Below are 457,531 nucleotides of genomic sequence, written 5' to 3'. Positions count from 1 at the left end.
TCAGCGGCAGTGCCGCCGGGCACAGCCGGGCCGTGCGGCTCTGCCGGGCCGGGCTCAGCCGTGCCGTGCGGCTCTGCCGGGCGGGCTCAGCCGTTGAGAGCGGCGGCGAGCTCGCGGGGTCGGCGCGTCGAGACGAGCCAGTACGGTGTGGGGTCGGCCGCGTCGTCGATGTCGACGCGCACCGCGGTCTTCACCCACGGGCGGGTGACGAGGAAGGCGCGCGCGTCGAGTCCGACGCCGCGGGCGGTGCCGGTCGCGGTCTCGTCGAGCGCCTCGGCGCGAGAGATGAAGATCCGTTCGATGTGGGCTTCACCGACGTAGAGCCTCTGGTCGGTGACGATGATCGTCACGGTCAGCGAACGCAGCCACAGGGCGAGGAGAGCGAAGGTGATCACGGGCAGGACGAAGGCGCCGAGCGCCCACACGGGGAGGACCATGAGCGCCGTCGAGCCCGCGCCGATCGCGGAGAGCACCCACATCGCAGGCGAGGGGCGCACCTTCTCCCGAAAGGCGACGTGCGGTTCGGTATGAGTCTGAGCCATGTCCCCCATTGTCCCACAGCGGACGTTTTTGAAGCGCTCAGCCTGGAGGACTAGAGTGCTTCCTTGTGACAGAAGGCTTGCAGATCGACATCACGCTCGTCGACGAGGGAATGGCCCCGCCGACCTACGCACACGCGTCCGACGCCGGCGCGGATCTGTGCTCGGCGATCGACTTCACCCTCGAACCCTTCGAGCGCAGAGTGGTGCCCACGGGCATCGCGATCGCGCTCCCCGCCGGCCACGCCGGTTTCGTCCATCCCCGCTCGGGACTCTCGAGCCGGCACGGGGTGACCGTGGTCAACGCACCCGGGACGATCGACTCCGGGTACCGCGGTGAGGTGAAGGTGCCGCTCATCAACCTCGACCCGAAGGTGCCGATGCGGATCTCCCGCGGAGACCGCATCGCCCAGCTCATCATCCAAGAGGTCCGGCAGGCCGACTTCCGCGTCGTCGACAGCCTCGACGACAGCGACCGCGGCGCCGGCGGATTCGGCTCCACCGGCGGAGTCGTCACCGGCCTCGGCAATACAGTGGAGTGAAGGATCATGGGACTGTTTTCACGTTTCTCCAAGAAGTCGTCACCGGAGACTGACGAGACCCCGGACACCGAGGTCGTCGACCGGGACGAGACCGACTCAGCCGTGGACTCCGAGACGGAGGTCGCCGAGGCGGACGCCTCCGACGAGTCCACCTCCGACGAATCCACCTCCGACGACGTCGTCGAGACGGAGGCGGAGACCGAGGACCTCGACGAGGATGCGATGCTCGAGAAGTCCGCTCCCTTCGACCGCTCCGAGAAGGGTCCCTTCGACGCGGCCGAGGACTACCCCGAGCTCAACCGCCTCGACCTCGGGGCGCTCAAGGTCCCCGTCGTCGACGGCATGCAGATCCGCCTCGACACCGACGACGAGACCGAGCGCGTGCTCGCCGTCACCCTCATCCACGACGGCGGCGGTGTGCAGCTCCAGGCATTCGCGACCCCGCGCTCCGAAGGCCTGTGGAACACCGTGCGCCGCCAGCTCGCGACGAGCGTCGAAGCGCAGGGCGGCGAGTGCACGGAACTCCACACCGGCCTCGGTCGTGAGCTCGCCGTCGAGGTTCCCGCGAAGTCCGAAGACGGGCGCCCGAGCAGGCGCGCGATGCGCTTCGCCGGCATCGACGGCCCCCGCTGGTTCATCCGCGCCGTGTTCTCCGGCAAGGCCGTCACCGACACCGAGGTGAGGGCCGAGCTCAGCGCCCTCGTCCGCGGCGTCGTCGTCGACCGCGGGCAGGAGGCGATGGCTCCCCGAGAGCTCATCGTGCTCACCGCCCCCGAGGTCGAGGCCGCCGAGGAGGAGACGGACGAGACCGAGGACATCAACCCGTTCGCCCGCGGACCCGAGATCACCGAGGTCCGCTGATCCCATGCGCGGACTCATCTCCCGCCTCAGCCACGGCTTCGGGTCTCGCGACGACGACGCGCGCGAGGACCTGCGGCTAGCCAGCCGGATCCCCGGCGTCTCGTGCATCGACACCGTCCCGTCCCGGTCGACGGTGCGCGTGGCCGGCGTCGTCAGCTCCCTGACCCGGTCGACGAACAGTGACAATCCGCGGCTGACGATCACCGTCTCCGACGGCACCGGCGAAGTCGAGGCACAGTTCCTCGGCCGCCGGGAGATCAGCGGCATCAGGCCCGGTGCGCTCATCGTCCTCGAAGGCCGCTTCTGCGACCGCGACGGTCTCCTGCGCGCCCACAACCCCGTCTACGAGCTCGTCGCCTCCCGCGACGACTGAGCACCCTCCGACGGGTGCTCAGCTCAGCGCTCGCGTCCGCTCACTTCGCTGTGGCCTGGAGCAGGCTGAGCAGCGCCCCCTGCTGATCGGGGGAGGAGAGGAAGAAGAGTTCGTCTCCTGCCTCGATGACGTCGTCCGGGCTCGGCGCGAACGCCCGTGCGTTGCGGATGATCGCGACGAGGACCGTGTCGACGGGGAAGCTGATGTTCCCGATCCTGGAGGCGACGAGTTCCGAGGTCTCGTTGACGGTGAACTCCATGAGCCCCGCCTGCCCCCGTTCGAAGCTCATGAGATGGACGAGGCCGCCGACCTCGACGGCCTCCTCGACGAGCGCGGTCATCAGCCTCGGCGTCGACACGGCGACATCGACGCCCCAGTTGTCGTCGAAGAGCCATTCGTTCTTCGGGTTGTTCACCCGGGACACCGTCCTGGGCACCCCGAACTCCGTCTTCGCAAGCAGGGAGAGGACGAGGTTGGTCTTGTCGTCACCGGTCGCGGCGACGACGACGTCGGCGTCCTCGAGGTGGGCCTCGCCGAGACCGGAGAGCTCGCACGCATCGGAGAGCAGCCATTCGGCGCCGGGGATCTTCTCGTGCCCGAGCGCCTCCTTGCTCTGATCGATGAGGAGGACGGAGTGGTGCTTGTCGAGCAGCTCCCTGGCCACGGAGCGGCCGACGGATCCGGCGCCGGCGATGACGACTCTCATTCTTCTTCCTCCCTGGCGGTCACGGGCTTGTCGAGGATGCGCTCGATCTCGCTGAGGCGACCGACCGGACACATGAGGTGGACGAGGTCGCCGTCCTGGATGAGCAGCTCGTCGGTGGCGACGATGCCCTCGGAGAGTCGGGTGACGTAGGCGACCCGCGCGCCGGTGGCCTCCTCGATCTCCGCGATGGGTCTGGCCACCCACCCGGGGTCGAGGTGGACCTCGGCGAGGACGAGATTGCCAGAGGGCTCCCGGAACTCGGTGATCGAGCCCTGCGGGACGAGCTTGCGCATCACCTGCTCCGCCGTCCAGCGCACCGTGGGAACCGTGGGGATGCCGAGGCGTTCGAAGACCTGCGCGCGGTCGGGGTCGTAGATCCGGGCGGCGACGTTCGGGACGCCGAAGGTCTCCCGGGCGACACGCGCGGCGAGGATGTTGGAATTGTCTCCGCTCGAGACGGCGGCGAAGGCGAACGCGTCGGCGGTGCGGGCCTGAGTGAGGGTCTCCCGGTCGAATCCGAGGCCGGTGATCGTCGCACCCTTGAAGTCGGGTCCGAGCTTGAGGAAGGCGTCGGGGTCACGATCGACGACGGCAACCGAGTGGCCATTCGCATCGAGTGCTTTGGCCAGCGTTGCTCCGACTCGGCCGCAGCCCATGATGACGAAGTGCATGGTATCCCTTCTCGGCACGTGCTCTACCATTGGTGCTCGTGGCCAGCAGTTTTTCTGATGCCGTCAAAAGACTACTCGTTGGACGGCCGTTCCGCAGTGAGGACAGGCGCGCACCCGCGCTCAAGAAGCGCATCGCTATGCCCGTCTTCGCCTCGGACATGCTCTCCTCGGTCGCATACGCCCCCGACGAGATCCTCCTCGCGCTCTCACTGACGACGCTCGTCTCGATCACCGTGGCCCCGTGGATCGGCGTCGCCGTCGGCGCCGTCATCCTCGTCATCGTCGCCTGCTACCGGCTCAACGTCCGCGCCTACCCGTCAGGCGGCGGCGACTACGAGGTCGCGTCGAAGAACCTCGGCCCCAAGGCCGGTCTCATCGTCGCCGCCGCCCTCCTCGTCGACTACGTGCTCACGCTCGCGGTGTCGATGACGGTCTTCGCCGCCTACATCACCACGGCCTTCCCTCTGCTCGCGCCCTACCGGGTGCCGGTGGCGATCGTCGGCATCGTCGTCATCTCCCTCCTCGGCCTCCGCGGATCACGGGCACGGCCCGTGCTGCTCGCGATCCCCACCTACCTCTTCCTCGGCGCCGTCTTCCTCACGATGATCGTCGGCCTGCTCATGGTCGCCCAAGGCGACGTCCCGCAGGCGGAGACGGCGGACTACACGATCGTCCACGACGAGCTGGCCGACCAGGCGAGCCTGGGACTCGCGACGGTCCTCATCGTGCTCCGCGCCTTCTCCTCGGGTTCGGTGGCGCTCGCCGGCGTCCAGACCGTGGCCACCGCGGTTCCCGCGTTCGCGAAGCCGCGCGGGAAGAACGCCGGCAACACCCTCGTCCTCTCCGGGTTCCTCGCCGCGATCATGCTCACGGGGCTGACCTACCTCGCCTCGGTGACCGGGGTGAAGTACGTCGACGATCCGCACCTCTATCTCGTCCGCGCCGACGGCAGTCCCGTCTCGGCCGAGTACGAACAGGAACCGGTCCTCGGTCAGCTCGCGCACACGATCTTCGCCGACACCCCGATCATGTTCTACATCGTCGTCCTCGTCGCCGCGCTCGTCCTCATCGTCGCCGCGAACACCGCCGTCGAGGGCTTCCCCGGACTGGCATCGCGGCTGGCCAGGGACGCCTTCCTGCCCCGCCAGCTCGCGAGCAAGGGCGACCGGCTCACCTTCTCCAACGGCATCCTCCTCCTCGCCGTCGCAGCGATCATCCTCGTGGTGGCGACGAACGCCTCGGCGACGACGCTCATCCAGCTCTACCTCGTCGGCGTGTTCGCGAGCTTCGTCGTCGGGCAGCTCGGCATGGTGCTCCACTGGAACAAGCGCCTGCGCCTGGTCATCGACCCGAAGGCGCGGATGCGGATGCGCATCAACCGGCTCATCAACGGGGTCGGCTGCGTCATCGCCGCCGGCGTGCTCATCGTCGTCATCGTCTCGAAGTTCCTCGCCGGCGCCTGGATCGCCGTGGCCGCGATGGCCGTGCTCTACCTCGTCATGGGCGCCATCCACCGCCACTACTCACGGGTGGCGAGCGAACTCGCCCCCGACGCCGAGGTCGACTCGCGCACGATCCCGTCGAACACGCACGCGATCGTCGTCGTCAACGACATCAACAAGCCCACCCTGCGGGCACTCGCCTACGCCCGGGTGGCCCGGTCGAGCCAGCTCGAGGCCGTCACCGTCGCCGTCGACGAGGAGGCCGCGGAGAGGCTGCAGCGACGGTGGAACGAGATGGAGCTGCCGGTGCCTCTGACGGTGCTCGCCTCGCCCTACCGTGAGCTCGTCCGCCCCCTGCTCGCCCATGTGCTCGCGATCCGCAGGCGCTCCCCGCGCGACCTCGTCATCGTCTACATCCCGCAGTACATCGTCGGCCGCTGGTGGGAGCACATCCTCCACAACCAGGTCGCCCTCAAACTGCGCACGAGACTCCTCCTCGTCCCCAATGTCGTCGTCGTCTCCGTCCCGTGGCGGCTGCGCTCCTATTCGCGTCAGCATCGCGGCGACGGTCCCGACGCCGAACTTCCCCTCTACGGACAGGCCTGAGATCGTGAGCCCCCACACCCCCGCCTCCGCACACCCGAACGGCGAGGACCTCGTCCTGCGCATCGAGGGTCCCGCCGCCGGCGGCTCGTTCGTCGCCCGCGACGACGGCCGCGTCGTCTTCGTCTCCGGGGCCCTGCCCGGCGAGCTCGTCCGCGCCCGCACCGTGCCGGGACCGGGGAAGGTGCTCCGTGCCGAGGTCACCGAGGTCCTCGAGGCCTCCGAGCATCGCGTCCCCGACCGTCGGATCGATTACCTCGCCGAGGCGGCCGGTCCCGACGACCGGGGCGCCGGCGGTCTGTTCGGGGGCATGGAGTTCGCCCACGTCGACCTCGCCCACAGCCGTGACCTCAAAGCGGAGATCGTCACCGACCAGCTGCGGCGCCTCGGGGGACTCGACCGGGAGGTCACCGTGTCCGCCGCACCCGGGGAGACGACGGGCACGGACTGGCGCACCCGTGTCCAACTCGCCGTCGACCGGCACGGCGAGCTCGGCATGGTCAGGTCCCGCAGCCACGACGTCGTCGCCGTGGGTCGCGCACCGCTCGCCGTGACCTCCATCGCCGAGGTGGACCTCGGCACCGTGCGCCTGCCCGGTGCCGAGCGCGTCGAGTTCGCCGCGACGGGGCAGACCGGTGCCGTCATCGTCCGCGGGGCGGTCGAGGACACGGCGCTGCGCGACTTCGCCGAGGCCCTGCCCGAGGACTGGTCGCTGCTCACCGGACCGGCAGCGCCGCCGCGGCAGACGGCACGCCGCGGACACGATCGCCGCGCCCGCGGCCGGCACCGCGGCAGTGCGCACCGCTCCCACGGGGGCTCTGCGGCGGGGGAGCCCACTGGGCCTCTGCAGGTTCACCGGGGCACTGAGACCCTCACGGAGACCGTGGCTGGTCGCGACTTCACGGTCTCCGCCGACGGCTTCTGGCAGGTCCACGAGCAGGCGGCAGCGCTGCTCAGCGACCGCGTCGTCGCAGCCCTGCCCGACGACGCCCGTGAGATCGTCGACCTCTACTGCGGGGTCGGGCTGCTCGGCATCGGCGCGGCCGCGGCCACGGGCGCGCGCCTCTACGGCGTCGAAGGAGTGGGACCGGCGATCGAGCACGCGCGGACCAATGCCGCCGGTCTCGACGCCGAGTTCGTCGCCGGACGGGTCGACACCGCCACACTGCCTGACTCCGACGTCGTCATCCTCGACCCGCCCCGCGCGGGAGCGGGGAAGGCTGTGACCGACCGCCTCGTCGAATCGGGTCCGGACTCGATCGTCTACGTCTCCTGCGATGCGGGCACGCTCGCCCGCGACCTCGCCGCCCTCACCGCCGGCGGCTACGCGATCGAGAGCCTCGAGGGCTTCGACCTCTTCCCACTCACCGCACACATCGAGACGGTCACGGTCCTCCGGCGCTGAGCCGGCACCTCGGCCGGGGACGGGAGCGCCCCCGGACGGTTCGGCAGGACCGGACGGCCGCCTCGGCGAGGGACTGACTCAGTGGACGCCGGACCTGCGGGGGAGGAGGACGAGGACGATGAGGGCGAGGAACGTCGTGAGGAATCCCCACAGGCCCCACCAGCCGCCCGAGCGCCCCTTCTCCTTGGCGACGGTCTGGCAGACGACGGCGAAGATGATGCCGACGAGCAGGGCGCCGAAGCCGAAGCCGGCGCCGAGGGTGAACGGATCCATGGTCTCTCCTCATTCAGGGGTCCGTCGACGGAGCGGACAGTGCTGTGTTCTCGCTCCAGACTAGGACCGGGCGGGCCGCCGGCGCCGTGGTGCGAACCGGACGAGGTGGGGAGGAAAACCCGAGCCTGCCCTGTCCGAATGGCGACTCGCCGAGGTGGTCATCGGCAGGGGAATGCGCTAGAATTTATCTTGACGTCAAGATACTTTTGGAAACAATTGTGTCGCGTAAATCGGTGCGCGCGCAGGGCCTGGCCCGGTTTCTTGGATGAGTGTCGAATGAAACAGGAGAATCACGATGAGCAACGTCGATACGTTCGAATCGAAGAGCACCCTGACCGTGGGCGATACGGACTACGAGATCTATCGCCTCGACGCGGTCCCCGGGGCGGAGAAGCTTCCCTTCAGCCTCAAGGTGCTGCTGGAGAACCTGCTGCGCACCGAAGACGGTGCCAACATCACCGAGGAGCACATCAAGGCCCTCGCGAACTGGGATCCCAGCGCCGACCCGAGCACGGAGATCCAGTTCACCCCGGCCCGTGTGGTCATGCAGGACTTCACCGGCGTGCCCTGCATCGTCGACCTCGCCACGATGCGTGAGAAGGTCGCGGAGCTCGGCGGCGATCCGGACAAGGTCAACCCGCTCGCCCCGGCCGAGCTCGTCATCGACCACTCCGTCCAGATCGACGCCTTCGGCACGGCCGACGCGATCGAGCGCAACATGGACATCGAGTACGAGCGCAACGGCGAGCGCTACCAGTTCCTCCGCTGGGGCCAGACCGCCTTCGACGACTTCAAGGTCGTGCCTCCCGGCATGGGAATCGTCCACCAGGTCAACATCGAATACCTCGCCCGCGTCGTCATGCCGCGTGAGGTCGACGGAGTCCTCCGCGCCTACCCCGACACGCTCGTCGGCACCGACTCGCACACGACGATGGTCAACGGCCTCGGCGTCCTCGGCTGGGGTGTGGGCGGCATCGAGGCCGAGGCCGCGATGCTCGGCCAGCCCGTCTCGATGCTCATCCCGCGCGTCGTCGGCTTCAAGCTCACCGGGGAGATCCCCTCGGGCGTGACCGCCACCGACGTCGTCCTCACGATCACCGACATGCTCCGCCAGCACGGCGTCGTCGGCAAGTTCGTCGAGTTCTACGGTGAGGGCGTGGCCTCGGTGCCGCTGGCCAACCGTGCGACGATCGGCAACATGAGCCCCGAGTTCGGCTCGACCGCAGCGATCTTCCCGATCGACGACGTCACCATCGACTACCTCAAGCTCACGGGCCGCTCACCCGAGCAGATCCAGCTCGTCGAGGACTACGCGAAGACCCAGGGGCTGTGGCACGATCCGGCGAACGAGGTCGCCTACTCCGAGTACCTCGAGCTCGATCTCTCCACCGTCGTGCCCTCGATCTCGGGACCGAAGCGTCCGCAGGACCGCATCGAGCTCTCCGATGCCAAGAGCCAGTTCGCCAAGGACATCCACAACTACGCCGCTCCCGGCGAGGAGTCGAAGTCGGCACCCGTGTCGACCGGTGACGGACGGAACTTCGAGCTGGCCAACGGCGCCGTGGCGATCGCCTCGATCACCTCGTGCACGAACACCTCGAACCCCTCTGTCATGCTCGCGGCAGGTCTGCTCGCCCGCAACGCGCGCAAGCGCGGACTCAACTCGAAGCCGTGGGTGAAGACCTCGATCGCACCGGGGTCGAAGGTCGTCACCGACTACTACACGAAGGCCGGGCTCATCGAGGATCTCGAGGCGCTCAACTTCTTCGTCGTCGGCTACGGCTGCACGACCTGCATCGGCAACTCGGGTCCCCTCGACGCCGAGATCTCCGAGTCCATCCAGGACAACGACCTCGCCGTGACCGCAGTGCTCTCGGGCAACCGCAACTTCGAGGGCCGCATCAGCCCCGATGTGAAGATGAACTACCTCGCCTCGCCTCCGCTGGTCATCGCCTACGCGCTGGCGGGAACGATGGACTTCGACTTCGAGAATCAGCCGCTGGGCAAGGACTCCGAAGGCGTCGACGTCTACCTCAAGGACCTCTGGCCCTCGCCCGAGGAGGTCCAGTCGGTCATCGACTCCTCGATCTCCACCGACATGTTCGACACCGAGTACGGTCGGATCTTCGACGGTGACGAGCGCTGGCAGGCGCTGCAGACCCCCGAAGGCGCGATCTTCGAGTGGGACGAGAACTCGACCTACGTGCGCAAGCCGAACTACTTCGACGGCATGACGCTCGAGACCGTCCCGGTCACCGACATCGAGGGCGCCCGTGTGCTCGCGACGCTCGGCGACTCGGTGACGACCGACCACATCTCGCCCGCAGGCTCCTTCAAGGCCGACACCCCGGCCGGCAAGTACCTCGTCGAGCACGGCGTCGAGCGCAAGGACTTCAACTCCTACGGCTCGCGTCGCGGCAACCACGAGGTGATGATCCGCGGCACGTTCGCGAACATCCGTCTGGCCAATCAGCTCCTCGACGGAGTCCAGGGCGGGTTCACCCGCGACTTCACGCAGGAGGGTGCGCCGCAGACGACGATCTACGACGCGTCCGTGAACTACCAGGCCGTGGGCATCCCGCTCGTCGTCCTCGGCGGCAAGGAGTACGGTTCGGGATCCTCGCGCGACTGGGCGGCCAAGGGCACGAAGCTGCTCGGCGTCCGCGCGGTCATCGCTGAGAGCTTCGAGCGCATCCACCGTTCGAACCTCATCGGCATGGGCGTCCTGCCGCTGCAGTTCCCCGTCGGCGAATCGGCCGAGTCGCTCGGACTCGACGGCACCGAGACCTTCTCGATCACCGGTGTCACCGAGCTCAACGAGGGCACGACCCCGAAGACCGTCAAGGTCTCAGCGACCAAGGACGACGGCACGACCGTCGACTTCGACGCCGTGGTGCGCATCGACACCCCGGGTGAGGCCGACTACTACCGCAACGGCGGCATCCTCCAGTACGTGCTCCGTCAGCTCGCGACTGCCTGATCCGCTCGGACGACGTCCCCCGTTCCGGCCCTCATGGGGTCGGGGCGGGGGACGTTCGCGTTCGGCCGCCTCGGCGGGATGGGGTGCGTGCGTCCGCCTCGGCGGGGACGGCCCGGGTCGACCGCCTCGGCGAGGTGGGGCTCCTGCGCACCCCGCACCCTCAGCTACACACACAACCCGTGCACCGGTTGCTTTTGTCGCTCCGGGTGCGGGATGTGGAGCTTCGCCGAGGTTGTCGTGCCACAGGTGCGTTGTGCGGCTGACGGTGTGGTGTGCAGTGTCGGGTGCGGAGCGCGGCCAAGGGTGTTGGGTGCGGAGTGGGAGACTTCGCCGAGGCGCGGCCAAGGGGTCGGGGCACGGGGAGACGTACCCCGTGGGCGACGTGCCGAGCGTGACCGGCGACACGAATCTTCGAGGCAAGCTGGGTTGCGTGTAGCCGACGCGCTAAAATGTTCCGAGTGGTACCACCTGCACCATCGCGATCGACCGATCGTCGATCGCCGTCCCATCCGAGAAGCGAGGCCGCATGACATTCCTTGAGTCGATCGAGTCGCCTGAGGACCTGCGCGGACTCGACTCGGCCGAGTGCGAAGTGCTCGCGAAGGAGATCCGCGACTACCTCGTCACGACGGTCGCGGGCACGGGCGGGCATCTCGGCCCCAACCTCGGCGTGGTCGAGCTGACGATGGGACTGCACCGGGTCTTCGACTCCCCACACGACACGATCCTCTTCGACGTCGGCCACCAGACCTACGTCCACAAGCTGCTCACCGGGCGGATGGCCGAGTTCGGCACTCTGCGCCAGCGCCACGGCCTCTCCGGCTACCCCAGCCGCGCCGAGAGCGACCATGACGTCATCGAGAACTCCCACGCCTCGGCGTCCCTGTCGTGGGCCGACGGCATCGCCAAGGCCCACCAGCTCAAGGGCGAGAGCGACCGTCATGTCGTCGCCGTCATCGGCGACGGTGCGCTCACCGGCGGCATGGCCTGGGAGGCGCTCAACACCATCGCCGCCGACACCTCGACCCCGCCGCGCAAACTCGTCATCGTCGTCAACGACAACGGCCGCTCCTACGCCCCGACCGTCGGCGGGTTCGCCGCCCACCTCGACGAGCTGCGGACGACCTCCGGCTACGAGAAGCTCCTCTCGTGGGGCAAGTCGACGCTCCGGCAGTCCGGTGCCCCCGGCCGTGCCGCGTACAGCGCGATCCACGGGGTGAAGAAGGGGCTCAAGGACATGGTCAGCGCCGAGCAGACCGGCATGTTCGACGAACTCGGCATCAAATACCTCGGCCCTGTCGACGGCCACGACCTCGAGAGCGTCGAGAAGGCTCTGGCCCGGGCCAAGCAGTACGAGGGCGGACCCGTCATCGTCCACATGATCACCCAGAAGGGGCAGGGCTACGACCCTGCCGTCAACGACGACGCCGACCAGTTCCACTCCGTCGGCGTCATCGACCCGGTCACCGGCCGTTCGACTCCGTCGAAGCAGGCGTCGTGGACCTCGGTCTTCGGCGACGAGGTGCTCGAGATCGCTCGCGACCGCGACGACGTCGTCGCCGTGACCGCAGCGATGCTCCTGCCCGTGGGGCTCGCGAAGTTCGCCGAGGCCTACCCCGAGCGCGTCTTCGACGTCGGCATCGCCGAACAGCACGCCGTCGCCTCAGCCGCCGGCCTCGCCTACGGCGGACTCCATCCGATCGTGTGCATCTACGCGACCTTCCTCAACCGGGCCTTCGACCAGATCCTCATGGACGTCGCCCTCCACGGGCAGGGCGTGACCTTCGTCCTCGACCGCGCCGGCATCACCGGCCCCGACGGGGCCAGCCACCACGGCGTCTGGGACATGGCGATGCTGCGCATCGTCCCCGGCCTCAAGCTCGCCGCCCCCCGCGACGGGGCACGCCTGACCGAGGAGCTGCGCGAAGCCGTCGCGATCTCCGACGCCCCCACCGTCATCCGCTTCCCGCGCGGCAGCGTCGGCGCGGACGTGCCCGCTCTCACGCGCACCGCCGACGGCGTCGACGTCATCCGCGAGATCCCTGCCGGTCAGGCCAAGGACGTCCTCATCGTCTCCGTCGGACCGTTCGCCGCCCGGGCCCAGGACGTCGCCGAGGCGCTGGCCGCGAAAGGTCTGTCTGCGACGATCGTCGACCCCCGGTGGGTGCTGCCGGTGCCCGACAGCGTCATCGAGTTCGCGAGCGAGCACAGCCTCGTCGCCGTCATCGAGGACGGGGTCCGCCTCGGCGGCATCGGTTCGCGCATCCGCAGCGACCTGCGGGCCGCCGACTCCCGCATCGGCGTCGTCGAACTCGGTGCCCCGGACGAGTTCCTCCCGCAGGGCACCCGCGACGAGATCCTCGAGTACATCGGCCTCGACGTGCCGACGATGGTCTCCGAGATCGTCAACGCCCTGCCCGCGGATGTGCGGGGACGGGCCGAACACGGCAGCCGTCGCGCCGTCTGAGCCTCAGACCTCAGCCTCAGACCAGAGCCTCAGGTCTCGGCGAACGCCGTCGGCCACTTCTCGGCGATCCACCCGCTCCAGTCCTCGGCGGCGCGGGCCCCGAAGTCGCCGACCGCCTCGGCGGAATCCGGCTCATCGAGCATCTCCCGCCACTCATCGAGTTCGGCCTGGGTGACGGGCCATTCCGTCTCCGGGGACCGGCGGTGGCGCTCGGCGATCCGTTCGGCCTGCATCTCCCTGCTGATCGGGAGATACTCTGTGCGTGCCACCGCTCCGACTCGGGCGGCGAGCCAGCTCAGGGCGACGCGCTCCTGCTTCCTCCAGAGTCCGAAGTCGAGGATCACCGAGGTGCCGGCGCGGAGGATCTCGAGCGCGGTGGCGATGAGCCTGCCCTCGAGGACCGGGCGCTGACCGTCCGGATCGGGGTCGCCGAAGAGCGGGCGCATCCATTCGTCGGGGGAGAGCCGGACGGCGGGCAGCGAGGCGGCGAGCTCTGCGGCGCGGGTCGACTTCCCGGCGCCGGCGAGGCCGACCATGAGGATGAGCTCGGGTGGGCGGACGAGTCGGGCCGCACTCTGACCGGCTGCACCCGGCCAGTGCGTTCCCTCACCGTGCTCGCTCATGCGCGAGGAAGTTCATCGAGCGCCGCTGAGAGCGGCGGGGCCGTGAGTGCGACCTGCCACGGCCTGGCCCCGTGCTCGGTGAGGAAGGCCTCGACGTCCTCGCGCCCGGAGGCGGCGAGCGACTTGACGAGAGCGGGCTGGAGGAGGACATCGTGGGGGATCGTGTGCTCCTCGGCCACCTCGGCGACTGCGGCCTTGAGCGCGGCGGTGCGCTCCTTGATCTCCGTGTGGCTGAATGGGGACCGGGGGAGTCGGCTCGGCTCACGTTTGGGAGGCAGTTCGTCGGGAGTGAGGCGAGCGGCCCTGCGCAGGGCCCGGAAGAGCCTCGCCGCGTCGGCACGGGAGAGCCGGGACCAGCGTCCGAGCAGGTCATCGCTCGAACGGGCACGCGACCGCGCCATGTCGATGAGCTCACGGTCGCGCAGCACCTTCGAGGGTGCGATGTCGACCTCGGAGGCCATCGCGTCCCTGGTCAGCCACAGTTCGCGGACCTTCGCGAGCTCGGCGCGCGAGGTGAGCTTCGCGAGTCCGCTCGTGCGTCGCCACGGCTCCGCATGGACCTTCGGACGGAAGTCGAGGAGGTGGGCGAACTCCTGCTCCGCGAACTCCCACTTGCCGGCCGCGACGAGCTCTGCGGCAAGGGCGTCGCGGATCGGCAGGAGCACCTCGACGTCGAGGGCGGCGTAGTTGAGCCACTCCTCCGGCAGGGGACGGGTCGACCAGTCGACGGCCGAATGCTCCTTGGCCAGACGGACGCCGAGCGTGCGTTCGGCGACCGCGGCGAGGCCGAACTTCTCCCACCCGAGGAGTCGGGCGGCGAGTTCGGTGTCGAAGAGCGCAGTGGGGACCATGCCGCGATCCTGCAGGCACGGCAGGTCCTGGGTGACGGAGTGGATGACCCACTCGCCGCCGCTGAGGGCTGCGTTGAGCGCCGACAGGTCCCCGAGCTCCTCGGAGTCGAGGAGGACGGTGCCCGCACCGGCGCGGCGCAGCTGGACGAGGAAGGCGCGCTGACCGTAGCGGATGCCCGAGGCGCGTTCGGCGTCGATCGCGATGGGACCGGAGCCTGCGGCGAGACCGGCGCGCACCTCGGCGAAGGCCTCTGAGGTGTCGACGACGGGTGGGACGCCGTGTTCGGGCACGGAGAGAAGCGGTGGTTCGGTAGTCATCGACGTCGCCCGGGCAGGGCTGATACTCCTTCAGGCAGGGGCGGGAGACCCGCGACGGTGCACAGCAGATCGATCCAGGCCTCGAGATGATCGCCGATCATCTCCGGTTCGGTGATGATCGGCGTCCACGAGGCGCGCAGCTCCAAGTCTATCGTCGCCGGTCTCGTCGCCAGCGTCCCGAAGCTCTCCGAGAGCACTCGGGTCGTCGTCCCGCCTGCTGCGACGAGTTCGCAGTCATTGGCCTCGAGGGCATCCTCGAGCCACGACCAGGCGACGTGGCCGAGCATCGTCTCGTTGCCGAGCTCGTGTTCGAGTTCGGCCCGGATGTAGGAGACGATCCGGAACGAGCCCTCCCACTCCTCGGGGGCCTCGGGGTCGAAGAGGACGACGATGCGTCCGGTCGCGAGCTCCTCGATCGACTCACCGCTGGCGGCGATGAAGTTCTCGTCGGCCGTGACCTCGGCGCCGAGGGCATAGGAGTAGGGCGCGAGCTTCGCGGGAGCCGGGATCTCCGAGATCGAGACGTTGTTCGTGTCCCGGGCTTCACGGAGCACCGACGTCACGGCGCTGAACTCCGCCGGTATGCGGTTGAGAGGCGAGGTGTTGACCACACTCGACACGATAGAACAGCGTGCACCGGTGCGGAATCATCCACGCCGAGGCGGCCCGAGAGAATCGCTTCCCACCGACGGAACCTGCCCGCTCAAGGTCCGGGTCCCGCAGCTGATCCGGGCGCAAGACGCAGCGTCTTGAAACCGTGCGCGGTTGGGCGGCGGGGGCTCTGGAATGGGAGGATGGGCTCATGACTTCAACTTTGCTGCCTGCTCTGCGGGGAGAGCCGATCGATCACACCCCCGTGTGGTTCATGAGGCAGGCCGGTCGCTCCCTGCCCGAGTACCGCAGACTGCGCGAGGGCACCTCGATGCTCGACTCCTGCCGGGACCCCGAACTCGTCACCGAGATCACCCTCCAGCCCGTGCGCCGTCACGGAGTCGACGCCGCGATCTTCTTCTCCGACATCGTCGTCCCCCTCCAGGCGGCCGGTGTCGAGGTCGAGATCGTCGCCGGCCGCGGACCGGTGCTTGCCGCACCGATCCGCACCCGCGCCGACGTCGAGGCCCTGCCCGAGCTCGAACCCGACCAGATTCCCGACATCGCCGAATCGATCGGGCGCATCACCGCCGAACTCGGCACCGACACCCCGCTCATCGGCTTCGCCGGGGCCCCGTTCACCCTGGCGAGCTACCTCATCGAAGGCGGACCGAGCAAGAACCACGAGAAGACGAAGTCGCTCATGGTCGCCGACCCCGAGACCTTCTCCCTCCTCCTGTCCAAGCTCGCGCGCATCTCCGCGACGTTCATCGATGTGCAGCTCTCCGCCGGCGCGTCGGCGTTCCAGCTCTTCGACTCGTGGGCCGGCTACCTCAACCGCCGCGACTACGACGACCACGTCCTCGAGCACTCGACCGCGGTCTTCGACGCACTCGCCGGCCATGACGTGCCGAGCATCCACTTCGGCGTCCAGACCGGGGAGCTGCTCGGTTCGATGTCCCGGGCCGGGTCGACCGCGATGGGCGTCGACTTCCGCGTCGCACTCACCGACGCCGCCACCCGCATCCAGCCCGGGCAGGCCCTCCAGGGCAACCTCGACCCGGCGCTGCTCTTCGCCCCGTGGGAGGCGCTGGCCCCGCGCATCGGTGAGATCGTCCGCGCCGGGCTCAGCCACGACGCCGGCTTCGTCTTCAACCTCGGCCACGGTGTCCTGCCCGACACCGACCCCGAGGTGCCGGGCCGCGTCGTCGCTGAGGTCCATCGGGTGTCCGCGGAGATCCTCGGGGAGGCGGCGGCGACCCGATGAGCCGGATCACGATCGTCGGCGGCGGGATCTCCGGTCTTGCCGCCGCTCACCGCCTCGCGTCCGAGCACGAGGTCATCGTGCTCGAGGCTGCCGACCGCCTCGGCGGCTGCCTCGACTCGACGACCCTGTCGGGAACGGTGGCTGAGGGGATCGATCTCGGCGCCGAGGCGAGCCTCCACCGCCGCCCCGAGACGCGCGAGCTCATCGCCGAACTCGGACTCGACCCGGTCCACCCCTCGCGGGAGCACGGTTCGCAGGTGCTCAGTCGAGGAGGGCTGCGGCCGATCCCGCGCGAGACGATCATGGGCGTGCCCGCCGACCCGGACACCGTGGCAGGTCTGCTCGGGCCCGAGGCGACCGCGAGGGTGGCCGCCGAGGAGGTCACGGCCCCGATCGCGGGCACGGACACCTCGGTGGGGGAGTTCCTCGCCGCCCGCCTCGGCGACGACCTCGTCGACACGCTCGTCGACCCCCTCCTCGCCGGCGTCTACGCCGGGCGCTGCCGCGACCTCTCGCTCGCCGCGACCGTCCCGGCCCTCCTCCCCGCCGCCCTGGACGGAACCTCCGTCCTCGACCGGGCGGCCACCCTGCTCGCCGCCCGCGCAGAGACCGCACACACCGATCCCGGCGGAGAACCCGCACCCGTCTTCCTCAGCCTCCCCGGAGGCATCGGAGCCCTCATCCCCGCCCTCGCCGAGGCGATCACTGCAGCCGGAGGAGAGATCCGCACCGGCTCCCCGGTGACCGGCCTGAGCCGGGCCGGGAGCGGCTGGAGCGTCGCGACCCCCGACGGCGCGATCGAGTCCGACGCGGTCATCCTCGCCACCCCCGCCTATGTCACCGCCGATCTCCTCGCCGAGGCGGCCCCGGGTCCCGCGACGACCCTGGCGGCCGTGCCCTACGCCTCGACCGCGCTCGTCCTCGCCCTCGTCGACCTCGGCGACGACGATCTCGAAGGGACCGGGTTCCTCGTCCCACCCACCGCGGACGCCTTCATCAAAGCCTCGACGTTCGCGTCGAACAAATGGCCGTGGATGCGGCGACGGATCCCCGCCGGCACCGCGCTCGTGCGGATGAGCGTGGGACGCTTCGGCGACGCGCCCGGCACCTGGCAGGACCTCGACGACGCCGAGCTCACTGCCCGCGCCTTCGCCGACTGGCAGGCCATCACCGGACGCAGCGGCGACCGGATCCTCACCGCAGAGGTCAGGCGCTGGGACCGGGCGCTGCCGCAGTACGTGCCCGGCCACCTCGACGCCGTCGACGACCTCGATGAGGAGCTCGCGGGCATCGAGGGACTCGAACTCGTCGGATCCGCCTACTCGGGTGTGGGCATCCCCGCCTGCATCGGACGTGCCCACACCGTCGCGGACCGACTGATGACCACTGACAGTCCAGATGAGACGAAGGAGAAGCAATGAGCGACTACACCCAGCCCACCGAGGAGCAGATCGAACGCGCCAACCAGGAGACCCGCTACATCGCGTACTCGGTCTTCGCCGCTGCCGCCGAACTCGGCGACGCTGACCGCGCCGAGCTCGCCACCGAGCTCGACGAGGCGCTCGCCCCGCTGCGGGAGAAGGGTCTCGTCGTCCGCGGCATCTATGACGTCTCCGCCCTGCGCGCCGACGCCGACGTGATGTTCTGGTACCACGCGCCGACGATCGAACTCGTCCAGGCCGCGTACTCCGCGATCCGCAGGACCCTGCTCGGGGGAGTCCTCGAACCCGTGTGGTCGGTCGTCGGCCTCCACCGCCCCGCCGAGTTCAACAAGGCTCACCTGCCTGCGCTGCTCACCGACGACGAGCCCGGCTCCTACATCTGCGTGTACCCGTTCGTCCGCTCCTACGACTGGTACGTCCTTGACCCGGAGGAGCGCTCGACGATGCTGCGCGACCACGGCATCGCCGCCGCCCCGTACAAGGACATCAAGGCGAACACGATCTCCGCGTTCGCACTCGGCGACTACGAATGGCTGCTCGCCTTCGAGGCCGAGGAGCTCCACCGCATCGTCGACCTCATGCGCGATCTGCGCAACACGCAGGCCCGCCTGCACGTGCGCGAGGAGATCCCGTTCTACACGGGCCCGCGCCGCGAGCTCGTCGACATCATCTCCGACTGGCGCTGAGCGCTCCGCCGCCGTGGCATCGACCCACGGCGGCGGACCCGCCGGCCGCCGCCGGCAGAGACGACGAGGGGGCCGACGCCATCATGGCGTCGGCCCCCTTCGGTTCGCTGCTGCGCTTCAGATCAGTACGCTCTCACTCGCCAGGCGATTCGCGCCTGACGACGTAGGAGTGTCCGGCGGCATCCGTGCGCATCTCGAGTCCGAGCGCCTCGAGCTGTTCGGTGCTGCGGTTCGCGTCTTCGAAGTAGCCTCCGGGGCGTGTGCCGTCGACCTGGGCGGGGCCGACGATCCTGCGGAAGAATTGGTTGAGCCACTTCACGCGGCGCTGGGGATCGTGGTTCTCAGTCATGGGGGCAGTCCTCCTCGGGCTCTCCGACCGGGTGGATCCCGGTGTGCACGGACGCTCCGACATTTCAATAGTACACTTAATGTTAGTGCACTAACTAATTGAAGGAACGACACGATGACCGACCATGACCCACTCGATCTCGAAAGCCAGATCTGCTTCGCCCTCGCGGTGGCCTCGCGCAGCGTCATCGGCGCGTACCGCTCGGTGCTCGACCCGCTCCACCTCACCCATCCGCAGTACCTCGTCATGCTCGCGCTCTGGCAGCACGGACGCCTGCCGGTGCGCCGGATCGCGGAGATGCTCCGGCTCGAACCGGCGACCGTGTCGCCGCTCGTCAAACGCCTCGAGGCCCTCGACTACGTCACCCGCACCCGCAGCGCCGCCGACGAGCGCATCGTCGAGGTCGACCTCACGCCGACCGGGGCCGCGCTGCGCACGGAGGCGGAGGCGATCCCCCCGGCGATGATGGAGAAGCTCGGCATGGACGAAGCCGGTCTGCGCGCGCTCCACGCGACGATGACCGACCTCATCGCTGCCGTCGACGCCTCGAACGCCGCCGAGGAGAAGGCCGCCGGGTGACGAACGCTGCCCCGGTGACAGGCGGGGACGCCGACGCGGTCGGACTCACAGCGTCCCGGCGGCATCGCCGACGAGTGCGGAGGCCGGGCGCGACATCGGCGTGTGCTCGATCCCGTCCTCGTCGAAGCGGGGACCGTTGGGGGAGAAGCCGAAACCTGAGTAGAAGCGCTCGAGGTGCGACTGGGCGTTGAGGGTGAGCGGCTCGCCGGGGAAGGCCTCGACGAGGTCGGCGACGAGCCGCCTGCCCCAGCCTCCGCCGCGGACGGCCGGGTCGGTGACGACGCGGCCGATGCTGCGCGCCCCGGGTTCCGCCGCCAGACCGTCGGCGAAGTCGGGTGGGAGCACCCGCGCGTAGGCGAGCGGCATGAGGCTCTTCCCGAGCTCCGCACCGTGCGTATCGGCCATCGTCCGCCCCTGTCCCGGGAAGAACGCATGCAGCGTGCCCTCGAGGGTGTCGACGCCGTCGAGATCGAGGAACACGCAGTCCTGTTCGACGACGAAGACCTGCGAGCGCAGCTGGAGGATGCCGTAGAGCTCGGTCGTCGTCAGCTCCGCGAAGCGCTTGAGCACGAGATCGGACATTCAGGCGTCCTCGTTGAGCCGCAGCGAGATCGAGTTGATGCAGTAGCGCTGGTCGGTCGGGGTGTCGTATCCCTCACCCTCGAAGACGTGGCCGAGGTGCGAGTCGCAGTTCGCGCAGCGGACCTCGATGCGCTCCATGCCCATCGACGTGTCGCGGATGTAGCGGACGCGGTCCTCGGCGAGCGGGGCGTAGAAGGAGGGCCAGCCGCAGTGGGAGGCGAACTTCGTGTCCGAGGGGAAGAGGTCGGCGCCGCACGCCCGACACTGGTACATCCCCGCCGTCGTCGTGTCGACGTACTCGCCGGTGAAGGGCCTCTCCGTGCCGCCCTGTCGGAGGACGGCGAACTCCTCGGGGCTGAGCACGTCCTGCCAGCGGACCTCCTCGCCGTCTGCTGCGGTGCGGGCGTTCGTCTCACTCATTATGACCTCCGGTCTCTCTCGTGCGGGACTGGTCGCATCCATCATCCCAGCCGCAGGGTGGTCCTGACAGACCCTCCCACCAGCTCAACAGCGTTTGGAGAGATCTCATTCCGTGGGAGAGAATGAGATCAGGAGGTTCACATGGTCCGCGACTCACAGTTCCCGACGCGTCTGCTGCTCGCCGCCGTCGGCGTCGGTGCCGGTGTCGGCGCCGTGATCTCGGTGGCGTCGTCGGGACTCGCCGCGTACTTCGCCCGCCGTATCGTCGTTCCCGAGAACGCACCCGAAGAGCTCGACATCCTCCACATCGACGGCTTCTCCCCGAACATGCGCATCCACCTGCCCGCCGATGAGGAGACGACGGTCCCGGGCACGTACGGTCTCTACTTCAGCCAGGGCGCCGGTCATGCCGTCATCGGCGACATCGTCGAATACGACCCCAGGTCCCAGACGGTGTCCCGGGAGATCCTCTCCGTGACCAAGGGCGACATCCGCCGGGCTCGCCACGGTCGGTGGACCGGCGTGGTCTACCCCGACCCGCTGGCAGCGGGCGTGAAGTTCGAGGACATCGAACTCGAATCCGACGCCGGAGTTCTGCCCGCGTGGTACCTGCCCACCGATCACCCCGAGCCCTCGGACACCTGGGCGATCCTCATCCACGGCCGGGCGAGAACCCGCGCCGAGGGCCTGCGTGCCGCCCCCGTCCTCAATACTCTCGGCGTCCCGGCGATCGCCATGTCCTACCGCAACGACGCCGAGGTGCGGGTCGAGTCCTCGTCCCGCTACGGCCTCGGCGACACCGAATGGATCGACGTCGACGCCGCGATCGACTATGCCCTCGCGCACGGCGCGCGCAACGTCGTCCTCTTCGGCTGGTCGATGGGAGGGGCGATCGCCTTCCAGGCCGCTTCCCGCGGACGCAACCGCGAGCACGTCGCCGCCCTCGTCCTCGACGGGCCCGTCGTCGACTGGATCAACGTCCTCGACGGGCAGGCACGGAAGAACATGCTGCCCACCCCGGTCGCGAAGCTCACGCTCGAGATGATCACCCAGCCGTGGGCGCGCCCGATCACCGGGCTCGAGACGCCCCTCGACCTCAGCCGGATGGACTGGGTGACGCGGGCGGCGGAACTCGATGTTCCCGTGCTCCTCATCCACTCCGACGACGACGAGTTCGTCCCCTCCTCACCGTCCCATGCGCTCGCCTCCGTCCGGCGCGACCTCGTGACGATGCCGGCCTATGAGAGAGCCCGACACACGAAGGAATGGAACATCGACCCCGTCCGCTGGGAGGACGATGTCGCGAACTTCCTCGAGACGAAGGTGCTCCCGCACGACTGAGGCGCGACTGCACGACTGAGCCCCGCCTCGGCGCGGGATCACGGATCCACCCGATCACGGTGTGAGGACGAGCGTGTCGACGGTGCTCTCCCGCACGGCCTGCGGCGAATACGCCCACGGGCGGGTCCGATTCGCCGCCCAGTCCTCGGTCTGGTCGGCATAGTTCGGATGGAACGCGTGCCCCGAGGCACCGGTGAGGTTGATCCAGCGGGAGTCGTCGAAATCGGCGAGGTCGATGATCTGGCGCATCGAGGGCACCCAGTTCGTCGCGAAGCCCTCGGAGGCGTCCCAGCCGGTGGCATTGACGACTCCCGAGCCGCCCGAGACCTCGTAGGGTCCGCGGTTGAAGAGCCGCTCGACCGCGGTGATCCCGGATTCGCCGAGGCTCGCGTTGCGGATCGTCAGCTCGTGCAGGGTGCCCCACCGCCATGTCACCGGCTCCGGGCCGAGGAGGTCCTCCGTCCGGTTCCACGCGGAGCCGAGCGCCCGGGCGAGGGCCTCGTCGCGGTTCTCGACCTCGCCCTCCTGCCACCACGGGGAGTCGGGTTGGGTGAGGAGGTTGTCGATGACGAGGTACCAGTGGCTGCCGCCGCTCGGGCGCACCCCTTTGGGCAGCTTCGGGGCGAACACCTCGTCGAGGACGGTGGAGACGACGACGTTGAAGTACGCCGCACCGGCGCTGTTCGCCGCGTCGCGTCCGTCCCACGTCCGCAGCAGCTCCTGACCCGCCTCGATGTCGGCATCCCCCTGGGCGTCGACGGCAAGGAGGCGGGGCAGGAGCGTGTCGGCCATGGGATTGAGGTCGTCGCCCTGGATGCGGGAGAAGTCGTCAGCGGTGACGGGACCGGCGGCGATCGCCTCGGTGAGCAGATCGGTGATCCGCTCGGCCCGGTCGCCTCTGTCGAAGTCGCCGGACAGCCGCACGGACTGCCCGGGAAGCGTGACGGGGTTGTTCGCGGTGACGATCCAGCCGCGTTCGGGGTTGAACAGGGACGGCAGCTCATCGAAGCCGATCCACCCCTGCCAGTCCTGGGCGGACTCCCAGCCCTGGCGGGGCATCATTCCGTCGGCCGTGCCGCGGCGGGGGATCTTCCCGGGCGCCTGGTAGCCGATGTTGCCCTCGGTGTCGGCGTAGACGAGGTTCTGGGAGGGGACGTCGAAGAGCTCGGCGGCGTCACGGAACTCCTCCCAGTTCGTCGCCCTGTTGAGCGCGAAGATCGCCGTGGCCGTGCGCCCGGGCTGCAGGGCCGTCCATTCGAGGGCGAGCCGGTAGCGCACTCCGCCCAATCCCTCCGTGGCGGACTTCTCCCCGGTCGTCGTGTCGAGGACGCGACGGTAGGTCTTGTCGAGGTCGGAGACGATCAGTCCGTGCTTCGTCTCCCACACCGTCATCGTCCGCGGCTCCTCCTTGGCGATCTCGATCGTCTCCTGCCGAGTCTCGACCCTCTCATCGCCTGCGTCGGAGAGGACGTCGGCGTCCCGGATCTTCTCGACGACGAGGTCGGTGACGTCGGGGCCGAGGTTCGTCATCCCCCACGCGATGGACTGGTTGTGGCCGATGACGACCCCGGGCATGCCGGAGAAGGAGAAGCCGGAGACGTCGAAGGGGCATGCGGGGGAGACCGTGCGACAGCGCAGACCCACCTGATACCAGACCGAGGGCATCGCCGGCGACAGGTGCGGGTCGTTGGCCAACAGCGGGGCCCCGGTGGCCGTGAGCTCCCCGGAGACGACCCACGAGTTCGACCCGAGGTCGTGGCTGCTCATCCCCAGCAGCGCCGGTAGCCTGCGGATCTGCTCGTCGAGTTCGGTGAGGTCGCCCGGCAGGGCGTCCTCCGGCCGGGGGTCGGTGACGGTGCCTCCGGCGTTCGGGTCGTCCCCCGCCGAGGCGGTTCCCGATGTCGAGGGGTCCGCCGAGGCGGTTCCTGGTTCCGCCGCCGGCTCGGCCTCCGGGGTGCCCCCGACGATCGTCGGGCGGTCGTCATAGGGGTAGTCGGGGTAGATGTCGGCCATCTGCGACTCGTCAAGGGACCCCGCGGAGATCGCGCGATCGATCTCGTCCTCGAGGTTCGAGCGCAGGTCCCATGCCATCGCCTTGAGCCAGGCGACGCTGTCGGCCGGCGTCCACTCCTCGATCGTCACCGGCCCCGTCTGGAGGCCGAGGATGCCGTACTCGAGGGACACCTCGGTGGGGGAGCGGTCGGCGAGGAAGGCGTTGACCCCGTCGGCGTAGGCCTGGTAGTAGGAGAGCGTCGTCGCGTCGAGGCGGGCGACCTCCTCCTCGGCGACCCTCCGCCAGCCCAGCGTGCGGATGAACGCGTCCGTGCGGTACTGGGAGGCGCCGAAGAGCTCGGAGAGACGGCCTGCGGTGACATGCCGACGGAAGTCCATCTCCCAGAACCGGTCCTGGGCGTGGACGAACCCCTGGGCGAGGAAGAGGTCGCGGGCCGTGTCCGCTTCGATGCGGGGGATGCCGGAGGCATCGCGGGTGACGACGACCTGGGAGTCGAGGCCGGGGATGCTCAGCGTTCCGTCGGTGGTGGGGAAGGAGCGGCGGACGACGCCGATGCCGAGGAGGACGGCGATGAGAAGGAGGACGACGAGGGCCGCGACGACGCGGAGGACGGCCTTCATGCTCAGGGACAGGTGGGTCCCGTCGGGCGGGCGCATGGCGGATTCCAGCGGGCTCGGCACGTCAGCATCCGCGGCAGCCATGGGTCTCCTTCGACGGCGTCACCTCAGAGTATAGGTGCTCACCGGCGGGAACGGGCGGGATCGACGCCGGCCGACGGGTCCTCCGGGGGCCGCGGCGGGTAGACGAAGGTGACGAGGACGACGGAGATCATCATGAGCAGGAACCACGCGACGAGCTTCGTCACGGGCACGAGCTCCCAGCCGCCGGCCTGGGACGGGTAGAGCCAGGCTCCCGCGGCCGTGCCGATGTTCTCCGCGATCCAGATGAAGAAGGCGACGAGGACGAAGGCGAGGAGGATCGGCATGCGCAGGGTGCGGGTGTGGACGCGGAAGTGCATCGTGCAGCGGAAGTAGACGATGACCGTGGCCGCGACGAGGACGAGACGGATGTCGGGCAGCCAATGGTGGGTGAAGAAGTTGAGGTAGATGGCAGCGGCGATGATCGCGGTGATCCACCTCGGCGGGTAATGGCTGAAGCGGAGGTCGAAGAGGCGGTAGACGCGGACGATGTAGGACCCGACGGCGGCGTACATGAATCCCGTGAACAGGGGGACCGCGCCGATGTGGAGGACGCCGCCGGGGGCGTAGTTCCACGACCCGACGGCGGTCTTGAAGATCTCCATCCCCGTGCCGACGATGTGGAAGACGACGATGACGAGGAACTCCCGACCCGTCTCGAGGCGGAAGGCGAGCATGCCGATCTGGATGAGCACGGCGATGATGACGAGAAGGTCGTTGCGGTCGAGCGCCGCCCCGTCGGGATACCACCACGCCGTGGCGACGATGGCCGCGAGCATGAGCGCCCCGAACAGGCACGCCCACGCCTGCTTGATCCCGAAGACGAGGAACTCCCGGACTCCGGTGGGCACCCGGGTCAGCCAGCGGTTGGCGAAGCGATCGAGGAGGAGTTCGAGCCGCGTGAGCTCGCGGTCAGAGGTCATCGGGGTCCTTCGGCGATCGGTCGGAGGCCTCAAGACTACCGTCATCGTTCCAGGCCAGAGGTGCGCCTCGGCGGGACTCCCGGCACAGTGAGGTTCTTCACAAGCTGCTCACAGCTCGGGTAGCATTGCAGATGTCACCGACCTGCGAGGAAGCATCATGCGCACACGAGCGCTGTCACTGACCATCTCCGCCGCCACTGCACTCGCCCTCACCGCCTCCCTCGGCACGACCGCGCTCGCCGCCGAACTCGGCAGCCCCGAGGACACACCGGGAACCTCCGCACCCGCGACGACCCCCGATCCCACCGAGAGCTCCGATCCGACGGATCCACCGGCGACCGATTCCGGCTCTGGTTCAGGCGCCGCCTCGGACCCACCGACGACGAAGGACCTCGGCGACACCGCGATCGCCACGCATTCGGCCCGTGCCGGCGCTGTCACGGGCATCGACCTCGACGCCGACGAGGTGACCATCCTCGGTGCGACGTGGAACGGCGACGACCCGGGCCTCGAGATCCGCTACAAGCAGTCCGGGACATGGTCGGACTGGGAGGAGCTTCGCGTCGAGGACGAAGGCGGGCCGGACGACGGCTCGGCCGAGGCGCAGCAGGCGGCAGCGGTCTCCGGTGAGTCCGAGGCCGTGCCCGTCCTCGACTCCTCGAGAGTCGAGGTGCGCAGCGTCGACGGTTCGGCCGCGACCACGGACCTCGAGATCACGACGGTCTCGACCCCGGTCACCGTTGCGGATGAGGCGATCGACCCGCCGCCGGCCCCGGACCCGACACAGGGACTGTCCCCGCAGATCTACGACCAAGGACTCAAGGCGAACATCGTCACCCGCAAGGAGTGGGGCGCGGATGAGAGCCTCGTGCGCTGCCAGTCGGACCAGACGTCGAGCGCGAAGGGCGTCTTCCTCCACCACACGGCCGGGTCGAATTCGTACACGCAGGCCCAGGCACCGGGCATCATCCGCGGCTACCTCACGTTCCACACGCAGTCCCGGGGCTGGTGCGACATCGGCTACAACTTCCTCGTCGACCGGTTCGGCACGATCTACGAAGGCCGTGCCGGCAGCATCGACAAGGCGATCACCGGGGCACACGCCTCGGGCTTCAACTCGGGGACGATCGGGGTGGCCGTCCTCGGGACGTACAGCGGATCGGCCCCGAGCTCGGCCGCCCAGCGCGCCGTCGAACGGGTCGTCGCGTGGAAGGCGAACATGTTCGCGTTCTCACCGACAGGGTCGATGACGCTCACCTCCGGCGGCGGGAGCACCTCGAAGTATCCGGAGGGGAAGTCGGTCACGCTCAAGACCGTCTCCGGCCACCGGGACACGAGCTATACGGACTGCCCGGGCACGGCGTTCTACAACCGGCTCGGGTCGATCCGCACCGCGGCGGCGAACCTCCAGTCCTCGCTCGGCTACGTCACCAAGGGGGCGATCGGCGTGTACTACCGTGCGCATCGGGCGCAGACCGGGGAGCCGACGGGCACCGAGAGGTCGCTGTCGAATCCCGACGGCGCCTACCAGCACTTCACGAAGGGCACGGTCTACTGGTCGAGCGCGAGCGGGGCGCACCTCAACAAGGGCGGAATCAGGACCGCGTACGGCGCGATCGGCTACGAGAAGGGCAGGCTCGGGTTCCCCACGAGCGACGAAGTGACCTTCAAGTACCGCTCGAACGCGGTCTACCAGAACTTCGCGGGCGGCATCATCACGTACTCGTCGACGACGAAGGGCCAGCCGCTCAGCGGCGGTTTCCTCGGCAAGTGGAAGTCGCTCGGCTGGGAGCGCAGCAGCCTCGGCCTGCCGACGAGCGGCGAGTACACCTCGAACGGCAAGACCCGACAGAACTTCGAGAAGGGATACATGACGTACACGGCGAGCGAGGGCGTCAAGGTCTTCGCCGGGTGAGCATCCTGTCAGAGGCGAGGCAGGGTCCGCCGGGGGAGCCCGCCCCCTAGACTGGGCTGATGCGCATCCTTCTCTTCGGCGCCTCCGGCTGGGTGGGCTCCCGCCTGGCCCGACGCCTGTCCGGCGACCATGACGTCGTCGGCGTCGTCCGCACTCCGCCGACCGCCTCGGCGGACTTCACCCCACTCGTCGTCCCCGACTGGGTCGAGCGACCGCACGCCGTCACGGAGGCGCTCGCCGAGGTGGGACTGAGCATCGACGCGCAGATCGCTGCGGTCGGCGGCTGGTACGTCGACGGGCCGATGCTCGGCCGCGGCATCGACGCCTTCGACGCCGACTTCGACTCGTACCTGCGCGCGCACTTCTCCGCGTGCGCGGTCGCCGCAGACCTCGGGGTGGGCACCCACCTCGCGTTCAACGGCGTCGCGAGCATCGAGGCCTGCGTGGGCTCGGGGGCGATCAGCGTCTTCGGGGCCGCCCAGCAGATGCTCATCCGCGTCGCCGACGCCGAGTCCCCGTCCGTGCGGTTCCGGGAGCTCACCATCCTCGCTCCGCTCCACGGTGATGAGCGCAACGACACCGAGTGCGGGGTCGAGACGATCGGCATCGACGTCGTCGTCGGCGCCGCCGAGCGCATCCTCATTGCAGGCACGGACGAGGTCATCACCCACCTCGCCCCGACCGACGCGCTGCTCACTGAGGAGGGGGCTTCGCCTTCGCATAGCGGATGACGACCTGATCGTCGAGCTGCTCGATCCCACGCACGTGCAGGGGGATGTCGGCCTCGAGCCCCGAGAAGTGGGTGAGACCGTCCCGGAGGTAGCGCGGCGAGATGCTCAGATGCAGCTCCGTGTGCGGATAGTGCTCGAGGATCCGATAGGCGAGGTTGGGCCCGGATTCGCACATGATCTCGTCGCTGTCCGACGCGAGCCCGGCGACCACCTCGGCGAGGGAGTTCGGGGTGAAGCCCACGGCACGGTAGTCGAGTCCCCGATCGGCGAGCTGCCGGGCGAGCTCAGCGGGGTCGGACTCCGTGAGGACGTGGACGGGGGTGTGTTCGAGGGCTTTGCCGGGGGCGTTGATCATCGGCAGCCGGGGGTTGAGCGCGGTACGGCGGTCGATGATGATCGCTCCCGCCCGCCTGCGCAGTCCGACGAAGTAGCGGAAGTCCGTCGGCGTCGAGACCCCCGTCGACCAGCCGTCGTGGGCGTAGGCGCCGTTGATCGTCTGGACGAGGGCGATGGTGATCCGGCGCATCATTCCCTCAGTTCGCTCACGGGACCCATGGCGATGCGCGGGTCCGCCTCCGGGTCGATCGTCCGCATGATCCACAGGAGGTCCTTCTCCTTGAGGGTGACGCACCCGTTCGTGCCCGAGTCGTGGTCGAGGTGGAGCCAGATGCCGCCGCCCTTCTCCTTGCCCAGGGGCCGCGTCCGGTCGGTCGGCGGAGTGCCGCGCTTGCGGTTGTAGTCGATGGCGATGATGTAGTCGAACACGCGGGAGTACTCCTCCCCGTAGGCGACGGTCGCCGAGGCGGGCAGCCCGGCATCGCGCGTGTAGCCCAGCTTCGTTCCCGGGTTCTTCCGGTATCCGCCCGCATCGGTGAGGGTGAAGACACCGCTCGGGGTCGTCTTGTCCCCTTCCCGGCGGTCGGCGAGCCAGCCGTTGGATCCGTTGTGGGTGGGGAAGGTCTTCCGCTTCGTCCACGTCTCGTCCGTGCGCTCGTAGAAGGCGAGCTCACCGCTGTCCGAGGCGGCGTCGGGGCTGCTGACGACGATGACCTGGGTCGTGCCGGCCGGGATCTGCGCCGAGGTCTCAGGGCCGAGCCCCGGGACCGTCGGTCCAGCCGCCGAGGCGGACTCCTGACCGCCGGGGTCGAGCTGGGCGGGGACGGCGAAGTCGCCGGTCCGCATCTGCTGAGCGGGAGCGGCGAGCCCCCGGTCGGTGTCGGGGGATTCCTCGGCGGGCCCGCACGAGGAGAGCACGAACGCGAGCCCGACGACGCCCGCGCACAGGCGGGTGCGAGCACTGACCATGACGCCATCCTCTCACGGGCGCGACCCGGGCGGGGTGCGTGTCTGTGAGAAAATGGCTCCCATGAGCATTCCACCTGTGCCGAACCATCCTCCGCGCCCCGGGCGCCGGAAACCGGCCGAGGAGACTCCGGATTCGATCACCACGCAGCTCTTCATCGGCCAGGACAGGCCCGCCGACGCCGACGGATCGACGCAGGCGCTGTCGGCCGAGGAGATCCAACGGCTGCGGTCGATGGTCTCCGCCGACGGCACTGAGGCCACGGAGGTCCTCAGCCTTGATGAACTCCGTCAGCTCGCCGCCGAGGGCGCAGGATCCGGGGGACCGGAGTCCGAGGAGTCCGGACCGTCCCCGAGGAAGGCGAGTGCATCCGACATCGCCGAGGCGCAGGCCGCCTCGGCGCCCCGGCAGTGGAACCCGCAGGGAACCCCGCACAATGGGGGTGCTGAAGGTCCGGGTCGCGGCGGCGAGGGCTTCGGCGCCGCGGTCCCCGGCATGGCAGCGGCCTCCGGCGCGGCAGCCGCTCCGGGGCGGGCAGGGTACGGGTTGCAGGGTCAGGGCGGCGGCACTCCCGTCCCTCCGGCAGGTGCCGGGTACGCCGCCGGCTACGGCGGTGACGGCTACGGTCCGGGGGGTCCGACGGGTCCCGGTGGCGGGGCCGGCGGCGGCGGCGGTCCGGGGGAACCCTACCGGCGCGAGCCGGACACGAAGCGCGTGCCGGCGTGGCTGTGGGTCCTCGCGGCCATCGCTCTCGTCCTCGCCCTCGGCATTGTCGGCTACATCGTGTGGGACTCGATGCAGAGCAGGGACGACGTCGCCTCTGCGCCGGTGAGTCCGAGCCCCGCCCCGAGTCTCGAACCGACCGAGGGACCTGAGACGTCGAGCCCACCGGTCGCGGTCGAGACCTTCGCCTCGCCGTCGGGCAACATCGAGTGCACGATCGACTCCGAGCGGGCTCGCTGTGTCATCAGCTCCTTCGACTACACGCCTCCGGAGCGGCCCGAGGACTGCCAGATGGAGAACTGGGGCTCGGTCGTCGTCGCCAACGGCGAAGGCGCAGGGTTCTCGTGCGTCGAGGCCCCGGAGAACGCGGGGCCGGCGCGCGTCCTCGGATACGGAGAGTCGATCTCGGCCTCGGGGATGACGTGCACGTCCGCCGAGGACGGCATGACGTGCACATCCGACTCCACCGGCGTCGGCTTCACGGTTCGCCGAGCCTCGGTCGACTTCCTCGGGGACTGAGGGCCGCCCCGGCGGCGTCGCGGACTGAGGGCCGCCCCGGCGGCGTCGCGGACTGCGGTGGTCCCGGGGACCGTCGAGCGCCTCGGCGGCAGGGGACGGTGTCGGATCACGAGCCAAGTGTCTTGAGATGTGGACAGTGCGCTCGCCCCGGCGGGTCGGCGGTCTACCGTGGAGGCGTGGCTCACAGGTTCATCCTCCTTCCGTGCCGCGACGAGTCCTGAACGGACAGCGCCCTCGTCGCGGAGTCCTCCATGCTGATCCGCACGACGAGAGATGACGAGGAATGATGAATCTGCAGCAGCCGACCCCCATGCCGTACCAGAAGTACAAGTCGTTCCAGGACCGGATCGCGCTCGACATGCGCGACCGCACTTGGCCCGACCAGGTCATCCGGAAGGCCCCGCGCTGGCTGAGCACCGACCTGCGCGACGGCAACCAGGCGCTCATCGACCCGATGACCCCCGATCGCAAGCGGAGGATGTTCGATCTCCTCGTCAAACTCGGGTTCAAGGAGATCGAGGTCGGGTTCCCCGCGGCGAGTCAGGTCGACTTCGACTTCGTCCGCTCGATCATCGACGATGATGCGATCCCCGACGACGTGCGGATCTCCGTCCTCACCCAGGCGCGCGAGGACCTCATCGAACGCACCGTCGAATCGCTCGTCGGGGCGAAGATGCCCACCGTCCACCTCTACAACGCGACCGCCCCGGTCTTCCGCAAGGTCGTCTTCGGCTTCGACGGCGACGGCTTCGACCAGACCCGCGACATCGCCCTGCAGGGGACCCAGGCGGTGATGAAGCACGCCGAGACGCTGCTCGGCGACGCGGACTTCGGCTACCAGTACTCGCCGGAGATCTTCGTCGACACCGAACCCGAGTTCGCCCTCGACATCGTCGGCTCCGTCCTCGACATGTGGCAGCCCGCCGCCGGACGCGAGACCGTCGTCAACCTGCCCGCCACCGTCGAACGCGGCACCCCGAACACATACGCCGACCAGATCGAATGGTTCTGCCGGAACATGCCCTACCGCGACGAGGTGGCCGTCTCCCTCCACCCGCACAACGACCGCGGGACCGGGGTCGCTGCGGCCGAGCTCGGCATCATGGCGGGCGCTGATCGGATCGAAGGCTGCCTGTTCGGCAACGGGGAGCGGACCGGCAACCTCGACCTCGTCACCGTCGCGCTCAACCTCTACACGCAGGGCGTCGATCCCGAACTCGACTTCTCCGACATCGACGAGGTCATCCACACGGTCACCGAATGCAACCAGATCGGCGTCCACGAACGTCACCCCTACGGCGGCGACCTCGTCTTCACCTCGTTCTCCGGTTCGCACCAGGATGCGATCAACAAGGCCTTCGCCGACCGTGAGCGCAATGCGAAGGCCGACGGGGTCCCTGTCGACCTCATGGAATGGGACATGCCCTACCTGCCCGTCGACCCGAAGGATCTCGGCCGCTCGTACGAGGCGATCATCCGCGTGAACTCGCAGTCGGGAAAAGGCGGCGTGACCTACCTGCTCAAGAGCGAGTACGGTCTCGATCTGCCGCGCCGCATGCAGGTCGAGTTCTCCAAGGCCGTCCAGCAGCACACTGAGGCCGGAGGCGAGCTCACCGCCGAGGAGATCCGGCGCATCTTCAACCACGAGTACCTGCCCAGCGACAACCCCGACCAGACCTGGGGCCGCTTCCAGATCGTGGGGCTGCGCACCGAGTCCGGGGCTGTCGACGACACGACCTCCTCCGAGCGGATCGAGGTCGACCTCATCGTCGACGGCCAGGAGCGGACGTACGAAGGCCGGGGCAAGGGCCCGATCGACGCGCTCGTGGGCGTGCTCAACGACAACTTCGACCTCGACATGCGCCTCCAGGACTACACGGAGCACGCGATCGGATCAGGAGCGGACACGACGGCTGCGGCCTACGTCGAACTCGCCATCGACGACCGGGTGCGGTGGGGTGCCGGCCTCCACCCGAACATCACGAAGGCCTCCCTCAAGGCGGTCATCTCCGCGGTCAACCGGGCGGTGCGCGACCGCGAGGAGTGAGCCGACCGGCGACACTCACAGGGCGCGGCGGGGCATTCCCTGCCGCGCTCTGCGATAATGGATCGGTGCACAGCTATCGTGATGAAGGCATCGTCCTCGCGGGCCACAAGCTCGGCGAAGCGGACCGCATCGTCACCGTCCTCACCCGCAGCCACGGACTCGTCCGCGCCGTCGCGAAGGGGGTCCGGCGCACGAAGTCGCGGTTCGGCTCCCGCCTCGAGCCGTTCATGCTCGTCGACGTCCAGTGCCACATCGGACGCAACCTCGACATCGTCACCCAGGTCGAGCTCATCGAACCCTTCGCCCGCGGCATCGGCGCGGACTTCGACGCCTATTCGGCTGCCTCGGTGATGGCGGAGACGGCCCGCAGCATCACCGAGGCCGAACCCGTCTCCCGGGCCCAGTTCCTCCTCCTCGTCTCCGCGATCCGCTCCCTGTGCAAGGGCGAGCACCCGCCGAGGCTGGCCCTCGACGCGTACCTGCTGCGGGCGATGTCGGTCGCCGGATGGGCGCCGAGTCTGCTCGACTGCGCCCAATGCGGGGCGCCGGGACCGCACCGGGCGTTCTCGGCCGCGCTCGGCGGCGCCGTGTGCTCGGCATGCCGCCCGAGCGGGGCCGCCCTGCCCGACACCGACGCGCTCGACCACCTCGCCGCCCTCCTCACCGGGGACTGGGAGAGTGCCGAAGCCTCGGACCTCCACGACCAGATCGACGGCTCCAAGCTCGTCTCGGACTGGGTGTCGTGGCACCTCGAACGCAACATCCGATCACTGTCTGTCCTGGAGCGCACGTGACCTATCCTGCCCCTCCCGCCCATCCGAGCGGGGCGAGACCTCCGCGCCTCGACCCGAAGTTCGTGCCCTCCCACGTCGCTGTCGTCATGGACGGCAACGGGCGCTGGGCCAACGAGCGCGGGCTGCCGCGCACTGAGGGCCACAAGGCGGGGGAGGCGTCCCTGCTCGACGTCATCCTCGGGGCGATCGAGATCGGCGTCGACTATCTATCGGCGTACGCGTTCTCGACGGAGAACTGGAAGCGCTCACCCGAGGAGGTCCGCTTCCTCATGGGGTTCAACCGCGACGTCATCCGCCGGCGTCGGGACGAGCTCAACGCGCTCGGGGTGCGCATTGTCTGGGCCGGCAGGCGAGGTCGCCTGTGGCGCTCGGTCATCGATGAACTCGAGACCGCGGCCGAGATGACCAAGCACAACACAGGTCTGACCCTGCAGTTCTGCGTCAACTACGGCGGTCGGTCGGAGATCGTCGACGCCGTCAATGCCATCACCGCCGAGGTGGCGGCGGGAAAGCTCAAGCCCGGGAAGGTGAGCGAGAAGACGATCCGCTCCCGCCTCTACGCGCCGCAGGTTCCCGACGTCGACCTCTTCCTCCGGTCCTCGGGCGAGCAGCGGACCTCGAACTTCCTCCTCTGGCAGTCCGCGTATGCGGAGATGGTCTTCCAGGACGTGCTCTGGCCCGACGTCGACCGGCGCACGCTGTGGGCGGCGATCGAGGAGTACGCGCGCCGCGACCGGCGCTTCGGCGGTGCCGTCGATCGGCCGGGGGAGACCGCGAGCTGAGTCACTTTCCGCCAGGACGATCGTTTTTCCGCCCGAGCGTCGCCGGTGTGAGTCACTTTTCGCCCGATCGGTCGGGGCATGCCCCGACCGATCGGGCGAAAAGTGACTCAGAGTCGAAACGTGGACATCGGGAGAGTGCTCTCTCTGCTGAGGCGGCCCCCGTCCTGGGCGGAACTTCAGCAGAAGAGGCCGTTCCGCACAGCGCGAGGGGCCCACAGCACGAATGCTGCGGGCCCCTTCTGGCTGTGTGCCGGCTCAGTACCGGGCGCCGACCCTGACGCTGAGAACACCGACTCAATACCAGGCGCCGACCGTCAAGCGGAGAGCGCCGGCTACTGACGCGAGATCAGTACCGGTCGCGCGAGCGGTCCCGGTCGCGGCCGCCGAACTTCTTCCCGCCGCCTCGGCGGTCGCCGCGGAAGTTGCGGTTGTCGCCGGGCTGCTTGTCGAAGTTGCGCTTCTTGAACGGGCGTCCCGGACGACCGGAGTCGGGACGGATGTCGATCGGGCGGCCCTGGATCTCCGTGTTCGCAAGCTTCTTGAGCACACCCGGATCGAGATCCGCGGGCAGGTCGACGAGGGTGTGGTTCGAGCGGATGTCGATGTGCCCGATCTGCTTCGAGGTGATGCCGCCCTCGTTCGCAATCGCTCCGACGATCGAACCGGGCTGCACCCGCTCGTTGCGGCCGACGGCCAGACGATAGGTGACCATGCCCTCGCGGCTGCGACCGCCGCGCTCACGGCCGGGCTTGCCGTCACGGTCGCGGCCCTGCTTGCCGCGGGTCGGCTCGGGCATCGGCTCGGCCTTGAGGGAGTTCGACTCGAGGACCATCGACGCCAGTGCCGCGGCGATGTCCGTGGCGGGGACGTTGCGGCTGAGCTCGTACTGCTCGATGACGGTGGCGAGCTCGCTCAGCTCCGTCGTCGCGAGCGCGTCGTCGATGCGCTTGGTGAACTTCTCCACGCGCGTGTTCGTCAGCTCCTCGACGCTGGGCAGAGTGAGCGGTTCGACCTTCTGCTTCGTCGCGCGCTCGATCGAGCCGAGCAGGCGCTGCTCACGCGGGGTGATGAAGAGGATCGCCTCACCGGAGCGTCCCGCGCGACCGGTGCGGCCGATGCGGTGGACGTAGGACTCCGTGTCGTGGGGGATGTCGTAGTTGACGACGAGCGAGATGCGCTCGACGTCGAGACCACGGGCGGCGACGTCGGTGGCGACGAGAATGTCGATCTTGCCCTCGCGCAGCATCTCGACCGTGCGCTCACGGGCCTGCTGCGGGATGTCGCCGTTGATCGCCGAGGCCTTGAAACCGCGCGCCCGAAGCTTCTCCGCGAGCTCCTCGGTCGCCTGCTTGGTGCGGACGAACATGATAATGCCGTCGTACTCCTCGACCTCGAGGATGCGCGTGAGCGCGTCGAGCTTGTGGGAGTGCTGGACCATGAGGTAGCGCTGACGGATGTTCGACCCGGTCTGCGACTTCGCCGCGACCCGGACCTCTTCGGGATCGTTGAGGTACTTGCCGGTCAGGCGGTGGATCGAGGTCGGCATCGTGGCCGAGAACAGAGCGACCTGACGCGAGTCGCCGGTGGCGTTGAAGATCTCCTCGATGTCCTCGGCGAAGCCCATCTTGAGCATCTCATCGGCCTCGTCGAGGACGAGGTGCTGGAGGTTCTCGAGCTTGAGCGAGCCCCGCTTGAGGTGGTCGATGACGCGACCGGGGGTGCCGACGACGACCTGCGCACCGCGCTTGAGGCCGGCGAGCTGCGGACCGTAGGACTGGCCGCCGTAGATCGGGAGCACCGAGAAGTCCTCAAGGTTCGTCGCATACGAGGTGAACGCCTCGGCGACCTGGAGCGCGAGCTCACGGGTGGGGGTGAGCACGAGGGCGAACGGTCCGTCCGATGCCCGTCCCGCCTCGGCGAGGTGGGAGAGGATCGGCAGCGCGAACGCCGCGGTCTTGCCCGTACCCGTCTGCGCGAGTCCGATGACGTCGCGACCGGCGACGAGCGCAGGGATCGTCGCGGCCTGGATCGGGGACGGCGATTCGTAGCCGAGGGCTTCGACGGCGCGCAGGACCTCGGGATGGAGGCCGAGCTCGGCGAACGTCGGCGTGGTCTCTTGAGTGGATTCTTCGGTCATGAGTGGTTCTCTCTCACGTCGGCACACACTTGATCGCAGATGACTGTAGTGGCGATCTACCCTGCGGCCGCTTGTGCGATCATGACTGGCAATCCGGGCCGGAACCGTACGCTTCCTTCCGACTGCGCGCGGGCACAGTCATCGGTACGGAGAAAGGTTTGGGTGTGGGACCAGTCTACCGTGCCGATCCTCGCCGAGGCGGCCCCGACCCTGCGTAAGAGGTGTGAGTTCCATCGCCTGCCGCGCTTCACCTGGAGGCGGCCGTGACCCGATAGGCTGGAGTCTGTGCGCCACGGCAGCCGGCCGTGGCGGCAACGGATACCAAGGAGAGTCAACCGTGGCACAGTCCAAGCTCGATGCCGTCATCGCCCTGGCCAAGCGCAGAGGATTCGTCTTCCAGGCAGGGGAGATCTACGGTGGTTCCCGCTCGGCGTGGGACTACGGCCCGCTCGGCGTCGAACTCAAGGACAACATCAAGTCCCAGTGGTGGCAGACCTTCGTCCGCGGACGCGAGGACGTCGTCGGCCTCGACTCGTCGATCATCCTGCCCAAGCGCGTGTGGGAGGCCTCCGGTCACGTCGAGACCTTCGTCGACCCACTCGTCGAATGCCTCCACTGCCATCACCGTCACCGCGAGGACCACCTCATCGAGGCCTATGAGGCCAAGCACGGAAAGGCTCCGGAGAACGGGATGGCCGACGTCGTGTGCCCCGACTGCGGCACCCGCGGCCAGTGGACCGAGCCGCAGCAGTTCTCGGGACTCGTCAAGACGTTCCTCGGCCCCGTCGAGTCCGAGGCCGGACTGCACTACCTGCGTCCGGAGACCGCGCAGGGCATCTTCGTCAACTTCAACAACGTGCTCACCGCATCAAGGAAGAAGCCGCCGTTCGGAATCGGGCAGATCGGCAAGTCCTTCCGCAACGAGATCACGCCCGGCAACTTCATCTTCCGCACCCGTGAGTTCGAGCAGATGGAGCTCGAGTACTTCGTCCACCCCGACGACGCTCCCGCCCTCTTCGACGAATGGGTCGAGGACTGCTGGAACTGGTTCCTCGGCCTGGGCCTGAGCGAAGAGAACATGCGCCGCTTCGACGTCCCCGAGGACGAGCGCGCCCACTACTCGGCAGGCACCATCGACATCGAGTACCGCTTCGGATTCCAGGGCTCGGAGTGGGGTGAGCTCATGGGGGTGGCCAACCGCACCGACTACGACCTGAGCACCCACACCGAGGCGTCGGGGGCGAAGCTGCAGTACTTCGACCAGGCCAGCGGCGACCGCTACACGCCCTACGTCATCGAGCCCGCGTTCGGCCTCACCCGGTCGATGATGGCCTTCCTCATCGACGCCTACACCGAGGACGAGGCGCCGAACACCAAGGGCGGCACCGACACCCGCATCGTGCTCAAGCTCGATCCGCGCCTCGCCCCGGTCAAGGCGGCCGTGCTTCCGCTCAGCCGCAACGAGAAGCTCACTCCCGAAGCGAAGGCTCTGGCCGCCCGCCTGCGCAGTCGCTGGAACATCGACTTCGACGACGCCGGGGCGATCGGTCGCCGCTACCGCCGCCAGGACGAGATCGGCACCCCGCTGTGCATCACGTACGACTTCGACTCCCTCGACGACGGTGCGGTGACGATCCGCAAGCGCGACGACATGAGCCAGGAGCGCGTGAGCCTCGATCAGGTCGAGTCCTACCTCGCCGACCACCTCGGCGGGGCCTGAGCTCCACGGTCGCACGGCACGGAGGGTCCGCCGCAGCCGTGCGACCGCCTCGGCGGGGCGAGAACCTGACAGCGGCCCTGCCCCGGCACCGACGACGACGGCCTCGCCACCTTTCACAAGGTGCCGAGGCCGTCGTCGTGCGAGTGACGATCAGAACATCGTCCAGGCTTCCTGGAGGACGCCGCGGATGATCTGCTCCATCTCGTCGAACTCCTTCTGACCGACGGTCAGCGGGGGCGAGAGCTGGATGACCGGGTCGCCACGGTCGTCGGCACGGCAGTAGAGGCCGTTCTCGTACATCTTCGCCGAGACGAAGTTCTTGAGGATCCGCTCCGACTCCTCTTCGGTGAAGGACTCCTTCGTGTCCTTGTCCTTGACGAGTTCGATGCCGTAGAAGAAGCCCTCACCGCGGACGTCGCCGACGATCGGGAGGTCCTTGAGCTTCTCGAGCGTGAACTTGAACGCACCGGCGTTCTCGTGCACGTGGTCGTTGAGCTTCTCGTTCTCGAAGACGTCGAAGTTCGCCATCGCAGCGGCACAGGCGACGGGGTGACCGCCGAAGGTGTAGCCGTGGTAGTAGGTCGCGTCGCCGCCGGGACCGAAGGGCTCGAAGAGGCGGTCCGAGGCGATCATCGCACCGAGCGGAGCATAGCCCGAGGTGATGCCCTTGGCGCTGGTAATGATGTCGGGGACGTAGCCGAAGTCGTTGCACGCGAACATGTCGCCGATGCGACCGTAGGCGCAGATCGTCTCATCGGAGACGAGGAGGACATCGTTCTCGTCGCAGATCTCGCGCACGCGCTCGAAGTATCCGGGAGGCGGCGGGAAGCAGCCGCCGGAGTTCTGCACGGGCTCGAGGAAGACGGCGGCGACGGAGTCGGCACCCTCGAATTCGATCGCCTCGGCGATGCGGTCGGCGGCCCAGCGGCCGAAGGCCTTCTCATCGTGCGCGTACGGTTCGGGCGCGCGGTAGAAGTTCGTGTTCGGGACCTTGTGGGCACCGGGGACGAGCGGGGCGAACTGCTCCCGCAGGCCCGGCAGGGAGGTCACGGACAGGGCGCCGTGCGGGGTGCCGTGGTAGGCGGTGGCACGGGAGATGATCTTGTGCTTGCCGGGCTTGCCGGTGAGCTTGAAGTAGTTCTTCGCAAGCTTCATCGCGGACTCGACGGAGTCGCCGCCGCCGGAGGTGAGGAAGACGCGGTTGAGGTCGCCGGGGGCGTAGGAGGCGAGGCGCTCGGAGAGCTCGATGGCCTGCGGGTGGGCGAAGGACCACAGCGGCATGAAGGGCAGCTTCATGGTCTGGTCGTACATCGCCTTCGCGATCTCCTCGCGACCGTGTCCGACCTGGACGGTGAAGAGACCGGCGAGGCCGTCGATGTAGCGCTTGCCCTGATCGTCGAAGATGTAGTGGCCTTCGCCGCGGGTGATGATCGGTGCCTGTCCGCCGTTGAACAGGGCCTGGTGCGGAGCCATATGCATCCACACGTTGTTGCGCACGGCTTCCTGATACGGAGTGCCGGCTCTGGTGACATTGTCTGTCATCGTGTCCCCCAATTGTATTTTTGCTTTTCGAGTGAGAGGTACATGAAGAGCTCTGTGTCGACGACCGCGTCGATCGACCGGAGCTCCCTGTTGACGAAATCGATGAGGTGTCGGTCCGATTCGCAGACGATCTCCACAAGGAGGTCGAACGACCCCGCGGTGACGACGAGGTAGTCGATCTCGTCGTACCCGTGCAGCCTGTCGGCGACCTTCGAGATGTCTCCGCGGACCTTCACTCCCACCATGGCCTGTCGGGCGAAGCCGAGACTGAGCGGGTCGGTCACGGCCACGATCTCCATCACGCCGGAGTCGATGAGCCTCGACACCCTCTGTCGCACGGCCGCCTCGGAGAGTCCGACGGACTTCCCGATGGCAGAGTAGGACTTGCGTCCGTCATGCTGGAGTTCGACGATGATCGCCTTGGACTTCTCGTCGAGGTTGCCCAGGCGGTGACTGCTTCCGCTCGGCAGCGAGTGGGCCATTCTTCACCTCCGTGATGTGAGTCTCAGATCAATCTACCATTGAATCAGTCGGAATGCGTAGTCCGCTGTGCGGATTCAGTTGATTGTGTTGAAATTTCATTCTGTATCCGTCAATGCGTGGCGATCCGAGGTGCAGGCGGTGCCCGTCGACACGCTCGCGGACCGTCATTGACACCGTGTGAGCGCGATCACCACACTGAGGGCATGAATGAAGGCGAGCTGTTCACCGGCGGCGAGGCGGACCGTCCCGACGTCCAGGGAATGCGGCCGGGATCCGAGCAGGGCGGTGCGGGGCAGGCGGTGCGCTCGCGCCCGCAGCCGACGCCGGGGGAGGTCGACACGATCGGGGCGCAGAACCTCGGGTTCTCCCCGGAGGAGTACCTCGCCCGGATCGCCGCGGTGCGCGGACGGATGAGCGATCAGGGACTCTCGGCGCTCATCGTCACCGATCCGGCCAACATCTACTACCTCACCGGCTACAACGCGTGGTCGTTCTACACACCGCAGCTGCTCTTCGTCCCCTCCTCGGGTCCGCTCACGCTCTTCCTGCGCGACATGGACGCCCGCGGGGCCTCCCACACCTCGTGGCTGCCGCCCGAGGACATCGTCGGCTACCCCGAGCGCTACGTTCAGCGCCCGCACATCCACCCCTTCGACTGGGTCGCCTTCGCGCTCCGTCAGCGGTGGGAGGTCGCCCGGGCCTCGTCCTCGCCGGTCGGGGTCGAGATGGATTCGCACTTCTTCTCCCCGCGCGCCTTTCGGGCGCTCGTCAACGGTGTGCCCGAGTGGCGTCTCGTCGACTCGTTCGAGCTCGTCAACTGGATCCGGGCGATCAAGTCCGCTGACGAGCTCGCCCTCATGCACCGGGCCGCCGAAGTGACGAGCGCGGCGATGGACGCAGCCCTCGGCACGGTCGGGCAGGGGGTCGGCCAGCACGAGGTCGCCGCCGCGATCTCCGCCGCGCAGGCGCGGGGGAGCGGGCCGTCGTGGGGTGATTATCCGGCGATCGTCCCGCTCATGCCCACCGGTGAGAGCGCTGACACTCCGCACCTGAGCTGGACGGATCGGACCTTCGCCGCCGATGAGTCGGTGAGCATCGAACTCGCCGGCGTCCACCGCCGCTACCATGTCCCCTTGGCGCGCACTGCCGTGGTGGGGCGTCCGAAGCAGGAGCTCGTCCGCCTCGAGGGGGTCGTCGCCGAGGCGCTCGCGGCCGTGCTCGACGTCGCCGCCCCAGGCGTTCCGACCGCCGAGCTCGCCCGGACGTGGAATCGGGTGCTTGCGCGTGGCGGGCTCGAGAAGCCGAGTCGGCTGGGGTACTCGATCGGCATCGGCTATCCGCCGGACTGGGGTGAGCGGACGATCTCGATCCGGACGGAGGACGACCAGATCCTCGAGGCGGGCATGACCTTCCACCTCATCTGCGGGATGTGGATGAACGGCTACGGCTATGAACTCTCCGAGTCGATCCTCGTCACCGACTCCGGTGTCGACACCTTCACGGACTTCCCGCGCGAACTCATCCGGCTCTGAGCCGGCATGGGACCGGCGAGGGCGACGATCTGTCGAACCACCTCGGCGGGTTGGTGGCGCCGGACGGGACGACCGCCTCGGCGGGGATGCACGCACCCGGCACCCGGAGCGGTATTTCCTACGCGTGCACGGGGAGGTTTCGTCGCTGCGGGGATGACGTGCCGAGCGGAGGGTTGTCTGTGAACCGACGACGATGGGGTGTTGTCACGGGTAGGACGTGCGGTTGCGGGGTGGAGGTGCCGCTTCGGGGAGGACGTGCGCCTGCGGGGGCGAACTGTGACGCGGCGTGATGTCGTCGAAGGAAATCACCCGAGGAACTGCAGCCAGAGGCCGACGGCGAGCGCGTTGATCGCGACGATGAGCGCCGCGCGGCCGAGCACCCACAATCCGTCGCGGGGATCCGCGCCGGTGCCGCCGGAGAGTTGGACGGACATCGCGACGCGCGGGGGCGCGGCCAGGGCGGCGAAGGATCCTGCGACATTTCCGGCGGCGACGACCGTCATCGCCGGGGCCCCTGCCGCGTCGGCCGCCGAGGCGAGGGTGCCCGAGAACATCGCGTTGCTGCCCGTGTTCGACCCGGTGAGGACCGCCCCGACCGTGGTCAGCCACGGAGTGACGAGGAGGAGGCCGGCGGGGACGAGTGCGCCGATCGCGTCGCTCATCCCGCTCGTCGTCATCACCCAGCCCATGACCATGAACGCCGCCGTCGCCGCCCCGATGGGGACCCATGCGCGGACCGCGGACGCCGCGACCGGGCGCAGGGGTTCCTTCGCCGAGGCGACAGCTGGGTCAGGGTCGGTGCCGGAGTCGCCTGCGTCCGCCGTTTCGCCGGCCTCGGCGTCCGTCGGTCCGGGACCCGGGGTGTCCGTCGGTCCGGGACCCGGGGTGTCCGCCGGCCCGGCGCTCGCCCCGCGCGCTCGCCCCCGGCCCCGGGCGACGAGGACGGCGACGAGGCAGGCGACCGCGAGCCAGAACGGGGGAGAGGAGACGATGTCGGTGAGGGGCGACGGGACGAGGGCGTAGAGCTCACGGGCGAGGAGGATGCCCACCGTGAGTGTCGCATACGGCAACACCGCGCGGCCGAGCCTGCGGTCCATCCCGGCGAAGCGGCTGCGGATCGACAGGGGCAGGCCGATGCCGGCGATGACGAGGAGCGAGCCGACGATGCCAGCCGGGGCCATGCCGAGCAGGGCGTTCGAAGCCAGGATGCCGGCCCAGAGCAGCCCGGCGGCAGTTGCCATGCCGAGGGCGCTGAGGGGCTTCGGGCGAGCGAGGACGATGATCGCGACGAGGACGACGGCGATGGGGATCGCATTGATCCAGGCCGTCGTCAGGCCAAGCGCGTCGACGTCGAGGTCGGCGAGCGCGGCAGCGACGGTCGTGCCCGGGCCGAGCGCACCCCAGGGGACGGCGACGAGCCCGAGGAGGCCGAAGAGCGCGGAATGGCGGATCGAGCAGCCGAGGTGGCGCAGCACCGGCACGCCGATCGTCACACCGATGCCGAAGCCGGTGACGGACTCGGCGAAGGGGACGATCCCGAAGACGACGAGGGCGACGCCGATCGATCGACTCGGCACGGTCGCCTCGACCCAGCCGGAGAGTGCGCGCATGGCACCGCTGGCCTCGAGGATCGAGGCGAGCATTATGCCGAAGAGGAGGATGAGGGCGACTTCGACGACGAGCGGGAAGTAGTCCGTGCCGGCGGCGGCGAAGACGGCAAGCGGTGTGGGGAATGCGAGAAGCGCACAGACGATCGACCCGAGGAGTCCTGCCGCCGCCGAGATCCATGTCGGCACCCGGACGGCGAGGAGGACGATCACGAGGGCAAGAGGGGAGAGCGCAAGGACACCGGGCATTTTCGCTCTTCATGGATCGAAATCTACTATCTGAGAATACACTAGGATGGGATCATGGCGAAGTCAGAGGACACGGGAGCGCGGGTGTTCGGCGCGCGGGTGCGGTCCCGCCGGCGGCACAGCAACCTCACGCTCAACGAGCTCGCCGCCCGCGCCGGGATCTCCCGCGCCGCCCTGTCGAAGATCGAGCGCGGCGAACAGGACACCTCCGTCTCGAATGCCATGGGCCTCTCGCGCGCCCTCGGCGTCGACGTCGGCGAACTGCTCGCCGAACCCGAGGTCGTCATCACTCCCAGCGAAGCCATCCTCGCGCTCACGAGCTACGGTCCGGGCACGCACCGCCGCGACCTCCCCTCCCCGATGGAGAACATGGAGGTCATCCACTACACCCTCGATCCGCGCAGCGAGACCTCCGCCATCGCCGCCCACCGCTCCGGATCCCGGGAGACCTTCTACGTGCTCGCCGGGATCGTCGAGATCGTCACGATCGACCGTCGCACCGTGCTCCGCGCCGGCGACTGCGCGCAGGCCCCCGGCGACGTCCCGCACCAGGTCGCCAACCCCAGCGACCGTCCGGCCGAACTCATCCTCATCATCGTCTGAGACCGCCCCCGCCGAGGCGGTCCGCCCTTGACGGGCCCCACCGGACTCAGGCATCCTTGACGGGTCCCATTCCCGTCGGAAGGCAGCCACCCCCAGTGAAGTGACCACTCATTTCCGCACCCGCGGGCGAAACGGCCCCGCACCACACACGTGTGCACGAAATGAGGTCACAGATGACTGCTGCCATCTCCATCTCCGGACTCGGCTACCGCCTCGGCGACGACACCGAGATCCTCGACTCCCTCACCGCGACCATCCCGACCGGACGCGTCGGCCTCGTCGGTGACAACGGGATCGGAAAGTCCACCCTCGCCCGTCTCCTCACCGGCGAACTCACCCCGACGACGGGCACCGTCATCGGCTCCGCTGGCGCCGTCCACATCGACCAGCTGCTCCCGCACACCGATGTCCCCGTCGAGACCGTCCTCGGCATCGGAACCGTCCGCTCCGCCCTCCACCGCACCCTCGCCGGGCACGGGGAGGACGAGGACTTCGCCGTCATCGGCGACGACTGGGACATCGAAGAGCGGGCCCTGTCCGCCCTCGCCGAGGTGGGGCTGCGTCTCGAGTCCCGTGACCTCGACCGCCGGCTGCGGACCTTCTCCGGTGGGGAGGCCATGCGCATCGGCCTCGCCCGTGCGGCTCTCGCCGGATCCGCATGGCTCATCCTCGACGAGCCGAGCAACAACCTCGATGCCGCAGGGCGCAGACTCCTCGGCGAGCTCCTCGACCGGCGGAGCGGACCGAGCCTCATCATCTCCCACGACCGAGACCTGCTCGAGACGATGGACGCGATCGTCGAGATGACTGACGAACTGCGTGTCTACGGCGGCGGCTACAGCGCCTACGAGGAGATGGTCGCCGCCGAGGAGGAGGCCAAGCGGTCTCGGCTCACCGATGCGAAGAAGACGCTGACGATCGAGAAGCGCCAGCGCATCGAGCTCGAGACGACGCTGGCGCGCGCCGACCGGAAGGCGGCCACGGACACGGCGAACAAGCGGCGGCCGAAGATCGTCATGAACGGACTGAGCGACTTCGCCCAGAAGTCGGCAGCCAAACGTCGCGGAGACAAAGCCGCCGACGAAGCCCGAGCCGAAGCGGACGTGCAGAGGGCGAAGGACGCCCTCCGCCGCGACCCGTCGATCACCCTCCACCTGCCCGAGACCGAGGTCCATGCCGGCAAGCGGGTGCTCGAGATCGACAGCGCAGGGCTCGAGCGTCCGTGGACGATCGTCGGAGCGGAGCGGATCCGCCTGACCGGACCCAACGGCGCCGGAAAGTCGAGCCTGCTCGCCGCCCTGCGCGGTGGGTCGGCGAGCGCTCCGGTCGTCGAGCTCTTCCCCGGGCTGAGCACAGCCGTCCACGTGCCCATCGCCCACCTCGACCAGCAGTACCGGCTGCCCGAGCACTCGAGCGTCATGGATGCCGTCCGGGACCCGAACCCGGGACTGGAGAAGCATCGCGTCCACGAGGTGCTCGCGGCGATGGGTCTGCGTGCCGGGCGCACCGAGCAGCTGTGCGGGACGCTCTCGGGAGGGGAGCGCTTCCGCGTCGCGCTCGCCGCCGCCCTGCTCGCCGACCCCGCCCCGCAGCTGCTCCTCCTCGACGAACCCGGCAACAACCTCGACGTCGCCTCCCAGCGGGCGCTCACCTCGGCGCTCGAGGGATTCGGGGGAGCGATGCTGCTCGTCACCCACGACGACCGCCTCGGCGAGGAACTGGGCGCGGTCACCGAATGGGACGTTCGCGAACTGCGGGAGGCACCCGCCGAGGGCGACCGGTCGACGACTGTGAGTAAGGGAACGGACCGGGCGGTGTCCGATTTGCCTGCCTTTGGGATAATGGACGGGTGAGTGTCATGAGCGAATCCACGTCCCCGGCCGTCGCGCCTCTGCGCATCGGCCCCATCGAGCTGTCCTCCCCGGTCGTGCTCGCCCCCATGGCCGGGATCACGAACACCGCGTTCCGCCGGCTCTGCCGCGAATACGGTGCCGGACTCTACGTCACCGAGATGGTCACCTCACGCGCGCTCGTCGAACGCAGCCCCAAGAGCATGCGCATCATCCACCACGAACCGTATGAGACCCCGCGCTCGGTCCAGCTCTACGGCGTCGACCCGGTGACGATCGGGCAGGCCGTGCGCATGCTCGTCGAGGAGGACCGCGCCGACCACATCGACCTCAACTTCGGCTGCCCGGTGCCCAAGGTCACCCGGAAGGGCGGCGGCTCGGCCCTGCCGTGGAAGCAGGACCTCTTCACGGCGATCGTCACCACCGCGGTGCGCGAAGCCGACCGGGGCGGGATCCCGCTGACGGTGAAGATGCGCAAGGGCATCGACGCCGACCATCACACGTACCTCGACGCGGGGGAGACCGCCCGGAACGCGGGCGTCGCGGCGATCGCCCTGCACGGGCGCACGACCGCCGACCTCTATTCCGGGACCGCGGACTGGGAGTCGATCGCCCGGCTCAAGGACCACCTCGGCGACAGCGTCCCGGTGCTCGGCAACGGCGACATCTTCTCCGCCGAGGACGCGCTGGAGATGATGGCGCGCACCGGCTGCGACGGCGTCGTCATCGGCCGCGGCTGTCAGGGACGGCCGTGGCTCTTCGGGGACCTCGCGAACGCACTCAACGGCAGCGATGAGCGCCACCGTCCCGGACTCGCCGAGGTGGCCCGTGCCGTCCGCCTCCACGGCGAATACCTCGTCGACTACTACGGCGAGGAGTTCTACGGAGCCCGCGACCTGCGCAAGCACATCGCGTGGTACTTCAAGGGCTACCCCGTCGGCGGCGATCTGCGCAGCCGACTCGCGATGGTCTCATCCCTGGCCGAACTCGACGCCCTCCTCGCCGAACTCGACGACGCCCCCTACCCGGGGGAGGCCGCCGAGGGCTCGCGCGGACGCACGACCCGCCCCAAGCGCCCCCACCTGCCCGAGGGCTGGCTTGACTCCCGCGTCTTCGATGCCAGCGGCACCGCGCTGCTCGCCGAAGCCGAACTCGACATCTCGGGAGGCTGAGCGTGCCGACCGAGACCTCCGCACGCATCGCCCAGGCCTCCGGGCACGTCGCGGACTACACCGCCCGCGACGAGGAGCGCTGGGTCATCGAACCGGCGAAGAACCCGCGCCGTTCGGCCTTCCAGCGCGACCGCGCCCGCGTGCTCCACTCCTCGGGGCTGCGCCGCCTCGGCGCGAAGACGCAGGTCGTCTCGCCCGGCACCGACGACTTCGTCCGCACCCGGCTCACCCACTCCCTCGAAGTCGCGCAGGTCGGCCGCGAACTCGCCCGCTACCTCGGCTGCGATCCCGACATCGTCGACACCGCATGCCTGAGCCACGACCTCGGGCACCCGCCCTTCGGCCACCACGGGGAGACGATCCTCGACCGGCTGTGCGCCGACATCGGCGGCTTCGAAGGCAACGCGCAGACCCTGCGCCTCGTCACCCGCATCGAACCCAAGGTGCTTGCCCCCGATGGCCGACCCGCCGGGCTCAACCTCACCCGGGCCAGCCTCGACGCCCTGACGAAGTACCCGTGGCCGCGGGCCGAGGCCTCGGCCGGGCGACGCGATTCGGGAGTGCGGAAATTCGGCGTCTACGACGACGACATCGCCGTCTTCGACTTCTACCGGGCCGGTGTCGTCAACGGTCGCCGCTGCCTCGAGGCCCAGGTGATGGATCTCGCCGACGACATCTCTTACTCGGTCCACGACGTCGAGGACGCCGTCGTCGCCGGGCACCTGCGCCTGAGCGAGTTCACCGATGACACCCGACGCGCGGAGCTCTTCGCGATCACCCGGCAGTGGTACCTGCCCGAGACCGACGACGCGGAGATGGACAAGGCGCTCACCCGCCTCCAGGCCGCCGCATACTGGCCGGAGACCGAATTCGACGGCTCCCGCCGCGCCCAGGCCGCCCTCAAGCACATGACAAGCCAGCTCATCGGCCGCTTCGTCGGCGCCGCGGAGGCCGCGACCCGCGAGGAGTACGGGTGGGAGTCGCTCAACCGCTACCAGGCCTCGCTCGTCGTCCCCGAGTCCACGGCCGTGGAGATCGCCGTGCTCAAGGGGATGGCCACACTCACGGTCATGGTCGCCGAGGACCGGCTGCGCCTCCACGACATCCAGGACACCGTCATCACCACGCTCGCCGAATGGTATGACGCGCACCCGAGAGGGCTCGATCCGATGTTCGCCGCCGACCACACCGAAGCCGCCGACGATGCCGCCCGACTGCGCGTCATCGCCGACCAGATCGCGTCCCTGACCGACCATTCGGCGTGGACGCTCTACCACCGGATCCAAGCCGGGGCGGGGGATCGTCTCTAGACCATGGCCGGACTCATCAAGCGCGAGGACATCGACGAGCTGCGCTCGCGCACGCGCCTCGACGAGGTCGTCGGCGAGTTCGTCACGCTCAAGACCGCGGGCATCGGCTCGCTCAAGGGCCTGTGCCCCTTCCACGACGAGAAGACCCCCTCGTTCACCGTCCGCCCGCAGGTCGGGATGTACCACTGCTTCGGCTGCGGGGAGTCCGGAGACGTCTTCACGTTCCTCCAGAAGGTCGAGCAGCTCAGCTTCGTCGAGGCCGTCGAGATGCTCGCCGGGCGGATCGGGATGCACCTGCGTTACGAGGACGGCAAGGGCCCCGACCGGGAGCAGGCGAGCAGACGCCAGCGTCTGCTCGAGATGCACGAGGTCGCCGAGCGCTTCTTCGCCACCGCTCTGGGTGAGGACGCCGGGCAGATCGCCCGCGACTTCCTCGCCGAGAAGGGCTTCCCTCCCGGGGAGAACGCCCACTTCGGCATCGGCTTCGCCCCGAAATCCTGGGATGCGCTCACCTCCCACCTGCGCCGGGCCGGCTTCAGCGATGAGGAGATCCTCGCGGCCGGGCTCGCGAGCGAAGGCAGCCGGGGCATCTACGACCGGTTCCGCGGGCGGGTGATGTGGCCGATCAAGGACATGACGGGTCGGACGATCGGCTTCGGGGCGAGGCGGCTCTTCGACGACGATCAGGGGCCGAAGTACCTCAACACCCCGGAGACCGCGCTCTACCACAAGAACCAGGTCCTCTACGGACTCGACCTCGCCAAGCGCGACATCGCGAAGACCAAGCGCGTCGTCATCGTCGAGGGCTACACCGATGTCATGGCCGCCCACCTCGCCGGCGTCACCCAGGCCGTCGCGACGTGCGGCACGGCCTTCGGCGCCGAACATGTCAAGATCGTCCGCCGCCTCATCGGGGATGATCCGAGCGCGCAGGTCGTCTTCACCTTCGACGGCGACGAGGCGGGACAGAAGGCGGCGCTCAAGGCCTTCGAGTTCGAATCCGAGTTCACCGCGCAGACCTTCGTCGCCGTCGAACCCTCGGGCCTCGACCCCAACGACCTGCGCCTGGAGAAGGGCGATGCCGCGATCCGGGAGCTCATCGAGGGCCGCAGACCCCTCTTCGAGTTCGTCATCACCACCGCGATCGCCCAGTACGACCTCGACACCGTCGAGGGCCGCATCGCCGCCGTCCGGGCCAGCGCCGAGGTGCTCGCCGGCATCCGCGACCGCAACAGCCTCAGCCACTACCACCGTTTCGTCGCCGGTCGCATCGGCGTCGACATCGCCGAGGTGGAGGCTGCCGTCAAGACCGCCCGCCGGCACCCGCGTGCCTCCGCATCGGACCGGGGTCGGCAGTCGGGATCCGAGAACGCTCGGACCGCCGGCCGTCCGGGTCCGAGCAGCGCTTCCGGTGCGAACGGGGGCCGCGGTGCCTCCGGCGGTCCGGGGGATTCCGCGGGCGGCGGTGGTCGGCCGGGGGCGCCGGGCGAGGACGGCATCGAATACGTCTACGACGAGCGCCCCGACGTCTCCAACCTCTCCGCTCCGATCACCCCGACGCGCCTGAAGACGGAGAAGGGCGCGCTCATGGTCGCCCTCCAGCATCCGGAGTTCGTCAACGCGAAGCTCTTCGACTCGCTCTCTGCCCACGCATTCGAGCATCCCGGGTACCGCCGGGTCCAAGCCGTGCTCAGCGCGGCGGGAGGACTGCGCGCGGGAGCCGCCGATCCCGGGCGGTGGGTGGAGACCGTCATGGACGCCAGCGATGAGGACCTCAAGCCCGGCATCGCCCAGCTCCTCGTCACCCCGCTGCCCGTGTCCGAGGGGATGGGCGCCGAGAAGTTCGCCCAGGGCATCGTCGCGAAGCTCTTCGACTACGACCTCGAGAGGATCGCGAAGGAACTCCACTCGCGCCTCCAGCGGCAGTCCGCCACGGACGCCGAGGCGCAGACCGCGCTGCTGCGCCAGCTCCAGGTGCTCGAGCAGCACCGGGTGCGCCTGCGCGAACTCATGGCCTGACTCGGACTCTCTCACCAGGCTCCGACATCCCGCGGAGGACTCCGCAGCGCCGTCACCCGCGATCGCCCGACCCCGCGATCGCTCACTCGAGCAGACCCAGCGCGCGTTCGCGGCCGCCCGCGAACTCCCGAACCCTCGACCCCTGAACGTCCCGTCGGCGTTCGGGCGTGAAATACTGCACAGTTGCAATTTTGCAGTTGATGAAAAGTTGCAGATGGTGCAAAATTAAGGGCATGACTGACCACGAATCGCTGCGGACGAAGAAGGCGCGAGCGACCCGCACCGCGCTCCACGAAGCGGCGATCACCCGTGTCCTCGACGAGGGACTCGACGCGGTGACGGTGGCGATGATCGCCGCCGACGCGGGGGTGTCTCCGCGGACCTTCTTCAACTACTTCCAGACGAAGGAGGACGCGATCGTCGGCCTCGACGTCTCGACCATCGACACCCAGCTGGTGCGCGACTATGTCGAATCCGACACCGGCATCGAGTCCCTGGCCGAGGACACGGCGAACTTCGTGCGCGAAGCGCTCCTCGTCGGCACGGACCCGCGGCTCTCGGTGCGCAGGAGGCAGCTCTTCGCCGCCTATCCGGAGCTCGTGACCAAGCGGTTCGAACAGGTCGAGGCGCTCGAGGAACTCGTCTCCGAGCACGTGCTCGCACGGCTGAAGCACCTCGGCCAGGAGTTCTCGTCCGAGGACTCCGCCTGGCGCAGCGCGCGGATGCTCACCCAACTGTGCATGGTCCCACTCCAGCACGCTGCGCGGGTGGTCAAGCGCACGCCCGACCTCGCCGCGGCCCCCGACGGCACGAAGAACGTCTACGACGACTCCTTGGGGCTCTTCCTCAAGGTGCTCGAGCGACTGAGATGAAAGCTGAGATGAGAAGCAACAACGACCTGAGGACCGGGGACATGACGACCTCACCGGGCAACCACAGCAACGACACGCAGCCGATGACCACCTCGGCGATCATCCTCCTCTTCGTGGGACTGATGATCGCGATGTTCATGTTCTCCCTCAACCAGACCGTGCTCGCCACGGCGCTGCCGACGATCGTCGGCGAACTCGACGGAGTCGACCAGATGCTCTGGGTGTCGACGGCCTTCATGCTCGCCTCGACGATCATGATGCCCATCTACGGCAAGGTCGGCGACCTCTTCGGCCGCAAGCCGCTGTTCATGTTCGCGATCTGCTGCTTCCTCGCCGGATCGGTCTTCGCCCTCGTCGCGAACGAGATGTCGACGCTCATCCTCGGCCGTGTCCTCCAGGGCATCGGCGGCGGCGGAATGATGATCCTCTCGCAGTCGATCATCGCCTCTGTGGTGCCGGCCCGCGAGCGCGGGAAGTACATGGGCATCATGGGCTCCGCGTTCGCCGTCTCCTCGGTCGCCGGCCCCCTCATCGGCGGGTGGCTCACCGAAGGGCCCGGCTGGCGCTGGGCGTTCGCGATCAACTTCCCGCTCGGAGCCGTCGCGCTCATCGCCGCAGCGGTCTTCCTCAAGATCCCCAAGCACACGCACGGCCCCCGCCCGAAGATCGACGTCGGGGGCATGGCCCTGATCTCGATCGTCACCTCCTGCATCGTCCTCGTCTCCGCGTGGGGCGGCCACGACTACGAGTGGGGCTCCTGGCAGATCAACGGACTCATCATCGTCGGTGCCCTCGCGATCGTCGCCTTCGTCATCGTCGAATCCAAGGTGAGCGAGCCGGTCATCCCGCTGAGACTCTTCGTCAACCGCGACTTCCTGCTCTCGACGATCGCCGGCCTCTTCATCGGTGTGAGCATGTTCGGCGTTCTCTCCTACATGCCGACCTACCTGCAGATGGTCCACGGCATCGACGCGACCGTGGCCGGCCTGATGATGGTCCCGATGATGGGAACGATGCTCCTCTCCTCGACCCTCATCGGCTTCGTCGTCGCACGGACCGGGAGGTACAAGCGCTACCCGCTCATCGGCATCCTCCTCATCGGCGCCTCCCTCGTCCTCCTCTCGACGCTCAAGGCCGACAGCCCCGCGTGGGAGCCGATGGTCGGCCTCGCGCTCCTCGGCCTCGGCCTCGGTCTGAGCATGCAGATCCTCGTGCTCGTCGTCCAGAATGCCTTCCCCGTCGAGATGGTCGGCACCGCGACGGCGGCGAACAACTACTTCCGCCAGGTCGGAGCGACCCTGGGCATGGCGTTCATCGGCTCGGTGTTCACCCAGCGTCTGCTTGAGAACATCAAGGCCGGGATGACCGACCTCGCCGCCGCCTCACCGGACGCGCAGCCGCCTCAGGTCTCCTCGACGGGTCTGACCCCGCAGATCGTCTCGCAGATGCCCGAACCCCTGCACACCCTCATCATCACCTCGTACAACGACGCGCTCGTGCCCCTCTTCCTCTGGGTGGCTCCGCTTGCCTTCGCCGGCTTCGTCATCCTCCTCTTCCTGCCGAACACGCCGTTGGCGAAGACGCTGAAGAAGGACACGACGAGCCGTGAGCACGTCCTCGTCCCTGAGGGCGCCGAGGTTGCCGCAGCGACCCCGGCATCGGATAGTCTGAGTCTGCCGACGATCACGAAAGCTTCCGCGGATGACGACACTGACGATTCTCACGACACCCCAGGACGGGGTTCCCGACCGCCTGCGTGACCTCGGGGACCTCGAGGACGTCGAGGTCCGCGTCGCCGCCAGTGCCGATGAGCTCGGCGACGCTCTGCCGGGCACCGATGTGCTCCTTCTCTGGGACTACTTCTCCACGGCGCTGGCCGGACAGTTCCACCGTGCCGATGACCTCGCCTGGGTCCACGTGGCCGCCGCCGGAGTCGACTCGCTGCTCTTCGACGACCTGGTCGACTCCGACGTCGTCGTCACGAACGCCCGCGGCGTCTTCGATCGCCCGATCGCCGAGTTCGTCCTCGGCTTCCTGCTCCTCCACGCGAAGTCGCTGGCGGCCGTCCTCGCCGACCAGCGTCGTCGGGCGTGGAACCGACAGTCGACCTCCGACCTCTCAGGCACCCGGGCGCTCGTGGTCGGGACCGGGGCGATCGGACGCGAGATCGCGCGCGTGCTCCGCGCGCTCGACGTCGAGGTCGTCGGAGCCGGCAGTCACGCGCGAGGCGGTGACCCCGACTTCGGCACGATCATCGGTTCGGACGAGCTCGCCGCCCACGTGTCCGGCTTCGACTGGATCATCGACATCGCCCCGCTCACCGAACGCACCGAGGGTCTCTTCGACGCCTCCGTGTTCGCAGCGATGGATCCCCACGCATTCTTCGTCAACGTCGGCCGCGGCGCGACCGTCGACACCGCCGCCCTCGTCGACGCTCTCGCTGCGGGATCGATCGCCGGCGCCGCCCTCGACGTCGTCGACGTCGAACCGCTGCCGGCCGACCACCCGCTGTGGGAGTGCGAGAACGTCGTCATCAGCCCGCACATGTCCGGAGACACCCACGGGTGGCGCCAGCGGTTGGAGGATCAGTTCCTCGAGCTCTTCGCCCTCCACCGGCAGGGCACTCCGTTTCCCCACACCGTCGACAAGAAGGCAGGGTTCGTCCGATGAGCACGATCGACGGCGACGCCGAACGCAGCTATCTCGCCCGGGTTCTCGCCGAGCTCACGGCGATCAGGCGTGCGCGACTGCTGAGCATGCTCGTCCTCGCCGTCGCCATGCTCGTCGCCGGGCTCGGCGCCGCACTGCAGGCCCAGGGGGAGAGGATCGATGCGGTGCTCCTCTTCTCCGCCTTCAGCCTCATCATGATCGGCATCGTCTGCGCCCTCGGTGCGATCGTCGCGTGGACCAGGCTCGGTCGGGACCCGCTCGATTCGGTGGCGGCGAGTCGACCGGCGACGCCCCGTGTCCCGCGGACCCGCTCCGGCGGCATGGCGATCGCGATCGGCTTCGCCGTCCTCGGCGTGCTCCTCGGGATCCTCCTGTGGCCGCAGACGCCGATCCTCGGTGCCGCCGTCGTCCTCGCCTGCCTGCTCCTCGCCTGCCTCGGCCCGATCTGGGCGCACGAGCTCTCGACTGCCGATGACAGGTTCGCACTCATCCTCGACGGCGACGACGAACTCTCCCGGCGGTTCGCCACGTTCACCCCGATCTGGCTCCACGACGCCCTCGAGCGGGAGCGCCGGGGCGAGGGCAGGGCCTGACCACCTCGGCGGCGGTCAGGCAGATCCGGACAGCCGTCGCCGACGAAGACGACAGAGGCGCCCACGTTCGCAACGTGGGCGCCTCTTCGGAGTCCCGGACTCAGTCCGGACCGACCAAGCGGATCAGACCGGGGCGACCTCGGGCTCGGTCTCGACGACGGCCTCGGCCTGCTCCACGACGGGGAAGGCCGGGGTGTCGACATCGGCCATCTCCGCCACGCAGCGGATGACCTGGCAGCTGTAGCCGAACTCGTTGTCGTACCAGACGTAGACGACGACGCGGTCCTCGTCGACGATGGTGGCGAGACCGTCGACGACACCCGCACGCTTCGAGCCGACGAGGTCGGTCGAGACGAGCTCGGGGGAGGCGACGTAGTCGACCTGGTTGCGCAGCGGCGAGTTCATCGACGTCTCACGGAGGAACGCGTTGAGCTCGTCGACGGTCGTCGGAGTCTCGAGGTTGAGGTTGAGGATCGCCATCGACACGTTCGGGGTGGGCACGCGGATCGCGTTGCCCGAGAGCTTCCCCTTGAGCTCCGGCAGAGCCTTCGCGACAGCCTTCGCCGCACCGGTCTCCGTGAGCACCATGTTGAGGCCGGCGGCACGGCCGCGACGCGAGCCCTTGTGGAAGTTGTCGATGAGGTTCTGGTCGTTCGTGAACGAGTGGACCGTCTCCACGTGGCCGTTGCGCACACCGAAGCGGTCGTTGAGCGCCTTGAGCACCGGGGTGATCGCGTTCGTCGTGCACGACGCGGCGGAGAGGATCGTGTCCGCGTCGGTGATATCGGAGTCGTTGACGCCGAAGACGATGTTCTTGATGTCGCCCTTGCCCGGAGCGGTGAGCAGGACCTTCGATGCGCCCTTGCTCTGCAGGTGCTTCGACAGACCCTCCTCATCGCGCCACTTGCCGGTGTTGTCGACGATGATCGCGTCATTGATGCCGTACGCGGTGTAGTCGACCTGGGAGGGGTCATCGGAGTAGATGACCTGGATGAGGGTGCCGTTGGCGAGGATCGTGTTGTTCTCCTCATCGACGACGATGCTGCCGTCGAACTTCCCGTGCACGGAGTCGCGGCGCAGCAGCGAGGCGCGCTTGACGATGTCGTTCTCCCCGCCACGGCGGACGACGATCGCACGCAGACGCATCCCGGTCCCGCCGGCGCGGTCGATGAGGATGCGGGCGAGCAGGCGCCCGATGCGTCCGAAGCCGTAGAGGACGACGTCGCGGACGCCCTCATCGTCGGAGGACTGCGCACCGATGACCTGGTCGAGCTCAGCGGCGAGGAAATCGGCGGTCGAGGCCGACTGCTCGTTGAGCTTGACGATGAGGCGACCGAGATCGATCCGGGCAGGGCCGAGGTCGAGGTCGGCGAGAGCGCGGACGACCTCGAGCGTGGTCTCGATGTCGAGCTCCTCGCCGAGGAAGTGACGGGCATAGCGGTGAGCCTTGATCATGCCGGTCACGGACTTGCCCTGCAGCGAACGCCCGAAGAGGGTGAGGAGCACGTCGTTGTTGCGGTAGAGGCGGCCGACGAGCGGGATGAGGTCTTCAGCCGCAGTCTGCTTCTTCGCCCACTCGTCGAGACGAGCTGTGGTTGCTTCAGTCAAAGGTCGAGTCCCCTTTATTCAATTGACTAGTTCCCGCTTCATTCTACCGTGTCGCCGATGCGCTCTCCGACCGCCTCTCGTCGAAGCGCTTGAAGCCGAGCAGGGTGAGCGCGACGATCCCGGCACCGGCCATGAGAGCACCGAGAGTCTGCGCCTGGAGCTTCGGTTCGATGAACCCGTGATCAGCGCTGTCGTCCTCCTTCGGCCGCGGAGCCTGCGCGGTGCCGATCCAGGCGGCGACGAAGAGGATGATGCGGGCGAAGATGTTGAGCGTGAGCATGATCGCGATGATCGACCCGAACACACCCGCGGCCTTGCCCGCGGAGAAGAGGTCGACGAGGACGGTGGCGAGGTTGAGGAGGATGACGAAGCAGACCGCTCCGATGAGCGAGCCCCGCACCTTCGCCTGCTTGTCCACCGGATGTTCGGGCAGCATCGTGAAGAGGAACATGAAGATCAGCCACGACGCCCCGAACGTGATGAGCATCGGCACGGCGACGAGAAGCCCGGACATCCAGCCGGAGAGGTTGAAGAGGTCGGTGATGAACGACCGCAGGCCGGTGCCGACGACCGTGAGGGCGACGGTGAGCAGCAGACCGACGATGAGCCCGAGGAGGGTCACGGCGTTGCCGACGAACTTCTTGACGAACGGCTGGTTGACCTCGTCGTCGAAGTCGTCGTGGAGCTGAGCGCGCACTGCCGCTCCGAGGTTGCCGATGAATCCCTGCCCGGTGTAGAGACCCGCGAGGATACCGAAGATGCCGACGGCCTGCCAGTCGTTGAGGAAGCCCTCGAGCTGGTCGGTCATCGCTGAGTTGCCGGGGGAGAAGGCCTCGATCTGCTCGGTGATGACGGGGACGAGGTCGGGCCGGAGGACGTCGAGGACGAAACCGAGACCGGCGAAGGTGAACATCGCGATGGGGACGATGGCGAGGACGAGGAAATAGGTGATCGCCGCCCCGAACTGATTGCCGAGCCGCTGGATGAAGCGCTGCACTGCGCGGATGAGATGTGCGGGCCCGGGCTGGGTGATGGCGTGGTGTCCGGCTTCGGCGACCGGACTGCGTGAGGCCAGGATCTTCGCTGGTGTCACTGAGTGCTCCTTCATGTCACTGAGTGCTCGTTCGGTGCGGTGTCTGCTCCCACACTAACCGCTGGGAGCGCTCTGTGAGCGGCAGACAAGGCCGTTGCCTAGACTGTTGCGCATGTCGCACACCGCCGCTCTCGCCGCGCCCGGACTGCTCATCGACACCGTCGCCTCCGGCGCCGCGGAGAACCTCAGCGGCTTCTCCGCCTGGACAGTGCGCATCATGGAGACCCTCGGTCCCATCGGCGTCGGGTTCCTTGTCTTCCTCGACAACATCTTCCCCCCGATCCCCAGCGAGCTCGTCCTGCCCTTGGCCGGCTTCACCGCCAGTCGCGGTCAGCTCAGCCTGGTCCTGGCGATCGTCTTCGCGACGATCGGCTCGGTCGTCGGGGCCGTCCTGCTCTACGCGATCGGCCGGTGGATCGGTCTCGACCGCATCGTGCGGGTCGCGGTGAAGATGCCGCTCGTCGACGTCGCCGACGTGCACAAGACGGTCTCATGGTTCGACCGTCACGGCGACAAGGCCGTCTTCTTCGGACGGATGATCCCCATCTTCCGTTCGCTCATCTCGATTCCAGCGGGCATGCGTGCGATGCCCATGGTCAAGTTCATTCTCCTCACCGCCGCCGGCAGCACGATCTGGAACACCGTCCTCATCGTCGCGGGCTTCCTCCTCGGCGAGAACTGGTCGATCGTCGAGACCTACGCCGGGTACTTCCAGACACTCGTCATCGCCGTCGTCGTCATCGCCGTCGTCGTCTGGATCGTCCTCAAGGTCCGCAGCCGCCGTCGCCGCAGCCGAGCGGAGACGACGGAGGCCTGAACCCCGCGGGTCCAGGCCTCCATCGGCGATCGCCTCGGCGAGTCACGCCATCAGGGTCTCAGCTCACCCAGGCGGCGGCGGTGTGCTCGACGGGAACCTCCTCGCCGGCGGCCACGGGTCCCGGCGGCGTGCCGTCGCCGAACGGACGGCCACCGAGCTCCTCACGACCATGCGGGGTGAGCCAGCCGGAGAGATCCGGTCCGTCGGGAACGACGCCGGTGGGATTGATGTCCTTGTGGACGATGTAGTAGTGCTGTTTGATCTGCGTGAAGTCGATCGTGTCGCCGAACCCGGGCGTCTGATAGAGGTCGCGGGCGTACCCCCACAGATTGGGGAAGTCGCGCAGCGCCGTGCGGTTGGTCTTGAAGTGCCCGTAGTAGACCGGGTCGAAGCGTGCGAGCGTCGTGAAGAGCCGGACGTCCGCCTCGGTGATCGATTCGCCCATGAGGAACCGGCGGGTCGCCAGCCGCTCCTCGATCGTGTCGAGCGCGGTGAAGAGGCGATCGAAGGCCTTGTCGTAGGCTTCCTGGGACCCGGCGAATCCGCAGCGGTAGACGCCGTTGTTGATCTCCGTGTAGATGAGCTTCATGAGCGACTCCATCTCGTCCCGAGACTCCTCGGGCCAGAGATCGGGCGCACCCTCCCGGTGGTAGGAGCGCCACTGCGTCGCGAAGTCCGCGGTGATCTGAGGGAAGTCGTTCGTCACCACGGCGCCGGTGGGGATGTCAACGATCGCCGGCACGGTGATCCCCCGCGGATAGTCGGGGAACCGGGTGAAGAACGCCTGCTGGAGGCGCTCGATGCCGAGCACCGGATCGACGCCGCCGGGATCGAGGTCGAAGGTCCACGACCGTTGGTCGTGGGTGGGCCCGGGCATGCCGAGCGAGATGACGTCCTCGAGGCCGAGGAGGCGGCGGACGATGACGGTGCGGTTCGCCCACGGACACGCACGGGCGGCGATGAGCCGATAGCGACCGGGTTCGACGGGCCAGCGGGCGTCGGGATCATCGAGGATGCGGTCCTCGATGTAGTTCGTGTCCCGGTTGTACTCCTCGCCGACGTTGACGTAGGCGGCGGTGTCGTTCGACATGGGATCTCCTCTCTGGCGATGGTGGACCCCCTGTTGGCCGCGGTCGCCTGACGGCGTCCCGACGGCCGCGGCCGACACGGTGGTTGAAATCTATACTACTCACTCCGCATAGAGGGCCTCGATCTCGTCGGCGAAGTCCTTGCCGAGCATGTGGCGTTTGACCGACTGCTTGGCCGAGAGGTAGCCGTTGGCCTCGCTGAGCTCGACGGGGACGATGCGGAACTTCTTGATCCCCTCGGCGCGGGAGACCGTGCGGTTGACACGCTCGACGGCCGCCTCGATCGTCTGCCGCACGGTGTCGTCCTCCGCGGCCTCCTCGAGTGTCATCTCGGGAAGGCCGTGGTTCTTCAGCCACGTCGGCAGCATCTCGGGGTCGAGGAAGATGAGCGCGGTGATGAACTTCCGGTTGTCGCCGACGAGCACGGGCTGGCCGATGATCGGGTGGCGGCGCAGGGCGTCCTCGAGCGGAGCCGGCGCGATGTTCTTCCCGCTCGAGGTGACGATGAGCTCCTTCTTGCGTCCGACGATGCTCAGGTAGCCGTCCTCGTCGAGGGAGCCGAGGTCACCGGTGGCGAACCAGCCGTCGTGGAACTCCTTGGCCGTGGCCTCGGGGTTCTTCCAGTACTCGCGGAAGACCGGGACGCCCTTGGCGAGCACCTCGCCGTCGGGGGCGATGGCGACGGTGGCGCCGGGCAGGGGCACGCCGACCGTGCCGATCTTCGACTTCTTGACGATGTTGACCGTGATCGGCGCCGTCGTCTCGGTCAGGCCGTAGCCCTCGAGGACGATGAGGCCGATGCCGCGGTAGAAGTGGCCGAGGCGGGTGCCGAGCGGTCCGCCGCCCGAGACCGCCCATTTGACGTTGTTGCCCATGATCTCGCGCAGCTTGCTGTAGACGAGCTTGTCGAAGAGGGCGTGCTGGAGCTTAAGCGACGCCGGGACCCTGCCGGCGTCCTGGGCCTTCGAATAGGCGACGGCGACCTTCTCCGCACGCCGGAAGATCTTCTCCTTCCCCCCGGCCTGCGCCTTCGCCAGCGCCGAGTTGAAGACCTTCTCGAAGACCCGGGGGACGCCGAGGATGAACGTCGGCTTGAAGCTGCCGAGGGCGTCGGTGAGCTTCGTGAGATCGGACTGATGGGCGAGCAGGGCGCCCGTGGACACGCAGAGGACCTCGATGAACCGGGCGAAGACATGGGCCTGGGGGAGGAAGAGGAGGCAGCGGCCGTCCTCTCCGGTCACCTCGGGGATCTGCTGCTCGGCGGCCTGCGCGGTCTGGACGAAGTTCGCATGGGTGAGCACACAGCCCTTCGGGCGTCCGGTGGTGCCCGAAGTGAAGATGATCGTCGCGATCGACTCGCTGCCGACCTGCGCGCGCCGGGCCTCGAGATCGGCGTCGCTCACGCTCTCGCCGGCGGCGGCGAGGTCGAGGAACGCGCCTTCGTCCCAGATCCACAGGCGCGGGGCGGGCAGACCGGCGATCGCCGCGGCATCGCGGACCCGCTCAGCGTGTTCCCGGGTCGCGACGAGGCCGCTGGTGACCTCGGCGTTCTCGAGCATCCAGGCGAGCTGGTCCTGAGAGGACGTGTCGTAGAAGGGCACGGAGATCGCCCCGGCGAACCACACGGCGTAGTCACTGAGAGTCCAGTCGAAGGAGGTGGGGCCGAAGATCGCGACTTTGTCCTCGAACCCGACGCCCGAGGCGATGAGCCCCTTGGCGGCCGCACTCACCTGAGCGACGAAGTCGGCGGTCGTCACCTCGACCCACTCTCCGTCGGAGAACTTCGCGAGGGCGCCGTGGTCGGGGTGGGACTCCAGGCGGGAGAGGAGGACATCGGTCGTCGAGGACGTCGTGTCCACGTCGAACCCGACGACCGGAGTGGATGACTGGGGCATTGTCGATGGGCTCATGTGTACTCCTTCGGGACATGGGTGACTGCCCAGTAAGCTTAGTGTGCGATCGTTCAGTAGTGAAATCGCTCACCTTTTCCGTCCTGCGAGGTCTCATCTGCAGTCTAGCCACATGAGAGGGCCGAACGCTCAGGCTACGATGGATCAAACGTGAAGTCTGGTGAAGGTTGGTAATGACGACGAACCCTGAGGAGACCGGCTTCCGCTACGACGCGGAGCTGGCGGAGAAGATCGAGTCGACTTGGCAGCGCACATGGGAGCAGGCGGGCACGTTCCACACGCCCAACCCGACCGGTGACCTCAGCCAGGACCTCGACGCCTCCTCAGCGTCCGCGTACGGACCGCCGTCCGACCTCGGCGAGCGGGAATCCCTCTACATCATGGACATGTTCCCCTACCCCTCGGGCGCGGGACTCCACGTCGGACATCCCCTGGGCTACCTCGGCACCGACGTCTACGGTCGCTACCAGCGCATGCGCGGGCGCAATGTCATGCACGCGCTGTCCTACGACGCCTTCGGCCTGCCCGCCGACCTCTACGCGGTGCAGACCGGGCAGCATCCGCGGATCACGACGGACGCGAACATGGCGAACATGAAGGCACAGCTGCGTCGCCTCGGCCTCGCCCACGACGAGCGCCGCAGCTTCGCGACGACCGACGACGACTTCGTCAAGTGGACGCAGTGGATCTTCCTCCAGATCTTCAACTCGTGGTACGACCCCGAGGCGCAGACCCCCGGCGAGGACGGCACGGGTGCAGCCCGGCCGATCTCCACGCTCATCGAGCAGTTCGCCACCGGTCAGCGCCCCACCCCCGACGGCCGTCCGTGGCAGGAGCTCAGCCACGCCGAGCAGGAGACGGTCCTCCAGGACTTCCGGCTCGCCTATGTCTCGGAGTCCCCGGTCAATTGGGCTCCGGGCCTGGGCACCGTGCTCGCGAACGAGGAGGTCACCGCCGACGGGCTGTCCGAACGCGGGAACTTCCCCGTCTACACGCGCACTCTGCGCCAGTGGAATATGCGCATCACCGCCTATGCGGACCGTCTCATCGACGACCTCGACGCCCTCGACTGGCCGAGCGCCGTGCACCGGATGCAGGTCAACTGGATCGGCCGCTCGAAGGGCGCCCTGCTGCGCCTGCCGCTGACCGACTCCGAGTCCTCCGTCGAGGTCTACACGACCCGACCGGACACGCTCTTCGGCGCCACCTACCTCGTGCTCAGCCCCGAGCATCCGCAGGTCGCCGAGCTGACCGCAGCAGAGTGGGATCCGCAGACCCCCGAGCAGTGGCGTGGGGGAGCGGCCACCCCCGCCGAGGCGATCGCCGCCTACCAGCGGGCAGCGGCGGCCAAGACCGACGCCGACCGGCAGCAGAGCCGGGAGAAGACCGGCATCTTCACCGGGTCGTACGCCGAGAACCCGGCCACCGGGCAGCAGATTCCGATCTTCGTCGCCGACTACGTCCTCATGGGCTACGGCACCGGCGCGATCATGGCTGTGCCCGCCGAGGACGCCCGCGACTGGGAGTTCGCGAAGGAGTTCGGTCTGCCCTACGTCCGGACGGTCCAGCCGCCTGCCGACCACGACGAGGACACCCCGTACACGGGCCCCGGAGTGATGATCAACTCCGCCAACGCCGAGGTCGACGTCAACGGGCTCGCCGTCGACGAGGCGAAGGCGAGGGTCACCGCGTGGCTGGCGGAGAAGGGCCTGGCCGAGGAGTCGACCCAGTACCGCCTGCGGGACTGGCTGTTCTCCCGGCAGCGCTACTGGGGTGAGCCGTTCCCCATCGTCTACGACGAGACGGGGACCCCGATCGCCCTGCCCGACGAGATGCTGCCCGTCGAGCTGCCCGAGGTCGACAACTTCGCCCCGCGCACCTTCGCCCCCGACGACGCCGACTCCCAGCCGGAGCCGGCGCTCGGCCGCAACCGCGACTGGGTCGAGGTCGAACTCGACCTCGGCGACGGACCGCGGACGTACTTCCGGGAGACGAACACGATGCCCAACTGGGCCGGCTCCTCGTGGTACCAGTTGCGCTACGCTGACCCGCACAACTCCTCGGCCGTCGTCGACCCCGTCAACGAGGAGTACTGGCTGGGGCCGCGGGGATCGAAGCCGCGCGGCGGCGCCGACCTCTACGTCGGCGGTCAGGAGCATGCCGTGCTCCACCTCCTCTACGCCCGCTTCTGGCACAAGGTCCTCCACGACCTCGGCTACCTCACGTCCTCGGAGCCCTTCCACCGGCTCGTCAACCAGGGCTACATCCAGGCGTATGCCTACACGGACTCCCGCGGCGTCTACGTCCCCGCCGCCGAGGTGGAGGAGCGGGCCGGCGACGACGGCGAGCTGACATTCTGGTACCAGGGGGAGCAGGTCAACCGCGAGTACGGGAAGATCGGCAAGTCGCTGAAGAACTCCGTCATGCCCGACGAGATGTACGACGCCTACGGCGCCGACACGTTCCGCGTCTACGAGATGTCGATGGGTCCCATCGAGCAGGACCGTCCGTGGGAGACCCGCGCCGTCGTCGGCGCCCAGCGCTTCCTCCAGCGGGTGTGGCGCCTCTTCGTCGACGAGACGACCGGAGAGTCCGTGATCGCCGAGGGCACCGCGGACCCCGAGACCCTCAAGGTCGCCCACCAGGTCATCGCCGGAGTCCGCGACGACATGGACCATCTGCGGTTCAACACGGCGATCTCGAAGCTCATCGTGCTCACGAACCACCTGACGAAGCAGGGTGCCGCCACGGCCGACGTCCTCGAGCCGTTGGCGATCATGCTCTCTCCCTTCGCCCCGCACCTGGCCGAAGAGCTGTGGTCGCGGCTCGGCCACGAGTCCTCGATCACCTACGTCGACTTCCCGGAGGCGGACCCCGCCTACCTCGTCGCCGACACCGTCACCGCGGTCGTCCAGGTCAAGGGGAAGGTCCGGGCCCGTCTCGACGTCGCCCCCGACATCTCCGAGGCCGACCTCGAGGCGCTCGCTCTCGAGTCGTCGAACGTCCAGCGGGCGCTCGGCGGAGCCGGCGTGCGCAAGGTCATCGTCAAGGCGCCGAAGCTCGTCAACATCGTCCCCGAGGCCTGATTCCAGGCCTCTGACCAGGAAGGGCTCAGACCTTCATGAGCACACACGACGCCGTCCAGGACGAGATCCGCAGCACCCTCGGCGTGCGCCCGGAGATCGACCCGGCGACCGAAGTGAAGAAGCGGGTCGACTTCCTCGTCGACTACGTGCTGACCACGGGAGTGCGCGGCCTCGTCCTCGGCATCAGCGGAGGCCAGGACTCGACCCTCGCCGGTCGGCTGTGCCAGCTCGCGGTCGAGGACCTGCGCCGGCGCGGTGCCGACGCCGAGTTCTGGGCGGTGCGCCTGCCGTACCGCGTCCAAGCCGATGAGTCCGATGCGCAGGACGCGCTGAGGTTCATCGATGCCGACCACGAGGTCGTCTTCAACATCGGCGCCGCCACCGACGCCGCCGCCGAGGAGTACCGTGCGGCGATGGGGGAGGCGATCTCCGACTTCGGCAAGGGCAACGTCAAGGCGCGGATGCGGATGACGGCTCAGTTCGAGATCGCCGGGGAGAAGCGGCTCCTCGTCGTCGGCACAGATCATGCCGCCGAGGCGGTCACCGGTTTCTTCACGAAGTTCGGCGACGGTGCCGCCGACGTCATCCCGCTCTCCGGGCTGAGCAAACGGCAGGGCCGGGCCCTGCTGCGCCACCTCGGCGCGCCTGAGCACCTGACGACGAAGACCCCGACGGCCGACCTTCTCGACGAGGCGCCGGGTCAGACCGATGAGTCGTCTCTCGGGCTCACCTACGAGCAGATCGACGACTTCCTCGAGGGCCGGGAGGTCGACGATGCGGTCGCGACAACGATCATCGAACGCTACCGCGCGACCGAGCACAAGCGCCGCACCCCGGTCACCCCGACCGACGACTGGTGGATCCGGCACTGAGGGACGGCGATCGTCCCGAGGACCAGTAGTGAGCGAACGACGAGACCCCGACCATCCTGTCGGGGTCTCTGTGCGTCTGCCTTGGGTTCAGGCGACGAGGCCGAGTTCGAGCGCGGTCTGCTTGAACTCCCAGCGGGCGGAGACGAAGCGGTCCCCGAGGCTCTCGCCGCGGCTGCGGGCCTCGGTGTACTCGCGCCAGCCGCCCTCGCGGGTGTCGCCGGGGCGGATCTCGCGCTTCGCGTCGTCGTCGCTGAGCGTCCGCGTCTCCTCGTTGACCCAGATCGACAGCGCCTCGGCGGCGCGGTAGAGGTTCATGAACGCGGTGTGCGAGCGGGGATTGTCGAAGCTCGACTTCGCGAACTCCTCGCGGAACGTGTGCAGGGGGGCCAGCTCGTCGACGGCGAGCGTGCCGAAGGTCGCATCGAGACGCAGGGACTGGACGAGGCCGCCCTCGTCGGGCAGGAGGGCGAGGATCCGCTGCGCCCTCGTCTCGTCGGGGATCTGGGCGACCTCCTCGTCGACGGGGGTGAGCCCCACCGCGTCGAGGCGTCCGCGTTCGGTGCTCAGACTCTGGCGCAGGGCATCGATCTGGGACTGGGCCCTCCGCCATTCGCCGTGGAAGATGAGCAGGGCCGCCGCCGCACCGAGGCAGACGACGATGCCGATCACCCACGCGAAGGGGTGGAGCGGGGGGATGAGGAAGAGGACGAGTCCGACGACGACGATGGCCGCGAGTGCCACCGCTGCCGTCGAATTGGTGAGGAAATCGAGGAAACGCTTCACGAATCCAAGCGTACTGTTTCCGCCTCCAGATATCGTGCAAGCAGGTGACATATAGTGTGCGTGAAATTGCTCGGTTCGAACGGGAGTGTGCGGGTGAAGGTTTCGGTCATCGGTTGTGGGTACCTGGGAGCCGTGCACGCGGCCGCGATGGCGTCGCTGGGCCATGAGGTCGTCGGCGTCGATGTCGACGAGGCCAAGATCAGCGCCCTGCGCGAGGGCAGGCCCCCGTTCTTCGAACCCGGCCTCGCCGACCTCCTGCTGGCCGCCCAGGACAAGGGCAGTCTCGACTTCACCACCGACGTCGCCGATGCCGCCGAGGCGCGCGTGCACTTCGTGTGCGTGGGTACCCCGCAGAAGCCCGGCGAGTTCGCCGCCGACGTCACCTATGTCGATGCGGCTGTGGATGCGCTGCTGCCGCACCTGCAGCCCAGGGCGGTCGTCGTCGGCAAGTCGACGGTGCCTGTGGGCACTGCCGGTCGCCTCGCCGGACTCGTCGAACCCGCCGGGGGAGTGCTCATGTGGAACCCCGAGTTCCTCCGCGAGGGCCATGCCGTCGAGGACACGCTCCACCCGAACCGTCTCGTCTACGGTGTCGCCGACGGGCAGGCCGGGGAGACGGCCACTGAGGCCCTCGACGAGGTCTACGCCTCGATGCTCGAGGCCGACACGCCGCGCCTGGTCGCCGACTTCGCGACCGCCGAGCTCGTCAAGACCGCGGCGAACTCGTTCCTTGCCACGAAGATCTCGTTCATCAACGCCATGGCCGAACTCTGCGAGACCTCCGGTGCCGATGTCACGCTCCTTGCCGATGCGATCGGGATGGATGACCGAATCGGTCGGAAGTTCCTCAACGCGGGTCTCGGCTTCGGCGGCGGGTGCCTGCCCAAGGACATCCGGGCGTTCATGGCCCGGGCCGGTGAGCTCGGCGCCGATCAGGCGGTGGCGTTCCTCAGGGAGATCGACTCGATCAACATGCGTCGGCGGGTGCGGATGGTCGACATCGCCCGCGATGCCCTCGGCGGGTCGTTCATCGGCAAGAGAATCACGATCCTCGGTGCGGCGTTCAAACCCGACAGCGACGATGTCAGGGACTCGCCGGCCCTGGCCGTGGCCCGTCTCATCGGCACGCAGGGCGGTGTCGTCACCGTCACCGATCCCGAGGCTGTCGACAACGCCTCCCGGGCGTTTCCGGAGCTCAACTTCGTCACCGACACCACCGAGGCGCTCACCGGGGCGGACGCGGTGCTCCTGCTCACCGAGTGGAGCGAGTACCGTGACCTCGATCCGGCCCAGGTGGCGGGCCTGGTGGCGAACACGGTCCTCGTCGACGGGCGCAACGTCCTCGATCCGCAGCAGTGGCGGGCGGCGGGGTGGACGTATCGGGCGCTGGGGCGCCCATGAGGATCGGTCTCGTCACCGACTCGACGGCGCAGCTGCGTGAGGACGAGATAGCCCGGCTCGACGAGACCACCGGCGGGCTCTTCCGCATCGTCCCGCTCACCGTGATCATCGGCGGCGAGTCCTTCACCGACGGCGACCTCGACGTCGACGTGCTCTGCCGGGAGATGGACGCCGGCACCGAGGTGAGCACGTCGATGGCCACCCCCGGCCAGTTCTCCGCCGCCTACTCCGACCTCATCGACCATGGCGCCGAGGCGATCGTCGTCGTCACGATGTCCGGCGAGCTCTCGGGCACCCGGGACTCCGCGGTGAGCGCGGCAGCCGACCAGCGGGTGCTCATCGACGTCGTCGACTCCCGCACCACCTCGGCGGGACTGGCCGGGGCCGTCGAGGTCGCAGCGGCAGGGATCGCCCGGGACGAGGACGTCGCCTCGATCGCCGGGACCGTCGCCGACTGGTGCGCCGGCGAGACGACGACGGTCTTCGCCCCGCAGAGCCTCGAGCATCTGCGCCGGGGCGGGCGCATCGGCGCCGCGTCCTCGCTGCTCGGTCGCGCTTTGCAGATCGTTCCCGTACTCGGGCTGACCGGCGGGGTCGTCACCCCCATCGCCCGGGTGCGCACGCGCGCGAAGGCGCTCGAGCGGATGAGCCTCATCGCCGCCGAGGCGGCCGCATCCCTGAGCGAGGACGACCGGCCGCTCGAGATCGAGGTCCAGCAGGCCGACGGACATCCGGAGGCAGCGGACGTCGTCGCCCTCACCGAGAAGCTTGCCGAACGGGGCCTGGCGACGAGCTTCCGCACCCTCTCACCGATCATCACCGCCCACGTCGGTCCCGGGGCGCTCGGCATCACGATCCAGACGACGCCCTGACTCCTCACTCGTGCGCATTTTTCTGTGCACGCTCGCCCCACTCGTGCGCTCACGGCCTGTGGACGCTCAGCCTCCGTCCACAGGCATTGTCGACCTCCTGGTCTCCTGGCGGGTTCGAGCCGTAGCGTGCGCGCATGGCTGTGTCCCCCGACGACCGGTTCGCCGGCCTCCTCACGTCGAGTGCGGAACGCGGCGGCTGGGTGCCCGGCGATGTCGTCACGAGCGACACTGCCGGCGACGAGGAGCCCGTCGAGCCCCGCCGCGTCCGCCTGCCCGTGCTCATCGCGCTGGCCGTGGCGACGCTCGCCGTCCTCGTCCTCGCGTACTGGGTGCTCCGGCCCGCTGACACCGAGCAGGCACCGAGCGCCCCGGCACCTGTTGCCACGGACGCTCCGGCACCAGGGGCGGGCGACGCTGCACCGGGCGGGCAGGGTGCAGCCGGTGAGACGGGTGGTGCGTCACCCGAAGCCGACCCTGCGGCCGAGGTCGTCGTCCACGTCACCGGGGAGGTGGAGAATCCCTCCGTCGTCACCCTGGCCGGCGGTTCGCGCGTCCGCGACGCCGTCGATGCCGCCGGTGGCCTGACGGCCGATGCCGACGCCGAGGCGGTCAACCTCGCCCGTATCGTCGCCGACGGCGAGCAGATCCGGATCCCCGCAGTCGGGGAGGACCCTCCCGCCTCGGCGCCGACGGCTCCCGCTCCTTCGGGCGCAGACGGCTCGGGCTCAGACTCGACGGGCAGCGGGGGAGGCGCCGATGCCTCGGGCAGCGGGACCGGCGCGAAGATCGATCTCAACACGGCGGATTCGACGACCCTGCAGACCCTGCCCGGAGTCGGCCCCGTCACCGCCGAGGCGATCATCGCCCACCGCGAGGCGACGCCGTTCACCAGCGTCGAGGACCTCCTCCTCGTCAAAGGCATCGGTCCGAAGACGTTCGAAAGCCTCAAGGACCTTGTCACGGTCGGGTGAGCCGAGGGCAGGGCTGCGTCGTACCGTCGTCGACTGGACGCGGACCACGGCGACCCTGTGGCCGGGATCGGTGCGCCTCGTCGCCTGCGCGGCGGGGCTGTGGGCACTCGCCCTCCTCGCGCCGGGACCGTGGGTGCTCGGGTTCGCCGTCGTGATCGGCGCGGTCGGCTTCGCGCTCCTGAGACCGCGTCACCACCTCGGCGTCGGACTCATCGTCTTCGCGTGCCTCGCCTCGGTCCAGGTCCTCACGCTCGCCGCTGCGCGCGGCCCCGACGGACCCACGGACACCGAGGGGATCGTCGTCGGTACGACGACGCCCGGCCCGTCCGGATGGTCACGACTGACCCTGCTCACCCCGGCCGGATTCGCCGAAGTCCTCGCCCCAGGCACCCCCGCCGCCGGCTCGCGCGTCGTCATGCGCACCGAACGCCTCGACCGGATCCGCGTCTCCGAAGCGGAGCCGGCCGTCATCCGGGCCCCGAACCGCGTGTGGCGGTGGCGGGCCGAACTGCGGGAACGGTTCCGAGCGGACTCCCTGGCCGTCGGCCACGACGGGGGAGCGCTCCTGCCCGGCCTCGTCGTCGGCGACACGGGCCCGCAGGATGCGCAGATGGTCGAGGACATGCGCATCGTCTCCCTCACGCACCTCTCCGCCGTCTCGGGTACGAACGTGACGATCGTCAGCCTCGGCGCGGGACTCCTCGCCGGCGCCTGCCGTGCGGGACCGCGCACGCGGGTGACCGTCGGGGTGCTCACGTGCCTGGGCTACGTTTTCATCGTCGGCGTCGAACCGAGCGCGATCAGAGCGGCGGGGATGGCGATCGCCGTCGCTGTCGTCTTCCTCCGCGGGGGTGGGATCTCTCCGGTCGCCGTCATCGCCGGCACCGTCAGCCTGCTCCTCACCGGTCTGCCGATGCTCGCGTCCTCGGTGGGCTTCGTCCTCTCTGTGATCTCGACGACCGCGATCATGTTCGCCGTCCCGATCCTGCTCAGACGCCTCAACGTGCGCTGGCCGCGCGCCCCGAGCGTGGTGCTCACCGCCCTCCTCGTCCCGCTCGTCGCGCAGCTGGCCTGCACGCCCGTGCTCGTCGCCATCGACCCGCGCCTCGGGGGATGGGCGGTCGTCGCGAACGCCCTCGCGAGCCCCGCGGTCCTGCCGGCGACCATAGCGGGATTCCTCTCCCTCGTCACCGGCGGCCTCAGCCTCCTCGGCGTTCCGGTCATGGGCTTCGCCACCGGACTCACGGCGTGGCTTGGCTCCCTGTTTGCGTGGTGGATCGTCGCTGTCGCCCGCGTCTGCGCCCGTCTGCCCGGAGCGTCTCTGTCGTGGCCGGAGCCTCCCCTCGGATCGATCGTCGCCCTCGTCCTCCTCGCCGGACTGGGTATCGGCATCGTCCTACTCGTGCGCAGACGCCTGTGGGGAATCCCCGTCATCGTCCTCGTCATCGCCCTCGGAGCGGCCGTCGTCGTCACCGGCAGTCCCCGGGGACCGGCGCGGGATTGGCTCGTGCTCGTCTGCGATGTCGGTCAGGGGTCGGCGACCGTGATCAACCTCGGCGACGGGGCGGGCCTCGTCGTCGACGCAGGTCAGGATCCGGTGCCGATCGATGCCTGCCTCGACGATGCCGGCATCGACCGGCTCGACCTCGCGATCTCGCATTTCGACGCCGACCACAGCGCCGGGTATGCGGGGGCGACGTGGTCGCGTGAGGTGCGTCGGCTCTGGGTCTCGGAGACCGTCGCGAACGGTCCGGAGGTCGCCCGGATCGTCGCGGACACCGGCGCCGAGGTGGTCGGACTCTCCCGGGGGAGTCGAACCGATGTCGGCGGGGTCGGCATCGAGGTCCTCTGGCCGCCGGCCGCGGCGGCGGGCACCACGGCCTCTGCGGACAGCGGTCCTGGGAGGGTACCGGATCCCTCGGCCGTTGCGGACCCGCCCGGCACGGACGCCGAGTCGGGCACTGCGGCGCGCAACGAGGACTCCCTCGTCCTGCGCGTCGACCTCGATGGGTTGAGCGTCATCATCCCCGGCGACATCGGCGAGGAGGAGCAGTTCGTCCTCGCCCAGAGCGTGCGTCCGGTCGATGTGCTCATCGCGCCGCACCACGGGTCAGGGGATCTCTCGGCGGAGTTCTATCGGGCGGCCGGCGCCCGCCTCGGCGCGGTCTCCGTCGGTGAGAACCGCTACGGTCACCCGACCACGGAATCCCTGCGCGCCTTCGGTCCGATTCCGGTGCTGCGCACCGACCGGTGCGGGACGATCGCCCTCTACTCAGGCGGCCGATACAGCACCGCAAGCAGCTGCGACCGCTGAGCCGTGTCGGCGGCGGCCGCTGAACGGTGTCGGCGGCGGACGACAGTGAGCTGTGTCAGCCGCGTCTGTGGCGGACGATAGGCTTGGGAGCATGGCAGCGAAGAAGACCCTCATCCCGTGGAGCTCGGCCAAGCCCGCGCCCGTCGTGATGATCTCCGGCGGAGAATCCGTGCTCATCCGGATGGCCAAGGACCGCATCGTCTCCGCTGCCCGGAAGAAGTCGCCCGAAGAGGTCGAGTTCGATGCCGCCGCATACCAGGGCGGGGAACTCGAGATGGCCGCCTCGCCGTCGCTGTTCTCCAGCGCGAAGCTCATCGTCGTCGACGCCGTCGAGAAGTGCTCGGAGGCGTTCCTCGAGGACGCCCTCGCCTACCTCGACGAACCCAATGACGACGCTGTCGTCCTTCTCCTCCACGGTGGCGGCAACCGCGGTGCGAAACTCGTGAAGAAGCTCGATTCCGCTGGCTTCCCCCGCATCGACGCGGCGGCGCTGAAGAACGAGAGCGACCGCGCGAAGTTCGCTCAGACGAAGCTCAAGGCCGCGAAGCGTCAGATCGACGATGCGGGGATGGCCTCGCTCATGGCCGCCCTCGGCTCCGACCTCGCCGAACTCAACGCCGGTGTCGACCAGCTCATCGAGGACACCGAAGGCACGATCACCGCAGAGATCGTCGACCGCTACTACGGCGGGCGGGTCGAAGCGACCGGGTTCAAGGTCGCCGACGCGGCCGTCTCCGGCGACGCCAAGAGCGCACTCAGCCTCCTCCGGCACGCGCTGTCGACAGGATCGGATCCGGTCCCGCTCGTCGCGGCCGTGGCGATGAAGCTCCGCGGCATGGCGAAGGTGCAGGGCTTCTCCGGATCGAGCGGCGAGCTCGCGGCCGAGCTGAAGATGGCCCCCTGGCAGGTCGATCGCGCTCGGCGCGAGGTCCGGCGCTGGAACGAAGTCGCGCTCGGCCAGTCGCTCATCGCCGCCGCCGAAGCGGACGAAGCCGTCAAGGGCGGAGGCCGAGATCCCGTCTACGCCGTCGAGACTTTCGTCTCCGAGGTCTGCCGCCTCGCCCGCACCCGCTGAGCCGCGCGCCAGCTCGCCCACACGCGCCGGCTGAGTCGTGCGCCAGCTCGCCGCACGCGCTGAGTCGAGCGCGGGAGGTCCGGCGCCGAGTCGCTGCCCTGCGGAAGGGACCTCCCGGCACAGACGAAGGGGCCCGATCCGCAGTGCGGATCGGGCCCCTTCAGGCAAACCTCAGTCAGCGACTCAGAGAGCGTTGATCTGCTTGGCGAGCTTCGACTTGCGGTTCGCAGCGTTATTCTTGTGCAGAACACCCTTCGAGACAGCCTTGTCGAGTTTGCGGGCGGCCACAGCATAAGCCTGCTGTGCCTCGTCCTTGTTGCCGGCAGCGATGCTCTCACGGACGTTGCGGACGAGGCCACGAACCTCGGTACGCACTGCCTTGTTGCGCAGGCGAGCCTTCTCGTTGGTCTTGATCCGCTTCATCTGGGACTTGATATTAGCCAATTTCAACACTCTTCCGTGTTCGTACTACATGGTCGTGAGGGCGCATCCGCGCGACAGCCTTCGTCTCGGCGGGGAAACACTCTGACGAAATCGCATCGGATGGCATCTTCACCCGACCTCGGCGAGACACACGCCATGATGAAGACACAGTTGACAATGATACAGGCTGGCTCCGCCCGGCGGAAATCCCCGACCCGGTCCCCGCGTCAGGAGAATTCGGCTGCGACGAGGTCGAAGACCGACCGGTCCATGACCGCGCCCTCACGCCGGATGCTGCGCGGATCGAGGCGGATGATCCGGTCGAGGCGGACCTCCGAGGGGCGTCCCTGCGAATCCCAGGCGCCGCTGCCGATGTTCATCCACCGGGCGCTGCCATCCGTGCGGACCTCGCCGATCCCGCCGGGAATGTGGTCCTTGCTCGTGAGCATGAGGACGAGGACCCACGCCCCGTCCTTGCCGATGACGAGCGACGGGCGGTCCTTGCCCTTCGTGTGATCCTCCTCGAATGGGATCCACCCCCACACGACCTCGCCGGGATCGGCGTCTCCGTCGAGATCGGGGGAGTAGACGACGGTGACCGATCCCCGGTAGTCACCCGGGTAGCCCGTTCCCGGACGGTCATCCCTCGCCGAGGTGGTCCTCGCGTTCCCGGTCGACCCCTGCCCCTGCGGATGGGGTCCCGGGCGGCGATCGGCCCCCCGGCTGCCGTCGGCGCCGCCCTGCGACCGCCTGCTCTGCGACTGCCTGAGGTACTTCATGCCCTCGCGGACACCGATCTGCACGGCACGGTTGACGATTGATCTCCAGCTCATGCCGCCCAGCCTAGTGGACGATGGGCCGCAGGGACCGCTCAGGCGACGACGTCGTCGGCCCAGCGCAGGGTCGCCTCTACCGGGAAATGGTCGGACGGGTAGGTGCCGTCGACGTTGAACGTGTCGATGCGGGTCGAGACGGCCTCGAGTCCCTTCGTCGTGAGGATCCAGTCGATGCGCGGTTCCCCGGCCTTCGGTCCCTTGTAGCGGTGGAAGGTGCCGATGTTCTCCCCGGGTGCTGCCACTGCGGTGTCGGTGAGGCCGAGCTCGGAGGTGAAGTACTCATACACCGGGGCACCGGTGGCGACGTTGAAGTCACCGGTGATGACACAGGGGACGGCCACCTCGGCGATGGTCTCCGCCATGATCTTCGCCGACTCCAGCCGCGCACGCTCGGACTTGTGGTCGAGGTGGGTGTTGAGCAGGCGCAGCCTGCGTCCGGACTCGAGGTCGGTGAAGTCGACGGTCGTCAGGGTCCGGGCATGGGAGACGCCCCACGATTCGGAGGCGACGGTCTCCGGGGTCTCGGAGAGCCAGCTGATGTCGACGGTCTCGACTTCGAAGCGGGAGGAGTCGCAGATGATCGCGGTGAATTCCCCGGCATTGCCGCCCGAATGCCCCTCGCCGAGCCAGATGTACTCATCGGGCAGCAGCTCGATGAGCTTCTCGAGCTGATCGAGCTCACCCTCCTGCGTGCCGATGAGGTGCGGGTGGGCGGCGGCGATGAGCTCGGCGGCGACCGGCAGACGCTCGGCGACGGGATGCCCGTCCATCGCGGGGTAGCGGAGATTGAAGCTCATAACGGTGAAGTCGCTCATGAGACCATCATCGCGGACCTCGACCGCGATCGCGGGGATATCCGCAGCGATTTCCCCTCGCCGGACCAGCGCGACCGGGCAGGTGAGTGGGGCGACCGCGGATTCCGGCCGGGAGGCCGAGTCGTGGAACAATGGAGGTTCGCACGAATTGAAGAAAGGGCGTTCATGTCACCTCAGGTGTCGCCACAAGCACTCCAGCGGATCACACCGTCCGCGACCTCACCCGAGCTGATCCGCAATTTCTGCATCATCGCCCACATCGACCACGGGAAGTCGACGCTCGCCGACCGGATGCTCCAGATCACCGGCGTCGTCCAGCCGCGCGACATGCGCGCGCAGTACCTCGACCGGATGGACATCGAACGCGAACGCGGCATCACCATCAAATCCCAGGCCGTGCGCATGCCGTGGGAGACCGACGGCACCCCGTACGCACTCAACATGATCGACACCCCCGGCCACGTCGACTTCAGCTACGAGGTCTCCCGGTCACTCGCCGCCTGTGAGGGCGCGCTCCTCCTCGTCGACTCCGCGCAGGGCATCGAGGCCCAGACGCTCGCGAACCTCTACCTCGCGATGGAGAACGAGCTGACGATCATCCCGGTGCTCAACAAGATCGACCTGCCCGCCGCGCAGCCGGACAAGTACGCCGAAGAGCTTGCGAACCTCATCGGCGTCGACCCCGACGACGTCCTGCGGGTCTCCGGCAAGACCGGTGAGGGCGTCGAAGGCGTCCTCGACCGGATCATCACCGACATCCCCGCGCCCGTCGGCGACGCTGATGCGCCGGCGCGGGCGATGATCTTCGACTCCGTCTACGACACCTACCGGGGTGTCGTCACCTACGTCCGCGTCGTCGACGGCGCACTGTCGCCGAGGCAGAAGGTGACGATGATGTCGACGGGCACGACTCACGAACTCCTCGAGATCGGTGTGTCCTCCCCGGAGCCGATCGCGACGAAGGGACTCGGCGTCGGCGAGGTCGGCTACCTCATCACCGGTGTCAAGGACGTCCGCCAGTCGAAGGTCGGCGACACGGTCACCGCGACCGCAGCCCCGGCCGAGGAGCCCCTGGCCGGCTACGAAGAGCCCAAGCCGATGGTCTTCTCCGGGCTCTTCCCCATCGACGGCTCCGACTACCCGGCGCTGCGCGACGCCCTCGACAAGCTCAAGCTCAACGACGCCGCCCTCGTCTACGAACCGGAGAACTCGACGGCGCTCGGCTTCGGCTTCCGGTGTGGGTTCTTGGGCCTCCTCCACCTCGAGATCGTCCGGGAGCGCCTCGAGCGCGAATTCGACCTCGACCTCATCTCGACCGCCCCGAGCGTCATCTACGACGTCACTCTCGAGGACCGGTCCGAGGTCGTCGTGACGAACCCCTCGGAGTTCCCGACCGGCAAGATCCGCGAGGTCCGCGAGCCGATGGTCAAGGCGACGATCCTCACCCCGAGCGACTACATCGGCGCGGTCATGGAACTCTGCCAGGACCGCCGCGGCAAGCTCCAGGGCATGGACTACCTGTCCTCGGACCGCGTCGAGATCCGCTACCGCCTGCCGCTGGCCGAGATCGTCTTCGACTTCTTCGACCAGCTCAAGTCCCGGACGAAAGGCTACGCCTCCCTCGACTACGCCGACGACGGCATGGACGGCGCCGACCTCGTCAAGGTCGACATCCTCCTCCACGGCGATCAGGTCGACGCGTTCTCCGCGATCGTCCACCGCGACAAGGCGTACTCGTACGGGGTGCTCATGGCCGGCAAGCTGCGCGGACTCATCCCGCGCCAGCAGTTCGAGGTCCCCATCCAGGCCGCCATCGGCTCGCGCATCATCGCCCGTGAGACCATCCGCGCGATCCGCAAGGACGTGCTCTCGAAGTGCTACGGCGGCGACATCAGCCGCAAGCGCAAGCTGCTCGAGAAGCAGAAGGAGGGCAAGAAGCGGATGAAGATGGTCGGCAGCGTCGAGGTGCCGCAGGAGGCCTTCATCGCGGCCCTGTCCTCGGACGAACCGGACAAGAAGGACGCCAAGAAGTAGGTGCCGGAACAGCCGATCGGTGAGATCCCACCGCTCGACGGCTCCCTTCCCGCCTCGGCGGGGACCGGGAACGGCGAGCGGCTGAGCCTCTACGTCCACGTACCCTACTGCCGCGTGCGCTGCGGCTACTGCGACTTCAACACCTACACCGCCGACGAACTCGGACCGGGTGCCAACCGCGACGACTACCGGGAGATGATCTCCCGGGAGCTCGATCTCTCGACCCGTGTCCTCGCTGAGGTGGGGGCGGGCAATCGTGAGGTCGGGACGATCTTCTTCGGCGGGGGCACCCCGACGATCCTCCCCACCGAGGTGCTCGCCGGTGTCCTTTCCGACATCCGCTCCCGCTACCGGCTGGCCTCCGATGTCGAGGTGACGACCGAGGCGAACCCGGACACCCTCAGTCCCGCCTATCTCGACACGCTGGCCGCCGCCGGCTTCACCCGCATCTCCGTGGGCATGCAGTCGGCGGTCCCGCACGTGCTCGCAACCCTCGATCGCACGCACGATCCGCTGAAGATCCCGGATGTCGCGCGTTGGGTCAAGGAGGCCGGGCTCGAGCTCAGCCTCGACCTCATCTACGGCACACCGGGGGAGTCGATCGACGACTGGCGTGCCTCCCTCGACTCGGCGCTGGCCAATGACGTCGACCACATCTCCGCTTACTCGCTCATCGTCGAGCCGGGCACGAAGATGGGGGCGATGGTTCGTCGCGGGCAGCTGCCCATGCCCGATGAGGACGACCTCGCCGACAAGTACGAGATCGCCGATGCGGCCATGGCCGCTGCCGGTCTGCGCTGGTACGAGGTGAGCAACTGGTCGAAGAACCCGGACACCCGCTGTGAGCACAACATGGCGTATTGGCGGGGTGCCGACTGGTGGGGCTTCGGCCCGGGTGCGCACTCCCACGTCGGGGGAGTCCGGTTCTGGAACGCCAAGCATCCCCGCGCCTGGTCGGACAGGCTCCTCGCCGGTCACTCCCCGGCGATCGGACGGGAGGTGCTCTCGGAGACGACGCGCGAGATCGAGCGGATCATGCTCGCCGCCCGCATCGACTCCGAGCTGCCCCTCGATTCGCTGGGCCTCGGCAGCGAGGTGGCGATCCGCACCTTCGTCAAGCAGGGACTTCTCGACGCCGAGGCGGTCGCCGACGGCCGGTTCTCCCCGACGCTCCAGGGCCGGCTCATGGCCGACCATATGGTCAGGGTGCTCACCGACTACGTACGGTGACGCCCACCATGACGCCCGACGATGACGTGCGGAAACGGCCTGCGTTCGTCGGCGGGCTCCTGCTAGACTGACTACACCTATCGTGGATGATGTGGTGTACCTTTCGTGGAACCCCGACGGTGCGGAGCAAGCGAGGTGGACGATGTCGAACCCTCAGCCCGAAGATGACCGACACGGCCGACAGGACTCTGCTGTGCCTGGAGCGAATGCGGACCGGGGTTCTGATTCCCGCCCGCCCGGCGTTGATCCGCGTGGAGGCAAGCCGCCTGTTCCGGAGTCGCCAGCACCGCCTCCGTCTTACCTCCCGCCGCAGGCATCCGGGCCGCCTCCGCGCTCGAGACCCCGGCGGCACTCGTCCCGGCGGCCGTCGGGGACGGCAGACCTCAGGCGTCTGGGCAGAGATGCCGTGGGCGCAGCGGCGAGGGCTGCTGAGTCCGTGCAACGGTCCGACCTCTGGAAGCGGGGACGCGCGGCGGCGGGAAGCGCTTCACGGGCGGCAGCAGCGAAAGGACGCGCCGCGGCACACACGACTGCGGCGGCCTCGACGACCGCATGGCGTCACGGCAGGGACATGTATGCGGTCTCGAGTCGACTTCCCGGCGAGGGGCACGGCCGCCCGAGTCGGCCGTGGGAGATCCGCACCGCTGCTGTCCTCGGGCTCATCGCGCCGTTGTTCATCGTCCTCGCGATCATCTCGATGGCAGTCACCGGTGGACGCACACTGAGGTCGTTCGGCTGGATGCTGCGCGGCATCGGGGACACGACCGGCGTCGAACCGGTCAACGCCGCTGCCGACATCTCAACGGGCCTGGCGGACGCCCTCGTCGCCTTCGGCATCATTGTGGGGCTCGTGGTCATCGCGGCGTTCTGCATCTATGCGTGGAGAGTGCTCGTGGGGCGCGGTCACGCCAAATGGGTGGCGCTCATCGCTCTCGTCGCCTCACTCTTCGTCCTCACTCCGTTCAGTCCGGTTCTCACCGCAGGGTTTCAGATCTTCGCGACGGCCAGTCTTGTCTTCGCCTTCCTCCCGCGTTCGTCGGCGTGGTTCGTCCACCGCCGGAACAGGCGATTCTCACGGTGAGCCGAAACAGGACCGCCGCCTGCGCAGATGCGCAGACGGCGGGTCCGAGAGTCGGCGGCTCAATGGCCGCAGCTGATCACTTGATGAAGTTGATCGTCAGCGGGAACTTGTAGCCCTCGCCCTTGTTCGCAGCCACGGCGGCGATGATGTAGATGACCGCGTAGACGAGCGGGATGAGGAACGCGAAGTAGACGATGAGGAATCCGAAGCCCATCGTCACGAACGCGAGGATGGTGCCGATGATGCCGAGGACGATCGAGGCGGCGAACGTGGCGATCATGTTCGTGATCCACGCGTTCGTGCCCTGGCGGGCGTAGTCGCGGACGAAGGGCGACTCGTCCTTCTTCACGAGGAACATGATGAGCGGGAGGAAGCCGACGAAGAGCGACCCGATGTTCGTCCACAGCGCGGTGGTCCGCTCGGAGTCGGTGGCGTTCCAGAAGCGCTCGGAGCCCGGACCGTACGCGGACTCGGGCAGGTTGGCGGAGTCGAACATCGCGGGGTTGGCGTGCATCGCGGGCTGGACGCCGTACTGCTGGCCGCCGTAGTTCTGCTGGCCGCCGTACTGCTGGCCATAGCCCTGCTGCGAGCCGTACTGCTGAGCGCCGTAGTTCTGCTGGGAACCGTGCTGCTGCTGGCCGCCGTAGCTCTGCGGCTGGCTGCCGTACTGGTTCTGCTGGGAGCCATAACCCTGCTGACCGTAGCCCTGCTGCGAACCGGAGTTCTGCTGGGAGTCGTACTGCTGTTGCGAACCGGAGTTCTGCTGCGGCTGCTGGCTGTAGGGCTGCTGGGGTCCGGACGCCTGGGTGTAGTTCGGAGGCATCGGACGCGACTGGTTCGGCTCTCCGTTCGGAGGCTGCGGGGAGTTCGACATGAGGGTCCTTTCGAGAAGCTTCTGCACTTCCACCCTAGACCAGCGGCCCCAGCCGAAGGGTGGGAGCGGCGTTCCAAGTTCGTCACAACTGCCTCGGAGCCGGGCCCTTGCGACTGCCTCGGAGTCGAAACCGCAGCGACCTCAGTCCCCGCAGCGACCTCAGTCCACGCAGCCCCGCAGCGAACTCAGACCCCTCAGTCCACGGTGACGAAGTCGATGAGCTCCTCGACCCGGCCCGAGAGCGTCGGCTCGACATCGGCGATCGTGCTCACGGACCTGAGGATCCGCACCCATCCGGCGGCGACGTCCTTGTGATCGGCGTGCGGCCAGCCGACGCGGCGCAGTATCCCCGTCTTCCAGTCCTCTCCGCGCGGGACGGTCGGCCATGCGGCGATGCCGACGACGTGCGGCTTGACCGCCTGCCAGATGTCGACGTACGGGTGGCCGATGATGTGGACGACGTCGCGGTAGCGCGGATCGGAGCGGACCGCCTCGGCGATCTTCGACTCCTTCGTCCCGGAGACGAGATGGTCGGCGAGGATCCCGACCCGATGCTGCCGGTCGGGGCCGAACTCCGCGAGCTTGTCGGCGACGTCGTCGAGTCCGCCGAGGGGTTCGACGACGACGCCTTCGATCCGCAGGTCGTCGCCCCAGATCTTCTCGACGAGCTCGGCGTCGTGCTTGCCCTCGACCCAGATCCGCGACCCCCTGGCCACCCGCGCCTTCGCGCCGACCACGGCACGTGAGCCCGAGGCTGTACGACCGGGGGCAGCCGGCTTGCGCTTGGGCAGGCGAAGGTCGACAGGCTCGCCCTCGAGGAGGAAGCCGGGTCCGAGCGGAAATGACCGGACCGCGCCGCGGCGGTCCTCGAGTTTGACGACGACGCCGCCCGTCGTCTTCTCGGCACCGACGACGGCGCCGACGAAACCGCTCATTGCGTCTTCGAGCACCATGCCGAGGCCGACCTCGACGGGGCGGGATTTCTTGGGCCGGTGCGAGGACGGCGACGAACCGGAGAGCACGTCCGAACCATAGCGATCAAAGGCATTCACAGCCCACCAGCGTAGTGAATGCGCAGCGCCGATCCGCGCTGACCCGCGGGTGGGGCGGCGGAAAGTGAATTCACCGGAGAAGAGGCGTAGAATTGGCACTCGGACTATTCGAGTGCCAAATTCGGGGAGGAGTCGGATGAACGACAGCAGGCGCGCGCAGGTGCTCCGTGCGATCGTCGAAGACTTCGTGGCCACGAACGAACCCGTGGGGTCGAAGGCGATCGTGCAGCGGCACACCCTCGGGGTGTCGCCCGCGACGATCCGCAACGACATGGCCCAGCTCGAGGCCGAGGGATACATCGCCCAGCCGCACACCTCGGCGGGGCGCATCCCCACCGACCTCGGCTACCGCATGTTCGTCGACCGCATCGACGAGTTCAAACCGCTCAGCGCCGCTGAGCGCCGCGCGATCATCCAGCTCGTCGAAGGCGAATCCGACCTCGACGGGATGCTCGACCGCACGGTCCGCCTCCTCGCCGGGCTCACGCACCAGGTCGCGCTCATCCAGTACCCCATGGTCTCGCAGGCCAGGGTCAAGCACATCGAGGTCGTCGGTCTCGCCGCCGGCCGGATCCTCGTCGTCCTCATCACCGACGCGGGCCAGGTCGAGCAGAAGATCGTCGGCCTCGCCGAGGCGGTCGATGAGGAGGATCTCGCCCGCATCCGTGAGCGGATCAACGCCGAGTTCGCCGGCCGGAAGCTCTCACGCATCGACCTCGGCGAGGCCGCCGGAGCGGCGGAGTCGGATCACGCCCCTGCCGAGGGCATGGCCGAAGTCCCCGGGGGAGAGGCGACGTTCGCCCGCCTCCGCGACGCCGTCATCGACCTTGTCGCCGCGACCCGCGAAGAGCGGATCATCATGGCCGGCACCGCGAACCTCGCCCGCTCGGGCAAGGAGTTCGGTGAGCAGATGGCCCCGATCCTCGAGGCCTTCGAGGAGCAGGTCGTCCTCCTCAAACTGCTCACCTCGATGGCCGAGGACCACGCCGAGATCAGTGTCCGCATCGGCCGTGAGAACACTCACGAGTCCTTCAGCTCGACATCCGTCGTCGCCGCCGAATATGGTCATGTGGCAGGATCCTCGGCCCGCCTCGCCGTGCTCGGTCCGACCCGCATGGACTATCCGACGACGATCTCGGCCGTGCGCGCCGTCGCCAAATACGTGTCCTCCGCCCTCGAACGGGGATAGGCGAGGCCTCACCGGCGGGCGCAGCGCCCGTCGTCCCAGACAGTCCCACCTGACAGACAGTCCCACACACCACGATCACCATCAGGGAGAGAGAAGTTTCAGTGGCCGATCACTACGAAACACTCGGAGTGTCCAAGGACGCTTCGGCGGCTGAGATCAAGAAGTCGTACCTCAAGCTGGCCCGGAAGTACCACCCCGACGTCAACCCCGGCTACGACGAGGAATTCAAGTCGATCTCACTCGCCTACGAGGTCCTCTCCGATCCGCAGAAGCGCCGCAACTACGACATGGGCGGCGGCGAGAACGGTCAGGGCTTCCCGGCCGGCGGCTTCGGCGGCTTCGGCGACATCTTCGAGACCTTCTTCGGCGGCGGGGGCGGCTCCGCCGGCGGTCCGATCCCGCGCACCCAGCGCGGCAAGGACGCCCTCGTCGGCGTCAACATCGATCTGCGCACCGCGGCCTTCGGCGGCACCGTCGACCTCGACGTCACCACTGCGGTCGTGTGCGAGACGTGCAGCGGCGCCGGCACCCAGGACGGCACCTCGATCGAGACGTGCTCGCTGTGCCACGGCTCCGGCAGCATCCAGCGGATGACCCGCACCCTGCTCGGTCAGATGGTGACGAACCAGACGTGCAACCAGTGCCACGGCTTCGGCACCGTCATCCCGCACCCCTGCCTCAACTGCCAGGGCGATGGACGCGTGCGCAAGCAGCGGACGATGAAGATCCGCATCCCCGCCGGAGTCTCCGACGGCACGCGCATCCAGCTCTCCGCCCAGGGCGAGGTCGGGCCTGGCGGCGGTCCCGCCGGTGACCTCTTCGTCGAGGTCATGGTCACCCGCCATGAGGTCTTTCGCCGCGACGGCGACAACCTCCGCGCTGCCGTCTCGGTGCCCATGACGGCGGCGGCGCTCGGCGCCCGCATCCCGTTCGAGACCTTCGACGGCACCCAGGACCTCGACATCGAACCCGGCACTCAGTCGGGCACGGTCGTCAGGCTTCCGGGCCTCGGCGCGACCCGCCTGCGGACCGAGACCCGCGGCGACCTCCTCATCACCGTCGAGGTCACCACGCCCGACAGGCTCGACGACGAACAGCGGGAGCTGCTCGCTCGACTCGCGACGGTCCGCGGCGAGGAGACACCGCGCGCGCAGATCACGACCGAGAACCGCGGCATGTTCTCTCGCATGCGTGAGAAGTTCGCCGGTCGGTGAGCCTCCCGGTCTTCCATTCCCCGCAGGCCGCCGAGGCGGTCGCCGGTTCCGCGCTCACGCTCGGTGAGGACGTCGCCGGGCACGCCGTGCGCGTGCGCCGGATCGGCCCCGGCGAGGAGATCGACGTCGTCGACGGGCACGGGGTCCGCGCCCGCGGAACCGTGAGCACCGCCTCGGCGACCGCACTCGTCCTCGACGTCACCGAGGTCACCCGGACTCCCGCCCACGGACCTCGGCTCGTCCTCGTCCAGGCGCTTGCGAAGGGCGACCGCGACCTCCAGGCGATCGAGGCGGCCACCGAGATCGGCGTCGACGAGGTCATCCCATGGGCGGCCGAACGCTCGATCGCCGATTGGCCGGCGAAGAAGGCCGCGAAGATGGCCGCGAAATGGGAGAACCTCCTCACCGCGGCCTCCCTCCAGTCGCGGCGCTCGCGCTTCCCCGTCCTCGGGGAGCTCGCACGCGGCACGGGATTGGCCCACCGCCTCGGCGAGGGGACCGGGGATTCCGCTGCAGCCGACCCGGGTGGGGATGCGATCTTCGTCCTCCACGAAGCCGCGGCGACCCGCCTGACCGCGCAGCTGCGGGACCTCGATGCGGGCAGCACCGAGCGCATCGTCCTCATCGTCGGACCCGAAGGCGGGATCACCGAGGCCGAGCTCGAGGCCCTGCAGGGGATCGGGGCGCGCACCGTCGTCCTCGGCGACACCGTCCTCCGGTCCTCCTCGGCGGGACCGGCCGGACTCGTCCTCGCGCAGAATTCCCTGGGCCGCTGGTGACGAACCGGACTACGATAGAAGCTGACCTGTCCTCACCTCGGGTGAGCGCGCGACGCTCCGCCTGAGTGACCTACGAACGAAGGACCATTCTGGACACCTCCACCGATTCATCGACCGCAGCGGACTCGGCGTCCTCGGAGACCGTCCGCCTCGTCATCCCGGACTCGATCGACCTCGTCGAGTTCTTCGGCCCCGGAGAGGCGAACCTCCGCACGCTCGAAAGGGTCTTCTCCGGACTCGACCTCCACCTGCGCGGCAACCAGCTCCAGGCCGCCGGCGATCCCGACCAGGTGAGCTCGTTCGTCACCGTCATCGGTGAGCTGAAGAAGCTCCACCAGTCGGGGCACCGCATCGATGAGGAGACGATCGACCGCGTCGCCTCGTTCTCCTCCGAGGGCAAGGCCGCCTCGGCGGTGATGGGCACGAACATCCTCTCGACCCGCGGGAAGTCGATCCGCCCGAAGACGATGGGCCAGCACGACTACGTCAAGGCGATCCGGAACAACACGATCACCTTCGGCATCGGCCCGGCGGGCACAGGCAAGACCTATCTGGCGATGGCCATGGCCGTCAACGCCCTCCAGAACGAGGACGTCTCACGGATCATCCTCACCCGCCCGGCCGTCGAAGCCGGGGAGCGCCTCGGATTCCTTCCGGGCACGCTGGGGGAGAAGATCGACCCGTACGTCCGCCCCCTCTACGACGCCCTCCACGACATGGTCGACCCCGAGTCGATCCCGATGCTCATCGAGACGGGCACGATCGAGGTCGCCCCGCTCGCCTACATGCGCGGGCGCACCCTCAATGACGCCTTCATCGTCCTCGACGAGGCCCAGAACACGACGGGCGAGCAGATGAAGATGTTCCTCACGCGGCTCGGCTTCGGCTCCCGGATGGTCGTCACCGGCGACGTCTCGCAGATCGACCTGCCCGGGAACACGAAGAGCGGACTCAAGGTCGTCCAGAAGATCCTCGCCGACATCGACGACCTCGCCTTCTGCCAGCTCGGCAGCAAGGACGTCGTGCGGCATTCGCTGGTGACGAAGATCGTCGACGCCTACGACCTGTGGGGGAACGCGAAGTGAACACCGAGATCGCCAACGAGACCGAGGACGAGGTCGACCTCGACGAGGTCGTGGCGCTGACCGAATACCTCGGCGAGGCGCTGCACATGCACCCCGGGGCGGAACTGTCGGTGACGATGGTCGACGAGGCGGCGATGTCCGAACTCCACGTCACATGGATGGACCTCGAGGGGCCCACCGACGTCATGTCGTTCCCGATGGACCAGCTCAGCCAGGGTCGCGCCGACGCCCCGACCGAGGGCCAGATGGGCGACATCATCATCTGCCCGGCCGTGGCCGCGAAGCAGGCCGCAGCGGCGGGCCATTCGGCGATGGATGAGATCCTCCTCCTCACCGTCCACGGATTCCTCCACCTCCTCGGCTACGACCACGGGGAGCCGGAGGAGCGGGAGGCGATGTTCGCCCTCCAGCGCCACCTGCTGCTGACGTTCTTCGCCGCCCGCTACGACGGCCGGACGGACATCCCGACGCCGACCGAGGTCTGAGCCGTGCTCTGGTTCTTCCTCGCGGCGCTGCTCTGCCTCATCTTCTCGGCGACGCTGGCGGCCGTCGACGCGGCGCTGCTCAGCGTCTCCCACCACGCGATCCAGGACGCGAAGGACGAGGGCAAGGCCTCGGCGGTGCGGGTCGAGCGGATCCTCGCCGACCTGCCGACGAACATCAACGTCATCATCTTCGTCCGCCTCTTCCTCGAGGCGCTCGCGACCGTGTTCATCGCGCTGGCCTACGACTCGCTCTACTCGGTCGGTCCGCTCATGGTCGTCCTCACCGTGCTCACCTCCTCGATCGCCGTCTTCGTCGTCGCCGGGGTCTCCCCGCGCACGATCGGGCGTCGCCGTTCGCTGGGAGTGAGCCTGGGACTGAGCGGGATCGTCACCTTCCTCCTAGTCGTCCTCCGTCCCCTGACGAAGGTCCTCGTGTGGCTGGGCAACCTGCTCACCCCGGACAAGGTCTACAAGGACGGACCCTTCGTCACCTCGGATCAGCTGCGCGACCTCGTCGAAAGGGCGAGCGAGTCCGACATCATCGAGGACGGCGAACGCGACATGATCCAGTCGGTGTTCATGCTCTCGGAGACCTCGGCGAAGCAGGTCATGGTCCCGCGCACCGACCTCGTCACCGTCACCTCGGGCACTCCGCTCAACAAGGTGATGAACCTCTTCCTCCGCTCCGGGTTCTCCCGGATTCCCATCAGCGGAGAGGACCTCGACGACATCGAAGGTGTCGCCTACCTCAAGGACGTCGCCCGGCGGCTCCATCAGCATCCGGAGGACGCCGAGCGTCCGGTCAACACGCTCGCCCGCAGCGTCCTCTTCGTCCCGGAGACGAAGCCGGCCGACGACCTGCTGCGGCAGATGCAGATCGAGTCGACGCATCTGGCGATCCTCATCGACGAGTACGGCGGCACCGCGGGACTCGTGACGATCGAGGACATCGTCGAGGAGATCGTCGGCGAGATCGACGACGAATACGATGCCGTCGATGAGGACCTCGTCGAGGCCGACGACGGCACTTACCTCGTGAGCACGCGGATGTCGATCACCGACTTCGCCGAGTACTTCGACGTGCGCATCGACGTCGACGACGTCACCAGCGTCGGCGGTCTGCTCACGAAGCTCATCGGGCGCGTGCCCATCGCCGGCTCGAGCGCCGAGATCGCCGGTCTGCGCCTCACCGCGCTCGAAGGCCAGGGCCGCCGCCACCGCATCGCCCACGTCACGGTGACACGGGTCGACACACCTGAGGAAGAGAGCTGAGATGGACTTTCGCACGGACTACCCCGAGGACTTCCGGGCGGGCTTCGCGTGCTTCGTCGGCCGCCCGAACACGGGCAAGTCGACGCTGACGAACGCGCTCGTGGGCGAGAAGGTGGCGATCACCTCGGCGAAGCCCCAGACGACGCGCCACACGATCCGCGGGATCGTCCACAAGGACGACCATCAGCTCATCATCGTCGACACCCCGGGCCTGCATAAGCCCCGGACCCTGCTCGGCTCCCGGCTCAACGACCTCGTCGTCGCGACCCTGAGCGAGGTCGACGTCATCGGCTTCTGCCTGCCCGCCGACGAGCCCATCGGACCCGGCGACCGCTACATCGCCTCCCAGCTCGCCCTCCTCGACGGACGGACCCCGATCGTCGCCCTCGTGACGAAGGTCGACACCGTGAGTCAGGACAAGGTCGCCGAGGCGCTCCTGGCCGTGAGCGAACTCGCCGACTTCGCCGACGTCATCCCCGTCTCCGCCGTCGACGGCTTCCAGGTCGAGACCGTCGATCAGGTGCTCTCGAGCTACCTGCCGGTGTCCCCGCCGCTCTACCCCGAAGGCGAGCTCACCGACGAACCCGAAGAGGTGATGATCGCCGAACTCGTCCGCGAGGCCGCCCTCGAAGGCGTCCGCGATGAGCTGCCGCACTCGCTCGCCGTCCAGGTCGAGGAGATGTACCCTCGGGAGGGCCGCAGCGAGGACAACCCGCTGTGGAACGTCCACGTCAACCTCTACGTCGAACGCCCCAGTCAGAAGGCGATCATCATCGGCAAGGGCGGGAAGCGGCTCAAGGAGATCGGCTCGGAGTCGCGCCGCGGCATCGAGGCGCTGCTCGGCACGAAGGTCTTCCTCGACCTCCACGTCAAGGTCGCCAAGGACTGGCAGCGCGATCCCAAACAGCTCGGACGCCTCGGCTTCGACTTCACCTGAGGCCGGGCGTGCGGGCCGCTTGTCGCTGCCTCGGGCCGTCGCCCGGTGTGTCAGGGGTCATGCCGGCCCGAACGTGCCCTGCAATAGACTAGGGCGGGTGAATGCCGAGCAGACCCTCACCTCGCTGAGCGAGCGCAATCCCACCGTCGCCCCCGACGAACTCATCGCCGGACTCGTCCCGCCCCCGCAGTTCGAGGACGTGTCGTTCGCGAGCTACCGGACCGACCCCAACGAGCCGTCGCAGGCCGAGGCGCGGGCCAAGCTCGAGGAGTTCGTCGCCGATAACCGGTCGAAGGGGTTCTTCGGAAAGCTCTTCTCCAAGGGCAAGGACGGTCCCAAGGGCGTCTACCTCGACGGCGGCTACGGCGTCGGCAAGACCCACCTTCTCGCCTCGGCGTGGCACGCGAACGAGAAGCCGGCGACCTTCGGCACCTTCGTCGAGTACACCAACCTCGTCGGGGCGCTCGGCTTCGTCCGGGCCCGTGACGACCTCAAGCAGATGAAGCTCGTGTGCGTCGATGAGTTCGAACTCGACGATCCCGGCGATACGGTGCTCATGTCCCGGCTCATGCGCGAGCTCACCGACGCCGGGGTGAAGATCATCGCGACGTCGAACACCCTCCCGGGATCGCTCGGGGAGGGACGCTTCGCCGCGCAGGACTTCCTCCGGGAGATCCAGGCCCTGGCCGACCAGTTCGAGGTCTACCGGATCGACGGTCAGGACTACCGGCACCGCGGGCTCACCGCCCCGGCTGAACCGCTGACGCCGGCCGAACTCGATGCGGCTGCCGCCGAGCTGCCCGGAGTGGTCGCCCGCGATGACTTCAGCACTCTGCTCGAGCATCTCGCGACCGTCCATCCTTCGAAGTACGGGAGGATGGTCGACGGCATCGACGCCGCCGTGTGGAAGAACGTCCACACGATCGACAATGAGAGCGTGGCGCTGCGCTTCGTCGCGCTCGTCGACCGCCTCTACGACAGGGATGTGCGCATCATCAACTCCGGTGAGCGCCTTGATCGGGTCTTCACCGAGGAATCCCTGTCCGGCGGGTACCGGAAGAAGTACATGCGCTGCCTCTCGCGCCTCACTGCGCTCTCCTCCCCGGAGTAGGCCCTTCTCCCTTCCCTCACTTCCAGAAGTGGTCGAAGAAACGAGGCATTCTGCCCGAATCGGTCGATTCTCCTCGGTTCTTCGACCACTTCTGGTTGGATTCCGGGCTGGGTGGAGGTCCGAGGGCGGACGCCTCCGGTCGACGACCTCGACCGCCGTGTCTGGATTCCTCCCTCAGCGGAGGTCGAGGGCCTCGAAGACCCCGCCGAAGTGGGGCACCCAGTCGGGGATGCCGATGAGACGCAGCACCAGCCAGACGACGCAGGCGACGAAGGCCGCGGTGAGAGCGCCGACCGCCCAGCGCACCCACAGTGGCTGGCGCATGATCCAGTGCGTCCACGCCTCGACGCGCACGCGGACGAAGTGGAGCAGGTGTCTGGCCCAGTGGAACTCGGTCGAGATGACGAAGAGGCCGATGATGACGATGAGCCACCCGGGGCCGGGCAGGGGGACGAGGATGAGCCCGATGACGACGATGAGCGAGCCGACTCCGCCGACGAGGAACCTGTAGAGCCGAGCCGCGTGCGGGTTCGCGGTCACGCTCATCCGCCAGCGCAGGAACCCCAGACGGAACCGACGCCAGGAGGGCCGGCCGTGCTTGTGATGGCGCGACAGCCAGCCCGCTGGCCGCTTGTCAGGGGGTCGCTCATCCACGTCAGCCATTCAACCCGAGGAGTCTGAAAGCTTGATTCGGATCTGTGACGACGATCACCGCGTTTGGATTTTGCGTCCGTGCCCGGCTGCGTATAGAGTTATATCTCGTTGCCAGGGAAACCGGGCAGCGAAACGCGGATGTGGCTCAGTTGGTAGAGCATCACCTTGCCAAGGTGAGGGTCGCGGGTTCGAGTCCCGTCATCCGCTCGGAGGCGTCATGGCACTGCCTTGGCGGTGGCGTGGCCGAGAGGCGAGGCAGCGGCCTGCAAAGCCGTATACACGGGTTCGAATCCCGTCGCCACCTCGGATTCTCCGACAGCTCGTCTGTCGGTGAGTTAGCGCGATTGGCGCAGCGGTAGCGCGCTTCCTTCACACGGAAGAGGTCACTGGTTCGATCCCAGTATCGCGCACAGGGGCCTTCACGGTTCCGGTGCAACAAATGAATAGAGCGCGATTGGCGCAGCGGTAGCGCGCTTCCCTGACACGGAAGAGGTCACTGGTTCGATCCCAGTATCGCGCACACTAGGAACCCCAGGCTCTGACCTGGGGTTTCGTGCATTCAGGACGTTCCTCAAGCTCGGCTTCTCATCCGCGGCGTGTACCCCACGTGTACCCCCGCCGCCGAATCCGCCCCTGAGAACGGCGGTTCTGACTGGTGTGCAGCCCGGATTGAAGTCCAGAGTTGGACAGGGAGTGAGGCGTTCCACCGCCGGTCACGACGCGCCGACGGAAAAGGCGACATGTGTGGCAGTTCTGCCACGCACAGCGCATGTTGAGGCTACTCTTATGCTTGTACGCTAGTCAGAGCACAGCCCACACAAGGACTCGGAGCACATATGTCTACCCCGCAGAATCCGTACGATCCGAACCGCCGTTCGGACAACGAGAACACCGGCGAGAATTCCGCGAACGATCAGAGCCGTTCAGGAGACGAGAACGGCAGCGAGTACGGTTCGAACAGCCAGGCCCCCCAGTACGGATCGAACGAGCCGACCCGTTCGTACGATTCGGGTGACCGTGCGCCGTCGTACGGGTCCGACCAGCCGACGCAGTCATACGGCTCGGACAACCAGGCACCGAGCTATGGCTCTGGTGACCAGGCGCCGAGCTACGGCTCGGACAACCAGGCTCCGAACTACGGCTCTCAGTCCCAGTACGGTCAGGACGGTCAGTACGGCGGCTCCCAGGGAGGCTACGGCCAGAGTCAGGGCTACGGTCAGAGCTACGACCAGAACGCCCAGGGTTCTCAGGGCGGCTACGACCAGAACTACGGCCAGGGCTATGACCAGAACGCCCAGGGCTACGACCAGAATCAGAACTACGGTCAGAGCTACGACTCCAACCAGTACGGCCAGCAGCCGGCCTACGCTGCAGCCGGCGGCGGGGGAGACCAGTTCACGCCTGCGAACCCGAACGCCTCCTACGGGAACTACTCCTCGGGATCCGGCGGCAGCACCTCGAAGAACATCTGGGGCATCCTCGCCCTCATCGGCGGCATCATCGGCGTCGTCCTCGCCTTCGTCTTCGGCATCGGCCTGATCTTCGGCATCGCCGCCGTCGTCTTCGGCTTCATCGGCCTCTCGGCGATCAAGAAGGGCCTGGCGAGCAACAAGGGTGTGACCATCACCGGTCTCATCCTCGGCTTCGTCTCGATCCTCATCTCGATCATCGTCATCATCGCCACGATCATCGGCATCGGCATGCTCGGCAAGGCCGTCGACGAGATGTCGGAGGCACCCACCTCCTACGGTGCGCCGATCGACCCGACCGATCCCGGTGCCGAGTCGCCGGCGACCGAGGAGACGGCGGAGGCCGCACCGGTCGAGGGCGGAGAAGTCGAGATCGGCACCGACATCACGGCTGCAGTCAGCGTCGCGCCCGGCACGGCGAGCAACACCGCGATCGGCGCGGAGTCGACGAACGGCGAGATCGCCATCGTGACGATGACGATCAAGAACAATTCGAGCTCCGAGATCGACATGTCCCTGACCAGCGTCACGGCCTCCAACGGCTCGGGTGCGACCTACTCGGACGTCTTCGACGGCAACAAGTACCAGGGAATCCTTGCCTTCGCCGAACCCGTCCCCGCCGGCGGTGAGAAGACCTACGAGTTCGCATACGGCGTTCCCGCCGATGAGGTCGATCAGATGGAGCTCCAGCTCCTGCTCTTCGACGACCTCGGCAAGGGCACGACCTTCGACTTCAAGAAGGTCTGACGACCGGGCCGGAGCGAGTCCGAGCGTTCCCCACCGCAGTCGCGCAGGGGCAGTTGGGTGGCAGTCATATGACTGCCACCCAACTGATTTCGCAGACCCGTTTTGGTACTAGACTCTAAGAGCGGCGTGCGCGCAGAAGCCGTCAGCGTGTCGGCGCCGCAACGTGAGACAAGCACAACGATCGGAGAGATTCAGTGGCAGACAGCATCGACTGCGCGGGTGAGAGCATTCCCTGGAGACAGGGTCTGACCGGGACGGAGATCTTCTCCACGGACCGCGCGGTGGTGGCGATGTGGCTGAATGGGGAGCCGGCCGACCTCAGCCGCGGACTCGCCCCGGGCGACAGCATCGCCCCGATCCTCATCGATTCCCCCGAGGGTCTCGACATCCTCCGCCACTCGACCGCGCACGTCACCGCGCAGGCCGTGCAGGAGCTCTTCCCCGATGCCAAGCTCGGCATCGGCCCCTACATCACCGACGGCTACTACTTCGACTTCGATGTCGCCGAGCCCTTCACCCCCGATGACCTCAAGGCCATCCAGAAGAAGGCCGCGCAGATCGTCAAGTCGGGCCAGACCTTCAACCGCGTCGTCGTCACCGAGGACGAGGCCCGCGAGCGCATGGCGAACGAGCCGTACAAGCTCGAACTCATCAGCGACAAGGGCGCCGGCGACGACGAGTCCGCAGCCGTCGAGGTCGGGGCGGGCGAACTCACCGTCTACGAGAACGTCGACCGCAAGGGCGAGGTCGTGTGGCAGGACCTCTGCCGCGGCCCCCACCTGCCGAACACGAAGCTCATCGGCAACGGGTTCGCCGTCACCCGCTCCTCCGCCGCCTACTGGCGCGGCGACCAGGCGAATGCGAGCCTCCAGCGCGTCTACGGCACCGCGTGGGCCTCGAAGGACGACCTCAAGGCCTACCAGGACCGCCTCGCCGAGGCCGAACGCCGTGACCACCGCAAGCTCGGTGCCGAACTCGACCTCTTCTCCTTCCCCGAGGAGCTCGGCTCCGGTCTGCCCGTCTTCCACCCCAAGGGCGGTGTCATCAAGCGCGAGATGGAGGACTACGTCCGCGCCCGCCACATCGAGGAGGGCTTCGAGTACGTCGGGACTCCGCACATCTCGAAGGAGACCCTCTACTACACCTCGGGCCATCTGCCCTATTACGGCGAGAACATGTTCCCGTCGATGCTCGTCGACGAGGTCCGTGACGAGGAGGGAGAGATCGTCAAGGCGGGCACGCCCTACCGCCTCAAGGCGATGAACTGCCCGATGCACAACCTCATCTACCGCTCCCGCGGACGCTCCTACCGGGATCTGCCGCTGCGGCTCTTCGAGTTCGGCACCGTCTACCGCGACGAACCCTCCGGCGTCGTCCACGGTCTCACCCGCGTCCGGGCGCTCACGCAGGACGACTCGCACTCCTACGTCGCGATCGAGGATGCGGCCGCCGAGATCCGCCACCTCCTCGGTTTCGTCTTGAGCCTCCTGCGCGACTTCGGACTCAACGACTTCTACCTCGAACTCTCCACCCGCGACGAGGACGGGAAGAAGAAGGACAAGTTCATCGGCTCCGACGAGCAGTGGGCCGAGGCGACCGCGACCCTCGAGCAGGTCGCTGCCGAGTCCGGACTCGAACTCGTCCCCGATCCCGGCGGAGCCGCGTTCTACGGCCCGAAGATCTCCGTCCAGGCCCGGGACGCGATCGGGCGCACGTGGCAGATGTCGACCGTCCAGCTCGACTTCAACCAGCCAGAGCGCTTCGGACTCGAATACGTCGCCGCCGACGGCAGCCGCAAGCAGCCGGTGATGATCCACTCGGCGAAGTTCGGCTCGATCGAACGCTTCCTCGGTGTCCTCACCGAACACTATGCCGGAGCGTTCCCGGTCTGGCTCTCACCCGTCCAGGTCACCGCCATCCCCGTCGCCGACGAGTTCAACGACTACCTCTATGAGGTCGCCGAGAAGCTGCGCGCCGCAGGCGTGCGCGTCGAGGTCGACGACAGCGACGACCGCTTTCCGAAGAAGATCCGCAACGCCTCGAAGTCGAAGGTGCCCTTCGTCCTCATCGCCGGTGGGGAGGACCGCGACGCCGGTGCGGTCTCCTTCCGCTTCCGCGACGGTGAGCAGGACAACGGAGTGCCCGTCGCCGAGGCGATCGAGCGGATCGTCGAGGCGATCGAGACCAAGGCCCAGGTATGACCACGGAGGACGGTCAGTCCGACCACCTCGGCGAGGAGAAGCGGACCGAACCCGACCTCGACATGGACCTGGCCGACATCGAGTCGGCCTCGGGCTTCCCGGGGGAGCCCGACGGATTCCAGCGGCTGTGGACTCCGCACCGGATGGTCTACATCGGCGGCCAGGACAAGCCGAAGGACTCGGGTGTCGACGAGTGCCCGTTCTGCGCGGCACCGAAGAAGTCCGACGAGGAAGGGCTCATCGTCGCTCGCGGTGAGTCCGTCTACGCCGTGCTCAACCTCTATCCGTACAACCCGGGACATCTCCTCATCTGTCCCTACCGGCACGTCGCCGACTACACGGAGCTCACCGAGGAGGAGACGGTCGAGCTCGCCCATTTCACGCAGAAGGCGATGCGCGTCATCCGGGCGGTCTCCGGGCCCGACGGCTTCAACCTCGGCATGAACCAGGGCGAGGTCGCCGGTGCCGGGATCGCCGCCCACCTCCACCAGCACGTCGTCCCGCGCTGGAGCGGAGACGCGAACTTCCTGCCCGTCGTCGCACAGACGAAAGCCCTGCCGCAGGTGCACGCCGATGCCCGGGCAGCGCTGTCGAGAGAATGGAACCGATGAACCCCGAAGACCTCGATTCGCTCGCCGAATACGCCACGCCCGTCGTCGCCGGTGAGGACACGATCATCGCGATCACCCGCCCCGACCTCGAGTCGAACACCTACCTCACGCAGCTCTTCGCCTTCCGTGGGGAGTCCTCGCAGCGGATCACGCACGGCTGGCGTGACTCGGCCCCGCACATCGGCGAGCACTGGTCCGGATATCTCAGCGCTGAGAAGTCCGAGCGACCGCAGCTCTTCGCCGGCCCCTCGCTCGCGACGGCGCACCGGATCACGGACAACCACCTCGGCGTCACCGAGTTCGACATCGACGACGCCGGCAGTCGCGCCCTCTACGTCGCCCGAGTCGCCGAATCCGGCCGCTACGGCACCGACGAAGACATCCCCGCCGAGGAGGAGGCACCGCGCCGGATCACCTCAGCGGCGTATCACGCCAACGGGCTCGGGTACGTGGGGGATCGCCCCGCCCGGGCCTTCCTCGTCGACCTCATCGAGCCGGGCCTCGGCAAGGCGGGCATCACCGGCAGCGCCGAGGTGCCGCTGTCGACGATGCTTCAGACCCCCGAGTCCGATGTCCACGACCCGCAGTTCTCGCCGAGCGGCGCACGGATGAGCGTCATCGCCGACGTCACTCCTGACCGGGGAGAACCCGACCTGCGCTCGACGGTGTGGCTGCTCGGCTCCGACGGACCGGCGGCACTCGAGCTGCCGCGGATGAGCGTGAGTCTGCACCGTTGGATCGACGACGATCGCGTCCTCCTCGTCGGCGCCGACCTCACGCGCGACGCCCTCGACTTCGTCGGTCAGATGCCCGGCCTCTTCGTCCATGATCTGAGCACGGGCACGACCCGCCGGCTCACCGACCCCGAAACCGTGGCGATCGCCTCCCTGCCTCCCGTCGTCGTCGGGGAGTCGGCGGTCGTCGCCGTCGACACCGACGGTGCGACGCGCCTGGCGAGGATCGATCTGTCCGCCGAGGCGGTCGTCCTCGACGACCTCCGCTTCCTCACCGATGCGCTCAGCGTCGTCACCGGCTTCGCCGTCGACGGGGGAACCGCCGTCGCCACTGCCGTGACCCCGGAGAGTCCCGCCGTGCTCATCCGGGTCGGCCTCGACGGCTCCGGCGCCGACGGGCCGAGCCCGACGGCTGGGGCGACGGAGATCGCGGGCGACAGCTCGATCGAGGGCGGGGTGATGGACGCCAACGCCGTCGCCGACCTCGTCGACGATGAGCACCCCCATGCCGATTCGACGCTCGCCGAGGCGCACGCAGCCGGTGAGGACGACATGTACGACTCCGACGTCGCCGCCGTGTCCTCCGCTGAATCCGGGCTCGCCGTCGCCGGCGTCGCCGATGCGGCGGAGGCAGCCGGGGCCACCGCCTCGGCGGGGGAGACGGGTCCGAGCGTGCTGCGCGCGCACCCGGCACCGGCGAACTCCGTCCTCCCGCGGCTTCTGCGCGTCGATGGCGAGGGCGGGACGATCACCGGATGGCTCGCCAAACCCACAGGTCAGGGACCCTTCCCAGTCGTCCTCAACATCCACGGCGGTCCCTTCGCCCAGTACACGCACGGATGGTTCGACGAGACCCAGGTGCTCACCTCGGCGGGGTATGCGGTCGTGTACGCGAACCCTCGCGGTTCAGGCGGACGCACCCGCACATGGGGCACGGCAGTGCAGGGGAACATGGCGGAGCCGGCGATGGCCGACGTCCTCGCCGTCCTCGAGCATGCGCTCGCGCTCGATTCGGACCTCGACGGGGACCGCCTCGGCGTGCAGGGCGGATCGTACGGCGGATACCTCACCGCGATGACGATCGCCGCCGACCACCGGTTCCGGGCCGCGATCGTCGAACGCGGCTACCTCGACCCGCACAGCTTCGTCGGCACCTCGGACATCGGACGCTTCTTCTCGGAGGAGTACACGAGCCGGGACGCCGCCGCGATCGAACGGCAGTCGCCGCTCGCCCATGCAGCTGAGGTGCGCACCCCGGCACTCGTCATGCATTCCGAACTCGACTTCCGGTGCCCGCTCGAGCAGGCTCAGCAGTACTATGCCGCCCTGCAGCGGGCCGGCGTGGAGACCGAGCTGCTCATCTTCCCCGGCGAGAACCACGAACTCTCCCGGTCGGGGCAGCCGCGCCATCGGCGGCAGCGCTTCGACGCGATCATCGACTGGTGGGACACCCACCTCGGCGGGCGACCGGCGGAGTCGGCGACCGACGACCGTCCACTGACGACCGCGGTGGTTCGCTGACCCGATGCTCAACACCATTGCCCGCGCGGCATTCACCCGACTCTTCCGTCCCCTGGCGAGGCTCCTCCTGCGCCTGGGACTGACACCCGATGCCGTGACGTACATCGGGACGATCGGGGTGTGCGCGGGTGCCCTGGTGTTCTACCCGCTCGGGCAGCTGCTCTGGGGGACGATCGTCATCACGGTCTTCGTCTTCTGCGACATGCTCGACGGGATCATGGCCCGGGAGACCGGGCGCAACAGCCTCTGGGGGGCCTTCCTCGACTCGACGCTCGACCGGATCGCTGATTCCGCGGTCTTCATCGGGCTCGCCCTGTGGTTCTTCCTCGGCGCCTCCGACCCGCTCACCGCGCTGCTCGCCCTCGGCTGTCTCGTCACCGGTTCGCTCGTCTCCTACGTCCGGGCGCGCGCGGAGGGACTCGGCGTCCACGCCGCGGGTGGGATCGCCGAGCGCGCCGATCGGTTGTTGGTCACACTCGTCGTCACCGGCTTGGTCGGAATGGGACTACCCGATATCGTTCTGACGGTCGCCCTGGGCGTCTTGATGATCGCCTGCTGCATCACTATCCTGCAAAGAATTTCGTCTGTCCGCCGTCAACTCCTGGAGAACCATGAAACCTCGTAAAGCTTCGCGGGTCGTACTGCTCAATGAGCGCGACGAGGTTCTCCTCATCAGGGCCCAGGACCTGCTCACTCCGTCCCACCAGTGGTGGATGACGTGCGGCGGCGGTTCGGAGATGGGCGAGACCCCGGCGCAGACGGCGGCGCGGGAGCTCGCCGAGGAGACAGGCATCGAATGCGAGCCCGGCGACCTCATCGGTCCGCTCGCCATCCGCGACGAGGTCTTCCACTTCACGGAGAAGGAGCTGCGGCAGCTCGAGACCTACTTCGCCTATCGGACGACCGAGGACATCGAGCTCGAAGACGCCGTGTGGACGGACATCGAGAAGCGCAGTCTCCTCGAGTTCCGCTGGTGGAGCCGCGAAGAGCTGCTCGAGACGACGGAGACGATCTACCCGAGGAACCTGCTCAGCCTCATGGAGCTCGCCTCCCGGGGAGCCGTCCCCGACGTCCCGCTCGTCATCGACTGATTGTCTGCGGGCGGTCGGCCGGCAGACGCCTCGGCAGCCGGCTCAGCTCGATCGGCGGTTCCGCCGGGATCGGCTCACCGTCGCAGGGGAGAACCGGCGGGGTCGGCTGGGACGACGAACAGCCTCGGCGGGGGAAGGCTGGGACCGACGAACAGCCTCGGCGGGGTGCTCCTCATTCCGTCCTTCGGCGCGCTTTCGGGCGGAGGGGCGCGAGCGTATAGAATCGTAGGGCTGTATCTATAGGAAGGAACACCAGTGTCAGGTCATTCCAAATGGGCAACGACTAAGCACAAGAAAGCTGCCATCGATGCCAAGCGCGGCAAGCTCTTTGCCAAGCTGATCAAGAACATCGAGGTTGCCGCACGCAACGGTGGACCTGATCCCGATGGCAACCCGACCCTCTTCGACGCGATCCAGAAGGCGAAGAAGAACTCCGTCCCGGCCGACAACATCAACCGCGCGGTCAAGCGCGGCGGCGGCCTCGACGGCGAAGCGGTCAACTACGAGACGATCATGTACGAAGGCTACGCGGCCGGCGGCGTGGCGCTGCTCATCGAGTGCCTCACCGACAACCGCAACCGTGCGGCCTCCGAAGTCCGGGTCGCCGTGACCCGCAACGGCGGATCGATGGCCGACCCCGGCTCGGTGTCGTACAACTTCAACCGCAAGGGCGTCATCGTCGTCCCGGCCGAGGGCACCGACGAGGACGCCATCGTCGAAGCGACCCTTGAAGCCGGGGCCGAAGAGGTCAACGACGAGGGCGAGACCTTCGAGGTCATCTCCGAGGCGACCGACCTCGTGGCCGTGCGCACCGCGCTCGTCGACGCGGGCATCGACTACGACTCCGCCGAGGCGTCGTTCGTGCCCGGACTCAAGGTCAGCCTCGACGCTGCGACCGCAGCCAAGGTGTTCAAGCTCATCGATGCCCTCGAGGACAGCGATGAGGTCCAGAACGTCTACTCGAACGCCGACGTCAGCGACGAGGTCCTCGCAGAACTCGACGCCTGATGCGCATCCTCGGCGTGGACCCCGGCCTCACGCGGTGCGGGCTCGGCGTCATCGACACCCTGTCGGCCCGTCGGGTCGCCATGGTCGCCGTCGACGTCGTCCGCACCCCGTCCGCGGATTCCGTGGACCTGAGGCTGGGGAGCCTCGCCGAGGCGTTCGACACCTGGCTCGATGTGCACCGTCCCGATGTGGTGGCCATCGAGCGGGTGTTCGCGCGCAATGACGTCTCGACGATCATGGGCACCGCCCAGGTCTCGGGGCTGACGATGGGGCTCGCCGCGCGCCGCGGGATCCCCGTGGCGATGCACACCCCGTCCGAGGTCAAGGCCTCGATCACCGGCTCCGGCCGAGCCGACAAGAAACAGGTGACGAACATGGTCACCCGCATCCTCGGCCTCGACGCTCCGCCCAAGCCCGCGGATGCCGCCGACGCACTGGCGATCGCCATCTGCCACTCATGGAGAGGGGCGCTGAGCGCGCAGTCGACTCCGGGTGCGAACAAGGACCTCACCGAGCGCAAGGGCGGCGGCCGGCAGGGGAGCGGGCTGACGAAGGCCCAGGAGCAGTGGGCGAGAGCCCTGCGCGACGCGAAGTGAGGGTTCCGGGCGTACTGTTCGGATGACGCCGAATGCCGACGCTGTGTCAGGGCGAATGGACGGCGGGCGATGCCTATTCGCGCTTCAACGTCCTGTTTCCCCGCATTTTTGGGGGTGTGTTCCCCCGCCCTTCGACGGCGGTTCCTTGGGCGGATCAGTGCCGTGTTGCGTCGCTCCCTGCAGGCTGTTTCCCTCGTGCTCGGAAGTCGTTCTATCTCGCGCGCCTCTGTGTTCGGAGCATCGACGTTCGGTTCTCTGCGTGCGTGCATCTTGTTGGTTGCGGAACGTGTGCGCTGGTCAGAGACGTGAATCTACACCGATTAGAACGACGGCGAAACACATAGAAAAAACTCTGAAAAAATCGAACGAAACTGTAGACATGGCGAAATGAACGCGCGTAGAATGTGACCAACCGCACAACGAAGATGTTGATGGACGAATCACTGAGATTATGACGCTGACACCGGATCGCACGCCGAGCCGTCGGAGCAGAGGCTCCGACGGAAAGGGAGGGCGCGCGGCCGGACAGCCGCTCCCGTGGACCCGAGACGAATCGTCGGTCGGCGGCGCGGGTGGACGAGCGGGCGGAAGCCAGCCGCAGTCGCTGTTCGATCAGCTCAGAGACGCCGGTATGGATCTCGGCGGACACGAACTCGCCGATCGCTTCGGTGAGATCGCTCCGGTCGCACCCCAGGATTTCGGCAAGCTCGATGAACCCCGTCCGCAGACAGACGAGGGCCGAGTCGTTTCCGACGATTGCGGGGCTGCTGGGAGTCAGTCGCGCGAAGTGCGGTCTGATGATGCGCGGTCCGATGCGGGGAAACAGTCCTCGAAGCGCGCGGCTGCGAAACGGTCCCTGCGCTCGGATGGATCCCATCGCTCGGACGACGGCGTTCGAGACGATGGCATCGCAGGGGGAGGGACCGGTCGGAGCGGAGAAGACAAGCTGACCGATGTGGGCTCGGATGCAGTGGATCGGCCGTGCGTGTCCGATATCGCGAACCCGTTCCAGACTGCCGTCGACGAGCACCGTGACACCTCGATTCCCGACTCCCCGCACCCGATGCTCAGCAGCGAGCAGTGGGCCGACATGCAGTCGTCGGTGCCGGAGGTCACGGGGAGCCTCACTGCTCTCACCGAGCTCGCCACACAGCTGCAGACCTTCCAACGTCCGATGGGACCCGACGAGGCTGTCACCGTGATGCAGGGCCTCGAAGCACTCAGTCGCATCGTCGACCTGCTCTCGGCCGTCACCCTCTCGGTGTTCGAACGCACCGGCACTCCCAAGGACTACGGCGCGAAGACCACCAAGTCACTTGTGCAGGACAAGCTCAAGCTCAGTGGCAGAGAAGCTCACCGGCGCACGGAACTGGCCAAGAACCTCGGGAACCGAGTCGATGTCACCGGCCAGTCACGACCGCCCAAGTACCCTGTCGTGGCCGAGGGCCTGCGATCCGGCCGGCTCTCCTCGAGTCAGGCAGCGGTCATCGGCGAATGCATGGACGCCGTACCGTTCTGGATCTCCTCCGATGTGCGCAGCAGGGTCGAGGAGAAGCTTGTCTCGCGCGCACCGAGCGTGCGGGTGTCCGACCTCAAGCGGATCTTCACCGAGATGCTTGATCGTCTCGACCCTGACGGTGAGGAGCCCCCGGACTCGCATGATCGCTCGAAGTATCGGGTGAATGTTCGCCAGCGACGAGACGGCGACTGGGATCTGTCCGGACTGCTCGACCCGATCTCGGGCGGCATCCTCCAGGGCTGGCTGACCTCGCGGATCAAAGCCGACGACCCTGCGACCACCGGCAGTGTTGGAGACGGAACTGTCGAGAGCGGCGACGCAGGCAGCGGAGCGGCAGGTGCCGGCGCTGTCGGCGCGGGCGCTGACGGCACCAGCGGCGCTGACGGTACAGGCGCTGACGGCACCAGCGGCGCTGACGGTACAGGCGCTGACGGCACCAGCGGCGCTGAGGTCGTTCGCGCGGGCTCTGAGGGCCTTGTCGGCGGCAGTCCGGCTGGTCGTGCCGGCGATCTCGACCCGATCACCGGGCAGCCGCACAGTGCCGGCGACCAGGAGATCGTCGACCTGTTCTCCAGCGTCCTCTCCGGCGACGTCTCGGATGCGCGTGTCCCCACCGACCTGACTCCGGGCGCGACCGACTGCGGCATCAGCCGGGGTTGGGGCGTGCGAGAAGACGGAGCCTTCGTCGACACCTCTGACGCTCAGGGATCGGTGAAGAACCTCATCTACGAACGGTTCGCCACCATGATCTCCCGGATCGAGATGGACCGAGTGGGCAAGGGCGCACCGTTCGCACTCGTCGTCAACGCGACGGCCGAGCACCTTGCGGAGAAGAAGGGCCGAGCGGCCACCGGAGCCGAAGCGGAGTTTCCCATCGACCTCGCTGTCGACGAGGGACTCAACGGCTCGGTGTTCTTTCACCTCATGAGCGACAAGGCGAAATCCCTGTCTCTGGCCACCGAGAATCGGCATGCGACGGCGAAGCAGCTCGCCATCCTCGCCTCACGCGACCAGGGATGCACGTTCCCCGGGTGCGAGACACCTCCGGGGTGGTGCGATGCGCACCATATCGTCCCCTGGGCGATGGGCGGGAAGACCGAACTCAACAACCTCACCTTGGCATGCGGAATGCATCACCACCTCATCGACAAATCGGACTGGTATGCCTACATGCTCTTTGACGGCAGACCCGCGTGGATTCCGCCCGCCTCGATCGATGTCGAACGCAGACCGATCCTCCACGCCCGCTTCATCGCCCGCGAGGCCGCCGAAACCCTCTTTGACGAACCTCCGGGGACGAGTGGGCCTCCACATGACGGTGAGCCTCCAGGGAGCAGTGGGCCAGCGCCCGGGAGTGAACCCGAAAGCGACGCTGGTGGCTTCGGTGGCGGTGGGTGAACGGCGGACTCCGCCCGGGCATGTCGGATACGTTGGGTTAAGGGTTCCTGTTAACCTGGATTCGTACAAGTGTTCCCACCCGAAAGGCTGTCCGTGATCAGTTTCCTCAGCGGTACGGTTCATCGCATCGCAGCTGACCACCTCGTCGTCCTCACCTATGGAGTCGGACGCAAAGTGCACGTGACACCGGACACCCTCGCGGGGACTCGCCATGGCGCCGAAATCGAGCTCGTCACCACACTCGTCGTCCGCGAGGATTCGATGACCCTCTTCGGGTTCGGCACCGAGGACGAGAACCACACCTTCGAAGTCCTCCTCACCATCTCCGGCATCGGTCCGCGCTTGGCTATGGCCATCCTCTCGGTCATGGGCCCCGACGAGCTTGCCGCCGCCATCTCCGGACAGGACGCGACCGCGCTCACCCGCGTGCCGGGCATCGGGAAGAAGGGCGCCTCGCGCATCATCCTCGAACTCGAGAACAAGCTGCCGAAATTCGCCGCGACGGCCTCCGCGCCCGCGCTGTCCTTCGGGGGAGTCAACCAGCAGGTCGTCGACGCCCTCGTCGGCCTCGGGTGGAAGGAACCCCAGGCCGCCGAGGCGGTGCAGGACGTCGTCAGCGAGCTCGGTCCTGACGCCGGCACCTCGACACTCCTCAAGGCCTCCCTCAAAGTCCTGGGTGCGAGGAAATGACCGGACGAGAATCTCTGTCGCGCGAACCCGACTCCTACGAAATGGACTTCGGCGACCAGCGACTCACCGGGGCCGAGCAGGACCGCCTCGTCTCCGGCACCGCCGAAGCGGCCGAGCGCGACGCCGAAGCCGCGCTCCGTCCCAAGGGACTCCAGGACTTCATCGGACAGCCCCAGGTCCGCGAACAGCTCTCCCTCGTCCTCGACGCCGCCAAGGCGCGCAGCAGGACTCCCGACCACGTCCTGCTCTCCGGACCGCCCGGACTCGGCAAGACGACGCTGGCGATGATCATCGCCCATGAGATGCAGGCGAGCCTGCGGGTGACCTCGGGCCCGGCAGTCCAGCACGCCGGCGACCTCGCCGCCATCCTCTCCTCCCTCGAAGAGGGCGAAGTCCTCTTCATCGACGAGATCCATCGCATGGCCAGGGCCGCCGAGGAGATGCTCTACGTCGCGATGGAGGACTTCCGCGTCGACGTCATCGTCGGCAAGGGGCCCGGTGCCACGGCGATCCCGCTCGACCTTCCGCCCTTCACCCTCGTCGGGGCGACCACGCGCTCGGGCCTCCTCCCCGCACCCCTGCGCGACCGGTTCGGCTTCACCGGCCACCTCGACTTCTACTCGAGCGCAGACCTGCTCACCGTGCTCAAACGCTCGGCCCGCATGCTCGGCATCGATGCTCAGGTGCGTGGTCTCGAGGAGATCTCCACCCGTTCGCGCGGCACCCCGCGCATCGCCAACCGCCTGCTCCGGCGCGTCCGCGACTGGGCGCAGGTCCGCGGCTCCGGCGTCATCGACGAGGCGGCGGCCCTCAATGCGCTCACCGTGTACGAAGTCGACGAACTCGGCCTCGACCGCCTCGACCGGTCCGTGCTCGACGTGCTCTGCCGGCGCTTCGGCGGGGGCCCTGTCGGCCTCGGCACTCTCTCGGTCTCCGTCGGCGAGGAGGCCGACACGGTCGAGACGGTCTCCGAGCCCTACCTCGTGCGGGAGGGACTCATCAGCCGCACTCCGCGCGGACGCGTCGCCACCTCGGCGGCATGGAGGCACTTGGGCCTCCACGTCCCAGCAAACTATGAGTTCTGAACCGGGGCCACCGGTTCGCCTTGAGTGCGCAGTTCGAACTAAGCTAGTGCACTGGTCCGTTCTTATGGAAGGTTGATACCTGTGGATTTGCTCATCCCTCTCGCGCTTGCCGCGCTGCTGATTTTCTTCCTGTTCAACTCTCGGCGTAAGCAGAAGGCGCGAGCGGAGCAGATCAAGGCCGGTCTGGTTCCCGGGGCGAAGGTGATGACGACCTTCGGCGTCTTCGGCACCGTGCTCTCGATCAACGACGAGGATAACCAGGTCACCATCGAATCGGGCCCCGGCACCATCCTCAAGGTCCACCGCCAGGCGATCGGCCAGATCGAGAACCCCGAGACCGACGTCGCGCCCATCGCCGACGGCACCACTGACGACGCCGCTGAGACCCCGGCGATCACCGACGCCGAACTCGACGCGATGAACGAGCGCAAGCGCGCCGAGGGCAATGGGGACGCCGACGCGGCGACGACCGCGCAGGCCGACGACATCGACGCGATCGCCAAGGCCGACGCCGATGCGAACACCGCTGAGGCCCGTCGGGCCGAGGATGCGCGGAAGACCGACACCGCTGACACGATCGATGCCGACACGACCGGCGGCACCACCGACAAGAAGGCCGTCGATGGCCTCGAAGACGACTCGGCCGCAGGGGACTCGTCGAAGAAGCCCGGAAGCACGCCGGACTCCGACGACAAGAAGAACTGACACCCGCACCCGATCGAAAGCTGAATCGTGTCCGATATCGAAGAAAAGCCGCGACCAGGTCTGCGGTTCCTGTGGTTGGCGATCGTCACCCTCGTCCTCGGCGGCGTCCTCGCCGGGGGAGTGATCTGGTCCGACGCGACGACCACACCGAAGCTCGCCCTCGACCTCGAAGGCGGCACCTCGATCATCCTGGAGCCCCAGGTCTCCGAGGACACGACCATCAGCAAGGAGCAGCTCGATCAGGCGGTCGCCATCATCCGCCAGCGAGTCGACTCGACCGGCGTCTCCGAAGCGGAGATCACCACCCAGGGCGACAGGAACATCGTCGTCAACCTGCCCGGCAATCCTGATGAGGAGACCCGCAACCTCGTCCGCTCCTCGGCGCAACTCGTGTTCCGGCGGGTCGCCCTCGTCGGCGACCCCCGCTCCCAGGAGCAGATCAATGAGGAGCAGCAGGGCAGCGAGAACGGCGGCGGCAACAGCGACGACGGACTCTCCGACGAAGAGCGGAAGCGCCTCGAGGAGCTCACCGGCGGCAATCAGGAATCGCCGGCCGGCGGCGGAGCCGTCGTCAACTCCGGCACCGGAACCGGCGCCGGAGCCGACACCGTAAGCGGCACTGAGACCGGCAACGGAACTGAGACCGACCCGAACGCCGGCGGCAGCGTTCCCGGCCCTGCCGGCAAGGACGCCTCGGGCTCCGGCGAGGAGACCCCGGCCGGCGGAGAGACTCCCGCAGGTGGCGAGACCCCGGCCGGCGAAGGTCAGGGCGAGGATACGAAGGTCACCGACTCCACACCGCGTCCCCTCTTCGACCCGGAGAAGGACGCCTCGGAATGGCAGACCGAGGCCATCGTCAAGCGCTACACGGAACTCGACTGCACGGACCCGAAGAACCGGACCGGTGGTGAGCAGCAGCCCGCCGACGAACCCGTAGTCGCATGTGCCCAGGACGGTTCGGCGAAGTATGTGCTCGGACCCGTCGAACTCTCCGGCGACCACCTCAAGGACGCGAGTTTCGGCTATGCGGCCGGCGCCAACGGCGTCCAGACCAACCAGCCCGCCGTCAACCTCGAGTTCGACGACACCGGCCGTGAGATCTTCAAGCAGATCACCTCGGCGATCACGGGCCTGCAGCAGCCGTACAACCAGTTCGCCATCGCCCTCGACGGCCTCGTCCTCTCCGCCCCGACTTCGAACGCCGTCATCTCCGACGGCCGTGCAGAGATCTCCGGCAACTTCACTCTCGACGAGGCGCAGACGCTCGCCAACCAGCTCAAGAACGGCTCCCTGCCGATCAGCTTCCAGGTGCAGAGCGAAGAGCAGATCTCGCCGACCCTCGGCGCGAACTACCTCAACATCGGCCTGCTCACCGGCCTCGTCGGCCTCATCCTCGTCGTCGTGTACTCGCTCCTGCAGTATCGCGTGCTCGGCCTCGTCACGGTCGCAAGCCTCGTCGTCGTCGGTGTGCTCACCTATCTGCTGCTGCTCATCGCCTCCTGGAGATACGGCTACCGCCTCTCCCTGGCCGGTGTCGCCGGTATCATCATCGGCATCGGCATGGCAGCGGACTCCTTCATCGTCTACTTCGAACGCGTGCGGGACGAGCTGCGCAGCGGCCGCAACCTCCTCTCGGCTGTCGAAGTCGGCTGGGACCGCGCCAAGCGCACCATCTGGGCGTCGAAGTCGGTGAACATGCTCGCCGCGGTGATCCTCTACATCCTCGCCGTGGGCTCGGTGCGCGGATTCGCGTTCACCCTCGGACTCACCGTGATCGTCGACATCATCGTCGTCTTCCTCTTCACCCATCCGATGCTCGAAGTGCTCGCGAGAACGAAGTTCTTCGGCCAGGGACACCCGATGTCGGGCATGGACCCGCGTCTGCTCGGCGTCAAACGCGCCGCCTACCGCGGAGCGCTCAACATCGACCTCCCCGAGTCGGAGAAGTCTCCCGAAGCCAAGCGCCGGGAGAAGGCGCGCGCCCGCAAAGCCGGCATCGACAGCGACACGATCGCCGGCCGGCGCGCGAAGGCGAAGAGCGAGTCCGCTGCGAACTCGGGCGGTTCCGATTCCGCGACCAGTGCCGAGGTGACCGCCGAGGAGCACGGCACGACGAAGACCGCCACCCGCACGACGTCGAGCGAAGCCGCCGAGGAGACTGAGGCGGCAGACACAGAAGTGACTGCGGAGTCGAGCACGACCGCCGAGGAGAAGACCTCGAGCGCGCGCTCCGGCAAGCGGCGACGCTCACGGACGGAGCCGAGTGCGGGCGGCGGCACCATCGCCGAACGCAAGGCGGCCGCCAGGCGCGCGGCGCAGCAGTCCGACGACGAGACGGGAGACGAGAAGTGAAACGGTTCTTCGCGTGGGGCAACCGCCTCCACAACGGCGAGTCGTCGATCCCGTTCGTCGGGAAGGCGAAGCTGTGGCTCGGCATCGCCGGCGTCCTCGTCCTCCTCTCCCTCCTCGTCCCGCTCGTCGCCGGCTTCAACTTCGGCATCGCCTTCCGCGGCGGGTCGCAGTTCCAGGTCGACAACGTCACCGACACCTCGGCGGCCAAAGGCGAATCGATCGTCACCGATGTCGTCCCCGACTCCGAACCCCGGCTCACCCCCACCGGGGACACCGGGGTGAGGATCGAGACGAACCAGCTCACCGACCCCCAGATGCAGGAGGTCCGCGACGCCCTGGCCTCCGGCTACTCGGTCAATGCCGAGGACGTCACCTCGACCTTCGTCGGTCCCCAATGGGGCGCTGACGTGACGTCGAAGATGATCAGAGCCCTCGTCATCTTCGTCGCCATCGCGATGATCGTCATGGCCCTCTACTTCCGCACCTGGAAGATGTCCCTGGCAGCGATCATCGGCCTCTTCGTCGTCATGATCATCACCATGGGCATCTACTCGGTCACCGGCTTCGAGGTCACACCCGAGGCGATCATCGGCTTCCTCACCGTCCTGAGCTTCTCGCTCTACGACACGGTCGTCGTCTTCGACAAGATCAGAGAGAACACGACGAGATTCCAGGACAAACGGAACCTCAAGTTCTCCGAGCTCGTCAACCTCGGCGTCAACCAGACGACGGTGCGTTCGATCAACACCTCGGTCGTCTCGGTCCTCCCGATCGCCTCGATCCTCTTCATCGGCGTGTTCCTCCTCGGCGCCGGCACCCTCGTCGACATCTCCCTGTCGCTGTTCATCGGCACGATCGTCGCCGCGGCCTCGACCCTCTTCGTCGCCAGCCCCCTCTACGCGCTTCTGCGAGCGAACGAACCCGCGGTGAAGGAACAGGAAGAAGCCGTGCGAGAATTGCGTTTACGGAATGGATCCGAGGACGTTCCACCGGTGATCCACGCCGAGGTCTGAGACGCTGAGAGGGGGATGTGATGGCATCATCAGCTGAATCGCGCCGTCCGCGCGGCATCTCCCGTCTGGCCTGGTGGGCGGCCAGGGCACAGAACAACGCCGACTACCCCAGGGTGCTCGGACCGATGATCCGTGCCCTGCAGGCGAGCCATCCGAAGGCCGACATCGACCTCGTCGTCCGTGCCTACACGGTCGCCGAGGAGGCCCACCGCGGTCAGACCCGGAAGTCCGGGGACCCCTACATCACCCACCCGGTGGCGGTGGCGACGATCCTCGCCGAGATCGGCATGCTCCCCGTCACCCTGGCGGCGGCTCTGCTCCACGACACCGTCGAGGACACCGACTACTCGCTCGAGCAGCTCACCGAGTCCTTCGGCCCCGAGGTCGCCGCGATGGTCGACGGGGTGACGAAGCTCGACAAGCTCACCTACGGTCAGGCCGCCCAGTCGGAGACCGTGCGGAAGATGATCGTCGCGATGGCCAAGGACATCCGCGTCCTCGTCATCAAACTCGCCGACCGCCTCCACAATGCCCGCACGTGGAAGTTCGTCCCCGCCGCCTCGAGTACGAAGAAGGCCCGCGAGACCCTCGAGATCTACGCCCCGCTGGCGCACCGGCTGGGCATGAACACGATCAAATGGGAGCTCGAAGACCTCTCGTTCCAGGTTCTCCACCCCAAGGTCTACGACGAGGTCGTCCGCCTCGTCGCCGACCGGGCCCCCGAGCGCGAGAAGTACCTTGCGACCGTCTCGTCCGAACTCCAGTCCGAGCTCGCCGAATCCGGCATCGAGGCGGCCATCACCGGCCGCCCGAAGCACTACTACTCGATCTACCAGAAGATGGTCGTGCGCGGTCACGAGTTCGCCGACATCTACGACCTCGTCGGAGTCCGCGTCCTCGTCGAGACCGTCCGCGAATGCTACGCCACCCTCGGCATCGTCCACGCCCGCTGGAACCCGGTTCCCGGCAGGTTCAAGGACTACATCGCAATGCCGAAGTACAACATGTACCAGAGCCTGCACACGACGGTCATCGGCCCGAACGGCAAACCCGTCGAGATCCAGATCCGCACCCACGAGATGGACCGCAGAGCCGAGTTCGGCGTCGCCGCGCACTGGAAGTACAAGGACCGCGGCAACCCGTCGAAGGCGATCACCTCGAACACCGCCCGCTCCGTCAAGGTCTCCGACGACGGCGGCGTCGACGACGCCGCGTGGCTGCGGCAGCTCCTCGACTGGCAGCGTGAGGTCAGCGACCCCGACGAGTTCCTCGACAGCCTCCGCTACGAGGTCAACTCGAAGGAGGTCTACGTCTTCACGCCCAAGGGCGACGTCATGAGCCTGCCCGCCGGGGCGACGCCGGTCGACTTCGCCTACGCCGTGCACACCGAGGTCGGGCACAAGACGATGGGAGCCCGGGTCAACGGCCGCCTCGTCGCCCTCGACACCGAGCTCAAGAACGGCGACTCCGTCGAGGTCTTCACCTCCAAGGACGAGAACGCCGGTCCCAGCCGCGACTGGCTCGGCTTCGTCAAGAGCCCGCGCGCCCGGTCGAAGATCCGCCAGTGGTTCTCCAAGGAGCGCCGCGAAGAGGCGATCGAGAACGGCCGCGAGCAGCTCGCCCGGGCGATGCGCCGCCATTCCCTGTCCGCGAACGCCCTGATGAGCCAGGAGGCGCTTCAGGTCGTCTCGACCGAGCTGCGCCTGCCCGACGTCACCGCGCTGTACGCGGCGATCGGCAACGGGGTGACTTCGGCCGCCCACGTCGTCGACCTGCTCGCGAAGGAGGTCGGCGACGACGAGGAGGCCGCGGTCCTGCCTCCGGCACCGCGCAATCGCACCGGCCAGTCCTCGGGTCATCATTCATCCTCGGGCGGCGTCGTCGTCAAGGGCGTCGACGACGTCCTCGTCAAACTCGCCCGCTGCTGCACCCCGGTGCCCGGGGACGAGATCGTCGGCTTCGTCACCCGCGGCTCGGGAGTCTCCGTCCACCGGGTCGACTGTCCCAATGTCGTCTCCCTCGAACGCGAACCCGAGCGCATGGTCGAGGTCTCCTGGGGGGAGAAGACGAGCGGCGTCTACCTCGTCCAGATCCAGGTCGAAGCCCTCGACCGCTCGGGACTGCTCTCGGACATCACGAAGGTGCTCACCGACACCCACGTCAACATCCTCTCCGCCTCCGTGGCGACCTCGAAGGCCCGCGTCGCTCAGTCGAAGTTCGTCTTCGAGATGAGCGACGCAAGCCACCTCGACACGGTGCTCTCCGCCGTTCGGAAGGTCGAAGGCGTCTTCGACGTCTACCGGATCTCCGGCGGCTGAGGAGCGCGCGGCCAGGGGGTCGACGTGTGTCCGCGCCGATCGACGACCTCCCGCATCTGCGCGGCGTACGGCCGCCGGGAGACCCCGTCGAGGTAGAGCCGAAAACGCGTGCGCATCGCCGGCGGCACCTCGTCGATGATCTCGGCCACCGCCCTGGCCGAACCCGCCTCCGGACGGCGGACGTGCGGCAGGAGCAGATCGTAGAGCGTGCGCATCGGCGTCGTCACCGGCAGACCGGCGATCGTCTCCCAGTCGCCGCGGCCGAGGTTGAGTTCGTGGACGACGGCTCCGTCCTGGTCGAGCACCCGCCTGCGCGGATGCGTCGTGAAGGTCAGCGGGCTCGGCGCCCGACCGAGACCGACATGGACCCACCAGGCAGTCGAGTGCGAGACGACGAGCCGCGCTGGGATCTGCGCCGCCAGCGCACTCATTCGATCCTCTGGTCCGAGCACCGCACCTGATCGCACCCACGTCGTCTCCGTCAGCGGGACGAGCAGACCGTCGAGGGTGAGCTCCGTGAGCTGCTCGTAGCCGTAGTCGCGGAGTCGGAAGATGTCCTCCATGAGGCCACTATCGTCGTCTCACCCTGGGAGGGCAAGACCGAATCGTCGGCCTGTGGACAACCACTGGTTCGGGTCCGCGCCTGTGGACAGAGAAGAATCAGGGCCGGACGGTTCACCGTCCGGCCCTGACTGTGAGCTGGTCTGAGCTAGTCGAGCTGCTGAGCGTCAGTCGAGTTCGGCCGCCGTCTGAGCGAGCTGATCGCGCCACGCACGCCGGGCGTCGAGAGCGGCCTGCGCATCAGCGACGGACTTCTCGTCGCCCGAGGCCTTCGCGGTCTCGAGCGCCGCCTCGAGCTCGGCGATCGACTCGTCGAGCTGGCTCAGCGCCCCCGAGGTGCGGGCCTTGGTCTCGGGGTTGCTCCGCTTCCACGCCGCGTCCTCGGCGTCGGCGAGCGCCCGCTCGACCTCGCGCAGACCGTTCTCCATCAGGGGGACATCGGCGCGGGGCACCTTCCCGGCCTCCTCCCACTCGTCCTGGATGACCCGGAGCTCACGCTTCGCTGCCACCGGATCCGTGATCGGCAGCAGCGCCTGCGCCTTCTTCAGCAGCGCTTCCTTGACCTCGAGGTTGCCCTTGTACTCCTCGTCGAGTGCGGCGTTCTCCGCATCCCTGGCGGCGAAGAAGACGTCCTGGGCGGCACGGAAGCGCGCCCAGAGGGCATCGTCGTCCTTGCGCGAGGCGCGCGGGGCGCGCTTCCACTGGGTCATCAGGTCCTTGTACTTCTGGGACACGGTGCGGAAGTCGGTCGACCCGGACAGCGACTCCGCCTCGGCGACGATCTTCTCCTTGATCCGCTTGCCCTCGGAGTTGTGCTTGTCGAGCTCGGCGAAGAAGTCCTTGCGCTTGCGCTCGAAGGTGTTCCGGGCCTGCGAGAATCGGCCCCACAGCTCCTGATCGACCGACCGCGGCAGGCGCGGTCCGCTGCGCTGCATGTCCTTCCACTGGGCGAAGAGCTCCCGCAGACGGGCACCGGAGACCTTCCACTGGATCTTCTCGGGATCCTTGCCGGCCAGGGTCTCGGCCTCGACGACGATCTCCTCGCGCTTCTGCGCGGCCTCGAGCTTGGCCGCCTCGGCGCGGGCCGCCTGCTTCGACTCCGTCGCCTTGGCATCGGAGAGGAGCGTGTCGAGGGTCGCGGCGAGACCCTTGAGGTCGCCGACGACGTTCGCGTCGGCGAGCGAGTCCCGCAGCGCCGTCGCCGCCGTCGTCACCTCGCGTCCGGGCGCTCCGGCGGAGAGTCGGTTGCGCAGGTGAGCGGCGTGCTCGACGAGCTCGACGTACTTCTTCGCGAAGTACTCGACGGCTTCCTCACCGGTCGCGTCGGGGTACTGGCCGACCTCACGCTCACCGTCGGCGGTGATGACGAACACCGTCCCCTGCTCGTCCGCGCGACCGTGCGTGACCGCGCGCGCCACCTCGGCGTCGTGGTCGACGGTGGTCCCGGTCACCGGCTGAGCCGCCTGCGGGCGGGGCAGCGACGACGGGCGGGGAGTCGGCTTGGGGGTCGGGGTCGACATGTCTCTCACCTGTTTCCTCATCGGTCGAACCGGCGGTCTCGCCGATCACTCGATCATTGCGTGACACCAGCATAACCATCCGCCACCGTCTGGATAGACTCTGCCCATGGATGTCTTGACCACCCGTGCCGAATTCCTCGACGTCAACTGCTACGCCGTGCGCGCCGAGGGGCACAGCGACTGCATCCTCGTCGATGCCGGCTTCGACGCCGCTCCCGGCCTCGCCGAGGTCCTCGCCGAGGAGGGACTGACCCCGGAGGCGATCTTCCTCACCCACGGCCACCCCGACCACATCCTCGGGCTGCCGGGAATGCTCGAGCGCTGGGACGTTCCCGTCCACCTCGGCGCCGATGACCACTACCGGATGGCCGCACCGGGGGAGACCCTGGGGCCGGCGTTCGCACAGATGATCGCTCCGCTGCTCACCGATTGGCAGGCCCCCGCCGAGATGGTCGACCTCACCGACGGCACCGCCGTCACCGTCGCCGGACTCACCGTCACCGCGGTCTCTGCCCCCGGTCACACCGAAGGGTCGACCCTGCTGCGGGTGAGCGCCGACGGTGAGGAGGTCGTCTTCACCGGCGACGTCGTCTTCGCCGGAGCCATCGGGCGCATCGACCTGCCCGGCGGCGACGCCGAGGCGATGGGCAGCACACTGCGGGCCTTTGCGGACCTGCCCGACGTTCCCATCTATCCTGGACACGGTCCGGGTTCGCGAGTGGGTCACGAACTCCGGACGAACCCGTTCCTCTGATCCGATCCACAGCCGCCCGAGGCGCCGCCTCGGCGAGGCACCGGCACTGCCTGCCAGGGCAGCATCCACACGAGCAAGGAGAACCATGGCGAAGTCAGCCCGTCTGTCCGGATTCCCGGAACGGCTTCCGGCGGAGCGCGTCATCGAGAAGCGCATCATCGACATCCTCGAGCACACCTTCGCCCTCCACGGCTTCTCCGCCCTCCACCACCGTGCCGTCGAACCGATCAGCCAGCTCGCCAAGGATGGGGAGATCGACAAGGAGATCTTCGCGGTCTCGCGCCTCCACTCCGAGGGCACCGAGCGCAATCCGCTCGGCCTCCACTTCGACCTCACCGTGCCGCTGGCCCGTTTCGTCACCGAGAACGCGAACGAGCTGAGCTTCCCGTTCCGGGCCGCGCGGATCCAGCCGGTGTGGCGCGGTGAGCGGCCGCAGGCCGGGCGCTACCGCGAGTTCATCCAGGCCGACGTCGACGTCATCGCCGACGCCGAGCTGCCCGGCCACGTCGAGGTCGAGATCCCGCTCATCATCGCCGACGCGTTCGCCCGCCTCGCCCCGCTCGGGGTGCCCCCGGTGCGCATCGTCGTCAACGACCGCCGCCTCCTCGAGGGCTTCGCCCGCGGCATCGGACTCACCGACATCCCCGCAGTGCTCCGGTGCCTGGACAAGTACGACAAGATCGGGCCCGAGGAGGTCGCGAAGCTCCTCGCCGCCGAGGCGGGAGCCGATGAGCGCCAGCAGCAGCTGTGCCTCGCCCTGGCCGCAATCGAATCGGATTCGCCCGACTTCGCCGATGAGGTGCGCGCCCTCGGCGTCGAGCACCCCCTCCTCGACGAGGGCCTCGAGTCCCTGACGAGGATGCTCACCGCCGCCGCCGAACGGGCGCCCGGCGTCCTCGTCGCGCAGCTGAAGATCGCCCGCGGACTCGACTACTACACGGGCGCGGTCTACGAGACGCAGCTCGTCGGACACGAGGAGCTCGGCTCCGTCGCCTCAGGCGGACGCTACGACTCGCTGGCCACGGTGGGGAAGAAGACCTACCCGGGTGTGGGCATGTCGATCGGCGTCTCGCGCCTCATGGCGTTCGTCCTCGGCGAGGACTCCGGCATCACCGCCTCCCGCGGAACCCCGTCGGCCGTCGTCGTCGCCGTCACCGACGAGGAGCGCCGGGCCGAGGCCGACGCGGTCGCCACCGCCCTGCGCGCCCGCGACATCCCGTGCGAGGTCTCACCGAGTGCGGCGAAGTTCGGCCGCCAGATCCGCTACGCCGAGCGCCGGGGGATCCCCTTCGTGTGGTTCACCGACGGTGAGTCCGGTCACGAGGTCAAGGACATCCGCACCGGCGAGCAGACGCCCGCGGACCCGCAGACATGGGAGCCGAGCGCCGAGGACCGCTGGCCGCAGGTGACGCAGGGCTGACGGCTCGGGGTCGCTGCCTCACTCAGGGCTGCTGCCTCACTCAGGGCTGCCGCCTCACTCCGGGTCGGGGGCGAGCGACCCGTCGGGGGCGATGTGGTCGAACATCTCCCGCACCATCGAGACGACGTGCGGGTCGTCGACGGTGTAGAAGATCCTCCGCCCGTCCCGGCGGGAGGAGATGAGCCCGGCGAGACGGAGCTTGGCGAGATGCTGGCTCACGGCGGGCACGGTCGCACCGATCGCCTCGGCGAGGGAGGAGACATCGAGCTCCTGGTGGACCAGGGTCCACACGACGCGCAGTCGGGTGGCCTGGGAGAGCATGCGGAACGTCTCCGCCGCGACCTCGACCTGCGCCGAGGTGGGGGCCGGGTCCGATTCGTGTCCGTCCATGCGTCCTCTCGCTGCCCGCCGGTGCGTGCGGGAATGTCCGTGCGAGCGACTATCATGGTTGACGCACTCCCCGCATGACCATCGTAAAGGAGCCCTCTGTGCTGCGAAGCCACGAATCCGGAAGCCTGCGTGCCGCAAACGCAGGAGAGACCGTCACCCTCGCCGGGTGGGTCGATCGTCGCCGCGATCACGGAGGTGTCGCCTTCATCGATCTGCGGGATGCTTCGGGAATCGTCCAGGTCGTCGTCCGCGAGGACGATGCCCACGCACTGCGCAATGAGACCGTCGTCAAGGTCACCGGCACGGTCTCCGAGCGCCCCGAAGGCAACCAGAACCCCAACCTGCCCACCGGTGAGATCGAGATCGTCGACACGAGCGTGGAGATCCTCGCCGAGGCGGCCCCCCTTCCCCTCCAGGTCTCCGACCATGCGGAGGACTCCGGCACCGTCGGCGAGGAGACCCGTCTGCGCTACCGGTACCTCGACCTGCGCCGTTCGGGTCCCGCGCATGCGATGCGTCTGCGCTCGGCGGTCAACCGGGCCGCCCGCACGGTCCTCGACGAGCACGGCTTCGTCGAGATCGAGACGCCGACGCTGACGAAGTCGACCCCCGAGGGCGCCCGCGACTTCCTCGTCCCCGCACGCCTGCAGCCGGGGTCGTGGTACGCGCTGCCGCAGTCGCCGCAGCTGTTCAAGCAGCTCCTCCAGGTCGCCGGCATGGAGCGCTACTACCAGATCGCCCGCTGCTACCGCGACGAGGACTTCCGCGCCGACCGTCAGCCCGAGTTCACTCAGCTCGACATCGAGGCCTCGTTCGTCGAGCAGGCCGACATCATCGCCCTCGCCGAGGAGATCCTCGTCGCCCTGTGGAAGCTCATCGGCTACGACATCGAGACGCCGATCCCGCACATCACCTATCACGAGGCGATGGAGCGCTTTGGTTCGGACAAGCCCGACCTGCGCTTCGGCCTCGAACTCACCAACCTCACGGAGTTCTTCTCCGAAACCCCGTTCCGCGTCTTCCAGTCCGACTACGTCGGCTCGGTCGTCTACCCCGGCGGCGGATCGCTGCCGAGGCGCCAGCTCGATGCGTGGCAGGACTGGGCGAAGCAGCGCGGAGCCAAGGGGCTCGCCTACGTCCTCGTCGCCGAGGACGGCACCCTCACCGGCCCGGTGGCCAAGAACATCTCCGAGACGGAGAAGGCCGGTCTCGTCGAGGCGGCCGGCGCGAACCCGGGCGACGCGATCTTCTTCGCCGCCGGAGACGCGAACAGCTCCCGCGCACTCCTCGGTGCCGCACGCCGGGAGATCGCCGAGCGCGTGGGCCTGATCAAGGACGGCGACTGGGCCTTCGTCTGGGTCGTCGACGCTCCGCTCTTCGAATCCGCCGCCGATGCGCAGGCCGCCGGCGACGTCGCCGTGGGCGAAGGACAGTGGACGGCCGTCCACCATGCCTTCACCGCCCCGAAGCCCGAGTACCTCGAGACCCTCGAGACCGACCCGGGTGCCGCTCTCGCCTACGCCTACGACATCGTGTGCAACGGCAACGAGATCGGCGGCGGCTCGATCCGCATCCACCAGCGCGCCGTCCAGGAGCGCGTGTTCGAGATCATGGGCATCGGCGAGGACGAGGCCGAGGAGAAGTTCGGCTTCCTCCTCGAGGCGTTCAAGTTCGGTGCGCCCCCGCACGGCGGCATCGCCTTCGGCTGGGACCGCATCGTCTCCCTGCTCGCCGGAGTCGACTCGATCCGCGAGGTCATCGCGTTCCCGAAGTCCGGCGGCGGCTACGATCCGCTCACCCAGGCTCCGGCCCCGATCACCGAAGCCCAGCGCGCCGAGGCGGGAGTCGACTTCGACCCGGACGCCGAGACCGACGACTGATGTCGCGATGACGTCGGTGCCGGCGTGAGGCGGTGGCCGCGGTGACGCAGGGTCCCGACCTCTTCTCCGACCCGGACCGGGAGATCCCCGGCCCGGGTCCGAGTGCGCCCGCAGGCAGGGCACTCGACCCCCTGGCCGTGCGGATGCGTCCGCGCACCATCGACGAGGTGGTCGGCCAGGAGCATCTGACGTTCGCCGGCTCTCCGCTCCACCAGCTCGTCGAGGCGAGCGGGGGAGACCGGGCGGGGGCCTCCTCGGTGATCCTCTGGGGTCCGCCCGGGGTCGGGAAGACGACCCTCGCACACGTCATCTCCCATGCGCCGGGACGCACCTTCGTCGAACTCTCGGCGATCACCGCCGGAGTCAAGGACGTCCGACAGGTGATCGAGAACGCCCGGCGCGAACGCGAGATGTACGGGCGCACGACCGTGCTCTTCCTCGATGAGATCCACCGGTTCTCGAAGGCCCAGCAGGATGCTCTGCTGCCGGCCGTGGAGAACCGCCTCGTCGTCCTCGTCGCGGCGACGACGGAGAACCCGTCGTTCTCCGTCATCTCCCCGCTGCTCTCACGGTCCCTCATGCTCACGCTGCGTCCGCTCGGCGATGACGATATTTCGACCCTGCTCGATCGCGCGATGGTCAGCGAGCGGGGTCTGGCGGGAGAGTTCGAGCTCGATGCCGAGGCGAAGGACTTCATCGTCCGCATCGCCGGGGCCGACGCCCGCCGGTCACTGACGATCCTCGAGGCCGCCGCCGGCATCGCTGCGGCGCAGGCGGGGGAGCGCGGCGACGGCTTGGGCGACGACGTCACCGACGACGCTGAGAGTGCGGATGACGAGGCTGCCAAGGCGGTCAGCACTGAGAGCCGTGGCGGTGACGTTGTCGACGACGAGTCGGCCGACGGCGAAGGAAGCCCGATCCGCATCACCGTCGAGGCCGCCTCCGAGGCGAGCAGCGAAGCGGTGGTGCGCTATGACAAGAACGGCGACCAGCACTACGACGTCGTCTCCGCGTTCATCAAGTCGATCCGCGGTTCCGACGTCGACGCCGCGCTGCACTATCTCGCGCGGATGATCGTCGCCGGGGAGGACCCGCGCTTCATCGCCCGTCGGATCGTCATCTCCGCGGCCGAGGACATCGGCATGGCCGACCCGCAGGCCCTGCCGATCGCCGTGGCCGCCTCGACAGCCGTGCAGAACATCGGCATGCCGGAAGGGCGGATCCCCCTCGCCGAGGCGGTCACCTATCTCGCGATGGCCCCGAAGTCGAACGCGAGCTACAAGGCCCTCGACGCGGCGATCGCCGATGTCAGGAGCGGCCTCGTCGGGGAGGTCCCCGCGCATCTCAGGGACGCCCACTATCCGGGGGCGAAGCAGCTCGGCCACGGCAAGGGCTACAAGTACGCCCACAACTTCCCGCACAGCGTGGCACCACAGGAGCACCTGCCCGAAGCGCTGCGCGGCAAGGAGTACTACACGCCGACGGGCAACGGCATGGAGCGCACGATCGGGGAGCGCCTCGAGACGATCCGCCGTCTCCTGCGCGGGGAGTGAGAGCTGCCCGTCGGCGTTCGGCCCCGGCCCGCGCGTTGCGGGAGACGCGGCGACTGAGCTAAGATGGTCAGCTGTTGTGCCTCATATGTAAAGGCGGTCGGTGCGAGCGGTTCTCGACGCTCAATCCCTCTTTCCCAACCGGGGAAACAACGGTTCCGATCAGGGCGAGGACATCATGCCTGCCGGGACGACCCGCACCCAAGAAAGGTAACCCAGTGCCAGCACCAGCACGTAACCGCCGGATGGCTCGCCTCTCGCGCGCCCTCGGCCTGCCGCTGACCCCGAAGGCTGAGAAGTACTTCGAGCGCCGCCCCTACCCCCCGGGCGAGCACGGCCGCGCCCGTCGCCGCAATGACAGCGACTACTCGGTCCGCCTCAAGGAGAAGCAGCGTCTTCGCGCCCAGTACGGCATCCGCGAGGCCCAGATGCTCAAGACCTACAAGGAGGCCAAGCGCCTCGAAGGTCTGACCGGTGAGAACCTCGTCGAGCTCCTCGAGATGCGTCTCGACGCCCTCGTCCTCCGTGCCGGCTTCGCCCGCACGATCGCCCAGGCGCGCCAGTTCGTCGTCCACCGCCACATCACCGTCGACGGCCAGCGCGTCGACCGTCCGTCCTTCCGCGTCAAGGAAGGCCAGACGATCCAGGTCCACCCGAAGAGCGCCGACATGGATCCGTTCCAGGTCGCCGCCGCCGGCGGACACCGCGACGTCCTCCCGGCAGTTCCGGGCTACCTCGACGTCAACCTTGAGGGCCTGCAGGCCACCCTGCTGCGCCGCCCCAAGCGCGAAGAGGTCCCGATCACCGCTGACGTGCAGCTCGTCGTCGAGTTCTACTCGCGCTGAGCCACCTCTCACGACTGCCCGGAACGTCCCGCGTTCCGGGCAGTCGTGCATTCACCTGCACGCGCCGACGCGCAGGCGACCACCATCTGAACTGGTGAGCAATTAAACTATTCTGGAACGGGCGCGCAGCGCCCACCGCAGACGCACCATCTGAAAGGCCATGGATGAAGACGGCAGAGATCAAACAGCGCTGGCTCGACTACTTCGAGGCGAACGGACACGTGGTCGTGCCCTCGGCGTCGGTCATCAGCTCCGATCCCTCGATCCTCTTCAACATCGCGGGCATGGTCCAGTTCATCCCGTACCTCACCGGTCGCGAGCCTGCGCCGTTCCTCCGCGCCACGAGCGTCCAGAAGTGCGTGCGCACCGCCGACATCGAAGAGGTGGGCAAGACCACCCGTCACGGCACGTTCTTCCAGATGAACGGCAACTTCTCCTTCGGCGACTACTTCAAGCGCGAAGCCGTCCGCTACGCGTGGGGTCTGCTCACCTCCCCGACGGAGGAAGGCGGCCTCGGCTTCGACCCCGACCTGCTCTGGGCCACCGTCCACGAGGACGACCTCGAGACCATCGACCTCTGGCTCGAGGAGACCTCGATCCCGCGTGAGCGGATCCAGCTGCGCGGCAACGAGGACAACTTCTGGCACACCGGTCAGCCCGGACCCGGCGGCTACTGCTCCGAGATCTACTACGACCGCGGTCCCGCCTACGGCGCCGAGGGCGGACCGATCGCCGATGAGGATCGCTACATCGAGATCTGGAACCTCGTCTTCATGGAGTTCGAACTCTCCGAGGTCCGCTCCAAGGTCGACTTCGACATCGCCGGCGAGCTGCCCGCGAAGAACATCGACACCGGCATGGGCCTCGAACGCGTCGCCTTCCTCCTCCAGGACGTCGAGAACATGTACGAGATCGACGAGGTCTTCCCCGTCATCGCCGAGGCGAGTCGCCTCTCGGGCCGTGAGTACGGCGCCGACCACCACTCCGACGTGCAGATGCGCGTCGTCGCCGACCACGTCCGCTCGGCCCTGATGATCATCGGCGACGGCGTGCGCCCCGGCAATGAGGGACGCGGCTACATCCTCCGCCGCCTCATCCGCCGTGCCGTGCGCGCGATGCGCCTCCTCGGCGTCACCACCGAGGTCATGCCCTCGCTGCTGCCCGTGTCGATGAACGCGATGAAGCACTCGTACCCCGAGCTCGAGACCGATTTCGACCGGATCTCGCGCATCGCCTACGCCGAGGAGAAGGCGTTCCTGCGGACCCTCGAATCCGGCACCCAGCTCTTCGAGACCGCGTACGAGAAGCTCGAGGACTCGGACAAGACGATCTCCGGCGACGTCGCCTTCGCCCTCCACGACACCCACGGCTTCCCCATCGACCTCACCCTCGAGATGGCCGCCGAACACGGAGTCAACGTCGATGAGGCCGGATTCCGCGCGCTCATGGCCGAACAGCGCACCCGAGCGAAGGCCGATGCGAAGGCGAAGAAGGGCGGCGGACACACCGACCTCTCCGCCTACTCCGCCCTGCTCGAGGAGGGCCGAAGCGAGTTCGTCGGCTATGACGACCTCGAGGCCGATTCCCGGATCCGCGGCATCGTCGTCGACGGCGAGGCCCGCGAGGTGCTCACCACCGGACAGACCGGCGACCTCGTCCTCGACCTCACCCCGTTCTACGCCGAATCCGGTGGCCAGCGCGCCGATGTCGGCCTCATCAAGGGTGACGGCTTCACCGCCCGCGTCCTCGACGTGCAGAACCCGGTCAAGGGCCTCGCCGCCCACCGCATCGAGGTCATCGACGGCGAGATCCCCGTCGGCGCCGACGTCCTCGCCGAGGTCGACCACGAGCATCGCTTCCAGGGTTCCCAGGCGCATACGGCCACCCACCTCGTCCACGCGGCCCTGCGGGAGATCCTCGGCACCCACGCCGTCCAGGCCGGTTCGCTCAACCAGCCCGGATACATGCGCTTCGACTACTCCTACCCGGAGGCGCCGAGCGCGCAGATGCGCGCCGAGATCGAGGACGTCGCCAACCTCGCCGTGCGCTCGAACTACGAGGTCGGCACCGAGTACATGCCCTTCGAGGACGCGAAGCGCTCGGGCGCGATGGCGCTCTTCGGCGAGAAGTATCCGAACATCGTCCGTGTCGTCGACATCGGCGGACCGTTCTCCCGCGAGCTCTGCGGCGGCACCCACGTCGGCGCCTCCGCGCAGGTCGGTCCGATCTCCGTCCTCTCCGAGGCCTCCGTCGGCTCCGGAGTGCGCCGCATCGAGGCCTCCGTGGGGATGGACGCGTTCCGCTCGCTCGCTGCCCAACGCACGATCGTGTCCTCGCTCTCGGAGATGCTCAAGGTGCCCGGCACGGATGTCACCGACCGGGTCTCCGAGCTCATGGTCAGGCTCAAGGACGCGGAGAAGGAGATCTCCCGCCTCCGGTCCCAGCAGCTGCTCGCCCAGGCCGGACGGTTCCTCGAGACCGCCGAGACCGTCGGGAACACGCTCTTCGTCGTCGCCGACCTCGGCGAGGTCTCCAGCGGCGGGGACGTCCGCACGATCGTCACCGACCTGCGCGCCCGCGTCAGCGACCGGGCCGCCGTCGTCCTCGGCATCGGCGTGAGCGGCGGCAAGCCCGTCGTCGTCATCGCCACCACCGAGGCCGCCCGCGAGTCCGGAGCGCAGGCCGGCAAGCTCGTGTCGACAGCGAGCTCCACCCTCGGCGGCGGAGGAGGCGGCAAGCCCGACCTCGCCCAGGGCGGCGGCAGCGACACCACGCAGATCCCGGCCGCGATCAGCGCGGTCAAGGCGGCCCTCACGTGACACTGCGGCGCGGCCGACGTCTCGGCCTCGACATCGGATCGGTGCGGATCGGGGTCGCGGCGTGCGATCCCGAGGGGATCCTCGCGACCCCGCTCGCCGTCATCCGCCGGGCCGACGAGCCGGCGGCACTGCGGCAGCTGCGGGAGATCATCGCCGAGTACGAACCCATCGAGATCCTCGTCGGCGACCCGAAGTCCCTCGACGGCTCCGCCCGCGCCGCGGCCGCCGCCGCTCTCGACTTCGCCCGCCGGATCGACACCGACGTGCCGATCCGCCTCGTCGACGAGCGCTTCTCCACCGTCGAGGCGCACAGCTCGCTCGCGGCTGCGGGCAAAAGCTCACGGCAGCGCCGCGAGATCGTCGACGCACAGGCGGCCGTCATCATTCTGCAGAACGCGCTCGAGTCCGAACGCAACACGGGCAGGCCCGCCGGTCGGCAGCTGCCCGAACAGGAGAGTGAGCAATGAACCCGTTCCCCGGTGAGTTCTCGGACGACGAAGGGCTCTCACGCGCCGAGATCCGAGCGAAGAAGCGCCGGCGGATGATGCGCAAACGTCGCACCACCGTCATCGTCGCCGTCTGCGTCCTCGTCTTCGGCCTCGGCGGCTTCTTCGGCCTCCGCGCCGCCGGCGGTGTCGTCGACGACCTCTTCGGCGGGGGCGGCGACTACGAGGGCAATGGCACGACCGAGGTCACGCTCGAGATTCCGCCCGGCGCCTCGGCGCGGTCGGTGGCCAACCAGCTCGTCGAGGAGGGCGTCATCAAGGACTCCAAGCCCTTCCTCGAGGAGGTCGAGAGACGCGATCTCACGATCCAGGCGGGACCGGTCATCCTCCGTGAGCAGATGAGTTCGAAGGCCGCCGTCGACGCGTTCATCAACCCGATCAAACCCCCGAAGCTCACGATCGCCGAAGGACGCAAGATCGACCAGATCAAAGCGACGATGATCGAATCGGGGATGAAGGCCGAAGAGGTCGACAAGGCGATCGACGACAGGACTCCGAAGGACTACGGCCTCGACGTCGACGCGCCCAGCTTGGAGGGCTACCTCTATCCCGCGACCTACGACCTCGACAAGGCGAAGACGGCGGAGGACATCGTCTCCGAGATGGTCGCGAAGACGAAGCTCGAGCTCGAGACCGCGGGCATCGAGAACAAGGACGCCAACCGCATCCTCACCCTCGCCAGCCTCGTCGAGATCGAATCCCCGGGGGACGAGGAGACACGGAAGAAGGTCGCCCGGGTCTTCCTCAACCGCATCTCGGAGGACTCGAAGACCGGTCAGCTCCTTCAGTCCGATGCCACGGTCGCCTACATCCACGGCGCCCGCGCGGACCTGACGACGACGAAGGAGGAGCGGAACTCCGACAGCCCGTACAACACGTACAAGCGGAAGGGCCTGCCGCCCGGACCGATCAACTCGCCGAGCGCCGGGGCCGTCGACGCCGCCCTCAACCCGGCGGACGGCAGCTGGCAGTTCTTCGTCGCGACGAATCCGGACACCGGTGAGACGAAGTTCGCCGACACCTACGCCGAGCACCAGAAGAACGTCGAGGAGTACCGGGCATGGCTGCGGGAGCAGGACGGGTGAGCCCGGTCGTCCGCGCCGCCGTGCTCGGGCGTCCGATCGCCCATTCGCTCTCCCCGGTCCTCCACCGTGCGGCGTTCGCGGCTCTCGGACTCGAGGACAGTGAGTACGGTCGCGCCGAGGTCGGAGACGAAGACCTCGCCGCCTTCCTCGACGCCCATCCGGCGGAGACGGGCTTCTCCCTGACGATGCCGCTCAAGGAGCGTCTCGTCGCCCTCGCCCGCGAACGCGGCTGGGACCTCGACGAGACCGCCGAGGCGACCGGTGTGGCCAACACGCTCGTGCGGTTCCCGAACGCGACGACCGTGGCCAACACCGACGTCGACGGCATCGTCGGAGCGATCCGCCTGCGCCCCGGGTCCGGGACCCGGGCGACGATCCTCGGTGCCGGAGCCACAGCGCGCTCGGCGTTGCTCGCCCTCGTGCGCCTCGGCATCACCGAGGTCGACCTCCTCGTCCGCAGCGCCTCCCGTGCCGTCGCCGCAGCCGAGCTCGGCACGCGCCTCGGGCTCGCCGTCGAGATCGGCGGTCTCGAGACGATCCGGTCCTCCGCCGTCGTCGTCTCCACCCTCCCCGCCGAGGCGGCCCCCACCCTGACGTGGGAACCGGGAAGCGGCGTCGCCCTCGACGTCGCCTACGCCGCCGAATCCGCCGTCCTCACCGGGGCCTCCGCCCACGGGTACACCGCCGTGCCGGGCACCGCGATGCTCGTCGAACAGGCCGTCGCCCAGGCCGTGCTCTTCCTCACCGCAGCCGCAGGCACCCCACCGAGCCCGGCTCAGGTCGAGGCGATCGCCGCATCGATGCACGCGGCCCTGCCCGAACGGGACTGAGCCGTGACGGTCGAGAGCGCAGTCCTGCTCGGCCTGAGCATGGCCGTCGCCGCAGGCACCGGACTCCTCCTCGTCGGCACTCCCGCCCGCTGGCTCGCCGACACCGCCGACGCCGAGGCGGTCACCGGCTCGCGCGCCTTCCGTCCGGTCCTCCTCGTCCTCGCCGGCATCGTCATCGCCGGACTGGCCGCGTTCCTCGTCCCGGTGGGTCCCGACTGGACGGCGATCGCTCCCGGCAGCGGCACCGAGTTCGTCCCGCCCTCCCTGAGCACGCTCGACCTCGTGCTCATGGCCCTCGTCCTCGGGACCACCGCCGGTGCCACCCCGGTCCTCGTCGTCGCCGACCTCGTCGTCCGGCGCCTCCCCGACCGGATCATGTACCCGCTCATCGGGGTCTTCGTCCTCGCCTGCGGCCTCGGCATCGGTCTCGGCAGCTCGACGAGCTGGTGGTTCGGGCTCGTCGGAGCCGTGTGCGGGCTCCTCCTCTTCGGCGGACTCCACCTGCTCGGGCGTGCCCTGCACCGTCCGACGATGGGACTCGGCGACGTCAAGCTCGCCGTCGTCGTCGCCGGCGTCTCCGCCCTCATCTCCCCGTGGGCGCCCGCTCTCGTCCTCGTTGTCACCATGCTCGTCGCAGGGGTCTGGGCGATCGTCGCCGGCGTGCGTGCGGGCAGCCTGCACCGGACGACGATCGCGTTCGGTCCCGCGATGCTGACCGGATTGTGGGTCGGGTCGGTCTCGGCGAGGTTCGTTCTATAGAATCGGTGGAATGTTGAGATGGCTGACTGCAGGCGAATCCCACGGCGAAGCACTGATCGGGATCATTGAGGGGCTGCCCGCCCACATCCCGATCACCAGGGACGACATCCGCGTCAATCTCGCCAGGCGCCGACTCGGCTACGGGCGTGGCGCCCGCATGAAGTTCGAGGCCGACGAAGTGCGCATCCTCGGCGGCGTCCGCCATGCGAAGACCCTCGGCTCCCCGGTGGCGATCGAGGTCGGCAACACCGAATGGCCGAAATGGGAGACGGTGATGAGCGCCGACCCCATCGACGAGTCCGAGCTCGAGGGTCAGGCCCGCAGCGCCCCGCTCACCCGACCCCGGCCCGGCCACGCCGACATCGTCGGCATGCAGAAGTACGGCTTCGACGAGGCCCGGCCCGTCCTCGAACGCGCCTCGGCCCGCGAGACGGCGATGCGCGTGGCGCTGGGCACCGTGGCCGCGAAGTTCCTCGGCCAACTCGGCATCACGCTCGTCTCCCACACCGTGGCGATCGGCGGCGTCGAGGACTCCCGGGACGGTGCGCTGCCGCGGGCGAGCGATGTCGACGCCCTCGATGGGGATCCCGTCCGCAGCTTCGACCCCGCCCTCTCCACCCGGATGGTCGCCGAGATCGACGCGGCGAAGAAGGCCGGGGACACCCTCGGCGGCGTCGTCGAAGTCCTCGCCTACGACCTCCCCCCGGGACTCGGCTCCCACGTCCACTGGGACCGCCGCCTCGACTCGCGTCTGGCCGGCGCCCTCATGGGCGTCCAGGCGATCAAGGGCGTCGAGGTCGGCGACGGCTTCCTCACCGCCGCTCGCCCCGGCTCCGCCGCCCATGACGAGATCCTCGTCGCGGGCTCCGGCTACCGTCGCGCCTCCAACCGGGCCGGCGGGACGGAGGGCGGCATGTCCACCGGCGAGCCCCTGCGCGTGCGGGCAGCGATGAAGCCCATCGCCACGGTGCCCCGCGCCCTGTCGACCGTCGACGTCGCCACGGGAGAGCCCGCGAAGGCCAACCACCAGCGCTCCGATGTCTGTGCCGTCCCCGCCGCCGGCGTCGTCGCCGAGGCGATGGTCGCCCTCGTCCTCGCCGAGGCGGTCGTCGAGAAGTTCGGCGGCGACTCCGTGGCCGAGACGAAGCGGAACCTGGAGGGCTACCTCGCCGCCATTCCGGAGAACCTGCGCATCGGGCGATGAACGAGCATCCGCTTCCGAAACCGGTCCCACCCCTGGAGCCGGTCCCCGCCGCGCACTCGCGCATCGTGCTCACCGGACCCCCAGCCGCAGGGAAGTCGACGATCGGCCGCCTGCTCGCCGACCGTCTCGGGCTGCCGCTGACCGACACCGACGCGAACATCGTCGACCGCCACGGGGTCATCGCCGACATCTTCGTCACCCGCGGCGAGGACCACTTCCGAAGACTCGAACGCGAAGTCGTGCGCAAGGCGCTGCGCCGCCTCCTCGACCGCCCCGGAATCGTCTCGCTCGGCGGGGGAGCGATCCTCAACTCCGGGACCCGCGCGCAGCTGCTCCACCCGGCGATCAAGGTCGTCCACATCGACATCGACGTCGACACCGTCGCCCCCCGACTCAACGCCCCGCACCGGCCGCTGCTGCGCGGGTCGGGGTCCGCTGTCGAGAACTGGCTCGCGCTCGTGAGCGAGCGCGAACCCCTCTACGAACAGGTCGCGACCTTCCGCGTCCAGGCCTCGAACTCGCCGCCGTCGACCGTGGTCAACCGGATCGTCGACGTCCTCACCGGCCTGCAGCGCGCCGAGGAGTACGCGAAGTACCAACAGACGAAGGAGAACCCATGAGCGTGACCACCATCGACGTCGACGCAGGAGGCCGGTACCCGGTGCTCGTCGGACACGGACTCCTCGGGCAGCTGCCCGAACTGCTCGGCCCGCAGGCGGAGAAGGTCCTCGTCATCCATCCCCGCGCTCTGCGCACGACGGGCGAGACCGTCCGCGACGACCTCGCCGCCGCCGGACTCGACGCGATCGTCGCGGAGATCCCCGACGCCGAGGAGGCCAAGCACATCCAGGTCGCCGCGTTCTGCTGGCAGGTCCTCGGACAGTCCGACTTCACCCGCACCGATGCCATCGTCACCGTCGGCGGGGGAGCGGTGAGCGACCTCGGCGGGTTCGTCGCCGCCACCTGGCTGCGCGGCATCCGCGTCATCCACATCCCGACCACGGTCCTCGGCATGGTCGACGCGGCCGTGGGAGGCAAGACCGGGATCAACACGGCCGAGGGCAAGAACCTCGTCGGCGCCTTCCACGCCCCCGCCGGTGTCCTCGCCGACCTCGACACCCTGCGCACCCTGCCGGAGAACGAGCTCTTCACCGGCCTCGCCGAGGTGGTCAAGGCAGGCTTCATCGCCGACCCCGCCATCCTCGACCTCATCCGCGACCACACCCGCGAGGAGATCGGCGACGTCGACGGACCCGTCCTCCGGGAGCTCATCGAACGGGCGATCGCCGTCAAGGCCGAAGTCGTCTCCGGTGACTTCACCGAGGCAGGCCGCCGTGAGATCCTCAACTACGGTCACACCCTCGCCCACGCGATCGAGCACAAGGAGCGCTACCAGTGGCGCCACGGGGCGGCCGTGTCCGTGGGCATGGTCTTCGCCGCCGAGGTCGCAGCCATGGTGAGGAACCTGCCCGCCGAGGTCGTCGACGAACACCGCGAGCTGCTCTCGAAGCTCGGTCTGCCCACCGGCTACCGGTCGGATGTCTGGCCGCAGCTGCTCGAGACGATGAGACGGGACAAGAAGACCAGGGGCTCGATGCTGCGGATGGTGCTCCTGTCCGAGATCGGCGCGCCCGCCACCGTCGAGATCCCCGACGTCTCCCTCCTCCACACCGCCTACCAGGAGATCGGAGAGGAGTCCCCGCGGAAGCTCCTCGGCCCGACCCTGTGAGGCCCCGCACGCCCGCGGCTCGCGGTTTCACGAGCCCTGGGCGGGCTTGATAGAATCGTTCATTGGCAAAACTGCCTCACCCGTAGCGACCTCGTCGACGGGGACGATGATGTGAAGAAGGACGGATTAGTGGCGACAACCAACGACCTCAAGAACGGTCTCGTGCTCAACCTCGACAACCAGCTGTGGCAGGTGCTGGAGTTCCAGCACGTCAAGCCCGGCAAGGGTCCGGCCTTCGTCCGCACGAAGCTCAAGCACGTCATCTCCGGCAAGATCATCGACAAGACGTTCAACGCCGGCACCAAGGTCGAGACCGCCAACGTCGACCGCCGCGACATGCAGTACCTCTACCACGACGGATCCGACTACGTCTTCATGGACGCGAAGGACTACGACCAGGTCACCATCCCCTCGAGCCTCGTCGGCGACGCCGCGAACTACATGCTCGAGAACCAGGAGCTGCAGGTCTCCTTCCACGACGGGACGCCGCTGTCGGTCGAACTGCCCGCCTCCGTCGAGCTGACGATCTCCCACACCGAGCCCGGCCTCCAGGGCGACCGCTCGACCGGCGGCTCGAAGCCGGCCACCCTCGAGACCGGATACGAGATCCAGGTCCCCCTCTTCCTCGAAGAGGGCACGAAGATCAAGGTCGACACCCGCACGGGTGACTACCTCGGCCGCGTCAAGTAAGTGTCGGCACGCAGCCGGGCCCGCCGCCGGGCCCTCGAACTCCTGTTCGAAGCCGGGCAGCGGGGACTCGACATCGACGAGGTCGTGGCCATGCGCTCGAACGACCCCGCCTATCCGATGAAGCCCTACGCCGTCGAGATCGTCGACGGCGTCAAAGCGCGCCGGGAGGAGATCGACGAGATCATCTCCACCTATGCGCAGGGGTGGACGATCGATCGCATGCCAGCCGTCGACCGGGCCCTGCTCGAGATCGGCACGTGGGAGATCCTCTTCAACGACGACATCCCCGACGCCGCGGCGATCGACGAGGCCGTCTCCCTGGCCCGTCAGTTCTCCACGGACGACTCGCCCGGCTTCGTCTCGGGGCTGCTCTCGCGCATCCTCGACGTCAAACCGACGCTCACCTAGGTCCCTGGGTCCGGACTCCGGACCCAGCGGATCACCCCACCCGAGTCAGCGGTTAGACTTGGGCTGGACACGCTCCTTTAACCACCGTCCCGAGAGGCGGAGAAGGGCAGACATGACAGAGCGAACAGTGCTCGACGGCGCCGATGTGCGCAGGGCGACGACCCGCATCGCCCACGAGATCATCGAATCGAACAAGGGCACGGACGACCTCGTCCTCCTCGGCATCCCCCGACGGGGAGTGCCCCTGGCGAACCGCCTCGGCGGACTCATCGCCGACATTTCGGGCAGACCGGAGTCCGCCGATCGGCTCGTCGGCAGCCTCGACATCACGATGTACCGCGACGACCTCCGTTCGGGCGCCTACCGCGCCCCGGAGCCGACCCGCATCCCCGATGCGGGCATCGACGGACGCACCGTCGTCCTCGTCGACGATGTGCTCTTCTCCGGGCGGACGATCCGGGCCGCCCTCGACGCACTCTCCGACCTCGGCCGGCCTGCACGGGTCCGGCTCGCCGTCCTCGTCGACCGGGGCCACCGCGACCTGCCGATCCGCGCCGACCACGTCGGCAAGAACCTCCCGACCTCCTCGAGCGAGAGGGTGAATGTCTCGCTGACCGAGGTCGACGGCGAGGACGCAGTGACGATCTCGGGAGGCCGCGGATGAAGCACCTCCTCGACACCTCCTCACTCTCCCGCGCCGACGCGATCGGTCTCCTCGACATCGCCGAGGAGATGACCCAGCTCAGCGCCCGCGAGGTGAAGAAGCTGCCCGTGCTGCGGGGGCGCACCGTCGTCAACCTCTTCTTCGAGGACTCCACCCGCACGCGGCTCTCCTTCGAAGCCGCCGCGAAGCGTCTGTCAGCCGATGTGCTCAACTTCTCCGCGAAGGGCTCATCGGTGTCGAAGGGCGAGAGCCTCCAGGACACCGTGCAGACGATCTCCGCGATGGGTGCGGATGCGATCGTCGTCCGCCACTCGGCTGCCGGAACCGCGCAGCGTCTCGCCGACACCGGCTGGATCGACGTCCCCGTCGTCAACGCCGGGGACGGCACCCACGAACACCCCACCCAGGCCCTCCTCGACGCCTTCACCCTCCGTCGGGCCCTCGCCGGAGTCCCCGCCTCGGGCGCGGTCGCCGACGGCCCCCGCGGGAAGGGCCTCGACGGTGCGAGCGTCGCCATCGTCGGCGACATCCTCCACTCCCGGGTGGCACGGTCGAACGTCCACCTCCTCGACCGCCTCGGCGCCGACGTCCACCTCGTCGCCCCGCCGACCCTGCTCCCGTGGGGTGCGGAGACGTGGCCGGTGACGATCCACTACGACCTCGACTCCGCCATCGGCGCGGTCGACTTCGACGCGGTGATGATGCTCCGCGTCCAGCACGAGCGGATGCACGAGTCGTTCTTCCCCAACGCCCGCGAGTACGCGCGGCTGTGGGGCCTGAGCGAAGCGCGACTGCAGCGCCTCGGCGACACCTTCATCATGCACCCCGGCCCGATGAACCGCGGGTTCGAGATCTCGGCGGCCGCCGCGGACTCGCCCCGTGCCCTCATCCTCGACCAGGTCGAGAACGGGGTGAGCGTGCGCATGGCGGTCCTCCACCGCCTGCTGACCGGTCAGGAGGAGACCATTGACTGACTATCTCATCCGAGGTGCCGACGTCCTCGGCCGCGGAATCGCCGACATCGCGATCTCCGAGGGCACGATCGTCGACCCCGAACTGCTCGGAGACGACCACGAGGTGATCGACGCCACCGGGCTCATCGCCCTGCCCGGGCTCGTCGACATGCACACGCACCTGCGCGAGCCCGGCAAGGAGGACGCGGAGACCGTGCTCACCGGCTCCCGGTCGGCCGCAGCGGGCGGGTTCACGTGCGTGCACGCGATGGCGAACACCGCGCCGGTCGCCGACACCGCCGGCGTCGTCGAGCAGGTCCACCGGCTGGGCCGGACCGCCGGGTACACCGAGGTCGTGCCCGTCGGCGCCGTGACGATCGGGCTGGAGGGCCGCCAGCTCGCCGAGCTCGGCGCCATGGCCCGCTCCGAGGCCAGGGTGCGGATGTTCTCCGACGACGGCATCTGCGTCTCCGACCCCCTCCTCATGCGCCGCGCCCTCGAATACGTCAAGACCTTCGACGGCGTCATCGCCCAGCACGCCCAGGAGCCCCGGCTCACCGAGGGTGCGCAGATGAACGAGGGCGTCGTCTCCGCCGAACTCGGACTGCCCGGCTGGCCCGCGGTCGCCGAGGAGTCGATCATCGCCCGCGACGTCCTCCTCACCGAACATGTCGGCTCCCGCCTCCACGTCTGCCACGTGTCCACGGCCGGCAGCGTCGACATCATCCGCTGGGCGAAGTCGCGCGGGGTCCGGGTCACCGCCGAGGTCACCCCTCACCACCTCATGCTCACCGACGAACTCGTGCGCACCTTCGACCCCGTCTACAAGGTCAACCCGCCGCTGCGCACCGACCGCGACGTCCAGGCCCTGCGCGAGGCCCTGGCCGATGGGACGATCGACGTCGTCGGCACCGACCACGCCCCGCACACCGCCGAGCACAAATGCAGCGAATGGTCCGCGGCGGCCATGGGCATGGTCGGGATGGAGACGGCGCTGGCCGTCGTCGTCGAAGCGATGAAGGACTACGACTTCGACTTCGGCGACGTCGCCCGTGTGATGTCGCAGGCACCGGCGAGGATCACCGGCGCCACCGGCCACGGCAGCCTCGAGACCGGGGCGAGCGCGAACATCGTCCTCATCGACCCCGCCGCACCGCACACGATCACCCCGGCCGAGCACGCGACGAAGGGCCGGAACAACCCCTTCGCCGGGGTCGAGGTGAACACGAAGGTCACCGACACCTTCTTCTACGGCCACCGCGTGCTCGCCGACGGTGCGCTGAGCACACCCCACCCGGGAGGAGCATCATGGACCGAAGCGTGAGCGTCCTCATCATCGCAGGCATCTTCCTCCTCATCCTCCTTGCCCTCACATGGGGGTGGACGCGGCGCAAGCGCAGCCAGGAGGCGCTCACCGCGCCTGCCAAACCCCACCTCGGCATCACCCCGATCGCCGATCCCGTCGAGGGCTCGTACGTCTCGACCACGCACGCGGGACACCCGCTCGAGCGGGTCGCCATCCACGGGCTCGGCATCCGCACCAGCGGTGAGCTCGTCGTCACCGACGGGGGAGTGATCCTCGACCTCGCCGGTCGTGAGGACTTCCTCATCCCGCGCGCCGACATCGTCTCCGTCGACACCACCTCGGGGATGATCGGCAAATTCGTCGAACGCGGCGGCATTGTGCGCATCACGTGGAGGCTCGGCGAGACGCTCGTCGACACCGGCTTCCGCGCCCGCTACTCCGCCGACACCGCGCCCACCGTCAACCGCATCAGAGAGATGATCGTAGAGGCACCATGAGACTGTCCACCACTCCCGCCGTCCTCGTGCTCGAAGACGGCCGCACGTTCACCGGGTCCGCCTACGGAGCCGTCGGGGAGACCGTCGGCGAAGCCGTCTTCGTCACCGCGATGTCCGGCTACCAGGAGACCCTGACCGACCCCTCCTACCACCGGCAGATCGTCATCCAGACGGCTCCGCACATCGGCAACACCGGCATCAACGCAGCCGATGACGAGTCCCGGCAGATCTGGGTGTCCGGCTACGTCGTCCGCGACGCCTCCCGGATCTCGTCGAACTGGCGCTCCGAGGGCGACCTCGAGACCCACCTCGCCGAGGCGGGGGTCGTGGGGATCAAGGACGTCGACACCCGTGCGCTCACCCGGCATCTGCGCGACAAGGGCGCGATGCGCATGGGCATCTTCTCCGGTCCCGCCGCCGAGGCGGACCCAGGGACGATGCTCGAGACCGTGCTCGCGACTCCGCCGATGGCCGGTTCCCAGCTCGCCGACGAGGTGAGCGTGAGCGAGCCCGAACTCGTGCCCGCCGTGGGGGAGGCGAAGTTCTCCGTCGCCGCCGTCGACCTCGGCATCAAGGCGATGACCCCGCAGCGCCTGGCAGAGCGCGGCATCGACGTCCACGTCGTGCCCGCCTCGGTGACGTTCGAGGAGATCCGCGCCCTCGGCGTCGACGGCGTCTTCTTCTCCAACGGACCCGGCGACCCCGCGACCGCCGACGAGCAGGTCGCGCTGCTGCGCGAGGTGCTGGGGGCTCGGATCCCCTTCTTCGGCATCTGCTTCGGCAACCAGCTGCTCGGCCGGGCACTCGGCTTCGGCACGTTCAAGCTGCCCTTCGGCCACCGCGGCATCAACGTCCCCGTCATCGACCGGACGACGGACAAGGTCGAGATCACCGCGCAGAACCACGGCTTCGCCGTCGACGCCCCCCTCGAGGGGGAGACCACTGCGCCTGCCGATCCCGACTTCGGCCGTGTCGTCGTCTCGCACGTGTGCCTCAACGACGATGTCGTCGAGGGACTCCAGTGCCTCGACATCCCCGCCTTCTCCGTCCAATTCCATCCCGAGGCCGCCGCGGGACCCCACGACTCGGACTACCTGTTCGACCGGTTCGTCGACCTCATGTCCTCCCGCGCCTAAGGAGCCGCCCATGCCACTTCGCAACGATCTCGACTCCGTCCTCGTCATCGGCTCCGGTCCCATCGTCATCGGGCAGGCCTGCGAGTTCGACTACTCCGGCACCCAGGCGTGCCGTGTGCTCAGGTCAGAGGGCCTGCGCGTCATCCTCATCAACTCCAACCCCGCGACGATCATGACCGACCCCGACGTCGCCGACGCCACCTACGTCGAGCCCATCGACCCCGACATCATCGAGTCGATCATCGCCAAGGAGCGCCCCGACGCGATCCTGCCGACCCTCGGCGGGCAGACCGCGCTCAACGCCGCGATCGCCCTCCACGAGGCGGGCACGCTGGAGAAGTACGGCGTCGAGCTCATCGGCGCCGACGTCGACGCGATCCAGCGCGGCGAGGACCGGCAGAAGTTCAAGCAGATCGTCGAGGACTGCGGCGCCGAGGTGGCCCGCTCCGTCATCTGCCACACCCTCGACGAGGCGATCGCCGGCGCCGAGGAGCTCGGCTACCCCCTCGTCGTCCGCCCCTCCTTCACGATGGGCGGACTCGGATCGGGCATGGCGTATGACGAGACCGATCTGCGCCGCATCGCCGGTGCCGGCCTCTCCGACTCCATCACCACCGAGGTCCTCCTCGAGGAGTCGATCCTCGGGTGGAAGGAGTACGAGCTCGAGCTCATGCGCGACCACAAGGACAACGTCGTCGTCGTGTGCTCGATCGAGAACGTCGACCCCGTCGGCGTCCACACCGGCGATTCGATCACCGTGGCCCCGTCGCTGACCCTGACCGACCGCGAATACCAGCGGATGCGCGACATCGGCATCGACGTCATCCGCGCAGTCGGCGTCGACACCGGCGGCTGCAACATCCAGTTCGCCGTCGATCCCGTCACCGGGCGCATCGTCGTCATCGAGATGAACCCGCGCGTCTCCCGGTCCTCGGCGCTGGCGTCGAAGGCGACCGGTTTCCCGATCGCGAAGATGGCCGCCAAACTCGCCGTCGGCTACTCCCTCGACGAGATCCCCAACGACATCACGCAGGTCACCCCGGCGAGCTTCGAACCCACCCTCGACTACGTCGTCGTCAAGATCCCGCGCTTCACGTTCGAGAAGTTCCCCGCCGCCGACCCGACCCTGACGACGACCATGAAGTCCGTCGGCGAGGTCATGGCGCTGGGCCGGAACTTCACGACCGCACTGCAGAAGGCGATGCGCTCGATGGAGCAGAAGGGCTCGTCGTTCTCCTGGGCGGACCTGCCGGACATCTCCGACGACGAGGTGCGCGAGGCCCTGCTCGAGGCGATCGGCCACCCCACCGCAGACCGCATCCACGCCGTCCAGCGCGGACTCGCGGCCGGCCTGACGAACGCCGAGGTCCACGAGGCGAGCGGCATCGACCCGTGGTTCCTCGACCAGATCGAACTCATCAACGAGGTCGCCGAGTTCATCGCCGGCGCCGACGAGCTCGACGCCGAGGTGCTGCGGATCGCGAAGAACCACGGCTTCTCCGACGAGCAGATCGCCCACCTGCGCAGCCTGAGCACCGACGTCGTCACCGGGGTCCGCCACGCCCTGCGGATCCGGCCCGTGTTCAAGACCGTCGATACGTGCGCCGGCGAGTTCGAGGCCCACACGCCCTACCACTACTCGAGCTACGACGAGGAGACTGAGGTCGAGCCGCGTGAGCGCCCCGCCGTGCTCATCCTCGGTTCGGGCCCGAACCGGATCGGCCAGGGCATCGAGTTCGACTACTCGTGCGTCCACGCGACGATGGCCATCGGCGAGGCCGGCTTTGAGACCGTCATGGTCAACTGCAACCCCGAGACCGTCTCGACCGACTACGACACCGCCGACCGCCTCTACTTCGAACCGCTGACGTTCGAGGACGTCATGGAGGTCTACCACGCCGAACTCGCCGCCGGTCCCGTCCTCGGCGTCGTCTGCACCCTCGGCGGGCAGACCCCGCTGGGACTGGCCGACCGGCTCAAGGCAGCAGGCGTCCCCGTGCTCGGCACGCAGCCCGAGGCGATCGACCTCGCCGAGGATCGCGGCGAGTTCGGTGCCGTCCTCGCCCGGGCGGGTCTCACCGCCCCCAAGCACGGCACCGCGGTGACCGCCCACGAGGCGGCCGTCATCGCCGAGGAGATCGGCTATCCCGTGCTCGTGCGCCCCTCGTACGTCCTCGGCGGGCGCGGCATGCAGATCGTCTACGACCGCACCCAGCTGCTCGACTACATGGCCACCGCCACCGAGGTCTCCGTCGACCGGCCCGTCCTCGTCGACCGCTTCCTCGAGGACGCGATCGAGATCGACGTCGACGCCCTCTACGACGGTGAGGACATCTTCATCGGCGGCATCATGGAGCACATCGAGGAGGCCGGCATCCACTCGGGCGACTCCGCGTGCGTGCTGCCCTCGCTCACCCTCGGCGAGGACGTCCTCGAACGGGTGCGCACCGCCACCCGGGCGATCGCCGAAGGCGTGAGCGTGCGCGGACTGCTCAACATCCAGTTCGCCATCACCGCCGACGTCCTCTACGTCATCGAAGCCAACCCGCGCGCCTCGCGCACCGTCCCGTTCGTCTCGAAGGCGACGTCGACGCAGCTGGCGAAGGCCGCCGCGCTCATCGCCGTGGGGCGGACGATCGCCGATCTGCGCGGGACCCTGCTGCCGGAGACCGGTGACGGCTCGACGCTGCCGCTCGACCACCCGATCGCCGTCAAGGAGGCCGTGCTGCCGTTCCGTCGGTTCCGCACCGTCGAGGGCAAGGTCGTCGACTCCGTGCTCGGACCCGAGATGCGCTCGACCGGTGAGGTCATGGGCATCGACCACGACTTCCCGACGGCGTTCGCGAAGGGACAGCTCGGGGCCTCGATCAAGCTCCCCACCTCGGGCACCGTCTTCGTCTCCGTCGCCGACCGCGACAAGCGGGCCATGGTGCTGCCGGTCAAGGAGCTCGTCGACATGGGCTTCGACGTCGTCGCCACCACCGGCACCGCCGCGGTCCTCTCCCGCTACGGGATCGCGACCTCCCAGGTGCACAAGCACTTCGAGGCCGACGCCGAGGACCGCACGGTGCTCGACTACCTCGCAGCGGGCACGATCGACATGGTCATCAACGTCCCTGCCGGCCGGCAGGAACGCGCCGACGGCTACGAGATCCGCGCCGCCGCGACCGCGAACTCGGTGCCGCTGATCACGACGATCGCGGAGTTCGCAGCCGCCGTCACCTCGCTCCACGCGGTGCGGGAGAAGACCTTCGGCGTGCGCAGCCTCCAGGACTGGAGCGCATGATGTTCGGCACGAGGCTCTCGGAGGCGATGGCCGCGCACGGACCCGTGTGCGTGGGCATCGACCCCCACGACCACCTCCTCGAGGCGTGGGGGCTGCCCCTGACCGCAGCCGGGGTGAGGGAGTTCGCCCTGCGCACCGTCACCGAGCTCGCCGGCACCGTGGCCGCGGTCAAACCGCAGTCGGCGTTCTTCGAGCGCTTCGGCTCCGCGGGGGTCGCAGCCCTCGAGGAGACGCTGGCCGCGTGCCGTGAGCGGGGGCTCATCACCATCCTCGACGTCAAACGCGGGGACATCGGCTCGACGATGGCCGGCTACGCCCAGGCCCATCTCGCACCCGACTCGCCGCTGTCCGCCGACGCCGTCACGGTCTCCCCGTACCTCGGCGTCGGCGCGCTCGGCGCCGCCTTCGACCTCGCGGCAGCCGACGACCGGGGCCTGTTCGTCCTCGCCCTCACCTCGAATCCCGAAGGCGCGAGCGTCCAGCACGCCCGGACGGGTCACCCGGTCGAGGGCTTCGGCGACTCCGTGGCCGGCAGCGTCGCCGCCGCCGTCGCCCAGGCCAATGCGCAGCTGACGCAGGGGGAGGGGCTGGGTCCCTACGGCCTCGTCGTCGGTGCGACGATCGGACGGGCAGCGTCCGAACTCGGCTTCGACCCGAGCGACTGCGGAGGTCCCATTCTCGCTCCCGGCGTCGGCGCCCAGGGTGCGGGCCGAGGCGAGCTCATCGCCGTCTTCGGGCGGGAGGCGCTGCGCCGTCGCCAGATCGTCGTCGCCGCCTCCCGGGCCGTGCTCGCAGCCGGACCGACAGGTCTGCGCGAGGCGGCGAAGGCGCTCAACGCGTCCCTGACCCTCGACGACTGAGGTTTTTCTTCTCCTCGCTGTGTCGGTCATGCGGGTTTGTGTTTTAGACTGAAGCAACTTCCCTACCTGCCCGTTCATGGTGACAGAGGAGATAATGTGGCACTCGAACCATTGACCCCGCAACAGCGTTCGGCCGCCCTTGACAAGGCATTCAAGGCTCGACAGGTGCGTGCCGAGGTGAAGGCGGCGCTCAAGAGCGGAGAGACGGATCTCGCGGCAGTGCTCCAGAAGGCGGGGAAGGACGAAGCGCTCGCGAAGATGCGCGTGCTCGACCTGCTGCGCTCCCTGCCCGGCGTCGGCGACAGGCGCGCCGAAGCGGCCATGGAGGAGGTCGGCATCGCCTCCTCGCGCCGCATCAAGGGACTCGGAGTGCACCAGAAGAACGCCCTGTTGGAGAAATACTCCTGAGTGTGACAACCTCAGATCTGTGAACACTCGACTCACCGTGCTCGCGGGGCCCACAGCGGTCGGAAAAGGCACCATCAGCAGCTACATCAGACAGCACCACCCCGAGATCTGGTTCTCGGTCTCCGCGACCACACGGCCCCGCCGCCCCGGCGAGATCGACGGTGTCCACTATCACTTCGTCTCCGACGACGAGTTCGACGGACTCATCGCCCGCGACGAGATGCTCGAATACGCCGTCGTCCACGGTCGGCACCGCTACGGCACTCCCGCCGCCCCGGTGCGGAGCAGGCTCGAGGCAGGAGTGCCCTCGCTCCTCGAGATCGACCTGCAGGGCGCCAGGCAGGTCAAGGCGAAGATGCCCGACGCCCTCTTCGTCTTCCTCGCCCCGCCGACATGGGAGGAGCTCGTGTGCCGCCTCACCGGTCGCGGGACCGAGTCCGCCGAGGAGCAGGAGCGGCGCCTGACCACGGCGCGGGCCGAACTCGCCGCCGAATCCGAGTTCGACGTCACCATCGTCAACGACAGCGTTCGCACTGCGGCCGAAGAACTCATACAATTGATGGGTATATCCACACTCGATTAGATGGGACACCCCTTGCCTGCTCAGCCTGAAGGCATCACCAATCCGCCGATCGACGAACTCCTCTCCGTCACCGGCTCGAAGTACGAACTCGTCTCCATCGCGGCCCAGCGAGCGCGTCAGATCAACTCCTACTACGCCCAGCTGCAGGAGGGTCTGCTCGAGAACGTCGGCCCCCTGGTCACCCCCGGCCCGAACGAGAAGCCGCTGTCGATCTCGCTGCGCGAGATCAACGAGGGCAAGATCGTCTCCCGTGAGATCTCCGAATCCGACTTCGCCCCCGTCACGGTCGAGGAGACCGCGGAGACGAGCGTGAGCACCGACGGCGCGATCGACTTCAGCGACCAGTGAGAGTCGTCCTCGGAGTCGCCGGCGGGATCGCCGCGTACAAGGCCGCCCATGTCATCCGGCGCCTCCGAGAGATCGGGCACACCGTCACGGTCGTGCCCACCCCCAGCGCCCTGGAGTTCGTCGGCGCCCCGACCTTCGAGGCGCTCTCGGGCCGGCCGGTGACCACCGATGTCTTCGACTTCGTCGATCAGGTCAACCACGTCCGCATCGGCCAGGACGCCGACCTCGTCATCATCGCCCCGGCGACGGCGAACACGATTGCGAAGATCGCCGCCGGAATGGCCGACGACCTCCTCACCGCGACCGTGCTCACGACGACCGCCCCCGTCGTCGTCGCGCCCGCCATGCACACGGAGATGTGGCTCAACCCGGCGACCGTCGCGAACATCGCCACGCTGCGCTCGCGCGGAGTCCACATCCTCGAGCCCGCCGTCGGTCGGCTCACCGGCCCCGACTCTGGACCCGGGCGTCTGCCCGAACCGGAGGACATCGTCGCCTTCGCCCTCGCCGCGGTCGGATCCGATGAGCCCAGCGCCTCTGCACAGGGGGGAGCCCTGACCGGACGCCGGGTCGTCGTCAGCGCCGGCGGCACCCGGGAGGCCCTCGACCCCGTCCGCTTCCTCGGCAACCGCTCCTCGGGCAAGCAGGGCATCGCCCTGGCCCGCGCCGCGCATGCCGCCGGCGCCAAGGTCGAGCTCGTCGCCGCCCACGTCGACACGGGACTGCTCAGCGACCTTCCCGCCGACATCACCATCACCCCCATCGAGTCGACGCTCGACCTCCAGGACGCCATGGAGACCGCGCAGACCTCCGTCGACGTCATCATCATGGCCGCCGCGGTCGCCGACTACCGTCCCGCCGAGGTGGGGGAGTCGAAGCTGAAGAAGTCCGGCGACGAGGGCATGCGCATCGACCTCGTCCAGAACCCCGACGTCCTCGCCGGGCTCGTCGCCTCCCGCCGACCCGGCCAGTTCATCGTCGGCTTCGCCGCCGAGACCGGGGACGCCACCCACACCGCACACGAGTACGCGGTCGAGAAGTTCCGCCGCAAGGGAGCCGACCTCCTCGTCTTCAACGACGTCTCCGCCGACCGGGCCTTCGGCCACGACGTCACCGAGGTCGTCGTCCTCGCCGCCGACGGGGACGAGGTCGTCGACGCAGCGAGGCTCGCGGGCACGAAGGACGATGTTGCGCAAAAGGTCACAGCCGTCATCGCTGAACGCCTCACCCCAGTAGAATCGACGCCGTGAGTACATCCGAACTGCGCTACTTCTCCTCCGAATCCGTCACCGAAGGCCACCCCGACAAGATCTGCGACCAGATCAGCGACGCCGTCCTCGACGACCTCCTGGGCAAGGATCCCGATGCGAAGGTCGCCGTCGAGACGATGGTGACCACGGGACTCGTCCACGTCGCCGGCGAGGTCAACACCGACGCCTACGCCGACGTCGCCGGGATCGTCCGCAGCCTCATCACCGGCATCGGCTACGACTCCTCGGACACCGGTTTCGACGGACACTCGTGCGGCGTCTCGGTCTCGATCGGCAGCCAGTCGACGGACATCCACTCGGGGGTGACCAACCCGCTCGACTTCCGCGAGGCGCTCGAGACCGACCACGGCTCCTCCCTCGGCGCCGGCGACCAGGGGCTGATGTTCGGCTACGCCGACAACGCCACCGACGTCCTCATGCCGCTGCCCATCCACCTCGCCTCACGGATGGCCGAGAGGCTCAGCGAGGTCCGCAAGTCCGGTGAGCTCGACTACCTCCGCCCAGACGGGAAGACCCAGCTCACTCTCGGCTACGACGGCGACACCGCCGTCTCGCTCGAGAACATCGTCGTCTCCACCCAGCATGCCGCCGGGATCGACCAGGAACAGCTCAAGGCCGACATCCGCGCACTCGTCATCGACCCCATCGCCGATGCCTCGGGACTCGACCGGAGCGGCGAGAACGTCCACATCAACCCCGCCGGGCCCTTCGTCACCGGCGGGCCGATGGGTGATGCGGGACTGACGGGACGTAAGATCATCGTCGACACCTACGGCGGCTTCTCCCGCCACGGCGGCGGCGCGTTCTCCGGCAAGGATCCCTCGAAGGTCGACCGCTCCGCGGCCTACGCGATGCGCTGGGTGGCGAAGAACATCGTCGCCGCAGGACTCGCCGACCGCGCCGAGGTCCAGGTCTCCTACGCGATCGGCCGGGTCGACCCGATGGGCCTCTACGTCGAGACCTTCGGCACCGAGAAGGTCGACCCCGCTGCGATCACCCGGGCCATCCGCGAGGTCTTCGACCTGCGCCCCGCGATGATCATCCAGGAGCTCGACCTCCTCCGCCCGATCTACTCCCAGACCTCGACCTACGGTCACTTCGGCCGCGAGCTGCCCGACTTCACGTGGGAGCGCACGGACCGCGCGGACGACCTGCTCCGGGCCGTCTCGGCGAACTGAGTTCGTGGACGAACCCCTCTTCTCCACCCCCACCACCGCGCTCGGCCAGGTCCCCGTCGCGGAGACCGATCCCGTCGCCCAGGTCCTCATCGACCATCCCGTCCCGCATCTCGCACGGACCTTCGACTACGCGGTGCCCGCCTCCCTCGCCGAGGCGGTCCGCCCCGGGGTGCGGGTGCGGGTGAAGTTCGCCGGGAAGCTGCGCGACGGATTCGTCCTCGCCCGGACGGCGACGAGCGACCACGTCGGACCGCTCGCCGTCATCGAACGGGTGACGAGTCCGATCACGGTGCTCACGCCCGACCTCCTCGAACTCTGCGAAGCCGTGGCCACGCGGTACGCCGGCACCCTGCCCGACGTGCTGCGTCTCGCCATCCCACCCCGGCACGCTCGGGCGGAGAAGGCCGTGCTGCGCGCACTCGAGCACGCCGACGAGGAGGGTCCTGTCGGCGCGGAGGCCGCCGACAAGGCCGCCGCCGGTAAGGATGCCGCCCGCACAGAGACCGACGCTGCCGGCACGGAGACCGCCGACACAGAGACCGCCGACACCGACCCGGAGTCCGGCACCGGCACCGACGGCGTGCTCACCGCCCTCGGCGCGTGGGTCGCCGAGAGCGGCGACGAGGACCACGGCACCGCGTCCGCCGGCTCCGACCGGGCGCGCCTCGCACTCACGCTCACGCCCGGCAGGCTGCCGGGACTCGGCTGGATCACGGCGGGACTCGAAGCGGCCCAGGCGGCGCTCGCGCAGGGCAGGTCCGTGCTCTGGCTCGTCCCCGACCATCGGGAGATCGCCGTGCTGTCTGCGGCCCTGCGCGCCGAGATCGACCGCGGGAGGCTCACCGAGTTCACCGAACTCCACGCCGACCAGTCGCCTGAGCAGCGGTGGACGGCATGGCTGACCGGGCTGCTCGGGGGCACCCGGCTGCTCATCGGCACGCGGGCCGCCGCCTTCGCCCCGATGGTCGACCTCGGCCTCATCATCTGCACCGACGACGCCGACCAGAGCTACCTCGACCAGCACGCTCCTTACCCGCACGCGCGTGAGGTGTGCCTGCTCCGGTCGAACCTCGAGGACACCGGTCTCCTCTTCGTTGCGTTCGATCGCAGCGCCGAGGTCGAACGCCTCGTCGAGATCGGATGGCTGAGCGATGTCAGCCCTGCGGCGAACGCGCGCCGAGCGGGCTCACCGCGCGTCCTCGTCCCCGACGAGGAACGCGACCCCTATGCGTGGCAGCGCATCCCCAGCCGCGCCTGGGAGATCATGCGCCAGGCGCTGCGGCCGCGCGGGGACGAGACCGCGGGACCCGTCCTCGTCCAGGTGCCGCGGGCCGGGTACTACCCGGTCTTCGCGTGCGCCCGCTGCCAGGAGACCGCGCGCTGTCCCGTCTGCGAGTCCCCGCTGTCCACCCAGTCCGAGGTCGGCCCCTTCGCGTGCCGGACGTGCGGCTACCACTCCGAGACGTTCACGTGCGGCCGCTGCCGCTCCCATGAGGTCCGCTCGATCGTGCGCGGCCGCACACGCACCGTCGAGGAGCTGCGCCGGGCGCTGCCGGGTGTCGAGATCGTCGAATCCGGGGGAGAGGACATCCCCATCGCCGTCGACTTCGCCCCCCGCGTCGTCGTCGCCACCACCGGAGCCGAACCCTATGCGATCGGCGGGTATGCGGCCGGGATCCTGCTCGACTCCCTGTGGCCGGGACCGTGGATGCGCGCAAGCGATGAGGGGGTGCGGCGGCGGATGCGGGCGGCGTCGCTGGTGCGCTCACGCACCGATGGGGGAGTCGTCTACCTCGGCGACACCGATGAGGTCATCCGTACGGCACTGACGACGTTCGACCCCGCGGTGACGATGGCGAGGGCCCTGCACGATCGACGCGAGCTCGGCTTCCCGCCGTATAGGCGCATCGTCGAACTCGCCGGGGCCGGCACGGACATCGACGCCGTGCTCGCAGACGTCGACGTCCTTGAGGAGCTCATCCGCGACGATGACGAGGACGGTCAGCGGGTCGTCGCCGCCTACCCCATCGCTGCCGGCCCGGCCGTCGGTGCGCGGCTGGCCGAGATCACCGCCGCACGCTCGGCGAAGAAGCTGCCGCAGGTGCGCGTGCGCATCGACGATCCCCGGTCCTTGTGAGGTGCCGGGCACGGCGTAGAATCGACTTCCGTGGATATCGTCTTCGCCGGCACCCCTGACGTCGCCGTCCCCGCCCTCGAGGCCCTCGTCGACTCCGAGCACACGGTGCGCGCGGTCCTCACCCGACCCGACGCCCCCGTCGGCCGCAAACGCATCCTCACCCCGTCCCCGGTCAAGGCCCGCGCGCTCGAGCTCGGTCTCGACGTCATCGAGGCCGACCGCCTCCGCGGGGAGGTCATCGCACGCCTGCGCTCCCTCGACGTCGATGCCGTCGCCGTCGTCGCCTTCGGGGCGATCGCCGGGCCCGCGGCACTGGCCACAGCCCGCCTCGGCTGGTTCAACCTCCACTTCTCCCTCCTTCCCTCCCACCGCGGGGCCGCGCCCGTCCAGCGCGCCCTCATCGCCGGGGAGGCCGTGAGCGGGGTGAGCGTCTTCCGCATCGACACGGGCATGGACACCGGTGACGTGCTGCGCACCCGCACCCTGCCGCTCGACCAGCCCGACGCCGCATCGGCGCTGGCCGCCTTCGCCGAGGCGGGCGCGCACGAACTCGTCGCGGCCGTCGACGACCTCGCGGCGGGGACTGCGACCTTCACCCCGCAGGCCGAGCTCATCGCCGGCGGGGCGCAGCCGAGCCATGCCGAGAAGATCACCGCCGCCGACGCCCGCCTCGACCTCAGCCGTCCCGTCGCCGAGGTCATCGCCCGCTCCCGCGGGGTCAGCCCCGCCCCCGGCCCGTGGGTCGAGATCGACGGGCGCCGGACGAAGCTCTTCGGCCTCACCCCCGCCCCCGCCGAGACCGCGCCGCCCGAGGCGGGACTGCTCCGCGCGGGGACGACCGGGGCCGTGCTCGGCGCCGGCGACGGCTGGGCAGGCGTGAGCGAGATCCAGCCCTTCGGCAAGGGTCGCATGCCCGCCGCCGACTACCTGCGCGGGCACGGCGAGGTCCGCATCGACACCGAACCCGAGGAGGCCTGAGTGGCCGTCAAGCCCAACCTGCCCCGCCGCCTCGCATGGGAGGTGCTCGTCGACGTCGCGACCGAGGACGCGTATGCGAACCTGCTCCTGCCCGCGAAGCTCGCACGCACGCACGTGAGCGGACAGGACGCCGCCTTCGCGACCGAACTCACGTACGGCACCCTGCGCGGGCAGGAGTTCTACGACGCCGTCATCGAGAAGGCGGCCGGCCGACCCGTGTCCGCGATCGACCCCGAACCGCTCGCCGCGATGCGGATGGGCGCCCACCAGGTGCTCGCGATGCGCGTGCCCGACCACGCAGCGGTCGCCGAGACCGTCGGGGTCGTCAAGCGCTCGGCCCCGCGCACGGCCGGATTCGTCAACGCCGTCCTCCGCCGGATCGCCGAAGCCGACCGTGGCACGTGGCTCGAGCGGGTCTCCGCGGGCCTGTCGGAGACCGGGCGCCGGGCGGTCGAGCACTCCCACCCCGAATGGGTCGTCCGCGCGCTCACCCAGGCGCTCAAGGGCCACGGCCGCGACGCCGCGGAGATCGACACGCTGCTCACCGCCGACAACGCCCCTGCCCAGGTCGCCGTCACCGCCCTGCCCGGACTCCTCGACCGGGCCGAGCTGCCCGGTGTCCCGACCCCGCTCTCACCCGTCGGCGTCCACCTCGACGACACCGTTCCCCGCGACGTGCCCGCGATCGCCGAGGGCCGCGCCCGCGTCCAGGACGAGGGCTCGGCGCTCGTCGCCCTCGCCCTGGCCCACGTCAGCGCCCCGGACGGTCCGTGGGCCGACCTCTGCGCCGGACCCGGTGGCAAGGCCGCTCTGCTCGCCGCGACCGCCCGAGCCGAGGGTGAGGTGCTCGCGGCCTTCGACTCGAGCCCGCACCGCGTCTCCCTCGTCGAGACCTCCACGCAGGCGCTGGAGAACGTCACCGTCGCCGTCGCCGACGCCAGGGACGCGACGGGACCGTACGCGAAGGTCCTCGTCGACGTCCCCTGCACGGGGCTCGGCGCGCTCCGCCGTCGCCCCGAAGCCCGCTATCGGCGCCGCCCCGAGGACGTCAACGCGCTGGCCGGGCTGCAGCGGGAGATCCTCACCGCAGCGCTCGATGCGTGCGCCCCGGGCGGCGTCGTCGCGTACTCGACGTGCTCGCCCCACTACGCCGAGACCGTCCTCGTCGTCGACGACGTTCTGCGTTCGCGCGGTGAGGCGGTCGAGGTCCTCGACGCCCCCGCCGTCCTCGCCGAGGTCACCGGCGCAGAGGCGGAGTCGTTCGCCTCGGTGGGCCGGGGCTCCGGAGGCTTCGCCCAACTCTGGCCCCACGTCCACGACACCGACGGAATGTTCCTGGCCCTGCTGCGAAAGGCACCCCTGTGATCGAGATCAACCCGAGCATCCTCTCCGCCGACTTCTCCGACCTCCGCGGGGAGCTGGAGAGGATCGCGACGGCCGACATGGCGCACATCGACGTCATGGACAACCACTTCGTGCCCAACCTCACGTTCGGCCCTCCCGTCGTCGAGCGGATCCACGAGGTCAGCCCGATCCCGCTCGACGCGCACCTCATGATCGACGACGCCGACCGGAATGCCCCCGTCTATGCGGAGATCGGGTGCGCCTCGGTGACCTTCCACGCCGAGGCGGCCGCCGCCCCCGTGCGCCTGGCCCGGGAGCTGCGCCGCCTCGGAGCGCGGGCGAGCCTCGCGCTCAAACCGGCGACCCCGATCGAACCGTACGTCGACCTCCTCGGCGAGTTCGACCAGATCCTCATCATGACCGTCGAACCCGGCTTCGGGGGGCAGAAGTTCCTCGACGTGTGCCTGCCGAAGATCCGCCGCACCCGGGAGGCGATCTCGGAGGCGAACCTCGAGATCCGCCTCCAGGTCGACGGCGGTGTCTCCGCCTCCACCGTCGAGCGCGTCGTCGACGCCGGGGCCGACGTCCTCGTCGCCGGCTCCGCGGTCTACGGCGCCGAGGACGCCGCGGCCGCGATCGCACAGCTGCGGACGCTCGCCGCCGCCCACGCCCACTAGCGACCGCACCGACGAGAGAACCGAGACGACGATGGAATTCCTCAGCTGGCTCAACACTCCGGCGTTCGAACTGCTCGGCAAGCCGGTGCCGTACTCCGACCTCTTCGGCAACATCTGCGCCCTCGCCACGGTCGTCCTCGCCCTGCGCCGGAACATCCTCTCCTGGCCGGTGCAGATCCTCGGCTCGATCCTCCTCTTCTCCGCCTCGATCTCCGCCGGGCTCGGCGGCAACGCCTCCCGCCAGGTCGTCATCATCGTCGCGGCGATCTGGGGGTGGACGCAGTGGCGGAAGTCACAGGAGAACTCCGGTGAGGTCGTCGTCCGCTGGGCGACGTGGAAGGAGCGGGTCGGGATCATCGCGGCCCTCGTCATCGGCACCGCGGTCTTCGGCTGGATCCTCTCCGTGGGCGGATGGTCGTGGAACCCGTACCCCGACGCCTACATCTTCATCGGCTCCCTCGTCGCGATGTACGCCCAGGGCCGGGCGGTCGTCGAGTTCTGGTTCGTCTGGCTCGCCGTCGACCTCGTCGGCATCCCGCTCGCCGTGGCAGGCGGCCTCGTCTTCTCCGGCGCCGTCTACCTCATCTTCCTCGTCATGGTCATCCTCGGACTCATCGACTGGGCGAAGCGCTCGAAGCAGACGATCTCGGCGCCCCACCTCGGCGCGACCGACGTCACCCGCGGCCCCGAGGAGTCGTCCGGGACCTGAGACCCCGCGAGGGCGGGACGGCGGCTATGGTCTACCCTGGATCGGGTGAAGACCTTCGATTCTCTCTACGCCGAACTCCTCCAGAAGTCCCTCGACCGCCCCGCGGGGTCGAAGACCGTCGCCGAACTCGACGCCGGAGTCCATGCGATCGGCAAGAAGGTCGTCGAGGAGGCCGCCGAGGTGTGGATGGCCGCGGAGTACGAGTCGAAGGACGAACTCGCCGGGGAGATCTCACAGCTGCTCTACCATCTCCAGGTGCTCATGATCGCCAAGGACGTGAGCCTCGACGACGTCAACGCCCACCTGTGACCTCCCGTCCCACCTCCGCAAAGGACGCCATGCTGCGTGTAGCCGTGCCCAACAAGGGCATCCTCTCCGAAGCCGCCACCGACATGCTCAGCGAAGCCGGATACTCGACCCGCCGCGGGTCGAAGACCCTCGTCCACCGCGACGAGACCAACGGGGTCGAGTTCTTCTACCTCCGCCCCCGCGACATCGCCGTCTACGTCGGCTCCGGGATCCTCGACGCCGGCATCACCGGCCGTGACCTGCTCCTCGAGTCCCAGGCCCCCGCCGAGGAGGTCGTCGGCCTCGGCTTCGGCTCCTCCCGCTTCTTCTACGCCGGAGAGGCCGGACGCTTCTCCTCCGTCGACGAACTCGCCGGACTGCGGATCGCCACGAGCTTCCCGCACCTCGTCCAGTCCGACCTGAAGGCCCGCGGGATCGAGGCGACGACCGTGCAGCTCGACGGGGCCATCGAGGTCTCGATCCAACTCGGGGTCGCCGATGCCGTCGCCGACGTCGTCGAGACCGGCTCGACCCTGCGGGCAGCCGGCCTCGAGACCTTCGGCGAACCGCTGCTCGACTCCGAAGCCGTCCTCGTCCAGCGTGACGGAGCCGACTCCTCGGTCGAAGTGCTCCGCCGCCGCCTCGAATCGGTCATGGTCGCCCGGCAGTACGTCCTCGTCGACTACAACATCGAGGAGCGCCTCGTCCCCGAGGCGATCGCGCTCACCCCCGGCCTCGAATCGCCGACGGTCTCCCCGCTGCAGGAGACCGGCTGGGTGGCCGTGCGGGTCATGGTCGAGGCGAAGGACGTCAACAATGTCATGGACCGCCTCTACGCGGTCGGCGCGCGAGCGATTCTGGTGACGAGCATTGGCGCCTGCCGCATCTGAGTTCGCCGTCTTCCGACCACGCCAGGTGAGGGTCATCGGCATCGTCGGGGCGATCGCCCTGTTCGTCGGCTTCGCCGTCCTCTCGGTCGCTCTCTTCGTCGTCGACTGGCGGCCCTGGCACCTCATCGACATGGTGTGGATGAACCTGCTCGGCATCCTCTTCGGCGGAGCGCTGCTGCGCGTCGCCGACATCCAGGCCCGACCCGATCGCACCGGGGTGACGGTGCGCAACATCGTGCGCACGCGGCACGTGAAGTGGTCGGAGATCGTCGGGGTGACCTTCTCCCGCGTCGGCGACGACCCGTGGCCGATCCTCGACCTCGCCGACGGCTCGACGTGCGCGGTGATGGCGATCCAGCATGCCGACGGCCCCCGCGCACACGAGGAGGTCGCCCGACTGCGTATGCTCGTGACCAAGTGGACGAACTTCGAGGAGGACCAGCCATGACCGCGACAGAGACAGGGCCGCTGAGCGGCTGCACCGTCATCGACCTCTCCCGGGCGCTGGCCGGCCCGCATGCCGGGATGATGCTCGGCGACCTCGGCGCGCGCGTGATCAAGGTCGAGAACCCCGGTCGCGGCGACGACTCCCGCTCATGGGGTCCGCCCTTCGTCGGTCCCGACGACGATCCGCAGGCCACCTACTTCCTCTCGTGCAACCGCAACAAGGAGTCGATCGCCCTCGATCTCAAGTCCGAGACCGGAGCGGAGACCCTGCGCGCACTCATCGCCCGCGCAGACGTCCTCATCGAGAACTTCCGCACCGGCGTCCTCGAGCGTCTCGGCTTCTCCCCGGCCCAGTGCCTGGAGATCAACCCGCGGCTGATCATCCTCTCCATCACCGGGTTCGGCCACGACGGTCCCGAAGCCTCCCGCGCCGGATACGACCAGATCGCCCAGGGCGAGGCGGGACTGATGTCCCTGACCGGTTCGGGACCCGAGGACATGCAGCGCGTCGGCGTCCCGATCGCCGACCTCCTCGCCGGGATCTACGGCTCCTACGGTGTGCTCGCAGCCCTGCTCGAGCGCGAACGCACCGGCAGGGGCAAGATCGTGCGCACCTCGCTCATCGCCGGCATGGTCGGCGTCCACGCCTTCCAGGGCACCCGGACCACGGTGGCGGGCGAGACACCGCTGCCCGGCGGCAACCACCACCCCTCGCTTTCGCCGTACGGACTCTTCGCCTCGCGCGACGGCGCCGTGCAGATCTCAGTGGGCAACGAGAGCCTCTGGCAGAAGCTCTGCGCGGCCTTCGACGTCGATCCCGCCACCCCGGGCATGGCCGACAATGCCGCACGGGTGGCCAACCGGCAGGCCGTCATCGACCTCATCGAGTCCCGTTTCTCAGAGTTCGACTCCGCCGACCTCCTCGAGCGGCTCAGCTCCGCCGGCATCCCGGCCGGCACCGTGCGCACCCTGCCCGAGGTCTACGAGTGGGAGCAGGCGTTCAGCCAGGGCCTCAAGGTCTCCGTCGACCACCCCGTCCTCGGCGGCATCGACCTGCCCGGCCCGCCGCTGCGGTTCTTCGACTCCGTCGACGGCACCGAGGTGGAGACGACGAAGACGAGCCACGACGCCCCGCCGCTGCTCGACGAGGATGCCGAGGCGATCGCCGCGTGGCTGACCGGCGACGCACCGGCGGAGCCCGGCACCGACCGGCAGGAGTGAGACCGTGGCACGCCTGAACGCGACCGAGCTCGTCGGCATCGTCCTCGACGAGGGTTCCTTCGTCTCCTGGGACGAGCCACCGGTCACTCCCGCCGGGGGAGTCTCGGCCGACTATGAGGCCGAACTCGCCGCAGCACGCGAGAAGTCCGGGGTCGACGAGGCGATCATCACCGGTGAGGGGACGATCAACGGGCGCCGGGTCGCCGTCGTCGCCGGAGAGTTCCGGTTCCTCGCCGGGTCGATCGGCGTCGCCGCCGCCCAACGGCTCACCGACGCCATCGAACGCGCCACCCTCGAAGGGCTGCCCCTGCTCGCGGGCCCCGCCTCGGGCGGCACCCGCATGCAGGAGGGCACCGTCGCGTTCCTCTCGATGGTCAAGATCACCAACGCCGTGGTCGCCCACCGCCGGGCCGGCCTGCCCTACCTCGTGTACCTCCGGCACCCGACGACCGGGGGAGTCTTCGCCTCGTGGGGGTCGATGGGCCATGTCACCGTCGCCGAACCCGGTTCCCTCATCGGGTTCCTCGGACCGCGCGTGTTCGAGGCCCTCTACGGCGAACCGTTCCCCGAGAACGTCCAGACCGGGGAGAACCTCCACAAGCACGGGATCATCGATGCCGTCATCGGACCCGAACGGATCCACGCCACGGTCTCCCGCGTCCTCGACGTCCTCATGGGCGCCAAAGAGGTCCCGGCCCGCGTCCCCGACCCCGACACCCGCCCGGAGACCGTCGACCCGGACGCCGACGCGTGGCAGGCGATCACCCGCTCGCGCCGAGGCGATCGTCCCGGGGTCCGCGACCTGCTGCGAACCGCGGCGAACACAGTGCTGCCGCTCAACGGCACCGGTCAGGGAGAGAAGGATCCCGGCCTCCTGCTCGCGCTCGCGAAGTTCGGGTCCGCCCCGTGCATCGTCCTCGGCCAGGACCGCTTCCGCCAGGACTCCCGGGCCCCGCTCGGCCCGGCGGCGCTGCGCGAGGCCAGGCGCGGAATGAAGCTCGCCGCCGAACTCGACCTCCCGCTCGTCACCGTCATCGACACCCCCGGTGCCGCGCTCTCCCAGTCCGCCGAGGAGGGCGGCATCGCCGGAGAGATCGCCCGTTCGCTCGCCGACCTCGCCAACCTCGACGCGCCGACGGTCTCCCTCATCCTCGGCGAGGGCTCGGGCGGGGGCGCGCTCGCGCTCATCCCCGCCGACAGAGTGCTCAGCGCCGAGAACGGCTGGCTGTCCCCGCTCCCACCCGAGGGCGCCTCGGCGATCGTCCACCGCACGACCGAGTTCGCCCCGCAGATGGCGCAGAGTCAGGGCGTCCACGCCCCCAAGCTCCTCGAGACCGGCGTCGTCGATCGGATCATCGCCGAGCATCCCGATGCCGGCGACGAACCCCTCGACTTCGTCGCGCGGGTCGGCGACACCCTCGAGTACGAACTCATCGAACTCATGCGCGAACCCGCAGCCCGGAGACGGGCACGGCGGTTGGAGCGCTACCGGACACTGGGGATCTAGGAGAAGACCATGGTTGCCGTGAGAGTCATCCCGTGCCTCGACGTCGACGCCGGACGCGTCGTCAAGGGCGTGCGCTTCGCCGAGCTCCGCGACGCCGGGGACCCCGTCGAACTCGCCCGCGCCTACGGTGAGGCGGGTGCCGACGAACTCACGTTCCTCGACGTCACCGCGAGCAGCGGCGACCGTGAGACCGTCCACGACATCGTCGCCGCGTGCGCCGAGGAGGTCTTCATCCCGCTCACCGTCGGCGGCGGCGTGCGCAGCGTCTCCGACGTCGACCGGCTCCTGCGCGACGGCGCGGACAAGGTCTCCGTCAACACCTCGGCGGTCGCGGACCCGCAGCTCATCAGCGACATCTCCCGTCACTTCGGCAACCAGGTGCTCGTCCTCTCCCTCGATGCCCGGCGGACCCGGGGCGGTGAGACCCCGTCGGGCTTCGAAGTGACCATCCGCGGCGGCCGGGAGGGCACGGGCCGCGATGCGATCGAGTGGATCCGCGAGGCGGCCGAGCGCGGGGTCGGCGAGGTGCTGCTCAACTCGATCGACGCCGACGGCACCCGTGAGGGCTTCGACCTCGAACTCATCTCCGCCGCCCGGGCGGCGGTGAGCGTGCCGCTCATCGCCTCGGGCGGGGCGGGGAGGGTCGAACACTTCGCCCCCGCGGTGCGGGCCGGAGCCGACGCCGTGCTCGCCGCCAGCGTCTTCCACTACGGCACGCTCCACATCGACGAGGTCAAGGCCGCGCTCGCGGCAGAGGGGTTCGAGGTCCGATGAGCGAGAGGCAGATCGACGCGACCCCGGAGAACTGGCGGGAGGTCATCACGCTCGGACCCGACGGGCTCGCCCCCGTCGTCGTTCAGGAGGCGACGACACGGGACGTCCTCATGCTCGCGTGGATGGACCGCACAGCCATCGAACGCACCCTGGCCGAGCGGCGGGCCGTCTACTGGTCGCGCTCACGGCAGGAGCACTGGGTCAAAGGGGAGACCTCCGGGAACACCCAGGCGCTCGTCTCGCTCGCCCTCGACTGCGACGCCGACGCGCTGCTCATGGTCGTCGACCAGACCGGACCCGCATGCCACACCCTCACCGACACCTGCTTCACAGGAAGGACGATCAGTGACGATCCCGACGACTGAGTCCGGCCTCGACATCCGCCCCGACCTCGCCGGCTTCAGGGCCGCCGGGGCGACGGCGCGACTCGTGCCCGTCCACGCGGAGGTGCTCGCCGACGCCGAGACCCCGCTCAGCCTCTACCGGAAGCTCACCGACGGCACCCCCGGGTCGTTCCTCTTCGAATCCGCCGAAGCCGGTGCGTGGGCGCGTTACTCGTTCATCGGCTCCGCGCCCGTGGCCACCCTGGTCTCGACGTCCGAGGGCTTCCGCTGGGAGGGCACCCCTCCCGTCGGAGTGCCCCGCACCGGCAGCGTCCTCGATGCGGTCGCGGCCACCCTCGAGCTGCTCCGGATCGAGTCGAGCGACCTGCCGCCGATGGTCTCGAGCCTCGTCGGCTACTTCGGGTGGGACATCATCCGGGAGGTCGAGAAGCTCGGCCCACCCCAGCCCGATGAGCATCGGCTGCCGACCGTGCAGCTGATGATCCCCGGGGACATCGCCGTCTACGACCACTACTCGGGCACGCTCACCCTCGTCGCCAACGTCGTCAACGTCGACGGGGCGGAGACCGGGATCGACGACGCCTACGCCTCCGGGGTCGCTCGGATCGAGGCGATGCTCGCCCGCATCACCGCCCCCGCCCCCGCCGAGGTGCGTGTGCCGGAAGCGGTGACCCCGCAGGTGCGCACCCGCACCCCGCGTGAGACGTACCTCGACGGTGTGCGCAGGGCCAAGCAGGACATCGTCGACGGTGAGATCTTCCAGGTCGTCCTCGGGCAGCGCTTCGACACGGACTGCGACGCCGAGGCGCTCATGGTCTACCGGATGCTGCGGCGGGCGAACCCTTCGCCGTTCATGTACCTCCTCGACCTCCACGACTCAGACGGACAGCCGGTGAGCATCATCGGCTCCTCGCCCGAGGCGCTCGTCACGGTGCGCCAGGGCACTGTCGTCACCCACCCCATCGCCGGTTCCCGGCCCCGCGGGGCGAACCCGGAGGAGGACGACCGTCTCGCCCGCGAACTCCTCGCCGATGAGAAGGAGCGCGCCGAGCACCTCATGCTCGTCGACCTCGCCCGCAACGACCTCGCGAAGGTCTGTCGGGCCGGCACGATCGACGTGAGCGCGTTCATGGACATCGAACGGTTCAGCCACATCATGCACATCTCCTCGACCGTGCGCGGCGAACTCGAGGACGGGCACGGGGCCGTCGACGTACTCACGGCGACCTTCCCCGCCGGCACGCTGTCCGGGGCCCCGAAGCCGCGCGCCCTGCAGATCATCGACGAACTCGAGGTCGTCGGGCGCGGACTCTACGGGGGAGTCGTCGGGTACCTCTCCTTCACCGGCGACCTCGACCTCGCGATCGCCATCCGCACCGGGGTCCTCCGCGACGGAGTGATGAGCGTCTTCGCCGGCGGCGGCATCGTCGCCGACTCCGTGCCCGAGACCGAATACGAGGAGTCGGAGAACAAGGCGGCCGCAGTCCTCACCGCGGCAGCCGCGGCCGGACGCGCCCACTGGGTGGGCACCTCGGCGGATGCCGCCACGGCCGCGGGAGGTCGACGATGACGAAGTCCCGCGGAGTCCTCCTCATCCTCGTCGTCGCAGCCGCCCTCTGGGCGATCACGCTCGCCACCTGGCAGACCGGGGCGGCGAGCGACACGCTCGGCCCCTCCGGGGTCGCGCTGCCCAACCAGACGGAGACGAGCCAGGCCTCGCCGATCGCCACCGCATGCGTGGCGATCATCGCGGTGTGCGGGCTGCTCTCGGCGATGTTCGGGAAGGTCGGCCGCATCGTCGTCCTCACCTTCGCCCTCCTCGCAGCGCTCGGCTACGGGATGACCGCGATCACCGCGATGGGGGCCGAGGGTGCGACCGCATGGCCGCTCGTCGCCCTCATCGGCGCCGTCCTCACCGTCGTCGTCATCGGTTGGGTCGTCGTGTCCTCGCGCACATGGTCGGGGTCGAACCGCTACGCCCGCACGGCGCAGGCCGAGGACGGTGACTTCGACTCGGCGGCGACGTGGGATGCGCTCTCCCGCGGTGAAGAGGTCGAACGCGGCGACGACGAGGATCCGCCGCGGAGGACGTGAGGGGTGACGGTCGTGACCCGGAGGCGCCGACCCCGATCCCAGGTGCCGGGTCGATGCCAACTCGGGGCGTCGGACATGACCCGGAGGCGCCGACCCCGATCTCAGGTGCCGGGTCGATGCCAGAGCACACCGTCGGACGTGACACAATGAGAGAGTACTTGAGCACGTCAGCGTAAGGAGCGCCATGTCGCAATCCGTCGCCCGTTCGGGCGCCACCGATCTCGATAAGTCCACGATCGACTACGCCGCCATCGCCGACCCCGGCCACGGCAACTCCGTCGCCGGCTGGACCGGTGTCATCATCATGCTCGTGGGACTGTCGATCGGCTGCGTGGGCTTCACGATCCACAACCCGACGATCGTCTACGCAGGCGGCGGGGTCGCCGTGGTCGGCCTCATCGTCGGCATGATCCTGCGCGCCGTCGGACTGGGAACCAAGCCGAAGCGCCGATGACCGTCCTCGATGACATCATCGTCGGCGTCCGCGAGGACCTCGAGGCGCGTCGCCGCGAGGTCCCGCTGTCCGCGGTCGTCGAGTCCGCCCGTGCGGCGGCTCCGGTGCGCACCTTCGACCTCGACGCCGACTTCGGCGTCATCGCCGAGGTCAAGCGCCGCTCACCCTCGCGCGGCGACCTCGCCGACATCCCGGACCCCGGCACTCTCGCCGGCCTCTACGCCGCCGGCGGAGCCCGGGCGATCAGCGTCCTCACCGAGGGCCGTCGCTTCTCCGGCAGCCTCGCCGACCTCGACGCCGTCCGGGCGGCCGTCGACGTGCCGGTGCTGCGCAAGGACTTCATGGTCGACGAGTACCAGTTCCACGAGGCCCGTGCCCACGGGGCCGACCTCGTCCTCCTCATCGTCGCCGCTCTCTCCCCGGCGCAGCTGCGTGACTTCCACGACCTCGCGGCCTCCCTGGGCATGACGGCCCTCGTCGAGACCCACAGCGTCGCTGAGATGGAGACCGCGATCGACATCGGGGCCCGGCTCATCGGCGTCAACACCCGCAACCTCAAGGACCTCAGCGTCGACACGGCCCGGTTCGCGCCGCTCGCCGAGCTCGCCCCTGCCGGGTGCACGCTCGTCGCCGAGTCCGGAGTCGCCGGCGTCGGCGACGTCGACGCCTACGCCCGCGCCGGTGCCGACGCCGTGCTCGTCGGCGAGGCCCTCGTCCGCGACGGCGACCCGCAGGCCGCCGTGGCCTCCTACACCGCAGCGGGCCGCGCGCATCAGCGCGCCTGAGACCCTGACCGCAGGCACACGAACCGAAGGACAGCCATGACTGAGACCACGGAGACCGGACCGTACTTCGGTGCGTTCGGCGGGAGGTTCATTCCCGAAGCCCTCATCCCGGCGCTCGACGAGATCGAGGAGACCTGGCGGAAGTCCCAGGTCGATCCGGAGTTCACCGCAGAGCTCCGTGACCTGCAGCTGCGCTACATCGGTCGGCCCAGCCTGCTCACCGAGGCGACGCGGTTCGCCGCTCACTGCGGGGGAGCCCGCGTCTTCCTCAAGCGCGAAGACCTCAACCACACCGGCAGCCACAAGATCAACAACGCGATCGGGCAGGCGCTGCTCGCGAAGCGGATGGGCAAGTCCCGGCTCATCGCCGAGACCGGCGCCGGTCAGCACGGGGTGGCCACCGCCACGGCCGCAGCACTGCTCGGCATGGAGTGCGAGGTCTACATGGGCGAGGAGGACACCCGCAGGCAGGCCCTCAACGTCGCCCGCATGCGCCTGCTCGGGGCGAAGGTCAACGCCGTCGCCAACGGCACGCGCACCCTCAAGGACGCGATGAACGAGGCGATGCGCGACTGGGTCGCCAATGTCGGCAGCACCCACTACGTCATCGGCACCGTCGCCGGCCCCCACCCGTTCCCCGCCATGGTCCGCGCCTTCCAGCAGGTCATCGGCACCGAGGCGCGCGAACAGCTCCTCGAGACCGTCGGCCGACTGCCCGACGCTGTGTGCGCGTGTGTGGGAGGCGGGTCGAACGCGATGGGCATCTTCGCGGCCTTCCTCCCCGATGAGGACGTGAGCATCTTCGGCTTCGAGGCCGGGGGAGAGGGCATCGAGTCCGGCCGCCACGCCGCCCGGTTCTCCGGCGGTCGGCCCGGGGTCCTCCACGGCTCAGCCACGTACATCCTCCAGGACGAGGACGGTCAGACCCGACCCTCGCATTCGGTCTCCGCGGGCCTCGACTATCCCTCGGTGGGGCCCGAGCACTCGCACCTCCACGACACCGGCCGCGTCGTCTACGAACCGGTCATGGACGACGAGGCGATGACCGCCCTCCAGCTGCTCGCCCGCACCGAGGGCATCATCCCCGCGATCGAATCCGCCCACGCCCTGGCCGGGGCGATGCGGGTGGGTGAGCGGCTCGGACCCGAGGCGATCATCCTCGTCAACCTCTCGGGACGCGGCGACAAGGACATGACCACGGCAGCGACGTGGTTCGACTACTTCGACGAAGGAGCAGTGCAGGTATGACGACGACCGGAGAGACCGTCGACGCGGTCGCCGAGGCGGGGCGCAGTGCCGCCCTCATCGGCTACCTGCCCGTCGGCTTCCCCACCGTCGAGGGATCGATCGAGGCGATGACCGCTCTCGTCGAATCCGGCGTCGACATCGTCGAAGTCGGCCTGCCCTACTCCGACCCCGGCATGGACGGTCCCGTCATCCAACGGGCCGCCGAGGCGGCACTGGAGGGCGGCGTGCGCACGAAGGACGTCTTCACCGCCGTCTCCGCCGTCGCCGAGGCGGGCGGCACCGCCGTCGTCATGAGCTACTGGAACCTCGTCCTCCAATACGGGGTCTCCGCGTTCGCCCGTGATCTCGCCGCCGCCGGGGGAGCGGGGATCATCACCCCCGACCTCATCCCCGACGAGGCCGGAGAGTGGATGGCCGCGGCCGACGACCACGGCCTCGACCGGATCTTCCTCGCCGCGCCGTCGTCGACGCCCGAGCGCATCGCCACGATCGTCGACGCCAGCCGCGGCTTCGTCTACGCGGCCTCGACGATGGGAGTGACCGGGGTCCGCTCGAGCGTCGACGACCATGCCCGCGACCTCGTCGCCCGCCTCCGCGAGGCCGGTGCCCCGCACGTGTGCGTCGGACTCGGCGTCTCGAACCGCGAACAGGCAGCCGAGGTGGCCGCCTACGCCGACGGCGTCATCGTCGGCTCCGCCCTCATCCGCGCCCTCGACGAGGGCGGGGTCCCCGCCCTGCGCACACTTGCCGGCGAACTCCGGGAGGGCTGCGCATGAGCGACGTCGATCTCGTGGCCGAGATCCCCTCCCCGAGCTGGAGCGGCTTCTCGATCGGCCCGCTGACGATCCACGCCTACGCACTCTGCATCCTCGCGGGCATCCTCCTCGCCCTGTGGCTGACCTCGAGGCGCTGGCGCGCCCGCGGCGGCCACGAGGACGACCTGTGGAACATCGCGATCATCACGGTGCCCGCCGGCATCATCGGCGGACGCCTCTACCACATCTTCTCCACCCCCGACCCGTACTTCGGGCCGAACGGGAACCCGCTCGACGCGCTGAAGATCTGGAACGGCGGTCTCGGGATCTGGGGTGCCGTGGCCCTCGGCATGCTCGCCGCGTGGGCGGTCGCCCGATACCAGGGGATCAGGATCCTGCCGTTCCTCGACGCCGCCGCCCCCGGGCTCATCCTCGCCCAGGCCGTGGGCCGGTGGGGCAACTGGTTCAACCAGGAGCTCTTCGGGTCCCCGACGACCCTGCCGTGGGGTCTGCGCATCGACCAGTACGTCGACGGTCAGCTCAATCCCAACTGGCCCGACCCCGCGCTGCCCGCCGACACCCTCTTCCAGCCGACCTTCCTCTACGAATCCCTGTGGAACCTCGCCGGCTGCTTCATCCTCATCGTCGCCGCCCGCAGGCTCCGCCTCGGCCACGGTCAGGTCTTCGCGCTCTACATCTGCTACTACACGCTCGGCCGCGTGTGGATCGAGGCCCTGCGCATCGACGATGCCGAACTCGTCCTCGGGCTGCGGCTCAACATCTGGACGTCGATCCTCGTCTTCGCCGTCGGACTCATCTGGTTCCTCGTCTCCCGCTCCCGGCACAAGGAGCCCGAGACCTCGGTCTACGTTCCCGGCGCCCGAGCGCTTGCGAAGCACGGCCGGCACGAGGACGACGGATCCGACCACCCGAGCGCTCCGACGCCCGGACAGGCCGACGACGCGTCGCCGAGGCGGGCCGACAGCCCGTCGCCGCGGTCCGATCGGAGGCAGAGGACGGGACGCGGTGAGGACGAGAAGCCCGGATTCGGGTTCTTCGGAGCAGTCACCTCGGCGATCTCGATCATCCCCGACGTCCGCTCGCGATCCCGGGGAACGGAGGACGAAAAGTCCGGTCAGTGAGACGTTCTGGTCCACCTTTCGGTCCTTTCACGTTTTCGCCCACGCCGTCACGGGGTGTAGATTGGAAGCTCACACGTGAGAACCACGTCACACCTGTGCCCGAAGGACGACCTTCTGAGGGCGCGATGAAGCCAGTTCGAGACAGCGTCGTCTGCTGGAAGTTGACTAGACCCCGTGAAGGCAGCCGATGTCCCGTGACCCCTCAACGACCCCCGAGTTCCCGCAGCACCGCACCGGACTCTACGATCCCGCGCTCGAGCACGACGCCTGCGGGCTCGCCCTCATCGTCCGGTACCGCGGGGAGGCCGACCACCTCGTCGTCGAACAGGCCCTGAGCGCGCTGCGCAAGCTCGAACACCGCGGAGGCATCGCCTCCGACGAAGGCACCGGCGACGGAGCAGGCATCACGCTGCAGATCCCGCACGACTACTTCGCCGAGGTGCTCGCCGCCGACGGCATCACCCTCCCTGAGGCGGGAGAGTACGCCGTGGGCATCGGCTTCTTCTCCCAGGACTACCGCCGCGACCTCACCGGCGGACCGCTGGTCGAGAGCGACGCGGACTTCCCGACCGCCGGTCATGAGCCGCTCGCCGACGAAGAGGCGCTCGTGCGCCGCATCGCCGCCGAGGAGGGGCTCACCGTCCTCGCGATCCGCGACGTCCCCCGCGACGAATCCGTCCTCGGCGACATCGCACGGGCGACCCAGCCGCACATGCGCCACGTCTTCTTCGGCATCGACCCCCGCTACCCGGCCCGGGATGCCGACGATCTGCGCCGACGGGCCTACATCGTGCGCAAGCGGACCGACCATGCCGGCATCTACTTCCCGTCGCTGTCGCCGGCGACGATCACCTACAAGGGCATGCTCGCGACCGGTCAGCTCGCCCCGTACTACACCGAACTCCACGATGAGCGGGTGACCTCGCGCATCGCACTCGTCCACTCGCGGTTCTCGACGAACACGTTCCCGTCGTGGCAGCTCGCCCAGCCCTTCGGCACGATCGCCCACAACGGCGAGATCAACACCGTGCGCGGCAACCGCAACTGGATGCGCGCCCGTGAATCGCACCTCGCCTCGGACCTGCTCGCCTCCCCGGTGCCCGAGACCGACTCGAGCCTCGAGAGGCTCTTCCCGATCGTCCCGCCCGGGGCGTCGGACTCCGCATCGTTCAACGCCGTGCTCGAGCTCATGGTCGCCGCCGGCCGGCCTCTGCCGCAGGCCATGCTCATGATGATCCCCGAGGCGTGGGAGAACAATCCGGGCATGGGTGAGTCCCGCAAGGCCTTCTACGAGTACCACTCGCTGCTCATGGAGCCGTGGGACGGACCCGCCTGCGTCGGCTTCACCGACGGGCGCATCGCCGGTGCCGTGCTCGACCGCAACGGACTGCGCCCCGCACGCTACGTCATGACCTCGGACACGGTCGTACTCGCCAGCGAGATCGGCGTCGTCGACCTCCCCGAGGACGACATCGTCGGCCGCGGACGGCTCACCCCGGGCCGGATGTTCCTCGTCGACACGGAATCCGAGCGGATCATCTCCGACACGGAGATCAAGAACCAGCTCGCCACCCAGCACCCGTACGCCGACTGGGTCGCGGACTCGTCGAAGCGGCTCGAGGACCTCCCCACCCGCGTCCACGTCAGGCATCCGCAGTCCTCGGTGCGCCGCCGTCAGCGGACCTTCGGCTACACCGAGGAGGAGCTGCGCCTGCTCATCTCCCCGATGGCCGAGACCGGGGTCGAACCGCTGGGCGCGATGGGCACCGACACCGCGATCGCGGGGCTGTCCACCCGGCCCCGACTCCTCTTCGACTACTTCCACCAGAACTTCGCGCAGGTGACGAACCCACCGCTCGACTCGATCCGCGAGCACATCGTCACAAGCATGTCCGCGGGCCTCGGCCGGGAGGGCAACCTGCTCGAGCACTCGCGCCCGGACTCGGCGCACATCATGATCTCGCGTCCCGTCATCGACAACGACGAACTCGCGGCGATCGCCCACGTCCAGGGCGCCCACCTCGGCGTGGACAATCCCCGGCCGACCGTGACGCTCTCGGGCCTCTTCTCCGTCAATGCCGGACCCGACGCGATGGAGCGGCGCATCGAGGAGCTGTGCGCCGAAGCCGATGCCGCCGTCGAGGCCGGAGCCGTGTTCATCATCTTAAGCGACCGCGACTCGACGGCCGACCTCGCCCCGATCCCCTCGCTCCTGCTCACCTCCGCCCTCCACCACCATCTCGTGCGCCAGCGCACCCGCACCCGGGTGAGCATCGTCGTCGAGGCCGGTGACGTCCGCGAGGTCCACCATGTCGCGACCCTCGTGAGCTTCGGAGCCTCGGCGGTCAACCCGTACCTCGTCATGGAGACCGCCGAGGCGCTCGTGCGGGCCGACCGGCTGCGCGGGGTGAGCGAGGAGGCGGCCGTGGCCAACGTCCTCGGGGCGCTGAACAAGGGCCTGCTCAAGATCATGTCGAAGATGGGCATCTCGACCGTGCAGTCCTACCACGGTGCGCAGACCTTCGAGGCGATCGGCCTGTCCGAGGAGTTCATCGACCGGTACTTCACCTCGACCCCGCACCAGCTCGGGGGCAAGGGCATGACGGAGATCGCCGCCGAGGCGAGCGCCCGCCACGCCGACTCCTACCGCGACGACCACCCGCGGCCCTCCCACCGGCCGCTGCGCGTCGGCGGGGAGTACCAGTGGCGGCGTGAGGGTCCCGGGCACCTGTTCAACCCGGAGACGATCTTCAAGCTCCAGCACGCGACGGCGACGAAGCGCTACGACATCTTCGAGGAGTACACGAAGGCCATCGACGACCAGTCGCGGGAGCTCATGACCCTGCGCGGGCTCCTCGACCTCGTCCCCGGCCCCGACGGACCGATCGACATCTCCGAGGTCGAACCCGCCTCGGCGATCATGAAGCGGTTCTCCACCGGAGCGATGAGCTACGGCTCGATCTCGAAGGAGGCCCACGAGACCCTTGCGATCGCGATGAACCGGATCGGGGGCAAGTCGAACACCGGCGAGGGCGGCGAGGACACCGAGAGGCTCCTCGACCCCGAGCGCCGCTCGGCGATCAAGCAGGTCGCCTCGGGCCGGTTCGGGGTGACCAGCCACTACCTCACCGAGGCCGACGACCTGCAGATCAAGATGGCGCAGGGCGCGAAGCCCGGCGAGGGCGGACAGCTGCCCGGCGAGAAGGTCTACCCGTGGATCGCGAAGACCCGCCATGCCACGCCCGGCGTGGGCCTGATCTCCCCACCCCCGCACCACGACATCTACTCGATCGAGGACCTCGCTCAGCTCATCTACGACCTCGGCCGGGCCAACGCCCGCGCCCGGGTCCACGTCAAGCTCGTCTCCGCCGTCGGAGTGGGCACGGTCGCTGCCGGCGTGGCGAAGGCCGGCGCCGACGTCGTCCTCATCTCCGGCCACGACGGGGGGACGGGTGCGAGCCCGCTCAACTCGCTCAAGCATGCCGGGACCCCGTGGGAGCTCGGGCTCGCCGAGGCGCAGCAGACGCTCATCCTCAACGGCCTGCGCGAGAAGGTCGCCGTCCAGGTCGACGGCCAGCTCAAGACCGGGCGCGACGTCATCATCGCCGCTCTGCTCGGGGCCGAGGAGTTCGGCTTCGCGACGACGGCGCTCGTCGTCTCCGGGTGCATCATGATGCGCGTGTGCCACAAGGACACGTGCCCGGTCGGGGTGGCCACCCAGAACCCCGTCCTGCGATCGCGCTACCAGGGGCAGGCCGACCACGTCGTCAACTTCTTCACGTTCATCGCCGAGGAGGTCCGCGGCTACCTCGCCCAGCTCGGCTTCCGGTCCCTCGATGAGGCGATCGGAGCCGTCGAACGGCTGCGCATCGATGAGGAGCGGGCCGAGGCCTCGGGGCTCAACCTCCACCTCGACCAGATCCTCACCGTCCCCGGCGACCTCTCCGGAGACGTGTCGGTCAACCGGAAGAGCACAGGCCAGGTCTTCCGCACCTTCGCAGGCGAAGTCGACCTCACCTTCCTCGAGCAGGCGGAGGACGCCATCGCAACGAAGGCCCCGGTGACGATCAGCGCCTCGGTCGTCAACACCGACCGCAGCGTCGGCACCCTGCTCGGCCACCACGTGACGAAGACGTGGGCGGAGCGGGGACTGCCCGAGGACACGATCCGCCTCGAACTCCACGGCACCGCGGGGCAGTCCCTCGGCGCGTACCTCCCGCAGGGTGTGAGCATCGAGCTCTCCGGCGACGCCAACGACTACGTCGGCAAGGGTCTGTCCGGGGGCACCGTGAGCGTCCACCCGGACCCGGAGAACCGGACGCGGCCCGAGCACAACGTCATCGCCGGCAACGTCATCGGCTACGGCGCGACCGCGGGCAAGCTCTTCATCTCCGGCCAGGTGGGGGAGCGGTTCATGGTCCGCAACTCCGGCGCCGAAGCGGTCGTCGAGGGCATCGGCGACCACGGGCTCGAGTACATGACCGGAGGGATCGCCGTCATCCTCGGCGGCACCGGACGCAACTTCGCCGCCGGCATGTCCGGGGGCACGGCCTACGTCCTCGACTTCAACCCGGCCCGGCTCAACCCCGACGAGCGCGCCGCCGGCGTCTTCCGCTTCACGGGCGTCGGCGTCGACGACATGGAGGTCCTCGAGCGCCTCCTCGGCGAGCACCTCGAATGGACCGGCTCCCCGCTGGCCGGCGAGCTGCTTGCGGGTCTGCGCCGCGGGGAGGACGTCCTCTCGCGGTTCACGAAGATCATCCCCGTCGCCTACCAGGCGGTGCGCGACATCCAATCCGAGCTGCTCGCCGAGGGCGAGCTGCCCGACTCCGAGGCCGCCTGGCACAAGATTCTGGAGGTCACCCATGGCTGATCCGCACGGATTCCTCACCGTTCCCCGCCGCGAGCTGCCCGAGCGCCGCCCGGTGCCCATCCGCCTCCTCGACTACCGCGAGGTCTACGAGGCGGGCGATCCCGACCAGCTGCGCCGGCAGGCCTCGCGCTGCATGGACTGCGGGGTGCCGTTCTGCCATCAGGGCTGCCCGCTGGGCAACCTCATCCCGGAGTTCAACGATGCGATGTACCGCGGGGAGCTGCCGCGCGCCGTCGACCTCCTCCACGCGACGAACAACTTCCCCGAATTCACCGGCCGGGCGTGTCCGGCGCCGTGTGAGAACGCCTGCGTGCTCAGCATCAACCAGCCCGCTGTGACGATCAAGCAGGTCGAGGTGAGCATCGTCGACCAGGGCTTCGCCGCCGGTCTCATCCAGCCCGAGATCCCCGACCGGATCTCCGGGCACACCGTCGCCGTCATCGGCTCGGGCCCGGCGGGACTCGCCGCAGCCCAGCAGCTCACCCGCGCCGGGCACACGGTCGTCGTCTACGAACGCGACGACCGCCTCGGCGGCCTGCTCCGGTACGGGATCCCCGACTTCAAGCTCGAGAAGCAGCACATCGACCGCAGGCTGTCCCAGATGCGTGCCGAGGGCACCCGTTTCGAGACCGGGGTCGAGATCGGCGTCGACCTCACCCTCGAGGAGCTGCGCTCCCGCTTCGACGCGGTCATCGTGTGCACCGGTGCGACCGTGCCCCGGGACATGCCCGTCGAGGGTCGTGAGCTCGACGGCGTCGAGTTCGCGATGGACTACCTCGTGCCCTCGAACCGGGCGCAGGCCGGGGACGAGCCGACCCCGATCGACGCCGAGGGCAAGCACGTCATCATCATCGGCGGCGGCGACACCGGTGCGGACTGCCTCGGCACCGCGCTGCGGCAGAAGGCCGCCTCGGTGACGACGCTGGCGATCGGGGCGAAGCCGCCGGCCGAACGCAGCGAACGGGACCCGTGGCCGACGGTGCCGCGGATCTTCGAGGTCCAGACCTCCCACGAGGAGGGCGGCGAGCGGAAGTACCTCGCGTCGACGACGGGATTCGTCGGCGACGCCGAGGGCCGGGTCAACGGGATCGCGGTCGCTGAGACCCAGTTCGTCGACGGTCGCCGCATCCCGACGCCTGGCACCGAGCACCGTCTCGACGCCGACCTCGTCCTCCTCGCGCTCGGCTTCTCCGGACCCGAAGCCGAGGTGCTCGGGCTCGACGTCGCCGAGACGGGAGCCTTCGCCCGCGACGACTCCTACGCCGCCTCGGCGCCCGGTGTCTTCGTCGCCGGAGACGCCGGCCGCGGGCAGTCGCTCATCGTCTGGGCGATCGCCGAGGGGCGGGCCGCGGCCGCCGAGGTCGACCGGTTCCTCACGGGGTCGACGCGGTTGCCGGAACCGGTCCGTCCCCGCGACACCGGTTTCAAAGGCTAGAACGATCTGTGTCACAGACTGAGAACGAGCACATCGGTGTGCGCGGCCTCCGCGGGCGGAATCGACCGCCCGCGGAGGGTCGATCGTCCATCGCGGTGCAGGTAGGGTGGAATGCATGAGGCGAGCAAAGATAGTCGCAACACTGGGTCCGAATCAGAATTCCTACGAAGACATCCGCACACTCGTCGATGAGGGCGTCGACGTCGCGAGGTTCAACCTCAGCCACGGTCGCCGCGAAGAGCACGAGGAGAAGTTCGCCTGGGTCCGACAGGCCGCCCTCGACACCGGTCGGGCGGTCGCCGTCCTCCTCGATCTCCAGGGTCCCAAGATCCGCGTGGGGACCTTCGAGAACGGCAAGGAGATCCTCGAGGACGGGCAGACGTTCACGATCACCAGCCGCGACGTCCCCGGGACATCCGAGGTCGTGAGCACGACGCTCAAAACCCTGCCCTCCGACGTCTCGGTGGGCGATCCCCTTCTCGTCGACGACGGCCGGCTGCGGCTGCGGGCGACCGCGGTGACCGAGACCGACGTCGTCACCGAGGTCGAGATCGGCGGTCCGATCTCCAACCACAAGGGCATCAACCTCCCCGGCGTCCCGGTCTCCGTTCCGGCGCTGTCGGAGAAGGACATCGAGGACCTCAAGTGGGGTCTCGAGCTCGGCTTCGACTGGGTCGCGCTCTCCTTCGTCCGCAGCCCTGAGGATATCGACGACGTCCACGCCGTCATGGACGAGGTCGGGGTCCGTGCCCCGGTCATCGCGAAGCTCGAGAAGCCGCAGGCCGTCGAGCAGCTCGATGCGGTCATCGACGCCTTCGACGGGATCATGGTCGCCCGCGGCGACCTCGGCGTCGAACTCCCGCTCGAACAGGTCCCCATCGTCCAGAAGCGGGCGGTCGAGATCGCCCGTCAGCAGGCCAAGCCCGTCATCGTCGCCACGCAGATGCTCGAGACGATGATCGAGGCCTCGCGCCCCACCCGCGCCGAGGCGAGCGACTGCGCGAACGCCGTGCTCGACGGTGCCGATGCGCTCATGCTCTCCGGCGAGACCTCGGTGGGTGCGCACTGGGTCGAGGCGATCCGGACGATGAGCCGGATCATCTCCTCGACCGAGGAGCACGGGCTCGATCGGATCCGTCCGCTCGGCACCGTCCCGCACACGAAGGGCGGGGCCGTCACGGCCGCAGCCGTCCGGATCGCTGAGCAGCTCGACATCGATCTCCTCTGCACCTTCTCGCAGACCGGTGACTCGGTGCGGCGGATGTCGCGGCTGCGTCCGCGGTGGCCGATCCTCGGCTTCACCCCCGATGCGCAGGTCCGCCACCAGCTGGCACTCACCTGGGGTGTGCGTCCCTACCTCGTGAAGTCGGTGCGTCACACCGACCAGATGGCCCGTCAGGTCGACGCGGTGCTCCTCGCCGACGGAACCGCCCGCGAGGGCGACCAGTCGATCCTCGTAGCCGGCTCGCCCCCCGGAATCCCGGGCTCGACGAACGCACTGCGGATCCACACGATGGGCGATGCGGCCAAGGGTGTCGCCGCCGCGTACGCGGACGACTCGGACAGCGACGAGGATCCCCTCGCCGGCTACGGGGTCGTCCCGGAGGCGCCGATCACCCGGGACATCCCCATCGTGGGCGGCGACAGGAGCTGAGTCGCCGGCAGCGGGTGAGGGCCCGGTCGGAGGACACTCCGGCCGGGCCCTCTGCGTTGTCTCAGAATGTCATCCATGTCACCTCAGTTTGCGGAATTCGACAGATTGCTCAACAGTTGTGCAAGGAGTCGTACTTCGCCGAGGGCATCCGCGCGCCTCGGCACCGCCGTCGAAAGGAAGCATATGAGACTGCCGGCATGGTCGAAGTCCTTCGGAGTGCAGGTGACGATCGCCCTCGTCGCCGGCGTCGTCCTCGGACTCGTCGCCCGCTCGTGGGGACCGGTGAGCGAGGCGCAGGACAACTGGCTGGGGCAGACTCTCGAGACCATCGGGTCCTCGTACGTCACCCTCCTCAAGGCGGCGGTGGTTCCGCTCATCATCACCGCGATCATTGCGAGCATCGGCAACCTGAGGAAGGTGACCAACGCCGCCCGCCTCGCGGTCTCGACGCTGCTGTGGTTCGCGCTCACCGCCTTCATCGCCGTCGTCATCGGCCTGCTCATCGCCCTCATCATGCAGCCGGGCGTCCACGCCGATGCGAGCTCCCTGCAGGGCCAGGCGCCCGAACACGAGGGCAGCTGGATCGGGTTCCTCACCGGACTCATCCCGGTCAACTTCCTCGGCCTCGAGGTCTCGACGGCACCCGGTGACACCGGGGCGCTCGTCTCCGAGGTCGACTTCAACGTCCTCCAGCTCATCATCGTCTCCGGTGCCCTCGGGATCGCCGCCGTCAAGGTCGGCAAGGCCGCTGAGCCCTTCCTCGAGTTCGCCGAGGCGGCGCTGGCCGTCGTCCAGAAGGTCGTGTGGTGGATCGTGCGGATCGCCCCGATCGGCACGCTCGGCCTCATCGGCAACGCCGTCAACTCCTACGGGTGGTCCACGATGGGCTCGCTGCTGTGGTTCGTCGTCGCCGTCTACATCGGTCTCGCCGTGGTCTTCTTCATCGTCTACCCGACGATCGCGAAGCTCAACGGGCTCTCCGTGCGCCAGTACTTCTCCGGCGTGTGGCCGGCCACCCAGCTCGGCTTCGTCTCCCGGTCGTCGATTGGCACGATGCCCGTGACCCAGAAGGTCGCGACCGACAACTTCGGCGTCCCGCAGGGCTACGCGGCCTTCGCCGTGCCTTTCGGCGCGACGACGAAGATGGACGGCTGCGCGGCCATCTACCCGGCGATCGCCGCGGTCTTCGTCGCGCAGTTCTTCGGCATCGAGCTCGGACCCATCCAGTACCTGCTCATCGTCTTCGTCTCCGTCATCGGCTCCGCCGCGACGGCTGGGACGACGGGTGCGACGGTGATGCTCACGCTCACCCTGTCGACGCTCGGGCTGCCGCTCGAGGGTGTCGGACTGCTGCTCGCGATCGAACCGATCGTCGACATGGGCCGCACCGCGCTCAACGTCTCCGGACAGGCGCTCATCCCCGCGATTGTCGCGAAGCGCCACGGCATTCTCGATCAGCCCCGCTACGACGCCAAGCGCATCGACGGCTACGTGCCGGGAGCTGCCGAGGCGGCGGGCGGCACCGCTGAGGGCCGCGCCGCGGCTGATGCGGTTCCCGCCGACGGCTCCACGGCCCGAGGGCAGTCGGCCCCGGCTCGCGAGAGCATCGGCAGCTGAACCAGCCAGATCAGTGACGGCCGCCGGCATTCGTGCCGGCGGCCGTCTCGCATGACTGTCCGCGTTCGGACTGCGCGGCAGCGGGCGCGGTCACCGCAGTGGGGCGGTCGCCGCATCCCCGGTCGCAGGGGCCTTCCCGATCTCGCCGTCGACGTCGAGGCCCCGGTTGAGCGCCCAGTAGGCGACCCCGGCGACGGACAGTCCGGCGAAGGCCGCGATATCCGCTCCGCCGAGGCCGGCGGCGAGCGGCCCGGTGAAGATCCCCGTCGACATCAGAGGGATCTCGACGAGCAGGCCCAAGAGGTAGGCGAGCACGCCGCTGCGATTCCATCCGCGGTAGACGCCGCTGCGGTCGAACATCCCGGTGAGCGAATACCGTCCCCTGCGGACGAGGAAGTAGTCGACGAGGTTGATCGCGGTCCACGGCGCGAAGAGGTAGAGAAGGAAGGCGAGGTAGACCGACATCGCCTGCATGTAGTCCTCCGGCATGACGACCGTGAGCAGGAGTGCCGCGCAGGCCATGATCACCACCGCGGCGACCCGCAGCCCTGCGGTCAGTCGTACGGAGCGGAACGTGTCGATGACACTGATGAGCGTGAGTCCGCCCCCGTAGGTATTCATCGTCATCACACACACGAGGCCGCCGAGGGAGATGAGGACGGCGATCCGTCCGAACCCGGGGACGAGCGCGTCTCCAGCGGCTGCGACACCGGCGACGGCGTCCTGTGTGCCGAAGCTCGCGGCGAGGAGCGCGCCGAGGGAGGTCAGCCATGCGGAGCTCACCGCCATGCCGAGGTAGGTGCACCAGAACATCGCCTTCGGATCCACTGTGGCCGGAAGGTAGCGGGTGTAGTCGGAGACGTAGATCGCCCAGTTGATCTGGTACCCGGCCGCGATGCCGAACTGAATGAGCAGCGGCGTCCATGAGAACTCCGCCTGCGCCGTCACCGTCTGAGGTGTCTGTGCGGCGACGATGGTGACGATGACGAAGACGATGACGAAAGCGAGTGTCACCCACCGGGTGATGACGTGGATCCAGGTGTAGCCGAAGATCGCGAGAGTCAGGGTGACTCCGATGATGAGGAGAACCGCGGGCACGGTGCCCATGCCGAGCGCGACCCCGAGGCTCTGCGCCGCCAGGACGCAGCAGAAGACATTGAACCCGACATAGTTGATGAGGGCGAGGATGAAGACGAGGGCGGAGCCTGTGTAGCCGAACTGGGGCCGAGACTGGATGAGCTGCGGCAGTCCCAGGTGGGGTCCCTGTGTCGAGTGGAGGGCTGCGAAGATCGCGCCGAACGCCGAGCCGAGCACGGTGGCGGCGATCGTCGGCCACAGATCACCGCCGACGGCGATGCCGAGGAAGCCGACGGCGATGGTGCCCAGGTTCGCGTTGCCCGCGATCCACACGGGCGCGAGGTGCCAGACCCGTCCGTGCCGTTCCGCGACCGGCACGTGGTCGATCGACCGGCTCTCGACGACCGCTCCGGTCGTCGTTGCCTCATTCGGGCGCGTCCCTGACATGAGTTCTCCGTTCGTCACTGTGGCGCAGATCACGCCGGGTGCTCTAATATGTATACAGATCTTTCATCTGTATGTAAATGCTCGGAGGTCGACAGAATGTGCCCAGAGGCGAGGGAATCCGCGCGAGTCGTTCCGCGGCCCCTGTTCACGCCCCCGGAGCAGGCGCGGCAGCTCGCCGTGCGGATGCGCGACGGGGTCCTGCTCGCCACCGACGTCTATCTGCCGCCGGCTGGTCACGGACCCGTTCTTCTCTCGCGGCTGCCCTATGACAAAGCAGGGGACGAGTGCTTCATGCCGGCGGTGGCGCGATGGCTCTGCGCGCGCGGCTACGTCGTCGTGGTCCAGGACGTCCGCGGCAAGGGCCGATCAGGGGGAGAGCTCGCCCCCTTCGTCCACGAGGTCGACGACGGGTACGACACCCTTGAGTGGATCACCGGTCAGGACTGGGCGAGCGGCCCGATCGGCATGTTCGGTGATTCGTACTACGGATACACCCAGTGGGCGGCAGCGGCGAGCGGTCATCCGGCTCTGGCGGCGATGGCGCCACGAGTGACGACACCCGATGCCCCACGGCTGCTCACCGATGGAGTCTTCCGCCTTGAGATGGCTGTCGCGTGGGTGCTCGAGACCTTCCTCGACGAACGACTCTTCGACTGCATCGGCACCATCGACTGGACGGTCCGTCCGCTCGCCGACATCGCCGCCGAGGTGCTCGACGGGATCCGACCCCACCTCCTCGACAGATGGGTCGGGGGAGCGGTCGACGCACCCGAGATCGAGGCTGAGGGGCGGATTCCCACCCTCCACCTCGTCGGCCTCGACGACTTCCTCGCCGGAGCGGGGATCGACGCGTGGCGACGGGCGAGCGAGGGACCCGCGGAGCAGCTCCTCCTCGTCGACGCCCGCGACCACGGGTGGACGGCGCGGGATCCCGGCGGTCCCGGAGGTGCGGCGTCGGCTGACGGTGACCCGAGCCCGGCATTCCTCGAGGAGTACCTGAGTCCGCTGCTGGGGTTCTTCGACCGCCACCTCGGACAGTCACTCGATCTCGACTCCCGACGGCGCAGCGCCACCGAGATCCCACCCGTGCGGTGGCGGATCGGCGACGACCGGTTCCACGCCGCCCGGACGTGGCCGCCGCCGGACGTCGTCAGGCGACGGTGGACGCTCACCGTCGACGGGCTCGAACCTGCGGGCAGCGCGGTCGGCCGCGGACGGTCCGCCGAGGACGACCCGGCGGGGCGCCCTCCGGTGCGGTCGTTCGTCCACGATCCGTCCGATCCGGTTCCGAGTGCGGCCAACCCCTTCCACCCCAATCTCGACCGCGGCGATGACACCGATTCCCTTGACCGCGACGATGTCCTCGTCTTCGCGTCGACGGCGGTGACGCAGCCCCTCGTCCTCCTCGGCTCCGGGACGGTGAGCGTCGACCTCGACATCGACGGTGACTTCGATATCGTCGCGGAGGAGGGAACGCACGTCGTCGGCCACCTCATGGTCGGACTGTTCGACGTCGCCCCGGATGGCAGAGCCGCCCGCATCGCCGAGGCCGCCGTCGCGGTCGTCGACATCGGCCAGCCGACGGCGGTCGACCTTCCTCCTCTGGGGTGGGAGGTGAGCGCCGGACACCGCCTCGCCCTCAGGCTCAGCGCGAGCAGCTATCCCGGGCGCCTGCTCCACCCCGGAAGCGCGGAGGATCCATGGACGGCGACCGCGGGTGCGCGGCGGACCTACCGCGTGCGCCTCGGCGAGAAGAGCCGACTGAGTCTCGATGTGAGAGGAGAGAGCCGATGAGAGGATTCCGGCCCACGAAGCCCGAGCGCACCGACACGCAGTCGACAGCTGCACGCGTCCACGCGGAACTGCGTCGGAGAATCGTCCACGGTGAGCTGGCGGCGGGAGCAGCGCTCAGCGAGAACGGACTCGCTGCCGAGTTCTCCGTCTCCCGCACCCCGGTGCGCGAAGTCCTCCGCGAGCTCATCACCGAAGGCCTGCTCGAGGTCGGCCGGCGACGCCAGAACATCGTCACCGCCCACACCCCCGAGCGGGCGCGCGAACTCTCCCTCATGCTCGGCGCCCTCGGCGACCTCGTCGCCGGAGAGGCGCCGAGGGTCCTCGAACACGGTGACGCCGACATCCTCCACCTCATCCTCATCCGCACCGAGCGAGAGATCACGGCCGGACGCTTCGAAGGCGCCGTCGACGGCTTCGACGACTTCCTCGTCGAGGTCGCCGAACTCGCGAACCTGCCCGTCGTCGCCGACACGATGCGGCGGCTGTGCGCTCACGCGCGGCTTGCCGGACTCGGAGTGCCTGCCTCGCCGGAGGCGCTGAGTGCCCACGTGACGATGCTGCGCACCCTCGCCGAGGCTGTCGAAGCCGGTGACCGGGAGGCCGCCCGTGTGACGATGGGGGCGATCACCTCGGCACGGGGAACTGCCCGCGATGACCGTCCCGGCGCGGCCGATTGACCGAACCGCCGGGTCATGGTGTAGATTCGGTGAGGTACGCCACGCGGGTGTAGTTCATCGGTAGAACGCTACCTTCCCAAGGTCGAGAGGCGGGTTCGACTCCCGTCACCCGCTCTCAGAGCCCCCGGCCCCGGATCACCCGGGGACCAGCGGGGCGACGTCCGGGCAGGCGCCCGTTCTCTTGATTTTTCGCGGTCCCCGGGCGGTCCCCGACCGAATCCACCCCGAGACGCAGAAAGCGCAGCACCACGGGTGCTGCGCTGGGAATGAGTACCGGATGTGGGACTCGAACCCACACGTCTTTCGACAACGCATTTTGAGTGCGCCGCGTCTACCGATTCCGCCAATCCGGCTCGCCGCGACCAGTGGTCGCGACATCGACAACTCTACGACAGCACGCGCGTGAGTGCCCAATCGGTGACACCCCCGGGTCCGAACCCTGGTGGCTCTCCTCACAGCGCAATCCTGCGGTCGGCGGTGCGGGCCTGGTCTAGACTGGTGCCGTGCTTTCCAACAGCGAACAACCCACCTCAGATGAATCCGTGCCCGTCCGCCGCGTCGTCGTGGCCGAAGACGAGGCCGTGATCCGACTCGACATCGTCGAGATGCTGCGCGAAGTCGGCTACGACGTCGTCGGCGAAGCCGCGGACGGCGAATCCGCCATCCGGCTCGCCGAAGAGCTGCGCCCCGACCTCGTCGTCATGGACATCAAGATGCCGATCCTCGACGGCATCGCCGCCGCCGAGCGCATCGCCAAGGCCCGCATCGCCCCCGTCGTCCTCCTCACCGCGTTCTCGCAGAAGGAACTCGTCGAGCGCGCCCGCGACGCCGGTGCCATGGCCTACGTCGTCAAGCCCTTCACCTCCGCCGACCTCATCCCCGCGCTCGAGATCGCACTCTCGCGCCACGCGGAGATCAGCTCGCTCGAATCGGAGATCTCCGACCTCACCGAGCGCTTCGAGACCCGCAAGCTCGTCGAACGCGCCAAGAGCCTCCTCCAGACCTCGATGGGCCTGAGCGAACCCGAGGCCTTCCGCTGGATCCAGAAGACCTCGATGGACCGTCGCCTGACGATGCGCGAGGTCGCGGAGACCGTCCTCAAGCAGATCGGCGCGAAGAAGGACTGAGCGCCCGGCTTGCCACACAGCTGCGTCGAGACCGCGCACGAGAGCCCCGCCCCGGATTCCGGGACGGGGCTCTTCGCATGGGGGAGGACCACCTCGGCGGGGGAGTCATGCCCGCCCCACCGCCTCGGCGAGCCCTGACGCTCAGGTCTGCTGGACGCTCACGCCTTCGACGCGAGGACCATGTTCGTGATCCGCACGATCGAGAGGAGGCGATCCTCCTCATCGGTCATCCGCACCTCGTGGGAGAGGAGGGTGCGGCCGCGGTGGAGCACCTCGGCGCGCCCGGTGACGATCCCACCGCGCGTCGCCCGCAGGTGGGTCGCGTTGAGGTCGACGCCGACGACGTTCTTCCCACCGCTGGTGAGGAAGGAGTGCATCGAGGCCAGGGATTCGGCGAGGACGACGTGACCGCCGCCGTGGAAGAGGCCCATCGGCTGGGTGTTGCCCTCGACGGGCACGGTCGCGGTCATCCAGTCGAAGCCGATGCCGGTGAACTCGATGCCCATCCGGTTCGCCAGGCCGCCCCCGGCGCCGCCTGAGTTGATCTGCTCGAGCATGCCGAGAGCCTCGGCCTCGGTCGTGTCCTCGGTGAGGCTTGCGTGCGGAACCACCATCGATCTCCTTCATGTCCGTGATGAACGCTAGGCTATTGCATGTGAGTCACGCTAACGAATCCCTCCTGCTCATCGACGGTCACTCCCTTGCCTACCGGGCCTTCCACGCCCTCCCGGCGGAGAACTTCGCGACGAGCACCGGCCAGACGACGAACGCGATCTTCGGGTTCATCTCGATGCTCATCAATGTGCTCCGCGACGAGGCGCCGAGCCACGTCGCCGTCGCCTTCGACCTCGGACGCGAGACCTTCCGCCTCGAGGAGTACGCGGAGTACAAGGCCGGGCGGGCGAAGACGCCGCCGGAGTTCCACCCGCAGATCGACCTCATCAAGGACATCGTCAATGCCATGGGCATCCGCGTCGTGACGAAGGAGGGCTATGAGGCCGACGATGCGCTCGCGACGATGGCCCGCCTCGGGCGGGAGGCCGGCGCGAGCGTCGAGGTGATGACCGGGGACAAGGACTCGTTCCAGCTCGCCACCGACACCGTGACGATCCTCTACCCGAAGCGCGGCGTGAGCGACCTCGTGCGGATGACGCCGGAGGCGATCGAGGAGAAGTACGGGGTCACCCCGGCCAACTACCGCGGCCTCGCAGCCCTGGTGGGGGAGAAGGCCGACAACCTCCCCGGCGTCCCCGGGGTCGGGGACAAGACCGCGGCGAAGTGGCTGACCGCCCACGGCGACCTCCCCGGCGTCCTCGAGCACGCCGACGAGATCGGCGGGAAGGTCGGCGAGAAGCTGCGCGACCACCTCGGCGACGTCGAACGCAACTATCGGCTCAACCGCCTCGTCGACGACGTCGACTTAGGCCTCGCCTATGCCGACCTCACCTGGGGCGAGGGCGACCCGGCGGAGCTGAGCAGCCTGTTCGACCAGCTCGAGTTCCAGGCGCTCGGCAAGCGTCTGGCCGCGATCTTCGGGGACGCTGCGACCCCGGCCGGTGCTGAGGTCGCCCCGGCCCGTGAGGTCGAGGTCACGACCGTCGACGTGCCCATCCTGCTTGACTCCATCGCCGAGGCGGATGTCCTCGCCCTCGACTCGGACGCGACGTACGAGCTCGGTCACGGCGACGTCCGCTTCCTCGCTGTCTCCACCGAAGCCGGCACCGCCCAGGTCGTCGACCTCGGGGAGGCGAGCGAGGACGAACTCACGGCGCTGGGGGAGGCGCTGCGCGCTTCGGCGCTCATCTTCCACTCCTCGAAGCTCCAGCTCAAGGCCCTGCGATCGGTGGGCATCGACATCGGGGACGTCGCCGGGGACACGGCGCTTGCCGCGTACCTTCTCGTGCCCGACCAGCGCAGCTACGAGCTGCGCGACATCGCCGCCGAACGCGCCGGCATCGAACTCGCCGCCGCCTCGGCGAAGGACGGCCAGCTCTCCCTCGACCTCGACACCGACGCGACCGCACGCACCCACGGAACCAACGCGGCAGCGCTCATCGAGGTCCATGACGTGCTTGCGACGGCGATCGACGAAGCGAACATGACCCAGGTCTACCGGGACATCGAACTGCCGCTCGTCCCGGTGCTCGCGGGCATGGAGATGGCCGGCATCGCCATCGACGAGGACGGCCTGACCGCGCTCGTCGAGGACTTCACGAAGCAGGCGCAGGCGAGTGCCGAGCTCGCGTACGAGGCGATCGGCCACGAGGTCAACCTCGGGTCCCCGAAGCAGCTGCAGACGGTCCTCTTCGACGAACTCGACATGCCGAAGACGAAGCGGACGAAGACGGGGTACACGACCGACGCCGATGCGCTGGCCGAGCTCTTCGTCAAGACCGAGCACCCGTTCCTCCAGCACCTGCTCGCCCACCGCGATGCGACGAAGCTCAAGCAGACCGTCGTCGGGCTCGGCAAGACCGTCGCCGAGGACGGGCGGATCCATACGACCTATCAGCAGACGGTTGCGGCCACCGGACGTCTGTCCTCGCTCGATCCGAACCTGCAGAACATCCCCGTGCGCACCGAGTCCGGGCGGCGCATCCGCGAGGTCTTCGTCGCCGATCCGTCCGTCGAGGGCGGGCTCCTCCTCACCGCCGACTACTCGCAGATCGAGATGCGCATCATGGCGCACCTCTCCGGCGATGCCGCGCTCATCCAGGCGTTCAAGGACGGCGAGGACCTCCACTCGTACGTCGGGTCGAAGGTCTTCTCCGTCGGCATCGACGAGGTGGACGCGACGATGCGCTCGAAGGTCAAGGCGATGTCGTACGGCCTCGTCTACGGGCTCTCCGCGTACGGGCTCTCCCGGCAGCTCGCGATCGGCGTCGAGGAGGCCCGGGATCTCATGGCCCAGTACTTCGAGCGCTTCGGGGCGGTCAAGGACTACCTCGACGAGATCGTCGAGCAGGCCCGAGACAAGGGCTTCACGGAGACGATCATGGGACGCCGGCGGTACCTGCCCGCACTCCACAGCGACCGAAGGCAGCTCCGCGAGATGGCCGAGCGCGCCGCGCTCAACGCCCCGATCCAGGGCTCGGCCGCCGACATCATGAAGATCGCGATGCTCAAGGTCGCCGACCGGCTCGAGGGCTTCCGCTCCCGCATGCTGCTCCAGGTCCACGACGAGATCATCGTCGACCTCCACCCCGAGGAGGCGGACGAGGTCAAGGCGATCGTCACTGAGGAGATGGGCTCGGCCTTCGAACTCGACGTCCCCCTCGACGTCAACGTCGGCACCGGCATCTCCTGGCACGCCGCCGCCCACTGAGAGCAGCGCGCTCGCTCAAGGCGCCCAGCACTCAGCCAAGGGAGGAACACTTGCAATGTGCGCTCCGGCTTGAGTGAGAACCGGGTCGCGCGCGTCAGGCGTCGGGCAGCGTCGTCGCGAAGATCACAGTCCCGGGCATGAGCGCGCCGCGCAGGGGAGACCAGCCGCCCCACGCGGTCGTGTTCGTCTCCGGCCACTCGGGCTCGGTCACCGAGTCGATCGTGAAGCCGGCGCCCACTAGCAGGCTCACCCAGTCGCCCATCGTCCGGTGGTGCTCGGCGTAGACGGGCTGGCCGTCGGCATCGATCTCGACGTACGGCGTCCGGTCGAAGTACGAGTACTCGACGGTCAGCCCCGATTCGCCCGGCACGTCGGGGAACATCCAGCGCATCGGGTGCGTCGTCGAGAAGACCCACTTTCCGCCGGGGCGGACGACGCGGGCCACCTCGGCCAGCACCACCTCGGCGTCCTTGACGAAGGGCAGGGCACCGTACGCGGAGAACGCGATGTCGAAGCTGTTCGAGGCGAACGGCAGGGAGCGGGCGTCGGCGCGGACGAAGGTCGGGGGAGTGGCATCGGGGCTGAGCGGATTCTCCCGCTGCAGGCGCGAGGCCTGCTCGAGCATGCCCGCGGAGAGGTCGATGCCCGTGGCGATGGCGCCCTCCTCGGCGAGCCAGCGGGAGCACTGCCCGGCCCCGCACCCGACCTCGAGGATCTGCTTCCGGGCGACTGTGCCGAGGAGGTGGACGTCCGATTCGTGAATTCCTTCGGGACACCACATGAAGTCCGAGGCGCCGAGGAAGCTGCCGTGCTCGGCGAGGTACTCCTCGGCGGAATTGTCCCAATAGCTGCGGTTGGCGCGCACCGACGCCTCTTCGTCGATCGGCAGATACCCCCCGCTGATGACCTCGGTCGAATAGCTTCCGTCGCTCATGAGTCCTCCGCGAATCGAGGGGCAGATCCCAGGGTGCATTCATGCCCTGAATGATGCTAGTATTGACAACCGTATGTGCGTATGCATACGAGTCCATAATCGTAATCGAGACCGGATGCGACTCCCACAGGCTGTGCAAGCACCCCAAGGGTATCGGATCCGGGACACAATTCCATCGGAGTCCCTACCTATATGACCACCACCACGCCGGAATCGGTGCAGCCGAAGCAGGTCGCTGTCAATGACATCGGAACCGCTGAGGACTTCCTTGCCGCCGTCGACGAGACGATCAAGTACTTCAACGATGGCGACATCGTCGAAGGCACCGTCGTCAAGGTCGACCGCGACGAGGTCCTCGTCGACATCGGATACAAGACGGAAGGCGTCGTCCTTTCGCGTGAACTGTCCATCAAGCACGATGTCGATCCCGGCGAAGTCGTCGAGGTCGGGGACCCCATCGAGGCACTCGTTCTCCAGAAGGAGGACAAAGAGGGCCGCCTCATGCTGTCGAAGAAGCGTGCGCAGTACGAGCGCGCCTGGGGCGACATCGAGAAGATCAAGGAAGAGGACGGCGTCGTCACCGGCACCGTCATCGAGGTCGTCAAGGGCGGCCTGATCGTCGACATCGGCCTGCGCGGCTTCCTTCCCGCCTCGCTCGTCGAGATGCGTCGCGTCCGCGACCTCGCCCCCTACATCGGGCAGCAGGTCGAGGCGAAGATCATCGAACTCGACAAGAACCGCAACAACGTCGTCCTCTCGCGCCGCGCCTGGCTCGAGCAGACCCAGTCCGAGGTCCGCCACGACTTCCTCCAGACCCTGCAGAAGGGCCAGGTCCGTCCCGGCGTCGTGTCCTCGATCGTCAACTTCGGTGCCTTCGTCGACCTCGGTGGTGTCGACGGACTCGTGCACGTCTCGGAGCTGTCCTGGAAGCACATCGATCACCCGGGTGAGGTCGTCACCGTCGGTGACGAGGTCACCGTCGAGGTCCTCGACGTCGACATGGACCGTGAGCGCGTCTCGCTCTCGCTCAAGGCGACGCAGGAAGATCCGTGGCAGCACTTCGCGCGCACCCACGTCATCGGCCAGATCGTGCCCGGCAAGGTCACCAAGCTCGTTCCGTTCGGCGCGTTCGTCCGCGTCGAGGACGGCATCGAGGGCCTCGTCCACATCTCCGAGCTCGCCGTGCGCCACGTCGACCTGCCCGAGCAGGTCGTCTCCGTCGACGAGACCATCTACGTCAAGGTCATCGACATCGACCTCGAGCGTCGCCGCATCTCGCTCTCGCTCAAGCAGGCGAACGAAGGCGTCGACCCCGAGGCCGAGGAGTTCCTCGACCCGGCTCTCTACGGCATGCCGCAGGAGTACGACGAGGACGGCAACTACAAGTACCCCGAAGGCTTCGACCCCGAGACCAACGAGTGGATCGAGGGCTTCGAGGCGCAGCGCGAGATCTGGGAGCAGCAGTACGCCGCCGCCCAGGCGCGTTGGGAAGAGCACAAGAAGCAGGTCGCGAAGGCCATCGCCGCGGACGCCGAAGCCGGCGCTGCGGACTCGGGCTCCGACGCCGCTCCCGCCACCGGGTCCTTCTCCTCCGAGGAGTCGGGCGACGAGGGCACGCTCGCCAGCGACGAAGCACTCGCAGCTCTGCGTGAGAAGCTTGCAGGCAGCTGACATCAGCGCAGTGAAGGGCTCCCGGTCGACAGGCCGGGAGCCCTTTGCATATGCGCGACTGCGACCATGGGCGTGGTACACGCTCATCCTCATCCTCGCGAGCATCTGCGTGTTCGGCGGTGTCGCCGCCGACCCGGGCGGCCAGGTGTCCGCCGGCAACGACGACTCCTCGCTCTTCATCTGGTGGCTCGGCCACGGCGCCGAGGTGCTCGCCGGGTTCCTCGGCTTCGGTGACGGATCCGTCGCCGCCGGGGAGGGCTTCCTCTTCACCGACGCGATGAATGCGCTCGGCGGGGGAGTCAACGGCGCGTGGAACACCTCCCTGACCGGGATCGCGATCGTGCTGGCGCCGCTCACCTGGGTGGCCGGGCCGATCATCGCCTACAACGTCCTCATCCTCGCCATCCCCGTCCTCAACTCGCTTGCGACGGCAGTGCTCTTCACCCGCTTCCTCCGTCGCGGCCCCGCGTTCGCCGCGGCCGCAGGCGTCGGGTTCTCGAGTTACACGATCGCGCAGCTCTCCGGACACCCCAACCTCGCCTTCGCGATCGCCCCGCCGCTCGTCGCAGCACTCGTCCTCGCCCTCCTCGCCGGACCGCGGCCGGGACCCGGCCAGGACGCGGGCGCCCAGCCGACCGACGCCGCCGGGGTTGAACGGTCCGGGGACGCCCGCGTGCTCGGCTGCCGCACCTGGCTGCTCGGGCTCGGGCTCGGCGCCGTCCTCGGCTTCCAGTTCTACGTCTCCACCGAGGTGCTCGCCGGGACGTTCATCGCCTTCCTCTGCCTCATGCTCGGCCTCGTCCTCTGCGGCCGTTCCCTGCTCACCCGCATCGGCTGGCTGCGCCTGGGAGCCGGCGGCCTCCTCGGCGCCGGGATCGCCCTGATCTGTGCGCTCCCGCTGCTGCTGACGATGGCCGGTCCCAACGCCCCGTCCGGGGCGATCCGCCCGCACGGCGTGTGGAACACCGACCTCCTCGATCCCGTCGTCCCCGCGTCCCCGACGCTCATCGGCGCGGGTGAGTCACCGCTGCCACGGGTCATGGACATCGACGGCGCCGAGATCGGCGCCTACGTCGGCATCCCCGCCCTCCTCGCGGCGGCGATCATCGTCCTCGCCTTCGCCCGCCGCTCGGTTGTCGTGCGCGTCGCCGCGGTCACCGGCCTGCTCGTCTTCGTCCTCTCGCTGGGATCGCCCGTCCTCCTCGGCGGGTCCGTCCTCGTCCCCACGGGTCCCTTCGCCCTCATCGAGTCGATCCCCGTGCTCAACAACGTCCTGCCCATGCGCCTCGTCCTCCATTCGACGATCGCGCTCTTCGCGATCCTCGGCTGGGGTCTCCAATGGGCGCTGACGGCCCGCCGCCGTCCCCGCGGGATCGCGATGCTCGGCCTGCTCGCCGTTGCGGCCATCGTCGTCCTCCCCGGTGTCCAGCCCGCCCGTGAGGTCTACGTCCCCGAGTTCTACCGCAGCTCCATCGCCGAGGTGATCCCTGCCGGATCCGTCGTCAAGACCCTGCCGCGGCCGCTCGCGTGGGCCGAACCGCACGCCGATGAGGCGATGGTGTGGCAGTCCGTTGCCGACTTCCGGTACCGGGAGACCGGCGGGTACTTCATCGGCTCGAGCCCCGACTCCCCGGTCACCTACGCCGCCCCCGAGGACGGACTCGATACGGCCCTGCGCCCGACGATCTTCGCCGGCGCCCCTATGCCCGCAGCCGACGACCCCGCCGTCGCCGCCGGCATCGCCTCCCTGCGGAATGCGGGCGTCGACTTCGTCGTCATCGCTCCCGAGGCTCCGCTGGCGACCGGGGGAACCGGTGAGCTCGAGGCACTGCTTACGGCGCATCTCGGACAGCCCGTGTTCGCCGACGAGGGAGTCGTCGTCTTTCGGGTGAGCGGGTCCGGCTCCTGATCCGCCACAGCGCCCTCGCCGGGGGATAGGCTGGCCCCATGCTGAGGATCGGACTGACCGGAGGGATCGGCGCGGGCAAATCGACGGTGGCCGGGCTGCTCGCCGCCCATGGCGCGGAGATCATCGACGCCGACGTCATCGCCCGCGAGGTCGTCGCCCCCGGGGAACCGCTCGTCGACACCCTCGCCGAGGCGTTCGGCCGTGACATCGTCTCCGCCGACGGCGGACTCGACCGGGCCCGTCTCGCCGCCGTCGCCTTCGCCGATCCCGAGTCGACGGCCCGCCTCGGCGCGCTCATGCACCCGGTCATCCGGGATCGGACCGCGCAGCGCTTCGCCGCATCGACCGCCGAGGTCGTCGTCCACGACGTCCCCCTCCTCGTCGAGAACCACATGGAGACCGGCTACCACCTCACCCTCCTCGTCGACGTCCCCGCCGACGTCCGGCTCGATCGCCTCGTCGCGTCCCGGGGGATGGACCGCGACGATGCGCAGGCGCGCATCGCCCGGCAGGCGAGCGACGAGGAGCGGCGGGCCGCGTGCGACGTCCTCATCGACAACTCCGGCACCCCCACCGCTGCCGAGGCGGTCGTCGACCGTCTCTGGACAGAGCGGTTGGCGCCGTTCGCCGCGAACCTCGCCGCGGGGCGTCCCGCGGCGCGTGAGGCCGGGGTCGTGGCTGAGCGGCGCGAGGGCGATGCCGAACGCCTCGCCGCGAAGCTGCGCCACGGCACGGGCGAGGAGTTCCCGATCGCCGTGACCGGCGACGGCTCGTCGGGGGTGCCGATCGCCCTCGCGCTCGCGGTGCCCGACGCCGGCTCGGCAGAGGCGCTCTCACCGCGGCTGACGACGCTCGGGTTCCCCCCGGCGGCCTCCGACGACGAGCTCCTGCGGGCCAGCGCCGATCCCGGACTGCCCGCCGACCTCGAGGTGCGTCCCGCCGGGTGAGGGCAGCGTCGGCCCGGTCGGGTGGGTCCTGCCCAGTGTCGTGTCAGGGCCGAGGTCTACGCTGGGTCCATGAGCCCATCACGTCCCCTGCCCGCGATCGGGCACCGACCCGACGTCACTCGCACGGTGGCACCGTTCGAGGTCGTCTCCGAATACTCGCCCTCGGGCGACCAGCCCACCGCGATCCGTGAGATCTCCGAGCGCCTCGACTCCGGTGAGCGCGACATCGTCCTCCTCGGCGCCACCGGCACCGGCAAGTCGGCGACGACGGCGTGGCTCATCGAACAGGTGCAGCGGCCCACGCTCATCATGGCGCCGAACAAGACCCTCGCCGCCCAGCTGGCCAACGAGTTCCGCCAGCTCCTGCCCAACAACGCGGTCGAGTACTTCGTCTCCTACTACGACTACTACCAGCCGGAAGCGTACGTCCCGCAGACCGACACCTTCATCGAGAAGGACTCGTCGATCAACGACGAGGTCGAGCGGCTGCGGCACTCGGCGACGAACTCGCTGCTCACCCGCCGCGACGTCGTCGTCGTCTCGACCGTCTCGTGCATCTACGGTCTCGGCACCCCCGAGGAGTACGTCGACCGCATGGTCACCCTCCACAAGGGGCAGGAGTGCGACCGGGACGAACTCCTCAAGCGGTTCGTCTCGATGCAGTACACGCGCAACGACATGGCCTTCACCCGCGGCACGTTCCGGGTCCGGGGCGACACCGTCGAGATCATCCCGCAGTACGAGGAGCTCGCCCTGCGCATCGAGTTCTTCGGCGACGAGATCGAATCGCTGCAGACCCTCCACCCGCTCACCGGGGAGATCATCCGCGACGAGGACACCATCCATGTCTTCCCGGCCTCCCACTACGTCGCCGGTGAGGACAGGATGGGCCGGGCGATCAGCGAGATCGAGGACGAGCTCCAGTCCCGGCTGAGCGAGTTCGAAGCCCAGAACAAGCTCTTGGAGGCGCAGCGGCTGAAGATGCGCACGAGCTACGACCTCGAGATGATGGAGTCGATGGGCTTCACTTCGGGGATCGAGAACTACTCCCGCCACATCGACGGTCGTCCCGCGGGCTCGGCGCCGAACTGCCTGCTCGACTACTTCCCCGAGGACTTCCTCCTCGTCGTCGACGAGTCCCATGTCACCGTGCCCCAGATCGGCGGCATGTATGAAGGCGACATGTCGCGCAAGCGCACACTCGTCGAACACGGCTTCCGGCTGCCGAGCGCGATGGACAACCGACCGCTGAAGTTCGACGAGTTCCGCGAACGCGTGGGGCAGACCGTCTACCTCTCGGCGACCCCGGGCGACTTCGAGCTCGAACGCGCCTCCGGCACCGTCCAGCAGATCATCCGGCCCACCGGCCTCGTCGACCCCGAGGTCGTTGTCAAGCCGACGAAGGGCCAGATCGACGACCTCCTCGACGAGATCCGGACCCGGGTCGAGCGCAACGAGCGGGTGCTCGTGACCACCCTGACGAAGAAGATGGCCGAGGACCTCACCGACTACCTCCTCGACCACGAGGTCCGCGTCCAGTACCTCCACTCGGATGTCGACACGCTGCGCCGCGTCGAGCTGCTCACCGAGCTGCGGGCCGGGGAGTTCGACGTCCTCGTCGGCATCAACCTGCTCCGGGAGGGCCTCGACCTGCCCGAGGTCTCCCTCGTCGCGATCCTCGACGCCGACAAGGAGGGCTTCCTCCGGTCGACGACCTCGCTCATCCAGACGATCGGCCGCGCGGCCCGCAATGTCCACGGCCAGGTCCACATGTACGCCGACTCGATCACCCGCTCGATGCAGGAGGCGATCGACGAGACGAACCGCAGGCGGGAGATCCAGATCGCCTACAACGAGGAGAACGGCATCGATCCGGCGCCGCTGGTGAAGAAGATCGCCGACATCACCGAGCGGCTTCAGCGTGAGGACGCCGACACCCGTGAGCTGCTCACGGAGTTCGACTACGGCAAAGGCAAGCGCGGCTACAATTCGACGCTCAGCGACGAGCAGCGTCAGGCCGCCTCCGGCGGCAGCTCGCTGCGCCCGCCGGCTGCGGACCTCACTGAGCTCATCGAGTCCCTGACGACGCAGATGCACGCCGCCGCCGCCGAACTCCAGTTCGAACTCGCCGCTCGCCTGCGCGATGAGCTCTCGGATCTCAAGAAGGAGCTGCGGGCGATGAAGGAGGTCGGACACGCCTGACCATGAGGCCGTGGGAAGGTGACTATACTGGTGTGGCTGGCGAAAGGGAGTATCCCGTCCATCCGTGCTCGTCACCACGATCCGCCTTCAGGGTCCGGGCGCGGAGCGCACGCCGCCACCTCAGTGTGGTCCTAGCGTGGGAGAGACTTTCGGCACGGGTACACCACTCCGTCATCACGAAAGGCATCCATGGATATCCTGTCCTCCACCCTCGCCGCGGGCGGCAGCACCGCAGCGTCGAGCGGGGCCGTCATCCCGCCGTGGTTCATGATCACTTCGGGGATCATCATCGTCGCGATCCTCATCTTCGACGTGCTCCTCGTCTTCAAGCGCCCGCACGTGCCCTCGATGCGGGAGGCGACCCTGTGGGTCGTCTTCTACGTCTCGCTCGCCCTCCTCTTCGCCGGGTCCCTGTTCTGGATCGGCGATGCCCAACACGGCAGCGAGTTCCTCACCGGCTGGCTGCTCGAGTACTCCCTGAGCATCGACAACCTCTTCGTCTTCATCATCATCATGGGCAGCTTCCAGGTGCCGAGGAAGTACCAGCAGGAAGTCCTCATGGTGGGCATCATCATCGCCATCATCTTCCGCGGGCTCTTCATCCTCGCCGGCGCGGCGATCATCAGCGCCTTCGTCGAGGTCTTCTTCATCTTCGGCATCTTCCTCCTCTTCGTCGCCTACCGGCAGGCGTTCGCGAGCGAGGACGAGGGCGACGGCGAGAACTTCCTCATCCGCTTCCTCCGCAAGCGGATGAACATCATCGACGAGTACCACGGCAACAAGCTGCGCGTCGACATCGACGGGAAGAAGTACTGGACGCCCATGTTCATCGTCTTCCTCGCGATCGGTTCGACGGACGTGATGTTCGCGCTCGACTCGATCCCGGCGATCTTCGGCGTCACCCAGGTCCCGTTCCTCGTCTTCGCCGCCAACGTGTTCGCCCTCATGGGTCTGCGCCAGCTCTACTTCCTCCTCGGCGGGCTCGTCGACAAGCTCGTCTACCTCCACTACGGCATCGCCGCGATCCTCGCGTTCATCGGCGTCAAGCTCTTCATCACCGCCCTCCACGAGACCGACGTCTCGTGGCTGCAGTGGGGCAAGGTCGTGCCCGAGGTGCCGACGTGGCTGTCGCTGACGTTCATCGTCGTGGCCATGGCCGTGGCGACGATCGCCTCGATCATCAAGATGAAGCGGGACGGGAAGTCCTTCCGCGATCAGGGCCCGCAGGAATCCGAGGCCTCCCAGGGCACCGAGAAGTGAACCCGGTCGTACGATCGCTCTGAGACAGTGCGCGGGAGGCTCCGTCGGGAGCCTCCCGCGCACGTCGGTTCGGGGGCGGACTCAGGCCGAAGCCGGCAGCCGCAGCCTGGGCTCACGCCTCGGCGAAGGGCCCGAACACCGGAGTCCACTGCCGGATCGTCACACTGTCGATGACTCCGATCTCCGCATACGGATCATCCCGCAGATGAGCCTCGACCTCGGCGACGTCGGCCGCACTGAGGATGAGCAGCCCACCCGGCACAGGGGAGTCGTCGAGGGGACCCGAGGCGAGGATGGTCCCCGCCTCGTTGAGCGCGGCCTGCCACTGCCGGTGGCGGGGCCTGTGCTCCATCCTCGTCTCCGTGTCGGGGCCGTAGACATAGGTGACGGCGAATACCGGCATCTCACACTCCTGGGGTCGGTGAATAGGATGGACATCAGTCTAGAGCGAAAGGTCTGTGCAGAGTCGTGACGAGGTTGCAGGACATTCCGGCGGAGTTCGCCGATGAGGACACGATCTTCGAGTCCTTCGCCGACTACTGTCGGCAGCTCGGGATCGAACCCTATCCCGCGCAGGAGGATGCGATGCTCGCCGTCCTCACCGGAGACAACACGATCGTCGCGACCCCGACCGGCTCGGGGAAGTCCCTCGTCGCCCTCTTCGCGCTCTACACCGCGTTCACCCGCGGCATCCGGGCCTACTACACCGCCCCGCTCAAGGCGCTCGTGAGCGAGAAGTTCTTCGCCCTCGTCGACGCCTTCGGACCCGAGAACGTCGGCATGATCACCGGGGACACGACCGTCAACGGCGACGCCCCGGTCATCTGCGCGACCGCGGAGATCCTCGCGAACCAGGCGCTGCGCGAAGGCGGCGTCCTCGACGTCGGCATGGTCGTCATGGACGAGTTCCACTACTTCGCCGACCCCACCCGAGGCTGGGCCTGGCAGGTCCCGCTCCTCGAACTGCCGCAGGCACAGTTCGTCCTCATGTCCGCGACCCTCGGCGACACCACCGAGATCCGGCGGACGATGGCGGACACGACCGGGCGCGATACCGCGGTGATCACCTCGGCGACCCGCCCCGTGCCGCTCGACTTCGAATACTCGACGGAACCGCTCTCCGATACGCTGCGGGCCCTCATCCGCCATGACAAGGCCCCCGTCTACGTCGTCTCCTACTCCCAGAACGGGGCCATCGAACTCGCCACCGGACTGCTCTCGGTCGACCTCGCGACGAAGGACCAGAAGGCGCGCATCGCCGAGGAGATCAAGGGGTTCTCCTTCTCCAAGGGCTTCGGTCAGACGCTGCGCCGCCTCCTCCTCCACGGGGTCGGGGTCCACCACGCGGGAATGCTGCCGAAGTACCGCCGCCTCGTCGAACGACTCGCCCTCAAGGGCATCCTCCTCGTCATCTCCGGAACCGACACCCTCGGCGTGGGCATCAACGTCCCCATCCGCACCGTCCTGCTCACGGGCCTGACGAAGTTCGACGGGTCGAAGATGCGGCGCCTGAGCGTGCGCGAGTTCCAGCAGCTCGCCGGTCGCGCCGGACGCGCCGGCTTCGACACCCGCGGATACGTCGTCGCCCAGGCACCCGAGCACGTCATCGAGAATCTCCGCGCCGAGGCCAAGGCGGCGAACGCCGACAAGAAGCGGAAGAAGATCAAGAAGAAGGCCGCCCCGGCCGGGTTCGTCGGCTGGTCCGAGGAGACCCTGACCAAGCTCATCGGATCCGAGCCGGAATCGCTGCGCTCGCGCATGCGCATCGACCATTCGACGATCCTCAACCTCACAGCCCGCCCGGGCTCGGACGTCGCAACGATCAGCCGATTCATCGACTCGACCCACGAGAGCCGTGAACGCCGCCTCGACCTCAAGCTCACGGCGCTGCGCATCGGACGCTCCCTCATCGACGCAGGCCTCATCGAGAAGCGGGGGAGCGAACTCGTCCCGACCGCGGACCTCGGTCCCCAGTTCGCCCTCAACCAGCCGCTGGCCCCATTCGTCCTCGCCGGTCTCGACCTTCTCGATCCGGAGTCGGAGTCCTGGGCGCTCGACGTCGTCTCCCTCGTCGAATCGACGATCCCCGTTCCCTTCACGATCCTCAAGGGCCAGCTCGACCGGATCAAGCGCGAGACCCTGGCCGAACTCAAGGCGGAGGGACTCGACTATCCCGAGCGGATGGCCATCCTCGACGAGGTCGAGGGCCCGAAGCCGCTCGCGGACGTCCTCGAGCCCGCCTTCGAGCACTTCGCGCTCACCCATCCGTGGCTGCGGGCCGGCGACTTCGAACCGAAGTCGATCGTGCGCGACATGCTCGAGCAGGCGATGGGCTTCACCCAGTTCGTCGGCTACTACGGGCTCGCCCGTGCCGAAGGCAGCCTGCTGCGGTACCTCACCGACGTCTACCGGGCGCTCACCCACAACGTTCCCGCCGACCGTCGCGGCGAGGAGCTGCAGGAGATCATCGGCTGGCTGGGGGAGACGGTGGCGCGCACCGACTCCTCGCTCATCGACGAATGGCGCACCCTGCAGGGTCTCAGCCCGACCGAGACCGACTTCGCGGAGCTGCCCGACCTCGAGCGTCGGTTCTCGGAGAACACGAAGGCCTTCACCGCTGAGATCCGCAATGCGCTCTTCCACCGCGTGCTGCTCGCCGAGCGCGCCGACTACGACGAGCTCGGCCGGCTCGACGCGGAGTCCGGGTTCGACAAGCAGGCTTGGGAGGAGGCGATCGAGGACTTCTACGACGAGTACGGAGACCTGCTCATCGACCAGACCGCGCGAGGACGGGAATTTATCGACATCGTTCCCGGTTCGACTGTCTGGGCGGTGCGTCAGATCCTCTCCGATCCCGAGGGCAACCGGGATTGGGCCATCGACGCCTCGGTGGACGTGGCCGCCAGCGACGACAGCGGCGACATCGTCCTGCGGATCGTCGCGGTCGGCGAGATCGCCGACTCCCATGTCGGGACCGGCGGGTAACGTCGGCAACAGTGAGCAGACGTGTGTCAGTGCCGAGTAATACAGTGGACGGGTGATGAAAACGAACAGTGCGACTCAGTCTCCCTCCGGCGTGTCCCATCTCGACACGCTGTGGGTCAAGGGTGCCCGCGCGCACAACCTCAAGAACGTCGAGATCGCGCTCCCGCGCGACTCCATGGTCGTCTTCACCGGACTCTCCGGATCGGGGAAGTCCTCGCTCGCCTTCGACACGATCTTCGCCGAGGGGCAGCGCCGCTACGTCGAGTCCCTGTCCTCGTACGCCCGGATGTTCCTCGGCCAGATGGACAAGCCCGACGTCGACTTCATCGAGGGCCTGTCCCCGGCCGTGTCGATCGACCAGAAGTCGACCTCGCGCAACCCCCGTTCGACGGTGGGCACGATCACCGAGGTCTATGACTTCCTCCGCCTGCTCTGGGCCCGCATCGGGGTGCCGCACTGCCCGATCTGCGGTGAGGTCATCACGAAGCAGACCCCGCAGCAGATCGTCGACCAACTCCTCGAACTGCCGGAGCGGACGAAGTTCCTCGTCCTCGCCCCCGTCGTGCGCCTGCGCAAGGGGGAGTTCGTCGACCTCTTCACCGACCTGCAGACGAAGGGATTCTCCCGCGCGATCGTCGACGGAGAGCAGATCAGTCTGAGCGACCCGCCGACCCTGGACAAGAGGTACAAGCACACGATCTCCGTCGTCGTCGACCGCCTCGTCGCCAAGGACGGGATGCGCCCGCGCCTGACCGACTCCGTCGAGACGGCGCTCGGCCTCGCCGATGGCCGCATCGACGTCGACCTCGTCGACGACGGCGTCACGCGCACGTTCTCCGAGCACATGTCGTGCCCGAACGAGCACCCCCTGACGATCGACGAGATCGAACCCCGCACGTTCTCCTTCAACTCGCCGTTCGGCGCGTGCCCGACCTGCGACGGCATCGGCACCCGCCTCCAGGTCGACGAGAGCCTCGTCGTCCCGGACGAGGACCTCAGCCTCGGCGCGGGCGCGATCGCCCCGTGGTCGGGCGGCAAGCAGGTGACGAAGTACTTCAACCGTCTGCTCACCGGGCTCGGGAACGAACTCGGCTTCACCCTGAAGACTCCGTGGAAGGACCTCACGTCCGCCCAGCGCACCGCGATCCTCACCGGCAAGGACTACGAGGTCCACGTCAAGTACAAGAACCGGTTCGGCCGCGAGCGGACGTACTCGACCGGCTTCGAAGGCGTCTTCCAGTACATCCAGCGCAAGCACGACGAGACCGAATCCGACTGGTCGAGGGAGCGCTACGAGTCGTACATGCGCGAGATCCCGTGCGCGAGCTGCCATGGCACCCGGCTCAAGCCCGAAGCCCTGGCTGTGAAGATCGCGGACCGCTCGATCGCCGAGGTCGCCGAGCTCGCCCTCGACGAAGCGGCCGACTTCCTCTCCGGTCTCGAACTCAGCGGCCGCGACGCCGCCGTGGCCGCGCAGGTGATGAAGGAGATCAACGCCCGCCTCGGCTTCCTCCTCGACGTCGGTCTCGAATACCTCAGCCTCAACCGGGCGGCGGGCACGCTCTCGGGCGGAGAGGCGCAGCGGATCCGGCTCGCCACACAGATCGGGTCCGGGCTCGTCGGCGTCCTCTACGTCCTCGACGAACCCTCGATCGGCCTCCACCAGCGCGACAACCGGCGCCTCATCGACACGCTCATCAAGCTCAAGGACCTCGGCAACACCCTCATCGTCGTCGAACACGATGAGGACACGATCGCCGCCGCCGACTGGATCGTCGACATCGGTCCCGGCGCCGGCGAGCACGGGGGAGAGGTCATCTACTCCGGTCCCGTGCCCGGGCTCAAGGACGCCGAGCGCTCGATCACCGGGGCCTACCTCGACGGACGGAAGGCGATCGCCATCCCGTCGACGCGCCGCCCGGTCGACCCCGAACGGATGGTCACCGTCGAGAAGGCGAGTGAGAACAACCTCCGCGACATCACCGTCTCCGTCCCCCTCGGAGTGCTCACCGCCGTCACCGGCGTCTCCGGGTCCGGCAAGTCGACGCTCGTCAACGAGATCCTCTACACGCAGATGGCCAACGTCCTCAACGGCGCCTCCAGGGTGCCCGGTCGGCACAAGCGGGTGACCGGCCTGGAGAACCTCGACAAGGTCGTCCACGTCGACCAGTCGCCGATCGGGCGCACCCCGCGGTCGAACCCGGCGACGTACACCGGCGTCTTCGACCACATCCGCCGCCTCTTCGCGGAGACCGAGTCGGCGAAGGTCCGCGGCTACCAGCCGGGACGCTTCTCCTTCAACGTCAAGGGCGGACGCTGCGAGAACTGCAGCGGCGACGGGACGATCAAGATCGAGATGAACTTCCTCCCCGACGTCTACGTCCCCTGCGAGGTATGCGGGGGCGCCCGGTACAACCGGGAGACCCTCGAGGTGACGTTCAAGGGCAAGACGATCGCCGAGGTGCTCGACATGCCCATCGAGGAGGCCGCCGAGTTCTTCGCGGCGATCCCCGCGATCTCGCGGCACCTGAAGACCCTCGTCGACGTCGGACTCGGCTACGTCCGCCTCGGTCAGCCGGCGACGACGCTGTCCGGCGGTGAGGCGCAGCGCGTCAAACTCGCCGCGGAGCTCCAGAAGCGCTCGCGCGGACGCACCGTCTACGTGCTCGACGAACCGACGACCGGTCTCCACTTCGAAGACATCTCGAAGCTCCTCCACGTCCTCCAGGGCCTCGTCGAGAAGGGCAACTCGGTCATCGTCATCGAACACAACCTCGACGTCATCGCCAACGCCGACTACGTCATCGACCTCGGACCCGAGGGCGGACGCGGCGGCGGGCAGGTCGTCGCCGAGGGCACCCCGGAGGAGGTCGCTGCGAACCCGAAGAGCCACACCGGGCGCTTCCTGGCAGAGATGCTCGATGGCTGACCCGGCGAGCTATCGTCCGGCCACGGGCAGCATTCCCACCTCGGCCGGGGTCTACAAGTTCCGCGACCCCGACCGGCGAGTCATCTACGTCGGCAAGGCGAAGAACCTGCGCAACCGGCTCAACTCGTACTTCTCCAACCCCGCAGCCCTCCACCCGCGGACGTCGACGATGGTCCACACCGCCGCCTCGGTGGAATGGACCGTCGTCGACACCGAGGTCGAGGCCCTCCAGCTCGAGTGGACGTGGATCAACGAGTTCAACCCGCGGTTCAACGTCATGTTCCGCGACGACAAGTCCTACCCGTACCTCGCGATCACGATGAACGACGAGGTGCCCCGGGCCTTCATCACCCGGGGCAAGCGGCGCAAGGGGGTCCGCTACTTCGGCCCCTTCGGGCAGGTGTGGGCGATCAGGGACACTCTCGACCTCCTCCTCAAGGCCTTCCCGATGCGCACGTGCACTCCCGGCGTCTACCGGCGGGCCGAGCGCAGCGGGCGCCCCTGCCTGCTCGGCTACATCGACAAGTGCGCAGCCCCGTGTGTGGGCAATATCAGCATCGAGGACCACCGTGAGCTCGCCCGCGGCGTCGTCGACTTCATGTCCGGCAGCACCGGACGCTTCATCAGCGAGCGGAAGAAGGAGATGGCCGCTGCCGCAGCCGATCTCGACTACGAACAGGCCGCGCGCCTGCGCGACGAGCTCACGGCCCTGCAGAAGGTCCTCGACAAGTCCGCCGTCGTCCTCTCGGTCTCCGCCGACTGCGACGTCTTCGCCCTCGTCACCGAGGAGCTCGAAGCCTCCGTCCAGGTCTTCCATGTCCGCGGGGGCCGGATCCGCGGCCAGCGGGGGTGGATCATCGAACGCTCCGATGACCACGGCCCGGCCGAGCTCACCACCGACTACCTCCGGCAGGCTTACTCGGGTCTCGACGCGGAGGCGATCCCCAAGGAGATCCTCGTCGACACGATCCCCGCCGACCTCGACTCCCTCGAGAGCTGGCTGAGCCGGCAGCGCGGCTCGAAGGTGAGCGTGCGGGTCCCCGAACGCGGGGAGAAGAAGGCCGTGCTCGAGACCGTGACGAAGAACGCGAAGGAAGCGCTCGTCCAGCACAAGCTCAAACGCTCCTCGGACCTCACCACCCGCAGCGCCGCGCTCAAGGAGATCCAGGACCACCTCGGCCTGCCCGAGGCACCGCTGCGCATCGAATGCATCGACATCTCGCACACACAGGGCTCGAACGTCGTCGCGAGCCTCGTCGTCTTCGAGGACGGCCTGGCGAAGAAGCGCGACTACCGGCACTTCGCGATCCACGGGGAGGCGGCGACCGACGACACGGCCTCGATGTACGACGTCGTCTCCCGCCGGTTCAGCCGGTACCTCGAGCAGATGGCCTCCGACGAGCCCGACGACCGGTTCGGGTACCGGCCGAGCCTCCTCGTCGTCGACGGGGCAGGCCCTCAGGTCGCCGCCGCCACCCGGGCGCTGTCCGACCTCGGCATCGTCGACATCTCCGTCGTCGGACTCGCCAAACGCCTCGAGGAGGTGTGGGTGCCCGACGATCCGTTCCCCGTCATCCTCCCGCGCAACTCCGAGGGACTCTTCCTCATGCAGCGACTCCGCGACGAAGCCCACCGGTTCGCCATCACCTACCACCGCTCGAAGCGGGCGAAGGCGATGACGAGCTCCGTCCTCGACGACATCCCCGGCCTCGGCGAAGCCAAGCGCACGGCGCTGCTGGGGCACTTCGGGTCGGTGAAGAAGGCCCGCGCCGCGAGTGTCGAGGAGCTCTGCGAGGTCAGGGGAATCGGTCCCGCGCTGGCCGAGAAGATCGCCGCGGCGCTGAGCGAGGACTGAGGCCCCCTCTGGGCAGGGACTGAGAGCACCGACCGCAAGCGCGGACCCGCGTGCTCTACAGTAGTGTCGAGTCAGGCCGCGGACACGAGGAGGACGCATGAGCACACACGGCGACGCGAACGGTGCCGAGCATCCCATCGAGGTCGTGCTCGTCACAGGCATGTCCGGGGCCGGCCGGACAACGGTGGCCAACGTCCTTGAGGACCTCGACTGGTACGTCGTCGACAACCTTCCCCCGCAGATGATGCGACCGCTCGTCGAGCTCGTCGCCCGCGCCGACGGTGCGGTGCCGAAGATCGCCATCGTCACCGACTCGAAGGGCCGGGCGAAGTACGCCGAGGTCGAGGACACGATCTCCGACTTCCTCGACCAGGGACTGTCTCTGCGGATCCTCTTCCTCGACGCCGCCGACGAAGTCCTCGTCCGCCGTTTCGAATCGACCCGCAGGCCTCACCCGCTCCAGGGCGAAGGCACCCTGCTCGACGGCATCGAAGCCGAACGCGAAGCCCTCGAATCCCTCAAACACCGTGCCGACATCATCATCGACACCTCCGACCTCAACGTCCACCAGCTCGGCTCCGAGGTGCGCAAGCGCTTCAGCGCCGACGACGCACCGCCGCTGCGTCTGACGGTGATGAGCTTCGGGTTCAAATACGGTCTGCCCAAGGACGCCGACAACGTCGCCGACGTCCGTTTCCTGCCCAACCCGTACTGGATCCCCCACCTGCGCGGGCACAACGGCCTCGACTCCGACGTCGCCGACTTCGTCCTCGGCCAGAACGGCGCCGAGGAGTTCATCGAACGCTACACCGCGACCTTGGACACGATCGCCCAGGGCTACCTCCACGAGGGCCGCGGCTACGCGCTCATCGGCATCGGCTGCACCGGCGGCAAGCACCGGTCGGTGGCGATCAGCGAGCGCATCGCCAAGAGCCTCACCGCGCGCACCGGCATCCCCGTCACCGTGCGTCACCGCGACCTGGGGAGGGAGTGAGATGGAGACCGAGGACCTCCCGCAGATCACCCCGACGGTGATCAACAAGGGACCGAAGATCGTCTCGTTCGGCGGCGGACACGGCCTCTACGCCGCCCTGCGCGCCTTCCGCCTGCTCACGGAGTCGCTCACCGCCGTCGTCACCGTCGCCGACGACGGCGGCTCCTCGGGACGCCTGCGCGACGAGCTCGGGGGTCTGCCGCCCGGCGACCTGCGGATGGCTCTGGCCGCCCTCTGCGACGACGGCAACTGGGGGCGGACCTGGCGCGACGTCATCCAGCACCGCTTCGATTCCGACGGCGAACTCAACGGCCATGCCGTCGGCAACCTCCTCATCGCCGCCCTGTGGCAGATCCACGGCGACCACGTCGCCGGACTCGACTGGATGGCCAAGCTCCTGCGCGCCCACGGCCGGGTGCTGCCGATGTCGTCGGTGCCGCTGACGATCGAGGCCGACGTCCAGTTCCCCGGCTCCTTCCAGATCGTCCGCGGCCAGTCGGTGCTCGCCTCGACCCGCGGCCATGTCGAATCCGTGCGGCTCGACCCCGCGGACCCGCCCGCTCGCTACGAGACCGTCGAGGCCGTCGCCGAGGCCGACGTCCTCAACCTCGGGCCCGGATCGTGGTACACCTCCGTCATGCCGCACCTTCTCGTCCCCTCGCTCTCGGATGCGATCGTGCGCTCCCGAGCGGTGAAATCGCTCACCCTCAACCTCTCGGCCAGCGACGGTGAGACCCGGGACCTCAGCCTCGGCGAGCACCTCGTCTCCCTCCACCGTCACGCCCCGTCGCTCAGGCTCGACTACGTGCTCGTCGACGAAGCGACGATCGGCATCGAACCCGAGCTCGAACAGCGGGCGCGGGACATGTTCGACGCGAAACTCCGAGTGCATCCGCTCAGCTCCCGGCGGGCAGGCCAACATGACAGCCTCAAGCTCGCGGCATGCTACCGTGACATGTTGATCGACGCCGGGATCGGCGTCGAAGAGCAGTGGTAGGACGGATCCGTGCAGGAGGACGAACAATGGCATTGACCGCTCAGGTCAAGGACGAGCTGGCGAGGGTGAAGATCACCCGCACCTCGGCTCGGAAGGCCGAAGTGTCCTCGATCTTCCGCTTCTCCTCCGCTCTCCACCTCGTCAACGGCTCGATCGTGCTCGAGGCAGAGCTCGACACCGCGCAGGCCGCCAAGCGCCTGCGCAGCGAGATCAAGGAGCTCTACGGACAGTTCGCGGACATCGTCGTCATCAACGCCGCGGGACTGCGCCGCTCCAACCGCTATCTGCTGCGGGTGACCCGCGACGGCGGGGCGCTGGCCCGCCAGACCGGCCTCGTCGACAACCGCGGCCGTCCGGTGCGCGGACTGCCCTCGGCGATCGTCAACGGCTCGGTCGCCGACGCCGAAGCCGCGTGGCGGGGGGCCTTCCTCTCCCACGGCTCGCTCACCGAGCCCGGCCGCTCCTCGGCCCTCGAGGTCACCTGCCCCGGACCCGAAGCCGCGCTGGCTCTCGTCGGCGCCGCCCGCCGACTGGGACTGAGCGCGAAGGCCCGCGAGGTGCGCGGAGTCGACCGCGTCGTCATCCGCGACGGCGACGACATCGCCGCCCTGCTCACCCGGATGGGCTCCCACAACGCCGTCCTCGTCTGGGAGGAGCGGCGGATGCGCCGGGAGGTGCGGGCCACGGCCAACCGGCTCGCGAACTTCGACGATGCCAACCTGCGGCGCTCGGCCCGTGCCGCCGTGGCCGCCGGTGCCCGTGTCGAGCGGGCGCTGGAGATCCTCGGCGAGGACGTTCCCGAGCATCTGCGCTATGCCGGACAGCTGCGTGTCACCCACAAGCAGGCCTCCCTCGAGGAGCTCGGTCAGCTCGCCGACCCCCCGATGACGAAGGACGCAGTGGCCGGTCGGATCCGCCGCCTGCTCTCGACGGCCGACAAGCGAGCCGAAGAATTGGGAATTCCTGGGACTGAAGCCAGTCTCACTCCCGACATGCTCGAGGACCGATAGGATCGGGGCATGAGACGAATCGCTATCAACGGCTTCGGCCGTATCGGTCGTGCCCTCTTCCGTCTGTCCCTCGAACCCGATGCCGATTTCGAGGTCGTCGCCATCAACGACCTCACCGACACCGAGACCCTCGCCCACCTGCTGAAGTTCGACTCCGTATGGCCGCGCTTCGACCACACCGTGGAGGCCGAGGAGGACTCTCTCATCGTCGACGGGCGGGAGATCGCCGTCTTCTCGGAGAAGGACCCCGCCGCCATCGACTGGTCGTCGAAGGACGTCGAACTCGTCGTCGAATCCACCGGCATCTTCACCCGTCGTGATCAGGCCGAGGCCCACCTCGGCGGGACGGTGACGACCGTCGTCCTCTCCGCCCCCGGCAAGGACGTCGACGCGACGTTCGTCATGGGCGTCAACGAGGACACCTACGATCCGGAGAAGCACGAAGTCGTCTCCAACGCCTCGTGCACGACGAACTGCATGGCCACCGTCGTCAAGGCCCTCGACGACGCCGTCGGCGTCGAATCCGGACTCCTCAACACCGTCCACGCCTACACCGGCGATCAGAAGCTCGTCGACGGACCCCACCGGGATCTGCGCCGTGCCCGTGCGGCGGCGATGAACATCGTGCCGACGACGACGGGCGCCGCCCGCACCGTCGGCAAGGTCATGCCCCACCTCGAGGGCAAGCTCGACGGCTTCGCGATCCGCGTGCCCGTGCCCGCCGGGTCGATCATCGACTTCACGTTCACCCCGAAGAAGCCGGTGACCCGCGACGAGGTCAACGCGATCCTCGAGAAGGCCGCCGAGGACTCGCCCTACCTCGACTACACCACCGACGCCCTCGTGTCCTCCGACATCGTCGGCACCACCGCCTCGGCGATCGCCGACTCGGAGCTGACGATGGTCCTCGGCGACCAGGTCAAGGTCGTCGCGTGGTACGACAACGAGTGGGGATACTCGAACCGGCTCAAGGACATGGTCAGCTACCTGCTCAGCGAAAGGCCCCAATGAGGACATTCACCGACCCGTCGATCTTCGCGCACCGCACGGTGCTCGTCCGCAGCGATCTCAACGTCCCCATGGACGGGACGACGATCACGGACAGGGGGCGCATCCTCGCGTCCGCCGCGACGATCAGGTCACTCGCCGAGGCGGGAGCCCGAGTGATCGTCATCTCCCACCTCGGGCGCCCCAAGGGCGAACCCGACCCGCACTTCTCGCTCGCCCCGGTCGCCGGTGAGCTCGCCGAGGCGATCGGCCGCGACGTCGCCTTCGCCTCGGACACGGTCGGTGAGGATGCGAAGGCGAAGGTCGCCGAGCTCGGCGACGGCGACGTGCTTCTGCTGGAGAACCTCCGCTTCAACCCGGGGGAGACGTCGAAGGACGAATCCGAGCGGCGCGAGTTCGCCGGGCAGCTCGCCGCCTTCGCCGACGACTTCGTCTCCGACGGCTTCGGCGTCGTCCACCGCAAGCAGGCGTCGGTGTACGAACTCGCCGAGCTCCTCCCGCACTACGCGGGATCGCTCGTCCAGGCCGAGGTCGAGGTGAGCGACCGGCTCCTCAACGATCCGGCGCGCCCCTTCACCGTCGTCCTCGGCGGGTCGAAGGTCTCCGACAAGCTCGGTGTCATCGACAACCTCATCGCCCGCGCGGACAACCTCCTCATCGGCGGCGGCATGGTCTTCACGTTCCTCGCAGCGCTCGGCCACGACATCGGGTCGAGCCTCGTCGAAGAGGAGAAGATCGACGACGTCAAGGGCTACCTCGAGCGCGCCGAAGCCGGCGGGGCACGGATCATGCTGCCCACGGACATCGTCATGGCCGCATCCTTCGCCCCCGAAGCCGAGCACTGGGTCCGCCCCATCGACCGCCTCGTCGACACCCCGGCAGGAGACTCGGGACTCGGACTCGACATCGGACCCGACACCGCGGCCGCGTACGCGAAGGTCATCGCCGAGTCGGAGACCGTGTTCTGGAACGGTCCCATGGGCGTCTTCGAGTTCCCGGCCTTCGCCGAGGGCACGAAGACCGTCGCGGCGGCGCTCACCGCCTCGGCTCCCGGCGCTCCGGCCGACCGGCTCACCGTCGTCGGCGGTGGGGACTCCGCGGCCGCCGTCCGCGCACTCGGCTTCTCCGACAACGAATTCGGCCACATCTCCACCGGCGGCGGGGCCAGCCTCGAATACCTCGAAGGCAAGACCCTGCCCGGCATCGACGCTCTCGCGTGAGGACCGACCACCATGACTGACCGCACCCTGCTGCTCGCCGGCAACTGGAAGATGAACCACGACCACCTCGAGGCGATCTCGACCGTGCAGAAGCTCGCATGGGCTCTCGAGGACGCGAAGCTCGACGACTCGCAGTGCGAAGTCGTCGTCATCCCGCCCTTCACCGACATCCGCTCCGTGCAGACCCTCGTCCAGGGCGACAAGCTGTGGCTGCGCTACGGCGCCCAGGACGTCTCCCGCCACGAGCCGGGCGCCCACACCGGTGAGATCGCCGCGACGTTCCTCAGCCGGCTCGGCTGCACCTACGTCGTCGTCGGCCACAGTGAGCGCCGCGCCGACAACCACGAGACGAACGACGTCGTCGCTGCCAAGGTCAAGGCCGCTCTCGGCCACGACCTCGTGCCCATCCTCTGCGTCGGGGAGTCCCTCGACCAGCGGGAGGACGGCACACACGTCGAGTTCACGCTCGCCCAGCTCGAGGAGTCGCTGGCCGGACTCTCCGCCGAGGACCTGACCGGACTCGTCATCGCCTACGAACCCGTGTGGGCGATCGGGACGGGGAAGACCGCGACCGCCGAGGACGCCGCAGAGATGGCTGCGGCCATCCGGGGGTGGCTGCGGGAGATCTACGGCGACAGCCTCGCCGAATCGACACGGATCCTCTACGGAGGATCCGTGAAGACCGACAACGTCGCCGACATCCTCGTCTCCGACGACGTCGACGGTGCCCTCGTCGGGGGAGCGAGCCTGAGCGGGCCCGACTTCGCCGCTTTGTGCAAGGCCGCCGTCGGCCAGTAGACTGAACCGCAAATCCTCTGACAGAAACACAGGTTGAACTCGACGTGGAAATCCTCACCTTCGTTCTCATCGGCGTGCTCGTCCTCACGAGCATCTTCCTCACCCTGCTCATCCTCATGCACAAGGGCAAGGGCGGCGGCATGTCCGACATGTTCGGCGGCGGCATGTCGTCCTCCCTCGGGTCCTCCGGTGTGGCTGAGCGCAACCTCAACCGCTTCACCGCGCTGATGGCGATCGTCTGGGGCGCCTCGATCATCCTCCTCGGACTCATCACGCGCTTCTCCAGCTGATCAGCAGCGTCACGACGACGGCCCTCACCGTGATCGGTGAGGGCCGTCGTCTGCGTCTCCGCTGGGTCTGCGTCCCCGGTGGGGGAGTTCGGCTCAGTCGACGCCGTAGTGGTGGTGCGGCTCGATCGCTGTGATCGCCTGCCGCACCTGGTCGAGGCCACGGGCCCGGTCCGTGAGGTGGAGCCGGAGGACGGGACGTCCCCGCTCCCGCAGCGCCGCGGCGTCCCCCAGCGCCTGGGCGCGCTGGAGTTCTGCGAAGCCGTAGCCTCGGCCCGGTACCAGCAGCTCCGTCCGCGGGTCGGCTGTGATCTGGAGGAACACCCCGTTCGGGTGCCCGCCCTTGTGGTACTGACCCGTCGAGTGGAGGTAGCGGGGGCCGAAGCCGAACGTCGTCTGCACTCCCGCGTGCCGGGAGACGAGCGGGCGCAGATCGGCGGCCCCGGCGTCGCCGAGACGGTCGAGGTAGGCCTGGACGCCGATGTAGCCGTACTCGTCGACGCTGTCGAAGAGCTCGCGCAGGGCGCCGACGAGGTCGGTCGCCTCGTCGACGTCGCCGTAGACCTCGACATCGCCGTCGGCGAACACGGGGTACTCGTCATTCTGCGCACCCTGGTCGAGGGCCGCGCGGGCGAACGCCTTCGCCGCCTCGACGTCGGGCTGGTCGAACGGGTCGACGCCGATGCTGTACCCGGCGACCGCGGTGGCGAACTCCCAGAAGAGGAACTGCTCACCGAGGTCGCCGTCGACGACGGCGTTGAAACCCGAGGGCGCCCCGAAGTCGGCATCCGAGCCGAGGGTGCAGAGCACCGCGTCGGCACGGGCGTCGGCGAAGCCGATGTCGCCGGGACCGTCGACGACGACGGGGAGGATGCCCTGCCCGTCCTTGCCGAGCGACTCCGCGACAAGCTGTTCGACCCACGCCCCGAGCCCGCGCAGCGCAGGTGAGGTGTCGGCGAGGACGAGCTTCTCCGTCGCCCGCGCGTGGGCGATGCCGAGCCATGTGCCGAAGCGCAGCGCCGGATTGTCCTCGCTGTCGAGGGTGAGGTCGGAGGAGATCGCGGCCGCGGAGGCGACGATCTGCCGGACATCGACGCCGGCGAGACCCGCGGGAACGAGCCCGAAGGGGGAGAGGGCGCTGAAACGGCCCCCGACCGAAGGATCGCCGTGGAACGTCGCGAGGTAACCCTGCTCGGTCGCCAGGGCGTCGAGTTCGGTGCCCGGATCCGTGATCGCGATGAACCGGGAGGCCGGGTCGATGCCGACGGCCTCGAACGCCGCGGCGAAGGCCCGCCGGATCGCGTCGGTCTCGATCGTCGTCCCCGACTTCGAGGCGATGACGAGGACGGTGTGGTCGAGGTCGGTGCCGATCGCCTCGGCGACCTGATTGGGATCGGTCGAATCGACGATCTCGAGGTCGACGCCGGCGGCCGTGGCCATCACCTCGGGGGCCAGCGACGACCCGCCCATGCCGGTGAGGCTGATCGAACGCAGCCCGGCACCGGCGAGGCGCTCCCGCAGCTCCTCGATCTCGGTGAGCAGCTCCTCGGCGCGTGAGGGGAGATCCACCCAGCCGAGGCGGTCACCGGCGACGGCGGCGTCGGTGAACACCGTCCCGTCGCGGTCGGCGATGCGCGAGGGCACGCGATCGGCGAGCAGCCGGGCGATCTCGGCGTCGAACTCCGCGGAGACGGGGACGCTCAGCTCGACTCTCATGTGCGCTCCAATGCCCGCTTCACGGTGTTCTGGAGTTCGCTCCAGCTGACGTCGAACTTCTCCAGCCCCTCGGTCTCGAGCACCCTCATCACGTCGGCGTAGTCGATGCCGAGGCGGGCGAGCTGATCGAAGACCTCGTCGGCGGCGCGGTAGTCCTCGGGGGAGATCGCGGCACCGACCTCGCCATGGTCGTCGAAGGCCCGCAGCGTCGCCTCGGGCATCGTGTTCACGGTGTCCGGCGCGACGAGCCCGGTGACGTACATCGTGTCCGGGTAGTCGGGGTTCTTCACCCCGGTCGAGGCCCAGAGCAGGCGCTGCGGCCTCGCTCCGGCGAGTTCGAGCACGCGGAAGCGCTCCGAGGTGAAGAGCTGGGAGTGGATCTCGTGGGCGAGGATGCAGTTGGCGATGCCCGCCCGGCCCGCGAGCTCCGCGGCGGCGGGATCGTCGAGCTTGCCCAGCCGGGCATCGATCTCCGCATCGACGCGGGAGACGAAGATCGAGGCGACCGACCGGATGGTCGAGAGGTCGTGGCCTGCCGCCCGCGCCTTCTCGAGTCCCTGGAGGTAGGCCTCGACGACGTGCCGGTAGCGGGTGAGCGAGAAGACGAGGGTGACGTTGACGCTGATGCCCGCACCGATGGTGTCGGCGATCGCTGACAGCCCCTCTTCGGTCGCGGGGATCTTGATCATCGCGTTGGGCTCGCCCACGCGCTCCCACATGATCTTCGCCGCCGTCGCCGTGCCCGCGGTGTCACGGGCGAGCGGGGGAGGGACCTCGATCGAGACGCGGCCGTCGGCGCCGTCCGTGGCGTCATAGACGGGGCGGAGCAGACGGGCCGCAGCGGCGACGTCGGAGGTCGTCAGGGACTCGATGGCCTCCTCGGCGTCGGCTCCGGCGGCCGCGAGCTCGCGCAGCGCCCCGTCGTAGGAGTCGGAGCCGGCGATCGCGGTGGCGAAGATCGTCGGGTTCGTCGTCACTCCGACGACGTTCTTCGTCTCGACGAGCTCCTGGAGGTCACCGGTCTCGAGCCGGGTCCGTGACAGGTCGTCGAGCCAGACGGAGACCCCTGATTCGGACAGGCGGGTGAGGTTCTCGCTCATGCTTCTCCCTTCGCTGCGGAGATGGACTCCTCGGCCGCGGTGACGACCGCGTCGGCGGTGATGCCGAACTTCTCGTAGAGCGTCTGGTAGTCCGCCGAGGCTCCGAAGTGCTCGATGGACACGGCGCGGCCGGCATCGCCGAGGTAGCGGTGCCAGCTCATCGCCGAGGCGGCCTCGACGCTCACGCGCGCCTTGAGGGCGCGGGGGAGGACTGCCTCACGGTAGTCCTCGGGCTGGGCGTCGAACCATTCCTGGCTCGGCATCGAGACGACCCTGGTCGCGATGCCTCTGCTCTGCAGCTCCTCGGCCGCGGCGAGGGCGAGCTGGACCTCGGAGCCGGTGGCGATGATCGCGACCTGCGGGTCGTCGGCGGTGTCGTGGAGGACGTAGCCGCCGCGGGCCGCCTCGGAGGCCGGAGCGTACTTCGTCCGGTCGAGGACGGGGACGTTCTGGCGGGTGAGGACGAGACCCGTGGGGCCGTCGGTGCGCTCGAGGATCTTCCGCCACACGACGGAGGTCTCGTTGGCGTCCGCGGGACGGACGACGTCGAGTCCCGGGATCGCGCGCAGGGCCGAGAGGTGCTCGATGGGCTGGTGGGTCGGCCCGTCCTCGCCGAGCCCGATCGAGTCGTGCGTCCAGACGAAGATGTTCGGCAGCTCCTGGAGCGCGGCCAGGCGCACGGCTGGTCGCTGGTAGTCGCTGAAGACGAGGAAGGTGCCGTTGTACGGGCGGGTGCCGCCGTGGAGGGCGATGCCGTTGCCGATGAGCCCGGCGGAGAACTCGCGGACGCCGAAGTGGATGTTGCGTCCGTAGGGGTTGCCGGTGAAGGTGTCGGTCGACCGGTGCTCGGGCAGGAAGCTCGGATCGTCCTTGACGAGGGTGTTGTTCGATCCGGCGAGGTCGGCCGAACCGCCCCAGAGTTCGGGCATCCGTGCGGCGATCGCGTTGAGGACCTTGCCGGAGGCGGCGCGGGTCGCGATCCCCTTCTCGTCGGCGTCGAAGACGGGGAAGTCCGCGTCGAGGCCCTCGGGCAGGCTGCGGGTGGACAGGCGCTCGAAGAGCTGCGCGCGCTCGGCGTTGGCGTTCTTCCACTCTTCGAACTTCTTATTCCAGGCCAGGTGCGCCTCGCGTCCGCGCTCCCGGGCGGCACGCGTGTGCTCGAGCACTTCGGGGGCGATCGCGAACTTCTCATCGGGGTCGAAGCCGAGGACCTCCTTGGTCGCCCGCACCTCGTCCTCGCCGAGGGCAGAGCCATGGGAGGCCCCAGTGTTCTGGGCGTTCGGGGCCGGCCACGCGATGACCGTCGAGAGGCGGATGAAGGACGGGCGAGGATCGGCCTTCGCGGCCTCGACGGCCGCGTGGAGGGCGTCGATGTCCTCGGTGTACTCACCGCCGGCGGTGAAGTCGACGTGCTGGACGTGCCAGCCGTAGGCCTCGTAGCGGGCTGCGGTGTCCTCGCCGAAGGCGATGGCCGTGTCGTCCTCGATGGAGATGCGGTTGTCGTCCCAGATGACGAGGAGGTTCGAGAGCTCCTGGGTGCCGGCCAGCGACGAGGCCTCACCGGAAACGCCCTCCTCCATGTCCCCGTCTGAGGCGAGGACGACGATCTGGTGGTCGAACGGCGAGGTGCCGGGAGCCGCATCGGGGTCGAAGAGTCCGCGTTCGCGACGGGCGGCCATGGCCATGCCCACCGCCGAGGCGACACCGGAGCCGAGCGGTCCCGTGGTGATCTCGACACCCGGGGTGTGCCCGACCTCGGGATGGCCGGGAGTGAGCGAACCCCATGTGCGCAGCGCCTTGAGATCATCGAGTTCGAGGCCGAACCCGGCGAGGTAGAGCTGGACGTACTGGGTGAGCGAGCTGTGTCCCAGGGAGAGGACGAAGCGGTCGCGTCCGGCCCACGACGGATCGGCCGGATCGAGGGTGAGCGCGTGATGGTAGAGGTAGTAGGCGACGGGAGCGAGGCTCATCGCGGTGCCGGGGTGACCGCTGCCGGCCTTCTGCACGGCGTCGGCGGCGAGGAGGCGGGCGGTGTCGACTGCGCGGGAGTCGAGGTCTGTCCAGGACAGGGTTGTCATGTCGTCGAGTGATCCTTCACATCGGGGCGGTGCGTCCACTCAAACTCTACCGCGCACCGGCGCGGTCCTCAGGCCTGCGCCACCCTGTGATATTCCTGGAGGTCACGACATGCGCAGTGCGGCACGAGAGGCACCGCGAGGCGAGAAGGAGACCTCATCCCCACCGACCCCGATACCCGCAGGTCCCGCAGACCCGGGCCCCGCACTGCGCTCGCGGCCCGCATCATCGGCACCGGACTGCCCGTGCTCTTCATGCTCGGGCAGATCGTCGTCGCCGGCTGGTTCATCGCTCCCTTCGGCACCGAGTGGTCCGATGCCGTCGCCGTCTCCGACGCGGTGCTCGGCTGGATCGCCGTCGTCCTGCCGGGGGCGAGTCCCTTCGTCGCCGTCCTCGTCGTCCTCGTCTTCGCCCGACCGGCCGGGCTCATCTGGTGGTCGGGCGTGGTCTTCACGGTGCTCGCCGGTGCGTTCGGCCTCTGGGTCGATGTCGACATGCTCACACTCGACGATCCCCTCGCCGCACTCGGCTTCTTCTTCCTGCCCGCCTACCAGTGGGCCGTTCTCCTCCCCGCCGCGCTGATCATGGGAGTCATCGTCGGCGTGCGCCGTCGTCGACGCGAGCGCGGGGACCTCCGGGACGACAGGGAGACTCGCCGGACCCCAACTGGCAATTCGTTCGACAGAGGGTAGAATCGGGCAAGTGAGTGAACTTCGTCAGACCCCGGACACGCAGAGCGAACGACCCCTGCAGAGGACCATCGACGAAGCTCGACACTCGAAGCGACCCCGCTCGATCATCGGCGCCTACATCGCGCTGACGAAGCCCCGGGTCATCGAACTCCTCCTCGTCACGACCGCGCCGGTGATGTTCCTCGCCGCCCGCGGCATGCCGGATCTCTGGCTCGTGCTCAACACCCTCATCGGCGGGGCCGCAGCGGCCGCCTCGGCGTCGGTGTTCAACTGCTACGTCGACCGCGACATCGACGCGAAGATGGATCGGACGAAGCACCGACCGCTCGTCACCGGGGAGATCTCACCCAGGGCTGCGCTCATCTTCGCCGTCGTCCTCGGCCTCGGCTCGATCTTCTGGCTCGGCGGCTTCACGAACTGGATGGCCGCGGGCCTGACCGCATGTGCGATCCTCCTCTACGCGGTCTTCTACACACTCATCCTCAAGCGCCGGACCACGCAGAACATCGTGTGGGGCGGTGCCGCCGGGTGCATGCCCGTGCTCATCGGCTGGTCCGCGGTCACCGGGGGACTGTCGTGGGAGCCGCTCATCCTCTTCCTCGTCATCTTCTTCTGGACGCCCCCGCACTACTGGCCGCTGGCGATCAAGTACAAAGCGGACTATGACGCCGCCGAGGTGCCGATGCTGCCCTCGAAGGTCCCGCCGACCTCGGTGGGCCGCCAGATGATCCTCTACACGTGGGCGATGGTCCTCACCTCGCTCGCACTCATCCCGGTCGCCCCGATGGGTCCGGTCTACGCCGCGGTCGCCGTCCTCGCCGGAGCCTGGTTCCTCTGGTCGTGCTACGCGCTCGTCTCCCGGGCGAAGAAGGGCCTCTACGGCACCTCACTGCGGGCGATGAAGGTCTTCCACGGCTCGATCACGTACCTCTCGCTGCTCTTCCTCGCCGTGGCCGTCGACCCGTTCGTCACTCCGCTGCTGCCCAGTCTCTGGTGACCGGCCGCGGGCCGCGCTGACCACCCCTGCCTGGGGGTGAGCCTCCGGTGATGGGCCTCAGCCGGCCGCGACGAGGTCGGCGATGACGATCTTCTTCATCCCCATGAGGGCGCGCACCTGTGCGTCGCCGGTCATCAGCTCGTCGAGGTTCTTCGGCACGATCTGCCAGCTGATCCCGTAGCGATCCTTGAGCCAGCCGCACTGCTCGGACTCCGGGACGGCCGAGAGCGCCTGCCAGTAATGGTCGATCTCCGCCTGGTCCGCGCATTCGACGGTGAGCGAGATCGCCTCGTTGAAGGTGAAGGCGGGTCCGCCGTCGAGGCAGATGAAGCGGTTGCCGTCGAGTTCGAAGACCCCCGTGATGACCTTGCCGCGCATCCCGGCGAAGTGCTCGTCGAGGCTCTCGTCCGGGTAGCGTTCGATCGAGACGATGCGGGAGTTCGGGAAGACGGAGCAGTAGAACTCCATCGCCTCCTCGGCGCGGTCAGTGAACCAGAGACACGGAACGATCGGCGTCGGCATGGACTCTCCTCGGGTAGGCGCTGTCGAGCACAGCGACACTGGCTGCGATCGTAGCCGAGAGTCCGATCATATGGAATGCCACGAGGACGATGGGGACGCCGAGGAAGTACTGCGCATAGCCGATGACGCCTTGGGCGATCTCGACGACGAGGAGGACGACGAGCGGGGCGACCATCGGGGCCCACCGTCTGCGCGCATAGAGCAGTGCCGTGATCGTCGCGGCGACGAGCAGCCACACGGGCAGGGCGTGCAGACGCGTGACCCAGACGTTGTCGAGTCCGTTGCGGGTCGAGATCGTCGATCCTGAGTGCGGCCCGGCACCCGTGGTGAGCACGCCGAAGAGGACGATGACCGCGGTGAGGACGAGGATGATCCAGCCGAGCGCCGGAAGCGGGTTCGGCGCCTTCTCACCCGTGCGCACCCCGGTGTCGTACGTGCGACGGACGAAGTAGGCGGCGACGCCGACGGCGATGGCCGAGGGGACGAAGTGGCCGGCGACGACCCACGGGTTGAGCTTCGTCCACACGGTGATCCCGCCCATCACCGCCTGGACCGGGACGATGGCAGTGAGTCCGATGTTGAGCCAGAAGAGGTCCGGGCGGGCCTTGCGGTGCTTCCAGAGGAGGACGAGGATGGCCACGCCGAGGAGGGCGAGAAGAACCGCGAGGGTGCGGTTGCCGAATTCGATGGCGCCGTGGATGCCCATCGCCTTCGTCGCCACGAACGAGTCCGGGGTGCACTTCGGCCAGTCGGTGCAGCCGAGGCCCGAACCGGTGAGGCGGACGATGCCGCCGGTGAAGATGATGCCTGCCTGGGCGATGAGCATGGCCCAGGCGGCGATGCGGATCCTGTTCACTTCTCTCCTCATTCGAAACGGAACCACCTGCGTGCGGCAAGCGCTCCCACGATGCCCCAGACGAGGAGCACGATCAATGCCTTGACATCCCAGCCGCCGCCCACGCTCGCCCGCAGCGCGTCGCCGAGCGCCCCGGAGGGCAGGTAGCCGACGACGGTGCCCCATTCCCCGGTCCCGGGTAGGACGAGCCCGCCGCCGCCGGCCATGAGCACCCACACGAGGTTGGCCGCCCCGAGCGTCGCCTCCGCCCGCAGGGTCCCGGCCATGAGCAGTCCGAGCGCGAGCAGGGTGGCCGTGCCGAGTACGGTGGCGACGATGAGCGGGAGGACGTGGACGGGGCCGGTGAAGCCGAACATGCACGCGATGGCGAAGGCGAGGGCGTACTGGATGAGCACGACGACGATGACGGCTCCGAGCTTGCCGAGGATGAGGCCCGTCGTGCCCAGCGGCGTCGTCGCGAGCTGGGCGAGGACTCCGTAGCGGCGGTCGAAGGCCGTGGCGATGGCCTGCCCGGTGAACGCCGTCGAGGCGAGGCAGAGTCCGAGCGTGCCCGGCAGGGCGATGCTCAGCCGGTCCCCACCCGCGGGGATCGCGCCGAGCGCCTCGAGCAGCGGGGTCGTCGTGAGGAAGACGAGCAGGCCGAGCGGAAGGATGAGGGCGAGGAGGAGCTGTTCGCCGTTGCGCAGCACCGCGACCGTCTCGAAGCGGGCCTGGGAGAGCACACGGCGTGCCCGCATGCCCCGGACGCGGGGGATCTCGAGCGTGCTCATCGCAGGGGCCTCCCGGTGAGTTCGAAGAAGACGTCGGAGAGCGACTGCGACTGCATCGCGATGTCCCCGATCGTCAGTCCCGCCTCGGCGATGACCGCGCACAGGCCGGCGATGCGGGTGCTGTCGAGGCTGCCGGAGGCGATGACGAGGGTGCCCTGGACGGTGGTCGGGGCGACGGCGCTGAGCGACTCGGACAGGTGCCTGCCCGCCTCGGAGAGCGGATCGGGGGCGTCGGGGACGGTGATGACGAGGCGGCGGCCGACGCCCGAGGAGCTGCGCAGCTCCTCAGGGGCGCCGCGGGCGATGATCCGACCGCGGTCGATGACGACGATGTCATCGGCAAGCAGCTCCGCCTCGGCGAGGTCATGGGTGGTGAGTACGACGGCGACACCGGAGGCGGCGAGATCCCTGATGACGTCGTGGACGACCTCCCGGGCCTGCGGGTCGAGACCGGCGCTCGGCTCGTCGAGGAAGACGATGCGGGGACGGCCGATGAGAGCTGCGGCGAGTGCCACCCGCTGCCTCTGCCCTCCCGAGAGGCGGCGGATCGACCGCCCGGCGAACTCCGGGATGCCGAGGACGCCTGCGAGTTCGCTCAGCGGACGCGGATCGGCGTAGAGGGAGGCGAGGTGGCGCAGCACGGCCATCGGCTTCGCGCTCATCGGCAGTCCGCCGTCCTGGAGCATGACGCCGGCGAGCTGGGACGTCTCCTCGTGGCGCCGGTAGGGATCGAGACCGAAGATCTCGACGGTTCCCGCATCGGGCCGCCTCGTGCCCACCGCGAGCGAGATCGTCGTCGACTTGCCCGCACCGTTGGGTCCGAGGACGCCGAGCACCGACCCGACGCTCGCCTCGAGGTCGATGCCGTCGACGACCTGGTGTGCCCCGTACGCATAGCGGAGTCCACGGATGGTGAGAGCCGATTGAACCACCCGTACATTCTACGACCCGTCGAATGGTCCTGCCTAAACGGGCGGGGGAGTTAGGCTGACCTAGTTTTACGAAACAATTTACGCAACAATAGTGTTGTGTTAGTCAAGGAGGTGGAGCATGAGTGCGAACGACGCGGACGACAGCCGGACCCGGCAGAAGGTCTTCCGATCCGTGCTCGACGACGGACCCATCACCGCCTCGGCGCTGGCCAAAGGGCTTGAGCTCACCCCGGCGGCGATCCGTCGTCACCTCGACGCGCTCGAAGCCGAGGGGCTCATCGAAGTCCGCGGCTTCGCCGGAAAGCAGGCAGGTCGGGGACGACCCGCCAGGCACTACGTGGTCACCTCCCGCGGACATGACGAGCTCAGCCGCTCCTACGACGAGCTCGCGGTGAACATCCTCCGGTTCTTCCAGGGCCGGATGGGAGCGGACGCGGTGGGCGCCTTCTCCGACGACTTCGTCGCCAAGCTGCGCGAGCGGCTCGGCGGGGAGCTGGAGAAGCGGGGCGGACGCTCCGTCGCCTCCCGGTCCCGCGCGCTGGCCTCAGCACTGACTCGGGAGGGTTACGCCGCCTCGGCGACGCCGGTGGCCGCCGGAACCCCGCTCGAGGCGATGCAGCTGTGCCAAGGGCACTGTCCGATCCAATCCGTGGCGGCCGAGTTCCCCGAGATCTGCGAAGCAGAGCTCGCGATGTTCTCGGAGTATCTGGGGGTCGACGTCCGCCGTCTCTCATCACTGGCGCACGGCGACCATGTCTGCACCACCCACATCCCGACCTCGGAACTCACCAGGCCACCCATCCACGCAAACGATCGACCTCAAGGAGGTTCACGATGACTGACACCAGCAATCCGATCATCGAAGCGAACCCCGAGCTCAAAGACCTCGGGCAGTACGCGTACGGCTGGCACGACGAGAACGACGCAGGCGCCGCAGCGGAGCGCGGGCTCTCCGAAGCCGTCGTGCGCAACATCTCGACGCTCAAGGGCGAACCGGAATGGATGCTCCAGCGCCGCCTCAAGGCGCTGGGGCTCTTCGAGAAGAAGCCGATGCCGAACTGGGGCGCCGACCTCTCGGGCATCGACTTCGCCGATATCAAGTACTTCGTCCGCTCCACCGAGGGCCAGGCCCAGTCGTGGGAGGACCTGCCCGAGGACATCAAGAACACCTACGACCGCCTCGGCATCCCCGAAGCCGAGAAGCAGCGCCTCGTCGCCGGCGTCGCCGCGCAGTACGAGTCCGAGGTCGTCTACCACAAGATCAACGAGGAGCTCGAGAGCCAGGGCGTGATCTTCCTCGACACCGACACCGGTCTCAAGGAGCACCCGGAGATCTTCGAGGAGTACTTCGGCTCGGTCATCCCGGCCGGCGACAACAAGTTCTCCGCGCTGAATACCGCCGTGTGGTCGGGCGGATCCTTCATCTACGTCCCCAAGGGCGTCCACGTCGAGATCCCGCTGCAGGCCTACTTCCGCATCAACACGGAGAACATGGGCCAGTTCGAGCGCACGCTCATCATCGCCGACGAGGGCTCCTACGTCCACTACGTCGAAGGCTGCACGGCCCCGATCTACAAGACGGACTCCCTCCACTCGGCGGTCGTCGAGATCATCGCGAAGAAGGACGCCCGCGTCCGCTACACGACGATCCAGAACTGGTCGAACAACGTCTACAACCTCGTCACCAAGCGCGCGATCGCCGAAGAGGGCGCGACGATGGAATGGGTCGACGGCAACATCGGCTCGAAGGTGACGATGAAGTACCCCGCGATCTGGCTGACCGGCGAGCACGCCCGCGGCGAGACGCTCTCCGTCGCCTTCGCCGGTGAGGGACAGCATCAGGACACCGGGGCGAAGATGGTCCACGCCGCCCCCCACACGCAGTCCTCGATCGTCTCGAAGTCCGTCGCCCGCGGCGGCGGTCGGGCCGGCTACCGCGGACTCGTCCACGTCTACCCGGGTGCCGAGGGATCGTCGAACAACGTCCTCTGCGACGCCCTGCTCGTGGACAACATCTCCCGTTCGGACACGTACCCCTACATCGACATCCGCGAGGACGACGTCACGCTCGGCCACGAGGCGACCGTGTCGAAGGTGAGCGAGGACCAGCTCTTCTACCTCATGTCCCGCGGCCTCGAGGAGACCGAGGCGATGGCGATGATCGTGCGCGGCTTCGTCGAGCCGATCGCCCGTGAGCTGCCGATGGAGTACGCCCTCGAGCTCAACCGCCTCATCGAACTGCAGATGGAAGGCGCAGTGGGCTGAGCCCGACTGCGACCTGACCTTCAAGGAGAATTTGTGACTGATACGACCAATCCGCTCGGCGTCTCCGAGCACTCGCACGGTGCCGGCGTCCACGTGCCCGACGCGAAGCGCGACGCCCGCACGCGCAGCTTCTCTGTCGCCGACTTCCCGGTCCCGTCCGGCCGCGAGGAGGAGTGGCGGTTCTCGCCTGTGCGCAGGCTGAGCGACTTCTTCGCCGACGCCCCTACCGAGGCGAAGCTCACCGTCACCGGTGACCTGCCGGCCGGCGTGACCGTCGAGGAGATCTCGCTCGACGCCGCCCAGGAGCTCGGCATCCTCGAGCCCGAGGACCGCGCCGCAGCCGTCGCCGCGGAGCGCACGAGCACCGTGACGCACTACTCTGTGCCCGCCGACACCGAACTCGACGAGGCGGTCATCATCCACGCCGACGGCGCGGGCACGGACCTCGTCCACGGCCATGTCGTCGTCTCCGTGGGAGCGAACTCCAAGGCGACGATCGTCGTCGAACACGAGGGACTGACCCGGTACTCCGAGCTCGTCTCCCTCGTCGTCGGCGACGGCGCTGACCTCACCTTCGTCTCCCTGCAGCTGTGGGACGACGGCTCCCAGCACCTGGGCCAGCACGATGCGATCGTCGGCAAGGACGCGAAGCTCAAGCACATCGTCGTCACCCTCGGCGGCGACGTCGTTCGCCTCAACGCCAACGTCCGCTACTCCGCCACCGGCGGGGAGGCCGAGCTCCTCGGCCTCTACTTCGCCGATGCCGGACAGCACCTCGAGCACCGCACGTACATCGACCACAACACCGCGAAGGCGACGTCGAACGTCATGTACAAGGGTGCTCTGCAGGGCAAGGACGCGCGCAGCGTGTGGATCGGCGACGTCCTCATCCGCCCCGAAGCGCTCGGCATCGACACGTACGAACTCAACCGCAACCTCATCCTCACCGATGGGGCGCGCGCGGACTCGGTGCCCAACCTCGAGATCGAGACCGGCGACATCGAGGGTGCGGGCCACGCCTCCTCGACGGGCCGCTTCGACGAGGAGCACCTCTTCTACCTCATGTCGCGCGGGATCCCGGAGGACGTCGCCCGTCAGCTCGTCGTCCGCGGCTTCTTCAACGAGGTGATCCAGAAGATCCAGGTTCCCGAGATCGAGGACGTCCTCAGCGCGCGCATCGAGGACGAACTCGCCCGGAGCGTCCTGTGAGCATGATCGACGTCGCGGCCACCGCCGACGTGGCCGCGGGAGAAGCCGTGCGGGTCGACGTCGTGGGCCGGGAGATCTGCCTGGCCCGCGACTCCGCCGGCGTCATCCACGCCATCGACGATCTCTGCACCCACGGCGAGGTGTCCCTGGCCGAAGGCGACGTCGAGGGCTGCGCCATCGAATGCTGGCTCCACGGCTCGCAGTTCGACCTCAACACCGGCGCCCCGCTGAGCCCCCCGGCCTTCGAACCCGTTGCGGTCTATGCCTGCGAAGAGGTCGCCGGCCGCATCCTCATCGACCCGAACACGACTGTGAACTGAAAAGGATAACCATGTCCAAGCTCAAGATCTCCGACCTGCACGTCAGCGTCAACACCGAGGCCGGCCAGAAGCCGATCCTCAACGGCATCAACCTCGAGATCGACTCGAACCAGACCCACGCGATCATGGGCCCCAACGGCTCGGGCAAGTCGACCCTCGCCTACTCCCTCGCCGGTCACCCGAAATACGAGGTCACCTCCGGATCCGTCACCCTCGACGGTGAGGACGTCCTCGACATGACCGTCGACGAGCGGGCGAAGGCCGGTCTCTTCCTCGCCATGCAGTACCCCGTCGAGGTCCCCGGCGTCACCGTGACGAACTTCCTCCGCTCGGCCAAGACGGCCATCGACGGCGAAGCGCCGAAGCTGCGGAACTGGACGAAGGACCTCAAGTCGGCGATGGAGCAGCTGCGCGTCGACCCCGAGTTCGCGACCCGCAACGTCAACGAGGGCTTCTCCGGCGGTGAGAAGAAGCGCCACGAGATCCTCCAGATGGAGATGCTCAAGCCGAAGTTCGCCGTCCTCGACGAGACCGACTCCGGCCTCGACGTCGATGCCCTGCGCATCGTCTCCGAAGGCGTCAACCGGGTGCGCGAGACCACCGACGTCGGCGTGCTCCTCATCACGCACTACACGCGCATCCTCCGCTACATCAAGCCCGACTTCGTCCACGTCATCGTCAAGGGCAAGGTCGCCGAGGAGGGCGGACCGGAACTGGCCGAGCGCCTCGAGAACGAAGGCTACGACCGCTTCCTCTCCGCCGCGGTCTGATGTTCTCCCGGCTGCGCGGTGACTTCCCGATCCTCGAGACGAGGGTCGGGGAGTCACCACTGACCTACCTCGACTCCGGGGCGACCTCACAGAAGCCCGAATGCGTCATCGACACATTCACGGAGTACTTCACGCAGCGCAACGCCGCCGTCCACCGGGGCGCGCATTCGCTGGCCGTCATGGCCACCGACGCGTTCGAGAACGGGCGCGCGGCCGTGGCCGGGCTCGTCGGGGGTGACCCGGACCAGGTCGTGTGGACGAAGAACGCCACCGAGGCACTCAACATCGTCGCACTCGGCATGGACCGGGCGAGCCACGGCTTCGGCGGCGAGGCCGCCAGCCGTTTCTCCCTTGGCGAGGGCGACTCGATCGTCGTCACCGAGATGGAGCACCACGCGAACCTCGTGCCGTGGCAGCAGCTCGCCGAGGCCACCGGCGCGCAGCTGCGGTGGATCCCGGTGACCGACGCCGGAGAGCTCGACCTGGCCGACCTCGAGACGATCGTCGATGAGACGACGAAGGTGCTCGCGTTCACGCATGTCTCCAACGTCCTCGGCACGATCAACCCCGTCGACCGGCTCGTCGCCCGTGCCCGCGAGGTCGGTGCGTACGTCGTCCTCGACGCGTGCCAGTCCGTGCCGCACATGCCCGTCGACTTCGCTGCTCTCGACGTCGACTTCGCGGCGTTCTCCGCCCACAAGGCGCTCGGGCCCACCGGTCTCGGCGTCCTCTGGGGGAAGTCGGAGCTCCTCGACGCGCTGCCGCCCGTGCTCACCGGCGGGTCGATGATCACGACGGTGACGATGGACTCAGCCGAGTTCATGTCCGCCCCCCAGCGCTTCGAGGCCGGCACCCAGCCGGTCGCCGAGGTCGCGGCCTTCGCCACGGCCATCGGCTACCTCGCCGAGGTGGGCCTCGACAAGGTTCTCGACCATGAGCGGGAGCTCGGTCGCCGCCTCCTCGAGGGGATCCGGGAGATCCCCGGGATCCGCATCCTCGGCGATGCCGAGGAGCGGATCGGGACGGTGGCCTTCGACGTCGACGGCGTCCACGCCCACGACGTCGGACAGTACCTCGACTCCAAGGGTGTGGCCGTGCGGGTGGGACACCACTGCGCGCAGCCGCTCCACCGGCGCTTCGGGGTGACCGCCTCGACGCGGGCGAGCACGTACCTGTACAACAACACCGACGACGTCGACCGCTTCCTCACGGCCCTGGCCGAGGTGCGCCCGTTCTTCGGGCTCACGGAGGAGAGCGCGGGAAGGCAGGCGTCATGACTACGCAGATGGAGCAGCTCTACCAGCAGGTCATCCTCGACCATTCGCGCTCGCGCATCGGCAACTCGGCCCTGCTCGGGGACTCGGCGACCGGACCCCATGGGTACTCCCACCAGGTCAACCCCACGTGCGGGGACGAGATCGAGCTCGAAGCGGAGCTGGGCACCGACGGCACCGTGAGCGTGCGCTGGATGGGCGACGGGTGTTCGATCTCGATGGCCTCGGCGTCCGTGCTCACCGAGCTCGCCGCCTCGGCGACGATTCCCGAACTGCTCGAGATCGAAGCCGCTTTCCACGAGCTCATGCACTCCCGCGGAACCGGGGAGGCCGACGAGGAAATACTCGGCGACGCCGCAGCGTTCCAGGGAGTGTCGAAGTTCCCGGCGCGGATCAAGTGCGCCCTCCTGGCATGGATGGCGTTCAAGGACGCGCTCGGCCAGGCGCAGGCCGGGACAGATGCGACAGCTGACAGCGCTTCAGCAGACAACGAGGAGAAGTGATGCCCGAAGTCATAGACGCACCGCAGAACGCCAGCGTCGAGGAGGTCCGCGAAGCGATGATGGACGTCGTCGACCCCGAGCTCGGCGTCAACATCGTCGACCTCGGACTCGTCTACGGACTCACCGTCGAGGACGACGGCACCGCCGTCATCGAGATGACGCTCACCTCGGCGGCGTGCCCGCTCACCGACGTCATCGAGGACCAGACCGCCCAGTGCCTCGACGGGATCGTGCCCGCCTACCGCATCAACTGGGTGTGGATGCCGCCATGGGGTCCGGAGAAGATCACCGAGGACGGCCGCGAGCAGATGCGGGCGCTCGGCTTCAACATCTGAGGACGCGTCCCCGCGGGGACGTCTGAGACCACCGCCGAGGTGGGACCCCGGAACCGGGCGTCCCACCTCGGCGATGTGCGTGTGGGGGAGCGCACGAGCGGTCCTGTCTGCGCGCACGGAGCGGACATGAAAGAATGGTCCGGGTCCGCCGACCGGCGGGACCGAGACTCTGCTGCCCGGGCTCAGACATCGAGGAGAACTCTGTGACGATCATCGCTGCCGCCGACGGCTCCGCCCTCGGCAACCCCGGACCGGCCGGGTGGGCGTGGTACATCGACGACGAGAGCTGGCGGGCAGGCGGATGGAAGAACGCGACGAACAACCGCGGTGAGCTCATGGCCGTCCTCGACCTCCTCGACGCGACCGCGGACACCGGTGAGGACCTCAAGGTCTTCTGCGACTCCCAGTACGTCATCAACGCGCTGACGAAGTGGATGCCCGGCTGGAAGCGCAAGGGCTGGAAGAAGGCCGACGGCAGGGAGGTCCTCAACCGCGACCTCCTCGAATCCCTCGACGCGGCGCTGACCGGCCGCGAGGTCGAGTTCGAATGGGTCAAAGGCCACAGCAACCATGCGATGAACGAAGCCGCCGACGATCGCGCGCGGGCCGCTGCGACCGCGTTCCAGAGAGGCACCCCGGTCCCGGAAGGCCCGGGATACGTCCCCGCGGGGACGCCGGTGAGCGTCGGTGCCGAGGACGCCGCTGGCGCCGAGGAGGCTGCCTCGGGTGCCACCGCCGAGGCGACGACCGTCGTCTCCACCCGCGTGCCCGCCCACGTCGCCGACGCCCTCGTCTCCCGGGCCCGGGCCCGTGGCATCCACCCACAGAAATACCTGGCCGAGCTCATCGGCCGCAGTTTGGAGAGCGAATGATCCAGGCCTCCGGCCTCGAGGTCGCCGTCGGCGCCCGCACCCTCATGTCCGATGTCTCCTTCCGCGTCGACAAGGGCGATCGGGTGGGACTCGTCGGACGCAACGGCGCAGGGAAGACGACCCTGACGAAGGTGATCATGGGCGGTCACCCCGCCAATGCCGGATCCGTCTCGGTCTCCGGCACCGTCGGGTACCTGCCCCAGGATCCCCGCAGCGGCGACCTGCAGGCCACGGCCAAGGAGCGCATCCTCGGGGCCCGCGACCTCGACGTCCTCGTCAAGCGGCTGCGGAAGGCCGAGAGGCAGATGGCCTCGCCCGATGCGGATGTCGCCGCGAAGGCGATCGACCGCTACCCGCGCATCGAAGCCGAGTTCGTCGCCGCCGGCGGTTATGCCGCCGAATCCGAGGCCTATGCGATCGCCGCGAACCTCGGCCTCGACGAGGACCTCGTCAACCAGGAGATCGGGACGCTCTCCGGCGGTCAGCGCAGGCGGGTCGAACTCGCCCGGATCCTCTTCTCCGCCCCGGACACGATGATCCTCGACGAGCCGACGAACCACCTCGACGCGGAATCCGTGCTCTGGCTGCGCGACTACCTCAAGGCGTACTCGGGCGGACTCATCGTCATCAGCCACGACCTCGACCTCATCGACGAAGTCGTCAACAAGGTCTTCTTCCTCGATGCGATGCGACAGACCATCGACATCTACTCGATGGGCTACCGCCTCTACCTCAAGCAGCGGGAGGACGACGAGCGGCGCCGGCGGCGGGAGCGCGCGAACGCCGAGAAGAAGGCCGCAGCGCTCACCGCCCAGGCGAACAAGATGATGGCCAAGGCGACGAAGACCGTCGCCGCCCAGCAGATGGTCAAACGCGCCGAGCGGATGCTCGCGGGCCTCGAGGACGAACGCAGCGCCGAGAAGGTCGCGAACCTCCGATTCCCGGCCCCCGCCGACTGCGGTCGCGTGCCGCTGACCGCCTCGGGTCTCTCCCGCAGCTACGGGTCAACGGAGGTCTTCACCGGCGTCGACCTCGCAATCGACAAGGGCTCACGCGTGGTCATCCTCGGCTTCAACGGTGCCGGCAAGACGACGCTGCTGCGTCTCCTCGCCGGTCTCGACGAACCCGACTCGGGTGAGGTCGTCCCCGGTCACGGACTCAAGCTCGGCTATTACGCGCAGGAGCACGAGACCCTCGACCTCGAACTCAGCGTGCTCGAGAACATGCGCCGGAACTCCCCGCACCTCGACGACACCGCGGTGCGCAACGTCCTCGGCTCGTTCCTCTTCTCCGGTGACGACGTCCACAAACCGGCCGGGGTCCTCTCCGGCGGGGAGAAGACGCGCCTGGCACTCGCCACGCTCGTCGTCTCGAGTGCCAACGTCCTCCTCCTCGACGAGCCTACGAACAACCTCGATCCGGCATCGCGTGAGGAGATCCTCTCCGCGATCCGCCGGTACGAGGGGGCGATCATCCTCGTCACCCACGATGAGGGAGCGGTCGCGGCCCTCGACCCGGACCGGGTCCTCCTCCTGCCCGACGGCGACGAGGACCTGTGGAACGACAGCTACCTCGACCTCGTCACCCTCACCTGAGCGATCTCACGGGCTGAGCCGGCTCACCGGCTGCGCGGTCTCACCGGCTGCGGAAGCGCTCCTCGAGCAGTTCGTCCTCGTCGGCTTCGTCGCGTCCGCGCGCACTCGGGGTGACGAAGCGGCCGCGACCGTATCGTGACCCGGGCTGGGTCATCTTCGCGCCCGCATCGAGGGCGGCCTTGTCGACGACGACGTACTCGGCCTCCCCGGCATCCGTGCCGAGCGCCTCGGCGGTCGCCCGGCGCTCACGCCTGGCCGAGATCGACACGGCGATGATGATCATGATCCCGAACGCGAACCACTGGAGCATGTAGGAGAGGTGGTTGCCGGGGTTGACGTCGGGTTCGGGCAGGGGAGTGAGCCCCGCGGTCGCGTCGACGTCGGCCTCCTCGGCGTAGACGTTGGCATACGCGTCGTCCATGCCGGGGATCCGGGCGGGATCGATCGCCTTGATCATCCCGGCGGGGTTGGTGTCCTCGGATCCGTCCTGGGCGATCTTGAGCCGAGCGGTGATCGTCTGCTCGCCGCTCGGGGCCTCGGGGACGGACTCGGCCTCGGGCACCCACCCGCGCACGACGGCGATCGTCTCCCCGCTGGTGAGCCGGAAGGGAACGACGACGTAGAAGCCGACCTTGTCGTTCACCGTCCGGTTGCGGGCGAGCACGGTGTCCGCGGTGAGGTACTGCCCGGTGAGGCTGACCGGACGCCATTCGTCGTCGGCATCGAGAGTCGCCGAGGTGGTCGGCAGGATCGCTCCGATGTCGACCGGGGCCGCGGAGTAGTTCGCATTGATCGTGTCGATCTCATGCTGGCGTTCGGCGCGGCGGTCCTTCTGCCAGAGTGCGAGGAACACGCAGGCGACGACGACGACGATCGTCATCGCGATGTACTTGAGCCAGCGGCTGCTGAGCAGGAACGAATAGCGGGACATCAGCCGGCGCCCTCCGGGATCTCGTCGATGGTCACGTCGGTGCGGTAGAAACCGCGCAGGGTGAGGAACTCACGCAGATGGTCGAGGTGCTCGTCGCATGCGAGCCAGACCTTCCGCCGCTCGGGCGTGTGCAGGCTCGGATTGTTCCACAGGATCGCCCGTGCGGCATCGGCTCGGCAGCCTTTGGCCGAGCATCGCAGTGCTTCCGTCATCGGCGCCCACCTGTGGCGTCGCCGGATCCTGGCCTCTCGTCGCGTCCGCGCCCGTCGCCGGTGTCGCGCGCGTCGTCGAGGTCGCCCTCGTCGACGACCTCGCCGGCGATGTCGGCGGTGAAGAGGTGCTCGCGCCCGTCGTCGCCGCGGAAGGGCTGCGACGCCGCTGGACCCGCCTCAGCGTCCCCGGCCGCCGTCGCACCGTCGACGACGGTCTCGCCGTCGATGACGGTCGTCCCGTCCTCGCTGATCGTCTCCCCGCGTCCGGGAGGCAACTGGGTGAGCGGGGCCGAGTCGATGAGCGCCGAGCGGTCGTCGCGGGTGCGCTCACGTCCGGCGTTGGCGAAGATCACAGCAGGGTAGGGCAGAAGGACCGCGCCGGCGACGAAGATCCACATGAGCACGTGCTGCGAGGCTGCGAATGCGAAATAGGCGGCTACGAAGCAGAGGGTGCGGATCGTCATCGTGATCGAGTACTTGATGATCCGCGACTTCATGTCGTCGTCGAGAGCAGTGTCTGCTGTCGTGATCTGCTGCGGGTGCCTGGACATAACCTTCTTCACTCGGGTCTACCTACAAAATCATACGCTTGCTTTGTGTGAGCATGTCGAGGTCGGACCAAACACGATAGGTTGGGTCTGTATCGTCGACCTACAGGAGAGAGTCCCGTGTCAGAACCCCGAGTAGTCCTCGTCACCGGAGGCAACCGCGGAATCGGCCGCACCATCGCCGAGGAGTTCCTCGCCGCCGGAGACACGGTGGCCGTGACCTCGCGCAACGGCGACGCCCCCGACGGCGCACTCGCCGTGGCCGCCGACGTCACCGACGCCGAATCCCTCGACCGCGCCTTCACCGAGGTCGAGGAGAAGCTCGGACCCGTCGAGGTCGTCGTCGCCAACGCCGGCATCACCCGGGACAACCTGCTCATGCGGATGAGCGAGGACGACTTCGACGCCGTCCTCGACACGAACCTCGCCGGGGCCTTCCGCACCGTCAAGCGGGCGATCACGAACATGATCCGGGCGAAGAAGGGACGCATCGTCCTCATCTCCTCGGTCTCCGGCCTCTACGGAGTGCCCGGACAGTCCAACTACTCGGCGTCGAAGGCCGGCCTCGTCGGCCTCGCCCGTTCGATCACCCGTGAGCTCGGCTCCCGCGGCATCACCGCCAACGTCGTCGCTCCCGGCTTCATCCGCACCGACATGACCGATGAACTCGACGAGAAGCAGCGGAAGGAGTACCTGGCGACGATCCCCGCCAAGCGCTTCGCCGAAGCCGACGAGGTCGCCCGCGTCGTCCGCTGGGTCGCCTCCGACGACGCGTCCTACATCTCCGGAGCCGTCATCCCCGTCGACGGCGGCCTCGGCATGGGACACTGACAACCAACCTCCTCTGCGGCGCGACGAATCGCGTTCGCGGAGTACTGAACTGAGAAAGGACCGCAATGGGAATTCTTGAGGGAAAGCGCATCCTCGTCACCGGTGTGCTCACGGAGGCGTCGATCGCCTTCGCCGCCGCGAAGATCGCGCAGGAACAGGGAGCCGAGGTCATCCTCTCGAGCTTCGGCCGGCAGATGAAGATCACCCAGGTCATCGCCGAGCGCCTGCCCGTGACCCCGCGCGTCATCGAACTCGATGCGACGAACGAAGAGGACCTCGCGGCTCTGCCCGAGCGCCTCGAAGGCAACATCGACGGCATCGTCCACGCGATCGCCTTCGCCCCGAAGGACGCCCTCGGCGGCGTCTTCCTCGACACCCCGTGGGAGTCGGTGCAGGCGGCCATCCACGTCTCCGCCTACTCGCTCAAGGCGATCACCGTCGCTGCCCTGCCCGTGCTCAACCCGGGCGCCGGCATCGTCGGCCTCACCTTCGACGCGACGATCTCGTGGCCGGTCTACGACTGGATGGGAGTGGCCAAGGCCGCCTTCGAGTCGACCGCCCGCTACCTCGCGAAGTACGTCGGGGACAAGGGCATCCGCGTCAACCTCGTCTCCGCCGGCCCGCTCAAGACGACCGCTGCGACCTCGATCCCCGGCTTCGAGACGCTCGAGGACATGTGGGGCGATCGCGCACCGCTGGGCTGGGACCAGAAGGACACGTCGGCCGCCGGCAAGGCGATCGTCGCGCTGGTCTCCGACTGGTTCCCCGCCACGACCGGCGAGATGGTCCACGTCGACGGCGGCTTCCACTCCACCGGAGCCTGAGGACCGCGCCATGCCAGTGTTCATCCTCGCCCGCCACGCGAAGGCGGAGGCTGACGGCCCCAGCGACTTCGAGCGGACCCTCAATGCGACGGGACTCGCCCAGGCGGTCGAGGCCGGCGCGGAGATCGCCGAGCGATGGACGCCCGAGGTGGCGATCGCCTCGGCGGCCAAGCGCACCGTCCAGACCGGTCAGGCCGTCGTCGAAGCCGTCAATCGACAGTCGGGGACCGACCTCGAGCTCACCGTCGACGAGTCCCTCTACGGTGGAGGAGTCGAGGACTGGATGGACGCGATCCGGTCGATCCCGGCGGGTGCGCAGTGCGCGTACATCGTCGGCCATCAGCCGACCGTCGCCGAGGTGATCGGCCATCTCTCCGCGGACGCGGGGGTGCCCGATGGGTTCCGTCCCTCCTCGATCGCCGTCTTCGACGTGCCCTCATGGAACGTCGAACCCGGCAGCTTCCCGGTCCCTGAGATCCGCTCGTTCCGAGGGATCTGACTCAGAGGAACCTGAGCACCTCGCGCAGGTCCCGCCGGTCGATGGCGACATCGGCGGCGGCGACGAGCGCGGGCTTGCCGCAGAACGCGACCCCGAGCCCGGCCCGGGTGATCATGGCGATGTCATTGGCACCGTCACCGATCGCCACGGTCCGCTCGGGGTCGCAGTCGTATCGGGAGGTGAGCTCGGCCAGGATCGAGGCCTTCGCACTCGGGTCGACGACCGGGCCCGCGGTCCGCCCGGTCAGGCGGCCCTGATCGACCTCGAGTCCGTTCGCGTGGACCTCGGTGATGCCGAGCGCCTCCGCGCGGGGACCGATGATCGAGGTGAAGCCGCCGGAGACGAGGGCGACGACGCCGCCGGCGTCGTGGACTGAGGCGACGAGCTCGGGTGCCCCCTCGGTGAGCGTGATCCGCTCACGGACCTCGTCGATGACGCTTTCGGGCAGCCCTTTGAGGAGGGCGACGCGCTCGGCCAGGGAGGCGGCGAAGTCGAGCTCACCGGCCATCGCCCGCTCCGTGATGTCGGCGACCCTGTCACCGACCCCGGCGTGGTCGGCGATGAGGTCGATGACCTCCTCGTTGATGAACGTCGAATCGACGTCCATGACGAGCAGCTGGACGGGACCGGGAAGCGCGCGGGAGTCTCTCACCCCTTCATCGTAGCCACAGCCATGACGTAGGCGGCGGCAGCGGGGTGGAGGCGAGACAGGAGGTCGCCGAAGACGGGTGGGTCGACGGTGGCCGGTGCGAGCACGGTGCGCATCCGTTCGTGGATGTCGAGTGCGGCGAAGATCGCGCGGGAGTCCGCGTCGACGGGCAGCAGGGACATGAGCGGATGGTCGTCGGAGAGGTCGGACTGCCAGTCCCGCCACGGGGCAGAACGCCATTCCTCGGGCACCTCGATCGACTCGATGAGGGTGAGCCCCTCCATGACGAGGAGGCGCAGACGGCGCAGCGCCTCGGTGGGGGTGTCGACGCTCACGGGGCGGAAGACCGAGTCCCGGCACGCGATGACCTCGACGTTCTCCTCGGCGCCGATGAGCATGATCCCCGTCTGATGGGCCCCGCGGTGGAGGACGACGGGGGCGGGGTGCCGACCGACCCGGGCACGGTCGGCCTTGTCCACCGGCGGAGTCGTGTGCGGCAGCGAGGGATGCTGAAGGGCGAGCCGGACGTGGGTGATCCCGGCGGCCTGTGCCGCGGCGGCGAAGAGGAGGAGACCGGTGGGGGTGTCGGTGCCGAGGACGGCGTCGGCGACGATGAGGGGAACCTCACGTCCCGCGTCGAGGAACGCTGCGCTCACCTCGTCGGGGGCGAGCGTTCCGGCCAGCCGATGGTTGACCGCCAGGGCGAGCAGGAGTGAGTCGAGTTGTGCGTCCATGTCGGACCAGAATAGACCCACCCCTGAGATAGAGTTGGGAGATATGAGTGATGTCCTGACTGTGGATAATGTGTCCGTGCGCCGGGGGACGAACTTCCTCCTCCGCGACTTCTCCCTCACCGTCTCCGAAGGCCAGCATTGGGTCGTGCTCGGACCCAACGGTGCCGGCAAGACGACGCTGCTCGAACTCGCAGCCGGGCGCATGCATCCCACGACGGGCAAGGTCGGCATCCTCGAGGAGCGCCTCGGACGCGTCGACGTCTTCGAACTGCGCCCGCGCATCGGCTACGCCTCGACGGCGCTGGCCGGACGGATCCCGAACTCGGAGGCCGCGCTCGACACCGTCCTCACCGCGGCCTACGGAGTGACCGGGCGCTGGGTCGAGGAGTACGAGGCGACGGACATCGACCGTGCCAAGGACCTGCTCTCCGCGTTCAACATCATGCACCTGGCGGACCGCACGTTCGGCACGCTCTCCGAGGGCGAGCGCAAGCGCGTCCAGATCGCCCGCGCACTCATGACCGACCCCGAGCTCCTCCTCCTCGACGAACCGGCCTCCGGGCTCGATTTCGGCGGACGGGAGGAGCTGCTCAGCGCACTCACCGAGATCCTCTCCTCGAAGTGGGCGCCGGCGACGATCATGGTCACCCACCACGTCGAGGAGATCCCGGCCGGGATCACCCATGCCCTCCTCCTCGGCGAGGGGACCCCCGTGGCCGCCGGTCCGATCGATGAGACGCTCACGGCGGAGAACCTGTCTGAGACCTTCGGCATCGACGTCAAGCTCAGCCGCGACGGACAGCGCTTCCACGCCCGCTCGCAGTCCTAGGTCCGGCCGCAGCGCATGGAGGCCATGGAACTCTGGCAGATCGCCCTCATCGTCGCAGCCGGGGTGGGGGCCGGCGGGATCAACGCCGTCGTCGGATCGGGCACCCTCATCACCTTCCCCGTGCTCGTCGCCTTCGGGGTGCCGCCGGTGGTGGCGACGATGAGCAACGCCGTGGGCCTCGTCCCCGGCAACATCGCCTCGTCCTTCGGGTACCGGGAGGAGCTGCGGGGCCAGTGGAAGCGGTTCGCCGGGTTCATCCCCGCCTCCCTGGCGGGCTCCCTCATCGGCGCCTACCTGCTCCTCCACCTGCCCGAGGATGCGTTCGAGACGATCGTCCCCATCCTTCTCGTCCTCGCGCTCCTCATGGTCGTCGGCCAGCCCTCCCTCTCCCGCTACCTCAAACGGCGGGCGCTGCGCCGGCACGAGGGTGGCCACGACGACGGAGTCTCCGCCGAGGAGGGAGGCGGGTTGTCTGCCGGGAAGACCGTGCTCGCGTTCGTCATCATCTTCCTCACCGCGATCTACGGAGGCTACTTCGCCGCGGCGCAGGGGATCATCCTCGTTGCGCTCCTCGGCCTTGTCCTCTCCGACGACCTGCAGCGGCTCAACGGGCTGAAGAACGTCCTCGTCCTCGTCGTCAACACGGTCTCGGCGACGACGTACATCATCGTCGGCCACGACCGGATCAACTGGACCGCGGTGGTCTGTGTCGCCGTCGGCTCGCTCATCGGCGGCTACCTCGGCGCGCGGATCGGCCGGAAGTTCTCACCCGGACTGCTGCGCGCCGTCATCGTCGTCCTCGGCCTCGTCGCGATCGTGAGGATCCTCACCCTGTGAATACCCCCGCCAAAGCCCCGCTCACCCGTGAGCAGATCATCGCCCGCGCCGTCGAGCTCGGCATCGCAGCCGATCGCCTCCGCTTCTTCGAACCCGATGACCTCGCCGAGGCGACTGCGAGCGGGGGCGTGCTCGCCGACTACACATCGCTCACCGACGTCGCCCTGCGCAGCGTCCGCGAACCCGCGGAGGGGCTCTTCATCGCCGAGTCCTCGAAGATCATCCGCCGGGCGCATGCCGCCGGGATGACCCCGCGGTCGTATCTGACGAGCCCGAAATGGCTCTTCGACTTAGCCGACCTCATCGCGACGAACGACGCACCCATCCACATCGGCTCTGATGCCGCCGTCGAGGCGCTCACCGGCTTCCACCTCCACCGCGGGGCGCTGGCCGCGATGCACCGGCCCTCGCTGCCGCTCGTCACCGATCTCCTCGCCGAGGCGAAGCGCGTCGTCGTCATCGAGGACGTCGTCGATCACACGAACGTGGGGGCGATCTTCCGGTCGGCCGCCGCGTTCGGCGTCGACGCCGTGCTCGTCACCCCGCGGTGTGCCGATCCGCTCTACCGGCGGGCGATCCGGGTGTCGATGGGCACGGTGTTCCAGGTGCCGTGGACGAGGATCGACCCGTGGCCCGGCGGGGTCGAGACCCTGCGGCAGCTCGGCTTCCACGTCGCGGCCCTCGCCCTCGACGAGGACTCGGTCTCGATCCAGGAGTTCGCGGCCGCGGCGCCTGCGCGCACTGCCGTCGTCTTCGGCACCGAAGGAGACGGACTTGCGCGGGGCACGATCGCGGCGAGCGATTCGACGGTGATGATCCCGATGAGCGGGGGAGTCGACTCCCTCAACGTCGCCGCCGCCTCGGCGGTCACGTGCTTCGCCCTCCAGGGGGCGTGAGCCTCAGGCTTCCCGGACCTGAGCCCGCAGCCAGTCGAGGTCCTGGGCGTCGACGACGACGGAGCGACGCCGGGAGATCTGCGCCCACGCCTCGGCGAGCTCATCCTCGGTGAGTTCGACGGCGAGCTCCATCGGCGATGCTAAGTTCTCGGCCGCAGCTTCCTCACCGTCGAGGTAGACCGCTCTCTCGTCGGCTCTGCCGAGGTTCGCCGATCCGAGGAGCGCCCGCCGACCGACGAAGAGACAGTGGGTACGCAGCCGGTCGACGTGCTGGAGCTGGAGGTCGGCATCGAGGAGGAGCTGGAGGCCGTCGATCGAGAGACTCCCGCGGACGACGGCGACGGGATCGATCGTCGTCACCACCGCCCACGTCCGCGCGGATCCGGCGGCCGCCTCGGCGATGCGCTGACTGAACGCGTGGACGACGTGCGGACTGGCGAGAATGACGTCCTCATCGGGATCGGCGAAGGCACGCTCGATCCAGGCCGCAGGATCGGTGATGAGGCGCATCGTTGAGCTCATGTCCCCAGCGTACGCTCGCTCGTCGTCGATGGGGAGACCTCACATCCTCCCAGCCGAGTGCCGAAACGGCGGAGGCGGGAATGACGGGTGCGTGAACAGGGTGCGAACACTCGTCAGCCGCCGCCGCGCTCAGGCAGTGTGGGGGAGGGCGCAGACCCAGGACTGTATACAGTGGTGGGGAGCCGTCGCCGGGACCGCACCGGCGATGGCGGAGAGACCGGCGCTGTGGCAGCACAGCCGCCCCGAATGAGGAGATCAGTGGACCGCACGACACTTGCCCAGGCCCTGGAGACCGGACGCATCACGGGGGAGGTGGCGACACCGAGGGAGAACAACCTCGAGCACATCCGCCGCTTCCTCGCCGGGGAGAGGCAGTTCGACTTCGGCGTCGAACTCACCCGCGAGTGGGACTACGACTCCGTCTTCGCCCTCATGGTCGACCGTGCCGGACTCCGCCCCGACCCTGCGTTCACCTCGGGTGTCGACACGATCTCCACCAAGGCCTGCATCGACGCCCTCGCCCGGCTCGCCGGCGCCATCGGCGATGTCGCCCGGGCCGGAGGGACCATCCTCTTCGCGACCGGACACCCCGCAGGCCTCCTTCCGGTCCATATGGCCATCGCCGAGGCGGCCGAAGCCCACGGTGCCCGCATCGTCCGCCAGGTGGGGCAGGTCTCCGTGCCCGGGATCGGCGGGGACTGCCGCGAACTCAACCGGGTGTGGCTGTGGCACCTCCACGGGGGCACCCCGCACACCCACCTCGCCGAGCCGATGCACGCCCTCCTCGATGACTTCGACCGTCGCGGTGAACCCCGCCCCGACCTCATCGTCGCCGATCACGGGTGGGCTGGTGCCGCCTCGGCGCGGGGACTGCGGACCGTCGGCTACGCCGACTGCAACGATCCGGCGCTCTTCGTCGCCGAGGACCAGGGCGCGATCGAGACGACCGTGCCCCTCGATGACGACGTCAACCCCTACCTCTACGGACCGCTCATCGAGTTCGTCCTCGAGCAGGCCGGGCTCGACAGTGCGCCCAGCCGGGAAACTGCGGCCTCCGCGCGCTGAGACCCGGTGCGGGCTGAGGCGAGGCTGCCTCGGGTGAGCCGGGGCGTCTCAGCCGATCTCGACGGCGAGACCGTCGATGACCTCGGCGCCGGGCAGGGACGCGAGCGTGGGCCCCGAGAGCAGCAGCTTCGACCCGCGGATGCCGGAGCCGATGATGAGATCATCGGCTGCGGCGACGCGGGAGTCGATGAGGATGCGGTAGTCCTCCGGCAGACCGATCGGACCGATGCCGCCGTACTCCATGCCCGACTCGCCGACCGCGCGGTCCATCGGCAGGAACGAGGCCTTGCGGACGTCGAGGAGCTTCTTCACCCGCTTGTTGACGTCGGCCCGCGTATCGGCGAGGACGAGGCAGGCGGCGATCCGCTCCTCACCGCTGCGGGCACCGGCGACGAGGACGCAGTTCGCCGAGGTCTGCGGCCCCAGGCCCGTGGCTTCGAGGAGTGCCGCGGTGTCGGCGATCTCCGGATCGATCGCGAAGACCTCGACCTCACCCGTGACGGTGGGCAGGGCCGCGGCGGTGGAGGCGGCCATGAGCTCGGGCGCGGAGGCGGCGGGACGGACATCGAACTGGGCGCTCAGACGCGCCCGCGTGGTCGAACCAGTGGTCATGGACAGCAGTCTAGGAGACACCGGTGAGTCGGAGGGCCGGGTCTCGAATCGCTTTGCGTGCCCGCGTCGGTTAGACTGGACTGTCGGTTCGCGTCCGGTTCCTACGGCGTGAAGCGTTTTCAGCAGACGAATTCGGGCACTGGCAGATGGGTCGGACCCATACCAGGCGCCTGAGCGGATTCAGCAAAGGTAAGAATATGAAGAAGGACATCCACCCGGAATACGCGCCGATCGTGTTCAACGACCTCGCCTCCGGAACCAAGTTCCTCACTCGCTCGACTGCGAAGAGCGACAAGACCATCGAATGGGAAGACGGCAACACCTATCCCGTCATCGACGTCGAGATCTCGAGCGCCTCGCACCCGTTCTACACGGGCAAGCAGCGCATTCTCGACTCCGCCGGTCGCGTCGAGAAGTTCAAGGACCGCTACAAGGGCTTCGGCAAGCGCTGATCACCCGCGGTTCCGACCGCACAGCTCTGACAACCGCCCCGCACACCGAAAGGTGTGCGGGGCGGTTGTGTGTTGCCAGGCGTCCCCGCGGGGACGCCTGGCCGACGACCGTGTCTCCGCGTCCCCGCGGGGACGCGTGGATCAGCTGAGAGTGACGACCACCTCGGCGGACGGAGACGTCCGGGCGGCGGGGTGGAACAGGGACGAGACGCCGGTGGCGTTGTCCAGGCTCGCAGCGATCCCATGCGCCACGGTCTCCTTCGCCTTGACCACGGCGTCGGTGATCGACAGGCCCGTGGCGATGCCGGCGGCGATCGACGAGGCGAACGAGCATCCTGCGCCGTTGACGAGCTTGTCGTTGACCTTGCGCGAGCGCAGCGTCGTCACCGTCTCACCGTCGAAGAGGATGTCGATCGCGTCCTCACCGGCCAGGCGCGCACCGCCCTTGACGACGACGTTCTTCGCGCCCTGACCGTGGATGATCCTCGCGGCTTCGATCATGCCCTCGACCGAGTCGATGGGCTCGAGACCTGCGAGGACGGCCGCCTCTTCGAGGTTCGGGGTGATGACCGTGGCCAGAGGCACGAGGTTGTCGACGAAGAGGTCCTTGAGGTCGACCATCGACCCTGAGCCCTTGCACACGAGGACGGGGTCGAAGACGTAGGGGAGCTCGTTGGACTTGAGGTCCTCGGCGAGGACGAGGGCGGACTCGACGGAGCCGAGCATGCCCGACTTGATCGCGTCGAATTCGTGGATGGCGAGCGCCGAGCCGAGCTGACGGTTGACGACCTCGGGCTCGATGAAGTCGATCGCGTGACCGAACTCGTTGTCGGGGTCGAAGGTGACGATGCAGGTGACGACGGCGGTGCCGAAGGCACCGTACTCCTCGAACATCTTCAGGTCGGCTTCGAGTCCGGCACCGCCGGAGACGTCGGAACCGGCGATCGTGAGCAGCTTGGCGGTCATGGTGGTCCTTTCACGGGAGACTTCTCGCGAGAAGTCTACGCGCCCGCGTATCCGTGCTGGCGCCATGCCTCGTAGATCGCGATCGACGCCGAGTTCGCGAGGTTGAGCGAGCGGCGGCCAGGCAGCATCGGGATCCGCACCCGCAGGTCGACATGGTCGTCGTCGACGACCTCGGCGGGCAGACCCGTCGACTCCTGCCCGAAGAGGAGGACATCCCCGTCCTCGTAGGCAACCTCGGCGAAGGAGTCGGTCGTGTGCGTCGTGAACGCGATGACCCGACGTTGACCCAGGGTCTGCCACAGGTGATCGAGGTCCGGGTGGACGGTGACGTGGGCGAGGTCGTGGTAGTCGAGTCCGGCGCGACGCAGCTTCGCGTCCGTGAGGTCGAAGCCGAGGGGTTCGACGACGTGGAGGTGCGCGCCGGTGACGGCGGCGAGCCGGATCGCGTTGCCGGTGTTGCCGGGGATCTCCGGGGTGTGGAAGACGATGTCGATGCTCATATGTCGACCATCATCTCACCTGCGGCAGAGGTCTCCGTCAAGGCTCAGTAGTGATCCTCGCCGAGGCGGTCGCTCGTCTCAAGGCGCACGAGCACGTACCCCTGCGGGGTCGATTCCGGGTAGCGGCCGGCTGTGTCGGGTTCGCGCTCCATCCGGGTGACGAGTGAGAACCCGTGGGCGGTGAGGACAGCGACGACGTCGTCGATGCTGCGGCGGTGGAAGTCGAGGTCGACGTCGTAGCCGGCGAGGTCGGAGAAGTGGTCGACCGAGTCGCCGAGCTGGAACGCCAGCTGGAAGTACCCGCCGGGGCGCAGGACCCGCGCCGCCTCGGCGATGACCCGGTCGAGACGGTCATCGGGGATGTGGATGAGCGAATACCACGCGAGTGCTCCGGAGAAGCTGTTCTCCGGGTAGGGCAGGCACGTCATCGATCCGGTGGTGAAGCTGAGGTCGGAGTAGAGCTGGGAGGCTTGGGCGATCATCTCCGGGGAGAGGTCGAGCCCGGTCGCGTCGAGGCCGAGGCCGGTGAGGAAGGCCGTGATCCGGCCGGGGCCGCACCCGAGGTCGATCGCCTCGGTGTGTCCGGTGGCGAGGACGAGCTCGGCGAAGGCGCCGAGGACGGCGCGGTCGTGGGGTTTGGCGGTGAGTTCGGCGGAGACCCAATCGGTGTAGGCCTGCGCGATCGCATCGTAGGAGTCGCGGGTCGGGGTCTCGTAGTCGGCGGTGCTCATGGGATGAGCCTAGACGGTGCCCGGCTCTCTGTCCCACGATCCGGCCGAAGAACCGTCGGCAACATGCGCGGCGTAGACGTTCGTCTTCCACTCAATGACCTCTCGGCACTCCTCGAGCGCGCGGATCTGAGCGTCGACTCGTTCGCGGTGGTCGTTGAGGATCCGGAGACGGTCGTGTTCGTTGCCCGGTCCCTGGCGGACCAGGGAGGCGAAGCGCTGGAGTTCGGTCAGTGGCATGCCGGATTCGCGGAGGCGGACACAGACCTGCAGCCATTCGAGGTCGGCAGCGGTGTAGATGCGTCGACCGCTCGGCGACCTGTCGACGGGGGCGATGAGAAGATCCATCCGCTCGTAGTACCGCAGGGCGTGCACACTCATTCCCGTTTGCTCGGCCACGTCGCCGATCGTGTACGTCGTCGCTTCGCCGTGGTCACTCATCGTCGTGCTCCCATCCCTTGACTTCGAGTTCACTCTAGCTCGTAGTGTCGTGGCATGACTCACAGTGAACAGACTCCGATCGGAGTGGAATTCGGCGCCTCCTCCACCGCCGACGAGGTGCTTGACGGTATCGATATGGGCGGAACGACTGCGGTGGTCACCGGTGGCTATTCCGGTCTCGGTTTGGAGACGACACGGTCGCTGGCCAGGGCGGGCGCCCGCGTGATCGTCCCTGCACGGCGTATGGACGCAGCCCTATCGGCTGTCGGCGCTCTGAGTGGTGTGACGGTGATCCCCATGGACCTGGCCGACCTCGACAGCGTCCGGAGCGCCGCCGAACGGGTGGCCGCCGAGACCGAGCGGCTGGAGCTGCTCATCACGGCAGCCGGAGTGATGGCGTCGCCGGAACGACGGGTGGGCCCGGGCTGGGAAAGCCAGTTCGCGATCAACCACCTGGGGCATTTCGCGCTCATCAACCGTCTCTTTCCCCTTCTGGCAGACGCCGATGACGCGCGCGTCGTCACCTATTCCTCGGTCGGCCATCACCTCTCTGACATCCGGTGGGACGACATGTACTTTGGGACCGGCTACGACAAGTGGCTCGCCTACGGTCAGGCGAAGACCGCGAACGTGCTCACCGCCGTCCACCTCGATGCTCTCGGTCGCACGAGTGGTGTCCGGGCGTTCTCCCTGCATCCGGGTTCGATCATCACCGGCCTGCAGAGGGACATGACGCGTGCTGAGCAGGTCGAACGCGGATGGATCGATGAGAACGGCACGGTCATCGGCGCGGGATTCAAATCTGCCGCGCAAGGAGCTGCAACCGGGTTGTGGGCGGCGACGTCACCCGCGCTCGAGGGCCGTGGAGGGCTCTACTGCGAAGACTGCGATGTCGCGCCTGTGGCTGCCCCCGGCTCGCCGATCGAGGACGGCGGAGTGCGCGAGTACGCACTCGATGCTCACGCCGCGGAACGTCTGTGGCGTGAGTCGGCGAGACTGACCGGAGTCGATGCTTTCGGCACCGGTGCGCGCTGAACGCGTCTTGACGGGGACGTCAGATCCCCTGATGCGTCCCCGCGGGGACGCGTCGTGATGTGTGGGACCGGGCGAGCGCCTCGGCGAGATCGATAGGATGGTTCGAGGACATCCGCCGAGGTGAAGGGACCCAACCGTCACATGCGCACCGAACAGCAGGCACTCAAGGTCTCCCTCGCAGCGATCCTCCTCGTCTCCGTGCTCGGCATCGGGTTCGGTCTCGTCTCGGGGTCGTTCGCGATCCTCTTCGACGGGGTGTTCTCACTCATGGACGCGGTGATGTCCGTCGTCTCCCTCACCGTCGCAGGCCTCATCTCCCGGTCCGTGGCGAATCGGCTCTCGGTGCGTACCCAGAACGCGTTCACGATGGGCTTCTGGCACTTCGAGCCGATCGTCCTCCTCGTCAATTCCGTGCTCATGATGGGGGTGGCCGCGTACGCGCTCTTCCAGGCGGTCTCGGCGCTGCTGAGCGGGGGACGGGAGGTCGACTTCGGCCCCGCCGTCGTCTACGCCGCGGTCGTCGTCGTCATCACCGTGGTCATGGGTGTCCTCGAACACCGGGCGAACCGGCGCATCGGCTCGGAGTTCGTCGCCATGGACGTCAAAGGCTGGATCATGGCCGGCGGAGTCACCGGCGCCCTGCTCATCGCCTTCGTCATCGGCATGATCATCGACGGCACCGAGGCGGAATGGTTCATGCCCTACGTCGACCCGGCCGTCCTCACCGTCGTCGCCCTCGTCCTCATCCCCGTTCCCTTCTCGACGCTGCGCAAGGCACTGTCCGAAGTCTCGCTCGTCACCCCTCCAGGACTGCGGAAGGACGCCGAGGCGGTCGCTGAGGACGTCAGTGCCGCCGAAGGATTCGACGACTACCGGGTCTATGCCGCGGCACAGGGACGGTCCCGAACGGTCGAGATCGTCTTCTACGTGCCCAAGGGCCTGCCGCCGCGGGCACTTGAGGACTGGGACCGCATCCGCGACACCGTCGAAGGCCGCCTCGGCGGGGACGATCCCCATGCGTGGATCACCGTGTCCTTCACCACGAAGGACGCTCCGGCCGTTTCGCCGTAAGACTGCGGCTGGCGCGTCCCTGCGGGGACGTGCGACCGCGATGCGAAAGCGTACCCGCGGGGACTCCGCGTCTCCTCACCTGCACAAACGAAGATGAATCGAAGAAGTGTCTCCTTCGAGTGCGCTGATCTCTCCGTGATCGGGCTTTCTATGTCAGTGCCGACCTCTACCGTGGATGCATGGTTCGACCGCCATGGGGGCGAATGAACCGCAGCGGCCGAGGGGAAGGTGCCGACATGGACGAGGCGATCGGATTGGTTCAGACGGTGTCGACGGCGGAGTCGACAGCAGCGTCGACGACAGAGCCGAATGCAGGCCGGACGGGGTGGAAGGGAGGCGGGGGAGTCGGTGCGGGGTATCCCGAGGGAGGCCGCGGTCGGAAGCGCAGTGAACCGTATCAACCCGTAGATTCCGTATCTACCGTATTCGGCGGATCGACGTCGCCGGGCAAGCCCGTCATCAACCCCTTCGATCCGCGACCGGTCGCCGACGACGCCGATCCCGCGGAGTCCAACGACGGCCTCCATGCGCTCACAGGCAGTGAGATCGTCTCCGACATCCAGGCCAACATCGCCTGCGTCGCCCACTGCCAGGCGCGGATCATCGCCCTCATCGACGAGGCCGAGCGCAGAGACCTCTGGGCGCAGTGGGTGGGGGTGAAGAGCCTGCCCGGCTGGGTCATGCACATCGCCTCGGTGAGCGCCCACACCGCACGGGAGTATGTCAGGGTGATGTACGCCCTGCGCAGGATGCCGCGCGTCAAGAAGGGTCTGAGCGAGGGAGACCTCAGCTACTCGAAGGTGCGGGAGGTCTCCCGCCTCGTCGACCGGATCCCCGATGAGGATGCCGCGCGCCTGGCGAAGGTCGGCACCGGCGCGCAGGTCAGCGTCGTCTCACGCAACTATCGGAAGCTCAGCGCTGCCGAGGAGTCAGGTGAGCTTCCGCGGTGCCTGCCGCAGGACGACGTTCTCATCTGCACGGCCGGCCCCGGTCGGACCCGCATCGTCATCGACCTCCCCGAAGACGATGCGGCCGAGATCGTCACGATGCTCGCGGCCGCCCGGCGCATCATCGAGCGCAGAGACGCCGAGGCGCAGCGCCGCGCGGACGAGGCCGCTGATGGCGGCGGTGCGCCCCGGCGTCGCGAGCGGATCCCGCAGACCGCGTGCCTCATGGAGATCGTCCGCGCTTTCCCGCACGCGCAGCCCTCGGGTGCCGTCGACCTCGATCGGGCGCGCATGCTCGTCCACACCTCCGCCGAGGTGCTCGTCCGCTCCGGTGCCGCCCTCCTCGCGTCCGAGTCCGACTGTCCTGACAGCGTCCCCGCGGGGACGCCGGATGACGACGACGTCCCCGCGGGGACGTCGGAAGGGTTCGATCCGGACGCTGACGACCCCGGCCGTGCCGACGAGACGTGTCGGATCGACGGGTTCGGCGGCATCACCGCCGCCACGGCCCAGCGTCTGGCCTGCGAAGCACTTGTCAGCGGGATCATCAAGGACGAGTCAGGCGATGTGCTCAGGCTCGGCCGATCGAAGCGGCTCGCGAGCAGACGGCAGCGGATGGCGCTGAGCGCGCGCGACGTCGGCTGCCAGTTCCCCGGCTGCCTCGCCCGGAGAGGCTGCGAGGCCCACCACATCCGGCCGTGGTCGCAGGGCGGGGCGACCGATCTCGACAACCTCATCCTGCTCTGCCGCTCCCACCACATCGCCGTCCATGAGCACGGCCTGAGGATCGTGCGGACGACAGCCTCGTTCTCGGGAGCGCTCGAAGGGGCGCCGGCGTTCGCGTTCCTCCTCCCCGACGGGCACCAGCTCTTCGCGTGCGAGGAGGAGGACCCCTTCCACCGGGTCTTCGATACCGCGCGGCTCGGCGAGGTCGTCGAGGCGGTTGAGAAGGCGACCGAGAATGCCGATCCGAGCACCCTCGGCGGGGGCTACGGTTTTGACCTGGGCAATTGTCTGGCATGGATGTTCGAAGCGGAAGCGCGACACGCCCGAGCGAACGAAAAGGTCGCCTGAATCTTGCCTATTTCGAACACCAGTTCGATAATAGATGTCATGTCCGCAGCACCACTCATCGAACAGCTCAGCCGGGAGATGGGGATCTCCACGGCAACGTCCCTGTTCGACGGCCATCCGCCTCGACCCGTGCATCCTGTGCTCGCGCCGATGTTCCGGCGTGGCGGCCTGCCGCGTGGAGAGATCGTCTCCTTCACCGGCGGACAGTCGCTGACCTGTGCTCTGGCAGCGATCGCCGCGTCGACCCAGGAGCAGAAGTGGTGCGCCGGGATCGGCCTCGGTGAGCCCGCAGTGTCCTCGATCGCCGACCTCGGCATCGACCTCGGCCACTTCGTCAACCTTGCGACCCCGCCTCAGGACTGGCTGCGGGTGGCCTCGATCCTCATCGAGTCCTTCGACATCCTCCTCATCGACCCTGCCTACCTCCCGAGCCCGGGGGAGCGTGCCCGACTGCTCGCGAAGGTGCGCGAGAGGAAGATGAGCGTCATCAGCCTCAGCCCGCTGTCGGGCAGCACCGAGCAGATCGAGATCACCGGTCTGCGCTGGTCGGGCACCGATCACGGTCGCGGACGGCTGCGCTCGTGCCTCGTCGAAGCCCGCTCGCAGACCGGCGTCCACCGCTTCCTCCTGCCCGGTCCCGACGGAACCCCCGCCGAGGTGTCGGAGACGGAGAGGCCGGTGATCCGCAGTGTCGGCTGATCCCACGCGCACCCTCGTCCTCACCGTTCCCGACTGGCCGGCGGTCGCCGCTGCCGTCGAGCACGAACTCAGCCCGGGCACCCCGGTCGCCGTCCTCCACGCGGGCCGGGTCATCGCCGCCAACGCCCCGGCCCGGGCCGCAGGCATCGCCATCGGCAACAACAAGCGGGCCGCGGGATACCGCTGCCCTGAGGCCCGGGTCCTTCCGTGGGACGAAGACGTCGACAACCGTCACTTCTCCGCCGGGGTGGGCGCGCTCGAGGACCTCGTCGCCCGCTTCACACTGCTCAGCCCGGGAACCCTGGCGATTCCCCTCGATGCGCTCCGGCACGGCTACCCCGATGAGGCCGCCGCCGTCGAAGCCCTCGTCTCCGCCCTCGTGCCGGCGACCGGCTGGGAGTTCTTCCCCGGCATCGCCGACACTGTCTTCGCCGCCCGCATCGCCGCCTCCCAGGCGAGCCGGATCGAACCGGGGGAGACCGTCGAGTTCCTCGCCGCCCAGCCGATCACCGCCCTCGAGTCAGCGGACGGGGACTGGGCGGAGCTCATCGACGTCTTCACCCACCTCGGGCTGCGCACTCTGGGGGCGCTCGCAGCACTCGACGCGGTCGACGTACTCTCCCGGTTCGGCCCGCAGGGACGGCGCGCGCACGACCTCGCCTCGGGACGGGACGAAGCACCGCTGCGCGACCACACCCGGACCGAGGACCTGTGCGTCGAGAGCGCACTGGAGACCCCGACGACCCGCAGCGACACACTCGGCTTCCTCGCCCGACAGCTCGCCGCCGACCTGCTCGGCCGCGTCCGCGGCAGCGGACTCGTGTGCACGCAGGTGACGATCGACCTCCTCGCCGCCGGTGGACAGTCCTCGAGCCGGACCTGGCGGATCGAGGACATGAGCGAGAACGCCATCGCCGACCGCCTGCGCTGGCAGGCCGAGGGGTGGCTGGCCAGCGTCGGACGCGGGAATCCCGGACGCGGTGGGGTCGGCAGCACCGCCGGCGGCGGCAGTGCCGTCGGACGCGGGAGCACCGGGGAAGACGCGGACGACCCGGGCCCGGATCCCGAGGACTTCTCCGAGGAGGGGATCACCGCGCTCGGCCTCACCGCCGCCGAGCTGACGACCCCGATCGGGGCGACGCGCAGCCTCTTCGATGAGAACACCGGGCAGATCACGCACACCCTCGAGCGTCTGCAGGGACTCTTCGGACCTGACTCCGTGCTCGTGCCCGGACTCCAGGGCGGGTGGGATCCGGCGGAGACGAACCTCTGGACCCCCTGGCAGCAGACGGCGTGCCCGACCCGCAACCCGCAGGCGCCGTGGCCGGGTTCCCTCGGGGCACCCCGGCCCACCACCGTCGACCATGTCGCCGTCGACGTGTTCTCAGCCGGGGGAGGACCGGTCGACGCCCGTCCGTCCGGGCTCGCGCAGCCTCCCCGCGCGATCCGGTTCCCCACCGGCACCACCGAGGCGATCGTCGACTTCTCCGGATCGTGGCCCATCGAATCCGGGTGGTGGGATCCCCAGCGGGCGACGTACCGGACCCGTCTGCAGGTCGTCACCGAGTCCGGGCGTGCGCTGCTGCTGAGCAAGGAGTCCGGCCAGTGGTATCTCACAGGGGAGTACCGCTGATGGGATTCAACAATCCGCGCACCCCGTGGTCGGAACTCGCCCGCCGCCTCGAGGGCAGAACAGCATCGAAGGGCACGCCTGCGGGCACAGCGCCGGAGGGCACGCCCGAGAGCCCCGCGGCGGACGCCCCCGCCGGGAACCGGGCGGGGACGAACACCCGCCCGGTCGACAGGCACGCCGACGGCTCCGACGCCCCGGCCTTCTCCCGCCCCGACCGCTATCCGGTCTCCGTGGGCCCGCGCGGCCCCGACTCCATCTCCCGCTACCCGGGGTCCCTCGGCAGCGGCACCCCCGGTCCGATCCTCCTGCCCTCGCGCACCCGCCCGTGGGCGGAGCTGCATGTGCACTCCCAGTTCAGCTTCCTCGACGGGGCCTCCGACCCTGAGGACCTCGTGACCGCCGGGGCCGCCGCCGGCCTGAGCGCGATGGCCCTGACCGACCACAACGGCCTCTACGGTGCCGTCCGCTTCGCCCATGCCGCAGCCTCGGTGGGGCTGCCCACCGTCTTCGGCGCCGAACTCTCCCTCGGCCTGACCGAGAAGATCCCCGGACAGACCGACCCCGAGGCGACCCACCTGCTCGTCCTCGCCCGCGGGGTCGAGGGCTACCGCAGCCTCTCGGCCGCGATCACCGAGGCCAACCTGCGCGGGGAGAAGAACCGTCCCGTCTTCGACCTCGAGGACCTCGGGGCCAGGAGTGCGGACTGGATGATCCTCACCGGCTGCCGCAAGGGACCGCTGCGCCGGGCGCTGAGCGACCCCGACGGCGGCCTGAGCGCCCTGCGCCGGCTCATCGGACTCTTCGGCGCCGACTCCCTCGCCGTCGAACTCAGCCGCGACGGCACCCCGGACGACGACGAGAGGCTGCGCCACCTCGGCGAACTGGCATCTCGGACGGGCCTGCCGACGATGGCGAGCAGCAACGTCCACTTCGCGACCCGGGCGCACTGGCGTTCGGCACAGGTGCGCGCCTCCATCCGCTCCCGGCGTCCCCTCGACGACCTCGCCGGCTGGCTGCCGACGACCGCGGAGCACCGCATCCACTCAGGGGAGGAGATGGCCGCACGCTTCCCCGCCGAGTCGCTTGAGACCGCGGCGCGGATCGGCACGGACTGCGCCTTCACCCTCGAGACCGCGCGTCCCGACCTGCCGCGCGCTCCGATGCCCGATGACCGGGAGGCCGAGGAGTACCTGCGCGAACTCGTCACCGACTGCGGTCTGCGCCGCTACGGCACCCGCGCCCAGCACCCCCGGGCCTGGGAGCAGCTCGAGAAGGAGATGGACATGATCGCCCGGCTCGGCTTCTGCGGGTACTTCCTCATCGTCCACGACATCACGAGCTTCTGCCACCGGGAGTCGATCTTCTGCCAGGGCCGGGGTTCGGCGGCGAACTCCGCGGTCTGCTACGTCCTCGACATCACCGCCGTCGACGCCGTCAAGCACAACCTCCTCTTCGACCGGTTCCTCTCCCCGGACCGCAAGGGGTATCCCGACATCGACATCGACATCGAATCGGGCAGGCGCGAAGAGGTCATCCAGTACGTCTACGACCACTTCGGGCGGGACCGGGCGGCCCAGGTCGCCAACGTCATCACCTACCGGGCGAAGTCGGCGATCCGGGACTCCGCCTTCAGCCTCGGCTTCGCCCCCGGCCAGCAGGACGCGTTCTCGAAGTCGAGCAACCGCTGGTCGACCCTGCCCGAGGCCGACGAGTCCCCGGTGCCCGCCCAGGTCCTCGACGTCGCAGGCGACCTGCTCGGCTCACCCCGCCACCTCGGCATCCACTCGGGTGGGATGATCCTCGCCGACCGTCCCATCGGGGAGGTCGTGCCCATCGAGCACGCGACGATGGACCACCGCACCGTCGTCCAATGGGACAAGGACGACTGCGCGGCGATGGACCTCGTCAAGTTCGACCTCCTCGGCCTGGGCATGCTCACCGCCCTCCACGAGATGGTCGACCTCGTCGCCCGGCACACCGGAGAGTGCATCGACCGGGCGCTCATCGACGACGAGGACGAGGAGGTCTACGCGATGCTGCGCCGCGCCGACGCCGTCGGCGTCTTCCAGGTCGAGTCCCGCGCCCAGCTCGCGACCCTGCCGCGGCTGAGACCCGAGAACTTCTACGACCTCGCCGTCCAGGTCGCCCTCATCCGCCCCGGGCCCATCCAGGGTGGATCCGTCCACCCCTACATCCGCAGGCGGCAGGGCCTCGACCCGATCGAATACCTCCACCCGCTGCTCGAGAAGTCCCTGGAGAAGACGTGCGGGGTGCCGCTGTTCCAGGAGCAGCTCATGCAGATGGCCATCGACGTCGGCGGCTTCACCGGAGCCGATGCCGACCGGCTGCGGCAGGCGATGGGCTCACGCCGCTCGGAGAGGAGGATGGCCGAACTCGCGGAGAAGTTCCGCACCGGCGCCCGGGCCAAGGGGGTCGAAGCCGAGACCGCGGAGGCGATCTTCTCGACCATCGCCGCGTTCGCCAACTACGGGTTCCCCGAATCGCATGCGATCAGCTTCGCCAACCTCGTCTACCAGTCGGCGTGGTTCAAGTTCCATCACCATGCGGCGTTCACCGCCGGTCTCCTGCGCGCCCAGCCGATGGGCTTCTACTCCCCGCAGTCGCTCATCGCCGATGCCCGCCGGCACGGCGTGCCGATCCTGCCCGTCGACGTCGCGCGTTCGAACTCCGGCAGCGACTTGGAGCGCACCGAGACGGGGGAGCTGGGGATCCGTCTCGGGCTCACCGAGGTCTCCCACGTCGGCTCCTTCGCCGAGGTGATCGTCGCCGAACGCGCGAACGCTCCCTTCGCCTCGGTGGCCGACCTCGCCGAACGCACCGGGATCGGCAAGCAGGCCCTCGAATCGCTCGCGACCGCCGGCGCCCTGGCCGGCTTCGACCTCGACCGCAGGCAGGCGCTGTGGCTGGCCGGGGGAGTCGCCGGCGCCCACCCGGGAGTGCTGCCGGGCACGGGGACGGTCTCCCAGGCTCCCGCGCTGCCGACGATGGACGCGTTCGAGACGACCCTCGCCGAGCTCTTCTCCACGGGGATCACCGTCGACGGCTACCCCACCGAGATCCTCCGGCAGGCCCTGACCGAGCGCGGCTACGCCTCGACGGCCGATGCGGCGGCGGCCCCCGACGGCAAGCGGCTCACCGTCGCCGCCCTCGTCACCCACCGGCAGCGGCCGGCGACCGCCTCGGGGATCACGTTCATCAATCTCGAGGACGAGTTCGGGATGCTCAACGTCGTCGCCACAGCGGGGTTGATGAAGCGGTTCCGGTCCGTGGCGACGACCCGCAACGCCCTCGTCGTCACCGGCCTCATCCAGCGCGGGGGAGACGTCGTCAGCCTCTACGCGCACAAGCTCGTCCCCCTCGAGGTGCAGCTGCCGACGAAGGCCCGCAACTTCCGGTGACCGGGAGGGGAGCCAGGTGACCGTGACGAAACATGACGGTCGGTGACGGGTTCATGACGAGTTCGCCGAGGCGAGCGCCGGGAGCGGGTGAGAGTGGGATCACCACCCGCTGCGAAGGAGAAGCCATGGCCCAGTCATTCGAAACCCGCCAGATCCACGCCGGACAGGTCCCCGACCCTGCGACGGGCGCGCGCGCCCTGCCCATCCACCAGACCACCTCGTACGTCTTCGCCGACAACGACCAGGCGAAGAACCGGTTCGCCCTCGCTGAGCTCGGACCGATCTACACCCGCATCACCAACCCGACGACCGAGGTCGTCGAGAACCGCATCGCCGATCTCGAAGGCGGCGTCCACGCCGTCCTCACCGCCTCGGGACAGTCCGCGGAGTTCCTCGCCATCGCCAACATCGCCGAATCAGGCGACCACGTCGTGGCTTCGAAGAGCCTCTACGGCGGCACGTACAACCTCCTCGACGTCACCCTGCGCAGGCTCGGCATCGAGACCACCTTCGTCGACGTCGACGACCTCGACGCGTGGCAGGACGCGGTGCAGGAGAACACGAAGCTCTTCTTCGCCGAGGTCGTCTCCAACCCCCGCTCCGACATCCTCGACATCACCGCGGTCGCCGACATCGCCCACACCGCAGGCGTCCCCCTCGTCGTCGACAACACGCTCGCCACCCCGTACCTCGTGCGGCCCATCGAGCACGGCGCCGACGTCGTCGTCCATTCGGCGACGAAGTACCTCGGCGGGCACGGCACCTCGATCGCCGGGGTCGTCGTCGACGGCGGCACCTTCGACTACGGTGCCCATCCGGACCGGTTCCCCGGCTTCACCACCCCGGACGCCTCCTACAACGGGCTCGTCTACGCCCGCGACCTGGGAGCGGACTCGCCGTTCGGGGCGAACGTCTCCTACGGGCTCAAGCTGCGCGTCCAGCTGCTGCGCGACCTCGGTCCGGCGATCAGCCCGTTCAACGCCTTCCTCATCGCCCAGGGCCTGGAGACGCTGAGCCTGCGCATCGAACGCCACGTCGCCAACGCCGAGAAGGTCGCCGCCTACCTCGAGGGACACGACCAGGTCACCCGCGTCGCCTACGCCGGCCTCGAGTCGAGCCCTTGGCACGAGCGCGCACAGACCTACCTGCCCCAGGGTGTGGGCTCGGTCCTCGCCTTCGACATCGCCGGCGGCTTCGATGCCGCGGTCGCCTTCGTCGACGCCCTCGAGCTCCATTCCCTCGTGGCCAACATCGGCGATGTCCGCTCGCTCGTCATCCATCCGGCCTCGACGACCCATTCGCAGCTCGACGAGGCCGTGCAGGCCGCGGCCGGGGTCAACCCCGCGCTTGTGCGCCTGTCCGTGGGCCTCGAGGGCATCGACGACATCATCGCCGACCTCGACGCCGGCTTCGCCGCGGCCGCGGCGACGCAGTCCACCGCCGCCTGAGATGACCATTCGCAGCACCTCCGTCGAGCGGATCCTCGGCTTCACCACCGACTCCGGGCACACGTTCGGCACCGTCGAGATCGCCTATGAGACCTTCGGCACGCTCAACGCCGACCGGTCGAACGCGATCCTCATCGAGCATGCGCTCACCGGCGACACCCGGGCCACCGACTGGTGGTCCGGGGTCGTCGGCCCCGGTCAGGCCGTCGACACGGATGAGTACTTCGTCGTCTGCGCGAACGCCCTCGGCGGCTGTTCGGGCACGACGGGCCCGCAGTCGCCCTTCTCCGACGGCCTGCCCTACGGGTCGAGGTTCCCCACGGTGACGATCAGGGACATGGCCCGCCTCGAGCACAACCTCACCCAGATCCTCGGCATCGAGACCTGGCACGCCGTCATCGGGGGCTCGATGGGAGGGGCCAGGGCCCTCGAGTTCGGTCTCCTCGATCGGCGCAAGACCGCGAAGTGCGCGATCATCGCCGCCCCGGCCTTCGTCGACGCCGACCAGATCGCGTGGGCGATGATGCAGGAGCGGGCGATCGAGCTCGATCCCGACTACTGTTCGGGCGACTACCAGGCGATCGGGCGCTTCCCGGCCGCCGGTCTCGGACTCGCCCGGCAGATCGCCCATCTCACCTATCGCAACGACGCCGACCTCAACGACCGCTTCTCCCGCCGGCTGCGGTCGGCGGACTACTACGAGGTCACCTCCTACCTCGACCATCAGGCGAAGAAGCTCACCGCTCGCTTCGACCCCCACAGCTACATCCTGCTCACCCGAGCCCTGCGCGACCACGATGTGCGCACCGGACGCTCCGCCGACCTCCGGACGGCCCTGGCCGAGGCCTGCACCGACAGCCTCGTCATCTCCGTCTCCTCCGATCGGCTCTTCCCGCCGAGTCAGGTCGCGCAGCTCGCCGCCAACCTGCCCGGAAGGGTCGAGCATCGGACCATCGACTCGGCGGTCGGTCACGATGGGTTCCTCACCGAGGCGGTCGCCGTCTCCGCGGCGCTGCGGGACTTCCTCACCAGCTGAGCCCGCCGCGGCGCAGAAGCGCTGTGCGGCGGGCTCAGTGTGGGCGGACTCAGCGGGACGGGCCAAGCCCGGGGTCCGGGTGCGTCCGGGTTCAGGCGGTGCGGGAACCGGTCTTCCGCAGCTGCTTCTCCGGGACCGGGTAGTCCCGCTGGGCGCGGGCGCGACGGTAGTAGGCGGCGGCCTCGGCCTGACGTTCGGCCTCGATGCCCGTGGCGATCGTCGCGCGTCGGTGATCATCGCCGTAGCCGAAGGCGTCGACGAGGTCGAGGGCGTTGGCCGCGAGCTTCGCGCACAGCCGGTTGAGGGTCTCGCCGACCTGCCGGGCCCGCGACATCGGGAGGCGACCGTACATGAGGTGCCAGCCCATGTGCTTCTCGATGAGGCTGAGGCCGTAGGTGTCGCGGAGGCGACGGAAGATCTTCTCCTGCGCGGGGTCCTTCTGCTCCTTCATCGCCTCGTCGATGGCCTTCCACTTCTCGAGTTCGACATACGCGCGGGCCATCTCGACGAGTTCGTGCTGCTGGGAGTTGAAGAGCTCGGCGGCCTTCTCCGGGGACAGCCTCGCCGCCGGGCGCAGTGCAGCGGCCAGCCCGGAGACCATGACCTCGAGGCGGGATTCGAGGAGGGTGCGCTGGAGACGACCCGAACGGATCCGCCGCTCTGAGAGATTGGGGGTGAAGACGTCGGAGATCGCGAGTCCGGCGTTGGCGAGACCCGTGCGGTAGAGCGTGTGTTCGGCGGCCTGAGTGCCGATGTAGCGGGCGGCGCCGCCGACGTCGATGTGCGCGAACTCCTTCGCGTAGTCGCCGAGGATGCGCTTGGCGACGAGCTGGAGGAGGACGGTGTTGTCGCCCTCGAAGGTGACGTAGACGTCCATGTCCGCCCGGAGGCCGACGAGGCGGTTCTCGGCCATGAAGCCGGCCCCGCCGCAGGCCTCGCGGCACTCCTGGATGACGTCGAGGGCCATCCACGTCGAATCGGCCTTGAAGGCCGCCGCTCGGGTCTCGAGCAGGGCACGGTTCTCCTCGCTGTCGTCGGCCCCGGAGAAGACCTCCTCGAACGAGGTGAGCAGCTTCTCGTGGGCGAGTGCCGAAGCGTAGGTCGCGGCGAGCGCGGGCATGAGTCGGCGCTGGTGCTGCTGGTAGTCGAGCAGGGTCGTCTCGGTGTAGTCGTCGACGGTCGTGAACTGCTTGCGTTCGAGGCCGTAGCGCACGGCGATGTCGAGGGCGAGCTTGCTCGCGACGACCGCGGCGCCGTCGAGGGAGACCCGGCCCTGGACGAGGGTGCCGAGCATCGTGAAGAACCGGCGTCCGGGGGAGTCGATCGGCGAGGTGTAGGCGCCGGTCTCGTCGACAGCGCCGTAGCGGTCGAGGAGGTTCGTGCGCGGGACGCGGACCGCGTCGAAGGCGAAGCGTCCGTTGTCGACGCCTCTGAGTCCGCCCTTGAAGCCGTCGTCGGAGATGCTCACGCCCGGCATCGGCTCTCCGGCCTCGGTGCGCACGGGCACGAAGAGCGCATGCACCCCGTGGTTGACGCCTGCGGTGATGAGCTGGGCGAAGACGACGGCGGCACGGGCGTCGCGCGCGGCGTTGCCGATGTACTCCTTCGTCGCCGCCGTGAAGGGCGTGTCGATGACGAACTCGTCGGTCTCCGGGTCGAAGGTCGCGGTCGTGCCGATCGCCGCGACGTCGGAGCCGTGGCCGATCTCGGTCATCGCGAACGAGCCGAGCAGCTGGCCCTTCTGGGCGGGCACAAGCCACTGCGCGTGCTGGTCGGGGTTGCCGAGGTGAAGAATCGCCCCGCCGAAGAGGCCGAACTGGACGCCGGCCTTGATCTGGAGGCTCGGCGAGGCGGTCACCGTCTCCTCGAACCCGGCGACAGTGCGCGCATGTTCGTTCGTCCCGCCGAGGGCGGCGGGAAGCGCGGCCATGGGGAGTTCGGTGGCGGCCATGAGTCCGACGGCGGTGAGCGTCGTCGCCCGGGTCGTCTCGAGGTCGTCGGCCGGGTCGAGATGGGTGGTCTCATCGAGGGCGAGCTGCCTGCCGAGGTGCCGGGCGTCGGCCCAGTCGCCGTCGAGGATGGTCTGGATGGCTGTCGGATCGAGGTCGAGGGCGAAGTCGTTCATGCGGATGCTCCTGATCTGATGGGTGCGGACGAGTGGATGGGCTGAGGGGGTCAGGGGGCTGGGAGTGCCGCCCCGGCTTCGGGCGGCAGCGAGGCCCAGAGCCACGTGCTCACCGAGGCGGCGAAGGCGTCGGGGGAGCCCGGTGACTTGAGCCAGGTCTCCGTCGCGGCACGGACGAAGCCGATGGCGCCGGCCGCCCAGAGCCTGCCGTCGTCGCCGTCGAACCGAGAGTCGGTGACGTCGAGGTCGAGGCGTTCGGCCAGCAGGTCGGCGACCTCGGAGAAGAAACCGCCCTGCTCGCCGGGATCGAAGCGGCCCACGGCCTGGTCGCAGAACCGGTAGACGTTCGGTGCTCCCGCGGCGAGGCCGACGAAGGCGCGGATCATCGCCTCGAGGGTGTCCCGGCGGTCGACGGGTCGTGCGTCGTCGGAGTCGGCGACGGTGGTGCTGGCTTCGTCGAGGGAGTTCGCGATCACCTGCATCGCCCAGTCGCCCATCGCCTCCTGGAGACCCGCACGATCGGTGAAGTAGCGGTAGAGCACGGCTTTCGTCGTCCCGGAGAACTCCGAGATCTGCTCCATCGAGAGGTCGTCGCCGCGTTCGTCGACGACGTGGCGGACGGTGCGCAGCAGCTCGCGCCGGCGGGAGTCGCGGTGCTCCTGCCACCTCGTCGAGCGGCCGTCTGTGAGCGATTTCATGTTACAGACGGTATCAGGTACTGTCGGTATCAGCTAATTCCACTCAACGGAGGTGCCAATGTCCGCTCCCACCCACCGCGCCGTCATCCTCGGCGGCAACCGCATCCCCTTCGCCCGCTCGAACAAGCAGTACGCGAAGGCGAGCAACCTCGACATGCTCACCTCGACGATCGACGGCCTCGTCGCCCGCTTCGGCCTCGCCGGGGAGACGATGGGCGAAGTCGCCGGCGGTGCCGTGCTCAAGCACTCGAAGGACTTCAACCTCACCCGTGAGGCCGTGCTCGGATCGGCACTGTCCCCGACGACTCCGGCCTTCGACATCGGCCAGGCCTGTGCGACCGGACTCGAGACCGTCGTGAGCCTGACGAACAAGATCAACGCCGGACAGATCGAGTCCGGCATCGCCGCGGGCGTCGACTCCGCCTCCGACGCCCCGATCGTCGTCGGGGACTCGCTGCGCGAGATCCTCCTCGAACTCTCCCGCGCTAAGACGCTCACCCAGCGGATGCGCATCGCCGCCCAGATCCGGCCCGCCTACCTCGCTCCGCAGGCCCCGTCGACCGGTGAGCCGCGGACGGGCCTGAGCATGGGTGAGCACCAGGCGATCACGACCGCCGCCTGGGGGATCAGCCGGGAAGCGCAGGACGAACTCGCGCTGGCCTCCCACCAGGGACTTGCCCGCGCGTGGGACGAGGGCTTCTTCGACGACCTCGTCACCCCCTACCTCGGGGTGAGCCGGGACACGAACCTCCGGGCCGACTCGAGCCTCGAGTCCCTCGCGAAGCTCTCCCCGGTCTTCGGCAAGCGCCTGCCGGAGCCGGCGACGATGACCGCAGGCAACTCGACGCCGCTCACCGACGGCGCAGCCTCCGTCCTGCTCGGCAGCGAGGAGTGGGCCGCCGACCACGGCTTCACCCCGCTGGCCCGGATCGTCGACGCCGAGGCCGCCGCCGTGGACTTCGTCGACGGCGCCGAGGGCCTCCTCATGGCCCCGGCCTACGCGGTGCCCCGCCTGCTCGCGCGCAACGGGCTCACGTTCGAGGACTTCGATGTCTTCGAGATCCACGAGGCCTTCGCCTCGACCGTCCTCTGCCACCTCGCGGCCTGGGAGTCCGAGGAGTTCAGCCGCGAGAAGCTCGGCCTCGACGGACCCTTCGGCACGATCGACAGGACGAAGCTCAACCCGCTCGGCTCGTCGCTCGCCGCCGGGCACCCCTTCGCCGCCACCGGCGGGCGCATCATCGCGACGACGGCGAAGTACCTCAAGCTCACCGGAAAGAAGCGCTCCCTCGTCTCGATCTGCGCCGCAGGCGGACAGGGACTCACCGCGATCGTGGAGGCAGCATGAAGGACACCTACCTCGACCTCATGAGCGGACCGCTCGGCAAGGTCGCCAAGACCCTCGGGCTGCCCCAGCCCGTCGAACTCCAGCGCTTCGACTCCACTCCGGAGTCGTACCGGCGCAAGCCCGTGCTCGTGCTCGGTCCGGGCTCAGGAGCACAGACGATCGCCGACCTGCTCCTCGACAACGGCTTCGAGGTCCGCAGGCACGCGGTAGCGGGCGAATCGCTGCGGGCGATCATCGCCGTCCTCGACGAGGCAGCGACCCCCGAGGGGCTCTCGGAGACCGTCCTCGCCGTCGGCGGCGCGCTGCGTTCGCTGGCGAAGTGCGGCCGGGTCGTCACGATCTCACCGGCCCTCGACCCGGACGAGCAGGACCCGCAGCTCGCCGCGACCGCGCAGGGGCTGACCGGCTTCACCCGGTCGCTCGCCCATGAGATGCGCCGGGGTGCGACGGCCAACGGCATCCTGCTCGGACCCGGCGTCGGCATCGACGCCCCTTCGGTCACCGCCGCCCTGTGGTTCCTCCTCTCGGGCAAGTCCGCGTACGTCGATGGGCAGTTCCTCACCGTCGGATCCGGTGCCGGTACCGCGGCCACCGATGCGCAGTTCCTCGCCACCGGCACGGACGGCCCTCTGGCGGGGCGCACGGCCGTGGTCACCGGTGCCGCCCGCGGCATCGGCGCCGAGGTGGCCCGTGTCCTCGCCCGCGACGGCGCCCACATCATCGGCGTCGACATGCCCCAGGCCGGGCAGGCCCTGGCGCAGGTGATCAACGCCGTCGGCGGGAAGTCCCTGCAGCTCGACATCACCGCAGACGGTGCCGCCGACGCCATCGCCGAGGCGGCCGGGGGTCGCGTCGACATCCTCGTCCACAATGCGGGGATCACCCGGGACAAGCTGCTGGCGAACATGGACGCCTCCCGGTGGGATTCCGTCATCGCCGTCAATATCGCCTCCCAGGCGCGGATCAACGCCCGCCTGCTCGATGAGGGCCGCTTCGCCGAGGGGGCGCAGGTCGTCTCCCTGGCCTCGACCTCGGGGATCGCGGGCAACCGCGGGCAGACGAACTACGCGACGTCGAAGGCCGGGGTCATCGGACTCACGGCCGCCTCGGCGAGGGACTTCGCGGCACTCGGGGGCACGGCCAATGCGGTCGCCCCCGGGTTCATCGAGACCGACATGACTGCGGCGATGCCCGCGCTCACCCGTCAGGTCGCCCGTCGCCTCTCGAGCCTCCAGCAGGGCGGACTGCCCGTCGACGTCGCCGAGACCATCGCGTTCCTCGCCTCGGCCTCGGCGCGCGGGATCAACGGACAGACCCTGCGGGTGTGCGGTCAGAACATGGTGGGTGCGTGATGAGCATGCTTCCCGTCTATGCGAAGGCCCTCGTCAAGGCCCTGCCGTTCGGTCCGCAGCCGGGCGCCTCACTCCCGGACCGGGAGATCGGGCGCAGCGTCGCCCTCGAGGCGACCGCGTACGCCGGGTTCACCCGGGTCGTCGAAGCGCCGCTGACCGACACCGTCCACCCCGGCTACCTCCACATCCTCGCGTTCCCGCTGAGCATGCAGCTCCTCGCCGACCCGGCGGTGCCGCTGCCGCTGGTGGGCATGGTCCATGTGCGCAACCGGATGGACGTCCACCGGCCGGTGCGCATCGGTGACGTCGTCGACCTCAACGTCTCCCTCGCCGGACCCTTCACCCACCCGGCGGGCACGACGATCGACGTCGTCATGCGCGCCTCGGTCGACGGCGAACTCGCCGTGACGGAGACGACGACGTACCTCGCGAAGGGCAAGCACCTCGACGGGGCGAAACCCCAGGAGCAGCCCGAGCGCGAGGACTTCGTCGCTCCGCGGCCGACCGCGCTGTGGCGGCTCGACCCGATCATCGGACAGCGCTACGCGAAGGCCTCCGGGGACTACAACCCGATCCACCTCAACGGGCTCGCCGCCCGCGGCTTCGGGTTCCCCCGCGTCATCGCCCACGGCATGTACACGGCATCCCGGGCACTCGCGGTCGCCGACCCGAGGCTCGATGCCTACCGGTGGGACGTCTCGTTCGCCAAGCCGATCCTCCTGCCCTCGACGGTCGGGTTCGCCTTCACCGCAGGCCACCGGCACGAGAGCGCCCGGTTCGCGGTCTTCGACCCGGCCAAGGGCAAGCCGCACGTCCTCTCCTCCGTCGAGGCGATCGAGGGCTGACCGGCACCGGCGAGCCCGTCGGTGACCGGCACCGGTGAGCCCGCCGGTGAACGCCCCATGACGTGCCCCTGACGACGGCATGAACGCCGTGGTCAGGGGCCTCGTCATGTGGGGTCGCTCACATAGTGCCGATTCGATTTTGCGTCGCCGGAGATGGCGTGTAGAGTAATTCCTGTTGCCAGCGCGGGTGGCGGAATTGGTAGACGCGCTAGCTTGAGGTGCTAGTGTCCAACTTATCGGACGTGGGGGTTCAAGTCCCCCTTCGCGCACAACAGAGAAGGCCCTTCCGGAGAGATCCGGGAGGGCCTTCCGTCATTCACAGGACTGTCGGTCCTCACGCACCCGGTCCTCGGCACCCGGTCCTCGCGTCCGGTCGCGTGTGGGATAACGTGGATCCTGTCCAGCACGCCGCAACGAAGGGGATCGACAGTGTTCGACTTCAGCACCGCCGAGGCCGAGGTGACCTCCCTGTGCCAGCAGCTCATCCGCATCGACACGCAGAACTGGGGCGGGAACAAGGCCAACCCCGAACGGCCGGCCGCCGAGCTCATCGAGTCCTGGTTCGCCGAGGTGGGGCTGGACTCGACGATCGTCGAATCCGCTCCCGGCCGGGCGTCCCTCGTCACGCGCATCCCCGGTGCCGATGCGACCGCTCCCGCGCTCGTCGTCCACGGTCACACCGACGTCGTCCCGGCCGCCGCCGAGGACTGGAGCGTCGACCCCTTCGCCGGCACCATCAAGGACGGGCTCCTCTGGGGCCGCGGCGCCGTGGACATGAAGGACATGGACGCGATGATCATCGCCTCCGTGCGTGACATGGTCCGCCAGGGTCTGACCCCGCGCCGTGACATCATCGTCGCGTTCTTCGCCGACGAGGAGGCCGGCGGTGAGTACGGTGCCCGGTACGTCGTGCGCAACCATCCCGAGTTCTTCCGCGGTGCCACCGAGGCGGTCTCCGAGGTCGGCGGCTACTCCGTCGACATCCGCGGTCAGCGGGTCTACCTCATCCAGACCGCGGAGAAGGGCCTCGCCTGGCTCAACCTCATCGCCCACGGCTCCGCCGGGCACGGGTCGCAGCGCAACGACGACAACCCCGTCACCCGTCTCGCCGCGGCGATCGCGCGCATCGGCGAACACGAGTGGCCGCAGGAGATCCCGATCGCGACCCGGCAGCTGCTCGAAGGCGTCTCCGAGATGACCGGCATCCCCTTCACCGCAGAGACGATCGGTGAACTGCTCGCCGAACTGGGCTCGGTCGAGAAGTTCGTCGCTCCGACCCTGCAGAACACGTCGAACCCGACCTACCTCGACGCCGGCTACAAGCACAACGTCATCCCCGGGACTGCGACCGGCTACGTCGACTGCCGCACGCTGCCCGGTCAGCACGAGGACGTTATGCTCACGATCAAGGAGCTCGCGGGGGAGGGCATCGACATCGAGGTCAACGAGGAGGGTCCCGCTCTCGAAGCCCCGTTCGAGGTTCCCCTCGTCGCGCAGATGCAGGCGAGCCTGCGCAGCGCCGACCCCGAGGCGGCGATCCTGCCGTACACGCTCTCCGGAGGCACCGACAACAAGTCGCTGTCCGAGCTCGGCATCGCCGGCTACGGCTTCGCGCCGCTGCGCCTGACCGGCGACCTCGACTTCCCCGCGATGTTCCACGGGGTCGATGAGCGGGTGCCCGTCGACGCCCTCACGTTCGGGACCCGCGTCCTCGGCGACTTCCTGATGAAGGCGTGATCGTCACCGCGATCCCCGCGAGCACTCCTGCGGCGCTGAGCACCGTCGTCACGCTCACGAGCGAGCCCGGCAGCGGCAGCAGGGCGTCGAGGAGCATCGCCCCGAGCAGGTTGCCGAAGAGCGAGAAGAGGCTGAGCAGGAGCACGCCGAGGCGGGCGACCGTGAGTGAGGTCAGCCCGATGAAGACGACCCCGAATGCCCCGCCGAGGAGCAGCCACCACTGACCCGGTGCGGTGGGGAAGTCCGTCCACCGTGCACCTGCGGCCATGACGAGGGCGGTGGCGAGGACGAGGGCGAGCAGCCCCGTCGCGAAGTTCGTGGCGGTCGCGACGAGCGCCGAGCCGGAGGCGGCTCGGATCCGACCGTTGAATGCCTGCTGGACGGCGGTGAGGGTCCCCGAGGCGAAGGGAAGCAGGGGAGCCCAGAGCGGCACTCCGCCCGCCAGTCGCTCTTCGGTGCCGACGGCGAGGGCGGCCAGGACGATGAGGACGCCGAGGATGCGCAGCAGGGTGGGTCGCTGTCGGCCACCGGGCGGCAGCCTCGTCGCGTCGACGACGAGTCCACCGGTGACCTGCCCCGAGACGAAGGCCATCGTGAACATCGCCACGCCCATGATCGGCACGGTCGTCGCCTGTGCGACGACGACGAGCGCCCCGCTGAGTCCGCCGAGGACCATCCACCACGGAAGCCTGCGGGAGCGCACGAGACGGACGAGGACGACGGTGCCGGTCCGAGCCCGTGGCGAGCAGACGAGCACGGCGCCGACGATGAGGAGACCGGTGGCGAAGGAGACGAGGGCGGCGAAGACCGCGTGACCGAGGACGGGGCCGAGCAGGCCGTTCGCCCGCCCCTGGAGCGACATCGCCGCACCGGCGACGATCGTGACGAACCCCGCTGTGAGCAGCGTGAGGAGGGAGGATGCTCCGGGCCCAGCCGAGCCCGAGGAACCGCAGGCTGCGGTCAACCGGCGGCAGGCAGCGGCATGATCTTGCGCCGCAGCCACACGGTGCGGGTGCCGCCCGCGGTGATCCTGGTCCGCGCAAGCTCCCACTGGCCGTACTCGGCCTGGTCGTTGAGCTCCTGCAGCGTGACGGAGCGCGGGACGTCCTTGGAGAAGGAGACCGACCTGTACTCGTAGGTCATTCTCGGGCGCTGACGTTTCATAGGCCCACTGTAGACGATGTGGGCTAGTCTGGATCGTATGCCCGTCATCGTCCTCCTCAGGCACGGACTCTCGAGCGCGAACACGGCAGGGATACTGGCCGGACGCGCCCCCGGCGTGTCACTGACCGAGGACGGAGTCCGCGCTCTCGAGGACACACTGCGGATGCTTCCGCGCAGCGACTTCTCCCGCCTCCTCCATTCCCCGCTCACGCGGTGCGCGGAGACGGCGGCGATCGCCGCCCGCTTCGCCGGATTCGGAACGACGGAGGTGGCCGAGGACTTCATCGAACTCGACTACGGCGACTGGACGGGGCGCCGCCTCGAGGATCTCGTCACCACCCCCGAGTGGGAGACCGTGGCGCAGCGGGCCTCGCAGATGCGCTTCCCCGGTGGGGAGTCGATCACCGAGGCGGCAGATCGTGCGGTGGCCGGCGTCGCCGGGCTCGTCGCCGAACTCCGTGCTGTCGAGGAGGCGAAGCGCGAGGCCGCGCAGGCGAGCGCCGAAGAGGCTGGGAAGGACGGCGGCGACCTCCGCGAATGGGCGATGGTCGTCTCCCACGGCGACATCATCAAGGCGATCATCGCCGATGCGCTCGGCATGCCCCTCGACGACTTCCAGCGGCTGTCGGTGGCCCCCGGGTCGTTCACCGTCATCGACTACACGGGACGCATGCCGGTGATGACGGCGATGTCGATCACCGCCGCCGGGCTCTCCGTGTCAGGGGTGCCCGGCGGCGGTGGACTCGCGTGAGCCTCAGAGCGGCTGGAGGACGTTCGTGGCGAGCAGGATGTAGATGAGGATGCCGAGCGCCACCCGGTACCACACGAAGATCGCGAACGACCGGGTCTTGATGTAGCCGAGGAACCAGTGGATGACGACGAGGCCGAGCCCGAAGGAGATGACGGTCGCGAGGATCGTCGGTCCCCAGCCGAGGACCATGTCGTTGGCCCCGAGGCTCTTGTAGATCCCGTAGAAGCCCGAACCGAGGACGGCGGGGATCGCGAGGAGGAACGAATAGCGGGCGGCGGCCGGGCGCTCGAAGCCCATGAAGCGACCGGCCATGATCGTCCCGCCGGAGCGGGAGACGCCGGGAATGACGGCGAGTGCCTGCGCGAGACCGTAGACGATGCCCTGCCCCCACGTCATGTCATCGAGGGTGTACTGCTTCTTGCCCACCCAGTCGGCGAAGCCGATGATGAGACCGAAGACGATGAGCATCGTCGCCGTGATCCACAGGCTCCGGAAGGCGCCTTCGATGTAGTCCTGGAAGAGGAGGCCGATGACGACGATGGGGATCGAGCCGATGATGATGAGCCAGCCCAGCCGCACCTCGGGGTCCTTGCGATCGTGTCGGCCGACCAGCGCCTTGCACCACTTGGTGATGATGGAGACGATGTCGTGCCAGAAGTAGACGACGACGGCGGCCTCCGTGCCGATCTGGATGATCGCCGTGAAGAACGCGCCCGGGTCCTGACCCGGGAGCAGCCATTCCCCGACGATGCGCACGTGCGCCGACGACGAGATCGGAAGGAATTCCGTGAGTGCCTGGACGATTCCGAGCACGGCGGCCACGAGCCAGTCGTACATGGGTCTCCTTGAGAAGGGGGTGGGGGAACGTGACCACGGTAGTCGGCGAATCGGGTAACCTCAAGAATCATGAAGCACAACCGCCTCGGCACGACCGGTCTCGACGTCAGCGATGTGGGCCTCGGCACATTCGAATGGGGACACCGGGTCGATGCGGACGGGGCGCAGCGCCTCGTCGACGACTTCGCCGCCGCGGGCGGGAATCTCCTCGAACTCCCCAGCTCCGGCCTCCACGCCGCCGCCGTGCTCGGACAGCTCACCCTGCCCGATGACCTCGTGCTCGCCGGCCGGGTCGGAGTCTCGGTCAGTGAGTCCTCCCACATCGAGCTCGGCCTCGGGCGCGCCCGCATTCTCGACCAGGTGCGCCGGCTGCTCGAGACCACGGGGCGCGACCATCTCGACATCCTCGTCCTCGACGTCTTCGACGAAGAGGTCGACCGCTCCGAGACCGCCTCGGCGATCGACACCCTGCTCACCCTCGGCACCGTCCGCTACGTCGGCGTCTCCCACCACACGGGCTGGCAGCTCGCAGAGATGCGCGGTGCGGGCATCCCGATCGCCTGTGCTCTCACCGAGTACTCGCTGCTCAACCGCGATGCCGACGCCGACCTCGTCCCCGCCGCCGACTACGCGGGAGTGGGGATCATCGCTGGAGCCGGCCTCGGGCGCGGCGTGCTCACGGACAAGTATCAGCGGGCGACCCCGCAGGACTCCCGTCTCGCCGGGGAGCTCTCCGACTACGTCTCCGCCTACCTCGACGACCGGTCGGCGAAGGTGCTTGCCGGGGTGCGTCGGGCGGCGGGGGCGCTCGGCGTGAGCACGACCGACATCGCCCTGGCCTTCAACCGCGACCGCGGGATTGCCTCGACGCTCGTCTCAGCACGCACCCCCGAGCAGCTCGCGCAGATCCTTGACAGCGACGTCGCCCTCGCCCCGGAGATCGCCGAGGTGCTCGAGCAGATCTCCTGAGCGGCTCACCTCCGGGAGTCGACCTCGTCCTCGTCGTCGTCATCGTCGGCGACGCCGAACTCGTCGTAGTCCTCGTCCTCAACGTCGTCGGCCTTCGCATCCTCGACATCGTCGAAGAGCTCGAAGGGGGTGACCTCGTCATACGCGGTGTAGATGGCGTCTTCGTAGATCTCGAAGGCGTCGGCGAGTGCCATGTAGGCGGCTTCGACGCGAGGGTCTTGGTCTCCGTTGCGGTGCGCGGATGCGGCGAAGTGCTCCCTCACCGCTTCGAGGAATGCGTCCAGGGCCTCACGAGGATCTGTGCTCATGACTCAAATGTATCCCAGGCGGGAGAGAGAAGCCTAGGGTTGAGGGAGCAGGACGGCTTTGAATTACCCTAGACGGCATGGCCTCACTCTACGATCACCCCACCCCTGATCGCTTCGTCGTCGGCACGGTCGGTCTGCCGGGGGAGCGGACCTTCCTCCTCCAGGCGAAGTCCGGGTCCGCGCTGACGACCGTGATCGTCGAGAAGGAGCAGGTGGAGATCCTCGCCGACCGCATCACCGAGCTCCTCGACATGGTGATGATCAAGGACCCCGCCGCCCGCGTCCCGCAGACGGCGATCGATGACCGGATCGACAACGCCGGTCTCAACGTCCCCATCGACCCGGAGTTCCGGGTCGGGACGATGAGCCTCGGCTGGGACACCGTCGCCCACGAACTCGTCGTCGAATGCTTCGAACTCACCGAGGAGGACGCGCAGGCGGGAACCTCGGCCGACCCCGACGACGACGCGGTCGAGCGCGACGTCCTGCGCACCGTCCTCGACGCGGCCGGAGCCCGCGAGTTCGCCCGCCGCGCCGAACAGGTCGTCTCCGCCGGGCGCGGCGACTGCCCGTTCTGCTCGCTGCCGCTCGAGCCGGAGGGACACCTCTGCCCGCGCGCCAACGGCGTGGCCCGAGCCTGAAGCGCGGAGGATGACCCGCGACCTCATCGAGACCGCTCTCACCCAGGGCGAGTCGACGCTCATGGGCGACATCCCACGGGCGAGCAATGCCACCTCCCTCGTCGTCGTCGAATCCGGGGAGCACACACTCAAAGCCGTCTACAAGCCGATGTCGGGGGAGCGGCCGCTGCGGGACTTCCCCCGCGGGACGCTCGGGCTGCGGGAGGTCGCGTCCTACCGACTGAGCCGGCATCTCGACCTCGGCGTCGTCCCCCCGACCGTCCTGCGCACCGACCTCCCGGCGGGACCCGGCTCGCTGCAGGCCTACGTCGAGGACGCCGGAGACGACGACCCCGTGGCACTGACCGGGGTGGCCGAGATCCCCGACGGGTACGTGCCGATGTTCGCTCTGCGCACCGAGGAGGGACGCGACCTCGTCCTCTCCCACAGCCTCGGCGCGGGGCTGCGGCGCATCGCCTTCTTCGACCTCCTCGTCGGCAACGCGGACCGCAAGGCCGGACACATCATCACCGGCAGCACCCTGCCCGGCGACCCCGACGCCGAGAGCACCTACGGCATCGACAACGGACTGAGCTTCCACACCGACGAGAAGCTGCGCACCGTCCTCTGGGGCTTCGCGGGCGAAGCGTTCGATGCCGCGGAGACGGCGGCCCTGCAGGCCGTCTCCGCCATGCCCGACGAGCTCGCTGAGAGCCTCGGCGAGTGCCTGGCTCCCGCGGAGATCAGCGCCCTCACTGACCGCGCCGTGGCTCTCACCGAGGCCGGCGCCTTCCCCGAGCCTCCGGGGGATCGCACGGTCATCCCGTGGCCCCCGATCTAGGAAATGCTCGAATCCCGGCCTCTCGGTTAGGCTGGTCTGCGTGAAGTCTTGGTCCGCTCCCGAACTGCCCTCTCTGTCCACCCCCGGCATCCTGCCCACGGTCTTCGACACGGGGGCGCGCAGTCCTCGGAAGCTCACCGGCAAGGACGGGACGGCGACCCTCTACGTCTGCGGGATCACCCCCTACGATGCGACCCACCTCGGGCATGCGGCCACCTACGTCGCCTTCGATCTGCTCGGTCGGGTGTGGCGCGACGCCGGACTCGACGTCGTCTACGTCCAGAACACCACTGACGTCGACGACCCCCTCCTCGAACGCGCGGAAGCCACCGGCGTCGACTGGCGCGAACTCGCCGACTCCCAGATCCAGCTCTTCCGCGACGACATGGAGGCGCTGCGCGTCGTCCCGCCGCAGGACTATGTCGGCGTCGTCGAATCGATCCCGCAGATCGCCGAGGCGGTCGCGGCGCTCATCGAGGCCGGAGCGGCGTACACGCTCGAGACCGGCGACGTCTACTACCGGGTCGCCACCCCGGTCCAGCCGCCCTTCGGCAGCGTCAGCCACGACGACAAGGCGACGATGCTGCGGCTGTCGGCCGAACGCGGCGGAGATCCGGAGACCCCGGGCAAGGAGAACCCGCTCGACCCGCTGCTGTGGCGGGCCGCGCGTGACGGCGAACCGTCCTGGGACGGGGGCAGCCTCGGACCGGGCCGACCCGGCTGGCACATCGAGTGCACGGTCATCGCCGAGGAGAAGGCCGGACTGCCCGTCGACGTCCAGGGCGGGGGCAGCGACCTCGTCTTCCCCCACCACGAGATGGGGGCCGCGCACAGTGCGGCATGGCTCCACCGTCCGCTCGCGAAGACCTACATGCACACGGGCATGGTCGGCTACCAGGGCGAGAAGATGAGCAAGTCGAAGGGCAACCTCGTCCTCGTCTCCCAGCTGCTCGCCGAGGGCGTCGACCCCATGGTCATCCGCACGGTGCTCCTGTCCAACCACTACCGCAGCGACTGGATGTTCACCCCCGAGCTGCTCGAGGCGGCGGAGAAGCGGCTCGCTGCATGGCGACATGCCGCAGACCGCGAGGCCGAATGCCGGGAGGGCCTGCGCGGACACATCATCGCACTGCTGCGCGAAGCCCTCGCCGACGACCTCGACAGCCCGCGGGCGCTCGGGATCCTCGACGAATGGGCCGAGCACTACGCGGACTCGCCGGCAGGGGATGCCGGACCGGTGAGCGGCGACCGCGTCGCCGACGCCGTCGACTCCCTCCTCGGGATCCGCCTGCGCGACTGAGACCGCGTGCTGCCGGTCCCGGCCGCCTACCTGTCCCGGCCGCGTCCGCGCAGGTAGCGTTCGAACTCCGCGGCGATCGCTTCGCCGCTGGCCTCGGGCAGCTCGGTGGCGTCGATGCGCTCCTCGAGCTCCTTGACGAGATCGCTCAGCTGCGGATTCGCGGAGACCACCTCATCGGCGCCGAGCTCCCAGGCCCGGCTCTCCTCCTCGAGGATCGGGATGTCGATCTCGACTCCCGTGGTCCGTTCGACGGCGCGGACGAGAGCGAGTTCCGCCTTCGGCGACGGCGAGTCGCTCAAGTAGTCGGGCACGCCGACCCAGAGGTTGATCGACTTGAGCCCGCGCCATGAGCACGCCACCCCGAGGAGCCCGAGGATGCCGATGGGACCGGAGTAGCTGTTGATCTCGATCCCGAGCTCGGCGGCGAGTTCCGGGTCCTCGGTGTTCGCGACGACAGGGAAGGGACGGGTGTGCGGGACCTCTGCGTGGAGTCCGCCGAGGAGGACGACGGAATCGTCCTCACCGACCTCGGCGAGGATGAGGGAGAGGAACTCCCGCCATTTGAGCCCGGGTTCGTGCCCGTGGATGACGGTCACCGGGGTGCCTGCATGCTCTCCGCGGTGGACCTCGACGCCGGGCCACGCGATGGTCGCCCTGCCCGTCTCGTCGCGTTCGATCTCGGGCTCGGAGAAGCGGAACTCGTAGAAGCCGTCGGTGTCGAGGATCTCGCTGTCGTCGAGCGCCCAGGCGTCGATGAGGTCCTTGACCAGAGAGCTCGCGGCCTCCGAGGCGTCGGCATCCTGTCCCTCGAACGCGATGAAGACGAGCGCACCGTGACCTGATGGGAGAAATGTCATGCGACCAGATTACGCTGGAACCATGACGAACCCTGCCGCAGTCCTCTGGGACATGGACGGAACCCTGGTCGACACCGAGCCCTTCTGGATCGCGGCCGAGACCGAGCTCATGGCCGCCCACGGACTGCCGTGGAGCGAGGAGCAGGGACTCGAGTTCGTCGGCAACGACCTCCTCACCTCGGCATCGATGATGCGAGACGCGGGTCTCGACCTGCCCGCCCCCGTCATCGTCGAGACCCTGCTCGACGGCGTCATCGCGCGCATCCGCCGGAGCGTGCCGTTCCGTCCCGGCGCCCTCGAGCTGCTCGAGGAGCTGCGGGAGGCGGGCATCCCGTGCGTGATGGTGACGATGTCCTACCGCAGCCTCGCCGAGGCGGTCATCGCCGCGTGCCCGCCCGGCAGCTTCGCAGGCCTCGTCGCCGGCGACGACGTGGCCGCCGGCAAACCCGACCCGGAGCCCTACCTCGCAGGCGCCGCCCTGCTCGGGGTCGACCCGTCCGAGTGCGTTGCTCTCGAGGACTCCCGTCCGGGCCTGGCCAGCGCGGAGGCGGCGGGGACGATCGCCGTCGGCATCCCGCACCTCGTCGACCTCGACCCGGCGCCGGGGACGACGCTCTGGCCGAGCCTGGCCGGACGCGGCGTCGACGACCTGCGCACGGTCACATCCCGACTATCCGCGTGATCTCCGGGGTCGGCGGAGCCTCATTGCCCCACGCCGGGCAGAGCGGCTTGAACGAGCACCAGTTGCACAGCGGGGACTTGCGCGGACGCCAACGGTCGGACTCGGCGGAGGCGACGATGTCCTTCCAGATCGCATCGATCTCGAACTCGCTGCCCTCGATGTCGGCCATCGTCGGATGCGACTTGAGGACGCTGCGCGAACCGAGGTACATGAGCTGGAGCGTGTGGACCAGCTCGCCGGTGAGCCGGTACTCGACGAGGGCGTAGAAGCCCATCTGGAACTTCGCCTCCCGTCCGTACTGCGGTTTCGGCTGTCTGCCCGTCTTGTAGTCGACGAGTCGCTTCTCCCCGCCGGGGGCGACGTCGACCCGGTCGATGAACCCGCGCAGCTCGAGCCCAGAGTCGAGCGTCGTCGTCACGTACTTCTCCGTCGACTCCGGTTCGAGGTGTTCGGGGAATTCGAGGGTGAAGTACGCGCCGATGAGGGAACGCGCCGATGTGAGGAACGTCTCCCTCTCGCCCTCGTGGGCGAAGAGTTCGAGGACGTCGGGGTGCTTCTCGATGAGCGCCTCCCAGCTCGGGCGGAGCATCGCCGCAGCCGCCTCCTCGGTCCGGTCGGCGGCGGGCAGGGCGAAGAGCTGCTCGAGCACCGAATGGACGAGCGTGCCCTTGAATGCCGCCTGTGAGGGCGGTTCGGGGAGTCTGTCGATGCTGCGGAATCGGAACTTCAGGGGGCACTGGACGAAGTCGTTCGCGCGGGACGGTGAGAGACTGGTGAGCTCGGCCATGGGACCACTCTAGCCAGGGGGTCTGACATGGGCGCCGAGTTGAGCGGACACGACGCGTCTGACATGGTGAAGCCACCTGTCGCTGTTAGGCTGAGTAGTCCCGACCCCAACCGATCTGAGGATGTCCTGCGATGGCCGTGAAGAACCACCAGACCGGTGCCTCCTCCGGTCTGCGCCTCGGCACCGTCCTCGGTGCCCCGGTGATCCTGGCCTGGTCGTGGTTCCTCGCGGCGATCGTCATCACCATCCTCTTCGCCCCCTGGGTGCTCACCGTCCGCCCCGACCTCGGCATCTGGTCGTGGGCGGTGGCGTTCGCCTACGCCGTTCTCCTCTTCGCCTCGGTGTTCCTCCACGAGCTCGCCCACGGCGTGGCCGGGCAGTTCTACGGGCAGAAGGTCGCAGCGATCGAGCTGAACATCTGGGGCGGGTTCACCCGCTTCGAACCCCAGGTCGACAACCCGCGGGACAAGGCGGCGATGACGAGCTTCGTCATCTCCATCGTCGGCCCCATCGTCAACATCGTCCTCGCCCTGCTCGGCTGGTGGTGCCTGAGCGCGGTCACCCCGTCCTCGGTGCCGTGGCTGCTCCTCATCGCCGTCACCTTCGCCAACGTCGCCCTCGGCGCGATCAATCTGCTGCCGGGCATCCCGCTCGACGGCGGCTGGGCGCTGCAGGCGCTGATGTGGCGGATCACCGGTTCCCAGTACCTCGGCACCATCGTCGCGAGCTGGGTGGGACGGATCATCGCCGCCGGGTTCATCGGCTGGTCGGTCATCACCCCGCTGCTCGCCGGTCAGCGGCCCGATCCGCTCAATGTCGCGTGGATGTCGCTCATCGCGATCATGCTGTGGTTCTCCGCAGGCGATGCCGCCACCCATGCCAAGCGGGCGCGGAAGATGGAGACCTATGACCTCTCCCAGGTCATCCAGCCGGCGATCGCCGCGACGTGGGACGCCGATCTCGCCGACACGCTCGACTACGCGAACACGCTGGGGAACGCGAAGGAGCGCACACTCATCGTCGTCCTCGACCAGAAGGGCCTGCCCTACGGCCTCGTCGACCGCCACGCCGCGGCAGGGCGACTGGCCGAATCCTCGGCGCGGATCCCCGCCGGCGACGTGGCACGTCCCCTTGCCGGATGGATCGGGGTGCCCAAGGACATCACCGCCCCGCACCTCCTCGAGTCCCTCACCCACCGTCCCAAAGCGCAGTTCTGCCTGGTCATGGACGGCAACACGCTCATCGGCGTGATCGATCTGCAGGAGTTCTTCGACGAGCTTCTCGCAGCCTGAACCGGTGTGCGTAAGGCACACCTCACCAGCGTAGAGTAGAAGCATCATGACGCAGCCAGAGACGATCCCCGCCGCAGCCGTGCTCCGGGCGGGGGAGAAGATCCAGCTCACCGATCCCAAGGGCCGGATGCACACCATCGTGCTCGCCGCGGGCGAGGTGTTCCACACGCACAAGGGCCTCATCGGCCACGACGAGATCATCGGCCGTCCCGAGGGCATCGTGGTGACGAACTCGGGCGGAGTCGACTTCCAGGTCTTCCGTCCCTTCTACGAGGACTTCGTCCTCTCGATGCCCCGCGGCGCCGCAGTCGTCTACCCGAAGGATTCGGGTCTCATCGTCACCCTCGGCGACATCCGCCCGGGAGCCACCGTCGTCGAGGCGGGCGTCGGCTCAGGCGCCCTATCGATCGCCCTGCTGCGCGCCGTCGGGCCGGAGGGCCGCGTCCACTCGTTCGAGCTCAGGGAGGAGTTCGCGGAGATCGCGGCGGGCAACATCGCCGACTTCTTCGATGGCCGACCGGAGAACTGGGCGGTGTCCGTCGGCGATCTCGCCGAGCGGCTGCCCGAGGAGTTCGCCCCCGGCACCGTCGACCGCGTCGTCCTCGACATGCTCACCCCGTGGACGGTGCTCGAGTCCGTGAGCACGGCGCTGGCACCGGGCGGCGCTGTCGTCGCCTATGTCGCCACCGTCCCCCAGCTCTCGCGCTTCGTCGAGGCCGTGCGTGCATCGGGGTGCTTCAGCGAGCCCAACGCGATGGAGTCGATGGTCCGCGGCTGGCACGTCGACGGACTCGCCGTGCGCCCAGACCATCGGATGATCGCCCACACCGGATTCCTCGTCATCGCCCGCCGGATGGCCCCGGGCAGTGCGCCACTGGAGAAGAAGAAGCGCCCGCAGGGGGCGCCGGCCTCACCCGCCGACGTCGACGCCTGGACCGGCGGCGAGGTGACGGAGACGGCCATCGGCACCCGGGTGGCCACGGGGAAGAAGCTGCGGCGGGTGATGCGCGAGGCCGGCAGGCGACTGGAGCACAAGGAGGAGGAGCGATGACCGAGACGTCCACCCCTGAGGTGAGGAAGCTGCGCGAGGACACCGCTTCGCTGCGCCAGCAGCTTTACAGTGCGGGCAAGCGCAATGAGGCCCTCTCGACGACCCTGCGCACCGCCAGGGAGGAGCTCGGGAGGATCAAGGAGGAGGCCCGGCGGCTGACCGAGCCGCCGAACAGCTGGGGCACCCTCGTGGCGCTGGCATCCGACGGACTCACCGGCGACGTCATCGTCGGCGGCCGGCGCATGCGCCTGGCCGTCGGACCCGAGGTCGAGGCGAAGCACCTGACCCCCGGCTCCGATGTCCTCCTCTCCGAAGGCCTCGTCATCATCGGCACCGGGGACTTCGCCGCGGTCGGCAGCGTCGTCACCGTCCGTGAGTTCGTCGACGACACCCGCATCCTCGTCGGCGCTCCGGGTGATGACGAGCAGGTCTACGTGCTCACCCAGGAGCTCATCGACTCCGGCCTGCGCCTCGGCGATGCCGTCGTCGTCGACTCCCGCACCCACTACGCGCTCGAGGTCGTCGAGAAGCCCGAGGTCTCCTCGCTCCTGCTCGAAGAGGTCCCGGACATCACGTACTCCGACATCGGCGGTCTCGCCGACCAGATCGGTCAGATCCAGGACGCCGTCGAACTGCCCTTCGAACATCCGCAGCTCTACACCGAGCACGGTCTCAAGCCGCCCAAGGGGATCCTCCTCTACGGTCCTCCCGGCTGCGGCAAGACGCTCATCGCCAAGGCCGTGGCGAACTCGCTGGCGGAGAGGACCACGGCCGCGCAGGCCAGACGGACGTACTTCCTCAACATCAAGGGCCCCGAGCTGCTCGACAAGTACGTCGGTGAGACGGAGCGGCAGCTGCGCCTGATCTTCGCCCGCGCCCGCGAGAAGGCCTCCGCCGGGTTCCCGGTCGTCGTCTTCTTCGACGAGATGGAGTCGCTCTTCCGCACCCGCGGCACGGGCAAGTCCTCCGACGTCGAGACGACGATCGTTCCGCAGCTGCTCACCGAGATCGACGGCGTCGAACAGCTCGACAACGTCATCGTCATCGGCGCCTCCAACCGCGAGGACCTCATCGATCCCGCGATCCTGCGTCCCGGTCGCCTCGATGTGAAGATCCGCATCGAACGTCCGGACGCCGAGGCCGCCCGCGACATCTTCGGGAAGTACCTCACCGCGGAGCTGCCGCTGCATCCCGCGCTCGTCGCCGAACACGGCGGCCCGGAGCCTGCGGTGACCGCGCTCATCGACTTCTGCGTCGAGCGGATGTACGCCGCGACTCCGGAGAACGAGTTCGTCGAGGCGACCTATGCCGACGGGTCCCGAGAGGTCCTCCACTTCTCCGACTTCGCGTCCGGGGCGATGATCCACAACATCGTCGACCGGGCGAAGAAGGGAGCGATCAAATCGCTGCTCGAGACGGGGGAGCGCGGACTCCATCCGGAGCACTTCGCCGAGGCGATCGCCGAGGAGTTCAGCGAGCACGAGGACCTGCCCAACACGACGAACCCCGACGAGTGGGCGCGGATCTCCGGGCGCAAGGGGGAGAGGGTCACGCACCTGCGGATGATGCACCTCGACACCACCCGGGGAGCCCCGGCGCTCGAGTCCGAGATCGCCGAGGCGACGCCGGACTCCGACCTGCTCTGAGCCGCTCGTCTGCTCTGACCGGGTCGCCCGGTCGCTGGCGTCCTGTTCTAGCGGCGGGTGCGGCTTCCCCCGGCGACGGCGGTGGCGATGATCCTCCAGCCGACGAGGGTGATGAGGTTGAGGACGGAGGCGACGACCATGAAGCTCACCGGAACCGACCCGGGATCCCCGCCGGCCCCGGTGAGACCGCGCAGGAGGAGGCCGACGAGGACGGTGATCGCCCAGATGCCGGTGCCCGAGTGGAGCGGGGACAGGGGGCGGTCCCACACGGCGGTGAGCACCCACGCGACGCCGAGACCGGCGAGGAACGGCCACGCGGTCGTGAGCAGCCCCTGGGGATCGAGATTCCCGGAGTGCGTGTAATGACCGATGATGGTGAAGAGGACGACGAGCACGAGGTCGACGACGAGGGCGATGGGGAGATGGGATTTCTTCGCTGCCACGTAGGCGAGTCTAGACGTTTGGAGGAGTGGACATGGTCACCGTGCACCGGGTGATGGGATCGGAGACGGAGTTCGGGCTGAGCCAGCCGGGCAATCCGGGGGCCAATCCGATGCGGGACTCGGCGCGTGTCGTCGACGCCTATGCGGGCCCGCGAGGACTGAAGTCCTCGCAGAGCTTCTGGGACTTCGAGACCGAGTCACCGCTCGCCGACGCCCGCGGGTTCCTCATGAACGTCGCCGATGCCGACGCCTCCCAGCTCACGCACCTGCCCGCCGAGGCGGTCGAAGCCGAATACCTGGCCAACGTCGTCACCGAGAACGGCGCGCGCTACTACGTCGACCACGCCCACCCCGAGTACTCCTCCCCGGAGGTGCTCACCCCGCGCGACCTCGTCACCTACGACCGCGCGGGCGATCTTGTCGCCCTCGACTCGGTGCGCCGGCTCGAGCGCTCGGCCGCTCCGGTCAATCTCTACAAGAACAACACCGACTCGAAGGGCGCGTCGTACGGCACACACGAGAACTACCTCGTCGACCGCGCCGTCGACTTCGACGACCTCGTCGCCGGACTCATCCCGTTCTTCGTCACCCGCCAGATCCTCTGCGGCTCCGGCCGGGTCGGGCTCGGACGCGAAGGGGAGACGCCGGGCTACCAGAATCTCCTCGCGCGCGGACTTCTTCGAAGCCCAGGTCGGGCTCGAGACGACCCTGCGCCGGCCCATCGTCAACACCCGTGACGAACCCCACGCCGACCCGGAGAAGTACCGCCGGCTCCACGTCATCATCGGCGACGCCACGCTGGCCGAACCCGCCACCCTCGTCCGCTTCGGCAGCACCGCGCTCGTCCTCGGCCTCATCGAGCAGGGACTCGCCCCCCGCCTCGAACTCGCCGACCCCCTCCAGTCGCTCTGGGACGTCAGCAGGGACCTCACCCTGAGCGCACGGCTGCCGCTTGCCGACGGGACCAGCCTGAGCGCCCTGGAGATCCAGGAGCTCTACTTCGCCGCGTGCAGCGAGCACGCCGACGACGACCCGGAGACCGCCGAGGTGCTCGCCGAATGGCGCCGCTTCCTCGACGGGCTCGCCGCCGACCCGAAGTCGCTTGCCGACTCGATCGACTGGGTCGCCAAATGGGTCCTCCTCGAGGGCTACCGGCAGCGGGAGGGCCTGGAGTGGGACCATCCGAAGCTCGGCCTCATCGACGTCCAGTACCACGACGTCCGGCCCGAGAAGGGCCTCTTCCACAAACTCGAAAGGGCCGGGCGGATCACGCGGCTGACCACGGACGCCGAGGTCGAAGCCGCCGTCGTCACCCCGCCCGAGGGGACCCGCGCCTACCTCCGCTCGCTCGCGGTCACCCGGTTCTCCGCCTCCCTCGTCGCCGCGAGCTGGGACTCCCTCGTCCTCGACGCTGGCGAATACGGGCTTGTGCGCCTGCCGATGAGTGAACCGCGCAAGGGCACCCGTGCGCTGCTCGAGGAGCGGCTGGCGGGAGTCGACGACGCACCCACCCTGCTCCGTCGTCTCGGAGTGACTAGACTGAGCGCGAAGACGCAAGAGAGAAGGCTGTGATGAGTTCGAACGAGCAGATCAACAAGGACCACTCCGCCGGCGGGGACGAGCCCCCGGAAGATCCGCCGCAGGCCGTGTCCGCGCAGATCAACACCGAGAACGTCGATTCGATCCTCGACGAGATCGACAGCGTCCTCGAATCCAACGCCGAGGAGTTCGTCCGCAACTTCGTCCAGAAGGGCGGGCAATGAGATGGCAGGGTTTCCTCCTGCGTACCTCTCCTCGACGAGCAACTCCCTGACCGACCTCCTGCGTGACCTTGCCCCCGAGGCCCTGCCCCGGTGGAACGGCGCGGACCACGGTGCGGAGGTGCCCGAGGGCACGACGATCATCTGCTTCCGCACCGCATCCGGCATCCTCATGGCCGGTGACCGGAGGGCGACGATCGGCAACCTCATCGCCTCCCATGCGATGGAGAAGGTGCGGCCCGCCGACGACTTCTCGGTCATCGGCATCGCCGGGACCGCCGGTGTCGCCCTCGACCTCATCCGGCTCTTCCAGCTCGAACTCGAACACTACGAGAAGATCGAGGACGCGCGCCTCTCCCTCGGCGGCAAGGCCAACCGGCTCGCCGCGATGCTGCGCGGCAACCTCGGCCTGGCGATGCAGGGACTCTCCGTCGTGCCGATGTTCGCCGGCGTCGACGAGTCCCGGCCCGACGGGCAGATCTTCAGCTTCGACGTCACCGGCGGCAAGTACGAGGAGCACCGCTTCCATGCGATCGGCTCGGGCTCCGGCTTCGCCCGCGGAGCGCTGAAGAAGCTGTGGGAACCGGCGCTCGAGACCGAAGCGGCGATCGCCGTCGCCGTCGAAGCGCTCTTCGACGCCGCCGACGACGACTCGGCGACGGGAGGACCCGACTTCGTCCGGGCCATCGCCCCGACGGTCTTCACCGTCGAACTCGGCACCGGGGTCACGCAGATCCCGGCAGCCCAGGTGCTCGCCACCGCCACCGAGGTGGTCGCCGAGCGGACGCGGAAGGCGCAGTCATGACCCAGGCCCCGTTCTACGTCTCGCCCGAACAGCTGATGAAGGATCGGGCGGACTTCGCCCGCAAGGGCATCGCCCGCGGCCGCTCCGTCGTCGTGCTCCGCTTCGAGACGGGCATCCTCCTCCTCGCCGAGAACCCCTCGCCGACGCTGCACAAGATCGCCGAGATCTATGACCGCATCGGGTTCGCCGCCGTCGGCAAGTACAACGAGTTCGAGACCCTGCGCCAGGCGGGCGTCCGCTACGCCGACCTGCGCGGATACTCCTACGACCGCAGCGACGTCACCGCCAGGGGACTGACGAACGCGTACGCGCAGACGCTCGCCGGCGTCTTCACCACCGAGTCGAAGCCCTTCGAGGTCGAACTCGTCGTCGCCGAACTCGGCCACACCCCGGCCGACGACCAGCTCTATCGGATCACCTATGACGGTTCGGTCATCGACGAGACCGAGCACGTGGCGATCGGCGGGCAGGCCGATGCGATCACCGAGCGGCTGCGGGGAGTGGTCACGAGCCGGAAGCCGCTGCCCGAGGTCCTCGGGCTCGGCATCGACGCGCTGGCCGCAACGACGACGGGACCGCTTGCCGTCGACGACCTCGAAGCCGCCGTCCTCGACCGCGAGGTCGCCGGGCACCGGAAGTTCCGCAGGCTCTCCGACGCCGCGGTCGCCGAGCTCCGGAGCGCCTGATGGCGCGGATCTACGGACTCGAGACCGAGTACGGCCTCGCCCACACGCCGGGGGAGGACCACACGCGCATCGGTCCCGAGGAGATCGCCCGGTACCTCTTCCGCCCCGTCGTCGAATGGGGACGTTCGTCGAACGTCTTCCTGCCCAACGGGTCGCGCCTCTACCTCGACGTCGGCTCCCACCCGGAGTACGCAACGGCCGAATGCGACAGCCTCGGCGATCTCCTCGCCCAGGATCGGGCGGGGGAGGCCCACATGATCGACCTGCTTGAGAAGGCGCAGGCGAGCATGGACACCGACGGCCTGTCCGGGCGGATCCACATGGTCAAGAACAACACGGACGCCGCGGGCAACTCCTACGGCTCCCACGAGAACTTCCTCATCCGCCGCGGGCTCGACTTCAACCGGCTCACCACCGTCCTCCTGCCCTTCCTCGTCACCCGGCAGCTCCTCGTCGGGGCGGGCGCGATCATCCCGCGGACCTCGAGTCTCAGCCCCGATGAGGACGCCGACCGCGGCGAGCTCACCTTCGGCCTCTCCGCTCGCTCCGACGTCATGTGGGAGGGGCTGTCCTCGGCGACGACCCGGTCGCGGCCGATCATCAACGCCCGCGACGAACCCCACGCCGATGCGGAGAAGTACCGCAGGCTCCACGTCATCGTCGGCGACTCCTCGATGTCGACGGCCACCTCGGCGCTCAAACTCGGCTCCGCCGTCCTCATGCTCGACCTCATCGAGCAGGGGGCGCGGATCCCCGACCACGGTCTGCGCCACCCTGTGCGCGACATCCGGGTCATCGCCCGCGACCTCACCGGCCGTTCCCGGCTCGAGCGCACCGACGGGACGGTGACGACGCCCTTGGGACTCCTCGGCGACTATCGTGACCGGGCGGCCCACCTCGTTGAGACCGGGGACCACAGCCTCGGCGACGATGCCCTCGCCGCGTACGTCATCGACCTGTGGACGCGGATGCTCGGCGCCGTCGAGACCCAGGACTTCTCGTCCGTCGACACGGAGATCGACTGGGTGATGAAGAAGGCGCTCATCGACCGGGCGATGGCCCGCGGCGGGATCCGGATCGGCGACGCGCAGATCCAGCGCCTCGACATCGCCTACCACGACATCACCCCGGGCACGGGGCTCTTCCCCAGGCTCGAGGCGGCGGGACTGGCGAAGAGCCTCGTCCCCGCGGAGGCGGTCACGCGGGCGAAGGACGAACCGCCCGAGACGACGCGGGCAGCGGTCCGCGGCGCGTTCATCCGTGCCGCCCACGACGCCCGGCGCGACTACACCGTCGACTGGGTGCATCTGCGGCTCAACGACGAATCCGGGCGCGCGGTCGCCCTCAAGGACCCGTTCTCCGCGACGCATGCCCAGGCCGAGGCACTCATCGCCGGCCTGTAGGATCGACGCTGGAGAAGTTCGAACGAAAGGAACCACGTGCGCACCAGAGTGCTCAGTGCCATCGCCGCAGCCGTGCTGCTGCTCTCGGCCTGCGGGCAGAGCGAACCCGAGGACGGCGGTGCCAGCGCCCCCGCATCGGTGCCCGCGCAGGACGCGAAGTCGACGAGCCTCGACGACATCACCGTCGAGGGCAAGCCCGGGGAGAAGCCGACGGTGAGCTTCGAGGCACCACTCGTCGTCGAGAAGACCGAGTCCAAGGTGCTCAGCGAGGGCGACGGCAAACCCGTCGCCGACGGCGAGCAGGTCACCGCGCAGATGACGCTCGTGTCCGGGACCACCGGAGACGTCGTCGAGTCGAGCTACGACTCGAAGTCCCCGGCGGGCTTCCCGATGGACACGGCCCAGATCTCCGAGGAGCTGTTCAACGCCCTCGAAGGCGTCCCTGTCGGTTCCCGCGTGCTCATGACGCTCAACGGCAGCCCCCAGCAGGGACAGCCGAGCCAGACGCTCGTCTACGTCATCGACGTCGAGGACACGACGAAGCCGCTCACCCGCGCGGAAGGGAAGAAGGCCGACCAGGCGGGCAACCCGCTCACTGTGAGCTGGGAGGACGACGGCACGCCGAAGATCACCCAGCCCGAGGGCGAACCGCCCGCCGAGCTGCAGTCCTTCACGACCATCGAGGGCACCGGCCCCGAGGTGAAGAAGGGGCAGAAGGTCGCCGTGAAGTACTCCGGCTGGCTGTGGGACGACGCCTCCCAGCCCTTCGACTCGAACTGGGGCGGGGGCGGACAGCCGTTCGCCGTCGATCCCGTCGGCGAGGCCAACGTCATCCAAGGCTGGAACGAAGGCCTCGTCGGGGCCAAGGTCGGCAGCCAGATCGTGCTCGTCATCCCGCCGGACAAGGGCTACGGAGAGCAGGGCAGCCCGCCGAAGATCCCCGGCAACGCGACCCTCGTCTTCGTCATCGACATCCTCTCGGCACAGGGCTGAGAGGCCGGCGATCCGATCCCGGATCGCTGACAGGACCACCCAGAAGGAGACACCCATGAGCAAGCAGAAGCCCGTCGTCGACTTCCCCGGCGGCGACGCCCCGACCGAGCTCGTCATCGTCGATGACATCATCGGCGACGGCCCCGAGGCGAAGGCCGGCGACACCGTGAGCGTCAACTACGTCGGCGTCGCCCATTCGACTGGCGAGGAGTTCGACGCCTCGTACAACCGGGGCGCCCCGCTCGAGTTCCGGCTCGGCTCCGGCATGGTCATCGCCGGCTGGGACCAGGGCATCCAGGGGATGAAGGTCGGCGGTCGCCGCACCCTGCAGATCCCGCCGCACCTCGCCTACGGCGACCAGGGCGCCGGCGGCGTCATCAAGCCCGGTGAGAGCCTCATCTTCGTGTGCGACCTCGAAGGCGTGCGCTGAGACCGACGCTGCGCTGAGCGCTCAGCTCAGCCGACCGGCGCGGGCTAGACGAGCCCGGCCGCATACCTGCCCGCCGCGGCGGCAGCGAGGAACGCTGCCGCATCGGCGGGCAGTCTGCGTCCCATCGTCGACAGGCCCACCGGAGAGGCCTGGAGTGCGGGCCACAGACCGGTGAGGTCGACGTCGATGCGCTCGTGGCCGCGAAGCTGCGGCAGCTGCGCGGCGACCGTCTCGGCGATGACCCCGGGCTCAGGGTCCATCTCGGCGCGTTCGGCCTCGGTCAGCGTCGTGAAGTCGGGTACAGGGACGCGGACGCCGGGCCGAGCCACCTCGGCGAGCGAGGTCAGCGTGTGGTGGGAGATCCCGAAGTGCCGGCCGCGGGCGTCGGCGTTCGACATCCGCAGCACCCCGACCGGCACCCCGCCGAGGAGGGCCGCGGCGTTGAGGTGCTCACCGGCGACGAGCCCGGAGAACCCGTACTTCGTCCCGGTGCCGAGGTTGCCCGGTCCCTGGGCGACGACGGCGATGTCGGCGCCGAGGACGTGCTTGGCCGCGAGCAGGCCGGTGTGGACCGTCACTGCCTCGAGGTCGGCTCCCCACGACTGTCCCGTGCTCACGCTGCCGGCGATCCATCCTGCCTCCTTGAGCCCGGCGACGGCCTGCGAGAAGGCCGCAGGCAGCGCGGCGCCGTCGCTGAGGACGTAGGCGACCCTGAGATCCTCATCGACCGCCCGGATGCCCGCGACGATCGCCGGCAGCGCCGAATGGAGGTCGGCGACGAGGACGGGCATGCCTGCCAGCGATTCCGCCGCGGCGAGGACCCCGTGGTGCTCGGACTCCTGATCGTCGACGCCGAGGACCATCGTCTGGAGCGGCGAATAGCGGTCCTTGACGAGGTGGCCGGGCCCCGGCGGGGGATCGGCCGGCAGACGGTCGGGGAGGGCGACGACGAGCCCGAAGCCGCCGGTGCCCAGACGCTTGGCGAGCGCGGAGACGTTGAGAAGGACGGTGTCGCCGACCTCGGGCTCACCGACGGCGTCGGTGTACGCGATCGCCTTGATCTCGGCGATGTCGGTGCCCGGCAGGGGCGTCTCGAGTTCGGCGGTGACCTCGGTGAGGCCGGGACGGGTGGAACGGATGGCTGTGACGGTGCCTGTGCGCCAATGGATCATGCCCCAACCCTATCCCGCGCGGTGCTTCCCGGCCGTGGTTCTGCGTTACGGTGGAGTCTGTGAACACTCAACGACCCAACCGGCAGCGACAGCAGACCGAGCGGCTGATGAACCTGCTCATCGCCCTGCGCGCCGCCCGCGGCTGGGTGTCCCGGAAGACGCTCATGACCGCGATCGACGGCTACGCCGGGCTCGACGACGTCGTCTTCGATCGCAAGTTCTCCCGTGACAAGGAGCTGCTGCGGCACATGGGCATCACGATCGCCACCCGCGCCGAGCACGATGCCTACTCCGATGTCGGGGAGACCGGGTACCGCATCTCGACCGACGACTACGCGATGGGCGACGTCGACCTCACCCCGTCCGAGGCGGCGGCGGTGGCGGTGGCCGCCCGCTTCTGGTCGGACACCGAACTCGGCGCCTCGAGTGCGCAGGCGCTGACGAAGCTGCGGGCGCTCGGCCTCGAGCTCAGCGACGACGTGCCCGGGCTCGGCTTCGGGCCCGGGGCGGCGAGCAAGCTGGGGAATGCGAACTTCGCCACCGCGCTCCACCACATCAACGCCCGCGAGGCGATCGGGTTCAAGTACCACAAGCCCGGACAGAGCGCGCGGAAGGTGCGGCTCGAACCCTACGCCCTGCTCAGCCGCGGCGACCGGGTCTACCTCGTCGGCAACGACCTCGACCGCGGGGCCGAGCGGACATTCCGGCTGACCCGGATCGAGGGGAAGCTTGCCAGACTCGGCGGCCGTGAACCCGGCGACTACTCAATCCCCGCCGACTTCGTGCCCCAGGTCTCGCTCAATGCGAGCATGGAGATGGCCGTCGTCACCGAGGCGGTCCTCGACATCGCCGCCCACCGCGCCGATCCGCTGCGGCGGCGGTCCGTGCGCACCGATGGGGAGCACCATGTCGTCGAGTACTCCGATGCCCAGACCCTGGCCGCGGAGATCGTCGGCTACGGTGACGCCGTGCGTGTCGTCGGGCCCGACGAGCTCGCGCGCGCCGTCGACCGACGACGCGAGGTCATCGCCGAGGCCCTCGATCGGCTGGGAGGTCGCAGTGTCCTCAGCGCGTGAACGCCTCACCCGGCTGCTCAGCCTCGTGCCCTACCTCGACGCCCATCCCGGCGCCGACCTCGAGGAGACGGCCGCCTACTTCGGCATCGACTCGGCGACCCTCATCGACGACCTCGAGCTCCTCTTCGTCACCGGCCGACCCGGGCACATGCCCGACGACCTCATCGATGCGACGTGGGACGGCGGGAAGATCTTCATCTCCAACGCCGAGGAGGTCTCCGTCCCCGTGCGTCTGAGCGCGGAGGAGGCGGGCCTCCTCGTCCTCGCCCTCGAACTCCTCGACGCCCTGCCCGGCCTCGACGCCGAGGCGGTGCGCACGGCGGCGGCGAAGCTGCGTCTCGCCGCGGGGGAGAACCTCCACACCCCCGTCGACGTCAGCCCGGTGCCCGCCGATGCGGAGCTGATGAGCGCGCTCAAGGGCTTCATCGACGCCAGCGCGGCCGTCGAGATCGACTACTACGTCGCCTCCCGCGACGAACTCACGACGCGGACGATCGCCCCGACCCGGCTCGTTCCCGGCGCCGACTGGTACCTCGATGCGTGGTGCTATTCGGCCCAGGCGCCCAGGCGCTTCGCGCTCTCACGGATCCGCCGCTTCGCCGAGACGAGCCACCCGCCGATTGGCACCGGCGCCCCCGCACCGGCCCCGCAGGAGGTGACGATGACGCTGCGCGCCGAGGGAGCGTGGCTCGCCGATGAAATCGACGTGAACGAACGGGTCTACGACGCAGGCGGCGACGGCAGCGTCGCGGTGCGCTTCACCGTCCACTCGCTCGACTGGCTCAGCCGCTTCCTGCTGGGCCACGCCGACGTCATCGCGGACATCGATGCCGCCGATGCGGTCGCCGCAGCGAGGCGCCGACTCGGCTGAGCGCACTGGTGAGTCGGATGAAAGGCTCAGCCGCACAGAGTAGAATCGCCTCGAGCAAACACAAGCCAAGGAGCTCTCATGAACTTAAGCCCCATGCATATCGCCGTGGTGGTCATCGTCATCATCCTCATCTTCGGTGCGCCCAAGCTGCCGATGCTCGCCAGGAGCCTCGGTCAGTCGCTGAAGATCTTCAAGTCCGAGGTCAAGGACCTGCGCGACGACAAGGATGAGAAGACGACCGAACCCGGAGAGCTCGGCCGTGATGCGGGCCAGTCCACCCAGTCGACGCCCCCGTCCGCCCCCGACGCCGCGCAGCCGGCGGCGCACAGGAATCAGGATCCGCAGCCACGCGAGAAGTGAAAGACAGCAGTCAGCGCAGAGGCCGGACCTCACGGAGGAAGAACCCTGAGAAGAGGATGCCCGTCATGGGGCACCTCGTCGAACTGCGCAATCGGTTCGTCATCGCCGCCATCGCCATCGTCCTCGGCGCGGTCGGCGGATGGTTCCTCTACGACCCGGTCCTCGACATCCTCCAGGAGCCCATCCGGACGATCAACGACACGTCGGGCCGGGTGGCGCAGATCAACTTCGCGGGGGTCGCCTCGGCCTTCGACATGAAGATCAAGCTCTCCCTGTTCATCGGCCTCTTCATCTCGTGTCCGGTGTGGCTCTACCAGGTCTGGGCGTACATCGTCCCGGGGCTCACGAGCAAGGAGAAGCGCTACTCGTTCGGGTTCCTCGGCGCGGCCGTTCCGCTCTTCCTCGCCGGTTCGGCGATGGCGTTCTTCGCCCTGCCCAACGCGGTCAAGGCGCTGACGTCGTTCACCCCTGAGGGGGCGACGAACATCATCCCCGCCCAGGACTACCTGACGTTCGTCATGATCATCATCGTCGTCTTCGGCATCGCGTTCGTCCTGCCTGTGCTCATGGTCGGACTCAACATGCTCGGGATCCTCTCGGCGACGCGGATCCGCAAGTCGTGGCGCATCATCGTCATGATCGTCTTCATCTTCGCCGCGATCGCCACTCCGACACCCGATGCGATGTCGATGTTCTTCCTCGTCATCCCCATGATCACGCTGTTCTGCCTGGCGTGGGTGGTGTGCATTCTCAACGACCGGCGCCGCAAGCGCAAGCTCGTCGCCCAGGGCATCTGGGTCGACCCGGACGAGCTCGACGAGGACAGTGGGAAGGGCACAGCATGAGCAGGCGCGGAGACCGCAACGACCATGACACCGCTTCGGCGGGTGCCGAGGCCACCGCAGACGCCGAGGCCAAGAGCCCGGCGCAGGCGTACGCGGAGTTCCGGGGACGGGCCGAACGCGAGCAGACCCCGCTGGGTCGGTTCCTCGCCCGCACCGACTTCGAGCTCGACGACTTCCAGATCGAGGCGTGCCAGGAGCTCCAGGAGGGCAAGGACGTCCTCGTCACCGCGCCGACCGGGGCCGGCAAGACGATCATCGCCGAGTTCGCCGTCGACCTCGCGATGGACGCCGGCACCCGGGTGTTCTACACCACCCCGATCAAGGCGCTGAGCAACCAGAAGTTCGCCGATCTCGTCGCCGTCCACGGCGCCGAGAACGTCGGACTCCTCACCGGGGACACGACGATCCGCCGGGATGCGCCGATCATCGTCATGACCACCGAGGTCCTGCGCAACATGCTCTACAACGACCCGGGCGGCCTCGATGACCTCGGCTTCGTCGTCCTCGACGAGGTCCACTACCTCGCCGACCGGTTCCGCGGTCCCGTGTGGGAGGAGGTGATCATCCACCTGCCCGAACGCGTCCAGGTCGTCTCGCTCTCGGCGACCGTGTCCAACGTCGAGGAGTTCGGAGCGTGGCTGCGCGAGGTCAGGGGGCCGACGACCGTCGTCTCGACCTCCCACCGCCCGGTCCCGCTCGTCAACCACGCCCTCGTCGGCCACCGGATGTACGACCTCTTCACCCATCACGACTCCGAGCGCATCGACCCGGCGCTCGCGCACGCGACCCGCACGTACGGCGGACCCCGGTCGAAGCGCGAGCGCGGCAATCGCGCCCGGTTCCGCCGCCCCAGCCGGACCCAGATCGTCGCCTCCCTCGCCGAGGCGGGGATGCTCCCGGCGATCATGTTCATCTTCTCCCGCAACGGCTGTGATGAGGCCGTCGAGCAGTACATCGCCACGGGCGCCGACCTCAACTCCCGCGAGGACAACGTCATCGTCAACGCGGCTCTCGAGCGGCTGCGCGAGGAGCTGCCGGCGGAGGATCTGGGGATCCTCGGCTACCACACGTTCCGCGAGGGCCTCCTCCGCGGCGTCGCCGCCCACCACGCGGGCATGATCCCGCAGTTCAAGGAGCTCGTCGAGGAGCTCTTCTCCGCCGGGGTCATCAAGGTCGTCTTCGCCACGGAGACGCTGGCGCTGGGCATCAACATGCCCGCCCGCACGGTCGTGCTCGAGAAGCTCGTCAAGTTCAACGGCGAGGCCCACGTCTCGATCACCCCGGGGGAGTACACGCAGCTGACCGGGCGCGCCGGCCGCCGCGGCATCGACCGGATCGGCCACGCCGTCGTCGTCTGGCACCCCACGATGGACATCAGCGAGATCGCCGGCCTCGCCTCCAACCGGTCGTACGCGCTCGGATCCGCGTTCGGACCCACCTACAACATGACGGCGAACCTGCTCTCCCGGATGAGCCCGGCCGATGCCGCGAAGGTCCTCGAGACCTCGTTCGCGCAGTTCCAGGCCGACAAGGCCGTCGTCGGCCTCGCCCGCAAGGTCCGGAAGAACGAGGCGACGATCGCCGCGTACGAGAAGTCGATGCACTGCGACCGGGGCGACTTCGGGGAGTACGCGGCCCTGCGCCGTGAGATCTCCGAGACGGAGAAGCAGGAGACGAGGACGAAGTCGAAGGTCAAGCAGCGCGAGATCGTCGAGTCCCTGTCGGCGCTGAAGATCGGCGACGTCATCACCCTGCCCGCGCGGCGGGTCGAGGGCACTGCGGTGATCATCGCCCCGATGACGAACCGCGACGGCGTCTCCCGGCTCCCGACCGTGCTCACCGAGCAGGGCAAGGTGTGGCATCTGCGTCCCCACGAGGTCACCGAGCCGGTGGCCCCGATGGGACGGATCCGGGTGCCGAAGAAGTTCAACCACCGTCAGGCCTCCGACCGTCGGGCGCTGCTGGGCATCCTCGCCGAGGCGATCGCCGATGGCCGCGTCGATCGGGACGTGCGTTGGGTGCCCCACAGCGCGCCCGGCGGGGTGAGCTCGACGGTCGCCGAGCTCACCGCCAGGATGCGCGCCCACCCCTGCCATGACTGTCCCGACCGGGAGATCCACGCCCGGTGGGCCAACCGCGCGGCGAAGCTCGAGAAGGAGAACGCGTCCCTGATCAAACGCATCGAGGGGAGGACGACGTCGATCGCCCTCGTCTTCGAACGCGTCCAGGAGGTGCTCACGACCCTCGGGTTCGACCCCGAGCACTCGGACATGCTCCGCCGCATCTACGGCGAGCGGGACCTGCTCGTGGCGCTCACCGTGCGCGCCGGCCTGTGGGACGGCCTCACGGAACCCGAACTCGCCGCCTTCGCCTCGTGCTTCGTCTATCAGGCGCGTCGCAGCGAGAGCTTCCACGCCGAGCGTGCGCCCAGCCGCGACCTCAAGGTCGCAGGCGATGCGGCGATCGACCTGTGGCGGGAGCTCTTCCGCCTCGAGGAGCAGCACGCGCTCACCCCGACGCCCGAACCCGACCGGGGACTGTTCACCCCGATGTTCCGGTGGACGGAGGGGAAGAACCTCGCCGAGTCGCTCCGGGGCACGGACATCGCCGCCGGTGACTTCGTCCGCTGGGCGAAGCAGACCCTCGACCTGCTCGGGCAGCTCGCCGAGGTGAGCGCCCCGGAGACCGCGGTGCGCATCCGGCGGACGATCGAGGCCGTCCGCCGGGGAGTCGTCGCCGACTCGTAGGCGCTACCGGCGGATCCGTTTGACGATGTTCTCGATGTCTGAGCCGAACGCGTTCTCCGTCGTGAGATAGGTCCACGTCGACGAGGGGCGCTTGAGCCCGTGCGAGGCGAGGTCGATGCCCTCGTCGGTGAACTCCGCCTCCTCGACGGTGCTCACGGAGTCGTCGAGGACATCGGACCAGAACGAGGAGAAGACCCGGATCGACTCCGTGTTGAAGGCCTCGTGGGGCTTCTCCTTCGCGAATGTGCGCAGGTGGATGCCCTCGCGCAGATCGTTGAGGAACGCGAGGTGGTCGACCCAGCGGGCGTCGAGGTGGAAGAGGAGGACCGCGCGAAGGCTCTCGTCGACGACCTCCTCCGAGTGCTTCTCTGCGAGTTCCGTCGCCCTCTCGCCGAGGCGGTCCTTGAGTTCGTCGATCGCCTCATCCTCGGTGCGCAGCTCGCGCCGACGGGCGAGGACGAGTTCGCGCTGCTTGGCCATGAGCTCGTTGAACCGCCACGTGTCACGGTGCAGAGCGGTGTTCTGGCCCTCGGCGATGCGCTGGGCGTGCTCGACGAGGGTGAGCGCGCGCTTCGAGTCGATCCGACCGGTCTCGTCGCCTTCGGAGACGAACCGTTGGATCTCGGGCACCCTGGTGAGCATCTCGTCCTCGAGGCTGGTGAAGAACACCGAGGTGCCGGGATCACCCTGTCGCCCGGCGCGTCCGCGCAGCTGATCGTCGAGGCGGGAGGACAGGTAGCGTCCGGCGCCGATGACGAGCAGCCCGCCGCCTTCGGCGACGGAGTCGTCGGCGAGCCTGATGTCGGTGCCGCGGCCGGCCATCTGCGTCGAGACGGTGACGGCTCCCGGGCGTCCGGCGGCACCGATGATCTCGGCCTCGGCGGAGTCGTCCTTCGCGTTGAGGACGGCGACGTCGATGCCGCGCTCGACCAGTCGCTGCGCCAGCGACTCGCTCTCGGCGACCGAGGAGGTGCCGATGAGGACCGGACGGTCGTTCGCGTGGTTCTCGACGACCTCCTCGACGATCGCCCGCTCCTTCGACTCCTGGTACGTGTAGAGCCGGTCGGGTTCGTCCTCGCGGACGACGGGCAGGTGGGTGTCGACGGGGACGATCTCCAGGGAGTAGAACTCGCGGAGGTCGTCGCCGACCGCAAGCGCCGTGCCCGTCATCCCGCAGACGGTCTCGTAGCCGTGGATGAGCTCCTCGACGGTCATCTGGTCGAGGATCTCCCCGCTCTCGGTCGTCTCGAGCTTCTCCTTCGCCTCGACGGCGGCCTGGAGCCCGTCGGGCCAACGCTGGAGTTCGGCGACGCGGCCGCGGGAGGAGGAGATGAGCTTGATCCGCCCATCGACGACGAGATAGTCGATGTCGCGCTTGACCAGGGCCTTCGCGTAGAGGGCGAGGTTGACGGCGGCGAGGTCGGCGGCGCCGTCGCCGAAGAGTTCGACGCCGAGCTCGTCCTCGACCCGGGTGACGCCGGCATCGGTGAGGGAGACGGCGCGGCGGTCGGGACTGATCTCGTAGTCGGTGCCCGGGATGAGGGTCTCGACGAGGGCGGCGATGCGCTCATCACCGTCCTCGATGGACGAGGACCCGGCGAGGACGAGGGGCACGCGGGCTTCGTCGATGAGCACGGAGTCGGCCTCGTCGACGATGACGACATCGCGTTCGGCGACCCGGATGTCCTCGTCGTCGAGGACGAAGCGGTCGCGGAGGACGTCGAAGCCGACCTCGGTGACGGAGGCGTAGAGGACCTCCGACCGGTAGGCTTCGCGCCGGTCGTCGTCGAGGGCGGCCGAGATCGCAGCCGAGGAGACGCCGAGGAGATCGAAGACCGGCTGCATCCACGTCCGGTCGCGGACGGCGAGGTAGTCGTTGACGCTGACGACGTGGACCCGGCGGCCCTGGAGCGCATATCCGGCCGCGGCGAGCGCACCGACGAGCGTCTTGCCCTCACCGGTGGCCATCTGGACGATGTGCCCCTGGAGGAGTCCGATGAGTCCGACGAGCTGCGTGTCGTAGGCGCGTTCGCCCAGGGTGCGCTCGGCGGCCTCCCTCGCGAGGGCCGCATAGCGGACGAGGGTCTCGCGGGCGGTGCCGGAGGCGAACACCTCACTGGCGGCGTCGGTCAGCTCGGCATCGCTGAGATCGGCGAACTCGGCGGCTGCCGCATCGAGGTCGGTGGTCGCCTTCTCGAACCATCCTGTGGCCTTGTCGGCCTGGGCACCGGGCCGGTTGAGCAAACGGGAGAAGAGTCCCAAGTCATCGTCCTTCTGATCGGTCTGGTCGCGTCTCGATTCTAGCCTCGTCGGCGATGGGCCATGATCCGTCGACGACTGCGTCGGCGTTGCCCTTCCGTCGGAGGAAGGCCTGGAGGTCAGCGGCCTGAGCGCGCTTCCACTCGCCCTGCGCCGCCATGATCTCCTGTGGGGTGTACGCGGCGATTTCCGTGGACTTCGAAGCCAACGCTCGGGCGATGTCCAGGGCCGCTCGGGCATCGGCGGCGGCGTCGTGGGCGTCGAGGAGGGAGACGTCCCACGCCTCGGCGGTGGCCGTGAGCGTGCGCTTGCCCCGGCGGTAGCGGTCGACGCGGCGGTCGAGGATGAAGGTGTCGACGATCGCCGGGAGCAGGGAGCGCAGGTCGAGGTCGGGACGGTGCCTGCGGACCTCGGCATCGAGGACGCTGAGGTCGTAGACGATGTTGTGGCCGACGACGACGGCGTCCTCGTCCCGGAGGCCCGTGAGCTCCGTGCACAGAGCGGTGACGACCTCGACCGCGGGCATGCCGTTGGCCTGTGCGTACTCGGTGGTGATGCCGTGGACGGCGCGCGCGGCCTCGGGGATCTCGACGCCGGGGTCCGCGAGCCACATCTCCACCCGGTCGGGGTCCTCGACGAAGGCCGCAGTGACGATGCGCGCGGTGTCGGGGTCGACCCCGGTCGTCTCGAGGTCGAAGCCGACGAGCCGGGCGTGCGGCCACGCGACGCCGGCCTCGGATCTCGGTGCGTGTCGGACCGGCTGCGCCGCGGCGACCCCCGGGCCCGCCTGTGCGTCGGTGGGCGGGGCGTCGGCGAGACTGCGCAGGGCGGTGGCGAGGTTGTCGACGGAGCGGGCGATGTTCTGCCCGGCTGCCGCGGCCTCGAGGGCCTGGGCATCGAAGATCAGGGGGAGGGCATCGAGGTCGATGCCGTGGTCGACATCGGTGAGACAGGTCATCACCTCGACGGTGCGGGCGAGCATCTCCTCGGACTCGACGATCGTCGTCGCCCGCTTCACACTCAGCCCGCCGGTCTTCACCCCCGCCTTCGCGGCGGAGACGATGCCCGCGAGCGACCCGAAGCTCGTGAGCAGGGTCGCGGCTGTCTTCTCCCCGATGCCGGCGGCGCCGGGAAGGCCGTCGGAGGGATCCCCGCGCAGGGCGGCGAGCTCCCGGTAGCGAATGCCAGAGTCGACACCGTAGAGGCCGGGCAGGTCGGCGGCGGTGATCGCCTCCCATTCCCCTCCCTTGCGGGGCCGGAGCACGCTGACGTCGCGGTCGGTGTCGAGGAGGGCGAGGAGGTCGCGGTCGGGGGAGACGATGACGACGGGGGTGGCCGACTGTGCGGCGATCGTCGCGATGACGTCGTCGGCCTCCGTCCCGTCCACCTCGGCGATGGGGATGCCAGCGGCGGCGAGGACACGGCGCATGATGGGAAGCTGGGCGTCGAGTTCGGGCGGGATCTCCGTCCCCGCAGCCTCGTCCTTGATCCTCGCGGCCTTGTACTCGGGCATGATCGCGGTGCGGAAGGCCGGACGCCAGTCCGCGTCCATCGCTGCGACGACCCGGGCGGAGGAGAAGCGGCGGATCATCTGGGCGACCGCGTCGACGACGCCGCGGACCGCGTTGACCGGCTGCCCCTCGTCGTTGACGATCGAATCCGGCACCGAGTAGAAGGCGCGGTAGTACAGGGCTGGGGTGTCGACGAGTACCAAAGGCTTCACAGCCCTGACCCTACCCGACGCCCCTGACGCCGATGCCCGCAGCGGTGGACGGCAGGTGTAGCCTGGCGGCTGTGAATATGTACTACGGCGGAGACGTCTACAGCAGCGTCGACCCCTTCGCGACCGCCCTCGGCAGCGCGGACGGGACAGTGAACTTCATCGGCTCGGACGAGGCGGCCCTTGCCCTCGACCCGGAGGCGGAGAACCTCGACGGGGACTTCCTCGCCCCGGGGTTCGTCCATGCCGGTCTCGTCCTCGGGCCCGACTCGCCCACGGCGACGGCGCTGCGTGATCGCGGCATCGCCCACGTCCACGTCCTCGGCCCCTCGTCCGCCATCCGGGACTTCGTCGCCGACGCACCCGAGGACCTGCGCATCGTCGCCTATCCCGACCTCGCGGCGGGCACCGAGCGGGCGTGGCTGCCCGCGGCCGCCCTCGCCGAGCTCGAGACGCTCCCCGAGACCTCCCTCTACCTCGCCGTCGCCTCGAGCACCGAGCTCGACGCCGTCCTCGCCCGCCTCGGCGAGCATCCGGCGCACGCGCAGCGATTCGGCTATCGGCTCCTCCTCGACTTCGCCGTCCCGGAGTTCCACGTCGAGGCGCTCGGACGCTCCGGGATCGCGATCACCCTCGATCCCAGCCTCGACCAGCCGCTCGCCCCGCTGCTCGCCGCCGGCGCCCAGGTCTCCCTCGTCCTCGCCGAGGACTCCCCGTGGGCGGGAGTCCGCTCGGCCGTCCTCGGCACCCACGGCATCGGCGCGCGCGCCGCATTCAACGCCGCCACCCGCTTCGCCCATCGCGCGGCGGGCAACCCCGAAGGGGGAGTGCTGCGTCCCGGTGCCGCCGCCGACTTCGGTCGCTGGCGGGTCGAGCGGCTCGTCGTCCAGGTCGCCGATCCGCGCGTGGCCGCGTGGAGCACCGACCCGCGCTCGGGCACCCCGGGTCTGCCGGAGCTCGCCGCGGACGTCCCCCTCCCCACCCGGATCGGCTGAGCGCGACCGGACCTGCTGCGTGACTGAGATCGCTCTGCGGGCCCGAGAGCAATCCGACACGCCGAGGCGCAGAGGAATTTCTTCCCGCCGAACCTGGCCCTCACCTGGGAAGTTGATCAAAACCGCAGGTCAGAGGGATTTTGCTGGGGCGGTCGGAGCCATTAGATTCGACGATGACATTCCACCGGTCGTGGAGTGGAGCCGACGCTCCCGTCATTAGATAACTCGGTGCACTGCGCTGCTGTGACTGCACGCACACCGTGGTCCGAAGGCGGGGGTGTCGGCTCATTGTTTCGCCCCTGCGGGCGTAGGGTGGGGCGGGTGGTCTCAGAAATCCTCGTGGTCATCCCCACCTACAACGAACGCCTCGCCCTGCCGGTCACCCTCGCCGGGCTCTTCGAGCACCAGCCCGAGGTCGACGTCCTCATCGTCGATGACGGATTCCCCGACGGAACGGGGGAGTGGGCCGACGAACTCGCAGCGGTCGACCGACGCGTCAACGTCCTCCACCGCAGCGAGAAGGCCGGTCTCGGCATGGCCTACATCGCCGGCTTCGCGTGGGCACTCGAGCGTGACTACGCGATCATCTGCGAGTTCGACGCCGACGGCTCGCATCGCCCCCTCGACCTCGGCCAGCTGCTTGCTCCGGCGCTCGCGGACGAGGCCGACCTCGTCATCGGCTCCCGCTGGGTCCGGGGCGGCGAGATCGTCGACTGGCCGTACTCGCGCTTCCTCCTCTCACGCGGCGCCAACCTCTACGTCGACGCGGCGATGGGACTCGGCGTCCGCGACGCCACGGCCGGATTCCGGGCCTACCGGCGGGCTGTGCTCGAGGCCCTCGACCTCACCGGGGTGCAGTCGCAGGGGTACTGCTTCCAGATCGACATGACCGGACGCACCGTCGACGCCGGCTTCCGCGTCCTCGAGGTCCCCATCGTCTTCGTCGAACGCGAACTCGGGGAGTCGAAGATGAGCTCCTCGATCATCTCCGAGGCCTTCACCAAGGTCGCCGGTTGGGGTCTGGCCCGGCGCGGTCGTCAGCTGCGGCAGATGCTCTCGGGCCGCCGCAGCTGACCCGGATCCGTGCGGACATGACAGAGGGGGTGTCGGTCGACGGACCGACACCCCCTCATCCGAGCGTCCTGCTCGGTGTGTGCTGTCTCAGCTCTGGGCGGGAACCTCGCCGCGGCGGATCGCCAGGCGCTCGTCGAGGAGGACCTGGAGTTCGTCGAACGAGCGGCGCTCGAGGAGCATGTCCCAGTGCGAGCGCACATGCTTCTCGGGTTCGCCGTCGGGCTCGTTGACGCCGACGCGCACGCCGATGCCGTGGATGCCCGAATCCCACGTCGAGGGCACTTCCGCCTCGATGGAGAACGGAACCTTGAAGCGGGTGCCGTCCTCGCACTCGAATTCGACCATCTGCCGGGGCGCGGGCTCGACACCCTCCTCCGACTCGAGGCTGCGCGAGCCCAACTGCGTACCGCGGAGACTGCGTTCGCTCATCTCTCTTCCCTTCGACTCGACTGCAGGCGACCGTACAAAGGCAACAGTCTACCGCCTCCGGCTATTCCCCTCCGACGCCGGGTCGGCGACCCCCGAGGCGAGTGTGCGCTGGGCGAGGAGCACCTCGTCGGTGACGATCCCATCGACGCCGAGGCGGGCGAGCGTGAGCATGTCCGCAGGGTCGTCGATCGTCCAGACATGGACGACGAGTCCGACCCGGTGGGCGCGGGCGACGAAGTCCTCGGTGACGACGGGCAGACCCTTCCAGCGCATCGGCACCTGGAGTGCGTCGAGGCCCGAGCGCAGGCCGAGGAGTCCCTGCGCGGGCAGGCAGGGAAGGGAACCGAGGGCGAAGCGGGCGGTCTCACCCGTCCCGGCCGAGGTGCGCACTCCCGGCAGCGCCTCCCGCAGCCGGGTCAGGGTCGCGTCGGAGAACGAGGCGAGGCGCAGCCGGTCCTCGGCATGCCGGGTCCGGACGAAGCGGACCATCGGGCCGATCGAGTGTGGAGCTTTGACGTCGATGTTCCACTCCACGTCCGGCAGCGCGTCGAGGAGGTCGCTAAGGCGGGGGAGTCGGCCCCCGTGGAGAAGATCGATGCGGTCGACCTCCGACGCGGGAAGGTCCCGGATGAGATGCGGGACTCCGGCGATCCGGTCGAGGTCTGCGTCGTGGGCGGCGAAGAGGACGCCGTCGGCCGAGGCGTGGACATCGGTCTCCATCCAGTGCACACCGGCCCGGGCCGAGGCCGCGAAGGCGGGCAGCGTGTTCTCGCTCGTCTCCGGCCAGCGCCCGCCCCGATGCGCAATGACCTCCGGCTGGGAATTCATACCCCAATCCTAGGCGCCTGTTGAAATCCGCCCCGGGGTCGACAACGATGGAGGCATGAGCCGAGCAGAAGATCCCATCGAACCCGACTTCGTCATCGATTCGACCAAGCGCACCCCGACCCAGCGGGCCCGTTCCGTCGCCGAGCGCGCGTACGGCGCAGCGAGCAGCGGGGTGCGCAACGTCCGCGACGCCGCGAAGGGATCCCGCCTCATCGAGGCGACCGAGTCGGGAGTGAACAGGGCACTCGGCAACGTGTCCCACGCGATCGATGACGCAGTGCGCAGCGGCAAGGTCGAACGCGCCTTCGACAGGGCGCAGGAGACCGTGACCAACGGTGCCAACGGCGTCCGCCGCCTCGTCGCCCGCGCCTCCCAGCGCCGCGGCGACCGCGGGTGATCGTTCGGCGGTCAGCCGCGCGCCGCGTTGAAAATGTAACAGTTCGTTAACTAGACTGTCCTTCGGTAACGATCCGATAACCATCGGGCACAGTCAGCGTCTGTCTGGGTGCCCGCATTCACCCGAAGGACGGACAGTGGGCAAACACTCCTCGCCGACGACGAAGGGCTCATTCCTCTCCGCACTCGCGCTGCGGAAGCGGCGCAGCGGACGCCACAACCCGGAGTCGGCCGGGGGAGTGCTGGCAGCGGTCCGGTCCCGCCCTGTCCTCTCGGCGTTCGTCGTCCCCGCAGCGGCGACCGCCGCCGTCGTCGGTTCGACGTTCGCCATGGTTCCCGGTGCCGCCCAGGACTCCTCGCAAGTCGTCGCGCAGAGTCCCGTCGTCGTCGAGGCTCCCGCCGCCCCCGCTGCCGATGAGGCCCTGCAGAAGGCCGAGGAACAGGCGAAGGAGAAGCCGGGCACGGTCTCGCTCGAGGTGAAGACCCAGGCACCCAAGACCGCGCCCGCGAAGGCCGAGTCCTCGTCGTCGACGTCATCGAAGGCGAAGAGCGGCGGGGAGGCATCCGGAGGATCCGGCGCCAAGGCCTCGGGCAGCTCGTCCGGCGGCCAGTCGGGATCGTGCCCGATGTCCTACTACGGCGGGGGCGACGGCACCGACGGCAACCCCACCGCCAGCGGGGAACCCTTCGACGCGAGCAAGCTCACCGCCGCCCACAAGAGCCTTCCGCTGGGGACGAAGGTCAAGGTGACGAACACGGCCAACGGCAAGTCCGTGACCGTGCGCATCAACGATCGCGGACCCTACTCGGGCTCGCGCTGCATCGACCTCTCGAAGGCCGCCATGCAGGCCGTCGGCGGCATCAGCGCCGGCGAGATCCAGGGGAGCTGGACCGTCCTCTGAGCCCCGGCCCGTCCCGGAGCCCCCTCAGCGCCCGTTGCGCCGCACGAGGTCGCGAGCCCTGCTCGCGACCTCGTCGCGTATCCCCGGCGGGGAGACGACCGTGACCCCGGGCACCGTGAGCAGCTGGGAGACGGCGATCTCAGCGGATTCGAGGAGGATGTCGACCTCGCACTCGTCGCCGTCGGCGACCGGTTGCGCCGAGGCGATCGCTTCCGCGGTCAGCGGCCCGGGAACGGCGCGGAGGAGATCGGGGAGGGCCGCCTCGGCGAGGCGGAGACGGACCGGAGTCGTGCGGATGGCCCGGTCGAAGCCCCGCTTCGCCTTCTCCCAGAACGCGCCGAGGTCGAAGTCCGCAGGCCCGCGCACCGCCGTCCACACGGGGTCGACGTCGGTGATCCGAGCGACCCGATACGTCCGCGGCGAGCCGCCCGGCGGCTGGGCCACGCAATACCAGCGGCCGGCCTTGACCGCGAGGCCGAGGGTGATGAGGCACCGGACGACGGACTCACCGGAGCGGGTGTAGACGATGCGCACGCCACGCCGGGTGCGCAGCGCCGTGACGAGCGGCTCGAGGGCGCGAAGGTCCTCCTTCTCGGTGAACCAGTCGGGGCCGTCGACGATGACGGTGCGCGAGAAGTCCGTGTCGTCGGACTCGGCTGCGAGGATCTTCGCCCGCGCGGTGGCGAGCTCACGGGAGAGTCCGAGATCGGTGGCGGCAAGCGACCCGATGAGGACGGATTCGAGTTCGGCGCGGGTGAGACCCGACAGCGGGGAGGTCCACCCGTCGAGGAGACGGATCCCGCCGCCGGGACCGGACTCGGCGACGACAGGCACCCCCATCGAGGAGAGCTCGCCGAGATCACGGTAGATGGTGCGTTCGGTGACCTCGAGTCGCCGGGCGAGTGCGCGGGCGGTGAGCGGCGTCGAGCGCGCGGAGAGGAGGACGATCTCGGAGACGAGTCGGGCAGCCTTCACCTTGGCAAGAATAGTCGCAGTCGCTGACAGAAGATGTCAGGGATAGGCGTCCAGACTGGTCGCATGACTGATGAGACGAGACCACTGAGCGGACGGACCGCGGTCGTCGCCGGGGCCACCCGCGGGGCGGGACGGGTGATCGCCCGAGAACTCGGCGCAGCCGGAGCCTTCGTGTGGTGCACGGGGCGCTCGAGCACCGATGCACCCTCGGACTACGGGCGCCCCGAGACGATCGAGGGCACGCTCGAGCTCGTCCGGGCCGAGGGCGGCGACGGGGAAGCCGTCGTCTGCGACCACCTCGTCGCCGACGACGTCGCGGAACTGGCCGAGCGGATCGGTGCGCACAGCGAGCACCTCGACATCCTCGTGGGCGACATCGGGGGAGAGGCCTACGTCTCCTGGGGTGAGCCGTTCTGGCGCGCCGACGCGGTCAGGGGCATGCGACTCGTCGAGACCGGACTCATCAGCCATCTGAGGACGGCCCGCGCGCTGCTGCCGCTGCTCACCGCCCGACCCGGCGGACTCCACGTCGAGATCACCGACGGGACGAGCGAGTACAACGCGACGCACTATCGGGAGTCGGTATGGCTCGATGTGACGAAGACGGCGATCAGCCGCCTCGCCTTCGGCCTCTCCCACGACCTCGCCGGCGCCGAGGCGACGGCCGTGGCGCTCACCCCCGGATGGCTGCGCTCGGAGATGATGCTCGAGGGCTTCTCGACGACCGAGGAGACCTGGCTTTCCGACGCCCTCGACCCGGACCGGAGCGAACCGCCTGCTGACTTCGCCGTCTCCGAGACCCCGCAGATGCTCGGGAGGGGCATCGCCGCGCTGGCCGCCGACCCTGACCGGCACCGCTTCACGGGGCGGACCCTGTCGAGCTTCGACCTCGCGACGACCTACGGACTCACCGACCTCGACGGCTCCCGCCCCGACGCCTGGGGCTTCCTCAAGGCCAAGGACGCCGACCCCGACGCCGATCCGCTGGCGTTCCGGTGAGCGAGCGTCCCGCGTCGGCGAGACGGTCCTTCCCAAGGAACCGGCCCGTGGCTACCCTGAGTGCTACGCGCGCAGACGCGCGTGCCGCAGCGAAGGTCACGGGGGAGTGCCATGGAGAGAGTCGACGTCGTCATCGTCGGAGCGGGACCGACAGGGCTGACCGCCGCGAGGACGCTCACCGCAGCCGGCCGCTCGGTCGTCGTCCTCGAAGCCCGCGACCGGGTGGGAGGGAGGACCTGGACGGACCGCATCGACGGGCAGATGTTCGAGATCGGCGGCCAGTGGATCTCACCCGACCAGACCGCGATCCTCGACCTCGTCGACGAACTCGGGCTGAGCACCTTCCCCCGGCACCGCGACGGCGATCGGGTCTTCCTCGCCCCCGACGGCACCCGCACCGTCTACTCCGGTGACGCGTTCCCCGTCCCCGAGCGCAGGCAGTCGGAGATGGACCGCCTCATCGGCATCCTCGACGACCTCGCCGCGCGCATCGGGGCAGAGCGTCCCTGGGATGCCGAGGACGCGAAGGAGCTCGACTCGATCTCCTTCCACCACTGGCTGCGCGAGCAGTCGGCCGACGAACTCGCGTGCGAGAACATCGGCATGTTCGTCGCCGGAGGCATGCTCACGAAACCCGACACAGCGTTCTCGACGCTCCAGGCCGTGCTCATGGCCGCCTCGGCGGGATCGTTCTCCAACCTCGTCGACGACCACTTCATCCTCGACCGCCGCGTCATCGGCGGCATGCAGCAGGTCTCCGAACTCATGGCCGCCGACCTCGGGGACACGGTGGTGCGGCTGAACAGCCCAGTGCGCACGATCGACTGGTCCGGTGACCCAGTCGTCGTGAGCACCGACGACGCGCAGTTCGCGGGCACCGACGTCATCGTCGCCGTGCCCCCGAACCTCTACTCGCGGATCACCTACGTCCCCCACCTGCCGCGCCTCCAGCAGGTCTTCCACCAGCACCAGTCGATGGGGCTGGTCATCAAGGTCCATGCGACCTACCCGCGTCCCTTCTGGCGCGATGCGGGACTCTCGGGCACCGGCTTCGGCGTCGGGCATCTCGTCCAGGAGGTCTACGACAACACGAACCACGGGGAGGAGCAGGGCACCCTCGTCGGGTTCATCTCCGACGTCAACGCCGACGCGATGTGGGCCTTGGACGAGGAGGACCGCAAGCGCACCATCCTCGAGGCGATCGCCGACTTCCTCGGACCCGAAGCACTCGACCCCATCGTCTTCCACCTCTCGGACTTCGGCGCCGAGGAATGGACGCGCGGGGCGTACGCGACGAGCTACGACCTCGGCGGGCTCCACCGGTGGGGCCGGTATCAGAACGACCCGGTGGGACCGATCCGGTTCGCCAGCTCCGACATCGCCGGCCGCGGCTACCAGCACGTCGACGGGGCGGTGCGCATCGGCAGAACCACCGCTGAGACGATTCTCTCCTCCGGGCACCGATCTGATTAGATGAGCGAATGACCTCGGCAACACCCGCACCGGACCGCCCCATCGAGACCGACTCCGGACTGAGCGCGAAGGGGCTCTCAGCAGGAAAGGTCGGCGCGATCGGCGGAGCGATCATCGGCATCGCCTGCATCGCCCCCGCATACACCCTGACCTCCGGGCTCGGCCCGACGATCTCGGAGGTCGGCGTCCACACCCCGGCGATCCTCCTCATCGGCTTCGTCCCCATGCTCCTTGTCGTCTTCGGCTACCGCGAGCTGAATACGGCCATGCCCGACTCGGGCACGACCTTCACGTGGGCCACACGGGCCTTCGGACCGTGGCTCGGATGGATGGGCGGCTGGGGCCTCATCGCCGCGACCGTCCTCGTGCTGTCCAACCTCGCCGCCGTCGGCGTCGACTTCCTCTTCATCCTGCTCAGCCAAATCTTCTCCGACCCGGCGATCGCCGACCTCACACGGGTGCTGTGGATCAACATCCCCATCACCGTGGCGCTCACCGCAGTCGCCGCGTGGATCTCCTACCGCGGCGTCGAAGCCACGGAGAAGGTCCAGGTGTGGCTGGTCGCCTTCCAGGTCCTCGCCCTCGGCTGGTTCGTCATCTCCGCGCTCGTCCACGTCGCCACCGGCACCGCCTACGACCCGACACCCGTTCAACTCGACTGGTTCAACCCCGTGGCCGCAGGCGACTTCTCGACGATCGCGGCTGCCGTGTCGCTCTCGATCTTCCTCTTCTGGGGTTGGGACACCGTCATCACGATGAACGAAGAGGCGAAGGACCCGGAGAAGACCCCGGGACGGGCGGCGATGCTCACGATCTTCGCGATCGTCATCATCTACCTCGCCTGCACGATCGCCGTGATCTCCTACGCCGGGGTCGGCACCGAGGGCCTCGGGGCGGGCAACCCGGAGAACCAGGAGTCGATCTTCGCGGCCCTGGCCGGACCGATCATGGGACCCTTCGCCATCATCGTCTCGATCGCCGTGCTCTCGTCCTCACTCGCCTCACTGCAGTCGACGATGGTCTCACCCTCGCGGACGATCCTCGCGATGGGCCACTACGGGGCCCTGCCGAAGCGCTACGGCAACGTCTCCCCGCGGTTCAAGTCCCCGTCGGTGGCGACGATCACCTCGGCGGCGGCCGCGATCATCTTCTACGTCGTCATGCGGCTGCTGTCGGAGAACGCGCTGTGGGACACGATCACCGCGCTGGGCCTCATGGTCTGCTTCTACTACGGGATCACGGGACTCGCGTGCACGTGGTACTTCCGGAAGTCCCTCTTCGTCTCAGCGCGCACGGTCTTCTTCCGCTTCCTCTTCCCGCTCATCGGCGGGGTCACCCTGCTCGTCATCTTCGTCCGCACCGCGATCGACTCCCTCGACCCCGCGTACGGCTCGGGGTCGTCGGTCTTCGGCATCGGCCTCGTCTTCGTCCTCGGGATCGGGGTGCTCCTCCTCGGCGTCGTCATCATGATCGTCCAGGCGATCCGGCATCCGGCGTTCTTCCGCGGGGAGACCCTCAAGCAGGGACTCCACGCCGAGTGAGCGGTGCCGATCCCGAGCTCGTGGCCCTGCGCCGGGTCCGGGACCGGATCGACCGCGAGTACGACCGTCCCCTCGACGTCCCCGGCCTCGCCGCGGGCGTCCACATGTCCGCCGGCCATCTCAGCCGCCGGTTCGCCGCCGCCTTCGGCGAACCCCCGTACTCCTACCTCATGACCAGGCGGATCGAGCGGGCGATGGCGCTCATCCACCGCGGTGACCTGAGCATCACCGAGATCTGCTTCGCCGTCGGCTTCTCCTCCCTGGGCACCTTCAGCACCCGGTTCCGCGAACTCGTCGGAGTCTCCCCGCGCGAGTACCGGGCGGCTGCCGCCCACGGCGCCCATGCGCTGCCGAGCATCGTCGTCAAGGCCGCGCTGCGACCGGTCAGGAATCGAGAAGTCCCGTGAGCACCCCCGCATCTAGGATGAGGGCATGGACATCTCGATCAACGCCAGCTTCCTGCCGCACGTCGACGCCGAGGCGTCGCTGACCTTCTACCGTGACGTCCTCGGCTTCGACGTCCGCCTCGATGTGGGGGAGGGACAGATGCGGTGGATCACCGTCGGCCCCTCCGGCCAGCCCGACACGTCGATCGTGCTCACCCCCGCCGTCGTCGACCCCACCGTGAGCGAATCCGAACGGGCGGCCATCGACTCGCTCATGGCCAAGGGCAGCTATGCCGCGATCGTCCTCGCCAGCCCCGACGTCGACACCGCCTTCGCCGAGGTGGAGGCCAAGGGCGCCGATATCGTGCAGGAGCCGATGGACCAGCCCTACGGACTGCGCGACTGCGCTCTGCGCGATCCCGCCGGGAACATGATCCGCATCCAGCAGCGGGCGTGAGGCGCCGATGACTCAGCCAGCGGACAGCCACGACCTCATCCAGGTGCGCGGGGCGAGGGAGAACAACCTCAAGGACGTCTCCGTCGACGTGCCCAAACGCCGACTCACCGTCTTCACCGGGGTCTCCGGCTCCGGCAAGAGCTCGCTCGTCTTCGGCACGATCGCCGCCGAGTCCCAGCGGATGATCAACGAGACCTACAGCGCCTTCGTCCAAGGGTTCATGCCGACGATGGCCCGGCCCGACGTCGACGTCCTCTCGGGCCTGACGACGGCGATCCTCGTCGACCAGGAGCGGATCGGATCGAATCCGCGCTCGACCGTCGGCACTGTCAGCGACATCAACGCGAAGCTGCGGATCCTCTACTCCCGCCTCGCCGAACCGAACCTCGGGTCTCCGAACGCGTATTCGTTCAACGTCGCGACGATCAGCGGCAAGGGAGCGGTGACGATCGAGAAGGGGGAGACGAAGGAGGTCGAGCGGCGCACCTTCACCGTCAACGGCGGCATGTGCCCGCACTGCGAGGGCATGGGCACGGCCACCGACATCGACATCAGTGAGATCGTCGACGAGTCGAAGTCGATCAACGACGGGGCGATCACGATCCCCGGGTTCAAGGTCGGCGGGTGGTCGGTGCGGTTCTACTCGGAGTCGGGGCTCTTCGACCCCGACAAGCCGGTGGGCGAGTTCACCGAGTCCGAACGCCATGCCCTGCTCCACCTCGAGGGCGAGAAGATCGTCATCAACGGGACGAACATGACCTATGACGGTCTCATCCCGCGGATCAACCGTTCGTTCCTCTCCGAGGACCGCGACGGCATGCAGAAGCACATCCGCGAGTTCGTCGACCGGGCCGTCGTCTTCACCGTCTGCCCGGAATGCCAGGGGACCCGGCTCAATGCCGCCGCACGGTCGTCGCTGCTGGCGGGGAAGTCGATCGCCGAGGTGTGCGCGATGGAGATCTCCGACCTTCCCACCTGGCTCGATGAGATCGACGATCCCACGGTCGCCCCGCTCCTCGACTCCCTGCGCGAGACGGTGCAGGCATTCGTCGACATCGGGCTGGGCTACCTCTCCCTCGAGCGGTCGTCGGGGTCGCTGTCCGGGGGAGAGGCGCAGCGGATCAAACTCGTGCGCCACCTCGGTTCGGCGCTCACCGACGTCACCTATGTCTTCGACGAACCGACGATCGGCCTCCACCCGCACGACATCGAGTCGATGAACCGGCTGCTCCTCCAGCTCCGGGACAAGGGCAACACGGTCCTCGTCGTCGAGCACAAACCGGAGACGATCGGCATCGCCGACCACGTCGTCGACCTCGGTCCCGGTGCGGGCAGCGCCGGGGGAGAGATCTGCTTCACCGGCACCGTCGAGGACCTGCGCGCCTCAGGGACCCGCACCGGTGAGCACCTCGGGTTCACGGCCTCCCTCAAGGAGGAGACCCGCATCGGCGAGGGTGCGCTCGAGATCAGGGGAGCGAACGGCAACAACCTCCGCGACATCGACGTCGACATCCCACTCGGCGTCCTCACCGTCGTCACCGGTGTCGCCGGGTCGGGCAAGAGCACGCTCATCCACGACTCCCTCGTCGGGCGCGAGGGCATCGTCGTCATCGACCAGGCCCCGATCAAGGGGTCGAGGCGGTCGAATCCCGCGACGTACACGGGCATGCTCGACCCGATCCGGAAGGCCTTCGCGAAGGCCAATGGCGTCAAGCCCGCGCTCTTCAGCGCGAACTCCGAAGGCGCGTGCCCGGTGTGCAACGGCACGGGGATCATCTACTCGGACCTCGGGGTCATGGCAGGGATGTCCGCACCGTGCGATGTCTGCGAGGGCAAGGGCTTCCAGGCCGCCGTGCTCGAGTACACGTTCGGGGGCCGCAGCATCCGCGAGGTCCTCGACATGCCCGCAGCCGAGGCGGTCGACTTCTTCTCCGCGGGGGAGTCGAAGGTGCCCGCGGCGGCGCGGGTCGCCCGCACCCTCGTCGATGTGGGGCTCGGCTACCTCAGACTCGGTCAGCCGCTGACGACGCTCTCCGGCGGTGAGCGGCAGCGGCTCAAACTCGCCACCCACCTGTCGGCGAAGGCCGCCGAGGCCGCCTCGGTCATCGTCCTCGACGAACCGACGACGGGCCTGCACCTGGCCGACGTCGAGAACCTCCTCGGCCTCCTCGACGGACTCGTCGACTCCGGACGCACGGTCATCGTCATCGAGCACCATCAGGCGGTCATGGCGCACGCGGACCACCTCATCGACCTCGGTCCCGGTGCCGGTTACGACGGCGGACGCATCGTCTTCGCGGGGACCCCGGCCGAGCTCATCGCGGACGGGTCGACGCTCACGGCACGCCACCTCGGCGAATACGTGCGGGAGGGCGCCGTCGTCTGAACGCCCGATATGGACACGGTCGGGGGAGTCGATTACCGTGAGCAGGGGTTCGGTGACATCCGAGGCTTCTTCCCTGTCCACCTCACAACGGAGACGACCACTGTGAAACTCCTCACGACTCATCTGCACCGAACCGCCGCGCTCGTCGGTGCCGCCGCACTGGCCGCAGCCGGACTCCTCGGCGTGGGAGCGCCCTCGCAGGCTGACGAGGCGAAGAGCGTCTGGGATCGCGTCGCCGCATGCGAATCGAGCGGTGACTGGAGCATCAACACCGGCAACGGCTACTACGGCGGGCTGCAGTTCTCCCTGCGGACGTGGAAAGCATTCGGTGGTGAGGGGATGCCGCACGAGGCCAGCCGCGAGGAGCAGATCCGCATCGCGCAGAAGACCCTCGCCGTCCAGGGCCCCGGAGCGTGGCCGACGTGCGGGAAGAAGGCCGGTCTGACGAAGGAGAACGGCGCCGCCGACGACGGCCGGGCCGACGAACCCAAGAAGGACGAACCGAAGGCTGAGGAGCCCAAGGACGAGTCCAAGGCGGACGAACCGACTGAGGAACCGAAGAACGACGAGCCGACCGAAGAGCCGAAGGCGGACGAACCGAAGACGGACGAGGACTCGACGAACGACGAGCCGAAGCAGGACGAGCCCAAGGCTGAGGAGCCCAAGGCTGAGGAACCGGCCGATGACCCGCAGCCCGAAGACCCCAAGGACGACGACTCGACGACCGAGGACGAATCCCTGACTGAGACCCCGGACAGCGAGGGTGCCGACACCGACGACGGTGCGGACGAGAACTCGTCGAACGCCAACGACACGGGCCTCACCGGGCACGTCATCGATCTCAACAAGTGATCGGTCGACGGGGGAGCACGACCATTCAGGGCACGGTGACCGAGCTCTGAGCCGATTCCCACGCGCACTCGGCGGACATGAACGTACATCTTCGTTAGGTTGTATAACGGTTCGGTAACGGCCGGACCGATGGACCGAATGCAATCGACCTCGGGAGATGACATCGTGAAACTCGCCACGACTGACCTGCGCAGAACGGCACTGCTGGCCGGCGTCGGAGCGATCGCCGCAGCCGGACTCGTCGGCATGGGCGCACCGGCACAGGCCGCCGAGTCCGAAGGAGTCTGGGACCGCGTCGCCGAATGCGAATCCGGCGGAGACTGGAGCATCAACACCGGCAACGGCTACTACGGCGGCCTGCAGTTCTCCCTGCAGACGTGGAAGGCATTCGGCGGTGAGGGAATGCCGCACGAAGCGAGCAAGCAGGAGCAGATCAGCGTCGCACAGAAGACGCTGGCCGAACAGGGTCCTGGCGCGTGGCCGACCTGCGGTGAGAAGGCCGGTCTGACGAAGGAGAACGGCGCTGCGGACGACGGTGATGGCGGATCCGACGACGGCGGCGACTCCGGCGAAGTCGGACTCGGCGGATACAGCGTGACGAACTGAGCGGTTCGCGCTGACGAGATCGCCAACTGCGGTGAACTCGACCTGCAGAGAACTCCCTGTGGCCGTGGGCGGTGCCGCACCGTCCACGGCCACAGTCGTCCTCGCGGAAGTGACGGGCATTGTCGCGGTATCGCGCAACCTTGTACAATGCGCCGATAATATACATTATGTTAACTACACTGATTGGGCCGGCTCCCCTCGAGTCGGCAGACTCGCATCGGCAATTCGTTCTCTGGCTCGGCAGCTCGCGTCAGCAGATCAGCTGCTGACGCGCCAGTCAGTCGCCACCTCGGCTAGCCTCGGCAATGAGTCGCCGACCTGCGCCGCTGAACGTCCATCGCCGTCTGCAGTGCACGTGCCCTCTGTGGTTCACGCGTCGTCCAGAATTCATCTGCCATCAGCGGTTCATGGACGCCCTCGGTCCGCGCATCCCGCAAGAATATGGCACTGCATGCCACTCGCCCCTGCGTCCTCGAGTATCAGCGCACCTGTGTACGATGCGGCTCCCTGACCACGAATGACTACGCGTGTACTGAGATCGACGACTGCCTCAGTCCCCCGATTCCGGTCTCATTTCCCACAGGATCCGTTGACTGTTCGAACGTGCGATCAGTAAAGTGAGTGTGATCGCGGCCACACTGCTGGTCGGATGACTCCACGACGCAAGGAAGCTCATGGTCCTCCAGCCCACTCCCCCTGCCACGACGACACATCCGGGATCCGAGTCCCGCCGGAAGGCGTGGTCGCTCACCGCCCTGCTCGTCGTCCTCTACGTCGTCAACTACGGCGACAAAGCCGCGTTCGGCATCATCGCCCAGGCCCTCAAGGACGAACTCGGCATCAGCGCGGCGCAGATCGGACTCGTCGGCAGCCTCTTCTTCTTCGCCTTCACGATCGGCGGGTTCTTCGCCGGGGCGCTCAACCGCTGGATGTCGCTGCGCACCGTCCTCCTCGTCCTCGCCCTCGTCTGGGCCGCGGCCATGCTCCCCCTCGTCGTCTCGCCGACCTTCGCCGTGCTCGTCGTCTCCCGCATGCTCCTCGGAATCGCCGAAGGACCGAGCTCTGCGCTCATCCACACCGCCGCATATTCGTGGCACCCCACCGAGCGCCGCGGCTTCCCGGGTGCCCTGCTCGCCAGCGCCGCCTCGGTCGCGAAGATCGTCCTCGCTCCCCTGCTCGCCTACCTCTCGGTGGCCTACGGGTGGCGCAGCGCGCTCATCACCATGGCGGTCATCGGCATCGTCTGGTGCGTCTTCTGGCTGCGTCTCTGGGAGGTCGGCCCCTACATCCCCGCGAAGGCGACCGGCCCCGCGAAGGCGAGCGGTCCGACGAAGAAGGCGCGCCCGGACACCGGTGCCGACGAGCCCAGGGTGCCGTGGTCGCGGATCCTGCTCACTCGCACCTTCCTCACCGGGGTGCCGCTCGTCGCGAGCATCTACGCCCTCGTCACGGTCGTCCTCACCTGGCTGCCGTCCTACTTCGAGGTCGGGCTCGGCTTCAGTCGCCTCGAGGCCGGATCGATGCTCGCGATCCCCTCGGTCGTCGGCCTCATCAGCCTCATCGGCGGCACCCTCCTCTCCGACTTCCTCCTCGCCCGCGGGTGGTCCTCCCGGTTCGTCCGCATCGTCGGACCGTCCCTGCTCGTCATCGTCGGTGGCGGGATCCTCTTTCTCCTCCCCTCGATCGAGAACCCGGCCGCGGCCGTCGCGATCGTCTCGATCGGCTACGGTGTCGGGGTCGTCGTCCTCCCGCTCTCCAACGCCGCGGTCTCCGAGATCTGCCCGCCCGAACAGACCGCGGGCACCCTCGGCATCTTCCTCGCGCTCATGGCCATCGGCGGTCTCATCGGCCCGTACGTCACCGGACTCATCGTCGACGCCGCCGCGAGCCCCGGCGACGGCTACGCGACCGCGTTCCAGGTCCTCGGCGTCGCCGCCGCGCTCAGCGCGCTGCTCACGCTGATCTTCGCCGATCCTGAACGGGACAAGGTCCTCGTCCGCGGTGATAATGCCCGGTCGTCGTGATCAGGGGGTGCGTCCGGAGAGCAGGAGCACGCGCTCGGCAGCGGTGACGGACGCGCTTGCCTTCCGAGGCGGAGCGTACCCGCCGGTCGCGCCGAGCGAGACGATGAGGTCGCCGAGCTGGGACTCGATCCACTCGGCCAGCGACTCCTCGACCGGCCAGGCATGACCCGTTCCCGTCGAGAGGTCGGCGGCGTGAAGCGTGAGTTCGAGGATCCGCATCCGCACGAGCTGATGGCCGGAGATCGGTCCGATCCGGTGGGCGACATCGCGGTCGAGGTCGCACTCCCCCGCACTCGCCCGGAAATCCCGTTCGCGTTCCCAGAACGCGGCGAGCGGATCCTCGCCGAGGTGGTCCTCGGCTCTCGTCGCCTCGACCGCTGCCGGATCCTCCTGCCGCAGGAGCATCGCGTAGCGCAGTCCCCCGCCGACGAGGTGGTTGACGAGGTCCCGGTTCGTCCACCCCGCGCACCCGCTGGGACGGTCGACCGCCTCGGCGCCGAAACGACCGAGGGCCGTGACCCAGCACCGCTCGGCACAATCGAGCTGGGCGTCGATGACGGGATCGGGCATAGCCCGATTCTCCCACGGGCACGACCGGGTGACACGGGTTCTCATCAGGTGGGAAATCCTGAGAGAACACTGTGAGACCTGCCGGATTCGGGTTATGTTGCTCTGACAAGGCATTCACGACGGCGTGAGGAGTCCGACGATGGTGACGGCGAGCGGCACTGCCGACTACCTGCCCCTGGCGAACGCCCCTCTGCTCTGGATCCTCGCACTCGCGGTCATGGGCGTCGTCGTGGTCCAGTCGCTCATCTACATGTCCGCAGTGCGCAGGAACGCGGAGTCGGCGGGGATGACCCAGGCCGAGGTGACGCGGGCCTTCCGGGCCGGAGGCGTCGCGGCGATCGGGCCGTCGCTGGCCGTCGTCCTCGTCGCGATCGCCCTCCTGCCGCTCTTCGGCACTCCCCCGGTCATCGTCCGCGTCGGCCTCATCGGCTCGGCCGCCACCGAGGTCGCCTCCGCCTCGATCGCGGCGGGCACGATGGGGGCGAATCTCGGCGATGCGACGTTCACCCGCGGCGTCTTCATCGTCGCGCTCATGGCGATGAGCCTCTCGGGGGCGGGGTGGATGCTCGCCACGCTCATCCTCACCCCGATCTTCCGCCGCAGCTCCCACAGGCTCGAGAAGGTCAATCCCGCGCTCATGTCGATCATCCCCGGGGCCGCACTGCTGGCCGCCTTCGCGGCCCTGACCTTCCGAGAGATCCCCAAGTCGCCGACCCACATCATCGCGATCGCCGCGTCCGCCGCCGTCATGGCCGTCTGCCTCCTCCTCGCCCGCACCCTGCGCCAGTCCTGGCTCAAGGAGTGGGCGCTGGGGATCGCCGTGCTCGCCGGACTCGTCGCCGCCTACTTCGCCCACTACGCCGGTCTCGGCGTCGCCCCGAGCTGATCGACCCGCACAGAGGAGCCCGACCATGCCGCCTTCCATCACCACACCTTCCCACGAGGCGTTCGAGAGGACGACGACGAAGTGGGGCTCGATCACGCTCTTCGCCGGGTTCCTCATCGCCACCTCGGTGCCGTTCTATCTCCTCTTCGTCGCGCAGGCCGACATCACCGTCGGCGACATCCTCACGGCATTCCTCGCCGTCTTCGCCGTCTACGGCGTCTTCTACATCGTCGAACCGCTCACCTACTACCCGATCCTCGGCCCGGCCGGGATGTACCAGGCGTTCATGATCGGCAACATCGCCAACAAGCTCCTCCCCTCGGCGATCGTCGCTCAGGACACGATCGGGGCGAAGCCGGGGACCCGACGAGGCGAGTATGCGGCGACGATGGCGATCTGCGGTGCCGCCCTCATCCACGTCTTCTCCATGGTCCTCTTCGTCGGCGTCCTCGGCACCTGGCTGGTGACGATCATCCCCGAGGGCATCACGCTCATCGCCCAGCTCTACATCCTCCCGGCGATCCTCGGCGGGGTGACCATCCAGCTCATCGTCTCGCTCCGGCAGGTCAAGGCGACGATCATCGCGCTCACCGTCGCCGCCCTCGTCATCCTCGTCCTCATTCCGATCGTCCCCGTCCTCGCCCCCGGGGACGTCGCTATCGTGGTCCTCGTGACGATCATCATCACGTGGTTCACGAGGAACAAGGCGGTCACCGACGTCCGCGACCCGGGTGACGATCCGACCGGCATCAACTGAGACCGTGACCCATGAGACCCTGACCCTGCGAGAGACAAGGACACCATGTCGCTGAACACCGAGATCGCCACCGCGATCACCGACACCCTCGCCGAGGCGGTCGCCGACTACGAGGACTTCCACCGCTCCCCGGAGCTCTCGATGCAGGAGATCGAGACCGCGAAGGCGATCGCCGACGAGCTCGAGGCCCTCGGCCTCGTACCGCAGGCCTTCGGCGGCACCGGGGTCGTCGCAGTCATCGAGAACGGCGAGGGACCCGTCGTCGCCTACCGTGCCGACACCGACGGGCTGCCCATCGCCGAGGACACGGGCCTGCCCTACTCCTCCACCGCCGAAGGCGTTCTCCCCGACGGCACGCGGACCCCGGTCATGCACGGGTGCGGGCATGACACGCACATCACCGTCGGCCTCCACCTCGCCCGTGTGCTCACCGCCCACCGGGAGGCCTGGTCGGGCACCGTCGTCCTCCTCTTCCAACCCGGTGAGGAGACCGCGGCGGGTGCGAAGGCGATGCTCGAGGACGGTCTCTGGGAGACCGTCGCCACCCCCGAGGTCGTCTACGGCCAGCACGTGTGGCCGGGGCGTGCCGGCGACATCTACGTCTCCTCGGGCACGGCGATGGCGATGTCCGATTCCCTGCGCGTCACCGTCCGCGGCCGGCAGGCCCACGGCTCACAGCCGGAGAACGCGATCGACCCGATCGTCCTCGGAGCCTTCATGATCACCCGCCTGCAGACCGTCGTCTCCCGCGAGATCTCGGGCCGGGACGCAGCCGTCGTCACCGTCGGAACCTTCCACGGCGGGCTCAAGGAGAACATCATCCCCGAGACCGCGGAGTTCACCCTGAACATCCGCACCTTCGACGAGGATGTCCGTGACACCGTCCTCGACCGGGTGCGCCGGATCATCGCCGCCGAGGCGCAGGCATCGGGGGCACCGGAACCGATCATTGAGGAGATGCACTCCTTCCCCCGCTGCTTCAACGATCCCGACGCGACCGCGGCCTTCGTCTCCGCGACCGAGGCCGAACTCGGTTCCGCCCACATCCATGTCGTCCCGGCAGTCACCGGCAGCGAGGACGTCGGGGCCTTCGCCGACGCGATCGGGGTCCCCCTCGTCTACTGGTTCTTCGGCGGGTACTCCCCCGCCGACCTCGACGGCGACGAACCCCCGGCCGGCAACCACTCCCCGCACTTCGCCCCCGACGACGTGCCGACGACGCTCGAGACCGGCCTGCGGGCGGCCCTGACCGCCGTGCTCAGCCGGGTCGGGAAGTGAGCGGCATGGACGACCTGAGGTGGCTGAGCACCCGTGAGCTCGCGGCGAGGATCGCTGCGAAGGAGATTTCAGCCAGGGAGGCCCTGACCGTTCAGCTGCGCCGCATCGACGAGGTCAACCCGGCGATCAACGCCGTCGTCACCCGCGACGACGACCGCGCCATGGCCGAGGCCACTGCCGCCGACGAAGCGCTCGCAGCCGGAGAGGAGGTCGGCGTCCTCCACGGGGTGCCGATGACCCATAAGGACACCCACGACACGGCGGGCATGCGCACGACGTGGGGTTCGCCGATCATGGCCGATCGGGTACCCGAGGCCGACTCGCTCATCATCGCCCGCCTCCGCCGGGCCGGGGTGATCACCTCGGGGAAGACGAACGTGCCCGAGTTCGCCGCAGGCTCCCACACCTTCAACCCCGTCTTCGGCACCACACGCAACCCCTACGACCTCACGAAATCGGCCTCGGGCTCCTCGGGTGGGGTCGGGGCCGCCCTGGCCGCGGGCATCCAGGCCTCCGGGGATGGATCCGACATGGGCGGATCCCTGCGCTCGCCCGGCTCCTTCAACAACGTCGTCGGCTTCCGCCCCTCGAACGGACGGATCCCCCACACCCGTCCGGGCAATCCCTTCGCGTGGCTGGCCCAGAGCGGGTTCATGGCCCGCACCGTCTCCGACGTCGCCCTCCTCATGAGCGTCGCCTCCGGACCCGAACCGGGTGCACCGGCCTCCCTGCCCGACCCCGGGTCCGTCTTCGACCTCCCCGAGTTCCGCCTCGGCGCCGAGGCGGACCCGCAGCTCACCGGGGTGCGGATCGGCTTCAGCCCCGACCTCGGAGGCCTCCTCCCCCTCGATCCTGAGGTGCGGGAGATCGTCTCCGGCACCGCTGCGGTCCTCTCAGGACTCGGCGCCCGGGTAGCGGACACGATCCCCGACCTCAGCGACGCCGACGAGGTCTTCACCGTCCGCCGCGCCCTCGACTTCGTCGGCTTCTGGGGCTCCCTCCTCGAGACGGAGCGGGACCGGATGAAGGACTCCGTCGTGTGGAACATCGAGCAGGGTCTGCGCCTCACCGGCGCCGAGGTCGCCTCGGCCGAGACCGCGCGCGCCCGGCTCAGCGCCGAGGTCGAGGGGTTCTTCGCCGATCACGACGTCCTCGTCCTCACGACCTGCCAGGTCCTGCCCTTCGACACGGGCCTCGAGTACCCCACGGAGATCGACGGCGTGGCGATGGAGTCCTATCTCGACTGGATGCGGGCGCTGTGTCTGATCTCCGCGACCGGCTGCCCGGCGATCTCGGTTCCCGCCGGCTTCTCCGACTCGGGCCTGCCCGTCGGGGTCCAGTTCGTCGCCCAGCCCGGCGACGACGTCCGCCTCCTGTCCATCGCCCACGCGTTCGAGCAGGCCACCCGAGTGAGCGCCCGCCACCCTGAGATCCCCGCCGCAGGCCCGCAGGACCTGTCCTGACCTCGAAGGTTCGGCTTGCCTCAGCACTGTTTGCCGAGCCTTTCCACACTGGAACGGTTCCAGAAATGGTGTCACGATAGTCTGGACGCGGGCGGCAGACCGCCGCCGGCCACAGCCTTTAGGAGATGCACATGCACATGAGCCCCGCAATGCAGAAGGTCCTCGGCGAGCAGGTCACGCTCGAGCTCGAGGCCTCGATGGTCTACCTGCAGATGTCGATCCAGCTCGACGATCAGGACCTGCCGGGCATGACCCGGTGGATGCGCGCACAGTCGGAGGAGGAGCAGGTCCACGCGGCGAAGTTCATCCAGCACTGCGTCGATCGCGGCTTCGCCCCGCAGATCGGCGACATCGCCGCCCCGAAGGTCTCGGGTTCGCGTCCGCTCGACTTCTTCAAGGCCGCTCTCGCGCACGAGGAGAAGGTCTCCGAGTCGATCCGCAACATCTACCGGACCGCGCAGTCCGAAGGCGACCTCGACGTCCTGCCGCTGCTCAACTGGTTCATCGACGAGCAGGTCGAGGAGGAGGCGAGCATCAGCGAGATCATCGGCCGCCTCGAGATCGTCGGCGACAGCGGCTCGGGTCTGCTCTCGATCGACAACGCCCTCGGCTCGCGTCACCCCGACATCACCGCCGAGAGCGAGTGAGCACCGCCTCCTTCCACTGAGACGACGGCCGGTCCCCTTCCCGGGGGCCGGCCGTCTTCTCATGCCCCGAGGACGACCTGGGCGAGGAGGAGGACCGGGGGCAGGGTGAGGAGCATGAGGACCGTCTGCACGGCGATGAGCGCGGCCATGAGCTCGGAGTTGCCGCCGAGCTGACGGGACATGACATAGCCGGAGCTCGCGGTCGCGATCGCCTGGAAGATCAGCCCCACCGCCGCGGCGACCGGGGGCGCATCGGTGACGACGAGGGCGGCGAGGCTGAGGCCCGGAAGGACGACGAGCTTGGCCACGGTCGAGGTGATGAGCGCTCCTGCGTGGTCGCGCAGCGAGAATCGGCGCAGCCCCGCGCCGACGCACAGCAGCCCGATCGGCAGGGCCGCTGCGGCGAGCGGGTCGAGGACCGCAGAGGCAAGGTCGGGCACCGGCACCCCGACGAGGTTCCACACTCCCCCGGCTGCGCACCCGAGGACGAGGGGGTTCGTCGCGACGACGCGCAGCATCCCGAGAGCCGTCCGCGGGCCGGTCCGCAGCAGAGCGAACCCGAGGCTCGAGACGATGTTGACCGTGGGCACGAGGATGGCAGCGACGATCGCGGCCAGGGCCGCCCCCTCGGACCCGAAGAGGCTCGCAGAAATCGACAGGCCGACGTACGTGTTGAACCGGATCCCGCCCTGGAGGACCGAGGTGAAGGACGGGAGATCCTGCGCGACCACGGACCTGAGTACGACGAGGGCGAGGGAGACGAGGACGGTGGGGATGACGAGCGCCGCCGTCAGCGGCAGGAGCGGGACGTGGGAGACGTCCACCTCGGCGACGGAGGCGAAGAGGAGGACGGGGAGGAGGCAGTAGTACGCGAGCCTCTCGGCCCCGGACCAGAACTCGGCGGCGCCGAACATCGGCACGGCACGCAGCGCCCGGCCGCCGGCGATGAGGACGACGACCGGGACGAGCGCGAGTAGGATCGGAGACAGGCTCATATTCGTTGAGAGTTCCATGAGCACGCGACGATTTCAAAGTTGAGTGTGATTGACTCAATGTAAAGGACCCCTGCAGAAAGGATGCCCATGGCCACCCGATTCGATCCCATCCGCGACCTCGACCGCTTCTTCACCGAGGTGACCCGGAACCCGAACGCGACGACCCTGCCGATGGACCTCTACCGTGACGGTGAGGTCTTCATCGCCGCGATCGACATGCCCGGCGTCGAACCGTCGAGCATCGACGTCGACGTCGAGGACCGGACGCTGACCGTGCGCGCTCAGCGCACCTCGCCGGTGGGCGACAAGGACGTCAAGTGGCTGACCCGGGAGAGGACGACGGGCACGTACGCCCGTCAGCTCACGCTCGGCAACCGTGTCGCCCTCGACCGCATCCGCGCCGACTACGAGGACGGAGTGCTCACGCTGACGATCCCCGTCGCCGAGGAGGCGCGGCCGCGCAAGATCAGCGTCCAGCACCAGGCGCCGAAGCAGACCGAGGTCGTCGAGTCCACCGAGGTCATCGAGACCGACGACGAGCAGCGGCTCTGAGGGGTCTCAATCCCTCACCCGTCCGGCGGGGTCGCACGAGGTGCGGCCCCGCCGGTCAGGACCGCACCGGTTCAAGCACGTAGGCCAGGCACATGTACGGCAGGTCGACGGCACCGTCGATCGGGTGCTCCTCGGTGAGGTAGCCGCGCAGATTGGACTCGACCCGCGCCCGGGTCGCCGCATCCGACCGCAGCCAATAGGAGCGGGTGCGGGCGAGGTCGACGATCCCGTCGATGTCGAGCGGGGTGGCGAAGTCGATGACCGCACGGTCGACGAGGGAGAAGCCGTCGGGTGCGGGGACGTAGGCGGGGCGGTAGACGTCGCCGGCATGCATGATCCGGCTCAGCCGCAGCACCCAGTCGACGCGGACGTCGAGCTGGTTGATGAGGATGAGCAGCCTGCCTCCGGGGCGGAGGATCCGGCCGATCTCGATCGCCGCGGCCGCCTCGTCGAACCAGTGCCAGGCCTGGGCGACGGTGACGACGTCACACGAGGCTGTCGGCAGACCCGTGTCCTCGGCGGTGCCTGTGCGGCCGGACGCGGGATTGCGGAGCAGGGCCGCCTCGTCGGGGTCGACGGCGACGACGGCAGCCCCGCGGTCGAGAAGCTGCCGGCTGAGGATCCCCGTCCCCGCGCCGAGGTCGCACACGTCGAGGCCCGTCCATTCCCGTCCGAGGAGGGAGAGGGCGTCCGCGGGATAGTCGGGTCGCACCGCGTCGTAGCGGTGCGCCTCGGCACCGAAACGGGTGCCGTGAGCGGCGCGGGCGCGGGGCCTGACCATCGCTCTCTCCTCTCCCCCGGTTCCGGCGCCGTCTCCGGGCTGGGCGCCGAGTCTCGGCATCCAACTCTAGCGGTCCCCGTCGCACCGTGTGATTAGGATGGGAGGACCGGCGAGAACCAGCGCCGACACCTCGGCGAGAAGGAGCATCGATGACCTCTACCCCCGACCTCGAGTCCGCACTCGAGGCAGCCTCGCGCGCCTACGAGGAGTTCGCCTCCCGCGGGCTCAGCCTCGACATCACCCGCGGCAAGCCCGGAAGCGAGCAGCTCGACCTCGCAGACGGCCTCCTCACCGCGGTCAGCGGCGACGACGTGCGCACACCGGGCGGGGTCGATGCGCGCAACTACGGGGGGATCGAGGGCATCGTCGAACTCCGGGAGCTCTTCTCTCCGCTGCTCAAGGTCCCCACCGAGCAGCTGCTCGCCGGCGGCAACGCCTCGCTCACCCTCATGGGCCAGGCGCTCACCTTCGCCCTCCTCCACGGCACCGCCGTCTCCGGCGACCCATGGGGTGCGGGACCGCACAGGCTCATCTGCCCGGTCCCCGGCTACGACCGTCACTTCACGCTCGCCGAATCCCTCGGCTTCGAGCTCCTCTCCATCCCGATGGACGATGAGGGGCCCATCGTCGCCGAAGCTCAGCGCCTCGCCGAGGACGAGACCGTCAAAGGGATGTGGCTCGTGCCGATGTACTCCAACCCGACCGGCATCACGATCACCCCGGAGCGTGCCGCGCAGCTGGCGGCGATGCCGGCGGCCGCCCCCGACTTCACCCTGCTCTGGGACAACGCCTACGGTCTCCACCACCTCCGGGAGGACCATCCCGAGAACCTCGACATCCTCTCCCTCTGCGCCGAGGCGGGGCACCCGGAGCGCCCCTGGATCTTCGCGTCGACATCGAAGATCACGCACGCCGGATCCGGGGTGTCGTTCTTCGGGGCCGGGCCGGAGACGATGAGGTGGTTCATCGCCAACCTCGGGAAGATCGCGATCGGTCCGGACAAGGTCAACCAGCTGCGCCACCTCCGCTTCTTCGGCGACGCCGAGGGAGTCGTCGACCACATGCGCAAGCACGCCGAGATCATCGCCCCGAAGTTCGACGCCGTCCTCGACGCCCTCGAGACCGGTCTCGGCGGCACGGAGCTGGCGACATGGACGAAGCCCGACGGCGGGTACTTCATCACCCTGACCACACTCGAGGGCACGGCGGAGCGCATCGTCAAGCTCGCCGCCGAGGCCGGGGTCAAGCTCACCCCCGCCGGTGCGACCCACCCGTACGGGATCGACCCCGGCGGGAACGTCATCCGCATCGCCCCGACGATGCCGAGCCTGGGCGATGTCGAACTCGCCGCCGAGGGACTCGTCGCCTGCGTCAAGCTCGCCAGCTACGAGAAGCTCCTCGCCGGCTGAGCCGCGGTCCGACCACGCGAAGGGGCACCCGGTCCGACCGGGTGCCCCTTCGCGTATTCCTCAGACCTCAGGGGTCCCGGATCAGTATTCGTAGAATCCGCGTCCCGACTTCACCCCGAGCAGTCCCGCATCGACCATCCGGGAGAGGAGGACGGGCGGCTTGGCCGCCGGATCACCGGTCTCGGAGAAGATGCTCTCGGCGGCGAAGAGGCACGTGTCGAGGCCGACGAGGTCGGCCAAGGCGATCGGGCCCATCGGGTGGGCGCAGCCCTTGACCATGCCCGCGTCGATGTCCTCCTTCGTCGCGTAGCCGGACTCGAGCATCCTGATCGCCGAACACAGGTACGGAATGAGGAGGGCGTTGACGATGAACCCGGGTCGGTCCGAGGCCTGGACCGGGGCCTTGCCGAGGACCTCGGAGACGAACGCGGTCGCTGTCTCCCTCACCTCCTCGGCGGTGAGCACGGAGGAGACGATCTCGACGAGGGGCTGGACCGGTGCGGGGTTGAAGAAGTGGATCCCGAGGACCCGTTCGGGTCGGGACGTCGCCTGGGCGAAGCGGATGATCGGCATCGACGAGGTGTTCGAGGCGAGGATCGCGTGCTCATCGGTGACGACGGCATCGAGACCGGCGAAGATCGAGCGCTTGACCTCCTCGTTCTCACTCGCCGCTTCGATGACGAGCTGGCGGTCGGCGAGGTCGGCGATGTCCGTGGTGAAGCGCAGCCGGGCCAGTGCCGCCTCCGAGTCGCCGGCGGTGAGCTTTCCGCGCTCGACGGCCTTGGCCAGGGACTTCTCGATCCGGGCGCGTCCGGCGTCGACGGCCGCGGTGTCGACCTCGGAGACGATGACGTCGCAGCCGGACTTCGCGAGCACCTCGGCGATGCCGGCTCCCATCAGTCCGCTGCCGACGACAGCGGTGCGTGCGATGACCATAGGTGTCTTCCCTTCGTTGTCTGTGTCCGTCGGTGCGGTCATGAGGCGAGGAACCACGAGGCGGAGCGGATCGCCTTCATCGCCTCACGCCGCCTCTCCCCCGGCAGTGTCTGGATGTAGACCTGGCCGTCGAGGTGGGCGACCTCGTGCTGGATCATCTGCGCGAACACCTCGGTGCCGGAGATCTCGACCGGGTTGTTCTGCGCATCGACGCCGCGGGCGCGGGCGAACTCCCACCTCGGTGTCGGGAAGAAGAGCCCGGGCACGGACAGGCAGCCCTCCTCGATGTCGCGCAGCTCACCTCCGACCTCGACGATCTCCGGGTTGATGATGTATCCGGTGCGGCCGTCGACATCGTAGCCGAAGGCGCGCAGCCCGACTCCGATCTGCGGTGCCGCGACCGCCGCCCTGCCCTCGGGCAGCGAGGAGTCGACGAGGTCGGCGGCCAGTGCTGCCACGGAGTCGTCGAAGACCGTGACGGGAGCGCAGACGGTGCGCAGCACCGGATCGCCCCACAGGCGGATCTCGCGCTCAGCCACCGATGACCGCCACGAGATCGCCGCCTTCGAGCTGGGAGACCGAGTCGATGGCGACCCGGGAGATCGAGCCCGAGGAGGGCGCGGTGATCGAGGCCTCCATCTTCATCGCCTCGATCGTCGCGATGACGTCACCGGTCTCGACGGTGTCGCCGACGTCGACCTGGAGGGTGACGACCCCGGCGAAGGGGCTCGCCACATGACCGGACTGGGTCGGGTCGGCCTTCTCTGCGGTCTTGACGTCGGTCTCGACGGAGCGGTCGCGGACCTCGAGGGGACGCAGCTGTCCGTTGAGGGTGAACATCACCGAGCGCATGCCGCGCTCGTCGGTCTCCCCGATCGCGCGCAGGCCGATGAGGAGGTTCTTGCCCTTGGAGAGCTCGACCGTGTGCTCATCGCCGGAGGTGAGACCGTAGAGGTACTCAGAGGTCTCGACGACGGACAGGTCACCGTAGCTCGCGCGCATCCGGTCGAACTCCTTCGTCGGTCCGGGGAAGAGCAGCTCGTTGAGCTTGGCCTGACGCTCCGGTCCCGGGGTCTCGAGAGCCGCCGCATCCGCCTCGGCGAGGTCCTCGACGACGGGCTTGTGAGTGCGGCCCTTGAGCGCCTTCGAACGGAACGGCTCCGGCCATCCGCCGGGAGGATCACCGAGGTCGCCGGAGAGGAAGCCGATGACGGAGTCGGGGATGTCGAACTTCTCCGGGTGCGCGGCGAACTCCTCGGGGTCGACGCCGGCACCGACGAGGTGGAGGGCAAGGTCGCCGACGACCTTCGACGACGGGGTGACCTTGACGAGGTGGCCGAGGATGTCGTCGGCGGCCTCGTACATCCGCTCGATCTCCTCGAAGCGCTCCCCCAGGCCGAGGGCCACGGCCTGCTGGCGGAGATTGGAGAGCTGCCCGCCGGGGATCTCATGGCGGTAGACGCGACCCGTCGGCCCGGGCAGGCCGGACTCGAAGGGCGCGTAGACCTTGCGCACGGACTCCCAGTACGGTTCGAGGTCCTGGACCGCGGCCAGGCTGATGCCGGTGTCGCGCTCGGTGTGCTCGAACGCGGCGACGAGGGCGGAGAGGCTCGGCTGGCTCGTTGTCCCCGCCATGGCCGCCGAGGCCGCGTCAACGGCGTCGGCTCCGGCATCCGCGGCGGCGAAGAGGGTCGCGAGCTGACCGCCGGCGGTGTCGTGGGTGTGGACGTGGACGGGCAGGTCGAAGTTCTCCCGCAGGGCGGTCACGAGCTTCGCAGCCGCGGCGGGGCGGAGCAGTCCGGCCATGTCCTTGACGGCGAGCACATGAGCACCGGCGCCGACGATCTCCTCGGCCAGCCGGAGGTAGTAGTCGAGGGTGTAGAGCTCCTCCCGCGGATCGAGGATGTCCGAGGTGTAGCACAGGGCCACCTCGGCGATCGTCGTGTCGGTGGCCCGGACGGCTTCGATGGCCGGACGCATCTGCTCGATGTCATTGAGGGCGTCGAAGATGCGGAAGACGTCGATGCCGGTCCGCGCCGCCTCGTCGACGAAGGCATCGGTGACCTTCGTCGGGTACGGGGTGTAGCCGACCGTGTTGCGTCCGCGCAGGAGCATCTGCAGGGCGATGTTCGGGATCGCCTCCCGCAGCTGGGCCAGGCGCTCCCAGGGATCCTCGCCGAGGAAGCGCAGCGCGACATCGTAGGTCGCCCCGCCCCACGCCTCGATGCTCAGCAGCTCGGGCGTCATCCGGGCGACGTGCCCGGCCACGGCGAGGAGATCCCGGGTGCGCACGCGGGTGGCGAGCAGCGACTGGTGGGCGTCGCGGAAGGTCGTGTCGGTCACGGCCAGCGGCGTCTGCTGCCGCAGGGCACGGGCGAAGCCCTCGGGGCCGAGCTCGAGGAGACGATCACGGCTGCCGGCCGGCGGGGCCTGGGCGAGGTCGACCTCCGGCAGCTTCTCCGCGGGACGGAGATGGACCTTCGCTTCGCCGTGCGGGCGGTTGACGGTGACGTCGGCGAGGTAGTCGAGGACCTTCGAGCCGCGGTCGGCGCTCACCCGGGCGTCGAGAAGCTGCGGACGCTCCTCGATGAAGGATGTCGCGATGTCGCCCTGGATGAAGGCATCGTCCTCGAGGACGGCCTGGAGGAAGCCGATGTTCGATGACACGCCGCGGATGCGGAACTCAGCGAGCGCGCGCCGGGCGCGGGACACGGCCTGGGCGAAGGTGCGTCCGCGGCACGTGAGCTTGACGAGCATCGAATCGAAGTGCGCACTCACCGAGGCTCCGGCATGGACGGTGCCGCCGTCGAGGCGAACGCCCGCGCCGCCGGCAGAGCGGTAGGCGGTGATCGTGCCCGTGTCGGGCCGGAACGAGTTCGCGGGATCCTCGGTGGTGATGCGGCACTGCAGGGCCGCGCCCTTGATCCGCAGGTCCTCCTGGCGCAGGCCGAGATCCTCGAGGCTCTCCCCCGCAGCAATGCGCATCTGCGAGGCGACGAGGTCGACATCGGTGATCTCCTCGGTCACCGTGTGCTCGACCTGGATGCGCGGGTTCATCTCGATGAAGACGTGCTTGCCCGCCCGAGGTCCCTCGGTCTCGAGGAGGAATTCGACGGTGCCGGCGTTCTGGTAGCCCAGCGCCCGGGCGAACTTGAGGGCATCGGAGTGGAGGGCGGCGGCGATCTCGGGATCGAGGTTGGGTGCCGGGGCGATCTCGATGACCTTCTGGTGGCGCCGCTGGAGGGAGCAGTCGCGTTCGAAGAGGTGAATGGCGTTCGAGTCGTTGTCCGCGAGCACCTGCACCTCGATGTGGCGGGGGCGCTGGACGGCCTGCTCGATGAAGACCGTGGGATCGCCGAAGGCGCCTTCGGCTTCGCGCATCGCGGCCTTGAGCGCGTCCTCGAGCTGGGAGGCCTCCGAGACCCGGCGCATGCCGCGTCCGCCGCCGCCGGCGACGGCCTTGACGAAGAGCGGGTACTCCATCGACTCCGCGTCGGCGAGCAGCTGGGCGACGTCGGCGGAGGGACGAGTCGAGTCGAGCACGGGGATGCCGGCGCTGCGGGCCGCCGAGAGCGCCTGCACCTTGTTGCCGGCGAGTTCGAGGACATCGGCCTTGGGACCGATGAACGTGATGCCGTTCTCAGCGCACGCGCGGGCGAGGTCGGGGTTCTCGGAGAGGAAGCCGTATCCGGGGTAGACGGCGTCGGCGCCGGACTCCTTGGCCACGCGGATGATCTCCTCGACGCTGAGGTAGGCGCGCACGGGGTGGCCCTCCTCGCCGATCATGTAGGCCTCGTCGGCCTTCATCCGATGCTCGGAGTTGCGGTCTTCGTAGGGGAACACAGCGACGGTGGAGGCACCGAGCTCGTAGGCCGCGCGGAACGCGCGCACCGCGATCTCTCCGCGATTGGCCACAAGGACTTTAGAGAACATCTGTGTTTCTCGCTTCTGTATCGATCGCCGCAGGGCGATGCGTCGACGGGCTGTCGAGAGACCACTCTACTCAGTGACCTGTGCCACTGAATGCAGGGGGTCCTGGTTTCGCACGGCGCCCGGTCCTCGGCGTGGTCGGGCCTGCCGCGCAGGACCGGATACGTTACCGTAGGAGGGTGCTTGTCCTCAGTATCAGCAGTCTCAAAGGCGGCGTCGGCAAGACGTCGGTGACCCTCGGTCTCGCTTCGGCGGCCTACAACCGCGGCATCCCGACGCTCGTCGTCGACATGGATCCGCAGGCCGATTCGTCGACGGGCCTCGATGTGCCGACCTCGACGAAGGTCGACATCGCCGATGTCCTCGCGGCCCCGAAGTCGCAGAAGATCCTCTCCGAGGCGATCATCCCCTCCGGCTGGGTCGGCGAGACGAAGGGCCACCTCGACGTCATCTCCGGCTCGCCCCGGGCCGCCGAGTTCGACCGTCCCTCACTGTCCGAACGCTACCTGCGTCGGCTCGAGGACGCGCTCAGTCGGATCGCCAAGGGCTACCGGCTCATCCTCATCGACTGCCCGCCGAGCCTCAACGGGCTCACCCGGACCGCGTGGACGGCGAGCAGCCGCGTCGCCGTCGTCACCGAGCCCAGCCTCTTCTCCGTCGCCGCCGCCGATCGCGCCCTGCGCGCCGCCGACGAGCTGCGGCAGCGGGGCACCTCGCAGATCCAGCCGCTCGGCCTCGTCGTCAACCGCGTCCGTGCAGGCTCGACCGAGCATGACTACCGGATCCAGGAGATGCGGGAGATGTTCGGTCCCCTCGTCCTCAATCCCCCGCTGGCCGAACGCGCAGTCATGCAGCAGGCCCAGGGATCCGCCCGACCCATCCACTCGTGGCCGGGCAAGCCCGCCGAGGAGGTCGCCTCCTCGTTCGATGCGCTGCTCGAGCGAGCCCTGCGCTCGGAGAACATCCGTGGGCGCAAGGCGGCGAAGCAGTCGTCGTGAGCTGGCGCTGCGCAAGCCGGACCTGAGACAACCGGATCTGAGACAACAGTGAGGGCCCCATCCGATCGGATAGGGCCCTCACTCTGTGGGACTGTTCGGACGATGAGGTCTGAGCCGACCTCAGCCGAGCTTCTGTGCGCGGCGCTGCGCGAGCTCGTCCATGGCGAAGAGAGTCGAGTCGTCTTCGGGGAGGCGTTCGCTCGGCAGTTCGGAGAGGCTGCCCTCGACCTCGTTCCACACGCGGCCGACGGCGATGCCGAAGACGCCCTGCCCGCCCTGGAGGAGGTCGACGACCTCGTCGGGGGACGTGCATTCGAAGACGCTGGCACCATCGGACATCAGGGTGATCTGGGAGAGGTCCTCGACGCCGCGGGAGCGGAGGTGGTCGACGGCGGTGCGGATCGACTGCAGCCCGACGCCGGTGTCGAGGAGGCGCTTGACGATCTTGAGGACGAGGATGTCGCGGAAGCTGTAGAGGCGCTGGCTGCCCGAGCCGGTGGCGTTGCGGATCGAGGGGGTGACGAGGTCGGTGCGCGCCCAGTAGTCGAGTCGACGGTAGGTGATGCCGACGACCTTGCACACGGTCGGACCGCGGTAGCCGGCCTCCTCATCGAGGACGGGCAGGTCGTCGTCGAACAGGAGCCCCTGTGCCGCGGACGGCAAGGGCGTCGACTCGACGCTTTCGTGACTTGAGCGGTTCACACCGACTCCTCCTTATAGTCCCTGGGGGAAGTGAGGTCGCGTGGTCGGGCAGAGAATGAAGCCATTCTACCGCTCTTCGCAGCGAACCTACAGTGGGATTCAACAACTCCAAACTATTGTGCCGGAGTCGGAGGGACAAACACCCCAAGGTAACGATTTGCGCGTGTCGCCGTTATGGGAGTATTCGAACATCGGGAGCCGCGCGTCGGCTCAGTTCGCCGGTTCGGGGGCAGGGCCCTCGTCGGCCTCCTCGGCGGGCTTCTTCGGCTTCGCGGAGGTGAGCAGCTTCGTCTTCACGGTCGAGGCGTAGGTGTCGACGTACTCCTGGCCGGACAGGCGCATGATCTCGTACATGATCTCGTCGGTGATCGACCGGAGGAGGAACCGGTCGACGGGCAGCCCCTCGTACTTGGAGAAGTCCATGGGCGAACCGAAGACGACGCCGACGCGTCGGAACTTCGGGATGAGGCGGCCGGCCGGCTGGATCTTGTCGGTGCCGATGATCGCCACCGGGATGACCGGGGCCCCGGATTCGAGGACGAGGCGGGCGATGCCGGTGCGGCCGCGGTAGAGCTTGCCGTCGGGTGACCGGGTGCCCTCCGGATAGATGCCGAGCGAATTGCCTTCGCGCAGGACCTTGAGTCCGGCCTCGAGCGAGGCCTGCGAGCCGGAGCCGCCGCCGCGGTCCATCGGGAGCTGATTGTTGAGCTTGAAGAACCAGCGCGTCACCGCTCCTTTGATGCCGCGACCGGTGAAGTAGTCCTTCTTCGCGAGGTAGACGACTGGGCGAGGCGCAAGCAGGGGGACGAAGATCGAGTCCATGAAGTGCATGTGGTTGCCGGCGATGATCGCCGGCCCGTCCTGCGGCAGGTTGTCCAGCCCCCGCACCCACGGACGGAAGAGGATCCGCAGGATGGGTCCGGCCAGGACCCGCTTGAGAAACCAGTAGAACACGTGCACCCTTCCATGTCACGACGCTTTGTCGTCCCCGGTCATCATATATCCAACTTCCGACGGCGAGGACCGCCGCCGACGATGCCCGAATCCTGTGTTCGTGGGATGCTGGGAGCATGGAGATCGACTTCGCACCGCTGCCTGCTCCGCGGGCCGCGTACTCGTTCGTGTCGCCTCGCGCCGACGTCGCCGTCCTCTTCCTCCACGGCATCACCGGCTCCCCGGCGGCGTGGCATCCGATCGCCCGCGCCCTGGCCGCCGACGACCTCAGCGTCAGCGTCCCCCTGCTGCCCGGCCACGGTGCGACGTGGCGGGATCTCGCCGCCACATCGCGGTCGGACTGGTTCGCCGCCGCCGAGGCGGAGCTGCGGTCACTGCAGGCCGACCATGAGCACGTCGTCGTCGCCGGGCTCTCGATGGGCGGGGCGCTCAGCCTCGCCCTCGGCACGCTTTCGAACCCGCCTGATGCGATCGTCGTCGTCAACCCGGCGCTCTACGTCGACTCTCCGCTCGCCCCGCTGCTGCCGGTCCTCTCCCGGATCGTGCCGACGGTCGCGGCGATCGGCAACGACATCGCCCACCCGGGACGCGACGAGTACGCCGGGGACCGGACTCCGGTCGCGGCGGTCGCCTCGCTCGCTTCGGCGCTCACCGGCCTGCGCACCGATCTCTGGGAGATCACCTCCCCCGTGACGGTCCTCGTCTCCGGTCAGGACAACGTCGTGGGTCCGCGCAGCCTCCGCGTGCTCCGCTCCCGGCTGCCCGCGGCTCCCGAGATCATCGCCCTGCGCCGATCCCGCCACGTGGCCACCCTCGACTTCGACGCCGAGGTCATCGCCGAGGCGGTCGAGACTGCCGCCCGCGGGACCACCGTGCGGACCACCTCGGCGGGAGGGGTTTCGGCCGCCACGGCGGGAGGGGAAGGGAATAGACCCGCGCCGGGGATTGCTGATGAATGACATGAACGGAGACGACGAGCGCGAGGACTGGCGCGACCACGTGCCCGAATCCGAACGGATCGGCGACTCGTCGCGCATCAGCGACAGCCACTGGGACGACCTCGTGGCCCGGATCTCCGAACCCGATGCTCCGATGAGCGAGATGCCGGTCGAGGAGATCCGGGAGAGGCTCGAGGAGACCGAACGCTGGGAGCCGGAGCCGGCTGCCCCGATCGGCTGGCGCACAGCGCCGCCGACGTTCATGCTCTCCGTCGCAGCGACCCTCGGCGCGGTCGTCCTCCTCATCGTCGGGGCGGTCCTCTTCCGTCCCCTGCCGACGTGGTTCCTCCTCGTCGGACTCGCCGTCGGCATCGGAGGCGCCGTCGGACTCTTCTTCCACCTGCCCACCCGCTCGCGCACCGAGGGCGGCGACAACGGGGCGTCGGTGTGAGTTCGCGTCAGCACCGGATGGCACACTTCTAGGCATGTCGTCACCGGCCACGCCCTTCGACCGCGCCCCGCACGGACTCGAGCGCACCCAGCTCTCGTTCGCCGACATCGGCACTCCCCTCTACGAGGTCACCTTCGTCGTCGTCGACCTCGAGACGACCGGCACCCATTCGGGCACCTCGGAGATCACGGAGATCGGCGCGGTCAAGCTGCGCGGCGGCGAGGTCATCGGGGAGTTCCAGTCGCTGGTCAAACCCGAGCATTCGGTCATCTCCCCGTTCGTCTCCCGGCTCACCGGCATCACCCACGCGATGGTCGACGACGCGCCCTCGATCCGCTCCGTGCTGCCGAGCTTCCTCGAATTCGCCGTCGGAGCGGTCCTCGTCGCCCACAACGCCCCGTTCGACATCGGCTTCCTCCGTTCGGCGTGCGAACGCCTCGACTACCACTGGCCGCAGCCGCAGGTCCTCGACACCGTCACCCTCTCCCGGCGGGTGCTCGGCCGGGACGAGGTCCGCAACCACAAGCTCGGGACCCTGGCCGCGCACTTCGGCACGGTGGTCGAACCCGACCACCGTGCGCTCTCCGATGCGCGGGCGACCGGCGAGGTCCTCCACCGTCTCCTCGAGCGCTTCGGCGGGTACGGGATCACGACGCTCGAGGAGCTCGCCACGGTCCGCCAGTCAGGGTGGGCGAAGCGGCAGGCGAAATCCCATCTCGCCAAGGGCGTGCCCGCCGAGCCCGGGGTGTACATGTTCCTCGACGGCACCCGCAGAGTGCTCTACATCGGCAAGTCGGGCAATATGGCCCGGCGCGTGCGCGGGTACTTCAACGCCTCGGAGAACCGCGGCCGGATGGCCGAGATGGTCACCGCCGCCCAGGAGGTCTCGTGCCTGCCGTGCGCCCACGTCCTCGAGGCCGAGGTCCGGGAGGTCAGGCTCATCGGCGAACTCGCGCCCCCGTACAACCGGAGGTCGAAGAAACCGGAGCGCAACGCGTGGGTCGTCCTCAGCGACGAGACCTTCCCTCGGCTCTCCGTCGCCCGGGCCGTCTCCGCCCTCGAACGCTCGCCCGCTCCGCCGTTGGGCCCGTTCCGCTCCCGCAGGACCGCCCAGGCCGTCAAGGAGCTCCTCGAGACCCTCTATCCCGTCAAACGCTGCACCGCGAAGGTGACGGCTGTGACGGCGGCCGACCACCGTGCGTGTGTGAGCGCCCAGGTCGGCCAGTGCGGGGGTCCGTGCGCGGGGGTGAGCGACCCGGCGGAGTACGCCGAGCTCATCTCCGGTCTCCGTGCCGTCCTCGGCGGAGATCTCTCGACCCTGCGCGAGCACAGCGGAGCGCGGATGGCCCGGCTCGCCTCCGAGTCGCGGTACGAGACCGCCGCCGAGGTCCGTGACGGCATGCGGGCGGCCCTGTTCACCGCAGCGCGCGCCGAGACCGTGGCCGGGCTTGCTGCTGTCGCAGAGATCCAGGCATGGTCTCCGGCCCCTGAGGGCGGGATCGACCTCGTCGTCGTCCGCCACGGCAAACTCGCCGCAGCGGCACACCGGGCGAGCACAGCCGGACTCGCCGAGGCGTTCACGGCGTTGTCATCGACCGCGGAGTGGGTGCCGTCGCCGGGACCCTTCCCCTCCGGCGCCGATGCGCTGCCGGAGGAGACGCGGATGCTCGCGCACTGGCTCGAGACCGCGGTCGCGTGGCGCTCGAGCGGCGGGTGGGCGATGCCGGCCGCCGGTGCGAACCATCACGCGACCGCCTCAGGAGCCGTTCGCCTCGGCGATGCGGGTTGAGACCTCGACGAGCTGATCGAGCTTCGCGGCGCCGAGTCCGGCATCGACGGTCGCCTCGGCGATCGTCAGCTTCGCCGCGAGCCGTTCGGTGAACGAACCGGCGGCGACCTCGTCGGCGGCGACGAGGGCCGCTGCCGAGTTGATGAGGACGATGTCGCGCACCGCCGACGCCTCACCGGCGAGCACGGAGCGCATGATCGCGGCGTTCTCCTGCGGTCCGCCGCCGCGCAGCGCGTCCTTCGTCACTCTCTCGAACCCGAGGTCGAGGGCGTCGAACGTCGTGTGCTCGACCTCACCGTGCCTGACCTCCCACACGTCGTTGACGTCGGTGTTGCTCAGTTCGTCGAGACCGTCGCGGGAGCGGAAGACGACGGCCTGATGCCCGCGCTTGGCCAAGGTGCCGACGACGAGCGGCGCCATCTGCGCATCGGCGACGCCGATCGCCGTGTGTCGGGCGCGGGCCGGGTTGGTCAGCGGTCCGAGGATGTTGAAGGCCGTGGGCACGCTGATCTGCCTGCGCACCGCGGCGACGAACTGCATCGAGGGATGGAAGACGTTGGCGAAGCAGAAGGCCAGACCCACCTCGGCGCCGACCTGGCCGGTCTGCTCAGGGGTGATGTCGAAACGGACGCCGAGGGCCTCGAGGACGTCGGCGGACCCCGACGCCGAGGAGGTCGCGCGGTTGCCGTGCTTGACGACCCGCTGGCCGGTCGCGGCGATGATCATCGCCGCGGTCGAGGAGATGTTCGCCGTCTTCGCCCGGTCGCCGCCGGTGCCGACGATGTCGACGGAGTCCTCGAGGCCCGGCAGCGGTACGGCGTGGTCCATCATCGCCGAGACGAGTCCGGCGATCTCGGCGACGGTCTCGCCCTTCGTGTGATGGGCGGCGAGGAATGCGGCCATCGTCACATCGGGGACCTCGCCGGACATGATCTGGTCCATCGCCCACGAGGCCTCCGCCTCGTCGAGGTCCTGACCGTGCATGAGCTTCATGAGGAGATCGGGCCAGTCCGCGACGCCGGCTTCCCGTGTCGATCCGGTTCCGGAGACAGGTGTCTCCGGAGCTGTCGTACGCGGCTGTTCCGTCATCGCAGAGGGCTCTCCAAACAGGGGACATCCACCGCCTCCGGACAGGAGGCGGAGCTTACCTGCGGCATCCTATCGCGTTCTCGACACGCGGGGTGGACGTCACACCGGAACGAGATTGCGGCACCAATCCGCGGTTTTCGCTACACCGTGTAGAAATTTCTCCTCCGAAACCTGGGTAAAAGGTGAAAACTCACCCCGAGACGGGTAATAATGGTGGGGTGTCAACTGCCACTGCATCCCAGACAGCGCCAGCACATCCGGTAGTCAATCGCCCGAATGTGACCACGGTGGGCTTCATCGTGTTCCTCGCAAGCGACCTGATGTTCTTCGCCGCGCTCTTCGCCATGTACTTCACCATCCGATCCGTCGTGCCGGGTCTGTGGGAGACGCGCACCGAGATGCTGAACGTTCCGTTCGCACTCGGCAACACCATCATCCTGGTGTCGTCGTCCTTCACCTGCCAGATGGGCGTGTTCGCTGCCGAGAGGTTCCGCCCACGGCGGACCGGCTCGCTGTTCAACATCGCCAAATGGGGCATGGTCGAATGGTTCTATCTGACGTTCCTCCTCGGCGCGGTCTTCGTGTCGGGCCAGGTCATGGAGTATGCAGAGCTCGTTCGCGAGGGTGTGGCCATCAACACCGACGGGTACGGCTCCGTCTTCTACCTCACCACCGGCTTCCACGGTCTCCACGTGACCATCGGACTCATCTGCTTCCTGCTCGTCATCGGACGTGCGTACGGGGCGAAGAAGTTCGGGCACCATGAGGCGACCTTCGCGATCTGCGTGTCCTACTACTGGCACTTCGTCGACGTCGTCTGGATCGGCCTCTTCGGCGTCATCTACCTCCTCCAGTAGCCGGCACCGAGCATTCGGTCGGACACTCGAAACTCCAAGCAAAGGACCATCACGTGAAGCTATTAGCAGATCGCCGCAGGCACCCGATGGCACTCGTCGTGCTCCTCCTCGTGGGCCTGCTGCTGACCGGCGGAGCGTACGCACTCTTCACCCAGACCTCGAGCGCGAATGCCTCAACGACGGCCAGCGCCTCCGACATCGAAGAGGGCAAGAAGCTCTTCGCCGCGAACTGCGCGACATGCCACGGCCTCAATGCCGAGGGCACGAAGGCCGGACCCGGACTCATCGGCGTCGGTGCGGCAGCGGTCGACTTCCAGGTCGGCACGGGTCGTATGCCGCTGCAGGCGAACGGCCCGCAGGCCCGCGTCAAGGAACCGCAGTTCAACGACGAGCAGACCGCGCAGCTCGCGGCCTACGTCGCCTCGCTCGGACCGGGACCGGCGATCCCGGAGGAGCAGTACCTCGATCCTGCGAAGGGTGACCCCGCCGCCGGCGGCGGGCTCTTCCGCACGAACTGCGCGATGTGCCACAACGTCGTCGGCGCCGGCGGTGCGCTCACCCGCGGCAAGTACGCGCCGAACCTGTCCGAGGTCTCGCCCAAGCACCTCTACGAGGCGATGCAGACCGGACCTCAGAATATGCCCATCTTCAACGACGCGAACCTCACTCCCGAGGACAAGCGAGACATCATCTCGTACATCCGGGAAGTGTCGGAGAACCCCTCCCCCGGCGGATTCAAGCTCGGATCCCTGGGACCAGTGGCTGAGGGCCTCTTCATCTGGTTCTTCGGACTCGCCGCAGTCATCGGCATCACCGTATGGCTCTCCTCGAGGGCGAAGTGAGTCCGCAGTTGTCGTTCACCTACCATCACGAGATTAGACGGGGAAATTCATGACCTCGAAAGAGCACTCCGGCGGCGGCAGCCAGCTCGAGGAGCTGAACGGGTTCACCAACCCTGGCCTGCCTGAGCACAAGCCGCGACTGACCGACGCCGACCCGCGTGCCCAGAAGGTCGCCGAGCGCCAGGTGGCGCTGTGGTTCATCGCTTCGATGATCGGCACGATCTGGTTCATCGTCGCGTACTTCCTCTTCCCGCTGGGAGAGTCGATGGAGAGCATCCGCATCCACACCATGATGGTGGGACTCGGTGCGGCCGTGGCGATGTTCAGCCTCGGTGCCGGCGCGGTGCTCTGGGCGAAGAACCTCATGAGCGATCATGAGGGCATCGATGAGCGCCATGACATCAACGGCAGCGAAGAGGATCAGGCGATCGCGCTCGAGATCCTCCACCAGGCCAAGGAGGAGTCGGGCATCGCCCGTCGTCCGCTTCTGCGCAACACGCTCATCGCCGCTCTCGCGATCGCACCCCTGCCGGCGATCCTCGTCTTCCGCGACCTCGGTCCGCTTCCGGGCGATGCGCTGTTCAAGACCCTGTGGGGCGAGGGTGTGCGACTCATCCGCGACCCGGGCGGAATCCCCTCCCCTGATTCGGAGCGTCCGATCAAGGCTGAGGACGTCACGATCGGTTCGGCCTTCCATGTCCTTCCCTCCGGCATCGGCGATGACACGAACGAGGGTCATGCGCTCGACGAGAAGGCGAAGGCCGCTGTCCTCCTCATGCGCATCGATCCCAAGGAGCTCAAAGAGGATCCTGCTCGCGCCGACTGGTCGTACGACGGCATCGTCGCGTACTCGAAGATCTGCACGCACGTCGGCTGCCCCGTGGCGCTGTACGAGCACCAGACCCATCACCTGCTCTGCCCGTGCCACCAGTCGACGTTCGACGTGACCGAGCACTGCAAGGTCATCTTCGGCCCGGCGAAGCGCCCGCTGCCCCAGCTGCCCATCACCGTGGACAGCGAAGGCTACCTGGTCGCGCAGTCGGACTTCCCTGAGCCCGTCGGACCTACGTTCTGGGAGATCAACCACCCATGAGTACTTCACAGCCCACCACACCTGTCGGGAAGCTGGCGGACTTCACCGAATCCCGCGTCGGGGCCTCCAAGCTCGTTCGCGAGTTCGGACGCAAGATCTTCCCCTCGCACTGGTCCTTCATGCTCGGCGAGGTCGCCCTCTACAGCTTCGTCATCGTCGTGCTCTCGGGCACCTTCCTCACGTTCTTCTTCCACCCTGCGATGGGTGAGCTCCACTACGAAGGTCCGTGGGTTCCGCTGCGCGGAGTCGAGATCTCCGAGGCCTACAACTCCACGCTCGAGATCTCGTTCGAGATCCGCGGCGGACTCTTCATCCGGCAGATGCACCACTGGGGCGCTCTGCTCTTCGTGGCGGCGCTGAGCCTCCACATGCTGCGCGTGTTCTTCACCGGTGCGTTCCGGAAGCCCCGCGAACTCAACTGGGTCGTCGGCGTCTTCCTCGTCATCCTTGCCATGGCCGCCGGCTTCACCGGCTACTCGCTGCCCGACGACCTGCTCTCGGGCAACGGCCTGCGCATCATCGACGGCATCCTCAAGTCCCTGCCGCTGGTCGGAACGTACATCTCGTTCTTCGTCTTCGGCGGCGAGTTCCCAGGCATCGACATCGTGTCGCGTCTCTACACGCTCCACATCATGATCGTCCCCGCCCTGCTCATCGCGCTCATCGGCATCCACCTGATGTTCGTCGTCGTCCACAAGCACACGCAGTGGCCGGGCGCCGGCCACACCGAGAAGAACGTCGTCGGCGAGCCCGTTCTCCCGACCTTCGCAGCGAAGGGCGGAGGGTTCTTCTTCCTCATCTTCGGTGTCATCTCCGTGATCTCGGCACTGTTCACGATCAACCCGATCTGGAACTACGGGCCCTACGATCCCTCCCCCGTCTCCGCCGGCACCCAGCCGGACTGGTACATCGGCTGGGCGGACGGCTTCCTCCGCATCGTTCCGGGCTGGTTCGAGTTCTACATCGCCGGCTGGCCGATCTCGTTCAACATCAACAGCTCGGTCATCGTCCTCGGCGGTGTGTTCGCGGCGATGTTCGTCTACCCGTTCTTCGAGGCCTGGCTGCTCAAGGACAACCGCGAGCACCACATCCTCGACCGTCCGCGCAACAACCCCACACGCACCGCCATCGGTGTGGCAGGCATCATCTTCTACTGCAACCTGTGGGCGGCGGCGTCGGGTGACATCATCGCCGTGTTCTTCCAGATGTCGCTCAACGACATGATCTACATCTTCCGTGCACTCTTCTTCCTCGGACCGATCATCGGCTACATCGTCACGAAGCGCATGTGTCTCGCACTCCAGCGCAAGGACCGTGAGGTCGCGCTGCACGGACGTGAGACGGCGAACATCATCCGCCTGCCCCACGGCGAGTTCCTCGAGCGCCATGAGGCGCTCCCGCCGAACAAGCTGTGGAAGCTCACCGCGTTCGAATCGCCGCACTACATTCCGCCGCAGCCGAACGCTGAGGGCAAGGTGACCGCGCTCGAGAAGTTCCGCGCCCGCCTGTCGAAGTTCTTCTTCGAAGACCGGGTCGCGCCGGTGACGAAGACCGAGCTCGAAGCCTCGCATCACGACCACGAGGCCGTCGAAGGCTCGGATCCGAAGTCGCTCAGCCACTGATCGCGCCGGCGGTCGGCTGATCGTCGACCGGCACCGAGAGGGCCCAGCACGCTATGTGCTGGGCCCTTGTCGTGTCTGTGGCGCGCCGTGCGGTGGCTGCTTTTCGTATCCGCAGGGGTGTGCCCCGGTCGGGCGCGAGCCTGTCCCCCGTTACTGTGCGTCGACGGCCGGAGAGTGTCGCCTCGAGCATGCCGATCCGGTCGCCAAGTGTGCGCTGGGCGTGGCCTGCTCGCCTCGTCTTGATGTCGAGCGCGGCCTGCACTCGTGCTCGAAACGCCTCTCCGAGCACGCCGCACCCTCAGCGCTACGTCCTACGTCTGCACGGGGATGATTTGCCGCTACATGGGCGTCGTGCGGTGCTTCGCCGGGGGTTGACCGCTTGAGGGGCGTTGTGGCACTCCAAGTGCGTTGCGGCGCTACGGGTGCGCCGTTGACAGTCGTCGCGGTACATGGGCGTTAGGACGCTGCAGGTGCCTTCCAGCGCTCGGTGTGCGGGATTGTGCCGGGCAGACACGAGCACCTCTGGGCCGGCGCCGCTGCGCTCCCCCGGCTCGGCTGTGCGCCTCTACGCGTCTGTGAAAGACAGACTGTGACAGCAGGTCCGTTGCGTGCCCCCACTATCGAGTCGCCGAGCGCTCCGGCGTGCAACCCGCACCCTCCGCGCTATGTCCTACCGTTGCACGGGGATGATTTGCCGCTACGTGAGCGTCGTGCGGTGCTACGACGAGGGTTCACCGCTTCAGTGGCGTTACAGCGCTACGGGTGGGTTTTAGCGATACGTGTGCGGGATGGAGCCCGGCGCAGTCACGAGCACCTCTGCCTTGACGCCGCTGCGTGGGCGTTGTGCGGTGCTTCCGCGCGGTTATGCCGCTCCGGGTGCGTTGCGGCGTTGCCGTGTCGTGACGCGGCGGCGCGGGATCGGCGTTGAGGCGCCGCAACGCGGCCACCCGTCCGACACCGGCGCAAGTGTGAATGCGGGAGGGCCCGGACTCCTGAAGAGTCCGGGCCCTCGCCTGCGCGATCAGTGACCTGCGATCAGTGGGCGAACCCGCCACGATCGTGCTCGTACGAGATGCCGACGAGGGCGACCACGCCGAGCACCGCACCGAACGGGAAGATCCACCAGCCCATCGCGATGCCGTAGAAGGAGACGGCACCGGCGGCGGCACAGACGATCGGCCACCAGCTCCACGGGCTGAAGAAACCGTAGTCGGCGTCGGCGTCGGAGATCTCCGCGACGTCGTTGTCCTGCGGCTGGCGGCCGACACGACGGTCGGTCAGCCACAGGTAGACGCCGATCATGATCGACATGACTCCGACGAGCAGCAGCGCCGGGAAGCCGACGAGCTCGTTGAAGTGCGTCACGAATCCGTAGACGACTCCCATGGCCATGAAGAACAGACCACAGTAGATGAAGACGTTGATCGATGCTTTCACTTGGCGGTACCTCCGGCGAGCTGAGGTTCGGCGTGGCCGTGGCCGGCGTATTCCAGAAGCTCAGGATGGTTGACGTCGAATGCCGGGCGCTCCGAACGGATCCGCGGCAGCGAGGTGAAGTTGTGACGCGGGGGCGGGCACGAGGTGGCCCACTCGAGCGACCCACCGTAGCCCCACGGGTCGTCCACGGTGACCTTCGGCGCCTTGCGCGACGTGATCCACACGTTCCAGAAGAACGGCACCATCGACAGGCCGAGGACGAGCGAACCGACGGTCGAGACCTGGTTCATCCACGTGAAGCCGTCCTGCGGCAGGTAGTCGGCGTAGCGGCGGGGCATGCCGTCGACACCGAGCCAGTGCTGGACGAGGAAGGTGCCGTGGAAGCCGATGAAGAGGATCCAGAAGTGGATGTGTCCGAGCTTCTCGTTGAGCATCCGACCCGTCCACTTCGGCCACCAGAAGTAGAATCCGGCGAACATCCCGAACACGACCGTGCCGAAGACGACGTAGTGGAAGTGGGCGACGACGAAGTACGAGTCGGAGACCGACTGGTCGAGGGCCGGGCTGGCGAGGATGACTCCCGTGAGACCGCCGAAGAGGAAGGTCACGAGGAAGCCGATGGCCCACACCATGGGCGTCTCGAACGTGATCGAGCCGCGCCACATCGTGCCGATCCAGTTGAAGAACTTCACGCCTGTCGGAATCGCGATGAGCATCGTCATGAAGGCGAAGAACGGCAGCGCCACCACACCGGTGACGTACATGTGGTGAGCCCACACGGTCACGGACAGAGCGGCGATCGAGATCGTCGCGAACACGAGCTCCTTGTAACCGAACACCGGCTTGCGGCTGAAGACCGGGATGATCTCCGTGATGATGCCGAAGAACGGCAGGGCGATGACGTAGACCTCCGGGTGTCCGAAGAACCAGAACAGGTGCTGCCAGAGGATCGGTCCGCCGTTTCCTGGACTGAAGACATGCGAGCCGAGGATGCGGTCGGAGGCAAGGACGAGCAGCGCCGCAGCCAGGGGCTGGAAGGCCATGAGGACGAGGATGCCCGTGATGAGGACGTTCCAGCTGAAGATCGGCATGCGGAACATCGTCATGCCCGGAGCACGCATCGTGATGATCGTCGTGATGAAGTTGACTGAGCCGAGGATCGTGCCGAAGCCCTGCAGCGCGAGTCCGAGGACCCAGAGGTTGCCGCCGGCACCAGGGGTGAACGTCGTGTTGCTCAGCGGCGCATACGCCGTCCAGCCGAACGCGGCCGCACCCTGCGGGGTGAGGAAGCCCGAGAGCGCGATGAGGCTGCCGAAGAGGTAGAGCCAGAATGCGAAGGCGTTGAGCCTGGGGAACGCGACGTCCGGGGCGCCGATCTGCAGCGGCATGATGACGTTGGCGAAGCCGGCGAAGAGCGGAGTCGCGAACATCAGCAGCATGAGCGTGCCGTGCATCGTGAACAGCTGGTTGTACTGTTCCTTCGTCTCGATGATCTGCATGCCGGGCTCGAAGAGCTCGAGGCGGATGATCAGCGCCATCACGCCGCCGACGCAGAAGAAGAAGAACGAGCCGATCAGGTACATGTACCCGATGGTCTTGTGGTCCGTCGACGTGATCCAGTCGACGATGATCTTGCCCTTGCTCCGGGGAACGACCGGAGCGTCAAGAGCCGCTCTGTCTGTCGTAGCGGTCATTCTTGAGCACCTTCTTTCGGGTACCAGTTGCGATCGTATTCGGGCCCGAGCTGACCGGTGTTGCCCTGATCCGCGAGCGACTGCGTGTACTCCTCGAACTCGGCCTTGGAGACGACCTTGACGTTGAAGAGCATCTCCGAGTGGTACTCACCGCAGAGCTCGGCGCACTTGCCGACGTACTCGCCTTCCTTCTCGGCACGCAGGAACAGGCTCTGGTCGTGGCCGGGGATCATGTCGCGCTTCTCAAGGAAGGCGGGAACCCAGAAGGAGTGGATGACGTCACGCGAATGGAGCTTGATCTCGAGATCCGTGTTGACGGGCAGGTAGAGGGTCGGGGCGTTCTCGCCCGGCTTCTCGGTGCCGTCGAGGTTGACCTGCGTGCCCGCGTAGTAGACGTCCTGATTGACGTAGTTGAAGTCCCACGCCCACTGCTTGGCTGCAACCTCGATGACCTGCTCGCCGGGAGTCCGGTCATCGGTGGTCTTCGCCATCACCTGGACGTTCTGGAAGAAGAATCCGAGCACGAGGATGACCGGCGTCACCGTGAACAGGATCTCGATCGGCATGCTGTAGCGCATCTGCACCGGCAGGCCGCGATCGTTCTTGCGGCGGCGGTAGGCCACGATCGCCCAGAGGATGAGGCCCCACACGATGAGGCCGACGATCATCGAAGCGATCCACGCTCCGTTCCACAGGGCGGTGTAGGCCTCCGTGTGGTTGGTCGCACCCTTCGATTCGAGTGGGAAGAATCCGTTGGCAATCTGCTCTTTCGTGCATCCGGAGAGGAGCGCCGGCAGAGTCACCGCGCCCAGAATGCCGAGCCGCTTCGCCCAGGACCGTCGCGGCCCTGACTGATTCGGAGAATCCACGTGCAGCCTTTCACAACCATCTTTCGCCTTTCGGCATGCCGAAGGACGAACTCGTACTTTGTCATCTACCAGACTACCGCTACACACGGTAGAAATTCACATGCAGATGTTCATTTGTTGAGAATTGGCTGAGCGCGATTGCCCCGGAGCGCGGAATCAAGCCGCGCGGCGTACTCGAGACCGCTGATCTCCGACACGCCGAGGCTTTCCAGATGTGGCGTCTGCCACTGTGTGTCGATGAGCCATTCGTCCTCATCGGCCGAGGTCACACCCGTATCCGCACCCTCGTCGAGGAGTCCGACGAGGTGGACGAGCGCGGCCTTCGAGGCGTCGGTCTCGCGGTGGAACATCGACTCCCCCGCGAAGAGCGAACCGATCGCGACCCCGTAGAGGCCCCCGACGAGGCGGTCCTCGGCCCAGACCTCGACGGAATGGGCCCAGCCGTCCTCGTGGAGGCCCGTGTAGAGATCGATGATCTCGCGCGTGATCCACGTCCCCGTCCGGGACGGGTCGGCGCATGCGCGGATGACCTCGTCGAAGGCGCCGTCGACGCTGTAGTCGAAGCGGCGCATCGACTTCCGCAGGCTCTTGCTCACCCGCAGGTCGCCGGGCAGGAGCACACCGCGGCGGCGCGGCGCCCACCACCCCATGCGACCTGTGCCCCCGCGACCGATCCCCATGGGGAAGAGACCGGCCCGATATGCGGAAAGGACCTGGGGCCCTGTCGCCGTCGCAGTGACGGCGCGCAGATCCTCCAGGTCCATGTCGCGGTGCTCAGACGATCGTCAGATCGTGGGCTGACTCAGTGGAACGAGTCGCCGCAGGCGCACGATCCGCCGGCGTTGGGGTTGTCGATCGTGAAGCCCTGCTTCTCGATGGTGTCGGAGAAGTCGATGGTCGATCCGTTGAGGTAGGGAACGCTCATCCGGTCGACGATGACCTCGACGCCGTCGAAGTCGCGGACGGCATCGCCGTCGAGGAAGCGCTCATCGAAGTAGAGCTGGTAGATGAGCCCCGAGCAGCCGCCGGGCTGCACGGCCACACGCAGACGCAGGTCATCGCGTCCCTCCTGCTGCAGCAGGCTGCGGACCTTGTCCGCTGCCGTGCCCGAGAGCTCGACCTCGTGCGTGGCGGTGGCTTCGTTCGTCGCTGTCATTGCTACTCCTCATGTGGTCTTGGGCCCAAGGCTACACCGCGTTCAACGTGCGGCGGGCACGGGCTATTCCCATCGTGTCACGTTTGTCCGCTCAGGCCTCCGCGGGCTCGGCACCGCCTGTTGCGCTGCCTGCCGCGTCCCTGCGCCCGAGGGCGTCGAGGAGCAGCGCCTCGGCGACGATCGCGGCCTTGAAGTCGGGCAGGTAGAGGGATTCGTTCGCGCTGTGCGCCCGCGCGTCCGGGTCTTCGACGCCGGTGACGAGGATCGAGGCCTGGGGGAACACCTCGAGGAGGTCGGCGATGAAGGGGATCGAACCGCCCAGGCCCATCGTCGCCGATTCCCGCCCCCACGCCTCGGTGAGCGCGTCACGGGCGACCTGGACGACAGGGTCGCTGAGGTCGGCCTGCCACGGGCTGCCTCCCTCGGTCGCACCGATCTTCAGACTCGCCCCGAACGGGAGGTTCTCCTCCAAGTGCCTCGTCACCGCCGCCACCGCGTTCTCAGGTGTGTCGCCCGGGGCGAGGCGGATGGAGAGCTTGGCCCGCAGACTCGGCTGCAGGGTGTTCGAGGAGACGTCGACATCGGGGATGTCGAGGCCGATGACGGTGATCGAGGGCTGGGCCCACAGCCGGGAGGCCAGCGTTCCCGTTCCGCTGAGGTCGGTGCCCGGCAGCACGCCGGAGTCCTCGCGCACCGTGGACTCCTCGTAGTCGATGTCCGTCTCCGAGGTGGAGGCGAGTCCGGCGACGGCGACGGAGCCGTTCTCGTCGTGGAGGCTGGAGAGCACCTTCGTCATCGCGAGCATCGCATCGGGGACCACTCCCCCGTACATGCCCGAATGCACCGCATGATCGAGGGTGGCGACCTCGAACTCGACGGCGCACATCCCGCGCAGGCTCGTCGTCAGCGCGGGCACCCCGGCCGCCCAGTTCCCCGAGTCGGCGACGACGATGACATCGGCGGCGAGCTTGTCCCGGTAGCGGTCGAGGAAGTTCCGGAAGCTCGGGCTGCCCGCCTCCTCCTCACCTTCGATGAAGAGCCGGACCCCCACGCCGAGGCGGTCGGCGAGCAGCCGCAGAGCCGTGAGGTGGACCATGATCCCTGCCTTGTCGTCGGCGGCACCGCGGCCGTAGAGCCGGTCCCCCTTCCGGGTCGCGACGAAGGGCTCGGTCTCCCACGCCTCGGCCCTGCCGGGAGGCTGGACGTCGTGGTGGGCGTAGAGGAGGACGGTGGGCGCACCGGCGGGAGCCGGGGCCGAGGCGACGACCGCGGGATATCCCTGCCCGCCGTCCTCGGTGTCCGCGGTGAGGATCTCGACGGAGAGGCCGAGGTCGCGGGCGAGGCCGGCGACCGCCTCGGCGCTGGCGGTGACCTGGGACGGGTCGAAGCTCGGCCACGCCACCGAGGGGATCGCGACGAGGTCGCTCAGCTGGTCGAGGACGTCGTCGAAGATCTCGTCGACACGGGCGTGGAGGTGGGCGGCATCAGGCGCGGAAGTCGAATCACTCATGCTCCAACGGTAGTATTCATTCCGTGTTCGGAAGCAAGAAGACTCACGAGGACAACGACTCCTCCCCCAAGACCGACGACGACTCCACCGCAGCGGAGGCGTCACCTCGTGATGCCGAGGCGAAGAAGGGCCGCCCGACCCCCAAGCGAAGCCAGCAGGAGGCCGTGCGCCGCCAGCCCCTGGTCTCGAAGGACCGCAAGGTCGCGAATCAGCGGGCGAAGGAACAGCAGCGCAAGGAGCGCGACCGTGCCCGCATCGGGATGATGAACGGTGAGGAGAAGTACCTCACCCGCCGCGACCGTGGGCCCCAGCGCAGGTACGTCCGCGACTACGTCGACGCCCGCTTCTCGATCGGTGAGCTCTTCATCCCGGCGGCGATCCTCATCCTCGTCGTCGCCTTCACCCAGCCGGTGGCGATCCAGCAGTACTTCACCTACGCCGTGTGGGGTCTGCTCGCTCTCGTCATCCTCGACGGCTTCGTCCTCAACTACATCCTCAAGGGACGCCTGCGGGCGAAGTTCGGCACCGTCGAGCGCGGCATCCCGTTCTACGCGGTCATGCGCAGCGTCCAGCTCCGGCCGCTGCGCATGCCCAAGCCGCAGGTCAAGCGCCGCCAGTACCCCGAGTGAGCAGACGGGTCCCCTGACCGCGGATGATCCGTCCGGGCCAGAAGGGACCCGAGTAGATCATCTCCGAGTAGACCTGCACGAGGTCGGCTCCCGCAGCCAGCCGTGCGGAGACGTCCCGTCCGTCGCCGACGCCCCCGACCGAGACGATCGTGAGCTCATCGCCGACGGTGGCCGCGACGAGGCGGAGCACCTCGAGCGAGCGCGCGGCCAGCGGCCTGCCGGAGATCCCGCCGGCCTCCCTGCGCGCAAACGCGGCGTCATTCCCGGTGAGGACATTCCGGTCGATCGTCGTGTTCGTGACGATGAGCCCGTCGGCGCCTGCCCGTGCGGCGAGATCGCAGATGTCGACGACGTCCTCATCGCTGAGGTCGGGGGCGATCTTGACGAGCAGGGGCACATGGCCGAGTGCTGAGCGCGGGGCGGCGACGACTTCGGCGGCCGTCTCCCGCACCGCGGTGATGATCGGTTCGAGGGCGGACACCGACTGGAGGTCGCGCAGGCCCGGGGTATTCGGGGAGCTGACGTTGATGACGAGGTAGTCGGCCAGAGGTGCGAGCTCCCGCGTCGAGGCGACGTAGTCGGCGACCGCGTCCTCGGCGGGGACGACCTTCGTCTTGCCGATGTTGATCCCGATGATCGGTCGCTTCGCCGCCGGCAGCGCAGCGAGCGCCTTCCGCTGCCGGGTGATGTTGAACGAGGCCTGCCGGGCCCCGTCGTTGTTGAATCCCATCCGGTTGAGCAGCGCGCGGGAGCGCAGCAGCCGGAACAGGCGCGGGCGCTCGTTGCCCGGCTGTGCGTGCGCGGTGATCGTACCGACCTCGATGTGCCCGAAGCCGAGCGCGGAGAGCGCACGGACGCCGACCCCGTTCTTGTCGAAGCCGGCCGCGAGGCCCACCCGGTTGGGGAACGGGAGGCCGAGCACCTCGGCGGGCTGCTGCGTCCCCCGGGCGAAGACGACCCGCAGGAGCCTGCCGAGACCGGGGATCCGATCGAGGACGCGCAGTGCGGTGAAGGAGAGATGGTGAGCGCGCTCGGCGTCCATGGGTTTGAAGATCAGAGTGAAGATGAGTCGATACACGCCCCCAACAATAGGGCAGTCGCACATCCCATCGGCGGGCACGTCCACCTCGGCGGGGAATATGGGACTAGGATCGAAGGCAATGCCCGCAGACGAAGAAAGGGAACACATGCCCGGTGCCTCCACCCCCTCCAGTTACTCTTCGACGAATCCGACCAAGGCCGACGATGCCGTGCTCGTCCTCGGCGTGGCCGACGGCAAGGTGCGCGGACTCGACTCCGCCAAGGCCGCAACCACCGCGCTCAACGACGCCGCGAAGGCGATCGAGTTCACCGGCAAGGCCGGGGCGACCGTGCGCATCCCCTCCCCCAAGGGCGTGGCCGCCGGCAGCGTCCTCCTCGTCGGCCTCGGATCCTTCGACCCCGCGAAGTCCGATGACGACACCGCCGACCGTGAGACCCTGCGGCGCGCCGCCGGCTCGGCGCTGCGGGCCCTGAGCGGGGCATCCTCGATCGCGCTTGCCCTGCCGGTCACCTCCGCCGAGGATGTCGAGGCCGTGACCGTCGGCGCCGGACTCGGCGCGTACCGCTTCCTCACCTACCGCACCGGCGACGACGACACCGTCCCCGGTCCCGTCACCGTCCTCGGCCCCAAGGGCAAGGCGTTCTCCCGCGCCCACGCCGCCGGCGTCGTCATCGCCGAGGCGACCAACCGCGCCCGCGACCTCGTCAACACTCCCCCGCTCGACCTCTACCCCGAATCCTTCGCCCAGACGGTCAAGGACCAGGCGAAGTCCCGGAAGGTCAAGGTCTCCGTCCTCGGTGAGAAGGAACTCGCCGCAGGAGGCTACGGCGGACTCATCGGCGTCGGGCAGGGCTCGACGCGGGGACCGCGCCTCGTCAAGGTCGAGTACAGCCCGAAGGGCGCCCGCCGCCACCTCAGCTTCGTCGGCAAGGGCATCACCTTCGACTCCGGCGGCCTCTCCCTCAAGCCCGCCGCGAGCATGGAGGACATGAAGTCCGACATGGCCGGTGCCGCCGCGGTCGTCGAAGCCGTCCTCGCCATCGCCGACCTCGGTCTGCCGGTCAAGGCCACCGCGTGGCTGCCGCTGGCGGAGAACATGCCCGGGTCCTCGGCGCAGCGTCCCTCCGATGTCCTCACCATGCGCAGCGGCAAGACCGTCGAGGTGACGAACACCGACGCCGAGGGCCGACTCGTCCTCGCCGACGCCCTCACCGACGCCGATGCGGAGAACCCCGACCTCCTCATCGACGTCGCGACGCTCACCGGAGCCCAGATCGTGGCGCTGGGCAACCGGACCTCCGGTGTCATGGGCGACGAGGCGGTGCGGGAGAAGGTGAGCGAGCAGGCGAAGATCGCCGGAGAGGACATCTGGCCGATGCCGATCCCCGAGGAGATGCTCGCAGGCTTCGACTCGACGGCGGCCGACCTCAAGAACTCCGGACCCCGCCCCGGCGGCATGCTCGCCGCCGCGGCGTTCCTCCGTGAGTTCGTCGGCGACGACACCGCGTGGGCGCACATCGACATCGCCGGTCCGAGCTTCAACACCGGTTCGGCCTTCGGCTACACCCCGGTCGCGGCCACCGGTGCCGCAGTGCGCACGCTCGTGCAGCTCGCCCGCAGCGCCGACTGACCAGGGCCTTCTGCACACCGTCGCGCCGGGAGTGATGCTCCCCACCTGTGGCGGAACAGACAGTGTGTGCTTTCGCGCCTGAGAAGAAAAGTGGAAAGATAAGAGGGATAGCTGCCTGAGGCAGGCTTGACCACAGCTACGAGGAGTAATCCGTGAGTGACTCATTGACCTACGACCTAGTCGTCCTCGGCGGCGGAACCGGCGGCTATGCCGCGGCTCTGCGCGCGGCAGAGCTCGACATGAAGGTCGCTCTGATCGAACGCGACAAGGTGGGCGGAACGTGTCTGCACCGCGGATGTGTGCCGACGAAGGCACTCCTCCACACTGCTGAGGTCGCTGACTCGGCCAAGGAGTCCGAGACGTTCGGTGTCGACGCCGAGTTCAAGGGCATCGACATCGACAAGGTGCTCGAGTACAAGACGAACGTCATCAACCGCAACTACAAGGGCCTCCAGGGACTCATCAAGGCCCGCGGCATCGACACCTACCTCGGTGACGGCAAGCTCGTCGGCAAGGACCAGGTCGAGGTCAAGGGCGCCGATGAGACGTACACCCTGACCGGCAAGAACATCCTGCTCTCGACCGGGTCGACGTCGAAGACGCTCGGCCTCGACGTCACCGACCGGGTGCTCACGAGCACTGAGGCGCTCGAGCTCGACACCGTGCCGAAGTCGGTCATCGTCCTCGGCGGCGGCGTCATCGGCGTCGAGTTCGCCAGCGTCTGGAAGTCCTACGGCGCCGATGTCACGATCGTCGAGGGCCTGCCCCACCTCGTGGCCAACGAGGACGAGTCGATCTCGAAGGCCCTCGAGCGCGCGTTCAAGAAGCGCAAGATCAACTACAAGCTCGGCGTCATGTTCAAGGGCGTCGAGGAGACCGCCGACGGCGTCAAGGTCACGCTCGAGGACGGCACCGAACTCGAAGCCGAGTACCTCCTCGTCGCCGTGGGCCGCGGCCCGGTGACCGAGGGCTTCGGCTTCGAAGAGCAGGGCATCCCGATGGACCGCGGATTCGTCCTCGCCAATGAGCGCCTCCACACCGGTGTCGGCAACATCTACGCCGTCGGCGACATCGTCCCCGGCCTCCAGCTCGCCCACCGCGCGTTCGGCCAGGGCATCTTCGTCGCCGAGGAGATCGCCGGGCTGGGTCCGGTGCCGATCATCGAGTCGGGCATCCCGCGCGTGACCTACTGCGAGCCGGAGATCTTCTCCGTCGGACTCTCCGCCAAGCAGGCCGAGGAGAAGTACGGGGCGGACAACGTCGAGACCCTCGAGTACAACCTCGGCGGCAACGGCAAGTCCGTCATCCTCAACACCACCGGCTTCATCAAGGTCATCCGTGAGAAGGACGGACCGGTCGTCGGCATCTTCGGCATCGGCGCCCGCCTCAGCGAGCAGGTCGGCGAGGCTCAGCTCATCGTCAACTGGGAGGCCTTCCCTGAGGAAGTCGCGCAGCTCATCCATGCGCATCCGACGCAGAACGAGGCCATCGGCGAGGCCCACCTGGCCCTGGCCGGCAAACCCCTGCACTTCCACTCATAAGATCCGAGGAGACGAAAGACATGTCGAATTCCGTGCAGATGCCGGCTCTCGGAGAGTCGGTGACCGAAGGTACAGTCACCCGGTGGCTGAAGTCCGTCGGCGACACCGTCGAGGTCGACGAGCCGTTGCTCGAGGTCTCGACCGATAAGGTCGACACCGAGATCCCCAGCCCCTTCGCCGGTGTGCTCGAGAAGATCCTCGCCGACGAGGACGACGTCGTCGAGGTCGGCGGCGATCTCGCCTACATCGGCGACGGCAGCGGCTCCGGTGACTCGGAGACCGCGCCCGAGGAGGAGCCCGCAAGCGTCGCGGCCGGTGCCACCGAGGAGCCCTCCGGTGCGGACGAAGGCGAGGAGTCCTCGACGGAGGAGTCCTCGACCGACGAGAGCTCTGCGTCGGACGAGTCCTCCGAGACGTCCCCGGAACCCGCCGAGGCGGAGTCCTCCTCCGACGATTCCGGTGAGGGCACCGAGGTGACGATGCCCGCCCTCGGCGAGTCCGTCACCGAGGGGACCGTCACCCGCTGGCTCAAGGAGGTCGGCGACGAAGTCGAGGTCGACGAGCCCCTGCTTGAGGTGTCGACCGACAAGGTCGACACCGAGGTCCCCTCCCCCGTGGCCGGCATCGTCCAGGCGCACCTCGCCGAGGAGGACGAGACCGTCGACGTCGGCGCTCCGCTCGCGCGGATCGGTTCCGGAACTCCCTCCGCATCCTCGAGCGCGTCGGCTGAGAAGCCGGCAGAGTCCGAGCCGAAGCAGGAGGAGGCGCCGAAGGCCGAAGAGCCGAAGAAGGAGGAGCCCAAGGAAGAGGCTCCCAAGGCTGAAGAGCCCAAGGCCGAAGAGCCGAAGCAGGAGGCACCCAAGCAGGAGTCGCCGAAGGCTGAGGAGCCGGCGGCACAGTCCGCTCCGGCCGCCCAGGCCGCCTCGAAGGCTGAGTCCACCCCGGCGAAGAGCGAGTCGGCTGCCGCGGACACCGTGGGTGAGAACTCCGCCTACGTGACCCCGCTCGTGCGTCGCCTCGCCCGCGACGAGGGCGTCGACCTCTCGACGGTCACCGGCACCGGTGTCGGCGGACGCATCCGCAAGCAGGACGTCCTCGCCGCAGCCGCGAACCGTCCGGCCGCATCCTCGGCGTCGGCCCCGGCCGGTGAGTCGAAGAAGCCGTTCACGCTCGAGATCCCCGAGGAGGCTGCGAAGCTGCGCGGCACCACGGAGAAGGCCTCGCGCATCCGGCAGACCATCGCCAAGCGCATGAGCGAGTCGCTCGAGGTCTCGGCACAGCTGACCCAGGTCATCGAGGTCGACATGACCCGTGTGGCCAAGCTGCGCAAGGCGAGCAAGGACGCGTTCCAGTCCAAGCACGGCGTCAAGCTCACCTACCTGCCGTTCTTCGCCAAGGCGATCGTCGAGGCGCTCAAGCAGCACCCGAAGGTCAACGCGCAGTACGACCTCGAGACGCAGGAGATCACCTACTTCGACCACGAGAACCTCGCGGTCGCCGTGGACACTCCGCGCGGTCTGCTCGTGCCGGTGGTCAAGGACGCCGGCGATCTCAGCATCGCCGGTCTCGCCAAGGCCATCGACGACGTCGCCGACCGCACCCGCAACAACAAGATCATGCCCGATGAGCTCTCCGGTGGCACCTTCACCGTGACGAACATCGGCTCGGTGGGTGCGCTCTTCGACACGCCGATCATCAACCAGCCGCAGATGGGCATCATCGGCACCGGTGCGATCGTGCGCCGCCCGATCGTCGTCAAGACGGCCGACGGCGAGGAGTCGATCGCGATCCGCGACATGGTCTACCTGCCGCTGACCTACAACCATCAGCTGGTCGACGGTGCGGATGCGGGTCGCTTCCTGCAGACGATCAAGGCTCGTCTCGAGGACGGCAACTTCGAGGCCGATCTCGACCTCTGAGTCGCAGCGCTCTCATCCCACGCCCGCAGGGGGCCGGTCGACGGACCGGCCCCCTGCGGCATTCACACCTCCGCCACCTCGGCGATCCTCCAGGCTCCCTCATGCTCGGTGAGCGTGAAGACGACGTCCTCGGCCTCGAACCGCTCCTCCTGTCCTCCGATCTCCGCGCTCGTCGTCATCCGCGCCGCAACCCGGATGCCGGTGTCGGTGCGCTCGACCACGGTGACGTCCTCGACGGTGACCGTGTACGTCCCGCCCGCATAGGCGGAGAGGTCGATGAGTTCGTCGGCGGCGGCCGCCGACGACCCGGGGACGGTGAGTGCGGCGAGGGCATCCCCGTCACCGGCGCCCAGCGCCCGCGCGCGTTCGGCACAGAGGTCGCCGAGGCGGTCGATGACGTCCTCGTCCGTGGGATCCTCGTCCCCCGCACCGTCCCCCGAACCCGCAGGCGGCCGCTGCGCCGCCGCCTGCTCGGGTCCGGGCGGTGGTGTCTCCGCTGTCGACCAGGCGACGAGCAGACCCCCGAGGACGGCGACGACGATCGACGCGGCGATGCCCCAGCGCACCGGACCTCCTCTCATCCGCAGCCTGGTCCACCACGAGGATCGGGTGGATTCCGGACGTCGCGGTGGCCGACCCGACCTGCGGGTCCGCTCCCCACGCCTCGACCGGGATCGACGCGCGTGTGAAGCGGCCGCGGCACGCAGGGCCGCTGCGGCGCCAAGGCGACCGGAGCGCTCCCCCGGACGGGCGCCGACATCGCCCGGCCCCGGCCGATCGGCAGCGCCGCCCTGCGAGGTCGGGACCCGCGCGGGAGCGGCCCGCAGCCGAGCGGTGATCGCCTGCGCCGGATCGAGGTCGCGGGAGGCCGGGACGAGCGGCAGCGGCACCGGTGCGGGAAGAGTGCCCAACTGCGCAGACACCTCGGCGACGGCGGCTGCCACCCCGGCCTCCCCGCCGGATGGCGGGACGGGATCGTCGTCGAGGAGATCGGCGACCAGAGCGCGCAGCTGCGCGCTGCGCTCGGCGAGGGCGACATCGACCGGCAGCAGGGCCTCGCTCCACGGGGATCCGTAGGCGGCATGGTAGACGAGCTCGCCGATCGCCCGGCGGACGGAGGTCTCGAGCCGGTGCCGCACCCCGGGGATGAGACGGGGGCGGCCCTCGGCGTCGAGGGCGAAGCAGTCGAGGCCGAGCCGGGAGGCCTGGTCCCCGACCGCTGCGAGTTCGGCGAAGCATCCGCGCAGGAGAGTATGGATCTCTGCCTCGGTGAGTCCGTGGACGGCGCGGACGGCGTCGAGGACGAAGCCTCCGGGAAGGGGATCGACGAGGAGGACCTCGGTCTCCCCCGTCGGCAGGAGCACCGACTCCGTGCCGAGCGTCGCGTCGTGATCGGCATCGAACCCGCGGTTCTCGACTCCCCACACGGACTCACCGGTGTCGTCGCGGAGGCGGTGGACCACCTCGGCGATCGTGGTCTCGTAATGCCATGTCATAGTTCGTCATCCCCATCGATGAAACGAAACGATCTTAGATGTCATTCGATGATGGATGATGACGTTTGATAAGTCAATGCAAGATGCGAGCGAAAGGTGTCGAGGGTCATGTTCTGCGCAATTGAACACCCCGATCAACGGGCATATTGTGGTGGCATGCCTCTGGCCACTGAAATTCTCGGTTTCGCACCGGCCTTCTCGGACTACCGGCGAACCTGGGACCTGCAGAAGAAGTATCACGAAGACGTGCTCGGCGGGACGAGGGAGTCGACGATCCTCCTCCTCGAACATCCGCCTGTCTACACGGCGGGCAAGCGCACCGAGGACCATGAGCGGCCGACCGACGGCACCGAGGTCGTCGACGTCGACCGCGGCGGGAAGATCACCTGGCACGGCCCGGGCCAGCTCGTCGCCTACTTCATCTACCGCCTCAACGATCCCAAAGAGGTCCGCCTCTTCGTCGCCCAGCTCGAAGACTCGATGATCCGCCTGCTCGGCGAGTACGGGATCGAGGCGACGACGGTCGAGGGGCGCGCCGGCGTGTGGATCCTCGGTGACGGCGTCCGCCGGGACCGGAAGATCGGGGCGATCGGCATCCGCATCCACGAGGGCGTGACCATGCACGGCCTCGCCCTCAACTGCAGCAACGACCTCGGCGCCTATGCCTCGATCATCCCCTGCGGGATCACCGACGCCGACACCACGACCATCAGTGCCGAGCTCGGACGCACGGTGACCCCCGAAGAGGTCGCCCCCCGGCTCGACGAGATCCTCCACGAGACCATCACCGCTTAGGAGCTCACCTGTGACGATCGCACCCGAAGGCCGCCGTATGCTCCGTGTCGAGGCACGGAACTCGGAAGTGCCCATCGAGGAGAAGCCCGCCTGGATCAAGGCGAAGGCCCACATCGGCCCCGAGTACACCTCGCTCAAGTCCCTCGTCCGCAAGCAGGACCTCCACACCGTGTGCGAGGAAGCCGGATGCCCGAACATCTTCGAGTGCTGGGAGGATCGCGAGGCGACGTTCCTCATCGGCGGCGAGCAGTGTACGAGGCGCTGCGACTTCTGCCAGATCGACACCGGCCGTCCTGCCGACTTCGACGCCGACGAGCCCCGTCGAGTCGCCGCCTCGGTCGGTGAGATGGGTCTGCGCTACTCGACGATCACCGGTGTCGCCCGTGACGACCTCGACGACGGCGGCGCCTGGCTCTACGCGGAGACCGTCAGGCAGATCCACGCCCTCGACCACGTCGACGGCCGCGGCACCGGAGTCGAACTCCTCATCCCCGACTTCAATGCCAAGCCCGACCAGCTCGCCGAGGTGTTCTCCTCCCGCCCCGAGGTTCTCGCCCACAACGTCGAGACCGTCCCGCGGATCTTCAAGCGCATCCGCCCTGCCTTCCGCTACGAACGGTCACTGTCGGTGATCACGCAGGCCCGGGAGGCGGGACTGATCACGAAGTCGAACCTCATCCTCGGCATGGGCGAGACGAATGACGAGATCATCTCCGCCCTACAGGACCTCCATGACGCCGGTTGCGACATCATCACGATCACGCAGTACCTGCGACCCTCCCCCCGGCACCATCCGGTCACCCGGTGGGTCAAGCCCGCCGACTTCGTCATGTTCCGCGACGCCGCCGAGGAGATCGGCTTCCTCGGCGTCATGTCGGGTCCGCTCGTGCGCTCCTCGTACCGCGCGGGTCGCCTGTGGGCGACGGCGATGCGCCACCGCGGGGAGGAGATCCCCGCCCACCTCGCCCACCTCGACAAGCACACCCCGGCTCGCCAGGAGGCGCAGGCCGTCGTGGATATGTTCGGCGCCGGCGAAGAGGTAGACTTGACTGCTGAGCAATGAGTGGTCCCGGGCATAATTCCGGGCACCCGCCGGCCCGTCAAGAGCAAGTGAGAGAATGAGCGAAGAACGCCGCAAGGGACTTTTCCGCCGCAAGCCCAAGGATCCGAACCGGAAGCCGGGCCGCTTGGCGCAGATGCGCCAGGTCTACGAGCTCGCAGCCAAGCACAACAAGGCCACTCCGTGGCTGCTCGCCGCTGCGATCGTCGGCTGCACCCTCGTCGGCCTTCTGGCCGGACTCGTCTTCGGCGGTGCCGTCTTCACGACGATCCTCGGTCTCATGGTCGGCCTCCTCCTCGGGATGTTCATGCTCGGTCGTTTCGCCGAGACCGCGGCGTTCGCACAGATGGAGGGCCAGCCCGGTGCCTTCGGCGCGGTCCTCAACACCGCCCGCCGCGGCTACCTCATGGACGACAAGCCGATCGCGATCGACCCGAAGAGCCGCGACCTCGTCTTCCGCTCGACCGGGCGCTCCGGGGTCGTGCTCCTCAGCGAGGGCCCGAAGGCCCGCAGTGCGAAGCTGCTGGCCAAGGAGAAGAAGCGCCATGAGCGCATCCTCCCCAATGTTCCCGTCCACACCCTCCAGGGCGGCAACGAGGAGGGACAGCTGCAGATGAAGCAGGTCGTCTCGGCCGTGCACAAGCTGCCGCGCAAGCTCAACCGCGCCGAGGTCCTCGCGGTGCGCAACCGGCTCTCCGCGCTCGGCACGCAGGGCACGCGCCCGCCGATCCCCAAGGGCATCGACCCGAACAAGGCCCGCCCCAACCACAAGGCGATGCGCGGACGCTGACCGTCCCCGCAGATTCGTCGGCCCCGGCTCCGCAGATGCGGAGTCGGGGCCGATGTGCGTCCGGCCTCGCGTCAGCGAGTAGGAAGTCAGCGGCGGAGGATGACCGTGCGTGCGGCGAGGTCGTGGAGGCCGCGGCTGTCGCGGTCGAAGATGAGCGCCGGGATGACGAGGACGACGAGCGCCGTCCTGATGATCGCGGGCAGGAACCCCGGGACACGGCCGTCGAGGCGACGGACCTCGATCCCGAAGAGACGGTGCCCGACGGAGTATCCGAGGGTGGAGACGAGGAGGATGTTCTCGACGGCGAAGATCGCCGGGGCGAGGAACGGATTCGTCGAACCGATGGCGCCGGCGATGGCCAGGCACATGAACCAGTCGACCATGAGTGCGAGCAGGCGGCGCCAGGCGGGGGCGACTGAGTGCCGACCGGTCTCCGGCAGGCCGAGCCTGCGTCCGGGCCAGTCGCCCTCTTCTCGGTGGATCTGAGGGCCCTGCAGCCAGGACCCGAGGTCGTCGCGATTGATCACCCTGCCAGCCTACCGAAGGCGACGTGGGAGAATCCTCAGGAAACATCCGCGAAACATGACCGTCATCACGGCTTCACCTCCGGCCAACTAGGATGGATCGTGGTCAGGGACCACCGACCACTCGTCTAACTAGGAGACCTAAGTGTTCTCGTCTGCTGAAGAACTCGTCAACTACATTGCGGAGAACGACGTGCGATTCGTCGATGTCCGCTTCTGCGACCTCCCCGGTGTCGTCCAGCACTTCAATCTGCCCGCCGCATCCTACGGCGTGGACGAGATCACCGAAGGCCTCCTCTTCGACGGGTCCTCGATCACGGGATTCCAGGGCATCCACGAGTCGGACATGAAGCTCCTCGCCGACGTCGCCTCGGCGTTCGTCGACCCCTACCGCGAGGCGAAGACGCTCGTGGTCACCCACTCGATCGTCGACCCCTTCACCGACGAGCCCTATTCGCGCGACCCCCGCCAGGTGGCGGCGAAGGCGGAGAAGTACCTCCAGTCGACCGGGATCGCCGACACCGTCTACTACGGTGCCGAGGCCGAGTTCTACATGTTCGACTCGATCCGCTATCAGAACACCCCCGGCCACAGCTTCTACGAGATCGACTCCGTCGAAGCGGCCTGGAACACCGGCGCCGAGGAGCCGGGCGGCAACCTCGGCTACAAGACTCCGTACAAGGGCGGCTACTTCCCCGTCTCCCCGCAGGACAAGTTCGCCGACATCCGCGACCAGATGTCGATGACGCTCGAGACCATCGGCTTCGAGATGGAGCGCGCCCACCATGAGGTCGGAACCGCCGGGCAGCAGGAGATCAACTACAAGTTCAACACCCTCCAGCACGCAGCCGACCAGCTCCTCGACTTCAAGTACGTCGTCAAGAACACCGCCGACGAGTACGGCAAGACGGTGACGTTCATGCCCAAGCCGCTCTTCGGGGACAACGGCTCCGGCATGCACTGCCACCAGTCGCTGTGGAAGGACGGCGAGCCCCTGTTCTACGACGAGAACGGCTATGCGGGTCTCTCCGACCTCGCACGCTGGTACATCGGCGGCCTCATCGAGCACGCCGGCGCCGTCCTCGCCTTCACGAACCCGACGATCAACTCCTACCGCCGCCTCGTCCCCGGCTATGAAGCCCCGGTCAACCTCGTCTACTCGGCGCGCAACCGCTCGGCGGCCATCCGAATCCCGGTGACCGGCTCCTCGCCGAAGGCCAAGCGCCTCGAGTTCCGCGTGCCCGACCCGTCGTCGAACCCCTACCTCGCGTTCTCCGCCCAGCTCATGGCCGGACTCGACGGCATCCGCAACCGCATCGAACCGCCGGAGCCGATCGACAAGGACCTCTACGAGCTGCCCCCGGAAGAGGCCAAGGACATCAAGCTCGTGCCGGCCTCCCTCGACGAGGCGCTCGACGAGCTCGAGCGCGATCACGACTTCCTCACCGCCGGTGACGTGTTCACGCCCGACCTCATCGAGACCTGGATCCGGATCAAGCGCGAGAACGAGATCGACGTCGCGCGCCTGCGTCCGACCCCGACCGAGTTCGAGCTCTACTTCTCGATCTGACCCGACCCGCGGCGGGAGAATCGCCGGAGGGAATACAATGGGGGCGTCACCGGTTCATCCGGTGGCGCCCCTGCCGCGTTGCCCTCGGCACGGATCGGCAGGGACCCATCATCGACACCACCACCTGCGAGGACGGAACATGGCGCATTACGATCTGCTGGTCATCGGCACGGGTTCGGGGAACATGTTCCTCGACAAGCGGTTCGCGGGGCTGAAGACCGCGATCGCCGAGGAATGGCATTTCGGAGGCACCTGCCTCAACGTCGGCTGCATCCCCACGAAGATGTTCGTCTATCCGGCCACCGTCGCCGAGGAGGCCGCGCACGCGAAGCGCTACGATGTCGATGCCTCGTTCTCCGGCGTCGACTGGTCGGACCTGCAGGAGCGCATCTTCTCCCGCGTCGACGCGATCGAAGCCGGCGGGCGCGAGTACCGGATGAGCGACCGCCAGCCGAACAACACCGTCATCCCCGAACATGTCCGCTTCGTCGACGAGAAGACCGTGGTCACCGACTCCGGTGAGGAGATCACTGCCGACCGCATCGTCATCGCCGCCGGGGCCGCCCCGACGATCCCCGACACCCCCGGGCTCGATCCCGCTCGGGTTGACACCCCGGGATACCCGATCGTCACCTCGAACTCGATCATGCGTCTGCCGGAGCAGCCGAAGCGGCTGGCGATCGTCGGCTCGGGCGTCGTCGCGATGGAGTTCGCCCATATCCTCTCGAGCTTCGGCACCGAGGTGACCGTCGTCGCCCGCGGACCCCGCCTGCTCCAGGACTTCGACGCCACCGCCTCGGCGGAGTTCACAGAGATCTTCACGGCCGACCACAACGTCATCCTCGGTGCCCAGCCGGCTGCCTACCGCCTCGGCGAGGGCGAGGGAGCTCCGGTGACGATCGACCTCGAGCCCAGCGGGCGGATGGACGACGTCGACATCCCCGCGTCGGTCGACGCCGACATCGTCCTCATCGCCATCGGCCGCCACCCGAACACCGAGGGCCTCGACGCGGCCGCGGTCGGCTACGACACGACGGCCGACGGCAGGCTCGTCGTCGATGACTTCCAGCGGGTCTACGCGGGAGGGAGGCCGGTTCCCGGCGTCTTCGCCCTCGGTGACATCAGCTCCGAGCACCAGCTCAAGCACGTCGCCAACCACGAGGCGCGCGTCGTCGGCGACAACCTCGCCGTCGACGTCGCCGCCGGCGCGCCCGGTGCCGCGCCGGAGACCGCTCTGACGCGCTCGAGCCACAAGGCCGTACCCGCGGCGGTGTTCACCTCGCCCCAGGTGGCCGCGGTCGGGATGACCGAGGACGAAGCCCGCGCCGCCGGCCACGACGTCACCGTCAAGGTCCAGAACTACTCCGACGTCGCCTACGGGTGGGCGATGGCCGACGACCCGGGGATCGTCAAGATCATCGCCGACCGGGACACCCGGCTCATCCTCGGTGCGCAGATCGTCGGCCACGAGGCGTCGATGATCATCCAACCCGTGATCCAGGCGATGGCCTTCGACCAGCCGGCCGACGAGGTGGCCCGCGGGCAGTACTGGATCCATCCTGCCCTGCCCGAGGTCATCGAGAACGCTCTCCTCGGGCTCGACTTCTCCCCGCGGTGAGGCCTCAGAACTCGTAGAACCGGTTCTCCATGACGGAGCGGGCGTGGCGGGTCGCACGCAGGTAGTCGTCCTCGAGCTCCCGTCCGCCCCCGGCCGGATACCCGAGGAGACGGGCCGTGGCTTCGAGCTCGGAGTGCTCGTCGGGCAACGACTCGGCGGTGCGCCCGCGGAAGAGCATGACCGCTGAACGGACGTTCGTGGCCAGCTGCCAGGCGACGGCGAGCTCCGCGGCGTCCTCTGCGGGGATGAGGTCCGCGGCCGCCGCGGCTTCGAGGGCCGGCAGCGTCGACGTCGTCCGCAGGCCCGGAACCGAGTGGGCGAAGCGCAGCTGGAGGAGCTGGACGGTCCATTCGACGTCGGAGAGGCTCCCCCGGCCGAGCTTGAGGTGTCGGCGCTTGTCCGCGCCCTTGGGCAGCCGCTCGTCCTCCATCCGCGCTTTGAGGGTGCGCACCTGGGTGAGCGCCTTCCCGGTCATCTGCTCGGGGTAGCGCAGAGGGTCGATGAGGGCCGTGAACTCCTCTGTCAGCGCTGAGTCGCCGGCGACGGGCCTGGCCCGCAGGAGTGCCTGGGCCTCCCACGGCTCCGACCATTTCGCGTAGTAGGACTGGTAGGAGGCGAATGTGCGCACGAGCGGACCGTTCTTGCCCTCGGGGCGCAGATCTGCGTCGAGGTCGATGCCCTTGGCCCCCTCGCTCGCCTTGAGGCGCGAAGTGAGCTGGAGGGCGACCTTGTTGACGTGTTTGCTCAGCTTCGCCCGCGCCTCGGCGTCGAGGTCCTCGTCGCGGGCACGGTAGACGAACATCGCATCCCCGTCGGAGAAGTACCCGATCTCCCGGCCGCCCCACCGCCCCATGGCGATGACCGCGAACTCGTAGTCCGGCGTCGACTCTTCGTCGAGGTCGAGACGCACGGCCGCCAGCGCACCGGAGACCGTGAGGTCCATGAGGTCGGAGAGATCGCCGGGCACCTCGGCCCGGTCGCCGACGTCGAGGACGTCGCGCAGGGCGATGCGCAGCAGCTCCCGGGAGTACGTCTCCCGAATCCGCGACACCGCTGACCCGCCGTGCCGGGAGAGCAGTCCCTCGATCTCGGCGCCGAGGACCTCGAGGTCGCGGGCGTGGAGACTCTGGTAGTCGTCGAGCCACGCGACGGCGGCCGGCTGGCGCAGCAGGAGTTCCGTCGCGTACCCGGAGAGCGTGAGGACCTCGGCGACGGACTTCGCGGCGAGCCCGGAGTCGCGCAGCATCTTGAGGAACCAGCCCGAGGAGGAGAGAGAGTCGGTGAGCCGACGGAACGACAGCAGGGCGGCATCGGGATCGACGCCGTCGGAGAACCAGTCGAGCAGCGCCGGCAGGACCTGCCGGATGACGTGGGCGGTGCGCGACATGCCCGCCGTGAGCGACTTGATGTGGCCGAGCGCACCCTGCGGGTCGCGGTAGCCGAAGGCGCGGAGCCGGTCGGCGGCCGCCTGGAGGCTCGTGCCCCGGTGATGGGCGTCGACGACGGCACCGTGGACGCCGACGGCGGCGTCGAGGACGGGACGGTAGAAGATCTGCTCGTGCAGCCGCGTGACCTGCTTGGCGAAGTCCCGGCGCGTCTCCTCGAGCCGCTCCCCCGAGCGGGTGCCGGAGGTGAAGACGGAGCGTGCGAGAGTCCGCAGCTTCGCCTCGTCGTCGGGGATGAGGGCGTTGCGCAGCATCCGCGGGATCTGCACACGGTGTTCGACGACACGCATGAAACGGTAGGCCGCGGAGAACGCTGCGGCATCGTCTTGGCCGATGTAGCCGTGCTCTCCGAGGGCGGACAGGGCGAGCAGCGTGTTCGGGGACCGGATCTCGTCGTCGCTCTGCCCGTGGACGAGCTGGAGGAGCTGCGCGGAGAACTCGACGTCGCGCAGTCCCCCGCGTCCGAGTTTGATCTGCCGCGGCGCTTCGGCGGCGGGGATGAGGTCGACGACTCGACGGCGCATCGCCCGGATCCCGTCGATGAAGCCCTCCCGGCCGGCAGCCTCCCAGACGAGAGGGCCGAGCGTGTCGGTGAACGCGGTGCCGACCTCGGAGTCGCCGGCGACGGGCCGCGCTTTGAGGAGAGCCTGGAACTCCCAGTTCTTCGCGACATCGGCGTAGTAGTGCTCGAACTCCGACATCGTGCGCACGAGCGCTCCGGCCTTGCCCTCGGGACGCAGGGCGGTGTCGACCTCCCACAGCGCCGGTTCGGCACCGGGGTCGGAGAGGATCGAGCGCATCCGCTGCGCCACCTCGGTGGCCAGGCGCCGCTGAGCGTCGGTCGACTCGGAGGCGAGGACGAAGACGACGTCGACGTCGGAGACGTAGTTGAGCTCCCTTGCCCCGGTCTTCCCGAGCGCGATCACGGCCATCCGGACGTCCGCGTCCGGGTCGAGCTCGGCCCGGGCGATGGACAGGCCCGCCTCCATCGCGGCCGAGGCGAGGTCGGAGAGGACTGCGGTGACGAGGTCGACGATGTCCTCGGGTTGGTCGGCGAAGAGGTCGTCGGCCATGAGGGCGAGAAGCACGTCCCGGTAGGCCCGGCGCAGGCGAGCGATCCCCTCGTTGCCGGTGTGAGCGGCGACCGGGGCCGGATCATCCGGGTCGGCGCCGACGCTTTCCAGCAGCGTCTCGCGCAGGGCGCTCGCCGAGGCCTGCGGGGTCGAGATCATGAGATACGGGGCACGGTTGAGCAGGATGCCCAGCGAGTCGGGGTGGCGGACGAGATGATCGACCATCGCCTCGGAGGTGCCGAGCACCCGAAGCAGTCGCGCGAGCAGCGGGCGGTCGAGATCCGCCTCGGCGACGGGGTCCGGCCCGCCCGCTCCTACCGCCTCGACGAGGGCGCGTCCATCGTCCTCGCACTGTTCGAGGACGCGGAGGAGGCCGAGAGCGGCCTGGTGCGGGTCCGGGGTCGCCTCGAGCAGGTCGACGAACCGCGAATCCGTGGCCAGCGGCGCTCCGACGATCCCGTCGATGTCGCCGAGGAAGCGGGTGGCCGACGTGGAGCCGGCAGGGGTCCGTGAGGTGATCCGAGCCATGGTCTACATCGACGAGAAGTGCTTGCTGAGCTCGTACGGCGTCACCTGCGCCCGGTATTCGGTCCATTCCTGGCGCTTGTTGCGGAGGAAGAAGTCGAAGACCTCCTCACCGAGCGTCTCGGCGACGAGGTCGGAGCCCTCCATGATCTCGACTGCCTCGGCGAGGCTGGCAGGCAGGGCGCGGATGCCCATCGCCCGACGTTCGGTGTCCGAGAGCAGCCAGACGTTGTCCTCGGCCTCCTCGGGCAGTTCGTAGTCCTCTTCGATGCCCTTGAGCCCGGCGGCGAGCATGAGGGCGTAGGAGAGGTACGGGTTCGCCGAGGAGTCCAGCCCCCGGTACTCGACGCGAGCCGAGGACGACTTGCCCGAGTTGTACTGGGGCACACGCACAAGCGCGGAGCGGTTGCGGTGGCCCCAGCAGATGTACGAGGGAGCCTCGTGGCCGGTCCACAGCCGCTTGTAGGAGTTGACGTACTGGTTCGTCACCGCGGTGATCTCCGCCGCGTGATGGAGGAGGCCCGCGATGAACTGGCGCCCGGTCTTCGACAGCTGGTAGGTCGCCCCCGGTTCGAAGAACGCGTTGTTCTCCCCCTCGAAGAGGGAGACGTGGGTGTGCATCCCGTTGCCGGGATGGTCGGAGAGCGGCTTGGGCATGAAGGAGGCGTAGACGCCCTGGGCGATCGCGACCTCCTTGATCACCGACCGGAACGTCATGATGTTGTCGGCCATCGTCAGCGCGTCGGCGTAGCGGAGGTCGATCTCGTTCTGGCCTGGTCCCGCCTCGTGGTGGGAGAACTCGACGGACAGACCCATCGCCTCGAGCATCGTCACCGCCGAGCGGCGGAAGTCGTTCGCGGTGCCGCCGTTGACGTGGTCGAAGTAGCCTGCGGTGTCGACGGGCACGGGCGCACCGAGGGTCCCGTTGCCGGAGTCGAGGTTGCCGGAGCGGAAGAGGTAGAACTCGATCTCCGGGTGGACATAGAAGGTGAAGCCCTTCTTCGCCGCCGCTTCGAGGGTGCGCTTGAGGACGTTGCGCGGGTCGGCCTTGGCCGGTTCGCCCCCGGGGACGTGGATGTCGCAGAACATCCGACCCGTCGGCTCGGTCTCTCCGCGCCACGGCAGCAGGGAGAACGTCGAGGGGTCGGGCTTGAGGACCATGTCGGCCTCGTAGACCCGGGAGAGTCCTTCGACCGCCGAGCCGTCGAAGCCGATGCCCTCGGAGAACGCGCCCTCGAGTTCGGCGGGCACGATCGCCACCGACTTCAGTCCGCCGAGGACGTCGGTGAACCAGAGGCGGATGAACCGGACCTCACGGTCCTCGACGGTGCGGAGGACGAACTCTTCCTGTCGCGACATCGATCAGCCGTTCCACTTCTTGTCGTCTTCGTTCCACTCCTCGTTGCGCTTCTTCGCCTGCTCGAGGGCGTCGCGCGCCTCCGCCTCGGTGGTGTAGGGGCCCATCCGGTGGGTCCAGTCACTGACGAGACCCTGTTCGACCTCACCCGTCGCGGTGTTGAAGTACCACTTGGAGTTCGCCTCGTCGATATCCTTGAACAGTCCCATGGCCGGCCTTCCGTCGTTGCTGTGGTGCCCTGACGATGTCAGCTTACCGGTTCGCAGGCCTCCTGACAGGGGTGTTCGCCGAGGTGTCGGCGCCGTGTCGGCGACTGTGGGCATTGAGCTGGACGCGGTCATCTGACCGCCCGTGTCACTGCAGGCGGAGTCTCCCGCCGAGGCATCCCGACGCTGCCGTCGATCGAACCATTCCGTAATCTTTCGCATCGTGGACAACCGATTCCGCAAGACTCGGCACGAAATGGGCATGTAAAGGTTTGCCTCCCAGACCTTCAGAAGCTTAGAGTGAGATGTACCCTCGGCCGTTGCCTCGCGCGGCCGGACCTGCCCCGCTGCCGGGGCGCCATGAGAGAAGGAATCCAATGCGCATTTCAGTGCCCACAGAGGTCAAGAACAACGAGTTCCGGGTCGCCATCACCGCTGCCGGCGTCCATGAGCTCGTCTCCCGCGGTCACGAGGTCACCGTTCAGGCCGGTGCCGGCGAAGGCTCATTCATCAGCGACGACGAATACACCGCAGCCGGTGCGACCATCGCTCCCGACGCCGCGAGCACCTGGGCCGCCGGGGACATGGTCCTCAAGGTCAAGGAGCCCATCGCGCAGGAGTACGGCTTCCTCCGCAAGGACCTCATCCTCTTCACCTACCTCCACCTCGCCGCCGATGAGGCGCTGACGAAGGCGCTCATGGAGGCCGGCACCACCGCCATCGCCTACGAGACCGTCCAGCCCGACGGCGGCGGCCTGCCCCTGCTCGCTCCGATGTCGGAGATCGCCGGTCGGCTCTCGACGCAGGTCGGTGCGCACAGCCTGCTCAAGGCCGAAGGCGGCCGCGGTGTGCTCCTCTCCGGCGTGCCCGGCACCGACAAGGCCAACGTCGTCGTCATCGGCGCCGGCGTCGCCGGCACGAACGCCGCACGCATGGCGCTCGGCCTCGGCGCCAACGTCGAGGTCATCGACATCAACATCCCCCGCCTGCGCCAGATCGACGAGACCTTCAATGGTGCGATCGCAACGAAGGTGTCGAACAGGTACGAGATCACGAAGTCGCTCTCGACGGCCGACCTCGTCATCGGCTCCGTCCTCATCCCGGGCAAGAAGGCTCCCAAGCTCGTCACCGACGACATGGTCGCCGGCATGAAGCCCGGTTCCGTGCTCGTCGACATCGCGATCGACCAAGGCGGCTGCTTCGAGGGCTCGCACCCGACGACCCACGACGACCCGACCTACGTCGTCCACCAGTCGATCTTCTACTGCGTGGCGAACATGCCCGGCGCCGTGCCGAACACCGCGACCGCGGCGCTGACGAACGCGACCCTGCCGTTCGCCGTCAAGCTCGCCGACCAGGGCTGGCACAAGGCGCTGTCGAACGACACCGGTCTCGCCCGCGGCCTCAACACCCACAACGGCCACGTGACGAACGACAACGTCGCCGAGGCGTTCGGCCTCCAGGCCGTCTCCGTCGAGCACGCGCTCGCGAACTGAGGCGGCGGCTCCGGCCCATGCCTGAGCTCCAGCCCGGGCGGCTCTGAGTCGCTCGGCCGGCCGCTGGGCGCACAACGCACCGTCAGCGTCTTCTCCACCCCGTAGACCGGGATGAACAGACGCCGGCGGTGCGTTGTGCATTCCCCCGCCGAGGTTGTGGCAGTGCAGGTGCGCAGCGTCGGTTCGGGTGCGCTTCCGCGCTTGGGGTAGGACGTGCCGTTTGAAGTAGGGGGTGAGAGGGAGAACGTCCCCGTGGGGACGTCTACAGGGCCGCCGCCGTGCACAACCGCGGGCGCAATCGCAGACGGTCTCGTGCGCGACCGCGAACGATCAGTGTCGACGCTCGCGGCCGCCTACCGGGTCTCCCGCATCGTCGTCTGCCGGAAATGCTCCTCGCACAAGCGACCCGCCGCCTCGGCGTCTCCGGCGGCAATCGCCTCGACGATCGCGGCGTGGTCGATGACGGCCCGATCGAAGAGCTCGTGGGAGAACGGGTCGTGGCGGAAACCGGCGTTGATGCGGGTGTCGATGTCGATGGCGATGCGCACGAGCTCGGGGTTGTGTCCGGCCCGGGCGATCGCGAAGTGGAACCGGGCGTCGGCCGTGCGGGCGGCCGACGCCTCGGCGCGTTCGGAGTAGGCATCCGCGAGATCGCGCAGCTCGTCGAGCTCGTCGTCGGTGCGGCGCAGCGCCGCGGTCGCGGCTAGGCTGTTCTGGAACACGGCGCGGGCGTCGAGGAGGTTGCGCCGCTCGGCGTGGAACTCCTCGATCCTCTCGGCCATCGGGGCGAGGGTCGCTGGTGCGGCGCTCGCGACGAAAGTGCCGCCGCCACGGCCGCGACGGCGTTCGACGACGCCGAGCCGCTCGAGGCGCTCAAGGGCGGCCCGAACACTCGATCGCGACACCTGGAGGTCGGCGGCCAGCGCGCGCTCCCCCGGCAGCAGCGTGCCCTCGGGCAGGGCGCCGACCGCGATGCCGGAGAGGATGTGGTCGGCGATCTGCTGCGGGGCGCTCGTGAGGCTGACGACCTCGCTCAGCCCGGAGAACTCCTTGCCGGGCAGGTCAGGCCGCTCGCTCATCGCACCTCCACTTTCGCTCTCCCGGTTCTGTGTCTTCTCCGAGTCTAAGCTTTCCCACCGCCGAGGCGGGACGTCGGTGGGGTGCTCGTCAGTGGATTCTCGATGCGCCGGGGCTCTAGAATCGTGACCATCATGACAGCCCATCCTCGCCTCATCACGCCCGGAACGCTCTCCCCCGAACGTCAGGTCCCCGCTTCGATCACCCGACCCGAGTACGTCGGGCGCGCCGACGCCGACGAAGGCCGCGGCGGCGACCAGTACACGCCCGAGGAGATCGAGCGCGTCCGCGTCGCCGGCGGCATCGCGGCCAACGCCCTGGCCGCCGTCGGAGAGATCATCGCCCCCGGGGTGACGACCGATGAGATCGACCGGGTCGCCCACGCGTTCATGGCCGACCACGGCGCCTACCCGTCGACGCTCGGCTACCGTGGCTTCCCGAAGTCCGTGTGCACCTCGGTCAACGAGGTCATCTGCCACGGCATCCCCGACTCGACCGTGCTCGAGAACGGCGACATCGTCAACGTCGACATCACCGCCTACATCGGCGGCATGCACGGGGACACGAACTACACATTCGCCGTCGGAGACATCGACGACGAGTCGCGCCTCCTCATCGAACGGACGTGGGAGGCGACGATGCGCGGCATCAAGGCGGTGCGCCCAGGCCGGGAGATCAACGTCATCGGCCGGGTCATCGAGAAATACGCCAAGCGCTTCGGCTACGGGGTCGTCCGCGACTACAGCGGCCACGGCGTCGGCCGTGAGTTCCACTCCGGCCTCATCGTCCCCCACTACGATGCCGCACCCTCCCACGCCGAGGTGATGGAGCCGGGGATGATCTTCACGATCGAACCGATGCTCAACCTCGGCACCGAGGCCTGGGACGTCTGGGACGATTCGTGGACGGTCGTGACGAAGGACCGGAAGCGCTCCGCCCAGTTCGAGCACACCATCGTCGTCACCGACTCCGGCGCCGACATCCTCACCCTTCCCGACCCCGCCTCGGCGATCGCCGGCGGCCCGACGCCCAAGGACGCAGATGACTGAGGACACCCCCGCCCGCTTCGCAATCGGCATCGACATCGGGGGCACCGGGATCAAGGCCGCCCTCGTCGACACGGAGACCGGCCAGCTCGCGTTCAAGCGCGTGCGCGTGCTCACTCCGAAGCCGAGCACCCCGGATGCCGTGGCCGATGCCATCGCCGAGGTGGTCGACCTCCTCGTCGAGCGTGCCCTCGAACTCGAGGTCGTCGCCGACCGCGGCGTCCTCGACGCGCTGCCGCTCGGGTGCGGGTTCCCCGGCGTCGTCCTCGACGACGAGGTCCACTACGCGGCGAACCTCGACAGGAGCTGGATCGGCTCGAACATCCAGGCGATCCTGCGCAAGCGCATGGGCAGGCAGTTCTTCATCATGAACGACGCCGACGCCGCGGGTCTGGCCGAGATGGTCTTCGGTGCCGGGCGGAAGTACCGGAAGAAGACGGTGCTGCTCACGACGTTGGGCACCGGTATCGGCACGGCGCTGTTCACGCAGGGTCGCCTCGTCCCCTACACCGAGCTCGGCCACATCGAGATGAATGGCCGTGACGCGGAGACGCAGGCAGCGGAGTCGGTCAAGGTCCGTGAGGAGCTCGAGTTCGACGAGTGGGCGAAGCGGCTGCAGCAGTACTACTCGCAGGTCGAGCTGCTCGTCGCCCCGGATCTCATCATCGTCGGCGGCGGCATCTCGAAGCGCCACGACGAGTTCCTTCCGCTCATCACGACTCGGGCTGTGATGTGCCCGGCGAAGATGTTCAACAACGCGGGCATCGTCGGTGCCGCAATACTGGCCGTCAACGACGGCAAGCCTCGGGTGAAGAAGGGCCTCGGCTGAGCACTGCAGTCCCGTCTGACTGTTCAGCCAGTCACGTGATCGGTATGCTAGTCACATGAATGTCGACGAGCCCTTCGGAGGACTGATCACCGGCGCACGCGGCGCAGTGCTCGCTCTCCTCCTACGGACCGGCGCCCACCCGACGGGTCGCAGGGTCCACTCGCTTCTCGACGGTGACCACAGCCTCTGGTCTGTGCAGCAGGCGCTCAAAGCGTTAGTCGAGCTGGGAATCGTCGAGCAGACGACGGTGGGGCCGTCGATCATCTACTCGATCAACGAAGACCATGCAACAGTGCCCTCGCTCCGCAGGCTCGTCGATCCTGTCGGCATGCTGACCGAGGTCATCGAAGCGCAAATCGACACGACTGCTGTCGACGCGGTCATTCTCTTCGGATCGACAGCCACCGGAGCAGCGAGCGCCGACAGTGACATCGATCTTGCCGTCATCGGCTCGAGTGACTGGGACGAATCCGGCCGTCTGGCTCAGCACGTGCACGCCGGCATGGGCAACCCATGTGACGTTCTCGTCTTCACGCCGGAGGAATTTGACGCGGCAGTCAGACGAGGCGAACCCGTCGTCAGGGATATCCTTCGTGACGGCATTCCGCTCGTCGGTGCCCTCCCCCATCGCGAGCCGCGGGTCGGCTGATGGCGCGGTCGGAACAGCAGAATTCCGCTCGGCTGTTCCTGCGAAAGGCGCAGGAGTACCTGGACTCGGCGGAGGACAACCTCGTTCTGGAACGCCTCACCGTAGCCGGCGGTGACGCCGTCCATGCTGGAATCTGCGCCAAAGACGCTTTCGTCACTGCGCTTTCAGGAACGACAGGAAAGGCGAAGGACCATTCTCGCGCAGCCCGAGAACTGCGCGACGTGCTTGGGAGTCGGGCCGTTGCCGCCGACGCCGAACGGTGCCTGCGACAACTCGTTTCCGCAAAGAGCGAGATCGAGTACGGGACCGGCCTCATGTCTGAGGCAAAAGCAGAGACGCTGGTGCGACGGGCGCGCACCCTTGTCGCGACGGCGAAGGACATTGTGGTGCTGCGGCGCTGACCACAGGCAACAGGGCATCGGCTCAGCGCTGCGGCCCGGATGTGAGTGAGGACAGGCCACCGATACGCCGGGTTCTGTCATCGAGTCGGTCACCCTCCTCGACTGACGGCCATCTATCTGGGACCGATGTCACCACCGGCCTCAAGCGATCCACCCGACGGCTCGGCGAGCAGCCTCGAACGCCGTCTGTCTGATCTTGCTCCGGATGGGGTTTACCCAGCAGCACCGGTCACCCGGCACTCTGGTGGTCTCTTACACCACCGTTTCACCCTTACCTGCCGACGCGGTCGACAGGCGGTCTGCTCTCTGTTGCACTTGCCCGCGGGTTGCCCCGGGTGGGTGTTACCCACCATCCTGCTCTGCGGAGCCCGGACGTTCCTCAGCCCATAGGGCCGCGGCCGTCTGGTGACCTGTCCTCACAGGTCAGTCTACCCGCGCGCGCCCGCCCCGGCACCGAGTCGCCGCCGCCCGTGACCAATCCGACATGGACGGCTTCGCTGCGTGTCCGGGCCGCCGAATACGATGGAGGCGTGAAGATCCTCCTCCCGCCGTCCGAAGGCAAGACCCCGCCGGCCACCGGCGATCCGCTCGACCTTACGGCGCTGTCGTCCCCGGATCTCAACCCCAAGCGCAAGCAGGTCCTCGGGGCCCTGAAGAAGGTCTCGAAGCGTCGGGATGCACTCACCGCTCTCGGAGTCGGGGCCTCGCTGACCGAGGATGTCGCCCGCAACGTCACAATCGACTTCCAGCCGTGCGCTCCCGCACTGCTCACCTACACCGGTGTCCTCTACGAGGCGATGGGGGCCGCCGACCTCGTCGCCGCCGCCGAGGCCGATGCGTCGATGGCCGAGCGCCTGCGCGACGTCCATGTCTTCTCCGCCGTCTTCGGCCAGGTCAATGGCCTCGACCCGATTCCCGCGTACCGGCTGGCGATGAAAACCGACCTCGGGCAGCTCGGTCGCCTCTCGACGTGGTGGAAGCCGATCCTCGCGAAGTCGTTCTCCGTCGGGTCCGAGGAAGTCGTCCTCGACTGCCGCTCGAGCGACTACCGCGCCGCGTGGCCGGGACCGAACAGCCAGGTCGTCACGCTCGGAGCGGTCAAGGACACCGGTGCCAAGCGCAGCGTCGTCTCCCACTGGGCGAAGTTCTACCGGGGCGAATTCGTCGGCCGACTGCTCCGCGACGAACGCGAACTTCCGGCGGACATCAACGCCCTCGTCGAGCGGGCAGGCGAGCACTACGAGGTCGAGTTCGCGGCCGCCACCAGGTCACGGCCGGCGGGGCTCACGATCGTCCTCCGCGACTGAGCCAGCCCTACAGCGTCGACTGAGCCCACACCTCGGCGTTCGCAGCGCAGCGCCCGCTCACCCCCTGCGCAGGAGGACGGCCTCGCACTCCTCGCAGGCGTGGACCTCGTTGACGTCCTCGGCAAGCCACTCGTGCCAGGTCATCCCGCTGATCTCCTGACCGCACGCCTGACAGTGCGGGCCGGCGATGATCGCGGCCCCCGGACCACCCTGAGCGACATTGGCTTCGAAGCGCCGGACGAGGTCGGGCGGCAGATCCGATTTCAGCTGCGCCTCCTGGCTGCCGAGCTCGTCGAGCTCTTCAGCCAGCGCCGCCTTGCGCTCCTTGATCCCGGTCTGCGTGGCTTTGCCCTCGGCGGTCACCGCGGTGATGTCGGCCTCGACGCGGGCGAGTTCGCCCTGCACGGCCTCGAGACGCTCCATCGTCGCCAGCTCGGTCTCCTCGAATTCGGCGACACGGCCCTCATGGGCGGCGATCTCCTCCTGCAGGTGGACGAGGTCGCGGCTGGTCAGGCCGGTGCCGTCGTTGAGTTCGTCCGTCTTCTTCGTGATCTGCGCCGTCTGCTTGTCGATGGCCGCGGTGAGTTCGGCCGTCTCGGCCTCGAGGCCGGCGATGACCTTCGCAACACCGTCCCGCTCCGCTCCGAGCGCCTTGTGCCGGTCGATGAGCTCCTGGAGCTTCGGGGCGTCGACGGGATAGTCATGTTCGTGTCGCAGAGCCCGCGACCGTGCGGTGAGATCGATGAGTGAGTCGAGTGCGGTGCGCTGAGCGGCGGTGAGGATCATGGTCACGTCCCTTTCAGTAGCGTTCGACCCAGGGATCGGTGTTGACTGCAGACGATTGGAGGGCGACCGAGAGTCCGCGCTGCTCGAACTCCGCTTCGAGCTCTGCTCGTGCCGCCGCCAGCCACACGGCCTCCGAGGCCCAGTGGGAGACGTCGATGAGCTGCGGCCGCGCCTCGGCGCGATTGGCGGTGTCGAGGGCCTCCGTCGCCGGATGGTGACGGAGATCAGCGGTGATGTAGACGTCGGCACCGCTGGACCGGACGGCATCGAAGAGGGAATCGCCCGCTCCGCCGCATACGGCGACACGAGTGACTGCGGCGGCCGGGTCGCCCGCGATGCGCACCCCCGTCGTCGTCCGCGGCAGACGCTCGGCCAGTGTGCGGGCGATGTCGCGCACGGTCGTCGCCTCCCCGAGGTCGCCGACCCGTCCGATGCCGCGCTGCGGTGCGGCGGGGTCGGGGACGAGGGGTGCGGAATCGCTCACTCCGGTCAGTTCGATGAGGACATCGGAGACGCCTCCGACCGCGGCATCGGCGTTCGTGTGGGCGTTGAATTGGGCGATCCCGTTGGTGATGAGCGTGTGCACGGCCCCGCCTTTGAGGGTGCCGGCGCTCACCGAATTCACCGGTCGGAGCATGAGCGGATGATGGGTGAAGAGGAGATCGGCGCCGAGGACGACCGCCTCGGCGATGACGGCATCCGTCGGGTCGAGGGCGAGGAGGATTGAACGCACCTCGGCGTCGGGATCCCCGACGGCCAGACCCACGGTGTCCCAGTCCTCGGCCAGGTCAGGCGGCCACAGGGAGTCGAAGACGTCCACGCACTCACTCACCGTCGGATACCTCATACGCCCACCCTAGTCGATGCTCCCCCGCTCCTCGGCGACGAATCTTCTCACCGAGGTCGTCGGCCGCTAGATTGGCACCATGAGCACTCACGCGTCACCGACGACGCTCCCAGTGAAGCCCGTGTGCTCGACCGTCGCCGACATCATCGCCCGCAGCGCCGGCCGTTTCGCCACACAGACCGCCGTCGAGTTCTCCGACCGCGCGTGGTCGTATGCCGACCTCGACGCCGCGGTCACCGCGGTCGCCCGCGAGCTCCTCGCCCTCGGTGCGGCGAAGGGCGACCGGATCGCCGCGTACGGGAAGAACTCCGATCTCTACCTCATCCTCTTCCTCGCGTGCGCACGGGCCGGACTCATCCACGTGCCCGTGAACTTCCAGCTCACCGGTGACGAACTCGACTACATCCTCGCCAACTCCGGGGCCGAGATCGTCTTCGCCGACGACGACCTCATCGAGGCGGTGAACGCGACGCCCTCGGGTGCGGCAGGGCAGGTGCGGACCCTGTCCTCGCTTCTCGGCCCCGCCTCGGCGAGCGACATCGACCCTGCCGCCTCGGGCGAATTCGACGTCACCGACGCCGACATCGCGCAACTCCTCTACACCTCGGGGACGACCTCAGCGCCGAAGGGCGCGGTGATGACCCACCGCGCCCTCGTCCACGAGTACCTCTCGTGCCTGACCAGCCTCGACTTCGCGGGCAACGACCGGGCCGTCCACGCCCTGCCGCTCTACCATTCGGCGCAGATGCACGTCTTCCTCCTCCCTCTGCTCGCCGTCGGCGCGCACAACATCATCGTCCCCGCGCCCGTGCCCGGTGACCTGCTCGCCCTCTTCGAGGAGCGGCAGATCAACTCGTTCTTCGCCGCCCCCACCGTGTGGGTGGCGCTGGCCAACAGGCCGGAGCTGGAGACCCGCAACCTCGAGAGCCTGCGCAAGGCGTACTACGGGGCATCGATCATGCCGGGTCCGGTTCTGACGAAGCTGCGTGAGCGCCTTCCGGAGCTCGGCTTCTACAACTGCTTCGGCCAATCCGAACTCGGTCCGCTGTGCACGGTGCTGCGACCTGAGGAGCACGATGACCACCCGGGATCGGCCGGTCGCGCCGTGCTCTTCGTCGAGACGCGGGTCGTCGACGCCGCCGGTGACGACGTCGCCCCCGGTGAGCTCGGGGAGATCCTCTACCGTTCCCCGCAGCTGTGCTCGGGCTACTGGGACAAGCCGGAGGCGACCGCCGAGGCGTTCGACGGAGAATGGTTCCACTCCGGGGACCTCGTGCGGATGGACGCGGACGGCTTCGTCGAGGTCGTCGACCGGGTCAAGGACGTCATCAACACCGGCGGGGTGCTCGTGGCCAGCCGACAGGTCGAGGACGCGATCTTCGAGATGCCCGGAGTCGCCGAGGTGGCCGTCGTCGGCATCGCCGACGAGAAGTGGATCGAAGCGATCTCGGCGTTCGTCGTCGTCCGCGACGATGCCGGTGAGATCGCCGAGGCGGACGTCATCGCCCATGTCCGGGACCGGTTGGCCGGGTTCAAGGTGCCCAAACGGGTCGCGTTCGTCTCCGAGCTGCCGAAGAACTCCGCTGGGAAGATCCTCAAGCGCTCCCTCCGCGAGGCGTGACCGGACACCGCTTCGGCGGTGGGCGCGGTACGGTGCCCGGCCTCGCATACACTGCACTAGGGCCAGAGTGCTGGCCGCACGGAGATGGGAAGGCTGCGGATGAGAGCTGAGGACAGCATCAAGGGGTGGCCGTGGCGACTCCACGGCGACGGGAAGTCGATCAGGCCCGGGGAGATCGTCCTCCCCGAGGAGCGGATGACCTGGCCGAGGACGATCGGAATCGGCGCTCAGCACGTCGTCGCGATGTTCGGTGCGACGTTCCTCGTCCCCCTGCTCACCGGGTTCCCGCCGTCGACGACGCTGTTCTTCACCGCGATCGGCGCCCTGCTCTTCCTGCTCATCACCAAGGGGATGATGCCGTCCTACCTCGGCTCGTCCTTCGGTCTCCTCGCCCCCATCGGAGCAGTCACCGGCTTCGCCGCGACCTCGGGTGAGAAGCTCGACCCCTCGGCGATGGCGCTCGCCCAGGGTGGGATCATCTCCGTCGGGGTCACCCTCGCCCTCGTCGGCATCGTCGTCCACTTCGCCGGGGTGCGGTGGATCGAAGTGACGATGCCGCCGGTCGTCACCGGCTCCATCGTCGCCCTCATCGGGCTCAACCTCGCCCCCGCCGCATGGGGTTGGGTGCAGCAGGCACCTCTGACCGCGGTGATCACGATCGCCGCCATCATCGTCTCCTCCGTCCTCTTCAGAGGTATGCTCGGGAGACTCTCGATCCTCATCGGCGTCTTCATCGGGTACGGAGCCGCACTCGTCCAGGGCGAGGTCGACTTCTCGACCGTCGAGACCGCCGCATGGGTCGGGCTGCCCACCTTCCATGCCCCGGCCTTCGACCTCGGCTACCTCGGGCTCTTCCTGCCCGTCGTCCTCGTCCTCGTCGCGGAGAACATCGGGCATGTGAAGTCGGTGGCGGCGATGACCGGCCGCGACCTCGACGGACTCACCGGGCGCGCGCTCTTCGCCGACGGCCTGGCGACGACGATCGCCGGAGCCGGCGGCGGGTCGGGGACGACGACGTACGCGGAGAACATCGGCGTCATGGCAGCGACGAAGATCTACTCGACGGCCGCCTATCTGTGTGCAGCGATCATCGCCCTCATCCTCAGCCTGCTGCCGAAGTTCGGCGAGATCATCGCGACGATCCCTCCGGGCGTCCTCGGCGGAGCGGCGACGGTCCTCTACGGGATGATCGGCCTCCTCGGCGTGCGCATCTGGGCGGAGAACCGCGTCGACTTCTCCAACCCCATCAACCTCAACACCGCTGCCGTCTCGCTCATCGTCGCGATCGCGAACTACACGTGGTCCCCGGCGGGACTCGAGTTCGCGGGCATCGCTCTGGGCACCGCCTCGGCGATCGTCATCTATCAGGTGATGCGGGCGATCGCGAAGTGGCGGGGCACGGCACCGATCCCCGACTCCGCCCCCGAGGCGGGCCAGCCGGAGGTCACCGACCGGCGTTGAAGACCGTCTGGATCTCCGCGATCTTCCCGCCCTCGAACCGCAGCCAGGTGGCGGCCGGCGTCGACGGGGCGACAGTGGTCTTGAGCACCGACCAGGTGAGGGCATTGTCGTCGTCGGCGAGTTGAACGGCGACATCGTCAGACGTCGTCATCGCGCCCATCTCGGTCAGGCCCTTGACGACGTCCTCGGCTCCCGAGGCTCGGGCGAGCGGGCCGGAGAACGTGACGTCTGGGGTGACGAGGGAGGCGAGAGTGTCGGCGTCGCCGTTCGAGAGCGCGGTGTGGAACTGTGCGGCGAGATCTGAGGTGGCCATGGGCGTTGTCCTCCTGCGTGGGTGGTGCACGGCGGTGCGGGGATCCCACGCACCTGGTGTGATCATGGCAACATATCCTGCCGATGACAACAGGCAGACGCGATTCGGTGGGATCTGCCAGGGCAGTCGGATGGTCTGCGCCTTCAGGCCGCTTCGGCCTCGACCGGGCGCTTTCGGCCAAGGAGGTTGACGAAGAATCCGACGCCGGCGCCGATGATGAGCGGCAGTGCCACGGGGATGTCGATGAGCAGGATGAGGATGAGGAGGACGGCGAGTGGGCGCTTCCATCCGACGGCGACGGTCGCGGCCATGCCGGTGGCCATGGCGGCACCGATCTCGAGTCCGGGGACGCCGACGGCGACGGCCCCGCCGATCGCGGAGCCGATGAAGACCAGCGGGAAGAACTCGCCGCCCCTCCACCCGCTGGCCAGGCACACGGCGACGGCGAGGATCTTCGCCACAGCGACGACGAGGAGCGTCGCCCACGCTCCGGTCTCGGTGAGGACCAGGAGATCGTGGAGCTCGTGGTGCCCGGAGAACCGGACAAGGGGCACGACCGCCGCCAGCAGGCCGAAGACGATGGTGCCGAGGCCGATGATCAGCCACGGTCGACGCAGCCGGCCGACGAGGCGCTCGAGCCCGTGGTGGAGTCCGCGGAAGGCCAGACCGGCCGCCGCCGCGACGACGGCGACTCCGAGCAGCCACGGATCCGAGTAGCCCGCGTCGATCGGCGGCAGGGTGATCTGGGCGCCGCCTCCCCCGGTGACGAGTTTCGTCACCCCGAGGAAGACGAAGAAACCGGCGAGGGCAGCGGCGAACTGCAGGGCCTTGCCCGGACCGAGTTCGTCCCCGTCGATGGCCGCAGCTCCCGGCGGTGACCCGTAGAACCCGCCGAGGGCACCGGCACTTCCGGCCTGCCCGATCATCTTCCGCATCTCGACGTCCTCCCCGATGAGGTGCGCGACGATCGTCGAGAGCTGGGCGACGACGGCGATGATGCCGGCTTCGGGGCCGATCGCTCCCCCGAAGGCGACGGCGACGATCGCTGAGAGCGCGGTCGTCGCCACCGCCCGCCGAGGCAGGGCATCCGGGTCACGTGACTGCTCGAGCAGGGTCTGGAGGTCTTCGGTCGGGGCGGCACGGTCGAGGACGATGAGGAGGATCCCGCCGAGGAGGATGGTGAGCACGATCTGCAGCGGGGATTCCCCGAGAAGTGCCCCCGACGCACCCCAGACGATCTCCTGCAACCAGGTCATGCCGGCGAAGACGAGCGCGGCGACGAGACCGGCGATGCCCCCGTAGACGAGGGCGAGAAGGGCGAGCCGCCCGGTCACCCCGGCGAATCGGGTCCTCACGGTGCGTCTTCGGGGTCAGCGCCGCCTCGGCGTCGGCGGGACATGAGTCGGGAGAGCTCAGCGGCGATGAGGCCGAGGAAGACGAGGTCGAAGACGAAGACCGCGGAGACGAGAACCCGCGCGAGTTGCCCGACGGCGGTGATGTCGCCGTACCCGGTCGTCGTCATCGTCGTCAGCGTGAAGTAGAGCGCGTCGATGCGGGTGGTGATCCCGTCGAACTCACCGGGACGGTTGATGGCGATGACGAAGAAGACCGCCGAGAAGATCGCGGCGACGAGGACGAAGAGGAGGATGAGCAGAGGAAGGTTCGTGTCGTGCCGGCGCAGCCACAGCAGGGCGAAGCCGAGCACTGAGAGCGCTGCGGCCGTGGCGATGATTCGCCCGACGGCGCCCATCTCGGAGCTGGCCAGGGGCACGGTGAAGTAGAGCGCAAGGACAGCGACCGGGCCGAGCATTGCTGCGAGCACGCGCATACGGGCCGATCTCAGTCGGAGTCGGCGGGGAGGGGGATGATCGTCGGAGGGGGTGCCGTTCACACGTTGATTGTACGCACGCTGCGGGGTCCGCTAGGCGGGATTCGCACCGTGGTCGTGGGCTGAGAGATCGGCAGGGGGCAGATATCTGATGAGCCGGTCCTGGTCGACCTCGAGGTCCTTGCGGTCCCAGTGGGCGAGGTCGGCGGCGCGTGCGTAGACCTCGTCGAGGAAGGTGAGCAGCGTCGCCTCGGGGTCAGCGGCGGTGCGGACATCGGCGTAGGGCAGGAGGTACTCCCCCAGCGTCGAATCGTATCCGCCGGCGGTGAGGGTGCCGTCGTAGTAGCCTTCGGGTGCCGGATAGGCGTAGGCATAGAACGATCCCTCGTCGCTGCCGCCGGCCCAGAATCCCACGGCGACGTTCTCCCGGTCTTCGGCTTCGGCCATCACCCAGGGTGGGCAGTTCGGGGGTGCGGCGTGGCTCGGCGGTGCCGTCCGTCCCGAGTACCGGGTCGCCGAGAGGTCCATCGAGCCCCAGAAAAGCTGGACGGGACTGGCTTTTCCGGCGAACCCGGCCCGCCAGTAGGCGAAGACCTTCTCGATCCGCTGCAGCTGCCGCCACCACAGGCGCGCGGACTCAGGGTCGTAGGTGCGGGGGCGGGTGTCCTCGGCGAAGGGAGTCGCGTGCGGCAGTTCGTTCGGCCAGGCCCACACCGTGCAGGGCACGCCGAGCTTGAGCAGTGCGGCCATGACCGCATGGTAGAAGTCGGCGACCGACTGCGAGGTCAGAGGGACTGTCTCGGTATCGCCGGTGCTCGCCCGGAGGACGAAGACACTGTCGATGAAGTCGAATTCGGCGTCGAAGGTGCGCTCGCTCTGGTGCATGAGGATCTGGGTGCGCAGTCCGCGGGCGCTGACGTCGAAGGTGACGTTCCACCAGTGGTTGATGAGCGTGGTGGAGACGAGTTCGATCTTCCCGACGATCTGCAGCCACTGGTGGAGGCACTCGCGTGTCTCCGTCCAGTCGTCGACGCGCAATGCGGGCCATGCTGATGATGCCATCGCTCACCTGATCTCTTCGTGTGCCATGCCATCGTCGGCACGGGGAGGTGCGATCAACTTAGAAGGTGCGTGACGGAGGCGTCAACCCTGCGGGCGCGACGCGACCTGAGGTGCCATGGTGAGTCCCAGGTGGCCGGGTTCGACGGATCGTGCCCGGTCCGCGACGGCGACGCTGATGAGCTCTCGGCAGGCGAGGACGTCGACGCCGGCGCGGATGTCGGCGAGCACGCGGTCGCGGGTCGTCGGAGGCGTGCCCGCCACGGCTCGTTCGAGGCGCTCCAGCGGTGTTGGGTGACCGGTGCGACGTGCCCGGGCAGAGGCGAACCAGGTAATGAGGCCGATGGCGAGTCCGCTGATGACGCCGAGGATGCCGATCCATCCGTGGATGGGTGACCCGGTCGCAGCCGCTGCAGCGATCGCGATGAGAGCGAGGACTGCCGGGACGAGGTAGAGCACCGCGACGATGGATGACCCCTCGCCGAAGTCAGGCCGGGAGGCGCTGCGCACCAGATCGACGAGCGCGAGTGCTGCCGCCGCGGCGAAGCAGAGGCCACCCCATCTGAGGTCGACGACGTCGCCGTCGCCGCGCAGCAGGGGCCCGGCGATGAGGGCGAGACCGAAGATGTGGAGGACGATACCGCCGACGAAGGCGGCGATGATCCAGATGCCGTTGAGGACGGTCAGGAGGGTCGGACGACCGGGAGGAGCCATCGCATGAAGTGTGGTCGGAGGCGCCACCTGCGCCAAGGCGAGGGGGACGCGTTTCGTTCCGGCCCAGGCCAGGCCTTCGAGCCTCCACCAATCGCGCGGCTCCCAGGTCGGTGCGGCTTCGGCCAGAGCGACGACCGCGGCCCGACGATCAGACGGATTCGCGGCTCGCTGTCTGGACATGGTGCTCATTCAATCACGGCTGGGCTCACCGGCATGGCGCGGGGAGCTGACGACTGTCGAAAGCTCTGGGAGGAGTGGGCGACCAGGTCGAGCGTGTGGTCTGCGTGGTGGGCCCAGAGGGACTCGAACCCCCGACCCTCTCGGTGTAAGCGAGATGCTCTAGCCAACTGAGCTATAGGCCCCGAACGTGCGAGTTCAGTATGCCATACGCGGCAGAGGCCTCCGAATCCTCCGTGGGCAGCCGCACAAGCCGGGACGTCGCGCCCTCACCGACAGAGTCCCCGACCCCGCGGTCAGGCCGGGGTGCGCAGAAGACCTGCCGCCACCTCGGCGAAGCGCTCCCCTGCCGTCTCATCGGCCACCTCGAAGAGGGCCCGGTTCTGCTCGATCGCGACCGCACCGAGGGCGTGAGCCATCACCCCCGCCGAGGCGGTCGCCCCCAACCGGTCCGGGCTCAGTGCCGCCGGGGTGACGTCCTCGGGGGCGAGTGAATATCCGAGCATGACGATCTCGGCGCCGTCGCGGAACCGCAGGAGCACATCGCGCAGCGCGAGAGTGGCGACGAGTGGATCGGCGCTCGCAGGGCACCGGGCGTCGACCTCGGCGCAGATCTGCTTGGCAATGAGGACGAGCAGGTCCTGCTTGTTCTTCACATGCCAGTAGAGCGCGGACGGCTGGACATCGAGCTCACGGGCGAGCCGCCGCATCGACAGATCGCCCAATCCGTAGCGCGAGAGCACGTCGAGTGCGGTCGTCGTGATGCTCTCAGCACTGAGCGGCAATGAGACGTTCCTTTCATTTTTCGTTCCGGGGCGCACTCGATTTCTCAGAATGCGTTCCCCTCGCTATAGTAGTTGCTGGTCACGGGATATGGCGCAGGTTGGTAGCGCGCCTCGTTCGGGACGAGGAGGTCGTGGGTTCAAATCCCGCTATCCCGACCAGTGAGATCTCGGGTCATCGCAGTGCGACGGCGATGTCAAGGCGTCGAAGCAACATGGGGCTCGCCGGCGAGCAGTCGAGCGAATGCCTCGGTGGGCGTGAGATAGCCCAGTCGGCGGCGGGGTCGATTGTTGATCTCCTCGGCGATGGTGGTGAGGTAGGGCTGGTGATCGGGGATCACCGTGCCCTTGGGCAGATACTCCCGGTAGAGCCGGTTCGTGTTCTCGTTGCTGGGCCTCTGCCAGGGCGAGTGGGGATCGGCGAAGTAGACCGGCATCGCCGTGGCCAGGGAGACCTTCGCGTGCTGGGCCATCTCGCTGCCCTGGTCCCACGCCAACGATGCCTTCATCATCTCGGGCAGGTCGTTGAAAAACTCGATGACCGCGTCAGCGGTTGGCTCGGCGTGTTTCGAGGGCAGGGCCAGCAGCCCGGTGAACCCGCTCATCCGCTCCACCAGCGTCGCCGCGCACGAGGTGCCGTTCTTCCCGATGATCAGGTCACCCTCCCAGTGCCCCGGCACCCGACGCTGGGCGGCGTCCTCACCTCGCTCCGCGATCGGGACCATACCTACGATTGGGCCACCGCGCGTCCGCCCGGTCGTACGTGGTCGGCGCTTGGTCCGCTTGGACTGCAGGAAGATGCCCTTGCGGGCGAGCTCACCCTTCGGGATTGCGTAGATGTACTGGTAGATAGCCTCACCGGAGACGGTTCGGCCGCGTGCGTCAGGAGAGTTCGCCATGCGTTCAACGGTCGGGTCTGTCGCCTCCAGACGCAACCGGCCCGCTATCTCGTTCGGCGTCCAGGACGCGGCCAGGTCGGCGTCCACCCTCGCCTGCAGCACCGGATCCCCCGCGACCTTCCGCTGCTGCGGGCGAGCTCGCCGACGCTGCGCTCTGACGTCTGCGGTCACGGCCTGGTAGCCGCGGGTCTTCGTCGAGTTCCGGTGAAGCTCCCGCGAGATCACCGACGGGCAACGCCCCAGGTGACGGGCGATCCTCCGCACCGACCAGCCCGCTTTCGAGGCCGCCGAGATCTCCGACCTGTCGCTGAACGACAACCCCACCCGCGCCATCTGCACACTCCACCGATCAGACCCCCGCCGACCGGGAGTGTTGCTTCGACGCTATGACACCACCGACGGCCCGAGATTTTTTCATCTCTGCCCCGCTCTCACCAGCATCGTCGAGCTTCGACCGATCCCGGCGGGGCGAACGGAAGGACCTGCCATGACCGAGACCCCTCGCCGCGTCGCCGACTCCACCGACTTCGCCCGAGTGCCGCCGGCATCCGGCTCGGCCTGGAGGCTCGACTCACCCGCCCGCGACCTCGATGCCAACATCATCGCCCTCACTCCCGGCGACACCATCGACCGGCACAACGGCCCGGCCCTCGATGTCCTCATCCACGTCATCTCCGGCTCCGGAGTGCTGGCAACCGACGACGAGGACATCGCCCTCTCCCCCGGAGCCATCGTCTGGCTCCCGCGCCGCACGCCCCGAGCCTTCACCGCCTGCGAGCACGGACTGAGCTACCTCTCGGTCCACCAGCGCAAACCCGGGCTGAGCATCGGCAGCGCCCCGCCCCAGTGAGCTGAGCCCACTTCAGTGAGCTGAGCCTGCCTCAGTGAGCTGCGCCAGGTTCGGGATCGTCCTCCCGCGCGAAGGCGATGGCGATGAGCCTGCGCAGGACACCCTCGTCGATGTCCTCGAGCTTCCTCACGTACACGCATCCTGCGCCCTCGGTGTACTTCCCCAACCGAGGCAGCAGCGCGGCCCCTTCGGGCAGGTCCTTGAGCCCGTAGAGGGAGAGCTGCGCCTTCCGCGGTGAGAACGCCGTCTTCGGCCACACCCCGTGATTGCGCGGATTCACCGGCGATCGGTAATGGTATTCGCCGTACCCGACCATCGACGGACCCCACATCACCGGGTCGACCCCGGTCACCTCGGTGAAGATCTCCGCCAGGCGCTTGCCGTCCTCGCGTCGCTTCGCGGGGGTCGCCGCGTCGATGAACGCCCCGACATCGGCGTCGGTGGGCTTCGTCTTCTGTTCGGCCATGCCCCGATTATCGCCGAGGCGGCCCCTCCTGTCAGCCGATGCGCGGTTCACGCCTTCGCGAACATGTTCTCGATGAGGTCGAGGAGCGCCCGCGACTCGTCGTAGTCGGCACGCAGCGCCCAGTACGGCAGGTCGTAGACCTGGCCCGTCTCGAACGCGGGCACCCGGTCGTACGGGGCGCGGTCCTCGAGCGCCGCAACGGTCATCTTCGGGCTGTTGAACCCGACGACGAAGACGGTGTCCGCATCGAGGACGTCGGGCAGCGTCTCGAGTGAGGGGCCGAACATGTCGCCGCCGGCGACATAGGGGTCGATGTCGTTGCGCTCGAACAAGGGGGCGGTCGTGAAGCCGAGCGGTGCGAGCTCGGCCGACAGGCTCTTGCCCTCAATGAGGATGTATGGGCTCTCCGGCTTGTCGAGGGTGAGGAACGAGACCTCCCCTGCGGGCACCTCGATGCTCTCCCTCACCTCGGCGACCCCCTTCTCATAATCGCGGACGAAGCCGTCGTAGTCATCCTGCCTGCCGAGGACGTCACCGGCGATGAACGCGAACTGATCCTGCCACGTCTGCCTGTCCCCGGACACGATCACCGTCGGCGCGATCTCCTGCAGACGGTCGTACGAATCCGCGGCATGCTTGCCCGGGAAGCCGAGCCCGCCGGCGATGATGAGATCGGGGTCGGAGGCGATGACCGCCTCGAGATCGAATCCGTCGTTGCTCCACGGCAGGAACTCCGTTCCCTGAGCCTCTGCCTTCTCATCCCAGAACTCCGAGTACTCTCCGTCGGTGTTTGTCACCTCCGGGGTCGTCGCGACGACCGGCTCGTCGATGTCGTAGAGGTAGCCGGCGAGGGCGTAGTTGAGCACGACGATCCGCTGCGGATCGACGGGGACTTCGACCGGACCCTCGGCGGTCGTCACCGTGCGCGTCTGCGCCGGCCCCGCGTCCGCACTCGAGCCCGACGACCCGCAGGAGCTGAGAAGGACAAGGGCACCGGTGAGAGCGGCAGCGGTGATTCCGCGGCGAAGGGACGAACGGGACAGTGGAGACATGCGAGACCTCTGCGGACGGCTACGATTGGGAACATAGCCAAGGCTAACCAAACCTGACGTCCCGACTTCGACAAAGGCGACATGACTCCGCGACCAGCCCGACAGACTCTGCTCCGCCCTGCGACCCCGGCCCGTCCGCTGTCGGGTCCGGTGACGTTCGTCGGCCACGATCGTCATGCCCACGACCATCCCCTCCTCGTCCACGTCGTCAGCGGGCCGGTCGACATCGCCGTCCATCGCCGAGGTGGTGCGCCGCCCGAGACGATCTCCGTCGGGTCCGGCGCCGGCCTGTGGCTGCGCGCGCACGTCGACCATGCGGTGACGGTCCGCCGGGAGAGCATTCTCATCGGCCCCCGAGTGACCCTCGACCCTCCCGGGGGCGCCCTCGAGGTGCGGACCTCCCCTGAGATCCACGAGCTGGCCCTGCTCATCCTCGCGACGTCCCCGCGCACGGAGGCCGAGAAGCACCGGTTCCGCACCGCACTCGACGCCCGCCTCGGCGAACTCATCGTCGACGCCTTCCCCATCCCCTCATCCTCGGACCCCTTGATCACCGCGATCGTCACCGACCCGCTCGCCCTGCACCTGCCCCTGGCCGATCTCGCCCGGGCGAAGGCGGTGAGCCCCCGGCATCTCGAGCGCCGGTTCCGCGCCGATCTCGGGATGAGCTATGTCGGCTGGCGCACCCGGGCCCGGCTCAACACGGCTATGCGCCATCTGCGGGCGGGCGCCTCGCACCGGACGTCGGCTCGCGCCGTGGGATATGAGAGCGCCGACGGACTCATCAAGGCAGCCGGTCGGTGCACAGGATTGCCGCGGACCGTCCTCGCCAAGGGCCTCGCCGAGGCGATCGACGCCTGGCGGGTCTCCGGTGCCCACCTTCAGCCCTCAGGCAGCCATTGCGTACCATCCTCGACCCGGTAGATCAGGTTCGTGCGCGTGTGTGCGACCGCCGGGTACCGGGTGAGGTAGTCGAGGACGAAGGACTGCACGGCCTCGGTGTCGGGGGCGACGATGTGGAGGAGATAGTCATCGGCCCCGGCCATGTGGTACATCCGCACGACCCCGGGGAACTTCGGCGCCGCCGCGGTGAAGGCGTCGATCTCTGCGCGATCGTGCTGGGCGAGCCGGATCGAGATGAGTGCCTGGAGCGGAATGCCGAGCGCCGAGGTGTCGATGTCGACGCTGAAACCGCGGATGACTCCCGAGGAGCGCAGGCGCTTGAGGCGCAGCGACACCGTCGACTCGGAGATCCCCACCTCGGCGGCCAGCGCCGAGCCCGAGGCCCGCGCATTCCTCCGCAGCGCGCGGAGGAGACGGAGATCGACATCATCGAGTTCGACTTTCTGCGACATGCCTCACAGTCTCCCACACCTCGGTGGAGCTTCTGTGATGAGAAACGTGTTCTTCGCAGATTCGTGAGGATCCATTGCGGTTGACCGCAGAGATGACTTGAATGCTGGCATGACCTCACTCCACCCCGAATCCCACCTCCACCCCGAGACACTCATGGTCCACGGCGGCATGGACGGCCTCACCGACGCCGGCGTCCACGTCCCCGCGATCGACCTCTCGACGACGAACCCTGTCGGCGACATCGACACCGGAGGCGAGTCCTACGAATGGCTCGCCACCGGTCATCCGCTGCGCGACGGCGACTCCGCTGTCTACCAGCGCCTGTGGCAGCCCGGCGTCGCCCGCTTCGAATCCGCGCTCGCCGACCTCGAACAGGCCGAGGAGGCCGTCGCCTTCGCCACGGGCATGGCGGCGCTCACTGCGACCCTGCTCGCCGCCGTGAGCGCAGGCACCCCGCACATCGTCGCCGTCCGCCCCCTCTACGGCGGCAGCGACCACCTGCTTGACTCGGGCCTGCTCGGCACCACCGTGACGTGGACGACCCAGGACGCCATCGCCGAGGCGATCCAGGCGGACACCGGTCTCGTCATCGTCGAGACCCCGGCCAATCCGAGCCTCGACCTCGTCGACCTCGACGCCGTCGTCGCGCAAGCCGGATCCGTGCCCGTCCTCGTCGACAACACGTTCTCCACCCCGGTCCTCCAGCGCCCGATCCGCCACGGTGCCGTCCTCGTCCTCCACAGTGCGACGAAGTACATCGGCGGCCACGGCGATGCGATGGGCGGGATCATCGCGACGAACTCCGAGTGGGCGATGCGCCTGCGCCAGGTCCGCGCGATCACCGGCGCACTCCTCCACCCGATGGGCGCCTACCTCCTCCACCGCGGTCTGCGCACTCTCGGGGTGCGGATGCGCGCCGCTCAGGCCACGGCAGCTCAGCTCGCCGAGCGCCTGAGCGCCCACCCGGCGATCGCCGCCGTCCACTACCCGGGACTCGAGGGGCAGGATCCCCACGGCCTCCTCGGCCGGCAGATGGCAGGCCCGGGCGCGATGATCGCCCTCGAGGTCGCCGGCGGCTTCGAGGCGGCCCGCGCATTCGTCGAGGCCTGCGACCTCGTCGTCCACGCCGTCTCCCTCGGCGGCGCCGACACCCTCATCCAGCACCCGGCATCGCTCACCCACCGCCCGGTCACCGCCGATGCGAAGCCCGGCGACGGACTCGTCCGCCTCTCGGTCGGCCTCGAGCACATCGACGATCTCGCCGAGGACCTCTTCTCCGCCCTCGACTCCGTCCGCGCCGCTGCCTGAGTCTCTGCCACCTGAGGCTCTGCAGCCTGAGGCTCTGCCGCCGGTCCGGCATCGACCGCGAACCCGTCCCGCACTGTTGACATTGACGCGACGTCAACTTCTAGGCTGGTCGACATGGACTGGTCCATACAGGAAACAGCGCGGCTGACGGGGACGACGAGTCGAACCCTGCGTCACTACGACGCGATCGGCCTCCTGCCTCCGTCATCGCGGACGGCGAACGGCAACCGGCACTACGACGAGGCGAGCCTCGTCCGCCTCCAGAGGATCCTGCTGCTGCGGGACCTCGGACTGCCGCTGCCCCGGATCGCCGAGGTGCTCGAGAGCACCGCGGACCCGATCGCCGCCCTCAATGAACATGTGCGCTCGCTCGGACGCGAGCGAGCGCGCCTGACGAGGCAGATCCGAGCCGTCACCGCGACGATCGAGAGAATGAAGGCAGGTGAGCCTCTCATGGCAGAGGAGATGTTCGATGGCTTCGACCATCGGAAGTACGAAGACGAGGTCCGGCAGACGTGGGGAGACCGCGCCTATGAGACCTCGGAGGAATGGTGGACGGGCATGACCGCGAGCGAGCGGGCCGACTGGCAGGCCCGGGTCCGTGACCTTTCCGCCGACTGGGCCCAGGCCGCCGAGGCGGGGGTGGCCCCGGACTCGCCCGAGGCCAGGGATCTCTCCCGCCGCCACATTCAGTGGCTGTCCTCGGTGCCGGGCACTCCGGCAGCGGATCCCGACGGTGACACAGACGGTTACGTTCGCGGACTTGCGGACATGTACGTCGCCGACCCGCGGTTCGCCGCCGCGTACGGCGGGCAGCGGGGCGCCGAGTTCGTCCGCGACGCGCTCGTGTCCTACCTCGACGCGAGCTGACGCAGATCAGGACTGCTGGGCCAGGGCCTGCCGGATCTTCTCGGCGGGTCCTGCCAGCATCTCCGCGTCCTGCATCGGGGCGCGGTCGGAGATGTCGAAGTCGGCCATCGAGGTCGTCGGCCACACGTGGATGTGGACGTGCGGGACTTCGTAGCCGACGATCATCAGACCGATTCGCTCGCAGTCGAAGGCCTCCTTCTGCGCCCGACCGATCCGGCGGGCGACGTTCATGAGGTGGTCGAGGAGGCCCTCGTCGAGGTCGGTCCATTGCGAGATCTCGGCACGCGGGACGACCATGGTGTGGCCGTCGGTGAGCGGGGAGACGTCGAGGAAGGCCACACATTCGTCGTCCTCGTAGACGAAGGTGCCAGGGATCTCGCCGTTGATGATCTTCGTGAAGATGGTGGCCATGGTGCGGTCCTCCTCAGGCGTTGGCGGCGGCGGTGCGGGCCTCGATCGCGAAGTCACGGGTCTCCGTGCGTGCGACCTGTCGGCCACTGACGATCGTACCGTCTGCTGTGATGACGAACACACCGCGCTCGGCCACGCCGTGCTCCTCGTCGAAGACCCCGTAGGCACGGGCGACCTCGCCGTGGGGCCAGAAGTCCGAGCCGATCGGCAGGGAGACCCCGCGTTCGGCGCCCCAGGCCGCAAGCGTGTACTTCGCATCGGCGGTCACCGCGATGACGGTGAGCGGGACACCCCCGGCGTCCGCATCGTCCTGGATCTCCTGGAGGGCTCGGATCTCGTCCCCGCACACCGGTGAGAAGGCGTAGGGCAGGAACGCGAGGATGACCGGGCCGCGGCGGGCCGCCTCGGCGAGGTGGAGGTCCCGTCCGAACTGATCGGACAGGGAGAAGTCGGGGGCCGCATCGCCGGGCCCCAGGATCATGAGTAGTTCTTCTTGCCGACGAGGCGGAAGCCCGCCCAGTCCTCGGCCGCGCTCACGGTCGAGGTCACGTGCATGCCCGCGGTCGGTGCGGCCTCGGAGATCTCGGCGGGGGTGATGTGCCCGGGCCGGCTCGCCTTCGGCGTGAGCAGCCAGACGACGCCGCCGTCCTTGAGGGTGACCTGCGCATCGACGAGGCCGTCGATGAGGTCGTCGTCGTCGGCCCTCCACCACATGAGGATGACGTCGAACACGTCGTCGACGTCCCCGTCCGCGATCTTCTCTCCGATGATGGTCTCGATCGCCTGGCACAGCTGCAGATCGACGTCGTCGTCGTAGCCGATCTCCTGCACGTAGTCCCCTGACTCGAGACCGAGATTCTGTCCCAGTTCGGTCGCCAGGGTCGAAGTGGACGATGTCCTTTCAGAAGCGGAGTTGCTCATGCTCTCATTGTTCCGCCCCAGTGGCCGGGGCGCAAATGTCGGCGCGCCCCTGAACATGCCGAACGTCGGTCCCGCGAGCCCCGAGGCGAGGCCACCGGGTCCGTCAGAGAGATCACAAGCGGACGGATGAGCGAAGAAAGCCTGCGCGTACTACGCTGATGAGTGAATCCGGTGGACCCTGGGACCGATCCGATCCGATCCCCACTCCTCCGGGCAGAACGCGGCCTGACCACCTGTGCAGGTCGTGGAGCGAAGAGAGGACCACACCGTGGACAATCGGAATCAGGGCGGACCGATACTCAACGGCCTGCCCAGCCAGGTGCCCGACATCGATCCGGAGGAGACAGAGGAGTGGTTGGCCTCTCTCGACTCCCTCATCGACGAAGGCGGGCGCACCCGTGCACGCTATGTCATGCTGCGGATGCTCGAACGCTCCCGGCAGAAGCAGATCGGGGTACCCAGCCTCACGGCCACCGACTACGTCAACACGATCGGGCCTGAGAACGAGCCCTGGTTCCCCGGCGACGAAGAGGTCGAACGCCGCTACCGTCGGTGGAACCGCTGGAACGCGGCGATGGTCGTCCACCGTGCACAGCGGCCCGGCATCGAGGTCGGCGGACACATCTCGACCTACGCCTCCTCCGCCACCCTCTACGAGGTCGGCCTCAACCACTTCTTCCGCGGCAAGGACCATCCCGGCGGCGGCGACCACATCTTCTACCAGGGCCACGCCTCCCCCGGCATGTACGCCCGTGCCTTCCTCGAGGGCCGGATGAGCGCCGAGGAGCTCGACGGGTTCCGCCAGCAGCAGTCCCACCTCATCGACGGCAAGCCCGCCGGTCTGCCCTCGTACCCGCACCCGCGCCAGCTCGAGCACTTCTGGGAGCACCCGACGGTCTCGATGGGCCTGGGCCCGATGAACGCGATCGCGCAGGCTCAGTTCGACAAGTACCTCCACAACCGGGGCATCAAGGACACTTCGCAGCAGCAGACGTGGGCCTTCCTCGGCGACGGTGAGCTCGACGAGCCCGAGAGCCGCGGCATGCTCCACGTCGCCGCCTACGAGGAGCTCGACAACCTCAACTTCGTCATCAACTGCAACCTGCAGCGCCTCGATGGACCGGTCCGCGGCAACGGCAAGATCATCCAGGAGCTCGAAGCCTACTTCCGCGGCGCCGGATGGAACGTCATCAAGGTCGTGTGGGGCCGCGAATGGGACGCCCTGCTCGCCAAGGACCGCGACGGAGCCCTCGTCAACCTCATGAACGAGACCCCCGACGGCGACTACCAGACGTACAAGGGCGAGTCGGGCGGCTTCGTCCGCGACAACTTCTTCGGCCGTGACCCGCGGACGAAGGCGATGGTCGAGGACTACACGGACGAGCAGATCTGGCAGCTCAAGCGCGGCGGCCACGACTACCGCAAGGTCTACGCGGCCTACAAGGCGGCGTTCGAGCACACCGGTCAGCCGACCGTCATCCTCGTCAAGACCGTCAAGGGCTACTCACTCGGGCCCCACTTCGAGGCGCGCAACGCCACGCACCAGATGAAGAAGATGACGATCGACGACCTCAAGCTCGCCCGTGATCACTTCCAGATCCCGATCTCGGACAAGGAGCTCGAGGAGAACCCGAAGCTGCCGCCGTACTACCACCCGGGACCCGACGCCCCGGAGATCAAGTACCTCCAGCAGCGTCGCGCCGACCTCGGCGGGTACTCCCCCGAACGTCGCAGCACCTACGTCGATCTCGCCCTGCCCGGGGACAAGACCTACGAGGCCGGACGCCGTGGATCGGGCAAGCAGACGATCGCGACGACGATGGGCTTCGTCCGCGTCCTCAAGGACCTCATGCGCGACAAGGAGTTCGGCAAGCGCATCGTGCCGATCATCCCCGACGAGGCCCGCACCTTCGGCATGGACTCGTTCTTCCCGACCGCGAAGATCTACAACCCGCACGGGCAGAACTACATCTCCGTCGACCGTGACCTCTTCCTCGCCTACAAGGAGGCGATGGACGGACAGCTCCTCCACGTCGGCATCAACGAGGCCGGCGCCACGGCGGCGCTGACGGCGGTGGGAACGTCGTACGCCACGCACGGCGAACCGATGATCCCGTTCTACATCTTCTACTCGATGTTCGGCTTCCAGCGCACCGGCGACTTCTTCTGGGCCGCCGGCGACCAGATGGCCCGCGGCTTCGTCCTCGGCGCCACCGCCGGTCGCACGACGCTCGTGGCCGAGGGACTCCAGCACGGTGACGGACACTCGCATCTGCTCTCGTCGACGTATCCCTCGGTGATCTCCTACGACCCGGCCTACGTCTACGAGATCTCCCACATCGTCAAGGACGGCCTCCAGCGCATGTACGGCTCCGACGACGGTCGCGACCCCAACGTGCTCTACTACCTGACGATGTACAACGAGCCGATGGTCCAGCCGGCGGAGCCCGAGGACCTCGACGTCGACGGCCTGCTCAAGGGCATGTACCTGCTCAAGAAGGGCCCGGACAACGGCGGGCCGAAGGTCCAGCTCATGGCCTCGGGCGTCGGTGTGCCGTGGGCACTCGAGGCCCAGGAGCTCCTCGATGCCGATTGGGGCGTCTCGGCCGATGTGTGGTCGGTGACCTCGTGGACCGAGTTGCGCCGCGACGGCCTCGCCGCCGATGACGAGCGTCTGCTCGACCCCGAGGCCGAACCGCGCATCCCGTACGTCACGGAGAAGCTCCTCGACGCCGACGGCCCCGTCGTCGCGACCTCGGACTTCATGCGTGCGGTGCCCGACCAGATCCGCCAGTACGTTCCCAACCACTTCACGTCGCTGGGCACCGACGGCTACGCGATCTCGGACACCCGTCCCGCGGCTCGTCGCTACTACCTCGTCGACGGTCCCTCGATGGCCACCCAGGCGCTCATCTCGCTCGCGGACACCGGGGTGATCCCGATCGAGAAGGCCGCCGAGGCGGCGAAGAAGTACCAGCTCGACGATCCGCGTGCCGGATCCACCGGTTCCACGGAGGGCGCCGGCGCCTGATCATCAGCTGAGACCGATGCGGTCGGAGTCGATGCGACTCCGGCCGCATTTGTCGTATCTCACGAAGTTTTGTGCGTTGCGGACAAGGGATTTGTCGCCGAGGCTTTAAGCTGGAGTCCATGAGTTCGGACACCGAGACGCTGCGCCGTCGCGCAGAGACAGGACGACGCCTGCGGGCAGGGGTCGGAGTCCTCTCCACCGTCACCCTGCAGAGGCTCGACGCCCGGCTTCCGTGGTACCGCTCGATGGCCCCCTCCGACCGCTCGTGGGTCGGCCATCTCGCCCAGTCGGGCATCAGCTCCTTCATCGACTGGTACCGCCACCCCGACACCGATCTGCGGGTGGTCAGCGAGATCTTCAAATCAGCGCCCCGCGACCTCATCCGCGCGATCAGCCTGCAGCAGACCCTCCAGCTGCTCAAGGTCGTCGTCGAGGTCGTCGAGGAGCGGGTGCCCGACATCGCCCGCACCGCCGAACAGTCGGCGCTGCGGGAGGCCGTGCTCATCTACTCCCGCGAGATCGCCTTCGCCGCCGCCGACGTCTACGCCCGGGCCGCGGAGGCCCGCGGAAGCTGGGACGCCCGACTCGAGGCGATGGTCGTCGACGCCCTCGTCCGCGGGGACTCCGTCGACGAACTCGCCAGCCGCACTGCGGCCTTCGGCTGGCAGTCGGAGGAGCCCGTGACCGTCCTTGTCGGCCGCGCCCCACAGCGCTCGGCGAAGAAGGGCATCGAAGTCATCCGCCGCAAGGCCCGCAAATGGGCCGAGGACGCCCTCGTCGGCGTCCACGACAACCGCCTCCTCATCGTCCTCGGCGGAGTCGGCGACCTCGACACGGCCGTCGAGGATCTCTCGGACTGCTTCGGCCCCTCCGAGGTCATCGTCGGACCCAGCGTTCCGAGCCTCGCCGAAGCGGCCACCTCGGCGAAGGCGGCGATCCGAGCACTCAAAGCCGCCACCGCGCGACCCGACTCACCACGCCCGGTCAAGGCCGACGAACTCCTTCCGGAGCGTGCTCTGGCCGGGGACACCGTGGCGCTGGGCGAACTCATCTCCCGCTACTACGAGCCGCTGACGACGGGGACGGGCCAGCTGCTCAAGACCGTGAGCGCCTACGTCGAGTTCGGCTCGTCCCTTGAGGCCACAGCCAAGGCGCTCTCCGTGCACCCCAACACCGTGCGCTACCGCCTGCGGAAGATCACCGAGGCGATCGGCCTCGATCCCACGGTCTCCCGTGACTCCTTCGTCATCCACATCGCCTTGGTGTACGGGCGACTGTCAGATGCCGGGCTATTGTCGAACGGCGACAAAATGCCGTAGGCGACTTGGACCATCCACTAGATTGAACAGCGACGTCGAACGAAAAGAGAACTGAGTGTTAGTCATCACCTGCCCGGGCCAGGGCGCCCAGAAGTCAGGCTTCCTCTCCTCCTTCCTCGAACTCGAGACCTTCTCCGCCCAGATCGACGACCTCGCGTCGGCCTCCGGCATCGACCTGCGACTGCACGGCACGACCTCGGACGATGAGACGATCAAGGACACCGCGCTCGCGCAGCCCCTCCTCGTCGCCTCGGCGATCGCGTGCGCCGCCGAACTCGGGGTCACTCCCGACGTCGTCGCCGGGCATTCCGTCGGAGAGATCGCCGCTGCCCAGATCGCCGGTATCCTCTCTCCCGCTGATGCGATGCGCTTCGTCGCCGTCCGCGGATCCGGCATGGCCGCGGCCGCCGCAGAGACACCGACCGGGATGTCGGCCGTCGTCGGCGGCGAACCTGCCGATGTCCTCTCCGCCATCGAAGCCGCCGGGGTCAGCCCCGCCAACGTCAACGGCGGCGGCCAGACCGTTGCCGCAGGCTCCCTTCCGGACCTGGAGCGACTCGCGGACAACCCGCCCGAGCGCGCCCGGGTCATCCCGCTGCCGGTCGCTGGTGCCTTCCACACCGACTACATGGCTCCCGCCGTTCCCGCTCTCGCCGAGACCGCGGCCGGTCTCGGCGTCGCCGACCCGGACCTGCCGATCCTCACGAACTCCGACGGCTCCGTGGTCGAATCCGGGAAGGCGTATGTCGACCTCCTCGTCGCCCAGGTCACGAATCCCGTGCGCTGGGACCTCTGCCAGGAGACGCTCGTGGACATGGGTGTGACCGGGCTCATCGAGCTCGTCCCCGGCGGCACGCTCACCGGCATCGCCCGCCGGGCGATGAAGGGCGTCGAGACGTATCCCATCAAGACCGCCGCCGACCTCGACGGTGCCCGTGAGTTCGCCGCAGCCCACGCCGGAGCAGAAGGATGACCGCCATGCCCACTCTCAACACCGCCGAGACCGGCCGCTTCTCGAAGATCGCCGGCATCGGCGCCTACCGTGCCGAGAACCTCGTCACCAACGACGACATCGCCGGGCCGATCAACTCCTCCGACGAGTGGATCCGCCAGCGCACCGGCATCGTCACCCGCAGGCGCGCGAGCAAGGACGTCGGCGTCCTCGAGATGTGCGAAGAGGCAGCACTCGAGGCGATCGCCTCGGCGGGGCTCAAGCCCGAGGACATCGGCGGGATCATCATCTCCACCGTCACCTTCCCGTACTTCACACCCTCGGCGGCAGCCGCGCTCACCGACCGCATCGGCACCGGCCCGGTGCCCGCCTGGGACATCAGCGCCGCGTGCGCCGGATACTGCTACGGCATCGCCCAGGCCGATGCGCTCGTGCGCTCGGGGACGATGGACAACATCCTCGTCATCGGCGCCGAGAAGCTCTCCGACGTCATCGACCCCACCGACCGGTCGATCTCGTTCATCCTCGGCGACGGCGCCGGCGCCGTCGTCATCACCTCGGCCGACGAGCCCGGCATCGCGAAGACGGTGTGGGGCTCGAAGGGCGAGAACTGGTCGACGATCCGGATGACCGACTCGCTCATGGACGTTCGCGACGACCGCGAACTGCCGTTCCCGACCCTGCGCCAGGACGGGCCCACCGTCTTCCGCTGGGCCGTCTGGGACGGCGCCGAGGTGGCGAAGAAGGCGCTCGAGGAATCAGGTGTCGAAGCCTCCGACCTCGCCGCGTTCATCCCCCATCAGGCGAACATGCGCATCATCGACGAACTCGCCAAGCAGCTGGGCCTGCCGGAGTCCGTCGTCATCGCCCGGGACATCGCCGACAACGGCAACACCTCGGCGGCGTCGATCCCGTTGGCCACCGAACGCCTGCTGCGCGAGCAGCCCGAGCTCAGCGGAGGCCTTGCCCTGCAGATGGGATTCGGTGCGGGACTCGTCTACGGCGCCCAGGTCGTCCGCCTCCCCTGAGACCGCCCGTTCACGGAAAACACTCCGTGAATGTCCTAAGATATTCGGCGGGACACTCGTCGAAACGGTTCCACTCCGACCGGGGCACCTCGGTCGTCACTAGAAAGTAGGAAAGAAATGGCATTCACCGAAGCTGAAGTCCTCGCCGGACTCGCAGAGATCGTCAACGAAGAGACCGGCCTGGCCGTCGAGGCCGTCGAGCCGAGCAAGTCGTTCACCGACGACCTCGACATCGACTCCATCTCGATGATGACCATCGTCGTCAACGCCGAGAAGAAGTTCGGTGTGAAGATCCCGGACGACGATGTCAAGGACCTCGTCACCGTCCAGGATGCCGTCGACTACATCAACAAGGCCCAAGAAGCCTGAACCACTGAGGACGAACACGGCCCGTCCACCGACGGGCCGTGTCCCACACTATCGACGAGGTTTCCACCATGACACCAAAAGTTGTCGTCACCGGGATCGGTGCGGTGACACCCTTGGGCGCGACGGTCGACGAGACCTGGCAGGCGCTGCTGGCCGGGAAGTCCGGCGTCCGCACCCTCGACAATGACTGGGCGGAGAAGTATGACCTCACCGTCGACTTCGCCGCCACCGTCGACCCCGAGGTCGTGCCCGAGAAGCTCAAGCGCGTCCAGGCCAAGCGGCTGGACCCCTCAAGCCAGTTCGCCCTCATCTCCGCCCGTGAGGCCATGGAGGATGCGGGCCTGTCCGAGACCGACCCCGAACGCACCGCCGTGTCGTGGGCAACGGGCATCGGCGGCGTGTGGACGCTGCTCGACGCCTGGGACACGCTCAAGGAGGAGGGTCCGCGCCGCGTCATGCCGCTGACCGTCCCCATGCTCATGCCCAACGGACCCGCTGCCGCCATCGGCATGGAGTTCAAGGCACGGGCGGGTGTGCAGACGATGGTCTCAGCCTGCGCCTCGTCGACGGAGAGCCTCGGCCACGCCTACGATCTCATCGCAGAAGGCGACGCGGACATCGTCATCGCCGGCGGTTCGGAGGCGGCGATCCACCCGATCACCCTCGCCGCGTTCAATTCGATGCAGGCGCTCTCCCGTCGCACCGATTCCCCGGAGACCGCGTCGCGGCCCTACGACGTCGACCGTGACGGCTTCGTCATGGGCGAGGGAGCCGGCGCGCTCGTCCTCGAGACCGAGGAGCACGCGAAGGCACGTGGAGCGAAGATCTACGCCGAGGTGGCCAGCTGGGGCATCTCGAACGATGCCTACCACATCACGGGCAACGAACCCGAGGGCAAGTACGCGCTGCAGGCGATGGAGCAGGCGCTCGAGGCCGGCGGGCTCACCCCCGCCGACATCAAGCACGTCAACGCCCACGCCACGTCGACGCCCGTCGGCGACATCCCGGAGTCCGTCGCAATCGCCGAACTCCTCGGCGACCACATCGAGGACACCCTCGTCAGCGGCACGAAGTCGATGACCGGCCACCTCCTCGGCGGTGCCGGTGCGGTCGAGGCGATCTTCACGGTCAAGGCGCTCGAGACGCGGACCGCTCCCCCGACGATGAACATCACCGAGGTCGATCCCAAGGTGTCGATCAACATCGTCCGGGACACTCCCGCGCAGCTGCCCGACGGCGACATCGCCGCCCTGTCGAACTCGTTCGGCTTCGGCGGACACAACGCCGTCGTCGCCTTCAAGTCGGTCTGATCCCGATCCGGCGACAGAGTCGAGGGCCCCAGCGTCTGCGCTGGGGCCCTCGCTGTCTCTGCGCCCAGCTTCGTCGGGCGCTTCGTGTGTCGGCGGCGAGAGGCGGATCCTCAGCGCTTCGTCGGGGACTGCGTGTCGAGCGTCGTCCGGTAGTCCACCCAGGCCTTCGCGGCATCGCTGAGTTCCTCGGTCGACAGCTCGCCTGAACGGAGGAATGCCGTGGTCCGGTGGCTGCTCATCTCCGCGCGCACCGCCTCAGGGTCACCGGCGCGGACGAGTTCGGCTAGTCGGCGGTGCCGGGCGGCCCGCTCGCTCAGCGACTCCGCCGCGGAGCTGGCCCGCCGATTGAGCTGCATGAGCAGCCCCAATGGGTAGAGGATGGTCTCGAAGGCAGCGGTGAGTCTGGTGTTGCCGGACAGGGCGATGAACGCGCGGTGGAAAGCAAGGCTGTCGGGGACGGAGGAGGCTTCGTCACCGTCGGCTGCTCCCCTCTCAAGGTCCGCGACGGCGGCCATGAGCCTCTCCACCCGTGCCGGGGAGGCGGGAACGCCGAGGTCGACGGCGAGGTCCTCGAGGTGCTCGCGGAGGGTGACGATCTCGTAGGCGTCCTCGAGGCTGAGCGAGATCACCCGGGTGCCGACGCCGGGGACGCGGACGACGAGTCCGTCGTGCTCGAGGTCGCGCAGGGCCTCACGCAGGGTGGCACGTCCGACGCCGAGTTCATCGGCGAGACTCTGCTCCCCGATATGCGCCCCCGGTGCGAGATCACCCCGGAGGATGCGCAGCCGCAGGGCGTCGACGGCGAGGGCGACAGCGCTGCGCGGACCGCCGATCCTCGTGCCCACGCGCCTGCCGCGTCCGGTCGTCGTCCTCATGTGCCCTCCACGGTCTGGGGTGCGCGGTGCGGGACGATGACCGGGCGTCCGGTCACAGGGTCGGTGAGGATGACGCTGTCGATGCCGAACGCCTCGCGGATGGCCTCCGGTGTCAGCGTCGAGTCGGCCGGTCCCGCGGCGGCGATCCGCCCGTCCTGCATCGCGATGATGTGGTCAGCGTAGCGCACCGCCATCCCCAGGTCGTGGAGGACCATGACGACGGTGATGCCGCGCCTGCGCTGGAGGTCGGTGACGGTCTCGAGGACCTCGATCTGATGGGCGACGTCGAGGTAGGTCGTCGGTTCGTCGAGGAGGAGGACCTCGGGGGCCTGAGCGAGCGTGAGTGCGATCCACGCGCGCTGGCGCTGTCCTCCGGAGAGGGTGCCGAGAGGACGTTCGGACAGGTCGGTCAGCCCGGTCGCCGCCAAGGCCTCCCGGACGACCCGTTCATCGGCCTCCGACCACTGGTCGTACCAGCGTCGGTGCGGGTCGCGGCCGCGGGAGACGAGATCGATGACCGGCAGGTTCTCCGGTGCCTCCGGGGACTGAGGCAGAAGCGCGACGTCCTTCGCGTACTCCCGTGGCCTGCGTTCCCCGATGTCCCTCCCCTCCCGGTGGATGCCGCCGGTGCGCTCCTGGAGTCGGGAGAGCGTGCGCAGAAGCGTCGACTTCCCGCAGCCGTTGGGACCGACGATCGCCGTCGTCGACGCGGCGGGGATGTCGAGGCTGAGGTCGTGGAGGATGGTGCGCCCGCCGAGGCTGACGCGCACGTCGGTGAGGTGGAAGGCCGAGCTCATCGGACGGAGTCCTTTCCCTGGCGGACGAGGAGCCAGATGAGGAAGGGGGCGCCGATGATCGCGGTGATCGCGCCCGTGGGCAGGAGGATGGGAGAGGCGATGGTGCGGGCGACGAGGTCGCTGGCGACGACGATGCCGGCCCCGATGAGCGCCGAGGTGAACAGCGGCGGTCGCGCGGCACCGGTCGCCCGGTGGGCGATGTGGGGCGCGACGAGGGCGACGAAGCCGATCGGCCCGGCGACAGCGGCGGCGATGGAGGCGAGGACGACGGAGACGAGGAGCAGGCCGCTGCGGGTCCCGCGGACGTCCTGACCGAGCGCGGAGGCGAGGTCGGTGCCGAGGTGGAGTGCGGGCAGGCGGGTGGAGAGCGGAACGAGGACGGCGCCGACGATGCCGAGGGTGACCGCAGCGAGGACGACTTCGATGGGCCCGCGCCCGTTGAGGGAACCGGCGAGCCACACGTTCGCCCGGGCGGCATCGCTGATGTTCGCTGTGATGAGCATCCAGCTCGTCAGTCCCCCGAAGAGCGACGAGGTGCCGACGCCGATGAGAAGCATCTGGAGTCCCCCGGTGGTGTCATAGCGTCGAAGCAACACTCCCGGTCGGCGGGGGTCTGATCGGTGGAGTGTGCAGATGGCGCGGGTGGGGTTGTCGTTCAGCGACAGGTCGGAGATCTCGGCGGCCTCGAAAGCGGGCTGGTCGGTGCGGAGGATCGCCCGTCACCTGGGGCGTTGCCCGTCGGTGATCTCGCGGGAGCTTCACCGGAACTCGACGAAGACCCGCGGCTACCAGGCCGTGACCGCAGACGTCAGAGCGCAGCGTCGGCGAGCTCGCCCGCAGCAGCGGAAGGTCGCGGGGGATCCGGTGCTGCAGGCGAGGGTGGACGCCGACCTGGCCGCGTCCTGGACGCCGAACGAGATAGCGGGCCGGTTGCGTCTGGAGGCGACAGACCCGACCGTTGAACGCATGGCGAACTCTCCTGACGCACGCGGCCGAACCGTCTCCGGTGAGGCTATCTACCAGTACATCTACGCAATCCCGAAGGGTGAGCTCGCCCGCAAGGGCATCTTCCTGCAGTCCAAGCGGACCAAGCGCCGACCACGTACGACCGGGCGGACGCGCGGTGGCCCAATCGTAGGTATGGTCCCGATCGCGGAGCGAGGTGAGGACGCCGCCCAGCGTCGGGTGCCGGGGCACTGGGAGGGTGACCTGATCATCGGGAAGAACGGCACCTCGTGCGCGGCGACGCTGGTGGAGCGGATGAGCGGGTTCACCGGGCTGCTGGCCCTGCCCTCGAAACACGCCGAGCCAACCGCTGACGCGGTCATCGAGTTTTTCAACGACCTGCCCGAGATGATGAAGGCATCGTTGGCGTGGGACCAGGGCAGCGAGATGGCCCAGCACGCGAAGGTCTCCCTGGCCACGGCGATGCCGGTCTACTTCGCCGATCCCCACTCGCCCTGGCAGAGGCCCAGCAACGAGAACACGAACCGGCTCTACCGGGAGTATCTGCCCAAGGGCACGGTGATCCCCGATCACCAGCCCTACCTCACCACCATCGCCGAGGAGATCAACAATCGACCCCGCCGCCGACTGGGCTATCTCACGCCCACCGAGGCATTCGCTCGACTGCTCGCCGGCGAGCCCCATGTTGCTTCGACGCCTTGACATCGCCCCCGCCGGCGGCCAGGCGCAGGATCGCCGCGACCGTGAGCGCGGCGGCGAGACCGCCGAGCAGCGCGGCCGCCGAGGTGCCGAGGCCGTGGAGGAGGGTCGACATGCCTGACGCCGTCGGACCGGTTCCGCCGAGCACGATGACGGCCACCGCGCCGGTTCCGGCACCTGCGGTGACGCCGAGGAGGTCGGGGCTGGCGAGGCCGTTGCGGGTCGTCGTCTGGACGATCGCCCCGGAGAGGGCGAGCATCGCCCCGACGAGGATGCCGAGCACCGTGCGGGTCAGGCGCAGGGTGAGGACGATGAGCTGCTCCTGCTCTGTGCCGCCGCCTGTGAGGACTGCGAGCACCCGATCGGGGCGAAGCGACATCTCTCCCGCGCCGAGGGAGAGCACTGCCAGGACCACGGTGCTTATCGCCGCGATGAGCGTGACGAACAGCGTCCGCGGCGACCACCGGAGGGACACCGCGCCGATGCGCAGCGTCCGCGGTGCCGAGAGCGTCGAGGTGGTCATGGCCGCCTCCTGTAGAGCCTGATGACGAGGATGAGGAAGACCGGCCCGCCGATGATGCCGAGGACGATGCCGACCGGCAGCTCTGCAGGGGCCACGAGCAGGCGGCCGAGGACATCGGCGGCGAGGACGAGGGCGGCGCCGAGCACCGCCGACAGCGGCAGGAGCCGACCGTGGGCGGGTCCGACGATCCCCCGGGCGATGTGCGGGGCGACGAGGCCGACGAACCCGAGCGAACCGACGAGAGCGGTCGCCCCGCCGACGAGCAGCGTGACGCTGAGCAGGCCCGCGATCTGAACGGGCAGGAGCCTGCGGCCCAGCGATCGGGCCATGTCGGAGCCGAGGGCGAGAGCGTCGAGGGACCGCGACTGCGCGGCGGCGAGGATGGCGCCGGCGATCATCAGCGGGGTGACAAGGCTGAGTGAGTCGAGTCCCCGACTGCCCGCCAGCGAGCCGACGGTCCAGAAGCGGTAGACGTCGAGGGCTGCCTGGTCGAGGAGGAGGACGACTCCGCTGATCGCCCCGAGGAGCGCGGACACGGCAGCACCGGCGAGGACGAGTGAGGCAGGAGAGGCGTCCCGGCGGCGGTTGGCGACGACCCCGATGACGAGGACGACGGCGGCTCCGAGACCGGCGCCGAGGTAGGCCGACCAGAGATACTCCGCCGGTGTGGCGAGCCCGAGGACGGCGATGCTGAGCACCACGGCCAGCGACGCTCCGGCTGTGACTCCGAGCAGCCCGGGATCGGCGAGCGGATTGCGGGTGTGACCCTGGATGACGACTCCTGCGGCTGCGAGGGCGGCCCCGCCGAACAGTCCGAAGAGGGTACGCGGGACCCGCTGCTCCCACACGATGGCCGAAGCCTCGGCGGTGCCCTGACCGAACAGCGCCGAGGCGACGGCGGCGACATCGAGAGAGCGTGATCCGACGAGGACGCTGAGTCCGACGATGACCACCACGCCGAGGACGGCGAGCCCGAGCGGCCCGCCGCCTCGGCGATGGCGACGCGATGCTGGTGCAGGAGCGAGTGCGGTCGCGGTCAAAGCGTCTTGAGGAGCTGTTCGATGATGCCGAGGTTGTGGTCGGCCGTCAGCGCGGCTCCCTCGTGGGTCTGCTTGTCGGAGCGGATGACGTTGTCGGCCTTGACCGCGGGCAGCTGCTGGTAGAGGCTGTTGTCCTGGAACTGCGACCAGACCTGCCTGTCGTTGACGAGGGCGATGATCGCGTCGGCGTCCTCGAACTTCTCGAGCGTCTGCTCGATGCTGTAGGAGACCTCCTTGCCGTCGATCGCGTCCTGGAAGGACTTCGCCGGGGTGGCCCCGAGGTCGCGCAGGTTCGACGAGAGCAGACGGTTCGGGCGAACTTCGAGGCTCTCCTCGTTGTAGCTGAGCGGGACGAACGTGTTCGAAGTCAGTTCCTCCGCATAGTCCTTCTTCAGGGCGGCGACGCGCTCGTCGTAGCCGGCGATGAGCTCCTTCGCACGATCCTCGGTGCCGGTGGCGGCGGCGACGAGTTCGAGGTCCTCCTGCCAGGTGCTCGTGCTCTGGTCGCCGATCGCGATGACCGGGGCGATGGCTTCGAGCTCGGCGCGGATCGGCTCGACGTCCTCGGCCCGGGAGCCGATGAGGTCGGGGGCGGCGCCGATGATCGCCTCGAGGTTGATCTCGTCGTCGAGGAACAGCTCCTTGGCCCCGTCCTTCTTGGCCGCCTCGAGTTCATCGCTGACCGGGGACTCGAGATCGAGGGCGCCTTCCTCCTCGTAGGGGAAGCCGGTGAGCGGCAGACCGAGCGAGAGGACGATGTCGAGGTCGCGGCGGCCCTCGAGGACGACGACGGAGTCGATCTCCTTGGGCACCGACACCGTGCCGAGCGACGTCTCCACTGTGCGGGTGCCACCCGAAGTGGAGTCGGATCCGGAGGCGCCGGCGGTGGCAGTGCAGCCGGCGAGGAGGGCGGGGACCAGGGCGAGAGCGGCGAGCAGCCGCGGTGTTGTAGTCATGAAAGTTACCCTAACCTTATCCAGTCGACTGTAAAGATGACGCAGGTCACAGCTACCGTTGAATGGGAAAGGGCCGGACAAGGACGATTGTCAGGGCCGACTGTCACCGCCGGCGGCAGGTGAGTCGGTGCGGCAGTGGCAGGCCGGGCTGTCGGAGGCGCTCTCCCGATTCCCCACGACGGCGGCGAAGGAGGGGCAAGACGACGACAGCGGGCATGTCGGAGGCAGAGACATGCCCGCTGTCGTCATACGGGATCGGTGAGGGGTCGGTCTGCGACGGACCGAACGGCGGTCAGGGTTCCTCAGATGTGAGGGGAGTCACGCGGGAGTGCGGCGTCAGCCGACCTTCGTCAGCCAGCGGACAGGAGCACCCTCACCGGCGTGGCGGAAGGCGTCGAGCTCTTCGTCCCAGGCTTCGCCGAGGGCGAGGGCCATTTCATGGGCGAGCTTCGCGGGGTCGCCGCCGGCGCGTTCCATGACCGAGCGGATGCGGTCTTCGGGGACGAGGATGTTGCCGACGGAATCGGTGACCGCGTGGTAGATGCCGAGGTCGGGCGTGTGGCTCCAGCGTCCGCCGTCGACTCCGGCGGAGGGTTCCTCGGTGACCTCGTAGCGCAGCGAGTCCCAACCGCGCAGCGCGGAGGCGATGCGGGAGCCGGAGCCTGCGGGCGCACGCCAGCAGACCTCGGCGCGCACAAGGCCGGGCGCTGCCGGCTGGGGTGTCCAGTCGAAGCGCGCCTGCGCACCGATCGCCCCGCCCGCTGCCCATTCGATGTGCGGGCAGAGCGCGCGAGGTGCTGAGTGGACGAAGAGTACGCCCTGTGTCATATCCATTTGTGTGCCTCCTGACTCGGATACGTCTTCCCCTACGATCCGAAAGGAGGTACACGGCTCATGATAGTCGACGATGCCCTGCGAGCCAAGCACCGAAATGCCGTCTCACCTGGGTTCTTGATCGCCAGTGCCCCCGGTCGGACTTGAACCGACGACCAAAGAATTATGAGTTCCCTGCTCTGACCAGCTGAGCTACGGGGGCGAGCCGAGACCAGAGTAGCACCGGAGGTCGCCTGCCTCCCATTCCCATGTCGTCGGCCGTGGTGTCGCCTCAGCCCGCCGAGGCGGTCGGTGAGATCCGCGTGAGCACGCTCCTCGCGGCGTCGACGCACGTGTAGCGTTCGGTCGTGATGTAGACGTCGTAGACCGTCTGCCCGTCGCTGCCGGGATCGTTGCGCTTCGAAGCGGCGACGAGCCCCGACCAGTCGGGACCGACGACGACGACTCCGTGCTCGTTGCGCATCGGGTCGGAGGCGTCGACGACTCCCCCGCGTACGCCCGGGACCGGCGGGGTGGTGAAGCCGCCGGAGAACATCGCGGTGAGTCCGACAGTGTCGCGGATGCGCTCGTACCGGTCGTAGGTCGCCTGGGAGAAGGTCGTCTCCTCACCGAAGACGCCGAGGGCGATCGTCGCCGCCCCCGAGGCCAGGGCGCGCTCCTCGAGCGCGGCGATCTGGGCGATGAGGAGTTCGCGGTTCATCACCAGGGGTTCGCGTCGCAGACCCTGGGCGATCGAGTACGGGGTGCCCAGCGCCGGAAGGTTGCGCGAATGGTGGTCTGCCAGACCGTCCTCGGCAGGCGGGGGCACGGGGGTCGGTTCACGGGTGGCGCGGCCGAAGTAGGGCCCGGACATGAAGCGCGCCCCGAGCGCACGCACACGGTCGAGATCGTCCTCGGTCGTCACCCCCTCGGCGAGGATGACGGCACCGGTGCGCTCGAGGTGGGCATGGAGGAGCCGGTTGAGCTCGGCGAGCTGGGCGTTGCACTCGACCGTGAGGACGTCGGGGTGGAGACCGACGACGGAGGGATTGACGAGCGGAACGAACGAGGTGCTGCGCAGATCCGGTCCGACCGAGGACATCCCGACGCCCCAGCCCATGGAGCGGGCCTGTCGCACCGAGCGGAGCACCGAAGCGGGCGAGGACGAGACCCGGGAGGCATCGAGCTGGAGGATGACGGAACGGTCCGGCGCCGTCGTGCGGTCCTCGAGAGTGGCGAAGGACTCCTCCTCGGCGTGGAGGAAGAGACGGTTTGAGTTCGGCAAGCCCGCTCCTTCGGCAGTGCGCAGAGCGGTGTCGCGCATCGACGCGTCGAGGTCGCCGATCATCGGCGAGGCATGCATCGCGCGGCGCAGGTTCTCCGATTCGGCATGGCCGAGCGCAGGGTCGCCGACGGGTGCCTGGAGGACCTGATAGCCGATGGTGTCGAAGGTGAAGGCATCGACGACCGGTGCGAAGCGGGTCTCGATCCCTCCGGAGCGCACCAGCTCCTCAAGGTCGAGGTCCTCATCCTTCACCGTCTGCACCACCGTCTGTCCTTCCATGTGGGAACTCGCGTTCACAGTCTTCCACATGACAGATGAGTCGGCTGTTGCGATTCGGGAACATTATTGCGCTCAGAGCTGAGGACGCCGCCCCCGCCTGACCTCGGCGATTCCCACGAATCCGGCACTGATGACGACAACAGCGATTGCCGCGAAGGCGACGACGATCCCCCGGCTCCAGTCGCCTCCGGCCACGGCGGCGAAGGCGAGGGCGGTGATGATCGCCAGGCCCATCGAGGTGCCGATGCGCTGCCCCGTCTGGAGCACTCCGCCGGCGGATCCGGCGTAGCGCAGCGGCACCTCCTGGAGGGTGAGCGTCTGGTTGGGACTGATGACCATGCCCTGGGCGATGCCGACGAAGCTGAGGGTGAGCAGCATCCACCATTCGCTGCCGATGCCATTGGCGAGGAGGACGACGACGGCGACCGTGGAGACGAGGCCGAGAAGGCAGGTGACGATGCCCCAGACGACGAGTTTGCGCCCGATCTGGAAGACGAACCGGCCGGAGACGTCGGCGGAGACCGCGGAGAGCAGAGCCGCGGGAAGACCCATGAGACCGGCGGCGAGGGCCGTGTGTCCGAGTCCCTGCTGCATGTACATGGCCACGAGCACCCACACGCTCGTCACGCCCATGAAGTAGAGGGTGATGATGACCGCGCCGCTGCTGAAGCTGCGGATCCGGAAGAGATCGAGGTCGACCATAGGTGTGCGTCCGCGCGCGGCGTAGCTCCGCTCCCACCGGGTCCAGGCCCAGATGACTCCGAGCCCGATCGGCAGCGCGAGCCAGACGTACCAGCCGAGCATGCCCTCGACGAACGGGAGGAGGACGAGGAGGACGCCGAGGCCAAGCAGCATGGTGCCGATGGGGTCGAGGTCGTGACGCGCGCGTCCGCGCCCGCCGGTCGCAGGCTCGACCGTAGCCTTGGGCGCAGTGTGCTCATCGGCGGCGACCTGGTCGGGAGCCGGATCCGATTGGGCGATCGGGTGCCAGGCCGTGTCCGGCAGCCACGCCCGGGCGAGGAGGGCGGCGACGATCGCGATGGGGACGTTGACGAGGAACGATGCCCGCCATCCCCAGTCGAGCCCGAAGACGGCGATGAACACGCCGCCGAGAACGGGCCCGATCGCCACGGAGAGTCCGACGATCGTGCCCATGAGCCCGAACGCCCGTCCCCGCTGCGGACCCTGGAAGTACTGCTGGAGGAGACCGACGACCTGCGGATTGAGCAGGCCCGAGCCGAAGCCCATGAGGACGCGGGCGATGTTGAGCGTGAGCGGGTCAGGCGCGAGCCCGGCCACCAAGGACGAGATTCCGAAGAGACTGACGCCGGCGATGAAGAGCTGGGCGCGGCCGAAGACGTCGCCAGCCCGTCCGGCGGCGACGAGGACGACGCCGAAGGACAGTGCGTAGCCGGTGAGCACCCATTGGAGCGCAGAAGACGAGGCACCGAGGTCCTGCCCGATCGCCGAGAGCACGACGTTGATGATCGACACCGACAGCAGCGACATGAAGAGCGGGACGAGAGAGATGAGGAGGATCCGCTTCTGCACCTGGGTCATCTCGCCGCCGGCCACCGCATCCACGCTCCTTCACGTCATCGTCTCTGCCTGCGATGATAGCCCCTGGTGACACGACGGGGCCCGCAGCGTCCGACTCACGGGCCGAGGCCGCGCAGGCGACTCAGATCGGATAACCGGTGACCGGTCCCTCCCAGTTCGGCTTCCAGCCGAGAGCCGGAGCGACGTGCTCGGCGAAGGACTGGAGGACGTGGAGGTTGTAGTCGACGCCGATCTGGCTGGGGATCGTGAGCATCACCGTGTCGGCCGCTTCGATCGCGGGGTCGGCCTTGAGCTGATCGATGAGGACGTCGGGTGCCGCGGCGTAGGTCTTGCCGAACGTCGAGCGCATGTCGTCGATGATGCCGATCTGGTCGCCGTCCGCGCTCGAGCGCCGCCCGAAGTAGAGGTCGTCGAGGTCGGTCGTGATCGGGAAGATGCTCCGGCTCACGGACACCCGTGGTGTCCAGTCGTGGCCGGCCTCCTGCCAGGCGTCGCGGAACCTGTCGATCTGGGCACGCTGGAGGTCCCCGAAGGACTCACCGGTCGCCTCGGTGAGCAGGGTCGAGCTCATGAGATTGACGCCCTGCGCGGCAGCCCACTCCCCGGTCGCCGCCGTGCCCGCGCCCCACCAGATCCGCTTGTCGAGACCCGGTGCGAAGGGTTCGATCGCGAGGCGCGCGCCGGGACCGTACTGGGCGGGATCAGCCGGCGCGACCTTCTCCCCGCGGACTGCGTCCATGAACTTCCCGAACTTCGCCCGGGCGATCGTCGCACCCTTGGCGTCCTCGGCGTCGAGGTAGCCGAAGGCTTCCCAGCCGCGTTCGGCGGGTTCCGGTGATCCCCGGCTCACCCCGATCGCCACTCGACCGTCGGAGAGGAGGTCGAGGGCCGCGGACTCCTCGGCGAGGTAGAGCGGGTTCTCATACCGCATGTCGATGACGCCGGTGCCGACCTCGATGTGCTTCGTCTTCGCGGCGATTGCGCTGAGGACCGGAATCGGGGCGGCCGCCTGCTTCGCGAAATGATGGACGCGGAAGTATGCGCCGTTGACGCCGATCTCATCGGCGCCGACGCCGATCTCGACGGCCTGCTGGAGCGCTTCCTTCGCGCCGTAGTCGCCGGGGGCCGCACCTGGTCCGTAGTGGCCGAAACTGAGGAATCCGAATGCCTTCATGCTCATGGCAACCTGGTTGAGAGATCAATTATTCCGGCGCATCGGACCGCCAGCCCACCCAGAGGAGTCGCACGGTCGCCGGGTACGACGAAGGCCCCGTCGCGGACGACGGGGCCTTCTCCTGCTCCCCCGGCTGGGCTCGAACCAGCGACCCTTCGATTAACAGTCGAATGCTCTGCCAACTGAGCTACGGAGGAATGTGGCAGTGACCTGCGCACGAGAAAACAGCATAGCAAAGGTCGTCCCGGCTGAGCAAAGCCGGCGACTGTGCATTGGCTCACATGCTCGTCGGCGACCGGACCGAGCTGTGTGCGCCGCCGGCTCACCCCACCTCGACGGGAGGGGAAACCGTACATTCACCTCCACCTGAGGGCTCGGCCGCCTACCGCCCTGTAACATCGGGGGTGATCCCCCGACGCGTCGCGGGAGAGACTCCGAGCCCGAATCCGACGGAAGCAGAACACGTGACCATTGTGGCCATCGCCCTCGCCGTGCTGGCAGCCGTGGCCCTCGCGTTCGGGGCCCTCTACCAGCACGACGCCGTCGCCGATCAGGACAATTCGCACGACGGTCTGAGCTGGGCGCATTTCAAGGAGCTCCTGAGCAATCGGAAGTGGCTGCTCGGTCTCTTCATCCTCGGCCTCGGCACGCTCGGGAACTTCCTCGCCCTCGCCCTCGCCCCGGTCATGGTCGTCCAGCCCATCGGCGCGTTCTCCCTCATCGTCTCCGTCCTCCTCGGCGTGCGCTATCGCGGTCTCAAGGTCAACCGCCGCCTCGTCCAGGCCGTGGTCTGGTGCACCCTCGGGGTCACCGTCTTCGTCGCGCTCTCGGCCACGACCGCGCGCACGCAGGTCCACCTCGGCGCGGATGCGATGCCGTTGGTGTGGATCACCGGGGTCATCGTCGTCCTCGGACTCATCATCATGGTCGCCTTCAGACGGGCCCCGCAGCTCGTCCTCATCACCGCCGCCGGTCTCCTCTTCGCCTGTGTGGCGACGAACGCCCACCTCGTCAGCGTCCAGTATCTGCGGGCGGGGATCGAGAACGTCACGTGGCAGAACATCGCAGCACTCGTCGCCGCCGCGGCCCTGGGCTCGTGGTTCGTCCAGAACTCGTACGCGGCCGGTCCCCCGGAGATGGTCATCGCCGGGCTCACCGTCGTCGACCCGATCGCCGCTGTCATCCTCGGCTCCGTCGTCCTCGGCGAGGCGAAGGAAGCTCCCTTGTGGCTGCTCATCATCATCACGATCACCGGATTGGTCGCGTGTCTCGGGGTCGTTGTATTGTCTCGGTATCATCCCGATGTCAGAGATCGCGAGAACGCGCGCCGGCAGGCCCGCGAAGTACTGAACCTGGACGACACCGAGGAGAGTTGAACCCTGTCCGCACAATCGACCGCCCCCGCGCGCCGCATCCTCATCCCCACAGAGACCTATGCTCCTGAGGTCAACGGAGCGGCGAAGTTCGCCGAACGACTGGCAGCGGGCCTGGCCGCACGCGGCAACGACGTCCACGTCGCCTGCCCATCGGCCACCGGAACCCCGTCGGTGAGCGTCGAGAACGGCGTCACGGTCCACCGCCTCACCTCCCACAGGTGGATGCTCCACCCCACGTGGACGATCTGCATGCCGTGGGAGACGAAACCCGAGATCGCCCGCCTCCTCGACACCCTCCGCCCCGACGTCGTCCACACGCAGGCGCACTTCGTCATCGGACGCTACGCGTTCTCCGAATCGATCCGCCGCGGCATCCCCGTCGTTGCGACCAACCACTTCATGCCGGAGAACGTCCGCCCCTACCTCCGCGTGCCCAGACCCCTCGTCGACGGCGGCACCGCCATGGCCTGGTGGGATCTGCGCCGGAAGTTCCAGTCCGCTGACTTCATCACCGTGCCCACCCAGCTCGCGGCAGACCTCCTCACGCAGAACGGATTCACCTCCCCCATCCGCGCCGTGTCCTGCGGCATCGACCTCGAACGCTTCTCCCACCTCCAGGAGGAGGACCACGCATCGGGCATCGGCGACGGCGACGCTCCTCGCGTCCTCTTCGTCGGCCGCCTCTCCGCGGAGAAGCACGCCGACGACATCGTCCGGGCCGTGGCGAAGACCGACCCCGCCCTCGGACTCGAAGCCGACATCGTCGGCGGCGGTGACCAGGAGGAGCCGCTCAAGGCGCTTGCCGCCGAACTCGGCATCGCCGATCGCATCCACGTCCTCGGCAAGGTCAGCGACGCAGAGCTCATGGACGCCTACGCCCGCTGCACGTTCTTCTGCATGCCCTCGACCGCGGAACTCCAGTCGATCGCGACCCTTGAGGCGCTTGCCTCACGCAAACCCGTCGTCCTCGCCGATGCCGTGGCCCTGCCCCACCTCGTGCGCGACGGCGTCAACGGCTACCTCTTCCCACCGCGCGACATCGACGCCCTCGCCGACCGCTTCACCCGCCTGTGCACGCAGTCGGAGGCGGAACGGGAGGCGATGTCCCGGGCCTCCCTCGACGTCGTCGCCGTCCACGACATCGAATACACCCTCGACACGTTCGAATCGATCTACGCCGACGTCATCGACGGCACGGTCGACTCAGCGGCCTGAGGCCACAGCCAGCGGCGGGCACAGCGCAGCGGCTCAGAGGTCAGGCGCGCTCCCGGTCGGCACCGTCGCCGCATCCGTCGGCGGAAGGAACACGCTCGGCTCCCGGCGCAGGTGCGCGAAGTCGATGCCGTCGACGAGGTCGTCAAGCGACGACCAGGGCCGTTGCCCGAGAACCTCTCCCCCGGCGGAGTCCCCGCCGAGGGAGTGCCACACCCATTCGAAGACATCCGCGGGCTTCCAGCCGAGGGCCGAGAGCTGCTCATACGTCACTGCTCCGTCGCGCTTGGCCAGCCTGGCCCCCGATTCCCCGAGGACGAGGGGGACGTGGAGCCACGACTGCTCGCCTGCACCGAGGAGGCGCCCGAGATGTGCCTGCCGCGGTGCCGAAGAGGCAAGGTCGTCACCGCGGAGGACCTCGTCGACGCCGCTGGCCGCATCGTCGACGACGACGGTGAGGTTGTAGGCGAAGACTCCGTCACCCCGGCGCAGGACGAAGTCGTCGACGGGCGCGGTGATCGTCCCGAGGAGTCCGTCGGGGACCGTGATCTCCGTATTCTCCGTGCGCAGCCGCAGCGCCGGCTGCCGGCCTGCGGCGGCAAGTTCCGCGCGTCGACGCTCCCGGTCCCCCTCGCCGAGGCGGCGGCACGTTCCCGGGTACGCCCCCGGCGGGGCGTGCGGAGCCGAGGGCGCCTGCTGGATGTCCCGGCGCGAGCAGTAGCACTCGTAGACGAGCCCCGCCTCGGCGAGGCTGCCGATCGCGTCAGCGTAGACGTCGAGCCTCTCGGACTGGACGAGCGGGGTCTCATCGGGGACGACGCCGAGTTCCCTGAAGACCTGCAGCTGCGAGGCGGCCGCCCCCGCCCGGACCCTGTCGAGGTCCTCGATGCGCCAGAGGAACCGCCGTCCCGTCTGCCTGGCCCGCGCGTGGGCGAGGAGTCCGGTGCGGATGTTGCCGAGGTGGAGGTCGCCGCTCGGGCTCGGTGCGAACCGGCCGGCGCCCCTCACTTCTCAGACACGAGGTCGGCGTACTGCGGGAACCGCTGAAGGTAGTCGATGACGTAGGTGCACGTGGGCACGATCCGCCCGCCCTCGGCGCGGATCTCGTCGAGGGCGTGGGTGACGAGGGTGCGGGCGAATCCGCGACGGGAGAAGTCCTCGGAGATGATCGTGTGCTGAAGCTCGAGGGTCGACCCATCGACGACCCGGTAGGCGAGGAACCCCACGAACGCCTCGTCGTCAGAGGTGAAGAGTTCGAAGCGGTCCCGGTCGCGGTTGCGTCGCATCGTCACCGGGGTGGTGCTGAGTTCGGGTTCCATCTGCACTTCCTCATCATCGCACGGGCGCAGTCGTGAGCCCTTCGCCCTCGACATCGGCCGTGGTCTTGCGCTGCAGCCGTCTCTCCAGCCACCGAGCGAAGCCGGCGACGATCATGTTGATGACGATGAAGAGGGCGGCACCGACGATGAACGTCGGCAGGAGGTTATTGTACTCGCGGCCGATGAGGTTGACCTGGTAGAGAAGGTCCTGATAGGTGACGATGAAGCCGAGTGCGGAGTCCTTGAGGAGGACGACGACCTGGGCGATGATCGTCGGCATCATCGCCCGCAGCGCCTGCGGCATGAGGACGAGGCTCATCACCTGACCGGGACGCAGACCGATGGCCATCGCCGCCTCCCGCTGGCCCTTGGGCACAGCGAGGATGCCGGCGCGGATGATCTCCGCGAGCACCATGCCGTTGTAGAGGGTGAGGCCGATGACGACGGACCAGAACGGACCGATCGTGTTCCCAAAGAGGAGGAAGGTCGCGAAGATGAGGAGGAGGACGGGCACGCCGCGGAAGAACTCGAGGACGATCGTCGCAGGCACGGAGATGATGCGTTTGGGTGAGAGCCGCAGGAGGGCGAAGACGACTCCGACGGCCAGCGCCAGCACCGAGGCGACGACGGCGACCTTGAGGGTCGCGAGCATGCCCTCGAGGAGGACGAGCTGGATCTGCGCGAACGTGAACGGGTACCACTTGTCGGCTTCGAGCTGTCCGGCGTCCGCGAACTTCCAGATGACGAACGCGACGATGCCGGCAAGCACGATCGTCGAGACGATGGAGAGGACGATGTTGTTGCGGCGGGCCTTGGGGCCGGGCGCGTCGAAGAGGACCGCTGTCGGTGCGCTCATCGCAGGATCACCAGCTTCCGCTCGAGGTAGGAGAAGATGCGGCCGAGGATGAGGGCCAGGACGAGGTAGGCGACGGCCGTGCCGAAGAGGATGGGGATGACGAGGTCCCCGCGCAGCTCGATCGCGTTGCGCATCGCCGAGATGAGCTCGCGGTTGTTGAACGCCGAGGCGATCGAGGTGTTCTTGAGCATCGCGATGACGACGCTGCCGAGCGGCGGGATGACGGTGCGGAACGCCTGCGGGAGGATGACCTCGCTCAGCGTCTGGTTGAAGGTCAGTCCGATCGCCCGTGCGGCTTCGGCCTGACCGACCGGGATGGTGGCGATGCCGGCCTTGAGCGTCTCGGCGACGAAGCACGCGGTGTAGGCGGTGAGCGCGATCGTCGCGTAGACGAAGGAGTTGAACGAGCTCGAGCTGCCGAAGCGGATGTCGAGGAAGGGCAGGCCGAAGGCGCAGAAGAACATCACCAGCGTCAGCGGCGTGTTCCTCACGACGTTGATGTACGTCGAGGCCGCGATCCGAAGCACCGGTGTCGGCGAGACCCGCATCGCTGCCAGTATCGTTCCGAGCACAAGTGAGCCGACCAGGGCGACGGTGAAGAGCTTGACCGTGCCCCACACGCCGGAGCCGAAGAGCTCGAGGAGCTGGACGAAATCCATCCCGGGTTCCTTAATCGATGCGAGGGCACCCTCAGGCGCCCTCGCATCGCATCATCAAGCGGACAGGTCAGTAACGGTCGACCTCAGGCATCTGCACTCCCTCGGACGAACCGAGAGTGTATTCGAAGCCCTTCTTCCAGTCGCCGTCCTCCATGCTCTTCTCCACGGCGTCGTTGACCGCGTTGCGCAGCGCCGTATCGCCCTTGGGCAGGCCGATGCCGTAGGGCTCCTCGCTGAACGGCTTTCCGACGACCTTGAGCTCGCCCTCGTTCTGGGCGGCATAGCCGCGGAGGATCGCGTCATCGGTCGTCACCGCATCGACCGCGCCCGACTGGAGGTCGGTGACGCACTTCGAGTAGGTGTCGTACGTGACGAGCTCGGCGTCCGTGTACTTGTCCTGGATGTTCTGGGCCGGCGTCGACCCGTCGACGGAGCAGACCTTCTTGCCCGCGAGGTCCTCGGGTCCCGCGATGTCGGAGTCGGCCTTGACGAGCAGGTCCTGACCGGCGACGTAGTACGGTCCGGCGAAGTCGACGACCTTCTTGCGCTCGTCGTTGATCGTGTAGGTCGCCACGACCATGTCGACGTTGCCCTGCTGGAGGAAGGGCTCACGGTTGGCCGACACCGTCTCGACGAAGTCGAGCTGATCGGGGGCGAAGCCGAGCTGCGCACCGACCATCTTCGCGATCTCGATGTCGAAACCCTCCGGGACGTCCGACCCGGCCTTGACGTTGCCGAGCCCGGGCTGGTCGAACTTGACGCCGACCTTGAGCGTGCCCGCGTCCTTCGCGGCCTGCCAGGTCTTCGAGTCCTTGACGTCGGCGTTCTCGTTGACGGGGTACTCGGGGGCCGCCGCCTGCGAACCGCCCTCGGCGGGGGCATCGGGGGTTCCGCCCTGACCGCAGCCGCTGAGGGCGAGCAGGCCGACCGCGACGGCGGCGATGGACACTCTGAGCTTCTTCATGGTTTCTCCTTGTGGTTCTCGTGCGGGACTGCGGGGTCAGTTGGTGAGGATCTTCGAAAGGAAGTCCTGCGCGCGGGCACTCTGCGGGTTGGTGAAGAACTCCTCGGGATCGGCGACCTCGACGATCTCGCCGTCGGCCATGAAGACCACCCGGTTGCCGGCCTTGCGGGCGAATCCCATCTCGTGGGTGACGACGACCATCGTCATCCCCTCCTTGGCGAGCTCGACCATGACGTCGAGGACCTCGTTGATCATCTCCGGGTCGAGGGCCGAAGTGGGCTCGTCGAAGAGCATGACCTTCGGCTTCATCGCCAATGCCCGGGCGATCGCGACACGCTGCTGCTGACCGCCGGAGAGCTGAGCGGGGTACTTGTCGGCCTGATGGGCGACGCCGACGCGCTCGAGCAGCGCCATCGCCTGCTTGTCGGCCTCGGACTTCTTGAGCTTGCGGACCTTGATCGGTCCGAGCGTGACGTTCTCGAGGATCGTCTTGTGGGCGAAGAGGTTGAAGGACTGGAACACCATGCCGACGTCCGAGCGCAGCTGGGCGAGCTCGGCTCCCTCGGCCGGGAGCTCCTCGCCCTCGATCGTGATCGACCCCGAGGTGATGGTCTCGAGTCGGTTGATCGTCCGGCACAGGGTCGACTTGCCCGAACCGGAGGGTCCGATGACGACGACGACCTCGCCCTCGTGGATGTCGAGGTCGATGTGCTTCAGCGCATGGAAGTCTCCGTAGTGCTTCTCGACGTCCGTCATCGAGACCAACGGCTGTGATTCAGCTCTCATGACCACCGATCTTAGTGAAAGACCAGCTCACAAGGTAATCCCCGGGTGTTCACAGGGGAATTGCAACCGACTTGTGACCTAGCTCGCATGGACGATGCGCTCGCCCTCCTCGCGGAGTTCGACCTTGCGGATCTTGCCCGACACCGTCATCGGGAAGGAGTCGCGGACTTCGACGTAGCGAGGGATCTTGAAGTGGGCGAGACGCCCGGCGGCGAACTCTCTGACGTCCTCGGCGGTGAGCGTGTCGTAGCCGTCCTTGAGGATCACCCATGCCATGAGCTCCTCACCGTACTTCTCGTCGGAGACGCCGATGACCTGGACGTCGCTGATCGCCGGATGCTGGTAGAGGAACTCCTCGATCTCGCGCGGGTAGACGTTCTCGCCGCCGCGGATGACCATGTCCTTGATCCGCCCGGAGATGTCGACGTAGCCGTCGTCGTCCATGATCGCGAGGTCCCCGGTGTGCATCCACCGGGCGCTGTCGATCGCCTCGGCGGTCTTCTCCGGTTCCTCCCAGTACCCGAGCATGACCGAGTAGCCGCGGGTGCACAGTTCGCCCTTCTGCCCGCGGGGCATGGTCTGGCCCGTCACCGGGTCGACGATCTTCACCTCGACGTGCGGCATCACCCTGCCGACGGTCTCCGTGCGGGCCTCGAGCGAATCGTCGACGCGGGTCATCGTCGAGACCGGGGAGGTCTCGGTCATCCCGTAGCAGATGGCGACCTCGGACATGTTCATGTCGTCGATGACGTGGCGCATGACCTCGACCGGGCAGGGGGAGCCGGCCATGATCCCGGTCCGCAGCGATGAGAGGTCGAAGTCGGAGAAGTCCGGCAGGCCGAGCTCGGCGATGAACATCGTCGGCACTCCGTAGAGGGAGGTCGCCTTCTCCTCGGCGACGGCAGTGAGACTCGCCGCCGGGTCGAATCCGGGTGAGGGCAGGACGATCGAGGCGCCGTGGCTGAGCGCGGCGAGGTTGCCCATGACCATGCCGAAGCAGTGGTAGTAGGGCACGGAGAGGACGACCGAGTCGTCGGGGGTGTAGGAGAGCAGCTCGGCGATGAAGTACCCGTTGTTGAGGATGTTGTGGTGGGAGAGGGTGACCCCCTTCGGGAAGCCCGTCGTCCCCGAGGTGTACTGGATGTTGATCGGATCGTCGGCCGAGAGCTCGCCGGCTGCCTGCTCGAGGCGCACCGCGTACTTCGCGCCGGGATCCTCCAGGAGGCTTCGGCCCTCGTCGAGCAGGCGCGCGAACGACTCGCGCTCCCCCACCGCCGTTTCTCCGATCAGCGCGGCGGGAACGGTGTCGATGAAGACGAGGTCGAGGTCGGGGACGGTGCCGGAGACCTCGGTGGCCAGCGCGTGGAAGTCCGTGTGAGGCGGGTTGAGGATCTGTGAGATGAGCAGCGTCATCCCCGACTGCCTGACGACGTATTCGAGCTCGTGCGCCCGATAGGAGGGGTTGACGTTGACGAGGATCGCGCCGATCTTCGCCGTCGCATACTGGACGAGCGCCCACTCCCCGACGTTCTGCGCCCAGATGCCCACCCGGTCGCCCTTGCGCACGCCGCGCTCAAGCAGCGCCGCGGCGAGGGCATCGGTGTCCCTGTCGAACTCGGCGTACGTCCAACGGCGATCGGAGCCGCGGTCGACGAGCGCGATCGCCTCGGGGTGTTCAGCGGCCGTGCGGCGGAAGTTCGCAGGGATCGTCTCGCCGAGCAGGGGGGCGTTCGAGGGGCCGGAGGAGTAGGAGAGTGCGGTCACGTCGGTGTGCTCCTTCGCAGGGGTCTAGTGTGATCCACTGCACAGTATTCCCTCTCCGTCCGTCTCGCAAAAGCTGAGGAGGAAATCCCGGCCGCTCGTGTCGTCGCCGTGGCCGATCTCCCCGACCGCTCCCACAGTGTCCACACGCCCGGAGTCGATGAGGACGAGGGTCTCGGCGAGGCTCGTGACGTCGGCGACATCGTGGGTGATGAGCAGTGCGCTGCGCCCACGCAGCACCTCCTTGAGGACGCGGCGCGTCTCGATGCGCACGTCGACGTCGAGGGCGGCCAGGGGTTCGTCGAGGAGGAGGAGGGCAGGATCGACGACGAGGGCGCGGGCGAGGGCGATGCGGGCGGCCTGTCCCCCGGACACGGCATCGGGTCGACGCCCCGCGCATTCCCCGACGCCGAGGCGGTCGAGCATGTCCGCGGCGTGTCGCCGTGCCAGCGCGGCCGGTTCACCGCGGGCGCGCAGTCCGTAGGCGACGTTGTCGAGCACGCTGAGGTGGGGGAAGAGCAGCGGGTTCTGGGCGAGATGGACGATGCCGCGGGCGTGGATGGGCGGCCACAGGCCCGCCGCGACGTCGAAGACGGTGGTCCCGCCGATCCGCAGCGATCCCGCAGCGGCCGGGAGCGCCCCGATGAGGATCTCGAAGAGACTCGTCTTGCCGGCGCCGTTGCGGCCGATGACCGCCGTCGTCGACCCGGCGGGCACGTCGACGGCGACATCGAGGCCGCGCTCGGGCAGGACCGCCCGGAGGCTGAGCGTACCGCGGTCAGTCGGGGGGTGGTCCCGCACGCTCGACGCATGGTCGGAGTCGTCTGCGGCGGGCAGGTCCGCCGGGGCTGCGCTGCGAGCACCGGCGCTCTCGGGCGCGGCGGCGTCCGTCCGGGCGGCTGCGCGCCGGCGCAGCCGCGGCGCATGCGGCGAACGGTAGGCGAGGACGATGATGACGAGGGCCGCGGCGACGAGGAGGAGCGAGAGGGCGATCGCCGACTGCGGATCGGACTCACGGACGAGATAGATCTGCAGCGGCATCGTCCGCGTCACCCCCGACAGGGAACCGGCGAAGGTCAGGGTCGCCCCGAACTCCCCGAGCGACCGGGCGAAGCAGAGCACGGTACCGGTGAGGATGCCGCCCCGAAGCATCGGGACGGTGATCGTCGCGAACACTCGGGCCGGCGTCGCACCGAGTTCGGCCGCCGCGAGCTCCCACCGCTGCCCGCGGGCGGCGACCGCGGTCTCGACGGACATGACCATGAACGGCAGGGAGACGAAGATCTGCGCGAACACGACGGCTGCGGTCGTGTAGGCGAGGCTGATGCCCGCCTCGGTGAGCAGCGACCCGAGATAGGCCGACCGCCCCCACGTGTAGAGCAGGGCGAGGCCGCTGACGACCGGGGGCAGGACGAGGGGCAGGAGGATGAGGGTGCGCAGGAGTCTCTGTCCGCGGAAGCGCGTCGTCGCGAGCAGGTAACCGAGCGGGAAGCCGATGAGGAGGCTGACGAGTGCCGCGATCGTCGAGGTGAGAAGGGAGAGTCCCATCGCCAGCAGGGATTCCGGTGCGGTGACGACCTCGCCGAGGTGGCCGAGGTCGATGCGTGCGACCATCCCGATGATGGGCACGAGGAGGAAGGCGACGCCGAGGGCTGCGGGGATCCACAGCCACCTCGGCGCCGCCGAATGACGGCGGGTGGGACGGCTCATGGGGTGGAGAACCCGGCGTCCTCGAGCAGCTTCACAGCCTCAGGCGACCGGAGGTAGCTGACGAACGCGTCCGCCTGCTCCTGGTTCTCGCTCGCCCTCACCGTGGCCGCCGGGTACCGGTTGACGACCTTCTCGGCCCCGTCGAGGTCAACCTGGTCGACGCCGCCGTCTGCGCGGGCGACGTCGGTGACGTAGACGATGCCCGCGTCGGCCTGGCCGGAGCTCACCTTGCCGAGGACATCGGTCACCGAGTTCTCCTCGCTCGCCGGGTCGAGGGTGACGCCGTTCTGCTGCGCCCACTTCTCCGTCGCCGCCCCGCACGGCACCTGGGGTGCGCAGACGACGAGGTCTGTGCCGGCGAGGTCCTGCGAGTCGGCGATCCGCTTCGGGTTGCCGGGAGCGACGGCGAGGGCGAGGGTGTTCGAGGCGAAGATCTCGGGCGTTCCGGTGAGCAGGTCCTCGCCTGCGAGGGTGTCCATCGTCTTCTCATCGGCGGTGGCGATGACATCGGCGGGAGCGCCCTCGCTGATCTGGGCGACGAGGTCGGAGGATCCGGCGAAGGAGAACGTCACGTCGGTGTTCGGCGCGGTCCTCTCGTATTCGGTCGCGATCTCCTCGAAGACCTCGGTGAGGGAGGCGGCGGCGAAGACGGTGAACGTGGTCGGCTCCTCGGCCCGGTCCTCGCCCGAGGCACCGGTGGAACAGGCGGAGAGAGTGAGCAGGGCGACGATGCCCGCTGCGGTGGCAAGTCTCTTCATAACCCATTCATACCCGCAGATGCGGAGTTTTCACCACATTCTGTCAGTATCTGAGATTTCGTTCCCGATCAGTCACTCCTCGCCGACGGTGTCGATCCAGACCATCGTCGCCTTGACCGCGGCCGTGGCGAGGCTGCCGGGTTCGAGCTCGAGCTGACGGCACGCCTCGGCGGACATGAGGGAGACGACGCGGAAGGGACCGCACTGGAGGCTGACCTGGGCCATCACGCCGTCGATGACGACGTCGGTGACGAGTCCGGTGAAGCGGTTGCGGGCCGAGCTGCGCACATGGGTGGGATCGTCGAGGGCTCCGGCGGACTCCTGGGCCAGCGCGGCGAGTTCGGCGCCGTCGACGACCGAGCGGTTCGAGGCGTCCTTGTGCTGACGCAGGCGCCCGTCGCTGATCCACCGGCGGATGGTGTCGTCGCTGACGCCGAGGAAGCGGGCGGCGTCGCTGATGCGCAGCCGGGTCATTCGAGCGCTCCCACCCATTCGTCGTCGCCGTCGGAGAAGTACTGGTGCTTCCAGATCGCGACCTTGTCCTTGACCTCGTCGATGAGCTCTGCACACGCGGCGAACGCCTCCCGGCGGTGGGCGGAGGCGACGACGGCGGCCAGCGCCACGTCGCCGATGCGAAGCTCCCCGACCCGGTGGACGACGGAGATCCGCACCTCCGGGTGGGCTCTGGCAACGGCGGCGGCCACCTCGGCGAGCTGCTGGTCGGCGAGCGGATGGGATTCGTAGACGAGTCGTTCGACTCCCCTGCCCGAGTCGTGGTCGCGGATGATGCCGGAGAAGGTCACGGATGCTCCGGACGCCGCGGTGACGACCTCGGGAGCAAGCTCGTCGGTGCTGATCGGGGTCTCGACGATTCCGGTGCGGATCACGCTCATGCCGACCGCCTCCAGTCTCCGCTGCGGCCCCCGGACTTCTCGATGACCTTGATGTCGCCGATGACCGCCTGGTTGTCGACGGCTTTGATCATGTCGAAGATCGTCAGGGCCGCCACCGATGCCGCAGTGAGCGCCTCGATCTCGACGCCCGTCTTCGAGACGGTCTTGACCGCCGCAGTGATCCGCACGCTCGTCTCGTCGAGGGTGAAGTCGACGTCGACTCCGGTCAGGGGCAGCGGGTGGCAGAGGGGGATGAGGTCGCTCGTGCGCTTGGCACCCATGACAGCGGCGATGCGCGCGACCGGCAGGGCGTCGCCCTTGGGCAGTCCCGTTTCGGTGATGAGGGCGATGACCTCGGGGCGCGTCGTGATGAGCGCCGTCGCCACGGCGCGGCGCTTCGTCACGTCCTTGTCCCCGACGTCGACCATGTGGGCGGCCCCGGTCTCGTCGATGTGCGTGAGGTTCAGTCGATTGTCCACGTCTTCAGCCTATCCCCCACGGGCGCGAAGAGCCTGTCGGACTCGGATGCGTCGACGGGAGGGAGGAAGACGAGGTGGGTGCTCTCCGCATAGCTGTGGAGCAGGTGGGAGCGGGAGCCGCCGACGAAGACGATGCCGTCGTCGGTGAGGCGGGCGCGCCGGACCTGGAGTTTGCCCGCCGGCGGGGTCTCGTCGAGTCCGGCCGCCAGCCGGTGGTGGGCGGCGGGACGGGCGTCGGCTTCGGCATCGAGGCCGAGGAGAGCCGGTCGGAGGAACATTTCGAAGCTGATGAGCGCGCTCACCGGGTTGCCGGGCAGGGCCACCCAGGCCCGTCCGGCCAGCCGACCGCACCCTTGGGGCCCGCCCGGCTGCATGGCGATGGGTTCGAAGACCATTGCCGAGTCCGGGTCGAGGTCCGCGGCGAGCCGGACGACTTCGCGTGCGCCCTTCGAGATCCCGCCGGTGGAGACGACGAGGTCGGCGTCGGTGGCGGCGACGGCCTCAAGGAGAAGACGAGGATCGTCGGGCACGCGCAGCCTCTCGACCTCGGCGCCGAGGCGGAGCAGGCCGGCGGTGAGGGTGACCCCGTTGGCGTCGTGGATGCCGGCGTCGGCGCCGTCGGCGACCTCGTCGCCGGTGGAGACGACGAGGATCCGCGGCAGCGTGACGACGTCGAGCTCCCCCACCCCGCAGGCGGCGGCCACGCCGAGGCGGGCGGGAGTGAGTTCGGCACCGGCCCGGAGCACGGTGGTTCCGGCCCCGACGTCGCTGCCGCGGCGGCGGACGAAGGCACCGGGCTCGAGAGTCTCGGGATCGAGGTCGACGGTGATCTCCGCGGCACCGAAGCGACCCGGCTGCGTCGCCTCGATGGGAACGATCGTGTCCGTGCCCGGCGGCAGCGGGGCGCCGGTCATGATCTCGACGGCGGTGCCCGGGGCGACCGGGCCGCCGTGGACCCCGGCGGCGACCTGGCCGGTGACGGGAATGGGGCCGATGCCGTCTGCGGCTGCCGCGCCGCGCAGCGTGTCGGCGGCGACGGCGAAGCCGTCCATGCTCGAATTGTCGAAGCCGGGGACGTCGATGCCGGTGACGACGTCGACGGCAAGCCGCCTCGGCACGGTGAGCAGCTCGGACAACGGACGGTTCTCGGTCCCCAGCAGCGGAGAGATCGTCTCACCGACGCGACGACGATGCATGATGGCGCTGGTCATGGGACGATGATAGCGAAGGGAAAGAACAAGGAGGACGTATGCGGAAGGTCAGTCTCCCGACCCCGGTCCAGAGGACTCCCACCCTCGATCCGGGAACGACGTTCACCGAGCACACCGAGGATTCGCTGCTCGACACCTTCGGTCGGCGTGCCCGCGATCTGCGCATCTCGCTCACCGACTTCTGCAATCTCCGCTGCAGCTACTGCATGCCCGCCGAAGGCGTCGAGTTCATGCCCCGCGATGCCGCGATGAGCGCCGAGGAGATCGTCCGCTTCGCCCGCATCGGCGTCGAGCGCTTCGGCGTCGACCAGATCCGGTTCACCGGCGGCGAACCGCTCACCCGCCATGACATCACCGACATCATCGCCGGGGTCGCCGCCCTGCGACCGCGGCCGAACATCGCCCTGACGACGAACGCGATCGGGCTCGACAATTGTGCCGCGCGGCTGCGGGACGCCGGCCTCGACCGGATCAACGTCTCCCTCGACACGATCGACCCCGACACGTTCGCCGAGATCACCCGCCGCCCCTTCCTCGACCGTGTGCTCGCCGGCATCGACGGGGCGAAGGCCGCCGGCCTCGATCCGGTGAAGATCAACGCCGTGCTCCTGCCCGGCCTCAACGACCACCAGGCCCCCGATCTCCTCCAGTGGTGCCTGGAGAACGACCTCTCCCTGCGCTTCATCGAGCAGATGCCCCTCGATGCGGGGCATTCGTGGCAGCGGTCGACGATGATCACAGCCGCCGATGTCTTCGCCCTCCTTGAACCGCGGTTCGCCCTCACCCCCGACTCCCAACCACGCGGCGGCGCCCCGGCCGAGACGTTCACGGTGGCTTCCCGCGAGGATCCGGAGACGATCCTCGGCAGAGTCGGCATCATCGCCTCGGTCACCCGCCCGTTCTGCGCCGACTGCACGCGCACCCGGCTCACCGCGGAGGGGCGGGTGCGGACCTGTCTGTTCTCCCGCACCGAGGTCGACCTCCTTGCGGCCATGCGGGCCGGAGCGAGCGACGAGGAGATCGCCAATCTGTGGAAGGGAGCGCACTGGGCGAAGCTCGCCGGGCACGGCATGGACTCCGAGGACTTCACCCAGCCGCAGCGACCGATGAGCGCGATCGGAGGATGAGAGCACCCGTGAGCACAGTCAGCGTCCGGTTCTTCGCCGCTGCCCGAGAGGCGTTCGGCACCAGGGAGTCGACCGTCGAGGCGTCGACCCTCGACGACCTCGTCGGCGCACTTTCCGCGGGTGCCTCACCCGAGGCGGTCACCGTGCTCTCCCGGTCGTCGTTCCTCGTCAATGCCGTCGCCCGCAGGAACCGCGCCGAGGCCCTGGCCGACGGAGACACCATCGACGTGCTCCCGCCCTTCGCCGGCGGCTGATCGGTCCGCGCCCGCTCAGCCCACCGGCGAGGCGTCGGTGCGTGAGAGATAGGCGAGGTAGCCGCCGGAGACGGTGACGACGTCGAAGCCGCGGCCCCGCAGCTCGGTGGCGGCCCGCGCCGAGCGCACACCCGAGCGGCAGTAGAGGGCGATCCGTCCGGTCTCCGCCTCGTCCTCGGACCCGAGGAGTTTCGCGGGGTCGGCGAGCAGGGCCTCCATGGGGATGTGCCGCGCGCCGGCGACAGCACCGGCGGAGACCTCGGCGTCCTCACGGATGTCGATGAGACGATCCTGCGGCCCGACCTCGTCCCACCCGATCGCCGCTGCCTCCGTGTCGTCGCTCGGTGCAGGCACCTCGGGAGCGGGTGCACCGGCCGGTGCCGCACGGTGGGCGTCGAGGCTCGTCACCGGTGCCCGCTGCGGGTCGCGGGCGACAGGGATCGTCTCCCAGGTCGCGTCGAGGCTGCTGTGAATCGCCACCGCATCGCGCAGCGGAGTCCCGATGCCGGTGAGCACCTTGATCGTCTCCATCGCCATCGCCGAGCCGATGCTCCCGCACAGGGCACCGATGACGCCGGCGGTCGCACAGTCGGGCACCGACCCAGGTGCGGGCACGTCTGGGAAGAGGTCGCGCAGGGTCGCACCGTGCCGGGCGTCGAAGACCGCGACCTGTCCGTCGAACCCGAGGATCGTCCCCCACACGAGCGGGATGCCGAGGATCTCGCACGCATCGTTGGCGAGATAGCGGGTCGCGAAGTTGTCGCTGCCGTCGACGACGATGTCGGCACCGGAGAGGATGTCCTCGGCGTTGGCGGCGGTGAGCAGGACGGGATGGGTGACGATCTCGATCGTCGAGTTGAGTCCCTCCAGCCGCTCGGCCGCCGAATCGACCTTGCGCGCACCCACGCCGTCCTCGGAGTGGATGAACTGCCGGTGGAGATTGCTCAGCTCGACGACGTCGGGATCGACGATGTCGAGACGCCCCACACCGGCCGCCGCAAGATAGGTGAGCACGGGGGCACCGAGTCCGCCGGCGCCGATGACGACGACGCGAGCGGCGAGGAGGCGCTTCTGCGCCTCGGCGCCGAATCCCCGCAGGCGGATCTGGCGCGTGTAGCGGGAGAGGTCCATGCCCTCCAGTCTAGAACCCGGTTCCGGTCGGGAGGATGTCGACGGCGTCCCCGTCCTCGATGCCCCCGGGAGCTGGAGGCACCCTGAGGATCGCGTCGGCGGCGGCGAAGTCGCGCAGCCGCGCCCGTGCCGCCGGGACGACACGGCCGTCGACGGCGATGGTCGCGGGCACGAGCGAGACACCCCGGCGGTGTCCGGGCAGGGACGGCCCCTCGTAGACGGCGCGACGCCAGCAGTGGGCGAGCACGGTGCCGGTGAGCAGGGGCAGGGCGAAGAGGTGGAAGGAGAGGTACGCGCCGGCGGGGGTGCCCGGGAAGTGGAGGAGCGGTGTGCCCGCCCGCTCCCCGTGTCCCTGCGGTCCCCCGGGGCGCTGCCCGAGGCGGAGGAACTGCGAGGACTCCCCTTCCAAGGCGGCACGGACGACCTCGTAGGCACCGGCGCTGATTCCCCCGGTGGTGATGACGAGATCGACGCCAGGCAGGAGACCGTCGAGGACGGCGAGGAACTCTGCCGGGTCGTCGCTGCTCGTCGCCGGCTGTGCAGTGAGACCGTGGGATTCGAGCGCGGCGACGAGCATCGGCAGGTTGGAGTTCGGGATCCGCGGAGCGTCCTCGCCGGGTTGGAGTTCGTCGCCGGTGACGACGAGTCCGACCCGCAGCGGCCGGGTGACCTCGACCGCGTCGATGCCGAGCATCGCGAGGGTCCCGATCCCTGCGGCGCCCAGGCGCTGCCCCCCGAGGGCGACGACGTCGCCTGCCGCGGTGTCCTCCCCGACCGCACGGATGTTCCACCCCGGTCCCTTCGAGTCCGGGAGTCCGGTGACGGTGATCGCCTCCGGGATCGTGCCCGTGCGCTCGGCGTCGGTGAGCTCGACGGGGACGACCGCCTCGGCGGATGCGGGCACCTGGGCACCGGTCATCACCCGCACGGCGCAGCCGCTGGGGATCTCCACCGGAGGGTGCCCGGCCGGGATGTCGCCGCGCACCGGCACCGACTCCCCCGTCCGTGCCCGGTCGAGGGCGAGGGAGTCGAGGGCATATCCGTCCATCGCCGAGGTGGCGAACCCGGGGATCGGGGCGGGGGCGGCGACGTCGCGGGCGAGGATCCGACCGACCGCCTCGGCGAGGGGAACGGTCTCCGCACTCGCGGGCAGGTCCCTGGCGATGAGCCGGGAATAGTCCTCAGGTTCCACACACGTCCTTTCGTCTCCGATGATCCTAAGACCTGCCCGGGGCGGGTGACGAATGCCCGCCCCAGCCGAAAGTCTCCACTAGAGTGGGCGACGTGGACGACGTGACAGACGAGACCGCGGAGCAGAGGTGGAGCGTCGTCTCCCTGCCGGGACTCTCAGCCGTGCTCATTGCGGTCTCCGCGGTCATCCTCTTCGGTATCGGCACGGATCTGCCCGAGATCAAGGCGTGGGGGTATGCGCCCCTGCTCGTCGGTGTCGGGCTCGCATGGACGACGACGCTGAGCTTCGCCCGCGACCTCACCGTCATCGCGGGGGCGCTCGCCCTCATCTCCGCGATCTCCGTCGAAGCCGACATCTCGTGGGGCAACATCCTGCGCATGGGCCTCGTGCTCTCCGCCGTCGTCGTCATCCCCTTCCTCATCACGCGGTACTGGTTCAAGGAGAAGAGCATCGTCTACCCGCGGCGGCACGGGGTTCCGTGGTCGAAGCTCGAATGGGCGTGGCTGATCTTCGTCGTCGTCGTCGCGTGGGCGGTCCTGCCCCAGTACTTCATCCGCACCGGCGTCTACCTCAACTGGCCGGCGGTGACCGAATGGCATGAGATCCTCCGTCTCTTCATCGGCGTCAACGCCGTCGGACTCTGGGACGAGCTCTTCTTCATCTGCACGGTCTTCGCACTCCTGCGTCGGCACTTCGACTTCTGGACGGCGAACGTGCTCATGAGCATCATCTTCGTCTCGTTCCTCTGGGAGCTCGGCTACCGGTCGATCGGCCCGCTGCTGACGATCCCCTTCGCCCTCGTGCAGGCGGTGATCTTCACTCGGACGAAGTCGCTGCCGTACACGGTCACCGTCCACCTCCTCTTCGACGCGATCGTCTTCCTCACGATCGTCTCCGCCCACCACCCCCAGGCGCTGCCGATCTTCATCGGGGTCTGACCGGCCTCAACGACGCCACCGGTTCCGTCCGAAGCCGATGAAGACGAGGACGGCTCCGGCGATCCACCAGAGTCCGGCGGTCATCCCGGTGCGTTCGAGGAGCGGGCCGCCCGTCGTGTGCAGTGTCGCGATGCCGCCGACGGCGACACCCACGCTGGTGCCGAACTGCCGGAACGCGTTGTTGAGACCACCGGCGAGTCCTGGGCGGTTCGGCCAGGCGGCCATGGTCTCACCGACGATGGCGGCGGTCATCAGGCCCAGGCCGATGCCGATCCCGAGCAGACCGGGGATGAGGCCGGGCACGCCGGGCACCCGGCCCAGGGTGAGGAGACCGACCCCGCCGATGAGCAGGCCACTGCAGGCGACGGCGCGGCGGCCGCAACGGGTGACGAGTCTGCCGGAGGCCGGTCCGAGGATGACGAACGGCGCGGTCGCCAGCAGCAGGATCGCTCCTGCGGGGCCGGCTGCGAGGTGCAGCTCGTCCTGGAGGTGGACAGTGACGACCTGGAGCGTTCCATTGGCGCCGCTGGTCATGACCGCGGCGACGATGACCGAGACGACCAGTGAGCGCAGACTCTCCGGTCGCCCGCGCTCGTCGGCCGCATCGCCGGCGGGGAGCAGCCGTGCGGTGCCTAAGAGCGCCGTGAGGACGAGAGGCACGTTGACCCAGAACACCGCCCGCCAGTCCAGGGCCGCGACGAGCAGCCCGCCGACGCCTGGTCCGATCGCGGTCGCCACCGCACTCACCCCTGACCATATCCCCAGTGCTCTTGCTCGCGGTGCCGGTTCCGCCCACGTGGTCGTCAGTGCGGCCAGCCCGGCCGGCAGCATCGCCGCTGCCGCGATGCCCTGCGCGCCGCGGGCACCGAGCACCGTCCCCCACGACCATCCGATTGCCCCGAGCCCGGAGGCCGTTGCGAAGACGACCAGGCCCCAGAAGAGCACGCGGCGCGGCCCGAGGCGATCGACGAGCCACCCGGCCGGGAGCAGCCCGAGCGCGAGCGACACCGTGTAGGCATCGACGAGGAGCGACCACTGGCTCCTGGGAATGTCGAACGCGCGACCCAGGCTGGGTTGGGCGACGTTCATCGACAGCACGTCGAGCAGGACGAGGAACATCGGCACGCACAGCACTGTCAGCAGCAGCGGACTCCCGCTTGTCGACTGTGTCGGTGGGCATGGCTTCATGGACCCCATCCTCGGACAGGGATCGTTCGACGGCGATCGAACGATGGCGGAGGGATACTGGTGGGCATGGAAGCACAGCCCGATCTCGCCGGGGTCGCGGAACTGTTCGCGGATCGCTCTCGCGCCCGGATGCTCATCGAGCTCGTCGACGGCGCCGCGCGACCTGCCGGTCACCTCGCACGGATCGCCGGAGTATCCGCATCGACGGCGAGCTCGCACCTGGCCCGCCTGGAGGCCGCTGAGTTCGTCACCGTCGAGGCGTCCGGGCGGACTCGGCGCTATCGCATCACCGATCTGCGTGTCGTCGCCGCGATCGAAGCTCTCCTTCCGCTCGCGAAGACCGAGCGCCCGGTCGGTCTGGCCACCGTGGACAGATGGCAGCGACTGCGGGTCGCACGATCGTGCTACGACCATCTCGCGGGAGGCCTCGGAATCGACCTGCTCGCAGGTCTCCTCGAACAGGACGCTCTCACCCGCGGCGACGGCGTCGACGGCCCCGGCCCGCGGCCGCCGATCAGCTGAGCAGCCGGGTCGCGACCGCACCGTACGCGCTGGGTCCTGCCGCCGAGGCGATGTTCGGCCGGATCGGCATCGACCTCGCCTCTCTCCATGCTCGGCGGCGACCGTTGATCCGGGTGTGCATGGACTGGTCGGAACAGCGCCACCACCTCGCCGGGGGACTCGGAGCCGAGATCATGACCCGCATGACCGGCCTGGGCTGGATCGCCCGACGAGCCGGCAGACGAGACCTCCGTGTCCTCGCACCCGAGGCGATCGCGAACTGGCTCACCGGAGCGCCCGCGCACCCCCACACACCGAACTGAGAACGCCGCCCTCTCGGAGATCCGGGAGGGCGGCGTCAGACGAACGCTGTGCGGTTCGCTGAGTCAGCGGATGCCGCGCAGGGCCTTGAGCATCGGCTTCGTCAGCGTCAGCGCAAGGAGTCCGAGGACGACAGACGTGCCGCCGATCGACGTCCAGTAGGGAACCTGGTTCGCGGGATCGAAGTAACCGCCGAGGACACCCGAGAGCGCGGTGCCGACACCGGAGGCAAGGAAGAAGACCGCGATCATCTGCGACTGGAACACCTTCGGGGCGACCTTCGTCGAGAACGACAGGCCCACCGGGGAGATGAGCAGCTCACCGAGGACGAAGACGATGAGGATGAGCACGACCCAGAGCAGCGGCGTCGAGTTCGCCGGCGCATCCGAGAACGGCAGGAACATGAGGAAGCCGATGCCGATGAGGACGAGCGAGAGTCCGGCCTTGATCGGCGTCGAGGGCTGCCGGGTGCCGAGCTTCATCCACAGCGAGGCGAGCACTGGGGCAAGCACGATGACGAAGAACGCCGGGATGAGCTGGATCCAGTTGATCGGCATCTCCCAGCCGAAGATCGAACGGTTGAGCTGACCGTCGGAGTAGACGGTGAGCACGCCGAAGATCTGCTGGTACATCGACCAGAACACGACACATGTGAGGAAGAACGGGATGAAGGCGAGGACACGCGAGCGCTCGTCGGCGTTCGTCTGCGGCGAGGTGCACATGACGATGACGTAGCACGCAGCGGCTCCGGCGGAGATGCCGGCGATCCACCAGTCGAGGTTCTCCGGGGTGATGAGGCCGGTCATCCACAGCAGCGCTGCGAGGACGACGGCGGCGACGACGGCGAGGACGAAGAGGTAGACCTTCGACTTCGGCAGCGGATTGACCGCGACCCGCGACTCGGCGGGGAGGTTCTTCCGGCCGGTCGCGTAGATGATGAGACCGAGGGCCATGCCGACGGCGGCTGCGCCGAAGCCGTAGTGGAAGCCGATGTTCTGCTGGAGGAGACCGGTGATGAGCGGTCCGAGCAGGGCGCCGATGTTGACGCCCATGTAGAAGATCGTGAAGCCGGCGTCACGACGCGGGTCCTTCTCCTCGTAGAGCTCTCCGACGAGCGCCGAGGCGTTGGCCTTGAGTCCACCCGAACCGAGGGCGACGAGGATGAGGCCCACGGCGACGCCGCCGAAGCCGGGAACGAGCGCGAGGGCGATGTGACCAGCCATGATGATGATGGCCGAAGAGAAGAGGACCTTCTCCGCCCCGAGCAGGCGGTCGGCGACCCACGCGCCGAGGATCGTGGCGAGGAAGACGGCACCGCCGTAGGCGCCGACGATGCCGACCGCAGTGGCCTGCGGAAGACCGAGTCCGCCGTCGGTGACCTTGAAGTACAGGTACAGGGCCAGGATGCCGTTCATGCCGTAGTAGGAGAAGCGCTCCCACAGTTCGAGGCTGAAGAGCTGCATGAGCGGCAGCGGGTGTCCGAAGAACCGCGTATCGCTCGAGACGACCTCAGTCGTCCTTGTGCTAGAAGACATATCGTGCTTTCCGTTGTGTCATGTCATCACGCATTCTGAGGCGTGATTCACTCTGAACAGTCGGTCATCCTACTCCCACGACATGGCTCAGAGCACACTTCGGCCACTCTGGGACGCGGCGTCCCAACAAGCGGAATCTAGGTGTGAACCACGTCTCGTTTCCGGGTCCGGAAGCGCACGAGGAGGTTGGCCAGACCCGCGCTGAGGACGACGAGGGCGGCAGCGATGGGGACGATGATGGCCGTCTCCGTTCCGGCCTCCTCGGCGAGGATTCCGCCGACCGCGGAGGCCACGGACTGGCCGACGATGATCGCGGACCCGGCCATCGACATCACGGTCGCCGAACGGCCGCGGGGACTGCGCTCGGCGGCGAGGCTGAAGAGGGTGACGAGCGTGGGACCGATCGCCGTGCCCATGAGGAGGAGGCCGACGACGACGGCGGGCATCGACGTCGAGACGGCGAGGACGATCGTGCCGGCAAACAGGAGCGGGGCGAAGCAGAGCCAGCGTGCCCAGAGGGCGAAGCGCGGGGAGAAGAGGGCGACGGAGATCGCGAGGAGCGCCGAGCCGATGCCGAGCACGCCGTAGACGAGTCCCGCCTGTTCGGGCCGGCCGAGATCGTTCATGAGCGAGGTGAGCGAGGTCAGGGTCGACCCGAAGACAAGACCGATGCCGAAGACGCCGGCGATGACGACGACGATGCCCGAGGTGAAGAGCCCGCGCACGGGTCCCTTGGTGCCTGCGCGGTTCCGGCCGTTCGCGGCGAGGCGACCGCTGGGGTGGAGGGCGAAGCCGGAGACGAAGACGACGGTCATGACGACTGCACCGATGATCGGTGCCACGGGAGAGAACCCTGTGGCGAGGAGCCCGACGATGAAGGGACCGAAGACGAAGACCACCTCGTCGGCGGCTGACTCGTAGGCCATGGTGCCGTTGAGGACCTTCGCCTGCCGTCCGCCGGGCAGGCGGGCGAGGATGATGTCGACGAGGCGGGAGCGCGACATCGGCGAGACCTGTGGGGCGGTGGCGCCGATCGCGAAGGAGGCGATGAGGACGACGGCGTCGGGAAGCGGTGAGAAGACGACCCACGCGAGGAAGATCAGGGCGAGGCTGTTGAGGGTGCCGACGACGAGGAGGACGGGGCGCTGCCCCCACCGGTCGGCGGCGGCGCCGATGAAGGAGCCGAAGATCGCGGTGCCGAGCCCGACCATGGCGGAGTTGAGTCCGCCGAGGCTCAGCGATTCGCGACCGGCGACGACGAGGGTGAGGACGCCGACGACGACCATCGCATAGGGCAGTCGGGCGAGGAAGGCGAGCGGGAAGTAGCCGAGGCCCACCGCGGAGAGGAGGGTGGGCGATGAGGCCGGGCCCGCGGATTCGGCGGTGCCCTCGGATTCGGCGGGGCCCGAGGTCGGGGCCGGGAGACCTGCGGTCGGGGACTGCGGTCGGAGCGGATCGGTGTGCGGCATGGCAATCGTCATTTCTGCCTCGCCCCATCGGCGAGGATCGGTGCCGCCGTGGTGGACTGCTGCACAGCACTCGGTAGATGCACGTCGAAGTGGGGTTCGCCCACCACCCTACCCGGTGACGGCCGACATGGGGCATTGATCTCTGTCACGGAAACCTGTCACGGACCCCTGTCACAGAAACGGTCGGTCCGGACACGGGTTTCCCACGCCCGACTCAGAAAGGACGCAGACCAGTCTGCGAGGATACGAGCATGAACCTCCTCTTCCGAGTCGGCATCAATGCGTTCGCGATCTGGGTTGCCGCATGGATCCTTCCCGGCGTCGCCATCGAAGGCAACAGCGTCGTCGAGGAGCAGACCGGACCGATCGCCGCGACGATCGTCTCCTACCTCGTCATCGGCCTCATCTTCGGACTCGCCAACGCATTCATCAAACCCATCCTCAGCGTCCTCTCCGCCCCGATCACGTGCCTGACCCTGGGCCTGTTCTCGATCGTCATCAACGCCGCGATGCTCGCCCTGACAAGCTGGCTGAGCGGGTTCACGCCCTTCGTCTTCACGATCGACTCGTTCTTCTTCCAGGCGATCTTCGCCGCGATCATCGTCTCGATCGTCTCCGCACTGCTCGGGTGGCTTGCCCCGGACAGCAGCCGCGACCGCGACTGAATGCCTGGGTCCGGCTCTCAATGCCGGGGTCCGCTCTCTACGGCATGTAGACTGATGGCCGATCGACCATCACCCGTTCCACCGCTCGGAGGAGAATATGTCCACCCCTGTCGCGCAGAGAAGCCAGAACAAGGCGAACTTCGCCGATGTCGTCGTCTTCATCGTCACCTTCGGCCTCTTCATCTTCTCCATGTACCTCTTCGGGCTGTCATTCTCCTCCCCTGTCGACACGGAGTTCTGGGTCTTCTGGGCCGGTCTCCTCGTCGCGGCGGTGGCCTTCATGCTGCCGATGATCTACCACTGGATCGTCGACCGCCGGTCCTGACCCGGGTCGACTGCCGGTCCTAACCCGGCTCCCCGACTGCGCGCCTGACCGCGCCGTGGCCCGTCCGCGGCGCGGTCAGTCGCATTCGCGGGCGAATTCCTCGATCGCCGAGGCGGCCTCATCAGGGCGCTCGTAGTGCACGAGGTGCCCCACCCCGGGAAGTTCAACGAAGCGGACGTCGGGCAGGCCGGCAACGACCCCGCGGGTGACCTCGATCGGGGCGATCGCGTCGCTGTCGCCGGCGATGACGAGCAGCGGCATCGTCAGGGAGTCGGCCACCTCGGTGACGGTGTGTGCGACGGAGACATCGAAGGCCTCGGCCAGGGACGCCCGGTCGCTGAAGGTGGAGAAGTACCTCGCGTGCTGGTCGTGGATGTAGCGGCGCAGACCGCGATCCCGGGTCGTCGCCATGACCTCGCTCATCAGCCGCACGATGAGCGGATGGCCGAGCAGGGCGCGCCCCGCCGATTCGGGCAGGCGCGCCCCGAGAGCGTAGTAGAGGCGGGTGAGGGCGGTGAGCACGCGCGCCGACCCCTCGAGAGCCGGCGAGGTGATCGGATTGATGAGGACGAGCTCGTCGACCGTCGTCGGCCGCCTCGCCGCGAGGTGGGAGACGAGGATCGAACCGAAGGAGTGCCCGACGACGATCGGGCGCGCACCCCAGCGGTCGGCCGCCTCGGCGATGAGGGCCTCGAGGTGATCGAGATAGGACTCGAGGCTCAGGCCGTCCTTGAGGGGCGGATTCTCCCCGAACCCCGGCAGATCGGGGACGATGACGGTGCGCTGCCGCATCGCTGCCGCGATCCGGTCGAGTCCGTGGTGGTCGCCGCGGAAGCCGTGGATGATGAGGACCGGTCGACCGGTCCCCCGTCCGGGGTGGACCCACACCGGGGTGGGGTGACCGGCGACATCGAGGTCGAGCCTGTGGGCCGGCTCCACGCTCAGCGCTGCTCGCCCGCGGCTGCCTGAGCATCGCCGTCGGCTCGGGCCGAGGTGTCAGCTCCGGTGGTGTCGTCGGTGCGGGAGAGCGTGCGGCGCGGGATGACGACGACGGGCACCGGCAGGACGCGCAGCAGACGGCGCGCGCGGGCTCCGATGAAGACGCGACCGTGTCCCAGGCGGGACGAGCCGATGAAGGCGAGCTCGCCGGAGATCCATTCGACGCTTTCGGCCGCCTCCTCGATGTCGGCGCCCCCCTCGGAGACGACGGTGGCCCGACCTGAGGCGAAGAGGTCAGAGGCTCGTGCTGCGAGCACTGCTCCCCCGTACTCCTCGGCGAACTCCGTGACCTCGGCGATCTCGTCCTCGGCCATGCCGTCGTTCTCGATGAGCGCGACGAGGCGGAGGTCGACGTCGAAGGCGGTGGCGGCCTCGATCGCCGAGCCGATGAGAGCGGCGGCGCCGGGACGGGCACCGAAGAGCGTCGTGATCCGGGAGACCGGACCGATGTCGGAGCGCCCGGCCGGCGCGAGGACGACGGGCACCTCCGAGGAGTGCAGCAGCGAGGTCGCCACGGTGCCGATGCGGAACTGGCGCATGAGCGTCGTCGCCCTGGCGCCGATGACGATCGCCACCGCTCCTTCGTCGGAGGCGACCTCCATGAGGCCCTTCGACTCGTTCGATGCGGTGTGGATGACCCCGCGGGCAGCGATGTCGTCGGGGATGAGGGCCAGTGCCTCTTCGAGCCACTCGTCGAGCTGCTGGGCGACGATGCCGGTCCCGTCCTTGGGGATCGATCCCGCGGCGTGGAAGGTCGAGGACTCCGGGCGGACGATCGTGACGACGAGCTCGATCTCGACGGACCGGGCGATGGAGATCGCCAGGGAGATGGCGTCCCGACCCCGATCGGTGGCGATGTATCCGACGACCAGGCGCGGAACGGATGCAGCTGACTCTGTCATGGACTTCTCCCGGTTCGTAGCGACTCTCCAGGTGATTCTACGTGGTCAGGAGGCCACCCTGCCGGGGTGCCCGGGCGGGGACGACGACGCACCCCGGCCCGACGCCGCGGACACCGCGACGACGGGTCCCGATCGGAACCCCTGTGCGGGTGAATCCGCATTCGGAAAAGAAAAGTTCAGAAACTATGACCAGAAGTCACACGAATTGCTCAGCCTGTGATAAATTCGACAGTGCAATTACGGATTCGCACCCACAGACAATTGCACAGTTCCACGAATGGGCTCCGACGCGGCCCATCGACGATCCACGACCCTGAAAGGAGTGCAGCACAATGAATCTCTTCGACATCGCATTCACGGACCTTCGCACAGGCAACCGTGCGCTCGCTGCCTGCTGGGTCGGCGGACTGGGACTCGACGGCTGATCACAGCCGTGTGACACCTCCTTCTCCGCCGGCAGACTGAACACCGGCGCTTTCCTCTGCGCTTCGACCGCATCGGCCTCACAGCAGATCGCCGAGCCCGTCCGCGCATCCGAGTTCAGCTCAGCACGCATTTCCCACCACTGTTCTGCGCATTTGTGCGCCCTCGGAGCAGTATTCGCCATTTCCGTCTTCCGCGGATTCCCCCTGCCCGAAAAACACAAAGGAACAATTGTGTCCACTACATTCGCATTCACATTTCCCAGACGTGTGGCCCTGTCCGCCGGTCTCCGTCTCGTTGCCTGGGCGAGACGACCCGAGGCCGACGCGACGCAGGCGTCCCGTGCCGCACTCAACCGCCGCATCGCCGAGCTCAGCGCCCAGGCCCGTCGTGAGGAGCTCGAGGCACGGCGCAACCGCGACCTCGACCTCTTCGTCGCGCAGAGGCCGATCGCCTGAGCCGTGCACCACTGTGCCGAGCGTCACTTCCCGTCGATTTGGCGTGTGGCCCCCGCCTGAGTAATATTGATCAGGCAAGCGGGGGTATGGCGCAGTTGGTAGCGCGTCTCCATGGCATGGAGAAGGTCAGGGGTTCGAATCCCCTTACCTCCACCGACGGCACAAGGCTCGAACCCTTGCCAATGGAAACTTTGGCGGGGGTTCGGGCCTTGTTCGTGTCTGCGGCCCGGGTGAGAGCGTTGGCGTTGACCTGGGGGTCGAGCAGCATTTCGAAGGGCCGGTTGTGCTCGACGCGCAGCTCGTTGTCCTCGTCGATGTAGACCTTCGTGAAGAACGCCTGGTTGCATAGCCGTCGGTTGGTATCGTCGCAGCGGGCGTAGATGTCGGCGCAGTTGGCGAGGAGCCCGAGGGCGTCGTCGAGGTGGGCGCGGGCGTCGGCGTAGTCGCCGAAGTGGGCGTCGATACGTCGGGTCACCTTGTCGAGTTCGGCGAGGATGCGGTCCTGCTCGCGCTTGAGCACGGTCAGCGGGATCGCGTCGGCATAGTGGGCCTGCATGAGTCGGTCTTGCTCGCTTTCGAGCCGGTCGCGGTTGGCCGTGAGACGCGCGAGTTCTTCGGTTTCGGCGGCCATCAGCCGGTCGAACTCGTGGTGGAGCATCCCGGCGAGGGCGTCTTGCTGGGCGGGTGTGATCTGGACGCGGGAGTAGTAGTCCTCGACGAGCTTCTCCACGTCCTCGATGAGCATGGCCTGGCGCGTGCACTCGGTCCGCTTGGAATGCCGGCCGGAGCAGACGAAGTAGCAGTACACGTTGCCGTGGCGGTTCTTCGCGTTGGAGACGATGAGCCGCGACCCGCATTGGCCGCAGTGGATGGTGCCTTTGAGGTAGTGACCGTGAACCTGGGTCGCCTCGACGGCGCACTGGTGCGCGGTGAGCACGGACTGGACCTGGTACCAGACCTCGGCGGGCACGAGCGCGGGGTGGTTCCCCTTGTAGCGGGTGCCCCGGTAGACGACATCGCCTTTGTAGTAGGGGTTGGTGAGGAGCCGGTGCACGGTCGAGACGGCGAGAGCCTTCGCCGCTCGCTTCGGGGTTGGCAGGCTGCGGAGTCCGCGTGAGGTGAGTTCGTCGTGGAGCTGGCTGACGCTCCAGTTCCCGGAGGCGTATGCCTTGAAGGCCCACTCGATCATGGGCGCGCGTTCGGGGTCGAGCTCGATGGTGCGGAGCTCGCGGCCCATCTCGTCGCGCTTGCGGACGTTGAGGTAGCCGATGGGTGCTCGCCCGTTCGTTCCTCCACCGATGGCTTTCTGCGTCATGCCTTTGGTGACTTCGGTGGCGAGGTTGCGGGAGTAGAACTCGGCGATCGTGGACATGATGCCGTGCAGCAGCATGCCCGAGGGCGTCTCGTCGATGTTCTCTGTCGCGGAGACGAGCATGACCCCGCACTGTTGGAGTGCGAGGTGGATGCTCACGTCGTCGGCGCGGTTGCGGGCGAGTCGGTCTACCTTGTGGACGATGCAGTAGGAGACCTTGTTGGCCTTGACGTACTGGATCATCCGCATCAGCTCGCGCCGGTCGGATGACTTGGCGGAGGCTCCTGCGTCGATGAACTCTTCGACGATGCCGGCGCCGAGCTGTTCGGCCTTGCGTCGGGTGGCATCGCGCTGTGCGGGGATCGAGAATCCCTCGTCGGTCCCGCCCTTCTCTGCTTGCTCTCGGGTGGAGACCCGGAGGTAGGACACTGCGACGGCAGCGGTCCGGGGTGGGTCGATCAGGCTGGCTGTTGGATCATCGGCGACGGTGGTCATCGGGGGCTCACTCTCACGCGGTTCGACCCTCGCGCTCCCACTGCGGTGGGATGGGGCGTTGATCGTGAGAGCAGCCGGTGAAGGCTGTAGGGCGAGACCCGATGGTCTCGGTGCGTGTTGCCCGCCAGATGACGAGGTTTGGGCCACAACGCCCCGCGTCGCGAGGCTTGCAAGGTTCATTCTACCGGGCGGCCTCTGAGGCGACCAGGCCATCGGGAGTCGCCCGGTAGGTGTCGGGCACCCGGACCGCTTCGCGGGCGGCTCGGCTCTCGCCTGTCTCCTGCAACGTCAGCCGGATCAGCACTTCGGCGAGCTTGTGCAGGTCGGCGCGGTCGCGATGCACGGCCCGGACGGAGAATGACCGCTCGTCGTAGGAGCGTCGGTCGGTCTTCTTGACATAGCGGCTCATCGGTCTACGGAGCCCCGTCGTCGGCGAGATTGGCGTAGAACTCGTCTTCGGCTTCCTGCCGCTTGCGGACCTGAGCGATCACGAACTCGACGAACTCGCTATCCCGGTCGGTGAACTTCACGTCCTGGATTGCGGGGGCCGGCTCCTCGCCGGGCCAGGCCGCTTGCCGGGTGGGGCGGTCGCGGTCCCCGTGCGTGCCGCAGGCGGTGACCCAATCGCGGAGTCGCTGGCGGGCATCGGCGAAGTCGCGGTGCCAGCCGAGGGGTGCGGACGCGTTCTGCTCGGGGTCGTAGGCAGCCAGCCAGTGCAGGTGGAGCGCCGAGAGTTCCCAGACGAGCTCGGGATGGTGATGCCAGAACGGCGGGATCACGGCGACTTGGAGACCGTAGGTGCGGCGCAGCCAGTCCACCCACCGGTTCAGCGCGAGCCATTCCTGCTCCAGCTCGTGAGCCGTCAGCAGGTTCCAGTTCACCGGATGGGGCGGTTCGGGAATGTCGGCGTTGGTGACGCGGGGCGGCCCGTCGAACACGTCGGGCTCATCCACGTCGGACGGACTAACGGGGACATCTGGCGATGTGGGTTCTTGGTTCTGATCGTTCGTCATGGCCTGGCTCCCGAACTCACATGCTCACCGGCGCGGCCTGGGCCGCGGCGGTCGTCCGTTGCGGCGACTCGTAGGCGGCGGCGTCTCGTCCGGCCGAGTTGCGCGGGGTGCGGTCCACCTCGTAGCGGGTTCGCGCGGCGTCGTGGCCGATCTTCTTGGCGATGAACTCTTCGCCCTCGATCGCCTGGCCGTTGCGCTCGTAATTGACCGGGCGCGTGTAGCCCTCGGCCACGAAGTTGTCGCCCTGGGCGAAGTTCGCGTGCGCATGCTCGGCCGACCGTCCGAACATCACCAGGTGGTGGTAGGTCGTCTCGGTCTGGGTGAACGAGCCGTCTTCCTCCCGGCGGAAGTGCTCCTTGCCGATGCGGGCGAAGAACCTCGCATCGCCCTTGGACGTCTCGGTGAGCAACGGCTCCGAGGCGATGAAGCCTGACAGTGATTCCTGGGTGTGAATGGCCATGATGGCGTCCTCCTGAACTTGGGCGGCCAGCTGCATGTGGTCGCTGTGTCAGGCAGGTGCGCCCCAGCACCCAGAGTCGTCAGGGTGCGGGGCGGCGCAGGAGGACTTCGAGCTCGGCGCGATCGCTGCGGAGTTGCGCGGCATCCTGCCGGCTGGGCCAGGCCCGCAGGTCGGTGACGATGGGTGGTGCGGAGCGGAGCATGGTGATGCCGGTGCCAAACGGCAGCGTGCGAATGCGGTCGGGCGGCAGGATCGGCACGCGGCGGATGGAGCGCTGGTTGGAGCGCGTGCCTCGGTCGCCGAGGGTGATGCTGTCGGTGTACTCGTCTCGCTCGCCGATGAGGGTGGAGAGGTCTTGGAGGTCGCGGCTGTTGGATGCGCCGCCGAGGATGATCTTGACGATGCTGGCGTCCCAGATCGCGCCGGCCTGATGTTCGTTCCACCGGTCGCGGGCTTGGGCGAGCGACTGCAACACGGGCATGGTCGTGATCCCGGTGCCGCCGCCCTCGGCCATGAGCATCGGGAGCGACGGCAGGGGTGCGAGGTTCCCGATCTCATCGAGCGCGAGCAGCAGCGGCGGATCGAGCCTGGCTCCAGGCGAGCGGGCGCCGAGCCTGCGGGCAGTTTCAATGAGGTCCTCGACGAACGCCGCGACCAGCGATGCGGATGCTCCCGCGCCGGCGCCGGTGGCGAGCAGGTAGAGGGTGCCCTGTTCGGTGAGGAAGGTCTCGGGGTCGAACTGCTCGTGCGGGCCAGGTGAAACCGCGTCGAGCACGCGTGGGTCAGCGAGGGCGGTGAGGGCGAGGGAGACGCCTTGCCAGATGCTGTCGCGGGTCTTGGGGTCGGCGTCGATCATCGCTGCCAGTGAGTCGTCCCACCCCATCGCCGCGTTCGGATGTGAGTTGAGGATCGCCACGGCTTCGGACGCAGCCGAGGGGTCGAGGGTCCACCTGAACAGCTCGGCTGGTGGTCGGCCGTCGAGCGCGGCGGCGTGCAGCAGGCTCTGAAGCGCGGTGCGGGTCTTCCCCTCCCAGAAGCCGCCGGACTCGACCCCTCCAGCGCTCAGGCCGGTGGCGGCTGCGAGGCCGTTGGCGCGGATCATCGCGGTCAGCGGCTCGTGGCAGCCGCGAATGGGTGACCAGCGCAGCCCTGCGGGGATGCCTTCGGCGAGGTGTTGGGGGTCGAACACGGCGACCGGCCCGCCCTTGCGGCGGCGGGCGCGGAGGGTGGCGGTGAGGTTGTCGGGCCTGGTGCTGGTGGTGACGACCGCGCCGGGTGCGTCGAGGATCGCGTTGATGACGACGTGCAGACCCTTGCCCGAGCGGGGCGGGCCGATCAGCAGAATCGAGTCCTCGACCGATGCCCATACCTTCGTGCCCCGACTGGCCCCGAGGAGGTAGCCGACATCCTGCGGGGCTGGTGACTCCAAGGAGGGCCGTAGCGTGGCCGCGCGATGAAGCAGTGCCTTCGCGGACGCTGCGGTCTTGACTTCATGGCTGGTCGCGATCCCGGCGAGTCGGTGCGGATCGGTCTCGGCCTTCCTGGTGTGGTGGCGCAGCATGATCCAGACCCAGACGATCCCGGCGGCGAGCCCGCCGAGCATGACCGCACTGACGAGCCAGTACAGGATCGGGTTGAGTCCTTCGGCGCTGAGCGCGGTCGCGGGGTCTGCGGGGTTGAACAGCACCCCGAGCCCCGCAGCCGGGCCGGCGTCGGGTTGTGGCAGGCCGGTGAGGAACGCGGTGACGCTACCGGCTGCGCGCAGCACGAGCGCGATGCCGAACATGCCGATCAGCCCGACGAGGGCGGCGTTGGTGAGTTCGTCGCCCATGCCCCCGGCTTGTCGCTGGTTCATGTCAGCCGCCGCACCGTGAACGTGCCCGAGATACGCCCGAGCAAGATGACTTCCTGCCCAGTGGCGTCGGGGAGTGTGTCGAGGTCGACGAGCGCGCGGGCGTCGCCGGTTCCGGTGGCGTCGGTGTGGGAGACGATTGTCGCGACGGCGACATCCTCACCGGGGACGAACCCGTCGGCGGCGACCTCCATCAAGCGCGGCACCCGGCGTGCGTGACGACTCCGCCGCGTCTCCGGCACCGGCTTCTCCGGCAACGCCACGGCGCGGCGGGGTGTGCGGGGGCGGATGATGTCGGTGAAGACGCTTCCGTCGTTCTCGCGAACTTCGACGCGGACGGCGATGGTGCGGTCCTTGGTGATGGCATCCATGAGCGGTCCGAACGTCGCCCGCGTCCACGCGCTCCCGTCCGGCGACGGGAATGGTGTTCCATCGACCGTCGCGGTGAGGGTGCCGTCTTCGGCGACAGTCACGAGAGCGTGCGGTAACTCGACGGGAGCCGTGGCATCTTCGTCGCTTGGGATGGATCGGCGCGGGCCGGTGAGGTTCATCGGTGGCCTCCTGCGGCGCGGCTGCTGGTGTCGAAGAGTGCGAGTTCGTCGGGGTGGAGTTGGTGTTGGCAGACGAAGCTCCTGGCCTTGATCCGCCACAGGCCTTGGCCGACGCCGAGGTTCGGCAAGAGCTGCTGCTCGGTGCCGGTCAGGCCGAGGGCGGTCGCGGTCGGGCCGAGCTGGTCGGACTCCTGCCGGTACACGATTCGCGTCTCGGCGTTCGCCAGAAGCGAGTTGGACAGGGACCGCATGGCGGAGCCTTGGTCGCCCACGTTGTCGAGGTCGGTGAGCTTGTGGAAGATCAGCATGTTCGCGATTCCGTAGTGCCTGGCAAGTCGCCAGTGCGCATCCATCCGCCGCAGCAGAGCCGGGTGGGACATGAGCCGCCAGGCTTCGTCGTAGATCACCCACCGTTGCCCCCCGTTGGGGTCGAGCAGTGCGGATTCCATCCACGCCGAGGAGCACGTCATCAGCACCGAGATGAGGGTCGAGTTCTCGGTGACCCGTGAGAGGTCGAGTGAGATCATCGGCAACGACGGATCGAATGCGACCGTCGAAGGCCCATCGAACAGACCGGCCAGATCGCCGGCCACGAGGCGGCGCAGCGCATGGCCGACGAGCCTGCCGTCCTCGGCCAACCTGCCGTCGGAATCCGCGCTCGGGGCGAGGATGCGGTCAACGACCATCGGCAAGATCGGTACGTCGTTCTCCCTCACGGTCTGGGTCAGGGCGACGTCAATCGCGGTGTGCTCCAGCGGCGACAAGCCGCGCGCGAGCACGGTCTCCGCGAGCGCGCCGATCAGATCACGCCGCCGGGCCGCTACGGTCGAGGCCCACTGCTCATCCGAGAGTCCGCTGGGCCGGTGGCCTTCATCGAGCGGGTTCAGCCGGGTGTTGAGGCCGTGCCCGAGGACGATGGCTCTGCCGCCGACGGCGTTGGCGACGGCGGTGTGTTCGCCCTTCGGGTCGCCGGGCACGTACACGCGCCGCCCGAACGGCAACGACCGCGTGTAGAGCGACTTGGCCAGCGAGGACTTGCCGGAGCCGACGATCCCGGCCAGCACCACGTTGGGCGCGGTGATGATACCGCGCGCGTAGAGCACCCACGGGTCGTAGACGAAACTCCCGCCCGAGTAGAGGTCTTGGCCGACGAACACGCCGTCGGCACCAAGCCCACCCTCGGCGACGAACGGGTACGCGCCCGCCAGTGTCGCCGACGTGTCCTGGTGCCGCGTCAGATGGAACCGGCCCGGGGTGCGAAGTCGAGCAGGGCCAGGCTCGCCGGCCGTTGGTAGGTAGATCGTGGCGCGGCGCTCGGCCCGCTCGCCCTCGGCCTTCGCCTTCGCTGCGGCGAGCGTGGTCCTTCGCTGCTCGGCGTGGAGGCGGGCTTCGGCTTTGCGGCGCTGCTTGCGGAGTTTGCGCCGTTCCTTCGATGGTGCCACTAGGACAGCGGTGTGCAGCCGTGCGCGATCCTCGGTCACCGCGCCAGCCCCCGCGCCTGCTTGACAGCCGTGATCTTGGCCGGCTCGAACCACGACCCATCCCGCTTCGCCGTCGGCAGATCGGCCCATTCCGGGGCGCCCGGCGACGAGTACGACACCAGCAGCTCCGGCGCGCTCTGTACCGGAGCGGGCTCGACCTGCCCGACGTCCTCGGGCTCTGCCTCCGGTGCGGTGTAGCGGCGCAAGAGGGAGACGTAGCCGACGTGCGGGTTGACGACCAGCGCGTAGTCGCCCGAGATCATCACCCGGTCGTTGGTGCCCTCGCCGGGCTCGTCGTAGACGTAGCCGTTCTCCAGCGCAGCCTGCGTGGTCTCGTCGCCGTAGTCCCACTGCGCGAGGTAGTCCACCGCATCGACATGTCCCAGCTCGCCGAGGATGCGCAACGGCCTGTCGGCCTCGTCACCCTGGAGGAACACCACGTTGGCCCACCTCGACGGCGCGGCCTCCTCGACGGCGGGGTCGGGGTGCCATACGATCCTGCCGGCCGCGATGAAACCCTCGGCGAGCCGGTCGTAGGCCCGGTCGACGAGGTTCGCCGCCTGGCGCAACTCCTCCGCAGCAGCCAACGCGTCCCGCCCCCCGGCCTCATGGCTCCCGTCGTCGTTGAACGCATGCGCTGCCTTGCGCTCATGAACATCGGCGATCTGGTCGAGCACCTGCCGCAACGACCGCATCCCCGACGAGAGGTCACCGATCACCCCATACATCTGCGCGGGCTGAACGAAGGCCCGGCTCGCGTGAGCCAACCCCCGCAGCGCCTCGGACGCCTCAGCAGCGTCGGCAGTCGAATCGAAGAACGTGGGCATGGTCGGCCTCCTCGGGAGTCGTGTGATGAGGAGGTGCGCTGCCTAGCACCCCGGCGCTGTCGGAGGCGGCTGACATACTTGATGGAGGCGTCGGAGGGAGGCACACGGCAGTCACCGGCGAGAAGGAGAGCCCACATGGACGACGCGCGCGACGAGTCCGGTAGCGACGAGGCTATTGGCGGGCAGGCCGAGGAAGATGGGCAGATCAGGTCCGACGCGCTTGAACTCGCGACGTCCACGACCCTCGTCGAGGTGACACCAGGTGTCGCAGTCGTATTCGGCGAAGTCCCCGACGGGCTTGAACTCATCAGCCTCGACATGGTGCCTTCCTTTGACCGCGCTCAGCTCTCCACCGCTCTTGGCTCCCTCGGCAACGCAGGCACCATCGTCGGAGACGTTGCGGAAGCTGTATCGAGCGCGCAAGGCCTCTTCCGCGTCAACGACGCCACGCTGTCCCTGCTCAAGAGCGGCGGCCAGATGGCAGCAAAGGACGGCGCCAAGCTCGGGGCGATCTTCAAGAACGGCGAACTGGTCGCCCAGGCGCGTTTCATCCCCGCTTCAATGACAGCCGCTACAGCGATCGCAGCCATCGGGCCGGCCGTCGCCATGATCGCGCTCCAGATGCAGCTCGGCGAGATTTCCGGCCTCGTCCGCTCCAACATCCAGCTCACGACGCAGACGCTCAAGGCCATCCGAAACGAGCAATGGGCAGAGCTTGAAGGACTGGCGGAGTCCGTCGATGAGGCAGTCAAGGAGACCCGCGAACTCGACGCCATCACAGACTCTGTCTGGGAGCCCATCGCTCCCAGCGGCCCCAACATCCGCAAGCAACTGAAGCTGTACCGCAAGAACGTGGCAGGCCACGTTCAGGAACTCGGGAAGGTGGAGGGTCGCGCTCGCCGTCAGTACCTCGAATCCAACGCCGAAGCAATCGTCTTCGATACCTACGCGCTGCTCAGCTCGCTGAAGACCCACGCGGAGTACCAGGCTGTCCGGGCTGCCCTCGCCAGAACACGAAGGACCAATGACGACAGCGAAGCGCAGCTCTTCGACCGGATCGTCCGGAACACGCCCGCCGAGATCAACGAGTCGCTCTCCGAAATCCGCGCGTTGACCGAGTCACTCGTGCGTGAGTTGAGGATCATCGCGGAGCTCCCCGGTCGCGCTACCGTGCCTCTCACGAAGAAGCGGAAGGATGCAAAGGCGTCTCAGCTCACGTGCAGGCAGCTCCTCGAAGCCATCGAGCCTTTGGCCGACATGCTCCAACCAGCAGTCGAGATGCCAGCAGTGCCGGCCACGGTGTGCGCACCCGAGGGGCTCGATCTTGATCCCTATCTGCACGTGCTTCGGTGGTTCCTGGAGGACGGTGAACAACTCCGCAGCATTGCGTTCCCGTACGAGACCGGCGCACACAACCTCACAGGAGTGGTGCCAGTGCTCCTGGCCAAGCGTGTCGATACGGCCTGGGACGCGCTCGCCCCCGGAAGGGCCGGCGCGATGGCCGAAATGCTCACGTCCAGCACCTTCGTCGCGGTGACAGACCTTCGAATCGTCACCGCGACACCGAAGGCGCTTCTACGTCGTGGCGAGCTCGGCACCACGTACCCACTCGATGAGGTGAAGTACGTGCGTCCGAGAACGAATCACGGAGAGCGAGTGCGGCCAACCATCGGCGTCACTACAGAACGAAGTGATGTCCAGTGGATGTTCCCTGCTGACGCCGACCACGAGAGCATCGATGCCCTGGTGACTGTGATCGCAGATGGCGCTTCTGGTCGCACCGAAGCTCCGGCTGCCATTGCCTCTGCTGCTGAGTTGCCGTCCGCGTAGCCTCTACACCTTGCGACAGAGCGGTAGCGCGGCGGCAGTGAACGCGGCGGCTTGCTGCCCGACGAGGAGCCGGGTCTCGCAGGATGCTTGGATCGCGGCTTGCTCGATGGCGGCGACTGCGGCGTCGAGTTCTTCCACGGTGGGTGCAGAGACGGCGATCAGGCCGGTGTAGCGCAGGATGCCGTGGCCGGCGGTGAGGTCGGCTTCCTGCTGGAGCACGTCGTGGTACTCGGCGGTCTGGGAGGCGTCGTCGATCTGGCCGATCTTCGCGCGCTGGACTTGGTCTGAGATGTACTCGACCTTCTTCTTGCGGATGTCCCGGGCGGCCTGGTCGGAGCGCATCGGTGTGCAGATCAGCGAGAACGACCGCTGGATGCCGGTGGACAGCAGTACCGGCGACAGAAACCCCGGATACACCAGCGACCGCGGCCACTCGCTGACCCAGAGCACCGCGTGGTGAGCGGAGTCGGTGCGCAACCTGCCCCAGGTCTCGGTGACCGCAACCGGCCCCGCGGTCGCGAGGGACTGGCCGAGCCTGCCGTGGCGTTCCAGGGTGGCGGCGATGGCCGGGTCGTAGGCCGAGCGCAGCATCACCGCGATCTGCCCTGGTGTCAGCCACCCCGAGGGCGAGAGGTCGGCGGAGCGCAGCGCGGCGACGAGTGTGTTCATTTCCTGCCGCAGCACGGCGGCAGCACCGCGCATCCCGGCGCCCGCGGTCCTGATCTGCCGAGCGCTGGTCTTCATGTCCAGCGACAGCGAGAGCGTGGTGGCGTGGCGCTCGCCGGCGGGTCCGGCGCGTTCGATGAGTTCGGCGTAGGTGTCGGCCGCCCATGATCCGTCTGGGGTGCCGTGGGTAGCCCACCATTCTGCGAGTCCGGTGCCGGAGTCTGGGAGGGTGCGTTCGAGGACTTGCAACGTGGCGATCCGCCCGGAGCGGCAGACGGTGGCCAGCACGCGGCCCCAGGAGCTGACGCGGCGTTCCTGCTCGCCGGGATCGAGGAGCACGAACGCGGGATGCGTGACCTCGCACACCACGGTCAACGTGGCGGCGTGGGGGTCGTGGATCATCCCCGCTCCGGTGTCGGGGTCGGTGTACTCGCGCAGTCGCGCCATGTCGCCGGGCAGTGCGAGGGTGCCGACGGGGCGCGGGACGACGATCCTGCGCCGGTACAGCAGTTGTCCGCCGGTGGTACGCCACAGCCACCAGCAGGCGATGGGCAGCCACTCCACGATCGGCCGGCCCGCGATCGGTATCCAAGTCAGCGCGGCGGCGAGTACCCAGATCGGGGCACTGTAGGCGAGCAGCATCCCACCTCCGGCGTAGAACGCGCCGATGAGGGTGGCTCCGCCGATGGCGAGGGTGATGAGCTGGGTCAGCGAAAGGCCGAGGAGGACACCGCGGCGGGTGAGGCGGGAGAACTTCACCGGCACGAGTTCACCCGCAGTGGGCCGGTCGTGGTTCGTGCTGCTCATCATCTACTCCTTTGGTGGGCGTGGCGCGGGCGGCGGGGGCTGCTTCGGCGGCGGTGACGGGTCGGTGCTCGGCGGTCGTGGTGCCGAGACTGACGGCGGTGCCGCAGGTGAGGCGGCGGGCGGTGGCGTTGTCTGCGCGGCTGCGTCGGCGGCGTGCTCACCCTGGGCTCCCAGCGCCGTTCCGGCCTTCGGCCCGGCGGTCGCGGCACCCTTGGCGACACTCGCCCCGACCACCACCCCTGCGGCCACGGGACCGGCTGCGGCCGCGCCGCCGCTCGCTGCGGCACCTCCACCAGCCGCGCCTCCGCCGCTCGCGGCGGGTGCCGGTGCCGGGGTCTTCGGCGGTGGCGGTGCGCTGCTTCCTCCGCCGGAGCCTCCGCCCGCGCTCCCGCCGCCGGTTCCGTCGAGCACCTTCTTCGGATCGCCGCCGCCCTGCGGCTTGGTCGGGACGGGGATCGGGCGGTTGAGGGCGCTCTTGGCGTCCTGCTCGGAACCGATCGCGTGGTACATGTCGAACCCGACGAACGCGATGAACTTGTACGTGAGATACGGGGCGAACGCGGCCATCGCCATCAGCACGATCCCCGCGATGGGATCACTTACCGAGGCGAGGTCGGCGTCGATCGGTGCGGAGACCTGGGTGATCGCGACGAGGAACATCACGACGAGCACGAGCTTGGAGCAGATCAGCGCGACGACGAACATCGCCCACTTCCCGATCCAGCCTCGCGAGGCGTCCCACGAGGCACCAGAGAAGGCGAGCGGCGCGAACGCGACCGCGACCAGCAGGAGTGCTTTCCTGACGAGGAGGGAGAGCCACACGATCGCGGCGGCGGTGATCGCGAGGCCAGCCATGAAGATCGTGATGATGGCACCGACGCCGGGAGCGGCGATGTTGATCCCGACCAGCCCTGCGGCGAGGAGGGCGATCTTGTCGCCCATCGACTCGGTGGTCTCTCCGGCGGCCTGCACAATCCCGATGCACAGCTGGTCGACGACTTCCAGCAGCAGCGCCGTCAGCGTGATGACGACGAACGACCCGAGGACGGACTTCGCCAGCCCGAGCGCGGCGCGGGTCAGGGCGGTGGGGTCGCGTCGGATCAGCCCGGTGATGAGTTGGAGGCAGAAGAAGATCAGCATCACGAAGACCGCGATGCCGAACAGCAGGTTGTAGACGGCGATGTAGCCGGGCTTGGTGACATCCACCAGCGTCGTGGTGTCGAAGACCGACCAGACCGCCTCGAACAGCCACCCTGCGGCGGCACCCATCGCCTGCGCGAGCCAGTCGAACGGGGCCGCGACCACAGACGCGGCTCCTTCGCCGACGGCATCGCACACCGAGGAGATCACGGGAACGTCGCACACGCCCATCACGAACACCAGCTCTCGCCGACGGGGCGGGTCAGACGGACTGGCCGACGTTCCAGAAGAAGTTGATGAGCGTCACGCTCGCGCCGCAGATCACCGCAGCGCCGCAGGAAACGAGGACGCCGATCTTCCCGCGCGAGGCGAGGTGCGGGTTGGAAGAGTTCGCGCCGAAGCCCCACACGATCGCGGACACGATCAGCGCGAGCACGGACAGGATCAGGCCGATGGTCATCACCGCGCCGACGATGGTGCGCAGCTGGTTGATCCCCGGCAGGCCATTGGTATTGGGGTCGATGTTGATGTCCATCGGCACCAGCAACGGCGCGGACATGACGGTAGTGAGCAGATCGAACACGGTAGGTCTCCTTGGCGACGGGCGGCCCGCCCACGAACTCGCAGACGGGGTACACGCGACAGGTGCGCGCTCGTCGCCGTCCCTGTCGGTGGCCGCCCGTAGCCTCGGAGTATCTGTGCGTCGCTCGCCCGCACGGGACCGCCGGACGAGAGGTGCAAGGAACATGAGTCAGTACGGGGTGGATTACCTCCAGCGATTGCGTGCCGCTGTTGAGAAGTTCGAGGAAGCGTTCGACGCCTGGATGAGCACTCAGGTTGAGTCGGATCACATGTCGGCGCGCGGCCTCTTTCCCACTGTGTGGACAAAGGAAGGCCAGGACCAGAGCGAGGTTCAACGGCTCGAACTCGGTGTCGCGGAGGCTGCTGGCCTGGCGGCGAGCGCTGTGTCAGTGACCGGCGCCTACATTGGGATCGCTGGTCTCGGAGCGATCGACCCGATCTCCAACTGGTCATTTATGTCTGCGCCCAAGGCCCCCATCGCGCCTCGGGATATTCGGACTACGACCGCCAACGTCAAGGGCAGGCTCGACGCGATGATCGTCGACGCCGAGTCACGTACCGACTCTGACCTTCCGACCTTCGCTCCCGCACAGTTTCACCCCGTGGTCTGGGCTGGTGCTTCCGCCCATTGGACGACGCATCAGTACCGAGTTGCAGTTCGTGAAGCAGCCGAAGGCCTCACGGTCCACTGGAAGGAACGTCTCGGCCGGAACGATGTCGATGACACGGTCTTCTGGCAGCAGACGTTATCGCCGGGCGCTCCTGAACCGGGCAAGCCGAAGCTCACCTGGCCGGGAAGGTCGGATGACAAGACGGTGAAGAGCATGCGCGGCGGTCTTGAACCGCTCGCTAAGGCACTCAACGCGCTGGCCACTGGTCTGAACCTCACGGTCCGCAACGTGACGACGCACACGCGCACCGAACTGTCCGAGCAGGAAGCGATGGAGCGCCTCGCGGCATACAGTTACCTCGCGCGCCTGCTCGACCAGTGCGAGACAGCGAGCGCCGACGCGGAGGAATCAGACCGATGACCGCGAAGCCGCAGCTACAAACTTGAACCGACTGTGAGTAGCCAGTTCATCCAGGCCACGCCACCTCCGGCGAGGACGGCCGCGCCGACGGAGACGAGGACACCGATGCGGCCCTTGCTAGCTGTGGCGTAGTTGCCGTGGGCTGTCGCGATGGCCCAGACGATCGCGGAGACGATGAGCATGAGGACGGCCACGATCAGGACGAACGTCAGGAGCGCGCCGACCACGGCGCGGAGGTCGCCGATGCCGCCGAGCCCGTCGAAGTCGGGGAAGACACCCATCGTCGATCACCCCACCTTGACGGTGACATGGAGGTGGTCGTAGTGGCCGCCGGTGATGGAGGCGGGGTCGTGCACCCCTCCGCCGTTGTATGGCCGCCAGCCCTCGGCGTCACGGGCGACGGACCAGATTTGGCCTTGCCAGATCAGGTACTCGACGCCGAGCACGTCGGCGTTGTCCTCCATCCAGTTGGTGACCTTCCAGCCGGCGTCGAGCTGGGCCGGGGTGGGTCGCTGGCCGATGCGGTTGCCGAAGGTGATGTCGCAAGCACTGCCGAGGGGATGCTCGGACTTCGTGCCGGGGCGGGGCGAGTAGCAGCCCCAGCCGGTGTCGGGGAACGCTGCGAGGGTCTGCTGGTAGAGGTGGAGCATGCGGGCGGTGATCTTGCCCGAGCTGGTGGGATCGTCGACGAGCCGGTCGGGGTCTCCATCGACACCGGTCGGCGCACCAGCAGTGTTGTTGCAGGCGGCGGGTGATCCGCTGGTCGCCGTGGGCAGGTTCGCAGCCCCGTGCTCATTGAGCCAGGCGGCGGCGTCGATGGCTTCCCCGTTCGTGCCGCCGGGCCGGACCTCGAAGTGCAGATGTGCGCCGGTGCTCATGCCCGAGGAGCCGACATCGCCGATGTGCTGCCCTGCGCTCACACGGTCTCCGCGGCGGACGTGGATGCCGCTCTGCCACATGTGCGCGTAGGCGGTCGCGACGGTCTGGCCGTCGATGGTGTGCTCGATGACGATGAGGCCGCCGTACCCGCCGGTGAACTCCGCGACGGTCACGGTGCCGTCCGCTGCGGCGAGGATCGGCGTGCCATCGGGCGCTGCGAAGTCGGTGCCGGTGTGCATCTTCCGTTCGCCCGTGATCGGGTGCACCCGCATCCCGAACGGCGAGGTCAGCACCCAGGTGCCCTCGGGCAGCGGGAACACCACACGCGACGACGACACCGCCGGGCCGCCCGCGCCGCCAGCGGGACTGCCTCCTCTGGTGAGGGCGGCGAGGACGCTGTCGGCGACGGGCGCGTAGTTGCGGTAGCGGTCGGGGTAGGCGGAGACCTCGACGGCTTGGGCGGCCTCGCCGGGGTCCATCTGTTGCCAGCCGGGGATGTCGAGCAGGCCGCGCGGTGAGGGGTAGTTCGGTCCTGTCGGCCCGCCGAAGAACGCCCGCGCCTGATAGTTCGGGTCCATCAACTCTGCGACGGTGCCCCATCCCGATTGTGGGCGCATCTGGAACAGGCCGAGTGAGTCGTGGTCGCCGCCGTTGCCGTCGTTCGGGTAGTTCGCCGACTCGGGGTAGGCGCTCGTGTTGGTGAGCATCCGCAGCGTGGACTCGGTGAGCGCGGCCATCAGCGCGATCTTGATTCCCGGGCGGCCCACGTCGGTGATGCCGTTGCCGACGGCGATGATCGTGGCCGCGTGCGTGAGCTGCTGACGATTCAGCGTGAAGGTCTCGCCGTTCGCGGTGGTCACGGTGAGCGAGTCCAGGATCGGGCCGAGGTTCACGCTCCCGGCTGGAGTGGCGCAGTAGGCGGCGGCGGGGTTCATCAGCACCCCGATCCCGAGGAGCGCGGCGGCGGGGGCGAAGAACAGCAGCGCCAGCGCTGCGATGGCGGCTTTGCGGAACACGACGACAACCCCTTCAACGCAGCGGATTGTCGAGCTGCGACAGCCGCAGCAGATGGCAGGTCGGATAAGTCGGTGCGCAGACGACGAACACGGTGAACGCGACCGGATGCTCGCTGGTGACCGGTTGGCCGTTCCAGACCCCGGCACGGTGGCGAGTGCCCTCGATCGTGACGGCCGTCGTTCCTGCCGCGAGCTGTCCTGGCTGGGCCCGCGCGACGGCGTCGGCCCAGGCGTCGGGGACGTACGCGGTGTCGATGGTGAGGTGCTGGCGGGTGGCGTATTGCCGCAGCTCGATCCAGGCGTCTCGGGTGGGGAGGTAGACGGCTACGTCGGAGGCGAGCCCGGCTTGCTCGTCGCCGCTGGGGTCACCGACTGCGAGGATTGCCGAGGTGTAGTCCAGCGGCCACAGCCCCGAAGCGGTGTCCCACGCGAACAGCGTGGACGCGACACCTTGCGCGAAAGTCGCAGGATCGGCCGAACGCGGAACTGCTGGAACCCGCGGCGGCGTGGGCGTGCTCGGTGCCACGGTCGGCGGTGCTGTGGTGACTGGGCCGGGCTCCGGGTCGTGCTGGGGGCTGGTGTTGTTGCGGGGGCCGGTGAGGAGTCCGTAGACGCCGATGCCTGCTAGGAGCAGCAGGACGATGCCGGCGGCGATGAGGGCGACGAATCGGCGGCGGTTCCGGGCGTCGGTGGGTGCAGGGCTCATGCCGAGCAGGTGCGCACCCGGCACCTGTGCCCGTGGTCAGAGTGCGCGGAGGCGTGGCCGCTCCGTCATGCCTTCGCGGGCGGCTCGGAGTGCGTCGACGAATCGGAGGGTGCCGTCGGTGGTGGTGAGGAAGTTCTCGAACTGCTCGTCGGTCAGTTCGGCGGCGAGTGTGTCGGCGTCGTAGTGGGTCCACCAGTTCGTCAGTTCGCCCCAGGTCTGGACGAACGCGCGCAGGGGGTAGCGGACGGGTTGCCCGTCACCGGTGACGAGCGGCAGTGGTCGCGGTGGTGTGCGCTTGCCCTTCTTGATCGACTTCGCCTGGGCCACGGCTGCCTCGGCACGGGCATGCAGCTCGGCCTCGCGCCGCTCCCGCTCGGTGGTGTCGGCATCGCGGATCGCCTGGTAGATCGGATGCACCGGGTCACCGGCCTCGATCCGCTCCAGCCCGGCGGCGGCCTCGGCGCGCAACATCTCGGGCTGGGCGGGGTTGTTGGCGATGTCTTCGAGGTAGCCGATCTTCTCCAGTGTCGTGTGCGACGCACCGCCGGGAATCATCGCCGCCGCTTGCTCCCGCGCATCCCCGAGCGCGCTCGACGGTCCCGCAAATTTTGCGGGACCGTCGTTTCCCGGCTGGTTCTCGCTGCTGAACTGGGTAGCGGACTTCCGGCGGGCAGCGTCCTCGGCCATGACCTGCTTGATCTCGCGGTAGAGGCCGGCGGCTTCGAGCTGGGTGTAGGGCTTGTGCAGCATGTTGTCGTCCTGCTCGGCGAGGAGCTGCCCGAGCCGGTCGGACAGGCCACTGCGAACCCACACGTTGACGGTGCGCCAGCCGAGCTTCTTGATCGCGGCCAGGCGTCGTGCTCCGCACACGAGTACGCCGTCAATGGTGATCGTGAGCGGTTGCAGCAGGCCGTCGCGTCCGATGGATGCCGCGAGGGCGTCGATGTCGCCGAGATCGGCGCGGTGCCGTGTGCCGACGAGGATCGAATCGACGGTACGGTCGAGCTGGATGCTGCCGACCTGTGGCTCGGTCACGACGACTCACCGCCCCCACCGCCCGGAGCAGCCAGTGCGAGCGCGAGGATCAGATCGTCGTCCCGGAGCAGCAGGTCGAGGGTCTCGCCCAGCAGGAGCCGGAGCAGGATGCCGCGGCCGCTGCTGGTTGCGACGTAGGCCGGGTGCGGGTTCCCGAGTAGCGCTTTCAGCAGCGTGGCCCAGGAGCGGCGCGGCAGGTCGAGCAGTGCCCGCGCGTGCCGGTCGCGGCGCAGCGCCTCGTAGGCAGACTGTCGGGTTCCGGCCTTCATCAACGCTCCACAGATGTGCTCGACCGCGGCCCGTGCGGTGTCGGTCGGCCAGTCGAGCAGGCACAGCATCGCGATGGCGTCCTCGGCCGCCGACCCGGCGGACATGCACGCCTGCGCCGACCCGAGACTGTCGCGCGGCTCCGGTTCGAGGTCACTGGGACGCATGTCAGTGGTGTGGAACGCGGGATGGTAGTCGGCCAGTGCGGTATCGCGTTCGGAGAACCGTTCGGGATCGTGGAACGCCGAGACGTGCGCGCGGCGCGCCTGGTGCACCGAGCAGAGCAGCCCTTGGGCGCGTTCCTCGTAGACGCAGGTGATCCGCACGGCGTGGGTGATGATCGCCCACGGATCGTTGGCCTCGCGGGTCGAGCGGTACTGCATCGCGTCGAACGCCGCCGTCACTGCTTCCCAGGTGTCGAGCTTGTGCTTCCTCGCCAGAGCGCGGTACTTGTCGGCGGCGAACTCCATCAGGTCGCGGGCTACCGGGTCGTGAACCCAGGCATCCTCGCCGCCCTCGGCGAGGCGATTGAGCAGGGCGCGCACGCCCTCGCTGGTGGTGAAGTCCTCACCCCCGCGGTCTGGCGGCTGCGCGGTGTTGGTGCGGGTTGGTGTGGTCATGGTGTCGGCACCTCCTGGCAGGCAGGTGCGCACTCGCTCCCAGGAGTGCGTCCTGCATGCCGATGCCGTCGCAGCCATGACCTCTCACCGCCGTCAACTCATCGAGACCCCGGAGCGGGACACTTGCGAGGCAGGCGCGGTGCTGCGCCCGAACGCCGAGATCGGAGGCAGTCGCCGGGCACGGCCCCCGAGACGACGAACTGCGGCCCCGAGCGGGGTGCCAGTACGGCGTGCCAGCTCGGCCTGGAAGTCGAGGCCACGGCCGGCTGCGTGCGCGGAGTGCCGGGCGATCAGGTCGGTGGGGCGTACCCACTCCACGCCGCGCCCGCGAACGATCGCGTGCTGCTTGTCGTCGCGGGCGACCTGCGCTGCCTGCACCGCCTCCGGCGTGCTCGCCGGTTCGACTGGCTCGGGGCGCTCCCGCGGCTCCTCGAGGACCAGCCTCGCCGGATCGGGCCTTACCGAGTCGGTGTGCTGCGCGTTGTCGCTGGTGTTCATGGGGTCGTCTCCTCCCGCTCGTCGGCGGTGTCATTTGTGTCAGTCAGGTGTGCGACGGCGAACCAGCGGCCTACGGTCGAGGGATGCACCCCGAGTTCGCGGGCGATCCGCTTGTTCGACCAGCCCGCCTCCCGCAGCTCCCACCCCAGCGCCCGCCGATCCACCACACCATCGTCGCGACGGTTCGGTTCCGGCTCGCCAGACGGCAGCGCTGGCATCGACTCCGCAGCGACCGTCGGACGCGAGGCGGCAGGTTGCGTGTCGGGGTCGGGTGTGCGGGTGAGGATCACTGTCAGGTGCGTGATGGCGAGCAGGACGACGGGCGGCACGGCGGCGACCGAGGCCGCGAGCATCCTTGGGACGTCGGCGTCTGCGGCCACGACGGCGTGAATGGCGTTCGCCGTCACCGACACGAGCGCGCCGCCGACCAACAGCGCCCACGGATACCAGGCCGAGTGCTGCCCGGCGAGTGCGACGACGGCGACCGTGGCGACGACAATGATGCCGTCCACGATCAGCGGCCACGCCCACGCCTGCCCCGCCCCGATCCCGGAGCGAGCGGCCAGATCGGCCAGCGACGTGAACGACAGCCAGAACGCCCCGGCGGCGATGAACACCGTCCCCGCGACCGCCGTCATGGCGGCCCAGCGCCGTCCTTCCGATTCACGCCTCACAACCCAGCCCTCCCAAGGGCTGGGGACGGTGGGCTCGCCGAGTAGCCGAACCACCGATCCGCGCTCTGCATCCGGCGGCCTGACGTGGCCTCCGATGGAGGCTGGGTGGCGCGGTAGGCCGAGCGCACCGTCGTGGCGATCTCGCGATCGCCCAGACCCGCCGACTGTGCCGCAGCACCCAGGGCATCGAGCGCGTCGGCGGCTGAGACACCGTTCTCGGCGAGGCGGCAGGCGGCCCAGAACAGGCCCCGGTTCCGCTCGCCCTCGCCCCGCCTGGCGACCCACGCCGCCAGCCGCTTCCCATCCACGGCGACCGAGGTGTCGTTGGCGCGTGGTCGGGTGACGGGGCGCGGGTCGAGGAAGTCCCGCAGGCGGGTCGCGTCCACCGTGCCCACCGAGTGCGCAGCGATGTCGGCGACCTCGTAGCGGCGGACGTTGCCGTCGATGATTCGCCGGGAAGGCGAAGCGATGATGTAGCCGCCGTCGCCCCGGAAATCGACGCCCACGTCAGCTGCCTGCCACGACCGCTGCTCCCTGCCCTGTGTCGCCGGGAAGTACACGTGCGCGCCACCGGTGGGTGTGCGCACCAACAGACCCGCTCCATCGACGAGCCCCGCCTCGGAGGCGCGCTCGAATGCCGCGCGGCCATCGTGGGGGCCATGGACATCGACATCGACGACGACAACGCCCGATGCAGCGCCTGTCGGGATGCTGATGTTCGCGTCCGGTGTGCGCGACCACCACGCCGCGACCTGTTCCGGGTCGCTGCTCGCATCGAGGAACCCACGACGGGTCAGCGGACGCTTCCCCTCGACCAGACACGGGAACACGGGCACGCCGGCCGCCGCGAGGGCGCCCGCGGCGAACGCCAGGCTTGGCGCGCGATCCACGCGAATCAGCGCCGCGAGGACATCGATTGGCTCGGGCATCACAGCACCCGCCCCGACAGCGCCGGCACCGGCGCAACACGCGGACGATTCGCCTCCACCGCAGCCGCACGGGAAGTTCGCGGACTGGGGGCGTCGCGTTCGAGGCCGGGCGGGGTGCCGTCGCCGACCTGGAGCGTGTCGAGCTGGTCGAGGATCGCCAGCGCGGTCTTCCGCACCCGCTCGCCGGTGCCCTGCACCACCTGGGCGGGCTCTTGACCGTCCACGCGGGTGGCCCAGGTCGAGACGTACGGGATCGTGTACCGGGCGGTGTCCATGCCGTGCGCGGCGCCAATCATCAGCGCGACGGACTCGGCTTCGACCTCGCGGATGCCGCGATGCTGCCGCGCCTCTTCGTCGTCGGGATCGTGCATCAGCACGTGCGCCAGCTCGTGCGCGAGGGTCTTGACCTGCGCGGCAGGGTCCATGTTCTCCCTCACCGCAACCGTGCGCGCCGCGTAGTCGGTCATGCCGTTCGCGCCGGAGATCATCCCCTCGTGCGGCATCCGCAGCACCTCGAACCCCGCGCCGCGAATCTGCCCGGCCAGCCCCTCCCACAGCCCCGTCGGTGCTTCGCCTTCCAGCAGCGTCGGAGCGGGCGGCACCGGCAGCGGCTCGCCGTCGGTCTGGGAGGCATCCCACACGTAGGCCGGCCTGGCCCCGACCATCCGCGAGCGCACCACCTCGCCGGCCTTCGGCTTCTCCCTCGGCCCGAGTCGTCGCCACGATCCCGCATCGGCAGGGGTCGCGGTAGCGAACCGGCCCGTCACGGGCGCGAAGATCATGTACCCCAGCTGGCCCTTCATCACCTGCCGCCCGAGCCCTTGCCACTGCCGGTATCCGGCGACCAGGGTGGGGAAGGGTTCTGGCACCCGGCCCGCCTCGTAGGCGGCTTCGTGCTGCACCCAGATCAGCATCGTGTTGTTGAACGACCGCGACCGGAACCGTGCCGCGAACGCGAGCGCCTGCCGCCAATCGTCACCCGAGACCAGCGACTCGACCGCTCCGGTCAGCTTCTCGTGCAGCTCGTCGAGCTTCGCCTCTCGCGCCGCGCGGGCGTCCTCGTTCGATGCCATGCTCTGGCCTCCTCTTCGGCGGGCCGCGACGCAGCTGCGCGCGGCGGTACACCTGGCAGGTAGGCGCGAACACCCGCGCCCGAAACGTGAGCTGGACATCGTTCACCTCCTTGAGGCAGCCCAAGCCGAGACCGGGACGCCTACATTGAGCATGCTCAAATGTCCCAGAGTCCTGTTCTAACATCGACGTTGAGCATGCGCAAGCCTTGATTTGTGCATGCTCAACAAGTACGGTTGAGCATGCACAACCACCCTCCGGGTGGCCCACATCGATGCCTTGCCCGTCGCGAAGGGAAGGGGGTCAGCCACCATGACCGAAGACGAGAGCCAGGCTGCGGCCGAAGACCTCGCCAAACGTCTGCGGCTCCTGATGGATGTCGCCGTCGCCGAGTCCGGCACGGAGCCGACCTACTCGCAGATCGCCGGCTACCTCCAAGAACGAGGCACCAACCTGTCGCGGTCGCGCTGGACGTACATGGTCAACGGCCACCGCTACGTCCAAGACCCCGCCGTCTTCGAAGGGCTCGCGGAGTTCTTCGACGTGGACGCCGCGTTCCTGCTCGGCGAGGACGGTGCTGCCACTCCCGAGAAGGTCTCTGCCCAGCTCGACCTGGTTCGGTCCATGCGTGTCGCGAAGGTGAAGTCCTACGCTGCCCGCACCCTCGGCGATATCTCGCCGAAAGCACTCCACGCCATCACCAAGTTCCTGGACGAGGAAATGACACACATGCCCGAGCACTGACCGGTACCGCGCGACGGAGCCGCCACCGGTCCCTGCTCCCTACAGAGAAGGGGCGAACCGTGAACATCGAACAGACCGTATCGGCGGCCGTCGCGGGCCTTGAGCTCGGCAACACCTTCGCCCTTGACGATCTCCTCCACACCGTCCAAGACCGGCGGCACCGTAGGCTCCGCGTCGTTGAACTCGCCGGCCTCGACACCCACGATGGCCTCTGCGCGCTCTGGCTCTCCACCGATGCCGAAGACGTCGTGCTTCACGCCCGCAGCGACTCCGCGCTGCATCGCCAGCAGTTCGTGCTCCACGAGCTCGCCCACATGATCCTTGGCCACGGCGAAGGCGACGACTGTGCAGTCGGGGAAGCACTGCTGCCCAACATCCCGCCGTACACCAGAGGTCGCCTGCTCAGGCGGCAAGACCTCGACAGCGAAACCGAGATCGCCGCCGAGTCCCTCGCCGACCGGCTCGCCGCCGGCATCCGAGGATCGGTGTTCGCAGAGTCCAGATACTCGGAGATATTCGGATGATCCAGACGCTCGTCGCAACGCTCATGTGGGCGCTCGTGGCGAGCCTGCTCATCTTCCGACGCAAACGCACCGACCGAAGCATCACCTACGCCGCCCTCACGATCGCCATCGCGATGACGCTCAACGTGGATGCCGCCTACAGCGCCGTCGATCGACTGCTCGGTGGCACCAACCTCGCCACCCTGATCGCGGACGCGCTCCTGATGACCGGGCTGTTCTTCCTCGGCCGCGGCGTCATGAAGACCGGCGAGTACCGGCCCAGGCTCGTCCGAGCCGCCGTCGGCATCCCCGTCCTGCTCGTCGCGCTGCTCGCGATCACCGCATCGTTCCTGCTCATCGACCGCGGCACCACTACCACACGATTTATGATCGACCTCGGCGCACAGCCAGCGGCGGCGGTCTACTCGATCATCAACTTCATCTACTGCCTCGTCATTGTCGTGGCGATGCTCGTCCTCGCCATAAGGCAGTACCGGCACAGCACCGGCATCCAGCACCTCCCCGCGGCACTGTTGAGCCTGGGCTCGGCGTTCGGCGTCGCGCTCTGCCTCGCCGTAATCGTGATGGACATTGCCCACGCCACCGGCCATCTCGACCTCATGCACACTATCCAGTCCGCCTACGATCCGCTCTCCGTCCTGACCTTCGTGTTCCTCTGCGCCGGGTTCGCGATCCAGCCTGCCGTCCGTCGCGCTCAGCACCACGCCCGGCAGAGGCAGACCGTCGCCCTCACAGCGCAGCTGGAGTCGCTTTGGCACCAGGCGACGCGCGCACGGCCCGGGCTGAGCCAGGCCGACCCCCTCGCCGCCAGTAGCGAAGACCCCGAAGGGCACCTCCATCGAGTGATCGTCGAAATCCGCGACGCGATGATCGACCCCCGCATCACCTTCGACATCGACGCCGACGACCGCGACCTGCTCGAACGCGCCGAGAGCCACCTCGTCGGAAGCGACAGCGCCCTCGCGGCGACCTCGCCCGTTCCCTACGTCGAGGAGCGGGAGTCGTGATAGGCCGCATCGCTCTCGGCGCTGGGGCCGCGGTGGCAGCGGCTGCCTGGGTCGGCTGGGCCATCGCGCGGCGGCTCACCGCACCCGTCGGCCCACGAATATTCGACCTCACCGTTCGAGGCGTCGAGCACGCCGACGACGGCGACCTGATCGTGCTCGACCGCACCGACCAGGCCACCGCGCCAGGCATCTACAATCTCTGGTTCGAGCACGGCGGCTGGGCGCAGCTCTCCGCAGATACCGTCGATCGCGGACCCACCCGCGTCGCTCGCAGGATCACGGGCACCACATCGGGTTTCACTCCGAAGACCGGCGATTGCGCCTCCTGGAGCGGCATCTACTACGCCACCCCAGCCGACGCCGGACTCCGCGCACGCGACATCACCATCACGACCCCCGCAGGACCATGCCCGGCCTGGCGCATCGACGGAGACCTCGCGACCTGGGCCATCCACATCCACGGCCTCGGCAGCACCCGCGCCGGCACCCTCCGCGGCGTCCTCGCCGCAACCGAGCTCGGCTACACCTCCCTGCTCGTGAGCTATCGCAACACCGACGAAGGGCCACGAGTCGGCACCGGCCGGACGACCCTCGGCTACGCCGAGACGAGCGACGTTGACGAGGCCATCGGATACGCCGTCCGACGCGGAGCGCAGCAGATTGTCCTGTTCGGCTGGTCGATGGGTGCCGCTGTCGCTCTCCAACTCGCCGACCACCCGCGACATCAGGGACTGATCGCTGCGCTCATACTCGACTCCCCAGTCCTCAACTGGACCGAAGTCATCAAGACCAACTGCGCCCGCAGCGGATGGCCCGCAGCAGCCGGGCACCTCGCGATCCCGTGGCTCACCCTCGACCCACTGGCACGCACAGTCGGCCTGCCGGGACGCATCCCACTTCCCACCTTCGACTGGACATCCCGAGCCGTAGAGCTCGACACGCCGACCCTTATCCTTAACGGCAACCGAGACGACTCCGTGCCGATCCGGCTCGCACAAGCACTCCGAAACGCTCGCCCGGACCTCGTCGAGCTTGAGACCTTCGATGCCGGCCACACCCTCTGCTGGAATAGCGATCTGGACCGCTGGCAGAACACAGTGACCGCCTGGCTCAAGGTGCGCATCCCACGCTGATCGGCAGAACGCAGCGGCCACTCTCGAAACCCGTCTCGTTCGGCCACGCCCGGAGAAACCCAACTCAAGCCGTACCTCAGCCGGTATGATCGTGGGTGTTGGCCTGCCTGGGCCATTGAGCGAGGGAGGACCAACGTGGCTGAGCCGTGGCTGTCCGCAGACGACATCGCCGCCCACCTCGGGGTCACCAAAGACACCGTCTACACCTGGATCGCCGAGAAGGCCATGCCCGCCCACAAGGTCGGACGCCTCTGGAAGTTCCAAGCCAGCGAGATCGACGACTGGGTGCGCGCGGGTGCGGCGGCCAGTGACCAAGAGCTCCCCGTAGCCCATCCCAGTGTCGGTGGTCGCTCCTACGCTCATGACAACGACGAGCACGGGGAGGGGTGAAGATGAACCTGAAAGACGCCCAGCGCTTGGTGAGGTCCAAGCAACGCGTTGCGGACCACGGCGAGGTGTTCACGCCGGCGTGGATGGTCGAGGACATGCTCGACCTCGTTAAGCACGAGTCTGAGCGGATCGACTCCCGCGTGCTCGAACCCGCCTGCGGCTCGGGCAACTTCCTCATCCCCGTCCTGGCTCGCAAGCTCGCCACGGTCGAGCTTCGGCACGGCAAGAGCGACTTCGAGAAGCGCCACTACGCATTGTTCGCGCTGATGTGCACCTACGGGATCGAGCTTCTCGCAGACAACGCCGAAGAGTGCCGCCACAATTTGGCCGAGGTGTTCAACACGTTCTTGGGTATCGGCAACGATGACCAGTGGGCGCGAGCGGCCCGCGCGGTTCTCGCCGTGAACATCGTCCAGGGCGATGCCTTGACCATGACCGTGCCCAGCGGCCAGCCGATCACCTTTCCTGAGTGGGGCTACCTCGGCAAAGGCAAGTTCCAGAGGCGCGACTTTCGCTACGACGACCTCACTCAGCGCGCCTCGTACGAGGGAACCCTATTCGGCGAGCTCGATGACGAGGACCTGTTCGTCCCCGCGCAGACTTACCCGACGATGACCGTCAGTCAGATCGCCGAGGCCGCCGCGTGACCATTGCACCTTTCACCCTCCGAGGGCACAACCCGGATGTCTTGACGTGCATCGCGAACCTCTCCAACGATGAGGTCTTCACCCCGCCGGAGTTCGCGAACCAGATGCTCGACACGCTTGCCGTCGCGTGGGCAGACGCCAACGACGGTGCCGACATCTGGGGCAACCCCGATGTCACGTTCCTCGATCCGTTCACCAAATCCGGTGTGTTCCTCCGCGAGATCGTGCGCCGGCTCACCGACGGACTGATCCTGACGATCCCCGACCTCACCGAACGCGTCGATCACATCCTCACCCACCAAGTGTTCGGCATCGGGATCACCCAGCTCACTGCGCTGCTCGCGCGCCGGAGCGTCTACTGCTCGAAGTTCGCCAACGGCCCGCACTCGATCGCTAGGTCATTCACGACCGAGGACGGCAACATCTGGTTCGAGCGCACGGAGCACACCTGGGGCGGCGGGAAGCGGGAGTTCCGTGCTGATCCACTGAACAGCGAGGAAGTCGCCGTCTATACCAACCGCAAGTGCATCTACTGCGGGGCGGGCGAGGATGACTACGCCCGTGGTGACGACCTTGAGACTCACGCCTACGCCTTCATCCATACCGACGACATCAAGGCTCGCATGGGTGAGCTGTTCGGAGACAACATGCAGTTCGACGTCATCATCGGCAACCCGCCCTACCAGCTCAGCACTGGCGGTCACGGTGTCCAGGCCCGCCCGATCTACCAGCAGTTTGTCGAGCAAGCCAAGAAACTTGATCCTCGCTTCCTGACGATGGTCGTTCCATCTCGCTGGTTCTCGGGTGGCATGGGGCTGGATGCGTTTCGAGAGTCGATGCTGAACGACGACCGCTTGCGTTCTATCGATGACTTCCTTAGCGCCGCAGATGTCTTCCCTGGTGTCGGTCTCAAAGGCGGCGTCTGCTACTTCCTTTGGGAGCGTGACCAGCCCGGCTCATGCCAAGTCACGACACATTTCAATGGATGGGAGGACTCCACAGCGACTAGGCCGCTTCTCGAAGCTGGTGCCGACGTATTCATCCGTTTCAACGAAGGGGTGTCGATCCTCAAGAAGGTGATGGAAGTCGAGACGGGAAGCAGCGACTCGGTGCTGCTGCCCGAAGGGAAGCGATTCATGGAGCTCGTGAGTTCCATTGGCGCTTACGGGCTCGACAGTACGTTTCGAGGTCGGGACCGACGATCCCCGGGCGACCTCGCCGTGTACCGGAACGGAGGCGTCGGGTACATCGCACGCTCGGAGGTTCTCAAGGAGCAGCATTCGTTCGACAGCTGGAAGGTCTTCATTGGACGTGCGGCCCCCGGCACTGGCAACAAAGACACGTACCCTCACCGCATCATCAGTACACCGTTCTTGGGTGAGCCAGGGTCTATCTCATCTTGGACCTACATGTACATTGGCCCGTTCGGTAGCAAGCGTGAGGCAGAGAGCGTGCTTTCCTATCTCTCATGTCGCCTGACTCGCCTCTTGATCCTTCTTCACAAGCCTTCACAGGACACCACGAAGCGCGTATACACCTTCGTCCCAGTCCAAGACTGGAACCAGACGTGGACTGATGAACTCCTATATGAGCGATACGGACTCTCGGATGAAGAGATCGCCTTCATCGAGAGGGTGGTTCGCCCGATGGATTTGAGCGTAGATGAGTAGAAACATCGATGAGCTTCTCCCAGAGAAGCCGGAGGCACGACTGCGTATCTATGCATGGTCGGCGAACGATCCACCAGCGGGATACGCGGGACTTCTCAAGGTGGGACAGACGACGAAGGCGGATGTGAACGCGCGCATCCGCGAGTCTCAGGGGCAGATGCAGCAGGCGTACACGCTCCACGTTGACGAACTCGCCGAACGAGGCGACGGGACGGTGTTTCGCGACTCAGATGTGCGTCAACGGCTGATCGACAAGGGCTTCGAGAACCCGATCTTCGGCTCTGCGCGAGAGTGGATGCGCTGCACTCCCGACGATGTGCGCACGGCGATTACAGAGCTTCGCACTGGCGTGAAGCTTAGCGGCACCCACCACGAGACGTTCCCGATGCGCCCGGAGCAGGCCAGCGCCGTGGACAAGGCCAAGGGCTACTACGAGTCCATCTGGGCCGAGGACTCTCACGCGGTGCCACGGTTCCTGTGGAACGCCAAGATGCGCTTTGGGAAGACCTTCGCCTCCTACCAACTCGCGAAGCGGCTCGGCGTCAAGCGTGTCCTCGTGGTGACCTTCAAGCCCGCAGTGGAGGATGCCTGGCAGACCGATCTGGAGTCTCACGCCGACTTCGACGGCTGGCAGTACCTCTCCTCGGCCACCGGGGGCAGCCCGGATGAGGCGGACAAGACTCGGCCACTGGTCTACTTCGGTTCGTTCCAGGACCTGCTCGGGCGAGATCGGAAGACCGGCCTCATCAAGGCGAAGAACGAGTGGGTTCACACCACCAACTGGGACCTTGTGATTTTCGATGAGTACCACTTCGGTGCGTGGCGTGAGTCGGCCAAGGAGTTGTTCGAGGGCGAGGACGAGAAGGTCAAGCAGAAGGAACTGGCCGCAGAGTACAACGATGGCCTCGTGGCCTTCGATGAGGAGCTTGACGAGCTCGGCAACGATGAGGACGACTTCCTGCCGATCACAACCCGCGCCTACCTGTACCTGTCGGGCACGCCGTTCAAGGCGCTGGCAACCGGTGAGTTCATCGAGGAGCAAATCTTCAACTGGACCTACACCGACGAGCAGCGCGCCAAGGCCGAGTACGCCGTCGCGCATCCGGACGCGTGGAACCCGTACGGGGCACTCCCGGAGATGCGCCTGTTCACCTACCAGATGCCTGACGAGCTCATCGCCGTCGCGAACCAGGGAGAGTTCGACGAGTTCGACCTCAACGAGTTCTTCGAGGCAAAGGGCATCGGCCAGGACGCCGAGTTCACGCACAAGACCGACGTTCAGAAGTGGCTCGACCTCGTCCGCGGCGCTCACCTGCCCACGCAGGTCGACGCGATACGAATGGGCACCCGCCCGCCATTCCCATACTCCGATGTCCGGCTCCTGCCATACCTGCAGCACTCGTTCTGGTTCCTACCCAATGTGGCTGCCTGCCAGGCGATGGCCAACCTGCTCGCGGAGAAGCAGAACGTGTTCTGGCACGACTACAAGGTCCTCGTCGTCGCAGGCACCGGCGCGGGCATCGGGCTGGATGCCCTTCCACCGGTGCGAGCGGCGATCGGCGACGGCCACGATACGAAGACCATCACGCTGTCCTGCGGCAAGCTCACCACGGGCGTCACCGTCAAGCAGTGGTCCTCGATCCTGATGCTGCGCAACCTCAACTCACCCGAGACCTACTTCCAGGCAGCGTTCCGCGTGCAGTCACCGTGGTCGATCAAGAACCCCGACGGAGACAACCCGAGCGCCGAAGCAGTCCTCAAGCCCGTGTGCTTCGTGTTCGACTTCGCGCCAACTCGCGCGCTGCGTCAGATCGCCGACTACGGTGCGGGTCTGTCGCCGGAGACGCCGAACCCGGAGCAGGCGGTCGAGGAACTCGTGAAGTTCCTGCCCGTGTTGGCCTATGACGGGTCGAACATGACCCAGGTCGATGCCGGCGGCATCCTCGACATCGCCATGTCCGGCACGTCCGCGACCCTCCTGGCCCGCAAGTGGGAGTCCGCGATCCTCGTCAACGTGGACAACGACACCCTGCGCAAGATCATGAACAACCCCGACGCCCTCAACGCCGTCATGAACATCGAAGGCTTCCGCGCGCTCGGCAACGACATATTCGAGACCGTCGTGAACAAGAGCGACGCCGTGAAGAAGGCGAAGAAGGAGAAGGGCGAGGACATCACTCCGGCGGAGAAGAAGGAACTCACGGCGGAGGAGAAGGAGTACAAGTCCAAGCGGAAGCAGATTCAGGAGAAGCTGGTCAAGTTCGCCACCCGCATTCCAGCATTCATGTACCTGACCGACTTCCGCGAGAACACGCTCCAAGACGTCATCACTAAGCTCGAACCCGGCCTGTTCCGTACCGTCACCGGGCTGACCGTCGAGGACTTCCACCTGCTCGTGAACCTCGGCGTCTTCAACGCGACCCACATGAACCAAGCAGTCTTCGCCTTCCGCCGCTACGAAGACTCGTCCCTGTCCTACACCGGCATCGAGTCCCACAAGGGCCTGCGGCATTACGGCCTCTACGACACCGTGGTGGCCGTAGACGACGACGCCATCGCCTGACCACCTGCCAGCCCGACCGAGAGAATCCGCATGTCCTTCCAGACCCCGCGCAGCATCGAGGAGATGCTGACCGCTATCCACAAGCGCGAGTACCTGATGCCTGCGATCCAGCGAGAGTTCGTCTGGGGCGCCGATCAGATCACCAAGCTCGTCGACAGCCTCATGCGTGGATACCCCGTCGGGTCCTTCCTGCTCTGGGATGTCAAACCCGAGACTGCGCAGTCGTACACGTTCTACGAGTTCCTCACGAACTACCACGAGCGCGACAACCCCTACGCGGACAAGGCAACGGTTCCTTCGGGGAACGGCACGACGGCAGTGCTCGATGGACAGCAGCGGCTCACCTCACTGAACATCGCGCTGTACGGCAGCTTCGCGGAGAAGAAGAAGTACGCCTGGTGGAACAGCGCCGATGCGTTCCCCGTCAAGCGCCTCTACCTCAACCTCGTCGACGAGCCCGACGTCGAAGAGCTCGGCACCAAGTACGACCTACGGTTCCTCACCGACCGGGAGGCCGCCCCGGCGGACGGCGAGGCTGACAAATGGTTCCGGGTAGGCGCGGTTCTCGACCTCGCCAACGCTGGCCCTGCGATCATGCGGGAACTGGAGCAACGGGGCATCGCCGGATCGGCTGACGCGTTCCAGCGGCTCTACGACCTGTACGAGGCGGTGCGGGTTCTCAAGCCGATGAACTACTTCCTCGTCACCGATCAGGACGCCGACAAGGTGCTCGAAATCTTCGTCCGCGTCAACAGCGGCGGCACCACACTCTCGTACTCCGACCTGCTGCTGTCGATGGCCACGAACCAGTGGCAAGAACTGGACGCCCGTGAGGAAGTCCGCTCGCTGGTCTCCGAGATCAACAGCAACGCCGGACGCCAGTTCTCGTTCTCCAAGGACGTGGTGCTGAAGACCGCGCTGACGATCGCGGACGTGGACGTGCGATTCAAGGTCACCAACTTCACCCAAGGCAACATGGCTAAGGTGGAGGCCGCGTGGCCGCAGATCAAGGGTGCGTTGCTGCGTGCTGCGACGTTGCTTCAGCAGTTCGGATACAACGAACGCAATCTCACCGCGAACAGCGTGATCGTCCCGGTCGCGCACTACCTGCACTTGCGGGGTGCAGGCGACTCCTACCTCGACTCCACTGCGGACGCTGCCGACAGGCTCGCCCTCCAACGATGGGTGACCCGCTCGCTGGTCAAGCGTGGCATTTGGGGGTCGGGGCTCGACACCCTGCTCACCCGCATCCGCGATGTCCTTCGGACCAACTCGGCGTGTGGCTTCCCGGTTGCGGCGGTCGAGGAGGCGATGGCGGCCGTCGGCAAGAGCCTCGCGTTCGACAACGCAGAGATCGACGAACTGCTCAACCTCAAGTACGCCGGCCAGCGGACGTTCTCCGTCCTCTCGGTGCTGTACCCGGGACTGGACCTGAGCAAGAAGTTCCATGAAGATCACATCTTCCCCAAGTCCCGGTTCACCAAGAAGAAGCTCCTCGACGCCGGGGTCCCGCTCGACAGCATCGACGACTACCTGGCTGCCGTGAACCTCCTGCCGAATCTCCAGTTGCTTGCTGGGACTGCCAACATCGAGAAGCAGGATGGCCTGCCCGCAGAGTGGATCGACACCGCCTTCCCGAGCGAGGACAAGCGAGCTACCTACCTTGCCGAGAACGACCTCGACGGCCTTCCGCTCGACTTGGCCGACTTCACCTCGTTCTTCGAGCAGCGCAAGCAGCGGGTCCGAGCTCGCCTGCTCGCCGCTCTGGGAACGGCACCGGGGGCACCGGACGACGCGGCGCTCTCATAGCCCACGTGACAGAGCGGACACAACCTGGAGGGGTAACACTCCGTTGCCAAGCGCGGTTATCTGCTGGTTCTGCGACAGTTCGCTGGCATCGGTGCCCCATCCAGTCGGCAGGCCCAACAGCCGAACGCGGGTGCTGGGCGGGGCCTTCGGTGTCGTTCAGGAGGGCCGGCTGGCCTTATCAACCTGATCTGGCCCCGGGGTGACGGTTTGAAGTGGCCCTGTTGAGCTGTCTGCTATCAGGCGCAGCAGGAGGTCGGGAGTTCGTTACGGAATAGGTTCGCAGTGAGGCGGATGCTTTCGGCCATGGTGAGGTACGGCGCCCAGGTGTCGGCGAGCTGAGTGACAGTGAACTCGGCTTTGATGGCGTAGGTCGCGGCGAGCATCATCTCACCCGCGGTGTCGGCGAGGGCGTGGATACCGAGCACTCTTCCAGTATCGGCGTCAGCGACGATCTTGAGGCCACCGCGGGTGTTGCGGTTAGTGATGGCCCGAGGCACGTCGGCCAGTCGCAGGTAACGGCAGGCGCACCGGTATCCGGCGGCGATGGCTTCGGCTTCGGTGATGCCGGCGGAGGCGAGCTGGGGTGAGGTAAACAGGACGGTGGGTAGCCCGGTGTAATTGACCTGTTCGTGGTGGCCGAGGGCGTTGCGGGCGGCGATCTTCCCGGCCATCGCGGCGACATACACATACCCCGGCGCGTCGGTGACGTCGCCGGCCGCGAACACGGCTGGGTTTGTGGTCCGCTGCTCCTCGTCCACGACGACGAAGCCGCGCTCGTCGGTCGCGATGCCCGCCGCGCCGAGTTCGAGCCGCTGGGTTCGTGGTGTGCGGCCAGTGGCGATGAGGACACGTTCACCGGTGGCTTCCTTCCCCGTGCGGGTGACGACTCGGGCCAGGCCGTCGTGATTGGTGATCGCTGCCGCACGGTCGCCCGTGACGGTGATTCCCTCGGTCAGGAAGGCTTTGCGGAGCTCGGAGGAGAGTTCGGGTTCGGCGTGCGGGGCGAGCCGGCCGATGATGGTGACCTCAACTCCGAGCCGTGCGAAGAGCTGGGCCTGTTCGAGACCTACGAAGCCGCCGCCGATCACCACGAGTGAAGCGGGCAGCTCGGTGAGTTCCATGGCTGTGGTCGACGTGAGGTAGTCGACCTGGTCGAGCCCTGGGATCGCGGGGACGTGGGGCTCGGCGCCGGTGGCGACGAGGTACGATCTGGCGCGAACCGGTCGTCCGTCGACGAGAAGGGTCTCCGCGTTGGTGAAGGTGGCGGTGCCGGGGATGATGTCGAACCCGTAGGCGGCGGCGATGTCGGCGTATTTGGTCTGTCGGAGCATCCCGACCAGTTCATCCTTCTGCTGCACGAGCGCTCCGAGATCGACCGTGTCGGCGGAGGTGGGGGCGCCGGGGAACGGGTTCGTGAGGGCGGCGTGGCGGGTGTGCGTAGCTGCGAGGAGCGTCTTCGAGGGCACACAGCCGACGTTCACGCAGGTGCCGCCGAGCGTTCCGGACTCGATGGCCACCACGCTGGCCCCTTCGAGCCGGGCGTGGATCGCCGCGGACATCGCCGCCCCGCCCGTGCCGATTACCGCAAGATCGAGCTCGCCGTGCTGTGTCATGATGCCTCCTCGTGGTGGACCCGGACCGCTCATCCGGGCACGTATGACAGAATTGACCTTCAAGCATGCTTGAAGGTCAAGCCCGCGGCGGAGGTGCCAACGATGCGGATCGGAGAGCTCGCGGAGCAGGCGAGGACGAGACCGTCGACGGTGCGGTATTACGAGGAGCGAGGGCTGCTGCGGCCGCCGGAACGCACGCCCGCCGGCTACCGCGACTATGGTGACGAGACTGTGCAGCGGCTGGAGTTCATCGACCGGGCTCGGGCTGCGGGACTCACCCTCGCGCAGACCGCGGAGATCCTTGATATTCGCGATGCGGGACGTTCCCCGTGCGCGCACGTTCAGGGCCTGCTTGACCGACGACTGGTGGAGATCGACGAGCAGCTTGAGCAGCTGAGTGCCCTGCGAGGGAGCATCGTCGAGCTTCGCGCGCAGGCGGCCGCAACGGCGTCCGAAGCCTGCACACCGGAGTCCATCTGCCGCTACCTCTGAACTGCTCGTGGATCACTACTGTCGCTGACGTGTGTGATTGAGCCGGTAGGAGGTGGTGCCGGTTTCGATGATGGTGCCGTTGAAGGTGAGCCGGTCGAGTTCCATGTAGCCGAGCTCGTCGCGTGAGGACAGCAGCCCACGGACGTTCTCGATGACGACCTATTCGGGCTGGAGCGCGTCGATTGCTGCGGCCATGTGTGCCCAGAGCCCCCGAGCGCGTGCCCGGTGCGATGCCGACGCGCTTGCCGACGGTGGATATGTCTTGGCAGGGGAACCCGCCGATGAGGATGTCCACGGGTTCGACCTGGTTCCAGTCGATGGTCGTGGATGTCGCCGAGGTTCGGGGCGTCTGACCAGTGGTGTGAGAAGACGCGGGCGACGGGCTCGTTGAGTTCGGAGAACCACGCGGTCTTGGCGTTGAGAACGTGCTCGACGGCGAGGTCGAGGCCGCCGTAGCCGCTGAACAGCGACCCGATCCTGAGTCGCGATTCGCCGTCGGCGTTGAGGTC

The 457,531-nt window shown here is 68.4% G+C and carries 418 protein-coding genes, 12 tRNA genes, 1 other RNA gene and 3 pseudogenes (1 of these 434 cut by a window edge); 271 read left to right on the top strand and 163 right to left on the bottom strand.

Translation table 11 applies throughout. The annotated features are described in order from the left end of the window. Window positions 1-86: 86 nt before the first annotated feature. Window positions 87-542, bottom strand: coding sequence for a DUF3093 domain-containing protein (locus AC0VYB_RS11205; protein ID WP_040341470.1), 456 nt, complete (start codon window positions 540-542; stop codon window positions 87-89). Between the two features lie 65 nt (window positions 543-607). Between AC0VYB_RS11205 and dut the strand changes: the two genes are divergently transcribed. The 3 genes from dut to AC0VYB_RS11190 are packed head-to-tail and all read left to right on the top strand — an operon-like array spanning window position 608 to window position 2,315. Next, entirely contained in the window at window positions 608-1,081 is a 474-nt protein-coding gene (gene dut, locus AC0VYB_RS11200; protein WP_009376998.1) for a dUTP diphosphatase, read from the top strand. Window positions 1,082-1,087: 6 nt separating this feature from the next. Beyond that, window positions 1,088-1,942, top strand: a complete 855-nt coding sequence (locus AC0VYB_RS11195; RefSeq protein ID WP_095376557.1) for a DUF3710 domain-containing protein — start codon at window positions 1,088-1,090, stop codon at window positions 1,940-1,942. Between the two features lie 4 nt (window positions 1,943-1,946). Beyond that, window positions 1,947-2,315 (top strand): OB-fold nucleic acid binding domain-containing protein, encoded by a 369-nt coding sequence (locus tag AC0VYB_RS11190; protein WP_009377004.1) that lies wholly within the window; start codon window positions 1,947-1,949, stop codon window positions 2,313-2,315. Window positions 2,316-2,355: 40 nt separating this feature from the next. Here the strand turns inward: AC0VYB_RS11190 and AC0VYB_RS11185 are convergent, their stop codons facing one another. Beyond that, entirely contained in the window at window positions 2,356-3,021 is a 666-nt protein-coding gene (locus AC0VYB_RS11185; protein ID WP_095376556.1) for a potassium channel family protein, read from the bottom strand. After that, window positions 3,018-3,692 (bottom strand): potassium channel family protein, encoded by a 675-nt coding sequence (locus AC0VYB_RS11180; protein ID WP_009377008.1) that lies wholly within the window; start codon window positions 3,690-3,692, stop codon window positions 3,018-3,020. Before AC0VYB_RS11180 ends, AC0VYB_RS11185 begins: the two co-directional genes overlap by 4 nt. A 137-nt stretch (window positions 3,693-3,829) precedes the next feature. Here AC0VYB_RS11180 and AC0VYB_RS11175 point away from each other — a divergent pair, with 137 nt between their 5' ends. Continuing rightward, complete coding sequence (locus AC0VYB_RS11175) at window positions 3,830-5,740, top strand: APC family permease (protein ID WP_063250165.1); 1,911 nt, start codon at window positions 3,830-3,832, stop codon at window positions 5,738-5,740. 4 nt (window positions 5,741-5,744) lie between these two features. Then, entirely contained in the window at window positions 5,745-7,142 is a 1,398-nt protein-coding gene (locus tag AC0VYB_RS11170) for a class I SAM-dependent RNA methyltransferase (RefSeq protein ID WP_063250164.1), read from the top strand. A gap of 78 nt (window positions 7,143-7,220) precedes the next feature. Here the strand turns inward: AC0VYB_RS11170 and AC0VYB_RS11165 are convergent, their stop codons facing one another. After that, complete coding sequence (locus AC0VYB_RS11165) at window positions 7,221-7,415, bottom strand: hypothetical protein (protein WP_009377015.1); 195 nt, start codon at window positions 7,413-7,415, stop codon at window positions 7,221-7,223. 295 nt (window positions 7,416-7,710) lie between these two features. On the opposite strand from AC0VYB_RS11165, the gene acnA reads away from it, so the two are divergent. Together acnA and dxs are read left to right on the top strand one after the other, a co-directional pair. Then, window positions 7,711-10,395 carry an aconitate hydratase AcnA gene (gene acnA, locus AC0VYB_RS11160; RefSeq protein WP_475384700.1) on the top strand — a complete coding sequence of 895 codons (2,685 nt, stop codon included), beginning with the start codon at window positions 7,711-7,713 and terminating at the stop codon, window positions 10,393-10,395. 526 nt (window positions 10,396-10,921) lie between these two features. Then, complete coding sequence (dxs, locus tag AC0VYB_RS11155; RefSeq protein WP_119296186.1) at window positions 10,922-12,862, top strand: 1-deoxy-D-xylulose-5-phosphate synthase; 1,941 nt, start codon at window positions 10,922-10,924, stop codon at window positions 12,860-12,862. Window positions 12,863-12,891: 29 nt separating this feature from the next. On the opposite strand, the gene AC0VYB_RS11150 is transcribed toward dxs, so the two are convergent. The 3 genes from AC0VYB_RS11150 to AC0VYB_RS11140 are packed head-to-tail and all read right to left on the bottom strand — an operon-like array spanning window position 12,892 to window position 15,265. Beyond that, the gene (locus tag AC0VYB_RS11150; protein WP_119296187.1) at window positions 12,892-13,485 is read right to left on the bottom strand and encodes a P-loop nucleotide/nucleoside kinase family protein; all 594 of its coding nucleotides are present in this window, start codon (window positions 13,483-13,485) and stop codon (window positions 12,892-12,894) included. Continuing rightward, window positions 13,482-14,654 carry an HRDC domain-containing protein gene (locus tag AC0VYB_RS11145; protein WP_119296188.1) on the bottom strand — a complete coding sequence of 391 codons (1,173 nt, stop codon included), beginning with the start codon at window positions 14,652-14,654 and terminating at the stop codon, window positions 13,482-13,484. The genes AC0VYB_RS11150 and AC0VYB_RS11145 overlap by 4 nt, the downstream gene beginning before the upstream one ends. Next, window positions 14,651-15,265, bottom strand: a complete 615-nt coding sequence (locus AC0VYB_RS11140) for a DUF3000 domain-containing protein (RefSeq protein ID WP_063250189.1) — start codon at window positions 15,263-15,265, stop codon at window positions 14,651-14,653. Before AC0VYB_RS11140 ends, AC0VYB_RS11145 begins: the two co-directional genes overlap by 4 nt. Before the next feature lie 191 nt (window positions 15,266-15,456). Here AC0VYB_RS11140 and hemE point away from each other — a divergent pair, with 191 nt between their 5' ends. The 3 genes from hemE to hemQ are packed head-to-tail and all read left to right on the top strand — an operon-like array spanning window position 15,457 to window position 18,640. Further along, window positions 15,457-16,512, top strand: a complete 1,056-nt coding sequence (gene hemE / locus AC0VYB_RS11135) for a uroporphyrinogen decarboxylase (RefSeq protein WP_063250160.1) — start codon at window positions 15,457-15,459, stop codon at window positions 16,510-16,512. After that, window positions 16,509-17,933: a protoporphyrinogen oxidase gene (gene hemG / locus AC0VYB_RS11130; protein WP_475384699.1), complete on the top strand. Its 1,425-nt coding sequence runs from the start codon at window positions 16,509-16,511 to the stop codon at window positions 17,931-17,933. Before hemE ends, hemG begins: the two co-directional genes overlap by 4 nt. Then, the gene (gene hemQ / locus AC0VYB_RS11125) at window positions 17,930-18,640 is read left to right on the top strand and encodes a hydrogen peroxide-dependent heme synthase (RefSeq protein ID WP_009377031.1); all 711 of its coding nucleotides are present in this window, start codon (window positions 17,930-17,932) and stop codon (window positions 18,638-18,640) included. The genes hemG and hemQ overlap by 4 nt, the downstream gene beginning before the upstream one ends. A gap of 133 nt (window positions 18,641-18,773) precedes the next feature. Here hemQ and AC0VYB_RS11120 read toward each other — a convergent pair whose 3' ends face one another. Continuing rightward, window positions 18,774-18,989, bottom strand: coding sequence for a hypothetical protein (locus tag AC0VYB_RS11120; RefSeq protein WP_009377033.1), 216 nt, complete (start codon window positions 18,987-18,989; stop codon window positions 18,774-18,776). Window positions 18,990-19,103: 114 nt separating this feature from the next. On the opposite strand from AC0VYB_RS11120, the gene AC0VYB_RS11115 reads away from it, so the two are divergent. Next, entirely contained in the window at window positions 19,104-19,568 is a 465-nt protein-coding gene (locus tag AC0VYB_RS11115; RefSeq protein ID WP_009377035.1) for a MarR family winged helix-turn-helix transcriptional regulator, read from the top strand. Window positions 19,569-19,613: 45 nt separating this feature from the next. On the opposite strand, the gene AC0VYB_RS11110 is transcribed toward AC0VYB_RS11115, so the two are convergent. After that, window positions 19,614-20,150, bottom strand: a complete 537-nt coding sequence (locus AC0VYB_RS11110) for a GNAT family N-acetyltransferase (protein ID WP_475384698.1) — start codon at window positions 20,148-20,150, stop codon at window positions 19,614-19,616. After that, complete coding sequence (gene msrB, locus AC0VYB_RS11105; protein WP_063250188.1) at window positions 20,151-20,570, bottom strand: peptide-methionine (R)-S-oxide reductase MsrB; 420 nt, start codon at window positions 20,568-20,570, stop codon at window positions 20,151-20,153. It abuts the gene before it with no gap. Between the two features lie 141 nt (window positions 20,571-20,711). On the opposite strand from msrB, the gene AC0VYB_RS11100 reads away from it, so the two are divergent. After that, entirely contained in the window at window positions 20,712-21,911 is a 1,200-nt protein-coding gene (locus AC0VYB_RS11100) for an alpha/beta hydrolase family protein (protein WP_197931818.1), read from the top strand. A gap of 54 nt (window positions 21,912-21,965) precedes the next feature. Here AC0VYB_RS11100 and AC0VYB_RS11095 read toward each other — a convergent pair whose 3' ends face one another. Continuing rightward, window positions 21,966-24,626, bottom strand: coding sequence for a penicillin acylase family protein (locus tag AC0VYB_RS11095; protein WP_475384697.1), 2,661 nt, complete (start codon window positions 24,624-24,626; stop codon window positions 21,966-21,968). 38 nt (window positions 24,627-24,664) lie between these two features. Beyond that, window positions 24,665-25,546: a DUF817 domain-containing protein gene (locus AC0VYB_RS11090; protein WP_009377045.1), complete on the bottom strand. Its 882-nt coding sequence runs from the start codon at window positions 25,544-25,546 to the stop codon at window positions 24,665-24,667. Between the two features lie 157 nt (window positions 25,547-25,703). On the opposite strand from AC0VYB_RS11090, the gene AC0VYB_RS11085 reads away from it, so the two are divergent. Both AC0VYB_RS11085 and AC0VYB_RS11080 read left to right on the top strand, forming a co-directional pair. Beyond that, complete coding sequence (locus AC0VYB_RS11085) at window positions 25,704-27,461, top strand: N-acetylmuramoyl-L-alanine amidase (RefSeq protein ID WP_475384696.1); 1,758 nt, start codon at window positions 25,704-25,706, stop codon at window positions 27,459-27,461. A 59-nt stretch (window positions 27,462-27,520) separates the two neighbouring features. Beyond that, window positions 27,521-28,192, top strand: a complete 672-nt coding sequence (locus AC0VYB_RS11080) for a Rossmann-fold NAD(P)-binding domain-containing protein (protein ID WP_131247789.1) — start codon at window positions 27,521-27,523, stop codon at window positions 28,190-28,192. On the opposite strand, the gene AC0VYB_RS11075 is transcribed toward AC0VYB_RS11080, so the two are convergent. Together AC0VYB_RS11075 and AC0VYB_RS11070 are read right to left on the bottom strand one after the other, a co-directional pair. Then, window positions 28,155-28,718: a hypothetical protein gene (locus AC0VYB_RS11075; RefSeq protein ID WP_119296331.1), complete on the bottom strand. Its 564-nt coding sequence runs from the start codon at window positions 28,716-28,718 to the stop codon at window positions 28,155-28,157. The genes AC0VYB_RS11080 and AC0VYB_RS11075 overlap by 38 nt on opposite strands. Then, window positions 28,718-29,497: a L,D-transpeptidase family protein gene (locus AC0VYB_RS11070; RefSeq protein WP_119296193.1), complete on the bottom strand. Its 780-nt coding sequence runs from the start codon at window positions 29,495-29,497 to the stop codon at window positions 28,718-28,720. Before AC0VYB_RS11070 ends, AC0VYB_RS11075 begins: the two co-directional genes overlap by 1 nt. A 61-nt stretch (window positions 29,498-29,558) precedes the next feature. Here AC0VYB_RS11070 and AC0VYB_RS11065 point away from each other — a divergent pair, with 61 nt between their 5' ends. From AC0VYB_RS11065 to AC0VYB_RS11050, 4 genes are all read left to right on the top strand, one after another. Further along, entirely contained in the window at window positions 29,559-30,737 is a 1,179-nt protein-coding gene (locus AC0VYB_RS11065) for a DUF6636 domain-containing protein (RefSeq protein WP_131247787.1), read from the top strand. Window positions 30,738-31,020: 283 nt separating this feature from the next. Beyond that, window positions 31,021-32,784: a 2-isopropylmalate synthase gene (gene leuA / locus AC0VYB_RS11060; protein WP_119296195.1), complete on the top strand. Its 1,764-nt coding sequence runs from the start codon at window positions 31,021-31,023 to the stop codon at window positions 32,782-32,784. A 65-nt stretch (window positions 32,785-32,849) separates the two neighbouring features. Next, complete coding sequence (recO, locus tag AC0VYB_RS11055; RefSeq protein WP_009377063.1) at window positions 32,850-33,578, top strand: DNA repair protein RecO; 729 nt, start codon at window positions 32,850-32,852, stop codon at window positions 33,576-33,578. Next, window positions 33,575-34,360 (top strand): isoprenyl transferase, encoded by a 786-nt coding sequence (locus AC0VYB_RS11050; RefSeq protein ID WP_119296196.1) that lies wholly within the window; start codon window positions 33,575-33,577, stop codon window positions 34,358-34,360. Before recO ends, AC0VYB_RS11050 begins: the two co-directional genes overlap by 4 nt. A 346-nt stretch (window positions 34,361-34,706) precedes the next feature. Here the strand turns inward: AC0VYB_RS11050 and AC0VYB_RS11045 are convergent, their stop codons facing one another. Further along, window positions 34,707-36,497: a DEAD/DEAH box helicase gene (locus AC0VYB_RS11045; protein ID WP_095375485.1), complete on the bottom strand. Its 1,791-nt coding sequence runs from the start codon at window positions 36,495-36,497 to the stop codon at window positions 34,707-34,709. 337 nt (window positions 36,498-36,834) lie between these two features. Here AC0VYB_RS11045 and AC0VYB_RS11040 point away from each other — a divergent pair, with 337 nt between their 5' ends. After that, window positions 36,835-38,217, top strand: coding sequence for a glycine--tRNA ligase (locus AC0VYB_RS11040; protein WP_063250150.1), 1,383 nt, complete (start codon window positions 36,835-36,837; stop codon window positions 38,215-38,217). A 150-nt stretch (window positions 38,218-38,367) separates the two neighbouring features. On the opposite strand, the gene AC0VYB_RS11035 is transcribed toward AC0VYB_RS11040, so the two are convergent. Beyond that, the gene (locus AC0VYB_RS11035) at window positions 38,368-39,759 is read right to left on the bottom strand and encodes an aspartate aminotransferase family protein (RefSeq protein WP_051995511.1); all 1,392 of its coding nucleotides are present in this window, start codon (window positions 39,757-39,759) and stop codon (window positions 38,368-38,370) included. After that, the gene (locus AC0VYB_RS11030) at window positions 39,756-40,241 is read right to left on the bottom strand and encodes an Lrp/AsnC family transcriptional regulator (protein ID WP_095375486.1); all 486 of its coding nucleotides are present in this window, start codon (window positions 40,239-40,241) and stop codon (window positions 39,756-39,758) included. Before AC0VYB_RS11030 ends, AC0VYB_RS11035 begins: the two co-directional genes overlap by 4 nt. A gap of 204 nt (window positions 40,242-40,445) precedes the next feature. On the opposite strand from AC0VYB_RS11030, the gene AC0VYB_RS11025 reads away from it, so the two are divergent. Continuing rightward, entirely contained in the window at window positions 40,446-41,774 is a 1,329-nt protein-coding gene (locus AC0VYB_RS11025; protein WP_095375487.1) for a M24 family metallopeptidase, read from the top strand. A 305-nt stretch (window positions 41,775-42,079) separates the two neighbouring features. On the opposite strand, the gene AC0VYB_RS11020 is transcribed toward AC0VYB_RS11025, so the two are convergent. Continuing rightward, window positions 42,080-43,630 (bottom strand): L-lactate permease, encoded by a 1,551-nt coding sequence (locus tag AC0VYB_RS11020; RefSeq protein WP_009377080.1) that lies wholly within the window; start codon window positions 43,628-43,630, stop codon window positions 42,080-42,082. Between the two features lie 54 nt (window positions 43,631-43,684). Here AC0VYB_RS11020 and AC0VYB_RS11015 point away from each other — a divergent pair, with 54 nt between their 5' ends. From AC0VYB_RS11015 to AC0VYB_RS10975, 9 genes are all read left to right on the top strand, one after another. Then, complete coding sequence (locus AC0VYB_RS11015) at window positions 43,685-44,233, top strand: helix-turn-helix domain-containing protein (protein WP_009377081.1); 549 nt, start codon at window positions 43,685-43,687, stop codon at window positions 44,231-44,233. Between the two features lie 173 nt (window positions 44,234-44,406). Beyond that, window positions 44,407-46,086: an ATP-binding cassette domain-containing protein gene (locus AC0VYB_RS11010; protein ID WP_131247781.1), complete on the top strand. Its 1,680-nt coding sequence runs from the start codon at window positions 44,407-44,409 to the stop codon at window positions 46,084-46,086. Window positions 46,087-46,091: 5 nt separating this feature from the next. Next, the gene (gene dusB / locus AC0VYB_RS11005) at window positions 46,092-47,255 is read left to right on the top strand and encodes a tRNA dihydrouridine synthase DusB (RefSeq protein ID WP_009377083.1); all 1,164 of its coding nucleotides are present in this window, start codon (window positions 46,092-46,094) and stop codon (window positions 47,253-47,255) included. A gap of 2 nt (window positions 47,256-47,257) precedes the next feature. Next, window positions 47,258-48,565 carry a deoxyguanosinetriphosphate triphosphohydrolase gene (locus tag AC0VYB_RS11000; RefSeq protein ID WP_009377084.1) on the top strand — a complete coding sequence of 436 codons (1,308 nt, stop codon included), beginning with the start codon at window positions 47,258-47,260 and terminating at the stop codon, window positions 48,563-48,565. A gap of 3 nt (window positions 48,566-48,568) precedes the next feature. Continuing rightward, a complete protein-coding gene (dnaG, locus tag AC0VYB_RS10995) occupies window positions 48,569-50,584 on the top strand; it encodes a DNA primase (protein WP_201671028.1) in 2,016 nt (671 codons plus the stop codon). Between the two features lie 233 nt (window positions 50,585-50,817). After that, a complete protein-coding gene (locus AC0VYB_RS10990; protein WP_119296203.1) occupies window positions 50,818-51,456 on the top strand; it encodes a TetR/AcrR family transcriptional regulator in 639 nt (212 codons plus the stop codon). 8 nt (window positions 51,457-51,464) lie between these two features. Beyond that, entirely contained in the window at window positions 51,465-53,216 is a 1,752-nt protein-coding gene (locus tag AC0VYB_RS10985; RefSeq protein ID WP_009377087.1) for an MDR family MFS transporter, read from the top strand. Continuing rightward, window positions 53,158-54,126, top strand: coding sequence for a D-2-hydroxyacid dehydrogenase (locus AC0VYB_RS10980; protein ID WP_179952573.1), 969 nt, complete (start codon window positions 53,158-53,160; stop codon window positions 54,124-54,126). Before AC0VYB_RS10985 ends, AC0VYB_RS10980 begins: the two co-directional genes overlap by 59 nt. Continuing rightward, window positions 54,123-54,719, top strand: coding sequence for a hypothetical protein (locus AC0VYB_RS10975; protein ID WP_063250143.1), 597 nt, complete (start codon window positions 54,123-54,125; stop codon window positions 54,717-54,719). The genes AC0VYB_RS10980 and AC0VYB_RS10975 overlap by 4 nt, the downstream gene beginning before the upstream one ends. A 123-nt stretch (window positions 54,720-54,842) precedes the next feature. Here AC0VYB_RS10975 and AC0VYB_RS10970 read toward each other — a convergent pair whose 3' ends face one another. Then, on the bottom strand, window positions 54,843-56,327 hold the full coding sequence (locus AC0VYB_RS10970; protein WP_063250142.1) for a glyceraldehyde-3-phosphate dehydrogenase: 1,485 nt from the start codon (window positions 56,325-56,327) through the stop codon (window positions 54,843-54,845). A 43-nt stretch (window positions 56,328-56,370) separates the two neighbouring features. After that, window positions 56,371-57,420, bottom strand: coding sequence for a YhjD/YihY/BrkB family envelope integrity protein (locus tag AC0VYB_RS10965; RefSeq protein ID WP_063250183.1), 1,050 nt, complete (start codon window positions 57,418-57,420; stop codon window positions 56,371-56,373). 112 nt (window positions 57,421-57,532) lie between these two features. On the opposite strand from AC0VYB_RS10965, the gene AC0VYB_RS10960 reads away from it, so the two are divergent. Further along, window positions 57,533-58,237: a DedA family protein gene (locus AC0VYB_RS10960; RefSeq protein ID WP_063250141.1), complete on the top strand. Its 705-nt coding sequence runs from the start codon at window positions 57,533-57,535 to the stop codon at window positions 58,235-58,237. 58 nt (window positions 58,238-58,295) lie between these two features. Here the strand turns inward: AC0VYB_RS10960 and AC0VYB_RS10955 are convergent, their stop codons facing one another. Both AC0VYB_RS10955 and AC0VYB_RS10950 read right to left on the bottom strand, forming a co-directional pair. After that, window positions 58,296-59,327, bottom strand: a complete 1,032-nt coding sequence (locus AC0VYB_RS10955; RefSeq protein WP_063250140.1) for a glutathione S-transferase family protein — start codon at window positions 59,325-59,327, stop codon at window positions 58,296-58,298. A gap of 99 nt (window positions 59,328-59,426) precedes the next feature. Beyond that, window positions 59,427-61,235, bottom strand: coding sequence for an AMP-dependent synthetase/ligase (locus tag AC0VYB_RS10950; protein ID WP_238614619.1), 1,809 nt, complete (start codon window positions 61,233-61,235; stop codon window positions 59,427-59,429). A 173-nt stretch (window positions 61,236-61,408) separates the two neighbouring features. Between AC0VYB_RS10950 and leuS the strand changes: the two genes are divergently transcribed. Beyond that, window positions 61,409-64,321, top strand: coding sequence for a leucine--tRNA ligase (leuS, locus tag AC0VYB_RS10945; protein WP_119296205.1), 2,913 nt, complete (start codon window positions 61,409-61,411; stop codon window positions 64,319-64,321). A gap of 35 nt (window positions 64,322-64,356) precedes the next feature. Continuing rightward, window positions 64,357-65,193 carry an ammonia-dependent NAD(+) synthetase gene (gene nadE / locus AC0VYB_RS10940; protein WP_009377096.1) on the top strand — a complete coding sequence of 279 codons (837 nt, stop codon included), beginning with the start codon at window positions 64,357-64,359 and terminating at the stop codon, window positions 65,191-65,193. Window positions 65,194-65,280: 87 nt separating this feature from the next. Here the strand turns inward: nadE and AC0VYB_RS10935 are convergent, their stop codons facing one another. Continuing rightward, entirely contained in the window at window positions 65,281-65,976 is a 696-nt protein-coding gene (locus AC0VYB_RS10935; RefSeq protein ID WP_119296206.1) for a hypothetical protein, read from the bottom strand. Window positions 65,977-66,069: 93 nt separating this feature from the next. Between AC0VYB_RS10935 and AC0VYB_RS10930 the strand changes: the two genes are divergently transcribed. The 5 genes from AC0VYB_RS10930 to holA all read left to right on the top strand — a co-directional run bounded on the left by AC0VYB_RS10930 (window position 66,070) and on the right by holA (window position 72,609). Next, a complete protein-coding gene (locus AC0VYB_RS10930) occupies window positions 66,070-67,377 on the top strand; it encodes a UDP-glucose dehydrogenase family protein (protein WP_119296207.1) in 1,308 nt (435 codons plus the stop codon). Next, window positions 67,374-68,249, top strand: coding sequence for a DegV family protein (locus AC0VYB_RS10925; protein ID WP_095375498.1), 876 nt, complete (start codon window positions 67,374-67,376; stop codon window positions 68,247-68,249). Before AC0VYB_RS10930 ends, AC0VYB_RS10925 begins: the two co-directional genes overlap by 4 nt. 134 nt (window positions 68,250-68,383) lie before the next feature. Then, window positions 68,384-69,220: a ComEA family DNA-binding protein gene (locus AC0VYB_RS10920; RefSeq protein ID WP_095375499.1), complete on the top strand. Its 837-nt coding sequence runs from the start codon at window positions 68,384-68,386 to the stop codon at window positions 69,218-69,220. Continuing rightward, the gene (locus AC0VYB_RS10915; RefSeq protein WP_095375500.1) at window positions 69,204-71,534 is read left to right on the top strand and encodes a ComEC/Rec2 family competence protein; all 2,331 of its coding nucleotides are present in this window, start codon (window positions 69,204-69,206) and stop codon (window positions 71,532-71,534) included. Before AC0VYB_RS10920 ends, AC0VYB_RS10915 begins: the two co-directional genes overlap by 17 nt. 91 nt (window positions 71,535-71,625) lie before the next feature. Next, window positions 71,626-72,609, top strand: coding sequence for a DNA polymerase III subunit delta (gene holA, locus AC0VYB_RS10910; RefSeq protein ID WP_009377102.1), 984 nt, complete (start codon window positions 71,626-71,628; stop codon window positions 72,607-72,609). Window positions 72,610-72,792: 183 nt separating this feature from the next. Here holA and rpsT read toward each other — a convergent pair whose 3' ends face one another. From rpsT to AC0VYB_RS10895, 3 genes are all read right to left on the bottom strand, one after another. Further along, the gene (rpsT, locus tag AC0VYB_RS10905) at window positions 72,793-73,053 is read right to left on the bottom strand and encodes a 30S ribosomal protein S20 (RefSeq protein ID WP_009377103.1); all 261 of its coding nucleotides are present in this window, start codon (window positions 73,051-73,053) and stop codon (window positions 72,793-72,795) included. Between the two features lie 206 nt (window positions 73,054-73,259). Continuing rightward, the gene (locus AC0VYB_RS10900) at window positions 73,260-73,865 is read right to left on the bottom strand and encodes a type II toxin-antitoxin system PemK/MazF family toxin (protein ID WP_278373610.1); all 606 of its coding nucleotides are present in this window, start codon (window positions 73,863-73,865) and stop codon (window positions 73,260-73,262) included. A gap of 38 nt (window positions 73,866-73,903) precedes the next feature. After that, complete coding sequence (locus tag AC0VYB_RS10895) at window positions 73,904-74,683, bottom strand: endonuclease/exonuclease/phosphatase family protein (RefSeq protein ID WP_144587524.1); 780 nt, start codon at window positions 74,681-74,683, stop codon at window positions 73,904-73,906. Between the two features lie 165 nt (window positions 74,684-74,848). Here AC0VYB_RS10895 and lepA point away from each other — a divergent pair, with 165 nt between their 5' ends. The 3 genes from lepA (at window position 74,849) to AC0VYB_RS10880 (ending at window position 79,028) form a co-directional block, all read left to right on the top strand. Beyond that, the gene (lepA, locus tag AC0VYB_RS10890) at window positions 74,849-76,717 is read left to right on the top strand and encodes a translation elongation factor 4 (protein ID WP_081590978.1); all 1,869 of its coding nucleotides are present in this window, start codon (window positions 74,849-74,851) and stop codon (window positions 76,715-76,717) included. After that, entirely contained in the window at window positions 76,718-77,947 is a 1,230-nt protein-coding gene (hemW, locus tag AC0VYB_RS10885) for a radical SAM family heme chaperone HemW (RefSeq protein WP_475384695.1), read from the top strand. Between the two features lie 436 nt (window positions 77,948-78,383). Then, a complete protein-coding gene (locus tag AC0VYB_RS10880; protein WP_131247771.1) occupies window positions 78,384-79,028 on the top strand; it encodes a hypothetical protein in 645 nt (214 codons plus the stop codon). 76 nt (window positions 79,029-79,104) lie between these two features. Here the strand turns inward: AC0VYB_RS10880 and AC0VYB_RS10875 are convergent, their stop codons facing one another. Both AC0VYB_RS10875 and AC0VYB_RS10870 read right to left on the bottom strand, forming a co-directional pair. Continuing rightward, the gene (locus AC0VYB_RS10875) at window positions 79,105-79,902 is read right to left on the bottom strand and encodes a DUF4870 domain-containing protein (RefSeq protein WP_009377109.1); all 798 of its coding nucleotides are present in this window, start codon (window positions 79,900-79,902) and stop codon (window positions 79,105-79,107) included. 194 nt (window positions 79,903-80,096) lie between these two features. Then, window positions 80,097-80,954, bottom strand: a complete 858-nt coding sequence (locus tag AC0VYB_RS10870) for a DUF3097 domain-containing protein (RefSeq protein WP_179952574.1) — start codon at window positions 80,952-80,954, stop codon at window positions 80,097-80,099. A 136-nt stretch (window positions 80,955-81,090) separates the two neighbouring features. On the opposite strand from AC0VYB_RS10870, the gene hrcA reads away from it, so the two are divergent. The 8 genes from hrcA to zapE all read left to right on the top strand — a co-directional run bounded on the left by hrcA (window position 81,091) and on the right by zapE (window position 89,026). Continuing rightward, complete coding sequence (gene hrcA, locus AC0VYB_RS10865) at window positions 81,091-82,143, top strand: heat-inducible transcriptional repressor HrcA (protein ID WP_095375502.1); 1,053 nt, start codon at window positions 81,091-81,093, stop codon at window positions 82,141-82,143. 101 nt (window positions 82,144-82,244) lie between these two features. Continuing rightward, window positions 82,245-83,357, top strand: a complete 1,113-nt coding sequence (gene dnaJ, locus AC0VYB_RS10860) for a molecular chaperone DnaJ (RefSeq protein WP_095375503.1) — start codon at window positions 82,245-82,247, stop codon at window positions 83,355-83,357. Beyond that, window positions 83,354-84,136: a 16S rRNA (uracil(1498)-N(3))-methyltransferase gene (locus tag AC0VYB_RS10855; protein WP_119296209.1), complete on the top strand. Its 783-nt coding sequence runs from the start codon at window positions 83,354-83,356 to the stop codon at window positions 84,134-84,136. The genes dnaJ and AC0VYB_RS10855 overlap by 4 nt, the downstream gene beginning before the upstream one ends. 65 nt (window positions 84,137-84,201) lie before the next feature. Beyond that, on the top strand, window positions 84,202-85,221 hold the full coding sequence (locus tag AC0VYB_RS10850) for a PhoH family protein (protein ID WP_119296210.1): 1,020 nt from the start codon (window positions 84,202-84,204) through the stop codon (window positions 85,219-85,221). After that, window positions 85,218-85,706 (top strand): rRNA maturation RNase YbeY, encoded by a 489-nt coding sequence (ybeY, locus tag AC0VYB_RS10845; protein WP_095375505.1) that lies wholly within the window; start codon window positions 85,218-85,220, stop codon window positions 85,704-85,706. Before AC0VYB_RS10850 ends, ybeY begins: the two co-directional genes overlap by 4 nt. Before the next feature lie 3 nt (window positions 85,707-85,709). Further along, window positions 85,710-86,978 (top strand): hemolysin family protein, encoded by a 1,269-nt coding sequence (locus AC0VYB_RS10840; protein ID WP_009377116.1) that lies wholly within the window; start codon window positions 85,710-85,712, stop codon window positions 86,976-86,978. A gap of 1 nt (window position 86,979) precedes the next feature. Continuing rightward, window positions 86,980-87,915: a GTPase Era gene (gene era / locus AC0VYB_RS10835; RefSeq protein ID WP_095375506.1), complete on the top strand. Its 936-nt coding sequence runs from the start codon at window positions 86,980-86,982 to the stop codon at window positions 87,913-87,915. 97 nt (window positions 87,916-88,012) lie between these two features. Then, window positions 88,013-89,026 carry a cell division protein ZapE gene (zapE, locus tag AC0VYB_RS10830; RefSeq protein ID WP_259862860.1) on the top strand — a complete coding sequence of 338 codons (1,014 nt, stop codon included), beginning with the start codon at window positions 88,013-88,015 and terminating at the stop codon, window positions 89,024-89,026. A 174-nt stretch (window positions 89,027-89,200) separates the two neighbouring features. On the opposite strand, the gene AC0VYB_RS10825 is transcribed toward zapE, so the two are convergent. After that, on the bottom strand, window positions 89,201-89,689 hold the full coding sequence (locus AC0VYB_RS10825; protein WP_238614620.1) for a PGPGW domain-containing protein: 489 nt from the start codon (window positions 89,687-89,689) through the stop codon (window positions 89,201-89,203). A 125-nt stretch (window positions 89,690-89,814) separates the two neighbouring features. Here AC0VYB_RS10825 and AC0VYB_RS10820 point away from each other — a divergent pair. The 19 genes from AC0VYB_RS10820 to AC0VYB_RS10730 all read left to right on the top strand — a co-directional run bounded on the left by AC0VYB_RS10820 (window position 89,815) and on the right by AC0VYB_RS10730 (window position 110,738). Then, a tRNA-Gly gene (locus AC0VYB_RS10820) sits at window positions 89,815-89,887 on the top strand. Between the two features lie 26 nt (window positions 89,888-89,913). Then, window positions 89,914-89,984, top strand: a tRNA-Cys gene (locus AC0VYB_RS10815). Window positions 89,985-90,018: 34 nt separating this feature from the next. Next, window positions 90,019-90,090 (top strand) — tRNA-Val (locus AC0VYB_RS10810). Window positions 90,091-90,128: 38 nt separating this feature from the next. After that, window positions 90,129-90,200, top strand: a tRNA-Val gene (locus AC0VYB_RS10805). Between the two features lie 316 nt (window positions 90,201-90,516). Beyond that, window positions 90,517-91,896, top strand: coding sequence for a DUF4190 domain-containing protein (locus AC0VYB_RS10800; protein ID WP_119296212.1), 1,380 nt, complete (start codon window positions 90,517-90,519; stop codon window positions 91,894-91,896). Between the two features lie 194 nt (window positions 91,897-92,090). After that, window positions 92,091-94,097: a threonine--tRNA ligase gene (gene thrS / locus AC0VYB_RS10795; RefSeq protein WP_259819715.1), complete on the top strand. Its 2,007-nt coding sequence runs from the start codon at window positions 92,091-92,093 to the stop codon at window positions 94,095-94,097. Beyond that, window positions 94,094-94,708, top strand: a complete 615-nt coding sequence (locus tag AC0VYB_RS10790; protein ID WP_375546140.1) for an HIT family protein — start codon at window positions 94,094-94,096, stop codon at window positions 94,706-94,708. The genes thrS and AC0VYB_RS10790 overlap by 4 nt, the downstream gene beginning before the upstream one ends. Further along, window positions 94,705-96,963, top strand: a complete 2,259-nt coding sequence (locus tag AC0VYB_RS10785; RefSeq protein WP_259862842.1) for an alpha/beta hydrolase family protein — start codon at window positions 94,705-94,707, stop codon at window positions 96,961-96,963. The genes AC0VYB_RS10790 and AC0VYB_RS10785 overlap by 4 nt, the downstream gene beginning before the upstream one ends. Before the next feature lie 4 nt (window positions 96,964-96,967). After that, window positions 96,968-97,588 carry a phosphatidylinositol phosphate synthase gene (pgsA, locus tag AC0VYB_RS10780; RefSeq protein ID WP_009377124.1) on the top strand — a complete coding sequence of 207 codons (621 nt, stop codon included), beginning with the start codon at window positions 96,968-96,970 and terminating at the stop codon, window positions 97,586-97,588. Next, on the top strand, window positions 97,575-98,054 hold the full coding sequence (locus AC0VYB_RS10775) for an NUDIX hydrolase (RefSeq protein ID WP_040341488.1): 480 nt from the start codon (window positions 97,575-97,577) through the stop codon (window positions 98,052-98,054). Before pgsA ends, AC0VYB_RS10775 begins: the two co-directional genes overlap by 14 nt. 255 nt (window positions 98,055-98,309) lie before the next feature. Further along, a complete protein-coding gene (locus AC0VYB_RS10770; RefSeq protein ID WP_095375512.1) occupies window positions 98,310-99,062 on the top strand; it encodes a YebC/PmpR family DNA-binding transcriptional regulator in 753 nt (250 codons plus the stop codon). Continuing rightward, window positions 99,062-99,658 (top strand): crossover junction endodeoxyribonuclease RuvC, encoded by a 597-nt coding sequence (gene ruvC / locus AC0VYB_RS10765; RefSeq protein ID WP_009377127.1) that lies wholly within the window; start codon window positions 99,062-99,064, stop codon window positions 99,656-99,658. Before AC0VYB_RS10770 ends, ruvC begins: the two co-directional genes overlap by 1 nt. Before the next feature lie 985 nt (window positions 99,659-100,643). Beyond that, a complete protein-coding gene (locus AC0VYB_RS10760) occupies window positions 100,644-102,575 on the top strand; it encodes an HNH endonuclease signature motif containing protein (RefSeq protein WP_186372557.1) in 1,932 nt (643 codons plus the stop codon). 93 nt (window positions 102,576-102,668) lie between these two features. Next, window positions 102,669-103,265, top strand: a complete 597-nt coding sequence (gene ruvA, locus AC0VYB_RS10755; protein ID WP_119296215.1) for a Holliday junction branch migration protein RuvA — start codon at window positions 102,669-102,671, stop codon at window positions 103,263-103,265. 41 nt (window positions 103,266-103,306) lie between these two features. Beyond that, window positions 103,307-104,350: a Holliday junction branch migration DNA helicase RuvB gene (gene ruvB / locus AC0VYB_RS10750; protein WP_101623730.1), complete on the top strand. Its 1,044-nt coding sequence runs from the start codon at window positions 103,307-103,309 to the stop codon at window positions 104,348-104,350. Between the two features lie 81 nt (window positions 104,351-104,431). Next, complete coding sequence (gene yajC, locus AC0VYB_RS10745; RefSeq protein ID WP_238614621.1) at window positions 104,432-105,055, top strand: preprotein translocase subunit YajC; 624 nt, start codon at window positions 104,432-104,434, stop codon at window positions 105,053-105,055. 27 nt (window positions 105,056-105,082) lie between these two features. Then, on the top strand, window positions 105,083-107,407 hold the full coding sequence (gene secD / locus AC0VYB_RS10740; RefSeq protein ID WP_259787323.1) for a protein translocase subunit SecD: 2,325 nt from the start codon (window positions 105,083-105,085) through the stop codon (window positions 107,405-107,407). Next, window positions 107,404-108,420 (top strand): protein translocase subunit SecF, encoded by a 1,017-nt coding sequence (secF, locus tag AC0VYB_RS10735; protein WP_009377133.1) that lies wholly within the window; start codon window positions 107,404-107,406, stop codon window positions 108,418-108,420. Before secD ends, secF begins: the two co-directional genes overlap by 4 nt. A gap of 20 nt (window positions 108,421-108,440) precedes the next feature. Beyond that, window positions 108,441-110,738 (top strand): RelA/SpoT family protein, encoded by a 2,298-nt coding sequence (locus AC0VYB_RS10730; RefSeq protein ID WP_095375515.1) that lies wholly within the window; start codon window positions 108,441-108,443, stop codon window positions 110,736-110,738. On the opposite strand, the gene AC0VYB_RS10725 is transcribed toward AC0VYB_RS10730, so the two are convergent. Both AC0VYB_RS10725 and AC0VYB_RS10720 read right to left on the bottom strand, forming a co-directional pair. Beyond that, on the bottom strand, window positions 110,717-111,301 hold the full coding sequence (locus AC0VYB_RS10725; RefSeq protein WP_259862823.1) for a hypothetical protein: 585 nt from the start codon (window positions 111,299-111,301) through the stop codon (window positions 110,717-110,719). The genes AC0VYB_RS10730 and AC0VYB_RS10725 overlap by 22 nt on opposite strands. A 165-nt stretch (window positions 111,302-111,466) precedes the next feature. Continuing rightward, a complete protein-coding gene (locus AC0VYB_RS10720) occupies window positions 111,467-112,819 on the bottom strand; it encodes a DUF349 domain-containing protein (protein WP_259862821.1) in 1,353 nt (450 codons plus the stop codon). A gap of 106 nt (window positions 112,820-112,925) precedes the next feature. Between AC0VYB_RS10720 and AC0VYB_RS10715 the strand changes: the two genes are divergently transcribed. Beyond that, window positions 112,926-113,573: an MBL fold metallo-hydrolase gene (locus tag AC0VYB_RS10715; RefSeq protein ID WP_259862819.1), complete on the top strand. Its 648-nt coding sequence runs from the start codon at window positions 112,926-112,928 to the stop codon at window positions 113,571-113,573. Between the two features lie 85 nt (window positions 113,574-113,658). Further along, window positions 113,659-114,993: a histidine--tRNA ligase gene (hisS, locus tag AC0VYB_RS10710; RefSeq protein WP_259862817.1), complete on the top strand. Its 1,335-nt coding sequence runs from the start codon at window positions 113,659-113,661 to the stop codon at window positions 114,991-114,993. 54 nt (window positions 114,994-115,047) lie between these two features. Here hisS and AC0VYB_RS10705 read toward each other — a convergent pair whose 3' ends face one another. Continuing rightward, complete coding sequence (locus tag AC0VYB_RS10705; protein ID WP_009377139.1) at window positions 115,048-115,383, bottom strand: ArsR/SmtB family transcription factor; 336 nt, start codon at window positions 115,381-115,383, stop codon at window positions 115,048-115,050. Between the two features lie 98 nt (window positions 115,384-115,481). On the opposite strand from AC0VYB_RS10705, the gene aspS reads away from it, so the two are divergent. The 48 genes from aspS (at window position 115,482) to AC0VYB_RS10465 (ending at window position 169,551) form a co-directional block, all read left to right on the top strand. Next, entirely contained in the window at window positions 115,482-117,263 is a 1,782-nt protein-coding gene (gene aspS / locus AC0VYB_RS10700; RefSeq protein ID WP_259787326.1) for an aspartate--tRNA ligase, read from the top strand. 41 nt (window positions 117,264-117,304) lie between these two features. Next, window positions 117,305-118,816 carry a replication-associated recombination protein A gene (locus AC0VYB_RS10695; RefSeq protein ID WP_180960575.1) on the top strand — a complete coding sequence of 504 codons (1,512 nt, stop codon included), beginning with the start codon at window positions 117,305-117,307 and terminating at the stop codon, window positions 118,814-118,816. Window positions 118,817-119,058: 242 nt separating this feature from the next. Continuing rightward, window positions 119,059-119,658, top strand: coding sequence for a 30S ribosomal protein S4 (rpsD, locus tag AC0VYB_RS10690; RefSeq protein ID WP_009377142.1), 600 nt, complete (start codon window positions 119,059-119,061; stop codon window positions 119,656-119,658). Window positions 119,659-119,822: 164 nt separating this feature from the next. Then, complete coding sequence (alaS, locus tag AC0VYB_RS10685; protein ID WP_475384693.1) at window positions 119,823-122,477, top strand: alanine--tRNA ligase; 2,655 nt, start codon at window positions 119,823-119,825, stop codon at window positions 122,475-122,477. After that, window positions 122,474-122,944 (top strand): Holliday junction resolvase RuvX, encoded by a 471-nt coding sequence (ruvX, locus tag AC0VYB_RS10680; RefSeq protein WP_259819708.1) that lies wholly within the window; start codon window positions 122,474-122,476, stop codon window positions 122,942-122,944. The genes alaS and ruvX overlap by 4 nt, the downstream gene beginning before the upstream one ends. Continuing rightward, window positions 122,941-124,068, top strand: coding sequence for an endolytic transglycosylase MltG (gene mltG / locus AC0VYB_RS10675; protein WP_009377145.1), 1,128 nt, complete (start codon window positions 122,941-122,943; stop codon window positions 124,066-124,068). The genes ruvX and mltG overlap by 4 nt, the downstream gene beginning before the upstream one ends. After that, window positions 124,044-124,898 carry a shikimate dehydrogenase family protein gene (locus AC0VYB_RS10670; protein ID WP_095375518.1) on the top strand — a complete coding sequence of 285 codons (855 nt, stop codon included), beginning with the start codon at window positions 124,044-124,046 and terminating at the stop codon, window positions 124,896-124,898. Before mltG ends, AC0VYB_RS10670 begins: the two co-directional genes overlap by 25 nt. Window positions 124,899-124,901: 3 nt before the next feature. After that, the gene (locus AC0VYB_RS10665; protein WP_095375519.1) at window positions 124,902-125,657 is read left to right on the top strand and encodes a prepilin peptidase; all 756 of its coding nucleotides are present in this window, start codon (window positions 124,902-124,904) and stop codon (window positions 125,655-125,657) included. A 10-nt stretch (window positions 125,658-125,667) separates the two neighbouring features. Beyond that, window positions 125,668-126,861, top strand: a complete 1,194-nt coding sequence (aroC, locus tag AC0VYB_RS10660; RefSeq protein WP_009377148.1) for a chorismate synthase — start codon at window positions 125,668-125,670, stop codon at window positions 126,859-126,861. After that, window positions 126,858-127,481, top strand: a complete 624-nt coding sequence (locus tag AC0VYB_RS10655; protein ID WP_009377149.1) for a shikimate kinase — start codon at window positions 126,858-126,860, stop codon at window positions 127,479-127,481. Before aroC ends, AC0VYB_RS10655 begins: the two co-directional genes overlap by 4 nt. Next, entirely contained in the window at window positions 127,478-128,590 is a 1,113-nt protein-coding gene (gene aroB, locus AC0VYB_RS10650; RefSeq protein WP_009377150.1) for a 3-dehydroquinate synthase, read from the top strand. The genes AC0VYB_RS10655 and aroB overlap by 4 nt, the downstream gene beginning before the upstream one ends. Before the next feature lie 129 nt (window positions 128,591-128,719). Beyond that, the gene (efp, locus tag AC0VYB_RS10645) at window positions 128,720-129,280 is read left to right on the top strand and encodes an elongation factor P (RefSeq protein WP_009377151.1); all 561 of its coding nucleotides are present in this window, start codon (window positions 128,720-128,722) and stop codon (window positions 129,278-129,280) included. After that, on the top strand, window positions 129,281-129,688 hold the full coding sequence (gene nusB / locus AC0VYB_RS10640; RefSeq protein WP_009377152.1) for a transcription antitermination factor NusB: 408 nt from the start codon (window positions 129,281-129,283) through the stop codon (window positions 129,686-129,688). Window positions 129,689-129,800: 112 nt separating this feature from the next. Next, complete coding sequence (gene pyrR / locus AC0VYB_RS10635) at window positions 129,801-130,352, top strand: bifunctional pyr operon transcriptional regulator/uracil phosphoribosyltransferase PyrR (RefSeq protein ID WP_009377153.1); 552 nt, start codon at window positions 129,801-129,803, stop codon at window positions 130,350-130,352. Next, entirely contained in the window at window positions 130,349-131,326 is a 978-nt protein-coding gene (locus AC0VYB_RS10630; RefSeq protein WP_119296223.1) for an aspartate carbamoyltransferase catalytic subunit, read from the top strand. Before pyrR ends, AC0VYB_RS10630 begins: the two co-directional genes overlap by 4 nt. Further along, window positions 131,319-132,629: a dihydroorotase gene (locus AC0VYB_RS10625; RefSeq protein WP_119296224.1), complete on the top strand. Its 1,311-nt coding sequence runs from the start codon at window positions 131,319-131,321 to the stop codon at window positions 132,627-132,629. Before AC0VYB_RS10630 ends, AC0VYB_RS10625 begins: the two co-directional genes overlap by 8 nt. After that, a complete protein-coding gene (locus tag AC0VYB_RS10620) occupies window positions 132,614-133,108 on the top strand; it encodes a PH-like domain-containing protein (protein WP_009377156.1) in 495 nt (164 codons plus the stop codon). The genes AC0VYB_RS10625 and AC0VYB_RS10620 overlap by 16 nt, the downstream gene beginning before the upstream one ends. Continuing rightward, on the top strand, window positions 133,105-134,244 hold the full coding sequence (carA, locus tag AC0VYB_RS10615; protein ID WP_009377157.1) for a glutamine-hydrolyzing carbamoyl-phosphate synthase small subunit: 1,140 nt from the start codon (window positions 133,105-133,107) through the stop codon (window positions 134,242-134,244). Before AC0VYB_RS10620 ends, carA begins: the two co-directional genes overlap by 4 nt. Before the next feature lie 10 nt (window positions 134,245-134,254). Then, entirely contained in the window at window positions 134,255-137,530 is a 3,276-nt protein-coding gene (gene carB / locus AC0VYB_RS10610; RefSeq protein ID WP_095375524.1) for a carbamoyl-phosphate synthase large subunit, read from the top strand. Next, on the top strand, window positions 137,527-138,390 hold the full coding sequence (pyrF, locus tag AC0VYB_RS10605; RefSeq protein WP_009377159.1) for an orotidine-5'-phosphate decarboxylase: 864 nt from the start codon (window positions 137,527-137,529) through the stop codon (window positions 138,388-138,390). Before carB ends, pyrF begins: the two co-directional genes overlap by 4 nt. Before the next feature lie 96 nt (window positions 138,391-138,486). Beyond that, complete coding sequence (mihF, locus tag AC0VYB_RS10600; RefSeq protein WP_040341490.1) at window positions 138,487-138,798, top strand: integration host factor, actinobacterial type; 312 nt, start codon at window positions 138,487-138,489, stop codon at window positions 138,796-138,798. A gap of 19 nt (window positions 138,799-138,817) precedes the next feature. Then, entirely contained in the window at window positions 138,818-139,381 is a 564-nt protein-coding gene (gene gmk / locus AC0VYB_RS10595; protein ID WP_009377161.1) for a guanylate kinase, read from the top strand. After that, window positions 139,382-139,729, top strand: a complete 348-nt coding sequence (gene rpoZ, locus AC0VYB_RS10590; protein WP_095375526.1) for a DNA-directed RNA polymerase subunit omega — start codon at window positions 139,382-139,384, stop codon at window positions 139,727-139,729. After that, complete coding sequence (gene coaBC, locus AC0VYB_RS10585) at window positions 139,726-140,979, top strand: bifunctional phosphopantothenoylcysteine decarboxylase/phosphopantothenate--cysteine ligase CoaBC (RefSeq protein ID WP_131247734.1); 1,254 nt, start codon at window positions 139,726-139,728, stop codon at window positions 140,977-140,979. The genes rpoZ and coaBC overlap by 4 nt, the downstream gene beginning before the upstream one ends. After that, window positions 140,976-142,178, top strand: coding sequence for a methionine adenosyltransferase (metK, locus tag AC0VYB_RS10580; RefSeq protein ID WP_009377164.1), 1,203 nt, complete (start codon window positions 140,976-140,978; stop codon window positions 142,176-142,178). Before coaBC ends, metK begins: the two co-directional genes overlap by 4 nt. 4 nt (window positions 142,179-142,182) lie before the next feature. Then, window positions 142,183-144,315, top strand: a complete 2,133-nt coding sequence (locus tag AC0VYB_RS10575; RefSeq protein WP_280559373.1) for a primosomal protein N' family DNA-binding protein — start codon at window positions 142,183-142,185, stop codon at window positions 144,313-144,315. 30 nt (window positions 144,316-144,345) lie between these two features. Continuing rightward, complete coding sequence (locus AC0VYB_RS10570) at window positions 144,346-145,293, top strand: formyltransferase family protein (RefSeq protein WP_131247730.1); 948 nt, start codon at window positions 144,346-144,348, stop codon at window positions 145,291-145,293. Beyond that, a complete protein-coding gene (locus AC0VYB_RS10565) occupies window positions 145,294-146,658 on the top strand; it encodes an RsmB/NOP family class I SAM-dependent RNA methyltransferase (protein ID WP_131247729.1) in 1,365 nt (454 codons plus the stop codon). Beyond that, window positions 146,655-147,314 (top strand): ribulose-phosphate 3-epimerase, encoded by a 660-nt coding sequence (rpe, locus tag AC0VYB_RS10560; RefSeq protein WP_167560893.1) that lies wholly within the window; start codon window positions 146,655-146,657, stop codon window positions 147,312-147,314. Before AC0VYB_RS10565 ends, rpe begins: the two co-directional genes overlap by 4 nt. Window positions 147,315-147,345: 31 nt before the next feature. Then, window positions 147,346-148,023: a nicotinamide mononucleotide transporter family protein gene (locus tag AC0VYB_RS10555; protein WP_009377169.1), complete on the top strand. Its 678-nt coding sequence runs from the start codon at window positions 147,346-147,348 to the stop codon at window positions 148,021-148,023. Window positions 148,024-148,068: 45 nt separating this feature from the next. Next, on the top strand, window positions 148,069-148,332 hold the full coding sequence (locus tag AC0VYB_RS10550; protein ID WP_063250254.1) for a phosphoribosyl-ATP diphosphatase: 264 nt from the start codon (window positions 148,069-148,071) through the stop codon (window positions 148,330-148,332). 29 nt (window positions 148,333-148,361) lie between these two features. Next, window positions 148,362-149,201, top strand: coding sequence for an ATP phosphoribosyltransferase (hisG, locus tag AC0VYB_RS10545; RefSeq protein ID WP_009377171.1), 840 nt, complete (start codon window positions 148,362-148,364; stop codon window positions 149,199-149,201). After that, window positions 149,182-149,649: a PH domain-containing protein gene (locus AC0VYB_RS10540; protein WP_131247725.1), complete on the top strand. Its 468-nt coding sequence runs from the start codon at window positions 149,182-149,184 to the stop codon at window positions 149,647-149,649. Before hisG ends, AC0VYB_RS10540 begins: the two co-directional genes overlap by 20 nt. Next, window positions 149,646-150,869 carry a CaiB/BaiF CoA transferase family protein gene (locus AC0VYB_RS10535; RefSeq protein ID WP_280559823.1) on the top strand — a complete coding sequence of 408 codons (1,224 nt, stop codon included), beginning with the start codon at window positions 149,646-149,648 and terminating at the stop codon, window positions 150,867-150,869. Before AC0VYB_RS10540 ends, AC0VYB_RS10535 begins: the two co-directional genes overlap by 4 nt. Window positions 150,870-150,873: 4 nt before the next feature. Continuing rightward, window positions 150,874-152,376 carry a carboxyl transferase domain-containing protein gene (locus AC0VYB_RS10530; RefSeq protein WP_280559822.1) on the top strand — a complete coding sequence of 501 codons (1,503 nt, stop codon included), beginning with the start codon at window positions 150,874-150,876 and terminating at the stop codon, window positions 152,374-152,376. Between the two features lie 9 nt (window positions 152,377-152,385). Next, entirely contained in the window at window positions 152,386-153,150 is a 765-nt protein-coding gene (gene hisF / locus AC0VYB_RS10525) for an imidazole glycerol phosphate synthase subunit HisF (protein ID WP_063250257.1), read from the top strand. Next, entirely contained in the window at window positions 153,147-153,515 is a 369-nt protein-coding gene (gene hisI, locus AC0VYB_RS10520; RefSeq protein WP_475384690.1) for a phosphoribosyl-AMP cyclohydrolase, read from the top strand. Before hisF ends, hisI begins: the two co-directional genes overlap by 4 nt. Then, window positions 153,496-155,064 carry an anthranilate synthase component I gene (gene trpE, locus AC0VYB_RS10515; RefSeq protein WP_280559820.1) on the top strand — a complete coding sequence of 523 codons (1,569 nt, stop codon included), beginning with the start codon at window positions 153,496-153,498 and terminating at the stop codon, window positions 155,062-155,064. Before hisI ends, trpE begins: the two co-directional genes overlap by 20 nt. Then, window positions 155,061-155,588, top strand: coding sequence for a Trp biosynthesis-associated membrane protein (locus tag AC0VYB_RS10510; protein WP_475384688.1), 528 nt, complete (start codon window positions 155,061-155,063; stop codon window positions 155,586-155,588). Before trpE ends, AC0VYB_RS10510 begins: the two co-directional genes overlap by 4 nt. Before the next feature lie 184 nt (window positions 155,589-155,772). Further along, a complete protein-coding gene (locus AC0VYB_RS10505; protein WP_009377179.1) occupies window positions 155,773-156,042 on the top strand; it encodes an HGxxPAAW family protein in 270 nt (89 codons plus the stop codon). Further along, window positions 156,039-156,827, top strand: coding sequence for an indole-3-glycerol phosphate synthase TrpC (trpC, locus tag AC0VYB_RS10500; protein WP_009377180.1), 789 nt, complete (start codon window positions 156,039-156,041; stop codon window positions 156,825-156,827). Before AC0VYB_RS10505 ends, trpC begins: the two co-directional genes overlap by 4 nt. A 36-nt stretch (window positions 156,828-156,863) precedes the next feature. Next, the gene (gene trpB, locus AC0VYB_RS10495; protein ID WP_101623740.1) at window positions 156,864-158,075 is read left to right on the top strand and encodes a tryptophan synthase subunit beta; all 1,212 of its coding nucleotides are present in this window, start codon (window positions 156,864-156,866) and stop codon (window positions 158,073-158,075) included. Beyond that, the gene (trpA, locus tag AC0VYB_RS10490; RefSeq protein ID WP_167560902.1) at window positions 158,072-158,851 is read left to right on the top strand and encodes a tryptophan synthase subunit alpha; all 780 of its coding nucleotides are present in this window, start codon (window positions 158,072-158,074) and stop codon (window positions 158,849-158,851) included. The genes trpB and trpA overlap by 4 nt, the downstream gene beginning before the upstream one ends. Beyond that, window positions 158,848-159,972, top strand: a complete 1,125-nt coding sequence (lgt, locus tag AC0VYB_RS10485) for a prolipoprotein diacylglyceryl transferase (protein ID WP_475384687.1) — start codon at window positions 158,848-158,850, stop codon at window positions 159,970-159,972. The genes trpA and lgt overlap by 4 nt, the downstream gene beginning before the upstream one ends. Window positions 159,973-160,159: 187 nt before the next feature. After that, on the top strand, window positions 160,160-164,845 hold the full coding sequence (gene gltB / locus AC0VYB_RS10480; RefSeq protein WP_475384686.1) for a glutamate synthase large subunit: 4,686 nt from the start codon (window positions 160,160-160,162) through the stop codon (window positions 164,843-164,845). Continuing rightward, entirely contained in the window at window positions 164,838-166,280 is a 1,443-nt protein-coding gene (locus tag AC0VYB_RS10475; protein WP_063250260.1) for a glutamate synthase subunit beta, read from the top strand. Before gltB ends, AC0VYB_RS10475 begins: the two co-directional genes overlap by 8 nt. Window positions 166,281-166,395: 115 nt before the next feature. After that, entirely contained in the window at window positions 166,396-167,934 is a 1,539-nt protein-coding gene (gene pyk, locus AC0VYB_RS10470; protein WP_063250261.1) for a pyruvate kinase, read from the top strand. Between the two features lie 183 nt (window positions 167,935-168,117). After that, a complete protein-coding gene (locus AC0VYB_RS10465) occupies window positions 168,118-169,551 on the top strand; it encodes a dicarboxylate/amino acid:cation symporter (RefSeq protein WP_063250262.1) in 1,434 nt (477 codons plus the stop codon). Window positions 169,552-169,641: 90 nt separating this feature from the next. On the opposite strand, the gene AC0VYB_RS10460 is transcribed toward AC0VYB_RS10465, so the two are convergent. After that, window positions 169,642-171,075, bottom strand: coding sequence for a purine-cytosine permease family protein (locus AC0VYB_RS10460; protein WP_063250263.1), 1,434 nt, complete (start codon window positions 171,073-171,075; stop codon window positions 169,642-169,644). Between the two features lie 96 nt (window positions 171,076-171,171). On the opposite strand from AC0VYB_RS10460, the gene AC0VYB_RS10455 reads away from it, so the two are divergent. From AC0VYB_RS10455 to AC0VYB_RS10445, 3 genes are all read left to right on the top strand, one after another. Further along, window positions 171,172-172,869, top strand: a complete 1,698-nt coding sequence (locus AC0VYB_RS10455) for a CocE/NonD family hydrolase (RefSeq protein ID WP_197464188.1) — start codon at window positions 171,172-171,174, stop codon at window positions 172,867-172,869. After that, a complete protein-coding gene (locus AC0VYB_RS10450) occupies window positions 172,866-173,546 on the top strand; it encodes a GntR family transcriptional regulator (RefSeq protein ID WP_063250265.1) in 681 nt (226 codons plus the stop codon). Before AC0VYB_RS10455 ends, AC0VYB_RS10450 begins: the two co-directional genes overlap by 4 nt. A 43-nt stretch (window positions 173,547-173,589) precedes the next feature. After that, a tRNA-Gly gene (locus AC0VYB_RS10445) sits at window positions 173,590-173,660 on the top strand. Between the two features lie 157 nt (window positions 173,661-173,817). On the opposite strand, the gene AC0VYB_RS10440 is transcribed toward AC0VYB_RS10445, so the two are convergent. Next, window positions 173,818-173,899, bottom strand: a tRNA-Leu gene (locus tag AC0VYB_RS10440). A 150-nt stretch (window positions 173,900-174,049) separates the two neighbouring features. Between AC0VYB_RS10440 and AC0VYB_RS10435 the strand changes: the two genes are divergently transcribed. Next, on the top strand, window positions 174,050-174,673 hold the full coding sequence (locus AC0VYB_RS10435; protein WP_051995515.1) for an ANTAR domain-containing response regulator: 624 nt from the start codon (window positions 174,050-174,052) through the stop codon (window positions 174,671-174,673). A gap of 158 nt (window positions 174,674-174,831) precedes the next feature. Here the strand turns inward: AC0VYB_RS10435 and AC0VYB_RS10430 are convergent, their stop codons facing one another. After that, a complete protein-coding gene (locus AC0VYB_RS10430) occupies window positions 174,832-175,287 on the bottom strand; it encodes a PaaI family thioesterase (protein ID WP_009377189.1) in 456 nt (151 codons plus the stop codon). 41 nt (window positions 175,288-175,328) lie between these two features. Here AC0VYB_RS10430 and polA point away from each other — a divergent pair, with 41 nt between their 5' ends. Next, window positions 175,329-177,998 carry a DNA polymerase I gene (gene polA, locus AC0VYB_RS10425; protein ID WP_131247719.1) on the top strand — a complete coding sequence of 890 codons (2,670 nt, stop codon included), beginning with the start codon at window positions 175,329-175,331 and terminating at the stop codon, window positions 177,996-177,998. A gap of 94 nt (window positions 177,999-178,092) precedes the next feature. Here the strand turns inward: polA and AC0VYB_RS10420 are convergent, their stop codons facing one another. Continuing rightward, window positions 178,093-178,932, bottom strand: coding sequence for a class I SAM-dependent methyltransferase (locus tag AC0VYB_RS10420; RefSeq protein ID WP_009377191.1), 840 nt, complete (start codon window positions 178,930-178,932; stop codon window positions 178,093-178,095). A 192-nt stretch (window positions 178,933-179,124) separates the two neighbouring features. Between AC0VYB_RS10420 and rpsA the strand changes: the two genes are divergently transcribed. The 5 genes from rpsA to AC0VYB_RS10395 all read left to right on the top strand — a co-directional run bounded on the left by rpsA (window position 179,125) and on the right by AC0VYB_RS10395 (window position 186,921). Next, on the top strand, window positions 179,125-180,603 hold the full coding sequence (gene rpsA / locus AC0VYB_RS10415; protein WP_009377192.1) for a 30S ribosomal protein S1: 1,479 nt from the start codon (window positions 179,125-179,127) through the stop codon (window positions 180,601-180,603). Beyond that, window positions 180,581-182,512 carry a hypothetical protein gene (locus AC0VYB_RS10410; protein ID WP_146001396.1) on the top strand — a complete coding sequence of 644 codons (1,932 nt, stop codon included), beginning with the start codon at window positions 180,581-180,583 and terminating at the stop codon, window positions 182,510-182,512. The genes rpsA and AC0VYB_RS10410 overlap by 23 nt, the downstream gene beginning before the upstream one ends. A 38-nt stretch (window positions 182,513-182,550) precedes the next feature. Further along, entirely contained in the window at window positions 182,551-183,459 is a 909-nt protein-coding gene (gene coaE, locus AC0VYB_RS10405; protein ID WP_009377195.1) for a dephospho-CoA kinase, read from the top strand. 69 nt (window positions 183,460-183,528) lie between these two features. Continuing rightward, a complete protein-coding gene (gene uvrB, locus AC0VYB_RS10400) occupies window positions 183,529-185,661 on the top strand; it encodes an excinuclease ABC subunit UvrB (protein ID WP_009377196.1) in 2,133 nt (710 codons plus the stop codon). A gap of 189 nt (window positions 185,662-185,850) precedes the next feature. Next, window positions 185,851-186,921 carry a TerC/Alx family metal homeostasis membrane protein gene (locus AC0VYB_RS10395; protein ID WP_009377197.1) on the top strand — a complete coding sequence of 357 codons (1,071 nt, stop codon included), beginning with the start codon at window positions 185,851-185,853 and terminating at the stop codon, window positions 186,919-186,921. A gap of 112 nt (window positions 186,922-187,033) precedes the next feature. Here the strand turns inward: AC0VYB_RS10395 and AC0VYB_RS10390 are convergent, their stop codons facing one another. Then, the gene (locus AC0VYB_RS10390) at window positions 187,034-187,324 is read right to left on the bottom strand and encodes a YciI family protein (RefSeq protein ID WP_009377198.1); all 291 of its coding nucleotides are present in this window, start codon (window positions 187,322-187,324) and stop codon (window positions 187,034-187,036) included. A gap of 65 nt (window positions 187,325-187,389) precedes the next feature. On the opposite strand from AC0VYB_RS10390, the gene AC0VYB_RS10385 reads away from it, so the two are divergent. The 10 genes from AC0VYB_RS10385 (at window position 187,390) to secG (ending at window position 201,007) form a co-directional block, all read left to right on the top strand. Continuing rightward, a complete protein-coding gene (locus AC0VYB_RS10385; RefSeq protein WP_259821426.1) occupies window positions 187,390-189,906 on the top strand; it encodes a DEAD/DEAH box helicase in 2,517 nt (838 codons plus the stop codon). A gap of 55 nt (window positions 189,907-189,961) precedes the next feature. Continuing rightward, window positions 189,962-192,835 (top strand): excinuclease ABC subunit UvrA, encoded by a 2,874-nt coding sequence (uvrA, locus tag AC0VYB_RS10380; RefSeq protein WP_063250270.1) that lies wholly within the window; start codon window positions 189,962-189,964, stop codon window positions 192,833-192,835. Next, window positions 192,828-194,690 carry an excinuclease ABC subunit UvrC gene (uvrC, locus tag AC0VYB_RS10375; protein ID WP_063250271.1) on the top strand — a complete coding sequence of 621 codons (1,863 nt, stop codon included), beginning with the start codon at window positions 192,828-192,830 and terminating at the stop codon, window positions 194,688-194,690. The genes uvrA and uvrC overlap by 8 nt, the downstream gene beginning before the upstream one ends. A gap of 97 nt (window positions 194,691-194,787) precedes the next feature. Beyond that, a complete protein-coding gene (gene rapZ, locus AC0VYB_RS10370) occupies window positions 194,788-195,684 on the top strand; it encodes an RNase adapter RapZ (RefSeq protein WP_009377202.1) in 897 nt (298 codons plus the stop codon). Between the two features lies 1 nt (window position 195,685). After that, window positions 195,686-196,681 carry a gluconeogenesis factor YvcK family protein gene (locus AC0VYB_RS10365; RefSeq protein WP_009377203.1) on the top strand — a complete coding sequence of 332 codons (996 nt, stop codon included), beginning with the start codon at window positions 195,686-195,688 and terminating at the stop codon, window positions 196,679-196,681. 26 nt (window positions 196,682-196,707) lie between these two features. Continuing rightward, a complete protein-coding gene (whiA, locus tag AC0VYB_RS10360) occupies window positions 196,708-197,691 on the top strand; it encodes a DNA-binding protein WhiA (protein WP_009377204.1) in 984 nt (327 codons plus the stop codon). Window positions 197,692-197,700: 9 nt separating this feature from the next. Then, window positions 197,701-198,702, top strand: a complete 1,002-nt coding sequence (gene gap, locus AC0VYB_RS10355; RefSeq protein WP_009377205.1) for a type I glyceraldehyde-3-phosphate dehydrogenase — start codon at window positions 197,701-197,703, stop codon at window positions 198,700-198,702. After that, window positions 198,699-199,919 (top strand): phosphoglycerate kinase, encoded by a 1,221-nt coding sequence (locus AC0VYB_RS10350; RefSeq protein WP_009377206.1) that lies wholly within the window; start codon window positions 198,699-198,701, stop codon window positions 199,917-199,919. The genes gap and AC0VYB_RS10350 overlap by 4 nt, the downstream gene beginning before the upstream one ends. A gap of 12 nt (window positions 199,920-199,931) precedes the next feature. Further along, window positions 199,932-200,717, top strand: coding sequence for a triose-phosphate isomerase (gene tpiA, locus AC0VYB_RS10345; RefSeq protein ID WP_063250272.1), 786 nt, complete (start codon window positions 199,932-199,934; stop codon window positions 200,715-200,717). A gap of 44 nt (window positions 200,718-200,761) precedes the next feature. After that, on the top strand, window positions 200,762-201,007 hold the full coding sequence (gene secG / locus AC0VYB_RS10340; RefSeq protein ID WP_009377208.1) for a preprotein translocase subunit SecG: 246 nt from the start codon (window positions 200,762-200,764) through the stop codon (window positions 201,005-201,007). 93 nt (window positions 201,008-201,100) lie between these two features. Here the strand turns inward: secG and AC0VYB_RS10335 are convergent, their stop codons facing one another. From AC0VYB_RS10335 to tkt, 3 genes are read right to left on the bottom strand one after another with little or no spacing between them, the layout of a single operon-like run. Then, entirely contained in the window at window positions 201,101-202,720 is a 1,620-nt protein-coding gene (locus AC0VYB_RS10335; RefSeq protein ID WP_259821355.1) for a glucose-6-phosphate isomerase, read from the bottom strand. Next, window positions 202,717-203,820 carry a transaldolase gene (gene tal, locus AC0VYB_RS10330; protein ID WP_063250273.1) on the bottom strand — a complete coding sequence of 368 codons (1,104 nt, stop codon included), beginning with the start codon at window positions 203,818-203,820 and terminating at the stop codon, window positions 202,717-202,719. Before tal ends, AC0VYB_RS10335 begins: the two co-directional genes overlap by 4 nt. Next, window positions 203,817-205,898 (bottom strand): transketolase, encoded by a 2,082-nt coding sequence (gene tkt, locus AC0VYB_RS10325; RefSeq protein ID WP_259821357.1) that lies wholly within the window; start codon window positions 205,896-205,898, stop codon window positions 203,817-203,819. Before tkt ends, tal begins: the two co-directional genes overlap by 4 nt. 243 nt (window positions 205,899-206,141) lie before the next feature. Here tkt and AC0VYB_RS10320 point away from each other — a divergent pair, with 243 nt between their 5' ends. Further along, window positions 206,142-206,588 carry a hypothetical protein gene (locus AC0VYB_RS10320; RefSeq protein ID WP_009377213.1) on the top strand — a complete coding sequence of 149 codons (447 nt, stop codon included), beginning with the start codon at window positions 206,142-206,144 and terminating at the stop codon, window positions 206,586-206,588. 10 nt (window positions 206,589-206,598) lie between these two features. Then, window positions 206,599-207,585, top strand: coding sequence for a heme o synthase (locus AC0VYB_RS10315; protein WP_193338370.1), 987 nt, complete (start codon window positions 206,599-206,601; stop codon window positions 207,583-207,585). Window positions 207,586-207,642: 57 nt separating this feature from the next. Here AC0VYB_RS10315 and AC0VYB_RS10310 read toward each other — a convergent pair whose 3' ends face one another. Genes AC0VYB_RS10310 through AC0VYB_RS10295 form a run of 4 tightly spaced genes read right to left on the bottom strand, consistent with a single transcriptional unit; the run spans window position 207,643 to window position 210,665 of the window. Continuing rightward, the gene (locus AC0VYB_RS10310) at window positions 207,643-208,107 is read right to left on the bottom strand and encodes a VOC family protein (RefSeq protein WP_009377217.1); all 465 of its coding nucleotides are present in this window, start codon (window positions 208,105-208,107) and stop codon (window positions 207,643-207,645) included. Beyond that, complete coding sequence (locus AC0VYB_RS10305) at window positions 208,070-208,963, bottom strand: COX15/CtaA family protein (protein WP_009377218.1); 894 nt, start codon at window positions 208,961-208,963, stop codon at window positions 208,070-208,072. Before AC0VYB_RS10305 ends, AC0VYB_RS10310 begins: the two co-directional genes overlap by 38 nt. Window positions 208,964-208,971: 8 nt before the next feature. Next, window positions 208,972-209,733 carry an ABC transporter permease gene (locus tag AC0VYB_RS10300; protein WP_009377220.1) on the bottom strand — a complete coding sequence of 254 codons (762 nt, stop codon included), beginning with the start codon at window positions 209,731-209,733 and terminating at the stop codon, window positions 208,972-208,974. After that, complete coding sequence (locus AC0VYB_RS10295; protein ID WP_009377222.1) at window positions 209,730-210,665, bottom strand: ABC transporter ATP-binding protein; 936 nt, start codon at window positions 210,663-210,665, stop codon at window positions 209,730-209,732. The genes AC0VYB_RS10300 and AC0VYB_RS10295 overlap by 4 nt, the downstream gene beginning before the upstream one ends. Before the next feature lie 118 nt (window positions 210,666-210,783). On the opposite strand from AC0VYB_RS10295, the gene AC0VYB_RS10290 reads away from it, so the two are divergent. The 10 genes from AC0VYB_RS10290 to AC0VYB_RS10245 all read left to right on the top strand — a co-directional run bounded on the left by AC0VYB_RS10290 (window position 210,784) and on the right by AC0VYB_RS10245 (window position 219,808). Continuing rightward, window positions 210,784-211,503, top strand: a complete 720-nt coding sequence (locus AC0VYB_RS10290) for a helix-turn-helix transcriptional regulator (protein WP_009377224.1) — start codon at window positions 210,784-210,786, stop codon at window positions 211,501-211,503. Then, a complete protein-coding gene (sufB, locus tag AC0VYB_RS10285; protein ID WP_009377226.1) occupies window positions 211,500-212,930 on the top strand; it encodes a Fe-S cluster assembly protein SufB in 1,431 nt (476 codons plus the stop codon). The genes AC0VYB_RS10290 and sufB overlap by 4 nt, the downstream gene beginning before the upstream one ends. Before the next feature lie 33 nt (window positions 212,931-212,963). Then, window positions 212,964-214,139, top strand: coding sequence for a Fe-S cluster assembly protein SufD (gene sufD, locus AC0VYB_RS10280; protein WP_009377228.1), 1,176 nt, complete (start codon window positions 212,964-212,966; stop codon window positions 214,137-214,139). Further along, on the top strand, window positions 214,136-214,459 hold the full coding sequence (locus tag AC0VYB_RS10275; RefSeq protein ID WP_009377230.1) for a non-heme iron oxygenase ferredoxin subunit: 324 nt from the start codon (window positions 214,136-214,138) through the stop codon (window positions 214,457-214,459). Before sufD ends, AC0VYB_RS10275 begins: the two co-directional genes overlap by 4 nt. An 11-nt stretch (window positions 214,460-214,470) precedes the next feature. Continuing rightward, complete coding sequence (sufC, locus tag AC0VYB_RS10270; protein ID WP_009377232.1) at window positions 214,471-215,229, top strand: Fe-S cluster assembly ATPase SufC; 759 nt, start codon at window positions 214,471-214,473, stop codon at window positions 215,227-215,229. After that, window positions 215,229-216,506 (top strand): SufS family cysteine desulfurase, encoded by a 1,278-nt coding sequence (locus AC0VYB_RS10265; protein WP_009377234.1) that lies wholly within the window; start codon window positions 215,229-215,231, stop codon window positions 216,504-216,506. The genes sufC and AC0VYB_RS10265 overlap by 1 nt, the downstream gene beginning before the upstream one ends. Continuing rightward, a complete protein-coding gene (gene sufU, locus AC0VYB_RS10260; protein WP_100227421.1) occupies window positions 216,503-217,006 on the top strand; it encodes a Fe-S cluster assembly sulfur transfer protein SufU in 504 nt (167 codons plus the stop codon). The genes AC0VYB_RS10265 and sufU overlap by 4 nt, the downstream gene beginning before the upstream one ends. Next, window positions 217,006-217,341 carry a metal-sulfur cluster assembly factor gene (locus AC0VYB_RS10255; RefSeq protein WP_063250279.1) on the top strand — a complete coding sequence of 112 codons (336 nt, stop codon included), beginning with the start codon at window positions 217,006-217,008 and terminating at the stop codon, window positions 217,339-217,341. The genes sufU and AC0VYB_RS10255 overlap by 1 nt, the downstream gene beginning before the upstream one ends. 203 nt (window positions 217,342-217,544) lie before the next feature. Then, window positions 217,545-218,213 carry a ribonuclease H family protein gene (locus tag AC0VYB_RS10250; RefSeq protein WP_311201433.1) on the top strand — a complete coding sequence of 223 codons (669 nt, stop codon included), beginning with the start codon at window positions 217,545-217,547 and terminating at the stop codon, window positions 218,211-218,213. Next, window positions 218,210-219,808, top strand: a complete 1,599-nt coding sequence (locus AC0VYB_RS10245) for an ABC-F family ATP-binding cassette domain-containing protein (protein ID WP_009375919.1) — start codon at window positions 218,210-218,212, stop codon at window positions 219,806-219,808. The genes AC0VYB_RS10250 and AC0VYB_RS10245 overlap by 4 nt, the downstream gene beginning before the upstream one ends. A gap of 40 nt (window positions 219,809-219,848) precedes the next feature. On the opposite strand, the gene AC0VYB_RS10240 is transcribed toward AC0VYB_RS10245, so the two are convergent. From AC0VYB_RS10240 to AC0VYB_RS10230, 3 genes are read right to left on the bottom strand one after another with little or no spacing between them, the layout of a single operon-like run. Next, on the bottom strand, window positions 219,849-220,739 hold the full coding sequence (locus tag AC0VYB_RS10240; RefSeq protein ID WP_009375917.1) for an SURF1 family cytochrome oxidase biogenesis protein: 891 nt from the start codon (window positions 220,737-220,739) through the stop codon (window positions 219,849-219,851). Beyond that, window positions 220,739-220,951 carry a hypothetical protein gene (locus tag AC0VYB_RS10235; protein WP_009375915.1) on the bottom strand — a complete coding sequence of 71 codons (213 nt, stop codon included), beginning with the start codon at window positions 220,949-220,951 and terminating at the stop codon, window positions 220,739-220,741. The genes AC0VYB_RS10240 and AC0VYB_RS10235 overlap by 1 nt, the downstream gene beginning before the upstream one ends. Then, window positions 220,948-221,502 (bottom strand): DUF3099 domain-containing protein, encoded by a 555-nt coding sequence (locus AC0VYB_RS10230; RefSeq protein WP_009375913.1) that lies wholly within the window; start codon window positions 221,500-221,502, stop codon window positions 220,948-220,950. Before AC0VYB_RS10230 ends, AC0VYB_RS10235 begins: the two co-directional genes overlap by 4 nt. A 117-nt stretch (window positions 221,503-221,619) precedes the next feature. Here AC0VYB_RS10230 and AC0VYB_RS10225 point away from each other — a divergent pair, with 117 nt between their 5' ends. From AC0VYB_RS10225 to AC0VYB_RS10215, 3 genes are all read left to right on the top strand, one after another. After that, a complete protein-coding gene (locus AC0VYB_RS10225; protein WP_009375911.1) occupies window positions 221,620-222,330 on the top strand; it encodes a beta-ketoacyl-ACP reductase in 711 nt (236 codons plus the stop codon). 65 nt (window positions 222,331-222,395) lie between these two features. Beyond that, window positions 222,396-223,154 carry an enoyl-ACP reductase FabI gene (fabI, locus tag AC0VYB_RS10220; protein WP_009375909.1) on the top strand — a complete coding sequence of 253 codons (759 nt, stop codon included), beginning with the start codon at window positions 222,396-222,398 and terminating at the stop codon, window positions 223,152-223,154. Between the two features lie 10 nt (window positions 223,155-223,164). Beyond that, the gene (locus AC0VYB_RS10215) at window positions 223,165-223,653 is read left to right on the top strand and encodes a SixA phosphatase family protein (RefSeq protein ID WP_475384685.1); all 489 of its coding nucleotides are present in this window, start codon (window positions 223,165-223,167) and stop codon (window positions 223,651-223,653) included. A gap of 1 nt (window position 223,654) precedes the next feature. Here AC0VYB_RS10215 and serB read toward each other — a convergent pair whose 3' ends face one another. Together serB and AC0VYB_RS10205 are read right to left on the bottom strand one after the other, a co-directional pair. Further along, window positions 223,655-224,305, bottom strand: coding sequence for a phosphoserine phosphatase SerB (serB, locus tag AC0VYB_RS10210; protein WP_259821475.1), 651 nt, complete (start codon window positions 224,303-224,305; stop codon window positions 223,655-223,657). Then, window positions 224,302-225,036 carry a hypothetical protein gene (locus AC0VYB_RS10205; RefSeq protein ID WP_009375903.1) on the bottom strand — a complete coding sequence of 245 codons (735 nt, stop codon included), beginning with the start codon at window positions 225,034-225,036 and terminating at the stop codon, window positions 224,302-224,304. The genes serB and AC0VYB_RS10205 overlap by 4 nt, the downstream gene beginning before the upstream one ends. A 43-nt stretch (window positions 225,037-225,079) precedes the next feature. On the opposite strand from AC0VYB_RS10205, the gene AC0VYB_RS10200 reads away from it, so the two are divergent. Genes AC0VYB_RS10200 through AC0VYB_RS10190 form a run of 3 tightly spaced genes read left to right on the top strand, consistent with a single transcriptional unit; the run spans window position 225,080 to window position 227,598 of the window. Beyond that, window positions 225,080-225,865: an ABC transporter ATP-binding protein gene (locus tag AC0VYB_RS10200; RefSeq protein WP_009375902.1), complete on the top strand. Its 786-nt coding sequence runs from the start codon at window positions 225,080-225,082 to the stop codon at window positions 225,863-225,865. Between the two features lie 24 nt (window positions 225,866-225,889). Further along, window positions 225,890-226,702, top strand: a complete 813-nt coding sequence (locus tag AC0VYB_RS10195) for a sulfite exporter TauE/SafE family protein (protein WP_009375901.1) — start codon at window positions 225,890-225,892, stop codon at window positions 226,700-226,702. Beyond that, window positions 226,699-227,598 (top strand): TrmH family RNA methyltransferase, encoded by a 900-nt coding sequence (locus AC0VYB_RS10190; RefSeq protein WP_009375900.1) that lies wholly within the window; start codon window positions 226,699-226,701, stop codon window positions 227,596-227,598. The genes AC0VYB_RS10195 and AC0VYB_RS10190 overlap by 4 nt, the downstream gene beginning before the upstream one ends. 3 nt (window positions 227,599-227,601) lie before the next feature. Here AC0VYB_RS10190 and AC0VYB_RS10185 read toward each other — a convergent pair whose 3' ends face one another. Continuing rightward, window positions 227,602-228,120, bottom strand: a complete 519-nt coding sequence (locus AC0VYB_RS10185) for a hypothetical protein (RefSeq protein WP_144587561.1) — start codon at window positions 228,118-228,120, stop codon at window positions 227,602-227,604. Between the two features lie 258 nt (window positions 228,121-228,378). Here AC0VYB_RS10185 and AC0VYB_RS10180 point away from each other — a divergent pair, with 258 nt between their 5' ends. Next, on the top strand, window positions 228,379-229,185 hold the full coding sequence (locus tag AC0VYB_RS10180; protein WP_009375896.1) for a phosphatase: 807 nt from the start codon (window positions 228,379-228,381) through the stop codon (window positions 229,183-229,185). Between the two features lie 48 nt (window positions 229,186-229,233). Here AC0VYB_RS10180 and AC0VYB_RS10175 read toward each other — a convergent pair whose 3' ends face one another. Beyond that, window positions 229,234-229,797: a YbaK/EbsC family protein gene (locus tag AC0VYB_RS10175; RefSeq protein ID WP_009375893.1), complete on the bottom strand. Its 564-nt coding sequence runs from the start codon at window positions 229,795-229,797 to the stop codon at window positions 229,234-229,236. A 197-nt stretch (window positions 229,798-229,994) separates the two neighbouring features. Between AC0VYB_RS10175 and AC0VYB_RS10170 the strand changes: the two genes are divergently transcribed. Beyond that, entirely contained in the window at window positions 229,995-230,249 is a 255-nt protein-coding gene (locus AC0VYB_RS10170) for a type B 50S ribosomal protein L31 (protein ID WP_009375892.1), read from the top strand. Window positions 230,250-230,390: 141 nt separating this feature from the next. On the opposite strand, the gene AC0VYB_RS10165 is transcribed toward AC0VYB_RS10170, so the two are convergent. From AC0VYB_RS10165 to AC0VYB_RS10150, 4 genes are read right to left on the bottom strand one after another with little or no spacing between them, the layout of a single operon-like run. Beyond that, entirely contained in the window at window positions 230,391-231,215 is an 825-nt protein-coding gene (locus AC0VYB_RS10165) for a PfkB family carbohydrate kinase (RefSeq protein ID WP_009375891.1), read from the bottom strand. A 35-nt stretch (window positions 231,216-231,250) separates the two neighbouring features. Then, on the bottom strand, window positions 231,251-231,715 hold the full coding sequence (locus tag AC0VYB_RS10160) for a tRNA (cytidine(34)-2'-O)-methyltransferase (protein WP_063250289.1): 465 nt from the start codon (window positions 231,713-231,715) through the stop codon (window positions 231,251-231,253). 44 nt (window positions 231,716-231,759) lie between these two features. Beyond that, window positions 231,760-232,446, bottom strand: a complete 687-nt coding sequence (locus tag AC0VYB_RS10155; RefSeq protein ID WP_009375889.1) for a class I SAM-dependent methyltransferase — start codon at window positions 232,444-232,446, stop codon at window positions 231,760-231,762. A 9-nt stretch (window positions 232,447-232,455) separates the two neighbouring features. Continuing rightward, window positions 232,456-232,884, bottom strand: a complete 429-nt coding sequence (locus AC0VYB_RS10150; RefSeq protein ID WP_009375887.1) for a MerR family transcriptional regulator — start codon at window positions 232,882-232,884, stop codon at window positions 232,456-232,458. A gap of 54 nt (window positions 232,885-232,938) precedes the next feature. Here AC0VYB_RS10150 and AC0VYB_RS10145 point away from each other — a divergent pair, with 54 nt between their 5' ends. The 8 genes from AC0VYB_RS10145 to metX all read left to right on the top strand — a co-directional run bounded on the left by AC0VYB_RS10145 (window position 232,939) and on the right by metX (window position 245,246). Further along, window positions 232,939-233,919 carry an SDR family NAD(P)-dependent oxidoreductase gene (locus AC0VYB_RS10145; RefSeq protein WP_040341027.1) on the top strand — a complete coding sequence of 327 codons (981 nt, stop codon included), beginning with the start codon at window positions 232,939-232,941 and terminating at the stop codon, window positions 233,917-233,919. 141 nt (window positions 233,920-234,060) lie between these two features. Beyond that, window positions 234,061-234,990 (top strand): cation diffusion facilitator family transporter, encoded by a 930-nt coding sequence (locus AC0VYB_RS10140; RefSeq protein WP_040341026.1) that lies wholly within the window; start codon window positions 234,061-234,063, stop codon window positions 234,988-234,990. A 236-nt stretch (window positions 234,991-235,226) separates the two neighbouring features. Then, window positions 235,227-237,011, top strand: coding sequence for an HNH endonuclease signature motif containing protein (locus AC0VYB_RS10135; RefSeq protein WP_009375881.1), 1,785 nt, complete (start codon window positions 235,227-235,229; stop codon window positions 237,009-237,011). A gap of 39 nt (window positions 237,012-237,050) precedes the next feature. Beyond that, window positions 237,051-237,710 (top strand): P-loop NTPase family protein, encoded by a 660-nt coding sequence (locus AC0VYB_RS10130; RefSeq protein WP_009375879.1) that lies wholly within the window; start codon window positions 237,051-237,053, stop codon window positions 237,708-237,710. Further along, complete coding sequence (locus tag AC0VYB_RS10125) at window positions 237,700-239,343, top strand: DNA polymerase Y family protein (RefSeq protein WP_009375877.1); 1,644 nt, start codon at window positions 237,700-237,702, stop codon at window positions 239,341-239,343. The genes AC0VYB_RS10130 and AC0VYB_RS10125 overlap by 11 nt, the downstream gene beginning before the upstream one ends. Next, on the top strand, window positions 239,343-242,762 hold the full coding sequence (locus tag AC0VYB_RS10120; RefSeq protein ID WP_475384684.1) for an error-prone DNA polymerase: 3,420 nt from the start codon (window positions 239,343-239,345) through the stop codon (window positions 242,760-242,762). Before AC0VYB_RS10125 ends, AC0VYB_RS10120 begins: the two co-directional genes overlap by 1 nt. Before the next feature lie 125 nt (window positions 242,763-242,887). Further along, on the top strand, window positions 242,888-244,210 hold the full coding sequence (locus AC0VYB_RS10115) for a bifunctional o-acetylhomoserine/o-acetylserine sulfhydrylase (RefSeq protein ID WP_009375873.1): 1,323 nt from the start codon (window positions 242,888-242,890) through the stop codon (window positions 244,208-244,210). 1 nt (window position 244,211) lies between these two features. Then, window positions 244,212-245,246, top strand: coding sequence for a homoserine O-acetyltransferase MetX (gene metX, locus AC0VYB_RS10110; RefSeq protein WP_009375871.1), 1,035 nt, complete (start codon window positions 244,212-244,214; stop codon window positions 245,244-245,246). Between the two features lie 91 nt (window positions 245,247-245,337). Here the strand turns inward: metX and AC0VYB_RS10105 are convergent, their stop codons facing one another. Both AC0VYB_RS10105 and AC0VYB_RS10100 read right to left on the bottom strand, forming a co-directional pair. Beyond that, entirely contained in the window at window positions 245,338-247,371 is a 2,034-nt protein-coding gene (locus tag AC0VYB_RS10105) for an acyl-CoA dehydrogenase family protein (protein ID WP_009375868.1), read from the bottom strand. 50 nt (window positions 247,372-247,421) lie between these two features. Further along, entirely contained in the window at window positions 247,422-248,069 is a 648-nt protein-coding gene (locus AC0VYB_RS10100; protein ID WP_101623749.1) for a TetR/AcrR family transcriptional regulator, read from the bottom strand. Between the two features lie 58 nt (window positions 248,070-248,127). On the opposite strand from AC0VYB_RS10100, the gene AC0VYB_RS10095 reads away from it, so the two are divergent. The 5 genes from AC0VYB_RS10095 (at window position 248,128) to AC0VYB_RS10075 (ending at window position 253,351) form a co-directional block, all read left to right on the top strand. After that, on the top strand, window positions 248,128-249,417 hold the full coding sequence (locus AC0VYB_RS10095; protein ID WP_009375861.1) for an acetyl-CoA C-acetyltransferase: 1,290 nt from the start codon (window positions 248,128-248,130) through the stop codon (window positions 249,415-249,417). Then, window positions 249,414-250,769, top strand: a complete 1,356-nt coding sequence (locus tag AC0VYB_RS10090; RefSeq protein WP_009375858.1) for a 3-oxoacyl-ACP reductase — start codon at window positions 249,414-249,416, stop codon at window positions 250,767-250,769. The genes AC0VYB_RS10095 and AC0VYB_RS10090 overlap by 4 nt, the downstream gene beginning before the upstream one ends. Next, window positions 250,769-251,614: a MaoC/PaaZ C-terminal domain-containing protein gene (locus tag AC0VYB_RS10085; protein WP_009375856.1), complete on the top strand. Its 846-nt coding sequence runs from the start codon at window positions 250,769-250,771 to the stop codon at window positions 251,612-251,614. Before AC0VYB_RS10090 ends, AC0VYB_RS10085 begins: the two co-directional genes overlap by 1 nt. A 181-nt stretch (window positions 251,615-251,795) precedes the next feature. Then, window positions 251,796-251,883, top strand: a tRNA-Leu gene (locus tag AC0VYB_RS10080). Between the two features lie 160 nt (window positions 251,884-252,043). Beyond that, window positions 252,044-253,351 (top strand): M20/M25/M40 family metallo-hydrolase, encoded by a 1,308-nt coding sequence (locus tag AC0VYB_RS10075; RefSeq protein ID WP_009375853.1) that lies wholly within the window; start codon window positions 252,044-252,046, stop codon window positions 253,349-253,351. Here AC0VYB_RS10075 and AC0VYB_RS10070 read toward each other — a convergent pair. Beyond that, entirely contained in the window at window positions 253,305-254,315 is a 1,011-nt protein-coding gene (locus tag AC0VYB_RS10070; RefSeq protein ID WP_009375851.1) for a DMT family transporter, read from the bottom strand. The genes AC0VYB_RS10075 and AC0VYB_RS10070 overlap by 47 nt on opposite strands. Then, a complete protein-coding gene (locus AC0VYB_RS10065) occupies window positions 254,312-254,515 on the bottom strand; it encodes a DUF5703 family protein (RefSeq protein WP_176472425.1) in 204 nt (67 codons plus the stop codon). Before AC0VYB_RS10065 ends, AC0VYB_RS10070 begins: the two co-directional genes overlap by 4 nt. Before the next feature lie 37 nt (window positions 254,516-254,552). Here AC0VYB_RS10065 and AC0VYB_RS10060 point away from each other — a divergent pair, with 37 nt between their 5' ends. Beyond that, complete coding sequence (locus tag AC0VYB_RS10060) at window positions 254,553-255,266, top strand: histidine phosphatase family protein (RefSeq protein ID WP_009375847.1); 714 nt, start codon at window positions 254,553-254,555, stop codon at window positions 255,264-255,266. Window positions 255,267-255,269: 3 nt separating this feature from the next. Here AC0VYB_RS10060 and AC0VYB_RS10055 read toward each other — a convergent pair whose 3' ends face one another. Next, window positions 255,270-256,103 carry an undecaprenyl-diphosphate phosphatase gene (locus AC0VYB_RS10055; RefSeq protein ID WP_009375845.1) on the bottom strand — a complete coding sequence of 278 codons (834 nt, stop codon included), beginning with the start codon at window positions 256,101-256,103 and terminating at the stop codon, window positions 255,270-255,272. Window positions 256,104-256,172: 69 nt separating this feature from the next. Between AC0VYB_RS10055 and AC0VYB_RS10050 the strand changes: the two genes are divergently transcribed. After that, on the top strand, window positions 256,173-257,072 hold the full coding sequence (locus AC0VYB_RS10050; RefSeq protein ID WP_009375843.1) for an aldo/keto reductase: 900 nt from the start codon (window positions 256,173-256,175) through the stop codon (window positions 257,070-257,072). A 5-nt stretch (window positions 257,073-257,077) separates the two neighbouring features. On the opposite strand, the gene AC0VYB_RS10045 is transcribed toward AC0VYB_RS10050, so the two are convergent. Beyond that, a complete protein-coding gene (locus AC0VYB_RS10045) occupies window positions 257,078-257,380 on the bottom strand; it encodes a hypothetical protein (RefSeq protein ID WP_009375840.1) in 303 nt (100 codons plus the stop codon). A gap of 77 nt (window positions 257,381-257,457) precedes the next feature. On the opposite strand from AC0VYB_RS10045, the gene AC0VYB_RS10040 reads away from it, so the two are divergent. From AC0VYB_RS10040 to mshC, 3 genes are read left to right on the top strand one after another with little or no spacing between them, the layout of a single operon-like run. Next, window positions 257,458-258,021 carry a DUF3090 domain-containing protein gene (locus AC0VYB_RS10040; RefSeq protein ID WP_009375837.1) on the top strand — a complete coding sequence of 188 codons (564 nt, stop codon included), beginning with the start codon at window positions 257,458-257,460 and terminating at the stop codon, window positions 258,019-258,021. A 10-nt stretch (window positions 258,022-258,031) separates the two neighbouring features. After that, entirely contained in the window at window positions 258,032-258,841 is an 810-nt protein-coding gene (locus AC0VYB_RS10035; RefSeq protein ID WP_009375835.1) for an SCO1664 family protein, read from the top strand. A 40-nt stretch (window positions 258,842-258,881) separates the two neighbouring features. After that, window positions 258,882-260,141, top strand: a complete 1,260-nt coding sequence (gene mshC, locus AC0VYB_RS10030; protein WP_009375833.1) for a cysteine--1-D-myo-inosityl 2-amino-2-deoxy-alpha-D-glucopyranoside ligase — start codon at window positions 258,882-258,884, stop codon at window positions 260,139-260,141. Between the two features lie 26 nt (window positions 260,142-260,167). On the opposite strand, the gene AC0VYB_RS10025 is transcribed toward mshC, so the two are convergent. Next, window positions 260,168-260,998, bottom strand: coding sequence for a proteasome assembly chaperone family protein (locus AC0VYB_RS10025; protein ID WP_009375831.1), 831 nt, complete (start codon window positions 260,996-260,998; stop codon window positions 260,168-260,170). A 22-nt stretch (window positions 260,999-261,020) separates the two neighbouring features. Here AC0VYB_RS10025 and AC0VYB_RS10020 point away from each other — a divergent pair, with 22 nt between their 5' ends. Next, entirely contained in the window at window positions 261,021-261,680 is a 660-nt protein-coding gene (locus tag AC0VYB_RS10020; protein WP_009375829.1) for an HAD family hydrolase, read from the top strand. Here the strand turns inward: AC0VYB_RS10020 and AC0VYB_RS10015 are convergent. Continuing rightward, window positions 261,658-262,467 (bottom strand): RecB family exonuclease, encoded by an 810-nt coding sequence (locus tag AC0VYB_RS10015; RefSeq protein ID WP_009375827.1) that lies wholly within the window; start codon window positions 262,465-262,467, stop codon window positions 261,658-261,660. The genes AC0VYB_RS10020 and AC0VYB_RS10015 overlap by 23 nt on opposite strands. Before the next feature lie 131 nt (window positions 262,468-262,598). On the opposite strand from AC0VYB_RS10015, the gene AC0VYB_RS10010 reads away from it, so the two are divergent. Genes AC0VYB_RS10010 through arc form a run of 3 tightly spaced genes read left to right on the top strand, consistent with a single transcriptional unit; the run spans window position 262,599 to window position 266,456 of the window. After that, window positions 262,599-263,759 carry a site-2 protease family protein gene (locus AC0VYB_RS10010; RefSeq protein WP_009375825.1) on the top strand — a complete coding sequence of 387 codons (1,161 nt, stop codon included), beginning with the start codon at window positions 262,599-262,601 and terminating at the stop codon, window positions 263,757-263,759. A 46-nt stretch (window positions 263,760-263,805) separates the two neighbouring features. Beyond that, window positions 263,806-264,810, top strand: a complete 1,005-nt coding sequence (locus tag AC0VYB_RS10005) for a tRNA (adenine-N1)-methyltransferase (RefSeq protein WP_009375823.1) — start codon at window positions 263,806-263,808, stop codon at window positions 264,808-264,810. After that, complete coding sequence (arc, locus tag AC0VYB_RS10000; protein WP_009375821.1) at window positions 264,807-266,456, top strand: proteasome ATPase; 1,650 nt, start codon at window positions 264,807-264,809, stop codon at window positions 266,454-266,456. The genes AC0VYB_RS10005 and arc overlap by 4 nt, the downstream gene beginning before the upstream one ends. 47 nt (window positions 266,457-266,503) lie before the next feature. Here the strand turns inward: arc and AC0VYB_RS09995 are convergent, their stop codons facing one another. After that, window positions 266,504-266,899 carry a DUF3054 domain-containing protein gene (locus AC0VYB_RS09995; protein ID WP_009375819.1) on the bottom strand — a complete coding sequence of 132 codons (396 nt, stop codon included), beginning with the start codon at window positions 266,897-266,899 and terminating at the stop codon, window positions 266,504-266,506. A 32-nt stretch (window positions 266,900-266,931) separates the two neighbouring features. Here AC0VYB_RS09995 and dop point away from each other — a divergent pair. The 7 genes and pseudogenes from dop to AC0VYB_RS09960 all read left to right on the top strand — a co-directional run bounded on the left by dop (window position 266,932) and on the right by AC0VYB_RS09960 (window position 272,976). Next, window positions 266,932-268,471 (top strand): annotated as a pseudogene (dop, locus tag AC0VYB_RS09990) (depupylase/deamidase Dop). Beyond that, complete coding sequence (locus AC0VYB_RS09985) at window positions 268,471-268,662, top strand: ubiquitin-like protein Pup (protein WP_009375812.1); 192 nt, start codon at window positions 268,471-268,473, stop codon at window positions 268,660-268,662. The pseudogene dop and the gene AC0VYB_RS09985 overlap by 1 nt, the downstream one beginning before the upstream one ends. 1 nt (window position 268,663) lies before the next feature. Further along, entirely contained in the window at window positions 268,664-269,464 is an 801-nt protein-coding gene (prcB, locus tag AC0VYB_RS09980; RefSeq protein ID WP_009375810.1) for a proteasome subunit beta, read from the top strand. Beyond that, complete coding sequence (gene prcA / locus AC0VYB_RS09975) at window positions 269,461-270,150, top strand: proteasome subunit alpha (protein WP_009375808.1); 690 nt, start codon at window positions 269,461-269,463, stop codon at window positions 270,148-270,150. The genes prcB and prcA overlap by 4 nt, the downstream gene beginning before the upstream one ends. Further along, window positions 270,150-271,553: a Pup--protein ligase gene (gene pafA / locus AC0VYB_RS09970; RefSeq protein ID WP_009375806.1), complete on the top strand. Its 1,404-nt coding sequence runs from the start codon at window positions 270,150-270,152 to the stop codon at window positions 271,551-271,553. The genes prcA and pafA overlap by 1 nt, the downstream gene beginning before the upstream one ends. 36 nt (window positions 271,554-271,589) lie before the next feature. Then, window positions 271,590-272,546 (top strand): FKBP-type peptidyl-prolyl cis-trans isomerase, encoded by a 957-nt coding sequence (locus AC0VYB_RS09965; RefSeq protein WP_223289873.1) that lies wholly within the window; start codon window positions 271,590-271,592, stop codon window positions 272,544-272,546. A gap of 55 nt (window positions 272,547-272,601) precedes the next feature. Then, the gene (locus tag AC0VYB_RS09960; RefSeq protein WP_144587598.1) at window positions 272,602-272,976 is read left to right on the top strand and encodes an FKBP-type peptidyl-prolyl cis-trans isomerase; all 375 of its coding nucleotides are present in this window, start codon (window positions 272,602-272,604) and stop codon (window positions 272,974-272,976) included. Window positions 272,977-273,020: 44 nt separating this feature from the next. On the opposite strand, the gene AC0VYB_RS09955 is transcribed toward AC0VYB_RS09960, so the two are convergent. Beyond that, window positions 273,021-274,148: a DUF3866 family protein gene (locus AC0VYB_RS09955; protein WP_131247653.1), complete on the bottom strand. Its 1,128-nt coding sequence runs from the start codon at window positions 274,146-274,148 to the stop codon at window positions 273,021-273,023. A 59-nt stretch (window positions 274,149-274,207) separates the two neighbouring features. Between AC0VYB_RS09955 and AC0VYB_RS09950 the strand changes: the two genes are divergently transcribed. The 5 genes from AC0VYB_RS09950 to AC0VYB_RS09930 all read left to right on the top strand — a co-directional run bounded on the left by AC0VYB_RS09950 (window position 274,208) and on the right by AC0VYB_RS09930 (window position 280,047). Continuing rightward, window positions 274,208-275,224: a helix-turn-helix transcriptional regulator gene (locus AC0VYB_RS09950; protein WP_475384683.1), complete on the top strand. Its 1,017-nt coding sequence runs from the start codon at window positions 274,208-274,210 to the stop codon at window positions 275,222-275,224. After that, a complete protein-coding gene (locus AC0VYB_RS09945; RefSeq protein ID WP_009375796.1) occupies window positions 275,208-276,095 on the top strand; it encodes a WYL domain-containing transcriptional regulator in 888 nt (295 codons plus the stop codon). Before AC0VYB_RS09950 ends, AC0VYB_RS09945 begins: the two co-directional genes overlap by 17 nt. Before the next feature lie 78 nt (window positions 276,096-276,173). Next, entirely contained in the window at window positions 276,174-276,455 is a 282-nt protein-coding gene (gene tatA, locus AC0VYB_RS09940; RefSeq protein WP_040341024.1) for a Sec-independent protein translocase subunit TatA, read from the top strand. A 56-nt stretch (window positions 276,456-276,511) separates the two neighbouring features. Then, window positions 276,512-277,300, top strand: a complete 789-nt coding sequence (gene tatC, locus AC0VYB_RS09935; protein ID WP_040341022.1) for a twin-arginine translocase subunit TatC — start codon at window positions 276,512-276,514, stop codon at window positions 277,298-277,300. Next, the gene (locus AC0VYB_RS09930; RefSeq protein ID WP_009375790.1) at window positions 277,297-280,047 is read left to right on the top strand and encodes a DEAD/DEAH box helicase; all 2,751 of its coding nucleotides are present in this window, start codon (window positions 277,297-277,299) and stop codon (window positions 280,045-280,047) included. The genes tatC and AC0VYB_RS09930 overlap by 4 nt, the downstream gene beginning before the upstream one ends. Before the next feature lie 3 nt (window positions 280,048-280,050). Here the strand turns inward: AC0VYB_RS09930 and secA2 are convergent, their stop codons facing one another. Continuing rightward, on the bottom strand, window positions 280,051-282,309 hold the full coding sequence (secA2, locus tag AC0VYB_RS09925) for an accessory Sec system translocase SecA2 (RefSeq protein ID WP_475384682.1): 2,259 nt from the start codon (window positions 282,307-282,309) through the stop codon (window positions 280,051-280,053). A gap of 1 nt (window position 282,310) precedes the next feature. Next, entirely contained in the window at window positions 282,311-284,029 is a 1,719-nt protein-coding gene (locus AC0VYB_RS09920; protein ID WP_475384681.1) for a 5'-3' exonuclease H3TH domain-containing protein, read from the bottom strand. A gap of 77 nt (window positions 284,030-284,106) precedes the next feature. Here AC0VYB_RS09920 and AC0VYB_RS09915 point away from each other — a divergent pair, with 77 nt between their 5' ends. Both AC0VYB_RS09915 and AC0VYB_RS09910 read left to right on the top strand, forming a co-directional pair. Beyond that, complete coding sequence (locus AC0VYB_RS09915) at window positions 284,107-285,021, top strand: metal-dependent hydrolase (RefSeq protein WP_259864734.1); 915 nt, start codon at window positions 284,107-284,109, stop codon at window positions 285,019-285,021. A gap of 321 nt (window positions 285,022-285,342) precedes the next feature. After that, window positions 285,343-286,095, top strand: coding sequence for a polyprenol monophosphomannose synthase (locus tag AC0VYB_RS09910; protein ID WP_475384680.1), 753 nt, complete (start codon window positions 285,343-285,345; stop codon window positions 286,093-286,095). An 87-nt stretch (window positions 286,096-286,182) separates the two neighbouring features. Here AC0VYB_RS09910 and AC0VYB_RS09905 read toward each other — a convergent pair whose 3' ends face one another. Both AC0VYB_RS09905 and AC0VYB_RS09900 read right to left on the bottom strand, forming a co-directional pair. Further along, window positions 286,183-286,524 carry an RNA polymerase-binding protein RbpA gene (locus AC0VYB_RS09905; protein WP_009375781.1) on the bottom strand — a complete coding sequence of 114 codons (342 nt, stop codon included), beginning with the start codon at window positions 286,522-286,524 and terminating at the stop codon, window positions 286,183-286,185. Between the two features lie 48 nt (window positions 286,525-286,572). Then, a complete protein-coding gene (locus AC0VYB_RS09900; protein WP_475384679.1) occupies window positions 286,573-287,352 on the bottom strand; it encodes a glycerophosphodiester phosphodiesterase family protein in 780 nt (259 codons plus the stop codon). 55 nt (window positions 287,353-287,407) lie between these two features. Between AC0VYB_RS09900 and AC0VYB_RS09895 the strand changes: the two genes are divergently transcribed. Further along, window positions 287,408-287,749 (top strand): hypothetical protein, encoded by a 342-nt coding sequence (locus tag AC0VYB_RS09895; protein ID WP_193338348.1) that lies wholly within the window; start codon window positions 287,408-287,410, stop codon window positions 287,747-287,749. 136 nt (window positions 287,750-287,885) lie between these two features. Continuing rightward, window positions 287,886-288,650 (top strand): septal ring lytic transglycosylase RlpA family protein, encoded by a 765-nt coding sequence (locus tag AC0VYB_RS09890; RefSeq protein ID WP_193338347.1) that lies wholly within the window; start codon window positions 287,886-287,888, stop codon window positions 288,648-288,650. A gap of 24 nt (window positions 288,651-288,674) precedes the next feature. On the opposite strand, the gene AC0VYB_RS09885 is transcribed toward AC0VYB_RS09890, so the two are convergent. Then, entirely contained in the window at window positions 288,675-289,625 is a 951-nt protein-coding gene (locus tag AC0VYB_RS09885; protein ID WP_475384678.1) for a helix-turn-helix transcriptional regulator, read from the bottom strand. Window positions 289,626-289,688: 63 nt separating this feature from the next. Here AC0VYB_RS09885 and AC0VYB_RS09880 point away from each other — a divergent pair, with 63 nt between their 5' ends. From AC0VYB_RS09880 to AC0VYB_RS09840, 9 genes are all read left to right on the top strand, one after another. Further along, a complete protein-coding gene (locus tag AC0VYB_RS09880) occupies window positions 289,689-290,624 on the top strand; it encodes an SDR family oxidoreductase (protein WP_475384677.1) in 936 nt (311 codons plus the stop codon). A gap of 111 nt (window positions 290,625-290,735) precedes the next feature. Continuing rightward, window positions 290,736-292,097 (top strand): flavin monoamine oxidase family protein, encoded by a 1,362-nt coding sequence (locus AC0VYB_RS09875; RefSeq protein ID WP_095375568.1) that lies wholly within the window; start codon window positions 290,736-290,738, stop codon window positions 292,095-292,097. Between the two features lie 8 nt (window positions 292,098-292,105). Further along, window positions 292,106-293,638: an APC family permease gene (locus tag AC0VYB_RS09870; RefSeq protein WP_009375763.1), complete on the top strand. Its 1,533-nt coding sequence runs from the start codon at window positions 292,106-292,108 to the stop codon at window positions 293,636-293,638. After that, the gene (locus tag AC0VYB_RS09865) at window positions 293,635-294,045 is read left to right on the top strand and encodes a helix-turn-helix transcriptional regulator (protein ID WP_009375762.1); all 411 of its coding nucleotides are present in this window, start codon (window positions 293,635-293,637) and stop codon (window positions 294,043-294,045) included. The genes AC0VYB_RS09870 and AC0VYB_RS09865 overlap by 4 nt, the downstream gene beginning before the upstream one ends. 25 nt (window positions 294,046-294,070) lie before the next feature. Continuing rightward, window positions 294,071-294,481, top strand: coding sequence for a VOC family protein (locus tag AC0VYB_RS09860; protein WP_009375761.1), 411 nt, complete (start codon window positions 294,071-294,073; stop codon window positions 294,479-294,481). Between the two features lie 7 nt (window positions 294,482-294,488). Further along, window positions 294,489-296,867, top strand: a complete 2,379-nt coding sequence (locus AC0VYB_RS09855; protein WP_475384676.1) for an ATP-binding cassette domain-containing protein — start codon at window positions 294,489-294,491, stop codon at window positions 296,865-296,867. A gap of 102 nt (window positions 296,868-296,969) precedes the next feature. Then, complete coding sequence (locus AC0VYB_RS09850; RefSeq protein WP_276097488.1) at window positions 296,970-297,719, top strand: transglycosylase family protein; 750 nt, start codon at window positions 296,970-296,972, stop codon at window positions 297,717-297,719. Window positions 297,720-297,884: 165 nt separating this feature from the next. Then, the gene (locus AC0VYB_RS09845) at window positions 297,885-298,325 is read left to right on the top strand and encodes a transglycosylase family protein (protein WP_276097487.1); all 441 of its coding nucleotides are present in this window, start codon (window positions 297,885-297,887) and stop codon (window positions 298,323-298,325) included. A gap of 674 nt (window positions 298,326-298,999) precedes the next feature. Further along, window positions 299,000-300,349 carry an MFS transporter gene (locus tag AC0VYB_RS09840; RefSeq protein ID WP_475384675.1) on the top strand — a complete coding sequence of 450 codons (1,350 nt, stop codon included), beginning with the start codon at window positions 299,000-299,002 and terminating at the stop codon, window positions 300,347-300,349. Here AC0VYB_RS09840 and AC0VYB_RS09835 read toward each other — a convergent pair whose 3' ends face one another. Beyond that, window positions 300,350-300,919, bottom strand: a complete 570-nt coding sequence (locus AC0VYB_RS09835) for a maleylpyruvate isomerase N-terminal domain-containing protein (RefSeq protein ID WP_009375751.1) — start codon at window positions 300,917-300,919, stop codon at window positions 300,350-300,352. Window positions 300,920-301,058: 139 nt separating this feature from the next. Between AC0VYB_RS09835 and AC0VYB_RS09830 the strand changes: the two genes are divergently transcribed. The 5 genes from AC0VYB_RS09830 to AC0VYB_RS09810 all read left to right on the top strand — a co-directional run bounded on the left by AC0VYB_RS09830 (window position 301,059) and on the right by AC0VYB_RS09810 (window position 305,950). Beyond that, entirely contained in the window at window positions 301,059-301,805 is a 747-nt protein-coding gene (locus AC0VYB_RS09830) for a DUF5058 family protein (protein ID WP_009375749.1), read from the top strand. A gap of 25 nt (window positions 301,806-301,830) precedes the next feature. Further along, the gene (locus AC0VYB_RS09825) at window positions 301,831-302,562 is read left to right on the top strand and encodes a hypothetical protein (RefSeq protein WP_009375746.1); all 732 of its coding nucleotides are present in this window, start codon (window positions 301,831-301,833) and stop codon (window positions 302,560-302,562) included. Window positions 302,563-302,607: 45 nt separating this feature from the next. Beyond that, a complete protein-coding gene (locus tag AC0VYB_RS09820; RefSeq protein WP_475384674.1) occupies window positions 302,608-303,840 on the top strand; it encodes an amidohydrolase in 1,233 nt (410 codons plus the stop codon). A gap of 5 nt (window positions 303,841-303,845) precedes the next feature. Further along, entirely contained in the window at window positions 303,846-305,303 is a 1,458-nt protein-coding gene (locus AC0VYB_RS09815; protein ID WP_009375743.1) for an amidase, read from the top strand. A 131-nt stretch (window positions 305,304-305,434) separates the two neighbouring features. Continuing rightward, entirely contained in the window at window positions 305,435-305,950 is a 516-nt protein-coding gene (locus AC0VYB_RS09810) for a ferritin (RefSeq protein WP_040341019.1), read from the top strand. 59 nt (window positions 305,951-306,009) lie between these two features. Here AC0VYB_RS09810 and AC0VYB_RS09805 read toward each other — a convergent pair whose 3' ends face one another. Continuing rightward, a complete protein-coding gene (locus AC0VYB_RS09805) occupies window positions 306,010-306,945 on the bottom strand; it encodes an AEC family transporter (protein ID WP_193338342.1) in 936 nt (311 codons plus the stop codon). Window positions 306,946-307,032: 87 nt separating this feature from the next. Here AC0VYB_RS09805 and AC0VYB_RS09800 point away from each other — a divergent pair, with 87 nt between their 5' ends. Further along, complete coding sequence (locus tag AC0VYB_RS09800) at window positions 307,033-307,497, top strand: Hsp20/alpha crystallin family protein (RefSeq protein ID WP_009375738.1); 465 nt, start codon at window positions 307,033-307,035, stop codon at window positions 307,495-307,497. Window positions 307,498-307,552: 55 nt separating this feature from the next. On the opposite strand, the gene AC0VYB_RS09795 is transcribed toward AC0VYB_RS09800, so the two are convergent. After that, a complete protein-coding gene (locus AC0VYB_RS09795; protein ID WP_009375736.1) occupies window positions 307,553-308,278 on the bottom strand; it encodes a class I SAM-dependent methyltransferase in 726 nt (241 codons plus the stop codon). A 149-nt stretch (window positions 308,279-308,427) separates the two neighbouring features. Between AC0VYB_RS09795 and AC0VYB_RS09790 the strand changes: the two genes are divergently transcribed. Further along, window positions 308,428-309,687: an aspartate aminotransferase type Ic gene (locus tag AC0VYB_RS09790; RefSeq protein ID WP_009375734.1), complete on the top strand. Its 1,260-nt coding sequence runs from the start codon at window positions 308,428-308,430 to the stop codon at window positions 309,685-309,687. Window positions 309,688-309,768: 81 nt separating this feature from the next. Here the strand turns inward: AC0VYB_RS09790 and AC0VYB_RS09785 are convergent, their stop codons facing one another. From AC0VYB_RS09785 to AC0VYB_RS09775, 3 genes are read right to left on the bottom strand one after another with little or no spacing between them, the layout of a single operon-like run. Then, complete coding sequence (locus AC0VYB_RS09785) at window positions 309,769-310,623, bottom strand: 3-hydroxybutyryl-CoA dehydrogenase (RefSeq protein ID WP_009375733.1); 855 nt, start codon at window positions 310,621-310,623, stop codon at window positions 309,769-309,771. 38 nt (window positions 310,624-310,661) lie between these two features. Next, window positions 310,662-311,162, bottom strand: coding sequence for a peptide deformylase (locus tag AC0VYB_RS09780; protein ID WP_009375732.1), 501 nt, complete (start codon window positions 311,160-311,162; stop codon window positions 310,662-310,664). Next, window positions 311,155-314,556 (bottom strand): pyruvate carboxylase, encoded by a 3,402-nt coding sequence (locus tag AC0VYB_RS09775; protein WP_131247625.1) that lies wholly within the window; start codon window positions 314,554-314,556, stop codon window positions 311,155-311,157. The genes AC0VYB_RS09780 and AC0VYB_RS09775 overlap by 8 nt, the downstream gene beginning before the upstream one ends. Before the next feature lie 176 nt (window positions 314,557-314,732). Between AC0VYB_RS09775 and AC0VYB_RS09770 the strand changes: the two genes are divergently transcribed. After that, window positions 314,733-315,551 (top strand): ParA family protein, encoded by an 819-nt coding sequence (locus AC0VYB_RS09770; protein WP_009375729.1) that lies wholly within the window; start codon window positions 314,733-314,735, stop codon window positions 315,549-315,551. Between the two features lie 120 nt (window positions 315,552-315,671). Here the strand turns inward: AC0VYB_RS09770 and AC0VYB_RS09765 are convergent, their stop codons facing one another. Next, complete coding sequence (locus AC0VYB_RS09765) at window positions 315,672-316,253, bottom strand: MerR family transcriptional regulator (RefSeq protein WP_101623769.1); 582 nt, start codon at window positions 316,251-316,253, stop codon at window positions 315,672-315,674. Window positions 316,254-316,463: 210 nt separating this feature from the next. Next, window positions 316,464-317,207 (bottom strand): lysophospholipid acyltransferase family protein, encoded by a 744-nt coding sequence (locus tag AC0VYB_RS09760; RefSeq protein ID WP_101623770.1) that lies wholly within the window; start codon window positions 317,205-317,207, stop codon window positions 316,464-316,466. 116 nt (window positions 317,208-317,323) lie between these two features. On the opposite strand from AC0VYB_RS09760, the gene AC0VYB_RS09755 reads away from it, so the two are divergent. The 3 genes from AC0VYB_RS09755 to AC0VYB_RS09745 are packed head-to-tail and all read left to right on the top strand — an operon-like array spanning window position 317,324 to window position 320,385. After that, complete coding sequence (locus tag AC0VYB_RS09755; protein ID WP_144587614.1) at window positions 317,324-318,166, top strand: alpha/beta hydrolase; 843 nt, start codon at window positions 317,324-317,326, stop codon at window positions 318,164-318,166. Then, complete coding sequence (locus tag AC0VYB_RS09750) at window positions 318,159-318,596, top strand: hypothetical protein (RefSeq protein ID WP_232252583.1); 438 nt, start codon at window positions 318,159-318,161, stop codon at window positions 318,594-318,596. The genes AC0VYB_RS09755 and AC0VYB_RS09750 overlap by 8 nt, the downstream gene beginning before the upstream one ends. 34 nt (window positions 318,597-318,630) lie before the next feature. After that, window positions 318,631-320,385 carry a DEDD exonuclease domain-containing protein gene (locus AC0VYB_RS09745; RefSeq protein WP_475384673.1) on the top strand — a complete coding sequence of 585 codons (1,755 nt, stop codon included), beginning with the start codon at window positions 318,631-318,633 and terminating at the stop codon, window positions 320,383-320,385. On the opposite strand, the gene trpD is transcribed toward AC0VYB_RS09745, so the two are convergent. Continuing rightward, window positions 320,353-321,474: an anthranilate phosphoribosyltransferase gene (gene trpD / locus AC0VYB_RS09740; protein WP_009375719.1), complete on the bottom strand. Its 1,122-nt coding sequence runs from the start codon at window positions 321,472-321,474 to the stop codon at window positions 320,353-320,355. The two genes, AC0VYB_RS09745 and trpD, sit on opposite strands and share 33 nt — an antisense overlap. A 218-nt stretch (window positions 321,475-321,692) precedes the next feature. On the opposite strand from trpD, the gene ctaE reads away from it, so the two are divergent. From ctaE to qcrB, 4 genes are read left to right on the top strand one after another with little or no spacing between them, the layout of a single operon-like run. After that, window positions 321,693-322,331 carry an aa3-type cytochrome oxidase subunit III gene (gene ctaE, locus AC0VYB_RS09735; protein ID WP_430600154.1) on the top strand — a complete coding sequence of 213 codons (639 nt, stop codon included), beginning with the start codon at window positions 321,693-321,695 and terminating at the stop codon, window positions 322,329-322,331. Window positions 322,332-322,384: 53 nt separating this feature from the next. Then, complete coding sequence (gene qcrC / locus AC0VYB_RS09730) at window positions 322,385-323,173, top strand: cytochrome bc1 complex diheme cytochrome c subunit (protein WP_040341016.1); 789 nt, start codon at window positions 322,385-322,387, stop codon at window positions 323,171-323,173. Window positions 323,174-323,222: 49 nt separating this feature from the next. Continuing rightward, window positions 323,223-324,266 carry a cytochrome bc1 complex Rieske iron-sulfur subunit gene (qcrA, locus tag AC0VYB_RS09725; protein WP_009375716.1) on the top strand — a complete coding sequence of 348 codons (1,044 nt, stop codon included), beginning with the start codon at window positions 323,223-323,225 and terminating at the stop codon, window positions 324,264-324,266. Then, a complete protein-coding gene (gene qcrB, locus AC0VYB_RS09720; protein WP_009375715.1) occupies window positions 324,263-325,888 on the top strand; it encodes a cytochrome bc1 complex cytochrome b subunit in 1,626 nt (541 codons plus the stop codon). Before qcrA ends, qcrB begins: the two co-directional genes overlap by 4 nt. A 1,035-nt stretch (window positions 325,889-326,923) precedes the next feature. Here qcrB and AC0VYB_RS09715 read toward each other — a convergent pair. The 6 genes from AC0VYB_RS09715 to AC0VYB_RS09690 all read right to left on the bottom strand — a co-directional run bounded on the left by AC0VYB_RS09715 (window position 326,924) and on the right by AC0VYB_RS09690 (window position 332,554). Continuing rightward, window positions 326,924-327,325: a cytochrome c oxidase subunit 4 gene (locus AC0VYB_RS09715; RefSeq protein ID WP_009375713.1), complete on the bottom strand. Its 402-nt coding sequence runs from the start codon at window positions 327,323-327,325 to the stop codon at window positions 326,924-326,926. After that, the gene (gene ctaD, locus AC0VYB_RS09710; protein WP_119296239.1) at window positions 327,322-329,019 is read right to left on the bottom strand and encodes an aa3-type cytochrome oxidase subunit I; all 1,698 of its coding nucleotides are present in this window, start codon (window positions 329,017-329,019) and stop codon (window positions 327,322-327,324) included. The genes AC0VYB_RS09715 and ctaD overlap by 4 nt, the downstream gene beginning before the upstream one ends. Continuing rightward, window positions 329,016-329,888: an aa3-type cytochrome oxidase subunit II gene (gene ctaC / locus AC0VYB_RS09705; protein WP_040341014.1), complete on the bottom strand. Its 873-nt coding sequence runs from the start codon at window positions 329,886-329,888 to the stop codon at window positions 329,016-329,018. Before ctaC ends, ctaD begins: the two co-directional genes overlap by 4 nt. Before the next feature lie 110 nt (window positions 329,889-329,998). Then, complete coding sequence (gene aat, locus AC0VYB_RS09700) at window positions 329,999-330,652, bottom strand: leucyl/phenylalanyl-tRNA--protein transferase (protein ID WP_101623776.1); 654 nt, start codon at window positions 330,650-330,652, stop codon at window positions 329,999-330,001. Window positions 330,653-330,690: 38 nt separating this feature from the next. Continuing rightward, on the bottom strand, window positions 330,691-331,044 hold the full coding sequence (locus AC0VYB_RS09695) for a HesB/IscA family protein (protein WP_009375707.1): 354 nt from the start codon (window positions 331,042-331,044) through the stop codon (window positions 330,691-330,693). Between the two features lie 91 nt (window positions 331,045-331,135). Next, window positions 331,136-332,554: a dipeptidase gene (locus AC0VYB_RS09690; RefSeq protein ID WP_119296240.1), complete on the bottom strand. Its 1,419-nt coding sequence runs from the start codon at window positions 332,552-332,554 to the stop codon at window positions 331,136-331,138. A gap of 23 nt (window positions 332,555-332,577) precedes the next feature. Between AC0VYB_RS09690 and AC0VYB_RS09685 the strand changes: the two genes are divergently transcribed. Beyond that, window positions 332,578-333,183 carry a DUF3043 domain-containing protein gene (locus AC0VYB_RS09685; protein ID WP_009375703.1) on the top strand — a complete coding sequence of 202 codons (606 nt, stop codon included), beginning with the start codon at window positions 332,578-332,580 and terminating at the stop codon, window positions 333,181-333,183. Here AC0VYB_RS09685 and AC0VYB_RS09680 read toward each other — a convergent pair. Continuing rightward, window positions 333,158-334,261: a quinone-dependent dihydroorotate dehydrogenase gene (locus AC0VYB_RS09680; RefSeq protein WP_009375701.1), complete on the bottom strand. Its 1,104-nt coding sequence runs from the start codon at window positions 334,259-334,261 to the stop codon at window positions 333,158-333,160. The two genes, AC0VYB_RS09685 and AC0VYB_RS09680, sit on opposite strands and share 26 nt — an antisense overlap. A 109-nt stretch (window positions 334,262-334,370) precedes the next feature. Here AC0VYB_RS09680 and AC0VYB_RS09675 point away from each other — a divergent pair, with 109 nt between their 5' ends. The 3 genes from AC0VYB_RS09675 (at window position 334,371) to sucB (ending at window position 339,315) form a co-directional block, all read left to right on the top strand. Next, window positions 334,371-335,855: a leucyl aminopeptidase gene (locus tag AC0VYB_RS09675; protein WP_082834988.1), complete on the top strand. Its 1,485-nt coding sequence runs from the start codon at window positions 334,371-334,373 to the stop codon at window positions 335,853-335,855. 152 nt (window positions 335,856-336,007) lie between these two features. Then, the gene (gene lpdA, locus AC0VYB_RS09670) at window positions 336,008-337,396 is read left to right on the top strand and encodes a dihydrolipoyl dehydrogenase (RefSeq protein WP_063250492.1); all 1,389 of its coding nucleotides are present in this window, start codon (window positions 336,008-336,010) and stop codon (window positions 337,394-337,396) included. Window positions 337,397-337,416: 20 nt separating this feature from the next. Continuing rightward, a complete protein-coding gene (sucB, locus tag AC0VYB_RS09665) occupies window positions 337,417-339,315 on the top strand; it encodes a 2-oxoglutarate dehydrogenase, E2 component, dihydrolipoamide succinyltransferase (protein ID WP_475384672.1) in 1,899 nt (632 codons plus the stop codon). 62 nt (window positions 339,316-339,377) lie between these two features. Here the strand turns inward: sucB and AC0VYB_RS09660 are convergent, their stop codons facing one another. Next, the gene (locus AC0VYB_RS09660; RefSeq protein ID WP_119296242.1) at window positions 339,378-340,811 is read right to left on the bottom strand and encodes a hypothetical protein; all 1,434 of its coding nucleotides are present in this window, start codon (window positions 340,809-340,811) and stop codon (window positions 339,378-339,380) included. Window positions 340,812-340,967: 156 nt separating this feature from the next. Between AC0VYB_RS09660 and lipB the strand changes: the two genes are divergently transcribed. From lipB to AC0VYB_RS09645, 3 genes are read left to right on the top strand one after another with little or no spacing between them, the layout of a single operon-like run. Continuing rightward, window positions 340,968-341,606 (top strand): lipoyl(octanoyl) transferase LipB, encoded by a 639-nt coding sequence (gene lipB / locus AC0VYB_RS09655; protein ID WP_009375690.1) that lies wholly within the window; start codon window positions 340,968-340,970, stop codon window positions 341,604-341,606. A gap of 10 nt (window positions 341,607-341,616) precedes the next feature. After that, entirely contained in the window at window positions 341,617-342,669 is a 1,053-nt protein-coding gene (lipA, locus tag AC0VYB_RS09650; RefSeq protein WP_009375688.1) for a lipoyl synthase, read from the top strand. A 55-nt stretch (window positions 342,670-342,724) separates the two neighbouring features. After that, entirely contained in the window at window positions 342,725-343,456 is a 732-nt protein-coding gene (locus tag AC0VYB_RS09645; RefSeq protein WP_040341010.1) for a DUF4191 domain-containing protein, read from the top strand. Between the two features lie 86 nt (window positions 343,457-343,542). On the opposite strand, the gene AC0VYB_RS09640 is transcribed toward AC0VYB_RS09645, so the two are convergent. Next, window positions 343,543-343,983 (bottom strand): RDD family protein, encoded by a 441-nt coding sequence (locus tag AC0VYB_RS09640; RefSeq protein WP_009375686.1) that lies wholly within the window; start codon window positions 343,981-343,983, stop codon window positions 343,543-343,545. A 142-nt stretch (window positions 343,984-344,125) separates the two neighbouring features. Here AC0VYB_RS09640 and glnA (AC0VYB_RS09635) point away from each other — a divergent pair, with 142 nt between their 5' ends. Together glnA (AC0VYB_RS09635) and AC0VYB_RS09630 are read left to right on the top strand one after the other, a co-directional pair. Next, on the top strand, window positions 344,126-345,550 hold the full coding sequence (glnA, locus tag AC0VYB_RS09635; RefSeq protein WP_009375685.1) for a type I glutamate--ammonia ligase: 1,425 nt from the start codon (window positions 344,126-344,128) through the stop codon (window positions 345,548-345,550). Window positions 345,551-345,689: 139 nt separating this feature from the next. Then, window positions 345,690-347,168 carry a mycothione reductase gene (locus AC0VYB_RS09630; RefSeq protein WP_009375684.1) on the top strand — a complete coding sequence of 493 codons (1,479 nt, stop codon included), beginning with the start codon at window positions 345,690-345,692 and terminating at the stop codon, window positions 347,166-347,168. Between the two features lie 4 nt (window positions 347,169-347,172). Here the strand turns inward: AC0VYB_RS09630 and AC0VYB_RS09625 are convergent, their stop codons facing one another. From AC0VYB_RS09625 to AC0VYB_RS09615, 3 genes are read right to left on the bottom strand one after another with little or no spacing between them, the layout of a single operon-like run. After that, entirely contained in the window at window positions 347,173-350,214 is a 3,042-nt protein-coding gene (locus tag AC0VYB_RS09625) for a bifunctional [glutamine synthetase] adenylyltransferase/[glutamine synthetase]-adenylyl-L-tyrosine phosphorylase (protein WP_009375683.1), read from the bottom strand. Between the two features lie 3 nt (window positions 350,215-350,217). After that, complete coding sequence (glnA, locus tag AC0VYB_RS09620) at window positions 350,218-351,570, bottom strand: type I glutamate--ammonia ligase (RefSeq protein WP_009375682.1); 1,353 nt, start codon at window positions 351,568-351,570, stop codon at window positions 350,218-350,220. 3 nt (window positions 351,571-351,573) lie between these two features. After that, window positions 351,574-351,777, bottom strand: coding sequence for a hypothetical protein (locus AC0VYB_RS09615; RefSeq protein ID WP_475384671.1), 204 nt, complete (start codon window positions 351,775-351,777; stop codon window positions 351,574-351,576). 374 nt (window positions 351,778-352,151) lie between these two features. Between AC0VYB_RS09615 and ald the strand changes: the two genes are divergently transcribed. Further along, window positions 352,152-353,270: an alanine dehydrogenase gene (gene ald / locus AC0VYB_RS09610; protein WP_009375678.1), complete on the top strand. Its 1,119-nt coding sequence runs from the start codon at window positions 352,152-352,154 to the stop codon at window positions 353,268-353,270. A gap of 353 nt (window positions 353,271-353,623) precedes the next feature. Here ald and AC0VYB_RS09605 read toward each other — a convergent pair whose 3' ends face one another. Then, a complete protein-coding gene (locus AC0VYB_RS09605; RefSeq protein ID WP_009375676.1) occupies window positions 353,624-354,349 on the bottom strand; it encodes a FadR/GntR family transcriptional regulator in 726 nt (241 codons plus the stop codon). A 132-nt stretch (window positions 354,350-354,481) separates the two neighbouring features. Here AC0VYB_RS09605 and map point away from each other — a divergent pair, with 132 nt between their 5' ends. The 4 genes from map (at window position 354,482) to AC0VYB_RS09585 (ending at window position 357,272) form a co-directional block, all read left to right on the top strand. Then, window positions 354,482-355,396, top strand: a complete 915-nt coding sequence (gene map, locus AC0VYB_RS09600) for a type I methionyl aminopeptidase (protein WP_009375674.1) — start codon at window positions 354,482-354,484, stop codon at window positions 355,394-355,396. Then, window positions 355,389-356,222, top strand: a complete 834-nt coding sequence (gene ppgK, locus AC0VYB_RS09595; RefSeq protein ID WP_009375672.1) for a polyphosphate--glucose phosphotransferase — start codon at window positions 355,389-355,391, stop codon at window positions 356,220-356,222. Before map ends, ppgK begins: the two co-directional genes overlap by 8 nt. 193 nt (window positions 356,223-356,415) lie before the next feature. Then, the gene (locus tag AC0VYB_RS09590) at window positions 356,416-356,871 is read left to right on the top strand and encodes a nucleotidyltransferase domain-containing protein (RefSeq protein WP_231882256.1); all 456 of its coding nucleotides are present in this window, start codon (window positions 356,416-356,418) and stop codon (window positions 356,869-356,871) included. Next, entirely contained in the window at window positions 356,871-357,272 is a 402-nt protein-coding gene (locus AC0VYB_RS09585; protein ID WP_009375668.1) for a HEPN domain-containing protein, read from the top strand. The genes AC0VYB_RS09590 and AC0VYB_RS09585 overlap by 1 nt, the downstream gene beginning before the upstream one ends. A 47-nt stretch (window positions 357,273-357,319) precedes the next feature. Here the strand turns inward: AC0VYB_RS09585 and rnpB are convergent. Next, window positions 357,320-357,686, bottom strand: an RNA gene (rnpB, locus tag AC0VYB_RS09580) — RNase P RNA component class A. Window positions 357,687-357,802: 116 nt separating this feature from the next. Here rnpB and AC0VYB_RS09575 point away from each other — a divergent pair. Continuing rightward, the gene (locus AC0VYB_RS09575; RefSeq protein ID WP_009375666.1) at window positions 357,803-358,579 is read left to right on the top strand and encodes a YaaA family protein; all 777 of its coding nucleotides are present in this window, start codon (window positions 357,803-357,805) and stop codon (window positions 358,577-358,579) included. A 57-nt stretch (window positions 358,580-358,636) separates the two neighbouring features. On the opposite strand, the gene AC0VYB_RS09570 is transcribed toward AC0VYB_RS09575, so the two are convergent. Both AC0VYB_RS09570 and AC0VYB_RS09565 read right to left on the bottom strand, forming a co-directional pair. Beyond that, window positions 358,637-359,365, bottom strand: coding sequence for a zinc ribbon domain-containing protein (locus AC0VYB_RS09570; RefSeq protein WP_009375664.1), 729 nt, complete (start codon window positions 359,363-359,365; stop codon window positions 358,637-358,639). 13 nt (window positions 359,366-359,378) lie between these two features. Next, window positions 359,379-360,212 (bottom strand): Nif3-like dinuclear metal center hexameric protein, encoded by an 834-nt coding sequence (locus AC0VYB_RS09565; RefSeq protein ID WP_040341008.1) that lies wholly within the window; start codon window positions 360,210-360,212, stop codon window positions 359,379-359,381. A gap of 79 nt (window positions 360,213-360,291) precedes the next feature. Between AC0VYB_RS09565 and AC0VYB_RS09560 the strand changes: the two genes are divergently transcribed. Then, window positions 360,292-361,833: a fatty acyl-CoA synthetase gene (locus AC0VYB_RS09560; RefSeq protein ID WP_475384670.1), complete on the top strand. Its 1,542-nt coding sequence runs from the start codon at window positions 360,292-360,294 to the stop codon at window positions 361,831-361,833. A 99-nt stretch (window positions 361,834-361,932) separates the two neighbouring features. Next, window positions 361,933-363,294 (top strand): uracil-xanthine permease family protein, encoded by a 1,362-nt coding sequence (locus AC0VYB_RS09555; protein WP_009375658.1) that lies wholly within the window; start codon window positions 361,933-361,935, stop codon window positions 363,292-363,294. Here AC0VYB_RS09555 and AC0VYB_RS09550 read toward each other — a convergent pair. The 7 genes from AC0VYB_RS09550 to AC0VYB_RS09520 all read right to left on the bottom strand — a co-directional run bounded on the left by AC0VYB_RS09550 (window position 363,278) and on the right by AC0VYB_RS09520 (window position 368,170). After that, entirely contained in the window at window positions 363,278-363,607 is a 330-nt protein-coding gene (locus AC0VYB_RS09550) for a nuclear transport factor 2 family protein (protein ID WP_009375656.1), read from the bottom strand. The genes AC0VYB_RS09555 and AC0VYB_RS09550 overlap by 17 nt on opposite strands. A 143-nt stretch (window positions 363,608-363,750) precedes the next feature. Further along, window positions 363,751-364,962 (bottom strand): chloride channel protein, encoded by a 1,212-nt coding sequence (locus AC0VYB_RS09545; RefSeq protein WP_131247606.1) that lies wholly within the window; start codon window positions 364,960-364,962, stop codon window positions 363,751-363,753. Next, a complete protein-coding gene (locus AC0VYB_RS09540; RefSeq protein WP_197464197.1) occupies window positions 364,959-365,498 on the bottom strand; it encodes an ion channel in 540 nt (179 codons plus the stop codon). The genes AC0VYB_RS09545 and AC0VYB_RS09540 overlap by 4 nt, the downstream gene beginning before the upstream one ends. A gap of 30 nt (window positions 365,499-365,528) precedes the next feature. Next, window positions 365,529-366,497: a DUF5996 family protein gene (locus AC0VYB_RS09535; RefSeq protein ID WP_040341006.1), complete on the bottom strand. Its 969-nt coding sequence runs from the start codon at window positions 366,495-366,497 to the stop codon at window positions 365,529-365,531. A gap of 81 nt (window positions 366,498-366,578) precedes the next feature. Continuing rightward, window positions 366,579-367,208: a hypothetical protein gene (locus AC0VYB_RS09530; protein ID WP_040341004.1), complete on the bottom strand. Its 630-nt coding sequence runs from the start codon at window positions 367,206-367,208 to the stop codon at window positions 366,579-366,581. Between the two features lie 285 nt (window positions 367,209-367,493). Continuing rightward, a tRNA-Val gene (locus tag AC0VYB_RS09525) sits at window positions 367,494-367,570 on the bottom strand. A 111-nt stretch (window positions 367,571-367,681) separates the two neighbouring features. Next, window positions 367,682-368,170 (bottom strand): TetR family transcriptional regulator, encoded by a 489-nt coding sequence (locus AC0VYB_RS09520; protein ID WP_009375646.1) that lies wholly within the window; start codon window positions 368,168-368,170, stop codon window positions 367,682-367,684. Window positions 368,171-368,252: 82 nt separating this feature from the next. On the opposite strand from AC0VYB_RS09520, the gene AC0VYB_RS09515 reads away from it, so the two are divergent. Then, a tRNA-Pro gene (locus AC0VYB_RS09515) sits at window positions 368,253-368,329 on the top strand. 35 nt (window positions 368,330-368,364) lie between these two features. Here AC0VYB_RS09515 and AC0VYB_RS09510 read toward each other — a convergent pair. After that, window positions 368,365-369,399 carry an IS30 family transposase gene (locus tag AC0VYB_RS09510; protein WP_009381402.1) on the bottom strand — a complete coding sequence of 345 codons (1,035 nt, stop codon included), beginning with the start codon at window positions 369,397-369,399 and terminating at the stop codon, window positions 368,365-368,367. A 154-nt stretch (window positions 369,400-369,553) separates the two neighbouring features. Between AC0VYB_RS09510 and AC0VYB_RS09505 the strand changes: the two genes are divergently transcribed. Further along, window positions 369,554-369,916, top strand: a complete 363-nt coding sequence (locus tag AC0VYB_RS09505) for a cupin domain-containing protein (protein WP_259788467.1) — start codon at window positions 369,554-369,556, stop codon at window positions 369,914-369,916. A 31-nt stretch (window positions 369,917-369,947) separates the two neighbouring features. Here the strand turns inward: AC0VYB_RS09505 and AC0VYB_RS09500 are convergent, their stop codons facing one another. Beyond that, on the bottom strand, window positions 369,948-370,382 hold the full coding sequence (locus AC0VYB_RS09500; protein WP_009375644.1) for a DUF1801 domain-containing protein: 435 nt from the start codon (window positions 370,380-370,382) through the stop codon (window positions 369,948-369,950). Window positions 370,383-370,429: 47 nt separating this feature from the next. After that, window positions 370,430-371,434, bottom strand: coding sequence for an ABC transporter substrate-binding protein (locus AC0VYB_RS09495; protein ID WP_040341002.1), 1,005 nt, complete (start codon window positions 371,432-371,434; stop codon window positions 370,430-370,432). An 81-nt stretch (window positions 371,435-371,515) separates the two neighbouring features. On the opposite strand from AC0VYB_RS09495, the gene AC0VYB_RS09490 reads away from it, so the two are divergent. After that, the gene (locus AC0VYB_RS09490) at window positions 371,516-372,358 is read left to right on the top strand and encodes a helix-turn-helix domain-containing protein (protein WP_100227349.1); all 843 of its coding nucleotides are present in this window, start codon (window positions 371,516-371,518) and stop codon (window positions 372,356-372,358) included. Here the strand turns inward: AC0VYB_RS09490 and AC0VYB_RS09485 are convergent. Continuing rightward, window positions 372,316-372,789 carry an Lrp/AsnC family transcriptional regulator gene (locus AC0VYB_RS09485; protein ID WP_009375635.1) on the bottom strand — a complete coding sequence of 158 codons (474 nt, stop codon included), beginning with the start codon at window positions 372,787-372,789 and terminating at the stop codon, window positions 372,316-372,318. The two genes, AC0VYB_RS09490 and AC0VYB_RS09485, sit on opposite strands and share 43 nt — an antisense overlap. Before the next feature lie 109 nt (window positions 372,790-372,898). On the opposite strand from AC0VYB_RS09485, the gene AC0VYB_RS09480 reads away from it, so the two are divergent. Both AC0VYB_RS09480 and AC0VYB_RS09475 read left to right on the top strand, forming a co-directional pair. Further along, the gene (locus tag AC0VYB_RS09480) at window positions 372,899-374,098 is read left to right on the top strand and encodes a trans-sulfuration enzyme family protein (RefSeq protein ID WP_009375633.1); all 1,200 of its coding nucleotides are present in this window, start codon (window positions 372,899-372,901) and stop codon (window positions 374,096-374,098) included. Window positions 374,099-374,212: 114 nt separating this feature from the next. Next, complete coding sequence (locus tag AC0VYB_RS09475; RefSeq protein WP_475384669.1) at window positions 374,213-374,968, top strand: MerR family transcriptional regulator; 756 nt, start codon at window positions 374,213-374,215, stop codon at window positions 374,966-374,968. 6 nt (window positions 374,969-374,974) lie between these two features. Here the strand turns inward: AC0VYB_RS09475 and AC0VYB_RS09470 are convergent, their stop codons facing one another. Genes AC0VYB_RS09470 through AC0VYB_RS09460 form a run of 3 tightly spaced genes read right to left on the bottom strand, consistent with a single transcriptional unit; the run spans window position 374,975 to window position 376,300 of the window. After that, window positions 374,975-375,379, bottom strand: a complete 405-nt coding sequence (locus AC0VYB_RS09470; protein ID WP_009375628.1) for an HIT family protein — start codon at window positions 375,377-375,379, stop codon at window positions 374,975-374,977. A 13-nt stretch (window positions 375,380-375,392) separates the two neighbouring features. Beyond that, window positions 375,393-375,860, bottom strand: a complete 468-nt coding sequence (locus AC0VYB_RS09465; protein WP_009375626.1) for a redoxin domain-containing protein — start codon at window positions 375,858-375,860, stop codon at window positions 375,393-375,395. Next, a complete protein-coding gene (locus AC0VYB_RS09460; RefSeq protein WP_009375624.1) occupies window positions 375,857-376,300 on the bottom strand; it encodes a DUF3052 domain-containing protein in 444 nt (147 codons plus the stop codon). The genes AC0VYB_RS09465 and AC0VYB_RS09460 overlap by 4 nt, the downstream gene beginning before the upstream one ends. 268 nt (window positions 376,301-376,568) lie before the next feature. Between AC0VYB_RS09460 and aceE the strand changes: the two genes are divergently transcribed. The 6 genes from aceE to fabF all read left to right on the top strand — a co-directional run bounded on the left by aceE (window position 376,569) and on the right by fabF (window position 384,309). Beyond that, window positions 376,569-379,331 carry a pyruvate dehydrogenase (acetyl-transferring), homodimeric type gene (gene aceE, locus AC0VYB_RS09455; protein ID WP_009375622.1) on the top strand — a complete coding sequence of 921 codons (2,763 nt, stop codon included), beginning with the start codon at window positions 376,569-376,571 and terminating at the stop codon, window positions 379,329-379,331. A 119-nt stretch (window positions 379,332-379,450) separates the two neighbouring features. Next, window positions 379,451-380,650: a PucR family transcriptional regulator gene (locus AC0VYB_RS09450; RefSeq protein ID WP_009375620.1), complete on the top strand. Its 1,200-nt coding sequence runs from the start codon at window positions 379,451-379,453 to the stop codon at window positions 380,648-380,650. 55 nt (window positions 380,651-380,705) lie between these two features. Next, entirely contained in the window at window positions 380,706-381,623 is a 918-nt protein-coding gene (locus AC0VYB_RS09445) for an ACP S-malonyltransferase (protein ID WP_009375619.1), read from the top strand. A 5-nt stretch (window positions 381,624-381,628) separates the two neighbouring features. After that, the gene (locus tag AC0VYB_RS09440) at window positions 381,629-382,630 is read left to right on the top strand and encodes a beta-ketoacyl-ACP synthase III (protein WP_475384668.1); all 1,002 of its coding nucleotides are present in this window, start codon (window positions 381,629-381,631) and stop codon (window positions 382,628-382,630) included. Window positions 382,631-382,747: 117 nt separating this feature from the next. Next, a complete protein-coding gene (locus AC0VYB_RS09435) occupies window positions 382,748-382,999 on the top strand; it encodes an acyl carrier protein (protein WP_009375612.1) in 252 nt (83 codons plus the stop codon). Window positions 383,000-383,067: 68 nt separating this feature from the next. After that, the gene (gene fabF / locus AC0VYB_RS09430) at window positions 383,068-384,309 is read left to right on the top strand and encodes a beta-ketoacyl-ACP synthase II (protein WP_040340998.1); all 1,242 of its coding nucleotides are present in this window, start codon (window positions 383,068-383,070) and stop codon (window positions 384,307-384,309) included. A gap of 110 nt (window positions 384,310-384,419) precedes the next feature. Here the strand turns inward: fabF and AC0VYB_RS09425 are convergent, their stop codons facing one another. From AC0VYB_RS09425 to AC0VYB_RS09415, 3 genes are read right to left on the bottom strand one after another with little or no spacing between them, the layout of a single operon-like run. Beyond that, the gene (locus AC0VYB_RS09425) at window positions 384,420-385,184 is read right to left on the bottom strand and encodes a GntR family transcriptional regulator (protein WP_009375608.1); all 765 of its coding nucleotides are present in this window, start codon (window positions 385,182-385,184) and stop codon (window positions 384,420-384,422) included. After that, a complete protein-coding gene (locus tag AC0VYB_RS09420) occupies window positions 385,181-385,981 on the bottom strand; it encodes an ABC transporter ATP-binding protein (protein WP_009375604.1) in 801 nt (266 codons plus the stop codon). The genes AC0VYB_RS09425 and AC0VYB_RS09420 overlap by 4 nt, the downstream gene beginning before the upstream one ends. Then, on the bottom strand, window positions 385,978-386,577 hold the full coding sequence (locus AC0VYB_RS09415) for a FecCD family ABC transporter permease (RefSeq protein ID WP_475384667.1): 600 nt from the start codon (window positions 386,575-386,577) through the stop codon (window positions 385,978-385,980). Before AC0VYB_RS09415 ends, AC0VYB_RS09420 begins: the two co-directional genes overlap by 4 nt. Window positions 386,578-386,614: 37 nt before the next feature. Between AC0VYB_RS09415 and AC0VYB_RS09410 the strand changes: the two genes are divergently transcribed. Next, window positions 386,615-387,649: an IS30 family transposase gene (locus tag AC0VYB_RS09410; RefSeq protein WP_009381402.1), complete on the top strand. Its 1,035-nt coding sequence runs from the start codon at window positions 386,615-386,617 to the stop codon at window positions 387,647-387,649. On the opposite strand, the gene AC0VYB_RS09405 is transcribed toward AC0VYB_RS09410, so the two are convergent. From AC0VYB_RS09405 to AC0VYB_RS09365, 9 genes are all read right to left on the bottom strand, one after another. Next, window positions 387,585-388,169 (bottom strand): iron chelate uptake ABC transporter family permease subunit, encoded by a 585-nt coding sequence (locus tag AC0VYB_RS09405; protein ID WP_415711623.1) that lies wholly within the window; start codon window positions 388,167-388,169, stop codon window positions 387,585-387,587. The genes AC0VYB_RS09410 and AC0VYB_RS09405 overlap by 65 nt on opposite strands. Beyond that, on the bottom strand, window positions 388,166-389,209 hold the full coding sequence (locus AC0VYB_RS09400) for a FecCD family ABC transporter permease (protein ID WP_313450237.1): 1,044 nt from the start codon (window positions 389,207-389,209) through the stop codon (window positions 388,166-388,168). The genes AC0VYB_RS09405 and AC0VYB_RS09400 overlap by 4 nt, the downstream gene beginning before the upstream one ends. Further along, the gene (locus tag AC0VYB_RS09395) at window positions 389,206-390,165 is read right to left on the bottom strand and encodes an ABC transporter substrate-binding protein (RefSeq protein ID WP_313450239.1); all 960 of its coding nucleotides are present in this window, start codon (window positions 390,163-390,165) and stop codon (window positions 389,206-389,208) included. The genes AC0VYB_RS09400 and AC0VYB_RS09395 overlap by 4 nt, the downstream gene beginning before the upstream one ends. Before the next feature lie 336 nt (window positions 390,166-390,501). Further along, window positions 390,502-390,993: a DUF3145 domain-containing protein gene (locus AC0VYB_RS09390; protein WP_063250473.1), complete on the bottom strand. Its 492-nt coding sequence runs from the start codon at window positions 390,991-390,993 to the stop codon at window positions 390,502-390,504. Between the two features lie 134 nt (window positions 390,994-391,127). Then, window positions 391,128-391,201, bottom strand: a tRNA-Ile gene (locus AC0VYB_RS09385). A gap of 69 nt (window positions 391,202-391,270) precedes the next feature. Next, window positions 391,271-392,527: an EAL domain-containing protein gene (locus tag AC0VYB_RS09380; RefSeq protein ID WP_231882254.1), complete on the bottom strand. Its 1,257-nt coding sequence runs from the start codon at window positions 392,525-392,527 to the stop codon at window positions 391,271-391,273. 87 nt (window positions 392,528-392,614) lie between these two features. Continuing rightward, complete coding sequence (locus tag AC0VYB_RS09375) at window positions 392,615-394,117, bottom strand: MFS transporter (protein WP_131247832.1); 1,503 nt, start codon at window positions 394,115-394,117, stop codon at window positions 392,615-392,617. Window positions 394,118-394,223: 106 nt separating this feature from the next. Next, window positions 394,224-395,276 (bottom strand): LLM class flavin-dependent oxidoreductase, encoded by a 1,053-nt coding sequence (locus AC0VYB_RS09370; protein WP_101623814.1) that lies wholly within the window; start codon window positions 395,274-395,276, stop codon window positions 394,224-394,226. A 124-nt stretch (window positions 395,277-395,400) separates the two neighbouring features. Further along, window positions 395,401-395,473: transfer RNA gene (locus AC0VYB_RS09365), tRNA-Asn, on the bottom strand. A gap of 267 nt (window positions 395,474-395,740) precedes the next feature. Here AC0VYB_RS09365 and AC0VYB_RS09360 point away from each other — a divergent pair. Both AC0VYB_RS09360 and AC0VYB_RS09355 read left to right on the top strand, forming a co-directional pair. Next, on the top strand, window positions 395,741-396,652 hold the full coding sequence (locus AC0VYB_RS09360) for a DMT family transporter (protein WP_223289865.1): 912 nt from the start codon (window positions 395,741-395,743) through the stop codon (window positions 396,650-396,652). Between the two features lie 3 nt (window positions 396,653-396,655). Beyond that, window positions 396,656-397,867, top strand: coding sequence for a glycosyltransferase (locus AC0VYB_RS09355; protein ID WP_475385262.1), 1,212 nt, complete (start codon window positions 396,656-396,658; stop codon window positions 397,865-397,867). Between the two features lie 33 nt (window positions 397,868-397,900). Here AC0VYB_RS09355 and gluQRS read toward each other — a convergent pair whose 3' ends face one another. From gluQRS to AC0VYB_RS09290, 13 genes are all read right to left on the bottom strand, one after another. Further along, the gene (gene gluQRS / locus AC0VYB_RS09350; protein ID WP_131247587.1) at window positions 397,901-398,872 is read right to left on the bottom strand and encodes a tRNA glutamyl-Q(34) synthetase GluQRS; all 972 of its coding nucleotides are present in this window, start codon (window positions 398,870-398,872) and stop codon (window positions 397,901-397,903) included. Beyond that, on the bottom strand, window positions 398,869-399,183 hold the full coding sequence (locus tag AC0VYB_RS09345; protein ID WP_131247585.1) for a GNAT family N-acetyltransferase: 315 nt from the start codon (window positions 399,181-399,183) through the stop codon (window positions 398,869-398,871). The genes gluQRS and AC0VYB_RS09345 overlap by 4 nt, the downstream gene beginning before the upstream one ends. 13 nt (window positions 399,184-399,196) lie before the next feature. After that, entirely contained in the window at window positions 399,197-400,039 is an 843-nt protein-coding gene (locus AC0VYB_RS09340; protein WP_009375563.1) for an amino acid ABC transporter permease, read from the bottom strand. Further along, on the bottom strand, window positions 400,036-400,698 hold the full coding sequence (locus AC0VYB_RS09335; RefSeq protein WP_009375562.1) for an amino acid ABC transporter permease: 663 nt from the start codon (window positions 400,696-400,698) through the stop codon (window positions 400,036-400,038). The genes AC0VYB_RS09340 and AC0VYB_RS09335 overlap by 4 nt, the downstream gene beginning before the upstream one ends. A gap of 67 nt (window positions 400,699-400,765) precedes the next feature. Continuing rightward, the gene (locus AC0VYB_RS09330) at window positions 400,766-401,662 is read right to left on the bottom strand and encodes a glutamate ABC transporter substrate-binding protein (RefSeq protein ID WP_009375561.1); all 897 of its coding nucleotides are present in this window, start codon (window positions 401,660-401,662) and stop codon (window positions 400,766-400,768) included. A gap of 36 nt (window positions 401,663-401,698) precedes the next feature. Further along, window positions 401,699-402,427, bottom strand: a complete 729-nt coding sequence (locus tag AC0VYB_RS09325) for an amino acid ABC transporter ATP-binding protein (protein WP_009375560.1) — start codon at window positions 402,425-402,427, stop codon at window positions 401,699-401,701. 99 nt (window positions 402,428-402,526) lie between these two features. Then, window positions 402,527-404,212 (bottom strand): AMP-binding protein, encoded by a 1,686-nt coding sequence (locus tag AC0VYB_RS09320; RefSeq protein ID WP_313450242.1) that lies wholly within the window; start codon window positions 404,210-404,212, stop codon window positions 402,527-402,529. Between the two features lie 24 nt (window positions 404,213-404,236). Next, on the bottom strand, window positions 404,237-405,919 hold the full coding sequence (locus tag AC0VYB_RS09315; protein WP_475384666.1) for an ABC transporter permease: 1,683 nt from the start codon (window positions 405,917-405,919) through the stop codon (window positions 404,237-404,239). Next, a complete protein-coding gene (modA, locus tag AC0VYB_RS09310; RefSeq protein WP_313450246.1) occupies window positions 405,916-406,677 on the bottom strand; it encodes a molybdate ABC transporter substrate-binding protein in 762 nt (253 codons plus the stop codon). Before modA ends, AC0VYB_RS09315 begins: the two co-directional genes overlap by 4 nt. A 72-nt stretch (window positions 406,678-406,749) precedes the next feature. Next, window positions 406,750-407,151 (bottom strand): TOBE domain-containing protein, encoded by a 402-nt coding sequence (locus tag AC0VYB_RS09305; protein ID WP_063250638.1) that lies wholly within the window; start codon window positions 407,149-407,151, stop codon window positions 406,750-406,752. Beyond that, window positions 407,148-407,570, bottom strand: a complete 423-nt coding sequence (locus AC0VYB_RS09300) for a molybdenum cofactor biosynthesis protein MoaE (RefSeq protein WP_063250637.1) — start codon at window positions 407,568-407,570, stop codon at window positions 407,148-407,150. The genes AC0VYB_RS09305 and AC0VYB_RS09300 overlap by 4 nt, the downstream gene beginning before the upstream one ends. After that, window positions 407,567-407,998 carry a cyclic pyranopterin monophosphate synthase MoaC gene (gene moaC / locus AC0VYB_RS09295; RefSeq protein WP_376783615.1) on the bottom strand — a complete coding sequence of 144 codons (432 nt, stop codon included), beginning with the start codon at window positions 407,996-407,998 and terminating at the stop codon, window positions 407,567-407,569. The genes AC0VYB_RS09300 and moaC overlap by 4 nt, the downstream gene beginning before the upstream one ends. A gap of 35 nt (window positions 407,999-408,033) precedes the next feature. Next, on the bottom strand, window positions 408,034-409,260 hold the full coding sequence (locus AC0VYB_RS09290) for a molybdopterin molybdotransferase MoeA (RefSeq protein ID WP_475384665.1): 1,227 nt from the start codon (window positions 409,258-409,260) through the stop codon (window positions 408,034-408,036). Between the two features lie 38 nt (window positions 409,261-409,298). Between AC0VYB_RS09290 and moaA the strand changes: the two genes are divergently transcribed. Both moaA and AC0VYB_RS09280 read left to right on the top strand, forming a co-directional pair. Continuing rightward, window positions 409,299-410,387: a GTP 3',8-cyclase MoaA gene (moaA, locus tag AC0VYB_RS09285; RefSeq protein ID WP_475384664.1), complete on the top strand. Its 1,089-nt coding sequence runs from the start codon at window positions 409,299-409,301 to the stop codon at window positions 410,385-410,387. 8 nt (window positions 410,388-410,395) lie between these two features. Continuing rightward, window positions 410,396-410,641, top strand: coding sequence for a MoaD/ThiS family protein (locus AC0VYB_RS09280; RefSeq protein WP_313450251.1), 246 nt, complete (start codon window positions 410,396-410,398; stop codon window positions 410,639-410,641). A 15-nt stretch (window positions 410,642-410,656) separates the two neighbouring features. On the opposite strand, the gene AC0VYB_RS09275 is transcribed toward AC0VYB_RS09280, so the two are convergent. Both AC0VYB_RS09275 and AC0VYB_RS09270 read right to left on the bottom strand, forming a co-directional pair. Further along, complete coding sequence (locus AC0VYB_RS09275) at window positions 410,657-411,772, bottom strand: ThiF family adenylyltransferase (RefSeq protein ID WP_475384663.1); 1,116 nt, start codon at window positions 411,770-411,772, stop codon at window positions 410,657-410,659. A gap of 10 nt (window positions 411,773-411,782) precedes the next feature. Beyond that, window positions 411,783-412,964: a molybdopterin molybdotransferase MoeA gene (locus tag AC0VYB_RS09270; RefSeq protein WP_475384662.1), complete on the bottom strand. Its 1,182-nt coding sequence runs from the start codon at window positions 412,962-412,964 to the stop codon at window positions 411,783-411,785. Between the two features lie 92 nt (window positions 412,965-413,056). Here AC0VYB_RS09270 and AC0VYB_RS09265 point away from each other — a divergent pair, with 92 nt between their 5' ends. Next, complete coding sequence (locus tag AC0VYB_RS09265; protein WP_095375903.1) at window positions 413,057-413,902, top strand: CPBP family intramembrane glutamic endopeptidase; 846 nt, start codon at window positions 413,057-413,059, stop codon at window positions 413,900-413,902. A 6-nt stretch (window positions 413,903-413,908) separates the two neighbouring features. On the opposite strand, the gene AC0VYB_RS09260 is transcribed toward AC0VYB_RS09265, so the two are convergent. Next, the gene (locus tag AC0VYB_RS09260; protein ID WP_475384661.1) at window positions 413,909-415,090 is read right to left on the bottom strand and encodes an MFS transporter; all 1,182 of its coding nucleotides are present in this window, start codon (window positions 415,088-415,090) and stop codon (window positions 413,909-413,911) included. 66 nt (window positions 415,091-415,156) lie between these two features. Between AC0VYB_RS09260 and AC0VYB_RS09255 the strand changes: the two genes are divergently transcribed. Both AC0VYB_RS09255 and AC0VYB_RS09250 read left to right on the top strand, forming a co-directional pair. Then, the gene (locus AC0VYB_RS09255) at window positions 415,157-415,612 is read left to right on the top strand and encodes an ArsR/SmtB family transcription factor (protein WP_475384660.1); all 456 of its coding nucleotides are present in this window, start codon (window positions 415,157-415,159) and stop codon (window positions 415,610-415,612) included. Between the two features lie 119 nt (window positions 415,613-415,731). After that, window positions 415,732-415,914: a hypothetical protein gene (locus AC0VYB_RS09250; protein ID WP_475384659.1), complete on the top strand. Its 183-nt coding sequence runs from the start codon at window positions 415,732-415,734 to the stop codon at window positions 415,912-415,914. A gap of 63 nt (window positions 415,915-415,977) precedes the next feature. Here AC0VYB_RS09250 and AC0VYB_RS09245 read toward each other — a convergent pair whose 3' ends face one another. Next, on the bottom strand, window positions 415,978-417,447 hold the full coding sequence (locus AC0VYB_RS09245) for a peptide MFS transporter (RefSeq protein ID WP_144589072.1): 1,470 nt from the start codon (window positions 417,445-417,447) through the stop codon (window positions 415,978-415,980). Between the two features lie 137 nt (window positions 417,448-417,584). Then, window positions 417,585-418,928 (bottom strand): MFS transporter, encoded by a 1,344-nt coding sequence (locus AC0VYB_RS09240; RefSeq protein ID WP_259800957.1) that lies wholly within the window; start codon window positions 418,926-418,928, stop codon window positions 417,585-417,587. A gap of 239 nt (window positions 418,929-419,167) precedes the next feature. On the opposite strand from AC0VYB_RS09240, the gene AC0VYB_RS09235 reads away from it, so the two are divergent. Then, entirely contained in the window at window positions 419,168-419,581 is a 414-nt protein-coding gene (locus AC0VYB_RS09235; protein ID WP_475384658.1) for a phage holin family protein, read from the top strand. Window positions 419,582-419,678: 97 nt separating this feature from the next. Beyond that, entirely contained in the window at window positions 419,679-419,906 is a 228-nt protein-coding gene (locus AC0VYB_RS09230; RefSeq protein WP_009375532.1) for a hypothetical protein, read from the top strand. Window positions 419,907-419,981: 75 nt separating this feature from the next. On the opposite strand, the gene AC0VYB_RS09225 is transcribed toward AC0VYB_RS09230, so the two are convergent. Together AC0VYB_RS09225 and AC0VYB_RS09220 are read right to left on the bottom strand one after the other, a co-directional pair. Then, window positions 419,982-420,845 carry an alpha/beta fold hydrolase gene (locus AC0VYB_RS09225; RefSeq protein ID WP_475384657.1) on the bottom strand — a complete coding sequence of 288 codons (864 nt, stop codon included), beginning with the start codon at window positions 420,843-420,845 and terminating at the stop codon, window positions 419,982-419,984. Window positions 420,846-420,847: 2 nt separating this feature from the next. After that, window positions 420,848-421,807, bottom strand: a complete 960-nt coding sequence (locus AC0VYB_RS09220) for a universal stress protein (protein WP_475384656.1) — start codon at window positions 421,805-421,807, stop codon at window positions 420,848-420,850. 692 nt (window positions 421,808-422,499) lie between these two features. Between AC0VYB_RS09220 and AC0VYB_RS09215 the strand changes: the two genes are divergently transcribed. Beyond that, window positions 422,500-422,688: a hypothetical protein gene (locus AC0VYB_RS09215; protein ID WP_009375526.1), complete on the top strand. Its 189-nt coding sequence runs from the start codon at window positions 422,500-422,502 to the stop codon at window positions 422,686-422,688. Between the two features lie 80 nt (window positions 422,689-422,768). Further along, a tRNA-Ala gene (locus tag AC0VYB_RS09210) sits at window positions 422,769-422,841 on the top strand. Between the two features lie 610 nt (window positions 422,842-423,451). On the opposite strand, the pseudogene AC0VYB_RS09205 reads toward AC0VYB_RS09210, so the two are convergent. The 8 genes and pseudogenes from AC0VYB_RS09205 to AC0VYB_RS09170 all read right to left on the bottom strand — a co-directional run. Next, window positions 423,452-424,495 (bottom strand): annotated as a pseudogene (locus AC0VYB_RS09205) (recombinase family protein); the annotation flags it as partial. Window positions 424,496-424,676: 181 nt separating this feature from the next. Continuing rightward, complete coding sequence (locus AC0VYB_RS09200) at window positions 424,677-424,904, bottom strand: hypothetical protein (protein ID WP_259801163.1); 228 nt, start codon at window positions 424,902-424,904, stop codon at window positions 424,677-424,679. A gap of 4 nt (window positions 424,905-424,908) precedes the next feature. Next, window positions 424,909-425,508, bottom strand: coding sequence for a hypothetical protein (locus tag AC0VYB_RS09195; protein ID WP_409048306.1), 600 nt, complete (start codon window positions 425,506-425,508; stop codon window positions 424,909-424,911). A gap of 16 nt (window positions 425,509-425,524) precedes the next feature. Then, window positions 425,525-425,968, bottom strand: a complete 444-nt coding sequence (locus AC0VYB_RS09190) for a single-stranded DNA-binding protein (RefSeq protein WP_259801165.1) — start codon at window positions 425,966-425,968, stop codon at window positions 425,525-425,527. 79 nt (window positions 425,969-426,047) lie between these two features. Continuing rightward, window positions 426,048-427,823: a TraM recognition domain-containing protein gene (locus AC0VYB_RS09185; protein ID WP_259801161.1), complete on the bottom strand. Its 1,776-nt coding sequence runs from the start codon at window positions 427,821-427,823 to the stop codon at window positions 426,048-426,050. Then, the gene (locus AC0VYB_RS09180) at window positions 427,820-428,371 is read right to left on the bottom strand and encodes a hypothetical protein (protein ID WP_259801160.1); all 552 of its coding nucleotides are present in this window, start codon (window positions 428,369-428,371) and stop codon (window positions 427,820-427,822) included. The genes AC0VYB_RS09185 and AC0VYB_RS09180 overlap by 4 nt, the downstream gene beginning before the upstream one ends. Beyond that, entirely contained in the window at window positions 428,368-429,852 is a 1,485-nt protein-coding gene (locus AC0VYB_RS09175) for an ATP-binding protein (RefSeq protein ID WP_259801159.1), read from the bottom strand. The genes AC0VYB_RS09180 and AC0VYB_RS09175 overlap by 4 nt, the downstream gene beginning before the upstream one ends. Further along, a complete protein-coding gene (locus tag AC0VYB_RS09170; RefSeq protein WP_409048309.1) occupies window positions 429,849-430,679 on the bottom strand; it encodes a hypothetical protein in 831 nt (276 codons plus the stop codon). Before AC0VYB_RS09170 ends, AC0VYB_RS09175 begins: the two co-directional genes overlap by 4 nt. A 135-nt stretch (window positions 430,680-430,814) precedes the next feature. Between AC0VYB_RS09170 and AC0VYB_RS09165 the strand changes: the two genes are divergently transcribed. Next, complete coding sequence (locus AC0VYB_RS09165; protein ID WP_259801157.1) at window positions 430,815-432,509, top strand: hypothetical protein; 1,695 nt, start codon at window positions 430,815-430,817, stop codon at window positions 432,507-432,509. A gap of 3 nt (window positions 432,510-432,512) precedes the next feature. Here the strand turns inward: AC0VYB_RS09165 and AC0VYB_RS09160 are convergent, their stop codons facing one another. The 3 genes from AC0VYB_RS09160 to AC0VYB_RS09150 are packed head-to-tail and all read right to left on the bottom strand — an operon-like array spanning window position 432,513 to window position 435,681. After that, complete coding sequence (locus tag AC0VYB_RS09160; protein WP_475384655.1) at window positions 432,513-433,982, bottom strand: PrgI family protein; 1,470 nt, start codon at window positions 433,980-433,982, stop codon at window positions 432,513-432,515. A gap of 3 nt (window positions 433,983-433,985) precedes the next feature. Beyond that, window positions 433,986-435,353, bottom strand: a complete 1,368-nt coding sequence (locus AC0VYB_RS09155; RefSeq protein WP_475384654.1) for a conjugal transfer protein TrbL — start codon at window positions 435,351-435,353, stop codon at window positions 433,986-433,988. A 31-nt stretch (window positions 435,354-435,384) separates the two neighbouring features. After that, window positions 435,385-435,681, bottom strand: coding sequence for a DUF6112 family protein (locus tag AC0VYB_RS09150; protein WP_227007205.1), 297 nt, complete (start codon window positions 435,679-435,681; stop codon window positions 435,385-435,387). A 187-nt stretch (window positions 435,682-435,868) separates the two neighbouring features. Between AC0VYB_RS09150 and AC0VYB_RS09145 the strand changes: the two genes are divergently transcribed. Beyond that, window positions 435,869-436,735 carry a TIGR02391 family protein gene (locus AC0VYB_RS09145; protein ID WP_259801154.1) on the top strand — a complete coding sequence of 289 codons (867 nt, stop codon included), beginning with the start codon at window positions 435,869-435,871 and terminating at the stop codon, window positions 436,733-436,735. Between the two features lie 14 nt (window positions 436,736-436,749). Here the strand turns inward: AC0VYB_RS09145 and AC0VYB_RS09140 are convergent, their stop codons facing one another. From AC0VYB_RS09140 to AC0VYB_RS09100, 9 genes are all read right to left on the bottom strand, one after another. Beyond that, complete coding sequence (locus AC0VYB_RS09140; RefSeq protein ID WP_026926270.1) at window positions 436,750-437,016, bottom strand: DUF6112 family protein; 267 nt, start codon at window positions 437,014-437,016, stop codon at window positions 436,750-436,752. Between the two features lie 6 nt (window positions 437,017-437,022). Next, window positions 437,023-438,630 (bottom strand): M23 family metallopeptidase, encoded by a 1,608-nt coding sequence (locus AC0VYB_RS09135; RefSeq protein ID WP_475384653.1) that lies wholly within the window; start codon window positions 438,628-438,630, stop codon window positions 437,023-437,025. Window positions 438,631-438,643: 13 nt separating this feature from the next. Next, window positions 438,644-439,336: a hypothetical protein gene (locus tag AC0VYB_RS09130; RefSeq protein WP_475384652.1), complete on the bottom strand. Its 693-nt coding sequence runs from the start codon at window positions 439,334-439,336 to the stop codon at window positions 438,644-438,646. A 36-nt stretch (window positions 439,337-439,372) separates the two neighbouring features. Then, on the bottom strand, window positions 439,373-440,371 hold the full coding sequence (locus AC0VYB_RS09125; RefSeq protein ID WP_475384651.1) for a ParB N-terminal domain-containing protein: 999 nt from the start codon (window positions 440,369-440,371) through the stop codon (window positions 439,373-439,375). After that, a complete protein-coding gene (locus tag AC0VYB_RS09120; RefSeq protein ID WP_475384650.1) occupies window positions 440,368-441,258 on the bottom strand; it encodes a hypothetical protein in 891 nt (296 codons plus the stop codon). The genes AC0VYB_RS09125 and AC0VYB_RS09120 overlap by 4 nt, the downstream gene beginning before the upstream one ends. Window positions 441,259-441,351: 93 nt before the next feature. Further along, window positions 441,352-441,756, bottom strand: a complete 405-nt coding sequence (locus AC0VYB_RS09115) for a hypothetical protein (RefSeq protein WP_144588144.1) — start codon at window positions 441,754-441,756, stop codon at window positions 441,352-441,354. Then, window positions 441,753-442,394, bottom strand: coding sequence for a DUF2637 domain-containing protein (locus AC0VYB_RS09110; RefSeq protein WP_144588146.1), 642 nt, complete (start codon window positions 442,392-442,394; stop codon window positions 441,753-441,755). The genes AC0VYB_RS09115 and AC0VYB_RS09110 overlap by 4 nt, the downstream gene beginning before the upstream one ends. A 32-nt stretch (window positions 442,395-442,426) precedes the next feature. Continuing rightward, window positions 442,427-443,359 (bottom strand): bifunctional DNA primase/polymerase, encoded by a 933-nt coding sequence (locus AC0VYB_RS09105; protein ID WP_409048317.1) that lies wholly within the window; start codon window positions 443,357-443,359, stop codon window positions 442,427-442,429. Continuing rightward, window positions 443,359-444,432, bottom strand: coding sequence for an ImmA/IrrE family metallo-endopeptidase (locus tag AC0VYB_RS09100; RefSeq protein ID WP_259801025.1), 1,074 nt, complete (start codon window positions 444,430-444,432; stop codon window positions 443,359-443,361). The genes AC0VYB_RS09105 and AC0VYB_RS09100 overlap by 1 nt, the downstream gene beginning before the upstream one ends. A 310-nt stretch (window positions 444,433-444,742) precedes the next feature. Between AC0VYB_RS09100 and AC0VYB_RS09095 the strand changes: the two genes are divergently transcribed. The 9 genes from AC0VYB_RS09095 to AC0VYB_RS09055 all read left to right on the top strand — a co-directional run bounded on the left by AC0VYB_RS09095 (window position 444,743) and on the right by AC0VYB_RS09055 (window position 454,917). After that, window positions 444,743-445,174 carry a hypothetical protein gene (locus tag AC0VYB_RS09095; RefSeq protein ID WP_293787884.1) on the top strand — a complete coding sequence of 144 codons (432 nt, stop codon included), beginning with the start codon at window positions 444,743-444,745 and terminating at the stop codon, window positions 445,172-445,174. Window positions 445,175-445,233: 59 nt separating this feature from the next. Further along, on the top strand, window positions 445,234-445,698 hold the full coding sequence (locus tag AC0VYB_RS09090; protein WP_293787885.1) for a hypothetical protein: 465 nt from the start codon (window positions 445,234-445,236) through the stop codon (window positions 445,696-445,698). Continuing rightward, complete coding sequence (locus AC0VYB_RS09085; RefSeq protein WP_475385255.1) at window positions 445,695-446,705, top strand: MAB_1171c family putative transporter; 1,011 nt, start codon at window positions 445,695-445,697, stop codon at window positions 446,703-446,705. The genes AC0VYB_RS09090 and AC0VYB_RS09085 overlap by 4 nt, the downstream gene beginning before the upstream one ends. Next, the gene (locus tag AC0VYB_RS09080; RefSeq protein ID WP_475385254.1) at window positions 446,702-447,838 is read left to right on the top strand and encodes an alpha/beta hydrolase; all 1,137 of its coding nucleotides are present in this window, start codon (window positions 446,702-446,704) and stop codon (window positions 447,836-447,838) included. Before AC0VYB_RS09085 ends, AC0VYB_RS09080 begins: the two co-directional genes overlap by 4 nt. A 135-nt stretch (window positions 447,839-447,973) precedes the next feature. Next, a complete protein-coding gene (locus AC0VYB_RS09075) occupies window positions 447,974-448,228 on the top strand; it encodes a helix-turn-helix domain-containing protein (protein ID WP_475385253.1) in 255 nt (84 codons plus the stop codon). Window positions 448,229-448,230: 2 nt separating this feature from the next. Next, a complete protein-coding gene (locus tag AC0VYB_RS09070; protein ID WP_475385252.1) occupies window positions 448,231-448,875 on the top strand; it encodes an N-6 DNA methylase in 645 nt (214 codons plus the stop codon). Further along, entirely contained in the window at window positions 448,872-450,545 is a 1,674-nt protein-coding gene (locus AC0VYB_RS09065; RefSeq protein ID WP_475385251.1) for an Eco57I restriction-modification methylase domain-containing protein, read from the top strand. The genes AC0VYB_RS09070 and AC0VYB_RS09065 overlap by 4 nt, the downstream gene beginning before the upstream one ends. Further along, window positions 450,538-453,108 carry a DEAD/DEAH box helicase family protein gene (locus AC0VYB_RS09060; protein WP_475385250.1) on the top strand — a complete coding sequence of 857 codons (2,571 nt, stop codon included), beginning with the start codon at window positions 450,538-450,540 and terminating at the stop codon, window positions 453,106-453,108. Before AC0VYB_RS09065 ends, AC0VYB_RS09060 begins: the two co-directional genes overlap by 8 nt. A gap of 30 nt (window positions 453,109-453,138) precedes the next feature. Next, a complete protein-coding gene (locus AC0VYB_RS09055; RefSeq protein WP_475385249.1) occupies window positions 453,139-454,917 on the top strand; it encodes a DUF262 domain-containing protein in 1,779 nt (592 codons plus the stop codon). Window positions 454,918-455,153: 236 nt separating this feature from the next. Here AC0VYB_RS09055 and merA read toward each other — a convergent pair whose 3' ends face one another. After that, window positions 455,154-456,530, bottom strand: a complete 1,377-nt coding sequence (merA, locus tag AC0VYB_RS09050) for a mercury(II) reductase (RefSeq protein ID WP_475385248.1) — start codon at window positions 456,528-456,530, stop codon at window positions 455,154-455,156. Window positions 456,531-456,632: 102 nt separating this feature from the next. On the opposite strand from merA, the gene AC0VYB_RS09045 reads away from it, so the two are divergent. Continuing rightward, window positions 456,633-457,022 (top strand): heavy metal-responsive transcriptional regulator, encoded by a 390-nt coding sequence (locus AC0VYB_RS09045; protein ID WP_475385247.1) that lies wholly within the window; start codon window positions 456,633-456,635, stop codon window positions 457,020-457,022. Between the two features lie 268 nt (window positions 457,023-457,290). On the opposite strand, the pseudogene AC0VYB_RS09040 reads toward AC0VYB_RS09045, so the two are convergent. After that, window positions 457,291-457,531: pseudogene (locus tag AC0VYB_RS09040) on the bottom strand (hypothetical protein) (its annotated part continues 50 nt past the right edge of the window); the annotation flags it as partial.

Source organism: Brevibacterium sp. Z349TD_9 (assembly GCF_056173565.1).
This window is presented reverse-complemented; position numbering and strand designations above follow the sequence as displayed.

Excerpts from the sequence above, each read along its gene's own strand:
- AC0VYB_RS11205 (WP_040341470.1), bottom strand. The coding sequence starts at position 542 with ATGGCTCAGACTCATACCGAACCGCACGTCGCCTTTCGGGAGAAGGTG.
- AC0VYB_RS11195 (WP_095376557.1), top strand. The coding sequence starts at position 1,088 with ATGGGACTGTTTTCACGTTTCTCCAAGAAGTCGTCACCGGAGACTGAC.
- AC0VYB_RS11190 (WP_009377004.1), top strand. The coding sequence starts at position 1,947 with ATGCGCGGACTCATCTCCCGCCTCAGCCACGGCTTCGGGTCTCGCGAC.
- AC0VYB_RS11185 (WP_095376556.1), bottom strand. The coding sequence starts at position 3,021 with ATGAGAGTCGTCATCGCCGGCGCCGGATCCGTCGGCCGCTCCGTGGCC.
- AC0VYB_RS11180 (WP_009377008.1), bottom strand. The coding sequence starts at position 3,692 with ATGCACTTCGTCATCATGGGCTGCGGCCGAGTCGGAGCAACGCTGGCC.
- AC0VYB_RS11175 (WP_063250165.1), top strand. The coding sequence starts at position 3,830 with ATGCCCGTCTTCGCCTCGGACATGCTCTCCTCGGTCGCATACGCCCCC.
- AC0VYB_RS11165 (WP_009377015.1), bottom strand. The coding sequence starts at position 7,415 with ATGGATCCGTTCACCCTCGGCGCCGGCTTCGGCTTCGGCGCCCTGCTC.
- acnA (WP_475384700.1), top strand. The coding sequence starts at position 7,711 with ATGAGCAACGTCGATACGTTCGAATCGAAGAGCACCCTGACCGTGGGC.
- dxs (WP_119296186.1), top strand. The coding sequence starts at position 10,922 with ATGACATTCCTTGAGTCGATCGAGTCGCCTGAGGACCTGCGCGGACTC.
- AC0VYB_RS11150 (WP_119296187.1), bottom strand. The coding sequence starts at position 13,485 with ATGAGCGAGCACGGTGAGGGAACGCACTGGCCGGGTGCAGCCGGTCAG.
- AC0VYB_RS11145 (WP_119296188.1), bottom strand. The coding sequence starts at position 14,654 with ATGACTACCGAACCACCGCTTCTCTCCGTGCCCGAACACGGCGTCCCA.
- hemE (WP_063250160.1), top strand. The coding sequence starts at position 15,457 with ATGACTTCAACTTTGCTGCCTGCTCTGCGGGGAGAGCCGATCGATCAC.
- hemG (WP_475384699.1), top strand. The coding sequence starts at position 16,509 with ATGAGCCGGATCACGATCGTCGGCGGCGGGATCTCCGGTCTTGCCGCC.
- hemQ (WP_009377031.1), top strand. The coding sequence starts at position 17,930 with ATGAGCGACTACACCCAGCCCACCGAGGAGCAGATCGAACGCGCCAAC.
- AC0VYB_RS11120 (WP_009377033.1), bottom strand. The coding sequence starts at position 18,989 with ATGACTGAGAACCACGATCCCCAGCGCCGCGTGAAGTGGCTCAACCAA.
- AC0VYB_RS11115 (WP_009377035.1), top strand. The coding sequence starts at position 19,104 with ATGACCGACCATGACCCACTCGATCTCGAAAGCCAGATCTGCTTCGCC.
- AC0VYB_RS11110 (WP_475384698.1), bottom strand. The coding sequence starts at position 20,150 with ATGTCCGATCTCGTGCTCAAGCGCTTCGCGGAGCTGACGACGACCGAG.
- msrB (WP_063250188.1), bottom strand. The coding sequence starts at position 20,570 with ATGAGTGAGACGAACGCCCGCACCGCAGCAGACGGCGAGGAGGTCCGC.
- AC0VYB_RS11100 (WP_197931818.1), top strand. The coding sequence starts at position 20,712 with ATGGTCCGCGACTCACAGTTCCCGACGCGTCTGCTGCTCGCCGCCGTC.
- AC0VYB_RS11095 (WP_475384697.1), bottom strand. The coding sequence starts at position 24,626 with ATGGCTGCCGCGGATGCTGACGTGCCGAGCCCGCTGGAATCCGCCATG.
- AC0VYB_RS11090 (WP_009377045.1), bottom strand. The coding sequence starts at position 25,546 with ATGACCTCTGACCGCGAGCTCACGCGGCTCGAACTCCTCCTCGATCGC.
- AC0VYB_RS11085 (WP_475384696.1), top strand. The coding sequence starts at position 25,704 with ATGCGCACACGAGCGCTGTCACTGACCATCTCCGCCGCCACTGCACTC.
- AC0VYB_RS11080 (WP_131247789.1), top strand. The coding sequence starts at position 27,521 with ATGCGCATCCTTCTCTTCGGCGCCTCCGGCTGGGTGGGCTCCCGCCTG.
- AC0VYB_RS11075 (WP_119296331.1), bottom strand. The coding sequence starts at position 28,718 with ATGCGCCGGATCACCATCGCCCTCGTCCAGACGATCAACGGCGCCTAC.
- AC0VYB_RS11070 (WP_119296193.1), bottom strand. The coding sequence starts at position 29,497 with ATGGTCAGTGCTCGCACCCGCCTGTGCGCGGGCGTCGTCGGGCTCGCG.
- AC0VYB_RS11065 (WP_131247787.1), top strand. The coding sequence starts at position 29,559 with ATGAGCATTCCACCTGTGCCGAACCATCCTCCGCGCCCCGGGCGCCGG.
- leuA (WP_119296195.1), top strand. The coding sequence starts at position 31,021 with ATGATGAATCTGCAGCAGCCGACCCCCATGCCGTACCAGAAGTACAAG.
- AC0VYB_RS11045 (WP_095375485.1), bottom strand. The coding sequence starts at position 36,497 with ATGACCGAAGAATCCACTCAAGAGACCACGCCGACGTTCGCCGAGCTC.
- AC0VYB_RS11035 (WP_051995511.1), bottom strand. The coding sequence starts at position 39,759 with ATGACAGACAATGTCACCAGAGCCGGCACTCCGTATCAGGAAGCCGTG.
- AC0VYB_RS11030 (WP_095375486.1), bottom strand. The coding sequence starts at position 40,241 with ATGGCCCACTCGCTGCCGAGCGGAAGCAGTCACCGCCTGGGCAACCTC.
- AC0VYB_RS11025 (WP_095375487.1), top strand. The coding sequence starts at position 40,446 with ATGAATGAAGGCGAGCTGTTCACCGGCGGCGAGGCGGACCGTCCCGAC.
- AC0VYB_RS11020 (WP_009377080.1), bottom strand. The coding sequence starts at position 43,630 with ATGCCCGGTGTCCTTGCGCTCTCCCCTCTTGCCCTCGTGATCGTCCTC.
- AC0VYB_RS11015 (WP_009377081.1), top strand. The coding sequence starts at position 43,685 with ATGGCGAAGTCAGAGGACACGGGAGCGCGGGTGTTCGGCGCGCGGGTG.
- AC0VYB_RS11010 (WP_131247781.1), top strand. The coding sequence starts at position 44,407 with ATGACTGCTGCCATCTCCATCTCCGGACTCGGCTACCGCCTCGGCGAC.
- dusB (WP_009377083.1), top strand. The coding sequence starts at position 46,092 with ATGAGCGAATCCACGTCCCCGGCCGTCGCGCCTCTGCGCATCGGCCCC.
- dnaG (WP_201671028.1), top strand. The coding sequence starts at position 48,569 with ATGGCCGGACTCATCAAGCGCGAGGACATCGACGAGCTGCGCTCGCGC.
- AC0VYB_RS10990 (WP_119296203.1), top strand. The coding sequence starts at position 50,818 with ATGACTGACCACGAATCGCTGCGGACGAAGAAGGCGCGAGCGACCCGC.
- AC0VYB_RS10985 (WP_009377087.1), top strand. The coding sequence starts at position 51,465 with ATGAGAAGCAACAACGACCTGAGGACCGGGGACATGACGACCTCACCG.
- AC0VYB_RS10980 (WP_179952573.1), top strand. The coding sequence starts at position 53,158 with ATGACGACACTGACGATTCTCACGACACCCCAGGACGGGGTTCCCGAC.
- AC0VYB_RS10975 (WP_063250143.1), top strand. The coding sequence starts at position 54,123 with ATGAGCACGATCGACGGCGACGCCGAACGCAGCTATCTCGCCCGGGTT.
- AC0VYB_RS10960 (WP_063250141.1), top strand. The coding sequence starts at position 57,533 with ATGTCGCACACCGCCGCTCTCGCCGCGCCCGGACTGCTCATCGACACC.
- AC0VYB_RS10955 (WP_063250140.1), bottom strand. The coding sequence starts at position 59,327 with ATGTCGAACGACACCGCCGCCTACGTCAACGTCGGCGAGGAGTACAAC.
- AC0VYB_RS10950 (WP_238614619.1), bottom strand. The coding sequence starts at position 61,235 with ATGAGCCCATCGACAATGCCCCAGTCATCCACTCCGGTCGTCGGGTTC.
- leuS (WP_119296205.1), top strand. The coding sequence starts at position 61,409 with ATGACGACGAACCCTGAGGAGACCGGCTTCCGCTACGACGCGGAGCTG.
- nadE (WP_009377096.1), top strand. The coding sequence starts at position 64,357 with ATGAGCACACACGACGCCGTCCAGGACGAGATCCGCAGCACCCTCGGC.
- AC0VYB_RS10925 (WP_095375498.1), top strand. The coding sequence starts at position 67,374 with ATGAGGATCGGTCTCGTCACCGACTCGACGGCGCAGCTGCGTGAGGAC.
- AC0VYB_RS10920 (WP_095375499.1), top strand. The coding sequence starts at position 68,384 with ATGGCTGTGTCCCCCGACGACCGGTTCGCCGGCCTCCTCACGTCGAGT.
- holA (WP_009377102.1), top strand. The coding sequence starts at position 71,626 with ATGGCAGCGAAGAAGACCCTCATCCCGTGGAGCTCGGCCAAGCCCGCG.
- AC0VYB_RS10900 (WP_278373610.1), bottom strand. The coding sequence starts at position 73,865 with ATGAGCTGGAGATCAATCGTCAACCGTGCCGTGCAGATCGGTGTCCGC.
- AC0VYB_RS10895 (WP_144587524.1), bottom strand. The coding sequence starts at position 74,683 with ATGAGCGACTTCACCGTTATGAGCTTCAATCTCCGCTACCCCGCGATG.
- lepA (WP_081590978.1), top strand. The coding sequence starts at position 74,849 with ATGTCACCTCAGGTGTCGCCACAAGCACTCCAGCGGATCACACCGTCC.
- AC0VYB_RS10875 (WP_009377109.1), bottom strand. The coding sequence starts at position 79,902 with ATGTCGAACTCCCCGCAGCCTCCGAACGGAGAGCCGAACCAGTCGCGT.
- hrcA (WP_095375502.1), top strand. The coding sequence starts at position 81,091 with ATGAACGACAGCAGGCGCGCGCAGGTGCTCCGTGCGATCGTCGAAGAC.
- era (WP_095375506.1), top strand. The coding sequence starts at position 86,980 with ATGGACTTTCGCACGGACTACCCCGAGGACTTCCGGGCGGGCTTCGCG.
- AC0VYB_RS10825 (WP_238614620.1), bottom strand. The coding sequence starts at position 89,689 with ATGGCTGACGTGGATGAGCGACCCCCTGACAAGCGGCCAGCGGGCTGG.
- AC0VYB_RS10800 (WP_119296212.1), top strand. The coding sequence starts at position 90,517 with ATGTCTACCCCGCAGAATCCGTACGATCCGAACCGCCGTTCGGACAAC.
- AC0VYB_RS10790 (WP_375546140.1), top strand. The coding sequence starts at position 94,094 with ATGACCACGGAGGACGGTCAGTCCGACCACCTCGGCGAGGAGAAGCGG.
- AC0VYB_RS10785 (WP_259862842.1), top strand. The coding sequence starts at position 94,705 with ATGAACCCCGAAGACCTCGATTCGCTCGCCGAATACGCCACGCCCGTC.
- pgsA (WP_009377124.1), top strand. The coding sequence starts at position 96,968 with ATGCTCAACACCATTGCCCGCGCGGCATTCACCCGACTCTTCCGTCCC.
- AC0VYB_RS10775 (WP_040341488.1), top strand. The coding sequence starts at position 97,575 with ATGAAACCTCGTAAAGCTTCGCGGGTCGTACTGCTCAATGAGCGCGAC.
- ruvC (WP_009377127.1), top strand. The coding sequence starts at position 99,062 with ATGCGCATCCTCGGCGTGGACCCCGGCCTCACGCGGTGCGGGCTCGGC.
- ruvB (WP_101623730.1), top strand. The coding sequence starts at position 103,307 with ATGGACTTCGGCGACCAGCGACTCACCGGGGCCGAGCAGGACCGCCTC.
- AC0VYB_RS10730 (WP_095375515.1), top strand. The coding sequence starts at position 108,441 with ATGGCATCATCAGCTGAATCGCGCCGTCCGCGCGGCATCTCCCGTCTG.
- AC0VYB_RS10725 (WP_259862823.1), bottom strand. The coding sequence starts at position 111,301 with ATGGAGGACATCTTCCGACTCCGCGACTACGGCTACGAGCAGCTCACG.
- AC0VYB_RS10720 (WP_259862821.1), bottom strand. The coding sequence starts at position 112,819 with ATGTCGACCCCGACCCCCAAGCCGACTCCCCGCCCGTCGTCGCTGCCC.
- AC0VYB_RS10715 (WP_259862819.1), top strand. The coding sequence starts at position 112,926 with ATGGATGTCTTGACCACCCGTGCCGAATTCCTCGACGTCAACTGCTAC.
- hisS (WP_259862817.1), top strand. The coding sequence starts at position 113,659 with ATGGCGAAGTCAGCCCGTCTGTCCGGATTCCCGGAACGGCTTCCGGCG.
- AC0VYB_RS10705 (WP_009377139.1), bottom strand. The coding sequence starts at position 115,383 with ATGGACGGACACGAATCGGACCCGGCCCCCACCTCGGCGCAGGTCGAG.
- rpsD (WP_009377142.1), top strand. The coding sequence starts at position 119,059 with ATGGCTCGCCTCTCGCGCGCCCTCGGCCTGCCGCTGACCCCGAAGGCT.
- alaS (WP_475384693.1), top strand. The coding sequence starts at position 119,823 with ATGAAGACGGCAGAGATCAAACAGCGCTGGCTCGACTACTTCGAGGCG.
- mltG (WP_009377145.1), top strand. The coding sequence starts at position 122,941 with ATGAACCCGTTCCCCGGTGAGTTCTCGGACGACGAAGGGCTCTCACGC.
- AC0VYB_RS10670 (WP_095375518.1), top strand. The coding sequence starts at position 124,044 with ATGGCTGCGGGAGCAGGACGGGTGAGCCCGGTCGTCCGCGCCGCCGTG.
- aroC (WP_009377148.1), top strand. The coding sequence starts at position 125,668 with ATGTTGAGATGGCTGACTGCAGGCGAATCCCACGGCGAAGCACTGATC.
- AC0VYB_RS10655 (WP_009377149.1), top strand. The coding sequence starts at position 126,858 with ATGAACGAGCATCCGCTTCCGAAACCGGTCCCACCCCTGGAGCCGGTC.
- aroB (WP_009377150.1), top strand. The coding sequence starts at position 127,478 with ATGAGCGTGACCACCATCGACGTCGACGCAGGAGGCCGGTACCCGGTG.
- pyrR (WP_009377153.1), top strand. The coding sequence starts at position 129,801 with ATGACAGAGCGAACAGTGCTCGACGGCGCCGATGTGCGCAGGGCGACG.
- AC0VYB_RS10630 (WP_119296223.1), top strand. The coding sequence starts at position 130,349 with ATGAAGCACCTCCTCGACACCTCCTCACTCTCCCGCGCCGACGCGATC.
- AC0VYB_RS10620 (WP_009377156.1), top strand. The coding sequence starts at position 132,614 with ATGGACCGAAGCGTGAGCGTCCTCATCATCGCAGGCATCTTCCTCCTC.
- carA (WP_009377157.1), top strand. The coding sequence starts at position 133,105 with ATGAGACTGTCCACCACTCCCGCCGTCCTCGTGCTCGAAGACGGCCGC.
- carB (WP_095375524.1), top strand. The coding sequence starts at position 134,255 with ATGCCACTTCGCAACGATCTCGACTCCGTCCTCGTCATCGGCTCCGGT.
- pyrF (WP_009377159.1), top strand. The coding sequence starts at position 137,527 with ATGATGTTCGGCACGAGGCTCTCGGAGGCGATGGCCGCGCACGGACCC.
- rpoZ (WP_095375526.1), top strand. The coding sequence starts at position 139,382 with ATGGGACACCCCTTGCCTGCTCAGCCTGAAGGCATCACCAATCCGCCG.
- AC0VYB_RS10555 (WP_009377169.1), top strand. The coding sequence starts at position 147,346 with ATGGAATTCCTCAGCTGGCTCAACACTCCGGCGTTCGAACTGCTCGGC.
- hisG (WP_009377171.1), top strand. The coding sequence starts at position 148,362 with ATGCTGCGTGTAGCCGTGCCCAACAAGGGCATCCTCTCCGAAGCCGCC.
- AC0VYB_RS10535 (WP_280559823.1), top strand. The coding sequence starts at position 149,646 with ATGACCGCGACAGAGACAGGGCCGCTGAGCGGCTGCACCGTCATCGAC.
- hisF (WP_063250257.1), top strand. The coding sequence starts at position 152,386 with ATGGTTGCCGTGAGAGTCATCCCGTGCCTCGACGTCGACGCCGGACGC.
- hisI (WP_475384690.1), top strand. The coding sequence starts at position 153,147 with ATGAGCGAGAGGCAGATCGACGCGACCCCGGAGAACTGGCGGGAGGTC.
- AC0VYB_RS10510 (WP_475384688.1), top strand. The coding sequence starts at position 155,061 with ATGACGAAGTCCCGCGGAGTCCTCCTCATCCTCGTCGTCGCAGCCGCC.
- AC0VYB_RS10505 (WP_009377179.1), top strand. The coding sequence starts at position 155,773 with ATGTCGCAATCCGTCGCCCGTTCGGGCGCCACCGATCTCGATAAGTCC.
- trpC (WP_009377180.1), top strand. The coding sequence starts at position 156,039 with ATGACCGTCCTCGATGACATCATCGTCGGCGTCCGCGAGGACCTCGAG.
- trpB (WP_101623740.1), top strand. The coding sequence starts at position 156,864 with ATGACTGAGACCACGGAGACCGGACCGTACTTCGGTGCGTTCGGCGGG.
- trpA (WP_167560902.1), top strand. The coding sequence starts at position 158,072 with ATGACGACGACCGGAGAGACCGTCGACGCGGTCGCCGAGGCGGGGCGC.
- lgt (WP_475384687.1), top strand. The coding sequence starts at position 158,848 with ATGAGCGACGTCGATCTCGTGGCCGAGATCCCCTCCCCGAGCTGGAGC.
- gltB (WP_475384686.1), top strand. The coding sequence starts at position 160,160 with ATGTCCCGTGACCCCTCAACGACCCCCGAGTTCCCGCAGCACCGCACC.
- AC0VYB_RS10475 (WP_063250260.1), top strand. The coding sequence starts at position 164,838 with ATGGCTGATCCGCACGGATTCCTCACCGTTCCCCGCCGCGAGCTGCCC.
- pyk (WP_063250261.1), top strand. The coding sequence starts at position 166,396 with ATGAGGCGAGCAAAGATAGTCGCAACACTGGGTCCGAATCAGAATTCC.
- AC0VYB_RS10465 (WP_063250262.1), top strand. The coding sequence starts at position 168,118 with ATGAGACTGCCGGCATGGTCGAAGTCCTTCGGAGTGCAGGTGACGATC.
- AC0VYB_RS10460 (WP_063250263.1), bottom strand. The coding sequence starts at position 171,075 with ATGTCAGGGACGCGCCCGAATGAGGCAACGACGACCGGAGCGGTCGTC.
- AC0VYB_RS10455 (WP_197464188.1), top strand. The coding sequence starts at position 171,172 with ATGTGCCCAGAGGCGAGGGAATCCGCGCGAGTCGTTCCGCGGCCCCTG.
- AC0VYB_RS10450 (WP_063250265.1), top strand. The coding sequence starts at position 172,866 with ATGAGAGGATTCCGGCCCACGAAGCCCGAGCGCACCGACACGCAGTCG.
- AC0VYB_RS10430 (WP_009377189.1), bottom strand. The coding sequence starts at position 175,287 with ATGGTGGTTCCGCACGCAAGCCTCACCGAGGACACGACCGAGGCCGAG.
- AC0VYB_RS10420 (WP_009377191.1), bottom strand. The coding sequence starts at position 178,932 with ATGAGCGACGGAAGCTATTCGACCGAGGTCATCAGCGGGGGGTATCTG.
- rpsA (WP_009377192.1), top strand. The coding sequence starts at position 179,125 with ATGACCACCACCACGCCGGAATCGGTGCAGCCGAAGCAGGTCGCTGTC.
- coaE (WP_009377195.1), top strand. The coding sequence starts at position 182,551 with ATGCTGAGGATCGGACTGACCGGAGGGATCGGCGCGGGCAAATCGACG.
- uvrB (WP_009377196.1), top strand. The coding sequence starts at position 183,529 with ATGAGCCCATCACGTCCCCTGCCCGCGATCGGGCACCGACCCGACGTC.
- AC0VYB_RS10395 (WP_009377197.1), top strand. The coding sequence starts at position 185,851 with ATGGATATCCTGTCCTCCACCCTCGCCGCGGGCGGCAGCACCGCAGCG.
- AC0VYB_RS10390 (WP_009377198.1), bottom strand. The coding sequence starts at position 187,324 with ATGCCGGTATTCGCCGTCACCTATGTCTACGGCCCCGACACGGAGACG.
- uvrA (WP_063250270.1), top strand. The coding sequence starts at position 189,962 with ATGAAAACGAACAGTGCGACTCAGTCTCCCTCCGGCGTGTCCCATCTC.
- uvrC (WP_063250271.1), top strand. The coding sequence starts at position 192,828 with ATGGCTGACCCGGCGAGCTATCGTCCGGCCACGGGCAGCATTCCCACC.
- rapZ (WP_009377202.1), top strand. The coding sequence starts at position 194,788 with ATGAGCACACACGGCGACGCGAACGGTGCCGAGCATCCCATCGAGGTC.
- AC0VYB_RS10365 (WP_009377203.1), top strand. The coding sequence starts at position 195,686 with ATGGAGACCGAGGACCTCCCGCAGATCACCCCGACGGTGATCAACAAG.
- whiA (WP_009377204.1), top strand. The coding sequence starts at position 196,708 with ATGGCATTGACCGCTCAGGTCAAGGACGAGCTGGCGAGGGTGAAGATC.
- gap (WP_009377205.1), top strand. The coding sequence starts at position 197,701 with ATGAGACGAATCGCTATCAACGGCTTCGGCCGTATCGGTCGTGCCCTC.
- AC0VYB_RS10350 (WP_009377206.1), top strand. The coding sequence starts at position 198,699 with ATGAGGACATTCACCGACCCGTCGATCTTCGCGCACCGCACGGTGCTC.
- tpiA (WP_063250272.1), top strand. The coding sequence starts at position 199,932 with ATGACTGACCGCACCCTGCTGCTCGCCGGCAACTGGAAGATGAACCAC.
- AC0VYB_RS10335 (WP_259821355.1), bottom strand. The coding sequence starts at position 202,720 with ATGAGAGTCGAGCTGAGCGTCCCCGTCTCCGCGGAGTTCGACGCCGAG.
- tal (WP_063250273.1), bottom strand. The coding sequence starts at position 203,820 with ATGAGCGAGAACCTCACCCGCCTGTCCGAATCAGGGGTCTCCGTCTGG.
- tkt (WP_259821357.1), bottom strand. The coding sequence starts at position 205,898 with ATGACAACCCTGTCCTGGACAGACCTCGACTCCCGCGCAGTCGACACC.
- AC0VYB_RS10310 (WP_009377217.1), bottom strand. The coding sequence starts at position 208,107 with ATGCCGACGCCGATCGTTCCGTGTCTCTGGTTCACTGACCGCGCCGAG.
- AC0VYB_RS10300 (WP_009377220.1), bottom strand. The coding sequence starts at position 209,733 with ATGAGCACGCTCGAGATCCCCCGCGTCCGGGGCATGCGGGCACGCCGT.
- AC0VYB_RS10290 (WP_009377224.1), top strand. The coding sequence starts at position 210,784 with ATGAGTGCGAACGACGCGGACGACAGCCGGACCCGGCAGAAGGTCTTC.
- sufB (WP_009377226.1), top strand. The coding sequence starts at position 211,500 with ATGACTGACACCAGCAATCCGATCATCGAAGCGAACCCCGAGCTCAAA.
- sufC (WP_009377232.1), top strand. The coding sequence starts at position 214,471 with ATGTCCAAGCTCAAGATCTCCGACCTGCACGTCAGCGTCAACACCGAG.
- AC0VYB_RS10265 (WP_009377234.1), top strand. The coding sequence starts at position 215,229 with ATGTTCTCCCGGCTGCGCGGTGACTTCCCGATCCTCGAGACGAGGGTC.
- sufU (WP_100227421.1), top strand. The coding sequence starts at position 216,503 with ATGACTACGCAGATGGAGCAGCTCTACCAGCAGGTCATCCTCGACCAT.
- AC0VYB_RS10255 (WP_063250279.1), top strand. The coding sequence starts at position 217,006 with ATGCCCGAAGTCATAGACGCACCGCAGAACGCCAGCGTCGAGGAGGTC.
- AC0VYB_RS10245 (WP_009375919.1), top strand. The coding sequence starts at position 218,210 with ATGATCCAGGCCTCCGGCCTCGAGGTCGCCGTCGGCGCCCGCACCCTC.
- AC0VYB_RS10240 (WP_009375917.1), bottom strand. The coding sequence starts at position 220,739 with ATGTCCCGCTATTCGTTCCTGCTCAGCAGCCGCTGGCTCAAGTACATC.
- AC0VYB_RS10235 (WP_009375915.1), bottom strand. The coding sequence starts at position 220,951 with ATGACGGAAGCACTGCGATGCTCGGCCAAAGGCTGCCGAGCCGATGCC.
- AC0VYB_RS10230 (WP_009375913.1), bottom strand. The coding sequence starts at position 221,502 with ATGTCCAGGCACCCGCAGCAGATCACGACAGCAGACACTGCTCTCGAC.
- fabI (WP_009375909.1), top strand. The coding sequence starts at position 222,396 with ATGGGAATTCTTGAGGGAAAGCGCATCCTCGTCACCGGTGTGCTCACG.
- AC0VYB_RS10215 (WP_475384685.1), top strand. The coding sequence starts at position 223,165 with ATGCCAGTGTTCATCCTCGCCCGCCACGCGAAGGCGGAGGCTGACGGC.
- AC0VYB_RS10205 (WP_009375903.1), bottom strand. The coding sequence starts at position 225,036 with ATGGACGCACAACTCGACTCACTCCTGCTCGCCCTGGCGGTCAACCAT.
- AC0VYB_RS10200 (WP_009375902.1), top strand. The coding sequence starts at position 225,080 with ATGAGTGATGTCCTGACTGTGGATAATGTGTCCGTGCGCCGGGGGACG.
- AC0VYB_RS10195 (WP_009375901.1), top strand. The coding sequence starts at position 225,890 with ATGGAACTCTGGCAGATCGCCCTCATCGTCGCAGCCGGGGTGGGGGCC.
- AC0VYB_RS10185 (WP_144587561.1), bottom strand. The coding sequence starts at position 228,120 with ATGAGCTCAACGATGCGCCTCATCACCGATCCTGCGGCCTGGATCGAG.
- AC0VYB_RS10175 (WP_009375893.1), bottom strand. The coding sequence starts at position 229,797 with ATGACCACTGGTTCGACCACGCGGGCGCGTCTGAGCGCCCAGTTCGAT.
- AC0VYB_RS10170 (WP_009375892.1), top strand. The coding sequence starts at position 229,995 with ATGAAGAAGGACATCCACCCGGAATACGCGCCGATCGTGTTCAACGAC.
- AC0VYB_RS10165 (WP_009375891.1), bottom strand. The coding sequence starts at position 231,215 with ATGACCGCCAAGCTGCTCACGATCGCCGGTTCCGACGTCTCCGGCGGT.
- AC0VYB_RS10160 (WP_063250289.1), bottom strand. The coding sequence starts at position 231,715 with ATGAGCATCGACATCGTCTTCCACACCCCGGAGATCCCCGGCAACACC.
- AC0VYB_RS10155 (WP_009375889.1), bottom strand. The coding sequence starts at position 232,446 with ATGAGCACCGCCGACTACGAGACCCCGACCCGCGACTCCTACGATGCG.
- AC0VYB_RS10150 (WP_009375887.1), bottom strand. The coding sequence starts at position 232,884 with ATGAGTGACCACGGCGAAGCGACGACGTACACGATCGGCGACGTGGCC.
- AC0VYB_RS10145 (WP_040341027.1), top strand. The coding sequence starts at position 232,939 with ATGACTCACAGTGAACAGACTCCGATCGGAGTGGAATTCGGCGCCTCC.
- AC0VYB_RS10140 (WP_040341026.1), top strand. The coding sequence starts at position 234,061 with ATGCGCACCGAACAGCAGGCACTCAAGGTCTCCCTCGCAGCGATCCTC.
- AC0VYB_RS10135 (WP_009375881.1), top strand. The coding sequence starts at position 235,227 with ATGGACGAGGCGATCGGATTGGTTCAGACGGTGTCGACGGCGGAGTCG.
- AC0VYB_RS10130 (WP_009375879.1), top strand. The coding sequence starts at position 237,051 with ATGTCCGCAGCACCACTCATCGAACAGCTCAGCCGGGAGATGGGGATC.
- AC0VYB_RS10120 (WP_475384684.1), top strand. The coding sequence starts at position 239,343 with ATGGGATTCAACAATCCGCGCACCCCGTGGTCGGAACTCGCCCGCCGC.
- AC0VYB_RS10115 (WP_009375873.1), top strand. The coding sequence starts at position 242,888 with ATGGCCCAGTCATTCGAAACCCGCCAGATCCACGCCGGACAGGTCCCC.
- metX (WP_009375871.1), top strand. The coding sequence starts at position 244,212 with ATGACCATTCGCAGCACCTCCGTCGAGCGGATCCTCGGCTTCACCACC.
- AC0VYB_RS10105 (WP_009375868.1), bottom strand. The coding sequence starts at position 247,371 with ATGAACGACTTCGCCCTCGACCTCGATCCGACAGCCATCCAGACCATC.
- AC0VYB_RS10100 (WP_101623749.1), bottom strand. The coding sequence starts at position 248,069 with ATGAAATCGCTCACAGACGGCCGCTCGACGAGGTGGCAGGAGCACCGC.
- AC0VYB_RS10095 (WP_009375861.1), top strand. The coding sequence starts at position 248,128 with ATGTCCGCTCCCACCCACCGCGCCGTCATCCTCGGCGGCAACCGCATC.
- AC0VYB_RS10090 (WP_009375858.1), top strand. The coding sequence starts at position 249,414 with ATGAAGGACACCTACCTCGACCTCATGAGCGGACCGCTCGGCAAGGTC.
- AC0VYB_RS10085 (WP_009375856.1), top strand. The coding sequence starts at position 250,769 with ATGAGCATGCTTCCCGTCTATGCGAAGGCCCTCGTCAAGGCCCTGCCG.
- AC0VYB_RS10065 (WP_176472425.1), bottom strand. The coding sequence starts at position 254,515 with ATGAAACGTCAGCGCCCGAGAATGACCTACGAGTACAGGTCGGTCTCC.
- AC0VYB_RS10060 (WP_009375847.1), top strand. The coding sequence starts at position 254,553 with ATGCCCGTCATCGTCCTCCTCAGGCACGGACTCTCGAGCGCGAACACG.
- AC0VYB_RS10055 (WP_009375845.1), bottom strand. The coding sequence starts at position 256,103 with ATGTACGACTGGCTCGTGGCCGCCGTGCTCGGAATCGTCCAGGCACTC.
- AC0VYB_RS10050 (WP_009375843.1), top strand. The coding sequence starts at position 256,173 with ATGAAGCACAACCGCCTCGGCACGACCGGTCTCGACGTCAGCGATGTG.
- AC0VYB_RS10045 (WP_009375840.1), bottom strand. The coding sequence starts at position 257,380 with ATGAGCACAGATCCTCGTGAGGCCCTGGACGCATTCCTCGAAGCGGTG.
- AC0VYB_RS10040 (WP_009375837.1), top strand. The coding sequence starts at position 257,458 with ATGGCCTCACTCTACGATCACCCCACCCCTGATCGCTTCGTCGTCGGC.
- AC0VYB_RS10035 (WP_009375835.1), top strand. The coding sequence starts at position 258,032 with ATGACCCGCGACCTCATCGAGACCGCTCTCACCCAGGGCGAGTCGACG.
- AC0VYB_RS10025 (WP_009375831.1), bottom strand. The coding sequence starts at position 260,998 with ATGACATTTCTCCCATCAGGTCACGGTGCGCTCGTCTTCATCGCGTTC.
- AC0VYB_RS10020 (WP_009375829.1), top strand. The coding sequence starts at position 261,021 with ATGACGAACCCTGCCGCAGTCCTCTGGGACATGGACGGAACCCTGGTC.
- AC0VYB_RS10015 (WP_009375827.1), bottom strand. The coding sequence starts at position 262,467 with ATGGCCGAGCTCACCAGTCTCTCACCGTCCCGCGCGAACGACTTCGTC.
- AC0VYB_RS10010 (WP_009375825.1), top strand. The coding sequence starts at position 262,599 with ATGGCCGTGAAGAACCACCAGACCGGTGCCTCCTCCGGTCTGCGCCTC.
- AC0VYB_RS10005 (WP_009375823.1), top strand. The coding sequence starts at position 263,806 with ATGACGCAGCCAGAGACGATCCCCGCCGCAGCCGTGCTCCGGGCGGGG.
- arc (WP_009375821.1), top strand. The coding sequence starts at position 264,807 with ATGACCGAGACGTCCACCCCTGAGGTGAGGAAGCTGCGCGAGGACACC.
- AC0VYB_RS09985 (WP_009375812.1), top strand. The coding sequence starts at position 268,471 with ATGAGTTCGAACGAGCAGATCAACAAGGACCACTCCGCCGGCGGGGAC.
- prcB (WP_009375810.1), top strand. The coding sequence starts at position 268,664 with ATGGCAGGGTTTCCTCCTGCGTACCTCTCCTCGACGAGCAACTCCCTG.
- prcA (WP_009375808.1), top strand. The coding sequence starts at position 269,461 with ATGACCCAGGCCCCGTTCTACGTCTCGCCCGAACAGCTGATGAAGGAT.
- pafA (WP_009375806.1), top strand. The coding sequence starts at position 270,150 with ATGGCGCGGATCTACGGACTCGAGACCGAGTACGGCCTCGCCCACACG.
- AC0VYB_RS09960 (WP_144587598.1), top strand. The coding sequence starts at position 272,602 with ATGAGCAAGCAGAAGCCCGTCGTCGACTTCCCCGGCGGCGACGCCCCG.
- AC0VYB_RS09955 (WP_131247653.1), bottom strand. The coding sequence starts at position 274,148 with ATGATCCATTGGCGCACAGGCACCGTCACAGCCATCCGTTCCACCCGT.
- tatA (WP_040341024.1), top strand. The coding sequence starts at position 276,174 with ATGAACTTAAGCCCCATGCATATCGCCGTGGTGGTCATCGTCATCATC.
- tatC (WP_040341022.1), top strand. The coding sequence starts at position 276,512 with ATGCCCGTCATGGGGCACCTCGTCGAACTGCGCAATCGGTTCGTCATC.
- AC0VYB_RS09930 (WP_009375790.1), top strand. The coding sequence starts at position 277,297 with ATGAGCAGGCGCGGAGACCGCAACGACCATGACACCGCTTCGGCGGGT.
- AC0VYB_RS09915 (WP_259864734.1), top strand. The coding sequence starts at position 284,107 with ATGTACTACGGCGGAGACGTCTACAGCAGCGTCGACCCCTTCGCGACC.
- AC0VYB_RS09905 (WP_009375781.1), bottom strand. The coding sequence starts at position 286,524 with ATGAGCGAACGCAGTCTCCGCGGTACGCAGTTGGGCTCGCGCAGCCTC.
- AC0VYB_RS09900 (WP_475384679.1), bottom strand. The coding sequence starts at position 287,352 with ATGAATTCCCAGCCGGAGGTCATTGCGCATCGGGGCGGGCGCTGGCCG.
- AC0VYB_RS09895 (WP_193338348.1), top strand. The coding sequence starts at position 287,408 with ATGAGCCGAGCAGAAGATCCCATCGAACCCGACTTCGTCATCGATTCG.
- AC0VYB_RS09880 (WP_475384677.1), top strand. The coding sequence starts at position 289,689 with ATGACTGATGAGACGAGACCACTGAGCGGACGGACCGCGGTCGTCGCC.
- AC0VYB_RS09875 (WP_095375568.1), top strand. The coding sequence starts at position 290,736 with ATGGAGAGAGTCGACGTCGTCATCGTCGGAGCGGGACCGACAGGGCTG.
- AC0VYB_RS09870 (WP_009375763.1), top strand. The coding sequence starts at position 292,106 with ATGACCTCGGCAACACCCGCACCGGACCGCCCCATCGAGACCGACTCC.
- AC0VYB_RS09860 (WP_009375761.1), top strand. The coding sequence starts at position 294,071 with ATGGACATCTCGATCAACGCCAGCTTCCTGCCGCACGTCGACGCCGAG.
- AC0VYB_RS09855 (WP_475384676.1), top strand. The coding sequence starts at position 294,489 with ATGACTCAGCCAGCGGACAGCCACGACCTCATCCAGGTGCGCGGGGCG.
- AC0VYB_RS09840 (WP_475384675.1), top strand. The coding sequence starts at position 299,000 with ATGGTCCTCCAGCCCACTCCCCCTGCCACGACGACACATCCGGGATCC.
- AC0VYB_RS09835 (WP_009375751.1), bottom strand. The coding sequence starts at position 300,919 with ATGCCCGATCCCGTCATCGACGCCCAGCTCGATTGTGCCGAGCGGTGC.
- AC0VYB_RS09830 (WP_009375749.1), top strand. The coding sequence starts at position 301,059 with ATGGTGACGGCGAGCGGCACTGCCGACTACCTGCCCCTGGCGAACGCC.
- AC0VYB_RS09825 (WP_009375746.1), top strand. The coding sequence starts at position 301,831 with ATGCCGCCTTCCATCACCACACCTTCCCACGAGGCGTTCGAGAGGACG.
- AC0VYB_RS09820 (WP_475384674.1), top strand. The coding sequence starts at position 302,608 with ATGTCGCTGAACACCGAGATCGCCACCGCGATCACCGACACCCTCGCC.
- AC0VYB_RS09815 (WP_009375743.1), top strand. The coding sequence starts at position 303,846 with ATGGACGACCTGAGGTGGCTGAGCACCCGTGAGCTCGCGGCGAGGATC.
- AC0VYB_RS09810 (WP_040341019.1), top strand. The coding sequence starts at position 305,435 with ATGCACATGAGCCCCGCAATGCAGAAGGTCCTCGGCGAGCAGGTCACG.
- AC0VYB_RS09805 (WP_193338342.1), bottom strand. The coding sequence starts at position 306,945 with ATGAGCCTGTCTCCGATCCTACTCGCGCTCGTCCCGGTCGTCGTCCTC.
- AC0VYB_RS09800 (WP_009375738.1), top strand. The coding sequence starts at position 307,033 with ATGGCCACCCGATTCGATCCCATCCGCGACCTCGACCGCTTCTTCACC.
- AC0VYB_RS09795 (WP_009375736.1), bottom strand. The coding sequence starts at position 308,278 with ATGGTCAGGCCCCGCGCCCGCGCCGCTCACGGCACCCGTTTCGGTGCC.
- AC0VYB_RS09790 (WP_009375734.1), top strand. The coding sequence starts at position 308,428 with ATGACCTCTACCCCCGACCTCGAGTCCGCACTCGAGGCAGCCTCGCGC.
- AC0VYB_RS09785 (WP_009375733.1), bottom strand. The coding sequence starts at position 310,623 with ATGGTCATCGCACGCACCGCTGTCGTCGGCAGCGGACTGATGGGAGCC.
- AC0VYB_RS09775 (WP_131247625.1), bottom strand. The coding sequence starts at position 314,556 with ATGTTCTCTAAAGTCCTTGTGGCCAATCGCGGAGAGATCGCGGTGCGC.
- AC0VYB_RS09755 (WP_144587614.1), top strand. The coding sequence starts at position 317,324 with ATGGAGATCGACTTCGCACCGCTGCCTGCTCCGCGGGCCGCGTACTCG.
- AC0VYB_RS09750 (WP_232252583.1), top strand. The coding sequence starts at position 318,159 with ATGAATGACATGAACGGAGACGACGAGCGCGAGGACTGGCGCGACCAC.
- AC0VYB_RS09745 (WP_475384673.1), top strand. The coding sequence starts at position 318,631 with ATGTCGTCACCGGCCACGCCCTTCGACCGCGCCCCGCACGGACTCGAG.
- trpD (WP_009375719.1), bottom strand. The coding sequence starts at position 321,474 with ATGACGGAACAGCCGCGTACGACAGCTCCGGAGACACCTGTCTCCGGA.
- qcrA (WP_009375716.1), top strand. The coding sequence starts at position 323,223 with ATGACCTCGAAAGAGCACTCCGGCGGCGGCAGCCAGCTCGAGGAGCTG.
- qcrB (WP_009375715.1), top strand. The coding sequence starts at position 324,263 with ATGAGTACTTCACAGCCCACCACACCTGTCGGGAAGCTGGCGGACTTC.
- ctaD (WP_119296239.1), bottom strand. The coding sequence starts at position 329,019 with ATGACCGCTACGACAGACAGAGCGGCTCTTGACGCTCCGGTCGTTCCC.
- aat (WP_101623776.1), bottom strand. The coding sequence starts at position 330,652 with ATGGACCTGGAGGATCTGCGCGCCGTCACTGCGACGGCGACAGGGCCC.
- AC0VYB_RS09695 (WP_009375707.1), bottom strand. The coding sequence starts at position 331,044 with ATGACAGCGACGAACGAAGCCACCGCCACGCACGAGGTCGAGCTCTCG.
- AC0VYB_RS09690 (WP_119296240.1), bottom strand. The coding sequence starts at position 332,554 with ATGAGTGATTCGACTTCCGCGCCTGATGCCGCCCACCTCCACGCCCGT.
- AC0VYB_RS09675 (WP_082834988.1), top strand. The coding sequence starts at position 334,371 with ATGCCCGGTGCCTCCACCCCCTCCAGTTACTCTTCGACGAATCCGACC.
- sucB (WP_475384672.1), top strand. The coding sequence starts at position 337,417 with ATGTCGAATTCCGTGCAGATGCCGGCTCTCGGAGAGTCGGTGACCGAA.
- AC0VYB_RS09660 (WP_119296242.1), bottom strand. The coding sequence starts at position 340,811 with ATGACATGGCATTACGAGACCACGATCGCCGAGGTGGTCCACCGCCTC.
- lipB (WP_009375690.1), top strand. The coding sequence starts at position 340,968 with ATGCCTCTGGCCACTGAAATTCTCGGTTTCGCACCGGCCTTCTCGGAC.
- AC0VYB_RS09645 (WP_040341010.1), top strand. The coding sequence starts at position 342,725 with ATGAGCGAAGAACGCCGCAAGGGACTTTTCCGCCGCAAGCCCAAGGAT.
- AC0VYB_RS09630 (WP_009375684.1), top strand. The coding sequence starts at position 345,690 with ATGGCGCATTACGATCTGCTGGTCATCGGCACGGGTTCGGGGAACATG.
- AC0VYB_RS09625 (WP_009375683.1), bottom strand. The coding sequence starts at position 350,214 with ATGGCTCGGATCACCTCACGGACCCCTGCCGGCTCCACGTCGGCCACC.
- glnA (WP_009375682.1), bottom strand. The coding sequence starts at position 351,570 with ATGTCGCGACAGGAAGAGTTCGTCCTCCGCACCGTCGAGGACCGTGAG.
- AC0VYB_RS09615 (WP_475384671.1), bottom strand. The coding sequence starts at position 351,777 with ATGGGACTGTTCAAGGATATCGACGAGGCGAACTCCAAGTGGTACTTC.
- ald (WP_009375678.1), top strand. The coding sequence starts at position 352,152 with ATGCGCATTTCAGTGCCCACAGAGGTCAAGAACAACGAGTTCCGGGTC.
- AC0VYB_RS09605 (WP_009375676.1), bottom strand. The coding sequence starts at position 354,349 with ATGAGCGAGCGGCCTGACCTGCCCGGCAAGGAGTTCTCCGGGCTGAGC.
- map (WP_009375674.1), top strand. The coding sequence starts at position 354,482 with ATGACAGCCCATCCTCGCCTCATCACGCCCGGAACGCTCTCCCCCGAA.
- ppgK (WP_009375672.1), top strand. The coding sequence starts at position 355,389 with ATGACTGAGGACACCCCCGCCCGCTTCGCAATCGGCATCGACATCGGG.
- AC0VYB_RS09585 (WP_009375668.1), top strand. The coding sequence starts at position 356,871 with ATGGCGCGGTCGGAACAGCAGAATTCCGCTCGGCTGTTCCTGCGAAAG.
- AC0VYB_RS09570 (WP_009375664.1), bottom strand. The coding sequence starts at position 359,365 with ATGATCCTCACCGCCGCTCAGCGCACCGCACTCGACTCACTCATCGAT.
- AC0VYB_RS09565 (WP_040341008.1), bottom strand. The coding sequence starts at position 360,212 with ATGAGGTATCCGACGGTGAGTGAGTGCGTGGACGTCTTCGACTCCCTG.
- AC0VYB_RS09560 (WP_475384670.1), top strand. The coding sequence starts at position 360,292 with ATGAGCACTCACGCGTCACCGACGACGCTCCCAGTGAAGCCCGTGTGC.
- AC0VYB_RS09555 (WP_009375658.1), top strand. The coding sequence starts at position 361,933 with ATGAGAGCTGAGGACAGCATCAAGGGGTGGCCGTGGCGACTCCACGGC.
- AC0VYB_RS09550 (WP_009375656.1), bottom strand. The coding sequence starts at position 363,607 with ATGGCCACCTCAGATCTCGCCGCACAGTTCCACACCGCGCTCTCGAAC.
- AC0VYB_RS09535 (WP_040341006.1), bottom strand. The coding sequence starts at position 366,497 with ATGGCATCATCAGCATGGCCCGCATTGCGCGTCGACGACTGGACGGAG.
- AC0VYB_RS09530 (WP_040341004.1), bottom strand. The coding sequence starts at position 367,208 with ATGGCTCCTCCCGGTCGTCCGACCCTCCTGACCGTCCTCAACGGCATC.
- AC0VYB_RS09510 (WP_009381402.1), bottom strand. The coding sequence starts at position 369,399 with ATGGCGCGGGTGGGGTTGTCGTTCAGCGACAGGTCGGAGATCTCGGCG.
- AC0VYB_RS09505 (WP_259788467.1), top strand. The coding sequence starts at position 369,554 with ATGACCGAGACCCCTCGCCGCGTCGCCGACTCCACCGACTTCGCCCGA.
- AC0VYB_RS09500 (WP_009375644.1), bottom strand. The coding sequence starts at position 370,382 with ATGGCCGAACAGAAGACGAAGCCCACCGACGCCGATGTCGGGGCGTTC.
- AC0VYB_RS09495 (WP_040341002.1), bottom strand. The coding sequence starts at position 371,434 with ATGTCTCCACTGTCCCGTTCGTCCCTTCGCCGCGGAATCACCGCTGCC.
- AC0VYB_RS09490 (WP_100227349.1), top strand. The coding sequence starts at position 371,516 with ATGACTCCGCGACCAGCCCGACAGACTCTGCTCCGCCCTGCGACCCCG.
- AC0VYB_RS09485 (WP_009375635.1), bottom strand. The coding sequence starts at position 372,789 with ATGTCGCAGAAAGTCGAACTCGATGATGTCGATCTCCGTCTCCTCCGC.
- AC0VYB_RS09480 (WP_009375633.1), top strand. The coding sequence starts at position 372,899 with ATGACCTCACTCCACCCCGAATCCCACCTCCACCCCGAGACACTCATG.
- AC0VYB_RS09475 (WP_475384669.1), top strand. The coding sequence starts at position 374,213 with ATGGACTGGTCCATACAGGAAACAGCGCGGCTGACGGGGACGACGAGT.
- AC0VYB_RS09470 (WP_009375628.1), bottom strand. The coding sequence starts at position 375,379 with ATGGCCACCATCTTCACGAAGATCATCAACGGCGAGATCCCTGGCACC.
- AC0VYB_RS09465 (WP_009375626.1), bottom strand. The coding sequence starts at position 375,860 with ATGATCCTGGGGCCCGGCGATGCGGCCCCCGACTTCTCCCTGTCCGAT.
- AC0VYB_RS09460 (WP_009375624.1), bottom strand. The coding sequence starts at position 376,300 with ATGAGCAACTCCGCTTCTGAAAGGACATCGTCCACTTCGACCCTGGCG.
- AC0VYB_RS09450 (WP_009375620.1), top strand. The coding sequence starts at position 379,451 with ATGAGTTCGGACACCGAGACGCTGCGCCGTCGCGCAGAGACAGGACGA.
- AC0VYB_RS09440 (WP_475384668.1), top strand. The coding sequence starts at position 381,629 with ATGCCCACTCTCAACACCGCCGAGACCGGCCGCTTCTCGAAGATCGCC.
- AC0VYB_RS09435 (WP_009375612.1), top strand. The coding sequence starts at position 382,748 with ATGGCATTCACCGAAGCTGAAGTCCTCGCCGGACTCGCAGAGATCGTC.
- fabF (WP_040340998.1), top strand. The coding sequence starts at position 383,068 with ATGACACCAAAAGTTGTCGTCACCGGGATCGGTGCGGTGACACCCTTG.
- AC0VYB_RS09425 (WP_009375608.1), bottom strand. The coding sequence starts at position 385,184 with ATGAGGACGACGACCGGACGCGGCAGGCGCGTGGGCACGAGGATCGGC.
- AC0VYB_RS09420 (WP_009375604.1), bottom strand. The coding sequence starts at position 385,981 with ATGAGCTCGGCCTTCCACCTCACCGACGTGCGCGTCAGCCTCGGCGGG.
- AC0VYB_RS09410 (WP_009381402.1), top strand. The coding sequence starts at position 386,615 with ATGGCGCGGGTGGGGTTGTCGTTCAGCGACAGGTCGGAGATCTCGGCG.
- AC0VYB_RS09405 (WP_415711623.1), bottom strand. The coding sequence starts at position 388,169 with ATGACCACCTCGACGCTCTCGGCACCGCGGACGCTGCGCATCGGCGCG.
- AC0VYB_RS09395 (WP_313450239.1), bottom strand. The coding sequence starts at position 390,165 with ATGACTACAACACCGCGGCTGCTCGCCGCTCTCGCCCTGGTCCCCGCC.
- AC0VYB_RS09390 (WP_063250473.1), bottom strand. The coding sequence starts at position 390,993 with ATGACACAGGGCGTACTCTTCGTCCACTCAGCACCTCGCGCGCTCTGC.
- AC0VYB_RS09370 (WP_101623814.1), bottom strand. The coding sequence starts at position 395,276 with ATGAAGGCATTCGGATTCCTCAGTTTCGGCCACTACGGACCAGGTGCG.
- AC0VYB_RS09345 (WP_131247585.1), bottom strand. The coding sequence starts at position 399,183 with ATGGAACCCGAACTCAGCACCACCCCGGTGACGATGCGACGCAACCGC.
- AC0VYB_RS09340 (WP_009375563.1), bottom strand. The coding sequence starts at position 400,039 with ATGAGCGCACCGACAGCGGTCCTCTTCGACGCGCCCGGCCCCAAGGCC.
- AC0VYB_RS09335 (WP_009375562.1), bottom strand. The coding sequence starts at position 400,698 with ATGGATTTCGTCCAGCTCCTCGAGCTCTTCGGCTCCGGCGTGTGGGGC.
- AC0VYB_RS09330 (WP_009375561.1), bottom strand. The coding sequence starts at position 401,662 with ATGAAGAAGCTCAGAGTGTCCATCGCCGCCGTCGCGGTCGGCCTGCTC.
- AC0VYB_RS09315 (WP_475384666.1), bottom strand. The coding sequence starts at position 405,919 with ATGAGCCGTCCCACCCGCCGTCATTCGGCGGCGCCGAGGTGGCTGTGG.
- modA (WP_313450246.1), bottom strand. The coding sequence starts at position 406,677 with ATGAAGAGACTTGCCACCGCAGCGGGCATCGTCGCCCTGCTCACTCTC.
- AC0VYB_RS09305 (WP_063250638.1), bottom strand. The coding sequence starts at position 407,151 with ATGACCCGGCTGCGCATCAGCGACGCCGCCCGCTTCCTCGGCGTCAGC.
- AC0VYB_RS09300 (WP_063250637.1), bottom strand. The coding sequence starts at position 407,570 with ATGAGCGTGATCCGCACCGGAATCGTCGAGACCCCGATCAGCACCGAC.
- moaC (WP_376783615.1), bottom strand. The coding sequence starts at position 407,998 with ATGGTCGACGTCGGGGACAAGGACGTGACGAAGCGCCGCGCCGTGGCG.
- AC0VYB_RS09290 (WP_475384665.1), bottom strand. The coding sequence starts at position 409,260 with ATGACCAGCGCCATCATGCATCGTCGTCGCGTCGGTGAGACGATCTCT.
- moaA (WP_475384664.1), top strand. The coding sequence starts at position 409,299 with ATGCGGAAGGTCAGTCTCCCGACCCCGGTCCAGAGGACTCCCACCCTC.
- AC0VYB_RS09275 (WP_475384663.1), bottom strand. The coding sequence starts at position 411,772 with ATGGACCTCTCCCGCTACACGCGCCAGATCCGCCTGCGGGGATTCGGC.
- AC0VYB_RS09260 (WP_475384661.1), bottom strand. The coding sequence starts at position 415,090 with ATGAAGCCATGCCCACCGACACAGTCGACAAGCGGGAGTCCGCTGCTG.
- AC0VYB_RS09255 (WP_475384660.1), top strand. The coding sequence starts at position 415,157 with ATGGAAGCACAGCCCGATCTCGCCGGGGTCGCGGAACTGTTCGCGGAT.
- AC0VYB_RS09250 (WP_475384659.1), top strand. The coding sequence starts at position 415,732 with ATGGACTGGTCGGAACAGCGCCACCACCTCGCCGGGGGACTCGGAGCC.
- AC0VYB_RS09245 (WP_144589072.1), bottom strand. The coding sequence starts at position 417,447 with ATGTCTTCTAGCACAAGGACGACTGAGGTCGTCTCGAGCGATACGCGG.
- AC0VYB_RS09240 (WP_259800957.1), bottom strand. The coding sequence starts at position 418,928 with ATGACGATTGCCATGCCGCACACCGATCCGCTCCGACCGCAGTCCCCG.
- AC0VYB_RS09235 (WP_475384658.1), top strand. The coding sequence starts at position 419,168 with ATGAACCTCCTCTTCCGAGTCGGCATCAATGCGTTCGCGATCTGGGTT.
- AC0VYB_RS09230 (WP_009375532.1), top strand. The coding sequence starts at position 419,679 with ATGTCCACCCCTGTCGCGCAGAGAAGCCAGAACAAGGCGAACTTCGCC.
- AC0VYB_RS09220 (WP_475384656.1), bottom strand. The coding sequence starts at position 421,807 with ATGACAGAGTCAGCTGCATCCGTTCCGCGCCTGGTCGTCGGATACATC.
- AC0VYB_RS09200 (WP_259801163.1), bottom strand. The coding sequence starts at position 424,904 with ATGAGCCGCTATGTCAAGAAGACCGACCGACGCTCCTACGACGAGCGG.
- AC0VYB_RS09195 (WP_409048306.1), bottom strand. The coding sequence starts at position 425,508 with ATGACGAACGATCAGAACCAAGAACCCACATCGCCAGATGTCCCCGTT.
- AC0VYB_RS09190 (WP_259801165.1), bottom strand. The coding sequence starts at position 425,968 with ATGGCCATTCACACCCAGGAATCACTGTCAGGCTTCATCGCCTCGGAG.
- AC0VYB_RS09185 (WP_259801161.1), bottom strand. The coding sequence starts at position 427,823 with ATGAACCAGCGACAAGCCGGGGGCATGGGCGACGAACTCACCAACGCC.
- AC0VYB_RS09180 (WP_259801160.1), bottom strand. The coding sequence starts at position 428,371 with ATGAACCTCACCGGCCCGCGCCGATCCATCCCAAGCGACGAAGATGCC.
- AC0VYB_RS09170 (WP_409048309.1), bottom strand. The coding sequence starts at position 430,679 with ATGCCCACGTTCTTCGATTCGACTGCCGACGCTGCTGAGGCGTCCGAG.
- AC0VYB_RS09165 (WP_259801157.1), top strand. The coding sequence starts at position 430,815 with ATGGACGACGCGCGCGACGAGTCCGGTAGCGACGAGGCTATTGGCGGG.
- AC0VYB_RS09160 (WP_475384655.1), bottom strand. The coding sequence starts at position 433,982 with ATGAGCAGCACGAACCACGACCGGCCCACTGCGGGTGAACTCGTGCCG.
- AC0VYB_RS09155 (WP_475384654.1), bottom strand. The coding sequence starts at position 435,353 with ATGGGCGTGTGCGACGTTCCCGTGATCTCCTCGGTGTGCGATGCCGTC.
- AC0VYB_RS09150 (WP_227007205.1), bottom strand. The coding sequence starts at position 435,681 with ATGTCCGCGCCGTTGCTGGTGCCGATGGACATCAACATCGACCCCAAT.
- AC0VYB_RS09145 (WP_259801154.1), top strand. The coding sequence starts at position 435,869 with ATGAGTCAGTACGGGGTGGATTACCTCCAGCGATTGCGTGCCGCTGTT.
- AC0VYB_RS09140 (WP_026926270.1), bottom strand. The coding sequence starts at position 437,016 with ATGGGTGTCTTCCCCGACTTCGACGGGCTCGGCGGCATCGGCGACCTC.
- AC0VYB_RS09130 (WP_475384652.1), bottom strand. The coding sequence starts at position 439,336 with ATGAGCCCTGCACCCACCGACGCCCGGAACCGCCGCCGATTCGTCGCC.
- AC0VYB_RS09120 (WP_475384650.1), bottom strand. The coding sequence starts at position 441,258 with ATGACCACACCAACCCGCACCAACACCGCGCAGCCGCCAGACCGCGGG.
- AC0VYB_RS09115 (WP_144588144.1), bottom strand. The coding sequence starts at position 441,756 with ATGAACACCAGCGACAACGCGCAGCACACCGACTCGGTAAGGCCCGAT.
- AC0VYB_RS09110 (WP_144588146.1), bottom strand. The coding sequence starts at position 442,394 with ATGACGGCGGTCGCGGGGACGGTGTTCATCGCCGCCGGGGCGTTCTGG.
- AC0VYB_RS09105 (WP_409048317.1), bottom strand. The coding sequence starts at position 443,359 with ATGCCCGAGCCAATCGATGTCCTCGCGGCGCTGATTCGCGTGGATCGC.
- AC0VYB_RS09100 (WP_259801025.1), bottom strand. The coding sequence starts at position 444,432 with ATGGCATCGAACGAGGACGCCCGCGCGGCGCGAGAGGCGAAGCTCGAC.
- AC0VYB_RS09095 (WP_293787884.1), top strand. The coding sequence starts at position 444,743 with ATGACCGAAGACGAGAGCCAGGCTGCGGCCGAAGACCTCGCCAAACGT.
- AC0VYB_RS09085 (WP_475385255.1), top strand. The coding sequence starts at position 445,695 with ATGATCCAGACGCTCGTCGCAACGCTCATGTGGGCGCTCGTGGCGAGC.
- AC0VYB_RS09070 (WP_475385252.1), top strand. The coding sequence starts at position 448,231 with ATGAACCTGAAAGACGCCCAGCGCTTGGTGAGGTCCAAGCAACGCGTT.
- AC0VYB_RS09060 (WP_475385250.1), top strand. The coding sequence starts at position 450,538 with ATGAGTAGAAACATCGATGAGCTTCTCCCAGAGAAGCCGGAGGCACGA.
- AC0VYB_RS09055 (WP_475385249.1), top strand. The coding sequence starts at position 453,139 with ATGTCCTTCCAGACCCCGCGCAGCATCGAGGAGATGCTGACCGCTATC.
- merA (WP_475385248.1), bottom strand. The coding sequence starts at position 456,530 with ATGACACAGCACGGCGAGCTCGATCTTGCGGTAATCGGCACGGGCGGG.
- AC0VYB_RS09045 (WP_475385247.1), top strand. The coding sequence starts at position 456,633 with ATGCGGATCGGAGAGCTCGCGGAGCAGGCGAGGACGAGACCGTCGACG.